Origin of the sequence: Streptomyces profundus, from assembly GCF_020740535.1 — a bacterium.
In the GTDB taxonomy this organism is placed as follows: Bacteria; Actinomycetota; Actinomycetes; order Streptomycetales; family Streptomycetaceae; genus Streptomyces; species Streptomyces profundus.
This window is the reverse complement of the sequence record NZ_CP082362.1, coordinates 6,673,259-7,134,631: the sequence shown is the minus strand read 5'-3', so window position 1 is coordinate 7,134,631 and position 461,373 is coordinate 6,673,259. Positions and strand designations below refer to the sequence as shown.

The following is a 461,373-nucleotide window of genomic DNA, read 5'->3' as shown; positions in this document are numbered from 1 at the left end:
AGGTCTCGTCGTCCTCCGACGAGTAGATCTCCACGGTGCGCGCCCCGCCGTCGTCCGGGCCGCCGACCACGACCCGCACCGTGACCGCGCCCGTCTCGGGGATGAGGAGCGGCGCCTGAAGTGTCAGCTCCTCGACCGTCGCACAGCCCGCCTCGTGGGCGGCGCGGAGGGCCAGCTCGACCAGCCCGGTGCCCGGCAGCAGCAGGGTGCCGAGCACATCGTGGTCGGCGAGCCACGGATGGGTGTCGACGGAGAGCCGGCCGGTGAGCACCAGCCCGCCGGTGTCCGGCAGGACGACACGGGCGGTGAGCAACGGATGGTCGACGGCGTCCACGCCGGCCGCCGCCCTGGGCGGTTCGCTCGCCCAGTAACGCTGGCGTTGGAAGGGGTAGGTGGGCAACGGGACCCGGCGGGCGCCGGTGCCTTCGAAGACGGCGGACCAGTCGACGTTCACGCCGGTGGTGAAGAGCCGGGCCAGGCCGGTGAAGAGGCTCTCGGCCTCGGACCGGTCGCGGCGCAGCGTCGCGGCGGCCGTGGCGTTCTCCCCCGCCATGCTGGTGAGCACCGCGTCCGGGCCGACCTCAAGAAACCTCGTCACACCCTCGGCCTGGAGAAACGCGAGGTCGTCGGCGAACCGCACCGGCTCGCGCACATGCCGCACCCAGTAGTCGGCCGAGGACATCTCCTTGGCCAGACGGATCGACGGCGGGTGGTAGGCGACGGACTCCGCGACCTCGCGGAAGTCGTCGAGCATCGGCTCCATCAACGGCGAGTGGAAGGCGTGCGACACCTTCAACCGCCGCGTCCTTCGCCCCTCGAATCGTGCGACCAGGGCATCGACCGCGTCCTCGGCACCCGAAATGACCACGGACACAGGCCCGTTGACCGCCGCCAACGACACCCGCTCACCGTCCAGATGCGGCGCGACCTCCACCTCCGCCGCCTCAATCGCCACCATCGCGCCACCCGACGGCAACGCCTGCATCAACCGCCCACGGGCTGCGACGAATCGAGCCGCGTCCGCCAGATCGAAGACACCCGCCACATGCGCGGCGGCGAACTCACCAATCGAATGCCCCACCAACACCCCTGGCCGCACCCCCCACGACTCCAACAACCGGAACAGCGCCACCTCAACGGCGAAGATCGCCGGCTGCGCCAACTCCGTGCGATTCAGGGCCTCTTCGTCGTCGCCCCACACGGCCTCCCGGAGACCATCGTCAAACTCCGCACACACCTCATCGAAAGCAGCCGCGAACACCGGAAACACCGCATGGAGTTCACGCCCCATCCCCAGCCGTTGGCTCCCCTGACCCGTGAAGAGAAACCCCAGCCCACCCTCACTCGCCACACCCCGCACCGTCTCCCCACCCACCACCACCGCACGATGCTCCAACACCGCCCGACCCGCCACCGCCGAGAACCCCACATCCAACGCATCCCCGCCCACCGCCCCCAACCGTTCCAGCTGCTCCGCCAAGGCTTCGCCGGTCCTGGCGGACAGGACCAGCGGCACCACCGGCAACTCCCGCCGATCCACCACCACTTCTGCAACCGCCGGCGCCTCCTCGACGATCACATGCGCATTGGTCCCACTGATCCCAAACGACGACACCCCCGCCCGACGCGGACGCCCCTCGCCGGGCCACTCCCGCGCCTCCGTCAGCAGCCGCACCTCACCCGCCGACCAATCCACCTCCCGCGACGCCTCATCCACATGCAACGTCCGAGGCAACACCCCCCGCCGCATCGCCTCCACCATCTTGATCACACCAGCCACCCCCGCAGCCGCCTGCGTGTGGCCGATATTCGACTTGATCGACCCCAACCACAACGGCCCGTCCTGGCCGTAGGTGGCGAGCAGGGCCTGCGCCTCGATCGGATCGCCGAGCGTCGTCCCCGTGCCATGCCCCTCCACCGCGTCCACCTCACCGGCCGACAACCCGGCACTCGCCAACGCCGCCCGAATCACTCGCTGTTGAGAGGGACCGTTGGGCGCCGTCAACCCGTTCGACGCACCGTCCTGATTCACCGCACTGCCGCGCACCACCCCCACCACCGGATGACCCAACCGCCGCGCGTCCGACAACCGCTCAACCAACAACACCCCCACCCCCTCACCCCAGCTCGTGCCATCGGTGGCGGCGGCATAGGACTTGCAGCGGCCGTCGGGCGCCAGACCGCGCTGCTCGCTGAAGTCGACAAAGCTCTGTGGTGTCCCCATCACGGTGACGCCGCCGACCAGCGCCAGCGAGCACTCCCCCGAGCGCAGCGCCTGGGCCGCCCAGTGCAGCGCCACCAGCGACGACGAGCACGCCGTGTCCACCGTGACCGCTGGCCCCTCAAGGCCGAGGGTGTAGGCGACCCGGCCCGAGACCAGGCTGCCGCCGCCCGTGCCACCCGGGTAGTCGTGGTACATCACCCCCGCGAACACCCCGCTGTCGCTGCCCCGCAACGACGTGGGGTCGATGCCCGCGCGCTCCAGGACCTCCCAGGACACCTCAAGCAACAACCGCTGCTGCGGGTCCATATCGCGTGCCTCGCGGGGGCTGATGCCGAAGAAGTCGGCGTCGAACTCGGCCGCCTCGTGCAGGAACCCGCCGTCGCGCACATAGGTCTTCCCCGGCTTGCCAGGCTCCGGGTCATAGAGACCGGCGATGTCCCAGCCCCGGTCGGTGGGGAAGCCCGTCACCGCGTCGACCCCCTCGTCGACCAGCCGCCACAGGTCCTCGGGCGAGGCCACGCCCCCCGGGTAGCGGCAGGCCATCGCCACGATCGCGATCGGCTCGTCGTCGGCCAGGCGCGCTCCCGGCGCCGCGTCCGGGGTGCCCGGTTGGGCGTCGGTCAGCTCGGCGCGGAGATGCCGCACCAGGTCGTGGGGGGTCGGGTAGTCGAAGACGAGGGTCGCGGGGAGGCGGAGCCCGGTGGCGGCGGCGAGCAGGTTGCGGAGTTCGATCGCGGTGAGGGAGTCGAACCCGAGGTCGCGGAAGGCGCGTTCGGGGTCGATGGCGTCGGCGCCGGTGTGCCGCAGCACGGTGGCGGCCTGGGCGCGGACGAGGGTGAGGAGTTCGGTGGCGCGCTCCGCGTCGGGGAGGGCGGCCAGGCGCCGGCGGAGCGCGTCGGTCGCCGACGCCGTTCCGACGAGGGGGCGGCGGGCCCGGGCGGGGAGCAGCCCGCGCAGCAGGGGCGGCGGGGTGGCGAAGGCCGTCGGGTCGAACCGGGCGGGCACCAGGGCGGGTTCGGGGCGGCCCGTCGCGGCGTCGAACAGCGCGAGGGCCTCGTCGGGCCTGAGGGCGCGCAGGCCGCCGTGGTCGAGACCGTCGGCCATGCCGGCGCCGGCCCAGGGGCCCCAGGCCAGGGAGAGCGCCGGCAGTCCTTGCGCGTGCCGGTGCCGGGCGAGCGCGTCGAGCGCGGCGTTGGCGGCGGCGTAGTTGCCCTGTCCTGGGGCGCCGAGGACGCCGGCGACGGAGGAGAAGAGGACAAAGGCGGTGAGGTCCGACTCGCTGGTGAGCTGGTGGAGATGCCAGGCCGCGTCCACCTTCGGCCGGAGGACCAGGTCGAGACGTTCGGGCGTCAGCGCGGCGATCACCCCGTCGTCGAGGGCGCCGGCGGCGTGCACCACGGCGCCGAGGTCGCGGCCGGTGAGCAGCGCCGCGAGGGCGTCCCGGTCAGCGATGTCGCAGGCGACCACCTCGACCTCGGCGTCCAACGCGGCGAGCTCCTCGGCCAGTTGGGCGGCGCCGGGGGCCTCGGGCCCACGCCGGCCGGTGAGCAGCAGCCGCCGGGCGCCGTGTCGGGTGACGAGGTGGTGGGCGAGCGCCGAGCCCAGCGCCCCGGTGCCGCCGGTGATCAGGACGGTGCGGTCCGGGTCGAAGACGGTGGCCGGGGTGGCGACGGCCCCCACCCGGGTCAGTCGTGGGGCGAGCGACTCGTCGGCGCGCAGGCGCAGTTCGGGTTCGCCGGTGGCGACGACGGCGGCGGGGTCGACGGGTTGGTCGGGGTCGATGGCTTGGTCGGTGTCGACGAGGAAGAACCGGCCGGGGTTCTCGCTCTCGGCGGCGCGGACCAGGCCCCATACGGCGGCGTGGCCGAGGTCGGTGCCGTCGGTGGCGCCCCGGGTGACGACGACCAGCTGGGTGTCCTCGGCCAGTGCGGCGTGGATGGCGGCCAGCGCCTCGCCGGTGGCCTCGCGCACCGCGTCCGGGGCCTCGCCGCCGGTGGGTTGGCAGTGGTGGACGGCCGGCTGGGCGGGGTCGGCGGCCGGCTGGGGGGCGGTGGTCGGGATCCAGTCGAGGTGGAGCAGCGCGTCGGCGATCGGGGTGACGTCCGGTGCGAGGTCGTCGGCGGAGGCGGTGCGCAGCGTCAGCGCGCCGACGGAGGCGACGGGGGCGCCCATGGGGTCGGCCAGCTCCAGGGCGACGGTGCTGTCTCCGTGCACGCGCAGCCGGACCCGGGCGGCCGTCGCGCCCTCGGCGTGCAGGGTGACGTCGGACCAGGAGAACGGGAGCGGCGTCGGGCCCTGGTGGGTCAGGTCGAGGGCGTGTAACGCGGCGTCGAGCAGGGCGGGATGGAGTCCGAAGCGCGTGGCGTCGACGCCTTCGGGGAGGGCGATCTCGGCATAGAGGTCGTCGCCGTCTCGCCAGGCGGCGCGCAGGCCGTGGAAGGTGGGGCCGTAGTCGAGCCGTTCGTAGAGCCCCTCGGTGTCGAGGGGTTCGGCGCCCGGCGGGGGCCAGACGGCGAGGTCGGTGGCCGGCCGGGCGGGGTCGGGCGTCAGGGTGCCCTCGGCGTGCCGGGTCCAGTCCGCCTCGGGGGGCGCGTCCTCGGCGCGGGCGTGCACGGTGACGGTGCGGCCTCCGGCCGGGTCGGGCGCTTGGACGGCGACCCGCAGGTGGACGCCGCCATGTTCGGGGAGGATCAGCGGGGCACCGAGCGTCAGCTCCTCGACGCGGTGGCAGCCGACCGTGTCGCCGGCGCGCACGGCGAGCTCGACGAAGGCGGTGCCGGGCAGCAGGACCTGGCCGTGCACGGTGTGGTCGGCCAGCCAGGGGTGGGCGCCGGTGGAGAGCCGGCCGGTGAGGACCACGCCGTCGGAGGCGGGCAGTCGGGCGAGCGCGCCGAGCAGCGGGTGGTCGGGCCGGTCGAGTCCGGCGGCGGTGATGTCGCCGTGGCCGCCGCTCTTGTCGAGCCAGTAGCGCCGGCGTTGGAAGGGGTAGGTGGGCAGATCGACCAGGCGGGCGGCGTGTCCTTCGAAGACTCCGGCCCAGTCGACGGGCAGCCCGGAGGCGTGCAGGGTGCCGAGCGCGGTGAGGGCGGCGGTGGCCTCGGGCTGGTCGCGGCGGGCGGTCGGGACGAGCGCGGCGGTCGTCGCGGTGCGGGTGAGGGCGGTTCGGGCCATGGCGGTGAGGACGGCGTCGGGACCGAGTTCCAGGTAGCGGGTGACGCCCTCCGCCTCAAGGCGGGTGACGGCGTCGGCGAACCGCACGGTGTCCAGGACATGGCGGGTCCAGTAGGCGGGTGAGGTGATGTCGCCGGCGGTGACGACGGGCACGGTCGGCTCGGCGTAGTCGACGGTGTCCGCGACCTGGCGGAACGCGTCGAGCATCGGTTCCATCAGCGGCGAGTGGAAGGCGTGTGAGACGGTCAGCCGGGACGTTCGGCGCGGGCCGAGCGCGTCGAGGACGCGGGCGACGGCGTCGTCGGCGCCGGAGAGCACCACGGATTCGGGGCCGTTGACCGCGGCGAGGCCGACCCGTTCGTCGAGCAGCGGAGCGATCTCGTCCTCGGTGGCCTGGACGGCGACCATGGCACCGCCGGGCGGCAACTCCCCCATCAGCCTGGCGCGGGCGGTGACCAGACGGCCGGCGTCGGCGAGGGAGAAGACGCCGGCGAGGTGGGCGGCGGCGAGTTCGCCGACGGAGTGGCCCGCGACGAGGTCGGGCCGCACGCCCCAGGACTCCCAGAGTCGGCCGAGCGCCAACTGGAGTGCGAAGAGCGCGGGTTGGGTGAACTCGGTGCGGGCGAGGGCCGCCGCGTCGCCCCACATGACATCGCGTACGGCCGGGTCGAGGACCGTGAACGCCTCGTCCAGGGCGGTGGCGAACACCGGGAAGGCTTCGGCCAACTCCCGTCCCATGCCGAGACGTTGGCTGCCCTGGCCGGAGAAGAGGAAAGCGGTGAGGCCGGTGGCCCTGGCGGGCGGGGGAAGGGGCGCCTCGTCGGCGACGGCGGTCAGCCCGTCGATGAGCTCGGCGCGGTCGCGGCCGACGACGACGGCGCGGCGGGCGAGCGCGGCCCGGCCGGTGGCCAGGCTGAACCCCAGGTCGGCCGGGGCGAGTTCGGGAGTGTCCCGCAGGTGGTCGGCGATCCTGGCGGCCTGGGCGCGCAGCGCGCTCTCGGTGGCGGCGGATATCGGTACGGGCACTGCCACGGGCCGGGCGCGGCCGGTCGTGGGCCGTTCGGCGGGCTGGGGCGCGGGGGCGGCCTGTTCGACGATCACATGGGCGTTGGTGCCGCTGACGCCGAACGAGGAGATGGCGGCGCGGCGCGGCCGGTCGGCCTCGGGCCAGGCCCTGGCCTCGGTGAGCAGCCGCACGTCCCCGGCTGTCCAGTCCACCTGGGGCGTCGCGGAGTCGACGTGCAGGGTCCTGGGCAGCCTGCCGTGCCGGATGGCCTGCACCATCTTGATGACCCCCGCGACGCCGGCCGCCGCCTGGGTGTGGCCGATGTTCGACTTGAGGGAGCCAAGCCAGAGCGGTGCCCCGGGGGCGCGGTCCTGGCCATAGGTGGCGAGCAGCGCCTGGGCCTCGATCGGGTCGCCGAGCGAGGTGCCGGTGCCGTGCCCCTCGACGACGTCGATCTCGTTGGACGACAACCCGGCGTCGTGCAGGGCCTGTTGGATGACGCGGCGCTGCGCCGGGCCGTTGGGCGCGGTCAGCCCGTTGGACGCGCCGTCCTGGTTGACGGCCGAGCCGCGCACCAAGGCCAGCACCGGGTGGCCGTTGCGGCGGGCGTCCGTCAGCTTCTCCAGGAGCAGCACTCCGGCGCCCTCGGCCCAGCCGGTGCCGTCGGCGGCGGCGGCGAACGAGCGGCAGCGGCCGTCGGGGGAGAGCCCGCGTTGCTCGCTGAACTCGATGAAGGTCTCGGGCGTGGCCATGACGCTGACGCCGCCGGCCAGCGCCAGCGAGCACTCGCCGGCGCGGAGCGCCTGGGTGGCCCAGCGCAGCGCGACCAGTGAGGCGGAGCACGCGGTGTCGACGGTGACGGCCGGGCCCTCAAGGCCCAGGGTGTAGGCGACGCGTCCCGAGACCAGGCTGCCGTCGCTGCTGGTCAGGCCGTAGTCGTGGTACATCGCGCCGGCGTAGACACCGGTGCGGCTGCCGCGCAGCGCCGCCGGGTCGATCCCGGCGCGTTCCAGCGCCTCCCAGGTGATCTCCAGGAGGATGCGCTGCTGCGGGTCCATGGTGCGGGCCTCGCGGGGGCTGATCCCGAAGAACTCGGGGTCGAAGAGCGGCGCCTCGTGCAGGAACCCGCCGTGCCTGACGTAGCTGCGGCCCGGTGTTCCCGGCTCAGGGTCGTAGAGGGCGCCCAGGTCCCAGCCCCGGTCGGCGGGGAAGGGGCCGATGGCGTCGCGGCCCTCGTCGACCAGCTCCCACAGCGCCTCGGGTGAGTCGACGCCGCCGGGGAAGCGGCACGCCATGCTGACGATGGCGATGGGCTCGTCCGCCGCGTCCGCCGCGGCGCGCAGGCCGGCGTTGTCGCGCCGCAGCCGCTCGTTCTCGACGAGCGAGCCGCGCAGCGCCTCGACGATCTCCTCGACCTTGGCATCCACCGTCGTCTCAGCCTCCGCTCACCGTGGTGGTCCGCGCGCCGTCGGCGCCGACCGTTTCGAGGAACGCGCCCAGCACCTGGTGGAAGCGCTCGGGCTCCTCCAGGTGCGGGGAGTGGCTGGAGTCCTCAAGGATCTCCCAGCGCGCGTTCGGTATGAGTTCCTGGAAGGGCCGCACCGTGACCGGGGTGGCCTCGTCGTGCCGGCCGGAGAGCACCAGGGTGGGTGCGGCGATATCGGGCAGGCAGTCGATCACCGACCAGTCCCGCAGGGACCCGATGACATGGAACTCGTTGGGCCCGTTCATCGTGCGGTAGACCGTCGGGTCGTTGTACGCCTCGATATAGGAGGCCATCAGCTCGCCCGGCCAGGGGTCGACGCGGCAGACGTGCCGGGCGTAGAAGACCAGCATGGCCTCCAGGTACTCCTCGCTGTCAAAGGTGCCGGCGGCCTCGTGGCGGCGCAGCGTCGCGTCGACGCCGGGCGGCAGTTGGGCGCGCAGCACGTCCATCTCGGCGCGCCACAGCGGGTAGGACGCGGGGGCGTTGGCGATGACCAGGCCGCGCAGTCCCGCCGGGCGGGCCGAGGCGTGCCAGGCGGCGAGCATTCCGCCCCAGGACTGCCCGAACAGCAGGTAGTTGTCGGCGATGCCGAGCCGGCGCAGCAGGTTCTCCAGCTCGTCGCGGAAGAGCCGGGGGGTCCAGAACTCGGGTGCGGCGTCCGGCAGATGGGTGGAGCCGCCGTTGCCGAGCTGGTCGTAGTGGACCACTGGCCAGCCGCGTTCGGCGAGGGCGGTGAGGCCGATCAGATAGTCGTGGGTGGAGCCCGGGCCGCCGTGCACGACGACGAGGGCCGGGCGGCCGGTGTCGGGCCGGCCGGTGACGCGGTACCAGGTCTGGTAGTCGCGGAACGGAACGGTTCCCTTGACCGTGTGCAGGGGCGCCATCTGTGATCCACCTCGGTTCGGGTTCTTTCGTCTGTGACGGTTTCGCGCTTGGGCGCGGCGGGTTCAGCCGAGGCTCGCCAGCCAGTCCTCGATGGCGCCGGCGGTGGTCGGGGCATCCTGCTGGCCGAGCGTGAAGTGGTGGCCAGGCACGGTGCGCAGGGTGTGCGCGGGATCCCAGGGCTGGGCGCGCAGCTGGGCCGGGTCGACCCCTTCGGGGGGTGCGACGAATGGTTCGGCCGCCTGGACGAAGAGCGTCGGCGCCGACAGGGGCGCGGGGGCGAAGCCGGCCAGGATCTGGAAGTAGTAGGGCATCGCGGAGAGCCGCGCCGCGTCATAGCTGCCGAAGGTGCTCTCCATGGTGAGCAGTTCGCCCATCAGCCGGCCGAACCCGATGTTCATCGCGGTGTCCTCGACGCGGAAGCTGTCGACCAGCACGAGACCGGCGGGCGGGGTGTCGGTCGTCCGCTCCAGATGGCGGGCGAGGACATGGGCGACGAGGCCGCCCGACGAGTAGCCGAGCAGCGCGTACGGTTCGCCTTCGGCCGCCGCCAGCACGGCCTCGGCCAGCGCCTGGGAGAGCGCCTCGACGGATTCCGGCAGCGGTTCGTCGCGCCGGAACCCGGGCAGCGGCAGCGCCGAGACGGGCCGCAGATCGCGGAACTCGGCGGCCAGCCGGGCGTGTTGGTGCACGCCGCCGCCCGCCATGGGGGTGGCGAGGCAGATCAGCCGGGGGCTGCCCGAGCCGTCGGCCAGCCGTACGGTGGCCGGCGCCGGATCGAGTTCGGCCGGGCTGGTGAACCGGGGCCGCAGGGCCGCGACGGCGGACAGCAGCGTCAGCGCGCCCGAGGTGTTCTCGGCCCGGACGGCCTGCCGGAACAGCTCGGTCACGGTCTCCTCGTCGCCCGCCGACTCCTCGGCTTCGGGCTCGGGCTGTGCGGCGCCGGCGGCGAGTTGGTCGACGAGGAGGCGGGCCAACCGCGCCGGTGTCCTGCTGTCGAAGACGGCCATGGTGGGCAGCTTCAGCCCGGCGGCTGCGTTGAGCGCGGTGCGCAGCTCCATCGCGGTGAGCGAGTCGAAGCCGGACTCAAGGAAGCCCCGGTCGGGGTCGATGGCGCCGCCCCCCTCGTGGCCGAGGACGCCGGCCGCGAGGCTCCGCACCAGCGCGAGCAGGGTCTCCTCGCGTCGCTCGGTGGGCTGCGCCGCCAACTCGCGGCGCAGCGCGGCCGGATCGGCGCCGGCCGCGCGGCGCGGTGCCGATGGCACCAACCGTCGCAGGAGCGGCGGGAGTTGGCCGCCGGCGGCCAGCGCGCTTCGGTCCAGGCCCATGGGCACCAGCAGCGGTTCGGGTCTGGCCGTCGCCGCGTCGAAGAGCGCGAGGCCCTGTTCCGAGGAGAGCGCGGGCAGGCCCTGGCGGCGCAGCCGCCTGATGTCGTCCGGGCCGAGGACGCCGGCCATGCCGCCTGTTTCGGCCCACAGCCCCCAGGCGAGGGACTGCGCGGGCAGACCATCGGCGCGGCGCCGGGAGGCGAGCGCGTCGAGGAAGGTGTTGGCCGCCGCGTAGTTGCCCTGCCCGGGCGAGCCGAGCAGACCGGCGGCGGACGAGAACAGCACGAAGGCGAAGAGGTCCTGGTCGCGGGTGAGTTGATGCAGATGGAGCGCACCGTCCACCTTGGGGCGCAGCACCCGTTCCAGGCTGTCGGCGGACTGGTTGGCGATCATTCCGTCGGCCAGCACCCCGGCGGTGTGCACCACCGCGCCGAGGCGGCGGCCGGCCAGCAGCGCCGCGAGGGCGTCCAGGTCGGCGATATCGCAGGCGGCGATCTCGACCGTGGCGCCGAGGGCGGTCAGCTCGGCGTGCAGTTCGGTGGCGCCGTGCGCGGCCTCGCCTCGGCGGCTGGTCAGCAGCAGGTCTCCGGCGCCGTGCGCGCGGACCAGATGGCGCGCGACCAGCGCGCCGAGTCCGCCGGTGCCGCCGGTGATCAGCACGGTGCCGGGGCGGCCCCAGGGCGACACCTGCTCGGCGCCCGGCTCGACGCGGGCCAGCCGGGGCACCAGCAACGCCCCGTCGCACAGGCGGAGTTCGGGCTCACCGGCGGCGATGGCCGGGGTGATGGCGGCCGGCGAGGCATCGTCCGTCTCCAGCAGCGCGAAGCGCTCCGGATCCTCCGCGCCGGCCGCCCGGACCAGCCCCCAGGCAGCGGTGTGCGCGAGTTCGCCGGCCCGGGTGAGGACGGTGAGCCGGCGGTCGGCGAACCGCTCGTCGGCAAGCCAGATCTGAAGGGCGCGCAGCGTCCGTCGGGTGATGTCACGCACCTCGGCGGCGGGGTCGCCACCGCCGGTGGGCAGCGTCAACACGACCTGGGCGGGCGGGCTCTCGGGCAGTTCGGCGAGGTCGGTGACGGATATCCAGTCGATGTCGGCGGGGAGCCCGGCCGCCAGGGGCGTCCAGGTCAGCTGGAGCAGGGGGTCGCCGATGCGACCGCCGGCCGGCGCGAGTTGCGCGGCGGAGACCTCGCGGGAGAGCAGCGACGCCACGGTGGCGACGGGCCGGCCCAGTGAGTCGGCGACGCCGATCTCCGTACCGCCGCCTTCGACGGGGGTGAGCCGGACGCGCGCGGCGGTGGCACCGACGGCGTGGGCCCTGACCCCCTTCCAGGCGAACGGCAGGGCGGCTGGGGCGTCGTCATCCGCGCCGAGGAGCAGCGCGTGCAGCGCGGAGTCGAGCAACGCCGGGTGGAGAACGAAGCGTTGGGCATCGGCGGTCTCGTCCAGCGCCACCTCGGCGAAGGTCTCATCGCCGAGGCGCCAGGCCGCCACCAACCCCTGGAAGGCGGGGCCATAGGCGTAGCCGAACGCGCGCATTCGCGCATAGCCGCCGTCGACGGGGATGGCGACCGCGCCGGCCGGTGGCCACTCGGCGGGCGCGAAGGGCGGCGCGGCGGCGAGGTCGTCCGGGGCCAGCAGGCCGTCGGCATGGAGGGTCCACTCCCCCTCGTCGTCGGCTGCCCCCCGCGGGTCATCGGCCGAGGAGTGCACGCTGACGGGGCGCCGCCCCGTGTCGTCGGCCGGTTCGCCGACCGTCAGCCGGAGCCGCACCCGTGTGCCGTCCTCGGGCAGCGCGAGCGGCGCTCGGAGGGTCAGCTCGTCCAGGACGCGGCAACCCACCCGGTCACCGGCGCGCAGCGCCAGCTCGACAAAGGCCGTGCCGGGCAGGAGCGTGGTGTCGAACACCGCGTGGTCGGCGAGCCAGGGCTGGGCGTCGAGGGAGAGCCGCCCGGTGAAGACGACCGTCCGCGCCCCCGGAACCGCCACCTCGGCGCCCAGCAGCGGGTGTTCCAGCGCGGTGAGCCCCAACGACGCAGCGCTGCCACCGCCGTCCACCGGCTCCGACAGCCAGTACCGCTTGCGTTGGAAGGGGTACGTCGGGAGGTCGACGTGGCGGGCGCCGGTGCCTTCGAAGACGGCGGACCAGTCGACGTCGATCCCGGCGGTGAACAGCCGGCCGACGCCGGCCAGCAGGCTCTCGGCCTCGGACCGGTCGCGGCGCAGGGTCGCGGCGGCCGTGGCGTTCTCCCCCGCCATGCTGGTGAGCACCGTGTCCGGGCCGACCTCAAGGAACCTCGACACGCCCTCGGCCTGGAGGAACGCGAGGTCGTCGGCGAACCGCACCGGCTCGCGCACATGCCGCACCCAGTAGTCGGCCGAGGACATCTCCTTGGCCAGACGGATCGACGGCGGGTGGTAGGTGATGGACTCCGCGACCTTGCGGAAGTCGTCGAGCATCGGATCCATCAGCGGTGAGTGGAAGGCATGCGACACCCGCAACCACCGCGTCCGACGATCCGGGAACTCCCGGGCCACCGCCTTCACCGCGTCCTCGGCGCCCGAAATGACCACGGACACAGGCCCGTTGACCGCCGCCAACGACACCCGCTCACCGTCCAGATACGGCGCGACCTCCACCTCCGCCGCCTCAACCGCCACCATCGCGCCACCCGACGGCAACGCCTGCATCAACCGCCCACGAGCACCCACCAGCCGCGCCGCGTCCGCCAAATCGAAGACCCCCGCCACATGCGCGGCGGCGAACTCACCAATCGAATGCCCCACCAACACCCCAGGCCGCACCCCCCACGACCCCAACAACCGGAACAACGCCACCTCAACGGCGAAGATCGCCGGCTGAGCCAACTCCGTGCGATTCAGCACCTCCTCGTCATCGCCCCACACGGCCTCCCGCAGACCATCGTCAAACGCCCCACACACCTCATCGAAAGCAGCCGCGAACACCGGGAACACCGCACGGAGTTCACGCCCCATCCCCAGCCGTTGACTCCCCTGCCCCGTGAAGAGAAACGCCAGCCGGCCCGTGCCGCGCTTGTCGACGGTCACCGACGGGGACGGGGTGCCCTCGGCCAGTGCGGTGAGGCCGGTCAGCAGGCCGGCGCGGTCGGGGGCGACGATCGCCGCCCGGTGGTCGAGGGCAGCGCGGCCCGTCGCCAGGGAGAGGCCCACATCGGCCGGGTCGGGGGCCGGCCGTTCCTGGACCCGGGCATGGAGTCGTTCGGCCGCCGCCGCCAGCGCCTCCCGGCTGCGGGCGGACAGCAGCCACAGGTGGGGGCGGCCGGTGTCGGTCCTGGGCGGGGCCTGGGCCCCTGGGGCCTCCTCGACGATCACATGCGCGTTGGTGCCGCTGATGCCGAAGGAGGAGACGGCGGCGCGGCGCGGGCTCTCGCCCCGTGGCCAGTCGCGCGCCTCGGTCAACAGCCGGACATCGCCCGCCGACCAGTCGACCTGGGCCGAGGGCTCGTCCACATGCAGCGTCGCGGGAAGCGTGCCGTTCCGCATCGCCTGGACGACCTTGATGATGCCCGCGACGCCCGCCGCGGCCTGGGTGTGCCCGATATTGGACTTGATCGACCCCAGCCACAGCGGCCGGTCCGTGGGCCGTTCCTGGCCGTAGGTGGCGAGCAGCGCCTGCGCCTCGATCGGGTCGCCGAGCGTCGTCCCCGTGCCATGGCCCTCGACCAGGTCGACCTGGTCGGCCGATATCCGCGCGTTGGCCAACGCCTGGCGTATCACCCGCTGTTGGGAGGGCCCGTTCGGCGCGGTGAGCCCGTTGGACGCGCCGTCCTGGTTGATCGCCGAGCCGCGCACCACCGCCAGCACCTGATGCCCGTTGCGGCGCGCGTCCGACAGCCGCTCGACCAGCAGCATGCCCACGCCCTCGCCCCACCCCGTGCCGTCCGCCGACGCCGCGAACGACTTGCAGCGGCCGTCGGGCGCCAGGCCGCGCTGGTGGCTGAACTCGACAAAGGTCTCCGGCGTCGCCATCACGGTGACGCCGCCGGCCAGCGCCAGCGAGCACTCCCCCGAGCGCAGCGCCTGGATCGCCCAGTGCAGCGCCACCAGCGACGACGAACAGGCCGTGTCCAGCGTCACCGCCGGGCCCTCAAGCCCAAGCGCGTAGGCGACGCGCCCCGAGGCGATCGCGCCCGTGCTGCTGTTGTAGGTGTAGTCGTGGTACATCATTCCGGCGAAGACCCCGGTGCGACTCCCCTTGAGCGTCGACGGATCGATACCCGCCCGCTCCATCGCCTCCCAGGACACCTCAAGCAGCAGCCGCTGCTGAGGGTCCATCACCAGCGCCTCGTTCGGCGCGATCCCGAAGAAGTCCGGGTCGAACTCCGGCGCTTCATAGAGGAATCCGCCCTCCCGCGCGTAGGTTCTGCCGGGGCGCCCGGGCTCCGGGTCGTAGATGGCCGCCTCGTCCCAGCCACGGTCGGTGGGGAACCTCGCGACGGCGTCCGTCTCCTCGGCGATCAGCCGCCACAGCTGCTCGGGCGAGGACACGCCCCCCGGGTAGCGGCAGGCCATGCCGACGATCGCGACGGGTTCGCGGGCGGCGGCCCGCAGCGCGCGGTTGCGCGTGCGGAGGGTCTCGGTCTCCTTGAGCGACGCGCGCAGCGCCGCCACGAGTTTCTGGTCGGTGTCGGCCATCGTGTCCCTCAGGCTTCTCGCGTCGCTTCGTCCAGGTCGGTGTCCTGCAACGCCATGCTGATCAGGGCTTCGGTGTCCATCGCGTCGATCGCGTCCCGTTCGGGCTCGGGCTCGGGGACCGCCGGGGCGGGGCCGCCGCCGGCGAGTTCGAGCAGGGCGTCCATCAGCCCCGCGTCGTGCAGCCGGACGAGGGGGATCGACCCCAGCAGGCGGCGGATCGTCTCCTCGTCGGCGTCCCGGTCGCCGCCGCCCTCTTCGGGCGCCAGCTCGGCGTCGAGATGGTCGGCCAGCACCCGCGAGGTGGGGTAGTCGAACATCAGGGTCGGCGGCAGCCGCAGCCCGGCGGCGACGTTGACCGCGTTGCGGAACTCGATCGCGCCGAGCGAGTCGAACCCCAGCTCGCTGAAGGCCCGTTCGGGATCGATGGACTCGGGCCCCGCATGCCCAAGCACCGCCGCCGCATGACCCCTGACCAGGTCGAGCAGCTCCGTATGCCGCTCGGCCGACGACCGGCCGGCCAGCCGCCGCCGCAGCGCGTCCGCGCCGCCACCGTGGTCGGCCGAGGCGACGCGTCGGGCGGAGCCGCGCACCAACCCGTGCAGGATCGGCGGCAGTTCGACCGGGTCCGCACCGGCGACGCGCAGGCTCGCGGGAACCAGGGTGGGCACGGCCAAGGCGCTGGCCGCGTCGAGGAGTTGGAGGCCCTGCTCGGGCGAGAGCGGCAACAGGCCGGCGCGGTCGATCCGTTCGCGGTCCCGGCCGCCCACGCCGCCGGCCATGCCGGTCTCGGTCCCCCAGAGGCCCCAGGCCAGCGACTGCGCCGGTAGGCCCTGAGCGCGGCGACGGACGGCGAGCGCGTCGAGAAACGCGTTGGCCGCCGCGTAGTTGCCCTGTCCGGGGGAGCCCAGCACCCCGGCGGCCGAGGAGAACAGCACAAAGGCGCCCAGCTCCATCTCCCGTGTCAGCGCGTCGAGATGGAGCGCGGCCAGTGCCTTGGCGGCGAGAACCCGATCCAGGCGCTCCGGTGTCAGCGAGGCGACGACCCCGTCGTCCAACACACCGGCGGCATGTACCACCCCGGTGAGCGAACGACCGGCCAGCAGCTCGGCCAGCGCCGTCCGATCCGCCACATCACAGGCGGCCACCTCCACCTCGGCGCCCAACCCCGTCAGCTCAGCCACCAACTCCGCGACACCAGGCGCCTGACCGCCCCGCCGACTCGTCAACAGCAGCCGCCGCACGCCGTGCTCCACCACCAGATGCCGCGCCACCAGACCGCCCAGGGCGCCGGACGCACCCGTGACCAGCACGGTGTCCCCGAAGACGGAGGAGGGCTCGGCCTCGCCTGCGGCCACCGCCCGCAGCCGAGGGGCATGGGCCCGCCCGTCACGGACGGCCACCTGGGGCTCCCCCGTGGCCAGCGCCGTGCGCAGGGCCGTCTCGTCGTCGGGCTCGGCGATGTCGACCAACACGAACCGGCCGGGATCCTCCGCCTGGGCGCTGCGCACCAGCCCCCAGGCCGCCGCGCCGGCCAGATCGGGCACATCCTCGCCGGCCACCGAGACGGCGCCCCGGGTGACCACGGCGAGGGTGCCGTCCGCCGCCTGGGCTTCCTGGATCGAGGCGAGCAGCGGGTGGAGCGTGGCGGAGAGATCGTCGCCCTCGACGCGCCACACCCTGGTCTCCGGGACGCCGGCCCCGCCGGGGGCGGATACCGGGCTCCACTCCACCTGGTAGAGCGAGTCGACGCGGCCGAGCGCCGTGCCGGACAGCGGGCGAAGCGTCAACGCGTCGACGGAGAGGACCGGTTGACCGGTGGCGTCGAAGGCGGCGAGGGTCACCCGGTCCTCGCCGGCCGGGGTGACGCGGACCCGGAGCGAGGTCGCCCCGGTGGCGTGCAGCTCGACGCCTGCCCAGGAGAACGGGAGCACGACGCGGTCGGCCTCGGACCGCAGGGGGATCGCGTGCAGCGCGGCGTCCAGCAGCGCCGGGTGCAGCCCGAACCGGTCGGCCGCACCGGGCAACGCCACCTCGGCGAACACCTCGTCGCCGAGCCGCCAGGCCGCCCGCAGTCCCTGGAACGTCGGCCCGTACTCCAGCCCGTCCGCCGCCAGGGCCGGGTAGAGGCCGGTCACATCAACGGGTTCGGCGCCGGGCGGCGGCCAGGCCGCCGGCACCGCCGCCGCGCCGCCGGTCCCCGCGGTGACCGTCCCGGCCGCGTGGCGGACCCAGGGCTGATGCGGTTCCTCGGCAGCGCGGGCATACACCTCGACCGATCGGCGGCCCGTCCCGTCGTCTGGGCCTGCCACGACCTGGACGGCGACGGCGGCGCGTGGGGCAAGGACCAGCGGCGCCTCAATCGTCAGCTCCTCGACGAGCGCGCACCCCACCTCGTCGCCGGCGCGCATCGCCAGCTCGACAAACCCCGCACCGGGAAAGAGCACGGCCCCGGCGACCAGGTGCTCGGCAAGCCACGGCTGTGACCCGACGGAGAGACGCCCGGTCAGCACCGCGCGATCGGCGCCGGCGACGGCCACGGCCGCCTCCAGCAACGGGTGGTCGAACGTGTCCGAGCCGCGCCCTGGATCCAGCCAGTAGCGCTGGCGTTGGAAGGGGTAGGTGGGCAACGGGACCCGGCGGGCGCCGGTGCCTTCGAAGACGGCGGACCAGTCGACGTTCACGCCGGTGGTGAAGAGTCGAGCCACGCCGGTGAAGAGGCTCTCGGCCTCGGACCGGTCGCGGCGCAGCGTCGCGGCGGCCGTGGCGTTCTCCCCCGCCATGCTGGTGAGCACCGCGTCCGGGCCGACCTCAAGAAACCTCGACACGCCCTCGGCCTGGAGGAACGCGAGGTCGTCGGCGAACCGGACCGGCTCGCGCACATGCCGCACCCAGTAGTCGGCCGACGCCATCTCCTTGGCCAGACGGATCGACGGCGGGTGGTAGGTGACGGACTCCGCGACCTTGCGGAAGTCGTCGAGCATCGGCTCCATCAGCGGCGAGTGGAAGGCGTGCGACACCTTCAACCGCCGCGTCCTTCGCCCCTCGAATCGTGCGACCACGGCATCGACCGCGTCCTCGGCGCCCGAAATGACCACGGACACAGGCCCGTTGACCGCCGCCAACGACACCCGCTCACCGTCCAGATACGGCGCGACCTCCACCTCCGCCGCCTCAACGGCCACCATCGCGCCACCCGACGGCAACGCCTGCATCAACCGCCCACGAGCACCCACCAGCCGCGCCGCGTCCGCCAAATCGAAGACCCCCGCCACATGCGCGGCGGCGAACTCACCAATCGAATGCCCCACCAACACCCCAGGCCGCACCCCCCACGACTCCAACAACCGGAACAACGCCACCTCAACGGCGAAGATCGCCGGCTGCGCCAACTCCGTGCGATTCAGGGCCTCTTCGTCGTCGCCCCACACGGCCTCCCGGAGACCATCGTCAAACGCCGCACACACCTCATCGAAAGCAGCCGCGAACACCGGAAATACCGCATGGAGTTCACGCCCCATCCCCAGCCGTTGGCTCCCCTGACCCGTGAAGAGAAACCCCAGCCCACCCTCACTCGCCACACCCCGCACCGTCTCCCCACCCACCACCACCGCACGATGCTCCAACACCGCCCGACCCGCCACCGCCGAGAACCCCACATCCAACGCATCCCCGCCCCACCCTGAGAAGCGCTCCAACTGCTCCCCCAACGCCACCTCACCCCGCGCCGACACCACCAACGGCACCACCGGCAACCCCCGCCCCTCCACCACCACTTCAGCAACCGCCGGCGCCTCCTCGACGATCACATGCGCATTGGTCCCACTGATCCCAAACGACGACACCCCCGCCCGACGCGGACGCCCCTCACCGGGCCACCCCCGCGCCTCCGTCAGCAGCCGCACCTCACCCGCCGACCAATCCACCTCCCGCGACGCCTCATCCACATGCAACGTCCGAGGCAACACCCCCCGCCGCATCGCCTCCACCATCTTGATCACACCAGCCACCCCCGCAGCCGCCTGCGTATGCCCAAAGTTCGACTTGATCGACCCCAACCACAACGGCGACTCGGCAGCACGCCCCTGCCCGTACGTGGCCAACAACGCCTGCGCCTCAATGGGGTCACCCAACGTCGTCCCCGTGCCATGGCCCTCCACCGCGTCCACCTCACCGGCCGACAACCCGGCACTCGCCAACGCCGCCCGAATCACCCGCTGTTGAGACGGACCGTTGGGCGCCGTCAACCCGTTCGACGCACCGTCCTGATTCACCGCACTGCCGCGCACCACCCCCACCACCGGATGACCCAACCGCCGCGCGTCCGACAACCGCTCAACCAACAACACCCCCACCCCCTCACCCCAACCGGCGCCGTCCGCCGAGGCCGCGAAGGAGCGGCAGCGGCCGTCGCGGGAGAGGCCCCGCTGCTCGCTGAACTCGACGAAGTTGTCCGGCCCGGCCATCACGGTGACGCCGCCGGCCAGCGCCAGCGAGCACTCCCCCGAGCGCAGCGCCTGGATCGCCAGATGCAGCGCCACCAGCGACGACGAGCACGCCGTGTCCACCGTGACCGCTGGCCCCTCAAGGCCGAGGGTGTAGGCGACCCGGCCGGAGGCGATGGCCCCCGTGCTGCTGTTGTGGGCGTAGTCGTGGTACATCATTCCGGCGAAGACCCCGGTCCTGCTGCCGCGCAGGGCCGTCGGATCGATCCCGGCGCGCTCCAACGCCTCCCAGGACACCTCAAGCAGCAGCCGCTGCTGAGGGTCCATCACCAGCGCCTCGTTCGGGGCGATCCCGAAGAAGTCCGGGTCGAACTCGGCCGCGTCGTAGAGGAATCCGCCTCGGTCCACATAGCTGGTGCGGGGGCGGGTGGCGGTGGGGTCGTAGATCCGCTCCAGCTCCCAGCCCCGGTCGGTGGGGAAGCCGGCGACGGCGTCGACGCCCTCGTCGACCAGCCGCCACAGGTCCTCGGGCGAGGTCACCCCGCCGGGGTAGCGGCAGGCCATCGCCACGATCGCGATCGGCTCGTCGTGGGCGGCTCGAAAGACGGCCGTCGGGGTGGCGTCGGCGCGGGTCGTCCCGGACGTCTCGTCGAGCAGATGGCGGGCGAGGGCGGCGGGGTTGGGGTGGTCGAAGACCAGCGTGGCGGGCAGGCGCAGCCCGGTGGCCTGGCTCAGCGCGTTCCGCAGCTCCATGGCGGCCAGCGAGTCGACGCCCAGTTCGCGGAACGCCCGGTGCGGGTCGACGGCGTGCGGCCCCGGGTAGCCGAGGGTGGCCGCGGCCTGGGTGCGCACGACATCGAGCAGGGTTTCCCCCCGCTGTTCCTCGGTCAGGCCGGCGAGGCGTTCGAGGAGTCCGTCGGCTGTGGCGCGGCTGCCCGCGGTGGAACGGGCGACGAACGGGATCAGGCCGCGCAGGAGTTCGGGCACCGTGCCGCTGGCGCGGACGCCGGCGAGGTCCAGTCGCGCGGGGACGACAACGGCCGGTTCGGGGAGGCGGGTGGCCGCGTCGAGGAGGGCCAGGCCGTCGGGGTGGGTGAGCGGGAGGATGCCGCCTCGGCTCATCCGGGACCGGTCGGCGTCGGTGAGGTGGCCGGTCATGCCGGTCTCGGTCTCCCACAGGCCCCAGGCCAGCGACTGCGCCGGCAGGCCCTCCGTGCGCCGGCGGACGGCGAGCGCGTCGAGGACGGCGTTGGCCGCCGCGTAGTTGCCCTGGCCCGGTGAGCCGAGCACTCCCGCCGCCGACGAGAACAGCACAAACGCGCCCAGCTCCATCTCCCTGGTCAGCGCGTCAAGATGGAGCGCGGCGTCCACCTTGGGGCGCAGCACCAGGTCCAGTCGTTCGGGTGTCAGCGAGGCTACGACCCCGTCGTCCAACACGCCGGCGGCATGGACCACGCCGGTGAGCGAACGGCCGGCCAACAGCTCGGCCAGCGCCTCCCGTTCGGCCGTGTCACAGGCGGCCACCTCGACCTCGGCGCCCAACTCCGTCAGCTCAGCGGCCAACTCCGCCGCGCCGGGCGCCTCGGCGCCCCGTCTGCTGGTCAACAGCAGGCGCCGCACGCCGTGTTCGGTGACCAGATGGCGCGCCACCAGGCCGCCGAGTACGCCCGTGCCGCCGGTGATCAGCACCGTGTCGCCGAAGGCGACCGAGGGTTCTTCGAGTGCCGCCGTCAGTCGGGCCAGCCGGGGCGCGTGGGCGACTCCGTCGCGGACCACCACCCGGGGTTCGCCGCTGGCCAGCGCGGCGTGCACGGCGGTCCGGTCGTCCGGGTCGGCCACGTCGATCAGCAGGAACCGGCCCGGGTCCTCGGACTGGGCGCTGCGCACCAGTCCCCAGACGGCGGCGCCGGCCAGGTCGGGCGTCTCGTGGGTCGCGACGGCACCGCTGGTGACCACGGCCAGTCGGGCGGGCGCGGCCTGGAGCGCGGCGAGCGTCCGGTGGAGGGCCTGGCGCACATCGGTGCCGGTGGGGATGGAGAGCACCTCCGTCTCGGCCGGCTCGACGGCGTCGGTCGGGACGGGGGTCAGGGTGATGTGGTAGAGCGAGTCGGTGCGGCGTTCCGTGCGGGTGAGGGGCCGCAGCAGCAGGGAGTCGATGGTGGCGACGGGGCGTCCGGTCGGGTCGGCGACCGCGACGGCGGCCACCCCGTCCCCGGCGGGGGTGACGCGCACCCTCAGGGCGCCGGCGCCCGAGGCATGGAGTCGCACGCCGGTCCAGGTGAAGGGGAGCAGTGGCGCTTCGCCTTCGGTTGCGGTGGTGAGGCCGATGGTGTGCAGGGCGGCGTCCAGGAGCGCCGGGTGCAGGCCGAAGGCGCCGGCGTCGGCGTCGTCCGGCAGGGCGATCTCGGCGTATACCTCGTCGCCGACCCGCCAGGCGGCCCTGAGCCCGCGGAAGGTGGGGCCGTAGGCCAGTCCGCGTTCGACCAGCGCGTCGTAGAGCGCCTCGGTGTCGAGGTTGAGGGGTTCGGCGCCGGCCGGTGGCCAGGCGGTGAGGTCTCCGGCGGCGTCGCCGTGGGTGTCGGGGGCGAGCTGGCCGGTGGCGTGTCGGGTCCAGGGCAGGTCGAGCGCGTCCTGGTCACGGGAGTGGACGGCGACGGGACGGCGTCCCGCCTGGTCGGCCGGGCCGACGGCGACCTGGACGGAGAGCCCGGTGGGCGCGCCCAGGACGAGGGGGTGTTCGATCGTCAGCTCCTCGATCCGGCCGCAGCCCACCTCGTCGCCGGCCCGCAGGACCAGTTCGACGAAGCCGGTGCCGGGGAAGAGGACGGCGCCGTCGACGACATGGTCGGCGAGCCAGGGGTGGGCGCCGGTGGAGAGCCGGCCGGTGAGCATCACCTCGTCCGATCCGGCGACCGGGACGACGGCGCCCAGCAGCGGGTGGCCGCCGGTGCCCAGGCCCATCGACCCGGCGTCGGCGTGGCCGGTCTCCTCGGTCAGCCAGTAGACGCGGTGCTGGAAGGGGTAGGTCGGCAGGTCGACGTGGCGGGCTTCGGTGCCGGCGAAGACGGTCTCCCAGTCGAGGGCGACGCCGTGCGTGTGGGCCTGGGCCAGGGCGGTCAGGAGGCGCGTCGGGCCGCCGTCGTCGCGGCGCAGCGTGCCGACGGAGGTCGCGTCGACGCTGGGCACCAGCACGGGGTGCGGGCTGGCCTCGATGAACACCGGCGAGCCCTGCTCGGTCAGCTGGCGGACGACCTGGTCGAACTCCACGGTGGCCCGCAGGTTGCGGTACCAGTAGCGGGCGTCGAGGGCGGTGGTGTCGAGCAGTCCGCCGGTCACGGTGGAGTGGAACGGGATCTCGGCGGCGCGGGGCCTGATCGGCGCCAGCACGTCGAGCAACTCCTGTTCGATGTCCTCCACCTGGGCGGAGTGCGAGGCGTAGTCCACCGGAACGCGCCGGGCCCGGACGCCGTCCGCGGCGCAGCGCGCGAGGAGTTCGTCGAGGGCCTCGACCTCGCCGGAGACCACGGTGGCGGCGCCGCCGTTGACCACGGCGACCGAGGTGCGTTCGCCCCACTGGGCGATCAGCCGCTCGGTCTCCGCTCTGGAGAGGGCGACGGACACCATGCCGCCGCGTCCGGAGAGGGCGAGCAGCGCCTTGCTGCGCAGGGCGACCACGCGGGCGCCGTCCTCCAGGGTGAGTGCGCCGGCCACGGTGGCGGCGGCGATCTCGCCCTGAGAGTGGCCGATCACGGCGACAGGCTCGACGCCGTGGTGGCGCCAGAGGCCGGCGAGCGACACCATCACCGCCCAGAGCACCGGCTGCACCACGTCGACGCGGCCGAGCAGCGCCTCGTCGTCGAGCGCCTGGCGGGGCGACCAGTCGACGAACGGGGCGAGCGCGGCCTCGCAGGCGGCCATCCGTTCGGCGAACTCCGGTACGGCGGCGATCAGTTCGCTGGCCATGCCGACCCACTGCGAGCCCTGCCCCGGGAACACCAGGACGGCGCTGGCCGGTTGGCCCACCGCCGTCACCTGCGTTCGGCCGTCGGCCAGAGCCGCAAGCCCCTCGGCCAGCGCGGCGTGGTTCCGGCCGACGACGGCGGCCCGGTGGGTGTGGTGCGTCCGGCGGGTCGCCAACGACCGGGCGACGTCCACCGGTCGGGCGTCCGCCGCTGAAGCGAGGAGCCGCGCGGCGTACTGGCGCACGGCCGTCTCGGTGCGGCCCGAGACCAGCCAGGGCACCGCCGTCGGCTCCTGGCGGTCCGCCGGCTCGTCCTGTCCTTCGACGGGTGGGGCCTCTTCCAGGACGACATGGGCGTTGGTGCCGCTGGCGCCGAACGACGACACGGCGGCCCGTCGCCGCTCGCCGCCGGTCGGCCAGGCGCGGTTCTCCGTGAGGAGCCGCACGTTCCCCGCCGTCCAGTCGACGGCGGTCGTCGGCTCGTCGACATGGAGCGTCCTGGGCAGGGTGCCGTGCCGCATGGCCTGCACCATCTTGATGACGCCTGCGACGCCGGCCGCCGCCTGGGTGTGGCCGATGTTGGACTTGACCGAGCCGAGCCACAGCGGCCGGTCCCCGGGGCGTTCCCGGCCGTAGGTGGCGAGCAGCGCCTGGGCCTCGATGGGATCGCCGAGGGTGGTGCCGGTGCCATGGGCCTCCACCGCGTCGACGTCCCGCTCGGTGAGCCCGGCGTTCGCCAACGCCTGCCGGATGACGCGGCGTTGGGACGGTCCGTTGGGCGCGGTCAGTCCGTTGGACGCGCCGTCCTGGTTGGTGGCGGCGCCGCGCACCACGGCGAGGACCCGGTGCCCGTTGCGGCGCGCGTCGGAGAGCCGTTCCAGCAGCAGCACGCCGACACCCTCGCCCCAGCCGGTGCCGTCGGCCGCCGAGGCGAACGCCTTGCAGCGCCCGTCCCTGGCCAGTCCCCGTTGCCGGCTGAACTCCACAAAGGTGACGGGTGACGACATGACGGTGACGCCGCCGGCCAGCGCCAGCGAGCACTCGCCGCCGCGCAGCGACTTGATCGCCAGATCGAGCGCGACCAGCGACGACGAGCAGGCGGTGTCGACGGTGACCGCCGGCCCCTCAAGGCCCAGGGTGTAGGCGACGCGCCCTGAGACCAGCGCGCCGGTGACGCTGCACCCCGGGTAGTCGTGGTAGACCAGCCCGGCGAACATGCCGGTGGCGCTGCCCTTCAGGGTGGCCGGGTCGATGCCGGCCCGTTCGACGGTCTCCCAGGACGTTTCGAGGAGCAGCCGCTGCTGGGGGTCCATGGCCAGCGCCTCGTTGGGGCTGATGCCGAAGAACTCCGGGTCGAAGGCGCCGGCCTCGTCGAGGAAGCTGCCGTCCCGCACGTAGCTGGTGTGCTCGCCCGCGCCGTCCGGGTCGTAGAGCTCGTCGAGGTTCCAGCCCCGGTCGGTGGGGAAGCCGCGCACCGTGTCACGGCCGTCGGCGACCAACTCCCAGAGCTCCTCCGGGGAGGTGACCCCGCCGGGGAAGCGGCACGCCATGCTGACGATGGCGATGGGCTCCCGCTCCCGGTCCTCCACCTCGCGCAGCCGACGCCGGGTCTGCTGCAACTCCTCGGTGGCGCGCCGCAGATATGCGCGCAGCCGGTCGTCGTTCGCGTCCTTCGACATCGACATCTACCCATCCGTGAGAGTCCACGATCGAGAGGCGGGGTCCGTCAGGACAGTCCCAGTTCCTTGTCCAGCACCGAGAACAACTCGTCGTCGGAGGTGAGCACCTGGCCGCTCTCCGGGGTGGCGTCGTCCGGCAGGTCCGACCTGGCGTCCCGGGCGCGCCGCAGGGCCGCCTCCAGCCGGGTGGTGATTCTGGCGTGGGCCTCGTCCGTCGCGTCGAGCTCCGCCAACCCGGCCTCCAGCCGGTCGAGTTCGGCGAGCAGCGGGACGGCGGGGTCGGCGTGCTCGGGGCGCAGCCCCTCGTCGAGCAGTTCGACGATGGCCAGGGGGGTCGGGTGGTCGAAGACCAGGGTCGGCGGCAGGGCGAGCCCGGTGTCGGCGTTGAGGGCGTTGCGCAGTTCGACGGCGCCGAGCGAGGTGAGCCCCAGCTCGTTGACGGCGCGGTCCGCCGGCACCGTGTCGACGCCGGCGTGCCCCAGCACGCGGGCGATATGGCCGCGCACCTGCTCCAGCAGGAAACGCCCGCGCTCCGCCTCGGTCAGGCCCGCGAGCCGCCGCGCCCAGGTCGCGCCGCCTGGCGCGGTCCGACGGACGGGGACCAGCCCGCCGAAGAGCGCGGGCAGCGATCCCGTCTCGGCGCGGGACCGCAGCGCCGCCAGGTCGAACCGGACGGGCAGCGTCACGGGCGGCCGGCCGGGCGCGGTCGCCGCGTCCAGCAGCGCGAGGCCCTCGTCCGGGGTGAGCGGGGGCAGGCCGGAGCCGTGCAGGCGACGCGCCTCGGCCTCGTCCAGCCGGTCGGCCATGCCGCCGACATCCGTCCAGGGCCCCCAGCCGAGGGAGAGGGCCGGCAGGCCAAGGGCGGCGCGGTGGTGGGCGAGCGCGTCCAACCAGGCGTTGCCGGCCGCGTAGTTGCCCTGGCCCGCGCCGCCGATGGTGCCGGCGACGGAGGAGAACAGCACAAAGACGGAGAGGTCCTGGTCGCGGGTGAGTTGGTGCAGGTGCCAGGCGGCGTCCACCTTGGGCCGCAGCACCGCGTCCAGCCGCTCTGGCGTCAACTCGGCGATCAGCGCGTCGTCGACCACGCCGGCGGCGTGCACCACCGCGCCGAGGGGGCGGCCGGCCAGCAGCGCCGCGAGGGCGTCCCGGTCGGCGACATCGCAGGCCGCCACCTCGACCGTGGCGCCGAGGGCGGTCAGCTCGGCGACCAGTTCGGCGGCGCCGGGCGCCTCCTGGCCCCGGCGGCTGGTCAGCAGCAGGTTCCGGACGCCGTGCTCGGCGGCCAGATGCCGGGCGACGAGCGCGCCAAGACCGTTCAGCCCGCCGGTGACCAGCACCGTCCGGTCGGTGTCCCAGGCGGGGGCGAACGTCTCGGCCGCCGGGACCCGGGCCAGCCTCGGCACCAGGGGGCGGCCGTCGCGCACGGCCACCTCGGGCTCGTCGACACGCAGCGCCGACTCGGGCGGTTCGGCGTCCGGGGCGGCGTCGGCGGGCAGGTCGACCAGCGCGAACCGGCCCGGATGCTCGCCCTCGGCGGAGCGCACCAGGCCCCGCACGGCGGCATGCCCGAGATCGGCGCCATCGGTCGCGCCACGGGTGACGACCACCAGCCGGGAGGAGGCGGACCGTTCGTCGGTTGACCAGTTCCGGAGAACGGCGAGCACCTGCCGGGTGAGCGCGCGGAAGCCCTCGGCCGTCGGGTCCGCCGGCGGTGGGCAGATATAGACCTCCTGAGGGCCGGACTCGGCGGCCTCGGGCGCTGGCACCCAATCGACACGGAAGAGCGACTCCCGGCCGCCGGTGTGGGCGCGGATCTCCTCGGCCGGGACGGGCCTGCGTTCGGCGGACTCCAGCGCCAGGGCGGGGTGGCCCTCGGCGTCGACGGCGACGGAGGCACCGCGCCAGCGGTGCGCGAGCGTCGGCTCGCCGTCGGCCGACGGGCCTGCCGCGCGGGCGGCGGCGTCGAGCAGGGCGGCGTAGGAGGCGGCGTCGCGGGCCCATCCCGGCGTGCCGGTGGGCGGCGGCCCCTGTGCGAGCACACCGGTCGCGAGCCTGGCCCAGGGGGCGTGTTCGGCGCCTCGCGCGTGGACGCTGAACGCGCCATCGGTGCCGGCCCGTACGCGAAGCGTGTGCGTCTCGCCGGCGTCGGTGAGGACCAGCGGCGCCTGGATGTCGAGCGTCTCGACCCGGCCGGTGCCGGTGAACTCGGCTGCCAGCAGGGCCAGTTCGAGGAAGACCTGGCCTGGCACCAGCATGGAGTCGTGGTCGGCGAGCCAGGGGTGGGAGTCGAGGGAGACCCGCCCGGTGAACACCGTCCCGCCGTCCTCAGGGAGTTCGATCCTGGCGGTGAGCAACGGATGGTCGACGGCGTCCACGCCGGCCGCCGCCCTGGGCGGTTCGCTCGCCCAGTAACGCTGGCGTTGGAAGGGGTAGGTGGGCAACGGGACCCGGCGGGCGCCGGTGCCTTCGAAGACGGCGGACCAGTCGACGTTCACGCCGGTGGTGAAGAGCCGGGCCAGGCCGGTGAAGAGGCTCTCGACCTCGGACCGGTCGCGGCGCAGCGTCGCGGCGGCCGTGGCGTTCTCCCCCGCCATGCTGGTGAGCACCGCGTCCGGGCCGACCTCCAGAAACCTCGACACACCCTCGGCCTGGAGGAACGCGAGGTCGTCGGCGAACCGCACCGGCTCGCGCACATGCCGCACCCAGTAGTCGGCCGACGCCATCTCCTTGGCCAGACGGATGGTGGGCGGGTGGTAGGCGACGGACTCCGCGACCTTGCGGAAGTCGTCGAGCATCGGCTCCATCAACGGCGAGTGGAAGGCGTGCGACACCTTCAACCGCCGCGTCCTTCGCCCCTCGAATCGTGCGACCAGGGCTTCGACCGCGTCCTCGGCGCCCGAAATGACCACGGACACAGGCCCGTTGACCGCCGCCAACGACACCCGCTCACCGTCCAGATGCGGCGCGACCTCCACCTCCGCCGCCTCAACGGCGACCATCGCGCCACCCGACGGCAACGCCTGCATCAACCGCCCACGAGCACCCACCAGCCGCGCCGCGTCCGCCAAATCGAAGACCCCCGCCACATGCGCGGCGGCGAACTCACCAATCGAATGCCCCACCAACACCCCAGGCCGCACCCCCCACGACTCCAACAACCGGAACAACGCCACCTCAACGGCGAAGATCGCCGGCTGAGCCAACTCCGTCCGGTTCAGCACCTCCTCGTCGTCACCCCACACGGCCTCCCGCAGACCATCGTCAAACGCCCCACACACCTCATCGAAAGCAGCCGCGAACACCGGAAACGCCCCATACAACTCCCGCCCCATCCCCAGCCGTTGACTCCCCTGACCCGTGAAGAGAAACCCCAGCCCACCCTCACTCGCCACACCCCGCACCGTCTCCCCACCCACCACCACCGCACGATGCTCCAACACCGCCCGACCCACCACCGCCGAGAACCCCACATCCAACGCATCCCCATCCACCGCCCCGAACCGATCCAGCTGCTCCGCCAAGGCTTCGCCGGTCCTGGCGGACAGGACCAGCGGCACCACCGGCAACTCCCGCCGCTCCACCACCACTTCAGCAACCGCCGGCGCCTCCTCGACGATCACATGCGCATTGGTGCCGCTCATGCCGAAGGAGGAGATGCCGGCGCGGCGCGGGCGGCCCTCGTTGGGCCACTTCCGCTCCTCCGTCAGCAGCCGGACCTCGCCTTCGGACCAGTCCACCTGGGGCGATGGCTCGTCCGCGTGCAGGGTCCTGGGCAGCACGCCGTGCCGCATCGCCTCCACCATCTTGATCACGCCGGCCACCCCCGCAGCCGCCTGGGTGTGGCCGATATTCGACTTGATCGACCCCAGCCACAGCGGCCGGTCCGCCTCCCGTTCCCGTCCATAGGTGGCGAGCAGGGCCTGCGCCTCGATCGGATCGCCGAGCGTCGTCCCCGTGCCGTGCCCCTCCACCGCGTCCACCTCACCGGCCGACAACCCGGCACTCGCCAACGCCGCCCGAATCACCCGCTGTTGGGAGGGACCGTTGGGCGCCGTCAGCCCGTTCGACGCACCGTCCTGATTCACCGCCGAACCGCGCACCACCGCCAGCACCTGATGCCCGTTGCGGCGCGCGTCGGAGAGGCGTTCGAGGAGCAGCACCCCGACGCCCTCGGAGCAGCCGACTCCGTCGGCGGCGGCGCCGAACGACTTGCAGCGGCCGTCCAGCGCCAGGCCGCGCTGCTCGCTGAAGTAGACGAACATCTCGGGCGTCGCCATCACGGTGACGCCGCCGGCCAGCGCCAGCGAGCACTCCCCCGAGCGCAGCGCCTGGATCGCCCAGTGCAGCGCCACCAGCGACGACGAACAGGCCGTGTCCAGCGTCACCGCCGGCCCCTCAAGCCCAAGCGCGTAGGCCACCCGCCCGGAGACGATGCTGCCGCCGTTGCTGCCCCCGACGTAGTCGTGGTACATCACGCCGGCGAACACCCCGGTCCCGCTGCCCTTCAGCGTGGTCGGATCGATCCCCGCCCGCTCCAGCACCTCCCAGGACACCTCAAGCAACAGCCGCTGCTGCGGGTCGGTCTCGGCGGCCTCGCGGGGGCTGATGCCGAAGAAGTCCGCGTCGAACTCGCCCGCGTCGTGCAGGAACCCGCCCTCGCGGGCGGCCGTCTTCCCCGGCTTGCCCGGCTCCGGGTCGTAGCGGTCGGCGGTGTCCCAACCCCGGTCGGTGGGGAAGGGCGTCACCGCGTCGACCCCCTCGTCGACCAGCCGCCACAGATCCTCGGGCGAGGCCACGCCACCCGGGTAGCGGCACGCGGTCGCGACGATGGCGATCGGCTCCAGGGCGCGCTGTTCGACCTCGGCGAGGCGCCGGCGGGCGGCGCGCAGGTCCGTGGTCGCACGCTTGAGGTAGTCGAGAAGCTTCTCCTGATTGCCCACCACAGCCACTCCGGGTAGCGAAGGGTTCCGCACTCTGCGACGTGCGCTTGCGTCGAATCTAGAAAGGGCCGGTGAGGCCCCCCAACCCCTTCTCGCCCCTAACGTGTCGGGGCCGGCCACTTCGTCGGGAGGGGGAAGAGGGATCAGACCGCCTCGTAGCTGACGTCCTGCGCCGCCTCAAGGAGTTGCTCGCGGTTTCTGATGCCCATCTTGCGGTAGACGCGGGTCAGGTGCTGTTCCACGGTGCTGACGGTGATGAACAGCCGGTCGGCGATATCGCGGTTGGCGTAGCCCTGGGTGGCGAGCAGGGCCACGCGTCGTTCGGAGTCGCTGAGTTGACCGAAGGAGTCGCCGGCCCCGCGATCGCCGCGCGGCGCGTCCCCGTCGCCTCGGGCGCCGAGGCCGCGGGGCGCGGGGGACGGCAACAGCGCCTGGCACATGGACTTCGCCTGGCAGCTCTTGGCGAGCCGCCACGCTCTGCGGGCGGTCAACCTGGCCTGCGCCTTCTCGCCCAACCGCTGGTAGGCGCGGCTGAGATCGGCCAGCACGGCCGCCGCCTCATAGCGCGCGCCGCAGTTCTCCAGCAGACGGAACGCGTCCTGGAGGAGCGGAGGTTGTTTGGCGTTCGGCTGGACGAGGGCCCAGCCGTGCAGGGCCATTCCGCGTGATCGGGCCAGCCCGATGTCGGGCGTGGCGAGCTGCTGCTCGACGAGGCGGGCCGCGCGGTCCTGGTCGCCGAGCTGCTGCCAGGCCTCGGCCTCCCCCAGCCGCCAGGGGGCCAGCGCGGGGGTGTCGAGCTTCCAGCGTCGCAGCAGCGCGCCGCACCCGCGGAAGTCGTAGAGCGCCATGTAGGTGTTGCGGGTGGCGAGGTGGTGGCGACCGCGTGCGTAGAGGTACTGCGCGCCGGCGCGGGTGTAGAAGAGCTCGGGGGGCGGTTCGGCCATCAGGCAGCGCGCGGCGGCCTGGTGGTTGCCCATCGCGGTGTGGGCCTCCACGAGCGTCGCCAACGCGAGGGCGGCCGTGACGTTCCAACGCGGTCCGGAGAGCCGGGTGTAGGCGGACTCGCCGCGTCGTACGGCGTCGCCGAGCATGCCTCGGCGCAGGGAGATGAGCGCGCCGACGCCGTCGAGCATGGCCCGCCAGATGGGGGCGTAGTCCGATCCGGCGTCCTGCACCAGCCGGTCGTACCACTCGGCCGCCGCCTCCAGCCGTTCGGCCAGGCAGAGCGTCAGCAGGGCCGCTGGTAAGCCCCGGATGTTCCAGGGCGAGCGGGACCTGCTGACCTGGAGCACCTGTTCGGCCAGGGCGATCGCGTACTCGTCGGCGCCTCGTTCCAGGACGAGGGCCAGGGCGTGGCGGGCGCGCAGCTCGGAGCTTGAGGTCGCGGAGGCGGTGGGCGGGGGAAGCGGGCGGCGCAGCCGGTCGTTGATCCCGGGGAACTCGGACGCGATGAGGAGGCGGGTGCTGTGCAGAGCGGTCACCGCGTCGCCCGGACTGTCGTTGAGGTGGTCGATCGCCTGGAGCGCCTCGTCGAACTCCAGGTGGAACAGCATGCCGTCGGCGATGCGCAGCGCCTCCGGGCCCTTCAGCGTGCCGTTGAGGATGGAGTCCTTGAGCGCGAGGAAGTGCTGGGCCGAGTCGGCGGGTCTCAACTGCCACTGTCCCGAGGCGTACTGGGCCTTCACCGAGACGCGTTGGGTCTCGTCCGTGCAGCATTCGCGGGCCAGCTCCAGGCAGCGGATGCCCTGGGTCACATCGCCGTAGGCGAGGGCGTGCCGGGCGGCCTCCCGCAGCACCGGGAGCACCCAGTCCTCGCGGAGCGTGCCGACGTTGAGCAGATGCGCGGCGACGGCCTGCGGCGGTGCGCCGCCGTCGTGCAGCAGCCTGGCGGCGCGGTGGCGGAGGGTCGTGGCCTCGTCGGGCGGCATCTCGCCGATGACGGACTGCCGCACGCCGGCGCGGCGGTAGGTGGTGCCGTCCAGCACCCCGATGCTGGTGAGCAGCCTGAGGTAACGTTCCACCAACTCGGCGTCGATGCCGCTCAGTCGGCTGATCAGCAGCGGGGTCGCGGCTTCGCCCAGCAGGGCGGCGCACCGGGCGAGGCGGACGGCGCGGGGGCCGAGCCGGTGCAGGCAGCCGAGGACCGCCTCATGGAAGACATGGCCGGTCGGCAGCCCCTCGTCCGGCATCGCGCCGACGATGAAGTCGGCGGTGGGTCTGACGCGTTGCTCCTCGACCAGGGCCGTGGCGAGCAGCGGGTTGCCAGCGGTCAGCGAGTGCACCTCGTCGACGAACCGGTCGGACGGCTCGAACGAGGTGCGGTCGGCGGTCAGTTCCCTGATGCCCTCGCGGGTGAATGGGCCGAGGTAGTAGCGCTTGGCACCCGTCCGGTACAGCAGGTCGTGCAGCACGCGGGGCGGTTGCTCGTCGACGGAGACACCGTGCGTGAACACCAGGGCGAGCGGCAGCCGCACCAGGTGCTGCGCCAGATAGCTCAGGCAGAGCAGGGTGGCCGCGTCGGTGTACTGGATGTCGTCCACCGTGATCAACAGCCGCCGCCTGGCGGACAGTTCGGCGATGATCCGGTGCGCTCTCCGGGCGACGGTTCTGGGGTCGTCCCCCGGCTCGGGTGGTTCGGTGCCCGGTATGTGCAGGTCGAACGCGTGGAAGAGCTGGGTCAGCGCCCCGTAGGGAACGTAGCGCTCGTGGGGTGAACTCACCACGCCGAGCACCGCGCCGCCGGTCGAGACGGTCCGCTCCGCCAGTGTGTTGAGCACCGTGGTCTTGCCCGTCGCGGTCGAACCGCTGATCGCGACGATGGCGCCGTTTCCTCGCGCGGACCACGTCACCAGCTCATCGAGTTCCTCAAGAATCCTTGCTCGCTCCACCAGCACTGAAGCTCTTCCCCCTGTCGGCGTCTCTCACGAAACCGGGCCGTTTTGAGGGATGGCCCGACGGTCACAGGCTCATCATTCCGGATGTCCGCACGAATTTCATCGGCAACTATCCAGTGGAAGAGTATTCCGCGCCATCGGGGAGGGCACCCCCTACGGCCCCCTAGCCATATCGGGGTAAGCGTCGCTCGGCCGGGCCGGGGAACGGGGACCGCGCGTGTTCCCGCAGCACGTGCGGCCCGTCCGGGGAATCCCGGGCGGGCGAAGGCGGGTTGTGCTACGGCCGGAGTCCGAGCCGGCCGGGAGAAAGGCCGGAAAGAGCGGGGTAATGCGGCGCCACCGGTCGTACCCGAACTCCGTGGCCCCGAGGGGCGACACCCCGTCACCCCAGCTCAGCGGCGCCTTCTGGGCGGGGGACGCCATGGCGGCGCGGCGGCGACCCGCGGCCGGGACGTGAAAGCCCTTGGCGCCGTCGCCGATTGTCCCGGGATGGTACCGGGCGACATCGACGGCTGTTCATCGAAAGCACTCCGCTGGCTATCGGGGCGATAGACACTATTCGCGGCGGCGAGGGGGTGAGAATTGGGCGGCACACTTCCGACTCTCCGGAGTCATATGCCGTTTGACTGTGCTCATCGCACCGTTTACTCCCACCCGACTTCGCGACCCCTGACCGTTGCATCGCTCATGTCGTCCGCTTCCGATTCCTCCTCCAGCCGCACTTCTCATGACCCTTCCCGCTACCGCCGTGCTCGGCGGCCGGGCCCGCCGACCGCCCGGTCGTCAACGCCGGCCAGGATGGCGACATCTCACCGGACCTGGCTCCTTTCGCGTGGACGCGGAGCGGCACCCGAGGGCTCGACCGAGGCCGGGGAGCGACGCCTGGAATGGCCCGTGGTGACGGGAAGCGCCAAGGCGGGATGGTGCTGCACCCCGAATCGGGTTCGACCGTAGCCGCACGGACACGGCCCGCACCACCCCGCCCCACTGGGGGGAGCGCGCACGGCGCGGGGCCGCGCTACCGGCACTCGGCCGACGACCGCCCCGGGCGCGTCCGACCCCGGCCCGTACGCGTTCGCGAAGCCCGCACTCCTTCTTTCACCTCGGTGAATCCGGCGTCGGTCGCGACTGCGACGGGCACCGGGGAGACGTCCAGCCGATCACACCACCACCTGTGCACGCAGGTTCGCCGGAGAAGAGGGCATGCCCGTTTCGGCCTGTCCGGTCCCGATCGGCCGCCCGAATCGGGCACGGGCCCCACCACGCCTCACCTCCACCACGCGGGGCGGCCACGGGGCGGCGACGCACCACTCCGCGATGCCGCAGGTCAGGGCGGTGGACGGGAACTCACACCCCGTCACATTGTGAGACAGATCACACCACGCGCTCTTCTCGGGCCCCCGCTCGTCGTGATCTGGAAACGCGGCCGTAACCCGCCGTCACCCCGCTCAACACCGGCGGGGCGACGGAGCGGCGCGGTGGGTCAGGGGCGCGTGGCGGCGCGTTCGCGTACCACCGTCGCGAAGTTCGCCACCAGACGCCGAGCCGCGCGGGCGGAGTCCGGCTCGCGCCGCTCGGCCTCGGCGTGCAGGGCGCTCAGGTCGAGACCGTCCTCGGCGAGCGCCGCCGCGTTCCAGTGCGCCAGCCGGGCGGCACCGACCTCCGGATGGAACTGCACACCCCAGGCGCTCGCGCCCAGGCGGAACGCCTGCACCGGGCAGAGCGGGCTCGCCGCCAGATGGACCGCCCCAGCCGGGAGCGCGGTGATCTGGTCCCGATGGTTCTGGATCACGGGGAAGACCGCCGGCAGCGCGCGCAGCAGCGGGTCGCCGCCGGCCTCGGGGCGCCTGGTGACCTGATGGGAGCCGCGCTCGGGCGTGCCATGGTCGCCCTCGACGGTGCCGCCGTGGGCGGCGGCCAACAGCTGGGCGCCCAGGCAGATGCCGAGCAGCGGGACGCCGCCGGCCACGGCCCGGCGGGCGAGCCGCCGCTCGCCGGCGAGCCAGGGGCGCCCGGCGTCGTCGTCGGGCAGGAAACCACCGCCGAGCAGCACCACGCCCTCGTAGCCGTCGGGAGTGTCCGGCGCCTCGGGACCCTCGACCTCGGCGAGGTCGAGCCCCTCCTCGGGAAGCCAGTTCAACAGCCGCCCACCCCCGCTGCGTTCCTCGTTGCGGACCATCAGCACGCGAGGCGCGGAAACAGTCTGCGGGGCCACCGGCCCACCGCCCTTCCGGGATGTTCGTCGGTTCGGATCGAGGCACCCTAGTGCACGTCGTCGGGCGCGGGGGCCCGAACTCCCCGCCGACGCCCGGCCGGACGCGTCCGGCCGTCGGGCGGCCAGGCGAATCCGCACTATACGATCGTGGGATGCCTTCCCCTGACGCGGCGGACCCGCGCCTGGCGGGACCGCGCCGGGAGGTATCCCGGTCGGTCGTGTGGACGCGCCGTCTCACCATCCCCGCCCTGCTGCTCGCCGCGGCGAACCTGCGGCCCACGGTCACCAGCCTCGGCCCGGTGCTGGAGGAGACGCGCGCCGGCCTCGGCATGAGCGCGGGCGTCGCGGGGCTGCTCACCGCCATGCCCGCCGCCTGTTTCGCGCTGGTCGGCTTCGCCGCCCCGCTGCTGGCCCGGCGCCGGGGCCCGGATCCGGTGGTGCTGGCGGGCATGCTCCTCCTGGTGGTGGGCCTCGCGCTGCGTCCGCTCGCCACCCACAGCGCGGTGTTCATCGCGCTCAGCGTGGTCGCGCTGGCGGGGATCGCCGTGACCAACGTGCTGCTGCCGGTCGTCGTCAAGGAACGGTTCCCGCACCGCGTCGGTACGATGACCGGCGCCTACTCGATGGCGCTCAACGTCGGCGCCTCGTCCGCCGCCGCCGTCACCGTCCCGCTGGCCGACGGCTTCGGCGACTGGCGCGTCGGGCTGGCCTCCTGGGCGGTGCTGGCCGTCGTCGCCCTGCCGCCCTGGCTGGTGCTGGCCCGCGACCGCGCCGCCACGGCCGGCGGTCCGCCGCCCGCGACGGACGCCGCGCCGGTTCGGCGCACGCGGCTGAGCCGCGACTCGACGGCCTGGGCGCTGGCCGTCTACTTCGGTCTCCAGGCCACCGCCGCCTATGTGATCATCGGCTGGCTCCCCCAGATCTTCCGGGACGCCGGCCTGTCCGCCGAGAGCGCGGGACTGCTCTTCGCGCTCACCTCGGTGCTCGGCATCCCGCTCTCGTACGCGCTGGGCACCGTCGCCGGCCGGCTGTCGGGGCAGGGCGGCATCGCCGTGGTGCTCGGGCTCTTCGGGCTGGCCGGCTACGCCGGGCTCTGGGCGGCCCCGGCGACCGCGCCCTGGCTGTGGGCCTGCCTGCTGGGCGTCGCCAACTGCTCGTTCCCGCTCGCCCTCACCATGATCGCGCTGCGCGGCCGGGACGGCGCGACGGTCGTCCGGCTGTCCGCCTTCACCCAGGGCATGGGCTATCTCCTGTCGATCCCCGGGCCGCTCCTGGTGGGCGTGCTCTACGGTCACAGTGGCGAGTGGCGGGTGCCGCTGATGTGCATGGCGCTGCTGATGCTGTGCCAGATAGCGGCCGGGCTGCTCGCCGGCCGCGACCGGCAGATCGACTAGAAGGGCCGGGCGGCCGGCCCCGTCCACCGTCCCACCCGCCACGGCGGAAACACTCAGGGGGTGCCCGAGCGTTGCGAGAGCACGCGGACGTGGGGGCAGCCCACGACGACGAAAAGGGAGACACCATGGCGAAGCTGCACGACATCCCGCTGCGGACGCTCGAAGGGGAGGACAGCTCGCTCGACGCGTTCAGGGGCCGGCTGCTCCTGGTGGTCAACGTGGCGTCGCGCTGCGGGTTGACGCCGCAGTACGCCGGGCTGGAGAAGCTGCAACAGCGGTACGCGGACCGGGGTTTCAGCGTGCTCGGCTTCCCCTGCAACCAGTTCGCCGGCCAGGAGCCGGGATCGGCCGAGGAGATCCGCACGTTCTGCTCCGCGACCTACGGGGTGACGTTCCCGATGTTCGAGCGGATCGAGGTGAACGGCGCGGGCCGGCATCCGCTCTACGCGGAGCTGACCGCCACCGCCGACGCCTCGGGCGAGGCCGGCGACGTCCAGTGGAACTTCGAGAAGTTCCTGGTCGCCCCGGACGGCGAGACGGTGGAGCGGTTCCGGCCGCGCACCGAGCCGGAGGGCGACGAGCTGGTGGCGGCCATCGAGGCGCGCCTCCCCGGCTGAGCCGCCGAGCCCCGCGTGCCGCCCGTTGGCCGGCGGCGCGCGGGGCCGGTCCCCTGGTCAGCAGTAGAGGTTGCCGCCGGGGTCGACGCCGAGGATGCCGGTGAACCGGTGGAAGGTGTCCACCCGGCTCTGCACCTGGCCCGGGTTGCCGCCGTTGCACTCGATCGAGCCGTTGATGGCGCGGATGGTCTCGCCGAAGCCGACCTGGTTGACGATCGCGTTGTGCGCGGTCATGGTGCCGGGACCGGTCTGGGTGTTCCAGTACCAGAGCGCGGTGCGCCAGGCGATGGCCGAGTCGTTCTGCACCAGCCACGGGTTGCCCAGCAGGTCGATGCCGAGGGCGTCGCCCGCGGCCTTGTAGTTGAAGTTCCAGCTCAGCTGGATCGGGCCCCGCCCGTAGTAGGCGTCCTGGCCGGCGGGGCAGCCATAGGGCTGGCTCCAGTCGCAGTAGTGCGGGTAGTTGTCGGTGTTCTGCTCCACCACGTGCACCAGGCCGCCGGTCTCATGGCTGACGTTGGCGAGGAAGGCGGCGGCCTCACGGCGGGCGATGGTCTCGCCGCCGGCGTTGGCGAAGTCCGGGTAGGAGCTGAGCGCCTGGGTGAGGCCCTGATACGTGTAGAAGGGGTTCCGGTTCGGGAACATCTGGTTGAACTGGGCCTCGGAGACGACAAACGCGTTGGCCGACGGGTTCTCGGCGGCGACCGGGGCGGTGGCCGTCGCCGAAGCGGCGGGGAGCACGTTCGCCAGTCCGGCCAGCATCATGGCGACGGCCAGGAGACCGACGGTGCGGAGCGTACGCCGCCACCTTTTAAGCATGACCATGTCAATCCTTTCCCTGGGGTGATGCGGAGTCACGCGGGGGGAACCAAGAGTGATTGAAGAAGTGCGGCGACGGGGTGTCAAGGGTTTGGTCTGTACCAATCACGGGCGGCGGCGGGCACCCGGCCGGCGCGTGGCGCGGCTGTCGGTCACCCCGGTCGGCGCCGACGGCGCCCCGCGGTTCTCCCACCGCTGGTGGGCCGGGCGCGTTGCCGATGACCGTACGGGCGACCCGGCGGGCCCACCCGGGTACGGGCGGGCCCGCCGGGCCAACGGCCGCCCCTCCGCCCGTCGTTGGCGCGGCGGGCTGATCGGCCGCGATCAGAGGTAGCTCAGAGGTAGTTCAGAGGTAGGGCTGGGTGATCATCTCGATGTAGTGCCCCGCCGGGTCCAGGAAGTAGACGCCGCGTCCGCCGTGTCCGGTGTTGGTCTCGCCGGGACGCGTCCGCTGGGGATCGGCCCAGTGGGCGATCTCCCGCTCCCGGATGCGGGCGTAGCTGCGTGCGAACTGCGCGTCGTCCACGAGGAAGGCGTAGTGCTGCGGCTGGATCTCCTCGACCGGCGGCTCGGCGAACTGGAGCAACACTCCGGCGTCGAGCAGGAGGTTGGTGAACGGGCCCCAGGAGGGCGCGTCCGCCAACTCGAACAACTCCCGGAAGAAACGGGCGGACTCCTCCCGGTCACGGCAGGCGACGATGGTGTGGTTGAAGGCGGCGGGCATGCGGAGACTCCCTCGGTGCTCGGAGTGGGGTGGGTGGTGTGTGGGCGGGCGCGGGCCCGGTCAGCCCGTGACGGCGTCGACGCGGAGGAACGCGCCGACCAGTTCGTCGAGGCGGCGCGGCGAGTCCTCGCCGGGGTGGTGGCGACGCGGTACGGAGCGGGGGGCGAGACAGTGGGCGCGCGGTTCGCGGACGGGCGCGCCGTCGAGGGCACCATCGGCACCGGCGGGCCCGTCGAGGCGCTCGCGCGACTCCGCGAGGCGCTCACCGGGCCGGATATGTACGTTGACCCACTGGTCGCCGAACGCCGTCAGGCGTCCGTGGGATGTCGTCACGATCATCCTGTGTGCTTCGGCGCCTCCATGCCCACGACGGTCTCTTGGCCGGGTGCACGCGACGCTGACCGCATTTCTAACCAACGCCGCGCCGCGTTGTCAATCGCGCACCGGCCACCGCCCGATCAGGCGACGGATGCCACCAGCGCGCGGGCCCGCTCCCTGGCCAGGACGATCGGCGCGGTCGAGCCGCTGAACTTGGAGCCGGCGAGGGCCCCGTCGTAGAGCAGCTCCACCACGGCGGCCCGCTCCTCCGGATCCGGCACCCCCGCGGCGCGCAGCTCGCCCGTGAGCATCTCGCGCAGCCAGGCCCGGTGCCGGGCGACCGAACGGGCCACCGGATGCCCGGGGTCGGGGAACTCGGTGGCCGCATTCAGATAGAGACAGCCCCGATACCCCCGCCCGGGGGCGCCGCGCTCGGCCAGGTCGAAGAGCGTCAGCAGGCGGTCCACCGGCCCGTCGACCCGGTCGGCCGCGCCGCTCCAGGCGGCCCGGTCCAGCGCGTCGCGCCGGTCCAGATAGGCCACCACGAGGCCGTCCTTGGAGCCGTACGCGTGGTACAGGCTGGCCCGCGCGACCTCCGCCTCGGCGATCAGGCGCTCGATGCCGACCGCTCGGATGCCCTCCAGCAGGAACAGCCGCTCGGCGGCGGCCATCAGGCGTTCCGCCGGCAGGCCCCGGCCGGGGCGTCGGGACACGGAGGAGGACGCGTGCGGCGTCGGTGGGGAGACCATGGGGCAAGAATAGATGCAGACCGATCGGTCTATCTGTTAGAGTCCCCGGCATGACGCACTCGACGCTGGTCCGACGCCTGCACGTCGACCTTCAGCGTGTGCAGAGCGCCACCTGTCGCCCGGGCGTCGCCCGGCGCTGATCCGCGCGCCCGTCCTCACCGGCCGCGCCCGCGCGCCCACTTCAGGCCACCGCGCCGATCTCTCACACCCTCGCCCGACCCGCCACGCCATGCCCCCGTTCGCTCCCGCACGGGGGACCGTCGCGACGCCGGGGCCCGAGGCACACCCGTGAATCCCGTAAACCGTGAATCCCGTAACGGGCAACGGATCTGACATGCCGTCATGCCCGCAACCCCACCCGCGACGAAGGGAACACCCCATGCCGCTCTACCTGTTCGAGGTCACCACCGGGCGCCCCGACCGGGCCGCCGAGCAGATCGACGCGCTCGGCGCCGCGATCGCCCGAGCCGGCGGCGAGGTCGTCGAGGCGCAGGTGACGCGGGGCGCCGAACGCGTCTTCCTGGTGGTCGAGGCGCCGACCGCCGACCCGGTCGCCGGCGCCGTGCGCGCCGCCGAACTCCCGGGCGCCGCAACGGTGTCGGGGCCGGACCCGGTCCGGCTGGTGGGCGCCGAACTCGCCGAGGTGAAGGCCGCCCGCCCCGAGGCGGGCTATCTGGTCGAGTGGGACCTGCCGGCCGATCTCGACATGGAGAGCTATCTGGCGCGCAAGAAGGCGAACGCGCCCCGCTACGCCGAGGTGCCCGAGGTGAGCTTCCTGCGCACCTATGTGCGCGAGGACATGGTCAAGTGCCTCTGTTTCTACGACGCGCCGGGCGAGTCGGACGTGCTGCGCGCCAGGGAGGCCGTGTCGACGCCCGTGGACCGGCTGCACGCGCTGGCGCCGACCGAGGGGGAACGATGAGCGCCCCGCCGCCGGCCGCCGAGGCGGCCGCCGAACCGCTGAGCTCCTGGTTCGCGGAACGGGCCGCCGCTCTCGACGGGGGCGGCGACGACACCAGGGCGGGCCTGCGCTGGCTCGGCGAGCGGGGCCTGTTGGCCCAGGCGGCACCGGACGGGAGCGACGCCCCGCTGACCCCGGGCGTGCGGCTGGTCGAGGAGGTGTCGGCGTGCTGCCTCAGCTCCGGATTCTCGCTCTGGGCGCAGCTGATGGCCCACACCTACCTCCGGGTCGGCGCTCCCGGCGCGTTCGCACAGGGGTGGTCGGCGAGGCTGCGGGCCGGGGACGCCGTCGGTTGCACCGCGCTGGCGCCCGCGCTGCGCGATGTCGCGGGTCTTGAGCCGGTGCCGGTGCTGGCGCGGCGCGCGGCCACCGGGCTGCGCCTGGACGGTCCGGTGCGCTGGGCCTCCAACCTCTTCCCCGGCGCGCTGCTGATCCTCCCGGTGCGGCTGGACGGCGACCGGCGGGCCGTCGTCGGGCTCACCACGGACACCCCCGGGGTGCGGACGCACGAGCCGCCGGCGCTGCTGGCGCTCGGCGCCACCGCGTCGTCGGCGCTCACCCTCGAAGGGGTGCGGGTGCCGGACGAAGCGGTGCTCGCCGATGATCTGCCGGCGTTCGTGGCCCGGGTGCGGCCCACCTTCCTGCTGTTGCAGAGCGCCTTCTGCACCGGGCTCGCCGGGGCCGCGCTGCGGGCCGCCGAGGGGCGGCTGACCGGCGTGAACGCCACCCTCGCCGAGGACGCGTCGACCGCTCACGCCTGTTACGAGCGGGTGCGCTCCCGGCTGCACGCGCTGGCCGCCGAGCCGGGTCTGGCCGACCGGCCGGCGCTGCTGCGGCTGCGGCTGGACGCCGCGCACGCCGCGGGACTGGCCACCCGCCTGGAGTCGACGGTGCTCGGCGGCGCCGGCTTCGCGGTCGGCAGCGCGACCAACCGGCGGCTGCGCGAGGCCGCCTTTCTGCCCATCCAGTCACCGACGGAAGGACAACTCCGGTGGGAGCTCTCGCAGTTCGACTGACCGGCGCGACCAAGCGCCATGGCCGCTCGCCGGCCGCCCCGGCGGTGCTCGACGGCCTTGACCTGACGGTGGACCGGGACGAGTTCCTGGTCGTGGTGGGCCCGAGCGGCAGCGGGAAGTCCACCCTGCTGCGGGTGCTGGCCGGCCTTGAGCCGCTGGACGCCGGCCGGTTGGAGCGGCCCGCGGGCGACGGGACGGCCGGCCCCCGGCCGCCCACCGGCGTGGTCTTCCAACAGCCGCTGCTCCTCCCGTGGTTGACGGTGCGTCAGAACATCAGGCTGGGGCAGCGCTACCGCGCCAACCGGGGACGGTTCGACCCGGGGGCGGCCGATGAGTTGCTCGCCCGATTCGGCCTGACGGCGCTCGGCGACGCCTACCCCGACCAGCTCTCGGGCGGTCAGGCGCAACGGGTCGCGGTGGCGCGGGCCGTGGTGGTCCGGCCCGATGTGCTGCTGTTGGACGAGCCGTTCAGCGCGCTCGACCCGTCCACCAGGGCCGCACTCCAGGACTGGCTCCGCGAGATCGTCGAGGCGCTGCGGCTGACCGTCGTCCTGGTGACGCACGATGTGGACGAGGCGCTCTATCTGGGCGACCGCATCGCGCTGCTCGACGGCTCCGGGCGGGTCGCCGACAGCTGGCGGCACCAGCCGCCGGCCGACCGGGCCGGAATACGGGACCATCCGCTGCGCGCACGGGTGTTGGCCGGTTACCGCACGGATGTCGTGGCGGCCGAGGCGGCGGCCCGATGATCCATCTCCCCGGCACCGAGCCGACCCGGCGCGGTCTGCTGCGCGGCGCGGCGACCCTGGGCGCCGCCGCCCTGGTGGGCGGCGCCGGTGTGGCCGCCGCCGCCGATCTGGCGCGGCACGGCGGCGCCGGCGGCCGGCGCCCCGACGGGCCGCTGCGCGTCGGCTATCTGCCCATCACCGACGCCTCGCCGCTGCTGCTGGCCCACGGCCAGGGGCTGTTCGACGAGGCCGGCGTCCCGGTGGCCCGGCCGGTACTCTTCCGGAGCTGGGCTTCGCTGGCCGAGGCGTTCACCACCCGACAGGTGGACGTGGTGCACCTGTTGATGCCGCTGGCGGTGCAGCTGCGCTACCGGCTGGGCGCGGACGTCAAGGTGCTGGCCTGGAACCACACCAACGGCAGCGCGCTCACCGTGGCGCCGTCCGTGCGGAGCGCGGAGGAGCTGGCCGGCACCAGTGTGGCCATCCCCTACTGGTGGTCCATCCACAACATCGTGCTCCAGGAGATGCTGCGCGGCGCGGGACTGCGCCCCGTCATCCGCCGTGATCCCTCGCGTGCCGAGGGCACGGTGCGGCTGGTGGTGATGAGTCCGGCCGACATGCTGCCCGCGCTGCATGTGGGCACGATCGGCGGCTATATCGTGGCGGACCCCTTCAACGCGGCGGCCGAGGCCAGGGGCGTGGGTCGGGTCCTGCGGTTCGTCGGGGACGTCTGGCGCGACCACGCCTGCTGCGCCGTGCTCACCCACCGCTCGCTCATCGACGGCCGACCGGACCGGATCCAGGGCGTGTTGCACGCGCTGAGCCAGGCGCAGCTGTTCGCCGGCGAGCACCGGGAGGAGACGGCCGGGGTGCTGTCGACCGGTGGCTATCTGCCGCAGCCGCTGCCCGCGATCACCAGGGCGTTGACCTATCCGACGGCGCCCTATGCCGAGTCGGGCGCGCTGCGGCGCCCCGAGTGGCAGGGGCAGCGCATCGACTTCCGACCGTTCCCCTTCCCCGGCTTCACCGAGCGGCTCATCGAGGCGATGCGGACCACCCGGGTGGACGGGGACACCGGCTTCCTCGACTCCCTCGACCCGTCGGCCGTCCATGGCGATCTGGTGGACGACCGGTTCGTCCGGCGCGCCCTGGAGGCGCTGGGCGGCCCCGAATCCTTCGGCCTGCCGGCCGAGTTGACCCGCATCGAAGAGGTGAACCCCGCGTGAGCGAGATCCGTGCCCAGGCCCCACCGGTGGACGTGGCGGGCCGCGCCGCGCCGGCGGGCGAAGCGCGCCCGACGCCGGGGGCGCGCTGGCTGCCTCCGGCGGCGGCGATCGCCGTCGCCGTGGCGGTGTGGTGGTTGATCACCGACGTGCTGGTCGGCGACGACCCGCTGTTGTCGTCCTTCGCACCGCAGCACGCGGTGCCGGCCATCGGGGATCTGGCGAGCCGGGGGGTGCTCTGGGAGGACATCGGCGCGAGCCTGTCCCGGCTGCTGATCGGCCTGTTGCTGGCCGTGGTGGTGGGCTGGCCGGTGGGGCTGCTGCTGGGTCTCTCGGCGACTGCTGAGCGTGCCACCCGCCCGGTCTTCCAGTTCCTCCGCATGATCTCGCCGCTCTCCTGGGCGCCGGTCGCGGTGGCCGTGTTCGGCGTGGGCGGCCCGCCGGTGATCTTCCTGGTGGCCGCGGCCACCGTCTGGCCGGTGTTGATCAACACGGCGGCCGGGGTCAGGGCGGTCGACCCCGGGCATCTGCTGGTGGCCCGTTCGCTGGGCGCCAGCCGGCTTGAGGTGGTGGTCAGTGTGGTGGTGCCCGCGATCAGGGCCCATGTGCTGACCGGGTTGCGGCTGGCCCTCGGGATCGCCTGGGTGGTCCTGGTGCCGGCGGAGATGCTCGGGGTGGCCTCCGGGCTCGGCTACCAGATCCTCAACGCGCGCGACCAGTTGGCCTACGACCAGCTGATGGCGGTGATCCTCGTCATCGGCCTGCTCGGCTATCTGCTGGACTCCCTCGCCCAGCGGCTGCTCACCCCACGCCGGGGGCGCGGGGGCGAATGAGATCGGTTTCCTCATTCCGGCACCGCTTTCCTGATATCACAGAACTCTTTCTCGGCACTTTCTCGGCGCTTTCTCAATTCTCCCGACGATGACCGCCAGGTAACCGTTCCGGAACAGGCCATGGTTCGATTGGCATTCCCCTGATCCATTCACTATGTTCGATTCCGCAAACCGATCTGACTCATAGGGATAACGGGGAATACCTGTGCGCACACGCACACGACTGATCGCACCGGTGGCCGCTGTCGCGGTCGCCCTGCTGCTCACCGGCTGCGACGACGACGAGGGCGGCTCAGGACTCGGCGGGGGCGGCCCGGAACTGCCCGACTTCGACGCCGGCGAGCTCGAACTGGAGACCACCGGGGGCTTCGGCGGGGCGGATGACGGGCCCGCCGACGGGCCTGCCGACGGACCCGCCGACGGGCCGCCCGACATCGAGGGGGACGACAACTGGTACGCCCACTGGGAGTCCGGCGGCGTTGTCCTCTACACCACGACGGACGGCGTCCTGTACGGCAACAGCCAGACGGGCGAGGTCTGCCGGCAGCAGGTCGGACTCGCCGGCGGTCTCGACTGGGAGCCGGTGCTCTTCAACTGCGAGCAGGCCGGGCCCAAGCACGTCAACTTCCGGCTGTCGGGCGAGACGTTGACCATCGAATGGGACGAGGGCCATGAGAGCCTGGCGAAGGTCGAGAGCCTCGCGGGTCAGTCCGTGGATCTCGACGCCCTTCAGGTCGGATGACCCTCGGTACGGCTGATATTCGACTGAGTGAGAGAAACGGCGGGGTGTAAACCCCGAACGGCGCTTTCCCCCCGGCCTTTGCCGGGGGGAAAGCGCCGTTCGGGTATCGCGCGCGGAATCAGTGCGAGGCGGGCACCGGCGCCTTGTCGGCGTCCAGCTCGGGCTGACCGCCGGCCCCGGCGGCGCCGGGGTCGGTGGGCGGCCGGCGCACCAGGAAGGAAAGCGCCACCGCGATGAGCGCCATGCCGGCCCCGTACAGGAAGGCGTCGCTGATCCCGGACGCCTGGGCGGTGACCGGGTCGACCCCGTCGGCCTCGGAGCTGGTGGCGCCCCTGGTCATCACCGTGATGAACAGGGCGGTGCCGGCGGCACCGGCGAGCTGTTGCAGGGTGTTGAGGATGGCGCTGCCGTGGGAGTACAGGTCGGCCGGCAGTGAACCGAGCGACGAGGTCATCAGCGGCGTCATCAGCATCCCCAGCCCCGCGCTGAGCACGACATGCACCACGATGGCCAACCAGGTGGGGCTGGTGGTGTCCAGCAATTGCATCAGACCGAGGGCGAGGGTCACCGTGACGACCCCGGGGATCACCAGCGGGCGAGGCCCGAGGCGGTCGTAGAGGCGGCCCGACACCGGGGCGATCAGGCCCATGACCAGACCGCCGGGCAGCAGGACCAGGCCGGTCTGGAGCGTCGTCAGGTCCCGGACGTTCTGCAGGTAGATGGGCAGCAGGATCAGCGTGCCGAAGAGCGCGCCCATGGACACCAGCAGCATCAACAGCCCGACGGCGAACGAGCGGATGCGGAACGGGCGCAGGTCGAGCAGGGGCTGGCGGTCGGCGCTGCGCTGGAGCTGCACCTGGCGGGCGGTGAACGCGGCGAGCGCCACGGCACCGGCGGCGATCGGCAGCGCCGGAGGTATCAGGGTGTCGCCTTCGGCGGCCTCCCCGATGCTGCTCAGCCCGTAGACCAGACCGCCGAAGGCGACGGCCGACAGCGCGATCGAGACCATGTCGAAGTGGACCCTGGCCGGGGTGGTGATGTTGGTGATCTTCATCGTGCCGATGACCAGCGCGACGACGGCGACGGGCAGCACGAAGAGGAAGATCCACCGCCAGCTGAAGACCTCCAGGATCAGCCCGGAGAAGCTCGGGCCGACGGCGGGCGCCACCGCGATGACGATGGAGATCAGCCCCATGGTGCGGCCACGGCGGGAGGCGGGCACAAACGTCAGCACGGTCGTGATCAGCAGCGGGAGCATCACGGCGGTGCCCGCGGCCTGCACGATGCGCCCGGCCAGCAGCACCGGGAAGCCCGGCGCGGCGGCCGAGAGGGCGGTGCCGAAGGTGAACATGGACATCGCCGTGATGAAGACCGCGCGGGTGGAGAACCGCTTCAGGATCAGGCCGGTGGTGGGGATCACCACCGCCATGGTCAGCATGAAGCCGGTGGTCAGCCACTGCCCGGTGGCGTAGGGGATGTCCAGGTCCTTCATCAGGCGGGGCAGGGCCACGCCCATGACGGTCTCGTTGAGGATCATCACGAACGAGGCGGCCAGCAGCACCCCGATCACGAGGACGACGGCGGGAGACATCGACTCCTCGGTCGTGCCCATGTCCGGGCCGGGCTGCTTCGAGGCGATTTCCATACGAGTCCTTGGGCGGAAGAGTTGGTGCGGAAGACGGCGGGCAGCCGTAGGGCTCGGCCGAGCGGATGCGGGCGCGGAGAGGCACAGGTGAGCCCCCCGACAGGAGAGCTTACGTCTTCGCTGTCAGCGACTGTCAAACATGGCGGCTGCTATCGTCCCCGGCATGGAAACGGGACCCGAGCCGGGGCTGCGGGCCATCACACGGGCCATCACACGCGACGAGGTGCGGGCGCGGATCACCCGCACCGCCGAGGAGTTGTTCCTCACCCGCGGATACGACAAGACGACCGTCGACCAGATCGCCGGCGCCGTCGGGATGTCCCAGCGCAGCTTCTTCCGCTATTTCGCTTCCAAGGACGACATCGTCCTCGACACCTACGACCGGCTCGGTCGCGATCTGCTGGGCCGGCTGGTCGCCCGCCCCGAGGCGGAGAGCGACTGGGTCTCGCTGCGCCGCACCTTCGACGTGGTCACCGAGCAGTTGGCCGACCCGGAGGTGCGCGTCCACGGCGCCGCCGTGCAACGTCTGGTCGACTCCACGCCCGGCCTGTTGGCGCCCTATCTTCAGCGGCTCGACGGCATCCAGCAGCGGATGACCGGGCAGCTCGCCGCGCGGGCCGCCGACCAGGGGCGCACCGCCGATCCGGTGGTGCTGCGCGCCACGGTGGGCGCCGCGTTCGCCTGTTTGCAGGCGGCCATCTCGCATGCCTCCGGGCATGAGCCGACCGCGCTTCCCGATCTGCTGGACGCCGCGATGGACTCCGTGCGCGGCGCCGATGTCGTGGCGTGAGGCGGGCCCGGGTCGTCGACCCGGGCCCGCCTCACGCGGAGGGGAAGGGGCTCACCCCAGGACGCGGCTGCCGCCGAAGGTCACCACCAGGCTGCCGTCGTCGGCGAAGGACCAGTCGAGGTCGCCGGCGTAGGAGGAGCAGGCGGGGCCGTTGTCCCCGGACCAGAACTGGTTGGAGTCGTCGACGTCGCCGATGGTCCGGTCGTTGGATCCGCTGTCGCAGGAGACGTTGTCCCGGAACACCGAGGAACCGCCGTCGAAGTTGAAGTTGCGCTCGGAGCTGCTGATGCTGACGTTCCCCGAGACGTCCATGGTCCCGGTGTTGCGGTTGAAGGTGAAGCCGTGCTTCCCGTTGTCGTAGGCGATGTTGTCGCGGATGGTGTGGTCGACGCCGATGTCCTCGCCGCCGAGCTTGTAGCCGTTGCGGTCGCCGTTGCCCGCCTGGGAGCCGTCGCTGAGGGTGCCGTTCTCGTAGGCGAGGGAGCTCTCGATGGTCACCGCCCCGATGGCGCCGGTGTCCGACTTGGTGTAGAGGTCGTAGCCGTCGTCGATGTTGTTGTGCGCGACGGTGTGCCGGAAGACGTTGCCGGGGCCGACCGTCAGCTTGGGGGCGAAGCCGTCGGCGTCCTCGCCGTCGGAGTCGACGTTGTCATGCGACTCGGCGCTCAGGATCAGGTTGTTGGCCGGCCAGTCGCTCTCGGGCGTGTCGGAGGTCGCGCGGGAGAGCTGGAGCCCGGAGTCGCGGTTGAAGCGGGTCACCGTGCGCTCGATGATGTTGTCGCTGCCGGAGACGAAGATGCCGTTGTCGCCGGCGTGTTCGACGACGATGCCGTAGATGTGCCAGTAGGAGGCGTTGACGGCGAGCCCGCGGTTGGCGGAGTCCTCCTCCTGGGCGGAGAAGTCGAGCACCGGGGTCTGCCCCTCGTAGGCGGTGAGCGTGGTGCGGGCGCTCGCCGTGCCGTCGTTGCCCGCCTCCAGCGTGACGGTCTCCGCGAACTCGTAGGTTCCGCCGTGCAGATAGATCGTCCCGCCGGCGGAGACGCGGTCGATGGCCGAGGTGAGCGTCGTCGGGTCCGACTCGGTCCCGGTCGCGTCGTCCGTGCCGTCGGGCGCGACATGGAGGGTGTCCTCCGCCGCGCCGACGGCCGAATCGTCGGCGCCGGCCGTGGTGGTGCCGAGCGTCCAGGCGGCCAGCACGCCGGTCAACGACACGGCGAGGGCCGCGTAACGCCGACGGGTTCCTCGGGAAGCACGGTTTCGTGACATGGGTTCAACTCTCCTGACCGGAAGCCGAAGTGGGGGGTGCACCGCCCGGCCACGCGGCTGAACCGGCGGCGGGTGGGGTGGGCGGTGGCCGGGCGGGGGTCCCGTCCCCGCCCGTTCGGGCCGTATGCAGGGGAAGCGTAGGGGCGAGAAACAGAACAATTCAGGGCGGTGCGCGGACAATACCGCGCAGCGCCCCGAACGGGCCGCGGCTCAGCCGCCGACGGCCCCACTCACCTCGTTGGGCGCCTGCTCCAGCGCGCCCGTGGCCAGGACCTCGCCCGACTCGATGTCGATGGCGTGGATCTCGCGGGCCTCGGGATCCGTCACATAGGCGGTGTGGTCACGGACGAACAGCGCGGGACGCGGCTGCTGCCACTCCAGCGGCTCCTCCCAGGCGTCCAGCACCGGGATGTCGGTCGTCACCTCGCCCGTGTCGGGGTCGATCACGTGTATCCGCCCGTCCGTGCCCAGCACCAGGGCCTCGCCGTGCGGGCCCCTGGCCAGCGAGCGAAAGGTGTAGCTGGTGCCCAGGTCGACGAGTTCCAGCTCGCCCGTCGCGGTGTCGATGAGGGACACCTGCTCGGGGCGCTCCAGTTCGGCGTCGGGGTCCTGCTTGTAGTCGCCGAGGACGACCGGCGACTCCTCGCTGCCGGCCACATTGCCGATCCGCCCGTACGCGGTGGGGCTCTCCACCTTGACGAAGGCGCCGTCCCGGTAGATCAGCGCGCCGTTCTCGCAGCCGACGAGGACGGTCTCGTGCTCGGCGACGGTCTCCCCGTGCACCCCGGGGCACTCCTCGTTGCGGGTGACCTCCTCCCGGTCCCGGTCGAGCACGGCGGCGCCGGACCTCTCCTCCTCGGTGCCGAGGGTGACCAGGAGTTCGCCGGACTCCAGCGCCACGGCGACGCCGTGGTGCGGCGCGGCGGTGGTGTGGGTGTCCGTCTCGGGCAGTCCCTCGCCGAGGGCCTCCGGGTCGAAGACGGTGACCTCGCCGCTCCCGTCGGCGAAGAGCACGGTGCTGCCCGCGTGTCGCACCACATGTCCCGGCTTCTCACCGGGGAACTCGTCCTCGGTCAACTCGGCGGCGGTGGCGTTCAGTACGCGGAAGCCGGTCGCGGTGGAGACCAGCACATGGTGGTCGTCCCCCGCCGGGTTGACCCGGTTGAACCCGTCGAGCGGGATGTCCCGCGCGACCTCCAGGGTCCGGCCGTCCAGGATCTGGAGACCGCCGTCGTAGGTGAGCACGATCGGTTCCTCGACGGTGGTGGAGGACGAGTCGGCGGGCGCGGACTGGTCGTCCGGCTCGTCGGAGTCGTCCGATCCGCAGGCGGTGAGGCCCAGCGCGAGTGCGGTCAGGGCGGCCAGGGTCGCCCCGCCTCGGAGGCGATGCGTCGCATGCATGGCGGTGTGTTTCCTCTCCGTCCCCGAAGTCCCTTGGGACAGCGGGGATGTGGTGGTTGATCGGGTTCTCGGGTGTGGTCGCGGTGGGTCCGGTCTCAGGAGTCGCCGAGCGCGGCGACGATCGCCTCGGTGTTGGCGCGCATCATCTCCAGGTAGCTGGCGGCGCCCCCGTCCTCGTCGGTGAGCGACTCCGAGTGCAGGGCGACCACTTCGACGTCGACGCCCGCCTCCTCGGCGAGGACCTGGGCGAGCCGGTCGGGTTGGGAGGAGTCGGCGAAGATCGCCGGTACCCCGTTCTCGCGGACGGCGGTGGCCAGCGACTCCAGATCCGAGGCGCTGGGCGAGGCCAGCGTGGTGCCGCTGGGCACCACGGCGCCCACCACGCGGAAGTCGTGCCGCTCGGCCAGGTAGCCGAAGACGTGGTGGTTGGTCACCAGGGCGCGGCGTTCGGCGGGAATGGTCGCGAACCGTTCCGCCATCCACGCGTCGAGCGCCCTGACCTCCGCCAGATAGCTCTCGGCGTTGGCCCTGACCGTCTCGGCGTCGACGCCGCCGACCTCGTCGACGACGGCGTCGGCGATCAACTCGACGGCGGTGCCCATCCGTTCGGCGTCGGTCCAGAAGTGCGGGTCGAGTTCCCCAGCCGAGGCGTCGGAGGCATAGGGCAGCGGGTCGACCTCCTCGCCGACGGCGAGCGTCGCCACCCCCGCGTCCTCGGCGGCCCGGACGTGGCGCGCCACTCCCTCCTCCAGGCCGAGCCCGTTGTGGACCACCAGGCCGGCCCGTTCGACGGTGGCCGCCTCCTGCGCGGAGACGCCGAACGAGTGCGGATCGGCGTTGGGCCTCATCAGCACCGTGACCTCCGCCTGGTCGCCGACGATCCGCCGGGTGACATCGCCCAGGATGTTGGTCGTGACCACCACCTCGTCGCCGCCCGGTTCGTTCGTGGCGCAGGCGGTGGGCCCGGCGAGCGCCAGCACGCCGAGGGCGAGGAGCCCGATCCGCCGGCCGGCCGCGCCGGTCCTCCTCCGCTCCGGGCGCCTCATCGTCCGGTCTCCACCATGTGGTCGGGTGAGAGGCCGGGTTCGAGGGTGCGGGCCAGGCGCAGATCGTCGCGGTAGTCGATCTCGTGGACCACTCCGGCGGCCGGGTCGTTGACGTAGGCGCGGCTGGTGTCGACCTCGATGACCGGGGCCGGCGCGGCGTCGTCCGGGGGCGTGGCGAGCAGCGGGGTGCTGGCGGTGCGCCGGCCGGTATCGGTGTCGTAGGCGTGCAGGACGCCGTCGTCGGCGAGGGCCAGCAGCGTCTTCCCGTCTCCGACGGCGTTCACCGCCGTGAGGGGGCCGGTGTCGATCCGCGTCCACGTCCGTTCGGCGAGGTCCAGCGCCCAGGCGGCGTCGTCACCGGCCCGGGCCGCCAGGGTGTCGCTGCCTGGGCGGTGGGTGAACTCCTGTGCCCGCTGGGCCGGTTCGACGCCGTCGGGGTAGGGGATCGGGGTGCCGGTGAACGCGCCGTCCTCCTCGGCCACCAGCAACGCGCCGTCGGCGCAGGCGAAGACCACCCCGCGTCGGGTCGCCGCCGCGCCGCCCGCCTCCGGGCAGGGTTCGTCCAGGGTGGCGAGCGGCTCACCCGCCGCGTCCCTGATCCGCACGGTGTCGGGGGTGTCGGCGCCGGCCGTCACCAGCAGGTGCCCGGCGTGTGGCACGGCCGTGCCCAGCCGGCCCTCCGCGCTCAGCGCGACCGGCTCCGGCGGCTCGCCCTCGGCGAGCCGGTCGCGGTCGAGCAGGCGCACGGTGCCGTCGGCCCCGGTGAGCGCGGTGCGCGCGGTGTCGGCGTGCGCCGAGGCCAACTCCCCGACGGGCAGCGCGCCGAGGGCGGCCGGGTCGGCGCGGTAGTGGTGCACGTGGTCGCCGTGGTCGACGGTCCACCCGCCGCTGTCCACCAGGTGGACGGAGCCGTCGTCGGCGCCGAGATAGGCGAACCGGCCGTCGCCCCGCAGCTGCCGCACCCCGGGCACGGCCGGGAGTTCGGTGATCTCCTCGGTGGCGAGGTCGAGGACGGCGACGGCGCCGGTCCCGGCGTCGGCGAGGACCAGGCGGGAGGTGGCCTCGGCGGTCTCCTCGGCTCCCTCGACATAGCCGTGCGGGGTCTCGGTCGGCGCGGGTTCGGCCCCGGGGGACGGGCCGCCGCCGCAGCCGGCGAGCAGGGCGGCGAGGGCGCCGACGGTCGCTGTCGCGCTGAGCGTTGGGGTTCGTTTCACGGTGCGGGCTCTATCTCAGGTCGGATGGGATGGGCGGGTTGGGCGGGTTGGACGGGTTGGACGGCGTCGGCGGGATGGGCGGCGGTGGGAGCCGGGCGGCGTCCTCGGCGGTGGGTGCGGAGGACGGCGGTGGCGGCCGAGAGGAAGAACGCGGCCACCGCGACGGCCGAGATGGTGGCGCCGGCGGCGGTGCCGGCGTGCCAGGAGACGAGCAGCCCCAGCACGGTGGCGCCGGCGCCGACGAGCGCCGCGCCGAGCATCACCAGCGGGATGCGCCGCGCCCACAGGACGGTGGCCGCGGGCGGCGCGATCAGCAGCCCGAACACCAGCAGCGTGCCGACGACATGGAAGGACGAGACGATCGCCAGGGTCATGAGTCCGAGCAGGACGGCGCGCGCGTACCCGGGCCGCAGGCCGAGCGTGTCGGCCTTCCTGGCGTCGAAGACGAGCGCCACGAAGGAGCGGTGGCCGAGCACGGTGACCACGGCGGTGACGCCGAGGGCGACGCCGAGTTGCCACAGGTCGCGCTCGCGGACGGCCAGCACGTCGCCGAAGAGGAAGCCGGTGAGGTCGACGGCGAACGAGTCCGAGTGGGAGACGACGATCACGCCGACGGAGAGCATGCCGGCGAAGAGCAGCCCGATGCCGACGTCTCCGGAGAGCCTCGGCAGTCGGCCGAGGGCGGTGACACCGGCCGCCATCACCCCCGCGCTCGCGGCGGCGCCCAGCAGCGGGCTCACCCCGAGCAGCGAGGCGAGGGCCACCCCCGGCAGCATCCCGTGCGCCATGGCGTCCCCCAGGAAGGCCAGTCCGCGCAGCACCACCCAGGTGCCCACCAGCGCGCAGATCGCGGACACCAGCAGGCCACCCCAGAGGGCACGTTGGACGAAGGAGACCGCGAACGGGTCGAGAAACCACTCCATACCCGGCACCCTATAATGAAAATGATTATCACTAGCAAGGAGGTTCCCTGTGACGAAGAACTCCATCCCGCCGGATATCGCCCTGCGGCGCGTCTCCGCCGGCTACGGGAACCGCCCGGCGCTGCACGCGATCAGCGCCCGGATACCCGGGGGCCTGGCCACCTCCCTGGTGGGCGCGAACGGGGCCGGGAAGTCGTCGCTGTTGGCGGTGCTGGCCGGGGTCCTCGACCTCGCGGACGGCACCGTGACGGGACGCGGCCCGAGGCGGCCGGCCCTGGTGGTGCAGCGCGACGCGGTCCCCGACGGGCTCCCCATCACCGTGCGCGAGACGGTCGCCATGGGCCGCTGGGCCGATCTCGGCCCCTGGCGCCGGGCACGCCCCGAGGACCGCGCGCTGGTCGAGGCGTGCCTGGACCGCCTGGGCATCGTCGATCTGGCCCGACGGCAGCTCGGTTCGCTCTCCGGCGGGCAGCGGCAGCGCGCGCTGGTCGCTCAAGGGCTCGCGCAGCGGCCCGAGTTGCTGCTTCTCGACGAACCAACGGCCGGCCTCGACGCCGAGGCCGGCCGGCGGGTGGCCACCGCCCTGGACACCGCCGTCGCCGAGGGGACGACCGTGGTGCACGCCACCCATGACCTCGGCCTCGCGCTCCGCGCCGACCACTGCCTGCTCCTGGCGCACGGCCGGCTGCTCGCCGAGGGGCCCCCGGCGGAGGTCCTGACCCCCGAGGCGCTCCGCCGAGCCTGGGGAACGCCCGAACTGCCGGACGCCCGCGGTGATCTCACCGGGACGGCCCGGTACCGATGCTGACCGTGCGCGCCCACGGGGGCGGCGGGTCCTGGCGGTACGGGGGTTCGTCGTCGTCCCACGCCCTGGCCGGCGGCTGCCGGGGGAAGAGGCCGATCACCGTGCGGCACGGCGGCCGGCGTTCGGGCCAGGACGTCTGCCCGTCGGTGAGCACCACGACGACATCGGGGCGCGGCGCCGTGCCGAGCGCCCGGGCGAAGCCGGTGCGCAGATCGGTTCCGCCGCCGCCCACCAGCGGGATGGACTCGGCCCGGCAGAGCTGGTGCACGGCGGGAGCCGCCGCGTCACAGGGCAGCACCCGCACCAGGTCCCGACGCCCGCCCAGGGCCCTGCCGATCGCGGCCACTTCGAGGAGCGCGCTGCCCAACTCGGTGTCGCTGACCGAGCCCGAGGTGTCGATGACCACGGAGACCCGGGGTGGTCTGCGCCGCAGTCCCGGCAGCAGCACGCCCGGCACCCCGGCGGCGCGCCGGGCGGGCCGGCCATAGGTGTGGTCGTCGCCGGCCCCGGCCCCCGAGACCGCCGAACGGACGGCCGCGCCGAGCAGTCGACGCCAGGGCTGGGGCGGGTGGAACACCTCGTCGGCCCACCGCCGCCAGCCCCTCGGGGCGTTACCCGGGCGCCCGGAGATGCCGCGCGCCACCCGGAACCGCACCGCGTCGCGCTCCTCCGCGCTGAGTCCGTGGGCGCCGTCAGGACCCAGGTCCCAGGGGCGCTCCAGGCCGTCGGCGCCGCTGCCGCACTCCAGCCAGGCCAGGCTCTGGGTGCGCGGCCCGAGCCGGAACTGCCGCAGGTAGTCCTCCATCAACTCCCCGTCGCGCAGCCCCAGCAGAGCCGGCTGGACCGCGCCCTCGGGGCGGACGAGACCGTCCCCAAACAGGTCGTCGTTGATCTCGCAGTCCGCGGCGATGTTGATCCGCAGCCGCTCCGCACGCCCGGTCAGCCCGCGTTCCCGCGCCACCCGGTCGCCGCGCCCGTGGTGGTCGCGCAGCAGGTGCGACACCTCGTGCACCCACACGCCGGCCAGCTCCTCCTCCGGCGTCGCGGCCACGAACGCCGGCGAAGCGTAGACCCGCCAGTGCTGGTCGACGGCCATCGTGGGCACCCGCCGCGACTCCACCACACGCAGCGCGAACAGCGCCGTGGCCAGGTAGGGCCGCACGCGGGCGGCGTGCAGGCGAGCGGCGTAGAGCTTGTCGAGGTCCAGCGTCTCCCCCGTCATCGGCCGACCCGGCCGGCGGTCGCGACCCGGGCCGCGGCGCGGTCCGCACGGCGGGACAGCGACACCACGCCGGCGAGCCGCTCGATCGACTCGGGCACGTCCCAGTCCTCGCGGCGCAGCGTGGCCAGCGTGGTCGCCGGCACCACCACCAGATCAGGCGCCCCCGTCTCCAGCGCCCTGACCAGCAGCGCCCAAGCGGCGTCCCAGCGTTCCCGCTCGGGACGGCGGCGGACGGCGGCGACCACGCCGTCGAGCACGGCCTGCCGCAGATCGCCCCGCTCGGGCAGTGCGGCGGCGGCCGGGTCGGCGAGGAGCGCCTCGGGGTCGGGCAGGTCCATCCGGTCGATGCCGGCCAGCAGTTCGAGCCCGGGGCCGTCCCCCACCGTCCCCCTGACCAGCTCGGAGAGCGCCTCCCTGCTGGCCTCGGCCGCGGTGGCGAAGGCGATCAGCCGCAGCGTCATCTCCCAGCTGCGCGGCGACGGCCAGGGCCCGCCGCGCTGGGCCTCGGTGGTGGGCAGCCGGTGCACCAGCCCCGGGCGGGCGGCGAGCAGCCCGCAGACGGCGCGGCGGGCGAAGTCGACCGCCGCGGGCAGCCGTTCGGGGTCGAGCCGGGGCAGGGTCGCCGTCGGCCAGGTGCCGCCCAGGCCACGGACGACCACCTCGTGGTCATGGGTCCATGTGAGGTGGACGAACCGGTTGGCGAGCGGCGCGCTCAGCTCCCAGCCGTCGGCGGCCGACGACCTGGGGTTGGCGGCGGCGACGATCCGGACCTCGGGGGGCAGCCGCAGCGAGCCGACCCGGCGCTCCAGGACCAGCCGCAGCAGCGCCGCCTGGACGGCCGGCGGCGCCGTGGACAGCTCGTCGAGGAAGAGCAGGCCCCGGCCCTCCCGCACCATGCGCACCGCCCAGTCGGGCGGCGCCATCGGCACGCCCTGTTCCGCCGGGTCGTCGCCGACGATGGGCAGCCCCGCGAAGTCGGAGGGCTCGTGCACGCTGGCTATCACGGTGGTCAGCGGCAGGTCGAGGGCGGCGGCGAGCTGGGTGAGGGCGGCGGTCTTGCCGATGCCGGGCTCGCCCCAGAGCAGCACCGGCAGATCGGCCGCCACGGCCAGCGTCAGGGCGTCGAGCTGGACGTCGGGGCGCGGCTCGGTGGCGGTATCGCGCAGCAGGGTCAACAGCTGGTCGGCGACGTGGAGTTGGGCGACGGAGGCATGCGTGGGCACAGATGATCACCTGGGGTGGGTGCGGGCCGCGCGAGCGGCGGAGGGAAGGGGGTCCTGGAAGAAGGCGCCGGCTCAGCGTGCGGACGCGTGCCGGGGGTGGGAACGGTGGTCGGGGGAACGGCGGCGCCGTGCCGGCGGCGCGCCGACCCGGGCCGGGCCCGGCTCGCCGAGGCCGGCCCGGAACAGGCCCCTGGCGATCCGGAGCCGCTGGTCCCTGGCCAGAGCGTCCCGCAACGGGCCGTCGGGCAGCGTCGCCGCCGGGCCCAGCAGGGCCTCGACGACGGCGCGGGCGCCGGCGGTGTCGCCGTGGTCGAGGCGTTCGCCGATGTCGGCGAGCGCCTCGGGACGGCGGTGCGCGGTGTCGATCGCCCGCAGGCAGGGCAGGGGCGTGCCGGTCAGCGCGGCCAGCAGCTCCTCCCGCGCCAGCTCGGCGGGGTCGTGGTCCAGGGCGGCCAGCTCGCCGTCCACCAGCCCGATCCGGTGCCGGGCGCCCCGGCAGTCCACCCACAGGGGGCCCGGGTCGGCGGGCGGTGGCGCGGCCGGCTGAGGTGCGCTGGCCCCGGCCAGGGCCGAGGCGACCAGCGGGTGCAGCCGGTCGGCGTCGATCAGGCCGGCCGCCAGCAGCTCCAGGTCCGGGAGCGGCCAGGTCGCCGCCTCGGGCAGGACCGGCAGCGCGGCGAGATCGCCCGTGCCGGGGGCGCGCTCGATCCGGGCGGCCGGTGTGCCGGTTCCGTCGTCGGCCCCGGGCAGGGTCAACAGCAGGCGGTGCCGGCCGGTCAACCGCACCGTGACGGCGCCGGTGGTCCGCCCCTCGGCGCGGAGCAGCAGCGCGGCCTCGGCGGCCCAGTGGTCGACCGCCCGGCGGTCGGCCCAGGAACGAACCCGCAGCTCATCGGCCCGGTGCGCGTCCCAGAGATGGCGGTGCAGATCGAGCCGGAACCTGCGCCGGGGGTGTGCCCCGGGGTGGGTGCCGTCCAGCAGGGCCAGGCTGATCCGCTGCCCGGCCGCGGCCCAGGCCGGTGGCGTCCCGGCCACCAGGCACAGCGGCCGACCGTCCCGTCCGGTGCCGGGGTAACGGGCGAGCGCGAAGGTCAGGCCCGGGCGCAGCAGCCCGTCGGGGGCGACCCTGGGCATATGCCAACGCAGCAGGTCGGGGGCCAGCCGCCGCAGATCGTCGCGGACCAGGGCGGCGAGCTCCCGGCCGTGGGCGCGCGCCAGGGAACGAAGGTCGAGGTCGACATCGAAACGCGCGGCGGCACAGGAGCCGGCCCAGTCCCCGGCCTGGCGGCGGGCGGTCGCGGTCTCGATCATGGTGGGCGGCACGGCGTAGGCCCGCACGCGCTGCCACCGGGAAAGGCGGGGACTCTCGGTCGCGGATCGGATGAGCATCAGCACTCACCTTGCGCGGACGAGTCCCCCAATCCGGAGAAGGAGTAAGTCGTCATCCCGGGGAGCGTACCCGTCGTGGCGCCCGCCGCGCCAGTCATCAACTCGGCCCGTCCGGGGGCGCGTTCCGCCGTGGGGTCAGACGAGGCCGCCGTTGGTGAACAACGTCTGCCCGTTGACCCAGCGGGCCGGGCCGGCGAGGAAGGCGACGGTCTCGGCGATGTCCTCGGGCTGGCCGAGGCGTTCCAACGGGACGGCGTTCGCCAGGTTGTCGATGGTCCCCTGGTCCTTGCCGTCGAGGAAGAGCGGCGTCGCCGTCGGCCCGGGGGCCACGGCGTTGACGGTGATGTCCTTGCCGCGCAGCTCGCGCGCCAGGATCAACGTCATGCCCTCGACCGCGGCCTTGCTCGCCACATAGCCGGCGTAGTTCGGGAACTGGGCGCGGCTGACGCTGGACGAGAGGTTGATGATCGCGCCGCCGCGCCTGAGCCGGCGGGCGGCCTGCTGGGAGACGATGAAGGCGCCCCTGATGTTGGTGCGGTGCATCCGGTCGAGGTCGTCGAGGTCCAGTTCGGTGACGGGCGCCAGCAGCATGACGCCGGCGGTGTTCACGAGGACGTCGAGGCCGCCGAAGGCGTTCTCGACCTCGTCGAAGGCGGCGCGCATGGCCACCTCGTCGGCGATGTCCCCGCCCACGGCGACGGCCCGCCCGCCGGCCGAGGTGATCTCCTCGACCACGCCGTCCGCCCGGGCCTTGTTGCCGGCGTAGTGCACGCCGACGGCGACGCCGTCCCCGGCGAGCCGCCGGGCACAGGCGCGGCCGATGCCGCCTGAGCCGCCGGTGACAAGCGCGACGCGCGTTCCCTGGGGCGTGGGGGTCGAGCTGCTCATGCCGTCGTTCCCTTCGTGCGGGGCGGGGGTCACTCCTGGAGCATGGCCGCCCCGGCGGTGCCGGGCACGTCGGACACGCGTCAACGCCGCGGCGGTCCCCCCGGGGACGGGCCCCGGCTACCGCCCGGCGCGCCGGTATGACAGAATCCCGGCAAGGTCACGAGTGACAGCGAACTGGGCCCCGGCCCGCTGTCCGGCAACCCTCCGTCGCGGCGGGGTGCCCCGGGTGATGACCGGGCCGTGGACAGCAGGGTTCACGGCAAGTGCGGCCCATTGGAGTTCTCGTGCGTCAGCGAATGTCCTAGGAGCGTCGGCTCCCCCTCTCGCCCTGTCTCTTTTCGGTCGCGGCGGTGCCGTGGCTGTTCACTCCGCCGAGTCCTGCCCGGAGATCTCGTCATGACCACCTGTACTTCGCCTTCCCCTGCCCTCGTCTCCGCCCCGCCGTCGGACGACGCCGATCCGCATGCCGTGCTCAGCGCCGACGTGAGGGCGCCGATCGCCGGCGGCGGCGAGATCGGCTACGCCGCCCTCGACTACGCGGCCAGCGCCCCGGTGCTGCGTCGGGTCTGGGACGAGGTCGCCGCCTACGCGCCGCTCTATGGCAGCGTGCATCGGGGCGCCGGCCATCTGTCGCGGCTCTCCACCGAGTTGTTCGAGCGCAGCCGGGCCACGGTGGCCGGGTTCCTCGACTGCCGCCCGGACGACCAGCTGTGGTTCACCCGGTCGACCACGGACTCGTTGAACCTGCTCGCCGCCTCGTTGCCCGCCGGTACCCGGGTCTTCGTCTTCGAGACCGAGCACCACGCGGCCCTGTTGCCGTGGGCTCGACACGGCCACGCCGTGACCTATCTGCCGACGCCCCGGGCGCCGGAGCTGGCCGTGCGCGCGGTGGAGACCGCGCTGGCCGCGGCGCCCGAGGGGCCGAAGCTGCTCTGTGTCACCGGCGCCTCCAATGTCACGGGCGAGCTGTGGCCGGTGGCGGAGTTGACGTCGGTCGCGCACCGGCTCGGCGCCCGAATCGTGCTGGACGCCGCCCAGTTGGTGCCCCACCGGCCGGTCAGTGTCGCGGAGCTCGACGTGGACTGGGTGGCGTTCTCCGGGCACAAGCTGTACGCGCCGTTCGGCGCCGGGGTGCTCGCGGGGCGCGCTGACTGGCTCGCGGCTGCGCCGCCCTATCTGGCGGGCGGCGGCGCCACCCGCGTGGTCGCGCGGGATCCGCGTGCGGGGGTGCGCGTCGAGTGGGCGGAAGGCGAGGCGCGGCACGAGGCCGGCTCGCCCAATGTGATCGGCGCCTTCGCGATCGCCGCCGCCTGCCGGGCGCTGACGGAGGGACCCGGCTACGACGGCCTCGTGGCCAGGGAACGGGAGCTGTTCGGGGCGCTGCGCGCGGGCCTGGCGCGGCTGCCGGCGGTGGCCGAACTGTCGCTGTTCGGCGGGGAGTCGGAGCGGGTCGCGGTGGTGTCGTTCACGGTGGATGGCTGGGACAGCGCCGCGTTGGCGCGGGCGCTCTCCGACCGCTACGGGATCGGCGTCCGCTCGGGGATGTTCTGCGCCCAGCCGTTGGTGCGGCGGCTGCTGCGCTCCGAGGGCCCCGCCGACGACTGCGGCGGCGCGCTCCAGGCGGTGCGGGTGAGCTTCGGCGCCGGCACCCCGGACGAGCACGTCCGACGGCTGCTCGACGCGCTCGCCGACCTGACCGGAGCGCCCACGGCCTGACGCTCCGTCAGCGAGTGGTTCAGCGAGTGGTCCCCCGCAGGCGGGGGATGACACGGTCGCAGAGGGTCTCGAAGTCGTTGCCGAGGATGAGTTGGAAGCCGTCGACGCCGCCCTCCTCGTACCAGCGGCGCAGCTCGTCGCCGAGCTGTTCCGCGGTGCCGACGAAGCGGGCGTGCTCGCCGATGGTGGCCGCCTCGACGGCGAACTCCCCCACGGTGCGGCCCGGTTCTCCGGCCAGGTCCCACAGGGGCAGATACGAGGAGCCACAGGTGGCGAACACCTCGTCGGGGTCCTCGGGGAGCACGTCGGCCGGGAGCCGGTCGGCGGAGCCGGCGTCGCCGAGGCGCAGCAGGGGGAACCGGGCCCGCAGCCGGTCCACGGCGGCCCCGCCGCCCGAGGCGCCGGCGCGCCGCCGCTCCGCCTCGATCAGCCGCTCGGCCTCGGCGCGGGTGGCGGTGATCCGGACGAAGCCGCCGGGGAGTACGGCCACGCTGTCCTCGGGGCGACCGGCCGCCCGCACCTCGCGGCGCAGGACGCGGCGCAGTGCGCGGGCCGCGCCCAGCGTCGGGGTGCCGACGAAGACGCCGTCGGCGGTGCGGGCGGCCAGCCGCAGGCCGGCCAGCGAGGACGTGGCCTGGAGGGTGAAGGGGAACTCGGCCGAGTGAGGGGCCATGTCGATGGGCCCGTTCTGCTCGTAGAACGCCCCGTGGTGGTCGACGTCGGCGATCAGGTCATCGCGGATGAAGCGGTCGGTCGTCGGGTCGGGGGTGTTGGCCGCCGGTGGCCAGCTGGCCCAGAGCCGCCTCGCGACGTCGAGGAACTCCTCGGTCTGCGCGTGGCGTCGCGTGCGGGGAACGTCGCGCCGCATACCGATGGCGGTGCCCGAGCGGAAGGAGGACACCAGGTTGAGCCAGGCCCGGCCGGCGGAGATCCGGTCCAGGCTGGCGAGGGCGCGGGCGGCGGAGAACGGGTGGGTGTAGAGCGTGGAGACGGTCGGCATCACCGCGATCCTGCTGGTCGCGGAGGCGATCAGCGCGCCGGCCTGGAACGGTTCGAAGACCGTCAGCGGCGGTCCCGAGCGCAGTCCGGCGCGGTTGACGCCGGAGAAGTCGGCCTGGAAGAGGACGTCGAAGCCGGCGGCCTCGGCGCGCTGGGCCTCCCGTACGAAGGTGTCGACCCGGAACGGGGAGTCGGCGCGGCCCGCCTCGGTCCGCCAGTCCCGACTGGCCGGCAGATACTGGGCGTTGAGCAGCAGCAGGGGGGCGCGGCGCGGGGTCGTCATCGGGTCCTCCCGGTCGTCTCGGTCGTCTCCCACAGCGGCGCGGGGGTGGGCGTCGGTCATTTGGCGACCCGGTAGAGGATCGGCTCCCACGCGTTGACGGGGAAGGTGAGGTCCGTGACGTCGCGGCGCGCGAGCAGGACCTGGGCGGAGTCGAAGAGCGGGATGCCGTAGCCCTGTTCGATGATGGTGGTCGCGGCCTCGTCGACCAGCCGGTGGCGTTCGTCGGGGTCGACGGTGGTGGCCTGCTCGGCGAGGAGCGCGTCGACGTCGGGGCGGGGTGCCTGGCCTCCCCAGGTGGTCAACTCGGTGGAGTAGAACGCGGCGATCCCGTCGGCGTCGCCCCGGCTCGCGCCCTGGTAGACGGCCAGCTGCCAGTCGTCCGAGGCGCGGATGTCGGCCTGTTCGGCCTCGGAGACCTGCCGGAGCTCCAGCGCGATGCCGATGTCGGCGAGCCGACTCTGGAGGTACTCCCAGCCGGAGGCGGCCGTGCCGATGTCGGTGCCGGCGAAGGTGAGGGTGATGTCGAGGCGCTGGCCCTCCTTGGCCCGGATGCCGTCCGCGCCCTCGGTCCAGCCGGCGTCCTCCAGCAGGGAGCGGCTCACCTCGGGGCGGTGGGCGAGCAGTTCGCCCCGGTCGGTGTAGAAGCGGTGCCCCCGCGAGACCACGTCGGTGGCCGGCTCGACGCCCTCGCCGTAGAAGGCGTCGACGAACTCCTCCCGGTCGATGCCGTGTTGCAGCGCCTGTCGGACGGCCGGATCGGCGAGGACGGGGTCGGCGGTGTTGACGACGAGGGTGTTGACCACGCTGCGGTCGGGCGCCAGGACCGTCTCGACATCGTCCTGGCCCTCGGCCTGGGCCAGTCCGGTCTCGGTGATCGAGTAGGCCAGGTCGTAGTCGCCCGAGACGACGCCGGCGGCGCGGAGGCTCTCCTCCGGCACGATCTGGATGGTCACCCGTTCCAGCGCGGCCTCCCCGGTGCGCCCGAACGCGGCGGGCGCCCAGTCGTAGCCGTCGCGCCGCACATAGCTCACCCGTTCGTCCTGCACCGCCTCGTCCAGGACGAAGGGTCCGGAGCCGATGGTGCCGTCGACGCACCGCTCTTCCGGGGTGCCGGCGAGCGACTCCGGGGCGAGGATGCCGAACTGGCCCTCGGTGTTGGCCTGGAGGAAGCCCGCGTTGGGCTCGGTGAAGGTGACCCGCACGGTGCGCTCGTCGACCGGCTCGGCGCGGTCGTAGCCGCGCAGATAGGCGCCGGCGGTCGGGGAGGCGCCCTGTTCGGCGAGGGCCCACAGCGAGGCGAAGTTGTCGGCGACGACCTGGGCGGTGAGCTCCTCCCCGTTGCTGAAGGTGACGCCCTGTCTGAGGGTGAACTCGTAGGTCCTTCCCTCGTCCAGGGTCTCCCAGGACTCGGCCAGATACGGCTCCAGCTCGCCCGTTTCGGGGTTCTCGCTGAGCAGGGTGTCCAGCACCTGCCGGCCGAAGAGCGCGAACGGGTTGGACTGGGCGTAGTCGAAGCAGGTCGGGTACCAGCCGTACGCGACGCGCAGGTGGGTGGGTTCACCGCTGGCGGAGGCGGCGCCGCCGCAGCCGGTGAGCAGGAGCGCGGCGGCGGTGGCGGAGGCGGCGAGCGGGCCCGTCAGGGAGGCGCGGGTCATGAGGGCGAAGTCCTGTTCTGGGATGGGTTGTCGGGGTGCGGGCGGGGCAGCGCGGCCAGCAGGGCGCGGGTGTGGGGGCTGGCGGGCGTGGTGAACAGGGCCTCGGTCGGGCCGCGTTCCTCGATCCGGCCCCGGTGCATGACCAGGACCTCGTCGGCGACGGCGCGCACCACGCCGAGGTCGTGGGAGACCAGCAGGTAGGCGACGCCGAGCCGTTGCTGAAGGTCGCGGAGCAGGGTGAGCAGCGCGAACTGGACCGCCTGGTCGAGCGCCGAGACCGGCTCGTCGAGCACCACGACCTCGGGTTCCAGGGCGAGCGCGCGGGCGATCGCCACGCGTTGCAGCTGCCCACCGGAGAGCTGGCCGGGGCGGCGAGCGGCGAACTCGGCTGGCAGGTCGACCTGTTGGAGGAGCTCGCGGACGCGTGCGGCCCTGGATCCGGCGGAGCCGATGTGCTGGGCCTCCAGTGGTTCGGCGACGATCCGGGAGACGGGGAGCGAGGGGTTCAGGCTGCGCGCCGGGTTCTGGTAGACCAGTTGCACCCGGCGGGCCCGCGCGCCCCGCCCCGTGGCCACCGGCCGGCCGTCCAGCAGGACGGTTCCCGTGTCGGGCCGTTCCAGCCCGGTGAGGAGGCGCAGCAGGGTGGACTTGCCGGCGCCCGACTCGCCGACGACGGCGAGCGTCTGGCCCCGGTGGAGGGAGAGTTCGACGTCCCGCACGGCGTCGATCCGCGTTCCGCCCCGGCCGGCGCGGAACGCCTTGGTCAGTCCTCGTGCGGCCAGCACCACCCGGGGAGGGTCCTGGGGACGGAACGTGGGCCGGGGCGGCAACCTGCTGGGCAGCGAGGTCAGCAGCCGTTGCGTGTAGGGGTCCCGGGGGTCGCCGAGGACAGCGGCGGTCGGGCCCGATTCGACGACCCGTCCGGCGTGCATCACCAGCAGGTGGTCGGCCCGCTCCCCCGCCACGGCGATGTCGTGGGTGACCAGCAGCAGCGCGAGGCCGCGCTCGACCCGCACCTGGTCGAAGAGGTCCAGCACCCGCCGCTGGACGGTGGCGTCCAGGTTGGAGGTGGGTTCGTCGGCCAGCAGCAGGCGCGGCTCGGCGATCAGGGCCAGCGCGATCAGCACCCGCTGGCGCTGCCCGCCGGACAGCTCGTGCGGGTACTGGCGCAGCCGCGCGGAGGCCCGGTCGACCCCGACGGCACGCAGCGCGGCGACGGTGCGCCGGCGGCTCTCGGCCCGGTCGGTGACGCCGAGGAAGTGCCGGTGCAGTTCGGCGAAGTGCTTCTCGACGCGGAGCAGCGGGTCGAGCGCGCGCACCGGGTCCTGGGGGACGAGCCCGACGGAACGGCCGCGCAGCGCCCCGGGGTCCTCGACGCGGCGCGGCACGCCGGCGTCGTCGAGCACCTCCAGGCGGCGGAAGCCGACCCGGGCGGTGCGCGGGACGAGGCCCAACAGCGCGTGCAGCAGGCTGGACTTGCCGGATCCGGAGGCGCCGACGACGGCGACGGTCCGCCCCGCCGGCACCGTGAGCGAGAGGTCGTCGACCGCGAGCAGCTCGCCACGCCCGGTGCGGTCCTGGTAGCCGACCCGCAGCCCTTCGAGCCGCAGCGCCGGTGCCCGCTCCGTCACCTCGACTACGGCGGTCACACCTGCCCCGCTTCCGTGGCGCCGAGGGCGCGCCCCACCCGGTGCAGCGCCAACACCGCGCAGGCGAGCACCGCGCCTGGCAGGGTGGTCAGCCACCAGGAGGTGGCGAAGTGGTCGCGCCCGCCGGCGATCAGGTTGCCCCACTCCGGGTCCGGCGGCTGTGCCCCGTACCCCAGGAAGCTGAGCGCGGAGACCGACAGCACCATCGTCGCCAGCTCCAGCGCGGCCAGCGCGGTGATCGGGCCGCGCGCGTGCGGCAGCACATGCCGCAGCAGGACGCGGTGGCGCGCCAGCCCGAAGCCGCCGGCCGCCTCGACGAAGGTCCGCGAGCTGACCCGCAGCACCTCGGCGCGGGTGACCCGGGCCAGCGCCGGCACCGAGGCGATGCCCACGGCGGCGGCCAGGTTGACCGGACCGGTGCCGAGGCCCGAGACGACCAGCAGCGAGATCAGCAGCGACGGCAGAGCCAACAGCACGTCCACGCCGGCCATCAGCACCCGGTCGACGAGGCCGCCGAGGAACCCGGCGGCCAGGCCGATGGCCAGGCTGAGGCCGAAGGCGAGGGCCAACGCGAGGAGCGCGGTGGCCAGGCTGGCCCGGGCGCCGTGCACGACGCGGCTGAGCAGGTCGCGGCCCAGTTCGTCGGTGCCGAAGAGGTGTTCGGCCGACGGCGGGGTCAGCCGTTCGGCGATGTTCTCGCCGAACGGGTCGGCGGGCGCGACGAGCCCCGGCAGCAGCGCGGCGGCGCCGACCAGGGCGAGCACCGCCAGCGCCAGCCACGGCACACCGGTGCGCCGCAGCGACCGGCGCGGCCGGTCGGTGTCGATGGTGGTCATGCCGGCACTCCCCCGTCGGTTCGGCGCAGCCTCGGGTCGAGGAGCGGGTACAGCAGGTCGACCACGAGGTTGACGGCGGCGAAGACGAGCGCCGCCAGCACCGCGATGGCCAGGGTCACGGGCGCGTCCCGCGCCTCCACCGAGGAGGCCAGCAGCCGGCCGAGACCGGCGCGGGCGAACACGGTCTCCGTGATCACGGTGCCCACCAGCAGCCCGCCGACGGTCAGGCCGGTCAGGGTGACGAAGGGGAGCAGCGCGTTGCGCACCACATGGCCCAGGTACACCCGCCGCCAGGACAGCCCACGGGCGCGCAACAACGCGACGAACGGCGCCCGTTGGACGTCGTCCAGGCTTCGTACCAGGACGGCGGTCAGCGAGGCGGTCACCGGCAGGGCGAGCGCCACGGCCGGCAGCGTCAGCCCGGCGAGGCCGCTCGATCCGGCGGGCGGCGCCCAGCCGAGGGTGAAGGAGAACAGCTGGAGGAGGAGCAGCCCCGGCCAGAACGCGGGGATCGCGGCGATCAGCGCCGGCACGTTCACCAGCACCCGGTGCGCCGCGCCGTCCGCGCGCCAGGAGGTCACCAGCGCCAGCGCGAGCGAGAACGGCACCGCGACGGCGAGCCCGGCGGCGGCCAGGCTCAGGGTGTTCGGGGCCACGGCGGCGAGCAGTTCGGGGACCGGACGTCCCGACTGGAAGGAGGTGCCGAGATCGCCGGTGAGCAGCTGGCCGAGGGTCCTGAAGTAGCGGAACACCAGCGGGTCGTCCAGCCCGTAGCGGGTGCGCAGCGCCTCGATCTGCTCGGGGGTGCCGCCGCCGGCCCCGGCCGAGCGGCGTTCGAGCATCAGCGCGACGGGGTCGCTCGGCAGCGCGTAGAGCAGGAAGAACGACAGCGTGTACACCGCGATCACGACGACGCCGAAGTAGCCGCAGCGCCGCAGCACATAGACGGCGAGCCGCTGGCCGGCCGCCGGCCGTCCCGGTGCGCGCGGGCGCCGCAGGTCAGGGGTGGACAACGGGGTGCTCCCGGAGAGGGTGTCGGGTTCCGGCGCGCGCACGGGCGGCGTTCCGGGAGGTGGAGTGGTGTGGGGTGGCGCCGGTCGAGGGCTTGTCGCGGGTCCTGCTCAGGCTCGACAACAGCGGCGCGCGAGCGTGCGACCGCGCGCCTCGGGGCGCGGCATCGCGGGGTGGTTCGGCTCGATCACGGGCCTCATCCTGGGCACGCGCCCCGGGCGTTCGCAAGGAATCCCGAGCCGTGTCCCACTGGGTGAGACGATCTCAACAGGGCGTTGACCTGGCGACATACCCGTTCACACAAGGGCGTTGGGCCGGCCGGCGATCGGGCCGGACGCGTTCAGCCCGCCAGCGGGACGAGCGTTCCGCCGTCGCCGGTCGCGGAGCGGCGGAACTCCTCGTCGAGGAGCCGGGCGAGCGTGGTCAGCGGGGCGTTGGCGCGGTCGGTGCGCCAGATCAGGCCCAGTTGGGACGGCTCGTCGAGCCCGTCGACCGGGAGGTAGCGCACATCGCCCCGGGTGGCGCGCTCGGCCAGCGGGCGGCAGACCAGCATGGCGTGCTCGCCGGCGGCGACCAGCGCGAGGCCCTCCTGGACGGTGCTGATCCCGGTGGAGGAGCGGATCGGGGCCCCGGCGGGGGTGGTGCGCGCCACCCGGGCGACCCGCCAGTAGTCGGGGGCGTCGCCGATCGGATGGAGCAGATCCAGGCCGGCGAGCTCCTCGACCGGGACCCGGCGGAGCGCGACCAGCGGGTGCCAGGCGGCGACGGCCAACAGCCGGTCCTGCGGCGGGAAGCGGAAGCCGATGGTCAACGCGGCCTCCCGCACCGGGAGTTCGACCACGGCGGCGTCGAGCCGGCCGTCGAGCACGGCGGAGAACGGCGAGCCGAGCGGGATCTCGCTGAGCGCCATGGCCACGTCGTGGTGGTTCCTGAGCTGCCGGAACGCCTCGGTGACCTCCTCGTAGACGCTGCCGTGGAACCCGATGCGCAGCTGGCCGAGGGCACCCCGCCTGGCCCGTTCCCTGGCGCGGGTGAAGACGGCGGTCATCGTCTCGTACGCCGGGCGCACCTCGGCGACGAACTGGGCGCCGAACGGGGTGAGCGCCACCCGGCGACTGGTGCGGTCGACCAGGCGCACCCCGACGCGGCGCTCCAGGGCGGCCACCAGCTGGCTGACCCGGCTCTGCGAACATCCGATCCTGGCGGCCGTCCGGCCGAAGTGCAGCTCCTCGGCGAGCGCGAGCAGGCACTCGACCTCCTGGACGTGCACCTGGTTCATCGCGTCCCCCTCCGAGCCGGCCCATCGATCAGCGTAGTTGATCGATGGGCCGGCAGATGAAGAATCTCTCATCGGGCTCTCATGACAAGGAGGGCGTTCGCCCCGCAGCCTGGTGGGCATGGCCTTCTCGCACCGTGTGGCGACGCTCGTCGCCCTGGTCCTCGTCCCCGTGAGCGTCGCGGGGATGAGCCATGTGCTCGGCGAGGACCCGCCGGCCCCCGTCGTCGCCCCCGACGTCGAACTGGCGCCCTCCTCCGGCCCCACGGCCCCACGGGACACGGGCCAGGCGCCCGCCCCCGACGAGGAGGTGGCCCCCCGGCCCCGACCCACTGAGACACCGCTCCATGACGACGACCGGCGACAGCCCGACCACGGGGACGACCGACACGACGACGACGGAAACGGGGACGACTGGAACGACGACGGGGACGACTGGGACGACGACTGATCGCTCGCCGCTGCGCCGACTGCGGGTCAGCGCCCGCCTCCATATCCTGCTCTGGGTGGCGCTGCTGATGGCGATCTCGCTGGTCACCGTGGTGGTGCTGGTCCGCTCGGTGCTGTGGCGGGACATGGACGAGCGGGTGAACCAGCTCCTCGGCCAGGAGACGTCCGAGTTCCACAACTTCGTCGAGGTGGGCCGCGATCCGCGGACCGGCGAACCGTTCGACGATCCCCGGCGGCTGCTCACCGACTATCTGGAACGGCAGTTCCCCGAGCCGGCCGAGGAGCTCCTCGGCTTCGTCCCCGACTCCCCCGGCGGCCGGCTGATCCGACAGCCGCGCGAGATCCGCGCGGACCTGCCGCTGCACGAGGACCAGGACGCGGTGGAACGCGTGCTCGGCGCGGCGGAGCGCTCCGGCACGCTGGAGCGGCCGGCGGGCGAGGTCCGCTGGGTCAAGGTCCACATCACCACCGGCGGGAGCGACGAACCGGCCGTCCTGGTCGTCGCCTTCCACCCCCAGGAGGCCATGGCCTCGGTGCGGGACGTGGTCCGGGTGCTGATGCTGGTCGCCGTACTGGCGCTGCTGATGACCTGTGTGGTCGGCTGGTGGGTGGCCGGCGGCATCCTCAAGCCGATCCGGCTGGTGCGGAACACCGCGCACCAGCTCACCGAGCAGGACCTGAGCCGGCGCATCCCGGTGCGCGGCTCGGACGACGTCTCCGCGCTGGCGCGGACCTTCAACGCGATGTTGGACCGGCTGGAACGCGCCTTCGCCACCCAACGGCGCTTCGTCGACGACGCCGGACACGAGCTGCGCACCCCCATCACCATCGTGCGCGGGCATCTGGAGCTGATGAGCGAGGGCGCCGACCCGGCGAGCGTCGCCGAACGCCGGGAGACGCTGCGGCTGGTCAGCGACGAGCTGGACCGGATGAGCCGGATCGTGGAGGATCTGCTGCTGCTGGCCAAGGCCGAGCAGCCGGACTTCGTGCGGCCCGAGCCGGTGCAGCTCGCCGAGTTGACGGCCGATGTCTTCGTGAAGGCCAGGACGTTGGGCGAGCGGCGCTGGGAGTTGGCCGAGGTGGCCGACGGGGAGTGGGATGTGGACCCGCAGCGGATCACCCAGGCCATGGTGCAGCTGGCGCAGAACGCGGTGGGGCACACCGGGGTCGGGGACACCATCAGGATCGGCTCCCGGCCGCTGCCCGGCCGCGTCGAGTTCTACGTCGCCGACTCGGGCCCGGGCGTGCCCGACGCGGACGCGCCGTTCGTCTTCGAACGGTTCTGGCGCGGGCCTGACCGACGCGGGGGCGGCGCCGGGCTCGGCCTCTCCATCGTGCGGGCCATCGCCGAGGGCCACCACGGCCGGGCCGAACTGCGCCCCACCCCCGGCGGGGGCGCCACCTTCCTACTGACTCTGGAGACGTCGTGAACCGCGTGCTGATCGCCGAGGACGAGGAGCGCATCGCCTCCTTCGTCCGCAAGGGGCTGACGGCCAACGGCTTCGTCACCACCGTCGCGACCGACGGCGACACCGCGCTCGACCACGTGCTGACCGGCTCGTTCGACCTGCTGCTGCTCGACATCGGGCTGCCGGGCAGGGACGGGTTCACCGTGCTGCGCGCCATGCGGGAGGCCAGGGTCACCGTGCCGGTGATCGTGCTGACCGCCCGCGACTCGGTGCGGGACACCGTCGCGGGGCTTGAGGGCGGCGCCGACGACTGGATGACCAAGCCGTTCCGCTTCGAGGAGCTGCTGGCCCGGGTCCGCCTGCGGCTGCGCACGGCGGCGCGCGCCCCCGAGGTGACGGTGCTGCGCAGCGGCGACCTCAGCCTCGACCTGCGCACCCGCAGGGCCCGCGCCGGCGAGACGCTGGTGGACCTGACGGCCCGGGAGTTCACCCTGCTGGAGCTCTTCCTCCGCCACCCGGGGCAGGTACTCTCCCGCGAGCAGATCCTCTCCCATGTGTGGGGCTACGACTTCGATCCGGGCTCCAACATCGTGGACGTCTATGTCCGCGCGCTGCGCCGGAAGTTGGGCAACGGCTGCGTGGAGACGCTGCGCGGGATGGGCTACCGCGTGCCGGGCTGAGCCGCCGGGGGCACGCGGACACCGGTCGATGAACTCTCTCTCATCCTGGGTTCATCGACCGCTCAGCGGCCGTTTACAGACTGGTCGGGTGCTGTTCATCAACGCCCGTCAGTCCGTGGCCCTCTGTGTGGCCCTGAGCCTCAGCGGCCTGCTGCTGATCCCGGTGAACTTCCCCGGGCTCGGCGGGCAGGGCCGGATCACGCTGGTCGTCTTCACGTTGGCGACCTGCGCCTGGATCGCCACCTCGCTCGACGACACGGGGATCGCCCTCGGCGCCGGCCTGGTGCTGGTGCTCACCGGGGTGACCAGCGCCGAGGCGTTCTTCGGCACCCTAGGTGACCCCACCATCTGGCTGTTGATCTGCGCCTTCGTGCTGGCGGCCACGGTGGCGGCGAGCGGCCTGGCCGGGCGGTGCGCCGCCTTCCTGGTGGGCGGCGCCCGCACCGTGCGGCAGTTGGCGCATCTGACCACGGCCGCGCTGGTGGTCTCGGCCTTCGCCGTGCCCGCCACCTCGGGGCGCGCGGCGCTGGCCTTGCCCGTCTTCCTCGCGCTGGCCCGGACGTTGGCCGACCGCCGCCGGGTGGTGGTCGCGCTGGCGCTGCTCTTCCCCACGGTGATCCTGCTCTCCGCCGTCGCCACGCTGATCGGCGCCGGCGCCCATCTGATCACGGTCTCGGTGCTCTGGGAGACCACGGGGGAACGCGTCGGCTTCCACCAGTGGCTGCTGCTGGGGCTGCCACTGGCCGTGGTCTCGTCCCATCTGGCCGCCGAGGTGGTGCTGTGGCTGACCACCCGGCGGGCCGACCGGCGCGCCCCCGTCCGGATCACGCCCGAGGAGATCGAGCGGCACGGCGACCGGCCGGTGACCGGGCCGCTGACGGCGGTCGAGAAGCGGTGCGCCGCGCTGCTCGGCGCGGTGGTGCTCCTGTGGTCGGCCGAACCGCTGCACGGCCTGTCGCCGGCGGTGGTCGCGCTGCTCGGCGCGCTGCTGGCGACCGCGCCCCGGGTGGGAACGGTGACGCTGCGGGCCGCGCTGGCCACGGTGCCGTGGTCGCTGCTGCTGTTCATGGCGGCGACCATGGCGATGGGCGTGGCGCTGCTGAACTCGGGCGCCGCCCACTGGCTGATCGGGGCCCTCCCCGGGGGCGGCGTCCCGCCGTGGGCGTTCCTCGCGGTGGTCGTCGCGGTGAGCACCGCCGCCCATCTGGTGCTCCAGTCCCGCTCGGCGCGCTCCAGCGTGCTGGTGCCGCTGGTGGTGGCCGCGGCGCTGGGCGCCGGCGTCGACCCGGTGTCGGCGGCGCTCGCCTCGACGGCCGCCGCCGGGTTCTGCCACACGCTGCCCGCCTCGGCCAAGCCGGTGGCCCTCTTCTCCGATGTGCCCGGCGTACCGACCTACACCCCGACCGATCTGCTGCGGCTGTCCGCCGTGCTGGCGCCGCTCACGGCCGCCCTCGTCCTGCTGTTCGCCCTGGCCGTCTGGCCGCTGTTCGGCGTCGCTCCCCAAGGAGAGAACCCATGATGTCCCCCTACCGCATCGTCGTCGCGCCCAGCGGCTTCAAGGAGTCGCTCTCCGCCTCCGCCGCCGCAGGGGCGATCGCCGCGGGGCTGCGGCGCGCCGCGCCGAACGCCACGATCGACCGGCTGCCGCTGGTGGACGGCGGCGAGGGCACCGCCGCCGCCCTGGCGGAGGCCACCGGCGGCCGGCTGGTGCCGCGCACCGCGACCGGCCCGGTGGGCCGACCCGTCCGCGCCCACCTCGCGTTGCTCGGTGACACCGCCGTGGTGGAGATGGCAGCGGTGGCCGGCCTCTCCCTGGTGCCCCCGGCGCTGCGGGATCCGGGCGCGACCACCACCCGGGGCGTGGGGGAGCTGATCCGCGCCGCGCTGGACCTCGGGGTCCGCCGTGTCCTCGTCGGCTGCGGCGACTCGGGCACCTCGGACGGCGGCGCCGGCGCGCTCCAGGCGCTCGGCGTCCGTCTCACCGACGCGGCCGGCCGCGAACTGCCGCCCGGCGGCGCCGCGTTGACCCGGCTGCACCGGATCGACCCGGGCCGGCTCGACCCCCGGCTCGCCGGCACCGAACTGGTGGTGGCCTGCAACCCCTACAACGTGCTCTGCGGACCGCGCGGCGTCGCGCGGGTGTTCGGACCGCAGAAGGGCGCCGACCCGGCGGGCGTCGAGGAGCTGTCGACCGCCCTGGAACGGTGGGCCACGGTGCTGGCCCGGGACGTCGCCCCGGCCGGGCTCGACCTGCGGTCGGGTCCCGGCACGGGTGCCTCCGGCGGTCTCGGCGCCGGCCTGGCCGCGCTCGGCGCGCGGCTGCTGCCCCGGTTCGACGTGCTGCTCGACCATGTCGACCTGGACGGTCGGCTGGCCGGCGCCGACCTGGTGGTCACCGCCGAGGGCGCGCTCGACCGGGAGTCCGCGCGCGGCAAGATCCCCGGCGAGGTGGCGCGCCGTGCCAAGGCCCTCGGGGTGCCCGTGCTGGTCCTGGCGGGCACCATCGGCGAGGGCGCGCACGAGGCGACCCTGATCGGGGTCGACGCCTGGAGCGGCATCCTCCCGGCCCCCGTCGCCCTCTCCGAAGCGCTCGCCCGAGGCGAGGAGTTCCTCGCCGACGCGGCCGAACGCGCCCTCCGCATGGTCCTCCTCGGCAGCCGCGTCGCCTCGGCGCGCCGGGGCACCACCACGGCGGGGGGTGAGCGCCTCGAAGGGGTGACGCGGTGACGCCGCGCGCAGTCCGCGGGGCGGACGGCGCGGCGGCGGCTGGGCCTGGGCCGGGCGCGGCGACTCGTCAGGGGTCAGGTCAGGGCCAGGGTGGACAGCGCGAGAAGCAGGACGGTGCCGCCGCCGACGGAGAGGAGGGGGAGGCGATCCTGGAGCCGGAGGTCCCACTCCTCGCCGGTGCCGGAGGCGAGCCGCAGCGCCGGGGTGACGGCGCGGCCCAGCGCGAAGCCGAGGCCGGCCAGCAGGGCGACCTTCGGGTCGTTGGCGCAGAGCACGGCGAACGCGACGACATACGGCAGGCTCGCGGAGACATAGGTCCGCACGCCGGTGCCCAGCTCGAAGCCGAACTGGAGGGCGCCGCGCACCAGATCGCGCTGGAGGACGTCCTGCGGCACCTGCCGCGCGTTCTGCGGCAGCCGGACCCGGATCCAACCCGCGTCCCTGGCCACGCCGAGCAGCGCGACGCCGACGGCCGCCCAGGTCCGCCCGTCCTCGGGGACGGGGGTGGCCAGGCCGGAGGCCAGCCAGAGCACGCCGGCGGAGAGCAGGCCGCCGAGCAGCAGCCCCGCCGTGAAGACCCCCAGCACGGTGGTCTGTCGATGTACCGCCCGCCAACCTGGCGAGGCAAGCGCATGCGCGCTGTTCCGCGTTCAAACGGATCCGGAGAGCGAGTAGCCGGCGAGTCCGCCGATCACCGCCCAGGTCAGCAGCGGGGCGTAGAAGGAGGCGGCGACGGTGGCGCAGACCAGCGCGAACACCGGCACCGCCGGGTCCGTCAGCCGGCCGCGCCAACCGGGGCGGGCCGCGCCCGCCTGGACATCGCCCACCTCGGGCCTCTCCTCTGGGTCTTCGTCGATCGGCGAGCGGCTCCCCCGGCCTGGCGGCTGGGAGGCGCCCTACGCGTTGCCGGTGAGCGCGCGCCAGGTCTGTTGGCCGACGATGGCGTCCACGGTGAGGCCGCTGGCGCGTTGGAACGCGCGTACCGCCTCGGCGGTCAGCGCCCCGAAGGCGCCGTCGACCTCGATCGGATGGCCGTGTTTGACGACCTGCCGCTGGGCCGCCTTGACCGCCTCCCCCGAGTCGCCCTGACGGACCGTCACGACGAGCCAGGGCCAGGTGGTGGAGTCGACGATCCCGGTGGGTTCGAGGGCCGCCGACCCCTGGTACTCGCGGACCGCGGCCTCCGTCGCCGGGCCGAAGATGCCGTCCGGGTCGGCGGCGAACCCGTGCTCGGTGACGAGGTGTTGGACGGTGTGCACATCCGGGCCACGGGAGCCGTTGCGCACGGTGGGCCAGGTGACGGCGCCCTCGCAGCCGCAGTCGGTCGTCCAGCGGCAGATGGACCGCACCCAGCCGGAGCCGGAGTTGAAGTACCCGTCGTGGCAGCGGCGTTCGATGCCGCAGCCGCAGGCGCCGCAGGCGCTGCTGAACCGCCACAGCCAGCCGTCGTAGGTGCCCGAGTAGCACTGGTTGGGGCGCAGGGTCCAGGTGACGCCGTCGTTCTTGTGGAAGCCCTCGTACTCGCCGCTGGTCTCGCAGGAGGCCACATGCACGATGCTGGGGCCGCAGCCGGGGGAACAGTCGTGTTCGGAGGCGTAGGACGGGCAGTCGCCGGTCCAGATGTCGTAGCCGTCGGCGTAGGCCTCGCGGGCGGCGGAGAAGACGCCGAGCGCGGCGAAGCCGACGACGGTGGCGCCCTGGACGACGGTGCGGCGGCTGGGCGCGAACCGGGGCAGTCCGCGCGTCCCCCGGCGCTGGGCCGGCCGGGTGTCGCCGTCGACGCGGCGGAGTTGGGGGACCTGGTCGAGGCTGGTCATCAGGCGCTCCTCGGCTGGCTGGGGCGGGGATGCGGTTCGGGGAGCAGTTCGCTCAACGCGGCGGCGGAGCCGAGCGGTTCGGAGCGCACCACCCGTCCGCCGGCGCCGACGAGGACGGCGAACGGGGTGGCGATCGCGTCATAGGCGGTGAAGAGGTCGGGCCGGTGGTCGGTGACGGGCACCGCGCCGCCGGTGTGGGCCGGCGCGGCCCCGGCGTAGACCGCGCGCAGCCGGAGGCTGTCGGCCGCCGGGCCGCCGGCGAACCGGTCGGCCTCGGCCAACACCTCGCCGCAGGTGCGGCATTCGGCGCTGAGGAAGAGCAGCAGCGTGTCATGGCCCTCGGCGAGCAGATCGTCGGCGTGCGGGGCCGGGCTGCCCGGGGTGACGCCGAGGTGGCCGGTCGAGCGCGCCACCCCGCCCTTGGAGAGCTGGTGGACCTGCCGCACCAGCCCCGACACCACGAGGGCGAGCAGGGCGATGGCGATCCAGGAGACGAGGAGGGCGCTGGTCACGAAGTCCACGCGGGGTGGCCCCCTTTCGATAGGTCCGAGCGGTCCGATGAGGCGGAGGGGGCCGCAGGGCCCGCCATGGCGGTCGGCAGCACCCAGAGCAGGGCGGCGAGCGTCAGTGCCGCGAGGGCCGCCGTGGCCGTCTCGGCCGCGCCGTCCGGCGGCCGGGCCGGGCCGGCGACCAGCGGGGCGGCGCCGAGCGCCAGCAGGGCGAACGTCCAGGCCCTGCCGACGATCCAGTCGCTCATCGGCACCTCGGCGCGGGAGCAGCCGCAGGGGCCGCCGCGCCCGGTGGCGAGGATGTGTCGCGCGTAGAGCGCGTAGCAGACGAAAAGGGCACCCGAGGCGGCCAGGGCCGTGGCGAGGCCGAGCCGGTGGCGGCCGAGCAGGGCGGCGGCGAGCCCGAGGCCGAGCAGGCCCTCGGCCAGGGTCACGGCGCGGGCGGCGAGCGGCACGGCGCGGGCCGGCAGCATCCGGTGGGCGCGCAACGCGTCGGGGAGGGCGGTCGGCCGGCTCAGATGGGCGGCGCAGCCGGCGACGAGGACCAGCAGGATCACCCCGGTGGCCACGGCCCCGATGAGGGTGCTCACCCGGGCCTCACTCCTCGACCCGGAGGTCGAGCCCGTCGACGAGCCCCGGCACCCGGTCGATCGCGGTGTCGGCCAGCGGCACGATGGTGGCCCACACGCGGTCGCCGTTGAGCACGAAGAACGGGCGGCCGTCGGAGAGGCTGTCCCGGAAGAGCTCGCCGGCGGCGACCGACGCGCCCTGCCAGGGCGGCAGTTGGGCGCCGTGCTCGCGGGTGCGGCGGCTCATCTCGACCAGGCCGAGCCCCGGGACCTCCTTGACCACCGTGGCGGGCCGCGCCCAGCGGGTGCCGGCCTCCTGGTCGGGTGTCAGGGTGACGCCGTCGGGGTGCTCGGCGAGGCCGAGGGTGCGCAGCAACAGCAGCACGTCGGTCAGCGCGGCCCGGTAGAGGCGGGTGACCAGGCTGTGCCTGCGCCCCTGCCAGACCACCAGGGTCGGGCTCTCCACCTGCTGGGCCTGCGGATCGAACTCGCTGGTGGTGACGGTCCGCAACGTGCCGCCCTGGAAGGCGAGTTCGGAGTCGAATGCGGTGATGCCGAGGGACCCGGCGACCGCGTCGGCGAGGCCGAGCGGCCCGGAGGTGAACTCGTGCAGGCGCCCTTCGGCGACCACCTCGACGACCGAGGTGGCCGGCCGGGTGAGGTCGAGGGCGCCTCCGAGGTGGTAGGCGACGCCGTCCAGCGCGCGGTGTTCGACGGTTGCGGATGGCGCCACGTCGTTCCTCCCGAGGGTGGTGAGCCCAGGCCAACTTAACGAACGTTCACCCTACCCGCTCGACGTGTCAGTGTACAGACAAGTTGCGCGGCGTCAGGCCCGCACCACCACCGGCGCCTCGCCCCGGGGCAGCACCTCGCCGATCACCGGATGTCCCGGCACCTCGCCGGCCAGCAGCAGCCCGCCCGAGGTCTGGGCGTCGGCGAGCAACAGCCGCTCGTTCTCGGGGGTGTCGCCGAAGTCGACGTGGGGCGCGACCCAGTCGAGGTTGCGGCGGGTGCCGCCGCTGACGAACCCGTCCGTCACGGCCGCGCGGGCGTCCGCCAGATAGGGCACCGCCGCCGCGTCGACGGCCAGGGTCACCCCGGAGGCGCGGGCCACCTTGTAGGCGTGCCCCAGCAGCCCGAAGCCCGTGACATCGGTGCCCGCCCGGACGCCCGCCTCGACGGCGGCCAGCGACGCGTCCCGGTTGAGCGCCGCCATCACCTCGACGGCCTCGGCGAAGACCGTGCCGGTCGCCTTGTGCCTGGCGTTCAACACCCCGCTGCCCAGCGGCTTGGTGAGGGTCAGCGCGCGCCCCGGCTCCGCCGCGTCCTGCCGCAGCATCCGGTCCGGGTGCACCATCCCGACCACCGACATCCCGTACTTGGGCTCGGGGTCGGTGACGCTGTGGCCGCCGGAGACCTGGCAGCCGGCGGCGTGGGCCACGTCCCGCCCGCCCCTGAGCACCTCGGCCGCCACCTCCATCGGCAGCGTCTCCCTGGGCCAGGCCAGCAGGTTGACGGCCGCCCACGGCGTGCCGCCCATCGCGTAGACGTCGGAGAGCGCGTTGGCCGCCGCGATCCGCCCCCAGTCGTAGGGGTCGTCGACCACGGGGGTGAAGAAGTCAGCCGTGGTGACGATGGCCCGCTCGGCGTCCAGGCGCACCACGGCCGCGTCGTCGCCGCCGCCGTCGAGACCCACAAGCAGCGGGGCGGCCGGGTTCACCGGCGGCTCGCCGGAACGGGCCAACGCGGCCACCAGATCGTCGAGTTCACCGGGAGGGATCTTGCAGGCGCAGCCGCCCCCACCGGCGAACTGGGTAAGTCGCAGCTCGGTCATCGACGGAACCTACCGCCAAAGCCATCTGTTGGTACAGGAGTTGCCTGAGTCTAGGATGGGTGACGGAGGCGGGCGGGCGCCTGGTGGCCCCCACGGTCTTCAACACCGATGCGGTCGGGTACCCCGGCCGGGTGGGTTCGATTCCCATGCGCCTCCGCCAGACCACCCCCTGAGAGCCACCGTTGACGGACCCCAGACGACGCGTGCCGCGCACCGACGCGCTGCTGGCCGATCCCCGACTCGCCGCCGCCACACGCCGGTTGGGCCGTGCGCTGGTCCGCGGGGCGGTCGCGGAGGCGCTGGCCGGGGTGCGGGCCGGCGCGCTGGCGCCCGAGGCAGCGGCCGAGGCGGCGCTGGCCGCGCTGCCGCCCACCGCCACCGCGCTGCTGCCGGTCATCAACGCCACCGGCGTGATCGTCCACACCAACCTCGGCCGGGCGCCGCTCTCCGCCGCCGCCCGCGAGGCCCTGCTGGCCGCGTCCGGCACCACCGACGTCGAGTTCGACCTGGCCACCGGGCGCCGGGCCCGCCGGGGCACCAGCGCCCTGGCCGCCGTCGCCGAGGCCGTGCCGGAGGCCGAGGCGGTCCATCTCACCAACAACAACGCGGCGGCCCTGGCGCTGACCGCGACCGCGCTGGCCCAGGGCCGCGAGATCGTGGTCAGCCGGGGCGAGTTGGTGGAGATCGGCGACGGGTTCCGGCTGCCCGACCTGCTGCGCAGCACCGGCGCGCGGCTCCACGAGGTCGGCACCACCAACCGCACCCACCTCGCCGACTACGCGAACGCCCTCGGGCCCGACACCGGCTTCGTCCTCAAGATCCACCCGTCCAACTTCACCACCACGGGCTTTGTCTCCTCGGTGCCCGTCGCGCGGCTGGCGACGCTGGACGTGCCGGTGGTGCACGACATCGGCTCCGGGCTGCTGCGTCCCCACCCCGCGCTGCCGGCGGAACCCGACGCGGCGACCTCGCTGGCCGAGGGCGCCGCCCTCGTCACGGCCAGCGCCGACAAGCTGCTCGGCGGCCCCCAGGCCGGGCTGCTGCTCGGCCGCGCGGACCTCGTCGGCCGCCTCCGCGGCCATCCGCTGGCCCGCGCGCTGCGCGTCGACAAGCTCACCCTGGCCGCGCTCGAAGCCACCGTCCGTGGCCCCGAACCCCCCGTCCGCCAGGCCCTGTCGGCCCGCGCGGGCGACCTCGGCGACCGGGCCGAGAGGCTCGCCGAGGCGCTGCGCGCCAAGGGCGTCGCCGCCGAGGCGCTGCCGAGCGAGGCGCGGGTCGGCGGCGGGGGCGCGCCGGAGGTGGTGCTGCCCAGCGCCGCCGTCGCCCTGCCCGCCGCCTTCGCCGCGCCGCTGCGCGCCGGGCGCCCGGCGGTGGTCGGCCGGCTGCGCGCCGACCGGCTCCTCCTCGACCTGCGGGCGGTGCCGGCGGACGAGGACGAGACCCTGCTGCTGGCCGTCCTCGCCGTCCAGGACGTCCAGGACGAGCCGGCGACCGGCTGAGCGATGACGCCGCACCGGGAAGCCGCCGCACCGCCCGCCCCCTCCTTCGTGTTCGCCACCGCCGGGCATGTGGACCACGGCAAGTCGACGCTGCTGCGCGCGCTCACCGGCAGCGACCCCGACCGCCTCGCCGAGGAGCGGCGGCGCGGCCTCACACTCGACCTGGGCTTCGTCTGGACCACCGCGCCCAGCGGCCGGACGCTCGCCTTCGTGGACGTGCCGGGCCACCACCGCTATCTGGCCACCGCGTTCGCCGGGGTCGCCACCGCGCCGGCCGTGCTGCTGGTGGTCTCGGCCGACGAGGGCTGGCGCCCGCAGACCGAGGAACACCTCTTGGCCCTCGACGCGTTCGGGGTGCGCGCCGGACTGCTCGTGGTGACCAGGGCGGATCTCGCCGACCCGGCCGACGCGCTCGCCGAGGCACGGGCGCGGACGGCCGGCACCGGGCTCGCCGAAGCCCCCGCGCTCGCGGTGAGCGCCCGCACCGGAGCGGGGCTCGACGCGCTGCGGGAACGGTTGGACGCGCTGGCGTCCGCGCACCGGGCGCCGGCCCCCGACGCTCCGGTGCGGCTCTGGCTGGACCGGGCGTTCACGGTCGCCGGCGCCGGCACGGTGGTGACCGGCACCCTCACCGCCGGCACGCTCGCGGTGGGCGACACCCTGGAGCTCGCGCCGGCCGGCACCCCGGCCGTCGTGCGGGGCCTGCACTCCCTCGGCCAACGCGTCGCCCGGGTGGCGGGGCCCGCCAGGGTCGCCGTCAACCTCCGTGGCATCGCCGCCACTTCGGTGCGCAGGGGCCATGCCCTGATCACCCCGGAGAGCTGGTGGCGCACCGACACCGTGGACGTCCGCCTCGCACACCGGACCGCGCCGCCCGAGGCGCCGCCCCGTCAGGGGCCACGGCTGCCCGCCGAACCGCTGGTGCACTGCGGCACCGCCCAGACCGGTGCCCGGCTCCGGCCGCTCGGCGAGCTGGCCGCGCGCCTCACCCTCCGGGTGCCGCTGGATCTGCGGGTCGGGGACCGGCTGCTGGTGCGCGACCCGGGATCGCGGCTGCTGCTGGGCGCCACCGTGCTCGATGTGGACCCGCCCGCGCTGCGCCGCCGGGGCTCGGCCGCCGAGCGTGGCCGCCGGCTGGCGCAGCTCGCCGAACCGGCCGACACCGCCGCCAGGCTGCGCGCCGACGGGCTCGCCCGCCGCGCCCGACTCACCGCGATGGGCTACCCGTTGGACACCGTGCCCGAGGCGCGGACGGCCGGGCCCTATCTGCTCGACGCCGGGCGTCTGGAGGGGTTGCGCACCGCGCTGGGCGACGAGGTCGACGCGTACGCCGCCGCCCACCCGGCCGACCCCGGGCTGCCGTCGACGGTGGCCCGACGTCGCCTGGCGCTCCCCGACGACCTGCCGCTGGCCGCCCTGGCCGAGGACGGGCTGACCGTCCGCGACGGCAGGGTCTACCGCGCGCGGGACGCGGAACGGCTGCCGGCGCCGGTGGCCGCCGCCCTGGACGGGCTGCTCGCCGATCTGACGGAGGCGCCGTTCCGCGCCCCGACCCGGGAGCGGCTCGAAGCGCTCGGCCTGACCGCCGACGCGCTGGCGCTGCTGGTGCGGCGCGGCCGGCTGGAGCGGATCGGCACGCTCCATCTCCCGAGCGGCGCCAGGGCCCGAGCCGCGGCGCGACTCCGCGCGCTGCCCCAGCCGTTCACCGTCGGCGACGCGGCCCGCGCGCTGGCCACCAGCCGCCGGGTCGCGGTGCCGCTGCTGGAGGCCCTGGACGCCGAAGGCAGCACCCACCGCCACCCCGACGGCCGCCGCACCACCCCGGAAGGGCCGGTCAGGGACGGCGGCCGTAGCGGGCCCCGGCCCGCTCCGTGAGGGTGCGGCGGCAGATCTTGCCGGTGGGGCCGTAGGGCATGGCCTGGACCGACAGCAGGTGCTCGGGCAACTTGCGCTTCTCCAGGCCCCGTTGGCGCAGCAGGAACACGTTCAACTCGGCCAGCGACGGCGGGGGCGTCCCCGGGGCCGGACGGACGCAGGCGCAGAGGCGTTCGCCGAGGTCCGGGTCGGGAACGGGCACGCAGGCGGCCTCGGCGACCGCCGGATGGGCGCCGAGCTCCCGTTCCACCTCGGCGGCGCTGATGGTGTACCCCCCGCGCAGCACCACGTTCTTGATCCGGCCCAGCAGGAAGAGCCGCCCTCGTTCGTCCAACAGGCCACGGTCCCCGGTGCGCACCCAGCCGTCGTCGGTGCGGTAGCGGGCGTCGAGTTCGGGGGCCGCGACATAGCAGAGCGGCGTCATGGGCCCCCGGGCGAGGATCTCGCCCGGCTCGCCCGGCGGCAGCGGCCGGCCGTCGGCGCCGGCGATCCGGATGGCGGCGACCGACGGGTCCGGCACCCCCACACAGCCGGCCGCCGCCTCCGAGTCGGCGGCCGGCGTATGGCAGTTGACCCCGTCCGACGAGCCATAGACGGTGATCACCGGGCGGTTGAAGCGGCTGCCGCAGAGCCTGGCCGTCTCGCGGGGCAGATCGGCGCCGCTGGAGACGACGGCGGTCACCGAGGTGAGGTCCTCGTCGGCGGCCGGAGGCGTGTCGGCGAGCCGGCGCAGCATCGTCGGCACGGCGAACACCCGCGTCGGCCGGTGCGCGGTGACCATCGCGAGGGCCCGGCGCGGTTCGAAGGCGGGCTGGACGAGCAGCGTCGCGCCGAGCGCCGCCAGCGTGACGATCCCGCAGGAGCCGAAGGACGAGGCCAGCGAGACCAGCACCAGATGGCGGCCCGGCTCCCCGTCGGGGGCGAGGGCCCGGAGGTAGTTGGCCCGGCCGCCGGCCATCGCGTGATGGGCGTAGGCGACCATCTTGGGCTCGGCCTCGGATCCCGAGGAGACCAGCAGCCGGGCGGGCGCGGCGGGATCGACGTCGACCGGCCGCCAGCCACGGCGCGCCCCGGCGCCCAGCCACCGGGCGCCTGGACGGTCGGGCGTCGGGCAGAACACCGTTTCCAGATCCGGGAGTTGATCGCGCAGCGCGATGTCCGACGCGTCGGCGAAGACGGCGGCACGGGCCCGGGAGCGGCCCAACAGCGCGAGCGTGTCACGGCGTCCGCCGCCCAGCGGGTAGGGCAGGGCGACGGCGCCGATGGCGTAGACGGCGAGTTCGGCGGCGACCGCGTGCCGCCCGTTGGGCAGGCGCAGCGCGATCACGTCGCCGGCGCCGAGCCCCGCCTCGGTGAACAGGGCGCAGATCCGGCGGACTTCGGCGTCCAGGGCGGCGAAGTCAAGGCCGCCGCCCGCTGGTTCGCCGCACTCCACCACCGCCTGCCGCCTGGGATGGGCGCGGGCGCTGGCGTGGAAGAGGCCGTAGAGGTCGCGGTCGGGGCACCAGCCGCGCGCCACCCAGGAGGCGCGCGACGCGGACGGGACACGGTCGGGGAAGGCGACGCCGTTGCGGGAGGTCCAGGGCGCGCGGGTCGGGTCGAGGGTCACGAGAAGGTCCAGGGGGTGCGGGGGCGGGCGTGGCCGTCCGGCGGCGCCGGGGCGAGCGCCGCGCGGAAGGCCGGGTCGTGGGGCAGTGACGCCAGATCGGTGCTGACCGGTGTGGCCGGGACGCCGGCCTCGGCGAGCCGGTCCTGCCACTCCTTGGTGGCCCTGGCGCGAAACCGCGCGGCGATCGATTCGGGGGAGCTGCCGGTGGCGGCGGTGACCCGGGCCAGTTCGGCGCTCCGGCGCGCGTCGGCGGCGGTGAGGCAGAGCAGTCCGTCGGCGGTGCGCAGCGGGAGGTCGAGCGGCGTCCAGCGCGCCCGGGTCGGCGGGCGCTCCACCAGCCAGGCGGCGGAGTGCAGCGAGGACTCGACGCGCGCCCCCCGTCCGGTGTCGGCGCGCCCGAGCAGCGCGGCCAACACCCCGTAGGCGCAGAGCAGTCCGCCGAGCACGTCGGTCAGCGTCATCAGCGAGGGCGCCGGTGTCTCAGGGGCGGGGCGCAGCGCGGCGGCGAGGCCGCTGTGGACCTGCGCCAGATAGTCGGTGCCGATGGGCGGCGGGCCGGCGCCGAACGCGTCCCCGAACCCGGAGGCCCCGGCGTGGACCAGGTGCGGGGCCACGGCCCAGAGGTCGGCCGCCGCGAGGCCGAGCCGCTCGGCCCGGCCGGGCGCCCAGTTGTGGAGGAACACATCGGCGTCGGCGACCCGTTCACGCACCGCGCGCCGGCCGGCCTCGGTGCCGAGGTCGGCCTCGGCGACGGACTTGCCGTCGTTGAGCGCCAGAAAGCGCGCCGAGCAGTCGCCGACCAGCGGCGGCAGCCCGCGCATCGGGTCGCCGCCGGGTGGCTCGACCCGGATCACGTCGGCGCCGAGCAGCCGCAGCACATGCCCGGCCAGCGGGCCCTGCACGCGGCGGGTGGCCTCCACGACACGCAGCCCGGCCAGCGGTGCAGGCCCCGCCGCCGGCGGGAAGGGGGCGGGCACCGACGGGACGGGGGCCGGGGTGATCCGCAGCGGCGCGGGCGGATCGCCCGGACGCGGCTCGGCGGCGAGCGCCGCCAGGCTGACGCCGGTGGCGTCGGCCGCCCCGGTCAGCGCCGCGAGGGGCCGCCGCCGCGCGGCGTCCCGCAGGGCGGCGGGCAGCGGGCAGACGGCGGTGGCGAACCGCTGCTGGAACGGCGCCCAGCCGCGCCCGGCGAGCGCCGGCGGGACGTCGAGGCGCCGCCAGAACTCCCGCCAGGCGACCGGGTCCAGGGTCTCGATCTCGACCGGGACGCCCTCGGCCGACACCAGGGTCGCCAGGCCCGCCGCCCCCGTCGCCGGCTCCAGGGCCGGCTCCTCGGGCGCGGTGGCCGCGGCCAGATACTGGGTGAGGGAGAGCAGCGCGCCCTCGGCGACCGAGGTGGCGACGCGGTCGATCCGCAGCCCGCGCCGGCGCGCGAGCAGCGCCGCGCACACGCCCTGCGCGGCGAGGACGCCGGCCACGGTGGCGGCGTAGTCGACGGCGAGGGGGCGAGGCCCCCCGTGGGCCCTGCCGTGCACCTGCATGATGCCGCAGGCCGCCTGCACGGACCGTTCGTCCGGCAGCGGAAGGGCGACCGGGCCCGCCCAGTCGGTGCCGCTCGTCACGGCGGCGAGCGCGCCGGCCGGCAGCCGTGGCGCCAACGCGCCGAGCAGGCGCGCCGCGACCCGTTCGGCCACCGGCACGGTGGCCCTCCGAGGGCGCTGTCGGGTGGGCGGTCGCGGCAAGGCGGCGTCCTCTCGTCGTGCGGGCGCGGTACGGCGCGCGACGACGGCTCGTCCGCCGGGTCGCCGCGCCCCTCATCGTGCGGACGGGCACCGGGAGTTGGCCGCACAACCGGCGAGATCCACCCCTACGGGTGACGGGCTCGTGCACCGGAGCGGACGGGCGAGGGCGGGGACGGCGGCACCTCAGTGGGCTGAGAGCCGCAGCTCCCCGGCGTGGACCTCGCAGCGGACGTCGCCCGACTCGAAGGTGAGGTCCACCCGGCGGCGCCCGCTCCCCGGCTCGGACACCTCGTGGACCGCCAGCACCGTCTCGCCGAGGTGCGCGGCGAAGGGCGTCTCGCCGTCGGCGGGGGCCACCTCGACGCGGCCCCACTCCCCCAGGTCACGGCCCGCGTGCGGGGCCGTGTCCGCGACGATCAGGCACCAGTCGGAGCCAACGGTGACCTGAGTGGCGTCGCCCTCGGCGTCGATCAGCCACACGTCCAGCGGCCCCGACACCTCGGCGTCCCCGTGGTGCCGGGACACGACCACGCCCGCCAACCGCCGCCCCGCGAGACGGTGCGGACCGACCCCCGCGCCATGCAGGGGACACGCGACTGACTCACCGGACTCCACCCGACGACCGTACCTCCGGGGACGCCACCGGCCACCCGTCAGGTGTCCTCGAAGTGGTCATCGAGGTTGTCGGCGACCCGCTCCAGCAGGCCGAGCAACGTGGCGTACTCGGCCGGCGACAGGCCGGCCACCACGCGGGCCCGGAAGACGTCGACCCGCTCGGCGACCGCGGCGTGCCGGGCCCGGCCCTCCTCGGTGAGCGTGAAGGCGCCGCCGGCCGACGGCATCGCCCAGCCCCGCCCGACGAGTTGGTCGACGTAGGGGCGGACGGTGGGCTCCCGGGCGGAGAGGAAGGGCGCGAGCGCGTGGTCCAGCCCCTCGGCGCCGATCGGACCTCGGGCGAGGGTGGTGCACACCTGCCAGTGCCGCCGGCCGAGGCCCTCCTCGGCGAGCAGTCGGCCGAAGCGCTCCTCGACGCGCCAGTCGATGTGCTTGAGCCAGTAGCCCAACGGACGCCGGGCGTCGGCGGGAGGATCGTCCGTCATGGTCCCCGTTCCCCGGTTCTCGATACCGTGCACGCATGTCTTTTTACATGCACTTGTACGCTAACACGCATGGAACCGGATCAGGACGCGGATCAGGACGCGGAACAGGAACGGGCGTTGGTCGCGATCGAGCGCGCCATGATCGCCGTCCGGCGGAGCCAGACGCGCCGCGCGCTCGGCCGGCTCGACCAGGGCCTCGGCCCGGACGCGGTCGATCCGACGACCTTCGGCGTGCTGGACGCGGTGGAGGGCGTCGGGCGGCCGAGCACGGTGGGCGAGGTGGCCGCCGCGCTCGGCGTCGACCAGCCGAGGGCGAGCCGCCTGGTGACGCGCGCGGTCGACGACGGGCTGCTGGTGCGGCTGGCCGACCAGAGCGACGGCCGGCGCGCCCCGGTGGCGCTCACCGCCCTGGCCAGGGCCAGGCTGGAGCGGGTGCACCGCTTCCGCCAGGAGACGTTCGGCCGCGCGACGGCGGGCTGGTCCGACGAGGACCGCGTCACGTTCGCCCGGCTGATCACCTCGTTCGTCGACGCGCTCGGCACGGTCACGGAGCCCCCCGACCGGGGGTGACCGGCGCGCGGTAGGGGGCCCGCGCCCGGCAGAGTGGTGCCCGCAGCCGCCCCGACCGAACGCAGGGATCCGATGCCTTAGGAGTTCCGGCCGGCGCCGGAAGGGGTGGAGTTGGTCATCGGCGCGAACATCGGTTGAGCGGCGGGGAATCGCCCCCGGTGGCCGCCGGGTGGGGAGAGAAGGCGAAGAAGAAGAGAAGAATGGGCGACCGACGGCCGAGGAAGAGGGCCCAAGTCTGGGTAGCTACCGCAGGATGGGGAAATGAGGCTGGCGGAGGGGGCCACGTGGCGGTCCCGTGGACGCGCCGGGGAGATCCCGAGCACAGGACGGCATGAGGGAGTACCGCAGGAGCATGGCTAGCCCCTTCCGACTACGCACGGTCGAACTAGTGGGACGAGACGGCGAGTTGGCCGCTCTGTCGAGGGTGCTGCGGGAGGCGCGCGAGGGACGCGGCGGCATCGTCTTCGTCGCGGGCGAGCCGGGCATCGGCAAGACCCGGCTGACGGCCCAGGCCCTCGACGAGGCCAAGAACGAGGGCATGACGGTGCTGCGGGGGCGGTGTACCACCATCGGCCCCGCGGTCCCGTTCCGGCCGCTCACCGAGGCGTTGCTCTCGCTCACCAGGGCGGGCGAGGAGCCGCCGGCCGAGGTGCTCGGCCCCTATCTGCCGGTGCTGGGGCGCCTTGTGCCCGAGTGGTCGACGGGCGCCGACTGCGACGAGTCGCCCGTGGTGCTGGCCGAGGCCGTGCTGCGGCTCGCGGCGGCGCGCGGGCGCCGCCACGGCTGTCTGCTGGTGATCGACGATCTGCACGACGCGGACCCGGAGACCCTCGCCGTGACCGAGTACCTCGCGGCCAACCTCTCGGCGCAGCCGGTCGCCGTGGTCGCCACGGTGCGTTCGGCGCCGTCCGCCGCCTACGAGTTGGCGACCGCCGTCGCCCAGCGCCGGGAGGGCAGCCTGCTGCCGCTCGGCCGGCTCAGCCCCGCCGAGGTGCACACGTTCACGGCGTCCTGCCTGGGCAGCGCCCCGGCGGCGCTGCCCCGCCAGGTGTCGGCCGAGGTCTACGGCGACTCGCACGGAGTGCCGTTCGTGGCCGAGGAGTTGGTCCGCGGCATGCTCGCCGCCGGCCGGCTCGCCAGGACGGCGGACGACACCGGCTGGGAGCTGGTCAGCACCGAGCGGCCTGGGGTGCCGGTCACGCTGGTGCGGGTCGTCGAGGAGCGGGCGGCGCGGCTCGGCCCCGGCGGGGTGCGGGCGCTCTCCGTGGCCGCCGTCCTCGGCCGCTCGTTCCCGCTGTCGGTGCTGCGGCACTGCGCGGGCCTCGACGAGGCCCTGCTGCGGGAGCGGGTGCGCGCGGCGCTGGCCGAGGGGCTGCTCCAGCCGGACGAGGAGCGCGGCCCCGACTGGTACGCGTTCGCCCATCCGCTCGCCGAGGAGGCGCTGCTGTCGCTGCTGAGCCCCGCTGACCGGGCCGACCTCTCGACCCGCGCGGCGGACGCGGTGGACCGGCTGTATCCGGGGCTGCCCGGCACCTGGTGCCTGCTGGCGGCGCGGCTTCGCCGGCACGCGGGCGACCGGCCGACGGCCGCCGCGCACTATCTGGAGGTGGCGCGCCGGCTGTTGGCCCGCAGCGGCCCGGGCAGCGCCATCACCGTGATCGACGAGGCGCAGCTGATGCTCGGGGACGCCCCGTTCGCGCCGGTGCGCGGCGGGGTGCACCGGGAGCTGCTGGAGACGCTGCTGCTGGCGCTGGCCGACGACGGGCAGTTCGACCGCGCCGTCGAGGTGGCCGACCGGCTGCGGCGCGCCGATCTGGACGCGGAGCCGGCCGAGGGCGCCGACGTGTTCCGCCGGGTGGGGCTGCATGTGCGGCTCGCCTGGGCCGCCGAGGTCGCCGGGCGCTGGCAGGAGGGCCTGGCGCAGGTGGCTGCGGCCAGGGCGCTGCTGCCGGCGGCGGCGACCGAGCGGGACACCGCTGGGCTGGACGCGGTGGAGGCGTATCTGACGGTGTCCGACACCGCTCCCGACCGGATCGAGCGCAGCGAGCGGCTGGCGCGGCGCGCCATCGAGGGCGCACGGCAGTTGGCGGATCCGGCGTTGGCCTGCCAGGCGTGGTACGCGGTGGGCGCCGCCAGCCGGGGGCGGTCGCTGGCCGAGTCGGACCGGAGCTTCCGTCAGACGCTGCGGATCGCCTCGGAGCACGATCTGATGGGGTGGCGCGCGCACGGGCTGTTCGGGCTCGGCAGCAACGCGTGGCTGGCCGAGGGCGCGACGGACTCGCTCACCTACGCCTGGCACGAGGCGCTGCGCACCGGCTGCGTCAGCCTGGCGCACTACGCGGGTCAGCTGCTGGCCCTGGACGCGGCGCTGCGTTCCGACTTCGCCCGGGCGGAGGCGCTGGTGGCCGGGTCGCTCGACGAGACACGGCGGCTGCGGCTGCCATCGGTGACGCGGTATCTGCTGATGGTGCGCGCCGTGGTCGCCGCGCACCAGGGCAACCGGCCGGGGCTGCGGGCGACGTTGGCGGAGTTCAGGGCGCACGGCGGCGCCGAGTCCATGGAGGCGCCGCTGGCCCGCGGGCTGGGCGAGCTGTTCTGCGCGCTGCTGGAGGAGGACAGGGACCAGGCGCGGGAGGTGGCGGCCTCGCTGGCGGCGATGGCCAGGGCCGACGAGGGGAGCTTCTTCCATCTGACCGGGCCGCACGGCCTGGTGCTGCTGCTTGAGGTGCTGGACGGCCGGGCCGGGCGCGCCGAGTGCGAGCGGCTGGGGGCCGGGCAGGCCGGACGGCTGCGCTGGAACCGGCAGTTCGGCGGTCTCGCCGAGGCGGTGCTCGCCGGCCGGGAGGGGTGCCCCGAGCGGGCCGAGGCCGCGCTGCGGGCCGCGCAGGCGAGCGCGGAGCCGTTCCCCACGGCCAGGTATCTGGGACTGCGGCTGGTCGCCGAGGCGGCGCTCACCGACGGCTGGGGCGAGCCGAGGCGTTGGCTGGCCGAGGCGGAGGAGTACTTCCACCGGGCCGGGGTGATCGCGGTGGCCGGCGCCTGCCGGTCCCAGCTGCGCGGCGTGGGGGTGGTGGTGCGCCAGCGCCGCGCCGGCACCGACGGCATCCCCGACGCGTTGCGCGCGATGGGGCTCACCACTCGCGAGTACGACGTGTTCCGGCTGCTGGTCGACCGGTTGGGCAACAAGGCGCTGGGCGCCCGGCTGCATCTGTCGGTCCGCACGGTGGAGAAGCACGTGGCGAGCCTGTTGAGCAAGACCGGCACCCGGGACCGGGACCGGCTCTGCGACTTCGCGGCCGACTTCATGTCGGCCCCGAGGTAGGAGGGGCACGGAGAGGCGCGGGCCGGGCCCCGGGGGTGGCCCGGCCCGCGCGTTCGTAGGTCAGCCGATGTTCATGTTGATGCTGACCGATGTGGTGCCGGGCTCGGCGTTGAGGGTGGCGACGACCACCGCTCCGACGGTGGCTCCGGTGAGGATCGCCAACCGCAGTCTCGCCTTTCTGGCCTGGCCTCGCTCCGGGGTACGTTCCTGGTCCTCCGCTTTTGATCGGTCGTCGACCGGCTCGTTCGTCTGCTCGCCTGCCACGCTCTTCACGCTCCTTTTTCGGGGGCCTTCTCGGGTGCTTGGCGATGGTCTGGTGCTCCGGTGGTCCACCGGTGGTCATCAGGGGTGCGCTCGCCGGGCCGCAGCAGCAGCACGGAGGGCACGCGGCGGCCGAGGGCCAGCCGCAGCAGTCCGTGGCCCACTCCGGCGAGACCGGTCAGCAGCCCGGGGGTGGGGACGTGTCCCGGGGTGCCGCAGCGGGGTCCTCCCCGCTCGACCTGGCGCAGCAGCCGGGCGACCGCCGGATGCGCCGGCGGCCCCTCTCCCTCGTGCCACTCCACGAGCGGTTCGAGGACGCCGAGTTCGCCGTGGCACAGCGAGTGGTCGGCGAGCGGCGCGCGGTCGGCGAGCCGATCGAGGTACCCGAGGTGGGCACGGTGGGCGGCCCGGTCGACGACGGCGAGGCCGGCGAGCCCGGAGCACCAGCTGGGATCGTCGGGGGCGGGCGGCATGTCGTGGCCCCGCCCCAGGGCCAGGGCGACGCCGGCGCGTCCCCACAGGAAGCCCGCCGCGGCGGGCGGGGCGAGCCGGGCGCAGCGCGCGGTCAGCGCGCCGCGCAGCTCGGCCGCCTCGGCGAGGCCGGTCGAAACGTGCACCGCTTCGGCGGCGAGCGCGGCGCCGGCGAGCCCTTCGGCGACATCGGCGCGGTCGCAGGCCGTGCCGGCGGCGGCGAGCGCGGTGAGCGCCTCGGGCAGCGCGGCCGTCAACTCGGCGCTGTCCAGCAGCTCGGCCAGCCGGGCGGTGGCGTGGACGAGGCCGCCCACGCCGAGGAAGCCCCCGGGGCCGACGTCTGCGGCGAGCTCGGGATGGGCGGCCAGCAGCCGCAGCGTCGCCGGCAGCGGCCCCGTCACGGCCTGGGCCGCCGCCTCCAGATAGCGGCCCCCGCCGGTGGCGCGGCCCAGCTCGGCGAGGAACAGGGCGGTGCCGGGGTAGCCGTCGGCGAGGGCGGCGCCCTGCGGGTGGAGGAGCCAGCTCTCGCCCAGCAGGTGGAGGCCGAGCCAGTTGACGCGTCCGTCGCCGGCGTCGGCCAGCTCCAGCAGTTGGTCCCCGACGCCGGTGGCCAGCGCCAGGGCCAGCTCGGGTCCCGCGTCCGCCGGCGGTTCGGGGCCGGCGAAGGCGACGGGGGCGGAGGCGTGGTGGTGCGCGGGGGCCGGCCGCTGGGCGACCGAGGTCGACGGGGTCGCCCGACTCGGCAGAGTCGCCAGGGAGCAGTTCAGCAGCCACTCCTGGTGGCGCAGGTCCTTCTCCCCCATCCGGCGCCACTTGGCGCGGACCGCGTCGAGCCCGGTGACCGGCAGCAGCCCCGTGGCGGCCCGCCCCCTGGAGTCATGGACGGTCGTCGACCCCGGCGTCAGGGTGAAGAGCGGGATGTCGCCGTCGAGCAGGTCGGCCAGCTCGTACGGGGCCAGCGCCTGGGCCAGCGGACGCCCCGTGTCCTCGGAGAGCGCGGCGAAGGCGCGGCGCCGGCCGGCGAGATCGCGCAGCGTCTCGGGCCCGCTGGCCTCGGCGAGCGCCAGCGCGTACTCCTGGCTCGGCCGCGCCACCAGCCGCACCCTCTCCTCGGCGAAGCGGCTCAACAGCCCGCCGGGCGCGGTCAGTTCGGCGGCGTGGGAGACCAGCACGCGGTAGGCGGAGCGGAAGCCGTGCCGCAGCGCGGGGCCGTGCTCGGCGGGATCGACCTGGTGCGGGGCGGCTCCGGGGGCGGCGGCCAGGAACGGGCGGTTGGGCCCGCCGGGCCAGGGGAGGCGGCGGTGGGCGAGCCGCATCAGGTCGGTGCCGGGGCGGTGCCAGGCGGGCAGTTCGTCCGCGGAGAGCTGGCCGGCGCGGCCCCCGATGGCGGAGCTGTCCACGGCACCGTGCTCGCCGATGAGGGGCTGCGGCAGCACCGCCGTGCGGAGCACGGAGGCGGCCAACGCCCGGGCGGCCGGGTCGTGACCCCCGTCGGTGCGGGACGGCGCGGCGGGGTGGAAGAGCGTCTCCACATCCACCACCACGGGGTGCGCCCCGGCCGCGATGACGTTCTCGGCGTGGATGTCGACCGCGTCCACGGCGTAGAGAAGCGCGAGTTGGGCGCCCATCCTGGTGTAGAAGGTGGCGACCTCGGCGGGCGGGTCGCAGGGCGCGGCGGCCACGTACTCGGCCCAGCCATAGCTCCCGCACGGCAGCAGCCGGACGGCGCGCGGCGCCAGCTCGGGCCGCTGGTGGGCGAACCAGTCGAGCACCTCGTTCCAGCGGGCGTGCGGGCCGAGCGGCCTCGGCTTGTACACCAGCCGGCGCCCATCGTGGAACTCCAGCAGCGCGACGGTCCTGGCCGCGCCGTGCGAGTCGCCGAGGCCGAAGCGGGCGCGGACCAGCGGGCCGGGCGCCGTACCGTCGAGCAGCGTCGCGGTGAGCGCGGGGCGGTCGGCGCGCAGCCGGCCGACGAGTTCGGCCGCCGCCGCCACCACATCCAGGCAGCGTTGGCCCAACAGCCTTGCCAGCACGGGGTGTTGACGGAGCAGTTCGCCGAGCGCCGGGCGGACGGCGAGGGCGCGCATCGCCGCGTCGAACCGTTCGGCCGGGTCGGCGCCCGCCAGGGTGCCGGCGCGGCGGGCCGCCTGGAGCCGGTCGACCAGCGTGCGGCCGGCGAGCCGGGTCAGCTCGGCGGCCAGCCACCGCCGGGCTCCCGCCCAGACCGCCCGCACGTCGGCCGCCGTCCCTGGCCGCCGGGCGACGACGGCGGCGAACCGGGCGTCGGCGGCGGTCAGCAGCGGCCACAGCGGATGCAGCAGCCGGCCCTCCGGGCCCTGACCCGGCACGGCCCGCAACCGCCGCTCCCGCGGGTGCGTCTCGGTCGGAGCCAGCGTGATCGCGCGTTCCACCAGCCGCACCCACGGCGGTGGCCGCACTCCGGCGCCGCGCTCCTCCGCCGGCAGGGCGGGCAGCCACCACGCGTCCGGCGCGGCGGCGGTGGGCCGGGCGGCTGGCGGGGCGGTGACCGGGTGCATGGGACGACTCTTTCAGAACGGCCCGGCGCGGTCATGGGTGGAAGTCCCCCAGTTTTGCCGCCGGTCGACACCGCCGGCACCCCGGCCGCGCCGCCCGCCCTGATCCTCGGCGGCGGCCGGGGAATGTGGGGGCCGCGTCCCCATGTGCGCCCCCGGCGCGGATGGCACGGTCGAACCATGGACGGGGAGGTCACCATCACCACCTTCGGGGAGCTTTCGGTGCGGGAGGACGGCGGGGTGCTCGTGCCGTTCGGCGGTGCCAAGCCCCGGCTGCTGCTCGCGCTGCTGCTGAGCCGGCCCGGCCGGGTGTTCCCGGTGGAAGGGCTGATCGACGCCCTCTGGTCGGGCCGGCCGCCGCGCACCGCGCGGCAGAACCTCCAGGTATACGTGTCGCGGCTGCGGCGGTTCCTCGGGGGCCGGCTGACGCACACCGAGGGCGGCTATCTGCTGCGGCTGACGGCAGCCGAGTGCGATCTGGTGCGGTTCGCCGAGGCGGCGCGCGAGGGCAGACGGCTGGCGCGGGAGGGCGATCCGGCGGCGGCGGGCCCGCTCGGCGAGGCGGTCGCGCTGTGGCGCGGCCGGCCGCTCGCCGAGTGCGGGCGGCTGCCGTGTCTGGCCGCGTCGATGGAGCGGTTCGACGAGATGTTCCTCGGCGCCCTGGAGGAGTGGGCGGAGATCGAGGGCGAACGCGGCCGGCACCGGCTGGTGCGGGAGCGGCTGCGGGACCACGCGCCGGCGCATCCGCTGCGCGAGCGGCTCGCCGCCGCCTGGATGCGGTCGCTGGCGGAGAGCGGCCGGACGGGCGAGGCGCTGACGCACTACGAGACAGTCAGGATCGCCCTGGCGCGGGAGTTGGGGGCGGCCCCGGGTCCTGTGCTGACGGGGCTGCGGCACCGGCTGGTCGAAACGCCGGCCGTGTCGCGCGGTGTCGGCAACCAACTGCCGCGCGCGTTACCGGACTTCGTGGGCCGTGAGGTCGAGACGCGCGACGCGCTCGCCGCGTTCGAGGACGCCGGGCGCGCCGGGCGCGGCAGGGTGGTGCTGGTGACGGGGCCTGTCGGCGTCGGCACGTCGGCGTTCGCGGTGCGGGTGGCGCACCGGCTCGCCCCCTCCTTCCCCGACGGGCTGCTGCGGGTCGAACTCGGCGACCGGGCGCTGGGCGCGGTGCTGGACGATCTGCTGGCCGCCGCCGGGCTGCCGGCGGAGCGCGGCGTGGCGGGGGCGCTGGCCCGCCTGCGGTCCTGGCTCGCCGGGCGCCGACTGCTGCTGGTGCTGGACGACGCGGTGTCGGCCTCGGTCGCCGAGGCGCTGCTGCCGGGCTCCGGGCCCAGCGCGGCGCTGGTGACCAGCCGGTATCGGCTCAGCGGTCTGGCGGGGGTGACGCGGGTGCCGCTGTCCCCGCTGGGCGAGGCGGAAGGCGTCGAGCTGCTGGGCCGCGTCGTCGGACGGGACAGGATCGCCGCGGATCCCCGCGCGGCCGAGCGGATCGTGCGGTGCTGCGAGGGCCTGCCGCTCGCGCTCCGGATCGCCGCCGGCAAGCTGGACTCGCTGCCGCGCCTGCGGCTGGCCGAGTACGCCGACCGGCTGGCCACCGCGTCCTCGCTGCTGGACGAGCTGGCGGTCGGCGAGCTCACGCTGCGCGCCCGGTACGAGGCGTTCTGGCGGAGCCTGTCGCCGGAGCGGCGCGCCGCCTGCCGCCGGCTCGCGGCCCGTACCCCGCCGTTGCGGCACGAGCAGGTCGCCGCCGACGCGGAGGAGTTGGTGGAGTGCGGGCTGCTGACGCCGCCGGCGGGGGAGGGCGGCGCACGGTTCGCCAGCTACGCGATGTCCGCGTTCGTCGCCGAGTTCGCGCGCGACGCCCAGCCGGTGCGGCGGGCCGTTCCGGAGTCGGCGTGAACGAGGCGTGCCCGCCGACCCGACCGCCGTCGCCCTGGAGGCACCCGTGATCCCGCTGTCCGTGCTCGACGTGGCCACCGTCCCCGCCGGGGGCGCCGCCGGGGAGGCGCTCCTGGACGTCGTCCACGCGGCCCAGGCCGCCGACCGTGCGGGCTATCGTCGCTTCTGGGTGGCCGACCCAACCAACGCGCCGCGCCGGGCGTCGAGTTCACCCGCCGTGCTGCTGGCGCACCTGGCGGCGTTGACCCGGCACATCAGGGTCGGCTCCGGCGGGGCGCCGCTGGCCCACCGCGCCCCGCTGACGATCGCCGAACGGTTCGCCGTGCTCCAGCTGCTGCACGGCGGACGCACCGACCTGGCCGTCGGCCACGACCACCTCGCGCCCTGCCACTCCCCCACCCTCCCGCCCCGGCTGGTCGGCGAACTCGCCGGTTTCCTGCACGACAACTGGCCACCGGGGCAGACGTCGACGCCACCCGAGCCGCCCCGGCTCTTCGTCGTCGGCGGCTCCGAGCACCGTGCCCTGGTCGCGGCGGCGCGCGGACTGCCCTTCGTCTTCGCCGGGCCGCCCGGCCCGGCGGCCCGGCCGGCGGCCGTGGCCAGCTACCGCGCGGAGTTCACCCCGGGGCCGCACGGGCCCGACCGCCCACGGCTGATCGCCTCGGTGCACATCCTGTGCGCCGAGACCGACGCCGAGGCCGAACGTCTCGCCCTGCGGATCGGCGCCGCCAGGGTCCACGCGGCGCACGGCTGGGCCGCGTCCGCCCGCCCGCCGACCGCCGCGCGCGCCCGGCATCTGACGGAGGAGCACCTCGCGCGGCTGCGGCTGGTGCGCGGCTCCCCCGACACGGTGGCGGCGGAGGTGGCCGACGTCGCCGCCGCCCTGGACGCCGACGAGGTGATGGTGGTGCCCTACGACCTCACCGGCACCGAGCGCGCCCGCACCCTGCGCCTGCTCGCCGAGGCCGCCATCGGCACGTCCGCCCACGCGGGTCATCGGGCCTGTGACCTCGGCGGGCGCGCCGGCGGGTTCCGCCGGTCGGGGCCGGCCGGGCCGCAGAGTGTGGGGCAGTAGCCGGCGCACGGAAGGGAGAGCACCACCACGTGACCCCCGCCGACCACCCCACCCCCGCCCTCGGCGACCCCCAGCTGATGGTCATCTTCGGCGCCACCGGAGACCTGGCCCGGCGCAACCTCTTCCCCGGGCTCTTCCGGCTCCACCGGGCCGGGCTGCTGCCCGACGACTTCCAGGTGATCGGCTCCGGCCGGCACTCCCCCGGCACCGACGAGGAGTTCCGCGACGCGCTCGGCGCGTCCGTCCGGGAACACGCCGGGGAGGTCTTCGACCGGCGCCACTGGGACGAGTTCGCCCGCCACATCCGCTTCGTCATCTCGTCGACCGACGACGCGGCGGAGCTGGCCACCGCCGTCCGGCACGCCCAGGAGGAGGCCGGCGAGAGGGGGCGGACGCTCCTCTACCTGTCCGTGCCCCCGTCCATCGCCGAGGCCATGGTGCGGATGCTCGGCGACTCGGGCATCGCCAGGGCCGCCTCGCTCATCATGGAGAAGCCGTTCGGCAGGGACCTCGCCAGCGCCCGCTCCCTGGACGCGACGATCGCCCGGAGCGTCCCGGAGGAACGGGTCTTCCGCATCGACCACTTCCTCGGCCTGGAGGCGGTGCGGAACCTGCTCGCCCTCCGCTTCGCCAGCGACGTGTTCGCGCCCCTGTGGAACCGGGACCACATCTCCTCCGTCCAGATCGACGTGCCGGAGGAGATCGGCCTTGAGGGGCGCGCCGGCTTCATGGAGTCGACCGGCACCTTCCGCGACATGGTCTCCACCCACCTGTGCCAGCTCCTGGGCGTGGTCGCCATCGAACCGCCGGCCCGGATCGCCGCCGACGAGCTGCGCGCCGAGAAGCTGAGGGTCTATCGCGCGCTGCGGCCCTTCGACCCGGCCGAGACCGTCTTCGGGCAGTTCGAGGGCTACCGCGACGAGGAGGGCGTCGCCGACGACTCCCGCGTGGAGACCTTCGTCGCGCTGCGCGCCTGGGTGGACAACTGGCGCTGGCAGGGCGTGCCGTTCCTGCTGCGCACCGGCAAGGCGCTCGGCGGCTCCCGCTGGCGTGTCACGCTCGGCTTCCGCGAGCCGCCGCTGTCGATCTTCGACCGCGCCGCGCCCTCAGGACCAGCCGAGGGCCCGGAGCGTCCCGACGAACTGTCGCTGGAGCTGAGCGACACCCCGACGGCGACGCTCCACGTCCGCGCCAAGGTGCCGGGCGCCGATCCGCTGGTCGGCAGGGGCGGGTTCGTCCTGCGCGTCCAGGACGCCTTCCCCGACGCCCAACCCCTCGGGGCCTACGAGAAGTTGCTGCTGGACGCGCTGCGCGGGGACCAGACCCTGTTCACCGGCGCCGCCGAGATCGAGCGGCTCTGGGAGGTGTGCGATCCGGTGCTGAGCGACCCCCCGGAGCCACTCCCCTACGCCCCCGGCTCCTGGGGGCCACCGGCCGCGCTCCGCCTGCCGGGCGGGCCCGGATGGGCGGTGCCCGGACGATGAAGCCGCTCGACCCGCCCTATCTGCCGATCGCCGAACACGGCCTGATCGGCGACATGCGCACCGCCGCCCTGGTCGGCACCGACGGCAGGATCGACTGGTTCTGCGCGCCCCGCTTCGACTCGCCCAGCGTCTTCGGCGCCCTGCTCGACCCCGAGAAGGGCGGCCACTGGCTGATCGAACCCCGGTGCGAGGTGGCCTCCCGGCAGCAGTTCTACTTCCCGGACACCAACATCCTGATCACCCGCATGCTCACCGAGGACGGCATGTTGGAGGTCCAGGACTTCATGCCGGTGCTCAGGGAGCGCGACCCGGACCACCGGCAGCGGCTGGTGCGCCGCGTGGTGAGCGTCCGGGGCGGGATGGACATGCGGATCGAGGTGGCACCCCGGATGGACTACGGGCGCGCCCGGCACCGCACCGAACCCCAGCCGAACGGCGTCAGGTTCATCGGCGACGGGCTGGCCCTCTCCCTGCTCAGCAGCACCCCGCTGCACATCGAGGAGCAGGACGCCTGGGGCGGGTTCAGCCTGGCCGAGGGCCAGTCGGCCCTCTTCGTGCTGGACACGGCGGGCGGCACCGCGCCCGGCGGGCTGGACGAAAGGGTCGCCGAGGAGCTCTTCGAGGCCACCGTCTTCTTCTGGCGCCGCTGGATCGGCCAGTCCTCCTACGCGGGGCGCTGGCGCGAGACCGTCAACCGTTCGGCGCTCACCCTCAAGCTGCTCACCCACGAACCCAGCGGCGCGCTGGTCGCCGCGCCGACGCTGGGGCTGCCCGAGCGGCTCGGCGGCGAGCGGAACTGGGACTACCGCCACGTCTGGATCAGGGACGCCGCGTTCTCCCTCTACGCGCTGCTGCGGCTCGGCTTCACCAACGAGGCCGACGCGTTCATGGGCTGGCTGACCCGCTGTCTGCGTGGCACAACGGAGAGCGGCACCGGGCCACTGCGCGTCATGTACAGCATCGACGGCGACCCCTGCCTCCCCGAGGAGGAGCTCGACCACCTCGCCGGCTACTGCGGCTCCCGCCCGGTGCGCACCGGGAACAACGCCTCCGACCAGCTCCAGCTGGACATCTACGGCGAACTCGTCGACAGCGTCTACCTCTTCAACAAGTACGGCACGGGCATCTCGCACGACAGCTGGGCCGACCTGTGCGGGGTGCTCGAATGGCTGCTGCGGAACTGGGACCAGCCGGACGAGAGCATCTGGGAGACCCGCGCCGGCAAGCAGAACCACACCTACTCGCGGGTGATGTCCTGGGTCGCCGTCGAACGCATGGTCAGGATGGCGCGCCAGCGCGGCCTCCCCGGCGATCTCGGACGGTGGATGGCCGAACGCGACCGGATCTACGCCCAGGTGATGGAGCGCGGCTGGGACGCGGAGGCCGGCACCTTCGTCCAACGGCTGCTCGACGAGGGGCAGCGGAGCGAACAGCCGCTGCTCGACGCCTCGCTGCTGCTGATGCCCATGGTCAAGCTGATCTCCCCGACGGACCCGCGCTTCCGCTCCACCCTGACCGCCATCACCGACAACCTCGTCGCCGACAGCCTGGTCTTCCGCTACGACCCCGACCTCGCCCCCGACGGGCTCGGCGGAGCCGAGGGCACGTTCTCCATCTGCTCCTTCTGGTGGGTGGAGGCGCTGACCAGGACGGGACAGATCGAACAGGCCAGGCTCGCCCTGGAGAAGACCTTCACCTACGCCAACCACGTGGGGCAGTACGCGGAGCAGATCAGCCTCACCGGGGAACACCTGGGCAACTTCCCCCAGGCGTTCACCCATCTCGCGCTCATCAGCGCGGCGGCCAACCTCGACCGCGCCATGGGCTGACCCGCGCGACGCGGCGTCGGAGCTCCCCCGGGCCGACGCCCCGTCGGCAACCGTCCCCCGAGCGCTGAAGTACCGTACGGGCCTGGGTGTTCCAGCGGAACGCCCGCCGCGCCGACGCGGAACTGACCGCGCGCCGCTCGGCGTCTCACCACCGCGACGGGCGCCGGGGAAGGCGTTCGCTCCCGCGAGCCACAGGGGGACCCACGGACATGTCACAGCAGCCACCACAGCATCCGGTGTCGCCGTACGCGCCGACCCAGCCGCCCGGGTTCGGCCCACCGACACCGCCGGTCGGGTCGCGAAGGGGCGGCCCAGGCGACCCTCGCCGCTCCCGCGTGTTCCTGATCCTGACGGTCGTCGTCCTGCTGATCGTCGGCGGCGGCTTCGCCCGCGTCCTGCTGACGGGCGACGACGACAACGGGGGCGGCGGCGACACCGACGAGGTGGTGGACGACCCGGCCGGCCCCGCCGAGGGAACGCTCGCCTGGGACCTGCCGTCCCCCGGCGTCAGCGCCGAGGACCTGCTGCTCTCCGCCAGCGGCACCTGGTTCACCGAGGACACGGTGGTCCGCCTGATGGACACCGCCGTCGTCGCCCACGACCTGGACTCCGGCGAGGAGTCCTGGACCTTCCCCGTGGAGCGCCTGGGCGGCGACAGCGAGTGCCTGGCCTCGCCGCGCGCCGACCAGAACCGGATCGCCGTGCTCCAGGGCCGCGACTGCGAGGCCATGACCGTCCTCGACATCACCACGGGCGAGGAGATCACCACCTTCCCCGTGGACCTGCCGGTCTCCCCCGGACGGGACGAGGCGCCCGCGCTGCTCGGCGACACGGTCGCGATCGGCTCCGGCATCCAGCTGGGCTCGGCCGCCTACCGGGTCAGCGACGGAAGCGAACTGTGGCGCCACAGCGTGCTGGACGACCCGTGCGCGGACATCTCCTACCAGGTGCTGGACGAGACCCTGGTGGCGCTCACCCGCTGCGGCGGCCAGGAGGCCACGGACGGCGGCGAGGTGCGCGGGGTCGCCGAGGACGGGCGGGAGCTCTGGTCCTGGGCGTACGGGCCCGAGCTGGACGGTGAGCCGATGGAGGTCAACGCGGTCCTCTCGGCCGAACCGCTGGTCGTGCACGCCGCCGTCGGCGAGGAGCGGGAGGCGCGGCTGTTCGTCGTCCACGACAACCACACGGGCATCGCGCACACCCTCGACTTCACCAGCGACCGCTATGTGAGCCCGTGCCTCTGGCGGACCTGTGACGCCGCCGTGGTCGCCGACGGGCGGCTGGCCCTGGTGTCCACGACCCGGGCGACGCCCACCGTGGTGACCTTCGACCTGGCGACCGGCGAGCCCCTGTACGAGACCGAACCGGTCGGGGGACACGACGACATCCGGCCGTTCGACAGCCTCGACGGGGCGGTGCTCGCCTACCAGCCGGGGGTGGGCCAACAGCCGGGCGCGGTGGTGACCATCGACCCGGCGTCGGGCGAGGCCACCGAGCTGATGACGCTCGACCCCGAGGCGGCGGCGCAGGAGGCCGCCGTGGCCGGCAACGAGGCCGTGACGCCGAACCTGCTGCTCCACCACATCAGGCCGCGCTGGGACGCGGCGTCCGACACCTTCGTGCTCAGCAACGAGACCTTCCACGCCGGCGGCGTCAACCCGCCGGCCATGCTCGTCTACCGGTGACCCCCGGCGTGGGTGCCCGCCCGTTCCCGGGCGGGCACCGACGCGTCAGGCGGGGCTGCCGGTGACCTGACCGCCCGAGCGGACCAGGGTGTACGCCACGGTCTCGCCGCTCCAGAAGTGGAACGTCAGCTCGACGGTGGACCCGTCGTCGACCTCGGCGAAGAAGTCCGAGGTCAGGGTGATGGACCCGGCGTCGTAGTCCGGTTCGAAGGCCGCGCCGAACTCCTTGTAGGAGGTCCAGTCGTGCGGCCCGGCGTTGCCACCGTCCGCGTACACCGCCTCCATGGTGGCCAGTTGGTCGCCCCGGAAGGTGGCGGGGACGGCCAGCCCCTCGGTGGTGCCGGCGACCGCGTCGAGGGACGGCGCCTCATGGACGATGACCCGCAGGTCCCAGTCCACGCCCGCTGAGAACTCCAACGTCAACACCGCATTGACGCCGTACTCCTGGGACTCCGTCAGCCGGTCCAGTGTCCCGGCGGCCAGCGTCAGCTGATCCCCGGCCAGCGTGTAGTCGACCCCGTCGACCAGCTGCTCCGAACCGTGCGAGAGAGAGGTCAGCGAGGTGCCGTTGAGGTTCAACTCCACCGTGGCCGGGGCGGGTTCGGCGCCACGCTCCACATAGACCTGGTCGGTGGACGCGGTGCCGGAGCGGCCGTCCCAGCTCGACGCGACCTGCGCGAACAGCGCCGGGTCACTCCACTCGAACGACGTACGCCCCAGATGCTGCCCGTTGTCCCACAGCATGGTGGTCACCTGGTGCTCGCGCGCCTCGGCGCCGAACGCCTCAAAGAACTTCAGCTTCTCGCCCTGCTGGACGGTGCCGGTGTGCCGGTCGAAGCCGAGCAGCCCGTACTCGCCGAGGATCACCGGGATGCCGCGCGCCACAAAGGTCTCGTGGACCCGGTCGAAGGCGCCGGTCAGATCCGCCTCGGTCTCCGCGTCGAACCTGGTGTAGCCGGCGACGTTCACACTGAACGGCCAGAAGCCGTAGTAGTGCACCGTGGCGGCGAGGTGGGGATCGTCCAACTCCTCGAAGGTCGCAGCCAGTTCGTCGAGCCGGGGCTGGTCGGACGAGGTGTGCAGGGTGGGCAGGACAAGCAGCCGGTCGGCGTTGCCGCCACCCGAGTCGCGCACCAACGTGTGGAAGACGCTGTTGAGTTCGTGCAGCAGCTCGGCGTCCTGCGCCTCACCCGACGAGCCCTCGAAGAAGGGCTCGTTGATGCTCTCGAAGAGCAACAGGTCCGGCGCGTCGCGGAACGCGTCGGCGATCTGCTCCCAGGTGGCGGTGTAGCGGGCGAGCACCTCGTCATGCCGGGTGGGGAGGTCCATCACCCACTGCCACGAGTCGTGGTGGACGTTGATGAGGACATAGAGCCCCTCGTCGACGGCCCAGCCGACGACCTCCTGGACGCGCTCCAGATAGGCGGGGTCGATGGTGTAGTCGGGTCCTGAGCCCTGGTGTTGCCCCCAGGTCACCGGAATCCGGACGCTGTTGAAGCCCTCCTCCTTGATGGCGCCCAGGAGTTCGGGCTCGACCCTGGGGTTCCCCCAGGAGGTCTCGTCGTCGCCGGTGGCGTCGAGGGTGTTGCCCAGGTTCCAGCCGGGCTGCATCGCCGCCACCACATCCTGCGCGGCGGTGGTCCCGGGGCCGGCGGGGCCGGCCTGGGCCGAGGCAAGGGAGGCGGAGGGCAGGCCCGCCAGCCCGAAAGCGGTCAGCAAGAGAGTCAGAACAGTCAGCAAAGCTCGTGAGCGGCTCTTCACGTGGGCCCTTCCGTTGGCGAACTGAGGGGGGTCCCGGCGGCGCGGGAGCGCTCCCATGCCGCCATGCCTGACGGATGCTAGCTGTCGAACGACGTTCGCATAACCGCCCCAGCGGGGGAGGAACGGGCACAACCCGCTGGCATCCGGAGCGGAAATCGGCGAGGCTCGCACGCATGGTCTCGATAGTGCAGAACGTGGCGATCGACTGTGCGGACGCCTATGAGCTGGCCCGTTTCTGGAGCGGGGTGACCGGCCACCCCATGCATCCGGAGGCCGAACCGGGCGATCAGGAGACGGTGGTCCTGCTGCCCGAGGGCCCGGTGCTGTACTTCAACCAGGTGCCGGAGCCCAAGACGGACAAGAACCGGATCCATCTCTGCCTGCGCCCGGAGACCTCCCGCGAACAGGAGGTGGAACGGCTGCTCGGCCTCGGCGCCGCCTTTGTCGCCGACCACCGGAACCCCGACGGCACGGGCTGGGCGATCCTCGCCGATCCCGAGGGGAACGAGTTCTGCGTGCTGCGCGGCGCCGCCGAGCGGGCCGCCACGACGCCCTGACGGCCGGCCCCACTCCGCCGTCGGCGCTGTGGCCGCCACGGTGGACGTCGGCCGGCTTCCCTGGCCGAGACTGGGTGGCCATGGCCGGCCCGATCGCCCCCAAGGAGCGGTTCTGGAGGTTACAGCGGCTCAGCACACATGCGGAAGCCCCGTCCATGCGCCACGGGGGCAACACATGGACGGGGCTGGGCCCTTGTCAGGGCTGGAGAGAGTGTTGATCCGGGTTGGGGATGAGAGGCCACCGCGTCATCCGGTGCGACGCATTCCGATAGGGGGCGTCCGTGGTGCCCGGCTCAACTGACCTGACAGAACTCGGGGGTTACTTCCTCCGGGGCCGTCTTCTCGCTGGCCGGCTCATCCTCCACGGGGGCCGCGTTCAGAGCCCTGATGAGCTTCCGGAGTCCGTCTCCCCGGCAACCGCCCAGCTCGATGATCACGTTGTCGGTAGAGGACAGGTACATGTACCGCGAATCGACACCGACGTCGGTCAACGTGACCCCATGGCGGCGCACGGCCTGTTCGGTGGCAGCCACCAGGCCCAACGGGTCCTCCTGGTCAAACTCCAGGTCGATTTCATCCGTCGGCAGATAGATCATCATGGGGTTGCCTTTCTGTGGTTGGGGGACTTGAGTGGCTTGGCCCCATCCATGTGTCACGGGGGCAACGCATGGAGGGGCTGGCCGTGCTACGGCGCAGCTTCATACCGAGGTTCCGCGCCCTCACGGGTCAGGGCCTTGTCAATCTCGGCCAAGGTGGCCGGCCGTAGGTCAGCGAGCATGGCGGTCCACATCATGTGGGGGTCCCCGAGGGCCCGCAGCTTGACCCGCTGGCTACTGACCCGATGCACCAGGACACCCACACCCCCGAGACGTGTCGAGAACATCGCGGTACCCGGCTCAGGGACATTCGTGGGTTCGACCAGCGCATAGGCGATCTCCTCGGCGACGGCCGGGGGCACCCGGAACTCAAACCGGTGGTTCCCACGTCCGTCCTCCACGATCTTGACTACGTTCAGGTCCCCGCGCAGGGCCAGTTCACCGCGCAGGGCGTCTCGGATCAGCTTCAGATGTTCGTCAGCCACAGGACCACCCACGCCCGTGGTCGGCCATGCGCGCTGATGCTTCCAGCACGCTGACCCAGTAGCGCCGTTCGAGGGTCGGAAGGTCTCGCAAGCCCGCTACGTGGGCGTACTGCTCGGGGATCACTCGCCGGTGCCTGCCCTGCGGGCGAAACAGGGTCTTCAGGCGGTGCATCATGACGCCTCGCCTTCGACCACGGCGTCCAGCTCAGCCCTGATCCGGCATGGTTCGCCCGCGCCGCCCGCGCCGCACGCACAGATGTGCAGCATCCACGCAGCGAGACGCACCGCTCCGTCGCGCTCTTCGCGCGTTAGCTCATGCGGCTGACTGTCTGTACTTTTACCCATGGCTGCCTGCTCTTTCAGGTGGTCCATGCCCACGGGCCGTCTCACCACGGTCGCGGGGGTCTTCCTTGACCAAGGCAACCGTCCGTTGTGTCATCGGGGTACCGTGAGGAGAGAGGCAGCTTTTAAAAGCTTTAAGCGCCCGGGGAGTTGGTGCCGATGGGCAAGCCAGAGTCGAACAGCGATCTCGAACGGCTGTACCACGAGACGGGGTGGACGCTACGTCAGTTCGTCCAGGCCGTGAACCGTGTGGGGACCGAGCAGGGCACACCGCTGAAGTACCGGGAGCCGTCCGCACATCAGTGGCTGCGAGGTCACATGCCGAAGGAGCCTGTGCGGCCGGTGATCGTTGAGGCACTTGCCCGAAGACTTGGCCGCCCGATCTCCCACACGGAGACAGGCTTTCCGCCCCCGTCGAATCAGTCGAATGACCGTCCGAGTACGGTGGAGGGAGTGATTGATCTCGGAAGGCAAGACATGGACCCGTCACGGCGCGGAATTTTGGGGGCGAGTCTCTTTTCTGTCGCTGTGACCGTACCCGAATGGCCTGACGTTGTGGGGCGTATGGAGGCTGCTCAGACCGGTCAGACGCAGCGTATAGGGATGTCTGAGGTCGATATGGTCATCGCGATGACTGAGCGAATCTCAGAGCTCGATGACCAGTTCGGCGGACGGCACGCGCGCCCTATGGCTGCGGCGTTTCTCGTGAATACGGTGGCGCCCTATCTCCGCAGTGACGCTTCTGAGTCGGTGCGTCAAGCGATGATGTCAGCGGTCTCTGACCTCTGTTACTTGACCGGCTACATGGCGGTCGATGAGGGAGTGCAGGGCCTGGCTCAGAAGTATTACTTGAAGGCACTAGAACTTGCCGGGGCGGCGCAAGACCACCTGACTTACTGTACGACGCTGCGAGGAATGAGCGTCCAGGCGGTCGATCTGCGCCACGGACGAGAAGCTATGCGGCTCGCAGACGCCGCTGCCGCCGCTTCCCCGCACGCCGGTCCGCGAATGCGCGCATTCCTTGCCGGACAACAGGCTCACGCTTCCGCTCAAATCGGCGACCGCAACAACGCTCTGACGTACCTGCGTGAAGCCGAAGTAGCGATGGAAAAGGCCGAATCACAAGAAAAAGCCTTCGGGTCATACGACCCGGCAGCATTGAATTATCACACGAGCCAAGTGCGTCACGAATTGGGTGACGTCAATGGTGCCGTTGAGGCGATGCAACAATCGGATAGGCTCCGGTACGACGTTTATCGGCGAACTCGCGTGAAGGAACGCGCTATTCTCGCGGAGCGCCAGTTCGGGATTGGCCATTTGGAGGCAGCCTGCGCTACATGGCATCTCGCTCTGGACGATTACCCATTGGTTCAGTCGGGCCGCGCAGACCAACACATTCAGACAATGTTTGGACTCATTCGCCCCTATACAAAAAATCACGCGGCTCGGGAATTGTACGAACGCGCACGGCTCGTTACCCCTGCCTCCCTCATGGCATGAAGCAATCGGAGAGCCGAAAGCCCCCGTGCCGGCCCGGATGGGCTGGCACGGGGGCGGGGTCGGTCAGCTTGCGGCGCGGTGCGCGAGTTGAACGACAGGCTCTTCGGCCTCATCGCAACGGCATGATGAAAAGAGGATTGGGTGAGCGGCGAACGAACCCACGAGGCGAAAGAAGTTGTCCGTGAACGGGTATGGAAACTCTTGGAACAAAGAAACGCCGCGCCCAACGGCGCATCGGGACGTATCCCATCCTTCGTAGGTGCGGATTCCGCCGCCGTGCGCCTCAGTGGACATCCTACTTGGCAAAGAGCAAGCGTCATCAAGGCAGTACCCGACAGGGCTCAACTGCCCGTTCGAGCCAGGGCGCTGGAAGAAGGAAAGCGCGTCTATATGGCGGCATCTAAGCTGGCCACGCCGAAACCCTTCTATCTTCTGGACCCGGAAACGCTCACGGTTCCGCCTCATGAGGCCGCCGAGCGTCGAACGGCAGCAAAGCACGCCAAACCGGTTGATCTGACCGAGATGCCACACGTCGATTTCATCGTTTGTGGCAGCGTAGCTGTAAATCCCCAAGGAGTGCGACTCGGAAAAGGCGCCGGATATTCCGATATCGAGATGGCCCTATTACAGGAGGCCAACCTGATTGATTCGAGAACTCTGATCGCAACCACCGTGCACGAACTACAGATTGTCGATGAACCGCTACCCGAGGCGGGGCATGATTTCCGAGTGGATCTCATCGTGACAGCGGAAAGGGTAATCGAATGCGCCCCATACCGCCGCCCCTCTGGAATCATCTGGCCTTCTCTCGAAGAAGCAAAAATCGCTGCGATCCCAGCCCTCGCAAGCCGCAGGCCATCTACGGGCGAATGAAGGGCTCACATTCCGAGCTGTCAGAAGTGGGCACAACAGCCAGGGAATCCTGTTGCGCACTTCTCCCCATGGCCGCGTCGCGGTAAACAGGCATCGCCCAGTCGCTTGCCTCGCAGAACACGCCCCGACCGGACTCGGCTAGCAAGGCATACCAGCGCGCGGCAGTGGGGCGCCAATCTTCGCCATCAGACAGGGGGCCTCCGGAGCCGCGCCGCCCGGGTCCTTCAGCCCCTCGGGGCCGTCGCCCTTCTTGCGTCTGGACGCTGATCGGGTCGTTTGGGCACTGGGCTGGGCATGTTCCCCCTAGACTTCGTAATCGAATGATCAGCTCGACATAACGAGGTAAGATTTAATGGATCAGGGGTTAGCCGCCGCACTGGGGGCAGTCGTGGGCGTCTTGGCTGTCGTGGCTGGTTCATATCTAACCGCCTTTCACGCCAAAAAAGCACAAAAGAGGGAAGCTCGAAGAGATGTTTACCGCGCCTTCCTTTCTGAACTGTCCGAAGCTCAAGCTCAGATACAGAAATTACGAGACAGTATCCTCTATGGCCCTCGCGATGAAATTGATGACGACATCGGCACGAGACTCAAGGAGATGGAGAACGAGATTTCTCGTCTCAGGAATCTTGAGGTCGGTGTTCGCCTGGAGGGCCCGGATAGCATTTCATCTTCTGCACGCGAGGTAACGCAGGTCATAGCTTGGACGTGGGCAAGGATGAAATTCACCCACACCAGTTCCCTTGATGAAGATACGTACTACAAGATGGTAGAGACGATTGAGGCTGATTGCTTTTCGCTCGAAGAGAAGGTCAACAGCCTTCTCCAGGAGGCCCCACGTCATCTGTGACCGACCTTGGAACCCGTACACGTTCTGGGCTGCTATATGCCTGCGGCCTTCCGGTCCGTGAGCACGGGGTCACCCCCCACCCGGTACGGGGATCGCTCACGCGATGGTGCGCAGCAACCCCCGTGTTCTGCTGACGACGTGAGGGTGACCCTTGTGACTGCCGCAGGGGGCGGGAAGCCGAATCCGACGCGCATGGTGCCGCGAACGGCTACCTGGTCGGAGCTGAAATAGCCGTCGGCGCTGATGTCCACGCGCACATCCCGCCGGAGCACGACGAACACTCGATCACGCGGGATTCCCCACACGGTGCCCGGAGTTACGGCCGGGGAGACGAAGAGCGGAACCCCAGCGATGGCGCGTCTCGTCGGCGTGGTCGGGTCCGAGCCGAGCAACGGCCTGTTGTCTTCGCTCGGTTCCTTGAGCTGAGCCGGGGCGAGCGGGGCGTTCGGGCGCGCGGTGAAGCTGGTCGGCGTCGCGTTGTTCGGCACGCGTGGCACAGTCGTCACCATGACGTTGGATGACCTGCCCGGCTGGCTCGTCGGCTGGTGTGTGGACCACTTGGCAGACGAGCCGGTCGGCGTGCTGTTCGAGAGGCGTTCGCTGTCGGCGGTGTTCGGGCTGCGGCTGGCCGGTGGGCGAGACGTCGTGCTGAAAGCGCGGGAGGACGACGGCAGAGCCGTTTCGTGTGTCGCCGCCCAGGGGCAGCTGGCGGAACGGGGGTTTCCATGCCCCCGGCCGCTCACCCCCGTGGTCGGCGTCGGTGCGCTGGCTGTGCACGCCGAGGAGTCCAGGGCCGGCGGTGCACCGCTGCGTGGCGACTCGCCGGACGTCGCCGTGCGGTACGCGGCGGTGTTCGCCTGGCTGATGGCCGAACTGGCCGAGGTGACCGTGGCGCCGCCGCTGCCGAATCCGCGCTGGGCACGTTGGGATCATACGGATCCGGGGTTGTGGCCGGCGATCGACTTCCTCGATGAGCGAGACCAGAGCACGGTGCCCGCGTACGTCGCCCAGACGTCCGCCCGGGTCCGCGAGCGGATGCTGGCGACCGACCTGCCGTGCGTGCTGGGCCACGCCGACTTCGAAGCGCAGAACCTGCGCTGGCACGACGGCGATATCTGGGCCGTGCACGACTGGGACAGCCTGGCGTGGCAGCCGGAGGCCGCGCTGGTGGGGGCGGCGAGCGGGGCGTTCGCCAGCGCCTCGCCGCCGAGCCTGGCCCCGATCGAGAGCTCGTCGGCGTTCCTGGCCGCCTATCAGGATCTGCGGGGGCGTCGCTTCACCGTGGAGGAACAGGAGATCGCCTGGGCGGCCAGCCTGTGGCCGGCGGCCCACAACGCCCGCTGGGAAGCCCTGCACGGCGACGCCCCGGTGTCCTGTGAAGCTGTCCGCGCACAGGCGACGGAGCGCCTACGCCGAGCGAACGCTTAGGGGGCCGTGGGAAGCGGTGGGACGGCTTGGCGAACCCGCGTGGTCTCCGCAGCGGATGATCGTTCCCGAGGCGGGCCGTCGGTGACGAGGTGGCCGGCCTCGGCACCTCGTACCGCTCGGCCTTCGGCGGCTTCCACAGGCCGCCCCGTCGCTTGTTCAACGTGTCGAGTGTCGGCCAGGGAGGGCCGTGGCGCAGCGCGCGCAGGAGGTCCTGCCCGAACTGTCGCACGGGCAAGGTCGGACATCCCCCTTCTCGAACCCTGGCACACCGGCCGCCGGTGGTCTCCTCGATTTCCGTGCCAGGCGCCAGCGCGACGCCCGCGTCAGCTTCGCCGTCGCTATCCGCCGGGCGGGCGCTGGCGGGGGCGGCGGCCGGCGAAGAGGGTGCGGTCGGCGCCGCCCTGCTCCCGCACCGTGACCACCTCGAACCCGGCCTCGCCCAACAGCCGTTGCCACTCCGCGATCGCGAACAACCCGGTGCGGTGCGCCTCCTGCGCCACGCCGACCGTACCGTCGGCCTCCCGCAGGGTGAACGTGTACTCCGTCGTCACCGTGCTCTCCCCCGGCGCCGGGGGCAGGCTCCACGCCAGATAGCGGGCGCCGCTGCCATCCGGCGCGTCGCTGCCACCGCAGTCCGTGCCCGGCTCGAAGGTGTCCGCGACATGGTCGGGGAAGAACACGGCGACACCGCCGGGACGGCAGTGCGCCCACGCCGTGCGAAACGCCGCCGACAGGTCCTCCACCGTGGTCATGTAGTCGATCGCGTCGTGCGCCAACACCGCGTCGAAGGCGCGGCCGAGCCGCACCTCCCGCATATCGCCCAGCAGATGCTCGACCTCCGGGTTCAACGCGCGGGAGACGGCCAACATCTCGGGGGCCAGATCCACCAGCGTCATCGTCCACCGCGAGCGGAGATGGCGGGCCAGATGCCCACCGCCACTGCCCAGTTCGAGCACCTCCCGCACCGGGCGCTGCGCCAGGGCGAACAACTCGGCGGCACTCCGCGCGTCGTCCTCGTACACCTCGGGCGGGGAGATCAACGGCCACCAACGCGCCAACGCCCCGTACATCAGGGGCACCTCAGCCTCCGGGGCCGAAGGCCCCTTCCCCGACGCCGCCACAACCGATCTCCTCGCCTTGCCCGCCGCTTCCCTTCGGGCCGCATCGTAGTCCGCCGGGCGGGCCGCTCCGCGCGGCCGGTGCGGAGTAGGCTCCCGGGCGAACGAAGGGCGAGATCGTGAACCACCACATGCTCACGAACCTTGAGTTCGCGGATGTGCCCTGGCAGGTCGGCGTCCTCGTCAGCGGGATGGTCCTGGTCTTCTTCGTCGTCGTGTTCTGGACGTTGGTCCGGGTGAGCCCGAAGCGGCGCCCCGATCCCGACGCGCCGCGCCGGGCGGAGAGCCGGCGTCGGCAGGCCGCGCTGCGCAAGCGCCGGTTGGCGCTCCAGGCGCGCGCGGCCCGTCGGGGCAGGCGCCGGAGCGGCTGAGAGCCGGGAAAACCTGTTGCCGCCCCCTTGGGCCAGGGGATCACAATGAGTCACCGCGAGTTCTCAGGGGGGAACACCATGGAGTACACCGAGCTGCCCGGTGCCCGGATCCCGATCCGGATGTGGGCCGATCCGGCCGAGGTCGACGAGGGGGCGATGCGGCAGCTGCGCAACGTCACCACCCTGCCGTGGGTGCGGGGTCTGGCCGTGATGCCGGATGTGCACTACGGCAAGGGCGCCACGGTCGGCTCCGTGATCGCCATGCACGGCGCCGTCTGCCCGGCGGCGGTGGGCGTCGACATCGGGTGCGGGATGAGCGGCGTGCGCACCTCGCTCAGTCAGGAGGATCTGCCGGGGGACCTGTCGCGGCTGCGGTCCCGGATCGAGGCGGCCATTCCGGTCGGTCGTGGGATGCACGACGAGCCGCTCGACCCGGGGCGGCTGCACGGCTTCCCGACGGCGGGGTGGGACGCGTTCTGGGAGCGGTTCGACGGGGTGGCGGACGCGGTGGCCTTCCGGCGGGAGCGGGCGGGGCGGCAGATGGGCTCGCTCGGCTCGGGCAACCACTTTGTCGAGGTCTGCCTGGACACCGAGGGCGCGGTGTGGCTGATGCTGCACTCGGGTTCGCGGAACATCGGCAAGGAGCTGGCCGAGTTCCATATCGGCGAGGCGCAACGGCTGCCGCACAACAAGGGGTTGGTGGATCAGGACCTCGCGGTCTTCATCGCCGACACGCCCCAGATGGCGGCCTACCGGAACGACCTGTTCTGGGCGCAGGAGTACGCGCGGCTCAACCGCGCGCTCATGATGGCGCTGCTCCAGGACGTGGTGCGCCGGGAGTTCAGGAAGGCGAAGCCGACGTTCGGGCAGACGATCAGCTGCCACCACAACTACGTGGCCGAGGAGCGCTACGACGGGATGGATCTGCTGGTCACCCGCAAGGGCGCCATCCGGGCCGGTGCCGGGGAGTTCGGCATCGTGCCGGGGTCGATGGGCACCAGGTCGTACATCGTCAAGGGCCTGGGCAACCTGGCGTCCTTCCAGTCGGCTTCGCACGGCGCGGGGCGGCGGATGAGCCGGGCGGCGGCCAAGCGGCGCTTCACCACCCGGGATCTGGAGGCCCAGACGGCGGGTGTGGAGTGCCGGAAGGACTCGGGCGTGGTGGACGAGATCCCGGGCGCCTACAAGCCGATCGAGCAGGTCATCGCGCGGCAGCGGGATCTGGTCGAGGTGGTGGCCGAGTTGAGGCAGGTGGTCTGCGTCAAGGGCTGACCCGCCCCCACCGCCCGTGGGGAGCCCGCCCCGTGTCGTCGCTGTCGACGGCACGGGGCGGGCCTTGTTCAGTCGAGCCAGCCGGCCAGGTCGCTGATGGCGATGCGCACCATCGATGACACGGTCGCCGGCAGCCCGCCGGCGGACGCGGTCGCGCCGTGGGCGGCGTGGTCGTGGTGCTGGTCGGCGTCCGGGGTGTAGGAGGCCTGCGTCGCCTCGAACTCCTCGTACGCCTCGGCGACCTCGTCGGCGCTCATCGTCTGTCCGTCGCCGAAGGACACCTGCCCGTTGCCGCCGTCGAAGACGATGTCGGAGCAGGAGAAGAAGTTCTCCTGGCTGTCGGAACGGATCCAGTGCACGAAGAGGACATGCTGGCCGGAGCGGTTCGGCAGCTGGACGTTCCAGTAGTAGTGACCGTCCTCGGAGCCGACGCCGCCGCGCTGCGGCGGGTTGGTGACGCTGTTGATCTGCTCCAGGTCGCCCCAGCCGAGCTGCTGGGTCGGGGACCAGCCGTTACGGGTGATGTAGACGTTGAACTGGCCCGGGTGGTGGGCCCAGTTGCTGTGCTTGAGCTCGATGTTGGCGCCGGAGGACAGATGCGTCTTCGGCCAGTCGGCGCGGGTGGCGTTGTAGGCGGAGAAGTCGAACGGCCCCCGGTTGCCGGCGCTGCAGAGCGTCCCGTCCGGGATGTATCCCGTGGTGCGGCCACCGGCGTTGGAGTCGAGCACGGCGAACCAGTTGTAGAGCGGCCCGGTGCCGCTCTGCTGGACCGCCGAGGCGCAGGCCGGGTTGGACGGCATCTGGGTGCTGCTGTTCTCGCGCAGGTCGAGGTAGCAGAGATAGGTACGCGCGCCCGGCATGGTGGTGGATCCGTGCGCCGCTGCCGGGGTGGGCAGGGAGGCCATCACCAGAGCGATCAACGCCGCTCCCAAGATGCTGAGGAAACGGAATTTTCCGGTCGGCCTCGGTCTCCGGCCGGGGGATGCATGAGACACGGGTGCTCCTTCGTTCAGAAGAGTCGTCTCCCGCGAGGGGCGTGGCGCACCGGAGGTTGTCGCCTTCGGATCGGTACGCGGCGGCCCGTCGCCGGTTCTACGGCATGCACATGGGAGCGCTCCCGTGGGCAAGGTAGCGCCGCTGACGGCAGTCGGTAAGCGCGCGCGTCGGCCCTGTCGCCCCCCGACCGTTCGCTTTCGGTCATCCGACCACCGTCCGCTGACCCTCCGCCGATGCCCGCTCGGGCATCGGCGGGCCGGCGGCGACCGCCGCGCCCCCCGTTGGCCCGGCGGCCCTCGCGGTGCCCGCAGGTGGCCAGCGCCTGGGGTCAGGGGCCCGACAGGATGCGTATGGGCCGATTTGACCGATCATCGGTGCACGAATGAGGGCCAGCAGTGTGCACGGAATGCCAAGAAGCTGTCGCTCGTAGTCAATGCCTTCCGCTGGGCCGCTCGGGCAGACTGCAGGGGCGGGTGAGCCTCCAACGCAACTGACGTCTCTCTGGCACCTCTCGGGCCCGGTTTTTCATCACAGGGGATCAGATCCTTCATGTCTGCTTCTGCGAGCATGTCCGTTTCCGGAGCGGAGTCCATGTGGTATCGGGCAACGCCGACCCAGCAGGGCATCTGGATCCTTGACCGGATCGAACGCCTCCGACCCACCTATCTCATCCCCTCGGTACTGGAGTTCACCGGCCCGGTGGACCACCGCGCCCTGGTCGCGGCGGTGCGCGCGACGCTGGCACGTCATCCGGCCCTGCGCGCCCGGTTCCGTCTCGACACCGTGCGGCACCGGGTCGAGTACCGCACGGACGGCGAGCCGGCCGAGGCCGGCCTGATCGACGCGGTCGCCGAGGAGTGGACGCCGGACGAACTGGCGCGGCTGGTCGAGGCGTTGTGCTACACGCCCTTCGAGCTGGCCGACGAGGCGCCGGCGCGGGCCGAGGTGATCCGGGTCGACGACGAGGTCACGCTGCTGGTGCTCACGGTGCACCACATCGTCTTCGACGCCACCTCGCGCGCGATCGTGGTCGACGAGATCGTGGCGCGCTACCAGGCCGCGCTGCGCGGCGAGGAGTTGGTGCCGCCGCCCGCGCCGCACCCGGCCGACGTGCTCGGCGAGCCGGCGCCCGAGGCGGTGGCCGAGCAGGTGGCAGCCGCCGCGCGGCGGCTGCGGGGCGCGCCGACGGATGTCGAGCTGCCCTACGCCCTGGCGCCGCACGAGGACTTCTCGATGGTCGGCGCGCTCGCCCACACGGCGTTCGACGCGTCGCTCTCCGAACGGGTGTTGAAGCTGGCGGCCGAGGAGGGCTGCACCGCCTTCATGGCGGGCGTCGCGCTGCTCGCCGGCGCCCTCGCCCGGCGCGGTGGGCAGCGCGACTTCCTCTTCGCCGTGGTCTGGCCAGGACGGGACGATCCCGCCTCGCTCGATGTCGTCGGGATGTTCATGACGACGCTGGTGCTGCGGATCACGGTGGAGGAGACCACCAGCTGGCGGGAGCTGTTGGGGCGCGCCCGGGTGGCCGGGATGGAGACGTTCGTCGACGCCGATGTCCCGTTGGACGCGCTGGCGGCCGAGCTGGACGCCGAACGGGACGTCGGGCGGCTGCCGTTGACGCCGGTGCTGGTCAATCTGGCCGACGCGGCGGGTCCGGTGGATCTGGCGCCCGGCGTGGTGGGCCGGTACCGGCCGCTGGATCCGCAGTACAGCAAGTGGGACCTGGCGTTGTTCGTCCATGTCGAGGAGGACGCGGGCGGGCCACGGCTGGAGTTGTCCCTCGACCATCCGGCGGCGTTGTTCGACGACGCGGCCATCTCCGAACTGCTCACGGCACTGCGCCGCGGTGTCGCCGATCTCGCTCACTCCCCGGAGGACCCGGTGCTGAAGCCCGTCACCGAAGAAGGCAACATCAACGATCCCGCCGCCCGGCTCGACCTGGTGCGCGCGGTCTGGCGCGAGGTGCTCAAGACCGACCAGGTCGAGGACGACGTCAGCTTCTTCGACGCGGGAGGCGACTCGCTGCGGCTGGTCGTCCTCGTGGAGCGGCTGCGCGAGGTGTCGGGCCTGAAGGTGAGGACGGTGGATCTGTTCCGGGCCGGCACGGTCAGGGGCCAGGCCGATCTGTTGGGCTCGCTGGGCGGGGCCGAGGCGGAGAGCTCGGGAGGCAGCAGCCGGGAGCGGCTGCTGGGCGCGGTGCGGAGCCGGCGTGCCACGGAGTCCCCCGGCTGAGCGGTTCGCTTCCGACGTTTCCCGACTCCTCGTTCCCCCGCTCGGGGGCCCGTCGCCCGGCTCGGCCGGCGTGGCGGCGAACCCGGCTCGCCCTGGAGAGAATCGATGTCGTTTGATGAGTGCGCGACCGCCGTGCTCGGTCCGGAGATCGATACGGAGACCTTCGCCAGCCACAGCTTTGTCGGCCTTGGCGGCGATTCGCTCCGCGCGATGCGGCTGGCCGCCGTGGTGCGGGAGCGTCTCGGTGTGCGGCTGCCGATGGCGGCGTTGTTGTCGTCGGCTCCGCTGGCCGAGGTCTTCGCCACCGCCTCGGTGACCGTGCCGGCCGTCGAGGCGGCGCCCTCCGGCGGGGCGCCGGCGGGTGCGGATGCCCTCTCCTCGGCGCAGCGTGGCATGTGGCTGATCGAGCGGGTCACCGGTGGGTCCCCCTACAACCTGGTCTTCACCGCTTTCGCGTCCGGGGGCCGATGGGATCCGGGGCCGCTGGCGGAGGCGGTGGCGGGGACGGTGGCCCGGCATCCTGGTCTGCGCACGGTGTATCGGGAGGCGGATGACGAGGTCGCCCCCGAGGTGCTCGACGGGTGGGCGCCCACCGTCGAGATCGTCGAACAGGGCGACGGGGAAGGGGAGTTCACGGGGTGGGCGCGTGAGGTCGCGGCCGGGTTCGGCCGGCGTCCCTTCGATCTGGCGGCGGAGCCGGCACTCCGGTTCCTGCGGCTGGAGGGCCCGGCGGGCGGGCAGGCGCTGGTGCTGGCGGCGCACCATATGGTGCTGGACGGCTGGGCCGTGGGGCTGCTGCTGCGGGAGGTGTTCGCGCGCTACGCGGCGCTGGCCGAGGGGCGGCCGGTGCCCGACGAGCGTCCAGGACCAGGTCCCGAGGTGCTTGCCGCGCGCCAGGAGGCGGCGCGGGCGAACGGGGTGTGGGAGCGGCAGGCGGAGTTCTGGGTCAAGCGGTTGGACGGGGTTCCGACGGTGCTGGAGTTGCCGGCCGACCGGCGGCGCCCGGCGTTGCAGGACCCGTCGGGCGCGCGGGTCCCGGTGGTGTTGGGGGCCGGCGTCAGTGCGGCGGTGGTGGGCCGCGCCCGGGAGTTGGGGGTCACCTCGTTCGCGTTTCTGCTGGGCGCCTGGGCGCTGACGCTGAGCCGGCGGACGGGGGCTCACGCGCTGCTTGTCGGGGTGCCGGTGACGGGGCGTGACACCGCGGAGTTGGAGCGGCTGGTGGGCGTCGCGGGGAATCTGGTGCCGGTGCGGGTCGATGTGGACGACGACGCGGGGGTGGACGGGTATCTGCGGTCGGTGCACCACTCGTTGGCGCTCGGCATGGACGCGGGTGAGCTGCCGTTCGAGGAGTTGGTTGGCCGGCTGGGGGTGGAGCGGGGTCTTGGGTGCCATCCGCTGGTGCAGGTCTCGTTCGGGATGCACGACCAGCTGGTGCCGAGGCGGATCGAGGCCGGTCGTCTCGCGGCGCTGGTGGAGGAGGGGCATGGCGGCGGCGCGCAGTTCGATCTGTCGTTGCTGATCAGTCGGGCGGAGCCGGCGCTGGCCGGGCATCTGGAGTACGCCACGGGTGTGTTCGGTGCCGAGGAGGCGACGGCGCTGGTGGCCGACTTCCTGGCCACCGTCGAGGCGCTGGTCGCCGCCGGGGACGGTCGGTTGGCCGAGGTGCGCGGGGTGTCGCCGGCGGGTCGCGCGCTGCTCGACGAACTCAACGACGTCCGGCGGGACTTCCCGGCCGTTTCGTTGGCGGAGCTGTTCCTTCGGGTGGTGCGGCGCGCCCCGGACGCGGTCGCGGTGCGGGACGAGTCGGCGGAGCTGACCTATGCCCAGCTGGCCAGGTCGGCGGCCCGGCAGGCGGCGCGGCTGCGGGCCGCCGGGGTCGGTCCCGGGGACCGGGTGGTGGTGGCGCTGCCGAGGTCGGTGGCCGAGGCGGTGGCCGTGCTGGGCGTGGTCTGGGCCTCGGCGGCCTATGTCGGGGTCGATCTGGCGGGCGCCGCCGAGCACACCGCGAGGATCGTCGAGAGGGCCGCGCCGAAGGCGGCACTGGTGGCGCCGGGGGACGCGGCCGGGGCGGAGGCGTTCGGTGTTCCGCTGGTGCCGGTCTGGGATCCCTCGTGGGCCGAGGCGGCCGGGTCCGCCGGCGACGGGCCGGATTCCGTCGGTCCCGACGGGTTGGCGTATGTGGCGTTCACCTCGGGCTCCACCGGGCGGCCCAAGGGGGTGGCCGTCCCGCACCGCGCGGTGGTCCGCCTGGTGCACCAGGCGGACTTCGTTCGGCTCGGCCCCGGGGAGCGGGTGCTGCGGCTTTCGCCGCTGGCCTTCGACGCGTCGACGTTGGAGGTCTGGGGGGCGCTGCTGACCGGCGCCACGTTGGAGGTGCTGCCGCCCGGGTTGCCGAGCCCGTCCGATCTGGGCGAGTTCCTGACGGAGCGCGGGGTGACGGTGGCCTGGCTCACCGCCGGTCTCTTCCGGCTGGTGGAGGAGTTCGCGCCGGACGCGCTCGGCGGTCTGCGGCAGCTGTTGACGGGCGGTGACGTGGTGCCGCACGAGCATGTGGCGCGGGTGTTGGCGCGACATCCGGGCCTGGTGGTCACCAACGGCTACGGGCCGACGGAGAACACCACCTTCACCACGACGCACTCGGTGCGTTCGCCGGCCGAGGTGGACGGGCCGCTGCCGATCGGCAGGCCGGTGCCGGGCACGCGGGTGTATGTGCTGGACGAGCGCCGCCGGCTGGTGCCGCCCGGCGGCGTCGGCGAGTTGTACACCGGGGGCGAGGGGTTGGCGCTCGGCTATCTCGGCGACGAGGCGGAGACGGCGCGCGGCTTCGGCGCCGTGTCGCCCGATGTGCCCGAGCGGGTGTACCGCACCGGCGATCTGGTGCGGGTGGACTCCCGGGGGCGGCTGTGCTTCATCGGCCGCCGGGACAGCCAGGTGAAGCTGCGCGGCTATCGGGTCGAACTCTCCGCGATCAGCGATGAGTTGACCGCTGAGGCACGGGTGCAGGACGCGGTGGTCACGGTCTCGGACGGGGACAGCGCGGAGAAGCGCCTGCTGGCGGCCGTGGTGCCGGCGCCCGGTGCGACGGTGGACCCGGCGGCGCTGCGCGACGCGCTGGCGGCGCGGCTGCCGGCGTACATGGTGCCGGTGCTGTGGGCGGTGGTGGACCGCGTTCCGCTGACGGCCAACGGGAAGGTCGACCGGCGTGCGCTGGCGTCGGTCGCGGCGCCGGCGGGGCAGGGGCGGGGCCCGGGCGCGGGCTCCGATCCGGGCGCGGGCCCCACGGCGAAGGAGGAGCTGGCGGCGGCGGTGACGGCGCTCTTCGCCGAGGTGCTGAGCGGCCCGCCGGCCGAGGTGGCCGCCGACACGGACTTCTTCCGGGCCGGCGGCAACTCGATGGGCGCGGTACGCCTGGTGCGCCTGGTCAGGGACCGCTTCGAGGTCTCCCTCGGGGTGCGGGACTTCCTGCGGACGCCGACGCCCGACGGGCTGCGTCAGCTGGTCGAGGCGGCGCTCGGCGCGGACTCCGGCGGTGCCGGGTGAGCGGGGCGGTGGCCGAGGCGAGCTCGGCCGGCGGCCAGGGCCTCGGCGCCGCGGCGCCCGTTCGGACGCCGGTGGCGATCGTGGGGATGGCCTGCCGCCTCCCGGGGGCCGGCGATGTCCGGGCGTTCTGGGCGGCGCTGCGCGGCGGCGTCGAGGGGATCAGCCGCTTCGGGGTCGACGAGCTGATCGCCTCGGGGGCCGATCCGGAGCTGGTGCGGCATCCGGACTTCGTGCCGGCGATGGGGGTGCTGGCGGGCGCGCGGCACTTCGACTGGGGCTACTTCGGCTACAGCCGCGCCGAGGCGGCCGGCATCGACCCGCAGCAGCGGGTGTTCCTGGAGTGCGCCTCGGCGGCCCTTGACGACGCCTCGCTCGATCCGACCAGGTTCCCCGGGCGGATCGGGGTGTACGGCGGCGCCGACCAGGTGAGCGCCCCACCGGTCGATGACGACGGCGAGATGGGCGAGTTGGCCCGCTACATCGGCCTGGAGCGGGACTTCCTCGCCACCAGGGTCGCCTACAAGCTGGGGCTGCGCGGCCCCGCCGTGACGGTGCAGACGGCGTGCTCCACCTCGCTGACCGCGGTGCATCTGGCCGCCGCGAGCCTGCTGGGCGACGAGTGCGACGTGGCGCTGGCCGGTGGGGTGGCGGTGATGGACCAGGCGGAGCGCGGCTACCGCTACGAGCCGGGCGGCATCCTGTCGCCCGACGGCCACTGCCGGCCGTTCGACGCGCTGGCGGCCGGCACGGTGCCGAGCGAGGGCGTCGGGGTGGTGGTGCTCAAGCGGCTGGCGGACGCGCTGCGCGACGGCGACCGGATCGCGGCGGTGCTGCTGGGCTCGGCGATCAACAACGACGGCGCGGAGAAGATGGGTTACACCGCGCCCTCGGTGGTCGGGCAGAGCGAGGTCATCCGGCACACCCAGCGGGTGGCCGGCGTCGACCCGGCCGATATCGACTATGTGGAGGCGCACGGCACGGCGACGCCGATCGGCGATCCGGTGGAGGTGGCCGCGCTCGCCGACGCCTTTGGCCAGGCTCGTTCAGGCGATCCGGCCACCGGTTGGTGCCGGCTGGGGGCGGTCAAGAGCAATCTGGGGCACACGGGTTCGGCGGCCGGGGTGGCCGGGCTGATCAAGACGGCGCTGATGCTGGAACACGGCTGGCTGGTGCCCACCCTGCACTATCAACGGCCCAATCCGCTCCAGGAGTTGGAGACCACCCCGTTCCAGGTCGCGGCGTGTGGCGAGCCGTGGCCGGAGCGGGGGGTGCGGCTGGCCGCCGTCAGCTCCTTCGGGGTGGGCGGCACCAACGCGCATGTGGTGCTCCAGGCGCCGCCGGCGCGGCGCACGGTGGGCGGCCGGCGCGGGGCGCGGGTGCTGACGGTGTCGGCGGCGTCCCCCGAGGCGCTGGACACGATGCGGGAGAACCTCGCGTCGCGGCTGCGGGCCGAGCCGGCGCCCGCGCTGCCCGAGGTGGCCAGGTCGCTGACCGAACGGCGCGCGTTCCGGCATCGGCTCACCGTGGTCGCCGACTCCCCGGCCGAGGCCGCGGACCTGTTGGCGAACGGGGCGGCCCCGGCCGCCTCGGGCGGCCTGGGACGGGTCGCGTTCCTCTTCCCCGGGCACGGTCCGCTGAGCTATCCGGCGGGCGCGGCGCCGTACCGGCTGCTGCCCGGTTTCCGCGCCGCGTTCGACGAGGTCGACGCGCGGGCCACGGAGCGGCACGGGATCGATCTCTCCCCCGTCGTCGACCCGGCCGCCGCGTCGTCCGGCTGGTTCTCCGATCTGACGCGCCACCACCTGGGTCTCTTCGCGCTGGGCTACGCGCTGGGCCGGCAGTTGGCCGACTGGGGGGTGCGGCCGGCGGCGATGCTCGGCAACAGCGTCGGGGAGTACGCGCCGGCCACCCTGGCCGGGCTGTGGACGCCGGCGGACGCGGTGGACCTGGTGTGGCGGCGGGCGCGCGCCATGGTGGCCACCGAGCCGGGCGGGATGGCGGTGGTCAACGCCCCGCTGGAGACGGTCCTGGAGCGGCTCGACGGCGACGGCGGTGTGTCCGTCGCGGTGCACGGCACGGGCGCCGTGGTGCTCGCCGGCCCGGCGGCGGCGATGGACCGGCTGCTGGCGGGCGACGCGCTGCGCGATCTCAACCCGCGCCGGCTGGACATCAGGCAGGCGTCGCACTGCGCGGCGATGGATCCGGCGGCGGAGGCGCTGGGCGAGGCCGTCGCCGGGACGCCGTCGCGGGCGACGGACGTCCCGCTGGTGTCCAACGCCACCGGGGGCTGGGCCGATCCGGAGGCGCTGCGCGGCCCCGGGTACTGGGCGGAGCAGCTGCGCCGCCCGGTGCGGCTCGACCTGGGCGCCGGCACCCTGCTGGACGCGGGCTGCGACACCTTCGTCGAGCTGGGCCCGGGCACCTCGATGGTGGGGACGCTGCGGCGCCATGCGGGCTGGGATCCCGAGCATCTGACGATCCCCCTGCTGGGGCGGCGCGACGCGGGCGAACGCGGTCTGCTCGGCGCGCTGGGCGCGCTGTGGGAACGAGGCGCCGACGCGGTCGGCGAGGCGCTGGCCGATCTCGATCTGGCGGACGGGGGCCGGTCGCTGCGCAGCTCGCTGCCGGCGTACCCGTTCACCCGGCACGCGCCCGAGCCGGAGCGGTCCGCGCCCCGCCGGGCCCCCGTCGCCGAAGCCGCGCCGGCCCCGCGCGGTGGCACGGCGGCCAGGGAGGTGCTGGAACCGCTGTGGCGGCGGGCGTTGGGCGTGGCGAGGGTGGCCGACCAGGACCACTTCTTCCAGCTGGGCGGCGAGTCCCTGATGGCGGTGAACCTGCTGACCCAGGTCCGGCGGTTGACCGGCGTCCAGGTGCCGGTGGCCACGTTCTCGGGGGACGCCACGTTCGGCGCCCTGGTGCGCCTGGTGGAGGCGGACGCGTCCGACGCGTGCGACGCGGCGGGCGGGGGGCCGGTGGCGGTGGCGACCTGGGAGGGCGAGGGCGGGGGTCGGCCGCTGTTCCTGATCGCGGACTCGATCGGCGGCTCGCTCGGCTACCGGGCGCTGGCCGAGGAGTTGGCCGACGACCGCCCGGTGCACGCCCTCGAACTGGCCGAACCTGCCGAAGGGACCGCCGGGTCCACCCGGGTCGAGCGGCTCGCGGCGCACCATGTGGCGGCCCTGCGCCGGGTGCGCCCCAACGGCCCCTACACGCTGGGCGGCTGGTCGTTCGGCGCGGTGCTGGCCCACGAGGCGGCCCGTCAGCTGACCAGGGCCGGCGAACGGGTGGACGCGGTGGTGTGTCTGGACGCGTTCGTCCAGGGGTGGCGTGGCCTGCCGATCGCGCTGGACCCGGGGTTCCTCGTCGGCCAGGGCTGGATCCGGCTGAGCGGGGCGCTGGGCATCGGCACCGTCGGTGCCCGGGTGCGGCGCGATCCGGCGCTGGCCGGGCTGCTGCGCGGCAAGGCGCGCGCGTTGGCGCCCTACCGGCCCCGGCCGGTCGCCAGCCGGGCCGTGGTGTTCCGGGCCGGCGTCGAGCGCGCGAGCGCCGGCCGGCTGCGCGCCCGGCTGTCGCCGCTGTACGGCGACGGCGTCGAGGTGCACCCGGTGACGGGGGACCACTGGTCCCTGCTGACACAGCCGCACGTGGGGCCGCTGGCCCGCGCGGTGCGGGAGGTTCTGACGAGGGTCGAAAGGGCGGGCCATGCCCACTGAGTCAACGAGCACCAGCCCGGAGCGGGAGCAGGCGCCGCCTGAGCCGGAGAAGTCCCTCTTCCGCAACCGGGACTTCCAGGCGATGTGGATCAGCCAGTTCTTCGCCGCGGTGGCCAAGGAGTCGGCGGAGATCGCCTATCCGCTGCTGATCCTGGCGACCACGGGGTCGGCGACCTACGCGGGTGCCGTCGGGGCGATCCAGCTGGTGGTGGCCGGGTTGATGTCGCTGCCTGGCGGCAGTGTCAGCGACCGGTTCGACCGTCGGACGACCATGATCGTCTGCGATGTGGCGCGGGTCGCGATGCTGGCCCTCTTCGGCTTCCTGGTGATGGCCGGCGACCCGCCCATGGTGGTGATCTTCGCGATCGTCATCGTCTCGGCCGGCTGCCTGGGGATCTCCAACCCGGCGGGCCTGGCGGCGATCAAACAGCTGGTGCCTCCCTCGCAGTTCACCCAGGCGACGGCGCAGAACCAGATCCGCTTCTTCGGCGCCACGGTGATCGGCCCGCCGATCGGCGGCACCCTCTTCGGCATCGCCCGCGCGCTGCCGTTCCTGAGCGCGGCGATCGCCTTCCTGATCTCGGCGGTGCTGCTGCTGTTCATCAGGAAGCCGATGCAGGCGCCCAGGCCCGCCCAGCCGCCGGCCGGCGCCGACCTGACCCCGGACACGGGCAAGGGCGGCATGCTCCAGGGGTTCAAGTTCATCGGCGGTCAGCCGATCATCCTCATCCTGATCATCTGGGCCATGGGCTCCAACATGGCGTTCAACCACTCGGGCGTCTTCCTGGCGCTCATCGCCACCGCCGAGTTCCGGGGCGCCTCGGAGGCCACCATCGGCACCACGCTCGCGGTCGCCGGCAGCGGCGGGCTGATCGGCTCGCTGCTGGCCGGGCTCGTCCTCAAGTGGGTCCGCCCGTCCGTCGTCATGCACTACGCGATCTGGGTGGGCCCGGTCTGCGCCGTGCTGCTGATGCTGGTCCCCGGCGTGCTGCCGCTCGGCGTGATCGTCGCCTGTATCTTCCTGCGCGCCGGGGTGGTCAACGCCCTGATCTACAGCTATATCGCGGCCCTGGTCCCCGACGACCTCCAGGGGCGGGTCCTCGGCGCGGTCGGGTTCCTCGGCATGATCGCCCAGCCCCTCGGGATCTTCGGCATCGGCGCGCTCTTCGATCTGGCCGGCCCCACCTGGGTGTTCTTCGCCATGGCGGTCGCCGGGACCCTGGCCGCGCTGCCCACCCTCACCAAGACGATACGCAAGCTGCCCGCTCCCCACGAACTGGCGTCCTGAAGCAAGGCGATCGAACGCGGAGGTCGAGGAATGACCACGGACATACCCGCAACTCCAGGCGACCCGCTCCCGACCGAGTTCTTCATGGCCCCGGGCGACAATCCGTACGCCGCCTACGCGGAAGTGCGGAGTTCCTGCCCGGTGCACCGAATCAACTATCCGGCCGACTCCGAAGCCTATGTGGTGGCCGACTACCGCACGGTTACCGAACTCTTCGGCAACCACCGGATCGCCAAGAGCGTGGACCACGCCCCGCGGTGGTTCCGTGAGGCGTTGCAGGAGAGCAGCCCCATTCTCATCAAGAACATGCTGACCTCCGACCCGCCGGTCCACACGCGGCTGCGGAAACTGGTCAGCAAGGCGTTCGTACCGCGCCGGATGGAACTGCTGCGTCCCAGCATCCAGGAAATCGCCGACGATCTGATCGACGAGATGCCGGAGACCGGCGTGGTGGATCTCTTCCACGACTTCGCGCTCCAGATCCCGATGAAGGTCATCTGCCGATTCCTCGGCATTCCGGTGGAGGACCGGGAGCAGTTGCACACCTGGGGCCTGGTGCTCAGCGGTGCTCCCTACACCGACGAGGAGTCCAACCGCCGGCTGAAGGAGGTCAGCGAGGCGGTCGAGCGCTATCTGGTGGAGCTGCTGGCGACCCGCAGGGACGCCATGGGCGAGGACCTCGTCAGCGTGATCATCCGGACCGCCGAGGAGGACGACGCCTTCACCGACGACGAACTGGTCTCCACGCTGATCCTGTTGATCATCGCGGGCCACAAGACCACGGCCAATCTCATCGGCAACGGCACCCAGGCCCTGCTGCGCCATCCCGACCAGCTCGAACTGCTCCGGACGCGACCGGAGTTGGTCGACACCGCGGTCGAGGAGTTCCTGCGCTACGAGGGCCCCGTCTACCGGGCGCCGCCCCGCTACGCGGCCGAGGACACCCGGGTGGGGGACGTCGACATCCCCCGGGAGAGCTTCGTCCACCTGCTGATCAACTCGGCCAACCGCGATCCGGAGGTCTTCGAGGACCCGGACCGTCTCGACATCACCCGCAAGCCGAACCGGCACCTGTCCTTCGGGCACAGCATCCACTTCTGCCCGGGCGCCCCGCTGTCCCGCGTCGAGGGACAGGTCGCCTTCACCACCCTGCTGCGCCGGCTCCCCGGCCTGGCGCTGGCCGTGCCGTCCGACGAACTGGCCTGGCGCTACGACAACTCGGCCAGCCGGGGCCTGCGGAACCTGCCGATCACCTATGAGCGCAGGCTGCCGCGCTGACGCGGCCCGCCGGAAGCGACCACCGTCCGACGCGGAGGAGCGAGAACTGTGAGTGACACGACGCCGATTCACCTGGTGTGCCTGCCGTTCGGCGGCTCTGGCGCCTCGTTCTTCCACCCCTGGGCCCAGTGGGCGGGCGAGGGCCGCACCGTCCTGCCGCTGCGCCTCCCCGGTCGGGAGCGGCTGATCGACGAGGAGCCGTTCCGCGACGTGCGGCCCGCCACCGACCGGCTGTTGGCGGACCTCCTCGACGAACTGGGCGGCCCGGCACGGGTGGTGCTCTTCGGGCACAGCGTCGGGGCGGTGCTGGCCTACGAGTTGGCGCACCGGCTGGCGTCCGTCCCCGAGGTGGAGGTGCTGCGGCTGTTCGCCAGCGGCTCCCCCGAGCCCGGCACCCAACGCACCCTGCGCGCCACCGGACTGCCCGACGACGCGTTCCTCGAACGGGTCGGCGAGATCTCCGGCTACCGCCACGAGGCGCTGGCCGTGCCGGACATCAGGGAGCTGCTGTTGCCCACGCTGCGCGCGGACGTGGAGATGCACGAGGAGTACCGGCCCAGCACGCTGGAGCCGCTGGACGTACCGATCACCGCGCTGCGCGGCACGGACGACCGACTGGTCTCGACGGAGCAACTCGCCGCCTGGGCCCAGGTGACCCGGCGGGAATTCACCCTCGTGGAACTACCCGGAGCACATATGTACCTGGTGGACTCGGGAGAGCGGGTGATGCGACTGATCGAGACGGCCACCCTTTCGGAGACCACGGCATAGGTGGGGATTTCCGAAGGAAAGACCCAAGAGGCACTATTCGTCGAAGACCGCCTTTCACGCCCTCGTCCCCCGGCGATAGTGTCCAAGCGAAGATCGCGAGCCGCTATTTCGCGACGAGGGTGCACGACTGGCGCATCCAGTCGGCACGTGGAATCCGTACGGAAGGAAACCATGAAATACCGCACGATTGGCCAGAACCCGAGCACTCGCCGCGAAGTGAGCGTGCTGGGTCTCGGCGCCATGTTGTTCGGCACGCACACGGACGAGGAGACGTCGTTCGCGGTTCTCGACCGATTCGTCGAGGCCGGCGGCACGTTCATCGACACGGCCAACAACTACGCCTTCTGGTTCAACGGCACCCAGGGCGGTGAAAGCGAGGCGCTGCTCGGCCGGTGGCGCCGCAGCCGGGGCATCGGGGACGAGGTGGTCATCGCCACCAAGGTCGGTGGCCGCCCGAACGCCGCCGGGCTCAGCTTCGCCGACACCGGGAAGCAGGAGAACATCGAGGGGCTTTCCGCCAAGTCGATCCGGGAGGCCGCGGCGCGCAGCCGTGAACTCCTCGGCGTGGACAGGCTCGATGTGATGTACGCCCATATCGAGGACCCGAACACGCCGCTCGAAGAGACCGTCAGGGCCTTCGCCGAGCTGGTCGAGGAGGGCGGCGTCGGCCTTGTCGGGGTGAGCAACCACTGGGCGTGGAAGGTGGAGCGCGCCAGGACGATCGCCGCGACGGCCGGGCTGCCGGGGTACGAGGTGTTGCAGTACCAGCACAGCTATCTCCGGCCGCGCACCGACCTGCCGGCCCGGCGCTCCCCGGACGGCAGCCAGGGGCTTCTCGACGGAGACCTGCTGAGCTACCTGCGGGAGAACCCCGAGCTGACGCTGGTCGCCTACTCCCCGCTGCTGTCCGGCAGTTACACGCGGGCGGACAAGGCCCTCGAGCACGACTACGAGCATCCGGGCACGCCCATCAGGCTGGCCGCGCTGCGCGAGGTGGCCAAGGAGGCCGACGCGACGCCCAACCAGGTGGTGCTGTCCTGGCTCATCGGCGGGGAGATCCCGGTGCTCCCGATCACCGGCGCCTCCTCGGTGGCCCAGCTGAACGAGAGCCTGGCCGCGGTGGACCTGGTGCTGACCCAGGAGCAGCGCGCCAGGTTGGACGGGGCCTTCTAGGTCCTGCGCCGCGCCCGGGGCCCGGGATCGCTCCGGAGGCCCTGGGCGCGGCGAGCCGCCGTCCTCCCCCGCCGTCCTCCCCCGTCGTGAACCGCTGACGTTTCGAACGAGAGGAACGATCATGACCAACCATCGCCCCGCCGCCTCGGGATGTCCGGTGGGCCTGGGGACGACGGATCTCGTGGACCCGACGCTCTACAGCGGCGGCGACCCGCACCCCGAGTGGGCGCGGCTACGCGCGTTGGACAGCCTGAGCTGGCACCAGGTGGACGCCGATCGGGGCTTCTGGTCCGTGGTCAAGTACGCCGACACGGAGTTCGTGCTGCGCAACACCGAGCTGTTCACCTCGGAGCGGGGCACGATGCTGGAGCTGCTGGGGATGGACGATCCGGCCGGCGGCCAGCAGTTGGTGGTGACGGACCCGCCGCGCCACACCATCATGCAGGCCAGGCTGAAGAAGGCCCTGGCGCTCAGGGCGGTGGACCGGCAGCGCGACATGATCCGCGACCTGGTGCTCGAACTCGTCGAACCGCTCGGCGACGGCGGGGTGTTCGACTTCGCCCAGGCGATGATCGAGATGCCGATGTCGGTGACCGGCACCATGATCGGCCTGCCCAGGGCCGACTGGCCCTGGCTCACCAGGCTCACCGCCGCCTGCATCGCTGCGGACGATCCGGAGTACCAGGAGCCGGGGGGCAAGGAGGCCACCCTGGCGACGGCTCACCGGGAGCTCTTCGTCTACTTCCAGGACCTGGTCTCCTTCCGGCGCGAGCAGTTGAGCGACGATCTGCTGAGCGTGCTGATCTCCACCCGCTTCGAGGGCCGCCACATGTCCCCGAGCGAGATCGTCGCCAACTGCTACAGCCTGCTCCTCGGCGCCAACGTCACCACCCCGCACGCGCCCAACTTCGTGCTCGCCGAGTTCGTGGAGACCGATGTGCTGCGGGACTGGGCGGCGCATCCCGAGGTGCACACCACGGCCGTCGAGGAGTCGCTGCGGTGGTCCTCCCCCGTCAACCACATGCTCCGCTACGCCACCCGGGACCTGGTGCTCCACGGCACCGAGATCGCGGCCGGTGACGCCGTGGTGGTGTGGCTGGGGTCGGCCAACCGCGATGACGACGAGTTTCCCGGAGGTGAGACATTCGACATACGGCGGAAACCGAACAAGCATCTGGCGTTCGGCATCGGACCCCACTACTGTGTCGGGCACAGCGTCGCCAGAGTCACGATCAAGACATTGTTCGAAGAACTCCTGGACAGATACGAGGACTTCCAGTCCGCCGGAAAGGCGGAGCGCATGGTCTCGAATTTTGTGTCCGGTTACAAACACGTCCCCATTACCGCACGGCGCCGCCGCCGCACAGCCGCCGGATAAACATCCGGAACATATTGGTTCGGCCTTGTCGACGGGTTTCCGGGACGTATCCGCTTGGAGGTGGCGAGGGCGTTGTACGCGTTGAGACGCCGTTTCCGGTTGGTGACGAGACCCGCGGGCGACCGCGTCTGTACCACGGCCCGCGCGGGATCATAGCGCCCCCCGCACCCCGGGGTCAGGCGCCCGCTATGGGCCCACACTCCCCTCTGCCTCCGCTTTGACCTGGGCAGACGTCATATCAGCCATGGCCGGGGGGAACCGCGGAGGGACACAAGCCCGCGCCGTTCGCCGCCCCTGCTCCCCTTGTCCGCCCCTGCCCAGGAAACCCGAATCCCACACCGACTCCACTGCCCGCCGGCGTCAAAAAAGCGCAAAGAGAGTTTCAAGGGGAAGGTATGGCTTGTATGTCCAGCTGTCAATGCCCGGGGCACAGATGGGCAGCGCTGATGGAACTCGTCCATGCGGATACCGCCGTCTCGCTGCCGCCGCCGAGCGGTGGTCCCACTCCCCCGGTGACCACGCATCGATTAACTCCGGAGGGCGCGCTGGGCGCGCCACTTGACGGTCTGACCGCCCTCTTGACGGGGCAGCCGGACAATGCTTTGTCCTTTTCCGGCGCACCACCGCAACAGAGTTTGTTCCTCTGTGTGCAGAGCTACATACGGGAACATCTGGGCGACTCGGAGCTGACCCCGCGCAGCGTGGCGCGCGCCCATCACATCTCGCTCCGCTATCTGCATCGGCTCTTCCACCAGCACGGCCTCACCGTCGCCGCCTGGATACGCCAGCAGCGCCTTGAGGGCTGTTGGCGGGACCTGACCGACGCGGCGATGTTCGCCCACCCCATCCAGGCCATCGCCGGCCGCTGGGGTTTCACCGACAGCGCCCACTTCAGCCGGGCCTTCCGCGCCGCCTACGGCCTACCGCCCAGCCATCTGCGGCGCCGGGCCAAGACCGTCTGGGAGGAGCGCGTCGTCGGCCGGGGCCCCGGCACCGTCCTCCCCGGCCACTGAACCGAGGCGCCGGGCCAGCGGGCGGGCCCGGCGGCGCTCAGCGTTCGGCGAGCCGGGCGAGCAGACCTGTCAGCCGGAACGGAATCAGCTCGCGCATCGCCAACGCGGTGCTCGTGCGCACCACTCCGGGGCAGGCCAGGACGCTGCCGGCGACCCGGTAGAGGTCCTCGGCGTCGGTGGCGATCACCCGGATCAGCAGGTCCATGTCGCCGCTGACGCCGATCACCTCGACCACCTCGTCGATCCCGGCGAGCGCCCCGGCGACCTCGGCGAGCCGGCGCTGCTCCACCTCGGCCGTGACAAAGGCGGTCAACGGCCGCCCCAGGGCGGCCGGATCGATCCGGCGCTCGAAGGACCGCAGCACCCCGGCGCGCTCCAGCTTGGCGAGCCGCGCCTGGACGGTGTTGCGGGACAGGCCGAGGCGCTGCGCCAGCGCCAGGACCGTGGCGCGCGGCTCCTCGGCCAGCGCCGCCAGCACGCGCGCGTCCGTCGCGTCGACGCGCGCCCCGGTTCTCACAGTGCTCAACAGACGTCTCTCCCTGGCCTGTTCCTCGGGCAGGTGCGGGGCCGGCCCATGGTGACGGGCGGGGCCGGCCGCCGCGCTCGGCGCCCGCGCCGGACGGCGGGGCGAGGGCCCCCGCGATCCCCGGCTCAGCCGCCGCGCGCGAGGCGGGTCGCCTGGAAGGCGACGGCGTCGGCGAGCGCCAGCACCGCGGCCTCGATCACGCTGGCGTTCGCGCCGACCGTGGTCCACTCCCGCTCCCCGTCGTGGGAGACGGCCAGGACCCGCGCCCGGGAGCCCTCGTCCAGGACCCTGATCTGATAGGAGGACAGCGTCCAGGTGTCCAGCCACGGCAGCTGGGGCGCGAGCGCCCGCCGCAGCGCGGCCTCCAGCGCGCGCACCGGCCCCTCCCCCGACGCCGTGGCCTCAGCGCGTTCGGTGCCGACCCGCAGACCGACGGTGGCCTCGGAGACGACCGTGCCGTCCGCGCGGTGCTCCGACACCACCCGGTGCCACACCGGACGGAAGTCCGCGGGCCGCTCCCTGGGCGTGCCGACGGCGAGTTCGGCGCGGAGCAGCAGCTCCAACGAGGCGTCGGCCGCCTCGAACGACCAGCCGGCCGCCTCCAGTTCCTTCACCCGCGCGATGGACCGGGTCAGGGCGTCGGGATCCGCCCGGAGATCCAGGCCCAGCTCGGCCCCCTTCAGCTCCAGGCTCGCCCGGCCCGCCATCTCGGTGACCAGGACGCGCATCCCGTTCCCGACCACCAGGGGGTCGATGTGGTTGTAGAGCTCCGGATCGGCCTTGACACCGCTGGCGTGCAGCCCCGCCTTGTGGGTGAACGCCGAGGCGCCCACATACGGCTGGTGCGGGTCGTCGGCGATGTCCGCCAGTGCGGCGATCGCCTCCGCCGCGCCGACCAGCGCGCCGAGCCGCCCCTCCGGCAGCACCGGCAGATCCAGCTTGGTCACCAGGTTCCCGATCACGGCGAAGAGGTCGGCGTTGCCCGCGCGTTCGCCGTAGCCGTTGGCGGTGCACTGCACATGGGTGACGCCGGCCGCCACGGCGGCGACGGTGTTGGCCACGGCGCATCCGGTGTCGTCCTGGCAGTGGATGCCGAGCCGCAGGCCGGTCCGCGCCCGCACCGTCTCGACCGTCTCGGCCAGCCGCAGCGGCAGGTTCCCGCCGTTGGTGTCGCAGAGCACCAGCACGTCCGCGCCCGCCTCGGCCGCCGCGTCCAGCACCCCGAGCGCGGTGTCCGGATCGTGCTGGTAGCCGTCGAAGAAGTGCTCGGCGTCCAGGAAGACGCGACGTCCCTCGGCGACCAGCAGGCGCACGGTGTCCGCGATCATCGCGCGGTTCTCCGCCGGGTCGGTGCGCAGCGCCCGTTCGATATGCCGCCGGTCCGCCTTGGCGACGAGCGTGACGACGGGCGCCTCGGAGTCGAGCAGCGCGCGCACCTGCGGATCCCGATCGGCCCTGGTGCCCGCCTTCCTGGTGCTGCCGAACGCCGCGAGCGCCGCGTGCCGCAGGGTGAGTTCACCGGCCGCCGCGCGCCGGAAGAACTCGGTGTCCCTGGGCAACGCGCCTGGCCAGCCGCCCTCGATGAAGCCGACCCCCAGGGAGTCCAGGAGCCTGGCCACCGCGAGTTTCTCGGTGACCGAATAGGATATTCCCTCCTGTTGGGCACCGTCGCGCAGCGTGGTGTCATAGATGTGAAAGGAATCGAGCAGGGGAGCCCCCGCCGGTTGTGTACGCATTGAATTTCCCAGTCTCGCCCACTCGACTTCGACGAAGAATCGAGCCACGGATTGAATTCCGGCATGCTGGAACGCCGGATGAGGTGAATCGGGAACACACCAGGGCCGGTTGTCACGGCCCGGGGGAGGAAGCACGGAGGTGCGGCGCTACAGCGCCCTCACCTCGGGATCCTGCCCGATGGGGACGAGCGGGAGCATAGGGGGAGACACCGCGCGCGGCGCGGGGCACGATGTCGTGAGGGCAGCAGGGAACCCATGACGTTTCAGCTCCATCCTCGTGGGCTTCGCGTGATACCTGCGAGCGGCAATCTGGCTTCCCGACTTTCGTCGGGTCACAGTGGCGGGACCGCGCCGGATTCTCACCGGCTTCCCCACTTCGCAGGCGCTTTCCCCACAGATTAGCAGGGAATCCCCGCCCGGCGGACCCCTGTTGGGTTTTCCTACCCCCCTGTCAGGTACCGCCGTTTGTCCGTAACCAACGCGCTTGGGAGCGATACGCGGCTTTCGACTCACCCCGTACGAGGGCGCGTCGGTGCCCCCGACGGGGGGTGGGTGGCTGGAAGGATGGGCGGACGCGTCTGGCCGTGCCGGGGCGGCCCCCTCGCTCCCGGCGGCCGACCCACCACAGGACAGGAGTGGTTCCCCTTGACAGCGCACTCCGCGACGCTGGCGATCGACGAGGCCGTGCGGGCGCGACGGGCGGCCGGGCTGGCGACGCTCCACCTGGGCTTCGGCGAGGCCGGGCTGCCCGTCGCCCCCGGGCTCACCGAGGTGCTCGCCGCCTCCGCGGGCCGCAGCGGCTATGGGCCGGTGGTCGGTTCGCCGGAGGCCAGAGAGGCGGCGGCCGGCTGGTTCGGCCGCCGTGGGCTGGCCACCGAGCCCGAGCAGGTGCTCTTCGCACCGGGCAGCAAGCCCCTGCTCTTCGCCCTGCTGGCCGCGTTGGAGGGGGATGTGGTGCTGCCCCGCCCCTCCTGGGTCTCCTACACGGCGCAGGCCGCCCTGCTGGGCCGCCGAGTGATCGAGGTGCCCATCCCCGCGGACGCCGGCGGCATCCCCGCGCCCGAGCTGCTGGAACTGTCGCTGCGCCGGGCCGAGGCGGCGGGCGCGCGCCCCGGGGTGCTGGTCCTGACCGTGCCGGACAACCCCACCGGCACCGTCGCCGACGAGCAGCGGATCGCCTCGGTGCTGGCCGTGGCGGCCCGCCGGGGCCTGACGGTGATCAGCGACGAGATCTACGCCGAGCTGGGCCATCGAGGGCCGGTGCCGAGCCCGGCCACGCTCGGCTGGGAACAGACCGTGGTCACCAGCGGGTTGAGCAAGTCCCTCGCGGTGGGCGGCTGGCGCGTCGGCTTCGCGCGGCTGCCGGCCGGCCCGTGGGGGCGGCGCCTCGGCGAGCGGCTGACCGGGATCGCCAGCGAGATCTGGTCCAGCCTGGCCGCGCCCATGCAGGCCGTGGCCGTCCACGCGCTGCGTGAACCACCCGAGATCACGGCGTATGTGACACGGGCGCGGCAGCTGCACGCGCGGGTCGCCGAAGCGGCGCACACCCGGCTGGTGGCCGCCGGCGCGCGCTGCCGTCCGCCGCGGGGCGGCTTCTATCTCTACCCCGACTTCGCCCCCGTCGGCCGGCCGCTCCGGGCGCGCGGCGTCACGACCAGCGCGGCGTTGGCCACCACCCTGTTGGAGCGGCACGGCGTCGCCGCGCTGCCCGGCAGCGCGTTCGGGGATCCCGCCTCCACGCTGACTCTGCGGATCGCGACCGGGCTGCTCTACGGGGAGACGGAGCGGGACCGGCTCGCGGCGTTGGCGTCGCCCGAGCCGGAGGGGCTGCCGTGGATCGACGCGGCGCTGCGCCATCTCGGCGACGCGCTCGCCGCCGTCACCGCCAGGCCCGGCGCGCAACCGCGGGACGCCGTCGCACGCGCGGCGGACGTGGTCCCCGACTGACGGGGCGCGCGCCCGGAGGGACGGCGGGGCCCGCCGCACCGTGGTGCGGCGGGCCCGGGCCGGTCGGTGGCCACCGACGCGCCGTCAGGCGTCGGCGAGGACGCAGGCTCCCTCGTTGAGGGTGAAGACGCTCGGCGTCGAGCTGTCCCCGCCGTGACTGGCGAGGAACCCGAGGGTGGCGCTGGCCCCGGGGGCGATCGTCTCGTTGTGCGGCTCACCGCTGGCCGTCACGGTGGTGCCCGAGGTGGTGAACGCGGCGCCCCAGCCGGAGACCAGCCGCTGGCCCTCGGCGAGCGCGAAGGAGAGCGACCAGCCGGTGAGCGGCTCGTCGCCGGTGTTGGTGACGGTGATGTCCGCGGTCAGCCCGGTGCCCCAGGTCTCGGCGGTGAGGCTGACCGCGCAGGTGCTCGCCGCCGCCGGGCCCTCGAACGTGATGCGGTGCAGCCCGCCGGGCAGGTCGTTGACGGCGTACAGCTCACCGTCGACGGTGGTGGCGATCGACGACACCAGGGTGGAGGTCTCGCCGATGTTGCCGATCTCGGCGCCCTCGTAGCCGCCGCTGCCGTCGGCACGGACGCCGAACACCTTGGACGAGCAGTAGTCGACGGCGACATAGGTGCCGCCCGCCAGGTCGGCGAACTCGGCGCCCCGGTAGACATGGCCGCCGATGACGGCGCAGTTGCCGCCGGTCAGCGGGTAGGTGTAGATCGGGTCGGTGAGTTCGGACGGGTCGGGGCACTGCTCGGGGTCGAACTCCTCAAGCCCCTCGCGGCAGGACCAACCGAGGTTGGCACCGCCCTGCCCGGGAGCCAGGTGGTTGATCTCCTCGTAGCCGCCCTGACCGACATCGGCGATCCAGAGCGAGCCGTCGGCGCTGTCGAAGGAGAACTTCCAGGGGTTGCGCACCCCGTAGGTCCAGATCTCCTCGCGGGCGCCCTCGACGCCGACGAACGGATTGTCCGACGGAACGCAGTAGGCGAGATCCCCACAGCTCGCGCTCACGTCGAGGCGCAGGATCTTGCCCAGCAACGTGTCCAGGCGCTGCCCGGCGGAGAACGGGTCGCCCGAGCCGCCGCCGTCACCGATGGCCCAGTACAGGTAGCCGTCGGGGCCGAAGACGATCTGGCCACCGTTGTGGTTGTCGAACTCGGCGTGCTCCTGGGTCAGCAGCACTTCGAGGGAGGAGTCGTCGAGCCCGTAGCGGGCCAGGGTCACCGCGCCCTCCGGCAGCGCGGTGTAGGCGAGATACAGCTCCTGGCTGTCGGTGAAGTCCGGCGCCGGCGCGATGCCGAGCAGCCCGCTCTCGTTGCCGGAGGGATCCACCACATCCGAGATGTCGAGGATCGGAGCGGTCTCCAGCCCGGTGTCGGGGTGGTACTCGCGGACGGTGCCGAGCTTCTCGGTGATCAGCAGCCGGTCGGTGCCGTCGTCCGGCGCGACCAGGCTGGTGGGACGGCGCAGCCCCGAGGCGACCTGGGTGCTGAGCGCGGTGAGGTCCTCCAACGGGACGGCGGCCGTCTCGACCGGCGCCTCCGCCGCCGACTCCGCCGGCGCCGCCAGGCGGGCGGCGGCGTCGGCCGGCATCGATGCCGAGGCGGTCAGGGGGGCGAGCAGAGCGAGTGGGAGCGCTACCATCAGCGGCCCCAACAAGCGATGTCTCTTCATTTGCGGCTCCAGAGGTGAGGGGGGTGGTTCCCCTGGTTTCGTGGGGGTCTCGAAGTGCCGTGAATCCTCGAACAGGGGAGAGCGAACTGGACACAACTCCGACCACAGCCGGTCAACTTCTCATAGTTTGGGGTGAGTTGCGCCCAGCTTCTGCCAGCGGCCACATACCGGATGCGGCTGGCGCGACGGTATCCGCTCCCTCCCCCGCCACGCCAGATCGCGTACCCGACCTTCGTTCCCTGGAGCGATCCCATAACCCGCCCGCGCTCCCATGGAGCGCCCATTCACACCGGCCGTCCACACCGGCCGTCCACACCGCCAGGAGACGCCGCAGGGGCGCTCGGCGGGAGACCCGCCGAGCGCCCCTGCGCGCGGTCTTTCGTTGCCGGGAGTTCCGGAGGTTCCGGGATCTCCGGGCCGGTCAGTCGGTGGCGGCGGCCGGCGTCGCCGACGGGCCGTCCTCCGAGCCCGCCGCGCCCCTCCTGGACTTCAGCTCCAGCCAGACCGCCAGCGCGAGCAGGATCACCGCGACGCCGCCGAGACCCAGCGGGATCACCGTGCGGACCAGCCAGAGCAGGTTCGCGGCCGAGTCCGCGTCGTCGGCCCGCTCCTTCGTGCCCTCCTCGGTGCCCTCGACGGACATGGCGTTGACCGGCGCGAGCGTCACCGGCCCCTCGGGGCCCTCCGTCTGCGCCACGATGGTCTGTTCCAGCGTGCCGTTGAGGACGGCGCCCGTCTCGGAGTCGACCCAGGCGACGCGCTCGGTGGTGGCCGCGTAGGTCAGCGGCACCAGCTCCGGCAGCATCTCCAGCATCGCCGGGTCGAACTGCTGCTGCTCCGGCGGCAGGGTCTGGGCGATGCCCGCCAGGACGTCCCTCGGCAGCGCCTCGGGGAACCGCGCCTGGATGGCCGGGTCCGCCACCGGGCCCTCGTGGTTCATCACGAAGACATAGGCGTCGCGCCCCTCGACATCCTCGGTGCGGTCATAGACCGCCGGTGCCTCGCTGCCGGTCGTGGGGTCCCAGAAGGTGTAGTCCTGCTCCTTCGGGTCCAGCGGCCAGGAGATCACCAGGCCCTGGTGCTCCTCGGCCTCGGAGCCCTCGGGCGCGGGAACCTCGTCCAGGTCCTTGCGGTCGACGGCCCAGCGGTGGCTGGTGGTGGACAGCTCCGAGTCGTCGGGCCCCTTGATGACGACGTCGTCGGTGACGACGGCGGTGCCCCCGTCGGTGTCGACCACCTGGACGTGCCGATCCAGGGTCACCGGTATGTCGTTGAGGAAGGCGTTGGCCAGATCGCCGGCCTCCAGCGCCTGCGCGTTGAGCATCGACGCCGTGCCGGTGTACTCGAAGACGCTGTCGGTATCGTCCGGAAGCTGGTGCACGCTCGGGTAGACCACGACTCGCGTCACCACCGAGGCGGCCACCAGGACGGCGGCCGATCCAGACAGAATCCAAGTGCTTCTTCGCATGGGCATCTCCCGACTACGCGCACACGGCTTTGTGCGACGGCTGAGACAACCTATGGATCCGCGAGGTACCCCGTCAATGGGCATATGACCCCTGTTCACGGGCGAGAAGGCCGCCATTCCAACTCGCGGGTAACCCGTGAGTGACTCGCCGGTAACCCTGGGGACGCCTCCGGCGCGGGTGACCACCTGGTCACAGGCCCGGGAGCGGCGCTCGCCCCTGCTAGGGTGTGCGACGAACGCGAGCCTCTCGACCGGGATCCCATCCCGCCGGGAGGCTCTTTGTCGTTATCAAGGAGTTGCCATGTCCGATGCCCTGCCCGACACCTCGCCCGAGAGCCGCACGCGGCGGACGATCCCGGACCAGGCGACGAAGACCGTGACGGCCGCCGCGGGCGGCAGCTGGCGGTTGGGCGACCTGACCGTCCACCGGATCGGCTTCGGCGCCATGCGCCTGACCGGCCGGGCCGCGTTCACCCCCGGCGCCGCCAGCGACCGCGGGCGGTCGATCGCGGTGCTGCGGCGGGCGATCGAGTTGGGCGTCAACCACATCGACACCGCCAGCTTCTACTTCTCCGAGCGCCGGTCCGCCAACGAGCTGATCAACAGCGCGCTGGCGCCCTACCCCGAGGACCTGGTGGTGGTCACCAAGGTCTGGCCCGGCCGGGACCCGTCGGGCGAGTGGTTCTGGGCGAGGCCCGAGCAGCTGCGCGGGCAGGTGGAGGAGAACCTGCGCCAGTTGGGACGTGACCATCTGGACGTGGTCAACCTGCGGGTGCCGTCGAGCGTCCGGGACGGCTCGATCGCCGAGCACTTCGGCGCCCTGGCCGAGCTCCGCGAGGCCGGCCTCGTGCGCCACCTCGGCGTCTCCCACGTCCGGCCCGCGCAGTTGGCCGAGGCGCGGACGATCGCGCCCGTGGTCTGCGTGCAGAACCCGTACGGCGTGGGGGCCTCGGCCGAACAGGAGGAGGTGCTGCGCGCCTGCGGCGCGGCGGGCATCGCCTTCGTCCCCTACTTCGCCATCGCCGGCACCGGACGGGAGCGGGGCGCGGTCGCCGCCGAACACGAGGCGGTACACGAGGTGGCCCGCGCCCACGGGGCGACGCCGGCACAGATACGCCTGGCCTGGACCCTGCGCCGGGGGCCACACGTGCTGGCGATACCGGGAACGGGCGACCCGGCCCATCTGGAGGAGAACGTCGCCGCCGGCGCGGTGCGCCTGTCCGACGCGGAGGCGTCCCGCCTCGACGCGATAGCGCGGTAGCGCTTACGGCGCCCTGACGCCGGGGCGCGGCACCGACCCCGTTCCAGCGCGCCGCCGTCGAGCACGTGACCGTCGGTGGGTCAGGTCCGCCAGTAGCCCAGGGCGTGGAGGCGGCGTTTGGGGAGGGCGGCCTCCTTCTTCAGGAAGGCGGCCAGGGTGCGGGTGGTGGCGGTGTCACAGGCGATCCACGCGTAGGCGGTGGTCGGGTCGTCGCCGAGGAGTTCGGGCAGCTCCGCCTCGACCCGGGCGACGAGGCCGGCGTCGCCGTCGGCTCTCGGGACCCGGCGGAGGTCGTGGCGGTCGGGGTCGACGCGGAGGGGGAGGTCCTCGTCGGCCGGGTGCGGCACCTCGAACCAGACGGTTGCCCGGGTGTCGGGGTAGGCGTCGAGGAGGGAGTTGATCGCGGGGAGCGATGCCGGGTCGCCGACCAGCAGCAGCCGGTCGGGCGCGGGGTCGGGGCGCGGGAAGCCGGTGCCCTGGAGGGTGGCGTCGATGGTGTCCCCGGGGACGGCGCCCCGGGCCCACGCGCTGGCGGCGCCCTGGTGCAGGGCGAACTCCAGCGCGAAGGTGCCCGCCTCGGGGTCCGGGTCGACGAGGGTGAAGGCGCGCTGGTGCGGCCTGCCACCGTGCTCGAACCACAGCCGGACCCACATCGTCGGGTGCGGCGGCACCTGGGCGAGCAGCCCCCCGTCGGTCACCCGCAGCCGGTGGTAGCGGTCGGTGACGCGTTCGACATGGGTCACGGTGAACGTGAAGTCCTTGCCGCGCATCAGCTTGAGTACGGCGCCTTCCCAACCGTGGGCCATCCGCGGTCCTCTCTGCTCGGGTAAATCCTCCTGGGACAACGGCGGTTGGCCGGTCCGACGACCCCAACCGCCGTTGAGGTTAGGCAAGCCTAGCCTAAGTGCGCCGCCGGGGCGTCAGGCCGAGGTGGTGGAGCCGGGGCGCACGATCATCAGGACGACGACAACCGCCCAGAGCAGGTTGAAGATCCCGGTCAGCATGGCCAGCCGACGCGCGGCGCGCGCCGCCCCCTCGGGGCGGGACGCCGACTCCAGGAGTCGTTCCTGCGCGGGCAGGATGACGCCGGCGAGGAGCACGGCCGCGACGGTCGTCAGGATCAGCGAGGCGATCAGCCAGGCGTCGGTGAGCACCCCGAGCTGCGCGCCCGTCGCGATGCCGAAGACCGGGACGGTGACGCCGACGACGGTGTAGGCGCGGCATATCCGATGCAACAGCACGGCGCCGCCGCGCCCCGCACCGCCGGAGGCGTCCGAGGCTTCCGGTGCGCCCGGTGCGGCGCCGACGGACGCCGGGACGCGCACGAAGCGGGGGAACATCGAGGCGGCGACGGCGATCGGGCCGATCGCGAGGATCGCCGCCAGGACGTGCAGGGACAGCAGAAGCTTGGTCACCGTGAGCCTTTCCACAGCCGGAGTTGAATATATTGGCTGCCAATAGATAGCACGCCTACGCTTTCTATAGGTAGGCTGCCTACTCATGAAGTCAGACGCGGTACGAGGACATCTGGACGGGCTGCTGCTCGCCGTGCTGGAGCCGGGGCCCCTGCACGGGTACGCGATCATCACCGCCGTCCAACAGCGCAGCGGGGGCGTGCTCGACCTGCGCACCGGCACGATCTATCCGGCGCTCCAACGGCTGGAGCGGCTCGGCCTGCTCAGCAGCGACTGGGAGACGGCGGGCGGACGCCGGCGCCGTCGGTACGCGCTGACGGACGCGGGGCGGCGCGCGCTGGCCGGGGAACGGGACAGCTGGCACGCCTTCACCTCGGCCATCGACGCGGTGCTCAACCCGACACGTCCGCTCGGGACAGGCGGATGAGCGGCACGCGGGGCGCCGAGGAGTTCGTCGAGCGACAGGTCGCGGAGCTGGCGGACGCCCTGGACGGGCCGGCGCGCGTCAAGTCCCGGCTGCTGCGCGAGGCGCGCGAGGGGCTCAGCGAGACGCTGGCGGCCCACAGGGCGGCGGGGCTCCCCCTTGAGCGGGCCGCCCGGCGGGCGGTGGCGGAGTTCGGGAGTCCGGCCGAGTTGGCGCCCGCCTACCAGCGGGAGTTGACCGTCGCCCAGGCGCGGCACACCGCGCGGGCGCTGCTGCTGGTCGCGCCCTTCCTGCTGGCCTGCTGGTACCTGGTCGGCGGCGCGGCCACCGGCGGGGGCGTGGCGCGGCTGGGGGCCATCTCGTTGGCGGGCGCCGCCGGGGTCGTGGCGCTGCTCGCCGGGGGGACGTTGGCCGCGACCGGTGCGCTCTCCCGCTGGCTGCCCACTCCCCGCCGGCTGCCGGGGACGGTCGCGTGGGCGGGCACCACGGTGAGCGTGGCCATGGCGGTCGCCACGCTGACGCTGGCGCTGGCCGCGCTGGTGGCGGCGAACTGGCCGCTGCTCGCGCTCGCCGGCGGCCTCACCGCGCTCTCCCACGCGACGGTGGCGGGCTCGGCCCGCGCCTGCCGCCGCTGCGCGCGCCTGACGGTCCCGGCCGGCTGACCCGGCGGCGTGGCGAACGCGATCCCGCTGGCTGGCGGGGCGGACTACGGCGGGCATGGGGTGCGGCCGGGAGACGGTGCGGCGCCCGGCCGGCCCGGCCTCGCCGTTTGTCGCCGCGCTGTTCGGCCTGCTGGCGGAGCGGGGGTTCAGTAAGGCACCGCGCCGTCTCGGCCGGGACATCCTCAGCCGTCTCCCGGGCCGGGTGCCCTCCGGAATCGGGTGGTGGCCGGGGTGCGTCCCTGGGGCCCGCCGACACCGTTCTCCGTCGGGGCAGGCCGGTCGCCTGCATCGACTTCGACATGGCGGCGCCGGGCAGTCCGCTGCTGGCTCCGGGCCCTATGGCCTGGCTCTGGTGCGACCGCGTCGGGGAGACGGCGCCGCCGGTCGCCGAACAGGTGGCCGGGGTGCGGGCGTTGGCCGACTGCTGCGGGCGCGGGGCGCCCTGGTGGACGTGATCGTGGAGCGGCAGGCCCGCGATGTCCGCTTCTGGCTGGTGAAGCGGGGTGGGCCCGGAGTCGTTCCGGTGCCGGCGGAGCGGCGGGCCGCACTGGTCGACTGGTCCCGGCGGGCGCTGGCGTTCAGCTGGCGCACCGGGAGGTGTGCGCCTCGGCGCCGCGCTGACGGGCGGGTGGGCGCGGAGCGCGGAGCGGCGCCGGTGGGGGCACCGCTCCGCGCGGCCGGTTCAGTGGCCGGGGGTGTCGGTCAGGAGGCCACGCAGGCGCCGATCCTGGGGGCCGACCAGTCTCCGCCCGCCATCACCGTGAAGCCGAAGCTGGTGGACTGGCCTGGCGAGAGGTTTCCGTTGCCGTTGGGTCTCATGGTCATGACGTTGCCACTGCTGTCCCAACTCGGCGTGCCGTTCCAGGTGGTGGAGATCCGCTGGGCGGAGCCGACGGTGACGGTCACCGTCCAGCCGCTGATCGACGCGTCGCCGGCGCGGACGGTGACCTGTCCGTTGAACCGGTCGCCCCAGCGGTCCGTCTCCTGGTACGTCACGGTGCAGGACCCGTCGCCGGGCCCGCCGGGGTCGCCCCCGCCCGGGGTGCCGCCGAGGGCGGCCAGCACCGCGTCATAGGCCGGCTTCTTGTTGTAGTTGCCGTCGAAGAGCAACGGGGTGCCGCTGGCCCGCCAGGAGTACTTGTCCGTGACCCCCCAGACGGTGATCCCGGTGCAACGGGAGATCGCCAGGCAGGCGTTGACCACGGTGCGGTAGCTGTTGGCCTGCGCGGTGCCCGAGCCCTCGATGTCGAGCTCGGTGATCTGCACGTCCACGCCCAGCGCGGCGAACCGTTGGAGGTTCTGCTGGTAGTCGCCGGGCACCGGGGACTGGCTGTTGAAGTGCGACTGGAAGCCGACGCAGTCGATGGGCACGCCGCGCTGCTTGAAGTCGGCGACCATGTTGTAGACGGCGTTGCTCTTCGCGTTGACGCCGTCGGTGTTGTAGTCGTTGTAGCAGAGCGTGGCGCTGGGGTCGGCGGCCCGCGCGGCGCGGAACGCCTCCTCGATATAGCCGTTGCCCAGGCGCTGTTGGAAGGGCGAGTTGCGGCGGGCGCCGCTGGAGCCGTCCTCGAACGCCTCGTTGACCACGTCCCAGGAGTCGATCTGGCCTCGGTAGCGGCCCATCACCTGGGAGATGTGGTCGTTCATCGCGGTGCGCAGTTCGTTGGTGCCCAGACCGCCGACCCAGCCGGGGAGTTGGGAGTGCCAGACGAGGGTGTGCCCGCGCAGCGACATGCCCTGGCCGCGCGCGTGGTTCACGATCCGGTCGGCGTTGCCGAAGTTGAACTGCCCCCGGTTGGGCTGGAGCGCGTCCCACTTCATCTCGTTCTCGGCGGTGGCGCTGTTGAACTCGCGGTTGAGGGTGGCGGTGTAGTCGGACTCGGAGAGGCGGTTGGCGGCGACGGCGGTGCCGAAGTACCGCCCCTGTTCGGCCGCGGCGGCGCCCAGCGTGCTGGCGGCGTGGGCGGTGCCGGACAGGGCGACCACTCCGGTGGCCGAGAGCAGGACGACGGCACTGCCGGCGATCGCCCTGCGGACGGCCAGCCGCCAGCGCGAGGGTCTCTGCTCATGTGCGAACTCGTTGATCATCGCGGTCCCTTCATCACAGGCCGGACGGGCGGACGCGTCGTCCGGAGGGGCGAGATCTGCTGCGGCTCTCAGGGCAGCACGCCGTCTCCCGAAGGCGGCGGAGAGCGACGGTGCCATGGCAATCGGCAACGATCGTGGAAGTAATATGCGCCCACCCTGAGGGGCCGTCAAGAGAAGTTCCCGAAACTTTCCGGATCAACTTGCCGGACTCCGTACCCAGTTGACCGGCGAAGATCCACTGGTCACCGTCACCCGAGGGCGGGAAAGCAGCCGAAATATTTCGGAACACCTCTGGAAGCTTTTCGGAAACGGCTCTCGGTCATGACAGACGCCGCGTCCCGCCGTCACAGGACGGCGGGACGCGGCGCAGGAAGGGGCCGTTCAGACCGCCGGCGCCAGCAGCGCCGCGACCGCTCGGGCCGGTTCCGGATGGCGGGCCAACAGCTCGCCGGCTGGGTCGGCTCCCGGCAGCGGCTGCCACTCCCCCGACGCCCCGACGAGGGCGGCCACCGACGAGCAGGACTCGGGGTGCGCCGCCAGCAGCTCGGCGACCGCGCGGTTCACCGGGGCCGCCGGCGCCTCAACGGCCGACTCCGCCGCCGGGGCGTCCCACGGCGGTATCCAGGCGTCCACCCCGGCGAGCGTGCCGGGGAAGGTGCGGCCCGCCTCCCGCACCAGCACCGGCACCAGCTCGCCCGCCTCCTTGCGCAGCGTGCTGATCAGCTGGGGCAGCCAGGGCAGCAGCGTCGCGTCCGGCAGCCGGGCGAACGCCTTGGAGAGCAGCTCCACCACGAACGGAGCCAGGGTGGGGACCGCCTCAAGGGCCTGGATGAACCCGCTCAGATAGCGCGGGAACGCCGGCACCACCAGCGGGTTGGCGAGGAGTTCGTCGCACCGGGCGCGCAGCTCGGCCGTCGAGATCAGATCGAGACGGGCCATCGCCGCCCAGAGCAGGGCCACCTTGTCCGGTGCGCTCGGATGTGACTGCCGTACCGCCAGCTCCAGTTGGGTGCGTTCGCAGCCGAGCGAGAGCGCGAAGCTCTCCATCCCGAAGAGGAAGCCCAACATGGCGCCCACCTGCCGTGGCCCGGCCTCGTCGTCGGCGAACGCGGTCGGCAGCAGGGTGCAGTAGTGCGCGTAGCCGCCGGTGACGAAGGCCTCCGCCCACGGGGGCGGCCCCTCGTCGGTGGCGCGGTAGTGCGTCAGCAGCCGCCTGATGCCGCGCAGCACCCGGGGCGCCCCGTCCACGGTGCGTTCGGCGGCCAGCAGCTCCACCGCCCGGGTGCCGAGGTCGTTCCCGAGCCGGGGGCTGTCCAGATAGAGGAGGGCCTCCTCGACCGCGTCCAGCGCGGTGGCCGCCGTGGCGTCGGGGGCCCGCACGGCGTCCCGCAGCCGACGTTCCAGGACCTGCTCGATGGTGACGCCCTCGTAGCCGAGCTGCACCAGGGCCCGCTGGTCGCGGCCGAGGGTGAGATCCCAGCTCTCCTGGATGGACCGCTCCCCCAGCGCCCGGGCGCCCATGATCGGGCGGACCACATCGCCGAGCAGGCGGCGCAGCATCCACAGCAGATCGGAACAGGGCGCCAACTCCGGGTTCTGCCGGAGGTCGAGCAGCGCCCGCTGCTGGGTGCGCGCGGTGAGATTGAGCCCCAGCGGCGCCAGCCGGTCCAGCACGTCCCTGGCCAGCGGCGGCAGCGCGTCATAGCCGACGGAACCCACCCGGTCGCCGCCGAGCAGGATCTCGCAGAGCCGACGCACATCGCGGCGGCCGGGCACGCGGTCCTTCTCGATGCAGGTGACCGCCGCGTCCTCGAAGTCGTACGGGGTAGGCCTGGCCCGCCCGCGCATCCCGGCCAGCAGGATGGACGTCTCGAAGATGGCGATCGCGTCAGCGGTGCTGGCGAGGTAGCGGTTGCGGCGGGCCAGCCGGACGATGTCCACACACCAGCCGAGCAGTTCGTCCTCGTCGAGGACATGGGGCTCGGGTGCGGACTGGAGGAAGCCCGACAGCCGGTCGGTGACGGACTCCCGTCCGGCGGCCGGCGCGGCCTTCGCGGCGCCCGCGCCCTTGGCGGCGCGTTTCTTCGCGGTCTTGCGGCCGTCGAGCCGGAACGGCTTGAGGCGGCTTCGACCGAGCGTCCGCCGCCAGCTCGCCGCCGCGATGGACACCGCCCCCGGGGCGAGACCGAACTGGGCCTCGATCGCGGAGTGGCTGGACGGGATCAGCCCGTACCGCCAGGAGGTGCCCGTGCGGGGGGAGATCGGGAACGGCTCGGCCTCGGACGCCAGGCCGAACTGTTCGACCCGGCTGGCCGCGTGGAAGGCGCCGCAGACGTAGAGGCAGCGCTCGGGGTCGGCGCCCGAGGCGGCGAGGTGCTCCCGCATCCGCGTCCACATGTAGCGCTCGCGGTCCTCGTCGACCGCCAACCGGGCGTGCCGCTCGGGGCGCAGCCGCCTGAAGAGGCTGCCGATCATCACCATCACCTGGCGGTAGGTGGTGTAGTCGGCGCCGGCCAGCGGCTGTTCGACGTACTGGTCCCACCACTCGGACCAGTGCCTGACCTTGCCGTGGTGGAGCAGGTACTCCTCCAGCTCGGCGAACCCGGGCCGCAGATCGCCGATCTCGATGCCGACGGCGTCGCCGTGCAGCGCCCCCTCCTCCGGATCCGAGGGTTCCTCGGCGCCCGGGGCCGGCTCCGGGGCCTTGACGTCCTGCGGCGGGCGGCTCCACTGGAAGACATGGTCCGTCGAGCGGTCGACCAACACCAGCTCCACGCCCGGGGTCTCCAGGGCGTAGGCGATCGCCTGGTACTCGGCCGACGCCTCGGTGAGGGGCGCCACCACGCTCAGCGGCGCCCACTGGGCGGGGAAACCGTCGATCTCGGTGGCGAACGCCTGGAGCGCGACGGGGAGTTGGCAGTTGTGCAGCTCGTCGACGAGCGGGCGCAGGTCCTCGCACAGCTCCAGGTAGACGACCTGGGGCCGCTTCTCCCGCAGCCGGCGGACCATGGCGAGCGCCGAGGCGGGCGAGTGGTGGCAGACCGGGAAGATCTCCAACTCCTCGCGCAGCGCCCGGTCCACGTCCTCGACCATGCCGGCGAGGATGTCGGGCACCGCGTCCCCGTGGCCGGCGAACTCCACGGCCGCCTCGCGCAGCCGTTCGCTCAACGCGGCGAACGGGCCGGTGGCCTCGGCGTCCACGCCGTCCTCGCTTCCGCCTGTGCGTTCCTGGACGATCTCGCTCACGACAGGGTCGCTATCGCCTCGCGGCCACCGTTGAGGAAGTCCTCCCAGGGGCCGCCCTGGTCCTTCTCGCCGCGCGGCTCCACTACGCCGTGCCAGAACTTGTTGAGAATGGCCAGGTCCTCGGGGCTGCGGCGGGCCAGCGAGCTGACCAGCGAGCCGGCCAGGGTGCCGGCGCCGAGGACCCGGTCGCCGAAGAACTGGCTGTGCAGGATGGCGTCCTCAAGGACGCCGATCTGCTCGGCGGTGGAGAGGGCCGACTCCAGCTTCTCGTCGTCGCTGGCGGCCGAGGCCGAGGCGGCGCGCAGATCGGCGAAGCTCTGCAACAGGATGTCGAGCAGCGAGGGCGGCACCTCAAGGTCGATCTGGTGTCGGCGCAGCAGCTCCCTGGTGCGGAAGCGCACGATCTCCGCCTCGCTGCGCTTGTTGGTGACCACCGGGATGCGGACGAAGTTGAACCGCCGCTTGAGCGCGGACGACAGGTCGTTGACCCCCCGGTCGCGGCTGTTCGCGGTGGCGATGATGGAGAATCCCGGCTCGGCGAAGACGATGTTCTCAGGGGTCTCCCCGTCTCCGTCTCCCAGCTCGGGGATGGAGACGTACTTCTCGGAGAGGATCGAGATCAGCGCGTCCTGGACGTCGCTGGTGGCCCTCGTCAGCTCCTCGAAGCGGCCGATCACGCCACGTTCCATCGCCGTCATGATCGGTGAGGGGATCATCGACTGCCGGGACTGGCCCTTGGCGATCACCATCGACACGTTCCAGGCGTACTTGATGTGGTCCTCGGTGGTGCCGGCGGTGCCCTGGACGACGAGGGTGGAGTTGCGGGAGATGGCCGCCGAGAGGAGCTCGGCCAGCCAGCTCTTGCCCGTCCCCGGATCGCCGATCAACAGCAGCCCGCGGTCCGATGCCAGGGTGACGATGGCGCGTTCGACGAACGCCCGGTCGCCGAACCACTTCTGCGGGATCTCCCGCTCCAGCCCGTCGGCGCGCTCGGAGCCGAGGATGAACAGGCGCACCATGCGCGGGCTGAGCCGCCAGGAGAACGGCTTGGGCCCGTCGTCGACGGACTCCAGCCAGTCGAGCTCGTCGGCGTACTTGGCCTCGGCCGGGGCGCGGAGCATGTTGTCGGTCATCTGTCGTCTCCTAGGCGAGAAAGTTCTTGAGTTCGAACACGAGCTTGCGGATATGCCCGGAGATCACCGGGGTGCCCTGCTCCTTGAGGCGCTGACGGAACGTCGGGTTGACACTGGCGCGACCGGAGCTGTTGACGGAGCCGACCGGGATCAGCCGCACGCCGGAGCGGTGGACCGACTGGAAGTCGGTGAGCAGGGCCGGGTTGTCGTAGAAGTCGGAGATCCACACCAGCACCGTGTTGCCTGGCTCGGCGATCTTCGGCCGGGCCAGCTCCATCGCGACGGTGCCGTTGGTGCCGCCGCCCAGCCGGGTGCGGAGCAGCACCTCGAACGGGTCGTGCACCCAGGGCGTCAGATCCAGCGCGCGGGTGTCGTAGGCGACGAGATGCACATCGACCTTGGGCAGCCCGGCGAAGATCGAGGCCAGGATGGTGCAGTTGACCATCGCGTCGACCATGGACCCGGACTGGTCCACCACCACGATCAGCCGGGAGGGGGTGGTCCGCCGCGCGCTGTGCCGGTAGAACAGCTGGTCCACATAGAGCCGTTCGTCCTCCGGGCTCCAGTTGGTGAGGTTCTTCCAGATGGTGCGCTGGATGTCCAGGTTGCGGAAGACGCGCTTGGGCGGGACGGAGCGGTCGATGCTGCCGACGGTGGTCCGCTCGACCTGGGTGCGCAGCACCTCGGCCACCTCGTCGACGAATCGGCGGATCAGCGCCTTGGCGTTGGCCAGCGCGACACCCGAGAGGTTGTCCTTGTCGTGCAGCAGCTGCTCGATCAGCGACATGCTCGGGGTGAGCATCGCCGCCCGCGCCGAGTCGGCCAGCACCTCGCGCAGGCGCATCCGCTTGACGAGGTCGGCCTCAAGACCGGAGAGGATGCCGGACAGCTCGGCCGGGTCGGCGCCGCCGAGGGCGCCCCGGCACCAGGCCGCGTCCTGCTGCCAGCTCGCCAGCTGACCCGCCGTCACCGAACCCGAGCCGGTGGCGAAGGCGTTGAGCAGCAGCTTGGAGACCAGGGCCGCGCGGCGCACCGAGAGCTCCGGGTCCTCCGGACCCTCCGGCGCGTCGGCGTGCTCGGGGAGCACCTGGCGGAAGGCGTCCCCCAGCTCGGGGAAGCGCTGCACCAGGTTGTCCACGGACGTACCCGGGTCGAGCAGTGCGGGCGGCAGCCCGAGGTCGTCGACGACGGCCACGCTTGACTGCTCCAGGCTCGGCTGTTCGCCGGCGTCGAAGAGACGGGCCAGCATCCGCCAGTAGAGGACCTGCCGGCGGTTCTCGGCGGCCGAGGCTGCCGAGGCGGCCGGGGCATCGGACGCGGCGGAGGCCGTGGGCGGGGCTTCGGGGCCCTCGGTCGGGTGGTTCTCTGCCTGGGTCATGAGCGCAGCAACCGTCCCGCCCGCTCGCGCAGCACGGCGACCGCGTCGCCCGTCCTGGCCTCGGCCTTGGCGATCTTGGGGTCGGTTGGGCCGAGCGCCCAGTCGCCGTTGTGCGCCTCGACCCGCTGGCGTTTCACGGTGGCGCGCACCGCGAGCGGGCGCAGCGTCCAGCCGCGGTCCCAGCCCAGCAGGCCGATCACCTCCGATGAGGCGCCCACGAGTTGGCGGGTCAACGGGCCGCTGCTCGGCAGCTGGTCGAGGGCGAGCGGGAGAGCGTGCCCGTCGAGGTGAAGGGTGTCGCCCTTGACGGTGTACCCCTCCAGCAGCACCGGCTCGGCCAGCCGCACCGGATGGCGGTCCAGCGGCGGCACGGGCGCGGCGAGCGCGTCCGGGAGTCCGGCCCTGGCGGTGACGAACGGGTCGGCGGGCTCGCCGGGACGCGCGCGGTCGTCGTGCCAGCGCAGGTCGCCGCCGGCGTGCAGCGGCATCTCGGCGATCTCCAGCGCGCGGCGCTCGGCGAGCGCCCCCAGCAGCACCGGATGCCGGTGCAGCACCCGCCAGACGGCGGGGCCGACGATGGTGTCGACCTTGGCCGCGCCGACCCCGACCCGCACCAGCCGCGTCGGCGCCTCGCCGCCCTGCTCCAGCAGGGCGTGCACCACGACCTGCACGCTGGTGCCGTGCTCGTGGATCTCCGTGCCCAGCGGCAGCAGGCGGCCCGTGACCGGCGCCGCCTCCGCGTCGTCGGGCGCCCACGGGCCCGGCTGGGAGAGCAGCAGGGCGCGGGACCACAGATCGGACCAGCGGCGGACGGGGAGGCGTTCGGCCGTGGCCAGCGGGCCGAGGGCGTGCAGCTCGGCGGCGAGGCCGTCCACCAGAACGGCCAGCCGGCGCGTCGCCGGCTCGTCCCACAGGGCCTCGACCAGCGGGTCGACCGACGAGACCAGATCGTCCCCGACGCCGCGCCAGCCGACCAGGGCCAGCTCCCGCAGCCAGGAGCGCGCTCCGGCCAGCCTCGGCTCGGCCAGCCGAGCGCCGTCCGCCGCCTCGGGCCAGGGCTCCCTGGCGCGGCCCAACGCCGCGTCCAGGGAGGCGAGTCGGGCGTCGTGCACGGCGCCGAGCAGGGCGGTCCTGGCCCCGGCTACGGCGGCGAGATGCTCGTCCGTGGCCGAGCCGGCAGCGGTCTTCTCCACCGCCTCGGCGACGGCCGGGCCGAGCGGCGAGGCGGCCACGGCGCCCGCCAGCGCGGTCAGCGCCGCGGCGCGGTCGGCGCCCAGCCGGGCGAAGCCCTCCACCAGGGCCTCGTCGCAGCCGGTCACCACGGCCATGGCCGCGTCGACGCCGTCGGGCTCCTGGCCCAGCAGCTCGGCGAGTTGGATACCGAACATCAGCCGGCCACCGCCCCCGCCGCCGGGAACCACGCCATCTCCGGCACCGGCGCCGTGCTGTCCGGCCGTTCCAGATAGGCGAGATGGCGCAGGAACCGGCTGAAGACGGCGCCGGCCGGGACGCCCGTCGGCCCGGCCCGCAGCCCCCCGAGCACGCCGTCGTTCTCGCCGACCTCGACGCCGAGATAGCGGGCCACGCGCTCCACGCCGTACTGGATCTCGGCCTCCTTGACCAGCGCCTGGAGGTGCTTGCAGGGGTAACGGGAAAGCCCGCCGCACGGCCGGTTGTTGTTGGTGCCGCAGCTGAGGCCGTGGCTGTGCGCGGCGATCGCCGAGACATAGACCCGGGCGATGTCCGAGCCGCTCGACACCACGCCCTGCAACCGCCCCTCGGCCAGCTCGACGAAGGGCACCTTCGCCAACTTGCGGGAGCGCACGGGCGGTACCACCCGCACCGTGCCGCGTTCCTCCCACGCGGTTGTGTCCGCGTTCACGATCATCGACCTCCAGCTCGCACCTGACGCCTCAACGGGAGGACCACCCGGGAAACGGCATGCCTGACACCCCGACTGACGTGGGGGAACACAGGGTTGACCGCCTCGAAGCGAGACCGTGGGCCTCGTTCGGTGATCCGAGAGACAGCATGGTGCACCCCACTGACAATCCCCGTTCGCCCCGCCCCTCCCCGGCCCCCGCCCAGGGCCCCGGCCGCGCCTGGGATGTGGGCGGTCCAACCCGGGCGACGGCGATCCGAACGAGAACGGGACCGGTACGCACCCGTGACATGGGCGCGCCGATGTGAAGGTTCCGCGACCATAGAATCACCAGCCGTAGGGGTGGGACACAACGAAAGACGGGGGATGCTCATGCGTCGGGTTCGGAGGGGGCCGAGACGCGCGACGGCACTGGCCGCCGGCCTGCTGGCGGTCGCGCTCGCCGGCTGTGGGACGTCGGACGCCGAGGAGGAGCCGCGCAAGGCCGGGGAGTCGCCCCGGGGTGACACCGCGGAGGACCCGGAGGAAGACGGCGACGAGCCCGAGGAAGACGACGACGAGACGGGCGGCGTCGGCGCGCTGCCGGACGCGTACGACTTCACGCCCGACCCCGACCTGCTGCCGACCACGGCGGCGGAGGCCAGGGCCCTCATGGAGGGCGCGCATGTGGAGCCGGACATCTGGTGGCCCGGGCTCGCCCCCGACGACCCTCACGAGGTCGCCGGCACCTGGACGGTGTTGGGCGACGACTGCGACTGGTCGCGTGCCGAGCTGCCGGACGGGGTGCTCGACTCGCTCACCCGCCGCTACCAGCTGCCGGCCACCGACGACCTGGGGCAGGCGCTGGCGACCGTCACCGTCTCGGCGCACCGCGACGACGCGGGTGCCGACGCCGAGATGGCCGCCACGTTGGACGAGAGCTACCGCTGCCCCGACCAGGAACTCGGCGACGGGCAGCGGCTGTCGGGGCTGATGTCGCTTGAGTACCCGGAGGAGGAGGTGCTCAACGCGGACGCCTCGCTCTTCGAGATGGGGCAGTGGACCGGGCCCGACAGCCCGGTGCCCTACTCCTATCTGTGGGTGAAGTCCCGGATCGGCCCGGTCACCGCGTCCGTCGCCGTCAAGGGCGGCCCGGGGCACGAGGACATGGAGCTGATGCGGATGGCGGCCGAGGGCCTGGCCCGGGTGCTGTACCAGATCGAGCTGGAGCTGACGTGACGGGGAACGGCACGGGCCCCTCGGGCGCGGCGTCGGGGGGCGGCGCCTGATGCGTCCCCTCCGTCCCGCCGATCCCGCGTGGGTCGGCCGCTACCGGTGCCTCGGCCGGCTGGGGGCCGGCGGGATGGGCACCGTGCTGCTGGCGCGCGGCACGGACGGCACGCTGGTCGCCATCAAGCTGATCCGTCCGGAGTTCGCCGACGAGCCGTCGTTCCGGCGGCGGTTCCGCCGCGAGGTGGCGGCGGCCCGTCAGGTCACCAACCGCTGGGCCGTGCCGGTGGTCGCGGCCGACACGGAGGCCGAAGCGCCCTGGCTCGCCACGGAGTTCGTACCGGGGCCCGCGCTCGACGAGACGGTCGCCGCCACCGGCGCGCTGCCCGAGCCGAGCGTGCGGACGCTGGGCCTGCGGCTGGCCGAGGCGCTGGACGCGGTGCACACCGCGGGTCTTGTGCACCGCGATGTCAAACCGGGCAATGTGCTGCTCGCGCCCGACGGGCCCCGGCTGATCGACTTCGGCATCGCCAGGGCCCTGGACGACACGGTGCTCACCGCGACGGACGCGGTGATCGGCTCACCCGGCTTCCTCTCCCCCGAACAGGCCGCCGGGCGGCCGGTCGGGCCGCCGAGCGACGTGTTCTCGCTGGGGTGTGTGCTGGCCTTCGCGGCCAGCGGGCGGCGCCCGTTCGGCGGCGGCCCGGTGGCCTCGGTGCTCTACCGCACCGTGCACAACGAGCCCGATCTCGGCGAGCTGGCCGGCCCGCTGCGGGAGTTGCTCTCGCGTTGCCTGGCCAAGGACGCCTCGGCCCGGCCGACGACCGGGGAGCTTCGGAACGCCTGGCACGACGCGGGCGCGGCGGCCGGCGGCTGGCTGCCGGGGCCGGTCACCCATCTGATAGCCGAGCGCTCCGCCGGCATGCTGTCCCTGCCGCCGATCGAGCCGACGCAGGTGCCGCACGGCGCGGTGGGGAGCGAGGAGACCACGACGGCCGCCAGGGGCGGCACGCCGTACCCGCCGTCGGGCACGTTCGGGCCGCCCCACCAGGGGCCAGGACGGACCAGGCGCCGCGCGCTGCTGGCGCTGCTCGGCGGGGGCCTGGGGCTGGCCGGGGTCGGCGGCGGGGTGCTGTGGTGGAACGGCAGGAGCGCGTCCGGCACCGCTGACGGCGCCGACCCGCCGGAGCTGGCCGCCTTGACGGTCGCCTTCCAGGCGGACCTGGGCGGCCCGCTCGCCGAGGTGGCCGACGGCCAACTGCGCGGCGCCGAGGTGGCGGTGGCCCGGCACAACGCGGACGAGCAGCGCTCCTTCGACCTGGTGCTGCGCGCCGTCGACGACGGCGGCTCAGCCGACGAGGCGGCGCGGGTCGCGGAACGCCTCGCCTCGGACGACGCGGTGGTCGCCGTCGTCGCGGCGACCTCCCCCGCGGCCACCAGGGCGCTGATGGACCCCTACACGCGGGCGCGCAAGTCGGTGGTCACCGTGACGGACGGCTCGGGCGGGAACCTCAACTCCGTCTACACGATGGCCCGTCCGATCGACGCGCTGCAACTGCGGCCGATCGTGGCGCTGTTGACCTCGGGCGCGGTGGACGGCCCCGTGGTGCTGGTGGACGACGGCAGCGACTACAGCTGGGAGATCACCCGCAGCGCCAGGACGGGGCTGCTGGGCGGCGGCCCCGAGGTGATCCCGGAGCGGGCGCGGGGCGGGGACGCCGAACTGCGGGACGCCGCGCGGCGGATCGCCGGCCACGCGCCGGGCGCCGTGCTCTTCGGGGGCGGCTGGGAGTCGGCCGCCGTGTTCGCCGGCCTGCTCGCCGAGGCCGGGTACGGGGGCCTGTGCCTCGGCACCCAGGCGATGCACGATCCCCGGTTCGCCGAGTCCGCGGGCCGGTCGGCCGATGGCTGGCTGGTGGTCTCCACCGTGACGGACGCGCTGGCCGCGCCGTCCGCCCGGGAGTTCAGCGAGGCGTTCCAGGAGCACCACGGCGAGCCGCCGCCGCCCTTCGCGGCCGAGGGCTATGACGTGATCGACGTTCTGGCGCGTTGCGTCGAGGAGTTGGGCACGGAGTCGGTGGACCACCGGGACGTGGTGGAGGTGCTGCGGCTGACGGTCCATCAGGGAGCGGCCAAGCAGTACGCGTTCGAGGAGGAGAACGGCCTGTTCGTCGGCGACGGCGTCTTCTTCTACCAGGTGGCGGACGGCGCGTTCCGCTTCCTCGGCACCGAGGTCCCCGACGACATCTGACCGCGAACTCCCCTTCGGGGAGCGCCAGTTGGGAGTGGCGTTACATCATGAGACGATCCCCGCTGTCCGTTGCGACGTCCCGTCGGGGCCTGTTCGGCCTGGCCGGTCTGGCGCTGGTCGCCACGGCTTGCGGCGGCGGCTCCGACACCCCGGACGAGCGGCCCACCGCCCCCGGCAGCCCGCTGTGGACCTTCGCGCCGCACGGGGCGGCGTCGGCCGCGCCCGCCGCCCCGGCCGGCGACACCGTCTATGTGGCGCGCGCCGGGGCCGCCGTGTACGCGCTCGACACGCGGGACGGCTCCGCCCGCTGGGAGTCGGCCACCGGAACGAGCGCCAGCCGCCCCGCGTTGGCCGACGACCTGCTGGTGACGGGGCTCGGCGGGGGCGATCTGGTGGCGCTTGACGCCGCCGACGGGGCGGAGCGCTGGCGGGTGCCGACGTCGGGGATGGGCGTCTTCTCGGCGCCGGCCGTGGCCGATGGCGTCGCCTACGTCGGCGGCCTGGACGGGGTGGTACGCGCCGTGGAGGTGGCGGGCGGCGCCGAGGTGTGGACGGTGGCCACGGACGGGCAGTTCTTCGCCGACCCCCGGCTCAGGGACGGCGCGGTCCATCTGGGCGGCGGCGACGGCCTGTTGTCGGCCTGGGACACCGCCGACGGGACGGAACGCTGGGCGTTGGACACCGGCGAGGGCGTGGTCTCGACGGTCGCGTTCGTCGGCGATCTGGTGTGCGCGGGCACGGCGGCCGGCCGGGTGCACGCGGTGGAGGCGCGCTCCGGCGAGCGGCGGTGGACGGCCGATGTCTCCGGGCAGGTGATCGGTCCGGTCGCCGCCGAAGGGCTGTTGCTGGTGCCCTGCGCCGCCGGCCGCCGCCTGTACGCCCTGGACGGCGCGAGCGGCGAGGAGCGCTGGCAGGCGACGGTGACCGGCGACCTGCTGCCCCTCGCAGTGCACGGGGACACCGTCTACTATCCGGCCGAGCCCCGCCTGCTGGTGGCGGCCGAGCTGGCCACCGGGGCGGTGCGCTGGGAGTACGAGATCGGCACGGCCGACGCCCCGGGCGAGCACGTGCTGCACCTCGCGGCCTCGGACGACACCCTCTACGCGGGCACCGACCAGGCCACCGTCATCGCCCTCACCCGCTGAACGCACCCCCTCTCACCCGGCCGTCGGCGCCAGCGCGATCGGGTTGCCGAGCGCGGCCATCGCCCCCGAGGGATGGCGCACCTCGACGCGGACGAACTCCGCGCCGTCCGGCGGGATCCGGGCCGTCACCGCGCCGGCGCCCGTCGCCGGCAGCGCCGCGCGGTGCGCCTCGCCGAGCGCGGTGTGGAAGCCGACCGTGCCGGCGGGCACGCCGCGCACCTCGGCGCGCGCGGTGACATGACCCGCCCCGACGACCAGCCGTTCGCCGATGTCGGCGCGGCGACCGGCGGCGCCGGCCGTGAACGTCAGCTCGACCGAGGTGGATCCGGCGATCCAGCTGTGGCCCGCCCGCAGGCCGGCGAGGATCGCCTCGACGGTCAGCTCCCCGGCCCGCACCACGGTGTGGGGGATGCCGAGCTGGTCCACCAGGTGCGTGTCGCTGCTGCCGATCGCCGGCCGCCACCGCCCCCTGGGCACCTCCTCGGCGAGGGCGCGCGTCCAGTCGGCGAGCGCCGCCTCGTTGTCGGCGTTCCACGGGCGGTCGGATGACCACAGCCCGTTCCACACCTCGACCGCGTCGAACGCCTGGAGCGGGAAGCGCAGGGTGCCGGTGGGGTAGGGCGCGTGCGGGTGGGCGGCCACGGCCAGCCCGCCGGCGTCGGTGACCTCCCGCAGCCGGCGGGCGAGCGTCCCGTCCGCGACGCCGTGCCGCCAGTCGATCAGCCGGCCCTGCGGGAGGCCGAGCGCCAGCCAGTGGCCGTCGTCCGTGGTGACCTCCTCGCCGAGGACCACCAGCAGGTCCTCGGCGGCGAGCCGGGCCCAGGGGGCGTGCGCCTCGGCGGTGTTGTGCTCGGTGGTCGCGAGGAAGTCGAGCCCCAGGGCGCGGGCGTCGGCGGCGAGCCGCTCGGGCGTCAACGCGCCGTCCGAGTACACCGAGTGGACGTGGCAGTCGCCGCGATACCAGCCGGGCCCCGCGCTCGTCTCCGTCATGTCGGGGAAACGGGCCCGGTCCGCCGCGCGTTCCCCGGGTGGGCTCAGTGGACGATGGAGACGATCAGGGCCGCTGCCTCGGCGAGCCCGCGCTCGCCCGTGACGCGGGCGTGGGCGAGGGCCGTGGCCGGGTCGATGGACCGGGCGCAGAGCCGCCAGGCGATCTCCGCCTCCCACTCCACCGTGGCCGTCGGCGGGCCGGCGGGTGGGAGCGCGAGGGACCAGCCCCGGTCGGTGGCGGTCACGGTCCACACCCCGCCGGCGGGGCCGGGGACCCGCACGCTCAGCTGGGTGCGGCCGGCGCCCGGCCGGTGGGTGCGGAGGGTGTGCGGCAGCGCGCGCAGCAGGGTGTCCAACACGACGGCGGCGACGGTCGGTTCCGGATCGGTCCGCTGTCCGACGGCGTGCCGGATCTGCTGCCGGTGGATCCAGTACTCGGTGAGCTCCCTGGCGCAGTCCAGCCAGGCGGGCGCCGGATCGGCGCCCGCCCAGGAGACGGCGACGGCCGGCGCGTGCGGGTCCGCCCGCCGGAACCGGGCGACGACCTGGGGCGCGGCCCGCTCCAGGGCGTCGACCAGCGCGGGTGGGGTGAGGTCGGCGTGCGCGTCGATCCACTCCTGGTTGCCCCGGTGGATCCAGGCTTCCAGCGTCTCGCCCGGTGCCCGGACACGGTCCAGCGGCTGCCCCCGAAGGCCGTGCCCCAGGCGGCCATGGAGATCGCCGAGCAGATGCGCGGCGAGGTCCCGCACCGTCCACCCCGGCACCGCGGGTGCCCGCCACGCGGTAGCCGGCAGCGCGCGCAACATGCGGCAGAGCTCGGCCAGTTCGGGCGCCAGCAGGGGGCGGGCGTCGATGGGCGGGCCCAGCCAGGTCGGGTCGTCCATGGCGGCAGCCTGCCAGCCGCCCGGCGGCGCGGGCAGCCGAATTACGGCCCTCGACAATTGGCTGGCCCTCGGCCGCCGGCCGGCCCTACCCTCGCGGGATGCCCAGCACATCGCACGATGAACTGATCGCCGCCGCCGAGGCGGTCCTGTCCCGCCATACGGTCGAGGGGAGGCTCTTCGGCGACGTCGGCGCCGCGCTGGTGACCGAGGCGGGGAGTGTGTACACCGGGGTCTGCGTCGACACCGGTTCGGGCACGGGCTTCTGTGCCGAACTGGCCGCCATCGCCGCGATGGTCACCGCGCGCGAGTACCGGATCGCCAAGGTGGTGGCGGTGTGGCGCGACGAAGGGGGGCCGCTCCATGTCCTACCGCCCTGCGGGCGCTGCCGGGAGTTCCTGCGCCAGATCGACCCGGGCAACCTGGACACCGAGGTCGTGCTCGGCCGCCGGGAGTCGGCCCCGCTGCGGGAGCTGCTGCCCGCCCACGCCTGGCCCGCGCCGCTCGACTGAGCCACAGCCGGCCGACGCCGTGCTGCCGCACGCCTCTTCGCCGCCGACGCCCGGACGGGCGTCGGCGGCGATGGGCGGCGTGGCCCCAGCGGCGCGGCTACGCGGCGCGGCCGTGGGCGACGCGGGAGCGGCGGGCCACCGAGTCGAGCATCACCGCCACCGCCAGGACCAGGCCGGTGATGATGAAGCGGAAGGACGAGTCCAGATCCAGCAGGGTCAGCCCGTTGGAGATCGACTGGATCACCAGGATGCCCAGCAGCGCGGCGAAGGCGCTGCCCCGGCCGCCGAAGAGGCTGGTGCCGCCGATCACCGCCGCGGCGATCGCGTTGAGGTTGATATCGCCGCCGCCACTTGACTGGTTGGCCGCCGCCAGGCGGGCGGCGGCCACCATGCCGCCGAGCGCGGCCAACGAGGAGCAGAGCACGAACACCGAGGTGTAGACGCGCCGCACGTTGATGCCGGCCCGGCGGGCGGCCTCCGCGTTGCCGCCGACCGCGAACACGGAACGGCCCCAGGAGGTGCGGGTGAGCGCGTAGTTGAGCACCAGCACGAGGACGACAAAGCTGACGAAGAGCCAGCCGACGCCGCGCGCCCGGTTGAGATACCAGACGGCGAAGCCGAGCCCGACCAGCACGCTCGCACTGCGCGCCACCAGCAGCGTGGTGGAGCGGGCGGAGAGGCCGGCGGCGCGGCGGGTCCTGGCCAGGCCGTGGCCGGTGGCGAAGAGCCAGCCGGCGGCCAGCACCACCAGCGCGTAGGACAACCACTCGGGTACGAAGGCGAGTTGCGCGAAGTGCACCAGATCGGAGTCGAACGGCAGGTTGATCGCCCCGGTGTCGCCGAGCAGCCAGAGCTGGAGCCCGAGGAAGCTGAGCAGCCCCGCCAGGGTGGCGACGAAGCTGGGCACACCGAGCCGGGTGACCATCTGCGCGTAGAGCCAGCCGATCACCGCGCCGGCGCCGATCGCCGCCGCCATCGAGAGCGGCAGCGGCCAGCCCTCCCGGACGAAGGTGACGGCGGTGAGCGCGGCGGCCAGCCCGCTGACCGAGCCGACCGAGAGGTCGATCTGCCCCACCAGCAGCACACACACCACGCCCAGCGCGATGATGCCGACCGAGGCGCTCTCCATCAGCAGGTTCACCAGGTTGGCGCTGGAGAGGAAGACGGAGTTCAGGGACTGGAAGACGACGGCGATCACCACCAGGCCCAGGACGATCGGCAGCGCGCCGAGATCGCCGGAGCGTATCCGGTCCCAGACGCCCCTCAGCACCGGCTTGATGCCCTCGCCCTTGCGCAGCCGTTCGTCCAACAGGTCGAGCGGCGCCGCCGCCTGGGCGGCCTTGACGTCACTCATCGCCCGGTCGCTCCTTTCGGTTTCTGCGGCGGGACACCACGTTGTCGCTCGCCCCGATCATGGCCGCGACGATCTCCTCGGACGAGGCGGTCGCGGCGTCGAAGACCCCGTTGTTGCGGCCGAGGCGCAGCACGGCGACCCGGTCGGCGACGGCGCGGACGTCCTCCATGTTGTGGCTGATCATGATCACGCCGAGGCCGCGCTCGCGGAGGCGTTCGATCAGGTTGAGCACCTCGGCGGTCTGGGCCACGCCCAGCGCGGCGGTCGGCTCGTCAAGGACGATCACCTTGGGGTCGCCGAGCAGCGAGCGGGCGATGGCCACGGTCTGCCGCTGCCCGCCGGAGAGCGAGGCGACCGGGACGCGGACCGTGGGGATCTTGGCGGACAGCTGCCGCAGCAGCTCCCAGGACCTGATCTCCATGGTGACCTCGTCCAGCCGGCCCCGGCGCAACTCCCGGCCGAGGAAGAGGTTCTGGACGACGTTGAGGTTCTCGCAGAGCGCGAGGTCCTGGAAGACGGTCGCGATGCCGAGGTCGTGTGCGTCGGCCGGGCTGGTGATGGTCACCTGGCGCTCGCCGAAGGCGATCGACCCGCTGTCCGCGCGGTGTACGCCGGCGAGCACCTTGACCAGGGTGGACTTGCCCGCGCCGTTGTCGCCGACCACGGCGACGACCTCGCCGGCGGAGACCTCGAGATCCACCTCGGTGAGCGCGGCGACCGCGCCGAAGTTCTTGGCGATGCCGCGTAGCGCCAGGATCGGCCGGGTGGCCGTCGCCGCCGCTTCGTCTGTGGCCTGGGCCGTCATCACTCCTCCCAGACGATGCCGGCCTCGGTGCAGGCATCCGCGTACTCGGGGGTGCACACCTCGGAGGCGTCCATCTGGTCGGACTCGGCGAGCACCTCGGGCAGGTTCTCCAGAGTGACCACGGTGGGTTCGAAGAGCTGGGAGGGGGTGTCGAACAGCTCGACCTCCCCCTCGGGGGTCTCGCCCTGGACGAACTGCCAGGCCACCTCGGCCGCCGCCTCGGCGACGATCTTGATGGGCTTGGAGATGGTGTTGTACTGGTAGCCGGCGACGATGCGTTGGGCGGCGGCGACCTCGAAGTCGTTGCCCGTGACCGGCGGGATCGTCGCGCCGGCGGCCTGGAAGGCGGCGATGGACGCGCCCCCCGTGCCGTCATTGGCCGCGACCACGCCGGCTATCGCGTCGTCGAACCTGTTGATCTGGCCGGCCACCCAGTCCTGCGCGTCCGCCGGCTGCCAGCCGGGGGTGTCGAACTCGGCGAGGAGTTCGTAGCCGCTGGCGTCGATCGCGTTGTGGATGCCCTGCTTGATCAGGCCGGCGGCGGCGTCCGTCGGGGAGCCGTTGACCTGGAGCAGGCCGCCATCGGCGCCCGTCTCGTCGAGGTGGTCGACCAGCGACTGGCCGATGGACTCGCCGATCGCCTCGTTGTCGAAGGATATGTAGTAGTCCGCCGGGGTGCTGGAGATCGGCCGGTCGTAGGCGATCACCGGCACGCCCTGGGAACGGGAGGCGTTGACGACGCTGGCCGCCGCGTCGGAGTCGACCGGGTCGATCACGATCACGTCGGCGCCCTGCGCCAGCGCCGAGTTGGCCTGTTCCTGCTGACGGGAGGCGTCGGCGTTGGCGTTCTGGTAGATGACGTCGCAGCCCGCGCAGAGTTCCTGGATCTTCGCCTCGAACAGCGGGGCGTCGTACATCTCGTAGCGGGGCGAGGCGATGTCGGGCATCAGGAACGCGATCTTGGCGTTGTCGCCGCCACCACCGCCACCGCCCTCCTCCGACTCGGACGAGCAGGCGGTCGCCGTGGTCACGGCGAAGACGGCGGTGAGGGAGAGGGCGAGGAATCGTCGGCTCACGGTGCTTTCCTTTCAGGCCAGCAGTATGCGGTTGAGCGACAGCAGGGAGGCGGGCCTGGACGCGTCGTCGGGCAGCCGGAGTTCGGTGACCGCGACGTTGTCGAGGCGGGGGAAGATCCGCCGGTACTCGGCGACCGGCAGGCCCAGCAGGGCGCAGAGCGCCAGGCGGAGCCCGGTGCTGTGCGCCACGACCAACACGGTGCTCTCCGGGTGCCGTTCGGCGATCGAGCGCAGCGCGGCACTGACCCGCGCCGCGGCCTCGGCCGGCGGTTCGGCCCCGGGGAACGGATGCGCGGCCGGATCGTCGAGGAACCGGCGCACGCGTTCGGGATCGGCCTCGGCCCTGGTACGTCCCTCCAGTTCGCCGAAGTCCACCTCCCGCAGTTCTGGTACCCGCTGGAGCTCGACGCCGACCGCCAGGGCGGCCGGCTCGGCGGTGCGGACCGCGCGGCGCAACGCCGAGCTCACCACGGCGTCCACACCGGCGGCCTTCGCCCCCGAGGCCAGCGTCTCGACCTGCCGCAGCCCGCGTTCGGTGAGGTCGGGGTCGCTGCGCGAGCCGGCGTAGCGGTTCTCGTGGTGCCAGACCGTCTCGGCGTGGCGGGCGAGCAGCAGCCGGCCCCTCATGACGCCGCCAGCACGGCCGGGTTGGCGCAGTTCAGCGGCGGCTCGCCGCGCAGCCAGCGCCCGGCCTCGGCCGCGACCAGGCGCGCGGCGCGCCGGGCGACCGCCCGGCTGGCGCCGGCCAGATGCGGGGTGAGCACCACGTTCGAGGCGCGGCGCAACGGGTGGTCGGCGGCGAGGGGTTCGTCGTCGTAGACGTCGAGCCCGGCGGCGAAGAGCTGCCCCTCGGCGAGTGCTTCGGCCAGCGCGGTGTAGTCGAGCAGCGCGCCCCTGGCGCAGTTGACCAGCACCGAGCCCCTCGGCATCGCGGCCAGTTCGGCGGCGCCGATCAACCCCCTGGTCTCCTCGGTGAGTCGGGCGTGCAGCGACACCACGTGCGAGGCGGCGAGGAGCTCGTCCAGGGGCACCGCCCTGGTGCCGTCGGGCAGGGTCGCCGGGTCGGCGTAGGGGTCGGCGATCAGCACCTCGGCGCCGAGCGCGACCAGCGCCCTGGCGACCCGGGCGCCGATGGCACCGCCCCCGACCAGGCCGACGGTGCTCCCGGAGATCTCCAACCCGGTGGCCTGGTAGGCGTAGAGCCCGCTGTCCCAACGGCCGGCGCGCATGCTGTCGTGCGCCTCGGGGACGCGGCGCATCGCGGCCAGCATCAGCGCCAGGGTGTGCTCGGCGGTCGACTCGGCGTTCCGCCCGGGGGCGTAGGTGACCCGCACGCCGTGCCGGGTGGCGGCGGCCAGATCGGCGTTCACGGGGCCGCCCCTGGAGACGGCGAACAGTTCGAGATCGGGGCTGGCGGCGAGGACCCGCTCGGTGAGCGGCCCCATCTGGGTCAGGCAGACCCGTGCCCCGGCGAGCGCCTCGATCATCTCCTCCTCGGAGCCCGACGCCTCGTTGACCTCGGCCACCGGGCCGAACGGCACGTGCGGCCACGGGAGTTCCAGCTCGCGCACCCGCCAGGCCGAGGCGCCGCCCTCCGCGTGCAGCGCCTCGACCAGCAGCCGGTTGAGCACGAAGTCGTCGCCGGCGACGAGTGCGGGGATCGGTTGGTTCACGGTCGGTCTGTTTCCTTTCCTGCGGACGGCTGTCTGCTTCTCCGGGGGCTCCGGTGCTCTGCCTCTGCCCCGAGGGTCAGCCCGGGTGCTCGGCGAGTCGCGGATCGAGCCAACCTCGGGCGGCGAGGGCGTCCACGAAGGCGTGGTAGCCCGGCAGCAGCGCGGCGGTGCGATCGGGGTCGGGTTGCAGGGTGCGGCGCACCCGCACCAGGCGTCGGGCGGCGAGCGGGATGTCGCCGGAGACGGCACCGGCGGCGAGCACCGCCATGCCGAGCGCCGGCTCGGGGTTGTCCGGGAGCCAGACGGGGACGCCGAGCATGTCGCACCGCAGCTGGTTCCACCAGTCGTTGCGGGCCCCCCCGCCGGTGAAGGCGACCGGTCCGCCCACGTCGGCCCCCGCCTGCGCGAGCAGCGCGAACGAGAGCCGCTCGACATGGGCGACCCCGGTGCAGACGGCGGCGAACACGGTGGCGGCGTCCCCGTCGGCCGCCAGCGGCCCGTCCCCCAGGAAGCCGCGCGCGGTCGGCAACACGAAGGGGAAGCGTTCGCCCTCGCCGACCAGCGGGTAGCAGACGGGCACCTTCGTCACGCGGGCGGCCTCGCTGGTCAGCGCGGCCAGGTCGGCGTCGGGGAAGAGCGCGCGCACCGCGCCGGCGCCGGTGCTGGAGGCGCCGCCTGGCAGCCACAGATCGCCGTGCGGCGCCCGGTGCGAGTAGACGGCGCCCGTCGGGTCGTGGGGCAGCGCCGCGCTGACGCCCTTGAACGCCAGGGTGGTGCCGAGGACCGCGTTCCACTGCCCGATGTCCAGTGCGCCGGCGGCGAGTTGGGCCGCGCAGCCGTCCGTCATGCCGGCGATCACGGGGGTGCCGACCGGGAGCCCGGTGATCTCGGCGGCCTCGGCGGCGACGGTGCCGAGCGTGCTCCCGGGACGGACCACCGCCGGCAGCGTCGCCGGATCGAGGCGCAGCGCGTCCAGGATCGCCGCCGGCCAGCCGCCGGCGATCAGGTCGTAGCCGGTCTTCAGCGCGTGGCTGGAGTCGCTGGCGACGGGATGGCCGACGAGCCGGGCGGCGATCACGTCCGGCTGGTGCGCCAGCCGCGCGCCCCCGGTCAGCTGGCCCGTCTCGCGCCACCAGAGCAGCTTGGGCAGCGCCCACGCCGGCTGCATCCGATAGCCGAGGCGCGACCACAGGACGGCGCCGGCCTCCTGGGCCTCGGCGGCCAGCGCCCCGGCGCGGGTGTCGTCGTACATCATCCCCGGGGTGCGGGGGGTGCCGTCGGCGTCGGTGAGCAGCACGGTGCCCGAGGTGGCGCAGACGGCGAGCGCGCCGACGGGCCGGCCCGCCAGGGCGGCGGTCAGCTCGGCCAGTGCCTCGGCGGTCAGCCGCCACCAGGCGGCGGGGTCCTGCTCGTGGCGCGGCCCGTCGCGCCGTCCGGTCAACGGCCGGGAGGCGGCGGCGACCTGGCGTCCCTCGCCGTCGACGGCCAGCGCCCGCACGCTCTGCGTGCCCAGGTCGACGCCGATCCACAGGGGCTCAGCCATGGGTGCGCCAATCGCTCCAGCGGGTGGCGGCCAGTTCCCTGGTGGCCAGGAACTCGGCGTGCTCGCGGTCGTGCAGGGCGCGGGTCGCCGGATCGGGTTCGAAGCGCCTTCGGGTGCGGACCAGCGCGTCGGCCGCCGTGGTGAGGTCGGGGTGGTCGCCGAGCAGCGTCAGCGCGAAGAGCAGCGCGCCCTTCGCCCCGACCTGGGTGTCCTCGGTGCGCACCGTGGGAACTCCCGTGACGTCGGCGATCAGTTGGCACCACAGCTCACTGGCGGCCCCGCCCCCGCACAGGCCCAGTTCGAGGGGCCGGTGCGGCGCGGCCTCAAGACAGTCCCTGATCACATGGGCAAGGCCCTCCAGCACGGCGCGGGCCAGATGTTCCCTGCCATGCGCGAAGGCCATGCCGGTGACCAGTCCACTGGCCGCCGGGTCCAGAAACGGTGCTCGCTCGCCCGCCGGGGAGAGATAGGGCAGCACCCGCAGCCCCTCCGCGCCGGGTGCGACCCGCGAGGCCAGCGCGGACAGTTCGGTGTGGTCGGCCAGGCCCAGCAACTCGACCAGCCAGTCCAGTACGCCGGTGCCGGCCAGGGTCGGGTAGGCGCGCATCAGCAGCCCGGGCATCCCGAAGTCCAGGGTGAGGCCCGAGGGTTCGCCGTCCGGGTCGGGAGCGTCGATCATCGTCTCGGTGCAGAGCGTGGTGCCCAGCACGCAGGTGGCCTGCCCGGGCGTGGTGGTGCCGGTGCCCAGCGCCGTGGAGACGATGTCGTAGGGGGCGAGCACCACGGGGGTGCCGGCGGGGACGCCGAGCAGCTCGGCGGCCTCGGCCGTGACCGCGGCGGTGCGCTCGTCGCCGGTGAGCAACGGCGGGAGCAGGCCCCGGCGGTGGGTCAGCCCGTACTGGTCGAGCAGCTCGTCCGAGTAGGCGCGGGTGCGGAGGTCCAGCCAGGGCGCCGACGCCTCGGACGCCTCGATGCCCAGCACCCCGGTGAGCCGCAGGAACAGCCAGCCGCCGCAGGTCAACACGGCGTGCGCGCGGTCGAGCGCCGCCGGCTCCTCGGCGTCGAGCGCCCGCAGGATCGCGTTGGGGAGGCCGGCGTTGGTGAGCGAGGCGTTGATCCGGAAGGCCGACTCCAGGGTGCCGTCCGCGCCCCAGTCGCGCACCACGTCGGCGGCGCGGCCGTCGTTCCAGAGGACGGCGGGGCGCACCGGGCGGTGGGCGTCGTCGACCAGCCAGGCTCCGTCGCCCTGGGCGGTGAGGGCCAGAAACCGCACCGGCCGTGCCACCTGACGGACCGCGTCGCGCACGGTCCCGACGACCGCCCGCCAGACCTCGTCCATGTCCTGCTCGGCCAGGGTCCGCCGGGGATGGTGCACCGCGGTGTCCCTTCTGGTCACCGCGAGTTCCCGTCCGTCGGCGTCGAACACCACCGCCTTGATCACGGTGGTGCCGGCGTCCACGCACACCGCGATCGGTCCGTCCACAGTCACCTGCCGCGCCCCTTCCTGGCCTCGCCCGAAGTGAGGCGTATTACAGGCAGGGGCTCCAGAATTTCGCAACTTTTAACATTGATCTTGATCGCGTGGCGCGACGAGATCCGCGAATCCGCAGGTGGGTACGGGTGTTGACCACGTTGGTCCGATCGGCCAACCGGATTAACTTCACATGACTTCGCAGTCTCAGGTGCCGCGCACCACATCGACCCGGGCGCCGCGCGCCCGCAGCCCACGGACCGTCAGGTCGGGTGTGCGCTCGTCCACCACCACCCGGTCGAGGTCGGCTATGCCCACCAGGCGGTGCTGCGCCCTGCGGTCGAACTTGGTGTGGTCGATCAGCGCGACGGTCCGCGCGGCCGAGGCGATCAGCGCGCGCCGGGTGATCATCGTGCCAAGCGACTGGAGGTAGCAGAACCCGTCGGCCACCGCCGTCGTGGAGAGGAACAGCACGTCGGGCCGCAGCTCGGCGGCGGCCTCGGCGGTGGCCCGGCCGAGGAACGAGTCGTAGGAGGCGTCATAGCGACCGCCCAGGCCGATCAGCTCGATGCCCGGCTGGGCGGCCAACGCCCGGATCACCGGCAGGAAGTGGGTGACCACCGTCAGCGGGGCGCGCTGCGGCAACAGCCGCGCCAGCATCAGCGAGGTGGTGCTGTCGTCCAGCGCGACCACCTGCCCGGGCTCCACCTCGGTGGCGAGCACCTCGCGCGCGATGGCCGACTTGGCCTCCACCTGCGCCTGCATCCGGTGTTCCAGATCGCCGTGGAAGGTGGTGGTCGGCGCGCTGGTCGCGCCGCCGCGCACCTTGTGCAGGAAGCCGCGCTTCTCCAGCTCGTCCAGATCCCGGTGGACCGTCATGATGCTGACGCCGTACTCCCTGGCCAGCACGTCCACCCGCACGAACCCCGCCTCGGCGACCTGCCGCCGCATGGCCACCCGGCGCAACTCGGGATTGCGCCGCGCGCCGTCGGCGGTGAGGGGATCACTGACCACGCCCCCAGCATCGCACGCCGCCGCGGGCGGCCGGCGGGCCGCGGCGCGCGCTGGCGCCGCCCCGTTCAGTCGCGGTCCCGGCCGGTGAGCCGGGCGAGCGCGGTCGCGACGGCGCCGCTGATGGCCCCGACGACCACCCCGGTGAACACACCGCTGATGACGGCGAACACCCGCAGGATCACGGTCTGGAGCCCGGGGTCGAGGTCGCTCAGATTGCCGCCCAGGCGTGGCGGTCCGTCGTCGAAGGCGCTGTTCCAGAGCAGTTGGTGCCCCAGCGCCAGCAACACCCCGTAGGTGGCGCCGACGGCGAGCAGGGTCATCAGCGGGGCGCGCACCCGGGCGATCAGCACCACCGCGATCCAGACGGCCGGCGGGAGGAAGACCAACAGCGCGTTGAGCGCGGTGCCCTCGTCCAGGATGTCGAGGTCGTGCAGGACCACGCGCGGGGTGGCCAGCAGCGCCAGGGCGAGCACGGCCAGCGGGGAGAGGCCGATCGTCCGGCGCGCCCCGGGGGAGGATTGGGTGAACTGGTTGAACATGGTCGCACGCTAGGCGGGGCCGCCGGAGGGGCGCGTCCGCCGCCGGGCGTCGGCCGCTACGTCGAGCGGCGACATCTCCGGTCGCCGGGTGTCGATCCCCGTTGTCAGTGCCGCGTTCTAGCATGCCGCCATGCCGTACCGCCGAAACCGCCCGTGGGCCGCGCCGCCGCCCTGGGGAGCCGACCTGCTCTGGGGCGTGGGGGTCGCCGCCGTGGTGTCGTTGGTGATCTCGGCGGAGCAGGGCGGGCGTCAACAGGCGGACGCCACCGCCTATGTGTGGGCGGTCGGCCTCGGCGCGCTGATGCTGGCCCGCCGCAGCCATCCCCGGGTCGTGCTGGCGGCCACCTCGCTCGGCATGTGCGCCTACTACGCGGCGGGCTATCCGGCGATCGGCCTCGCGGTTCCGCTGGCCGGGGCGCTGTTCTCGGCGACGGCCGTTGGGCGGTTGGGCGCCGCCCTGGTCACCGGGGTCGCGATGAGCGCGATCTCGTTGTTCTTCCGGCTGTTGGAGGGGCAGGATCCGTCGTTCGTCGTCGGCTACGACCTGGTGGGGCATGTGGCGCTGATGGTGGCGGCCATCGCCTGCGGCGACAGCGTGCACAGCCGGCGCGCCGCGCAGGAACAGCAGGCCAGGATCGCGGAGTTGACGGCGCAGCGGCAGGTCGAGGAGGCGGAGCACCGGGCGCACGCCGACCGGCTGGCCATCGCCAGGGATCTGCACGACTCGCTGGGCCACAGCGTCGCGGTGATATCGCTGCACAGCGATGTGGCCCTTGAGGCGCTGGACCGGGACCGGGGCGCGGCGGTGTCGGCGCTCGGCACGATACGGGAGACCACCGGGGGCACCCTGCGCGAACTGCGCCGCACCGTCGCGCTGTTGCGCGCGCACGGCGCGCCCGCGCCCGCGCCGCCCTCGTTCTCCCGGGTCGCGGTGCTCACCTCGGGGGCGGAGGCGGCGGGTCTTGACGTGGTGCTGGACATCGCGGTGGACGGGCCGCTGCCGGCGGCGGTCGACGAGGCCGCCTATCGAATAGCCCAGGAGGCCGTCACCAATGTGGTGCGCCACGCCGCCACGGCGAGCATGTTGACGTTGACGGCCAGAATCACGGAGGCGGGGCTGACGTTGCGCGTCGCCGACGACGGCGGGGCGGCGGCCGGGGCGGCGCCGGCCGGGCACGGGCACGGGATCGTCGGGATGTCCGAGCGGGCGCGCGCGCTGGGCGGCTGGCTGCGGGCGCGCGCCGAGCCGGAGGGGTTCGTGGTGTTCGCGCTGCTTCCGCTGGGGCTGCCCCGATGATCCGGGTGGTGGTCGTGGACGACCAGGATCTGGTGCGGGCCGGGCTGCGGGCCCTCCTGGAGCACGAGGCGGACATCCAGGTGGTGGGCGAGGCGGGCGAGGGCCGCGCCGCGCTGGCGCGGGTGGGCGCGCTCCGCCCGGACGTGGTGCTGATGGACCTGCGGATGCCGGTGCTCGACGGGGCGTCAGCGACGGCCGCGCTGCGCGACGCCGGCCTGCTGGAGCGCAGCCGTGTCCTGGTGTTGACCACGTTCGACGAGGACGAGGAGATCCTGGCGGCGGTGGCCGCCGGCGCGGCCGGCTATCTGCTGAAGGACATCGCGGCGGCCGACCTGCGCCGCGCCGTGCGGATCGTGGCGGCCGGCGACAACCTGCTCGCCCCCGCCGTGACCCGCCGGGTCATGGAACGGCTGGCCCGGCTCCCCCCGCCGCCCGAGCCGCCCCCGGCGCTCGCCTCGCTCACCGCGCGCGAACGCGCTGTCCTCGTCCGCCTCGGCCACGGCGAGACCAACGCGGAGATCGGCCGCGCGCTGCACATCAGCCCGGCCACCGCCCGCACCTACGTGAGCCGGATCATCGCGAAGCTACAGGCCAGGGACCGCACCCAGCTGGCGGTGATCGCCAACCGCTCGGGGCTGGTCGACGACCGCTCAGACTCGGCCGGTTGACGAGGGGGTGACGCCGGCGCTCGCTCCCGGCTCTATGTGCGATTCGCACGCTCGGAGGCGTGCGCTCCCCCGCCGCCCCGCACCCCCGAAACCCATTCTCCGTAATCATCCGACCACCCACCGTGACAACGGTGCCCTATCGTGCTGCCCCGAAAGGCCCCAGGAAACAGGCGAGAAGCAACGTTGGGAAGGTGAGCGCGATGCGCGCCGTCGTGATGGAGAAGTTCGGTGGCCCGGAGGTCTTGCGCCTGGCCGAGGTGCCGGATCTGGAGCCACGGGTCGCGCACGAGGTGCTCAGGGTGACCAGGGCCGGCGTCAACTGGGCCGATGTGCACACCAGAACGGACTCCTATCTCGCCCCGATGACGCTGCCGTGCGTTCCCGGCAACGAGGTGGTGGGCAGGGCACCCGACGGCCGCAGGTTGCTCGCGCTCACCCGGGGCGGCGGGTACGCGGAGCAGGCGCACGCGCACCGGCGGGTGTCCTGGGAGATCCCCGACGACATCAGCGACGACCAGGCGCTGCCGCTGGCGCTTCAGGGGCAGGCGGCCTGGCACCTCCTCTTCACCGTGGCCAGGTTGCAGCCCGGCGAGAGCGTGCTGATCCCGGCGGCGGCCGGCGGGGTCGGTTCAATGGCGGTGCAGTTGGCGCGGGCGGCCGGGGCCCGCGTGGTGGCCCTCGCCAGCACCGAGGAGAAGCGCCAACTCGCCCTGGATCTGGGCGCGGAGGCCGCGGTGGACTCCACAGCTGACGACCTCGCGGAGCGGGTCGTCGAGGTGGCGGGCGGGCCGGTCCGGGTCGCCCTGGAGATGACCGGCGGACGGGTGCTGCGTCAGACGCTGGGCGCGCTGGCGCCACGGGGTCGGGTCGCGGTCTACGGCTATGTCGGCGGGCAGCTGGCGGATCTGCCGACCCGGCTGCTGATGGAGAAGTCGATCACCGTCTCCGGCTTCTGGCTGCCCCATCTGTACGGGGACCGCGCCGCGTTGTCCGCCGGCGTCGAGGCGCTGTTCCACGCGGTCCGCACCGGCGCGCTCCGCCCGGTGACCGGCGGCCTCTACCCGCTGGCCGAGGCCGCGGCGGCGCACAGTGCCCTGGCCACCCGCACCCATCTGGGCAAACTCGCCCTCAGCACGGCGGCCTGAGGCCCCGTCCCCGGGGCGGGTTGGTCCGGGGACGGGGCCCTCAGGCTGGCGCGGGCGGTCAGGCGTCCTTGACGGTGAAGCCGGCGCGGAGGAGGACGTCGTCCCTGGAGGACGGGCCGACGAGCAGCTCGAAGGCTCCGGGCTCCACGGTGCGGCGGCCCCTCGCGTCCACCAGGCTGCAGTCGGCGACGGGGAGTTCGAGGGGGACCACGGTGGACTCGCCGGGCGCGAGCGACACCTGGCGGTACCCCTTCAGCTCCTTCTCGGCCCAGGTCACCGACGTGACGGTGTCGCTCACATAGAGCTGGACCGTCTCCCGAACCGGCCGGGCGCCGGCGTTGCGGACGGTGACCCGCGCGCGCACCGTTTCGTCGCTCTCCAGAACCGGCGTCAGCACCTCCAGATCGTCGTACTCGACGGTGGTGTAGCTGAGGCCCTCACCGAACGCGAACGCCGGGCTCTGCGTCAGATCGGCGTAGCGGGTGCCGTGCTGCCCGCGCACCTGGTTGTAGTAGGTGGGCTGCTGGCCCACGTGCCGGGCGAACGAGACGGGCAGCCGGCCGCTGGGCTCGATCAGGCCGAGCGCCAGCTCGGCGACCGCGCGACCGCCGCGCATCCCGGGGTTGGCGGCGTAGATCAGCGCCGATGCCTCCAACGCCGAGGCGGGCAGCACCAGCGGCTTGGAACTGATCACCACGACGACCAGCGGCTTGCCCGTCGCGGCCAGGGCGTCGAGCAACGCGACCTGGCCGCCGACGAGTTCCAGCGTGGCCGTGGAGCGGCCCTCGCCGATCAGCTCGATCCGGTCGCCGACGACGGCCACCACGTGGTCGGCGGCCTCGGCGGCGGCGACGGCCCCGGCGATCAGCCGCTCGTCCGGCTCGGCCGGGATCACCACGTCGGGGCGGGGCTGCCCGTCGGGGAAGAACGCGCCCTCCGGGTCGGCGCCGACGTCGAGGATCTCGGCGCCTGGCGCGTGGGTGATGGTCCAGTCGGCCGGGGCCTGGTCGCGGAAGCCGTCCAGCACGGTCTGGATCATCCCGCGCGGGTGGCCGTCGGGCAGCCAGTCGGTCTGCCCCGAGGCGCCGGCCCAGTCGCCGAGTTGGGCGTGCGGGTCGTCGGCGTTGGGGCCGATCACGGCCACGGTGCGCGGCCGGCCGTCCGGCGGGGTGGCCGCGCGGCCCGTCTCGTCCGCGGTGAGCCCACCGGCCAGCGGGAGGACCCCGTCGTTGCGGAGCAGCACCAGGGAACGGCGGGCCACGTCGAGGTTGACGGCGGCGTGCTCGTCGATGCCGATGACCTCGGCCTGGCGGCCCGGCTCGGGGTGGCGCGGGTTCTCGAAGAGGCCGAGCTCGAACTTGAGGGTGAGGATGCGGGCCACGGCGGCGTCGAGATCGGCCTCGTCCAGGAGCCCCTCGGCCACCGCACGCTGGGCGCCGTCGAAGAACTGCGGCGTGGTCATCACCATGTCGTTGCCGGCGCGCACCGCCGCCGCGGCGGCCTGGGTGTGGTCGGCGTAGACATGCTGCTCCCAGACCATCCGGCCGACGTTGTCCCAGTCGGTGACCAGCGTGCCCGTGTAGTCCCACTCGCCGCGCAGCACGTCGTTGAGGAGCCAGTCGTTCACGGTGATCGGCACCCCGTCGATGGACTGGTAGCCGAGCATGAAGGTGCGGCAGCCCTCGCGCGCGACGCGCTCGAAGGGCGGCAGGAACCAGGAGCGGAGCTTGCGCTGGCTGAGGTCGGCCTCGCTGGCGTCCCGCCCGCCCTGGGTCTCGGAGTAGCCGGCGAAGTGCTTGGCGCAGGCCAGGATCGCGGTGGGGTCGGTCAGCCCCTCGCCCTGGTAGCCGCGGACCATCGCGGAGGCGAACTCGCCGATCAGGAACGGGTCCTCGCCGAAGGTCTCGCTGACCCGGCCCCAACGCAGGTCGCGGGTGATGCACAGCACCGGCGAGAACGTCCAGTGGATGCCGGTCGCGGCGACCTCCACGGCGGTGACCCGGGCGGCCCGCTCGATCAGCGCCGGGTCCCAGGTGGCGGCCATCCCCAGCTGGGTGGGGAAGATCGTCGCGCCCTCCCAGAAGGAGTGCCCGTGAATGCAGTCCTCGGCGACCAGCAGCGGGATGCGCAGCCGGGTGCGCCCCACCAGATCGGCGGCTTCCAGCACCCGTTCGGGGGAGACATGCAGGATCGAACCGACGTGCATCTCCTCGACATGCTCCCGCACCCCCTCCTTGCCGTTGAGCTGCAGCATCTGCCCGACCTTCTCCGGCAGGGTCATCCGGCCGAGGAGGTCGGCGACGCGCTCGGCGACAGGCAGCGCGGGGTCGAGGTAGGGCAGAGGGGAGTTCACGAGATTCCTTTCCCAAGGCGAAGCAGACGGGGCACTCAGGCGCGCGGGTTCACCGCGCGGACGGGTGGATACAGCCACCGGGCGGAGCGCCCGCCCCGCATCCGCCCCGCCAGCCCCCGCGAGGACGGCACGTCCTCGCCACGAGCGGCTTCGGCCCTCGGCCACGCCCCGTCGGGCGAGCGCCTCGCGTTGTGTGTCGGGCAGGATGCACGGTGACTCCGGTTCGCTGGTGAGGCAATCTGGCTGGTGAAGCGCTCCCAAAGAACGCTAGCACTGAAAACTTCCGTATGGAGGTTTTGCCGGTTCCGGGACTACTCTGCCCCCATGGATGAGCCGCCAGGGACCTCGAACGGATCGCCTCGCCGTGGCCCTTACGCCAAGGGCATCGAACGTCGCCGGGAGATCCTGGCCCGGGCGATCGAGGTCTTCACCGAGCGCGGCGCGGAGCGGACGTCACTGCGCGCGATCGGTGACGCCATCGGGGTCTCCCATGCGGCGCTGCGGCACTACTTCGCCTCCCGGGAGCAACTGCTGCTTGAGGTCTACAAGTTCGCCGAACAGCGCTCGTCGGAGGAGGATCCGGAGCCGGCGGGCGGCTCGGTGGTCGGCGTCATGACCCACGCGGCCCGCCGCAACCGCGGGGTCCCGGGGCTGGTCCAGCTGTACTCCACACTGGTGGCCGGCGCGTTGGAGGACGACCACGAGGAGTCCAAGGAGTTCTTCGCCGCCCGCTTCGAGCGGCTCAGGCTGCGGCTGGCCGAACAGGTGGCGGCCGACCAGTCGCGCGGCGACATCCGCCGGGACATCACGCCGGAGGCCGCCGCCGCGCTGGTGATCGCGGCCTCCGACGGCCTACAGATCCAGTGGTTGCTCAACCCGGACATCGACATCGAGGAATCGCTCGACCTTCTGGAGCTGCTGCTCGCCCCGGCGCTGGAGCCGTAGGCCGGCCACGGTTCCGGTTCTCGGCCTCGGCGCCAACCCCCTTCCGGATGGCGGGGGTTGCCAGGATGCTGAGCCTGGCAACTCAGGAACCACCCGTCACTCGAAGGAGGAAACCGATGCCCCCACCACCGGTTACCCGACGTACCGCGCTGGCCCTTCTCGCCACCGCCGCCGGAAGCCTGCCGTTCGTGGCCTCCGGCGCGCTGGCGTCCACGCCCAGGGCCAACCCCACCCGGTTCTATCTCGGTTCCGTGCAATACGACATCGGCGTGGCCAGCGCCGACCCCACCTCGGGAACGCTGTCCGTGGACGCGCTGGTCCCCGGCACCCGCTCCTCGTTCCTCGCCGTCTCGCCGTCGGCCGAGGCGCTGTACTCCGTCAACGGGGACGACGGCGGTCGGCTGGAGGCGTTCGCGCTGGACGCGGACGGCGCCGTCCAGGGCGAGTTGGGCAGCACCTCGGGGCTCGGCGACGGCCCCTGCCACGTCAGCGTCCATCCGGCGGGCGGCCACGCCTTCTCGGCGAACTACAACGACGGCACGGTGACCGTGGTCGCGCTGGCGCCGGACGGCGCCCCGGGGGAGATCACCCAGGTGGTGCGGCACGAGGGGTCCGGCCCCGGCCCGGACCGCCAGGAGGGGCCGCACGCGCACCAGGTGCTGCCGGACCCGGGAGGCGAGCGGCTCTTCGCCGTGGATCTGGGCACCGACTCGGTCTTCGTCTACGCCTTCGACGCCGAGGCCGGCCAACTCGCCCAGGAGCACGAGGCGAAGCTGCCCCCCGGCTCGGGGCCACGGCATATGGCCTTCCATCCCGGCGGGGTGACGGCCTATGTGCTGGGCGAGTTGGACTCCACCCTGACCGCCTGCGGCTACGACTCCGGCACCGGTGCGCTCACCCCTGGCGCCGTGGTCCCGCTGCTCCCCGACGGCACACCGCCCGACGGCAACTCGGCCGCCGAGGTGCTGGTCACCTCCGACGGCCGGTTCGTCTACGCCTCCAACCGGGGCCACGACAGCATCGTCGTCTTCGCGGTCGACGGCGAGGACGAGGCGGAGCCGCGCCTGGTGGGGCACTTCGACAGCGGCGGGGCGACCCCGCGTCATATCTCCCTGGACGCGGACGAGTCCCACCTCTACGTCGCCAACCAGAGCACCGGCGCCGTCGTGGTCCTCGACCGGGACCCGGACGACGGCACGCTGGCCCCCACCGGCGCGGCGCTGGACTTCCCCGGCGTGGAGTGCGTCCTACCGGCCGTCACCGCGTAACGGCGCGCACCGGCACGGACGTCCGGGGCCCCCACCCACCGGCGGGGGCCCCGGACCTCACGGGTCAGCCGGCGGTGATCTCGTAGGAGTGCCCGGCGCGGGCCCGGAGCTCCACCACCCCGTCACTGGCCGCCAGCGTGGTCACCCCGCCGTCCGTCCGGTCCGTGACCGAGCAGCCCCCGGCCACCAGATCGCCGCGCACCCGCAGGACACCGTCCCGGCCGGCGGTGAGCAGGGCCGTCGTCGGCTGCCCGTCCGCCCAGCTGATGTCCACCGTGACGTCGCCGACGGCACGCAGCCCGGTCACCGATCCGTCGGGCCAGCTCCCCGGGAGCGCGGGCAGCAGCTCGACCTCGCCGTGATGGCTCTGCAGCAGCATCTCCGCCACACCCGATGTGGCGCCGAAGTTCCCGTCGATCTGGAACGGCGGGTGGGTGTCCCACAGGTTGGGCAGGGTGGACTGCCTCAGCTGCTCGGCCAACATGGTGTGCGCGTGGTCGCCGTCGCCAAGACGGGCCCAGAAATTGATCTTCCACGCCTTGCTCCAGCCGGTGCCGCCGTCGCCCCTGGCGTTCAACGAGACCTCGGCAGCCGCCGCCTCCGGGCTGCCCGGCGTGATCTGGTTGCCGGGGTGCAGCGCGTAGAGGTGGGAGACATGGCGGTGATCGTTGTTCGGATCGTCCAGATCCTCCTTCCACTCCTGCAACTGTCCCCAGGAGCCGATGCGCAGCCCCGGGTCCGACCCTTCGAGCGCCGTCGCCAGTTGCTGGCGCAGCTCCGGATCCGCGTCCAGGACCTCGGCCGCGGCCAGCGTCGAGGTGAACGCCTCCCGGACGATCTGCTGGGACATCGCGGCGCCCGCCGTGAAGTCACCGTGCTCGGGCGAGTAGCTGGGGCTGACCACCAACAGCCCGTCCCTCGGGTCGGTGTGCAGGTTGTCCAGCCAGAACTCCGACACCTCCTTGAGGATCGGATAGGCCGTGGCGCCCAGGAAACCGGTGTCCTGGGTGAAGCGGTAGTGGTCCCACAGATGCCGGCTGAGCCAGGCGCCGGCCTCCGGGAACCAGAACGAGGTGGCCCAGTCGTGCACTCCGGTGAAGCCATACGGATTGGTCTCGTTGCCCACCACCCAGCCGCGCGACTCGAAGATCTGCCGGGCGGACTCGCGTCCGGGGGCGCGGAGCGCGTCGATGAACTCGTGCAGCGGACCCGTCGTCTCGAAGAGGTTGGTGACATGGGCCGGCCAGTAGTTCATCTGGAGGTTGATGTTGACGTGGTAGTCGGCCGACCACGGCGGCGCGGTCGACTCGTTCCACACCCCTTGCAGGTTCGCCGGCAGCGAGCCGGGACGCGAGGACGCGATCAGCAGATAGCGGCCGTAGGCGAAGAACAGCGCCTCCAACGCCCTGTCCTGCGCGGAACCCCCGCCGCCGTACCCCGCCAGCACGGCGTCCGTGGGCACGTCCGTGGGCATCCGCTGCCCGATGTCGAGCGCCACCCGGTCGAACAGCGCGGTGTAGTCGGCGACATGGGCGTCGCGCAGCTGCTGGTAGCCCTGCCCCGCGGCGGCGTCGACGGCCGAGGTCACCGCGGAGTGCGGATCGTCGCCCCGGTACTCGGGGTAGCTGTCGGCGTAGTCGGTACCGGCGGACAGCACGAACCACGCCGCGTCGGCGCCCGAGACGGTGACGCTGTTCCCGTCCTCACCCCGGCTGCCGCCCTCGGTCAGCACCTGGACCTGCGCCTCGTAGACCAGCCCGTTGTCCTGGAGCGCGCCGCGCACGGTGATCCGGCCGTCGGCCGCGCTCACCTGGGCGCCCTGGTGCGGGCCCTCGTAGGAAAGGGTGAACGAGACCTGTCCGCCCTGGTCCGCCGCGATCCGGCCGACGATCACCCCGGCCGGGTAGGAGGCGAAGTACTCCCGGGTGTGCCGGGCGCCGCCCGCGGTGTAGCCGACCGAGGAGACGGCCTCGGCGATGCTCAGCTCCCGGCGGTAGCCTTCGGGGTTCTCCGGGGTGTCGGGAAAGTCCAGGGTGAGTTCGCCGAAGGTCTGGTAGGCACCGAAGCCGGTCTTCCCCTGTCCGAGCCTGGCCGCGACCTCCTCCGGCGTGGCACCGCCGTTGGCGTCCAACTGCCCCTGGACGTCCGCGATCGCGCCGGGCCTCGGCTCACGCCAGTTGCCGAAGTCGTAACCGGGCGAGCCCGGACCGCCCGTCCACAGCGTCTTCTCGTTGAACTGGAGGCGCTCGGCGGCCACGCCCCCGTAGATCGCCGCGCCCAGCGCGCCGTTCCCGATCGGCAGCGTCTCGCTCTCCCACTCGTTCGCCGGCTCGTCATACCAGAGCGTCAACTCGGGCGACAGCTCAGCGGCCACCGCCGCACCGCCCCCGGCGGAGCCCGTCGCCGTAGCCGACGCCACGGACACACCTCCCACGGCCATAGCCGCCGCACCTCCCATCGCCGTCCTGATGGCGTTCCTACGCGTGATCCCTTGCCTCATCGTGGGCCTCCTGGGGCCAACATGCATGACGGTTGCCAGGGCCTGAGTCAGGCTAGACATCCAATGAAAACTCGGCAAGAGAACCGGCAGAGACCGAGAAAACCACCAACCAGCCCGATCTGACGAGCAGTACATGGGATGTCCTGGAGGCACCTCGAGGCGGCGCGGGCCGGGGGGAGCGTCGCCGAACCGGCCCCGGCGTACCACGCCAGCGCCCCGAGTCGTCGCACTGCTCGGTCTCCGCACGGAAACTGCAACGTTTCTGTCCGGGCACCCCCTTCACAATCAAACTCGACGGGCTTTGTCCCGCCCGGAATTCGAGAAAGACGGGGGGAGAGAGGAACATGCCTGACATCACCATCGTAGGAATGACCAGACTGGCCATGACGATGCCGGTCGAAACGTTTCCACTGCCGTATCACGCGCATCACCGGACATCCTGGATGCGATGCGCCGTGGTCGGCGGCGCTTTCAATATCGGAAGTGCTCTGCGGAGCCTGGGAAGCGATCCCAGGATCTGCACACTGGTCGGAACCGACGAGGCAGGCGAGGTCATTCGCGCCGCGCTGCGCCGGCACGGGCTGGAGGGACGCGGCGTGGCCGACGCGCCGGAGTCGGCGAAGACAGTGATCCTCGTCGAGCCGGACGGGCGCGTGGCCAGAGCCGCCTGGACCTCAGGGGCGTCCCTGGACTACCCGATGGAGCGATTCATCGAGCAGTCCGTGGACGCCGACCTGGTGGTCGTCGCCAGCAACCCCTTCGGCGAGCCCTTCCTGCACACCGCGAAGAACCTGCTGAAGCTGCCCGTCGCCGTGGACCTCCATCTGGCCGCGGACCTGACCGATCCGGAGCAACGCCCCTGGTTCGAAGCGGCCGACGTGCTCTTCTGCAGTCACGAACAGCTCCGGCTCCCGCCCGCGGAGTGGATAGGCGAGGTACTCGACCGCTACCCGGGCTGCCAGTTGGCCGCCGTCGGGCGGGGCGAGCAGGGCTGTGTCATGGGGCTTCGTGACGGACGCCTGGTCGAGATCGACGCCGTCACCCCACGCCCCGTGCGCAGCACCGACGGAGCCGGCGACGCGCTGTTCGCCTCGTTCCTACACGGATGGCTCACCGCCGGCGAACCGGTAGAGGCGCTGGAGTCGGCCGTGCTCTTCGCCGGTTGGAAGATCGGCGCGGACACGGCGGCCGAAGGGTTTCTGACCGCCGGGGAGTTGACCGCACTGCGGAAGGTGTACCCGCTGCGCACGAGGATCAGCTCCTGGCTGCCCGGGACCGGCGACGACGGCTGAGCCGCCGGGCGAGGGCCGCCGGCCGTCGACCGGCCGGGCGGTCCGGCTCCGGCGGCTCGGGCCGGCGCGCGGTATCCCGCGCGCCGGCCGATCGTCACGCCTGCTCAGCGGCGGGGCGAGCCACCCGCTGGGCGTCGGATACGGCGCCGACCTTGGTGTACGCCTCCTCGGCCCGAACGAGGTGTAGACGAGCCGTTTCGTCCTCCTCCAACTCCTCCGCCACCTCGGCGAGCGCCTCATGCACACGTCCGGCCTCGAAGACCGGGCCGACCTCGCTCAGCAGGACCAGCGCCTTCTCCAGGTGGGCGCGCGCCTCCGCCGGCTGCCCGGCCCTGAGGCACGCCTCGCCCATCAGCCGCCGGAGCCGGGCGATCACGCCGTGGTCAGCGGCTGTCGCCTCCATCAGCGTCTCCAGCGCGGAACCGAGCAGGGCGAACGCCCGCTGATGGTCTCCTCGCAGGCTCGCCAGATCCCCCAACTCGGCTTGCCCCCGCGCCACCCCCCGCTTGTCGCCCACCTCACTTCGGAGCTCCACCGCCTCGGTGAGGCACGCGGCGGCCCGTCGCAGGTCACCCAGGTGGCGGTGCGTAAGCCCGACGTAGTGCAACACGTTCCCCTCTCCCCTGCGGTCGTCCAGGGCTCGGCGCAGTGCCAGTGCCTCATCGAGCGCGGTCAGCGCCTCCGCGTGGCGACCGCCTTCGCGAAGGGCGATGCCGAGCCCCATGCGCATCCGCGCCTCACCCAGCGGGTTTCCGATGCGCGCGGCGGCGACGGCACCCCATTCATGACTGGTGATCCAGTCATGGTGGGGGCGCAGATAAGTGAACAACGGCCACATCGCGTCGGCGAGTTGCCATACCACCTCGTCGTACCCCCTTTCCACGGCGAGGCGCTGTGTCGCGATGAGATTGGCGTGCTCCAGGGTGAACCATGCGATTCCCCTGGCGATATCGGGGAACGTCCGCGTGCTTTCCGGTGGGTACGCGTAATGCGGCTCCGGCCGCCGGCGAAGTGGGGAAGCCGCGGCGTCCGCCGCGTTGGCGGTGGCCAGATAGTGGTCCATCATGCGCCGCTCCGTCTCGACGCGCTGCGCCGGCTCGTCCTCCGTCTCGCCGCGCGTCTGAGCGTGCCGATGGATCAGATCGTGGAACCGGTAACGGCCGGCCGAGACCGCTGTCAGCAGGTTCGCCTCGACCAGCGTCGCCAACGAGCCGGACGGATCCCCGACCGCAGGTCCTGACTCGGCTACGGCCAGCGCCAGTTCGGTTTCGAACTCCGGGCCGGGATGCGATCCCAGCCGTCGATAGAGCCGCCTGGCCGCCTCGGGCAGTGCGGCATAGAACTGGTCGAGACTGGTGTCCATGGAGACCTCCTCGGGCGCGTCGGCGGCTGCCGTATGCGGGCTGATCACAAGACTGGCGGCGGTCGCGACGTTCCACCCCGGCCGGCTCGCCAGCAGCGCCGCCCCCACACAGACCGCCAACGGGAAGCGTCCATAGGCCGTCACCAACTCACGTGCGGCGGCGGCGTGCGCCGCGACCCGCTCCTGACCGACGATGCGGCCGAGCAGTTCGAGGGCCGATCCGGTGTCCAGTGGGCCGAGGGGAAGCATCTCGGCGCCGTCCAGCGCCAGTGAGGTGAGCCGCCAACGGCTGGTCACCAGGCATACGCTGCCCGGTGAGGCCGGTATCAGTGGACGGACCTGGGCTGCGGACATCGCGTTGTCGCACAGCACCGCCAGCCGCCGGTCGGCGGTGACCGTCCGGAACAGCACGGTCTGCCCGGCCAGGTCGCCGGGTATGGTCTCGGGTGCCACACCCAACGCGTGCAGAAGGCGGGGCAACACGGTGCTGACGTCGATCGGTTGATGGATGCGGTGGCCCCGGAGGTCGACATAGAGCTGCCCGTCCGGAAAGCGCGCGATGCGGCGATGCAGCCAGGCCAGGGCAAGCGAGGTCTTCCCGACGCCGGGCGGGCCGCTGATCATCACCAGGCCCGGCGCGCCCTCGGCAACGGCTCGCTCGAAGACCGCGTCCAACTTGGCCAGATGCTCTGCACGCCCGGTGAAATGTCGTGGCCGCGGCGACAGTTGGCGCGGCGTTCGGGAGGCGGGAGGCGGTCGATCACCGAAGTACACATCACCATGGATGGCGGTCGCCTGAACGCTGTTGCCGCTGTTCGTGCCAGAAAGGTCGTTGTGGGCGCCTGCCGCCGCCCCAGGTGTCCGACCATCGGAATCCCGCACTCGTGCCCCCCAGAGTGTCCCTGTGATCAACCCCGCGCGCACCGACGCCCACTCCGGCGCGGCACATCACATAGCCCGGACCCTCCTCGTCCAGCGGCCGGGGCCCCGTTCATGCTGCCATTCCAGACCTTCCACACAGCATCGAGGCTGAGTGGGTATTGAGTGGCAGCACATGTGGGCCTCCAGTATGCGCCCTTGGAGCACGGCCCGACCCGTGGCACGGCTCCACAGGGGGGAGGTGGGCGAACCTGTGTTCGCCCGGGCATCCGCGTCGTTGCGGAGTACTGACATAGCCCGGAAGAAGGATGTGCGTCGGCGGCGTGCACCCGGCCGGGCCGGGAGGCGCCATCGCCCGCCAGCCCTCGCATCCCGCGGATCTCGTACCCGAAACCACACCAGCGCCCCCAGGCGGCCGGTCCGCTCGCCCGTGCGGCGACTTACCACTTGGGTCAGGGATGGCCTTCAAGGACTTTCGCACAGCCGAGCGCGTGTCAACCAGAGGGCGTACCCGTGGCACATCCCTCGGAATGGGCGGTGCGGGGCTTCGGTTCTGCGCTCAGTCGGCCGGTGGCGCGGGGATGAGGCGGGTGGTGGCCCGCAGGTCGGGGCTGGCCGTGCGCAGGGCGTCGACCAGGGCGTCGCCGGCGCGCTCCAGCGCGGGGGTGTCCATGGGGCCCAGCGCGTCGAGGACGAAGAGCGCGCGGGCGGTGGTGTCGGTGAGCTGGGTGCGGCGGCACTGGCGCCAGTTCCACCGGCGGCAGGTGACGCCGAGGCCGTCCCGCCAGACCACCTCGCCGGGGTCGGGCGACTCCACCACGGACGCGCCGCCCGCCGTGGTGTCGAAGGTCTCCTCGCCGGTGGCGCGCTCCAGCCGGGGCGCGCCACGGTAGTGGTCGAGGTCCTCCCCGCCGAGGGGCACCACATGGGCGATGGAGATGGCGTTGTAGATGTCCGTGAGGCGGTTGACGCGGGGCAGCCCCGTGGCCAGCCGTCGCAGCAGCGCGTCCGCGCTGGGGCGGGTGCGCTTGGGCTTCGCGCCGGCGGCCCGGAACGCCTCGTGCCAGGCCACGAGATGGGGGTGCTCGCCATGGGGGGTGTCGGCGAAGCGCGCCCTGGCCTCGTTCTCCGCCTCGGCGAGCAGGCGCTCACTGGTCTCGTCGCTGGGGCCGGGGCGCAGCCCGTCGGCGGCGATCAGCAGCGCCCGGTAATCGGGGCGGAGCGCGCCGATCTCGGGAGCCACCGTCGCGGTGGCGAGCCAGGCCGCGAGGTCCTCGGGGGCCTTGAGGTCGTCGGAGTCGAGGGCGGTAGCGGACACGTCACTCCCTGGGCGGCTGGGCGAAGGCGGCGTCAGTCTAGCGACGCACCGCCGCCGGGAAGCTGCCCGTTCACGGGCCGGACCGGGGCCGACGCGGGGAGAGCGGATCGACGTGGCCCGGCGGTGCGGCTATGCTGCCTGCCGTGTCCAGCCCGGAGTCTTCCAGACGCTAGCCACCGGTCCCCCGGTGGCTTCTCGTCGTCTCGCGCCGCCGCGCCCCCGTCAGCCGGGTGCGGGCCAGCGCGGGCTGGGCGTTGCCACCGGCTCGCGGACCCCTGGGTATCTCTCGCCCCTTGGGCCTTTCTCGCACGGTGGCCGCGTGATGTTCCGTCTCCGGATCGACGACCTTCCGTCCTCGCCTGAGCACTCCCCCGCCCGGCCCGCCCGCGCTTCGTGACCGATGTCGCGGCGGGCCGGTCCGGGACGCCGCCGCCGTGTCGATTCTCCTTGTCGATCCACGATGTGGTTGTGGAGTGTTGTCGTGCCATTCGCTGTCTTCCTGCTGGGCCTCGCGGTCTTCGCCCAGGGGACCTCCGAGTTCATGTTGGCCGGGCTGGTACCGGAGATCGCCGCCGACCTGGGGGTGTCCGTCTCCGCCGCCGGCTCGCTGACGTCGGCGTTCGCCGTCGGGATGATCGTGGGGGCGCCCGCCATGGCGCTGCTGAGTCTGCGCTGGTCCCGTCGCGGGGCGCTGTGGACCTTTCTCGCGGTCTTTCTGCTCACCCATGTGCTGGGGGCGTTGACCACCAGCTATCCGCTGCTGTTGGCGACGCGGGTCGTCGGGGCCCTGGCCAACGCCGGTTTCCTGGCCGTGGCGCTGGTCGCAGCGACCGCCATGGTGGCTCCCGATGCCAAGGCGAGGGCCACCGCCATGCTGTTGGGCGGGGTGACGTCCGCCTGTGTGGTGGGGGTGCCCTGTGGTGCGCTGCTGGGTCAACTCTGGGGCTGGCGCGCCGCGTTCTGGGCCGTCGCGCTGGTGTCGGTGCCCGCGTTGCTCGCGATCCCGCGTGCTGTCCCAGCGGGTGCGCCGGAGCCCGCCGCGGTGGCCGGCGCCGGCGCGCGTGACGAGTTGCGCGCCCTGCGGCGTCCCAGGCTGCTGCTGGTGCTGGCCCTTGGCGCGCTGGTGAACGGCGCCACGTTCTGCGCCTTCACCTATCTGGCGCCGCTGGCGACCGAGATCGGGGGCCTGGTCGACGCCTGGGTGCCCGGGGTGCTGGCGCTGTTCGGCCTCGGCTCCTTCGTCGGGGTGACGATCGCCGGGCGACTGGCGGACACCGCCTCCGGCCCGCTGCTGTGGGTCGGCGGGCCGGCTCTGCTGCTGGGCTGGGGAACGCTGGCCCTGACCGCCGGTGAGCCGGCGGCGATGCTTGTCCTGGTGTTCGTCCAGGGCGCGTTGTCCTTCGCCGTGGGCTCGACCCTGATCTCGATGGTGCTCTACGCCGCGGCCGACGCGCCTCGGCTGGCCGGTGGGTTCGCCACCGCCGCGTTCAACGTCGGTGCGGCGTTTGGCCCTTGGGCCGGTGGGCTGGCGCTGGATGCCGGTCTTGGCTATCGCGCGCCGGCCTGGCTGAGCGCGCTGTTGGTGGCGGGGGCCCTGGCCACCGGCGTGGTGGCTGGCGGTGCGCGGCGACGCCGGGCGGGGAGGCCGACGCTCCTGGAGCGGTGAGCCGCCCCGCCCTGGCGAGGCCGCACGGCGCCGGGTGGACCATGATGGGGCTCGGGTGCCGGCGGGTGAGACGGGGGCGTGATGGTCGAGGTCACCTGGCGGGCCGGGCGCGCCGTGCGGGAACTCTGCGCCCGGGCCGACGCGTTGGTCGCGGCGGCTGAGGCCGTGGCGCGGGATCGAACGGGGGCGGACGCCGAGGCGCGGGCGGCGTTGGCGCCGCTCCTGGCGGAGTCGGTGCGGGCGGAGTTGGGCCGCATCCCGGTGTCCCGGCTGCGCGAGGTGACCTCCGGTCGGCTGCGGATCGGCGCCTTCGAGGACGCGGGGTTCGACACGGTCGGCCGGATCGCCGACGCCACCGAGTACCGGCTCCGACGGATTCCCGGCGTGGGCGAGCTGTCGGCGCGGCATGCGAAGGGCGCGGCACGGCAGATCGCCCTCGCCGCGGAGGAGACCGTGACCATCCGGCTGGATATCGAGCGGCGGGACGATCCCGGGCACACGGCCCTGGTGGTCGCGCTGGGGCGGCTGGTCGCCGCCGGGCCGGGGCTGGCTCGCGCGGTGGAGACGGCGGAGCGGGTGGCTCGCGAGGTGGGCGCGCTGCTGGCCGACGCGCGCCCGGCGTCCAGCCGGTTGCGCATGGTGGTCGCCGGCCGCCGGGGGCGTGCGGCGGCGCGTGCGGCGCTCCCCCGGCTGGCCACGGCTCTGCGGGACTTCCAGGAGCGGGACGTGCCGACCCTGCTCGCCCAAACCTCGGCCGATCTGCTGCGCCAGCCGCCGTCCGAGGCGGCGGCGTGGCTGGACTTCGCCTCTCGGGCGGCCGAGTACCACACCGCGCTCGGGGAGTTGTCGTCCGCGCCGGGCGCGTGGGAGGCGGCTGAGGGGTTCCTCCCCACGGATGTGGTCGCGCGGGTCCGCCGGCAGCCGCTGGACGACACCCATCGGCGGGTCGCGCTGCGCGGTTACCAGAGCTTCGGTGCCAGGTTCGCGTTGGCGCAGCGACGCGCGATCCTCGGCGACGAGATGGGCCTGGGCAAGACGGTGCAGGCGATCGCGGCGCTCGCCCATCTGCGCGCCGAGGGGGCGCGGCACTTCCTGGTGGTCGCGCCGGCGAGCGTGCTCGTCAACTGGATACGGGAGATCGAGGAGCGCAGCACGCTCCCCGCCTTCCGGCTGCACGGCGCCGAGCGTGAGGCGGGCCGCGCGGAGTGGGCCGAGCACGGCGGGGTCGCCGTCGCCACCTTCGACGGGCTGCGGGCGCTGCCAGGGCCCGAGGCGCCGGGACCCGAGGTGGCCATGCTGGTGGTGGACGAGGCCCATTTCGTCAAGAACCGTGCCGCCCAGCGGTCGTTGGCGGTCGCCGGCTGGACGCGACGGGTGGATCGGGTGCTGTTTCTGACCGGGACTCCGATGGAGAACCGTGTGGAGGAGTTCCGCGAGCTGGTGCGCTACCTGCGGCCCGAGGTGGTGGACGAGGTCCATCAACGCAAGGCCGTCGCGGGGGCGCGGGCGTTCCGCCGGTCCGTGGCGCCGGTCTATCTGCGCCGGAACCAGCGGGACGTGCTGACGGAGCTGCCGGAGCTGGTGCGGGTGGATGAGTGGGAGGAGTTCTCGCCCGGGGACCTGGCGGCCTACCGGGCGGCCGTGGCCCAGGGGAACTTCATGGCCATGCGCCGAGCCGGCTACGCGGACCCGACCACCTCGGCCAAGCTGGGGAGGCTGCGTGAGATCGTCGCCGAGGCGGCGGCCAACGGACGGAAGGTGCTGGTGTTCTCCTTCTTCCGGGAGGTGCTCCGCACCGTCGGGGGCGCCCTGGAGCCGGCTCCGATCGGCCTGGTCGACGGGCGTCTGGGCGCGGCCAGGCGGCAGGAGCTGCTGGACCGGTTCGCCGCGGTCGAGGGGCACGCGGTGCTGCTGTGCCAGATCCAGGCCGGCGGCGTGGGGCTCAACGCACAGGCGGCGTCCGTGGTGATCATCTGTGAGCCGCAGGTGAAGCCGACCCTGGAGAGCCAGGCCGTGGCGCGCGCCCACCGGATGGGCCAGGTGCGTCGCGTCCAGGTGCATCGGCTGCTGGCCACCGACAGCGTGGACCAGCGCATGCTGGCGCTGCTCGCCCGCAAGGAGCGCCTCTTCGACGCGTATGCCCGGCACAGCGCCACGGCGGCGTCCGCCGACGACGCCGTGGACCTCTCGGACGCCGCTCTGGCCCGTCGGATCGTCGAGGATGAGCAGCGCCGGCTGGCCACGACCGGCCCCGGCCCGACGGACGCCGGAGCCCGGGACACGTCGGAGGCGGCGGGTCAGGACGTCCGGGGTGGCAAGGACAGCGAGGGCCGCCAGAACGGCGAGGAGGAGCACGACGGGGCCACCGCCGGAACCGATGAGTGAGTGCCGCGTCATCAGCCCGCACCGGCAGGGGCGTTGGGCACCTCGAAGAAGAGCAGATCGACCGGGGTGGACTCGGGCCTCAGCGGCTGAGCGAGGGACGGGGGCGGCGGACAGGTGCCGGAGGCGACGAGGCCCTGGGCGACGCTCCAGATGAACTCGTGGGCGAGGACCACGGTGGCGACCTCGGGTGCGGCGTCGACGAGGGCGCCGATCCGCCGCGCATCCGGCGTGACCAGCGCGTCCACCACCTCTTCGGCGATGGCCTCGGCCTGCTCGTCCAGCGGGCCCGCCACGCCGACCACCGGCAGTGCGAGCCGGCCGTCGGGGCGCCGCAGCCGCCAGACGCGACCGTCCCCGTCGATCACCTCTCCCTCGCCTCGCGGCGCCAGCGGCTCGCGCAGGACCGCCCCACTCTCGGCGCGGGCCAGGGCCCGGAGGTGGGACTGCGTGGCGTCCGTCCACACCATCGTGAGGGTGCCCGATGCGGAGCGGACGAAGTTGGTGCCCGCGGCGCCGGGACGTGGCGGGTACACCGCCCAGAAGGCACCGTTCCACCAGGGGCGTTCCGGGGTGAGCGTGGTGTCGGGCAGCGGCACCCGGCGGGCCAGGGCTGGCCAGAGCAGGCCGTCCAGCGCGTAGCCGAAGACGATGGCGTAGACGCTGTCCGGCAGGCCCTGGCCAGCCAGCTCCGCCCCGATCCGACGCGCGGCGGGCGCCGCCCGGGCGGCCGTTCGCTCGGCCAACGGGGCCAACCCGGCACGCAACTCCGCCATGATCTCCGGGCCCAGCACGGGGAACGCGGTGGTGAAGAGATCCCCACGCCGCTCCAGCAGCCCGAACTCGACCAGGCCGGCGAGTCGTTCCTCCGATGGCGGCGCGACGCCGAACTCGTGTGGGCGCACCCCCCGGCGGGCGGCGTACAGAAGGGCGCCGTTGCCCTGCTCCCGCACCAGCGTGTGGGGAGTGCGGCGCGCCCTCGGGGCGAAGCAGTACAGGCCCCAACGGCTCAGGTCCTCTTGCGGGTTCGCCATCGTTACGACTTCCTCTCACCGCACGCGCCTCGGCTGGCGCCCACGTCTGCCCGGCATCGTACGAGGCACCTCTGACAGAACGCCTGCCCTGGACCGCGTGAGGGGAGCACACCGCGGTGAGGGGGCGGGCCGCGCTCGCGGCGCTGGTCAAAGTGCGCCGGGGGCGCGTTGATCGATGCCGTGCGCCGACTGTGAGTTGGCCGATTCCCATCGCTCTGCTCGGGTCCTCGCCGCAGCTGGGACGGGAGAACCGCCCGCAAACGGGGGTTGCCCGGCGGCGGTCGCGGGGACCCCGGTTGGCCGGTGCAACGGTCGGCGAAGCCTGGGCGAACACGTAGGCGAGCGGAAGGGCCGGTGTTCGCTTCCCTCTCGCACATCACGCGGGACCGAACCTGACGCCATACCGGTAGGCACGGTAACTGGCCACCGGGAGGCGACAGACGCGGCGAAATCCCCGGACGACTGTCAGAGCCGAACCATAAAGTAGCCAACACGTCACCCAGGGCGACCAAGTCGGCTGATGTCACCGCCTGTTCGCCCTGCCGTTTCCCATCCCGCCCGGAAGAGGCGATGCCATGCCCAGCCGTCACACCGACCCCGTCACACCGGCCCCGAGCCGCGCGCCGTCGCAGGAGAGGAGCGCACGATGAGACCACGCCGCACGAAGTCCGACGACCTCGGTCCCGAGGTCGAGGTGTCCGAATCCGAGCGGGAGCTGTTCGGCGGCCAGCTCGTCTATGACACCTCGTGGGCGCGACACGAGGACGAGCGCTTCCAGTTGGGCCTGCGCACCATGGTCAGCCAGATGCCGCGCCTGGTTGGCCGGGCGGTCGGTCTCGCCTGGCGAGCCGACCGGGGTGCCACCACCCGCGTCGCGTTGGCCGAGCTGACGGCCGGTGTCTGCCAGGCGCTTGGCCTGTTGGGGGTCAACTGGCTGTTGACCAGGCTGCTGGCGGGCGGCGAGATCACGGACCGGCTGCGGGACGCCCTGCCGGTCGCCGTGCTCCTGGGCTGCGTGGCCGCGGTGGGCGCGCTCTGCGGCGCGCTGTCGACCATGCTCACCGGGCCGTTGGAGCCCAAGGTCGAGCGGCTCGCGAGGGAACGCTATCTGGAGCGCGCCTACCAGGTGGAGATGTCGGCCATGGAGGACGACGACTTCCACCGGCTGCTGGAGTCGGCACAGTACGGGGCCACTTCGGCGCGCAACATGATCAGGCACAGCGTCTCCGTCGTCGGGGCGCTGTTGTCCCTGCTGGCCGCCGCCACCGTGCTGACCACCCTGCATCCGGCACTGCTGCCGATGCTGGCCCTGATCGTGCTGCCACGCGCCTGGGCCACCCTGAGTGTGGCGCGGCGTCGCTACCGCAGCTTCCACCGCTGGGTCCAACAAGGCAGGGCTGCCGGCATGTTGAGCAGGCTGGTCACAGACACCGACGCAGCGCCCGAGATCAGGGTGCACGGCGTGGGCCCCTATCTCCTGCGGCACTTCCGTGGCATGTCGGTCAGTCAGGAGAACGAGCAGGCCAGGCTCGCCCGGCTGGCGGCGCGCACCGAGGTGCTGGCCGCCCTCTGCACGGGTCTCGCCACCCTGGGCACCTATCTGCTGTTGGCCGGGCTGCTCTGGACGGGCACGATGGCGCTGGCCGCCGCCGGCACGGCGGTGTTGGCCATCCGCAGCGGAACGGGAAACCTGGACAGTCTCGTTCGGCAGATCAACTACCTGCACGAGGAGTCGCTCTATGTGGGCGATCTGGATCGGTTGATGCTGGAGTCCGAGCACCGCAGGATCCCCCAGGGTGGGCGCCCCCTGCCCCGGAAGGTACGGGAGATCAGCTTCGACCGGGTGACCTTCCACTACCCGGGAGGCCACGGGGAACCCGTGCTGCGGGATCTGTCACTCACCCTCCCGATGGACCGGGGCGCGGTGGTGGCGCTCGTCGGGGAGAACGGATCGGGCAAGAGCACCCTGGCCAAGCTGCTCTGCGGGCTCTACCTCCCGCAGAGCGGCACGATCCGCTGGAACGACATCGACATCGCCGAACTGGACCGCCAGGCGATCTTCCGGCACTGCTCCATCGTGCACCAGGACCACTACCGCTGGCCGATGACCGCCCGGGTGAACACCACGATCTCCAGGACCGAAGTCCCTTTGGACGAGGGGCGGTTGGCGGAGTCCGCCAGCCATGCCGGCATCGGAGAGTTGGTCGCAGGGCTGCCGAGGGGGTGGGACACGCTGCTCTCACGGACCTTCCAGGGCGGCCATCAGCTCTCTGGCGGGCAGTGGCAGCGGTTGGGCATCGCCAGGGCGCACTACCGGGACGCGCCGCTGCTCGTGGTGGACGAGCCCACGGCGGCCCTGGACGCGCGTGCGGAGCAGCGGGTCTTCGAGCAGATCAGGTCACTCGCCGACCAGGGCGAGACCATCGTGCTGATCACCCACCGGATGGCCTCGGTACGCCAGGCCGACGTGGTCCATGTGCTGCACGAGGGCCGGCTGGTGGAGTCCGGCACCCCGGAGGAGTTGCTCTCCCGCGCGGAGGGCGGGCACTTCCGCGAGCTGCACGATCTCCAGGCCGCCCAGTTCCGTCCGGTGCCCGAGCCTCGGGGCGGCGGCGCGCCGCCGTCGATGGCGCGAGGCGGGCTGACCGAAGCGGTGGAGCATGAGGGGACTGCCTAGACGAGGCGGCCACCCCGGGCGGGCTCGCCCGGGGTGGCCGGCGACGGAGTGGGCGAGCGGCGGTGCTCCGCGCGCCGGCTCAGATACCCAACAAGTCCACCAGGTCGTCCGCGTGCTCTTCCTCTTCCTCCAGGATGGACTCCAGCAGCCGCCGGGTGGTGGGGTCCTCGTTGCCGAGCCAGCGGATGATCTCCTGGTAGGTGGAGATCACGATGCGCTCGGCCAGCAGGTTGTCCTTGAGCATCGCCTCCAGATCGCCGTCACGCGGCGCGGTGTAATCGGTGGTGGCGCGCTTGGCCAGGGTGGCGGGGTCGAAGTCGGGGTTGCCGCCGAGCTGGGAGACACGCTCGGCCGCGCGCAGCGCGTGGTCCATCTCCTCCTTCGCGTGCTCGGTGAACTCCGCGGACACCTGGGCGCGGTCGATCCCGGTGGCGGCGATGGCGTGCCGGGTGTAGCGCAGCCAGCACACCACCTCGGTGGCGACCACGTCGTTGAGCACCCCGATAACCCGGTCGTGGTTGAGGCCGTAGGTGTCGGTCACCGGTCCGGCCTCCATCCGTGCCCTGGCCTCGTCGCGAATCCTGGTCACATCGAGGACGAAGTCGTCGGTCATGGGGAGGTCTCCTTCGTGCGGCGGGCTGAGCGACAGCGCTTCCGGTGGGCGCGCGCGTCTCGGTTCCGGACAGTAGGCAGCCGCCCGGTTGCCGACCGATCGGCACGCGCCGAAGGGATTGAGCCCGACTCCAATGGCGCAGCGGGAGGCTTCGCCGTACGGGGAGGTCAGCCGGCGGGCGCCGGCTGGTCGTGGGGGCACCAGACGGTCCCCCGACCGGCGTACCTGCCATGGGCCAGCTCCGTGCCGCAGCGCGGACAGCCGCCGTGCTCGCTGTCGCGGTGCCCGGTCAGCCACGAGCGTCGAGCCGGCACGTGTCCGGCCCGGACGGAGACGCGCAGCACCTGGTGCAACGACCGGCCGAGGCGGCCACGCTGCTCCCCGCTCAGTTGGTTGGTGCGCCGGGCCGGGTGCAGCCGCGCGTGCCAGAGGATCTCGTCGGAGAGCAGGTTGCCAAGGCCCGCGATGGCCGACTGGTCCAGCAGCGCGGCCTTGAGCTGTCGGGGGCGCCCGGAGAGCGCGTCGGTCAGCTGCGCCCGGCTGATGCCCAGGGCGTCGGGCCCCTGGTCGGCGAGCAGGTGGTCGACATCGCCAGGAGTGGGGGCGAGCCAGATACCGCGCAGTTTGCGCTGGTCCCGGAAACGGAGTTGCCGGTCGTCGTCCAGGGTGAACAGCACCCGGTCGTGCGCCGCCGGGGCCTCGGCCGCCCGGGCACAGACCAGTTGCCCGGTCATCCCGAAGTGGAGGAGCAACGCGGGCCCCTCGGTGTGCATGATCAGCCACTTGCCGTGGCGTCGCGGCTCGGTGACGCGGCTCCCGGCGAGGGCGTCCCGCAGCCGTCCGGCGGTGAGGCCGCCGCGCAGCACTCCGGCGTCCCTCACCTCGACACGCTCGACGCGATGTCCCGGCCCGCATTCGGCCAGGACGCGGCGATACGCCTCGACATCCGACAGTTCGGGCATAGGCCCAGGCTACGACGATCCCGCCGTCCCGGCACTGCCAACGCCCATCCGGCCAACACCCACCAGTCAGCGGCCCACCCGGTCAGCGCCTCGACATCCGCGCCTAGGATCCGTGCTCGACCGACGGATTCCCGGCCATGTCCCGGACGCACACGCCCACCCCAGCCGCCCCTCGACACCTTCGGAGCGTGCCATGCCCCTGCTGCTCGGAATCGATATCGGCACCTCAGGCTCCAAGGGCGTGCTGCTGCGCCCCGACGGCACCCTCGTCGCCCAGGCCGTCACGGAGCACCGGACCTCCACCCCCCGTCCCGGCTGGGTGGAGCACGACGCGGAGGCGGTGTGGTGGCGCGACTTCCGAACGCTCGTCGCCCAACTCCGCGCCCAGGCACCGCCGGACGAGTCCATCGCCGCCGTGGGCGTCAGCGGCATCGGCCCCTGCCTGCTGCCCACCGAAGCGGACGGTTCCCCGCTGCGCCCGGCCATCCTCTACGGCGTGGACACCAGGGCCGGCGAGCAGATCGAGCGGCAGCGCGACCGGTTCGGCACCGCCGAGGTGCTGGAGCGCTGCGGGTCGCCGCTGACCAGCCAGGCGGTCGGGCCCAAGCTCGCCTGGCTGCGAGACGCGGAGCCCGAGGTGTACGCCAGGGCCCGGCGTTGGTTCATGGCGAGCTCCCATCTGGTGTACCGGCTCACCGGCGCCTACGTCCTGGACCACCACTCGGCCAGCCAGTGCGTGCCCCTCTACGACCTGCGGCGCGGCCGGTGGATCGAGGAGTGGTGCGAGGAGGTGGCGCCCGGCCTCGAATGGCCCCGGCTGGTGTGGCCGGCGGAGGTCGTCGGCGAGGTCACCAGGGAGGCCTCGGCCGCGACGGGCCTCCCCGCCGGCACCCCCGTGGTGGCCGGCACGGTCGACGCCTGGGCCGAGGCCACCGCCGTGGGCGTCGCAGAGCCAGGGGACCTCATGCTGATGTACGGCACCACGATGTTCCTGGTCAACGTCGTGACCGCGCCTCGCCCCACCCCGGATCTCTGGTGCGCCAGGGGCGTCTTCCCCGACACCTACTGTCTCGCCGGCGGCATGGCCACCTCGGGTGCGGTCACCGGCTGGCTGCGGGATCTCACGGGCACCGACTACGAGACCCTGGCGGCGGAGGCGGGCACGCTGCCGCCGGGCGCCGAGGGGCTGCTGATGCTGCCCTACTTCGCCGGTGAGAGGACCCCGCTGTTCGATCCCGACGCGCGTGGTCTGGTGCTGGGGTTGACGCTGCGCCATGGGCGCGGCCATCTGTACCGCGCCGCCCTGGAGGCGACGGCCTTCGGGGTGCGTCACCATCTGGAGGCGATGGACGCCGCCGGCGGTCAGGTCACACGGCTGGTGGCGGTGGGCGGCGGGGCCAGGGAGCTGTGGCCCCGTATCGTCTCGAACGTCACCGGCCGGCCGCAGGAGATGCCCCGGCACACCATCGGCGCGGCCTATGGCGACGCCTTCCTGGCCGCGGTGGGCACCGGCCGGGCGGCGCCGACGGCCATCGCCTCCTGGAACCCGATCGAGCAGCGGGTGGAGCCCGACCCCACGACGGCGGCGGGCTACGCGCAGCTCTATGGTCTCTACCGCGACCTCTATCCGGCCACCCGAGAAGCCGCCCACGCCCTCGCGGCCCGACAGCGCGCCGACGCGGGCCCACCATGACCAGCCGCGCCCCACCGCGATCCACCGCCACCAGTCGCGATCCGCCGAGATCCGCCGCGGTCAGTCGGAAACCTTCTGGCGGGCCGGTCGTCGGCCTCACAGAATGGCCCGCATGGGGAATGACGCACTGCGGGTGCTGATCGATGAGGGGCTCACAACTCCGTTCGAGGGCTGGGACTTCACGCGCTTCGAGGGCCGACTGCCGGACCCGAGGGAGATCCTGCCGTGGAGCTATGAGCGCCTGGTACGGGAGCGGCTGCCAAGGGTCGGCTCACTGCTCGATCTGGGCACGGGGGGTGGCGAGTTGCTCTCCTCGCTCGGCCCGCTGCCGGCCCGGGTGGCGGCCACCGAGGGGTACCCGCCCAACGTGCCGATCGCCAGCCGACGCCTCGAACCGCTGGGCGTGACGGTGGTGGAGCCGGGCGAGGACGGCCGGCTCCCCTTTCCCGACGCCTCGTTCCAGCTGGTCGTCAGCCGTCACACGGCCTACGACCCGGCCGAGTTGCGCCGGGTGCTGACGGAGGACGGCGTGTTCGTCACCCAGCAGGTCGGCGGCCGTGATCTGGAGGAGGTGAACGCGGCCCTGGGCGCCCCGCCCCACACCTATCGGGGCTTCTCCCTGGCGTCCGCGGTGGCGGAGTTGACGAGTGGCGGCTTCGCGGTCGACTGGCAGGAGGAGGCGCTGGTCGGGGACCAGATCTCGGACATCGCCGCGCTGGTGCTGTTCCTGCGCATCACCCCCTGGCATGTACCGGACTTCGACGTCGATCGCTATGCTGAGCGACTGGACGCGCTGCACCAGCGGATGAGCAACGGTCAGCCGATGCGCGTCAGTTGCCACCGCTTCGCGCTGATCGCACACCCGCTCCCGGAGCCCGCTGCCCGACCGGACTCCGCCTGAGACCGCCGGCAGCGCGAGGGGCACGGCGACAGGGGATGCCCAGGTCCGCGCTCACTGTTGGCGCCACATCGGTCAATCATCGGCAAAGATGTCACACATGGGCGCCAACTCACCAGGCTGGCAAACAACCCTCCGTAGCTGTCCGGTAACTCACCGAGTTGCCCGGACAAGCAGTCCGCCCCGCTCCCCACCCAGCCCACCTCGAACCACCAGGACCGTCAGGACCGTCAGGACCACCCGGTAGCGTGGTGTGGGGGCGGCGCGCCACCCCCGCGCCGACGAACGCTCACCACGGGATGGACGATGGCACGCGACACCCGACGCCGCCTGGAGGAGGCGCTCGACGCCTGGCGACAGGCCCGGGAGCTTCAGGAGGCCGGCCGCACCACCCGCGCCGGCCTGGCCTACCAACGGGGCATCAACGCATTTCTGCTGTACCGCAATGTGGCGCGGCGCGACGAGGAGGAACGGGACGTCCGGCCGCGCACGGACCACACCCCGGTGCTCTACGCGCTGGGCGCCATCGGCCGCGAGGGCGTTCCGGTGATCGAGGCCGCCAGATCCCGCAGATTCGCGCTGGCGCACGCCCGCACCACGCTGGCGTCCGCGCATCTGGCCGACCCCACGGGCGGTGTTCCCGAGAACATCGGTCCGCTGCTCTCGGGAGCCACACCCCCGCTGCCCCGCCTCGACCCCGCCGACGAGTCCCCCGTGCCGGCCGACGAACGGATCGCCGGGGCGGCCTCGTCCCGGCTGCTGATGGCCCGTCTGATGACCACCTACCCACGGGTGTTGGCGCGGGAGGGTGGTCGGTGGCCGGTGGGCCTGGAGGAGCCGATGCCCTTCATCCGGGAGCGGCGACGGTTCCGCGCCGCCGTGCTGCCCGGCTGCCAGGGGCTCGGCCAGCGGGCCGAGATCCGCCGACTGGCCGGCGACGGGGTGCGCGGCTACGCGGAGTTGACGCGCGTGCTCCCCCGCTACCAGGTCGACCTCGACCGGGCCACCGACGGGCTCCAGGCGATCCGCGCGAGCCAGGGCTGAGCGGGAGAGCGGCGCCGCCCGGCTCAGATCTCGCGCGGCGGGTCGACCTCGTCCTCCCGCGCCAGATGGGTCAGCACCCGCTCGCCGACCCTGGTCAGCAGTTCCAACTCCGCGGGGCTCAGCAGGCTGAGAAAGTGTTCACGCACGCGCTCCACATGCGGCGGCACCGCGCGTTCGATGACCTCGCCGCCCCACTCGGTGAGGCGGAGCAGCGAACTGCGGGCATCCGCCGGGTTCACCTCGCGGATGATCAGCCCCCGCTGCTCCATCCGCCGCACCTGATGGGAGAGGCGGCTCTTCTCCCAGATCAGGGCGCACCGCACCTCGCGGGAGGTCATCCGCCCGTCGGGCGAACCGGCCAGCGTCACCAGCACCTCGTAGTCGGCCTCGGAGAGCCCCGAGTCGCGCATCAGATGTTGGAGCAGCCGCGCCCGCAGTTGGCCGTGCATCCGCAGGTAGGAACGCCAGGCGCGGCCCTCCGGCGCGGAGAGCCACTGCGATTCGGGGGTCATGGCCGGTCACCCTAACGGATTTTTGTTGATAGATCATCCAATCCGACGAGAACCGGAGCTTGGGCTGAGCTGTACTCGGAACCATGTGGCGCCGGGTTGACGTCCATCAGGCGTCGCCTCGTTCGATCCATCGGCGGACGGATCGAACGGGACGCCAACTCTCCGTTCCCCGGTCCTGGCCATGACCAGAACCGGGGGCGGGGAGCATGGCTAGTCCGCCGGCGCCCCCTCCGTCGGGATCCGGAGGAACGTCACGGAGTAGGGCGGGAAGGTGTGGGTGAAGGTGCTGTCCACCCCGTCCAGGGTCGAGGTCTCCGGTTGGATGGGCCGCTCGGTGCGGGTGTTCACCGCCTCCGGGGCGCCCCGCAGCACGGTGAGCTCCGCACTGGTCCCGACCTGGACATCCGTCCCCAGATCGATCGTCGTACGGGCGGCGTCCTGCTGCGCGTTGACCACCTTGACGATCAGCTCACCGGTCTCCAGATCGCGCGTCACCACCTGGCGGAACGGCTCGGCGATCGCGTCGTCCGTGAAGCTGCCCCACTCCTGGCCGTCCAGCAGGAGGGTGACCTGGCGGCCCCGCACCTGGATCTCGATGTCGTAGGCGCGGCCGGTCTCGATCGTGGTGCCGTTCTGGATCAGCGTGCTCTTCGCCCCGCCCTCGGCCCGTTCCACGGCGGACGAGGTGTTGCCCCAGCCGCCGAGGTTCCACCAGTAGTAGTTGCCGGTGTCCTGGACGCCGAAGGCGATCAGGAAGCCCTCCGCACCGGCCTGCTTGGTGGCGGTCACATTGAGGTCGTAGTCCCGCCAGCCGGGGTCGCCGGCGGTGACCAGCGCGTCCTCGGCCGCGGTGTCGCCCTGGACGTAGGCGCCGTCCTGGACGGCCCAACTCCCGTTCCCGTTCCCGCTCCAGCGGTCGGCGCCGGCGGAGAAGTCCTCAGCGAAGAGGGTCGCCCCATCGGCCGAGGTGACCGTCACATCGTCGTAGGCGGCGCTGGTGAGCCAGGTGCCGAGGCCCACCGCGCCGGTGATCGGGTCGAGTGCGACGGGTGTGCCGCTGGCCTCGCTGGGCACCACCTGGTGGCCCCGGTTGGTGCTGAACAGCTTCTGCACCTCGTAGCTGGCCGACGGCCAGGACTCGTCGTTGTCGAACCAGATCAGGTCCGGATGCCACTGGTGGTTGGTCTCGTGGGCGAAGAGCGGGGCGTAGGAGGTCATCTTGACGATGTCCGCGTTGCGTTCGACGCCGGTGAGGAAGGACGCCTCGGCGAGGGCGTTGTAGAAGGTGTTGTCCCGGGAGGCGTACTCGCCGAGGAAGACGTCGGGACCCTCGCGGTCGTAGGAGTCGTAGCGGTCGTTGTTCTCCAGGAACCAGGCGGGCGAGTTGTAGAAGTGCTCGTCCACCAGCTCGACGCCGCCCTCGGTGTTGAGGCGCCAGAGGTGGTCGAAGAGCGGACCGCTCGATCCCGGGCCCGAGTTGCTCACCACGGTGATGCCGGGGTGCTCGGCCTCGATGGCCTCGCGGAACCGCTCGAAGTTGGCGTAGAACTCCTCGGCGAGGTTCTCCTCGTTGCCGACCGCGACATGGGTGAGGCCGAACGGCTCGGGGTGTCCCATCTCGGCGCGGAGCGCGCCCCATTCGGAGTCGGCCGGGCCGTTGGCGAACTCGACCAGGTCCAGGGCGTCCTGGATGTGCCGCTGGAGCAGCTCGGGGTCGTCGGTGTGGTGGTCCTCGCCGCAGCCGGTGACCAGGGCGGGCAGCACGGGCAGCGGCAGGGCGCCGATGTCCTCGCTGAACTGGAAGTACTCGTAGTAGCCCAGCCCGTAGGACTGGTTGTACCCCCAGAAGTTGTGGTTGGTTGGCCGCTCCTCGACCGGGCCGACGGTCTCCTTCCACTGGAAGGAACGCTCCCTCGGGAAGTCGGGCGCCTCGTACGCCTCGTGGCTGCCGGTGTTGACGACGCAGCCGCCGGGGAAGCGGACGAAGCTGGGCTCCAGGTCGGCGACGCGTTGGGCGAGGTCGGGGCGGAGGCCGTTCTCCCGGCCCAGATAGGTGTCCTGGGGGAAGAGCGAGACCATGTCGAGCGCCACGCTGCCGGCGCCGCCGGCGGTGACGACGATCTCGCCCGCGTCGGTGGTGCCGGTGGCGCGCAGGGTGCCCGAGTAGCGGGCCCAGCCGTCGCCGGCGATGTCGAGGGTCAGCGGTTCGGCGAGGTCGGCCCCCTGCCCGTCGCGCAGTCGGACGGTCAGGGGGGTGCGGGACTGGTCGGTGCGGGCCTGGACGGAGAAGTCGTAGGCGGCGCCCGCGTCCAGGGCGATCCCGCCCCAGCCGGCGTTGGCCAGGCCGTAGCCGGCCTCGGGCGCGGTGCCGTCGCCGTCCAGGTCGAGCCGCAGATAGGTGCGGTTGTTCTCGTTCAGCCGGCCGCTGTCGTCCACCGCCTCGGCGGTGCCGGTGGCGCCGACCGACATCTCCCGCCAGGCGGTCAGCGGGGTGAACGAGGCGTTGTCCGCCTGGTTGTACTCGAATGAGCGGTTCTGGACGAGCTCGGCGTAGAGGCCGCCGTCCGCCGCCTGGTTGATGTCCTCGAAGAAGACGCCGTAGAGCGTGTCGTCGATGGCCGGGCCCGCCGCGCCGGCGTCGACGGAGAGGCTGTAGTCGGTCTCCGCCGCCACCGGGTCGGCGACGGTGGGCGGCGCGACGACGAGTACGCCGACGATCAGGGCGCCGGCGGTGAGACCCGTCCTGAGTCTCCTGGTTGACATGCGGTCTCCTGAAGGTGGGGGCCCTCTGGCTTCTGGTCTCGCACGGACGAGTGACCCTCCGACCTCAACGTTCGACATGCCGGACGCTGCTCAGTCACTCGAACGGACCATAGGGGCACCCCCACACCCCGTCAACACCTCGCGCGGGCCGGCGGATTGCGGGCATGCCACCCGAGGAGCGAGCACGGACCGCGAGCACCCCCGCCGGGTGCGTGACCGGGGTTCGCGGCGGCGGGCAGGCATTAAAGAAGCGTTAAGATTGCCGGATTCTGGCAATGAAATCCTGACCACCGAGATGGCACTATCTGATTACCAGCAGGAAGCAGCGACAAGGGAGCGGGCCTCCCGGAGATGGTTGCCTGGAGCCGGCATGACGGCACCGCGCGACCACCGACGGTCAGGGCCCCCGTCCGGAGGATCGACGGGAACGTCGAGGCCGGGGGCGCCCCGCTCCCCCGTCGCCGCAGGCGGTTCCCGGGCCGCGCTGGGGGGCCGGTCCGGGAACCGCCGCTGGTGCCGCCGTGGGGGCGGCGGCAGCGGGGGAAGTGGGTGGGTGAGGTGGCCCACGGGGGGCGGGCCTGGGTGCGTGGGATGTCGAAGCGTGACCGGAATGTGGTCGAGGGTGAGCGAGGGGAGCGCCCCCACTCACGACCCGGGGGCCGGTGACGCGGGCAGCCGACGGCGACGACAGCGAGGTGGGGGCCTCTTGTCGTCGGTCCAGGCCGGCCGGGCCACGTCAACGCGCCCCGTGGGACGGGAGTTCGAGCGGCCTTCCGTCCCACGGGCGCCGCGCGCCGGAGCCGGGGCGGGAGCGTTACAGCTCCCGCTCCGGCCAGCCCAGCAGACGAGCGCCGATCACGGCCGTCTGGAGCGTGTAGCGCTGGATGGGGTCGGCAGGATCGGCGCCGGTCAGGGTCGCTATCCGCTTGAGCCGGTAGGTGAACGCCCGCACGCTCAGGGCGAGTTGTCGAGCGGCCTCGGCCGAGACACAGCCGGCGTCGAAGTAGGCGTCGAGGGTGCGCACCAGCGGGCCGGCGCCGCCCCTGGCCTCGCGCAGCGGGCCCAGCACGGTACGCACCAGATCGGCCATGGCGTGCTGGTTCCTGGTGAGAACCGGGAAGACCAACAGCTCCGAGGCCCTGAGCACCGCTGGCTCAAGACCCATCCGGTCCGCCAGCTCCAGCGCGCTCAGCGCCTCCTCGAAGGACTGGACCACGCCGCCGGGGCCCGGATGGGCGCGCCCGATCGCGACCCGGCAGCTCCCCTCGAACGACAGGGCGATCCTGGCCTGTTCGGCGAAGTACTCCACCACGTCTGGGTGATGCCCAGGCACCACACAGACCAGCCGGCCGTCCTTGGTGGTGAGCAGCACCTGCCGCTGACCGAATCTGGCGGTCAGCGCCGTCTCCACCCGTCGGGTCAACGGGTGGGTGTCGTCGTGCGGTTGGCCGCTCTCCGCCACCGCCACCGTGTGGGTGTGCGCCAACTGCAACCCGAAGCGCTCGGCGCGAGCCGAGAGATCCCCCAGATCGCTCCGGCCGTGGAGCAGATCGTCGATGAACTCACGCCTGGCGGCCTCGTCGCGGCGCACCGCGACCAGCTGCGCCCGTTCGTACCCCTCGGCCAACGCGTCCACCGCCTGCTCGGCCGCCGCCAGCACGCACGCGGCGGCCGAGCGCACCTGGCGCGCGCCCGGCGCCTCCGCGACGCCGGGCAGATCGAGCCAGAACGCGCGGGTGGCCGCCAGATGGCCGCGGATCAACTCGCGCAGCCCGAGACCCTCCCGCGCCGCCTGCTCCCCCAACTCCCTGCGCTCGTCCACCTCCGGCCGGGTGAGCCGACGGCCGGTGACCGAGACCTCGGCCAGAATCTCTGCGTAAGCGTCCAGATAGTGAGCCGGTATCACGCGATGTGCCACGGAGTTGACGCCCTTCCTCGCCCCTGCGCTCGTCGGGGCGCGCTGGCGCACCCAGCCTACGCAGCGGTACCCGCACCGGTCTCCGCCGGGCCCCGGCAGCGCGCGCCGCCGGCCGCGCGCCCTACTGCGCTCCCGGTGAGCGGGCTGACACTCGACCGGGGCCGCCTCGACGGCGCCGACGAGACGCGACGGCAGCGACGAGACGACCGACACGGACGAGCCGACCGGAACGGACGAGTGGGAGATACTTGGCGATGCGTAACCGCACACACATGTCATGGACGGGTACCTCGTGGGCCTGGGTGCGCGCCGCGCACCCCGTTCCGGTGTTGGTGGTCACGGGGCTCACGGTCTGTCTGGCCGTCAGCTTCGGGCACTCGGCGCTGGGCGCGGCCCTGGTGACCGGCGCGGTCCTGGCCGGCCAGCTGTCCGTCGGCTGGCTGAACGACCTGGTGGACGCGTCCCGCGACGCCCGCGCCGGGCGGGTGGCCAAGCCGGTGGCCCAGGGGCGGCTGGCCCCGACCGCCGTGGTGGGCATGGTCGTGGGTTCGGCGCTGCTGGCGATAGCGCTCTCCCTGCCCGGCGGGTGGCGGGCGGTCGCCGCCCACCTGCTGGCGTTGGTGTCGGCGTGGCTCTACGACCTGGGCGTCAAGGCGACGGCCTGGTCGGTGCTGCCCTATCTGGTGTCCTTCGGGCTGTTGCCGACTTTTGTGGTGCTCTCGCTGCCCGGTGCGCCGCTGCCGCCGCTGTGGCTGGTGGCCCTGGGCGCGCTGCTGGGCTGTGCGGCCCACTTTGTGAACACGTTGCCCGATCTGGCGGACGACGCCAAGGTCGGCGTGCGCGGACTGCCCCATCGGCTGGGGGCGAACGGCAGCCGGGTGGTGACCGCCGTGGCGCTGCTGGGCTCCGCCCTGCTGCTGGTCGGCGCGCTCCGGCTGGGCGGTGACCTGCGGCTGTTGGTCCTCCTGTTCACCACGCTTGCGGCCGGCGTCGGCCTCTGCTTCGGGCGCCGTCGGGGTGACACCAGGGTCGCGTTCCAGACGGTGTTGCTGGTGGCGACGCTGGACATGGCGCTGCTGCTGACGGCGGGCCTCTCGATGGGCTCGACCGCCTGACCCCGGGGGGACGGCCGGCGCGGCGCGCGCCGGCCGTCCCGTTCACCCCTTGACGGCGCCCTGCATGATCCCGCCGACGATCTGCCGGCCGAAGACGACGAACATCACCAGCAGCGGCAACGTTCCCAGCAGGGCCCCCGCCATGATCACCGACTGGTCGCGGACATAGCCCGCGCTCAATCTGGTGAGGGCCACCGGCACCGTGAGGTTGGAGTCGTCCAGGGCGATATAGGGCCAGAAGAAGTCGTTCCACGCCTGCACAAAAGTGATCATGAAGAGGACGGCCATGGCCGGTCTGGCGACGGGCAGCACCACGCTCCAGAAGATGCGCAGCGAATGGGCCCCGTCGACCCGCGCGGCCTCCACCAACTCGTCGGGCAGGGCGTTGCTCAGATACTGCCGCATGAAGAACACGCCGACCGCGCTGACCAGGGTCGGGAAGATCACCGCCGGCAGCGAGCCGCCCCAGCCCAGCTCACTCATCATCATGAACAGGGGGACGACGCCCAGTTGGGGCGGGATCATCATCGTCCCGATCACCAGGATCAGCAGCGCGTTGCGCCCACGGAAGCGCAACTTGGCGAAGGCGAAGCCGGCCAGCGTGGCGAACAGCACGGTGGAGGTGGCGATCGCGCCGGCCACGATCAGGCTGTTCGCCATCGCCTGCCCGAGCCCCGCGTCCTGCCAGGCCGCCCGCAGATTGGAGAACAGGTTCGGCCCGGGCAGAAAGGGCGGCGGGCTCTGCGTCACCCGGGTGTTGTCGGTCGAGGCCGCCACCATGGTCCAGTAGAGCGGGAAGAGCGACAGCAGGGCGGCCAGTCCCAGCAGCACATAGGCCAACGGTCCCGCGTGGTGCTGCCGCCCGGCACCGGGACGCAGCAGCCGGCGGCGGGCCGCGCGTTCCTCGGGGGCGACGGTGTCAGTGGTCACGGTCTCCACGCTCCTGGTCAGGCTCGGCGGGACAGGACGCGCCGCAGCACCCGGTGCAGCACGAAGAGGAGGATCAACAGCAGGAACATCGCCCAGGCGACCGTGGCGGCCCGGCCCATCTGGTAGTTGCGCCACCCCTCCTCGTAGAGGAGCAGCCCCAGCGTCTGGTACTGGTTCTCGGCCCCGCCGGTGATCCCGTTGACGCCCTGGCCGAAGATCAGTGGCTCACCGAAGAGCTGGGTGGCGCCGATGGTGGAGAGCACGATGGTGAAGACGATGGTGGACCGGATGCCGGGGACGGTGACCTTGGTGAACTGCTGCCAACGGGAGGCTCCGTCGATCGCGGCGGCCTCGTAGCGGTCGCGCGGGATGGCCTGCATCGCGGCCAGATAGAGCAGCGCGTTGTAGCCGGTCCACCGCCAGATCACCATGAGGGAGATGGCGATCTGCGCCGGCCACTTCTCGCTCTCCCAGTCGATATGGTCGAACCCGAACAGGCTGAGGCCCCAGTTGATCATGCCGAAGTCACGCTCGAACAACATGGTGAAGACCAACGCGGCGGCCCCCACGGAGGTGGCATACGGCGCCAACGCGGCGACCCGGAAGAACGCCGAACCCCGCAACCGGTAGTTGAGCAGATGCGCCAGGCCCAGCGCCATCAACAGCTGCGGCACCGTGGAGAGCACCCCGATGGTGAAGGTGTTCATCAACGCGTTCCAGAAACGGTCGTCCTGCCAGAGCGCGGTGTAGTTGTCCAGCGCCAGCCAGTCCATCTGGTCCTGGGTGGCCAACTCGACCCGGTGCAGGGAGACCCAGAGGGTGTAGATCAGCGGATAGGCGCTGAACGCGGCGAAGATGACGAAGAACGGTGTGATGAACGCGTAGGGCGCCGCCCCCAGATCGAGACGGTGCAGCAGATTGCGCCAACGCTGACGGGAAACGCGCCCCCCTCCGGAGGCAACCGAGGTGGAGCTGGCCACGGTGGGATTCCTTCCCATAGACGAAACCCGGCGGAACACCCGGCTGGACAGAGCGGATCGGACCAGGGCGAGACGGAGACAGCGGCGGACCGCGGCCGGGGCTTCCGCGCCGGGCCCGCGCGAACAACGGCCCCGCCTCCCGGGCCGGTTGGAAGCCGGAGAACGAGCACCGGAGGGGCGGAGAGCCTGCCCCAGGCCGAACCCGGACGCTGGGACACGAGCCCTCCGGCCCACACCTCGACCAACCGCCCCCATCCCCCGAGCCGGGCACGCCAACGCCAGCCCGGCCGAACCTCGAACCGGCGGCGCGGGCCCCACCACGCCCCCGGAGGCCAACCGCCCGAACGGGCGGGGCCCGCGCGCGGCGCGGGCGGCGGCGGGCGGGGCCCCGCTCAGGCTCCGTCGGCTAGCCGACCGCTCGGGCGATGTTCTCCTCCGTCGCCTCCCAGGCCTCGTCCGCGCTTCTGCCCTGGGACTCGATCAGTTGGAGGCCCTGCCCGAAGGCGTCCTTGATGGTGCCGTCCTTCCGCCCGAGCACCTGCTCGTCCGGGATCTCCAGCGCCGCCGCGCCGAAGATCTCGCCGATCGGGGCGTCGTCGAAGTACGCCGCCGTCGCCGTCGTCACCTCCTCGGATCCGATGGCCTCAGCGGAGGACGGGAAGTTGCCCAACTCCTGGAAGATGTACTGCTGCTGCTCGGGCGCGGTGAGCCAGGCGACCAGTTCGGCGGCCTCGTCGCGGACCGGGCTGTCCTCCACGACGGAGAGGAAGGAGCCGCCCCAGTTGGCGCCCAGCGGGGCCTTCGCGATGTCCCAGTTGCCGGCGTTCTGCTCGCCGGCCTTCTCGCTGATGTGGGCGAGCATCCAGGCCGGACAGACGGCGGTGGCGAACGTGCTGTTGGCCAGGCCGGGGTCCCATTCGGGCTGGTACTGCCGCAGGGCCGCCGTCATCCCGGAGGACGCGGCCCGCGAGGCCAGTTCCCACGCGTCGGCGACCACCGGGTTCTCCTGGTAGATCAGGTCGCCCTCGGCGTTGTAGAACTGCTCGGAGCTGCCGTAGACCATCGCGTTGAAGAGGCCGGTGGAGCTGTCCATATAGGAGAGGTCGGGGTCGGCCGAGTTGGCCATGAACTCCTCACCCACCTCGACATAGCGCGACCAGTCGCCGTCCCAGAGCGCGGCCACCTCCTCCCGGTCGGTCGGGAGGCCCGCCTGTTCGAACATGTCCTTGCGGTAGCAGACGGCCATCGGACCGATATCGGTGCCCAGGCCGAGGACCTGCCCGTCGGGAGTGGTCATCTGGTTGAGCTTCCAGGGGAGGAAGTGATCGGTTCCCGCGGTACCTGACAGGTCGGCGAAGTTGTCGGCCTGGGTGTCCACGATCTCCTTGGCGCGGCCGATCTCGATGCCCTGGATGTCCTTGAGTCCGCTGCCGGCGGCCAGATGGGTCTGGAGCGCGGTGTAGTACGTCTGCTCGTCGCCGGCGACCTCGACCTCGACCCGGACGTCCGGGTTCTCGTCCATGTACCGCTCGAACAGTCCGGTCTCCTCGAAGCCCATCACCCCGAAGAGGCCGACGGTGATGGTGACCGAGCCGTCGTCGGAGCGACCGCCTCCGGTGCTGTCGCCACCGCTTGAGCAGCCGGCGACCACCACCAGGGAGAGGGCCGCGGCGACTGTGGCCGCGCGTCGTGTTCGGAAGGGTTTCCAGGTGGTGCCCATGACGTCCTCCTTGCGCCGTGCCGGTCTCCGCCGGCGCGACCACGCGGCGCCGGGCGGATGGTGCGGGGTGGTGCGCGGGCCGACACGGGACATGACACGCCGGTCCGAAAGGTCCGTTGGGATCGTTCCCACAAGACATGGGAGCGATCCCACGGGCTGTGAAAGACTGTCCGCGTTCCGCGTCGGTGATGTCAAGGAGGAGAGAGCAAACTCCTGATGAGTAAGTGCAGTTGACCTCCGTCGGCCGGCGGGGGCGGTTGGGGTGCCCGTCGCCGGGGCGGGGGCTCGGCCGACCAGTCCAGGACAGCCGAGAGGGAGACCGATGCCATGGGTGGCAGTCGACGGCCCACCATCAAGACCGTGGCAGCGCGCGCGGGCGTGGGAAGGACCACCGTCTCCCGGGTGCTGAACGGATCGCCCCTGGTCAGCGACCAGGCGAGGAGGGCGGTCGAGGAGGCCATCGCCGATCTCGGCTATGTGCCCAACTCCCTTGCCCGTGGCCTGGTGCGCAGCAGGGCCGACTCCATCGCGCTGGTCATCCCCGAGTCGGAGAGCCGACTGGGCGCCGAGCCCTACTTCTCCGCCGTGATCCGGGGCGTGAGCCGGGCGCTGGCCGGCACGCCGATGCAGCTGCTGCTCACCCTGGTCCGCGACCAGCTCGAACTCGACCGGCTCGTCGACGTGTTGACGGAGCGTCGGGTGGACGGGGTGCTGCTGGTCTCGGTGCACCGCCACGATCCGCTGCCCGATCTGCTGGAACGGCTAGAGCTGCCCACGGTGTTGGCCGGACGCAGATCCTCCGACGAGCCGCTGGTGCACGCGCACTCGGACAACGTGGGGGGCGCGTCGGCCGCCGTCGCCCACCTGTGGGAGCGCGGCCACAGGAGCATCTGCACCATCGCTGGCCCACCGGACATGGAGGTCGCCGAGGCGCGGCTGCGCGGCTGGCGCAGCGGACTCGCGGCGGCCGGCTCGACGGCCCGTCAGGAGCTGGTCGCGCGGGGCGACTTCACGGAGGGGGGCGGCCGGCTGGCGATGCGCGAACTGCTCGCCCGACAGCCGGCGTTGGACGCGGTGCTGGCCGCCTCGGACGTGATGGCGGCCGGCGCGCTGGCCGAACTGCGGGCGCAGGGAAGGCGAGTTCCGGACGACGTGGCGCTGGTCGGCTTCGACGACTCGATCGTCGCCCGGCACACCGACCCGCCGCTCACATCCGTCCGGCAGCGGATGGACGAACTCGGCCGCACCATCACGGAGTTGCTGCTGATGGAGATACGCGAGCCGGGACGGGCGCCCCGCCGCACCGTGCTGCCGACGGAGCTGGTGGTCCGCGAGTCCAGCTGAGGCGGGCTCAGCTGGGCGCGGGGCGCGGGGGCACGGTCACTCGTCGGCCAGCACCGGCTCGCCCGCCGGGCGGGTGGGCAGCACGGTGCGGACGTAGTCCTCGGCGGTGACGTCCATGCCCACGTCGCGCTGTGCCCGTTCGGAGAGGGTCAGCCGGTGTTCCAGCAGCTCGTGGTAGATCTGCGCGGTGTCGATGCCCTCGCGCAGTTCGAGGGGGACGCCGCGCACGGCCGGCCGGAAGACGTCCCGCACCCAGCGGTGGGCGAGGACCTCGGGCCGCGCGCCCAGCGGGTCGCCCGGGGCGTAGTCGTCCTGGCCGGCCATCCAGGTCTCCAGGTCGTTGAGCAGGCTGCGCGCCTGGTTCTCCTCGGCGTCGAGGCCGGTGAGCCGCAACAGCTGGCGCTGGTGGTGACCGGCGTCGACGACCTTGGGCAGGAAGGTGACGTGGTCGCCGTCCGGGGAGCGCTGGATCTGCATCTCGGCCACGTCGAAGCCGAGTTCGTTGAGCCGGCGGATGCGCCGGTCGATGTAGTGCTTCTTGTGCCGTGGGTAGACCGAGGTGCGGGTCAGCTCGTGCCACAGCTCGCCGTAGCGGGTGACGATCTCCTCGCCGAAGAGGACGGGGTCGACGGACGGGTGCAGCGAGCCGCCCGCCTCCAGGTCCATCAGCTCGCCGGCGATGTTCACCCGGGCGACCTCCAGGTCGTACTCCCGCTGCCCCCGGCTGAGCGTCGGCTGGATCTGTCCGGTCTCGGCATCCACCAGGTAGGCCGCGTAGGCGCCGGCGTCGCGGCGGAAGAGGGTGTTGGAGAGCGAGCAGTCGCCCCAGGCGAAGCCGTCCAGGTGGAGGCGGACCAGCAGCGCGGCCAGCGCGTCGAGCAGCCGCTTGATGGTGGTCGGACGCATGGTCGTCTCGAACATGGAGCGGTAGGGCAGCGAGCCCTTGAGCTGCCGGGTGATGAGGACCGGCTCCAGTGGGCCGCCGAGGGCGTCCGTGCGGCCCGTCACCACGGCGACCGGGTCGACCGCGGGCACCGCCAGCCGGTCGAGGTCCCGCAGCAGGCCGTACTCGCGCACGGCGGCCCACTCCCCCACCTCCTTGACCGCGAAGACCTCGCCGCCCGCCCGGGCGAACCGGACGACATGGCGGGAGATACCCCGGGGCAGCGAGACCAGGTACTCCTCCGGCCAGTCCACCAGGGACACGTCCCAGGGCAGGTCGAGGAGGGTGGTGGGGTGCTCCGGGTCGGTGGCGGTGATCTGGAGTTCCATGCCCCCAGTCTGCGCCATCGACCCGGGCGGGAGCGGGCGGCGGTGGGCTTACCAGATGTCGGCGACCCACTCGGGGTGGTCGACGAAGGGGTTGCGGTTGTGCTGGAAGTCCTCGTAGATCACGTCGTTGCGGGCCTGCTCCGCGGCGTCCGGCGGGTCCTGCTCGTGCCACTCCAGAAGGGTGGAGAGCCGGCCGAGGTAGGGAACGGAGCCGTTGCCCGCCGTGTCGTTGACCTCCAGGTCGGCGAAGCCGTCGCCGCCCTCCCAGCGGATGGCCATGTAGAAGGCCATCCGGGCTATGTCGCCCTTGATCTCGTCCCTGGGTTCCCAGGAGTCCGCGTCGGTGAAGTTGCCCGGCGCGCGGGGTACCTCGGTACCGCCGTTGTCGAAGTCCTTGTTGCCCCGGTCGCTGTTCACCTGCACATCGCTGGGCCGCAGGTGGTGCAGGTCGGTGCCGGGCCCGGGGGAGGTGCCGAAGCCGCCGTGGGACTGGGGCCAGACGTGCTCACGGTTCCACTGGCCGACGTTGCCGCCGTGGTTGTCGGCGGAGCGGGAGTTGCCGGTGTAGAGGAGGATCACGCTGCCCGGGTCGGTCGGGTCGCGGTCGGTGACCTTGAGCGCGTCCCAGACCTGGGAGTAGCTGAGCCGGGTGGCGTCGGCGCTGATGATCTCGTGCAGCGCCGCGCGGAGCGGTTCGCCGGTCTTGCCGAAGGCGTCGGCGTAGTAGGTGGCGTCGTCGAAGTCGGCGGCCGACACCTGGGCGGTCGCGGCGTGCTGGGCGACGGACTGCGGGACGAAGGACCGGTCGGCGGCCGTGGCCTGGGTCAGGGGGACGGCGACGGCCGTGGCCAGGGCGGCGACGGCCAGCGCTCGCGCGGCGTGGGTGGAACGCATGTGGGGGACCTCTCGCTGGTGATAGCCAGGGGCTGGCGCGATGCTCCCGCCGGGGCGGGAGGGGACGCGGAACGGACGCCCGCGTCTCCGTTGACGTTGGCATGGACATTAAGACACCGGGATTCTTCCCGCGTAGCGCGGTTTACGCGCGTCATTCGGGTTTTCGGCGTGTCCATGGGCTTGCCAGCGCCGCTGGACGTTCCTATACACGGGACAAGTTCCCCCATATGAACCGGAGTTGACGCCCATGTCTCCCAGGTCTCGCAGGTCTCGCAGGACCACCGCCCTCGCACTGGGCGCGGCCGGCGCCGTGCTCACCGTCGGCGCCGCGTCGCTCGGCATCCCCACGGCGACGGCCGGGGAGCCGGGCGCCGCCGCGGTGATCGAGGTCGGCAACGCCAACGAGCTGCGGAACGCGCTGACGGCCGCCGGTCCCGGCGACACCATCCAGCTGGCCTCCGGGGTCTACCAGGGCGTCTTCCGCACCAGCGTCTCGGGCGCCGCCGGCGCCCCCATCACGCTCACGGGACCGACCGACGCCGTGCTCAGATCGAACGGCGGCGGCTACGGGCTGCACCTGGACGGGGCCTCGCACTGGAACCTCACGGGCTTCACCGTCACCGCCGGACAGAAGGGCATCGTCACCGACGCCGCCGACGAGGTGCATATCGACCGGGTCACCGTGCACGGACTGGACATGGAGGCCGTGCACTTCCGGAACTCAAGCTCCAACGGCTCGCTGACCAACTCCACCATCCACGACACCGGCAACGACGGCCGGGGCATGGGCGAGGGAGTCTATGTCGGCAGCGCCGGCGGCACGAGCGACCGCAGCGACAACATCCTGATCCAGGGCAACACGATCGGCCCCGGCGTCGGTGGCGAGAACATCGACATCAAGGAGGGCACCACAGGCGCCCGGATCATCGGCAACACGTTCGACGGCAGCGGGCTGACGGGGGCCAACTACGACGACTCCTGGGTCGACATCAAGGGCAACGACGTCCTGGTCGAGGGCAACGTGGGCGTCAACACCACCAACGACGGCTTCCAGATCCACACCGTCCAGAACGGCTGGGGCTGCGGCACGGTGTTCCGCGACAACCACTCCGATCTGACGGGAGCCTCGGGCCCCGACCGGCTGGCGATCAACGTCACCAACCACCACCCGGAGGACTGCCCGGTCACCGTCGCCGGCAGCAACACCGTGACCGGCGGCAACGGCCTGGTCAACGACGGGGTGCCGATCCAGGATTGAGCCCGCGCCGCCGGTCGGGTGGCGGTCCCACGCTCGGCGCGGCCGACGGGATAGGCAGGCCCCATGTCCGAGATGTCATGGGCCGCCGTCTGGGGCCTGGTCGCCGGCTCGGCCCTGCTGCTGGGCGCGGGGCTGGGGTACGGGGCACGGGTGCCGCGCTGGCTGATCGCCTCGGCGATGGCGCTGGGCTCCGGGGTGCTGCTGTCGGCCGCCGCCTTCGAACTGCTGGACGAGGCGTTCCGGCAGTCGGGGCTGCTGCCCGTGGTGACGGGCACGCTGCTGGGCGCCCTGGCCTACACCGCGGGCAACGTCTGGCTGGCCGGGCGCGGCGCCAGGCACCGCAAGCGCTCCGGCCACTCCCCCCGCCAGCGCCAGCCGTCGGAGTCGCAGCAGGCCGGCTCCGGGCTGGCGTTGGCGTTGGGTGCGCTGCTGGACGGGGTGCCTGAGTCGGCGGTGATCGGGGTGAGCCTGCTGGACGGCGGCGCGGTGTCCCTGGTGACGGTGGTGGCGGTGTTCCTGGGCAATGTGCCGGAGGGGCTCTCCAGCGCCGCCGGGATGCGGCGCGCCGGGCGGGGGCCGCGCTACGTGTTCGGGGTCTGGGGCGGCATCGCCGCCGTCAGCTCGGCCTCGGCGCTGCTGGGGTACGCGGTGCTCGGCGGCTTCCCCGACTCCGTGGTGGCGGCGGTGACGGCGCTGGCCGCCGGCGCGATCCTGACCATGGTCGCCGACACCATGATCCCGGAGGCGTTCGACGAGGCCCATGCGGCGGTCGGGCTGATCCTGGTGTGCGGCTTCCTGCTGACCTTCGCGCTGGCCCACGGCTGACCCCGGGCACGGCCTCCGGCGACCGACGGGCCGTGCTGGCTACGCTGACCGAACATGATCGACGAGGATCGGATCCCGCACTGGTCCGATCGAGGAGGATCCGTGGCAGCCGCCCCCACCCATACCCTCGTGGACGACCACACCCTGCCCGCCGTGGGCTTCGGAACGTACCCGTTGGACGACGCCGAGGCGGAGCGGTCGGTGGCCGACGCGCTGCGGCTCGGCTATCGACTGATCGACACGGCGGTGAACTACCGCAACGAGACGGGCGTCGGGCGCGGCATCGCCGCCTCGGGGGTGCCACGCGAGGAGGTGGTGCTGACCTCCAAGCTGCCGGGGCGTCACCACGGCTACGAGGAGACGCTCGCCTCGTTCGAGGAGTCCCGATCCCGCCTCGGCGTCGACTATCTGGACCTGTATCTGATCCACTGGCCAAATCCCAGCGTTGGGAAATACCCGGACTCCTGGCGGGCCATGGTCAAGCTCAGGGACCAGGGTCTGGTGCGCTCGATCGGCGTCTCCAATTTCACGCCGACGCAGCTGGCGCGCCTCGAACAGGAGACCGGCGTGCGGCCCGCGGTCAACCAGATCGAGCTGCATCCGCTGTTTCCGCAGGTCGAAGCCCGTGCGTACCATGCCGAACACGGGATCGTCACGGAGAGTTGGAGCCCGCTCGGCCGAGGCAGCACCCTGCTGAAGGACGAGCGGATCGACGAGATCGCCCGGGCCCACGGGGTGGGACCGGCCCAGGTGATCCTGCGTTGGCACATCCAGCTGGCCGCGGTGCCGATTCCGAAGTCGGCCGACCAGGGGCGCCGGCGTGACAACCTGGATATCTTCGGATTCTCGCTCAGCGCCGAGGAGATGGCCACCGTCGCCGACCGCCCACACCGGCGGCTCGGCGGCGATCCGGACCACCACGAGGAGATGTGAGTCATCGACGGCGCCGCACCCCCGGGTGTCGCGGGGCGCGGCAATTCCGCGCCGCCGCCCGGGGGGCGGGAGCGTAGCCGATCCCGGCCGGGCCCATCCGGTCGGGAAGCAGTCCACTACGGGAGTTGATGAGATGGCTGAGCAGGCCCAGATCGGTGTCACGGGGCTGGCGGTGATGGGACGCAATCTGGCCCGCAACTTCGCGCGCCGTGGTCACACGGTGGCGGTGCACAACCGGACCGCCGCCAAGACGCGGGAGTTGGTCAAGGAGTTCGGCCACGAGGGCGCGTTCGTCCCGGCGGAGTCGGCGGCGGACTTCGTCGCCTCGCTGGAGCGGCCCCGCCGGATCGTGGTGATGGTGAAGGCCGGCGCGCCCACGGACGCGGTGATCGACGAGTTCGCCGAGCTGCTCGAACCCGGCGACATGATCATGGACGGCGGCAACGCGCACTATGAGGACACCCGCCGCCGGGAGGCCGCGCTGCGCGAGCGCGGGCTGCACTTCGTGGGCTGCGGGATCTCCGGCGGTGAGGAGGGCGCGCTGCTGGGCCCGAGCATCATGCCGGGCGGTTCGAAGGAGTCCTACGAGGCGCTGGGGCCGCTGTTGGAGAGCATCTCCGCCCAGGTGGACGGGGAGCCCTGCTGCGCGCACGTCGGTCCCGACGGGGCCGGGCACTTCGTCAAGATGGTGCACAACGGCATCGAGTACGCCGACATGCAGCTGATCGCCGAGGCGTACGACCTGCTGCGGCGGGTGGCCGGCTACGAGCCGGCCCGGATCGCCGAGGTGTTCCGCACCTGGAACGAGGGCCGGCTGGACTCGTACCTGATCGAGATCACCGCCCAGGTGCTGGCGCATGTGGACGCGGCGACCGGCAAGCCGTTCGTGGACATCGTCGCCGACCGCGCCGAGCAGAAGGGCACCGGGCGGTGGACGGTGCAGACCGCGCTGGACCTGGGGGTTCCGGTCTCCGGGATCGCCGAGGCGGTCTTCGCCCGTGGCCTGTCGGGACATGCCGAGCTGCGCGAGGCGGCCCGCGCGCTGCCCGGGCCGACGCTCCCCGAGCTGCACCCGGACGACGCGGCGCGCTTCGCCGACCAGGTCGAACAGGCCCTGTACGCCTCGAAGATCGTGGCCTACGCCCAGGGCTGGCAGCTGATCCAGAGCGGCAGCGAGGAGTACGGCTGGGACATCGACCGGGCCTCGGTGGCCGCGATCTGGCGCGGCGGCTGCATCATCAGGGCGGGGTTCCTCAACGGCATCCGCCGCGCCTACACGGAGGGCGGGGCGCCGGTCACCCTGCTGGCCGACGAGCTGTTCGCCGAGGCGCTGGCCTCGGCGCAGAACGCCTGGCGGCACGTGGTCGCGCGGGCGACCGAGCTGGGCGTTCCGGCGCCCGGGTTCTCGGCCGCGCTCGCCTACTACGACGCGCTGCGCGCCGAGCGGCTGCCGGCCGCGTTGATCCAGGGGCAGCGGGACTACTTCGGGGCGCACACCTATCTGCGCACCGACCGGGAGGGCGCGTTCCACACCCTCTGGGGCGGGGACCGCTCGGAGCGGCCCGCCTGACGGGGTAGCCGACCGGGAAACCGGAGAACAACGGTGGGGCGGCCCTGACCGAGGTCAGGACCGCCCCACCTTCCCTGGGAGTTGTGGTCTGAACGTCCCGCCGGCTAACCGCCCCTGGTCAGCCGCACCGTGTCGCGGTACCAGGCGCCGCTGTCCTTGACGGTGCGCCGCTGGCTGTCGTAGTCGACGCGGACGATGCCGAACCGCTTGGCATAGCCCTCGGCCCACTCGAAGTTGTCGAACAGCGACCAGGCGAAGTAGCCGCGGACGTCGGCGCCGCCGGCGCGGGCCTCGGCGACGGCCGCCAGGTGTCGGGCGAGATAGCTGGTGCGGTCGGCGTCGGGGACGCTGCCGTCCTCGGCGACCCGGTCGTCGAACGCGGCGCCGTTCTCGGTGACCACCGTGGGCACGCCGTAGTCGCGCTGGATGCGGAGCAGCAGCTTGGTGAGTCCCGAGGGGACGATCTCCCAGTCCATCGCGGTGCGCGGCAGGCCGAAGGGCACCGGGCGCACCACCGGGTGGCCGTCCGCGTCGCGCGTCCCGCCCCGCTCGTCGGTGCCGGAGAACTGGTGGCTGCTGTAGTAGTTGACGCCCAGCAGGTCAAGCGGCGCCGAGATGGTCTCCAGGTCGCCGTCGAGCACCGGCAGCGCGATGCCGTGGGAGGGCAGCTCGGCGAGGAGGTCCTCCGGGTAGCGGCCGTGCACCAGGGCGTCGAGATAGAGCCGGGTGCCCAGCGCGTCGGAGCGGCGCGCCGCCTCCTTGTCCAGCTCGCTTTCGGTGGCGGCGCTGCCATGGCCGAGGTTGAGCACGATGCCCAGATTCAGCTCGTTGGTGGCCTTGGCGCGGATGCGCTGGGCCGCCAGGCCGTGTCCGAGCAGCAGATGGTGCACCGCGTGCAGGGCGTCGCCGAAGTTCTTGCGGCCCGGCGCGTGGATGCCCTCGTGGTAGCCGAGCATGGCGGAGCACCAGGGCTCGTTGAGGGTGGTCCAGTTGGTCACCCGGTCGCCGAGCGCCTCGTACGTCATCTCGGCGTACTCGGCGAACCGGTAGGCCGTGTCCCGCTCCGGCCAGCCGCCCGCGTCCTCCAACTCCTGGGGGAGGTCCCAGTGGTAGAGGGTGGCCCAGGGCGTGAGGCCCCGCTCCAGCAGGGTGTCGACCAGCCGGTCGTAGAACGCGATGCCCTTCGGGTTGATCGGGCCCTTGCCGCCGGGCTGGATACGCGGCCAGGCCAGCGAGAAGCGGTAGCTGTCGACGCCGAGATCGGCGATCAGCCGCACGTCCTCGGGCATCAGCCGGTAGTGGTCGCAGGCCGTGTCCCCGTTGTCGGCGTTCACCACGGCGCCAGGGACCCGGCAGAAGGTGTCCCAGATGGACGGGGTCCGGCCGTCGACGTCGGTGGCGCCCTCGATCTGGTACGACGAGGTGGCGACACCCCAGGTGAAGTTCTCCGCCAGTTCGGGGATGGCCCGTGGCGGCCCCGCGGGGGCGGTCGTTGTCGCTTGGGAAGACATGAGACTCCTGAATCGCGTCGATCGCTCCTGGTCAGTGCTCGGCATGCAGCCAGCACGCCACCGTCCGGCCCGCGTCGCCCTGGACGGGGCCGAGCACGGGAACCCGTTGGTCGCAGACCTCGAAGACCTTGGGGCAGCGGGGATGGAAGGCACAGCCGCTGGGCATCGCCGTCAGGTCGGGGGGCGAGCCGGGGATGCCGGTCAGCTCCTTGCGCGGGCCGTGCAGGGCCGGGAAGGAGTGCAACAGCCCGTGGCTGTAGGGGTGGTGCGCGGTGTGGTAGATCTCCTTGGCGCGCGCCTCCTCCACGATTCGCCCGCCGTACATGATGGCGATCCGGTCGGAGAACTCGATCAGCAGCGAGATGTCATGGGTGATGAACACCACCGAGAAGTCCAACTCGTTCCGCAGCCGGGTGAGTTGCTTCAGGATCTGCCGCTGCATCACCACGTCGAGCGCGGTGGTCGGCTCGTCCAGGATGACGATCTCCGGATCGAGCGCCAGCGCCATGGCGATCATCACCCGCTGCCGCATCCCGCCCGAGAGCTGGTGCGGAAAGCTGCCGAGCCGGTCGGCCGAGATCCCGACCAGGGAGAGCAACGAGGCGGCCCGCTCCATCCGTTGGGACTTGCTCATGTCGGGCCGGTGCGCCCTGATCACGTCGGTGAGCTGGGAGCGCACGGTGTGCACCGGGTTGAGGGAGTTCATCGCGCCCTGGAACACCAGCGAGATCTCCGACCAGCGGAAGGCCCGCAGCTGCTCGGGTTCGAGCGCCAGGATGTCGATGGGGGCGCCCTCCCTCGGGTGGTAGCGGACCTCGCCACCCGTGATGACGCCGGGCGGGGGCAGCAGCCGGGTGACCGCGTAGGCCAGCGTCGACTTGCCTGAGCCCGACTCACCTGCCAGGCCGAGCACCTCGCCGCGGTGCAGGGTGAGGTTGATGTCGCGCACGGCGTGCACGGCCTTCTCGCCCAGCCCGTAGTTGACGTTCAGCCCGCTGATCTCCAGGACGGGTGGGGTGCTGCTCATGCCGGGTCGTCCTTCCGGGTGGTGCCGTCCGGCGCTGGTTCGGGTGGCGGCGCGGCGGGCGGTGGCACCTTCGCGAGGGGGGCGCCGGGCGCGGTGGCCTGACCCTGGACCTCGGTGCGGAGCACGGGGGTGAACCCGACGCGCATCTTGACCGCGCGGTTGGCCTTGTCGTTGCGCAGCCGGGGGTTGATGAACTCGTCGATGCCGAAGTTGATCAGGGCGAGCGCGGTGCCCAGCAGCGCGATGCAGAGACCCGCAGGCACGAACCACCACCACGCGTCCTGCGCCAGCGCCTGGTTGCTCTGCGCCCAGAAGAGGACGGTGCCCCAGTTCCACTCGGAGATGTCGGCGATGCCGATGAACGCCAGCGTGATGTTGGAGAGCACCGCGTAGATCACCGTGCCGATGAATCCCGAGGCGATCACCGGGGTGAGGTTGGGCAGCAGCTCGAAGACGATGATCCGGGGCGTGCTCTCGCCGGTCGCGCGGGCCGCCTGGACGTAGTCCCGGTTGCGCAGCGACAGCGTCTGCGCCCTGAGCACCCGCGCGCCCCAGGCCCAGGAGGTCAACCCGATCACCAGCGCGATGGTCAGGTCGTTGGTCTCCGGCAGGAAGCTGGTGACGATGATGATCAGCGGCAGCCCGGGGATCACCAGGAAGACGTTGCTGAACGAGGAGAGCACGTCGTCGCCGACGCCGCCCAGATAGCCGGCGGTCACGCCGATCAACACGCCCAGCACGCTGGCCAGGATCGCCGCGACGAAGCCCACCACCAGCACGCCCCTGGTGCCGACCAGGATCTGGGAGAAGATGTCCTGCCCGGTCTGGGTGGTACCGAAGAGGTGGTCCCACGACGGCGACTGCATGATGTTCTCGCTGCGGGCCGACGGATCGTAGGGCGCGAGCGCCTCGCCGAAGATCGCCAGCAGCACGAAGGCGCCCAGGATGGAGAGGCCGACGATCGTCTTGCCGTTGCGCAGGAAGCGCAGCCGGTCACGGCGCTTGGCCGCGGTCGGCTCGGGCGCCGTGGCAACGGCCGAGTCGGTGGCTTGCATGGCCATGGCGTTACGCCTCCCTTCGGGTACGCGGGTCGAGCAGCAGGTAGATGAGGTCGGCCAACAGGTTGGCCGCCAACACCGCGAGGGTGATGATCAGGAACACACCCTGCATCAGCGGATAGTCCTTGGCGCCGACGCCCTGGAAGAGGATGAAGCCGATGCCCGGATAGGAGAACACCTGCTCGACCAGCAGGGTGCCGCCCACGATGAAGCCCAGGGACAAAGCGAAGTTGGAGATGCTCGGCAGGATCGCGTTCCTGGCCGCGTAGGAGAACATCACCCGCCGCTCCGGCAGGCCCTTGGCCTGCGCGACCAGCACGTAGTCCTCGGCGGAGACGGAGACCATCATGTTCCGCATGCCGAGGATCCAGCCGGCGATGGCGCTGATGATGATGGTCAGGGCCGGCAGGATGCCGTGGTAGATGGCGCTGGAGATGAACGGCCAGTCGAAGGCGGGCACCAGCCCGTTGTCGTAGCCGCCGGACGCCGGGAAGACCGACCACTGCACGGCGAAGAGCGCGATGGCGATCAGGCCGAGCCAGAAGTACGGGATGGCGGACAGGAACGTGGTGACCGGCAGCATGTTGTCCAGCCAGGAGCCACGCCGCCAACCCGCGTAGATGCCGATGGCCGTGCCGAGCACGAAGCTGATGACGGTGGTCAGCCCCATCAGGCAGAGGGTCCACCAGATGCTCTGCCCGATGATGTCGCTGACGCCGGAGGGGAAGTAGGTGAACGACGTACCGAGGTCACCGTTGAAGAGGTTGCCCCAGTAATCGATGTACTGCTGCCAGACGGACGCCTCGTTGTCCAGCCCGAAGAGGGTGCGCAGCGAGTCGATCGCCTTGCTGTCCAACTGGCCCTGGTAGCGCGTGATCAGCGACTGCACCGGGTCGCCCGGCATCAGCCGGGGGATGAAGAAGTTGATGGTGATGGCCGCCCAGGCCGTGAAGAGATAGAAGCCGAGGCGCTGAATCAGGTATCTCACGCCGACGCCTCCTGGGGCGCGGGACGTTCGTCCGACGACGGGGCGTAGAGCCAGCAGGCGGCCCACTGGCCGTCCGACAGGTCGAAGCGCGGCGGCGTCTGGGTGGTGCACCTGGCCATCGCCTTGGGGCAGCGGGGGTGGAAACGGCAGCCGCTGGGCGGCGAGATCAGGCTCGGCGGCTCGCCGGCGGTCTCGCTCTCCTCTTCCTCCTCGACGACCTCGCCGCCCGACGGGTCGACCGTGGCGGGCCGCACCGCCGCGATCCGGTCGGGGTCGGGCGCGGAGGAGGTGAGGAGCTGGGTGTAGGGGTGGGCCGGCCGCTGGGTGACGGTCTCGCTGTCGCCGCCCTCCACGATCCGCCCGGCGTACATCACCAGCGTCTCGTCGGCGAAGTAGCGCGCCGAGGCGATGTCGTGGGTGATGTAGAGGATCGCCAGGTTCAGGCGCTCCTTGAGGTCACGCAGCAGGTTCAGGATGCCGAGCCGGATGGACACGTCGAGCATGGAGACGGGCTCGTCCGCGAGCAGCACGGAGGGGTCGGCGGCCATGGCGCGGGCGATCGCCACGCGCTGGCGCTGGCCGCCGGAGAGCTGGTGGGGGAAGGAGTCGACATAGCGCTCGGGCGGGCTGAGGTGCACCCGCTCCAGCAGCGCCTTTAGGGCCTGCTCCAGATCCTGGGACGTCTTCCCCGCCCGGCCGTGGATGCGCAGCGCCCGGGTCAGGTGGTAACGCACGGTGTGCGTCGGATTGAGGGAGCCGAAGGGGTCCTGGAAGATCATCTGGACCTGACGGCAGTAGGCACGGAAGGCCCGGCCCTTGCTGACGGAGGTGCGCTCGCCCTTGAGCAGCAGTTCGCCCGACGTGGTCGGGTACAGCTGGGCCAGCAGCCGGGCGATGGTGGACTTGCCCGAGCCGGACTCACCCACCACGGCGGTGACGGAGCCGCGGCGGAGCTTGATGGAGACGTCGTCCACCGCGTGCACGACCGGTCTGTTGCGGTCGGCGAAGCTACGCAGTGTGCGGCGGACCCGGAAGTGCTTGCTGATGGACCGGGCTTCGAGGACGACCTCCCCGACGGGTGGCGCACTGGTCGCTTGACGGGGTGGATCGGGGGTCTTGGGCATCACGGTGTTCCTGTCGTACGTCGGCGAAGGCGCCCGCCCCCACCGCCTGGGGCGTGGGGGTGGATTCGCGGTGAGGGCGGGCGGGCTTGAGGACCTGGCTGCCGGATTCAGCCGTTGGCCGGTTCGAGGTTGAGCACGACTTCGAGGGCGTTGCGCTGGGTGGGCTGCGGCGGAGCGTACGGGTTCTCCTCCGTGGGCCAGCCGACCCAGTTCTGGGTGCTGAACTCGGCGCCGACGGGGGAGGCGACGGTCGGGATCATCGGCACCTCCTCGACGAAGATGCGCTGCAACTCGTTCATCGCCTCGACGCGGGCCTCCTCGTCGGCGGCGTTGGCGTACTCCAGCAGCGCCTCGGTCGCGGCCTCGTTCTGGAAGCGGCCGAAGTTGCCGCCCGCGGAGGCCTCGCCGATCGGCTTGTAGAGGGCGCCGTCCATCACGTGCTGGTAGGTGTCGTAGGGGGTGGCGCCACCGTTGGTCCAGTGCAGGGTGGCGTCGAAGCCACCGGCGTCCACCGAGTTGCGCCAGCCGTCGACGGTCGCCGTCTCGACGGCCGCCTCGATGCCGATCTCGGCGAGGTTGTCGGAGATCACCGACAGCGAGGTCAGGTAGTCGGACCAACCGGCCGGGTCCACCAGGGTCATGGTGACGGCCTCGCCGTCCGGGGTCCTCAGGGTGTCGCCGTCGAAGGTGTAGCCGGCGTCCTCCAGCAGGGCCCGAGCGCCCTCGACGTCGCGCTCGTGGACGGCCCCCGCGTACTCCGGCGCCAGGTAGGACTCGCCGGCGGGCAGCGGCAGGCCGGTGGGGCTCTCGACCACGGGGAACGCGCCGGCGTGGCCCTGCTCGTGGATGGCCTGCCGGTCGATGACCATGTTCATGGCCTGACGCAGCGTGACGTCGTTGAAGGGCTCACGCTCGTTGTTGATCCACAGACCGTGGATGCCCAGGCCGGTGGGGAACCAGAGGTTGAAGTTCTCCGGGTCGTGGGAGAGGTAGACGTCCTCGTAGTTCGGGATAAAGACGTAGGACCACTCCAGATCGCCGTTGGCCAGGGCGGTGGTGGCCGCGTTGTTGTCGTTGTAGCCGGTGTAGCGCAGCTCCTCGACCTCGGGGAGGTCCTGCCAGTAGCTGTCGCGCCGGGTCAGGGTGACGGTCTGCGGGGTGAACGTCTTCAGCTCGTAGGGGCCGGTGCCCACGGGCTCCTGGTTCTCGAAGGTCTCCGGGTTGTCGACCTGTGACCAGATGTGCTCGGGAACGATGTAGGTCTGGTAGATCTTGACCTGGTTGACAAACTGCGAGGACGAGAAGGTCAGGGTGACCTGGTTGCCGTCCTGGATGATCTCCTCAAACGGGATGGCACCGGCGTTCAGACCGGCGTGGTCCTTCAGCAGCTGGAAGGTGAAGGCCACGTCCTCGGCGTCGAACGCCTCGCCGTCGGACCAGGTCGGCCCCTCGCGGACGGTGAGGACCAGCTCGGTGAACTCCTCGTTCCAGGACCACTCCTCGGCGAGCCAGGGCTTGCCCTCCTCCTCGGGGGCGATGCCGTTGGTCATCACCAGCGGTTCGTAGAGCATGGCGCGGTAGCCGAGCGAGGCGCCGGCCGAGGTCTCCAGCAGCGGGTTGCTGTTGTTGGCCTGCGGGCCGTTCGGCATCCCGACGGTGAGGACACCGGTGCCGCCACCGCCGTTGTTGTTCCCCGAGTTGTTGTTGCTGTTCGCGTCGGAACACGCGGAGATCAGGGAGAGCGACAGCACCAGCCCCGTGGCTATGGTGATGCTTCTGCGGGTCCTGCGGGATCGTGATTGGCTTCTCACGGCTTTGCTCCCAGGGTGATCAATTCATCTTTGTGAGTGGTGCGTTGTGAAAGAAGCGGGGGGACCGGGTCACCCCGGTGCGGAGGACCGGATGACCAGCTCGGTGGGCAGCACGACCGGTTCCGGCTCCAACGGGGTGGTGCCGCTCAGGTGGTCGAGCATCCGCCGGGCCGCCGCCTCCCCGATCGCCTGCATGGGCTGGCGGACGGTGGTCAGCGAGGGCTCCGTGTAGGCGGCGATCGGTATGTCGTCGAAGCCGATGACGGCGACGTCGTCGGGGACCCGACGACCGGCGGCGCGCAGCGCGTGGAGGACCCCGGTCGCGCTCAGGTCGTTGTGGCAGAAGACCGAGTCGAAGGCCAGCCGGTCGGCCAGCGCGTACTCGATCACGCTCTGTCCGCAGCGAACCGTGAAGTCCCCTTCGTAGGTGCGGGACTCGGGCTGGGCCACCCCGTGTTCGGCGAGCACGTCGGCGAAACCGGAGAGCCGGTCCTGGACGCAGCCGAACTGGGCGGGCCCGGTGATGACCAGGGGGGCGCGTCGCCCGGAGGCCAGCAGGTGGTGGGCCGCCGAGGCGCCTCCGGCCAGGTTGGTGGTGGCCACGGAGGGGAAGTCGGCGCCCTGTCCACGATCGTCCACCAGCACGAGGGGCAGGCCCTGGTGGTGCAGGGCGGCTATGGAACCCCGGGTGTTCTCCGGCTCTATCACCAGGACCCCGTCGAAGGCCCGGGCGGATACCTGGCTGGTGAACTGGGCCATCGACTCCTCACCTCGGTTACAGGTGAAGAGCAGCAGCCCGAAGCCAGCGGCCTCAAGGGTGTCGGCCGCGCCCTGGAGCACCTCCCCCACCCAGGGCCAGGTGAGCGAGGGCACCAGCATGGCCAGGGTGCGGCTGTTTCCCCTGGCCAGGCCCACGGCTCGGGAGGACGGCACATAGCCGAGCTGGGCGATCACGGTACGAACCCGTTCCGCCGTCTCGGAATCCACCTCGCCCTTGCCGTTGAGCACGCGCGAGACGGTGGTCTTGCTGACCGCCGCGTTTCGGGCGACATCGGCGATGGTGACACGCATGGAGGGGCTCCTCGGCAAAGCTGAGCGGGGGGCTGCCGCGCGAGGGCGCGGCGGCAGCGCCGACACCGGTTCCGGAACCGGTTCCGGCGATGTTGCGTGGGAGTTAATCGTGTCGTCTCACTGGCGTCAATAGGTCGCACCAAACTCATTTGACAGGCCCTCAACGCCGGTTCTGTGTGCAAGGGATGAACAGAGAAAACGTTGCACCAGCCCTGACCAGTGCGGTGTGGTTCATGGTCACGTAACCATGGTGTTCCCAGGCACGTCGGCCATCCGACGGACTCCGCCGCCGGTGGCGGCCCTGTCAGCGCCGCCCCGGCTCCCTCCGCTGGCAGCGTGCCAGCCCGGGGACGCGTTAGCCAGGGTTAGGGAGCGAGATGCAGATCGGTTACAAACTGGCCGCCGAGGCGTTCGGCCCGGAGGAACTCGTGCGGCAGTCGGTGCTCGCCGAGCGGGCCGGCTTCGACTTCGTGGAGATCAGCGACCACTACCATCCCTGGCTCGAAGTCCAGGGCCACTCTCCCTTCGCCTGGGCGGTCCTGGGCACCATCGCCGCGCGCACCGAGCGGATCGGCCTGGCCACCGGCGTGACCTGCCCGACCCTGCGCTATCACCCGGCGATCATCGCCCAGGCCGCCGCCACCCTGGCGCTGCTCTCGGACGGCCGCTTCACCCTGGGCATCGGATCCGGCGAACGGCTGAACGAGCATGTGGTGGGCCTGGAGTTCCCCGACTCCGTGCGGGTGCGGCATCAGATGCTCCGCGAGGCGCTGGAGATCATCGGCCTGCTCTGGCAGGGCGGTTACCGCTCCTACGAGGGCCAACACCTGCGCCTTGAGGACGCCCGGGTCTTCGACCTGCCGCCCACTCCCCCGCTGCTCGCCGTGGCGGCCGGCGGCGCCGAGGCGGCCCGGATCGCGGCCGAGCTGGGAGGCGGCCTCTTCGCCACCGAGCCCAGGGCCGACCTGGTCGACGCCTACCGCGAGGCGGGCGGCGACGGCCCCCGCTACGCCGAGATGGCGGTGTCCTACGCCACCGACGAGGGGACCGCGGCGCACACGGCGTTGACCACCAACCGCTGGGCGCTCACCGGCTGGAAGGTGATGAGCGAACTCCCCAACCCGGTGAACTTCGAGGCCGCCACGACCACCGTCAGGGAGAGCGACATCCTCGAACAGTTTGCCTGCGGCAACAAACTGAGCCGGTACGTGGAGGTCGCCCAACCGTTCGTCGACGCCGGCTTCGACCGGCTCGTGCTGATGAACGCCGGGCCAGAACCGGAGGCGTTCGTCGACTTCTACCAGCACGAACTCGAACCGGCACTCCGCGCGCTGACCCCCGGCGGCTGACCCGTCGGACACCGCCCGCGCACTCAGTGCGCGGTGTCCGTGCGCCACAGCACCTCGCCGTCGGCGGCCCTGATCAGCACATCGCCGTCGGCGGCGACCACCAGCACCGCGCCGTTCGCCCCCTCCGTCGGCGTGGACCACACCGCCTCCCCGGCCGCGTCGACCAGGACCAGCCGGCCGTCCTCCCAGAACTCGGCCCGGCCCGAGAGCCCACCGGTGTACCCGGCGGCCCAGACGATCTCCTCCCGCTCGTCGCGCACCCGCAGGTCCCCCACCGACTCGTAGCGCAGCCTCGCCTTGCCCGAGCTGATCACATCGCCCCGACGCAGCACCTCGGGGGCCGTCACCTCGCGGTCGACCAGCGGATCGCCGCCCGGCGCGATCTCGCCCCTGGCGAGGCGACGCAGCGCGGTGCGCGACGGGGCGAAGGCGTAGACCGCGCCCTCGGTGCGGACGAACTGGCGCAGCGTCAGCGTCGTCATCTCGTCGTCCGCCGAGCCGTGCACCGGGAAGGAGACCTCGTCGTCCCGGCCGATCACCGCGTCCCTGCCGACCCGGCCCGGGCGTTCGGGGAAGGCGTCGGCGTCGATCCAGTTGCGCTGGATGAACTCGAACTGGGCCACCAGATCCGACTGGTAGGAGATGAAGACCAGGCCGCGCGGGGCGTCCGGGCCGTGCTCGGAGCCGCCCGTCGGGTCGAACCGCTCGCCGTACGGCACCCCCCTGCGCATGATCCGTCGACCGTCCAGGGCACCGGCGAGCGGTACCGGTTCCGGATCCTCGGGGCGGGCCAGCAGCCCGTCGCGCGGGTTGCTCTTGCGAAGGTGGGCGCAGAGCGGGACGATCCGGCCGTGCTGGTCGTCGCCATAGACGATGTCGTTGTCCGACTCGGTCTCCGGATCCGTGTGCGGATCGGCGTCGGGATGCTTGTTGACCGGGGCGCCCGAGCGCCAGCGGCCCATCAGCCGCGCCGCCAGCCATTCGCTGGTGGCCTCGGGGGGCACGGCCTGCCGCGCCTTGAGCCGGGCCAGCTGGTCGGACATCTGGGCCCACCAGCCGGGCACGTCCTGGGCGAGGCGGCGCACCACATGGAACGAGCCGTCCCGCATCCACTCCGGCAGCTCGGGCGTGAGGCGGTGGTCCACCGGGTGGCCGACGACGAACTCGCCGGCCGCGATGACCCGGGTGCCGGGCTTGCCCAGCTGGTGGTCCGGGTCGTCCGGGTCGGCCTCGTCGAAGCCGGCGACGGCGGGCTGGCTGATGCCGTCCTTGAAACCGAAGTGCTCCCGGCCCCTGAGGGAGCCGGCCAGCGTGCCGCCTGGCTGCTCGAAGGCGATGGTCAGCTGGTGCTCCCCGGCCTCGGCGCGCTCCTGGGCCAGCGCCCGCTCCAACTCCTGCTCGCGGTCGGCGGCCAGGGTGAGCACGGCGTGCACGGGGCTGTGGTGCTCGGCGCCGAAGAGCCAGTGCTCGGGGGCGTTGGCGTCGACATCGCCCAGCAGCTCGCCGCGCCTGGCTGCGCCGCGCAGAAACGCCTCAAGGGTGGTGCCTCTGGGGGCGTACGGGTACGGATCGCCGCCGATCAGCTCGCTGATCCCGGCATAGGTGAGGCTCACGGAGCGCCAGGTCGCGTGGTGACGCGCCGGGTCGAGCCCGGACCGGGCCTGCCGGGCGCGGCTGAAGGCGAGGTTGAACTCCGCGACCTCCCTGGTGGTGGCGATCCGGGGCGCCAGCCGCTCCAACCAGCCGCGGGCGGCGGCCTGGTCGCCGAAGGTGAGCAGCAGCAGATGGACGTGGTCCTTCTTGAACCCGGCCAGGATGTCGCCCTGGATCTCGGTGCTCCGCCGCAGCGGCAGCTCGTCCGGCTGCCTCGCCCCCTGCTGCTCGGGGACCCCGGCGGCGGCCGGGGGCGCGGTGGCGGGCGGGGCGGTGGTGGCGGGCTCGGACGAGTGCGTCATCGGCTCTCCGGCGGTGCGGGCTCAAGACGGCGGAGGGGATTCCCCGCGCGTCCGGAAGCTACCGAGCGAGCGACCGGAATAGGCCATTCCGGAGCGGGGACCACCCGTTCGTGTGGAACGCGTTGACGTGGGGTAACGCCGTGGACGCCCCGGTGGTCGGAAACCACGCGCGCGTCCGTGGTTTTCCGGCCGGCCGTCCCGGTTACTCGGTGCGTGGTCGGCCCAACCTCGGAAGACCCGCCGCGCGGCACGAGGGGCACTCCCCTCACCGTCCGCCGGCACCGGGGCCGGCCGCCGGCACGCGACGAGGAAAGACGGTGAACCAGTAGATGCGTATCGCGTTTCTCACCGCGCACGAGGGCGTCGAGCAGGTGGAGCTGACCGAGCCGTGGCAGGCGGTCGCCAGCACCGGTGAGACGCCGCAGCTGATCTCCACCCGCCCCGGCGAGGTGCGGGCCTTCGACCATCTGGACAAGGCCGACACCTTCCCGGTGGACGGCACGGTCTCCGAGACCTCACCCGAGGAGTTCGGGGCCCTGGTGCTGCCGGGCGGCGTGGCCAATCCGGACGCGCTGCGCACCGACCCCGAGGCGGTGGCCTTCGTCCGCGCGTTCTTCGAGGCGGACAAGCCGGTCGCGGCGATCTGTCACGCGCCCTGGACCATGATCGAGGCCGATGTGGTGCGCGACCGCACCCTGACCTCCTGGCCCAGCCTGCGAACCGACCTGCGGAACGCCGGCGCCACCTGGGTCGACGTGCCGGTCCAGGTGTGCCACGCCGCGCCAGGACCGCTGGTGACCAGCCGCAGGCCGGATGACCTGCCGCAATTCAACGAGGCGATGCTGCGTGAGTTCGGCCGGGTCGCCGCCTGACCCACCGCCGACGAGCCGGAGGGCGTCATGAATCTCGGATTTCTCACCCCGCTCCTGCACCAGCCCGGCCCCTGGGCCTCCGTGTACCTCAACACCTCGGAGATCGCCGCGGACGCCGAGGAGCAGCTACAGCTCCAGGCGCGGGCCGCCGGGGACCAGCTGGCGGCCCAGGGCGCCGACCAGGCCACCTGCCGGGCGGTGTACGCGAGGCTGGCCGATCTCGACCGGGAGGACGCGGGCCACGCCGTCTTCGCCACCGAGGGACGGGTCGTGCTGGACGTGCCGCTGACCGCTCCCCCGCCGTCCCCGCCGATCAGCGAATGGTCGCGGCTCCCCAGGCTGGGTCCGATGCTGGACTTCGGCGAGCGCCGGCCGCCCACCCTGATCGCCCTGGTCGACCGGAAGGGCGCGGACATCAGGTTTCAGGGCTCGCACGGCCGGGCGCGTCCCGTGGCGGAGGTGCGGGGCCGGGACTGGCCGATCCACCGCACCGGCAAGGCCGACTGGTCGGAGCGGCACTTCCAGCTCTCCGTCGAGAACACCTGGGAGGAGAACGCCGGGCTGATCGCCGAGGCGCTGGCGGACGACGCGGCCAGGAAGGGCGCCGAGCTGCTGGTGCTGGCCGGCGACGCCAGGGAGCGGCGCGCCGTCCACGACAGGCTGCCGCAGTCACTGCGCGCGATCACCGTGGAGACCGAACACGGCGCGCGGGCCGCCGGCTCGGACCCCGGCATGCTCGTCGAGAGCGTCGCCGACGAGCGGGTGCGGACCGGCGAGCGGCACGCGGCCGACCGTCTGGACCGTTTCCTGGCCGGCCGGGTGGCGACCGACGAACGCGGGGTGGACGCGGTCGAGGGCGTGCCGGCCCTGGTGGACGCGGCGCGCGAGCATCGGATCGACACCCTGCTGGTGCGGCTCGGCGGCCCCGACCTGCACCGCGATGTGTGGGTCGGCGACGAACCCGACCAGCTGTCCGCGCGCCGCTCGGACTCCCAGTACCTGGGGGACCCGTCCCCGGTGGCGGCCCGTGCCGACGACGCCCTGCTGCGTTCGGCGGCGGCGACGGACGCCGAGGTGGTGGTGCTGCTTGAGGACTCGGCCGAGCTGCCGGCCGGCGGCATGGGCGCGCTGCTGCGCTGGCCCTACCGGGACGGGGTGCCGGACGGCGGCCATCGTCCCCCGGGCTGACCGGGATCGCGACGGGTACCCGGATCGCGCCGTTAGGACAGGGGCGCGGCGGGTACCCGTCGGCGCGAGGAGCAGCAGGAACAGGCGGGCTCACCCCGGGAGGCAGGCGCATGACCACCGCAGACCAGTATCTGGCCGAGCTGGGACAGCAGCTGAGGGTGGACGCGGTCCGCGCCACCTCGACAGCGGGTTCGGGGCATGCCACCTCGTCGATGTCGGCGGCCGATCTGATGGCCGTGCTGCTGGCCAGGCATCTGCGGTACGACTTCGACTGGCCCGAGCATCCGGGCAACGACCGGCTGATCCTCTCCAAGGGGCACGCCTCGCCGCTGCTGTACGCCGCCTACCGGGCGGCCGGCGCGATCAGTGACGAGGAGCTGCTGACGTACCGCAAGCTGGGGAGCCGCCTGGAGGGGCATCCGACGCCGAGGCTGCCCTGGGTGGACGTGGCCACCGGCTCGCTGGGGCAGGGGCTGCCGATCGGCGTTGGCGTGGCCCTGGCCGGGGAGCGGCTCGGCGAGATGAAGTCCCGGGTGTGGGTGATGTGCGGTGACAGCGAGTTGACCGAGGGCTCGATCTGGGAGGCGTTCGAACACGCCGGCTACGAGCGGTTGGCCAGCCTCACGGCGATCCTCGACATCAACCGGCTGGGGCAGCGAGGGCCCACCCGCCACGAGTGGGATCTGGACGCCTACGCCCACCGGGCGCGGGCCTTCGGCTGGCACACGGTGGAGGTGGACGGCCATGATCCGGCGGCGATCGACGCCGCCTACACGGAGGCCGAGGGGGTCGCGGACCGGCCCACGGCGATCCTGGCGCGCACCATGAAGGGGCGCGGGGTGCGGGCCGTGCAGGATCTGGAGGGCAAGCACGGCAAGCCGGTGCCCGACGAGGCGGAGGCCATCGAGGAGTTGGGCGGCCTGCGCGAGCTGCGGGTGGACGTGCGGCGCCCGCCGGCCACCACGGTGCCCCGTCCGGCCGGCGGGCTCGACATCGAGCTGCCGCGCTACGCGGTGGGCGACGAGGTGGCGACGCGCAACGCCTATGGCGAGGCGCTGGCGGCGCTGGGCGCCGCGCTGCCCAGGGTGGTCGCCCTGGACGGCGAGGTGAGCGACTCGACCAGGTCGGAGTTCTTCGCCAAGCGGCATCCGGACCGGTTCTTCGAGTGCTACATCGCCGAGCAGGAGCTGGTGGCGAGCGCCGTCGGGATGGCGGTGCGCGGCTGGCTGCCCTACGCCTCCACGTTCGCGGCGTTTCTGACCAGGGCGCACGACTTCCTGCGGATGGCGACGGTGAGCGGCGCCGACATCTGCCTCGCCGGATCGCACGCGGGTGTGGCGATCGGGGAGGACGGCCCGTCCCAGATGGGCCTTGAGGATCTGGCGATGTTCCGTTCGCTGTACGAGTCCACCGTGCTCTACCCGTGCGACGCCAACCAGGCGGCCCAACTCGTCGCCGAGATGGCCGAGGAGAGCGGGCTGCGCTATCTGCGCACCTCGCGCGGCGCCGATCCGGTGATCTATGACGCGGACGAACGTTTCCCCGTGGGCGGCAGCAAGCTGCTGCGTTCCTCGCCCGACGACCGGCTGACCGTGGTGGCGGCCGGGGTGACCGTGCACGAGGCGCTGCGCGCGGCCGACGAGTTGGCCGCCGAGGGCGTTCCGGTGGCGGTGATCGACCTGTACTCGGTCAAGCCGGTGGACGCGGCGGCGCTCCGGGAGGCCGCCGAGCGCACCGGGTGCCTGCTGACGGTGGAGGACCACCGGCCGGCCGGTGGCCTGGGCGACGCGGTGCTGGACGCGTTCAGGGACGGCCGCGAGGTGCCCCGGCTGGTGCGGCTGGCCGTCGAGACGCTGCCGGGCTCGGCCACGCCCGAGGAGCAGCTGCGGGCCGCCGGGATCGACAGCGGGGCCATCGCGACGGCCGCGCGCCGCTATCTGGCGGGCTACGGCGCCTGACGCACCGGGCGCTGGGCGGCGAGCAACCGCTCGGCGGTCTCGGTGAGTTCGGGCAGCCGCTCCAGCGTCGTCCCGGCCCGGTGGCGCAGGTCGGCGGAAGTGCGCAGGCCGAGGTCGGCGAGCAGCTCGGTGAAGGCGGGGGTGTGCCGGTCACGCTCGGCCCCGGTGGCGTCGGCGTCCAGGATGATGTGGCACCGGGCGGCGGTGGCCAGCAGCCAGAACAGCACCTCCCGGTGGTTTCCCGCGCGGATGAGCCGCAGCGTCGCGTCGATGGCGATGGGCCGCGCGTCCGGGCTGATGTCGGAGCTGAAGAAGTACGGGGTGCGGGCCAGGGCCGCCGCCGTGTCGAAGGTGTCGGCCAGCGCCAGGAGGTGGTGCTCGGCCCGCTCGGCCGTCAACTCGGCGCAGCCCAGGGGATCCAGCAGCGCCGGATAGGCGTGGTCGAGGCCGTGTTCGGTGAGCAGCTCCCTGGTCCGCAGGTAGCGCAGGCGCACCGTGGGGTTGCGCAGACCGGCGACCAGCAGCACATGGGTGGTGACGCCCGTGGGGAAGAGCCAGCCCATGACCTGCCACGGCCAGGGCGCGGAGTCGTCCAGGCCACGGAGCCCGTTCTCCACCCGGGCGCGGGCCTCGCCGTAGCGGCGGCGCACCCAGGTGGGCTCGGCGAAGCGCGTCTCGCAGGCTCGGCGGAGCCTGCCCAGGTGCCCGGTGGGGTCGGCGATCACGGTGTCGGTGCGGAACGGACCGGCCAGGTGGTAGGAGGAGAGCACCGACTCGGGCGAGGCGAGCGCGTCCCACGGCACCGGGCTGATCTCGATCAGGGCGCCCCGGTGGCGGAACTTGCCGGGTTTGGCGGGAGGTTCGGGGAGGGTGGTCACCACCATCACATCGGTGTCCGAGCCCAGCGGCACCTCGGCGTCGTCGGGCAGGCCGACCGTCGAACCGCTGAAGTACGCGCCGGCGAACCAGCTTTCCCCCGCCGCCCGCGTGGCCACCCAGTGCCGCGCGGCCTCCCGCGCCTCCCCGACTCTCATGCCTCCATGGTGCGGGAGTTCAGTGCTCCTCACCAAAACGGGCGGCGGCCAGGTAGTCCGGCTTGGGGTCGAGCGCGGCGGCCAGCCGGAAGTGGCGCAGCGCCTCGTCCCCGCGCGCCGCACGCTGGAGCGTGCGCGCCAGCGCGAAGTGGGCGTAGGCGTTGTCCGGCTCGCGCTCCAGGATCAGCTGGAACTCCAGCTCGGCGCTGCGCAGTTGGGCGCCGAGAAAGAAGGCGCGGGCGCGCAGCAGCCGGGCCGAGGTGTTCTCCGGATAGGCGCTGATCAGCGGGTCGAGCAGCTTGAGCGCGCCGCGCGGGTCGTTCGCGTCGAGCAGTTGCTCGGCGGCGCGGTAGGCGATGACATGGGTGGCGGGTGAGGTGTCGGACACGTGCCCTCCTTGCTGTGTGGCGGGTGGGCGGCGTCGGCCCCCGGGGAGGTCCCTGGGACGAACGCGGCCCACCATCCAGCTATTCCCCGCCGAGCCGGGCGAAGCGCGACGACGGGGGACTCGTCGACCGAAAGCGACGGACACGCTACCCTGAGCGATCGTGGCAGAGAACGAGCCCCTCCCCCGCCGTCGCCGTCTGCTGATCCTCGCCATCTGCTGCATGAGCCTGCTCATCGTCAGCCTGGATGTGACGGCGCTCAATGTGGCCCTGCCCGAGCTGGGGCGCGAGTTGGACGCCGATGTCTCGGGGCTGCAGTGGACGATCGACGTCTACACCGTGGTGCTGGCCTCCTTCCTGATGCTCTCCGGCTCGATGGCGGACCGGGTGGGGCGGCGCCGGGTGTTCCGGGTGGGGCTGGTGATCTTCACCAGTGGTTCGGTGCTGTGCGCGCTGGCCCCCGGGCTCGGCTGGCTGATCGCGTTCCGGGCGGCGCAGGCGATCGGCGGCTCGATGCTCAATCCGGTGGCGATGTCGATCATCACCAACACCTTCACCGACCGGCGGGAGCTGGCGAGGGCGATCGGTGCCTGGGGCGGGGTGGTGGGCATCTCGATGGCGATCGGGCCGATCGTGGGCGGGGCGCTGGTGCACTCCTTCGGGTGGCGGGCGATCTTCTGGCTCAACCTGCCGATCGGGCTGGCCGCGCTCATCCTGACGACCCGCTACGTCCCCGAGTCGCGCGCGCCGCGCCCCAGGCGGCTCGATCCGGTGGGACAGCTGCTCGTCATCACTCTCCTCGGCTCGCTGACGTTCGGCATCATCGAGGGTGGCAGGAACGGCTGGACATCGCCGCTGCTGATCGGTGGGCTGGCCGTCGCGGTCGCCGCGCTGGCCGGGCTGATGTGGTACGAGCCGCGCCGTCGGGAGCCGCTGGTGGAGCTGGACTTCTTCCGCGGCGTCCCGTTCAGCGGGGCGTTTGTGATCGCCATCGCCGCGTTCGCCGCGTTGGCCGGCTTCCTCTTTCTCAACACGCTCTATCTCCAGGACGAACGGGGGCTCTCGCCCCTGGAGGCCGGCCTCTGTCTGCTGCCGATGGCCGGCACCACGCTGGTCTTCTCGCCGCTGTCAGGGCAGCTGATCGGGCTGATCGGCCCTCGCGGGCCCCTGGTGGTGGCCGGGCTGGCGATCGCCACCAGCGGGGTGCTGCTCTCCGATATCGACGCCGACACCTCGCTGGCACTGCTGTTCACCGGCTATGTGATCTTCGGGGTGGGCTTCGGCCTGGTGAACGCCCCCATCACCCACACGGCGGTGACCGGGATGCCCAGGTCGCAGGCCGGGGTCGCCGCCGGCATCGCGTCGACCGGCCGGCAGGTGGGGTCGGCGCTGGGCGTGGCGGTGGTGGGCACCGTGCTGGCCGCGGGCTCGCGGACGGCGGGCTGGTGGGTGATCGCCTGCTGCGGCGGGCTGGTGCTGCTGCTGGGCGCGCTCACCACCGGGGCCCGCGCCCGCCGCACCACGGCGCGCGCCTGCGCCCGGCTCCCCGCCGAGGGGCAGCCCTGAGGCTCAGCGGCCCTCGGCCTCCCTGGCGGTGCGCTCCAACCGCTCCCGGTAGGCGGCCCACCAGGCCGCGTCGCCCGAGGGCAGGTTCTCGTTGCCGGCGATGAGGCCGGCCGCGCCGTCGGTCTCCTCGCGGAGGATGTCCGCGTGCCCGGCGTGCCGTTGGAGGTCGGCTATCACATGGACCAGGATCTGGTGGAGCGTGACCTCGGCCCGCTCCTCGGCCCACCAGGGCACCCGGCCCACCGCGTCCAGCGGCAGGGCGGCGATGGTGGCGTCCGCGTGTGCCCAGGCCGTGCGGGCGAGGGCCAGGATGTCCGCGCGCGACTCGTCGGCTCCGGCCCACATGTCGTGGTTGGGCTCGCCCTCCGTCCCCACCCAGGGCGGCGCGTCCGGGCAGGGGCGCCCGAAGACCTGTCCGAAGTAGTCGAGTTCGACGCCGGCGGCGTGCTTGAGAAGCCCCAGCAGGTTGGTGCCGGTGGCCGTGTGGGGCCGCCTGGCGTCGTACTCGCCGAGACCTTCGAGCTTCCACACCAGGGCATCACGGGCGCCCTGGAGATAGCGCTGAAGATCGGCCTTGGCCTTGCTCTCGTTCATGCCTGGCAGTCTCGCAGGCACCACTGACAACGCCGGGCTCAGCCCGTGACCGGCGCCGTGGTGCCGCGGGGGACGAAGCGGGCCGCGGGGGACCATCTGGGCGTCACCGGACGGCCGTCGATCAGCTCCAGCACCGACTCGGCCACCGCGACGCCGAACTGGTGCACGTCCACACTCATGGTGGAGAGCGCGGGCGAGGCCAGCCGGCACATCGTGGAGTCGTCCCAGGCCAACAGCGAAAGCCGCGTGGGGACTTCGATCCCGGCCGCCTTGGCGGCGCCGAGGCCGGCGACGGCCATCACGTCGTTGTCGTAGATGATGGCCGTCGGCCGCTCCTGGCGCCGCAGCAGCTGCTCGGTCAGTTCGGCGCCGGCCTCGGCCGAGTAGTCGCCCTCCAGGAGCACCGGCTCGATGCCCGCCGCCCGGCAGCCGTCGGTCAGCGCCGCCGTGCGCGCCCTGGTGTGGACCAGGGCGCTCGGCCCGGTGACCCGGGCGATCCGCCGGTGGCCGAGCTCCAGCAGCCGCGCGAGGGCCTCCCGCACCGCCCCGGTGCTGTCGGTGACCACGGCGGGGGTGTCGGGGCCGCCGTCCCAGGCGCCCGCCATGATGGCGGGCAGCCCGAGCCCGGCGAGCACGTCGGGGCGCCGGTCGCCGACGGTCAGGTTGACCACGACGACCGCCTCGACGAGATCGCGCGCCGCCCACCGCTGGTGGGTGGCGATCTCCTCGTCATGGGTGGCGACGACATGGAGCAGCACCGAGAGGCGACGCTCCGCCAGCGTCTCCTCGATGCCGGCGATGAACTCCATGAAGAACGGCTCGACCCCGAGCAGTCTCGCCGGCCTGGCCAGGACCAGGCCGACGGCCTCTGACCGGCCCACTCAGCCCTGCACCGCCGTGTGCAGGGAGTTGACGCTGCGCAGCACCAGCGGCCCCGTCAACTCGGCGGGATCGATATCGGCGTTGGTGCGCACCGTGAAGGTGTGCGACTCGCCGGCGAGCAGCGTGACCAGCGCGTCGTCCACCACGGCGTCGGGGGCGACCCGGTCGGCGAGCAGGGTGACGTCCCTGGCGAAGGACCCCGCCCGTACCTCGACCCGGTAGCCACCGGGCGCGGTGGTCACGGCGGCGCTGAGCGCCGTGGGGTCGTAGGCCAGGTCGCGGTCCTCCTCGAACAGGTGGAAGGACCGGATCTCCTCGGCGCTCGCCACCAGAACCTCCCGTCGTGCGTCAGCGGGCTTCAGCAAGGCGTCGGCCAGGTCGATCTCGGCGGTCGAGCGGGCGGCCACGCCGAGGGGAATGGTAGCGGCCTCCCGCACCTCCCCGTCGAACGAGACGCGCGTCAGGGCGAGTTCGCCGCCCCACTGCTCGTCGGTGTCGTTCACGGCGACCAACACGGTGCGCTCGCCGCGCGGTTGGACGGTGAGCAGCCTCGGCGCGTAGGCGTTCCTGAGGCCGTACCAGAGCGGCTTGACGCGCTCGTCGCCGTCCACGGCCGCCCAGGAGGTGACGGGCCAGCAGTCGTTGAGCTGCCAGACCAGCGAGCCGGCGGTGCGCGGCCAGTGGGAGCGGAAGTGCTCGATGCCGAAGGCCACCGCACGGGCCTGGTTGAGGGAGGTGGCCCAGTGCCAGTCCTCGAAGCTCTCGGTAGCCGGCAGGTGCGGGGCCACGCCCCGCTCCAGCTTGCCGTTGCCGTCCTCGGCCTTCTGGTGGAGCAGGAACCCGGGCGAGGTGGCGGTGAGCGGCTGGTCGGTGATCCAGTCGGTGAGGGTGGCCCAGGTGGGCGGCCCCTGGAAGCCGAACTCGGAGCAGAACCTGGGGGTGTGGTCGCGGTAGGTGGTGTAGTCCAGGCGGTTCCACACCTCCCACTCGTGGCGGGTGCCGTGGTCCTGGTCGTTGGGGTGCAGCTCGGTCGGCGCGTGGCCGGGGCTCGTCGGACTGCCGGCGGAGTAGGCGCGGGTGGGGTCGAGTTCGGCGAGCACCCGGGGGAAGAGGTCGTTGTAGTAGCCCAGGCCCCACGTGCGGCCCTTGAGCTCCTCCTGCCACCCCCAGTCCATGTAGCCCCAGAGGTTCTCGTTGCCGCCGTTCCACACGGCCAGCGAGGCGTGCGGGGTGAGCCGGGCGACGTTCTCCCTGGCCTCGGCCTCGAACTCGTCCCAGAGTTCCGGCTCCTCGGCGTAGGTGGAGCAGGCCAGCGGGAAGTCCTGCCAGACCAGGACGCCGCGCTCGTCGCAGACGTCGTAGAAGTCCTCGGTCTCGTAGATGCCGCCGCCCCAGATGCGCAGCATGTTCATGTGCGCGTCCACGGCCTGGTCCACCCGGCGCTCCAGGCGCTCGCGGGTGATCCGGGTGAGGAAGTGGTCGTCCGGGATCCAGTTGGCGCCCTTGGCGAAGATCCGCTTGCCGTTGACCACGAAGGTGAACGGGGTGCCCTGCTCGTCGGGGGTGGTGTCCAGCGTGATGGTGCGGAAGCCGACGCGGCGCTCGTAGGAGTCCAGCGCCTCGTCCCCGGCGGTCAGCGTGACGGCGAGGTCGTACAGCGGCTGCTCGCCGTAGCCGACCGGCCACCAGAGCGCGACGTCGGGCACCTCGACGGTCGCCGTCGCCGTGGTCGCGTCGGCGGGCACCGCGATGTCGACGGTGCGGCCGGCGACGGTGGCGGTCAGGGTCAGCTCCGCCGGGGCGCCGAGGCCGGAGCGCTCGATGTCGGCGTGCACCTCGACCCGGCCGAGGCCCTGCTCGTCGACGGTGACCAGCGGGCGGACCTGGGCCAGCCTGGCGGTGCGCCAGCGCTCCAGGCGCACCGGCTTCCAGATGCCGGCGGTCTGGAGGTCGGGGCCCCAGTCCCAGCCGAAGCTACAGGCCATCTTGCGGACGGCGTTGAACGGGTGCGGGTAGACGTGCGGGCGCGGGCCGAGGCGCTGCTCGGCCTCCTCGGCGTAGGCGAGGGCGGAGCGGAAGGTGACGACGAGTTCGGCGGGGCCGCCGTCGAGCAGTTCCCGCACGTCGAAGCGGTAGCCGCGGAACATGTTGGCCGTGGAGCCCAGTTCGTGTCCGGCCCAGGCGATGGTGGCCACCGTGTCAAGGCCGTCGAAGACCAGGTCGACCCGCTCGTCGGCGGCCGGCGCCTCGGCGCGCACGGTGGTGGCGTAGCGCCAGTCGGTCCGGTGCGCCCAGACCAGCTCCTCCTCGACGCGGTCGAGGTAGGGGTTCTCGATCAGTCCCGCGGTCAGCAGGTCGACGTGCGCGCTGCCCGGCACCTGGGCCGGCACCGTGCGACCGGCGATATGGTCCGGCACCGGACCGGCGATCGCCTTGAGATGCCAACCGTCGTGCAGGGCATGGCGGATCATCGTGATTACTCCCCAGAGATTACCGGCTTACGACCTGATGATTGTTATTCCGCCGAATTAAGTAAGTCAACAGACAACTTCCCTCTCGCGAGCCCCACCTGGGGTTTTGTCGCAGGTAACGGGCGCGCCGCCCACCAGGACGCCACCCGGAAGAGTGACCCAGGTCACATACATGGAATGAGCGGTACTCCGGGCTCCGCCACGGGAGGTGGCGGGCCCCGGCCGGGGCCGTCCCCGTCGCCGCGCCGGCGACGGGGACGGCCCGGGCGGGTCAGGGCTGCTCGGCCCTCGGCCCGGCGCCCTGCGACGGGACGGAGACCGGCCGGTCGAACTCGTACCAGGAGCCGCTGACATGGTCGTAGCCACGCCCGAGGTCCTGACTGGTGATGGCACCCGGCGAATCGGCCAGCGAACGCCCGCGCTCGTCGGGGTTGGGCGCCGCCTTGGCCAACAGCTTGGTGTAGGAGTGCCGAGGACTGAGGATGACCTCGTCCGACGGCCCACGCTCCACCACCCGCCCCCGGTACATCACCAGGATCTCGTCGGAGAAGTGCCGGGCGGTGGCCAGGTCGTGGGTGATGTAGAGCACCGCCAGGTTGTCCTCCCGCTGGAGCCTGGCCAGCAGGTTGAGCACGCCGAGCCGGATCGAGACGTCCAGCATGGACACCGGCTCGTCCGCGATCACCACCTGCGCCCCCGGGGCCAACGCCCGCGCGATGGCGACGCGTTGACGTTGACCACCGGACAGCTCGTGCGGCCGGCGGGGCGCCATGTCGGCCGCCGGCGTCAGGTTCACACGTTCCAGCAGCTGCTCGACCTGCCGCCTGGTCTCCTCCTGCCCCTTGGCCTTGCCGTGCAGCCGCAGCGGGCGGGCCAGATGGTGCTCGATGCTGTGGAAGGGGTTCAGCGAGGCGAACGGGTCCTGGAAGACCATCTGCACATGGTCGCGGTAGTCCCGGTCCCGGACGGGGGTGCCGTCGTTCTGGGTGGCGATGATCTGCCCGCCGGTGGGCCGCTCCAACCGGGCGATGGTCTTGGCCACCGTCGACTTGCCGGAGCCCGACTCCCCCACCAGGGCCACGGTGCGCCCCGGGGTGAGGGTGAAGGAGACATGGTTCACCGCGCGCAGCGTGGACCGCCGCAGCCCTGAGCGGATCGGGTAGTCCTTGACCAGGTCGCGGACCTCAAGTGCGGTCATGGCTGCGCCCTTTCGTTCGCGTCGTCGCCGCTCGCCGCCGCCGGGGCCTCCTGGTGGGCGGACGCGCCGCTGCGGATGAAGGAGCCCCGCTCGCCCGTCAGGCTCGGGAAGGATTCGAGCAGTTGACGGGTGTAGGCGTGCTGTGGCCGCTCGTAGATCTCCTCGGCCGGCCCGTACTCGACGATCTCGCCGGCACGCATCACCGCGATGCGGTCGGTGAGTTCGAGGAGCAACGGCAGGTCGTGGGTGATGAAGATGACCGCGAAGCCCAGCTCGTCACGGAGCCTGATGATCTCCCGCAGGATGCCGCGCTGTACCACCACGTCCAGCGCGGTGGTGGGTTCGTCCATGATCATCACCTGCGGGTCGAGCAGCATCGCCATCGCGATCATGACGCGCTGCCGCATCCCGCCGGAGAGTTCGTGCGGGAAGGAGTCGAGCCGCTGGGGATCGACGCCGACCAGGGTGAGCACCTCGGCGCACCTGGCCCGCCTGGCCTCCTTGGACATGTCAGGACGGTGCGTGGTGAGCACGTCGTCCAGCTGCTCGTGGATGGAGATCACGGGGTTGAGCGAGTTCATCGCGCCCTGGAACACCATGGAGAGCTTGGACCAACGGAAGACCCGCAGCTCCTCGTTCTGTAGGGCGAGGAGATCGATGTCCTGCCCCGACCTGTCGTGGAAGGTGACGGAGCCCTCCGTGACCTCGGCCGGCGGCCGGTGCAGCCGGTTGACGGCATAGGCCAGGGTGGTCTTCCCACAGCCCGACTCGCCGGCCAGGCCCAGGATCTCGCCCCTGGTCAGGGTCAGCGAGACGTCCTTGACCGCGTGCACCGGAGGGTCGGACTGGTAGACCACGTTGAGGCCGCGCACGGTCAACACCGGGTCGCCGTGCGGCTCCACGGGCGCCGGCTCGGGTTCGGCGTCCCGGCGGGCGACCGCTTCCGCGACGTCGCCGACCGCCTTGACCCTGCGGGCGATCCGCAGCTTCGGGTTGATGATCTCGTCGATGCTGAAGTTGATCAGCGCGAGACCACAGCCGAACAGCGCGATCAGCAGACCCGGCGGCACGAACCACCACCACGCCTCGTACTGCAACGCGAAGCCGTTCTGGGCGTAGTAGAGCATGGTGCCCAGCGTGTGGCTGTTGGAGGCGCCGAGGCCGAGGAAGGAGAGGCCGGCCTCGGCCAGGATCGCCGCGATCACCGCGAAGACGAACTGCGAGGCCAGCAGCGGCAGCAGGTTCGGCAGGATCTCGACGGAGACGATCCGCCAGCGCCGCTCGCCGGCGACCCGGGCCGCGGCCACGTAGTCACGGTTGCGCAGCGACAGCGTCTGGGCGCGCAACACCCGGGCGGCGGCGGCCCATCCGGTGACCGCGAGCACCAGCGCGACGGTCCACCAGCCTCGGTCCTCCGCCGGCACGAAGCCGGCGATCACGATCACCAGGGGCAGCCCGGGGATCACCAGCATCACGTTGCTGAAGAGGGAGAACCCCTCGTCCACCAGGCCGCCGACATAGCCGCCGACGATGCCGAAGAGGGCGGACAGCAGCGTGGCCAGCACGCCCACCAGGAGGCCGATCTGTAGCGATCCCCGGGTGGAGTGCGCCAGTTGGGCCAGCACATCCTGGCCGGTCTGAGTGGTTCCCAGCCAGTACTCGCCGCTGGGCGGCTGCTGGCCGATGGGGTTGATGGCGTTGGGGTTCGGGAAGAACGGCGGTCCGGCGATGCCGAACAGGGCGATGCCGAACACCAGGAAGAGTCCGACTCCGAGCCGGGTGGACCAGCTCGGCAGCAGGGCTCGGAGACCGCTCTTGGCACGGCGTGGCGCCGAGGCGATCGGGTCGGGGGTGCTCCCGGTGAGCGGCGCGCTCTCTTCGGCGCCGCCGGGGAGCGGGCTGAGTTGGGTCACGATGCCGGCTCCTGATCAGTTCTCGACTCGGGTACGGGGGTCGATGACGCCGTACAGCAGGTCCACGACCAGGTTGGCGGCCAGCACGGCCACCGTGATCACCAGGAAGATCCCCTGCATCAGGGCGTAGTCGCTGTTCTGCACCGCCTGGAGCAGCTGCGAGCCGATACCCGGATAGGAGAAGACCTGCTCGGTGATGATCGAGCCGGAGACCACGAAGCCCAGCGAGATCGCGAACCCGGCCACCGAGGGCAGGACCGCGTTACGCGCCGCGTACCTGGTCATGATCCGGCTGTTGCGCAGCCCCTTGGCCTGCGCGGTGAGGATGTAGTCCTCGGAGATGGTCGACACCATCATGTTCCGCATGCCCAGCAGCCAGCCGCCGATCGACGAGACCACGATGGTCAGCGCCGGCAGCGTGCCGTGTTCGATGACCGAGCTGATGAACTCGAAGTTCCAACCGGTGCTGAGCGCCACGTCGTAGCCGTGGTGCCGGGGGAACCAGCCCAGGTTGGTGGCGAAGATCAGCACGAAGATCAGGGCCAGCCAGAAGTAGGGCACCGCGGAGAGCACGGTGGTGGCCGGGACCAGCGAGTCGAGGCGTGAGCCCCGCTTCCAGCCCACCACCGTGCCGAGCACCACGCCCAGCACGAACGACAGCAGTGTCGCGATACCCACCAAACCGATCGTCCAGAGCAGGGACTGCCCGATGACATCGGTGACCTGCGCGGGGAAGGCACTGGTGGCGATCCCCAACTCGCCCCTGGCCAGGTTCCCCAGATAGGAGAAGTACTGGTTCCACAGGGGCTCGCCGGAGTTGCCGCCGAGCAACACCTCATAAGACTCGCGCACCTCGGGCCCGACCTGGCCGCCACGCTGCTGGAGCTTGCCCAGCAGCGCGTCGACCGGGTTGCCCGGCATCATTCGCGGAATAAAGAAGTTCAGGGTCAACGCCGCCCACAGGGCGACGAGATAGAACCCGAGCTTCCGGGCGTAGTACCTCATAGGGCAGCGTCACTCACCCGCGGGCTTCAGGTTCGCGAAGACCCGGGCCTGGTCGGGCCGGCTCCACACCGCGGGGAAGGCGTACAGGTTGACGTCCGTCGGCCAGCCGGAGAACTTCCCGGAGTTGAACTGGCTGGTGGTGCCACCGACCATCAGCGGGATGTAGGGCATGTCCTGCTCGATGTTGGCCTGGATGGTGTCGTAGTACGGCTGCCGCGCGTCCTGGCCGTCGTCGGGGTTGAGCTGCGCCAGCTCCTCGATCGCCGCGTCCACCTCGGGGTTGGCGTAGCGGGCCCAGTTGGGGTTCGCGCTCTCGCCGACCGGCTTGGTGCTCTGGCTGTGGAAGAACTGGTAGTAGACGTAGTACGGGTCGGGCGAGGCGCCCGGGTAGAGCGAGTCGATCGCCAACTCGAAGTTGCCGGAGTTGCGCGCGTCGGTGACCTCGTTCCAGGAGGACTGGCTGACGTTCAGCTTGATGCCGGCCTCGGTCAGCTGCTCCGACATGGTGTTGACGGCCGTGATGTAGTCGGTCCAGCCGGCCACCACCCGGACGCTCATCTCCACCTTGACGCCGTCCTTGGCGTAGATGCCGTCGCCGCCGCGCACATAGCCGGCGCCCTCCAGGATCTCCTCGGCCTGGGCGAAGTCCGGGGTCATGGCCGCGGTGCGGTTCTCCAGGTCGGCGGAGACATAGGCGGCGTCCCGGTCGGGCAGCGCGAATCCGGGCGATATCTCGCTGGCGGTGTCCTGGAAGGCCAGCGAGTTGAGGGTCTCCCGGTCGATGGCGTGGAAGATCGCCTGCCGGACGGCCGGGTCGGTCTGCGGCCCCTCACAGCCCAGGTCGGGGTTGGCGCAGGTCGCCAGCACCATCTGGTTCATCGGGATGGTGATCGACTTGTAACCGTCGTGGTTCGCCTCGAAGTTGGCGATGTCGGGGACGGGACCCGTCTGCCAGTCGATCTCGCCCGCGGCCAGCGCGTCGGCGCCGGCCTGGTTACCGGAGAGAGCGACATAACGGATGTTCTTCAGCTCCGGCTCGCCGTCCCAGTAGTTCGGGTTCGAGCTGATGGTGAACGCCTGCGGCTTGAAGTCGCTGAGCAGGAAGGGACCGGTGCCGACCGGGTCGGCGATGATGTCGGTCTCCGGCGACTCGATGCCGGACCAGATGTGCTCGGGGACGATCGGGGACTTGCCCAGGAGCTGCGGGGCGTCCATGTAGGCGGGCACGTCGAAGCTGACCACCACGTGCGAGGCGTCGACCACCTCGGTGGTGCCGTCGAAGCCGAAGCTGTTGAAGGCCGGGGTCTCTCGAATCATGTCGAAGGTGAAGGCGACGTCCTCGGCGTCGAACGCCTCACCGTCCGACCACTCGACACCCTCACGCAAGGTGATGCTGAGCTCGGTGCCGTCCTCGTTCCACTCGTACTCGGTGCCCAACAGGCCGGCCGGGTCGTCCTGTCGGGCGTTGTTGAAGAAGAAGAGCGGCTCGAAGATGCTGCCGTTCCCCTCGATCTCCTCCGGCGAGTACGGGTTGTAGTTGCGCTGCCAGTCATCGGCCAGACCCGTATAGACGATCAACGTGTCGGGGTCAGTTGACGACCCGCCACTCGATCCGCCGCAACCGGCCGCCAGCAGACCGATCGTGACCGTCCCGATCGCCGCGGTACGCCCGCGCCGCCACCTTGCGTGCAAGGACATTCTTGTTCCTCTCTTTGCCTGCCCCCTCATTGGGGCATGGGCGGAGTCACCCAGGGGTATGTGATTGTTAAGCCGCCGAATTAACAAAGTCAACCCTCCAGTGACACGAACAGACAACAACACGTGCGCGCCTCATCGGACACGGCGTGCGCACGTGCGGGCACCCCACGCCATCGCACCGAGGGGGCCTCCCCTTCATCTCGGTCATCAGACTGGTCAAATGCTTCATCAGCCAAATAAACTAAGAGTCGCGGAGCGTTACACTCGCAACGCAGATCGAAGTTGCGAACTCCCGTGCGCGATGCGGAGGATTCAGTGAGCGGACCAGCCGGAGCGACCCCCCATGCCAGCAGCAGGGCGGCCGTCCTCGACGTGATCCGGGCCGCCGGCACCATCAGCAGGGTCGGGCTCGTCAAGGCCACGGGGTTCACCGGTGCCACCATCTCGACCGTGGTGCGGCGGCTGATCGACGACGGCCTCGTCCTGGAGTCCGGGCGGGCGGAGTCGACCGGGGGCAAGCGCCGGGTACTGCTCCAGCTCAACCAGTCCTCCCGGTTCGCCGTCGGCGTGCATCTCGACCATGCCGGCATCACCTATGTGCTGACCAACCTCGGCGGCTCGGTGGTCGCCCGGATGTCCCGGGCGGGATTGGGCACCGAAGACCCACCCGTGATCATGGACCGCATGGCCACGGAGGTCGACGCGTTGATCGACGGCGCCGACATCGACCGCAGCAGGATACTGGGCCTCGGACTGGTCGCTCCCGGCCCCATGAACCAGAGCAGTGGGATGCGGCTCAGCCCGCCGACGATGCGTCACTGGGAAGACTACCCACTGACCAGCGTGCTGGAGGACGCCACCCGGCTTCCGGTCGTCCTGGACAACGACGCCACCGCGGCGGCACTCGGCGAACACTGGTCGGGCGACGTCGGCGGGACGTCCACCTTCGCCGCCGTCTACATGGGCACCGGAATCGGTTCCGGCCTGGTGGTCAACGGCATCACCTACCGCGGCGCCAGCGGCAACGCCGGCGAGATCGGCCATATCTGTCTTGATATCAACGGCCCGGTCTGCTGGTGCGGGGCGCGCGGCTGCACGGAGATCCTCGCAGGGCCCGGGTCCGTGGTGGCCGCCGCCAGGGCCGACGCCCGGCTCAGCCGCTCGGCCGGGCTCACGGAGGCCACCGAACGGCCGCGCTGGCTCGCCGACTTCGCCGCGATCACCCGCGCAGCACTGCGCGGGGACGGCCGCGCCAAGGATCTGCTGGAGGGCTCGGCCCGGCATCTGGCCGTGGCCGCGCGCACCCTGGCCAACGTGATGGACCTCGAACAGCTGGTGCTGACCGGGCCCAGCCTTGCCATCGCCGGGTCCATCTACCTGCCCGTGGTGCAGGAGGAGTTGGACCGCTCCTCCTTCTCCCGCGCCACCCACTCCATCACCGTGCGCCTCTCCCGATCCGCCGCCACCGCCCCGGCCATCGGCGCCGCGGCGCTGGTGCTCCAGTCCGAGCTGGTGCCCCTGCGCGAGGGCTCGCGGCTGCCGGATAACCTGGGCGACGCGGAGCCGCACGGCCAGCCGGTGAGCCGCTGACCTGCCAGGAGCGCGGGGAGCGCACGGCGTGCGCTCCCCGCGACCTTCGGGGGGCGCACTACCCAAAGTGAAGAAATATCGCGGTATCTCTCCACTAACGGGTTAATTTCCCTCCGTTGACACATGACGGCAGCGCGGTCCGGGGACACAACCGTTCGTCCAGGCGATCCCCGATGAACTGGAGCGCCCACGTGGCTCCCTCCGAAACCGTTTTCCACTGCCCCTTCGACTTCGCCGAGGGGCTCGCGTTCGATCCGTCGCTCAGGCGACTGATGACCGAGGCGCCCATCGCCCGCATCACCATGCCCTACGGCGAGGGCACGGCCTGGCTGGTCACCCGCTACGAGGACGTCCGGCTGGTCACCACCGACCGCCGGTTCAGCCGCGCCGCCGTGGCCGGCCGGAACTTCCCGCGCATGACCCCCGAGCCCATCGTCCAGTCCGAATCGATCAACCTGCTCGATCCCCCGGCCAGCAGCCGACTGCGCCGGCTGGTCGCCCAGGCGTTCACCGCGCCCAAGGTGGAGCGGATGAAGCCGGCCACCCAGCGCATCGTGGACGGGCTGCTCGACGAGATGGCGGACCACGGCCCGCCGGCCGATCTGGTCGAGCACCTCTCCACCCGGCTCCCGCTCACCAGCATCTGCGAGGTCCTCGACATCCCGGAGGAGGACCGGCCCGAGCTGCGCCGCAGGGCGATGGCGATGATGGCCATCGGCCCGACCACCCGGGAGACCGCCATCCAGGCCAAGGCCGAGCTGCGCGGCTACTTCCAGGACCTCACCCAACGGCGCCGGGCCGAGCCAGGCGAGGACCTCATCAGCTCGCTGGCCACCGCCAGGGACGGCGACGAGCGCCTGGGGCCCGACGAGTTGGCGGTGATGGCGATGGTCCTCATGATGACCGGCCACGACACCAGCACCTACCAGCTCAGCAACATCACCTACACCCTGCTCACCCAGGAGGAGCAGCTGGCCAAGCTGCGCGCTCACCCGGAGAAGCTGCCCAACGCGCTGGAGGAGCTGCTGCGCTTCATCCCGTTCCGCAAGGGGGTCGGCATTCCCCGGATCGCGCTGGAGGACGTCCAGATCGGCGATGTCACCATCCGGGCCGACGACACGGTGCACGTGTCGTATCTGGCGGCCAACCGGGACCCGGAACGCTTCGACCGGCCGGACGAGTTGGATCTCGACCGGCCGCCGACGCCGCATATGACCTTCGGCTGGGGGGCCCACCACTGCATCGGCTCGCCGCTGGCCGTGATGGAGATCCAACTCGCCATCGGCACCCTGCTGGCCCGGTTCCCGCGCCTGCGCCTGGCCGTGCCGGTCGAGGAGGTCCGATGGAACGACGAGTCCATCTGGCGCTATCCGTATGAGCTACCGGTCGCTTGGTGACCGGTACCACCGCTGAGACTGCCATCGAGGCCGCACCGGACGCCGCGTCGTCCGAGCGCGGCAAGGGGAGGGGATCATGGCCATTCTGTGCAGGCCCGCCATCGCGGTACCGGAGAACGTTCTCACCCTGGAGGAGACGCTTGAGCTGGCGCGCACCATGCACGCCGGCCATCCGCAACTCCCCCTGGCCCTGAGGCTGATCGAGAACACCGGCGTCCGCACGCGACATATCGTGCAACCGATCGAGGAAACGCTCCGTCATCCGGGTTTCGAGGCGAGGAACGTCGTCTACGAGGCGGAGGCCAAGCGCCGGGTGCCCCAGGTGGTGTACCGGGCGCTGGACCACTCGGGGCTCGGGGTACGCGACATCGACCTGATCGTCTATGTCTCGTGCACGGGCTTCATGATGCCGTCGCTGACCGCCTGGCTGATCAACACGCTGGGCTTCCGCCCGGAGACACGGCAGTTGCCCATCGCCCAGCTGGGCTGCGCCGCCGGCGGCGCCGCGATCAACCGGGCGCACGACTTCTGCCAGGCGTACCCGGGGTCCAACGTCCTGATCGTGGCCTGTGAGTTCTGCTCGCTCTGCTACCAGCCGACCGATCTGGGCGTGGGGCAGCTGCTCTCCAACGGGCTCTTCGGCGACGCGGTGGCCGCCGCCGTGGTGCGCGGAGAGGGCGGCAGCGGGGTGCGGCTCGAACGCAACGGATCCCATCTGGTGCCGGACACGGAGGACTGGATCTCCTACGCGGTCCGCGCCACCGGGTTCCACTTCCAGCTGGACAAACGCGTCCCGACCACCATGAAGATGCTGGCCCCCGCGCTGCGCACGCTGGCCACCGAGCACGACTGGGACGTCTCGGGGCTCGACTTCCACATCGTGCACGCCGGTGGGCCCCGCATCCTGGACGACCTCTGCCACTTCCTCGATGTGGACCCGGAGATGTTCCGGTTCAGCCGGGCCACGCTCACGGAGCGGGGCAACATCGCCAGCTGCGTGGTCTTCGACGCCCTGGAGCGGCTCTTCGCCGACGGCGGCGCCGCCGAGGACGCGCGGGGTCAGATCGCGGGCTTCGGCCCTGGTATCACCGCCGAGATGGCGCTGGGCAGTTGGGTGACGGGGGACCGCCCGCCCACCGTGGGACACCAGGGCAGGAGGGCGGAGTCACAGGCCGGCGTCGGGTGAGGCGGCGCCGCTACCGCGCGCCATGGGCGGCGAGATAGCGGGCGGCGACCTCGGTGTGGGTGGCGAAGGCCAGCGTGGCGGGCTCGGTGAGCACCAGCCATTCGGTGGCCTCGGGGGTCGGCCTCGACGGCGGCAGGGTGGCCGCCTCGCGCGGCGGCAGCAGCGCGAAGACGTTGAGGTTGCTGTCCGTGCTCAACACCTCGTGGAGCACGATGCCATCGGCGCGCTCGGTCAGGCCGGTCTCCTCCCACAGCTCCCGGGCCGCGGACTCCCGCCAGTCCTCGCCGATCTCCATATAGCCGCCGGGCAGGGCCAGTTCACCTCGACAGGGCTCGATGTCCCGGCGCACCACCACCAGCCCGTGGCCACCGCCGTCCAGCACGACCGGCAACAGCGCGACGGCCACGGGCAGCGGGTTGGCCCAGAGGGTCTCGCCACAGCCGGGGCAGTCTCTGGGCCAGCCCGCCACCGCCGCGTAGCCGACGCCGCAGTAGGGGCAGTGCGTCACGGTCCGCCCGTGTGTGTAGGTCATGAGGGAGTTTCTCCGCCTTCCGCTCTCCCGGGAGAGGCTACGCCTCCCCTTCCACCTCAGGGTTTACGGCCCACGCCGCCGACCAGGTCGAGGCCGTCCGCTGGCTCCTCGTCGAACGGCTCGGGGCGCCAGCGGGGGCAGGACACGATGCCGGGCGCGACGATGTCCAGGCCGTCGAAGAAGCCGGCGACCTCCTCGCGGCTGCGGAGGTGGTAGGGAACGGCGCCGCTGCGGTTGTAGTGGTCCTGAGCCTCGGCGAAGGCGGGGGAGCTGCCGTGCGCGCCGTCGTTGGCCGAGAGGTGGCTGCCGGGCGGAAGGCCGTCCATCAGCGTGCGCACGATGGCGCGCGCCTCGCGGTAGTCGTCGACATGGCCCAGCACTCCGCAGAGGATCAGGCCGACCGGGCGGCTGAGGTCGAGGCAGCCGGCCACCGCGGCCAACACCCGGTCGGGCTCGCGCAGATCGGCGTGCAGATAGTGGGTCGCCCCCTGGGGGCCGCTGGTCAGCAGCGCCCGGGCATGGGCGATGACCAGCGGATCGTTGTCCACATAGACGATCCGGGCCCGGGGCGCGATCCGCTGGGCGATCTGGTGCGTGTTCTCCTCGGTGGGCAGCCCGGTGCCGATGTCGACGAACTGGGTGATGCCCGCGTCGCCGACCAGACAGCGGATGCTGCGCCCGAGGAACTCCCTGGAGGCGCGGGCCACATGGACGACGTCGGGGAAGATCTCCCGGTAGTGCTCCCCCGCCGTGCGGTCCACCTGGTAGTTGTCGCGTCCGCCGAGCCAGTAGTTCCAGATGCGAGCCGAGTGCGGCACCGTCGTGTCGATCATGGGTGCGTCTTCGGTCACGGCGCGGTTCTCCTGGTGGTGCCATGGGCTGCGGTGCGAGGGGAGGGCAGAGCGGGGAAACGGTGTTCTCCGGGTCGTTCAGCGGGCCTGTCCGAGCCAGGAGTGCGCGACGAAGAACGGTGTGACGGGTGGTGTGGGCTGCGGGAAGCGGAGACACATAACAGGAACGCATCATAGAGGTGCTCTATCGATGCGTCGACAAAGTGCTCAGGACTGGTCTCCCGTCACACTGTGCACAGGAGCCACCCATGTCACAGGGTGCGGGCGGCAACTGACGCAGGGTCAGCCGCGCGGGGTGGTGAGCACCTCGGCCAGGTCGTAGTTCACCGGTTCCTCCAGCTGGGCGTAGGTGCACTCGCGGGGTTCGCGGTCCGGGCGCCAGCGGCGGAAGCGGGTGGTGTGCCGGAAGCGGTCGCCCTGCATGTGGTCGTAGGCCACCTCAAGGACGCGCTCGGGGCGCAGCGGCAGCCAGGAGAGGTCCTTGCCCGCGTTCCAGCGGCTGGGCCCGCCCGGCAGCCGGTCCGTCGCGTGCGCCTCGTCGCGGGCCCATCGCTCCCAGGGGTGGCCGGCCACCGAGTCCATCAGCAGCGGCTCCAGCTCGGCCATCAGCTCGGCCCGCCGGCTGGCGGTGAACGAGGCGCTCACGCCCACGTGTTGGAGCACGCCATGCGCGTCGTAGAGGCCCAACAGCAGGGAGCCGACGACGGGCCCGCTCTTGTGGTGCCGCAGCCCGGCCACCACGCAGTCGGCGGTGCGCTCGTGTTTGACCTTGACCATGGTGCGCTCGCCCGGCCGGTAGGGCTGGTCGAGGTGTTTGGCCACCACCCCGTCGAGCCCGGCGCCCTCGTACCGCTGGTACCAGTCCTGGGCGACGGCCAGCTCGGTGGTGGCGGGGGCGAGGAAGAGCGGCGATCCCGCGTCGGCCAGCGCGGCGCGCAGCGCCTCCCTGCGCTCCGAGAGCGGTTCGGCCAGCAGGGACCGCTCGCCCAGGGCCAACAGGTCGAAGGCGACAAAGCCGGCCGGGTGGCGCTCGGCGAGCATCCGCACCCGGGAGTCGGCGGGGTGGATCCGCTCCAGCAGCGCGTCGAAGTCCAGCCGGCCGTCCCGGGCGATGACGATCTCGCCGTCCAGGACACAGCGCTCGGGGAGCCGGGCCCGCAGGCCCTCGGCCAGCTCGGGGAAGTAGCGGGTGAGGGGCTTGGTGGAGCGGCTGTACAGCTCGATCTCGTCGCCGTCGCGGAAGACGACGGCGCGGAAGCCGTCCCATTTGGCCTCGTAGTGCAGCCCGGGCGGGATCTTGGCGGCGGGCTTGGCGAGCATGGGCTTGACGGGGGGCATCACGGGCAGCTCCATGCTGCGGATTGTCCCCCTGCCCGGCGCCGGACGGCCGGTGCTGTACGGCCATCCGGGAACCGCGCCCCGTGCGGGGAGACCTAGCCGGTGACGAACTCGGTGAGTATGGCCTGCACCTCGTAGATGTCGACGCCCTTGGTGAAGGTGGTCTTCATCGGGGTGGAGCTGCTGGAGATGTAGATCTTCAGCTCGGCGTCCAGATCGAAGTGGCCGGCCGTCTCCACCGAGAAGTGCGAGATGCTCTTGTACGGGATGGAGTGGTACTCGACCTTCTTGCCCGTGATGCCCTGCTTGTCCACCAGGATCAGCCGGCGGTCCGTGAACAGCAGCGTGTCGCGGATCAACAGGAAGGCCGCGCGCAGCTGTTCGCCTCTGCCGAACAGCCGGGCGTACTCCTGTTGAGCCTTCGCCGGGTCGATGCTGTGCGCGTTGCCGAACAGCGCCATGGACGGCCCCCCTGGGTGACGTGGCGTGATGTGGCACGACGACTGGCCACGTTTCGCACTGTACCCCGCCCCACCGACAGCGCCGTCGGGCATGGGCCCACACCGGTCATCCGTCGCGGCCTCGTCCGTGGCGGGCGCGTCGCCGGCGGCGGAAGGGTGCGAGGGTGCGGGTGGGAGGTTGTGGTGGCAGATCATCCGGTGCTCGGCTATCTCGTCTGGGCGGTCCTCTTCGGGGCGCTCTTCGGCTACGAGGCCCTGACCCTGGCCCGGCCCGAGGCGGGGTTGCCCACGCTGAGCGACGCCATGGGCGCCGTGATGCGCTATCAGGTGGGCCGCTGGGTGCTGTTCGCCGTGTGGCTGTGGTTCGGGTGGCACACCTTTGTGCGCGGCTGGCACTTCCTGCTGCGCGGCCCGGTGGAGTGAGGGGGCGGGGTGCGGCCCCCGACGGCGCTGGTCCTCAGCATGACCACGGTCGGCTATCTGCTGCTGATGGCGGCGCTGGCCGTCGGCCTGCGGCTGCGCCGCGCCGGGGCGCGCCCGGAGGCGGGGCGGCGGGGGTGGCCGGCGCTGCTGCGGCGGGTCGCCGGCACGGTGCTCGGCGGCTGGGCGCTGCTGGTGGTGGTGCTGGCCGGCTACTACGTGGGGCTCGCCCGCCTCGGCGGCCCCTTCCTGCTGGACGGGCTCACCGGCGCCGCCGCCCTGCTGGCCGTCGTGCTGCCGCTGTTCGCCCTGGCGTCCTGGCTCGTCGAGCGGCGGCATCGGCGCCACGCCCGCCGCGAACCCGCCGCGCAGCGTGACCGGGACCGCTGACGGTGCTGCCCGCCCGGACTGCGGCCCCGCCGGCACGGCCCTACCGTGGTCCCATGGGCGAGGCGCTGGAACTGACGATCGGCGAACGCACGGTGCGCCTGTCGAATCCGGACAAGGTGTACTTCCCCGAGCGCGGCTACACCAAGCTGGATGTGGCGCGCTACTTCCAGTCGGTGGCCGACGGCGCGCTGCGGGCCATGCGGGAGCGGCCCACCACCCTACAGCGCTTCCCCGACGGGGTGGGCGGCGAGTCGTTCTTCCAGAAGCGGGCGCCGAAGAACCGTCCGGACTGGATTCCGACCGGGCGGATCTCGTTCCCCAGCGGCCGGCACGCGGACGAGTTCTGCCCGACGGAGCCGGCGGCGGTGCTGTGGGCGGTGAACCTCGGCTGTCTGACGTTCCACCCCTGGCCGGTGCGGCGGGCCGACACCGAGCGTCCGGACGAGCTGCGGATCGACCTGGACCCGCAGCCCGGCACCGACTACGCGGACGCCGTCCGGGCGGCGCTGGAACTGCGCGAGCTGCTGGACGAGTTGGGGCTGCGCGGCTGGCCGAAGACGTCGGGCGGCCGGGGCATCCACGTCTTTGTCCCGATCGTGCCCGAGTGGACGTTCCCCCAGGTGCGGCGGGCGGCGATCGCGGTGGGCCGGGAGCTGGAGCGGCGGGCCCCCGAGCGGGTCACCACCGCGTGGTGGAAGGAGGAGCGCGGCGAGCGGATCTTCGTCGACTACAACCAGATGGCCAGGGACCGCACCATCGCCAGCGCCTACTCGGTGCGCGCGCGGGAGAACGCCCCCGTCTCAGCGCCGCTCACCTGGGACGAGGTGCCCGACGCCAGGCCCGAGGACTTCGACCTGGTGACGATGCCCGCCCGCTACGCCGAGGTGGGCGACCCACACGCGGAGATGGCCGAACACCCGTGCCGGCTGGAGGCGGTGCTGGAGTTGGCCGAGCGGGACGAACGGGAGCACGGCCTGGGCGATCTGCCCTATCCGCCCGACCATCCCAAGGCGGCCGGCGAGCCGAAGCGGGTGCAGCCGAGCCGGGCGCGCCGGGACGGCTGAACCGCCAGGGCCTCACGGTTTGCGGGCCACCCCGCCGGCCTGGCCGACCTCGCTCAGCCCCTGTCCCGCCGAGGCGAAGTCGGGGCGCCAGCGCGGCACCGACACCACCCCCGGGTCGACGAGTTCGAGGCCGTCGAAGTAGCCGGTGATCTCGTCCATGGTGCGCAACCGGTAGGGGACGGCGCCCGAGGCGTTGTAGGCGGCCTGGGCCTCGCAGTAGGTGGGGTCGATGTCGGTGCCCTCGTTGATCGAGGCGTGGCTGCCGGGGGCGAGCCCGTCCATCAGCCGGCGCACCAGCGACCTGGCCTCCTCATGGGTCTCGACATGGCCGAGGATGCCGCTGAGGATCAGGCCGACGGGCTGGTCGAGGTCGAGGTCCTGGCCGGCGGCGGCGATGATCCGCTCGGGATCGCGCAGATCGGCCTCGACGTACTCGGTGTGCCCCTCGGCCGACGAGGTGAGCAGCGCGTTGGCGTGCATCAGCACCAGGGGGTCGTTGTCGACGTAGACGATCCGGGCCTCGGGGTTGACGCGTTGGGCGACCTGGTGGGTGTTGTCCACGGTGGGCAGTCCGGTGCCCACGTCGAGGAACTGCCAGACGCCCACGTCGCGGGCCATGTAGCGGATGGAGCGGACCAGGAACTGCCGGGAGGCGCGAGCGACGTCCACGATGCCGGGGAACGCCTCCCGGTACTGGTCCCCCGCGATCCGGTCCACCTCGTAGTTGTCGCTGCCACCGAGCCAGTAGTTCCAGATCCGGGCCGAGTGCGGCACGGAGGTGTCGATCTTGGACACCGGCACGGGCCGGGGGGTTGACGCGTCGTCTGTCACGGGCGTTTCTCCTGCGGTGCGTCGGGCCTGCCAGGGGCCAACGTAACCACAGCGGCGGGCCAGCCGGGCTCACCACGCCATGTCCCGTTTCGGGCGCGCGGGTCGGCGAGCCGGGCCGGCGGAGTCCGTCGCCCCGGCGGGTCAGGCGATCCGGCCGAGCTCACCGGCGTGCACCGGATGGCCCAGTGGCTCGCCGGCGTCGAAGCGGGCCAGCTCGTCGAGGACCACATCGGCGAGCCGGTGCAGCTCGGTGCCCTGGGCGCCGGCGATATGGGGGGTGAGCCAGACGTTGTCGAGATCCCAGAGCGGCGAGTCGGCGGGCAGCGGCTCGGGCTCGGTCACATCGAGGATGGCGTCGATCCGGCCGCTGACCAGCTCGGGCGTCAGCGCCTCGTGGTCGACCAGCGCGCCGCGCGCGGTGTTGATCAGGATCGCGCCGTCCCGCAGCAGGGCGAGCCGGTCGGCGTCGAGCATGTGGCGGGTCTCGGCGATGGCGGGCGCGTGCAGGCTCACCAGGTCGCTCTCCCGCAGCAGCTCCTCCAGGGGCAGCAGGGTGGCGCCCAGCTCGGCTGCCTCCGCCTCGCCGAGGTAGGGGTCGGCGATGGCCACGTCGAGGGAGAACGGCCGCAGCGCCTCGGCGACCAGGCGGCCGATCCGGGAGGCGCCGACCAGCCCGACGCGCCGCTGATGGTTGCCGATGCGCGGGAAGGTGCGCAGCACGTCGACGCGGTCGCGCCGCTCCCGCAGGTGGGCCGTGCTGGCCGGCACGCCCTTGAGGGTGAGCAGGATCATGGCCAGCGTGTACTCGGCGACCGGCTGGGCGTTGGCCTGGGCCGCCGTGGAGATCTGGACGCCGCGTTCCCAACAGGCCGGCGACAGATGCCCCTTGACGGAGCCGGCGGCGTGCAGGACGGCGCGCAGCCGGGGGGCGGCGGCGAGCGCCGCCTCGTCGACGGCTGGCGATCCCCAGCCGGTGATCAGCACCTCGACCTCGGCGAGCCGGTCGAGCGAGGCCGGCGAGGTGAAGTCGGTGAGCACCCGCTCGTCGCCCAGGTCGGCCAGCTCCCGCAGGCGGGACCACTGGGGCGGGGAGAAAAGCCGGTCCGGCAGGTCGGCGATCATGGCGAGAGCGGCCTTGGGGCGTGGGCGCTGCACAGACTCCTCCGGAGGTGGGACGGGTCGGGGTGGGGCGGCGGTAAGCGGTTGCTCCAAACCCGTGCATGGTATGCGACGTGGCCGCAGGTCAGCTCGGCGCGGGCCCGTCCCACCCCGCCGGCCAGCCCCTCGGGGCATGGGCGAGCACGGTGTCCACGGCCCGTTCGACCTCGGCGGACGAGAGGTCGGCGCGGGCGGTGAGCCGCAGCCGGGAGATGCCGTCGGGCACCGAGGGGGGCCGGAAGCAGCCGACGGCCACGCCGGCGTCCCGGCAGTCCTGGGCCCACCGCACCGCCGCCTCCGGGGCGGGGGCGCGCACCGCGAGCACGGCCGCCGCGGGGCGGGCCACCGGCAGGCCGCCGGCGGCGAGTCCGTCGTGCAGGGCCCCCGCGATCTCGCGGGCACGCGCGGCCGACTCGGGCTCCCGGCGCAACAGCCGCAGGGCGGCGAGCGCCGCGCCGGCGGCCGGGGGCGCCAGGCCGGTGTCGAAGATCAACGTCCGCGCGTTGTTGACCAGATGACGGATCACCCGGGCCGGACCGAGCACCGCGCCGCCCTGGCTGCCCAGGGCCTTGGACAGCGTGAGCGTGACCACCACGTCGGGCGCGCCGGCGAGACCGGCGGCGGCCACCGTGCCGCGCCCGCCGGGCCCGACGACGCCCAGCCCGTGGGCGTCGTCCACCACCAGGGCCGCGCCGTGCGCGCGGCAGACGCGGGCCAGCGCCGGCAGGTCGGCGGCGTCCCCGTCCACCGAGAACACCGCGTCGGTGACGGCCAGGGCGGGGCCCTGGTGGGTCGCGAGGGCGGCGTCCACGGCGGCCGGGTCGGCGTGCGGCACCACCGTGGTGGTGGCGCGGGCGAGCCGGCAACCGTCGATCAGCGAGGCGTGGTTGCCGGCGTCCGAGACGATCAGCGCCTCGCGGGGCGCGAGCGCGGTGAGTGCGGCGAGGTTGGCGGCGTAGCCGGAGGCGAGCACCAGCGCCGCCTCCGCGCCGCAGAACGCCGCGAGTTCGGCCTCAAGGCGGGCGTGCAGTTCGGTGGAGCCGGTGACCAGCCGGGAGCCGGTGGCGCCGGCGCCCCAGCGCCTGGCGGCGTGGGCGGCGCCGGCGACCACCTCGGGATGCCGGGCCAGGCCGAGGTAGTCGTTGCCGGCCAGGTCCAGGACGGCTGCGTCGACCGCCCGGGGGCGCAGCGCGCGGGTCAGCCCGGCCGCCGCACGCCGTGCGGCGGCCTCGTCCAGCCGGTCGAAGACGTGGTCCGGTAGCTGACCTGACACGGCGCGCCGTCCCTCGACTTGGCTGGTGGTCGTCTGTTGTCGACTGCCAATAAAACTAGTGGCCTTCGCCGCCGGGGAACATGTGGTGATGGACACAGGACGGTCAACGGTCTTGTGGGATTCCTCCGTGGCCCCGCCGGCCCCGGGTGCGTCAGGATCGGCGGTATGGACCTGTTGGACGGGCTGGTGGAGAAGGGGCTGCGCCGCGAGCGGCCCAGCCGTGACGAGGCGTTGGCCGTGCTGGCGACGTCCGACGACGAGCTGTTGGACGTGGTGGCGGCGGCCGGTCGGGTGCGCCGCCACTGGTTCGGGCGGCGAGTGAAGCTCAACTATCTGGTGAACCTCAAGTCGGGCCGCTGCCCTGAGGACTGCTTCTACTGCTCGCAGCGCCTGGGGTCGAAGGCCGATGTCCTCAAGTACACCTGGCTGAAGCCCGCCGAGGCCGCCGAGGCGGCCGGCGCCGGGGTGGCGGGCGGCGCCAAGCGCGTCTGTCTGGTGGCCAGCGGGCGTGGTCCGACCGACCGGGATGTGGAACGGGTCTCCCGCACCATCGAGGCGGTCAGGGAACAGCATCCCGAGGTGGAGGTCTGCGCCTGCCTCGGGCTGCTCTCCGACGGGCAGGCCGAACGGCTGCGCCAGGCGGGCGCGGATGCCTACAACCACAACCTCAACACCTCGGAAGCCACCTACGGGGACATCTGCACCACCCATGAGTTCAGCGATCGGGTGGCAACCGTCAAGGAGGCACAGTCAGCGGGCCTTTCCGCCTGCTCCGGGCTGATCGCGGGCATGGGCGAGACGGACGAGGATCTGGTCGACGTGGTGTTCGCGCTGCGCGACCTCGATCCGGACTCGGTCCCGGTGAACTTCCTGATCCCGTTCGACGGCACCCCGTTGGCCGGTACCTGGCAGCTCACCCCGCGCCGGGTCCTGCGCATCCTGGCCATGGTGCGGTTCGTCTGCCCCGATGTGGAGGTGCGGCTCTCCGCCGGCCGGGAGGTGCAACTGCGCTCGTTGCAGCCCCTGGCCCTGCATGTGGTCAACTCCATCTTCCTGGGCGACTATCTGACCAGTGAGGGACAGGCGGGCCAGGCCGACCTGGAGATGATCGCGGACGCCGGCTTCGAGGTGGAGGGCGCCGAGGCGGACACGCTGCCCGAGCACCGGGAGGGTCTGGTCGCGGTGCGCCGCAGGGGCGCCGGCACGGAGCTGCCGCCCAATGCCTGACCGGTCGCCCGACCAGCTGGCCGACCACGCGGTGGGGCGTTCGCCGGCCGAGGTGCTCGCGCTGGATCGGGAGCACGTCTGGCACCCCTACGACCCGATGCCGGGAAGGACCGCGCCCCTGCTGGTGGACTCGGCGGCGGGAGTGCGGCTCCGCCTGGCCGAACCGGCCTTCGGGCAGCGCGAGTTGATCGACGGGATGGCCTCCTGGTGGTCGGCGGTGCACGGCTACCGCCACCCGGTGCTGGACGCGGCGGCGAAGGACCAGCTGGGCCGGATGAGCCATGTGATGTTCGGCGGTCTCACCCACCGTCCCGCGGTGGCGCTGGCGGCCCGGCTGGCCGAGCTGGCCCCTGGGGACCTGCGACATGTGTTCCTGGCCGACTCGGGCTCGGTCGCCGTCGAGGTCGCGCTCAAGATGTGCCTCCAGTACTGGCGTTCGGTCGGACGTCCCGCCAAGCGGCGGCTGCTCACCTGGCGCGGCGGCTACCACGGGGACACCTGGCACGCCATGTCGGTCTGCGATCCCGAGGGCGGGATGCATCAGCTCTGGGCGGGAACGCTGCCCGAGCAGGTGTTCGCCGAGGCCCCGCCGACCGGCTTCGACGCCCCGCTCGACCCGGGGTACGCGGCCCGGCTGCGGGCGTTGGTCGCCGCGCACGCCGACGAGTTGGCGGCCGTGGTGGTGGAGCCGGTGGTGCAGGGCGCCGGCGGGATGGCCTTCCACTCCCCCGCGTATCTGCGGGTGCTGCGCGAGGCGTGCGACGAGCACGGGGTGCTGCTGGTCGCGGACGAGATCGCGACCGGCTTCGGCCGCACCGGGCGGCTGTTCGCCACCGAACACGCGGGCATAGTGCCCGATGTGCTGTGCCTCGGCAAGGCGTTGACGGGGGGTTACCTGACGTTGGCGGCGACACTGTGCACGCCGCGCGTGGCCGAGGGGATATCCCGTGGCGAGGTGCCGGTGCTGGCGCACGGCCCCACGTTCATGGGCAACCCGCTCGCCACGGCCGTCGCGCTGGCCTCGGTCGAGCTGCTGCTGGCGGGCGACTGGGCCGCCGAGGTGGCCAGGATCGAGCGCGGCCTGCGCGCGGGCCTCGCGCCGGCGCGCGCCCTGCCGGGCGTCAGGGAGGTGCGGGTGCTGGGGGCGATCGGCGTGATCCAGCTGGACCACCCCGTCGACCTGCCGGCCGCCACCGAGGCCGCGGTGCGCCGTGGCGTCTGGCTGCGCCCGTTCCGCGATCTGATCTACACGATGCCGCCCTATGTCACCGACGACGTCGACCTGGCCCGGATATGCGCCGGGGCCCTGGCGGCGGCCGAGGCGGGCTGAGGGGTGCGCGCGCGAGACGAACGACCGGTGCGGGGACGGGTGCTGGTGATCACCGGCACCGGCACCGAGGTCGGCAAGACCGTGGTCACCGCGGCCGTCGCGGCGCGGGCGCTGGCGGACGGGCAGCGGGTCGCCGTCCTCAAACCGGCCCAGACCGGGCTCCCGGCCCGCGCCCCGGGCGACGCGGCCGAGACCGCGCGGCTCGCCGGCCGGCTCACCGTCGGCGAACTCGCCCGCTATCCGGACCCGTTGGCGCCGGCCACCGCCGCGGAACGCTCCGGGCTGCCGCCGGTCACCCCGGCCGAGACGGCCAAGGCGGCCGAGGAGTTGGCGGAGGACCACGATCTGGTGCTGGTCGAGGGCGCCGGCGGCCTGCTGGTGCGCTTCGACGCGCTGGGCGGCACCCTGGCCGACGCGGCCACCCTGCTGGCCGCCCCGGTGCTGGTGGTCGTCGAGGCGCGTCTTGGCACCCTCAACCTGACGGCGCTGACCGCCGAGGCGCTGCGCGCCCGCGCGCTGCCGCTCGCCGGCCTGGTGATCGGCCGGTGGCCGGCCGCACCTGATCTCGCGGCCCGCTGCAACCTGCGCGACCTGCCGGTCGTGGCCGACGCGCCGCTGCTCGGCGCGGTGCCGGACGGCGCGGGAGCACTGCCGCCCGACACGTTCCAGGCCGCGTCGGCACGCTGGCTCGCCCCGGCCCTCGGCGGCCGACTGGACCCGGCGACGCTGGCCGACTCCCCCTGACGCCGCGCGCGGCGACCGTCCGCCCGCCGCGTCGCTACGGCGGACCCGGATCGTCCGCCAGCACCGCGTCCAGGGTGCGGCGGCCGATGCCGGCCATCAGCGGGTTGTCGGCCGAGTGGGCCAGGAAGACCAGCGCCAGCGACAGCGCCCACCCGCGTGCCCGCGCCCAGGTGTCGTGGTCGGCGCGGCCGTACGCGTGCCGGAACTCCCCCCGCCGCGCCGCGGGCAGGATCATCCAGGCCACCGCGAGATCGGTGGCCGGGTCCCCCGCGGTGATGTCGCCGAAGTCGATCACGGAGCGGACGCTGCCGTGCTCCACCAGGATGTTCGCCGGATGCAGGTCGCCGTGCAGCCACAGCGCGGGTCCCGCCCACTCGGGCGCGGCGGTGGCGCTCTCCCACACCCGCAGCGCGGTGGCCCGTTCCACCGGGTCGTCCAGGTGGGGGAGTTGGGACCGCACCCTGGCGTCCCGCCCGGCGAGCGGGATCCCCCGCGAGGGGTTGGCGGGGGCGTCGGCCGGCGCCGGCAGGTGCAGGGCCGCCAGAAACCCGCCGAGAACGAGCGCGGTCGCTCCCGGATCGGCCGGCGGCGTGCGGGCGGCGATCTCCCCGGGCAGAAACGGCGACACGCTCCAGGACCAGGGATATCCACGGCCGGGACGCCCGGTGCGCACCGGTACCGGAACGGGCAGCGGAAGGCGGCCGGCGAGTCCGGGCAGCCAGCGCTGTTCGTTCGCCACCAGGCCGGCGGACGCGGCCCGCCTGGGCAGCCGCACCAGATGGTCGCCGCCGAGCCGGCAGACCAGGTTGTCCCAACCGTTGGCCAGCACCTGGACATCGCGTTCGGCCAGGTCGGGGTGCTGGTCGGTCAGCAGCTGGCGCACCAGCTCCGGGGAGACCGACACCTCGGCGGTCGGCATGTTGTCCGCGCTCACCGCACAACCCTAGTTCGGTGGGGAACGGCGGCGGGGGCGTTCAGCACAGCTCGGCGACCAACTCAGCGAGCTCGTCGAGGTGCTGGGGTAGTGCCGGATCGGGGCTGCCCGTCCAGGCGCCGTGCAGATCGGGGCGGTGGCGGGACACGTGGACGGCGAAGGCCGCCAGTTGGTCCCGGGCGTTGCGCGCCTCGTCGACCGGCTCCCCCACCGCCAGGCGGGCGGCCAGCGCGAGATCGATCCGCTCCCGCAGCCAGTGCGGCGCCAACTGGCTGCGCCGGGCCGCTTCGGCCGGGTCGGCGCCGGCCAACCGCGCTATCAGGTCGGCCCGTCGACGCTCCCCGTGGCGGTCGGCCATGGCCTCGAACCGGGTCCACTCCCGGCCCATCGAGCCCAGCCGCTCGCCCCAGCCCTCCACCAGGACCAGCCGCAGCGCCCGCGCCGTCTCGCGCAGCGACACGGTGGCGCCGGCCGGATCCAGAGCGGCGGCGGACCGCGCCTCGCCGGCCAGCCGGCGGGCCTCCCGCCGCCAGTGCCCCAGCCGGGCGGCGACGACCACGGGGGCGAACCTGACCTCGGTGGCGAACGCGGTGAACTCGCCGATCAGCCCGTCCTCAGGCAGCCCGGAACGTCCGCCGTACGCCTTGTTGAGGCCGTGCGACCACCGGGCGTCGGCGGCGACTCGCTCGGCGACCAGCGCCGGGCCGCCGGCCAGCGCGACGCGCAGCTCGTCCGCCGTGAAGGCGAGCCAGCCGAGGTCAAGCGTCTGCGCCCGCCCGGAGGCGGCCCACCAGTCCACCAGCTCGGCCTGGCGCTCCGCGACGGCGCCGGCGGGCTCGGTCGACCGCTCGTAGACCGGCAGCACGTCGATATCGGAGAGCGGCCACGGCTCGTCCCGCCCCAGACTGCCGCCGACGATCACCCCGCGCACCCCGGGGATCGCGCAGAGCCGGGACGTCGCCTCCGCCAGCCGCTCGTCCAACAGGGCCCGCCACCGCGGGGACACCGCCACCGATGACATCCAGCACTCCCGAATCCCGGCGTGCCGGCGACGCCGGCACGCATGACCAAGGGTGATCGACAAACCTGGCGATACCCCATGGCCGGTGGATATCGTCCCATGCGACCGTTCCTTAAGCGTTTGATCACACATTCTTTGACCTGACCCGCCGGAACGTCGACCGGAGATCGACACCGGTCGTCACCCCCGCGCCCACGGCAGCTGCCGCCACAGACCAGAGAGAGCGCCAACCCCCATGCCACAAGCGGCAGTCGACCCCCTCGTCCGGCGCTGGCGCGCCGCGCTGTTCGCCCTCTTCCTGACCCCCGGGTTCGCCCTGGCCTCCTGGGTGACCCGGACCCCCGCCATCAGAGACGCCGTGGACACCTCCACGGCCGGCATGGGACTGATCCTCTTCGGCCTCTCCATCGGCTCGATGCTGGGCGTCCTCTCCTCCGGCGCCCTGGTCGCCCGGCGCGGGGGCCGCTGGGTGGCGACGCTGGGCGGCTCCTCGATCGCCCTCGGCCTCACCGTCCTGGCCGTGGGCGCCGGCCTGGGCACGGGCCCGGTGGTCTTTCTCGGCCTCGCCTTCTTCGGCTGCGGCACCGGCCTCCAGGAGATAGCCGTCAACATCGAGGGCGCCGCCGTCGAACGGGTCATGGGACGGCCGGTGATGCCGGCGCTGCACGGCTGCTTCAGCGGCGGCACGGTCCTGGGCGCGGCCGTCGGCATCGGCCTGACCTCGATCGACTTCCCCGTGATGTGGCATCTGCTGCTGGTGATGCTGCTGGTCGCCGGCGGTGTGCTGTGGGCGCGCGGACGGATGCCGGTCGACACCGGCCAGGACGGTCCGAGCTCCGCCGAGGGCCGGACCGGCGGCTTCCGGGCGCGCATGGCGGTGTGGCGCGAGCACCGGGTGGTGCTGCTGGGCCTCATCGTGCTGGGCATGGCGCTGGCCGAGGGATCCGCCAACGACTGGCTGCCCCTGATCATGGTCGACGGCTACGACCTCGACGAGGTGGCCGGCTCCGTGGTGTTCACGGTCTTCGCGGCGTCGATGACGGTGGGCCGGTTCAGCGGCCAGTTCTTCCTCACCCGCTTCGGCCGGGTCCCGGTGATGCGGGTGAGCGCCGGGCTCGCCGTCGTCGGCATCCTCGGCGTGGTCTTCGCACCGGCCCCCGCGCTGGCGGCGGTCGGCGTGCTCTTCTGGGGACTTGGCGCCTCGCTGGGCTTCCCCGTGGCGATCTCGGCGGCCGGCGACGACCCGGCGGGCGCGGCGGCCCGGGTCAGCGCCGTGGCCACCACGGGCTACTTCGCGTTCCTGGTGGGCCCGCCGGCGTTGGGCTTCCTCGGCGAGGAGTTCGGGCTGCGCAACGCGATGGTCGCGGTGCTGCTCATGGTCCTGATCGCCGGCGGCGTCGCCCACGCGGTCCGCCCAACGCCCCGCTCCCGCTCCACCCCCGTCGCGGGGCCCTACGCGGGCCGCGCGGACAGCGACCCCGACGGTGCGGGGCCCTCCGCGGGCGACAACGACGGCGACCCGAACCGTGCGGGCGACGCGGCCGGATAGCCGACCGAACCACCGAGACCCCGCGTGAAGCCGTGCATGAGAGGCGCGGCACCGGCTGATGGACGGTCAGTCGCCACGGCCCCCGACGTTCGACACCCACGGCGGCGCCGACCCGTCGCCGCTCGCCGACTCCCCCGAGCAGGGCCACGACCACACGCCGGACCCCTCCGAACGCCGGCCCCGGAACCGTCGCCTCAGGCCACCTGTCCCACCACCACCGACGGAATTGTCCTCGGGACGTCTTGCCCCCTGGGCATCCCGCTGCCTAGGATCCCCGTCAGGTTTGCTAATCGAATCGATTCGATTCGTTCGATGGAAGGTCCCGAGGGAGGGCACGTGGTGGTCACCATCAAGGACGTGGCCCGGCACGCGGGTGTCGCGCCCAGCACGGTGTCCTACGTGCTCAGCGGCTCGCGCAAGATCTCGGACGAGACCGCGGAGGCCGTGCGCGCCGCCATCGCCGAGCTGGGGTACCACCCCCGCGCCTCGGCGCGGACGCTGCGGCGCTCCCGCAGCGAGGTGCTGGTGCTGGCCGTGCCCAGGGAGCCGGGCAAGTACCGGGCCGTGGACGGCCGGTTCGCCGTGGACATCAGCGACGTCGCCCGAGGCCACGGCTATGACGTGCTGATGATGACCGACCCCGACGGCGTGCGGGGGCTGGAGCGGATCGCCCGCAGCGGGCTCGCCGACGGCGCCGTGCTGATGGCGGTGCGCGAGGAGGATCCCAGGATCGAGACGCTGCGGGCCCTGGGGTTCCCGACGGCCATGGTCGGCCACGGCTCCGAGCGGGACGAGGACCAGCCGCCCTGGGTGGATCTGGACTGGCGGGCGGCGGTCGCGCTCGCGGTGCGCGAGGCGGTGTCCGCCGGGCATCGCCGCGTCCTCTTCTGGGCGTCGGCCGACCACGAGTTCCACGCCCGGCGTGGCTACGCGCTGCGCGGCCGGGCCGGGGCCGAGGCCGCCGCCAGGGAGACGGGGGCCGAGGTGCTGGTGCGCCGGTCGTCCAACGATCCCGACGTGCTGCGCGCCCGGCTGCGGGAGGCGTTGACCTCGGTGCCCCGGCCGACCGCGCTGCTGGTACAGCATCTGATCCCGCTGGCGCCGCTGCTGGCGGAGGTCGCCGCGCTCGGGCTGCGGATCCCGGACGATCTGGCCGTGGTGCTGGTGGGCAGCCTGCCCGACGAGCCCGGGCCGCTGTCCGCGCCGCTGCCGCGCATCGATCTGCCGGTCGGGCGGATGGCGGACGCGGTGGTGCGCCTGGTGGTCGGGGCGATCGATCCCCCCTCGGGAGAGCCCGCTCCCCGACACCAGCTGATCCCCCCTCGGATGGCCGAGGGCCCGACCCTCGCTCCGCCGGGCGCCGCCCCCGACTGAGCGGGCCGGGAAGAAGAAGTCGAGCCGCAGGAACCGTGAACGAAAGCGCGGGACATCATGCAACGTAGAACCGGGCGCACCCCGTCGTCCGCCGCCGTGCTGGCCGTGGCGACCGCCACGCTGGCCGCGGGGCTCGGCGGGTGCGCGGCCGAGCCCGATCCGGACACGGTGACGGTGCTCAACTCGGCCACCGACACCGCCGAACACGAGGCGAACCAGGAGTTCTTCGAACGCTGCGCCGAGCCGTTGGGCCTGAGGATCGAGCAGATCAGCGTGCCAGCCGACCAGGTCGCTTCCAAGGCGCTGCGGATGGCCTCGTCGGACTCGCTGACCGACATCCTGGAGCTGGACGGCTCGGAGCTGCCGCAGTTCGCCGAGACCGGCGGGCTGCGCCCGATCGACGAGGTCGGGGTGGGCGACGAGCGGTTCTCGGACAGTTCGATCTCGCTCGGCTCCTACGACGGGGTGCGGTACGGGGTGGCCCGTTCGGTCAACTCCCTCGCGTTGATCTACAACACCGAGCTGCTGGCCGATGCCGGGCTCGAACCGCCCACCACCTGGGACGAGTTGCGGGAGAGCGCGGCGGAGCTGACCCAGGGCGACACCTATGGCATGGCCTTCAGCGCCAGCCCCAACGCGGACGGCGTCTACCAGTTCCTGCCGTTCTTCTGGTCGGCCGGCGGCGACGAGGCGCGGTTGGACGAGGGGGCCGGGGCCTCGGCGCTCCAGCTGTGGAAGGACCTGGTGGACGCGGGGTCGAGTTCGCGTTCGGTGGTCAACTGGAACCAGCAGGACGTCAACGACCAGTTCGTCTCGGGCCGGGCCGCGATGATGATCAACGGGCCCTGGCAGGTGCCGGTGCTCAGCGCGCAGGACGAGGTGGACTGGGCGGTGGCGAGCATCCCGGTGCCGGAGGCGGGCCAGGATCCGGTGCCGCCGATCGGCGGCACGGTGATGACCGTGCCCAAGAACGACGATCCGGAGCGGGAGCGCAACGCGGGCCGCGTCCTGGAGTGCCTCAACTCCGAGGAGAACCAGCTGGCCTGGGGCGAGCGGGTGAACAACGTGCCCACCGACCGACACGCGGCGGCGACGTACCGGGAGCAGAACCCGGAGCTGGCGCCGTTCGCCGATCTGGTGGAGACGGCGCGGTCGCGCACCGAGCGGGTCGGCACCCGTTGGCCCGTGATCGGGGACGCGCTGTCCGGCGCGTTCCAGTCGGTGCTGACCGGACGTGCCTCCCCCGAGGACGCGCTGCGGCAGGCCCAGCGGCAGGCGGGGGACGACGAGTGAGCGCCGACACGAGCCAGCGGGCGCGCCGGGGCGCGGGACGGCGCCGGCTCTACCAGTGGCTGTTCGTCCTGCCGGCGCTGCTCTATCTGGTGGCCTTCTTCGGCTATCCGCTGGTGCGGAACGTGCTGATGAGCTTTCAGGAGTTCACGCCGACCACCTACTTCACCGGGGAGTCCCCGTTCAACGGCCTGGAGAACTGGCGGGCGGTCTTCGACAACCCGCTGTTGGGGGACGCGTTCTGGCAGACGATCCTCTTCACCGTGGGGTCGCTGGTGGGGCAGTTCACCATCGGGCTGGCGCTCGCGGTGTTCTTCTCCCGGCGCTTTCACCTCTCCGGGGTGATCCGCGCGGTGCTGCTGCTGCCGTGGCTGGTGCCCATGGTGGTGTCGGCTGTGGTCTGGCGCCGGATCATGGACGAGGACCACGGGGTGCTCAACAGCTTCCTTGAGCTGGTGGGCCTCTCGGCTGACGGCGTGCCGTGGCTCTCCAGCCCCAGCGTGGCGCTGCTGTCGGCGATCCTGGTCAACATCTGGATCGGCATCCCGTTCAACATGGTGATCCTCTACGGCGGTCTACAGGAGATACCGAAGGAGCTGTACGAGGCGGCGGCGCTGGACGGGGCGGGGCCCTGGCGGACGTTCCGGAGCGTGACGTTGCCGATGTTGCGTCCGGTGGTGACGGTGGTGTTGGTGCTGGGCTTCATGTCCACCATCAAGATCCTGGATCTGATCCTGGCGCTGACCGGCGGCGGCCCGGCCGACTCCACCCAGACCCTGGGCACCCTCACCTATCAACTCTCTTTCATGCAGCTCGACTTCGGCCAGGGCGCCGTGGTGGGCAATGTCCTGATCCTGATCAGCGCCGTCTTCGCCCTGCTCTATCTGCGGGTCAACCGCTCGGACGTCGGACGGGGAAGGTGAGGCGACCATGAAGCAGTTGAGGCAGCCGAGGCGGGAGACAGCCGCGGCGGGCGTGCGGCGGTGGGGGAACACCGCGCTGGCGCTGCTGATCCTGGCCGTGATGCTGTTCCCGGTGTACTGGATGGTCAGCACGGCGCTACAGCCGCATTCGAGCATCGCCTCGGTGGATCTGATCCCGACCTCGCCGAGTTTCGACAACTTCCGGGCGGCGCTGGACACTCAGGGGGGTTCGCTGGTCACCAGCCTGGTGGTGGCGCTGGGCGCGGTGGTGGTGTGTCTGGCCCTCGCCGCGCCGGCCGCCTACGGGCTGGCGCAGTTCGGGCTGCGCGGTGGCCGGGGCATCGTCTTCGGCACCCTGATCACCCAGATGGTGCCGGGGATCGTGGTGGCCAACGCGCTCTACAGCGCCTACGCGGAGCTGGGGCTCGTCAACTCGTATCTGGGGCTGATCCTGGCGGACGCCTCGCTGGGGCTGCCGTTCGCGATCGTGCTGCTGCGGGCGTTCATGGTGTCCATCCCCAGCGAGGTCGTGGAGGCGGCCATGGTGGACGGCGCCAACCGGTTCACCGCGTTCGTCCGGATCGTGCTGCCGATGAGCAGGAACGCGCTGATCACCTCGGGTCTCTTCGCGTTCCTCTTCGCCTGGGCCGACTTCATCTTCGCGCTGACGCTGAACACCACGGACGACGTGAAGCCGGTGACGCTGGGGATCTACCAGTTCATCGGGGCGCATGTGAGCGACTGGGGCGCGGTGATGGCCACCGCCGTGTTGTCGGCGATCCCGGCGGCGATACTGCTGGTCGTCGCGCAGAAGTACATCGCCGCCGGGATCGCCGGTGGCTCCATCAAGTGAGCGCCTCCGCGACGACCGACCGTAGGACACCGCACAACAGAGGGTCTGAAGCACCGATGACGAGTTCGACCAGTCCAGAGACGACAGACTTCCCCGAGTTCCCCACGTTCCCCCGTGGCTTCGCCTTCGGCGCCGCGACCGCGAGCTACCAGGTCGAGGGCGCCCACGACGTGGGCGGTCGTGGCCCCTCCATCTGGGACACCTACTCCCGCCAGCCGGGCAAGGTGGCCGGTGGCGCGACCGGCGACGTGGCGTGTGACCACTACCACCGCTACCGGGAGGACGTGGCGCTGCTGCGCGAACTCGGCGTGGACGACTACCGGTTCTCGATCGCCTGGCCCCGGATCCAGCCGACGGGCGAGGGCCCCGCCAACGCCGAGGGGCTCGACTTCTACGACCGGCTGGTCGACGAGCTGTTGGCGGCCGGGGTGCGGCCGGCGGCCACGCTCTACCACTGGGATCTGCCGCAGGCCCTGGAGGACCGGGGCGGCTGGCGGGTGCGGGAGACCGCCGAGCGGTTCGGTGAGTACACCGCGCTGGTCGCGGAGCGACTCGGCGACCGGATCGGCCGCTGGATCACGTTGAACGAGCCGTTCTGCGCCTCCTTCGTCGGCTACGCCATCGGCCGGCACGCGCCCGGCGCCCAGGAGGGGCGGGGCGCGCTGGCGGCGGCCCACCATCTGCTGGTGGGCCATGGTCTGGCGCTGCGGGCGTTGCGGGCGGCGGGTCGGAGCGAGGTGGGCATCACGCTCAACCCGGACCGGCTGCTGCCGGCCAGCGACTCGGCGGCCGATCTGGCGGCGGTGCGGCGCGCCGACACCCTGCACAACGCGGTGTGGTTCGACCCGCTGTTCGCCGGCCGCTACCCGGAGCACGAGGCGGAGACCTGGGGCGAGTTGGCGGACGGCTCCTACCGGGCGGACGGGGATCTGGAGCTGATCGGCGCCCCGTTGGACTTCGTCGGCGTCAACTACTACCGGCCGATCACCATCGCGGCGGCACCGCGCCGGGAGCCGGACGTGGCGCGGCGCACCGCCGTGGACATCGGCGCCGTGGAGAGCTGGCGGGACGATGTGCGGCACACCACGATGGGCTGGCCGGTGGTGCCGGAGGCGTTCACCGACCTGCTGGTCGAGTTGGTCGAGCGCTACCCGGGGCTGCCGCCGCTGTACATCACCGAGAACGGCTCGGCGGAGGCGGACACCGTGGCCGAGGACGGCCAGGTGCACGACGCGGACCGGGTGGCCTATCTGCGGGACCACCTCGCCGCCCTGGCCGATGCCGTGCGGGCGGGGGTGGACGTGCGGGGCTACTACGTCTGGTCGCTGCTCGACAACTTCGAGTGGGCCTTCGGCTACGACAAGCGCTTCGGCATCGTCCGGGTCGACTACGACACCTTGGAGCGGCTGCCCAAGGACAGCTACCGCTGGTACCAGGACATGATCCGCGACCATCGGCGCACCCACGCCGAGGGGCCCGGTCAACAGGAAGCCGGGGACGGCCAACAGGAAGAGGAGACCCGAACACCGTGAAGTTCACCGACGGTTACTGGCTGATCAGGGACGGGGTGCGGGCCACGTTCGCCACGCGGGTCGCCGAGGCCCGGATCGACGAGGACCGGCTCACCCTCTACGGCTCGGTGCGTCCGGCACAGGCCGGGCAGAGCCGGGGCGGCACCCTCAACAGCCCCCTGCTGACGGTGGAGTGCTTCTCGCCGGCCGAGGGCGTGATCGGGGTGCGCTCCACCCACCACGCCGGCGCGGTCGACCGGGGGCCGCACTTCGCGTTGGCCTCGGCCGACGGCCACAGCGCCAAGACCCGCACCGCCGGCAGCACCGTGGAACTCACCAGCGGGCCGCTGGCGTTGCGGGTGGACACCGAGGAGCCATGGCGGCTGGACTTCCAGGCCGAAGGCCGCACCCTCACCTCGGCGGGGAAACGCGGAACCGGCTATGTCACCGATCCCGACCATCACCACTCGGTGGCCCAACTCGACCTGGGCATCGGAGAGTTGGTCTACGGCCTCGGTGAGCGCTTCACACCGTTCACCAAGAACGGGCAGACCGTCGACATCTGGCAGGCGGACGGCGGCACGGCGAGCGAACAGGCGTACAAGAACGTCCCGTTCTATCTCACCAACCAGGGCTACGGCGTCTTCGTCAACCACCCGGGTCTGGTCTCCTACGAGATCGCCTCGGAGGCCGTCGGCCAGGTGCAGTTCAGCGTCGAGGACCAGACGCTGGAGTACTACGTGATCTACGGGCCCACGCCCAAGGAGATCCTGGACCGCTTCACCGCGCTGACCGGACGCCCGGCGCTGCCGCCGGCGTGGTCGTTCGGCCTGTGGCTGTCCACGTCCTTCACCACCGACTACGACGAGGGCACCGTGGGCCGCTTCGTCGGCGGCATGGCGGAGCGGGACATCCCGCTGAGCGTCTTCCACTTCGACTGCTTCTGGATGCGGCAGTACCAGTGGTGCGACTTCGTCTGGGACCCGGACGTCTTCCCGGACCCGGAGGGCATGCTGCGCCGGCTGCGGGAGCGTGGGCTGCGCGTCTCGGTGTGGCTCAACCCGTATATCGCGCAGAAGTCGCCCCTGTTCGAGGAGGGCAGGCGTCTCGGCCATCTGGTGCGCCGCCCGAACGGGGACGTCTGGCAGTGGGACATGTGGCAGGCCGGCATGGCACTGGTGGACTTCACCAACCCCGACGCCAGGGAGTGGTACGCCGGGAAGCTGCGCGGTCTGCTGGACCAGGGCGTGGACTGCTTCAAGACGGACTTCGGGGAGCGGGTGCCCACCGATGTGGTGTGGCACGACGGCTCCGATCCGGAGCGGATGCACAACTACTACACCCAGCTCTACAACGAGACCGTCTTCCGGGTGCTCCAGGAGAAGCGCGGCGAGGGCGAGGCGGTGCTGTTCGCCCGCTCCGCGACGGCCGGCGGCCAGCAGTTCCCCGTGCACTGGGGCGGCGACTGCGAGTCGACGTTCGAGGCGATGGCCGAATCGCTGCGCGGCGGTCTTTCGTTGGGGCTGAGCGGCTTCGGCTTCTGGAGCCATGACATCGGCGGCTTCGAGGGCACGCCGACGCCGGCGGTCTTCAAGCGGTGGGTCCAGTTCGGGCTGCTCTCCTCGCACAGCCGGCTGCACGGCAGCGGCTCCTACCGGGTGCCGTGGAACTACGACGACGAGGCCGTCGAGGTCACCAGGTACTTCACCCGGCTCAAGCACCGGCTGATGCCGTATCTCTACCGCGCCGGCGAGCAGGCGAAAGAGCAGGGCACCCCCGTGATGCGCGCGATGGTGCTGGAGTTCCCCGACGACCCGGCCTGCCACCCGCTGGACCGCCAGTACATGCTGGGCGACGACCTGCTGGTCGCGCCGGTGTTCAGCGAGGAAGGGCTGGTCGACTACTACGTCCCCGAGGGGCGTTGGACGCATCTGCTGACCGGCGCCGAGGTCACCGGACCCGGCTGGCGCCGGGAGCGGTTCGGCTTCGAGAGCCTGCCGCTGCTGGCCAGGCCGGGCTCGGTGATCCCGTTCGGCGCCGAGGACGACCGGGTGGACGGCGACTGGGTGAACGGGGTGACCCTGCGGGTGCACGCCCCGGTCGACGGCGCCGAGGTGGTCACCCGGGTGCCGGCGCCCGGCGGAGGCGCGGGTGCCACCTTCCGCACCAGGCGCCGGGGCGCCGAGCTGACGGTGACGGCCGAGGGCGCCGACGGGCCGTGGTCGGTGGTGCTGGCGGGGCCCGACGGGTACGCCGAGCCGGTGCGGGCCGCGGCGGGCACCGGGACGCTGACGCTGCCGGTGGCCGACTGACGCCGGCTTCCCGTGCGGTCCTGGCCCTCACCGGGCCGGGACCGCACGGGGCTGTCAGGACTGGTCCGCGTCGATGCGGGCCAGCAGCGGCGGGGTCCAGTGCCGGCCGTAGGCGGCGCGCAGCTCGGGGAGCCGCCAGTCCTCGCCGGTGGCCCGCCCCCGGCAGCTCGGGCTCCCGCAGCGGCAGTCCATGGTCCACTCCGGCACTCCGGTGAGGGTGGCGTAGTCGAGCGTCAGCTCCTCGTCGGCCGCGATGTCCCGGCGGGCCACCACGGTGCGGGCGTCCAGGTGCCACAGGGTGGGCGCGCAGGAGTGGTTGCCGAACCGCACCGGGTGGTCGTCGGGCAGCAGCAGATGCTGGTCGGGGCCGACGGAGAGGCTGTTGTGGCGGGCCAGGGTGGCCAGTTCGGCGGTGTCGACCAGCCGGCCGCCCAGCCGCAGCACCACCGCTCCGGCCGGGATCGGCGCGCGGGCGAAGAGCCCGCTGCCCTCGATCGGCGAGGGCCGCACCTCGGCCGCCGGGCTGAGCCAGCAGCGGGTGGGGACGTCCTCGGTTCGCATCGGTGCTCTCCTACTCTCGGGTTCTCTCGGGTTCTCTCGCTGGGGCCCCGGGGTCCGGATGGCCGTTCGGTCCGGCTACGGGGGGGGTTTCAGGTGCCCGGCACCGGGAACCCGCCAGTGCCGAGGTGATAAGAGATGGCGGAATCAGCCAAGACGACCTTGGAATCCGAACCCACCCAGCCGACCAGGGGCGGGCGTCCCGGTCATGAGCGGACGCTTCCGCTGGAGGAGCGCGCGCCGGAACGCGCCATCGGGTCCGTCCCGGAACGCGCCGTGTTCGGCGAGCAGCTCCCGGAGACGGACTGACGGGTCGAGGAGGCGAGGCGGGATGACCACCAGGACCGAACGCACGGCGCGGGCGCTGCTCGAACGCTGTGGGCAGACCTACGCGGCGCAGGCCGGCATCCGGCTGCGCGACACCCCGGCGCCGCTCTATCAGACGCTGGTGCTGGCCCATCTGCTGTCGGCCCGGATCAAGGCCGATGTGGCGGTGGCCGCGGCGCGTGCGCTCTTCGACGCGGGCATGCGGACCCCGCGCGCCATGGCGGACGCCAGCTGGCAGCGGCGCGTCGACGCGCTGGGCGTGGGCCACTACCGCCGCTACGACGAGCGGACCGCCACCCAACTCGGGGACGCCGCGGAGCTGTTGCTCGACCGCCACGGCGGTGACCTGCGACGGCTGCGGGCGGAGGCGCCCGGGCGGCTGCGGGAGTTCCCCGGCATCGGACCGACGGGCGTGGACATCTTCCTGCGCGAGGCGCAGGCCGTCTGGCCCGAGTACGCCCCCTATGTCGACGGCCGGACCAAGGAGGGCGCGAGCCGGGTGGGTCTGCCCCGCTCCGCCAAGGCGCTCTCCCGGCTGGTGCGGCGCGGCGACGTGCCCCGGCTGACGGCCGGCCTGGTCCGGGTCTCCCTCGACAAGGGCCTCGCCAGGGATGTGACCGAACTGGCCCACGCCTGACCTCGCACGACCGGTCCTGGAGGCGGAATCATGACGGATGCCGAGGCTTTCGAGATGGACGCGCTGTGGTCGGACTTCCACAACGCGGTGAACATGACCTCGCAGGAGCTGGCCGCCTGGCTGCGGGTGAGCGGCGCCGGCGAGGACGCCGAGCGGTTCCCCGACCGGGCGGGCCCCGAGCGGGGGCGCGGGGTGCTCTCCATCCTGCGCAAGCGGCAGATGGACCTCACCGACGCGGACATCGACCTGATGCGCGAGGTGGTGGAGACCGTCAGCAGCGAACGGGACGCCGGGCCCCGGGAGACCCGGCCCGAGCCGGACTGGCGCTACCAGCTGATGTCCCTGGGGCACGACCCGCTGCGGGCCGGCTGAGGCGGAACCCGGAGAACCCGGAGAACCAGGGGAGCGCCGGGAGGAGGGGCGGGGCCACCGCTCGGTGTGTCAACCGTCGACCGGCTTGGCCTCCCCCAGGGGCGGGGCGCTCGGACGGCGGCGGGGCTGGGGCACCGGACGGGCGAAGGGCCGCCACCAGGGCGCGGAGGGCAGCTCCCCCGACGGCTCGAACGACTCCCCCGGGCGGGGCGCGGCCAGCGGCACCCCGCTCTCCTCGGCCGCGACCACCGTCCGCTCGGCTGGCTCGTCCCAGGCGTGCGGGCCGAGGTTGAACGTGCCCCAGTGGATGGGGAGGAGCACCCCAGGCTCCTGGCCGGCGGCGAGATCGAGATGGGCGCGCACGCCCTCCTCCGGCGTCATGTGGATATCGGGCCAGAACCGCTCGCTGTAGGCGCCTATCTGCATCATGGTGGCGTCGAACGGGCCGTGTGCCCGGCCGGTCTCGGCGAAGCCGGGGAAGTAGCCGGTGTCGCCGCTGTGGTAGATCCGATGCTCGGGGCCCGCGACCACCCAGGACGCCCAGAGCGTCTGGAAGCGGCCGAACAGGCCCCGCCCGCAGAAGTGTTGGCCCGGCTCCGCGGTCAGCGTCAGGGCGCCGACCCGGGTCGACTCGTGCCAGTCCAGCTCGACGATCCTGGCGGCCGGCACGCCCCAGTGCTCCAGGTGGGCGCCGACGCCGAGGGGGACGGCGAAGAGCGCGTCCCCGGCGATCAGCGCCCGCACCGTGGGCAGATCCAGGTGGTCGTAGTGGTCGTGGGAGATGACCACCGCGTCCACCGGGCCGATCCGGTCGAGCGCGACCGGAGAGGGGTGCAGCCGGCGCGGGCCCGCGAAGGAGAACGGCGAGCAGCGCTCGCCGAAGACCGGATCGAAGAGCACCCGATGGCCGTCGATCTCGGCCAGCACGCTGGCGTGCCCCAGCCAGGTGAGCCGGAGGCCGGAGGCGGGCGGCGCCGTGGAGTCCAGCCAGCCGGGGCGGGCCAGCGGCGGCTGCTGGGCGGGGCGGCGGCGCGGCCGGTCGGCGGAGCGGGCCATGGCCCACACCATCTGTGGGATCTGCCGGGGGCTGGCCATCGCCACCGGGCGGCCGTTGCGGAAGGCGCCGTCCCGGTACTGCGGGGAGCGCGTGATGCGGGCCAGCCGCTCGCCCGCCGGCGGGGCGCCGAAGGCGGCGGGGCGCAGCCGGGCGAAGGGCGAAGAGGTGGGACGGGAAGCTGGCTCAGGCACGGGAACCTCCGGAACGCGTGTACGGAGCAACCCTAGTTGATGCCACTGACATTCCCCGGGGCCCGACCGACCGCCGGCCCTGGCTCCCGGAACCGACCGGCGGACCGTACTTGGCTTATCGCCGCCCTGGTCAGATAGTAGGGGGCATGGCTTTCTCCACCGTGGTCGTGATGGGTGTATCGGGTGTGGGCAAGACCACCGTGGCGCGGCCGTTGGCCGGGCGTCTCGCGGTGCCCTTCGCCGAGGCCGACGACTTCCACTCCGAGGCGAACGTCGCCAAGATGTCCGACGGCGTCCCGCTGACCGACGAGGACCGCCTCCCGTGGCTCAGGTCCATAGGCGTCTGGCTGGGCGAGCGGGTGCGCACCGGCGAGGGCGGGGTGGTGACCTGCTCCGCGCTCAAGCGGAAGTACCGCGATCTGCTGCGCGAGGCCGACCCGGACGTCTTCTTCCTGCATCTGTCCGGCTCGACGGAGCTGGTCGGCGAGCGCATCGAGCGGCGCACGGACCACTTCATGCCGCCCTCGCTCCTGCACACCCAACTGGCGGCCCTGGAGCCGCTGGGCGACGACGAGCGGGGTCTGGTCCTCGATGTCGCCCCTGGCCCCGAACGGTTGGTGACGCTGGCCGTCGACGCCCTGACCGGCGACGTGTCCCAGGGCTCCGGGGAGAGAGGTTGACGCCCGCGTGGCGCGGCCCCGGGTGCAGCGGGGGGCGCCACGCGGGCGGACGGGCGCCTCGTGTCAGTCGCCGGTGTTGAAGGCGGCGTCGAACGAGGCGGTGGGCGGGGGATAGTCGTAGGCGCGCAGCCGGGCGAGCGCCTCGGGCGCCCCGGCCAGCCGGTCCATGCCGGCGTCCTCCCACTCCACGGAGATCGGGCCCTGGTAGTCGATGGCCCGCAGCATCCGGAAGACGTCCTCCCACTGGACGTCGCCGTGCCCGGCGGAGACGAAGTCCCAGCCGCGCCTGGGGTCTCCCCACGGCAGGTGCGAGCCCAGCCGGCCGTTGCGGCCGTCGAGCCGGCGACGGGCCTCCTTGCAGTCCACGTGGTAGATCCGGTCCCGGAAGTCGTAGAGGAAACCGACCGGGTCGAGGTCCTGCCAGACGAAGTGGCTGGGATCGAAGTTCAGGCCGAACGCCGGTCGGTTGTCGACCGCTTCCAGGGCCTGCTTGGTCGTCCAGTAGTCGTAGGCGATCTCGCTCGGGTGCACCTCGTGCGCGAACCTGACCCCCTCGGCGTCGAAGACGTCCAGGATCGGGTTCCACCGGTTGGCGAAGTCCTCGTAGCCACGCTCGATCATGCCCGGCGGGACCGGCGGGAACATGGCGACCAGGTGCCAGATGGAGGAGCCGGTGAAGCCGATCACGGTGTCCACGCCGAAGGCGGCGGCGGCCCTGGCGGTGTCGGCCATCTCCTTGGCGGCCCTGGTGCGGACGCCCTCGGGCTCGCCGTCGCCCCAGATCCTGGCCGGCAGGATGCCCTGGTGGCGCTCGTCGATGGGGTGGTCGCAGACGCCCTGCCCCACCATGTGGTTGGAGATCGCCCAGCACTCCAGGCCGTACTTCTTCAGCAGGGCCCGCCGGCCGGCCACGTAGTCGGGCTCCTTGATCGCCCGTTCGACCTCGAAGTGATCGCCCCAACAGGCCAGTTCGAGACCGTCGTAGCCGAAGTCACGGGCCAGTCGGCAGACCTCCTCCAACGGTAGGTCAGCCCACTGGCCGGTGAACAGGGTGAACTTGCGGGACATGGTGTGAGTTTCCTTCCGTTGCGCTGGCTCACTCGACGGTCTGCACGGGAGTGTGGACGGCGTTCTTCGCCGCACTCTCCTCGATCGCCGAGAGAACCCGCTGCACCTGGAGCCCGTCGACGAACGACGGTTCCGGGTCGGTTCCCTCCGCGATGGCGAGCACCAGGTCCCTGGCCTGGTGGGCGAACGTGTGCTCGTAGCCGAGGCCGTGTCCGGCGGGCCACCAGCCCTCCAGGTAGGGGTGGTCGGGCTCGGTGACCAGGATGCGGCGGAAGCCGCCCTCGGTCGCCGGCTGGGTGTTGTCGTAGAACTCCAGCTCGTTGAGCCGCTCCAGGTCGAAGGCCAACGACCCGTCCGACCCGTTGAGTTCGATCCTGAGCGCGTTCTTGCGGCCGGTGGCGAACCGGCTGACCTCGAAGGAAGCCAGCGCCCCCGAGGCCAGCCGGCCGGTGAAGAGGGCCGCGTCGTCCACGGTGACCTGGCCCAGTCGGCCGCTGCCGTCCGGCAGCTCGCGCTCCTTGACGAAGGTCTCGGCGGTGCCCGAGATCCCGGTGATCAGCTCTCCGGAGAGGTGCTGTGCCAGGTCGACGACATGGGCGCCGAGGTCGCCCAGCGCGCCGGAGCCGGCCGTCTCCTTGCGGAGCCGCCAGACCAGCTTCAGCTCCGGGTCGGCCCCCCAGTCCTGGAGGTAGACCGCCCGCACATGGCGCAGGGTGCCGATCCGGCCCTCGGCGATCATCTTGCGGGCCTGCGCGAGCGCGGGCACCCGGCGGTAGTTGAAGCCGACCATCGCCAACTGGCCGCGTGCCCTGGCCGCCGTGGCGGCGGCGACCATGGCCTCGGCCTCCGCCACGGTGTTGGCCAGGGGCTTCTCGCAGAGCACGTGCTTGCCGGCTTCCAGCGCGGCGATGGCGATCTCCGCGTGGCTGTCGCCCGGCGAGCAGATGTCGACCAGCTGGATGTCGTCCCTGGCGATCAGCGCGCGCCAGTCGGTTTCGGCCGAGGCCCAGCCGAGGCGGTCGGCCGCGGCGTTGACGGCCGCCTGGTCACGGCCGCACACGGCGGCCATGACCGGCGAGAGAGGCAGGTCGAAGGCCCGCCCGACGGTGCGCCAACCCTGCGAGTGCGCGGCGCCCATGAAGGCATAGCCGACCATGCCCACGCCGAGGGTAGGTGCGGAGGTGGAGTACGGCATGTAGATCCCTGTCAGTTGAATCCGGTCGGCAGATACTGCTCGACGTTGTCCTTGGTGACCACTGCGGAGTAGAGGGTGATCGAGGAGGGGATCTCGAACTCGGCGAGTCCGCCGACACCCTTCGCCTGCCCGACCGCGCGCGCCAGGTCGATGGCGGAGGCGGCCATGGTCGGCGGGTAGAGCACGGTGGCCTTGAGCACCCCGTTGTCGGCCTGGATCTGCTCCATCGCGTGCAGGGAGCCGGCCCCGCCCACCATGAAGAACTCGTCCCTGCCCGCCTGGTCGATGGCGCGCTCGGCGCCCACGCCCTGGTCGTCGTCATGGTTCCATATGGCGTGGAACTCGGGCTGGGCCTGGAGCAGGCCCGACATCACGCTCTGCCCGGACTCGACGGTGAAGTCGGCGGCCTGGCGGGCCACCTTCTCGATGTTGGGGTAGTTGGCCAGCGCGTCGTCGAAGCCCTGGGTGCGCTGCACGGTGAGTTCGAGGTTGTCCGGCCCGGACAGCTCGACGACCTTGGCGCCGTCGACGTCCTTGAGCCGCTCGCCGATGTAGTGGCCGGCGTTGAGACCCATGCCGTAGTTGTCGCCGCCGATCCAACACCGGTACGCCTGCGGCGTGTCGAAGACGCGGTCGAGGTTGATCACCGGGATGCCGGCGTTCATCGCGGAGAGCGCGGCCTGGGTGAGCGAGCGCCCGTCGGCGGGAAGCACCACGAGCACGTCGACCCCGCTGTTGACCAGCGACTCGATCTGCCCGATCTGCTGCGCGGTGTCGTTGGAGCCCTCGGTGATCTCCAGGGTGACGTCCTCGTATTCGTCGGCGCGCCGACGGGCCTCCTCGTTGATGGCGTTGAGCCACCCGTGGTCGGCCTGCGGCCCGGCGAAGCCGATGGTGACGGCGGGGCCCGGCTCGTCGTTGTTGGCCGCCTGGTTGTTGGCCCCCGTGTCGCCGTCGCCGTCACCGTCGTTGCTCTCGTTGCTGGTGCACCCGGCGAGGAGAACCCCGGCGCCGGCGGCGGCGCCTCCGAAGAGGAGCCCTCTCCGACCCATTCCGTTCATCTTCATCAGTAAAAGTAACCTTCCATGCGAATGAGGGTAGTTGGAGTCGTCTCCAACTGGTCTATGGCTGCTGGCTTGCGGAGCGGCGCTGGAGCAGCACGGCGGCCACGATGATGGCGCCGGTCGCGATCTGCTGGAAGGCGCTCTCCAGGTTGTTCAGGACGAACAGGTTCGTGATGGTGGTGAAGACCATCACCCCGAGCACGGAGCCGATGATCGTGCCCCGGCCGCCGGTGAGCAGGGTGCCGCCGATGATCGCGGCGGCGATCGCGTTCAGCTCGTAGAGGTTGCCGTTGGTGTTCTGGCCCGAGCCGGAGAGCACCACCAGCATGAAGGCGGCGATGCCGCAGCAGAGCCCGGAGAGCGCGTAGAGCATCAGCCGCTGCCGCTTGACCGCGATGCCGGCCAGCCGCGCGGCCTCGGGGTTGCCGCCGATGGCGACCGTGCGGCGGCCGAAGGTGGTGCGGTTGAGCAGCACCCAGCCGAGCACGGTGATCACGGCGAACATGATCACCAGCGGCGGGATGCCGAAGATGTAGGAGTCGCGCCGGCCCAGGTCGAGCACCGAGTCCACGGTGACCATCTGGGTGGAGCCGCCGGTGATCTCCAGGGCCAGGCCGCGCGCCGAGACCATCATGGCCAGCGTGGCGACGAAGGGCACCATCGGCCCGTAGGAGATCAGCACCCCGTTGACGAGTCCGCAGCCGAGGCCAACGGCCAGGGCGCAGAAGATGATGCCGCCGATACCGAAGTCCTGGGTGGCGACCGTGGTGCACCAGACCGAGGCCAACGCCACGATGGCACCGACGGAGAGGTCGATCCCGCCGCCGATCATCACAAAGGTCATGCCGACCGTGACCACACCGATCACGGACGCCTGCACCAGGACCAGCTGAAGGTTGCTGGTCGTCAGGAACTTGTCCCCCTGGGTGATGCCGCCGATCAGACAGAGCACGGCCAGGACACCGAGCAACGAGACAGTGTGCAGGTCGAACAGTTTGCCCAGGACCAGCTTGGGTCGACCGTTGGAGGCGGCGTCGGCGTGCGACGTCTGAGGGGGCTCCCCCGGTGGTGACGCCTTGTCGAGCGAGGCGGTCGAGGTCGGTTCCTGGGTGGCGCCAGTGGTCACGCCTGGCTCCCTTCCATCACGAGATCGAGAACCCGGTGCTCGTCTAGCTCCCGGGCGGGTGCGGTGTGCACCACCTGGCCCTCCCGCATCACCAGCACCCGGTCGGCGAGCCCCAGCACCTCGGGTATCTCGCTGGAGACCAGCAGGACGGCGACGCCGTCGTCGGCCAGGCGGCGGATCAGGGCGTACAACTCGGCCCGGGCGCCGACGTCGACGCCGCGGGTGGGCTCGTCGAGCAGCAGGACCTTGCAGCGGCGCAGCAGCCAGCGGGCCAGCACGGCCTTCTGCTGGTTGCCGCCGGAGAGAGTGCGGATGCGCGCATCGGGGTTGTTGGGGCGCAGCGACAGGTCCTGGGTGCTGGCGTGGGCCTCGCGCCGCTCCCTGGCCCGGTCGAGCCAGCCCCCCTTGGAGAAGGTCGGCAGCGAGGAGATGGAGACGTTGCGCGCCACCGACTCCAGCAGGAAGAGGCCCTGCGCCTTGCGCTCCTCGGGGGCGAGGCCGAGTCCGGCCTTCACCGCGGAGGTCACGCTGCCGGGCCGCAGCCGCTTGCCGTCCACCAGCACCCGTCCCGTGCTCGGCGCCCTGGCGCCGTAGATGGTCTCCAGGATCTCGGAGCGTCCGGAGCCGACGAGACCGGCGAGTCCGACGATCTCGCCGGGCCGCAGGGTGAGGTCCAGCGTCGTGAACTCGCCTTCCCTGGACAGCTCTTCGGCGACGAGGACCGGCTCGCCCCGGGTCGGGTCGAAGGGCGCGGTGCGGCGCGGGAAGTCGTACTCCACGTCGCGTCCCGTCATCAGGGCGACGATGTCCTTGGTCGCGGTGGACTGCGCCGGCAGACCGCGGGCGACGGCCCTGCCGTCCTTGAGGACGGTGACCCGGTCCCCGATCCGCCGGATCTCCTCCAGCCGGTGCGAGATGTAGACGACGGCGACGTTCTGCGCGGTGAGGTTCTCGACGATCCGGAAGAGGTTGTTGACCTCGTCCGGGTCGAGCACCGCCGACGGCTCGTCCATGACGATCAGTTGGGTCTCGTGGGAGAGCGCCCTGGCCATGCTGACGATCTGCTGGCCGGCGGAGGAGAGGTCGCCGACGATGGTGTCCGGGTGGATCTCGCCGTGGCCGAGCCGCTCAAGCAGGTCCGCCGTGCGCTCCCTGGCGACGGAGCGGCGGACGAATCCCGCCGTCGAGGTCTCGTGCCCCAGGTGCACGTTCTCCGCCACCGACAGGTGGGTCACCAGGTCGAGTTCCTGGTAGATGGTGGCGATCCCCAACCGCATGGCGGAGACCGGCGTGCTCAGGGTGACGTCCTTCCCCTTCCACCCGATCTGCCCCGTGTCCGGCTGGTGCGCGCCGGCGATCACCTTGATCAGGGTGGACTTGCCGGCGCCGTTCTGGCCCAACAGGCAGTGCACCTCACCCGGCAGCACGTCCAGGTCCACTCCGTCCAGGGCGCGCACGCCGGGGAAGGACTTGGTGATGCCGGTGAGAGTGAGTATCGGTGGTGGCGCGCTTGCCATGGCTGGTCTCCTGGGCAACTGTGCCGATGCGCGGACATGCGGGGGTAGGGCGGGGGCGGTGCGGTGGTGCGCCGGCTGGTCCGGGGTGGCTGGAGCGAGCCCCGGAGGGGCCGGATCGGTTCGGTCGCTACTGCGTCACGTCAGGTGTCAGGTAGGGGTGTAGCTGAAGAGGTGGTCACTGATCAGGCGCGCGGCGCCGGTCACGCCGGCGACGGGGCCCAGTTCACCGAGAACGATGGGCAGGTTGCCCGTGGCCAGCGGCAGCGACTGCCGGTAGACCTGGGTGCGGATGCTGGCGAGCAGCGTGTGGCCGAGGCCGGTCACGCCGCCGCCGATCACCACGAGTGCGGGGTTGAAGAAGCTGACCAGGGCGGCGATCACCTGTCCGGTGCGGGCGCCGCCCTGACGGATGAGGTCCAACGAGGCCACGTCGCCGGCCGAGGCCGCGGCGGCCACGTCGGAGGCGGTGAGGGCGCCGGCCGCGGAGAGCCGGGTGGCCAGTTCGACGGATCGCCCGTCCCTGGCCGCCTGTTCGGCGTCCCTGGCCAGTGCGGCGCCGCCGAAGTAGGCCTCCAGACAGCCCCGGTTGCCACAGGGGCACTGCCGTCCGTCGGCCTCCACCTGGATGTGCCCGATGTCGCCCGCGCTGCCGGTGGCGCCACGGTGCACCTTGCCGTCGGCGACCACACCGCAACCGATGCCGGTGCCGATCTTGACGCAGATGAAGTCCTGTACCGAGTGGGCGACTCCGGCGTGCCGCTCCCCCAGGGCCATCAGGTTCACGTCGTTGTCCACCATGACGGGGCAGCCGAGTTCCTGGCTGAGCACCTCACGGATGGGGAAGCCGTCCCAGCCGGGCATGATCGGGGGTGCCACGGGCACCCCGTCGGGGAAGCGCACCGGTCCGGGGACGCCGATCCCGGCACCGTCGAAGTGCTCGGCCAGGCCGGCGTTCCGGAGTTTCTCCGCCATCGACAGGACCTGCTCGCAGACGGCGACCGGGCCCTCGCGGACGTCCATCCGCTCGGTGAGATGGCCGAGGATCTCCAACTCGGGTCCGGTGACGGCCACATCGAGGGAGGTGGCGCCGATGTCCACACCCAGGAAGCGCAGTTCGGGCGCGAGCCGGACATTGTGCGAACGTCGACCGCCACGGGAGGCGGCGAAGCCGTCGCCGACCACCATGCCGGTCCCCAGCAGGCGGTCGATCTCCACCGCCAACTTCGACCTGGACAGCTCGATCTGGTCGCCCAGTTGGGCTCGGGAACTCGGCCCCGCGTCGCGCAACAGCCTGAGCAACCGCGCCTGGTGCGCGTTCGCGGGCCGAGCCGTCATGCGCCTCACGCTGCCCCTCCCGCCACCGTCGGCATCGATCCCCGGCACGATGTCCATGCCGGGCTTGCCGTGGGAATGTAGCAGTGGCGGGGCGAGGTGGGAAGAAGTTCCGCATGAATCACTTGAACTTTCTCCTCGGTGAGGACAAAGCTTCCGGAGGCACCCCTCTGAGCTGCGGAAACACCAACCCCGCCGACACCCTGGCAACGTTGCCCCGGGTGATTACGGTGAGATAACGGGCAGCGGGAGCGGCCCTCGGGCCCGTTTCGCGGCGCCTCGGCGACCGTTCGTGGATGTCCGTGGCCGTGCCCCCGGCGCCTCGGTCGCGCGCCACACCCCCTCACCCGACCGGGGGAAGCCGCCCTCCCTGCCGTGTCCCCCCTGAGGGAGCACCGAGGCGCGGGCGGCGGGCTCCGGGGGAAGGGGTGTGCGTGGTGCGCCCCCTGGGCAGCCGAGAGAAAGACAGCCGTAAACTCGCCTCAGGGAACTGAAGATCGAAGCGGGAAGAGCAGGTTCCCTCGCGTATCCCAGACCGCGATCGCCACCCTTGCCATTCGGGAATGCTGCCTATGCCACTCACCAGAGCGTCAAAGATGCTCCGCCCCCTGCGAGACCGGCAACGCCCCGCGCCGTCGCCGAGACCCCCGCTCCTCCGTGAGCTGCTGCTCGTCGGGGCGCTCTATATGGCGTACAAACTCGGAAGGCGCGCGGCCAACGGCCAGTTCGACGACGCCTATGCCAACGCCGAACGCGTCTGGGACCTGGAGCGCTTCCTCCGGTTGCCCAGCGAGGCCGCCGTTCAGGATCTGGTCCTGCACAGCGAGACATTGATCAGGTTCATAAATGTCTACTACGCGACTGTGCATTTTCCGGCCACGGTGGTATTTCTCATCTGGATGTACTGGCGCCGGCCCGGCTTCTACGTCTGGATACGGTGGACGATCACATGGCTGACCGGGGCCGCGCTGGTGCTGCACCTGTTGGTCCCGCTCGCACCGCCCCGGCTCTTCCGGCCGCTGCGGATGATCGACACCGGTATCGAGTACGGCCCGGCCGTCTACGACAAGCCCGACCCCGACTCGATGGCCAACCAGTTCGCCGCGATGCCGTCGCTCCATGTGGGGTGGGCGGTGCTGATCGCCGTCGGACTGATCGTGGCCACCCGCAGCCGGCTGCGGTGGCTCTGGCTGCTGCACCCGCTGATCACCGGGCTCGCCGTGGTGGCCACCGCCCACCACTACTGGCTCGACGGCCTGGTCGCCTGCGCGATCCTCGGCGTGGTGCTGTACTTCCTCAGGCCGCCACGACGCACCGTCTCGGCGGGCACCAGAACGGTGCCGACCACCGAGGTGACGGAGCCGGGACGGGCCCCTGACGTGGGCACGGTCGGCGCGGTCGGCGCCGTCGCGAACGTGGGCGACGAGGACCGGGAGGTCGCCACCCTCAGGAAGAAGCAGGAACTCGCGGCCCCAGAGGCCGGGGTCGCCCCCAAAGACCGCTGAGGGATGCCGGCTCTCCGAGTTTCCCCCGGGTTTCCCCAGGTTCCCCCGAGTTCCCCCGGGTTTCCCTCGGACCGCCGCGTGTGACTTCCCGGGTCAACCCGGTTTCGCCTGGCCGCCGGCGGCGCCCCCCATTACGGCGCCGCCGGCGGCCGGCCGGCGGGACTTTCGCTCCCTTGCCGCACCGATTGACGCCCCATATCGTGGGACCAACTTCCCTGTCCGCACACGGAAATGAAGCGGCGCCAGGGATTTCGTCGGGGAGGGAACAACAGATGTCAGGACGTGGGCGCCACCGCCGCTACCGGCCCAGCGCGGTGTCCCGCGCCTCATTGACCGTCACGGCCGGGGGCGCCGGCCTGGCGTTGCCGCTGGTCAGCGCGAGCGGCGCGAACGCGGCCCCGCTGGAGACCTGGGAACAGGTCGCCGAGTGCGAGAGCAGCGGCGTCTGGGACATCAACACCGGCAACGGCTACTTCGGCGGCTTGCAGTTCCAGCAGAGCACCTGGGAGGAGTACGGCGGCACGGCGTACGCCGCGCGCGCCGACCTCGCCACCAGGGACCAGCAGATCGCCGTCGCCGAGGAGGTGCTGCGCGGCCAGGGCCCGGGGGCGTGGCCCACCTGCTCGGTGCGGGCGGGGCTGGCCAGGGGCGGCGCGGAGCCGGCGATCTCCCCGGACGCGGGCACGAGCACGGCCTCGGCCACGGAGACACGCCAGGAGGCGGAGGTCCAGGTCGAGCCGGTGCGACAGGCGGCGGCGACAACGACGGACGCCCCCGAGCGCCATGAGGTGGTCAGCGGCGACACGCTCTCCGCGATCGCCGAGACCCATCGCGTCTCCGGCGGTTGGCAGTCGCTCTACGACCTCAACCGCTCCACGGTGGGCGGCGATCCGAACCTGATCTTCCCGGGACAACGGCTGGAACTGCGCCCCACCCAGGAGCAGCCGGCCGAGGAGCCCGAGCCGGAGCCCGAGCCCGAGCCGGAACCCGAGCCGGAACCCGAACCCGAACCCGAGCCGGAACCCGAACCGGAGCCGGAGCCTGAGCCGGAGCCAGAGCCCGAGCCGGAGCCCGCTGAGGAGCCGCAGGGTGAGCGGGCCGAGGAGCCCGCTCCCGCCGCCGCGTACCACTCCCCCGTCGACGCCGGCACCGGCACCGCCTACCACGCCTCCGGCGGCTCCTGGTCCCTCGGCTACCACACCGGCGTCGACTTCCCCGTCTCCACCGGCACTTCGGTGAAGTCGGTGACGGAGGGACAGGTCGTCTCGGCCGGCTGGTCGGGATCGTTCGGCTACGAGGTCATCGTGCGCCATCCGGACGGCCACTACAGCCAGTACGCCCATCTCTCGGCGATCTCGGTGTCGGAGGGGCAGCCGGTGAGCGCCGGGCAGCGGGTGGGGCGCGCGGGGTCGACGGGCAACTCCTCGGGCCCGCATCTGCACTTCGAGATCCGCACCGGCGAGGCGTTCGGCACCGATGTGGACCCGGTCGCGTACCTCCGGAACAACGGCGTCACCCTCTGAACGGGGGCGAATCTCGGCCAGATAACGGCCCCGCGAGACGCCGGCGGCGCGCGGGGCCGCCCGCCGATGTCCCCCGACGCCGCCCACCGCCCGTGAGCGCCTTTCGGAAAAGTTCGAAGAAGTTCGCGATCGTCCGAACTCGGCCGCGTGGTGCGGGCCTTGAGCGTTACCGGTCATTTCTCCGACGGCTGCCGGCCGCCCGGGGGCGCGCGGCGTCCGGGCGTGCCGGACGGGTGTGACGCGTCCGTCAATCGGGACAGATGCTCCAGTACCCGCCCAACAGGGGGAGGTTGACCTTCCGTTTCCTTCCCTGAACTGGCGCCGGGTCAGTAGTCTCAACCGGCGGGGTCATTTAGCGCATATGCAGGGGACATTGGAGACGTCAATGGAACGACCCACCTGGGCACCACAGGGCATTGATCTGTCCGTGCCGAGCGTGTCGCGCATGTACGACTATTACCTCGGCGGTTCGCACAATTTCGAGGTCGACCGCGTCACAGCCCGCAGGGCGGTGGAGGCGTTTCCCGGCCTCCCCAAGATCATGCAGGCCAATCGCGCGTTCATGCGCCGGGCGGTGCGCTACGCGGTGGCCGAGGGCATCACCCAGTTCCTCGACATCGGCTCAGGAATACCCACCCACGGCAACGTGCACGAGATCGCCCAGCGGGCCGACGGCGAGGCCAGGGTCCTCTACGTGGACAACGATCCGGTCGCCGTGGCCCACAGCCGCGCGGTGCTGGAAAACGTCCCCCTCGCCGACATCGTCGCCGCTGACCTCCGGCGCCCCGAGGAGATCCTGCACAGCGAACAGGCCGCGCGGCTGCTGGACTTCGGCCAGCCGGTGGCCCTGCTCCTGGTGGCGCTGCTGCACTTCCTCGACGACGAGGAGAAGCCGCTGGAGAAGGTCGCCGCCCTCCGTGACGCGCTGGCCCCCGGCAGCCTGCTGATCCTCACCCACGCCTCGGTGGACAACGGTCCCGTCACCGCCGCCCAGGGCAGCGAGCTGTCCGAGGTGTACCGAGGGAGCGGCTCCGATCTGGTGATGCGCGGCGAGTCCGAGGTGGCCCGCTTCTTCGACGGCTTCGAGCTGGTCGAGCCGGGCCTCGTTCCCCTGGGGCGCTGGCGACCCGAGGACGAGATCGGGGACGAGGACCCGCTGGCGTTCAGCGGCATCGCCGGGGTGGGGCGCACGGCGTGACCGACTCCCGCACCCCCCCGACCCTCCCGCCCGACGGCCTGCGGCGCTTCGCCACCATCTGGTGCCGCGCGGTCTACCCGGCCACCACCACCTCGATGACCAAGCGGGAGTTCGAGGGCCTGCTGACGGCCCTCGCCGAGCGCCTGGCCAGGGCGCTGCGCGCGCAGCCCTTCGACCCCAGCCCCGGGGTCTTCGTCGGCGAGGCGCTGGTCGCCGCGCACTGCACCGCGCCCGAGGCGCTGCCCCGCGTGCTGGGCGTCGTCGACGCCTATCTGCTCCTCTACTGCGCCGATACCGCCGCGCTCGGCCAGGAGGAGGCGCGCAGCCGCTGCGCCCGACTCCAGCACGCGATCTCGGCCGGCTTCGCCCGCGCCCTCCAGGAGCGCACCCGCAGCGAGCAGGAGTCGCTGTCGGTGGCCGCCCTGACCGCGCAGACCGAGATCGCCAACGCGCTCCACGAGAGCGAGACGCGGTTCCGCGCCGTCTTCAGGGACGCCGCGCTGGGCATCGGCATCGCCGACATCCACGGCACGATCATCGACACCAACGACTCCTTCGCCCGGATGATGGGCCCGCCGGCCACCTCGCGGCAGAGCCGCAACGTGCTGGACTGGACGCATCCCGAGGACGCGCCCGAGGTCTCGCGGATGCAACGGGAGTTGATGCGCGGCGAGCGCGAGCACTACCAGGTGGAGAAGCCCTACAACCGCAGCGACGGCACGGTGCTGTGGGCCAATCTGACGGTCTCCCTGCTGCGCGACGCCGAGGGCGATCCGCGCTACATGCTCGCGATGATGGAGGACGTGTCCGAGCGCCGGCTGCTCAACCTGCGGCTGCGCTACCAGGCCACCCACGACGCGCTCACCGATCTGCCCAACCGGTCGATGTTCTTCGAGAAGCTGGAGCAGGCCCTGGCCGCCGGCTCGCCGCAGAGCCGGGTGGGGCTCTGCTATCTGGATCTGGACGGCTTCAAGGCGGTCAACGACAGCCTGGGGCACGCGGTGGGCGACCAGCTGCTGATCGCGGTGGCGGAGCGCCTCCAGGAGTGCGCCGCCGAGCCGGGGCAGATGCTGGCCAGGATCGGCGGCGACGAGTTCGTGGCGCTGGTCGTCGACCCGCCGACCCCCGACGCCGTCGCCGAGCTGGCGCGCCGCGCGCTGGCGGCGCTGGCCACGCCGGTCACGGTCGGCGACCGGGAGCTGATGGTGCGGGCCAGCATCGGCGTGGTGGAGGGTCCGACGCGCAACCTCACCTCAGCCGAGGTGCTGCGCAGCGCCGACATCACGATGTACCGGGCGAAGGCCGAGGGCGGCAACCGCTACGCGTTGGCCGATCCCGACTCGGACGCCAGGGCGATCAGCCGCCACCACCTCACCCACCACCTGCCGGCGGCGCTCAAGGGCTGCGAGTTCTTCATCGAGTACCAGCCGCTGGTGAAGATGGAGGACGGCAGTCTGGAGGGCGCCGAGGCCCTGGTGCGCTGGAGCCATCCCCGGCACGGGGTGCTCGGCCCGGACCGTTTCATCCCGCTCGCCGAACACACGGGGCTGATCGTGCCGTTGGGCCGCTGGGTGCTCCAGGAGGCGGTCCGGCAGGCGTGCAAGTGGCAGGTGCGAGGGATCGGCGGGCCCCGCCCGCTGCGGGTGAACGTCAACCTCTCGCCCCGGCAGCTGCACCACCCCGAGTTGGTCGAGGACACCGTCGCGGTGCTGGAGGAGGCGGGCCTGCCGCCGAGCGCGCTCTGCCTCGAAGTGACCGAGACGGCGATGATCCGGGCCGACGAGCACGAGCTCAAGCCGCTGCGGCAGCTGGCCGAGCTGGGCGTCGGGATCGCGTTGGACGACTTCGGCACCGGCTACTCCAACCTGGCCAATCTGCGCCGGCTGCCCGCCAACACCCTCAAGTTGGACCGCTCCTTCACCCAGGGGCTCCAGCGCACCCCGGCCGATCCGGTGGACCTCAAGATCGTGGAGGGCATCGTGTCCCTGGCGCACGCGCTGCGCCTCTCGGTCACGGTGGAGGGGGTGGAGACCTCCACCCAGGCGGAGCAACTCCGCGATCTGGGCTGCGACTCGGCACAGGGCTGGTACTACGCCAGGCCGGGCCCGCCGGAGCGGCTCCCCGAGGCGGTCTGAACGCGCGCCCCCACAGCCGCTGCTGTGGGGGCGCGCGTTCAGCGCTCGATCACCAGCCGGCGCGGGAAGCGCGCGCGGGGCGGCGGCAGCCGCAGCGGTCCGGCGCCCGGGGTGATCGAGCCCAGCACGGCCGCCGCGTCGGCGCCCGTCGCCGCCGGCACGTTCCCCGGCAGCCCGTGCAGCGTGAGGAAGCCCAACAGCGCGAAGAGCAGCGCCTCCTTGGCGTCGGACGGCAGCCCGACCTCGTCCGTCGGGCGCACCCCGGCGGGCGCGGCCAGCGCCCGCAGCCGGCCGAGCAGCGTCGGGTTGCGCACCCCGCCGCCGGAGACCAGCACCTCCGTCAGCCCGAGGCCGGCGCAGGCCCCGGCGACCAGCACGGCCGTCAACTCCGTGACGGTGGCGATCAGATCGTCGGGGGCGAGCGGCTCGGCCGGCAGCAGGTCCCGCAGATAGCCGGCGTGGAAGAGCTCCTTGCCGGTGGACTTGGGCGGCGGCAGCCGGTAGTAGGGCTCGGCCAACAGCCGGGCCAGCAGGGCGGGTTCGACTCGTCCGCGCGCCGCGGCGGCACCGTCGGTGTCCATCCGCAGCGTCCCGCCGCTGGTCTCCGTGACGGCGGCGTCGATCAGCGCGTTCGCCGGGCCCACGTCATAGGCGACCAGCCGGCCCGTGGCGTCCCGCGCGGTGATGTTGGCGATGCCGCCCAGGTTCACCGCCCCACGGCGGGCGCCGACTCCGTCGAGCAGGAGCAGGGCGTCCAGCAGCGGCACCAGGGGGGCGCCCTGCCCGCCCCTGGCGATGTCCCTGGTGCGGAAGTCGGAGACCACGGTCAGCCCGGTGGCCTCGGCGATCCAGCCGGCCGCCCCGAGTTGCAGGGTGCCGAGCGCCCTCGCGCCGCTGGTCCAGTGGTAGACGGTCTGTCCATGGGAGGCGACCAGATCCCCGGCGCCGCCGGCCAACTCGCGGTTGGCGCGGGCCGCCACCCGGCCGAAGAACTGCCCGAGTTCGGTGTCGAGCCGACAGATCCGCTCCAGTGTGGTGGCCGCCGGCGGAAGGCACTCGGCCAGCGCGGCGCGCAGCGCCGGCGGCAGCGGTTCGCTGAGCGTCCCGAGGGGACGCAAGCCCACCCGCTCGTCCGGCGCGCCGGGCTCGGGGGCGAACGAGAGGTCGGCGACGGCGGCGTCCACCGCGTCGTGGGAGGTGCCGCTGAGCAGACCGATCACCCGCCGGGCCCCGGGCTCGGGCCGGCCGGGCGCCCTCTCGGTGGAAGATCCGGGCGACCCGGACGTCGAGCCCGCCCTTGAGCCCGCCCCTGGAAACACGGTGAGATCGGTCGGTGTCGGCTCGGTAGGATAAGTGAAGTCCATGAAAGTGATCCGTCACCCTCCGTGACCCGTCACTGCCTGCTGATCCCTCTCACCATTGGAGCATCCGAGGATGGCCCGACACCTCATCACCAGTGCGTTGCCCTATATCAACGGGATCAAGCACCTGGGGAACATGGTCGGCTCGATGCTCCCCGCCGACGTCTACGCGCGCTATCTACGTCAACGCGGGCACGAGGTCCTCTACATCTGCGCCACCGACGAGCACGGCACGCCGGCCGAGCTGGCGGCCCAGACCGCGGGGCTGCCGGTGGACGAGTTCTGCACCCAGCAGCACCGGGCCCAGAAGGCGATCTACGACGGCTACGGCCTGGAGTTCGACTACTTCGGGCGCACCTCGTCCGCGCAGAACATCGAGATCACCCAGCACTTCGCCCGGCGCCTCGCGGAGAACGGCTTCATCGAGGAACGCACCACCCGCCAGGTCTACTCGAACAGCGACGGCCGCTTCCTGCCCGACCGCTATATCGTCGGCACCTGCCCGTACTGCGCCTACGAGGCGGCGCGCGGCGACCAGTGCGAGAACTGCACCCGGGTCCTGGACCCGACGGATCTGCTGGACGCCCGCTCGGCCGTCAGCGGCAGCACGGACCTGGAGGTGCGGGAGACCAAGCACCTCTTCCTGCTCCAGTCCAAGCTGGAGCCCGAGGTCGACGCCTTCGTCGAGCGCCACGGCGCCGAGTGGCCGACGCTGGCCTCCTCCATCGCCAGGAAGTGGCTGACGGAGGGCCTGCACGACCGCTCGATCACCAGGGACCTGGAGTGGGGCGTCCCGGTGCCCGCCGACGTCTGGCCCGAACTGGCCGCCGAGGGCAAGGTGTTCTACGTCTGGTTCGACGCCCCGATCGGCTATATCGGCGCCACCAAGGAGTGGGCCGACGCGGCCGGCGAGGGCGAGAACAGGGACTGGCGCTCCTGGTGGTACGAGGCCGACGACACCGTCCGCTACACGGAGTTCATGGCCAAGGACAACGTGCCGTTCCACACCGTGATGTTCCCCGCCACCCAGCTGGGCACCAGGGAGCCATGGAAGCAGGTGGACTACGTCAAGGCGCTCAACTGGCTCACCTACTACGGCGGCAAGTTCTCCACCTCGCAGAACCGGGGCATCTTCACCGACCAGGCGCTCGAACTGCTCCCGGCGGACTACTGGCGGTACTTCCTGATGGCGTCGGCGCCCGAGTCGGACGACTCGGCGTTCTCCTGGGAGCTGTTCTCCTCGGTCGTCAACAAGGATCTGGCCGACACCCTGGGCAACTTCGTCAACCGGGTGCTGTCGTTCTCCCGGAAGCGCTTCGGGGACGAGGTGCCCGCCGGCCATGAGCCGGGCGAGGCGGAGCGCGCGCTGGGCGAGGAGGTCGCCGGGCTGCTCGCCGAGTACGAACAGCAGCTGGAGGCCCTCCAGTTCCGCAAGGCGGCGTTCGCGCTGCGCGCCCTGTGGAGCGCGGGCAACGTCTATCTGGAGGCGAAGGCCCCCTGGAGGGAGATCAAGGCCGATCCCGAAGCCGCCGCGCTGACGCTGCGCACCGCGATCAACCTGATCCACCTCTACGCGGTGGTCTCCGAGCCGTTCATCCCGTTCACCTCGACCGTCATCCGCGATGTCTTCGCGCCGTCGGACGCGGACGCCAGGGCGCGGCTCGCCACCGACTGGGTGGGCGCCGAGGCGGCCCGCTCCCTGGACACGGTGGCGGCCGGGACCCCGTTCACCGTGCCGCCCGTGCTCTTCACCAAGCTCACCGAGGACGATCTGGCCGCCTACCGCGAGCGGTTCGGCGGCGAGGAGAGCTGAGGCAAGGCTCCGCCCCCGCCGCCGGTCAGAGCTGATCCGCCGGCGGGGGCGGAGCCTCGTCGCCCTCGCGGGTCGCGATCAGATGACGCACCAGCGCGACCAGCACGCGGGTGGCCGAGGCGGCCTTCCGCGCGTCACAGCTGACCACGGGCACCCGGGCGTCGAGATCCAGGGCCGTCCGCACCTCGTCGACGGTGTAACGGACGGCGTGGTCGAACTCGTTGACCGCCACCACGAACCCGACGCCCCGCCGCTCGAAGAAGTCCACCGCGGGGAAGCTGTGTTCGAGCCTGCGGGTGTCGGCCAACACCACGGCGCCCAACGCGCCCTGGCACAGCTCGTCCCAGACGAACCAGAACCGTTCCTGTCCCGGGGTGCCGAACAGGTAGAGCACATGCTGGTTGTCCAGGGTGATCCGGCCGAAGTCCATCGCCACCGTGGTGGTGGCCTTGCGCTCGACCCCGGTCAGGTTGTCGGTCTCGGCGCTGAGCTGGGTGAGCAGTTCCTCCGTGCTCAACGGCTCGATCTCGCTGACCGCCCCGACCAGGGTGGTCTTGCCGACGCCGAAGCCTCCGGCGACAAGGATCTTGGCCGTGGTGGGGAAGGGCTCAGAGCCGTTCGCGGAGTCCACGCAGCACCGCCTCCAACAGGTCTCGGTCGATCGGGGACGCGCCCGTCCGGTCCGGCGCGTCGACGGTCACCGCGCCACAGGCCAGCAGGTCGCCCAGCAGCACCTTGGTCACGGTGGCCGGGAGCCGCACCTGGGCGGCGATCTCGGCGACCGAGATCGGCCCCGAGCACAGCTTCAACACCTGCCGGTGCTCCGGCCCCGGCACCTCCCGGCGCACCGCCCGGCCGGTCGCCATCACCAGGGTCATCAGATCCAGGCGCACCGGCGGCCTGGTGCGACCGCCGCTCGCGGTGTACGGGCGCATCAGCCGCCCGGCCTCCTCGTCGAGCCACGCGCCGCGCGGGTGCCCGGGCACCGGCTCAGTACCCGGCCGGCAGGCGCAGCGGGGTCTCCAGGACGGAACGCACGCTCTTCACCAGCAACGTCAACTCATAACCCAGCACGGCCACATCGGCCCTGCGGTCGGCCAGCGCGGCCAGTACCGCCCCCTGGCCCGCGCTGGTGACCGAGAGCAACGCCGACTCCCACTCCACCACCACCTGCCGCACCTCCCCGCCCTCGGCGAACCGGGTGCCGGCGCCCCTGGCCAGGACGTGCAGCCCGGAGGCGAGCGCGGCCAGCTGCTCCGCGGCGTCCCGCTCCAGCCCGTGTGCCGCCCTCACCAGGCCGTCGGTCGACAGCAGCACCGCGCCGCGGGCGTGCGGGACCCGCTCGACGAGGCCGGTCAACAACCAGCCGAGATCGGGCCGCTGCCCCCTGGGGGGATCGCTCACCATGATCACCTTCATCTCCTTGGGCAGGCGGAGGCGGACGGGGGTGCCGAGGGGCGGGGACGTCGAGGGTCAACGGCCCTCGGACTCCTCGGCCAGGCTGGCGCCGCGCCGGAACGCCGCCATCAGGCCGGGGTCCGGGGGCTGGACGTCCTCGTCGACGGGCGCGGGGCGCAGCGGCGCGGCGTCCCGTAGCTGCGGGACCAGATGCTGCTGGCGACGGCGGCGCGGCAACGGCGGCCGGTGGTCCCGGCCCGAGACCCGCTCGGCGGGGTGCGGGGCGGTCGACGGCGCGTGGTGGGTGGTCGCCGGCCCGGACGAGGCGGTGGTCGGAGCCGTGGACGGGGCCGTGGTCGGCGGGGGCGCTTCGGCGCGGGCGGTGGCCGGGGCTGGGGGGACGGGGGCTGGGGCGATCGAGGGCACGGCGGGCAGCGACGCGGGCGGCTTGGCCTCGGCCCCGCTGGGCGTGGACGGGAAGCGGGAGACGCCGCTCCCCCAGCGCGGCCCCATGGTGTGCCCGGGGGTGAAGTGCCCCTCGGACTCGTCGCCCAGCAGCTCGTGCGGCAGGACCAGGACCGCCTGGACGCCGCCGTAGATGTTGCTCTGGAGCCGGACCCCGATCTGGTGCCGCCTGGCCAGCGTGGCCACGACGAAGAGGCCGACCCTGCCGTCCTCCAGCAGCGCGGTCACGGGATGGCGCTCGGTGCCGGCGAGCACGGCGTTCATCCGGCCCTGCTCGGCGGGCGTCATGCCCAGGCCCCGGTCCTCCACCTCGATGGCGAGGCCGGCCGTGACACGTTCCACGCGGAGCAGCACATGCGTCTGGGGGGCGGAGAACTCCGTGGCGTTCTCGACCAGTTCGGCGAGCAGATGCACCACGTCGGCGACCGCGTGGCCGCGCACCGTGCCCTCGACGGGTGGCACCAGCTTGACCCGGGAGTACTGCTCGACCTCCGCGATACAGGAGCGCAGCACCTCGGACATCCGCACCGGCCGGCTCCACTGCCGCCGCGAGATGGCGCCGCCGAGCACCGCGAGGTTCTCCGCGTGCCGTCGGATGCGGGTGGCCAGATGGTCGAGGTGGAAGAGCCCCTTGAGCAGCTCGGGGTCCTCCACGTCGTGCTCCAGCTCGTCCAGATACTCGATCTGCCGATGCACGAAGGACTGCATCCGGCGCGCCAGATTGACGAACACCTCGACGCGTTCGTCCGCCCCGGCGCGGTCGTCGGCCAGCGCCACCGCCTGGGCGACGGCCGCCTCCGCCGCGTGCCGGCTGGACGCGATCTCGTGGCGGAGCAGATCGAGCGGCTGATCGCCCGGCTCGCTGGGCGGCGGGCCCTCGGGCTGCCTGATCCGCTCGCCGCGCTCGACCTGGTCCAACAGCGCCTGCAACTCCACCCGGCCCCTGGCGGCCTGGCGGCGGAGCGCGTGCAGCCGGGCGGCCTGGGAGGCGGCCTCCGCCCCGGCCAGCGTGGCGGCGACCGCGAGCACGGCGCCGACCAGCAGGCTCCCCCCGCTGAGCACCCCCCAGAGCGCGGCGTCCCCGGCGCGGCCATCGGCGGGCGGGCGGCTCTGTAAGACATAGCCGACGGCCAGGGCCGCGGCCAGCGCGACCGCCGAGGCGGGAAACAGTGCCAGGCACAGCAGTCGGCGCCGGAACCCCGGCTCCCGAAGCGCCGAGCCGCGGCCGTGCTGCCGGCCGTGGCGGGCGGTGCGGGGCACCTGGCGTAGCTGTTCTGGCATGGCTGTCCTTATCCGGCCGGTCAAGTCTGCGGAAGCCACGCTATGGGTCAACAGGCAGGCGAACAGGCATAGTTCCGGCAATCGCCACCCCTCGCCAGCTCCCATCGAGTGAATATGACCAACCGACTTGACCGGGGCACGCCTGGTGTCTCCTTCGGAGAGCGGTTCTAGGGATCGGCGAGGCCGGAGGCGCGCACCGTGATATTCAGCCGCCCCACTACCCCGAGCGCCGGCGGGCCGCTGCCGGACAGCGTGCGCGGCACCCCGTGGTACGCCAGCCGCGCAGGGCCGCCGAAGACGAACGCGTCGCCGCAGCGCAGCGTCACATCCGTCCAGGGCCGCCCCCGGCTCTCGGCCGTCCCGAACCGGAAGACGCAGGTGTCGCCGAGACTGAACGAGACCACGGGCGCCGGCGAGCGCTCGTCGCTGTCCCGGTGCATGCCCATCCGGGCACCGGGACCGTAGTGGTTGACCAGGGCCACATCGAAGGCGCCGGCCGGCGGCGCCTCCTCGGGCAGCCCGGCCGCGACGGCCTCCTCGGCCCACTCCCCCAGCCACGCCGGGAACGGCTTCACCGGCGCCCCGTCCCCGTCGATCACCGTGCGCGCGTAGCCGTAGGCGTACCAGTGCCAGCCGAGGCTGAGCTGGCGCACCGACATCGGCCCGGACGGCGTGCGAACGGTGCGCAGCCCGGCGGGCGCCCTGGCCCAGCCCCGGCAGGCGGCCAACAGGGCACGCCGGCGGCCCTCGTCCAGCCAGCCGGGCAGATGCACGGCGCCCGGCGCGACCCGGTGGGCGGCCAGCGGGAACAGGGCGCCGTCGAGGTCGGCGTTCGGATCACTCATGCCCCCATCATGGGGGCCGGTACTGACATTCCAGCCGGCCAGCGGGGTGACGTAGGGTCGCGTGGGGCCGCGTGAACGTGCGGAGCGGGGCCCCAGGATCATGAGGAGGGGTCGATGACCGAACCGTCAACCGAACCTGCGCTCGATGCCATACGCAACTTCCGCGATGTCGGCGGCCTGCCCACCACGGACGGCCGGGTGGTGCGCCGGGGCCGCCTGTTCCGCAGCGGGCACCTGGCCCACGCGACCGAGGCCGACCAGGCGTTCCTCAACTCCCTCGGCCTGCACACCGTCTTCGACTTCCGCAACGCGGCCGACCAGGCGTTGGACGGGCTCGATGTGCCGCTGGACGGGGTGCGGAACGTCAACATACCTCTGACGGACCCGTCCGAAGGGGACGCCTTCTGGGCTCTGGTGCGGCAGGGCGACGTGACCCGGCTGCGCCGGGCGCTGGCCGACGGACAGGGCATCCGGCAGATGTGCGGCAGCTACCGGCAGATCATCAGGACCCGCGCCGAGGAGCAGGGCCGGGTGCTGCGCGCGCTCGCCGCCGGCGACATGCCCGCGCTGCTGCACTGCGCGGCCGGCAAGGACCGCGCCGGGCTGACCGTCGCCGTGGTGCTCCTGGCGGTGGGCGTGAGCCGCGAGACCATCGCCGAGGACTACCTCAAGTCCAACGCCGCGCACCGCCGTTACCAGCTGCGCCGGGCGGACTCGGGCGAGGAGAAGCCGCGGACGGCGCTCGACCAGGAGATCCAGGATCTGCTGGCGCCGATGTTCGACGCCAGACTGGAGTACCTGACGACGGCCTTCGACACCATCGACCAGGACTGGGGCGGCACCGACCCCTATCTGACCGGCGCCCTCGGCCTCACCCCCGCCCACCGCGCCCGCCTCCGCGCCGCCCTGCTCGCCCCCGCCGCCTGATCCACGCACGGCACGGGGGCCTGGCGGCCGGCGGAAGCCACACCGCTGCCCGGCGCCAGCCGGCCCGTCGCGGCAGGCGAGGCGGCGACACCCCAAGCCGCCCACGGCGGGCCCGGCCGCCGGCGGGCGATGCCGTTGCCGGCGCTGCCAGCCAGCGCCGGCGGCGCTGGGGTCACCCGCAACCGTCCACGACGACCGGCGACCGTCTGCGACAGCTGGCGACCGGCGGGAACGGTCCGGGGCCGGCCGGGGAACGGCAGCGGCCAGCCAGCGCGGCAGCGCCAAGCGCCGGCCGGTGGCCGGCAGCGGGGATCGGCCAACGACCCGCCGTCGTCGTTGTGGCGGACCGCCGGATGGCTACTTGCTGCGGACCACCACGAAGTCGGCCAGCGCGACCAGTTCGTTCCGGGTGGGTCCCGGCAGGGGCACGTCGGCCAGCGCGCCGACCGCGATGTCGTACTGGCGTCTCGCCTCGTCGGCGGTCCAGCGTCGGCCGCCGGCCTCCTCGATCAGCTCGGCCCTGGCCGCGAACTCGCCCTCGTCGAAGTCCTCGAACTCCTGCTGCGACTTCTTGGCGTCCGCCGTGAGCAGCGCGGTCAGCCGGCGGGCCGCCGGGCCCTCGGCGGCCATCGCCGCGACCACGGGCAGCGACTTCTTCCGCTGCCTGAGATCGCTCCAGGTCAGCTTGCCCGTGCTGTTGGGATCGCCCCAGACGCCGAGCAGATCGTCCACCGCCTGGAAGGCGAGGCCAAGATGCCGGCCATAGGACTCCAGCGCGTCGGCCGTCCGATCGTCCGCGCCGCCCAGCACCGCGCCGATGGACGCGGCACAGGCGAGCAGGGCGCCCGTCTTGTTGGCCTCCATGGCCAGACACTCGTCAACCGTGACCTGTTCGCGGTGCTCGAAGGCGATGTCCTGGGCCTGGCCGTCGATCAGCTTGCGGCTGGCGACGGCCAGTCGACGGGCGGCGCGCACCGCGTTGGCGTCCGTGCCCTCCAGGATGATCTCGCTGGCCAACCCGAAGAGCGCGTCGCCCACCAGGATCGCCTGCGAGGGGCCGTGCACCTTCCACACGGTGTCCCGGTGTCGACGCTGCTCGTCGCCGTCCATCAGATCGTCGTGCAGCAGCGAGAAGTTGTGCACCAGCTCGACGGCCACCGCGCCCGGCACACCCACGGCCGGGTCCGCACCGGCCGCCTCCGCGGAGAGCAGCGCCAGCGCGGGGCGGACGGCCTTGCCGCTGTCCCCCTCGGACGGCTGGCCCTCGGCGTCGATCCAGCCGAAGTGGTAGGCCGCCACGGTGTCCATGGGCGGGGCCAGCCGGTCGACGGCGAGGCGCAGCGCGGGGGTCACCAGCGCGCGGGAGCGTTCCAGCAGGTCGGGGACGATATCGGGGGACGAAAGGGGGGCGGCCGGGTTCACGCGGGCTCCTTAGCCGGTCGGTTGGCGGTGGTCTCTCCCTGGGCCGCCGCGCGTGCCGCGGCGAGGCCGCTGCGCACCGCGCCCTCCATGGTGGCCGGCCAGCCGGTGGCGGTCCACGCCCCGGCGAGAAACAGCCCCGGGGCGCCCGTGACGGGGCCGGGCCGCAGCCGGCCGACGCCCGGCGTGGGGGCGAAGGTCGCCGTGCGCTCCCGGGTGACGAAGAAGTCGAGCAGCCTGGCCTCGGCCGCCCTGGGCAACAGACGGGTGAGCGCCGGCAGATAGCGCTTGCGCAACACCTCGGCCGGCTGCTGGATCTCCTCGGTGACCGCGGACTGGGAGATCACCAGATACTGCCCGTTCCGCGCCCCTGGCAGCGCGTTGAGGCCGGCGGGGCCGGTGCGGTCGAAGACCCACTGGATCGGGCTGTTGACGGCGGCGATGAACGGCAGCCGCAGCACCGGACGGTCGTAGATGACATGCACGTTGAGAATCGGTGCGCTGTCGATGCCCAGCAGTCGGTCCGCGTCGGGCAGCGAGCCGGGAGGCAGCAGCCGGTGGGCGGCCTGCTGCGGGACGGCGAGCACCACGATGTCGGCGTCCAGCTCCTGGTCGGGGCGGTGGCCGTCGCCCTGTCCCGGCCGGGTGCTGACCGCCAGCCGCCAGCCGCCGCCGGGGGCGGCGCGCAGCGCCCTGGCCCTGGTGGCCAGCAGCGTGCGCACGCCGGCCCGGTCCAGCGCCGCGCCGGCCAGCTCGTCGTGGAGGGTGCCGAGCGGCACCATGGGCACGCCGATATCGGCGGCGTCCGACGTGCTGAGCAGCCCGGTGCGGAACACCTTGGCGGCCAGGCCGAGGGAGACGTCCTCGGCCCTGGCGTTGAGCGTGGCCACGCCCACCAGGTCCCAGAGCCCCGCGATGCTCGCCGGGCTCTGACGCCGGGCGCGCAGCCAGTCGGCGAAGCTCAGCTCGTCGAGCGCGGGGTCGGCCGGGTCGAGCCGGCGCAGCGCCAGCGCGGCGCGCGCCACCGCGGCACGCTCCCCGAGCGTCAGATGCGGGTAGCGGGCCAGCCCGCCGGCCAGGTGCAGGGGCACGGGCAGCGCGGACCGGGTGAGGCGGCCGAGGACGCCGCGCTCGGCGTCGACCACGGGGACGTCGAGCCGGCGTTGGACGGGCGCCAGCCGGGCGCCGCCGATCCGGTCGAGGAGGCCACGGTAGGCGGTGCAGCAGCGGAGGTAGACGTGCTGACCGTTGTCCACGGTCAGCTCCCCCACCTCGGACTCGCGGCGGAAGGAGAAGGCGAGCCCGCCGAGACGGGGCCGCGTCTCCAGCAGGGTGACCCGGCGGCCCTGGGCCGCCAGGGCCAGGGCCGCGGTGATGCCGGCCAGCCCGCCGCCCACCACCAGGGCGCGACGGCCGGCGGCGCTCACGCGCGCTCCCTGAGCGCGGCCCTGCGGGCGTCGAGCCCGGCCAGGCCGCGGACGGCGACCAGGGCCTTCTGCGCGGTGGGCAGCGCGACCCGGCCGCGCAGCACGGCCTCCGGGTCGGCGGCGATGCGGTCCAGCAGCCGGTGGTAGATGCCGGCCATGGCGGCGACGCAGGCGCCCGAGCGGCGGTCCAGCATCGGCAGCAGCCGGAACCCGTCGGCGAACAGCTCCCTGGCGCGGCGCACCTGGAAGCGCACCAGGCCGGCGAAGTCCGCGTCCTCCTGGGGCGGGTGGTGGTGGGCGCCGTCGGTGAGGCCGAACTTCCGCAGCTCCTCGTCGGGCAGATAGCTCCGGCCGTGGCCGGCGTCCTCCCTGATGTCCCGCAGGATGTTGGTGAGTTGCAGGGCCAGCCCCAGGGTGTCGGCGTACTCGGGGGCGCGGTCCACGTCGCGCGCGCCCGGCTGGGTGCCGAAGACGCCGAGGGAGAGCCGGCCGACCGCGCCGGCGACGCAGCGGCAGTAGGTGCGCAGCTCCTCCCAGGTCTCGTAGCGGCGGCCCCTGACGTCCATCAGCACGCCGTCGATCAGCTCGTCGAGGGCGCTCAGCGGGATGGGGTAGCGGCGGGCGGTGTCGGCGAGGGCGACCGCGACCGGGTCGGTGGCGTCCTCGGGGACCTCGTCGGCCTTGACCTTGGCCAGCAGCTCGCGGGTCTCGTGCAGCCGCTCCTCCTTGGCCGGGACCGGCAGCGCGCCGTCGCCGATGTCGTCGACCCGGCGGGAGAAGGCGTACAGCGCGGAGAGTGCCCGCCGCCTCGGCGTCGCCAGCAGTCGGATGCCGTAGGCGAAGTTCTTGGCCTGCTGGCCGGTGACGGCCTCGCAGTACTGGTAGGCGGCCACTACGGCAGGGGACGTCGGTGGGCTCTTGGTCACGGGCTGTCGAGCCTCACGTTCCTCGTCGCAGTGCGGTTGCCGCCGCGAAGACCAGGCGGCCCCTGCTGGCGCGTGGGGGGCCGGCCAGCACGTCGTACCCGGCGTCGGTGATGGCGCGGGCCGCCGCGTAGCCGCCGCCGAGAAACCCGGCGAGCAGCAGCCGCAGCCGCCCGTGGACGCTGCCCACCAGGGGGGCGCCCTCGTCCAGCAGCCTACGTGCCCTTTCCGTCTGGTACGCGACCAGGGTACGGACCGACGCGTTGGCGCTCGGCGCGAGAAGATCGTTCTCGCTCACCCGAAACCTTCGCATGGCGGTTGCCGGGAGGTAGACGCGTCCCTGGGCCAGGTCCTCGGCGACGTCCTGCAGATGCTCGACCAACTGGAGCCCGGTGCAGATGGCGTCGGAGTGGCGCACCCGCTCGGGTGTCGACGTGCCGGTGATGGACAGCACCAGGCGGCCGACGGGGTTGGCGGACAACTCGCAGTAGTCGAGCAGTTGACGCTGTGTCTCGTAGCGGCGGACGCGCTGGTCGAGCCGGTTGGCCTCGATCAGGGCGCGGAACGGCTCCGGGGTGAGCCCCGCGCGCCGAACGGTGGGAAGCAGCCGGACGAGCAGCGGGTGTCGGGGGGTCGCGCCCTGCTGGGCGAAGACGCGACCGAGGTCGGCCTCAAGCGCGTCCAGCAGGGCCAGCCGGTCGGAGGACTGCTCCCGGTCGACGCCGAGCAGGGTGGCGTCGGCGCCGCCGGGCGGCAGATCGCCGTCGCCGATGTCGTCCACCAGGCGGGCGTAGCCGTAGACGGCCATCAGATCGTCCCGCCACGCGCGGGGGAGGAAGCGCGGGGCGACCGGGAAGTTCTCGTGAGCCGCCTTGGCCAGCACCGCCGCCGAGGCCTGGTCAGCCGTCGCGGTCACCGGGCCCAGCCCGTCATCACCATTGCCGTCATGCTCGTATTTCTACCTTGATATGCGATGAACCCGCGTCCGGACACGCTACCCCGACCACTCCCCGAGGGCCGCCGTCCCGGCCGCTCCCGCCTACTTGTTGGTCTCCTCCTCGTAGGCCTTGAGCACCTGGTCGGTGGGGCCGTCCATCATCAACTCGCCGTGCTCCAGCCAGAGCACCCGGTCGCAGGTGTCCCTGATGGTCTTGTTGTTGTGGCTGACCAGGAAGACCGTGCCGGCGTGGGCGCGCATCTCGCGGATCCGCTCCTCGGAGCGGCGGCGGAACTTCTTGTCGCCGGTGGCCAACGCCTCGTCGACCATCAGCACGTCGTGGTCCTTGGCGGCGGCGATGGAGAACCGCAGCCTCGCCTGCATGCCGGAGGAGTAGGTCCGCATCGGCAGGGTTATGAAGTCGCCCTTGTCCTGGATGCCGGAGAAGTCGACGATGCTCTCGTACCGCTGGCGGACCTGGTCCCTGGTCATGCCCATCGCCAGGCCGCCGAGAATGACGTTGCGCTCGCCGGTGAGGTCGTTCATCAGGGCGGCGTTGACACCGAGCAACGAGGGCTGACCGTCCGTGTAGACCCTGCCGGCCTCGGGCGGCAGCAGTCCGGCGATGGCGCGCAACAGGGTGGACTTGCCCGAGCCGTTGGAGCCGATCAGGCCGATGGCCTCGCCCCGGTAGGCCACGAAGCTGACGCCGCGCACCGCGTGCACCTCGCGGAAGCGGCTGTTGGGCTCGCGCTTGATGATCCGGCGCAGCGCGGCGGTGGCGTTGCCGCGCTTGGCCGCGCCGTTGACCCGGTAGACGATGTGCAGATCGTCGGCGATCACGGTGGGGACGCGCCCGTCGTCGACCACCCTGATGGGGGCGGGAATGTTCCAGTCAGCCACGGCCGTACCGCTCCTCCGCCTTCCAGAAATACAGGAATCCCCCGATGCCGACCACCAGCGCCCAGCCGACGGCGAACAGCCAGGTGGCCAGCATGCTGTCATCGTAGAGGCCGTCGATCAGCGCGTCGCGCATCAGGTCCATGTAGACGGCGGCCGGGTTGGCCTCCAGCACGTCACCCAGCCAGGCGGGGCCGTCCGCCCGCTCCACCATGTATCCGAGCGGGAACATCACGCCCGAGGCGTACATCCAGGTGCGCAGGACGAAGGGCATCAGCTGGGCCAGGTCGGGGGTGGACGAGCCCATCCTCGCCATGATCATGGCGAGGCCCAGGTTGAAGACCAGTTGCAGCAGCAACACCGGGACCACAAGAAACCAGGTCCAGCTCGGGAAGTGCCCGAAGCTGACCACGATGATCACCAACACGATCATCGAGTAGAGCAGTTGCTGGAGTTGTTGCAGTGAGAAGGAGATCGGCAGCGAGGCCCGGGGGAAGTGCAGCGCGCGCACCAGGCCGAGGTTGCCCGAGATCGACTTCACCCCGGAGAGCACCGACTGCTGGGTGAAGGTGAAGACGAACACCCCGGTGACCAGGAACGGGATGTACTCGCGGTTCGTCATATCGGCGCGGGCGCCCAACAGCAAGCCGAAGATCAGGAAGTAGACCAAGGCGTTGAGCAGCGGGGTGAAGACCTGCCAGAGCTGGCCGAGCTTCGCCTGGCTGTACTGCGCCATCAGCTTCGCCTGGGAGAAGGCGAGAATGAAGTAGCGACGGCCCCACAACTGCCTGATGTACTGCGGCAGTGAGGGCCTGGCACCGCTGACGGACAGACCATGACGGGCCGCGAGTTCAGCCAGTGGCAGATCGCGGGGGGACGCACTGTCGTGCGTGGTCTCACTCACCTTGAAACTTTCGTCCTCGCAGGGCACAGGGCGGCTGAGGCCGCGCGAACGCTCGGCCCCAGGATGGTCTCAGACCCGAGCTTGTCAGATAACAGGAGGTCGTCCCAGCCGGGTCAGGCGCCATACCGTACGCCAACGCATCGCCCTCCGTTGACCACACGAGGTGCGCCAGCCCTCGGCGAAACCGGCGAACCACGCCCGCAGCGCCGGCCACGAGGGCCGCCTGACCAGGGTGAGCAGCAGCCAGACGCCCAGATACACCGGGATCAGCGGCAACGGCAGGTTACGACGCGCCAGCCAGACCCGGTTCCTGGCGACCATCCGGTGGTACATCGCGTGCCGAGAGGGCGCCGTGGTCGGATGGTGCAGCAGGAGATCCGCGCGGTAGTCGATGGCCCAGCCGGCGTCCAGGGCGCGCCAGGCGAGGTCGGTCTCCTCGTGCGCGTAGAAGAAGTTCTCCGGGAGTCCACCAACTTTTTGGAAAACCGCGGTGCGCACCGCGTTGGCGCCCCCGAGGAAAGTGGTGACCCTGGAGGAGCGCATCGGGTCCGAGGCGCGCAGCCGGGGAACGTGGCGACGCTGGGTGACTCCGGTGTCGGGATCGGCGATCCGGAAGCTGATGATGCCCAGCTGGGCATCGGCGGCGAACGCCTCCCGAACCAGCTCGGCCGTTTCTTTGTCCGGAAGCAGTCCGTCATCGTCCAGAAACAGCAGCACATCGACATCGGTGCCACCGGGGCCGAAGGCCTCGATGCCCACGTTGCGCCCGCCGGGAATGCCCAGGTTCTCGGGCAGTTCGATGCCGCGCACGCCCTCCGGGAGCTCGGGCAGCTCGGCGCCGTTGCCCACGACCACCACCTCGACCGGGTCGCCGCGCTGCCCTGCCACCGAGTCCAGCAGGGCGCGCAGCTCCACGGGCCGGTCCCCCATGGTCAGCACCACGGCGCCGACCGTGAGCCGCCCGGCGTCCTCGGCGCTCACCGCAGCCTGCTGGACGCGAGGATGGAGACCAGGTGCAGCAGGGTCTGTAGCACGGCGATACCGGCCAGCAGGGCGACCCCGAGGCGGGTGAAGAACAGCTCGCCGCCGATCACGTCCAGGACGGCCACGGCCAGGATCAGCAGCGACGCCTCAACGCCGCCCACCAGGCGGTGGAACTTCAGCGCCGCGGCGGCCTTGCGCGCCACCGCGAGACCGGAGGAACGCGGCGTGGCCGCCTCGTCCTTGACCGCCGCCAGCCCGCTGCGGGCCCGCGCCACGTCGACCAGGTCCGTCTCGGCCTTGATCAGGATCGCGCCCAGCGCGGCCAGCGCGCCGAGGAAGGCCCACAGCCAGTTGGCGGACGCCTCGTGCTGGCCGAAGACGTCGGCGGCCCGCAGCCCGAAGCCCACCAGCAGCGCGGCCTCGGAGAGGTAGTGGCCGATCCGGTCCAGATAGACGCCGGTGATCGAGGTCTGGCCGCGCCAGCGGGCCACCTCGCCGTCCACGCAGTCGAGCAGCAGGTAGAGCTGGATCAGCAGCGCGGCCAGCACCGCCCCGATGAGCCCCGGGATCAGCAGCGCGGCACCGGCGGCGACCCCGGCGAGCACCATCAGGTAGGTGAGCTGGTTGGGCGTGACGCGGGTGTTCACCAGATGCCTGGTCCACCGCAGGGAGATCTCCCGCATGTACAGGCGACCGGCCCAGTGCTCCCCGCTGCGCCGGTCCTTGACGCCGGCGGGGTGCACCACGGGACGGAGTTCAGCTACCGATGGCTTTGACATAGTCCGCGTACGCGTCCCTGATTTCGTCGGTGGTCAGATCGAGGTGTTCGAGAATGGTGTAGCGGCCGGGCCTGGTCTGCGGAGCGAAGGCCACGGCGGTGACGAACTCGTCGGTGCTGAAGCCGATCTCGTCCGGCCGCACCGGCAGCCCGTGGCGCCGCAGCACCGAGGCGATCAGCCCGCAGCTCTCGCCCTCGCCCCGCAGGTGCATCGCGAACGCCGCGCCCAGGCCGACCTGTTCGCCGTGCGGCGCCGAACGCCGGGGATAGAGGATGTCCAGCGCGTGCGAGATCTCATGGCAGGCCCCCGAGGACGGCCGGGTGTGCCCCGCGATGCTCATGGCGATGCCGGAGAGCACCAACGCCTCGGCGAGCACCGTCAGAAAGCGGTCGTCGGAGCAGTCCCCCGGGTGTCGGAGCACGGCCTCGCCCGCCTGCCGCGCCATGGCGGCGGCCAGCCCGTCGATCTGCTCGCCCGTCTCCCGGTGGGACAGCTCCCAGTCCGCGATGGCGGAGATGTTGGAGACGGCGTCCCCGATCCCGGAGCGCACATAGCGGACCGGCGCCTGGTGGATCACCTCCAGGTCGACCACCAGCGCGATGGGCGCCGGCACGCCGTAGGACCCGCGCCCCGCGTCGTTGTCGAGGATGGAGACCGGCGAACAGATGCCGTCGTGCGCCAGGTTGGTGGCGACCGCGACCATCGGCAGGCCGACCCGAGCCGAGGCGTACTTGGCGGCGTCGATGATCTTGCCGCCGCCGAGGCCGACCACGGCGTCGTAGTGGCCCGAGCGCATGGCGTCGGCCAGCTGGACGGCGGCGTCGATGGTACCGCCGCCGACCTCGTACCAGTCGGCGCCGGGCAGCGCGGGGGTGAGGCGCTCGCGGAGCGCGGCGCCCGACCCCTTGCTGATCGCCACGGCCAGCCGGCCCGAGGAGGAGATCCGCTGGTCGGCCAGGAGCCCCGCCAGTTTGTCCAGGGCCCCGGCGGCGATGTCGACCGAGACGGGGGACGGGATGAGGCGGGTCAGTACCGGCACGCGATCTCCCTGCCCCTGGCGAGGTCTTCGTGGTTGTCGATCTCCACCCAGCTGACCTCGCCGATCGGGGCGGTGTCGATGCGGAAGCCGCGGTGCACCAGCTCCTGGTACCCGTCCTCGTAGTAGAGCTGGGGGTCGCGCTCATAGGTGGTGCGCAGCGCGTCGGCCAGCTCGGCGGCGGCCTCGGGCTCGATCAGGGTGACCCCGATGTACTCGCCGCTGGCCTCGGCCGGCTCCATCAGCTTGGTGATCCGCCGGACGCCCTTCTCCGGGTCGGCGATGACCTTCATCTCCTCGTCGGCCAGCGTCTTGACCGTGTCCAGGGCGAGGATGATCCGCCGCCCCTCGCCACGCGCGGCCAGCAGGGTGCGCTCGACGGAGGGCGGGTGCACCGTGTCGCCGTTGGCGAGGATCACGCCCTCGGCGATCGCCTCCCTGGCGCACCACAGGGAGTAGGCGTTGTTCCACTCCTCGGCCTTGTCGTTGTCGATCAGGGTGAGCTTCACGCCGTACTGGCGCTCCAGCTCCGCCCTGCGCTCGTAGACGGCCTCCTTGCGGTAGCCCACCACGATGGCGGCCTCGGCCAGACCCACCTCGGCGAAGTTGGCGAGGGTGAGGTCGAGGACGGTCTTGCTGTCCTCGCCGTCCTCGTTGACCACCGGCACCAGTGCCTTGGGCAGGGTGTCGGTGTAGGGGCGAAGACGCCGTCCGGCGCCAGCGGCCAGCACGAGGCCGATCATGCGGGTTCTCCTGTTTCGTCGTGTACGGCCGGTGCCTGGGAGGAGATCCAGAAACGGATGCTCTCCCCCAGCACCAGAAGCGCGAGGACCCCGGCAAGGGCCGCGAGCGCGATGGTGAAGCCCTGTCCGCCGGCCCAGAGGGCACAGGCGACCGTGACCACCAGGGCGCGCCCCTCTTGTCCGCCGGTGGCCATGACCAGCCAGCGGGGAGGCGCCCCGGCACCGCCGCGCAGGCGGTACACCGTGTCGTAGTGATGGTAGGCGCTCGCCGCCACCAGGCAGAAAGCCGCCGGCAACGCACCGTTCACCTCGCTGTGGGCGGCGAGGAGGAAGATCGTCAGATACTCGCCCGCGCGGAAGACCGGCGGGAGCAGCCAGTCGAGCCGGCCGCGCAGCGGGCGGGCGGCGGCCAGGCCGGCGGCGCCGGCGTAGCCGACGGCGCCCAGCACGGCGAGCCAGCTGCCGTCGCCGACCACCGGCGGCAGCGTCACACTCAGCAGGACCAGGCCGAGCAGCGCCCACGCCGGCGCCGGCAGCGCCCCGGCCGGCGCGGCCAGGGGGCGGCCCAGCGCGCTGGCCAGCGGCCCGTTGTCCGCCAGCCCGGCGAGCGCGGCCGGCGCCGAGGGGGCCGTGCCGCCCCGGGCCCGCACGGAGCGCAGCAGCCGGCCGGCCGTGGTGTAGCTGGCGGCGAAGGCGCTGGCGACCAGCAGCACGGTGAAGGTGACCCTGGGGTTGGTGCAGGCGATCAACACCGCGATCAGCAGCCAGCGTTCGCCGATCGGCAGGACGATCATCCGGCGCGCCCACACCGTCCAGCCGATCCGGTCGAGGCGCCCGGAGATGGCCCCGGCGCCACCGGAGGGGTTCGGCGGATGCGCCTCGTTGAAGGCGAAGTCGACGATGTGGCGGCAGGTCATCAGCACCATCGCGCCCAGCGCCAACGCCCATACGTCGTCCCCCGACCTGGCCGCGCCGAGCGCGAGACCGGCGTAGAACGCGTACTCCTTGGCGCGGTCGAACGTGGCGTCCAGCCAGGCGCCGAGGGTGGAGTAACGCAGCGCGTACCGGGCCAACTGGCCGTCGGCGCAGTCCAGCACGAAGGAGGCGAGCAGCAACAGGCCGGCGGCGACGAAGCCGAGGCGGTCGCCTGTGGCCGCGCAGCCGGCGGCGATCAGCGCGGTGACCAGCGAGGCGGTGGTGACCTGGTTGGGGGTGAGGCCGCGCCGGGCGCACCAGCGGGCCAGATAGCGGGAGTAGGGGCTCACCAGGTGGGTGGTGACGAAGCCGTCGCGGGACTTGACGGCGCCGCGCAGCCGGACGGCCTCCTCGTCCACCGAGGCGACCCGTTCGGCGGCCTCGGCGCGGGCCCGTTCGCCGGTGGGCACCTCGGCGACGAGGATGCCGAGATCGGGGCGGTGCGGCTCGGCGCCCTCGGCGGCCAGCAGCGCGGCCAGCCGCCCGGCCTCGGGCGGAGCGGCCAGCGGGCCGCTCTGGCCCTCGCCTTCGCCTTCGCCGAGGGCGGCGACGGCGGCGGCCAGGGCCGGCCTGGCGGGGCCGCTCGCCGTGACGGCGCCCGGGATGGCGGCGGCGGGGAAACGGGGGTCCGTGAGCCCGAGCCTGAGGCTGTGCCGATGGCCGACGAAACGGGGGTCGACCACGGCGACCCGCTCGCCGGCCGGGGCCGCGGCGAGCGCACGGGCCAGCTCGGCGGGCCGCTCGGCCACGGTGACGGAGAAGCCCAACGCCCGAAGATCTTCCTCCAGCGGTGATCCGGCAACGGGCGGACCGGTGAGGATGGCGCTCGACAGCTGACTCACTCCTTGCAGCAACTCCGCGCTCTGCGGCGGCATGTCGGCAGAGATTATCTGATGACCACCGCGCGGCAAGAACGGCGTTGGGGTGTGGAAACCCATGGTTCACTTCCGGTGTCGCGTCGACACCGGAGGTGACCCTACGCGATGCCTCTGACACCGTACGAAGTCACGCTGTCGGTGGCAGCGATTAGGCTGCCGCCATGACCTGGCTGATCACCGGCGGTGCCGGATACATCGGGGCCCATGTCGTGCACGCGATGATCGCGAGCGGGGAGCGCGTCGTGGTGCTGGACGATCTCTCCTCGGGGGTGGCCGAGCGGCTGCCGGCCGAGGTGCCGGTGGTGCGCGGCTCCGTGTCGGACGGTGCGGTGGTGGCCGGGGCGCTGGCCGCGCACGAGGTCACCGGCGTGGTGCATCTGGCCGCCCGCAAGCGGGTCCCCGAGTCGGTCGCCGAGCCGCTGCTCTACTACCGGGAGAACGTCGGCGGCCTGGTCACCCTGCTGGAGGCGATGGCCGCCGCCGGGGTGCGGCGGCTGGTCTTCTCCTCGTCGGCCGCGGTCTACGGCTCGCCGGATGTCGCGCTGGTCACGGAGGAGACGCCGTGCCGGCCGGTCAATCCGTATGGCGAGACCAAGCTGGCCGGCGAGTGGCTGGTGCGGGCCGCCGGCCGGGCCGGGGGGCTGGAGACGGTCTGTCTGCGCTATTTCAACGTGGCGGGCGCGGCCAGGCCCGAGTGGGCGGATCGGGGCGCGGCCAACGTCATCCCGCTGTTCTTCGAGCGGATCAGCGCGGGGCTGCCGCCGGTGATCTTCGGCGACGACTATCCGACCCCCGACGGCACCTGTGTGCGGGACTACGTGCATGTGGCGGATCTGGCCGAGGCGCATCTGGCGGCGGCCAGAGCGCTGGAGCGGTCCGCGCCCGGCGGGCCCGGCGGCGATCTGACGGTCAACGTCGGCACCGGGCGGGGGGTTTCGGTGCGGGAGCTGGCCGATCTTGTGGGCGAGGTGACGGGGCGGCCCGAGTTGGCGCCGGTCGTCGCCGAGCGGCGGGCCGGGGATCCGGCCCGGGTGGTCGCCTCGGCCGAGCTGGCGGGGCTGCGGCTGGGCTTCGCCGCCAGGCACGACCTGCGGGAGATGGTGGCCTCGGCCTGGGACGGGTGGTGCCACCGCGCCGAGGCCGCTCCGCGGGCTGGGTAGCCACCGTGGCCACCGAAGCCACCCACCATCGCCGCAGGTCGCGCCACCCTTCGCCCCCGTTCGGTAAACGCGCAGGTCAGAGCACATGACAACGGTGTTCAGTGCCGCGTTGCCCGATACCCCCTCCCCGTAGTTCACTGGGGGGCGAGTCGACGGAAAAAGGGGGCTGGCGCACATGGGCGCGGGGCATCACCACGGCCACGGCGGGGGGCCGTCCGGTGGGACGCAGGGGGCCGCCTACCGCGGGCGGCTGTGGATCGCGCTTGGCATCGCCGGGCTGCTGCTGGTGGCCGAGCTGATCGGTGCCGCGATCACCGGCTCGTTGGCGCTGCTCGCGGACGCGGGGCATGTCGCGACGGACGCGGTGGGCATCGGGATGGCGCTGGTCGCGATCCACTTCGCCAACCGGCCCAGCACGGGCGAGCGGCGCACCTTCGGGCTGGCCCGGATGGAGATCCTGGCCGCGCTGCTCAACTGCCTGCTGCTCTTCGGCGTCGGCGGCTACATCCTGATGGAGTCCATCGAGCAGTTGCGGGAGCCGGGCGAGGTGCCGGGCGCCACCACGCTCGTCTTCGGTGTCGTCGGCCTGGCCCTCAACTGCGTCTCGCTGGCGCTGCTGATGCGCGGCCAGCGGGAGAGCCTGAACGTGCGCGGCGCCTTCCTTGAGGTGCTGGCGGACGCCCTGGGTTCGGTGGCGGTGATCGTGGCGGCCCTGGTGATCATGGTCACCGGGTGGCAGCGGGCGGATCCGGTCGCCTCGCTGCTGATCGCGCTGATGATCGTGCCGCGCACCGTCAAGCTCGCCAAGGAGGCCGTGGACGTGCTGCTGGAGACGGCGCCCAAGGACCTGCGGGTGGCCGAGGTGCGGGAGCACATCCTGGGGCTGCCCGGCGTCGAGGGCGTGCACGACCTCCATGTGTGGACGATCACCTCCGGGATGCCGGTTCTCTCCGCCCATGTCGTGGTCAGCCGCGAGGTGTTGGACGAGGTGGGGCACGAGCGGACGCTGCACGAGCTGCAACACTGCCTGGGCGACCACTTCGCGGTGGCGCACTGCACCTTCCAGCTCGAACCCTCGGGCCACGAGGCCCACGAAGCGGGCCTCTGCCACTGAGCGGGTGCGGCACACTGGTACGGGGCCAGGGGGCATCCCGAACCCCGTAGTCGGGAGTGAGGAACTGGTGGTCATGTCCCACCGCACAGCCGTGTCGACCGAGCCGATCCTGCTCGAACTCGTCGACGAGGAGGGCCGCACCATCGGGACGGCGGAGAAGCTCTCCGCCCACCAGGCGCCGGGGCGGCTGCACCGCGCGTTCTCCGTCTTCCTCTTCGACGGTGCGGGCCGGCTGTTGTTGCAGCGCCGCGCGCTCGGCAAGTACCACTCCCCCGGCGTCTGGTCGAACACCTGCTGTGGCCATCCGCTGCCAGGCGAGGCGCCGTTCCTGGCGGCGGCCCGGCGGACGATCGAGGAGTTGGGCGCGGCGCCCAGCCTGCTGCGGGAGGCCGGCACGGTGCGGTACAACCATCCCGATCCGGCCTCAGGGCTGGTGGAGCAGGAGTACAACCATCTCTTCGCCGGGCTGGTGCGCGCGTCGTTGCGGCCCGCCCCCGAGGAGATCGCCGAGACCGCCTTCGTCACTCCGGACGAGCTGGCCGGGCTGCGGGCCGGCAGCGACTTCTCCGCCTGGTTCGACACCGTGTGGGACGCCGCTCGGCCGGCGATCAGGGAGCTGACCGGGGCGGCGGGCTGGTAGCGGGCCGGCCGGTGGGGCGGTCCAGTGGGAGTACGGCCCAGATCACCTTGCCGCCGCCGGCGGTGGCCCGCACTCCGCAGGAGCCACCGGCCTCCTGGGCGGTGGCCTGGACCAGCAGCAGCCCGCGCCCTCCGGTGCGCTGTCGCTCGGGGGAGGCGGCCAGCGCGTGCGGTCGGTAGGGGTGGCCGTCCTCGACGCGCACCCAGGCCCAGTGCGGGTCCACGGTCACCTCGACGCCGATCTCGGGGGTGAGCAGGGCGGCGTGCCGGACGGCGTTGGTGACCAGCTCGGACAGGATCAGCATCAGGCCGTGCGTCCGCTCGGCGGAGAGCGGCGCGGCACGGCGTCGCAGCAGATCGCGGATGGCGTGCCTGGCCTGGGGCACCGAGCTGTCGATGGGGGGAAGGGTGAAGCGCCAGGTGCCCTGCCAGGCCGGGACGGGCAGGGCTTGGGCGGGATGCGGCGGCGCGTCCGATGACCTGTCCATGATGTTCGACACGGGCCCCTCTCTCGGGGTATCGGGGTGCTGTTGGGAACGGTCCGGGCCATCCACGCGTGCTTCCCGGCAGGGGCCGGATGCGGATGGCCGCTCTGTCGAGTGTTGGCATGTGCCAGCGCTACATGACCCGGTGCACGAAACTCATGAGGAACAAGGCGGATTTCGACCAACTCGCTTCGCTTAAGACAGAGTTGCTACGCCAACCGACCGTTCACCCCGGGCGCAACGTTTCACTCCGCCGCGCCCGGACCGACCGCCGGGTCCTGACGTCCACTCCGCGCCCCACGTTGGGCGACGGCGGGCGGCGGTGGCATGATCATCACATTCGCGACGAGTCAGCACACCGAACCAGGAGGCCGCCATGGCGCAGAGCCCGATGCGCGTGTTTGTGGGGAACCAGCAGGTGCACTGTCCCTTCTGCCGCTACCACCTCTTCAACGAGCGGGAGATCAAACTCAACAGCACCGGGATGAGCTTCTTCGGCCTCGACTGGGCGAACAAGTCGGCGACCGGTCTGATCTGCGGACAGTGCGGCCACATCCAGATGTTCCTCGACCCCCAGATCCGCTACGAGGCGGCCTGAGCCGGATCCGTGCGCGACGCCCCGGGGGGCTCACCCATCCGGGCGGGCGCGTGGTGGTGAACCCCCAGAGAATCGACGCACCGGCGCGAGCGCCGGTGCGAGGGCGCCTCTGTGTCGCGAATATACGGAAGTTGAGAAATCTGACTGCGGGTGGGCGACCACCTGGTACCTTTCGGTACAGGCAACCCCATACATGCCTACTATCACGATGTATATGAATTACCCCGAACCATAAGGAATGGGGCAGAGCCCACTTCGGGCTCCCATTTCGGTGAGTGTTCGAGACGTATCAGGGGCAAGGTCATCCCGACCCATTTCCTGGACGTTGGAGTGCTGCTGTCATGGCTCTTCCGCAAGGCCCCCTGGAGCATCGCTACCGGGGGGAACATCCGGTGCGGACCCTCGCCTACCTCTTCCGGGACGACCGATTCCGCATCCTGGTCGCCGTCTTGGCGTTCATCGTCAAGCACAGCCCGGTGTGGCTGCTGCCTCTGGTCACCGCCAACATCATCGACATCGTGGTGGAGCGCCGCCCCATCGAGGAGTTGGGCACCAACACCCTGGTGCTGCTGGTGGTCCTGATGCTCAACTACCCCACCCACCTGCTCTATGTGCGGTGCATGCACGGCAGCGTACGCCGCGTGGGCACGGCGCTGCGCTCCGCGCTCTGCCGCCGCATGCAGGAACTCTCCATCGGCTATCACTCCCGGATCAGCGCGAGCGCCCTTCAGACCAAGGTGATTCGGGATGTGGAGAACATCGAGGTGTCCTCCCAGCAGAGCGCCGACACCGGCCTCGCCGCCATCATCACGCTGGTCGGCGGCCTCGCGGTGATCGCGATACGGGTGCCCTCGGCGCTGCCCGCCTTTGTGATCATCGTGCCCGCCGCCGCCCTGCTGGTGCGCCGGCTGCGCACCCGACTGCGCACCAGGAACGCGCAGTTCCGCAAGGAGGTGGAGCAACTCTCCACCCGCGTCGGCGAGATGACCAGCCTGATCCCGGTCACCCGGGCCCACGGCCTGGAGCGGACGGCCCTGGGCCGGGTGGACAACTCGCTGAGCCAGGTACTGCGCTCCGGCATACGTCTCGACCTGTTGAACGGTCACTTCGGCGCGCTCGCCTGGATTCTGCTCAACGCCATCGGCATCGGCTTCCTGGCCGGCGCCGCCACCGTCTCCTACTACGCCTGGCTGCCGATCACCGCGGGCGACGTGGTGATGCTGAGCACCTTCTTCACCACCCTGACCGGCTCCATGACAATGCTGATGGGGCTGGCTCCCATCATCAGCAAGGGGCTGGAGTCCGTCCGCTCGGCCGGCGAGGTGCTCCAGGCCCCCGATCTGGAGGTCAACGCCGGCAAGACGCGGGTCGAGTCGGTCAAGGGCCAACTGCGCTTCGAGAACGTCACCTACCGCTACGAGGGCGACGGGCCGGCGGCGGTGGTGGACTTCGACCTCACCGTGCCGCCCGGCGAGACGATCGCCCTGGTGGGCGCCTCCGGGGCCGGCAAGTCCACGGTGCTCAACCTGCTGATCGGCTTCATCCGGCCGGTCTCGGGGCGCATCCTGCTGGACGGCGCCGACATGAGCACGCTCGACCTGCGCAGCTACCGCCGCTTCCTGTCGGTGGTCCCCCAGGAGTCGGTGCTCTTCGAGGGCACCATCACGGAGAACGTCGGCTACGGCATGCCGGACGTGAAGGCCGCGGAGGTCAGGGCGGCGCTGCGGGACGCCAACGCCCTGGAGTTCGTGGAACGGCTGCCCGACGGCCTGGACACGGTGGTCGGCGAGCGCGGCGCCCGGCTCTCCGGGGGGCAGCGCCAACGCATCGCCATCGCCCGGGCGTTGATCCGCGACCCGCGGGTGCTGGTGCTCGACGAGGCCACCTCGGCGCTTGACACCCGCTCGGAGGCGCTGGTGCAGGAGGCGATGGACCGGCTGATGCGCGGCCGGACGGTCTTCGTGGTGGCCCACCGCCTGTCCACCGTCCGCAACGCCGACCGGATCGTGGTGCTGGAGCACGGCCGGGTCTCGGAGATCGGCGGCCACGCCGAACTGCTCCGGCGCGGCGGCGCCTACGCCCGGCTACAGGCGGGCCAGATCACCTGACCCGCCCGCGCCGGGCGGAGCCGGGCCCCGCATCCCTCAGCGGGGCCCGGTCTCCGTCAACTCCCCCTCCTCGATGGCCAGCCAGCGGGTGATGCCGAGGCCACGGAGGAACGGCAGATCGTGGCTGGCGACCAGCAGGGCGCCCTGGTAGGAGTTGAGCGCCGAGGTCAGCTGCCGCACGCTCGCCAGGTCGAGGTTGTTGGTCGGCTCGTCCAGCAGCAGCAGCTGCGGGGCGGGCTCGGCCAGCATCAGCGCGGCCAGCGTGGCCCGGAACCGCTCGCCCCCGGAGAGGGTGTCCACCCGCTGGGCCGGGGTGTCCTTCCGGAACAGGAAGCGGGCCAGTTGGGCGCGCACCTGCTGCGGCCTGGCCGTGGGCGCCAGGGCGTGGACGTTCTCGGCGATGCTCAGCTCGCCGTCGAGCACATCGAGCCGCTGCGGCAGATAGCGCAGCGGGACATGGGCGTCCGCCTCGCCGGCCACCGGCTCCAGCAGGCCGGCGACGGTGTTCAGCAGGGTGCTCTTGCCCGCCCCGTTGGCGCCGACCAGGGCGATCCGCTCGGGACCCAGCACCTCGACGTCCGCCCTGGTGCCGTTGCGCAGCTCCAGCTCCCGCAGCGTCAGCACCCGACGGCGGCCGGGCACGGCGGTGCCCGGCAGGTCGACGCGGATCTCGTCGTCGTCCCTGACCGCGGACTCCGCCTCGGTGAGGCGCTCCCTCGCCTCGGCCAGCCGCTCCTCGTGCAGGATGCGGTGTTTGCCGGCCGAGACCTCGGCGGCGCGTTTTCTGGCCCCCGCGACGATCTTGGGCAGCCCGGCGGTCTCCGCCGCCTTCTTGCCGGCTCTGGCACGCCCGGCCAGCTTCTCGTGCGCCTCGATCAGCTCCCGCTTCTGCCGGCGGACATCGGCCTCGGCGGCCCGCACCGTCCGCTCGGCCGCCTCCTGCTCGACGGCGAGCGCGTCCTCGTAGGCGGAGAGGGTGCCGCCGAAGCGGATCACCCGCCCCTCCCGCAGATCGGCGATCTGGTCGACCCGTTCCAGCAGCTCACGGTCGTGGCTGACCACGACCAGCACGCCGCGCCAGGACCTGACCGCCTCGTAGAGGCGCTCCCTGGCCCGCAGATCGAGGTTGTTGGTGGGCTCGTCGAGCAGCAGCACGTCGGGGCCGCTCAGCAGCAGCCCCGCGAGTCGCAGCAGCACCGACTCGCCGCCGGAGATCCGCCCCACCTGACGGTCAAGGCCGACGTGTCCGAGGCCGAGTTGGTCGAGGATGGCGCGGGTGCGCTCCTCGATGTCCCAGTCGTCGCCGACCGCGGCGAAGTGCTCCTCGGCCGCGTCGCCCCTCTCGATGGCGTGCAGCGCCGCCCGCGTGCGGTCGATGCCGAGCACCTGGTCGACGCGGAGCGTGGTGTCGAGCGGGAGGTGCTGCGCCAGACAGCCGACCTCCCCGTCGACGCGGACCGATCCGGAGAGCGGGGTGAGTTCGCCGGCGATCAGCTTGAGCAGGGTGGACTTGCCGGTGCCGTTGACGCCGATGAGGCCGGTGCGGCCCGGGCCGATGGCCAGGTCGAGGCCGTCGAAGAGCCGGCTGCCGTCGGGCCAGTCGAACGTCAGCCGGTGGCAGGAGATATGGGTGGTGCCGGTAAAGGACACAGGGCCTCCGCGTGTGTGGGAGATATCGCTGGATATCGGGTGACACAGGGAGACACCGGGCCCGGATCGGGCACCGAGTTGACGGGGAAGAACGACGAGGGGAGAGCGATGCCGTGGCTTCCGAGGTCATCCGCGCGGCGTGGCACTCGTGCTGCCGCGTGAGACGCGGCGGATGGCACGGGCCGATGGGCTCGCGGTGTCATGACCTCAGATACGCAACGGAACCCCCGACGCCGACAACAGAGACGCGAACGAGTGTAACGAGGACCGTCGGGCCGGGGCAAGCGACCTCAACCCCGGCTCGACGGCCCTCGTCCTACTCGCCGGCCTGGGCCGGCCGCGCCGCCCGGGGCACGGCCGACCAGGTCAGCCCTGGCGCGCGGCGCGGGCCTCGATCCGGGCCCGGCGGGCGGCGAGCCGCTCGTCGAAGACCCTGGCCTCGGCGTCCAGGCCGCCCAGGAAGGACCCCAGCTCGTCCTGGGCCTTGAGCCCCTCGGGGCTCAGCCCGGTGATCTCCATCACCTTGAGGTAGCGGAGCACCGGCTGGATCACGTCATCGAGGTGGATGCGCAGGTTGTAGATGCCGCCGATGGCCATCCGGGCCGCGGCCCGCTCGAAGCCGGGGATGCCGTGGCCCGGCATCCGGAAGTCGACCACCACGTCCCGCACGGCCTGCATGGTCTGGTCCGGCGCGATCTCGAAGGCCGCGCGGAGCAGGTTGCGGTAGAAGACCATGTGCAGGTTCTCGTCGGTGGCGATCCGGGCCAGCAGCCGGTCGCAGAGGGGGTCTCCCGACTCGTGGCCGGTGTTCCGGTGCGATATACGGGTGGCGAGCTCCTGGAAGGCTACGTAGGCCACGGAGTGCAGCATGGAGTGCTGGTTGTCGGACTCGAAGCCCTCCGACATGTGGGCCATCCGGAAGTTCTCCAGCTGGACCGGGTCCACCGCACGCGTGGTGAGGAGATAGTCACGCAGCACGATGCCGTGCCGCCCCTCCTCGGCGGTCCAGCGGTGCACCCACGTGCCCCAGGCGCCCTCCCGGCCGAAGATCGAGGCGATCTCGTGGTGGTAGCTGGGCAGGTTGTCCTCGGTCAGCAGGTTGACCACCAGCGCGGTACGGCCGACGTCGGTCACCTTCGACTGGTCGAGGGACCAGGGCTCGCCCCCGAGCGGACCGTCGAAGTCGCGGCCCTGGCTCCATGGCACGTACTCGTGCGGCATCCAGTCCTTCGCCACCTTGAGGTGGCGGTTCAACTCGGTCTCGACGACCTCCTCCAACGCGTAAATCAATCGGGCGTCGGTCCAGCCGCCAGATCTGCCGGTGGGATGGGCTGAGTCGAGCGTCACATGATCTCCCGTGCGCATTCCAGAACTACTTACGACACCGTAGGTTACGGCACCGTAAGTTGTTACTCGTGCGTCTGGCAAGCGAGTGCGGGCCAATTCACAAGGAAGGCGGCCAGGGCCCTGAGGCCCCGGCCGCCTGGGAAACCGCCACCCGGCTTACCGCTCAAGGGAGTTGTCAGCGCCCGCCGCGATCGCGGTTGACCAGCCCGGCGCGTCGCAGCGCGTCCGCCATCGCGCTGTTGGCCGGCGGAGCCGCGCCCTTGCGCTGCCCACCGCCACCACCACCGCGCTGACCGCCGCCGCGCTGGCCACCGCCACCACCGCCGCGCGGGGCGCCGCCGCCCCGGCGGTCCCGCTGCCGGGGGGCCGCGCCGCGCTCGCCGTCGGGGCCGCCCGAGCGGCCGGCGGGGGCGGCCTCGTCGTCGAGACGCAACGTCAACGAGATCCGCTTGCGCGGGATGTCGACGTCCAGCACCTTCACCGTGACGATGTCCCCCGGCTTGACGACCTCGCGCGGGTCGGAGACGAACTTCCGCGACATGGCCGAGACATGGACCAGCCCGTCCTGGTGCACGCCGACGTCGACAAAGGCGCCGAAGGCCGCGACGTTGGACACCACGCCCTCCAGGACCATGCCGGGCGCCAGGTCCTTCAGCGCCTCGACGCCCTCCTTGAAGCGCGCGGTGCGGAAGGCGGGGCGCGGATCCCTGCCGGGCTTCTCCAACTCGCCGATGATGTCGGTGACGGTGGGCAGCCCGAAGGTGTCGTCGACGAAGTCGGCCGGCCGCAGGGCGCGCAGGGCCGAGGCGTTGCCCAGCAGCGCGGCGACCTCGCCCCCCGTGGCCTTGACCATCCGCCGCACCACCGGATACGCCTCCGGGTGCACCGCGGAGGCGTCCAACGGGTCGTCGCCGTCGCGGACGCGCAGGAAGCCGGCGCACTGCTCGAAGGCCTTGGGGCCGAGCCTGGGCACCTGCTTGAGCGCCCTGCGGCCGGTGAACGGGCCATGGGCGTCACGGTGGGTGACGATGTTCTCCGCGAGGGTGGCCCCGATGCCGGAGACCCGGGACAGCAGCGGCACGGACGCCGTGTTGACGTCCACGCCCACGCCGTTGACGCAGTCCTCCACGACCGCGTCCAGCGAGCGGGAGAGCTTCACCTCGGAGAGGTCGTGCTGGTACTGACCGACGCCGATCGACCGGGGATCGATCTTGACCAACTCGGCCAGCGGGTCCTGGAGACGACGGGCGATCGACACGGCGCCCCGGAGCGACACATCGAGATCGGGCAGCTCCTGGGCGGCGAAGGCGGAGGCGGAGTACACCGAGGCGCCCGCCTCGGAGACCACCATGCGGGTCAGCCGGGACTCGCCGACCCTGGCGATCAACTCGCCGGCCAGCTTGTCCGTCTCGCGGGAGGCGGTGCCGTTGCCGATGGCGATCAGCTCGACGCCGTGCTCGGCGACCAAGGCGGCCAGCCGGTCCAGGGAGTCCGCCCACCGGCGCTGCGGGGCGTGGGGGTAGATCGTGTCGGTGGCCGCGATCTTGCCCGTGGCGTCGACGACGGCGACCTTGACGCCGGTGCGCAGCCCCGGGTCGAGGCCCATGGTGGCGCGGGTGCCGGCGGGGGCGGCCAGCAGCAGGTCCCTGAGGTTGGCGGCGAAGACGGCCACCGCCTCGTCCTCGGCCCCGGTGCGCAGGCGGGTGCGCAGATCGATGCCGAGGTGCACCAGGATGCGGGTGCGCCAGGCCCAGCGAACCGTCTCGGCGAGCCAGGCGTCGGCGGGCCGGCCCCGGTCCGCCACGCCGAAGCGGTGGGCGATGGCGCGCTCGAACGCGGAGGGGCCCGTCTCGTCGGCGCCCGCCTCGGGCTCCAACGTCAGCTCAAGGACGTCCTCCTTCTCACCCCGGAACATGGCCAGCACCCGATGCGACGGCAGTTCGGCGAACGGCTCGGCGAACGCGAAGTAGTCGGCGAACTTGGCGCCGGCCTCCTCCTTGCCCTCCCTGACCCGGGACACCAACCGCCCGCCGCGCCACATGCGTTCCCGCAGCTCGCCGAGGAGGTCGGCGTCCTCGCCGAAGCGCTCGGTGAGGATGGCGCGGGCGCCGGCGAGGGCCGCGTCGGCGTCGGCGACGCCCCGCTCGGCGTCGACGAAGGCCGCGGCGGCGGCCGGCGGCGCCACCGCCGGATCGGCGAGCAGCCCGTCGGCCAGCGGTTCGAGCCCCGCCTCGCGGGCGATCTGGGCCTTGGTGCGCCGCTTGGGCTTGTAGGGGAGGTAGATGTCCTCCAGCCTGGCCTTGGTGTCGGCGGCGGCGATCCGCGCGGCGAGGGCCTCGTCCAGCTTGCCCTGGGAGCGGATGGACTCCAGGATGGCCTCCCGGCGCTCGGACAACTCCCGCAGATAGCGCAGCCGTTCCTCCAGCGCCCGGAGCTGGGTGTCGTCGAGGGTGCCGGTGACCTCCTTGCGGTAGCGGGCGATGAACGGCACCGTCGAGCCGCCGTCGAGCAGTTCGACGGCCGCCCTCACCTGTCCTTCCCGGACGCCCAGCTCCTCGGCGATCCTGCCCTCGATGGACCGGCCTGCGACAGGCTCGTTCACGATCACGCTCCGCTTCCCCGGCGCGCCCTGCGCCGCGCTGTGCATTGTGGCAGGAGGCACCGACAGTCGGGCGGTCAGGCACGCGCGCCCCGGCTCCTTTCCGTCCGCCGGGGCGCCCGGTACCGGAACGTCGACGAGCGGCGCGCGCCCCCTGGAGTGCGGCCGTTCCGCGCACTACGCTCGGCGGCAGCAGGCCACCGGTCGGCCGGGGCCGATCGCGCCGTGACCACGGACGACCGCCCCAGCTCAACGCCTCGGCCAGCAATCTGAGGGTCCGTCAACTCCACCACTCCTTCGAGTGATATGAACGGCACACGTGCAGCTGAATTCTTTGCGGACTGCCACGCGAGAGGGGCAGGGTGCGAGACATAACGCAGCGCAGTCACTCCCTGACTCCCGTGCGGCAACTGAAGGGTTCACGATGCTTACCAGCGAGGAAACAGGCACCCAACGTCGCGGCCACAGCTGGCTGTTGACCGCCCGGCGGGAGGATCTCGCCCGGTTCAGGCGGCTGGCCTCGCTGGCGATGCGCGAATGGGGGCAACCGCCCAGGGTCACGGAGGTGGTGCTGCACGGCGTCACCGAACTGCTGTCCAATGTCGCGCGCCATGTGCCGGACCCCCGCTGCCGGTTGGAGCTGGCGCTGGACGAGGACACCGTGCGGGTGAGCGTGCTGGACCGCTCCCGGACACTGCCCACGATCACGCTGCCCGACTGGACGGCCGAGGCGGGCCGTGGTCTCTGGCTGCTGCGAGAGATGGCGGACGACCTCGGGTTCGAGCCGGTCGACGAGGGCAAGCGCGTCTGGGTCACGGTGCGCGGCGACGACTCCGGCCACCTCTGAGGGACGGCGCCGGCATCGCGGGGGCGCGCGGCCCATGCCGCGCGCCGTCCACAGGCCGCACCGGACAGGGCCTAAGCGGAAGCCCCGACCGCCGCCCGGGTGCCGCCTCGGGCGAGGAAGTCGGCCAGGGGCAGGGTCGCCGCGCCCACCGTGACCGCGTCGGGGCCGAGCCGCCCCAGGCCGATGGTGCTGCGGCCCGCCGGATGTGGCAGAGCGTAGGCGTCGGCGGCGCGACGCACCTCGGGGAGCAGCCGGGGGCCGAGGAGGAGGCCGGCCCAGCCGCCCACCACGATGCGCTCCGGATTGAAGAGGTTGATCAGATCGGATATCCCCGCGCCCAGGAACTCGGCGCTCTCGGCGAGGAGTTCGACCGCCCGCCCGTCGCCGCCCTCGGCCGCCGCCAGCAGCGCGCCCAGGGCCGCCTCATGGTCCGAGGCGTCCACCTCGCCGCCGGCCTCGGCCCACCGTGCCAGCAGGGCGTGCGCTCCCACATAGGCCTCCAGGCAGCCAAGGGCCCCGCAGCGGCAGCGGCGGCCGGCCAGCCGCAGGGTGACATGGCCGAACTCACCGGCGGCGCTGCCCGTTCCGCCGTAGGGCTCGCCGCCGGTGACGATGCAGGCGCCGACGCCCGAGCCCCACAGCACGATCACCGCGTCCTGGCTGCCCCGGCCCGCGCCGTACCACATCTCGGCCTGCCCGAAGGTGCGGGCGCCGTTGGCCACCCGGAAGGGGACGGTGGCCGGCAGGTCGACCGCCGCGCGCAGCAGGGACTCCAACGGGACGGCGTCCCACCCCACCGTCGCGCTGTGCACCACGGCGCCGACGGCCGGGTCCTGTTCGACGATCCCCGGCACCCCGACGCCGACCCCCAGCAGCAGATCCGCCGGGACGCCGGCCGTCGTCAGCACGGCGGCGATCCCGTCGCCGATGTGCCGCACCACCGTGCGCACGTCGTAACCGGCGTCCGTGAGGGGGTACTCCGTCCTGGCCAGCTCGGTCAGGGTGACGTCGAACAGCTCGACGCGCACCCGGGTCTCGCCGACGTCGACGCCGATCAACCGCCCGCAGTCCGGCGCGACCCGCAGCAGGGTGCGGGGCCGCCCGCCGTCGGACTCCACCGAGCCGGCCTCGGCGAGCAGGCCGTCGGCGAGCAGCCCGCTGGTGACGTTGCTCACCGTGCCCGAGCTGAGGCCGATGGCCTGCCCCAACTCATGCCGGCTCAGGGGGCCGTGAAAGTAGAGTTGGCGCAGCAGCGACGCGCGGTTGGCACGCCGCAGGTCGCGCACGGTCTGTTTCTTCGCCTCAGCCATGTGTTCCTCCGCTGAGCCAACCTACCTGGGCGAACGGGGCCCGGGACGCCCCCGGCCCCCAGCTCAGCCGAGGTCCTGTGCCGCGGCGGGCACCCTCTCCCCCGCGCGTGCCGGCTCGCCGCCCAGCGCCGCGATGTCCAGGCTTCCGTCCAGCTCCGCGACCCGCCCGACCAGGCGGGCCGCCGCGTCCGCACCGGCCAGGGGCTCGTCGACGGCCGCCCTGGCGAGGGCCAGGTCCTTCGCCAGGGCGGCGACCGTGAAGTCCGCCGCCGCGTAGGCCCCGTGGGAGAGACGGTCGCGTTTGCCCGCCACCAGCGGGCCGATGGGCCCCTCCTGGAGGACGTCCAGCAGGTCATCGCGGGCCAGGCCGAGGCCGGTGCCGAGACGGACGGCGTCGTGCAGCCCGGCCGCCGCGATCCCGAGGGCCAGGTTCGCGACCAGCTTGAGCGCGGACGCGGCGCCCACCCGGCCCACCAGCCGGCGGCTGCCCGCGTGCGACCAGACCCGCAGCACGGGCTCAGCGGCCAGCGCGTCCTCCTCCGCGCCGCCGACCAGCACCCGCAGGGCGCCCGACCGCACGGCCGACACCGAACCGACCACCGGCGCCTCCAGATAGCGCAGCCCCTCCCCACGCACCTCGTGCGCCAGCCGACGGGATTCCTCGGGGGCGAGGGTGGTCACGTTGATCACCAGGGTGCCGGGAGCGGCGCCCACGGCGACCCCGTCCGGGCCGAGGAGCACGGACCGCGCCGCCGGGCCGTCGAAGACGGCGACGACGACCACCTCCGCGTGACGGACCGCGTCGGCCGCCGTGCGGGCGGCGCGGATCCCTGGCAGCTCCCGGGGCGTCCGGTTCCACCCGCTGACGTCCTGACCGTCGGCGACCAGCGCCGCCGCGAGGGCCGCCCCCAGCCGACCGAGGCCGCACACCGCCGACCTCATGGCGCGGTCTCCCGAAGGACGGCGAACGCCTCCACCTCAAGCAGCAACCGGGGATCGAACAGGGCGGACACCTGCACCGCCGTGCTGGCGGGCGGGCGTTCGACGTCGACCTGGGCGTCGCGCGCCGCGCGGACGGCCGGCAGGAAACGGATGTCGGTCACGTAGTAGGTGAGCTTGACGACATCGTCGAACGTGGCGCCGGCCGCCGCCAGGCAGCGGCGCAGGTTGTCGAACACCTGCCGGCTCTGCGCGGCCGGATCGTCCTCCCCGACCACCTCGCCCCGTTCGTCCAGCGCCACCTGTCCGGAGATCGCCACCAGCCGGCCCGTCCCGATGACGACCTGGGTGTAGCCCCGGCCGGGCGCGACGCCCTCCGGTGCGGCGATATGCGTGAGCTTCGTCTCTGTCATGACGGCATCCTCCGATCCCGCCCACCGATCCCACCAGCGCATATCTCGCAGGGCCGCCATGCGCCGGCGGCATGGCCGCGGTCCAGGGTGAGAAGCCATGGACCTCATCGCCCTCCGCTCCTTCCGGGAGGTGCACCGCACCGGCTCGATCACCGCCGCGGCGCGGGTGCTCGGCTACACCCAGTCCGCGCTCTCCCGGCAGCTCGCCTCCCTGGAGACCGGGCTCGGCACCCCGCTGCTGCGGCGCCACGCGCGCGGGGTGCGGCTGACCCCGGCCGGCGAGGCCCTGCTGGCGCACGGGACCGCGATCCTCCGACATGTCGACCACGCGGAACGCGATGTCCGCGCGTCCCTCGAACAGCCCGTCACCAGCCTGCGGGTCGGCTCCGTGCCGAGCGCGGTGGCGTCCCTCCTGCCCAGGGCCCTGACGGCGTTCACCGCCGAAGTGCCCCTGGTGCGCGTCACCTTCACCGAGGAGGTCACCCCCACGCTGCTGCCCCGGCTCCTCGACGGCGATCTCGACTGCGCGGTCGTCACCAGCTACCCGCCGGGGCTGCCGGCGCACGCCGACCTGGCCGTGACGCCGCTGCTGGACGATCCGCTGGTCTGTGTGCTGCCCCGGGACCATCCGGTGGCGGCGCTGGACGTCGTGCCGCTCGCCGCACTGGCCGAGGAGACCTGGGTGGAGGACTACGAGGGCGCCGCTTCCGCGCTCGCCATGGCGTGTGCGCGAGCCGGCTTCACCCCGCGCATCGACGTCGAGTGCGGCGGCTGGCTCGGCAAGCAGGCGTTTGTCGCCGAAGGGCACGGCGTGATGCTGGCGCCCCGGCTGCTCCTCCCGTCGCCCCGCCCCGATGCGCTGATCCGTCCGCTCGCCGATCCACCGCGCCGCAGCGTCTACGCCGCGACCCGTCGGCGGCCGGGATCGGCTGCGGCACCGCTGGACGCCTTTGTCCGCGCGCTGACCCGGACGGCGACGGCGGACGCCCGTCCGGAGGTCTGAACCCACCCCGACCGCCCCCTCTGCCGACCGCCGGAGCAGCCCGGCGCCGACGGCCGGGGAGAGCCCGGAGCAGCGCTGGGAGAACAATGGGAGAGCGCTCTCTGAGTGTGTTATAAAGGCCACCATGAGCGATCGTCCGGCCAAGGGGTCCCCGACGCTGGAAGACGTGGCTCGGGAGGCGGGCGTCTCCCGGGCCACCGTCTCCCGCGTGATCAACGGCATTCGCAACGTCGACCCCAGCATCCAGGACGTGGTCCGCCAGGCGATCGCCAGCACCGGCTATGTGCCCAACCGGGCCGCGCGCTCGCTGGTCACCAAGCGCGCGGGGTCGGTGGCCCTCGTGGTCTCGGGCGCCAACGAGGACGAGCCGGCGGACGAGGGCCAGGAAGCCGCGTTCCAGGGCCAGCTGTTGGCCGACCCCTTCTTCGGCCGGATCACCACCGGCGTTGTCGGCTTCCTGCGCCGCCGGAGCATGCACCCCGTGCTGATGCTCGCGGATTCGACGGACGCCAGGAAACAGGTGGTCAGCTACCTGCGGCAGGGGCACGCCGACGGGGCGTTGCTGGTCTCCATCCACGCGCAGGACCCGCTGCCCGAGCTGCTGGTCGGCGCCGGGCTGCCCTGTGTGCTCTTCGCCAGACCCCCCAAGCCCATCCCGATCAGCTATGTGGACGTCGCCCACCGGGACGGTGGGCGGCTGGCCGCCGACCATCTGGTCGCGAAGGGCTGCCAGCACATCGCCAGCATCACCGGGCCGTTGGACGTGCTGGCCAGCCAGGACCGGCTGGCCGGCTTCCGCGATGCGATGGCCCGGCACGGGCACCCCTATGTGCCCACCGTGGAGGGCAACTTCACGCTGGAGAGCGGCGAGCAGGCGATGACCAAGCTGCTGGCCGAACAGCCCGCTCTCGACGGCCTGTTCGCGGCCAACGACCTGATGGCCCAGGGGGCGTTGCACGTGCTGCGCGAGCACGGCCGCCGGGTGCCGCAGGACGTGGCGGTGGTCGGGTTCGACGACAGCAGCGCGGCCGTGTCCAGCCGTCCGGCGCTGACCACGGTGCGGCAGCCGATCGAGGAGATGGCCGCCGAGATGACCCGGCTGCTGCTGGACCGGGTGGACCAGCCCGACCGGCGGCTGACCTCGGTCATCTTCGAACCGACCCTGGTCGTGCGCCAGTCCGCCTGAGCGGCCGGCCGCTTCCCCGGTTCTCGATCCGGAACCTTGCACGGGCGTTGACACACCTCCGCACGGGGGCCAGTCTCTTTCGGGAGAGCGCTCTCCCTCCCTTTCGGTCGTACCGCGCACCCGGACGAGTGCCACGGCCGCCCCCGCGCTAAGGAGAAGTTGTGCTGCACAGGAAAGAGACGTCGAAACGGACGTCACGGTCACGTCGAGGACGCCCGGTCGCGGTCGTCGGTGCCGTGCTGGCCCTGCTCGGCGGCGTGTTCACGGTGGCGAACCAGACCGCGACCGCCTCCCCCAGCGACGCCGGGGGGGCCGACTCGGACGTCGGCCTCACCGCCGCCAGCGTGGTCGAGGTGACCGGCGGCGACGGCAGCTGGGAGCTGACCGTGGACGGCGCGCCCTACACCGTCGAGGGACTGACCTGGGGCCCGCCCGCCGACCAGGCCGCGAACTACATGCCGGACCTGGCCTCCATGGGCGTCAACACCACCCGCACCTGGGGCACCGACGCGAGCAGCGAGCCGCTGTTCGACGCCGCGGCCGCCAACGGCGTCCGGGTGATCGCCGGCTTCTGGCTCCAGCCCGGCGGCGGTCCCGGCAGCGGTGGCTGCGTGGACTACGTCAACGACTGGGACTACAAGGGCGAACAGCTCGAAGCCATGAACATCTGGGTGGACGCCTACAAGGACCACCCCGCCGTGCTGATGTGGAGCGTGGGCAACGAGTCGGTGCTCGGCCTCCAGAACTGCTACGAGGGCGCCGAGTTGGAGGCCCAGCGGATCGCCTACGCGGAGTTCGTCAACATCGCCGCGCTGGAGATCAAGGCGCTGGACTCCAACCACCCGGTGACCTCGACCGACGCCTGGACCGGCGCCTGGGAGTACTACGAGGCGTACTCGCCCGACCTCGACCTGCTCCAGGTCAACTCCTATGACGCCGTCTGCGACATCCAGCAGACCTGGATCGACGAGGGCTACACCCGCCCCTACATCCTCACCGAGGGCGGGCCCGCCGGTGAGTGGGAGGTCGACGACGACGCCAACGGCGTTCCGCTGGAACCGAGCGACGTCGCCAAGGCCGAGGGCTACCAGGCCGCCTGGGACTGCCTGATGGACCACGAGGGTGTCGCCCTGGGCGCCACGCTCTTCCACTACGGCCTGGAGTACGACTTCGGCGGCGTGTGGTTCAACCTGCTGCCCGGCGGCGACAAGCGGCTCTCCTACTACGCCGTCTCCGAGATCTTCGGGGGCGACGCGCCGTCCAACACCCCGCCGGTGATCACCGACTTCGCCGTCGATGGCGACGCCACCTCGGTCCCGGCCGGCGCCGACTTCACCGTGAGCGCCTCCGTCAACGATCCGGACGGCGACGCCATCGCGTACGAGGTGCTGCTCAACAGCAAGTACATCGACGAGGGCGGCGCGCTGGAGACCGCCGAGTTCACCGAGAACGGTGACGGCGGCTTCACCGTCACCGCGCCCACCCGTCCTGGGGTGTGGAAGGTGTACCTGGCGGCCAGGGACGGCCAGGGGCACCTCGGCATCGAGACCGCCTCGATCCGGGTCGTCGCCCCGCCGGTCGACGGCACCAACGTCGCGCTGGGCGCCGACACCACCGCCTCCACCTTCCAGGAGCAGGGGGACGGCGCGCCCTTCTTCCCCGAGTACGCCACGGACGGTGACCCGACCACCCGTTGGGCCAGCGCGTGGGAGGACCCGCAGTGGCTTGAGGTCGACCTGGGCGCCACCACCTCCATCGACACCGTCCAGCTCTACTGGGAGACGTCCTTCGCCCGGGCCTACGAGGTCCAGGTCTCGGAGAACGGCGACGACTGGACCGCGATCCACACGGAGACCGCCGGCGGCGGCGGGGTCGAGACCGTGGACGTGAACGGCTCCGGACGCTACGTCCGGGTGCTGGGCACCGAACGCGGCACCGGCTGGGGCTACTCGCTCTTCGAGTTCGGGGTGTACTCCTCCTGAACGACCGCCCGCACCATCGCTCCTCCCCCAGGAACGGCCCCGGCGCTCCGCGTCGGGGCCGTTCCGCTGCCCGGGCTAGGGTTTCCGGTGGACGGGGCGGGGACGACGGAGGGGAGACCGCGGTGAAGGTGCTGATCGCCGGCGGGGCCGGCTACATCGGGAGCACGATCGCGTCGGCCGCGCTGGACGCCGGGATCACCCCCGTGCTGCTGGACAACCTCGCCACCGGGCGGCGGGAGTTCACCGCGGGCCGCGCGTTCTACGAGGGCGATATCGCGGACGGTGCCCTGGTGGACCGGATCTTCGCCGAGCATCCCGACATCCACGCCGTGATCCACTGCGCGGCGCTGATCGTGGTCCCCGACTCGGTGGCCGACCCGATGGGGTACTACCGCACCAATGTGGTCGGAAGCCTGGACCTCGTCGGCCATCTGCTGCGCAACGGGTGCCACCGGCTGGTCTTCAGCTCCTCCGCCTCCATCTACCGGGCCGGCGACGACCTCACCGTCGACGAGGGCTCCCCGCTGGACCCGGTCAGCCCCTACGCGCGCACCAAGACGGTCTGCGAGGGCATGTTCGCCGACATCGCGGCCGGCACGCCGCTGCGGGTGCTGTCGCTGCGCTACTTCAACCCGATCGGCGCCGATCCCAAGCTCCGCACCGGGCTCCAACTCCCCCGTCCCAGCCATGCCTTGGGGCAGCTGCTCCTCGCCGACCAGGACGGAGTCCCGTTCCGGATCACCGGCACCGACTACCCCACCAGCGACGGTTCCGGCATCCGGGACTACGTCCATGTCTGGGATCTGGCCACCGCGCATCTGGCGGCGCTGCGCTCGTTCGACGGGCTCTTCGAGGGCGGCACCACCGCGACGGTGATCAACCTGGGCACCGGGCGGGGCACCACGGTCAGGGAACTGCTGGCTGCCTACCGCGAGGTGACGGGCCGTCCGCTCGAAGCCGTCGAGGCACCCCGCCGGCCAGGCGATGTGGCCGGCGCCTACACCCGCTCCGACCGTGCCCACCAACTGCTGGGCTGGCGCGCCGAGTTCTCGCTGGCGGAGGGCATCAGCCACGCCCTCGACTGGTCCGCCGTACGGGCCGGGGTGCTGGGCGAGGACGACCGTCGGCCCTAGCTGGACGCCGCCGCCGCCCTGATCAGGGCGGCGGCGGCGTCCAGCTCCGCACGGGGCCGCTCCCGCCAGTCCGCCGAGATCCGGAACCGATCGCCGGCGTAGCGGGGGAAGACATGCAGATGCAGATGGAAGACCTCCTGGAAGGCGGCCTCCCCGTCGGCCAGGAAGAAGTTGACGCCCGCACAGCGGAGCCCTGACCGGCGTAGCGCGCCCGCCAGTTGGTGGGCGCGCTGCCAGATCGCCGCGCCGGTGGCCGCGTCCAGGTCGGCCAGACCGACGATATGGTTCCGGGGGATCACCAACAGATGGCCGGGCGTGACGGGGCGCAGATCCATCAGCGCCAGCACGGTCTCGTCCTGGTGCACCACGCTGGCCTCGGCCTCGCCGTGCACGATGGCGCAGAAGACGCAGGGCTGCTCGTTCATCGAAGCCTCCAGGACAGGGAGTTTAACCAGCGCGCCCCGGCGCCGCGGCGGATTACGGGCGGGGAGCGCTCAGCCGGCCGGCCGGCGGCCGATCAGGACCGTCGCCTCCCATTCCTCGCAGGTCGCCGGCCTGGGGGTGAGACCGTGCGCGGCCATTCTCGCGGCCACCTCGGCGCGCTGGGCGCGGCTGGTCTCCACCAGCAGACTCCCGCCGGGCGCGAGCCAGTCGGGCGCGCCCTCGATCACCCGGCGCAGCACCGCGAGGCCGTCCGAGCCGCCGTCAAGGGCGGTGAGCGGCTCGTGCGACCGCGCCTCGGCGGGCAGCAGCGGGACCGCGGCCGAGGGAACGTAGGGCGCGTTGGCCACCAGGAGGTCGACCCGGCCGCGCAGCCGCGCCGGCAGCGGCTGGTAGAGATCGCCCTGGTACACCCGGCCGGCCGGGCCCAGGTTGGCGCGGGCGCAGCGCACCGCCCGCGCGTCCAGGTCGGCGGCGTGCAGTTCGACGTCGGGCAGCGCCGCGAGCAGCGCGGCGCCGACCGCGCCCGAGCCGCAGCAGAGGTCGACGGCGACGGTGGGGCGCGGCGCGAGGGCGAGGGCCTGGCGCACCAGGAACTCGGTGCGCCGGCGCGGCACGAAGACGCCTGGCCGCACCACCACGCGCAGGCCGTGGAACTCGGCCCAGCCCAGCACGTGTTCCAGGGGAAGGCCGGACTCGCGGCCGGCCACCAGGGCTTCGACGGCGGCCGGATCCTCGCCGGCCTCGGCGACCAGCAGGGCCGCCTCGTCCTCGGCGAACACACACCCGGCGGCCCGCAGCCGGGCCACGATCCAGGGCGGGGGCGCGGCCGGGGAGGAATCAGCGGTGGAGGGAGGGGTGGGATCGGTGGAGCTGACGGAAGGGAGCATGCGGGGCCTCTCACGCGCGGGGCGCTCCCCCTCGGCCCCGTCACCTATCGCGTGACGGCTCCGGGACCCAGGGAAGGGAGCAACCGAGCTGACCTGACGGTGATCGGGCTCACCCCCTTCTCTCTTCCTTCGACAGTCGTCCTTCGCTACGTCGTCCTTCGGCGTTCACCGGCACGCGCTGCGGCATGCGGGTGAATCGCGCGCCCATCCTAACCGAACCGCGCCGGCTGGCCGCCGCTCGGCGGACAGGCGGATGCCGCTGCCGCGAGCCCGCCCAGGCTCGCGGCAGCGGCGGATGGGACCGGCACCGGATCCGATCCCAGCTCGCTGTCCCGACTCAGTTGCCCGGCAGGTAGAAGATGCCGTCGTTGAGCCCGGGACCGGCCGGGCCGCCCAGGTCGTTGATGACGTGGTTGATGATGCCGAGCTGGCCGAGCGACACGATCACCATGCTGGTGAAGTCGATGCCGCCGCCCTCGGGCGTCGAGATCGCGCGCTCGGTGGTGATCGTCTCGTCCTCCAGCATCAGGCTGTAGACGCCCAGGCCGTAGGCGGTGTGGTTGGTGACGTCGTCGGCCACCACGTAGGCGGTCCAGCCGAGTTCGTCGCCGTTCATCCAGGCGGCCTGGTTCGGCGGGTCGTAGGGCAGCTCGCACTGGTAGAAGTAGGTGCGCCCGTTGTCGCCGTTCCAGATGACCTGGTGTTCCTGGTAGTGCTCGACGAAGAGGCCGTAGCCGGTGACGTCGTCGCCGTTGACGACCAGGCCGTTGCGGGCGGGGTTGACGTCCCAGCCGACGCCTTCGCCGTGGTCGCCGCGCCAGAGCCAGACGTGGTCGATCAGGGTGTCGTGGCTGTGCACCACCACGCTGCGGTCGGCGCTGCCGGCGCCGGCGCCGCCGATCCGGGCGAACACGTCGTGCAGGTGGATGGGGTTGTCCTGGTGGCGGGTCGACGAGCCCTCGTCGCCGACTTCGAGGAGCGTCTCCGAGCCGCCCGGCCCGGCGTCGATCAGGATGCCGGCGATCTGCACGCCGTCCACGTCGGCGACCTTGACGGCGTTGATGCCGCCCTCGGGGATCAGGGTGGCGAGGCCGATGCCCAGCACGATGGTGTCGGGCCGGGTGACCTCGATGGTCTCGGTGATGTGGTAGATCCCCGGGGTGATCAGCAGGTGCTTGCCGTCGGCCAGCGCGGCGTTGATGCCGGCCGCGTCGTCGCCCTCATGGGCCACATGGAACTCGCTCAGCGGGATGGAGGTGCCGGGCGTCGGGCCGTCGCTCCAGCTGGTGCCGGTGGCGTCGGTGCGGATGTCGGGCACGAAGACGGCGTAGTCGGAGCCGTCCAGGTAGAGGTAGGGCTTCTCCTTGACCTTCGGGGCGCTGGCGACGACGGTGTGCGAGGGGTTGGGGAAGTGGTGCGGCGGGGCGCCCTCCACACCGACGAAGACCATGTTCCACACCGAGCCGGCCCATTCGCCCAGCTCGCTGTTGCGGGTCAGCCACTGCTGCTGGGAGCCGGAGACGACCCGGTCCACCTTGGAGTCGGCCATGAAGCCGCCGCTGGCCCACCCGTCGTAGCCGTTCCACAGCGGCATCTCGCCCCGGATGTGCACCCGGCGGATGGGTGCGGCCTGGGAGACGGCGTAACGGTTGTAACCGTCCCAGGGGGTGACGGAGAGGTTCTCGGCCGAACGCCAGAAGTTGTGGGTGGCGTTGCCGTCGAACCAGTCGGCCTCGACGCGGACCCAACCGGTGATGTTGACGTCGTCGGGCGACTGCCCGAGGCCGGCCACATGGGTGTAGTAGCCGATGTTGACGTCGAGGTCCTGGTAGTTGCCCGGCCGGAACAGGAAGGCGAACCGGCCGGAGCCGAACTGGGCCGTCTCCTGCTGCTCGAACGCCGCGTTCAGGGTGGCCTGGATGTCCCCGATGGACATCGAGGGGTCGAACACGGTGACGTTGGGGCCGAGGACGGGGTCGGCCTGGGTGATGGGGGTGCCGGCGGCGAGGGCGGCGGGACGCCGGGCCGGGCCGTTGGGCGCGGAGGAGCTGTTGGCCAGCGCGTGGGTCGCGGCGGCTGAGGTGACCACCGTGGCGGCCAGTCCGGCCAGGGTGGCCCGCCGGGTCAGCCCGCTGGGGCGACGGTGCTCGGGGGCGTCGGATGACTGGGGGGATGGCACGGGATCTCCTTGTTCCTCCCGGCCGTCGCTGGCCGGGCTGCTGGTGGGGGGCGGGAAGCAGTGAGGAAAGCGTGAGGGGAAGGCGTGACGGAGAGCGCTCTCGTGGGGGTTCGGGCCGACCCGGCCCGGTGCCGGGTCGGCCGCTACGGGAAGGTCAGGGCCTGGGATCAGGCCCGTGGGGGGGGTCAGGGAAGCTCGTGGTCCTCGTTGAGGGCGGCTCCCTCTTCGGGGTTGTACTGGTCGTAGCCCCGGGTGTCGCACTGGAGGCCACGGTTGATGCAGTGGGACACCAGGGCGTCGAGCGTGGCCTCGTCCCAGTTGTTGAAGAAGTCGTAGTGGAACGAGTAGGCCGGACCGCTGGCCAACCGCACCTGCGACATGTCCCCGTCCACCGGGAACGCCATCTTGAACTCGATCATCGGCACGGCCACCGGGTGGCTGGCGGGGCAGACGTCCTGGTTGTTCTCCACCACCGGGTAGGCCATGTGGTCCTGGTGGTTGGGCGAGTCCAGATGCCGTCCGTCCCAGCAACCCGGTGCCTGGTAGCGCACGTTCAGCTGGGAGCCCGGCGGGCAGTCCGCCGGGAAGTTCACGTTCTCGTAGTCGTCGCCGCACTCCCAGCCCTGGACGTAGCCGGGGTGGTTCTCGAACTCATCGGCGGTCTGCATCGGGTCGCCGACGACATAGCGCAGGCCGGTGGGGAAGGGACGCACCGACTCGTGGTCCCGGATGGCCGACTTGTAGTAGATGACCTGGGGCCCTCGCGGACGGACCTCCTCGTCACCGTTGTACAGGGTCGGCATCCAGTAGGCCGAGAGGTCGGCCGGAACAGCGCAGCTGCTCGTCCCCTCGTTCAGTGACTCCTCGTCGCTGTACGCGTCGGTGGTGTCGTTGCCCATGAAGGTGTGGTTGTGCGAGGCCCCCGGCATGCCGGGGAAGACGATCGGATCGTTGTCGCCGGTGTGGGTCACCGAACAGTTCGCCTGGAACTCGCGGTGCTCACGGAACGGCGCGTCGGGGTTGGGCTCGATGCCCTCGACCGGCTCGTCCACCGGAATCCACTCACCCGGCGGGGCGGCCATCATCATCTGTTGGTGGGTCTGGTGAGTGGAGTGGTCGACCGCGACCGATTCGGGGGCGGCTTCCCCGGCCGGTGCGGCTGCGGCGCCCATGGTGCCCAACCCCGCCGCGACGAGCGCGAGCGCTGCCGCCGCGAGCGTGCCGGACATCAGGGTCGTTCTACGTACCATGCGGACCTCCGAGTCGCTTGGTAATGGGAGAGCGCTCTCCCATCGGCAGTGTTGCGTTGATGATGAGAACGTGTCAATGCTCGGTGAACGGACAGGAGGAACCGGAACTTTCCCGGAACCGGCGGGGCTTGAGGCGAAGGCGCCGCGCGGGCCGGGTCGGCCGTCGAAGCGGACGGGGCCTCTGTCCAACGGGGCTGGGCGCCACCGGACCGCGTTCGGGGCGCCGGGAAACGTTTCCGGGATACGAGTGCCTGATCAACGCCTCGACCGGGGGCTATAGTCGGGGGATGCACTTCCAGATCTACGGCTGATCCACGGCTGACCGGCCGGGCCAGGGTCCACGCCCCCGCCCGGTCCCGCGATCCCTGAGCGCGCCCCCCGCCTGAGGCGGCTGCGGGCGCCCGTTCGCGCACCCCCTTTCCCCCGCCGTGATCTCCTTGAGACGAGTGATGCCCGATGTCACAACGCCGTCCTGCCCATATCGCGATGGTCGGTATCCCGGCCGTCAGCCATGTCCTGCCCAGCCTCGCGGTCATCCGCGAGCTGGTGGCACGGGGCCACCGCGTCACCTACGCCAACGATCCCGCCGTCGTCGAGCTGGTGGAGTCCACCGGCGCCACGTTCGTACCCGTCCGCTCCACGCTGCCGGTGACCGACAACCGCTGGCCCGAGGACGCGATCGGCGCGATGGGCGTCTTCCTGGAGGACGCGATCCAGGCCCTCCCCCAGCTCCGCGCGGCCTACGACCCCGACCCCGCCGACCTCTACCTCTACGACATCGGCGCCTATGGGGCGCGGGTGCTCGCCGAGTCGCAGGGCCGGCGGCTGCTCCAGCTGTCGCCGACGTATGTGGCCTGGCAGGGCTATGAGGAGGAGGTGGCGGCCCAGCTCTGGCAGCTGCCGGGCGCGGACGCCTACCGCGCCAGGTTCACCGGCTGGCTCGCCGAGACCGGGGCGACCACCACCGACCTGGACGCGTTCTCCGGCCGACCGCCCCGCGCCCTCGCCCTGGTGCCCAGCGTCATGCAGCCCAACCTGGACCGGGTGGACGACCAGGTGGTCACCTTCGTCGGCCCCTGCTTCGGCGACCGTGCGGGCGACGGGGACTGGACGCGCCCGGCGGACGCCGAACGGGTGCTGCTGGTCTCCCTGGGCTCCGCCTTCACCCGGCTGCCGGAGTTCTACCGGCGGTGCCTCGCGGCCTTCGGCGATCTGCCCGGCTGGCATGTGGTGCTCCAGATCGGCAAGTACACCGACCCCGAGGAGCTGGGGACGATCCCGGCGAATGTCGAAACGCACTCCTGGGTCCCGCAGTTGCGGGTGCTGGAGCAGGCCGACGCGTTCGTCACCCACGCCGGGATGGGCGGCAGCGGCGAGGGCCTGTTCACGGGGGTCCCGATGATCGCGGTGCCGCAGGCCGCCGAGCAGTTCGCCAACGCCGACCGGCTGGTCGACCTTGGCGTGGCCCGCCGGCTCGACACCGAGGAGGCCACGGCGGACCGGCTGCGCGAGGCGCTGCTCGCGCTGACCGGCGACCCCACGGTCGCCCGACGCTCGGCGGAGCTGCGCGCGCGAGCCCTGGCCGAGGGCGGCACGGCACGGGCGGCCGACCTGGTCGAGGAGACCCTGGGCTGAGCTGGGCCGGCCCCTGGCCGCCACGGCCCCACCGGCCCGATACCCAGGCCGGTGGGGCCGTTCGCCCTCTCGCGTCTCGTTGGCCCGGTGCTCCCCCTCAGTCGGCGATGGCGGCCGGGCCGCCGCGGTACGCGCGCGTCCTCGGTTCGGTCGGCGTGTCTCTGTGCGCGGCGGTCGCGAGGGCGAGGCGCCGCATAATCCCGTTGCGCCCGTCCGGCGGCGGTCCCATCATGTCGCCGCGGGCCGCGGCACAGCCCGAGCGGCCATCGCCCCAGCGAAAAGGACCTCATGTCAGCCGTTGTCGTCGGCGCCGGAATCGTCGGTGCCTCAGTGGCCTACCACCTGGCGGATCGAGGGGTTCCGGTCACCTTGCTTGAGCGGGGGCCGGGGCCGGGCACCGGGGTCACCGCTAACTCCTTCGCCTGGATCGGCGGGTCGGGAGGCGATTGGCCCGGCGGAGCACAGGACCTACGCGAGTACGTTCTGGCGGACTACCGGCGTTTGGAGGCCGAACTGCCGCCCTTCGCCCTCCGCCGGACCGGCTCGCTGAACTGGGGAGGCGGTCCTGACCAGGAGTCACGGCTGGCGTCCGGGCAGTTCCGCGTCGGGCGAGGCGACATCGCCGCCCTGGAACCCGACCTCCGGAACCCGCCCGCTCAGGCCGTCCACGTTCCCAGCGACGCCGGTGTCGATGCGACGGCCCTGACCAGGGCACTCGTGGCCGCGGCCGAGGCCCGTGGAGCCACCGTGCGCTACGAGACCGCCGTCACCTCGTTGCAGATGTCCGGTGAGCGCGTCGAGGGAGTGCTGTCCGCGACGGGGCTCCACCGCGCGGCGACCGTCGTGCTCACTGCCGGAACCAGCGTCCCCGAGCTCTGCGAGCCGCTGCCGGTCCACCTGCCCGTCGCTGCCTCTCCGGCCACCCTCGCACGGATCGCAGCGCCACCCGGCCTGGTCAGAACCATCGTGGCCACACCTGATTTCGAGGTCCGAGAAGTTCGTGACGGCGACCTTCTGCTGACCCTGCCATACGTTGACGGCCCCGCGGCGCTCCGGGAACAGGCCGCGCACGACGCGCTTCGGCGCCTGCGGACGGCCTTTCGTGGCAGCGATGGGTGTCGCCTGCTGGGCTACCGCACCGGCAGACGTCCCGTGCCCGCGCACGGACCCCTCATCGGATACGCGACACACGATCGATCCGTCTACGTCGCCGTGATGCACCCCGGCGTCACCCTGGCACCCACCGTCGGACGGCTTGTCGCAGACGAACTCGTGACCGCCAAACCGGCTCGCGCGCTTCTGCGTTGCCGGCCACGCGTCCACCGCTGACAGTGGGCGGACCTCACCCCGGATGGCGACTCGCCGCGAGGCCTTCGGCGGGCGCGACGGTGTGGGTGATGCGCTCGCTCTCCGCGCGCGGCCGAACGCCCAGGTCCGGGCGCTTCGCGCTGAGCTGCCCCGGGCGTCGGACCGGGCGGGTCAGGCGCCCAGGCAGGCGCGGACCGCTGCCACCAGGCGGGTGGCACGGGCGTCGCCGTGGCCGATCATGCGGTTGGTGACATAGGCGAAGCCCACCCCGTGGCTGTCGTCGCCGAAGGCGAACTGGCCGCCGGCGCCGTCGTTGCCGAAGCTGCGTTCGCCCAGCATCGGGCGGAACGCGGAGTTCAGCAGACAGCCCGAGCCCCAGCGCGCCCCGGCGTCGAAGCCGAGCCAGCCCTTGCCGGACGAGATCTCGCGGACGGCGTCCGTCACGGTGTCCTCGGTGAGCAGCCGCTCCCGGTCGCCGATGCCGGTGACGGCCGCCGCGTAGACGCCGGCGAGGCCGGTCGCCGAGGCGACGGCGCCCGCGCCGGGCAACTCCATGGCCAGCAGCGCCGGATCGTTCCAGCCGCGCGGCTCGTCGAGGCCGGGGAAGACCAGGGCGCCGTTCATCGTGACGATGCGGGTGAGCAGATGCTCTGGTCCTGGCATCGGGGGACGCCGCTCGGCCTCGACGAGGCGGGCGCGGGCGTCCCACTCCTCGGGTGGCAGGCCGATCCAGGCGCGCAGACCCAGCGGGTCACCGATCGCGCGGCGGAAGAAGGCGCCCGGGGTGTCGCCGGTGATCCGGCGGATGACCTCGCCGAGCAGGAATCCGAAGACATGGCCGTGGTACTCGTGGGCGGTGTCGGGCGCCCAGAGGGGGCGCTGCTCCTCGATGGCCCGGACCACCGGGGTCCAGGCGGCGATCTGGTCGAAGTCGAGCACCGCGTCCAGGGCGGGGAGGCCGGCCCGGTGGGCCAGGACCATGCGGCTGGTGATCAACTCCTTGCCCGCCTGGGCGAATTCGGGCCAGTAGCGGCTCACCGGCGCGTCCAGGTCGAGCCTGCCCTGCTGGGCGAGGAGGTGCGCGCACAGGCTCACCAGGCCCTTGGCGCACGAGAAGACGGGGACCGCGGTGTCCTGGGTCCAGGCCCGCCCGGTGCGCGGGTCGGCGACCCCGTCCCACACCTCGACGACCTTGCGCCCGTCGACGAACACCGTGACGGCCGCGCCGAGTTCCGCGGAGTCGGCGAAGGTGCGCGCGAAGGTGTCGGCGACGGCTCCCCAGCGATCGTCGGCCCATCCGTTTCGTTCGTCCATCGCCGTTCGCCCTCCAGAGGCCGGTGGTTCCGTCCCCGCCACGGGGAGCGGCCCCCGCGCCACGGAATGATCAACCGGGCCACCCTACGGACGAGTCCGGTCGACCGCGAGGGAATTGCCGCCGCCCCGTTCGTGGGGAGCGAGCGGCGCGAGGATCCGAGAGAGCGGCCCTAGTGTGAAAGAGCGCCCTGGAAGCGGAGTTCGCCGAGGTGGGCCTGGTAGAGGTAGGCGAGTGGGCCGCCGCCGGCGTAGTCGCCGACGGAGTCGAAGGCCAGATCCCTGGCCACGCCCCGGTACTGGCTGGCCCTGAGCCGTGCGAACAGCTCGGTCCTGCCGAGTGTGTCGTTCCGCTCCACCGTGCCTCGCATCGCGCCGACGAGCATCCGGGCGGCGTCATAGCCCTCGGCCGCGTAGGGGTCCGGATCCCAGCCGAAGCGTTCGCGGTGGGCCCGGCCGAAGTCCCTGGCGCGTGGGTCGCGGCGCGGATCGGTGTAGGTGGCGAGGAAGAACCAGTCGTCGGGCGGCTGGCCGGTGTGACGGAAGTACTGTGGCCCGATGGCCCGTTCGGTCGCGAGCCCGAGGCCGTCGAAGCCCGCGTCGCGTAACGCCCGCGCCAGCTGCCCGGCGCCCTCGGCGAAGCCGCACCAGACCACGGCGTCCACGCCGTCGGCCAGCAGTTCGGTGGCGAGCGCGGTGAAGTCCGTCTGCTCGGCGTGCAGTTCCCTCGGATACACCTCGAACCGCTCGCGGTCCATGGTGCCGTTGACCACCCTGGTGGTCTGGCCGCTGTACTCGCCGGCCGAGAGATCGTCGAGCACGGCGACCCGGGCGGCGGCGCGCCCGGACAGGAAGTCGCCGACCGCGAGGCCGGCCAGCGCGGTGCTCGGCCTGGCGTGTAACAGCGTGGGGCAGGTCTCGCGATCCACCAGATCGCTCACCGAGAGGGCCAGCAGGGGGAGTTCGGCCTCGCCATAGATCTCGGCGACGGCCGGCAGCACCTCCTCGTGGGTGGGGCCGATCACCGCCATCACCTGCGGGTCGTCCGCCAACTGCCGGGCGACGCCGGCGGCCAACTCGCGGTCACCGGCGTCGTCGAGCGTCCGGACGGCCAGGGCGAAGGGGAGGTTGCCCATGCGGTTCAGCTCGTCGATGGCCATGTTGAGGCCGCGCTGTTGCCCGTTGCCGAAGGAGGCGTGCTCGCCGCTGAGGTCGGCGTGCAACCCGATGGTGTAGGTGACGGTATGCGCCGCCGGCCGTGTCTCGGGGGCCGTCTGGTTCCTGATCAGCAGCCCGGCGCCCCAGCCGAACGCGGCCAGCGCCCCCGCGCCGCCCAGCAGCCGCAGGGTGCGGCGGCGGCCCTGGCCGGCGTCCCCCGCCGGTGGCGGCGCCGGGTCGGACAAGCCGGAGACACCGACGGCCGATGCACCCAACTCTCCTGCGCCATCCGGAAGTTGCTCGGCGGGGACACGCTCGTCCGAGGGGGCGATCGGCAGCCGGGGGAAGCCGTTGTCCGGCGCCTCGCAGGCGGCGAACGGCTCGTGGGAGGCGGGGCGCGGCAGCGGCGCCGCGTAACGGGCGGCGACCTCGCGGGCCAGCCGCCCCGGCAGCCAGCCGGCGCCCACGGGGGCGGCCAGCTCCCGGCAGAGGTCGGCGGCGGAGGGACGGGGGTGCGGGTCCTTGTGCAGGCACGCCTGGACGACCTCCAGCAGGCCGCGCGGCACATCCGCGAGATCGGCCGGCTCGTAGGCGGCGCGACGCAGCAGCTCGCGCGGGGTGCCGTCGCCGAACGGCCCCCGGCCGGTGGCGGCCAGCGTCAACAGGCATCCGAGAGCGAAGACATCGCTCGGCGGGCCGAGCGAGTCGGGGCCGCCGACCGCCTGTTCGGGCGAGAGATAGCCGGGGGGCCCTATTCGGGTGCCGGAGCCGCCGAAGCCGGTCAGCCTGGGCCCGTCGAGCGTCAACTGCACGTGCCCAGGGCGCAGGTCACGGTGTGTCAGCCCGCCTTGGTGGACCGCGTTCAGCGACTCGGCGAGCAGCGCGCCCAGGGCGCCCACGGTGCGCGGCGGCAGTGGCCCGTGCGCGGCGACGGCCTCGGTCAGGGTGGGGCCCGCGACATACGGGTACGCCGCCCAGACCGTGCCGCCGGCGGTGTCGGCGGCGGCCACCGTGACCAGCCGGCGGGCGCGGACATGGCGGGCGGTGGCCACATCCGCCTCGAACCGGGCGCGGAACGCCGGATCGGAGGCGTAGGCGGGCCGGATCACCTTGAGCGCGACGGGCTCGCCGCCGAGCGAACGGGCCAGATAGACCACGCCGCTGCGGCCCTCGCCCAGCCGGCGTAACAGCAGATAACCCCCGATGCGGCGCGGATCGGCCGGCGTCAACTCCCGCATGACGAACAGCTCTTCCCCGCCGGCCCGGCGACGCCCCACGTCGCGCGAGCGCCGCCCGTAACCTGGTGTCGACGCACCGCCCCTCCCGGTTCCTCGTCCTCTGCACCTTAGCGTGCCCCGGCCAGCACCGGGAGTGTTCGCGCTTTCGGGGTGAAATCCGGAGTGAACGGGGGGAAGGGGTCCCCTCGCGCGTGCTGGCGGCTGAACCGGTCAAGACTGCTGTCATGGACTCTTTGACGGAAGCCGAGTACGCGCTCGACCCCGGCTACCTCGACACCGCCTCGCACGGCCTGCTGCCGGCCTGCTCCGCCACCGCGCTGCGGGCGGCGGTGGACGGCATGGCCGAGGGCCGGCTGGACCAGCCGGGGTACTTCGGCGCGGTGGAGTCGGCCCGGCGGACGTTCGCCGCCCTGGTGGGACTTTCACCCGAACGAGTGACGGTCGGCAGTTCGGTCTCCGCCCATGTCGGACTGATCGCCCAGGCGTTGGCGCCGGGCACCGAAGTGCTCTGCGCCAGCAACGAGTTCAGCTCACTGGTCACCCCCTTCGCGCTCCGTTCCGAACTGCGGCTGCGCCAGGTGCCGCTGGCCGGCCTCGCCGAGGCGGTGGGCCCCGGCACGGGGTTGGTCGCGGTCTCCTCGATCCAGTCGATGGACGGCGCGCCGGCCGATCTGGCGGCGATCGCCGAGGCGGCCCGCCGGCACGGGGCGGCGACGCTGGTGGACACCACCCAGTCCACGGGCTGGCTGCCGCTGGACGCGGGCGACTTCGACTACACGGTGTGCGGCGCGTTCAAGTGGCTGCTGTGCCCGCGGGGGGCGTCCTTTCTGACGGTTCCTCCCGGCGGGGGCGGGCTGACACCGCTCTCCCCCGGCTGGGCGTCGGCCCTCGACCCGGTGCGCGCGGTGCTCGGTGTGGCCGACGAACTGGCCCCCGACGCACGGCGGTTCGACACCAGCCCGGCGTTCCTCCCCTATCTGGGCGCGGCACTCTCGCTGGCGCTGGTGGCGCGGCTCGGACAGGAGGCCATCGGCGCCCACGATCTGGCGTTGGCCGAGCGGTTCCGGGCGGGCCTGGCCGAGTGGGGCCGGCCGGCCGGCCACGACGGCTCGCCGATCGTGGCGGTGGCGGAGTCGGCGGGCGCCGCCGAGGCGCTGGCCGCCGCCGGAGTGCGGGTGACGCGGCGGGCCGGCCGGCTGCGGTTCGCGTTCCACCTCTACAACACGGAGGCCGAGGTGGACGCGGCGCTGACGGCGCTGCGGAGCGCGGGGTGAACCACCCCGCCGGGGCAGCGGTCAGGCGGCGACCGGCGCCTCGCGGCAGAGCCGGCCGGCGGCGCGGGTGGTCTCCGGCAGCCGCACGCCCCTGGTCAGACGCGAGGTGTGGGCGCAGGCGTCGTCCAGCGTGGTGCGGTGCCCTGGCGAGACTTAGAGGGGCTTGACGCCGTCCCGGGTGCGCAGCGCCCGGCCCACCTCCTCCTCCCCGTCGAGCGGCGGCGACGGCGGCGGCGGCCAGGTTTCGCGCGTCGTCAGAGGCCACGTCGACCCGGACCACCGTGCCTGGCTCCCCTGGCCCGGGGCCCGAGGATTCGTAGACGGCCCACGGCCGAGGCCGTCGCTGGACGGCGACGGCCTCGGCCTCGGTGGTCGGTGTGGTGTGCGGATGGACCAGGCGCAGCGGCATGGCGAGCCGCGAGCGCCGGCTCAGCCCAGGTCGATCTGGGGGTAGAGCGGGTGCTTGGCCAGCAGATCGGCGGCGCGGTCGGCGACCTCCTTGGCGACGCCGTCGGCGAGCACATAGGTGGCCTTGGACGGCTTGCCGCTCTTCGCGGTGCCGGGCGCGGTACGGCGCAGGACGCTGTCGATCAGCTCGGCGACCTCGTCCATCCCGTCCGTGGTGAGGCCACGGGTGGTGAGCGCCGGGGTGCCGAGCCGGATGCCGGAGGTGTACCAGGCGCCGTTGGGGTCGCGCGGGACGGAGTTGCGGTTGGTGACGATGCCGGCGTCCAACAGGGCGCCCTCGGCCTGCCGGCCGGTGAGGCCGTAGCCGGAGACGTCCAGCAGCGCGAGGTGGTTGTCGGTGCCCCCGGTGACCAGCCGGGCGCCGCGCCGCACCAGGCCCTCGGCCAGCGCCTGGGCGTTCTCCACCACCCGCTGGGCGTAGTCCTGGAACTCGGGCTGCCGGGCCTCGGCGAGCGCGACGGCCTTGGCGGCCATCACATGCGGCAGCGGACCGCCCAGCACCATGGGGCAGCCACGGTCGACCTGGTCCGCGAGCGAGTCGTCGCAGAGCACCATCCCGCCGCGCGGGCCGCGCAGCGACTTGTGGGTGGTGGTGGTGACGATCTGCGCGTGCGGCACCGGGTCGAAGTCGCCGGTGAGGACCTTGCCGGCGACCAGCCCCGCGAAGTGCGCCATGTCGACCATCAGCGTGGCGCCGACCTCGTCGGCGATCTCCCGCATGATGCGGAAGTTGACCCGGCGCGGGTAGGCGGAGTAGCCGGCGATCAGGATCAGCGGACGGAACTCGCGCGCCGAGGCCCGCACCGCCTCGTAGTCCAGCAGCCCGGTCTCCGGGTCGGTGCCGTAGCTGCGCTGGTGGAACATCTTGCCGGAGATGTTGGGGCGGAACCCGTGGGTGAGATGGCCGCCGGCGTCCAGCGACATGCCGAGCATCCGCTGCTCGCCCAGCGACTTGCGCAGCTTCTCCCAGTCCTCCTCCGTCAGGTCGTTGACCTGACGGACCCCGGCCTGCTCCAGCGCGGGCAGCTCGACCCGCTGGGCGAGAACGGCCCAGAACGCGACGAGGTTGGCGTCGATCCCGGAGTGCGGCTGCACATAGGCGTGTTGGGCGCCGAACAGCTCGCGAGCGTGCTCGGCGGCGATGGCCTCGACGGTGTCGACGTTGCGACAGCCGGCGTAGAAGCGGCGGCCGATGGTGCCTTCGGCGTACTTGTCGCTGAACCAGTTGCCCATGGCCGCGAGCACGGCGGGGGACGCGTAGTTCTCGCTGGCGATCAGCTTGAGCGAGGCGCGCTGGTCCTCGATCTCGGCGCCGATCGCGTCGGCGATCCGAGGCTCGACGGCGCGAACGACGTCGAGACTGGAGCGGAACGCGATGGACTCGGTGGTGCGGGACGAACTCTCCGCTGACACTCAGGGCCTCCTTGACCAGACGTCGCGACGGCCCAGGCGCACGGCTTCTCATCGCATCGCTGTGGCCGCTCCCTGATGGTTTCGCCCATCCTGACGCGCCAGTCACGGCCCGCAGGGAGCCTAACATCGCGCGCGGTCAGCTCCATGGGCGAGATCCGGGCACCCACCTGACGACGGATGCGCTCCGGGTGCGGGGCACGGACGGCTGGGGCACCGTTGAGACCAGCCGCCACGCCCCTCTCGACCCCTCGGAGGTCGTCATGCCCGCCCATATCTATCGCGTGACCGAGATCGTCGGGTCCTCGTCGGAAGGCGTCGACGCCGCCATCCACAACGCGATCGAACGGGCCTCGGCCACCCTGCGCCAACTCGACTGGTTCGAGGTGACCCAGGTCCGCGGCCATATCGAGGACGGCCGGATCGAGCACTACCAGGTCGGCCTGAAGGTCGGCTTCCGCCTGGAGGACGCGTAGCGCCTTGCCGGCGATCAGCCACCGCCCGCCGCCCGCCGGCCGCCGGCCGGGTCGCCGTCAGGCGACGGCTCGGCACCGCGCGCGGCCGACCCACAGCCCGCGCCGGATCGCCACCCCCACCGCCGCCGACCACACGGGCCGCCGTGGCCTCCCGGGCTGGCACCCGCCAGCAGCGACACGGCGAGAGAGGCCAGAGAGACACCACGCATCGGAGCCCAGAAGAAACGACGCAGGCACAGCACGGACCAAACCCGGCGCCCGCCAGCAGCCGCACGACCAAGCCCCAGACGCGGCGCGGCACGGGCCGGCCCCACAGGCATCGCACCAGGCACGGCGCCCGCCGGGAGCGGCACGGTGGAGCCGTCTTGAACGGCCGGCCGCTGCCGGCGGACGGCCGACCAGAGTCCCTCGACACATCGCGGCAACGGTGCGGCCGGACGGACGGAAACCGAAGGACGTCGCGCACCGGACACGCCGCCCGCCGACAGCGGTGCCGCCGAGCCGGAAGCTCGACGCACCGCCCGGACCCGCCACGCAGGTCCGGCGCCCGGCCGAGGGCGAAGTGCCACCCGCCGGGAACGGCGCCGACGGCCCCCGGACGAAGTCCGGGGCGGCGGCTAGCGCTCCCGCTCGCTGGTCGTAAGCTCGTCGCGGGTTGGGGGGTTCGCGCCCTCTCTGGCGCAGGTGAGGGCCGCGGCGCGAACGCAGCGTTCGAGTAGGGCGGTGAGCGCGGTGGGGTCGGCGGGAATGCCGCCTCCATCGGCGAGGGTGTCCAGCAACGCGGCCTGGAAGGCGTCGCCCGCCCCCACCGTGTCGACCACCCGCACCTTGAGGGCCGGCACGGAGATCCGGTGCTCGGCGCTCAGCGCGAACGCACCCCGGGCGCCCAGCGTCACCACCACCAGCTCGGGGCCCAGGGCCAGCAACGCCCGGGCGGCCTCCTCCGCGGTGTGGTCGGGGTAGAGCCAGCCGAGGTCCTCGTCGCTGGCCTTGAGCACCTGGACGACGCCGGCCAGCCGTTCGGCCCGGCGCCGGTAGTCGGCCCGGTCGGGGCGGACGGCGGGGCGTACGTTGAGGTCGGCGGCCACCAGCCGGCCCTCCGCGCGTTCCCGCCGGCAGAGGTCCAGCACCCGGGAGGCGCCCGGTTCGACGGCCACCGCGAGGGATCCCGTGTGCAGCACGGCGGTGTCGGCCGGCAGCGGGAACTCCGACGGCGCCCAGGCGGCGAGGAAGTCGTAGTCGGCGGAGCCGTCCGCGCCGAGGTAGGCGAGCGCGACCATCGTTCTGGTGGGTTCGGCGGTGGTGAGTCGGCGCACCTCGACGCCGATGCCGCCCAGGTGGGCTTCCAGCAGGGCGCCCGGCGGATCGTCGCCCCAGCTGGTGAGCAGGGTGACGGGGCGGCCGAGCCGGTGCAGGCCGACCGCGACGTTGGCCGGGCTCCCGCCGGGGACCGCGCGCGCCTGGCGTTCCCCCGTGCGCCACAGCAGGTCCACCAGGGCCTCTCCCACGACGGCGACCCGAACTCCCACCGTTTCACGCTCCCTTCGGCCGCCCCTCGGACGAGCGCGGCTACGCCATCCTGCGGGGGCGGCGGCGCCGACGGCAACCGCGCCGGGGCAACGGGCGGCCGGGGAGGGAGAAACGGGCACGGACCGACCAGACTGTCAACCCAGGTTGACAGTCCACCGTTTGTCAACCATGGTTGACACCATGGCACAGGTCGACCTCTCCCCCGTCACCGAAGCACCCGACCCCCTGCGCGCGCTGCGGATGGCGGCCGAGGCCCGAGCGGAGCTGGAGCGCGCCGAGGCGGTGCTGGTGCGCCGGGCCCGCAACGACGGCGCCAGCTGGGCCGCGATCGCCGCCGCACTCGGCGTCTCCCGACAGGCCGTGCACAAGAAGCACGGCGGGCGCCGCCTGCTGCGCCGCACCGACTGAGCCCCTCCCCCGAGAACCCTCAAGAACCTCCCCAACGGCCGCCGCCCGGCCACCACATGTCCCGCCCCCGGCCGTTGGCCGGCAGCCCTTTCGGAGGTATCCGATGCCCATGACCGCGACCGCGTTCGAAGCCCTGGTCGAAGAGACCGCTCGGGAGACCGCGACCGAAGGCCCGGGGCAGGTGGCCGTGGGCGCCGTGCTGGGCGACGAGACCGCCCTGTCGGGAGCCGACCCCTCCGCGATCTTCGAGATCGGTTCCGTGTCCAAGATGTTCACCGCCCTGGCCCTCGCCCGGCTCACCGTGCGCGGCGCCCTCGACTGGGACCAGCCCCTGGCCACGCTGCTGCCACCGGAGACCGAGGTGCCGGAACGGGACGGCGTGGCGATCACGCTGGGACAGCTCGCCTGCCACACCTCGGGCCTGCCCCGACTGCCGCGCGGCCTGATGCCGCGCGTCCCCTGGGACGCGGCCGACCCCTATGCCCGCTGCCAGGAGCCGGCGCTGCTCGCGGAGTTGACGCGCACCCGGCTGAAGTCGACGCCGGGGAGGCGCTTCCGCTACTCCAGCTTCGGCACGGGCCTGCTCGGCCTCGCCCTCGCCCGGCACACGGGCGGCGGCTACGACGCGCTGATCCGGCGGGAGATCTGCGAACCGCTCGGACTGCGCGACACCGTCGTCGCGTTGGACGAGGAACGGGCTTCGCGGCTGGTCCCGGGACACTCCTACCGGGGCAGGCCGCGCCCCAACTGGGATCTGGCCGACCTGGCCGGGGCCGGCGGACTGCACTCGACACCGGCCGACATGCTCCGCTTCGCCCTCGCCCAACTGGGCGACAGCACCGGCGAGTTGGCCGAGGCGATGGCGTTCACCCACGCCACGAGCGAACGCGTCTACCGGGCACACACCGCCCATCCCGGCTTCTACGGCACCCATCTGCCGGCATCGGCCGGACGGCACGCCGTGCTCTTCCACAACGGCAGGACCGGCGGCTACCACACCTTGTTCGCGCTGGCCCCGGCGCGCCAGGCCGCGGTGGTCCTGCTCAGCGCCAGGGCGCGCTCCATCGACCGGGCGGGATTCGGCCTCCTCACCCGCCTGGCCAGCGCCTGAGCCGAAACGGGCCGAACGGGGCCGAACGGGAGCGGATACGGGAGTCGCGACGGGCCCGGCGTCAACCCGGTTGACGTGTGGTCAACGTCGCGGCGCGCTCGGCGGGAGCGGGGTACCTTCGTGGCGCGGCAGACGACGTGACGGCACGGCTGGCGGCGGTGCCGACCGGCCCTACCCGAAGGAGTGGCGTGGCGACGGGTTTCACCGTGGACATAGCCGGCGCGGACGGCATGCGGACGGCCGAGTGGACGGTCGGCGAGGAATTCCTGATCAGGCCCAACCGGTGGGGTGAGGACGCCGAGCCGGCCGCCCGGGTCAGGCTGCTCACCCCCGAGGGCCGGGAGGCGGCGCCCGAGGCCGCCCTGGCGATGGCGTCCCGCCCCGTGACCGTCGCCGAGGTGGAGGAGCGGCTGAGCCTCAAGGGCGGCGGCGATCCCCATCCGGTGCTGGCGCTGACCTGTCCGGACGGCAGCAGGATGGCCACCGTGATCCCGGAGGAGCGGGTGCCCTGGCCGCAGCACTTCCATGTCGTCGACGAGAACGACCGGGCGCTCGCCGAGATCACCCACACCCCGTCCCGTCTGGGCCGGCGCTGTTCCTGGCGGATCGACCTGGCCGAGGGGGGCGACCCGATCGTCGGCCATCGGGGTTCGCTGCGCGGGTGGTTGGTCTTCGTGCTGGCGTTCCCGCTCTGGCTGGTGATCTTTCTGGGCTGTCTGCTGCTGACGCTGCTGACGTTCGGCCATGTCGCCGAGATGGTGGTCTGGGGCTGTCCGCGCAGCGTGACCTGGCGCCGGCGGGGCGGGATCGCCGGGGGCCGTTCGTTGACCTTCGGTCATCTGCGGACGGACTACCACCACGATCCGGCGCTGCTCGATCCGCGCGTCGCCTACGCGCAGGCGGCACTGCACTACTTCGACACCATGCACCACGACTGAGCCGGTGCCCCGGGGACGCGCTCCATGTCCCCGGGGCACCGGCTCGTTCGAAAGGGCCTCAAGCGCCCCCGGTCAGTCGCCAGCCTGTAGCGCGGCCCAGGTCAGCGGGCCGACGACGCCGTCGACGCCGAGCCCCCTGTCGTCCTGGTAGTCCCGCACCGCCTGGGTGGTGAGCGGACCGAAGGAGCCGTCGATCGAGACGGACCGGCCCAGCGCGGCGGTCAGCGCCCGTTGGAGTCGGGACACCGCCTCACCGCTGCTGCCCTCGCGCAGCGTGCCGGTGCTGCCGGCGGAGAGCAGCGCGGTCCAGGTCTTCGGGCCGACGATCCCGTCGGCCGTCAGGCCCTTCGCGCTCTGGAAGCCCCGCACCGCGGACTCCGTGGTCGGGCCGAACTGCCCGTCCGTCGCCCCGGCGTCCTGCCCGTTGTTGTTGAGCAGATGCTGGAGCGCGACCACCAGGGGGCCGCTTGAGCCGTTGCTCACCGTCGAGTAGGCGGGGAAGTCCAGCCCCGGGTCGCCGGGATCGCCCGGGTCGCCGTCGATCAGCTCCATGTAGTAGTCCCAGTCCCAGTGCGGGCCAGGGTCGGTGTGGTCGTTGCCCGGCACCTCGTGGTGACCGACGATGTGCTGCCGGTTCTTGGGGATGCCGTAGCGGTTGGCCAGGTGGCTGGTGAGCGCGGCGGAGGAACGGTACATCGCGTCCGTGAACCACGACGGCTCGTCCACCCACCCCTCGTGCTCCAGGCCGATGCTGTAGGCGTTGCCGGAGCGGGCGTGCCAGGCGGTGTCCCGGTCGCGCACGGTCTGGGTGACCTCACCGTCCGACGAGCGGATCACATAGTGGGCGCTGACGTTGGACGACGGGTTCTGGAACCAGCTGATGGAGCCGGCGTAGGAACCCTGGGTGACATGGATGACGACCGTGTTGATCGACTGGGTGCGCCCGGTGTTGTAGTTGGAGGAGTGGGCCGCCACCCAACGGGCCGGCGGGTAGTCCTCGCTGAGGACGCCCAGGTCCACGTCGGCGTAGTCGCCGCGCTCGGGGTCGACCGACTGAGCGTCGACCTCGACCGTCTCGCCACCGTCGACGACCGCTTCGATGCCGTCTCGGAGCAGGTCATAGACCGCGTCGGCATAGAAACGGGCGCCGGTGTCCTCGGCCGCGCCGCCGTAGCGGGCGACCACCGGGTACCAGGCGTCCAGGTCGGCACGCTGGTCGGCGGAGAGGCCGACCTCGTCCGCATACGCGCGTAGAACTGCTGCGCCACCGCTGATGTTCGCGATGGTGTTCTGGCTCAACTCGTCGGCGCTCAGGCCCGTTTCATCGGCTGCTGTGCGCAGGGTCCGATGGGTGGGGTTGTCCACCAGGTGCATCACTCCGAAGCCTCGGGCGTGACTGGGCAGCCCGTCGTGGTCGTTGAGGCGGGTCTCGCCGTAGCCGACCGCGACCAGCAGGTCCCTGGGGACCTCGAACTCCGTCGCCGCCTCCTCGAAGGCGGCGTTGACCGGTTCGGCGACCGGGGCGGCGGCGCCGGCCAGCGCCGGCTGCGCGGCGACGAGCAGGCCGGCGAGGGTCACGCCCGCCAGAGCCGAGGTGCCGTACCGTCTGTGTGGGGCAGATCGTCTCAACACGCTTCTCCGTTCGCAGTTGCCTGGGATGGCGCCCAAAAGGGGGTCGGGCGCGCGCAACGCCCCCAGCCTTCAGCGTGGGCCATGACCATGTCAACGTTGCGGCGGATACGGCGCGCCGCGTCAACTCGGACGCATGCGCCCTTACTGACACAACGTCAACGCCCTCTTTCACGCCACGGACCCTGACCGCGCCACATACTGACCCTCGACACGGCGACAGACCGTCGCCCAAGGGTCCGGCGAGAAGGAGTCAACGGTGGACCAGGAAGCGAACGCGACCCCGCACGCGGATGTCAGCATCGGCCGGGACGGGGTGCCGGTGGCCACCTACGCGTGGCCGCCCGAGCACGGCGGACGCCCGCACGCCGTGGTCCAGCTGGTGCACGGGGCGGCCGAACACGCCCTGCGCTACGACCGGTTCGCCCGCGAGCTCGCCGCGCACGGCTACGCCGTGGTGGCCTCGGACAACCGGGGCCATGGCGCCACCGCGCTCCACACCGGCGGCTTCGGGGTGGTCGGGGCCTCGGGCTGGCGCGCGGTGGTGGGGGACCTCCGCCGGGTGGGCGACGCGGCCAGGGAGACCTATCCGGGGGTGCCCCTGGTGATGCTCGGACACAGCATGGGCTCCCAACTCGCCCGCGACTTCGCCCAGGAGCACGGCGAGACGCTGAGCGGGCTGATCCTCTCCGGCACCTTCCGCTCCCTCCCCGGCTGTGAACCGGCCACCGCCGCCACCCGGCTCCAGGGCGAGATCGAGGAGCAGGGCCGCGACGCGCCCTCCACGTTCGTGCCCGACCTCTTCGCCTCCTTCAACGACCCCTACCCCCGCCGCACCGGCTTCGAGTGGCTGAGCCGGGACACCGCCGAGGTGGACGCCTATGTGGCGGACGAACGCTGCGGCTTCCCCTTCAGCGCCGGTCTTTCGCTGGACTGGGTGCTGGGCGTGCGGAAGATCAACGCGCCGGAACAGCAGGCCCGGGTGCCGAGCGATCTCCCGGTCCATCTGGCGGTCGGCGAACAGGACCCGTGCCACAGCGGGATGACCCTGGTCTACGAGCTGCTGGAGGACTTCCGCTACCACGGCACCCGCGAACTGACCTGGCGCGCCTATCCCGACGCCCGGCACGAGATCCTCAACGAGACCAACCGCGCCGAGGTCCAGGCCGACTTGTTGACCTGGCTCGACGCCCACCGCTGAGCCCGTCCGGCCGGCGGTCACCCCTGGAAAGCGATCACATTCGGCCTGTTGTTGCCGCCTCACGGACCGCCGGCACGTCAACTACCGTCCGTCGTGCGAGGATGCGGTCCGGATCACCGCAGGCGAGGGCCTGATGACCCATGGCGAGGGAGAGCGAGACGGCATGGCCGAGACCGAGGACGTCACCAGTCACGAGGTGGACGTCAACGTGCCCAGCGTGGCACGCATATATGACTACGCGTTGGGCGGCAAGGACAACTACGCCGTCGACCGGGAGGCGTTCGACCAGCTGGAGCAGACCGCCCCCAGCACCCGACCGCTGGCGATCAACAACCGCCGTTTCCTGCAACGAGCCGTGCGCATCCTGGCGGAGGAGTACGGCATCCGGCAGTTCGTCGACCACGGCTCCGGCCTGCCGACCCAGGACAACGTGCACCAGATATCCCAGCGGATCGACCCGGAGTCCCGGGTGATCTACATCGACAACGACCCGATCGTGCTGGCCCACGGCCGCGCACTGCTGGAGGAGAACGCCAACACGGCCGTGATCCAGGCCGACTTCCGCAACACCGAGGGCATCTTCGACCACCCGGACGTGCGGCGTCTGATCAACTTCGACGAGCCGGTGGCCGCGCTCTTCGTCTCGGTGCTGCACTGCATCACGGACGAGGACGACCCGGGCGCGCTGGTGCGCGAGGTGATCCGCCGGCTCCCCTCGGGCAGCTTCCTGGTGATCAACCAACTGGTGAGCGACGACGAGGCGTTGCGCGACTCGATCAGCTCGTTCATGGACGGGGCCACCCAGGGCAACTGGGGTCGGGTGCGCCAACAGGCCGACGTGCGGCGCTACTTCGACGGCCTTGAGATCCTGGACCCGGGGCTGGTCGAGATCAGCACCTGGCGGCCGGACAGCGATCTCGGCCCCAAGCAACAGACCGAGGAGTGGATCGAGTTCGGCGGAGTGGCCCGCAAGCCCTGACCCGCTCCCGCTCGACACCTGTGCGCCGCCCGGCCCTTCGAGGGCCCGGGCGGCGCGGGTGTGTGTACGGGGACGGCTCAGCCGTCCGTCTCGCAGAGCCCCTGCGAAACGAGCACGCGGTCAAGGGTCTTGGGCGTCCTGCCGTGCGGCTCAGCCGTGGCGCAGAGGCTGTCCATCACGGCCAGGTAGTCCTCGACGTCCTCCCGCTTGTCCAGGTAGAGCGCGCTGTTGAGCTGCTCCAGATAGACGATGTCGGGCAGATCGGGTTCGAGGAAACGGAGAATGGTGACCGGGCCGCCCGCTGCGGCCAGCCCACCGAGCCGGAACGGCGCGATCTGCAACGTGACATTGGGCCGTTCGGCCATCTCCCGCAGATGCCTGATCTGGGTGCGCATCGCGGCGGGGCCGCCCATCGGCCGCGTCAGCGCGGCCTCGTCCACCACGGCCCAGAGCTTCGGCGCGTGCTCGCGCAACAGCAGGTCCTGACGCCGCATCCGCAGCTCGACCCGGCGGTCCACCTGCCGGTCCGTGGCCCTCGGGTTGCCCAGCCGGATGCAGGCCCGCGCGTAGTCGGGCGTCTGCAACAGACCGGGGACGAACTGGACCTCGTAGGTCCTGATGATCGAGGCGGCCTCTTCCAGGCCGATCATCGTCTCGAACCAACTCGGCAGCACATCCCCGTACTTCTGCCACCAGCCGGGACTGCTCGCCTGACGGGCCAGCGCCAGGAACTGCTCCCGCTGCGTCTCGTCGGTGACGCCGTAGAGCGTCAACAGGTCCGCGATATCGCGTTCCTTGGCCGAGACGCGGCCCAACTCAAGGCGGCTTATCTTCGCGTGCGAGCCACGGATCGACTCGCCCGCCGCCTCCCTGGTGATCCCACACCCCTCACGGAGCCGGCGCAGGTGAGTGCCGAGCACGATCCGCAGAACCGTCGGCCCGCCCCTTGGGTGAGAGAGCAGGTCCCTCACCGAAGGGTTACGGCCTGCCTGAGCTGACGCCATGTGAGTGTCCCCTGAGCGTTGAATTAGCGCTCAAGTGTCGCATTGTTCGGACGAGCCGTACAGTCGCGCCACCCGCACTCAGGGTGATCCGCGTCGCAGGTCAGACGATCAGGTCGTCGAAGTCCCCGTCCCTGGCGCCCTGGACGAAGGCGGTCATCTCCGCCTGGGTGTAGATGAGGGCCGGGCCCTCGGGGTCACGCGAGTTGCGCATCGCGACGCCGCCGTCCGGCAGGGCAGCCACCTCGACACAGTTTCCGTTCGGATTGGAGCGCCCGCTCTTCCGCCAGGTCACACCAGCGATCCGACCGGCCGACACACCGTTCACCAACTCCGGCATCCGCACTCCCTGCATAGTCGTCGTGCATGCCACCGCACACCCTGGGGTGGTGTACGGCCTGCAGTGATAGTGCCCCAACTCCCCACGTTCTTGCATCTGTTCTTGCATTTGTTCACCGCATCTGTTCTTGCGTTCGTTCTTTCAGATGCACTTGCAGCGATACTCTGAGTCCCGCAGGATAGACTCAGCGGAGTCACCGCCAGGGTCTTGTCGGAACACCCGCGGAGGTCGTCATGTCAGCTCTCCCCTATGCCACGATGGCGCCGTTCACGCGCGCCGGACGGCGAGCCGCCACAGCGGAGGTAGCGGGATTCGCGACGTTCCCGCTGGCGGGTGAGCCAGGAGCCCCCAGCTCGGCGCGGTCGCACACCCGCGCCACGCTCGCCGAGTGGGGTCTGGACGAGTTGACGGACGACACCAGCGTGGTGGTCTCCGAGCTGGTCACCAACGCGCTGCGCTACGGCCTCCCGAGGGACGCCGCACCGCGCCCGCTGCCGCCCGCCAGCGCCGAGCAGCCCCTGCTGCTGAGCCTGGTGCACTGTGAAAGCTCCGTGCTGTGCGCGGTGTTCGACCCGGGCCACGAGGTGCCCTCGGTCAAGGAGCCCTCCGTATGCCAGGAGTCGGGGCGCGGCCTCCATGTGCTGGAGGCGCTGTCGCGGAGTTGGGGCTGGACCACACCCGACCGGCACGGCAAGGCCGTCTGGGCGCTGCTGGCCGCCGGCGGCGCCTCGGAGTCCGCGTCGACCGATCCGCAGTGGGAGCCGCTCAGCCGCCTGCTGTTACTCCTGGAGCTGCTCAGCGGCCCCTCCTGGCTCAAGGCCCTTGGCGCCACCTCGCGTTCCCTCTCCCCCAGCGTCAACTAGCGTCCTGGAGCGGGGAACAGCCGGCACAGGGCGTCGAGAGCGGCGGGGAACGCGTGCTCGGGCGGTGCCCCGTAGCCGACCACGAGTCCTTCGACGGCCGGCCCTCGGTAGTCGGGGTGGCGGTAGGCGGCCAGCCCCACGAGGCCGATGCCCCGGCGGGCTGCCCGCCGCACCACGGCCTCCTCGTCACCGGGCGGCAGCCGCAGCAGGGCGTGCAGCCCGGCCGCGATACCGCTCACCGCGACCTCGGGGGCGCGTTCGGCCAGCGCGGCCACCAGCCGGTCCCGGCGCTGCCGGTAACGCTGTCGGCTCTGGCGCACATGCCGGTCGTAGACGCCGGAGCCGAGCAGCTCGGCCAGGGTCAGCTGGTCGACGCAACCAACGGTCAGCTCCCAGCCGCCCTTGACCCTCAGCACGTCGGCGACCAGCCACTCGGGCAACACCATCCAACCGAGCCGAAGCCCCGGGCTCAGGCTCTTGCTGACCGAGCCGACATAGGCGACGCGCTCGGGATCGAGGCCCTGCACGGCGCCGACGGGCTGCCGGTCGTAGCGGTACTCGCCGTCGTAGTCGTCCTCGATCAGCAGGCCGTCCGTGGCGCGCGCCCAGTCGATCACCGCCGCCCGGCGCTCGGGGTGCAGCGCGACCCCCATCGGGAACTGGTGCGCCGGCGTGAGCAGCGCCGTACGCGCGCCCGTCGCCGCCAGGTCGGCGACGCGGGCGCCGCCCTCGTCCACCTCCAGCGGGACGGTGGGCGCCCCGGCCTCGGCCCACCGTTGCCGCTGGGTGAACAGCGCGTAGCCCTCGACCGCGAGCGACGTCGGTCGCGCGGCGGCCAACAGGCGCAGCGCCTGGTCGACGCCCGAGCAGATGACGATCCGCCCGGCGTCGGCGTGCACCCCGCGCGCCCGGGCCAGGTAGTCGGCGAGCTCGCGACGCAGCGGGAGCTGGCCCCGCGGTTCGCCAGGACCGAACGCCTGGCTGGGCGCCGCCGCCAGCGCCCGCCGGGCGGCGGCCAGCCAGGCCGCGCGCGGAAACGACGCGGGGTCGGGGCGCCCGGGCATCAGGTCGTGCGCCCGGCGTGCGGCGCCGCCGGCGGGCGCGGGACGGGCGCGTTCGGCGGCGGGTGCGACGGCGCGCGGCGCGACCCGCGTCCCCGAACCCCGGCGCGCCACCAACCAGCCCTCCGCGATCAGCTCGGCATAGGCGCCCGCCACGGTGTTCCGCGCGATCCCGAGGTCCACGGCCAGCGACCGATACGACGGCAACCGGGCCCCAGGCGCCAACCGCCCGGCCCGGACGGCCTCGCGCAGCGCCCGCATCAACGCGGCCCGCGTCCCGCCCTCGCCCCCCAGCTCCACATGCAGATCCAGACCGGCCCGCGCCGGGGAAGTGACCCCTTCATCCACCCCACAAGTCCACCACACCCCTGGGCCACCATGGCGAACAGCACCCCCCGAACCTTGATATGGTTGACCCCGTCGCGCCGGCCCAAGGCCGCGCACACCACTCGTCCGGGTGGCGGAATGGCAGACGCGCTAGCTTGAGGTGCTAGTGCCCTCTTATGGGCGTGGGGGTTCAAGTCCCCCCTCGGACACGACCAGTACACCCACGCGTGGTGCTGGCCGGGACTCGGCCAGCACCTCTTGCTTTTCATGGTCGTAGGTCAACCGTAGCCCCAGCTGGCGGTACACCTCCGCCTTGTCCGCCGGATCGGCTCGGCGCAGGGCGTCGAGCAGTCCGCCGAGGGCGTCGACAAGGTCACGGATCTCCTGGCGGGTCATCCGCCGCGCGGTGCCGGTGGGAGCTCCGATCTGCTGGAGGCGGGTTTCGGCCGCGAGGCGCTCGGCTTGGACCTCTCGGCTCCAGGCGGCGACGAGGGCGGGGTCGGCCCCGGCCTCGAGTGCGGCGCGGTGCCGGGCCAGCTTGCGGTCGCAGTCGACCAGGGTGCGCCGGAGCGCCTCGGACTGCGGGTTCGCCCGGGGCTGTGACTCGTCGATCGTGGTCAGGGAGTGCTCGACCCGTTCGGGGGCGAAGGCACCGGTCAGCCAGCCGTCCACCGGATCAATGATATCGATGACCAGCAACGGCATGGCCGAGTCCGAGTCTCTCGAGCCGTCCGAGGCAGCGCCGGGAATGCCTGTGGAGGACCAGCTGATCGACGAGTTGGTGGGCCGGGCTCAGGCCGAGGGTCTTCAGCTGACCGGTGAGGGCGGGTCGCTCCAGCAGCTGACCAGGCGGCTCTTGGAGTCCGCCCTGGAGGGCGAGATCACCGACCATCTCGGCTACGACAAGCACGATCCGGCCGGGACGGCCTCGGCGGCACTGCTGGAGAAGCCGCTGCCCAGCTTCCGCCGTCGAGGCGACCGGAGAACCTTCGAGGCCGCCTACGAGGACGCCGACGCCGCCAAGACGAACGAGCTCAGGGCCCGCGTCGAACCGAGCCTCGCCGACCGGGAGACCGCGGAGAAGCTCGAACCCTGGTATCGCCACGCCTGCAAGCGGCCCGCGTTCTCCGACGCGAACTATCCGGCGTTCAACCGCGCGAACGTCACCCTGGTCGAACAGGCCGTCCATGCCGCCGCTCTCGTCGCGGCGGCCAAGGCCAAGGGCGCCCTCATCGAGCCGTCCCGGGCGGCCGAGGACACCTGGATCGCCGTCCTCGCCCAGGACGCCCCCGACCACGAGTGGTTCCACGCCGAGGGCACCCCCGGCTACTACAACCGCGAGGGGCGCGGGCGGCCGAACGGCCCGACCGCACGTTCCGGGGCCCAGGGCCTGCGGAGAACTCAGCCGGTGTGTGTCACATCGGCCTCGCGGAGCGAGACCGATCGCTCGTCAGGAGCCGCGGGGTTCGTCGTGGGACTATCGCCCGGGGCGTCGGTGGCCGGCGGTGCCCCGGCCCGGCGGGTCAGCCACCGGTCCACCACGAGGTGGAGGAGGAACCCGGCGAGCCCCCAGGCCAGGATCGTCAGAAGGTTCCCGGTGAGGCCGAACCCGTCGAAGTAGACCAGGGAGCGGACGGTGTCCACGGCGGCGGGCAACGGGAGCACGTCCTGGAGGGTGCGGAACAGGTTCGGCACCATGTAGACCGACAGCCCTCCGCCGGAAGCCGGCACCCCCGCCAGCATGAGGACCACCACGATGGGGACCACCGCGGCGATGCCCAACGTGCGGGTGAACACGCCTGCGGCCAACGAGACGCAGAAGACGGTGAGCGCGCCGAAGCCGATCAGCTCCCAGGCGGGCCCGTTGATCGCGCCGATCAGTACGTCGAAGAGGAACCACAGCCACAGCGCGATGCCGACCGCCCACCCACCGAGCAGGGGCAGGAACTGGCGCAGCCGGGTCAGCTCCGGGGCCCCGCCGCGCAGGACCGTCACCATCAGGAAGCCCGCCATGATCCAGGACATGCCGGCGTACAGGCTGTTGCTGCCCTGGGTGTCGTCGCCGGTGAGCGGTCGCACGTCGGTCGTCTCCAACGGCATCTCCTGTCCGGCGGCGACCTGCTGGAACATCGCCTGGACAGCGCTCTGTTGTGCGGCGCCGGCCGCCGACGAGGTGAGCAGCGTCGCCTCGTCCCCCGGTGCCTCGGGCAGCGCGTAGACGGCGACGACGTCCTGCTCCAGCAGCCTGTCGGTCTCCTCCGCGACCGAGGTACCACCGCGCAGGTCGAGAGTGCCGCCGAGCTGTGGTTCCAGGGCGGCGACCATCTGGTCGGCCTCCTGAGCGGTGGAGCCCACCACCACGACCGGCAGGTCGTGCACCTCCGGCTTGTGCAACGAGAGGCTCATCAGGCCGACCACGGCCACCAGGATGGACAGCGGGAACGCAACCGCCGTGACACAGCGGAAGCGCAAAGATCGCGCGGGGCTACCGGCGAGCGCGGGGAGGGGAGTCCTCGGGCTGGTGACGGGGGGTGCGCCGGGGATGGTGTGCCCCGACCGGCGCTCCCTCAACAGGGACAGCAGGAACGCGGCGACGATCCAGCAGGCGAGCGTCACCAGATGGCCGGCGAGACCGCGCCCGTCGAAGTAGAGCACCGAGCGCAGCGCCTCGCCGGCGGCCGGCAGGGGAAGCACGCCGTGCAGAAACGAGAAGAACGAGGGCATGGAATGGATGGACAGCGCGAGGTTGGAGGCCGGCATACCGAGGCTGACCCACAGGAACATGCCCAGCAGAACGGCCAGCGGCCCCAGCAGCTTGGTGAACAGCACCTGGGTGAGGCCGACGGCCCCGGTCGCCAGGACGCCGATCCCCAGGAACGTGAGGTAGTGGCCGTCCACGGCGCCGACCACGGGCCCGAGGACGGCCCAGATGACGGTGCTCGTGGCGACGGACCAGCCGAGCAGCAACGGCAGGAACCGCCGCAGCGACAGCAGGAACGGGAGCGACGTCACCATGGTGCTCAGCGGGACGTAGCCGGCGAGCATCATGCCCATCGCGGCGAAGAGCACCGCCGTGCCGGACAGATCGCCGTCGGGCAGCACGGCGGCGTCCTCGACGGCGACGTCCCAACCGTTCCCGGCCGCGACCGGGGCGAGAACCTGTTGCACCGCGGTCGCCTGTGAGGCGCCGGCGGCGGTGGCTATGGAGAGCGTGGTGGCGTCTCCCCCGCTGTCGGGAACGCGCAGGGCACCGGCGATATCGCGGTCTCGCAGCAGGTCGATGGCTTCCTCCTCGGAGGCGACCTGACGGGCGTCCACGGCGCCTTGGGGATCCGCGTTCAGCTCGGTGACCACCGCTTCCGCCTCGGGGCCCGCGCCCACGACGGCGACTGGCATGTCCTTGGGGGTCGCCGAGTGCATGGTGCCGACATAGGTCGCGTACATCATCGTGACCATGAGGAACGGCATGACGAAGAGGGCCACATAGCGGGCGATCCGCGCCCTGCGGTCCTCCCCCTCGGCTTCTGCCCCGGGGCCCTGGGCGGGCGGGTCGACGGTTGGTGACTCCACAGGCTGCTCCTGGATCAGGAATCGGGTCGGTGAAGGCGCTGTGGGGCGACTCTGTCGCCGTCGACGGCGGGCAGGGTCCTGCGGACCACCCCGTAAGTCGCACGCCTTAGAGATAATGTAAGGCACTCGACTTACATAGTCGTCTCTGGGTTAGGTTGATCACATCGCGACGCACATCATGCGGGGAGAACGACAGAACAGATGGCCAGATCGGAAGCGGCGAGAACAGCACTGCTCGACGCGGCGGAGCGGCTGTTCGCCCGGGCCGGGATCGCCAAGGTGTCCGACCGCAAGGTGGCGGAGGTCGCGGGGAACACCAACCACTCGGCCGTCAGCTACTACTTCGGGGGGCGAAGAGGACTCCTGCGCGCGCTGCTCACCCGCCATCTGTCGGGCCTGGAGGAAGACCGTCAGACGATGTTCGAGCGGGCGGACTCCCTCCTGGGAGACGTGCGCAGTCTGGTCGTCCCGGTGACCAACGCCTTGGCCGAGCTGCCTCAGCCATCCGTCCGGGCCCGCTTCGTCAACCAGGCGCTGCACGACCCGGTCGGCGTGGCGCTGCTCCACCAGAGCGCGGACATCGCGCCCGCCTCGACACGCATCATGCGGTCGGTGGCGTCCCGCCTCGCCCACCTCGACCCGACCATCGTCCGGGGCAGGGCCGCACTGATGACCCACATCATCGTCTCGGCCTGCGCGGACGCGGAGGAGCAAGCCGAACGAGACGAGACGACCCCGCGATGGCACGAGACGGGAGACTTCCTCTCCGACGCCATCACCGGCATGTTGCTGGCTCCCGTGAGCCGACGAGCGACCACCACCGGCTCCCCGGGCCGGGACAGCGCTGTCACCCCCTGACGCATCGTCCGCCGCCGTGCCAGTGCCGCGAGGCACGGGTGGTTCGGGAAAGAAGCTTCACGCCGAACGCCGGCGGGACGAGGGGGCCGCTCGTGTGGCGACGTGAGGACGTAGGTCGAGCCGGCGGAGAAGCTGGGCGTTGAGGGCGACGACGACGGTCGACGCGGACATGAGGATCGCGCCGACGCCCATGGGCAGCACAAACCCGACCGGCGCGAGGACGCCCGCGGCCAGGGGGACGGAGATCAGGTTGTATCCGGCGGCCCACCACAGGTTCTGCCTCATCTTGCGGTAAGACGCACGCGAGAGTTCGATGACGGAGAGCACCGAGCGGGGATCGGAGGAGGCGAGAATGACTCCGGCGGAGCCGATGGCCACGTCGGTGCCCGCGCCGATGGCGATGCCGACGTCGGCCCGGGTCAGCGCGGGAGCGTCATTGACACCATCGCCGACCATCGCGACCTTTCTGCCCTCCGACTGGAGTTCGGCGACCTTGGCGGCCTTGTCCTCAGGGCGCACTCCGGCGAGAACCCGGTCGATGCCAAGCTCGGACGCGACGGCGTCGGCGACGGCCTGGGCATCGCCGGTGATCATCACGACCTCCGCACCGGCCACGTGCAGCGCTTCCACCGCCTCGCGGGATTCCGGGCGGATCTCGTCCGCCAGCCGCAGCGCCCCGACCACGTGGCCATCGGCGAGCACGTGCAGGATGATCGCGCCCTCGGCCCGCCACTGATCGGCGATCGCCAACTCGGGCTGTCTCCGCTGTTCGAGCAGGTAGGGTCCGCCGACCTCGATCACGCCGCCCCCCACAGTGGCCTTGACACCGACCGCCGGGGAGGAGGAGAAGTCCCGCGCGGGCGCCACCGTCAGACCGCGGATGCGGGCGGCGCCGGCAACGGCTTTGGCGAGGGGGTGTTCGCTGCCGGACTCAGCCGCGGCGGCCAGAGCCAGCACCTCGTTCCTGTCTCGATCGCCAACCGGGTGGATCGCGGTGACGGTGGGCTCGCCCAGGGTCAGGGTGCCGGTCTTGTCGAGGAGCACCGCGTCGACGGTGCGCATGGACTCCAGGGCGAGGCGGTCCTTGACCAGGACACCGCTTCGGGCGGCTCGTTCGGTGGCGATGGAGACCACGAGGGGGATGGCCAGCCCGAGGGCGTGCGGGCAGGCGATCACCAGGACGGTGATGGTGCGCACCACGGCGTCACCAGGAAGGCCGACCAGCGACCAGACAACGGCCGTGACCGCGGCTGCGACGAGGGCGAACCAGAACAGCCAGGCCGCAGCGGTGTCGGCGATCCGCTGGGCGCGGGAAGAGGAGGCCTGGGCGTCGGCGACAAGCTTCCGGATGCCGGCCAGCGCGGTGTCGTCGCCGGTGGCGGTGATCCGAACGCGGAGGCCGGAGTCGGTGGCGACGGTCCCGGCAACCACGGTGGCGCCCTTCTCGCGGCGTACGGTCCTGGATTCGCCGGTCACCATCGACTCGTCCATCGAGGCCGCCCCGTCGACGATCGTCCCGTCGGCGGGCACGGCCGATCCCGGACGGACGACGGCGACATCGCCGACGAGCAGATCGCCCGGCGCCACCCTCACGACCTCGTCGCCACTGACCTTCTCGGCCTGATCGGGCAGGAGGGCCGAGAGCGAGTCGAGGGCGGAAGTGCTCTGAGCCAGGGATCGCATCTCGATCCAGTGGCCCAGGAGCATGATGACGACCAGCAGTGCGAGTTCCCACCAGAAGTTCAGCTCGTGCTCGAACAGGCGCAGGCTGGCCCCCCACGAGGAGGCGAAGGCCACCGTGATCGCCAGGCCGATCAGCAGCATCATGCCCGGCCTGCGGGAGCGGACCTCCGAGACAGCTCCGGTCAGGAACGGCCAGCCGCCCCAGAGATAGACGACCGTTCCCAGCACCGGCGAGACCCACCACACCCACTCGGCGTCGGGCAGGTGATAGCCGATGAGATGCGCGAACATCTCGTTGAACCCGACCACGGGCACGGCCAGGATCAGCATGATCCAGAACAGACGCCGGAACCGCCCCACATGATCCCCCTGACCACTGTGGCCGCCATGACCGCTGTGCTGGTCGTGGCCATGACGTGAGGCGGGGGCCCGGTGGCCGCCGTGGCCCATGTGATCGATGGGGTGGTGGTCCCCGTGCTTGTTCATCGTGTCCTCGTCTCTCCTGGTGCGGGACAGTCGCCGGGACGGAGCAGCCCGGACCGCCGCCGGTCGGCCAGCCCTCAGGTCATGCTCGGCCGGCGCACCGGCGCGACTCTCGTAGCCAATCGACGCGTGGCGCCGGTGACGCCGGCAGAGTCCGCGATCCAATGATCAGGGAACCGGCCGACGCCACCCAGAGCCGACACTATGGAGTGGCGTCATAAATGAGCACGCTCGCTAAGGTCATGATCACGAGTGTCGCGATGTCGCATCGTCCGATCGACGGCCTCTCCCGGTCCGTGCGCACCGTGGCCGCTGGAGCTTCCGCTCCCGCTCGCCGACACGACGCGAGGCGATCTGCCGGGCGCCCCCGACGACCTACGAGGAGAACCGCACGATGAAGGCATTCGTCATCGACCGCTACCAGGCCGCGCCGCGTGAGGCGGACGTGGCCGAGCCCGTTGTCGGGGACCACGACGTTCTGATTGAGGTGAAGAGCGCGAGTGTCAATCAGATCGATCTGCGGATCGCCGAGGGTGAGTTCAAGCAGATCCTGCCGTACCAGTTGCCGCTGGTGCTCGGCAGCGACCTGGCGGGGGTCGTCCTCGCCGTGGGGCCGGCTGTCCGGAGCTTCGCACCGGGCGACGAGGTGTTCGCCAAACCGGACGTACGCCAGCTGAGCACCTTCGCGGAGCGCGTCGCGGTGGCCGAGGCGGACCTCGCGATCAAGCCCGCGTCCGCCAGCATGACGGAGGCGGCCTCGCTGCCCCTGGTCGCGCTGTGCGCCTGGCAGGCGCTCGTGGAACGCGGCCGGGTGCGGCCCGGGCAGAGGGTACTCATCCACGCGGGCGCGGGCGGCGTGGGTTCCCTCGCGATCCAGCTCGCGAACCACCTCGGCGCGACCGTCGCCACAACCGTGAGCGCGCCCCATGCCGACCGGGCGCGTGAACGTGGTGCGGACATCGTCGTGGACTACCGAACCGAGGACTTCACGGACATCCTGCGCGACTACGACCTGGTGTTGGACAGCCTGGGCGGAAAGAACCTTGAGGGATCGCTTCGGGTGCTCCGGCCCGGTGGCAAGGCGATCGGAATCACCGGCCCCCCGACCCCGGAGTTCGCGCGCGAAATGGACGTCAGCCTCGTGCCCCGACTCGCTATCAGGGGGATCAGCCACCGCGCCCGCCGGATGGCCCGTCGCTTGGACGTGGGGTACGAGTTTCTCTTCACGCGCTCCAGTGGAGAGCAGTTGGCGAAGATCGCGGAGCTGGTCGACGGGGGAGCACTACGGCCTGTGGTGGGCCAGGTCTTCCCGTTCCATCGGACCCCGGACGCGCTGGTGGCTCTGGAGAAGGGCGGAACTCACGGCAAGATCGTCGTCAACCGTGAGTGAGGGGGCGCGCGCCGGTTGTCCGTTACGGCCCTGGCGGTGGTCGAGCACACCTGTTCCACTCGACATCACAGGCGGCCGGGACCCACTGCGGGACCCGACCGCCTGTCACGGCGGCCGACACGGCACGAAGCGCGCGGTGTGCTCCACCGTTTCCGGGGGGCCGGTATGGGAGAAGCTCGCGTGCCCGCCTCGCGCTGAGGAGGGATCAGCCCAGTTGCGGGTAGAGCGCTTCGACGGGAGCGCTCAGCCCTGCCTTGACCCGCACGGAGCCCTCGTCGGCCAGCACCTCGTGCTCCCCCGCCTCGATGGCGTCGAACACCACCCGCACGAGGTCGCCCGGCGCCGTTTTCGGCCCTTCGACGTGTGCCGCCATGGCGGTGTCGACCCACCCGACATGCACGCCGACGACGTGCACTCCCTGCGGAGTCAGTTCGAGCCGCAGAGAGTTGGTCGCCGACCACAGCGCCGCCTTCGACGCGCTGTAGACCCCGGCGACGGCGAGCCAGCTCAGCAGCGAGTGGATGTCGACGATCACCGACCCGGTCCTGGCCGTCAGGACCGGCGCGAACTTCCGGGCGAGAAAGACCGGGCCGAAGAAGTTGGTCTCCATGTTCGCCCTGATCTCCGCCTCGCTCAGCGAGAGGAGACTTTCGCTGGCAGGAGACACGCCGGCGTTGTTGATGAGCACGGTGACATCGGGCGCGGCGGCAACGGCCGCGTCGATGGACGCGGAGTCGGTGACGTCGAGCGGGAGCGGGACGATCCGCTCGTCATCCCATGTGCGGGGGTTTCTGGCGGTCGCGTAGACCTTGGCGGCGCCACGGTCAAGGGCGCTGTGGACGAAGTGGGTGCCGATGCCGCCGTTGGCTCCTGTGACGAGGACGACGGCTCCGCTGAGCGAGGGCATCTTTGGGTTCCTTCTCTGATGAACGGCGTGTTACCGGTCGGTCGGGGTGGTGGGAGACGGGGTCGATCCGCACGGCGGCAAGGCCGAAACGCTCGGCCCCCGGGATGGGTTCAGGGAAGGGTGAGAGCCGGGTAGTCGGTGTAGCCGGCCTCACCGCCGCTGTAGAGCGTGGTGGGATCCAGTTCGTTCAGCGGAGCGTCGAGGCGCAGCCGCTCGACGATGTCGGGGTTGGCCAGTGCGAACCTGCCCAAGGGGGCGATGTCCGCCAAGCCGGCGTCGATGTCGTCGGCGATCCCGTCCCGGGTACGGCCGTAACGAACCACGAGCACGGCGGTCGGCCACATGTCCCGGAGAGAGCGGAGCAACTCGTCGTCGCCGACGTGGTGAAGGTGAAGGTAGGCGAGATTCAGCGTGGCGAGCCCACCGACGAGATGCCGGTACTGGGCGCGTACGCTCCCTGTGTCGCCCTCGTCGATCCCTCCCAGTGGCATCGCGGGAGACAACCGGATTCCCACCCTGTCGGGACCGATCTCCTCGGCCACCGCACGCGCGACCTCGATCACGAACCGCGAGCGGTTCTCCACCGAACCGCCGTAGGAGTCGGTGCGGTGGTTGGCGTTCGGGGACAGGAACTGGTGCGGGAGATATCCATTGGCCCCATGGATCTCCACCCCGTCGGCGCCGGCGGCTGTCGCGGACGCCGCGGCGCCACGGAACGCGTCGATGGTGGCCTGGATGTCCTGGCCGCTGAGCTCTCGCGGGACCGGTGTCCGCTGCGGCCCGGTCGGGGTCATCACGTCCTGGTCGGCGGAGATCGGCGACGGAGCCACCGGCTGCCGGTGGTGTGGGGTGTTGTCGGGGTGCGATATCCGACCGACGTGCATCAGCTGGATGAACAACGCGCCACCGCCGGCGTGTACGGCCTGGGCGACCTCTCGCCAGCCTTCGACGTGTGCCGGTGTGTGGATGCCCGGCGTGTTCAGGTATCCCTGTCCGTCTTCCGAGGGCTGTGTCCCTTCGGAGATGAGGAGCCCGAGCGATGCGCGCTGCCCGTAGTAGGTCGCGGCCAGCGGGCCGGGCGAGCCGTCCGGGTTTGCCCGGCCGCGGGTCATCGGGGCCAGAGCGAGCCGATGTGGGAGCTTCACGCGGCCGAGGGTGAACGGCTGCCAGAGCGACGACCTGGTCATGACCTTCGTGTCCTTTGTCTGGATGCATGGGAGAGCGATGACCGCTGCGATGGTGCGGAGCGGAAACGTCCCAGCTTCCGCGTGGGAAAATGGCACGAGAAAGCTGAGTCCCACCGGAAGTGGCCACACTCAAAACTGAGCATGGTCAGATTCTATTCCCTCGAAGGACACACCATGTCTCTCGCACCCCAGCCCCCCGGACGGCGCGAGCGGAACAAGCGGCAGAAGCTCGAACGCATCACCGCCGCCGCCCGAGAACTCTTCGCCGAGCGGGGGATCGACGAGGTGACCACCCAGGAGATCGCGGACAAGGCCGATGTCGGCACGGGCACACTCTTTCTCTACGCCAAGACCAAGGCCGAGCTGCTCCTGCTCGTACAGAACTCTCGGTACGTCGAGTCCCTGGAACGCGGCCAGGCGCGCGCTGAGGAAGTCACTGACGCGTTGGACGCCGTGCTGACGATCGTCCGCCCGATCGTGGAGTGCAATCGCACGCAGGTCAACAACGGCCGCGCCTACCTACGAGAGATCGTCTTCGGCGACCCCACGGATCTCCATCACCGCGAGGCGCTGGACATCATCGAGCGAACGCGGACCGCCGTCACGGCCGTCCTGCGGCGGAAGGCGGGGATCCACGAGGACGAGGCTTTGACGCTGGCGCACGTCGTATCCGCCATCATGTTCGTCAGCCTGGCGTCGACGGCCCATGTCGAGTTGACCGTCGACGACATCGAGCGGGACATTCGGAAGCAGATCGGCGCTATCCTGCCTCGCTGACGCCGCCATCGGGGTGGCCCTGAACCAGCCGCTCGCGTTCGCCCCCCTTCGGCGAAGCCGGCGCCACCCGAGTGAACTCCACATCGCCGTGGTCCACGCGCTCTTCGTTCTCGTCGACGAGCACCGCCCGGACGCGGCGCCGTGATTCACGCGCGAGAGGAACGACTCCCAACGGCTCACCGATCGGCACGTGCTCCTCCCCCCACTGCTGCAACGCGATGAGCACGAGCTTCAGCTCCTCCCCCGCCGGGGTGAGCGCATAGGCGAAACGAGTACGCTGGCCGGGCTCGCGGTAGGCGACCTTCCGCAGGACCCCGTGCTCGACAAGACCGGCGAGGCGCGCGCTCAGCACGTCGGTGGCGATCCCGAGTCGATCACGGAACTCGGCGAACGTACGCCGGCCGAGGAACGCCTCCCGCAACAGGAGAAAGCTCCAGGGGTCACTGAGCACACCGAGACAACGCGTGATCGCACACGAACTGTCCAGGGCTTCAGCGAGCGCTCTTGACCGAGGAGGCATGATGAGAGCCTACTCTGGCTTGCCACGACCAAGCCAGGGGCGGCGTCACCATCCTCCCGAGCACCGTAGCCGTTTGACCTCCGCCGCCATCCTCCTACTCCGGTACGCGTCCCCCCTCCTCGACGTTCCCGGCTCTCCCGCCGCCTCCCCGAGCACTCCGTCGTGGGACGCCGTCCCCCGTGGGATCGTCCCGCGGCGGCGCCACCGGCACCGCGTCCCGGTGGGGGCTCTGCCCGTCGGGTCCGGACCGCACGCCGAGGGAGAGAGCGGCGGCCACGGCACAGAGCGCCGCGCCGCCCCACCAGGCGTACGTGTAGGTGCCGAACACGTCGCGGATGAGTCCGGCTCCAAGCGCCGCCGCAGCGGCTCCCAGTTGGTGGGAGGCGAAGACCCAGCCGAAGACGATCGTCCCGTGGTCTCCGAAGAGCCGCCGGCACAGAACCGCGGTGGGAGGGACAGTGGCCACCCAGTCCAGGCCGTACAACACGATGAACACCACCATGCCGGGATGCACGGAATCCGAGAGAAGCCACGGCAACGAGACCAGACCGGCCCCGCGGAAGACGTAGTAGCCGACGAGCAGCTTCCGGGGGTCGTACTTGTCGGTGAGCCAGCCGGAGGCAACTGTGCCGGCGATATCGAAGACTCCGACGGCTGCGAGGAGTCCGGCAGCGGTGGTCGTCGACATGCCGTGGTCATGGGCGGACGGAATGAAGTGAATACCAATCAGTCCGTTGGTGGTGGCACCACAGATCGCGAAGGCTACGGCGAGCCCCCAGAAGGAGCGGTGCCGTACGGCGAAGGCCAGTCCTCCGAGTGCGCGCCTGGTCGCGCCTCCGCTGGCCGGAAGCGGCGGCGCATAGGTCTCGTCCGCACCATACGGACGCACGCCTCTCTCCTCGGGGTGATCACGCATCACCAGCCACACAACGGGCACCACCAGCAGTGCGGCACCCGCGACCACCAGCGAGGCCGACCGCCACCCCGCGTTCTCGGCCAGATGAGCCACCACGGGCAGGAAGACGAGCTGTCCGGTGGCCGATCCGGCGGTGAGAACACCCATCACCAGCCCCCGACGGGTGTGGAACCACCGGTTGGTGACGGTCGCCGCGAGCACCAGGGCCATGGCGCCAGTGCCCAGCCCGATCAGCAGCCCCCAGAAGAGGAGCAGCTGCCAGGACGCGGTCATGAACACACTGCCACCGGCGCCCAGAGCCACCAGCGACAGAGCAGCCGCGACGACCTGCCGCACGCCGAAGCGGTCCATGAGCGCGGCGGCAAACGGTGCCGTCAGGCCGTAGAGAACGAGGTTGATGCTCACCGCCAGCGACATCACGCTGGTCGACCAGCCGAACTCGTCGTTCAACGGCACCATCAGCGCACCCGGGGCGGCACGGAAACCAGCGGCCCCGATCAGCGCCAGGAACGTGACGGCGGCCACCGCCCACGCCGGATGAAGACCGCGTCGCCCACCCCTTCGCACTCGCCCCGACCGCTCGCCAGGAACTGACACGCCTCACGCCTTCCTGATCCACGGCTGTCCATGCCGAAGGCGGCAGGACATGACCGAGTAGGTGATCGGCTCCAGCGCCGCCGCGCGTCTCGTCACAGCGGGATCCACTGCTCGGAGTAGATCGGGTGGAGCACGCTGGGCGCTCCGCTGGACCAGAGGGCGAGGGCGAGAACGGCCGCCGCGGCCCAGAGGGAACCACGCCTACCGAGCCGGCGCGGCGACGTCGACCACGGCCCGAAGGGCGTCACCGTATGGGCCTGGGTTGGGTCACGAGAAGCGTGCTGGACGCGGTGGCGAGGACGCGTCCGTCGCGATCACGGATGTCGGCGTCCGTGAAACCGGCGCCGCGCCCCCTGCGGATGACCCAGCCGTGGGCGGTGACCATGCCCGTGTCGGCGGTGATCGGCCGCAGGAAGGACACCTTGATCTCCAGAGTCGTGTAACCGACCTCCGGGGGAAGGGTGGTGTGGAAGGCACAGCCGCAGGCCGTGTCGAGGACGGTGGCGAAGAAGCCGCCGTGGACGGACCCGATGGGGTTGTAGTGGGATTCGTCGGGCTCGGCGGTGAACACGACATCGCCCTCGTCGACGTTCACGATCCTCAGCCCGAAGAGGCTGCTGATCGGCGGATCGGGCAGGAGCCCCGCCTGGATCTGCCGAAGCTGCTCAAGTCCGGAGAGTGCGAAGAGTTTCTCGCGGTCGGGCTCCGGCGCGTGATAGCTGATGGTCTTCGTTCGGGCCGCTCGGCCACCGGTGGAGGTCATCGCTGGCGGGCGGTCAGGCGACGGGGACGGCGGGAGCGTCGACGAGCGCCGCGGCGCCGCCCTGAAGCCCGTCCAGCGATGCCGCGTTCGCCTCGTGGGGGACGCCGAGGGGGGTCGCGCTGACTTCGCTCAGCCGCTCGTACCCGTCGGTGCCGAGTTCGACATCGAGTGCGCCGAGGTAGTCATCGAGCTGAGCGAGGTTCCGCGGGCCGATGATCGGGACGGAGGATGTCGCCAGGCGCCGGGAGCGCTCGTTGACCCAGGCCACCGCGACCTGCGCGGGGGTGGCGCCGGCCTGTTCCGCGATGTCGATCACGGTGTCGACGACGGCGGTCTTCTGCTCGGTGGACTCGGTGTGTACCAGGCGATTCCAGTCCGTCAGCCGTCCCTTCTCGCCGTGCCGGTACTTGCCGGTGAGCAGTCCGCCGCCCAGCGGTGACCACAGGTTCACGCCGAGCCCGAGGGCCTCGGCCGCGGGCAGCAGCTCCCGGTCCGCGGTGCGCTCGACCAGGCTGTACTCGATCTGGATGCCGGTCACGGGGGCCCAGCCGGAGAGATCGGCGATCGCCGCGGCGCGGGATACCCGCCAGGCCGGGAAGTTCGAGAACGCCGCGTGGAGGATCTTGCCCTGGGACACCAGGTCGTCCAGCCCGCGCAGGAGTTCCTCGATGGGGGTGAGCGCGTCGGGGTAGTGCACCCACAGGATGTCGATGTAGTCGGTGTTCAGCCGTGTGAGGCTGGCTTCGACGGAAGTACGCAGGTTCTTGCGGCTGTTGCCGGTGCGCGAGAGGCCGCCTCCAGGGTGGGCGCCGACGGTGAACTTCGTCGCCAGCACCAGGTCGTCGCGGTCGGCGTGGATGAACTCGCCCACGAGCTGCTCCGACTGGCCAGCCTGATAGACATCGGCCGTGTCGATGAAGTTCCCGCCCGCCTCCACGAACCGCTCGAAGATGGCCTTCGCCTCCTCGCGCTCCGCACCGACCCCCCACCCAGTACCGAAATTGCCGGTCCCGAGGGCGTACTGCGAGACACGCAGCCCCGTCCGACGACCAAAAGTGGAATAGCGCATGGGAACGAGCCCTCTCAGACGAAACGGCAGCCAGGTTGGCATCCCCAAGCTAACTAGCTAAGTTTGGCATGGCAAGTCAGCCGCTGTCGCAGGAGGCCGAACTCGATGAGTCCCGAGACGAACACGTCGCCGTCCACCGCGCCCGCGAGCCTGGGACGGAGCTGACCTGTAGACCATCCCTCAGCGGGGACAAGCAGCCGGGTGTCGCGCATCTGCGGCGAGGACGCCCTGGACGGCTGGCGACGCGTCGTCAACGGCGTGCACGAAGAGGGCGCGCGGATCTTCCCGCAGCTGTGGCATGTCGGAGCACGCCGACAAGCGGGTACGGGGCGCTATCCCGACGCACCGGTGACCAGTCCTTCCCGCCGGCAGCACCGGTCACCAGGACCTCTCCGTGCGAGGGCTTCACGCCGGCGTCACCGAGTGCGAGCACCGCGAGCGCCGCGGTGAACCCGGCCGTACCGATAGCCGCCGCCCGGAGCGGCCTCAGCGACACTCGGTCGCCGGGCGCGAACCGTAGTGAGGCGGAGTCCGTAACGGTGCCCACGACATCGACGCCGAGTGCCAGCGGCCAGGACTGAGCGACACCCGCACCGCTGAGAGCGGAGCGGTCCTTCTCGTGCACCGATGAGCACTTGCGCCTGTTGGCGGGCGCCGAGACATACGTCCACGCCCTCACCCGAAGTACCCTGACCGTCCACTGCTGCGCCTGAGCGCCCTCACCGAGGCGGTACCACCCGCCGTTGCTTCTAGGCTGACGGGCTCTCATGGACTGTCCTGTGATCCTTCTGACCGCGACGGCGCCACAACACGGTTCGGGCGCTTCTGCCGCCGTGTCCGCGGTAGCCGTAGACCTCGTCGTGCCACGGCAGTTGGGGTGGCCTGGCTGGTCGGCGCCGTCCGGCCGTGGCCGCTTCCCGCCGGCCCTCCACTCGCTCGGCGTCGCCGACACTCAGGCCACGCTGTCCGGAAACCGTCTCAGCGACAGCCGTTCCGCCCGCCACCCCCGTGAGCTGCCGACCCCGTACCGGATGCCTCCCCTCACGCTGTGGCCAACTCCCCTGCCCCGGTACCCACTGGCCGAGCGGCGTACTCGACCACCCGTGAAGGGGATATCGACATCACCGCTTTTAAGTCATGCGCTTGACTGACTGTCAGGAAACCCCTTTCACTGGGTTACGCACGATGACGGCAGCCCCAGATGAGGAGCGGTGGCGTTTCCCATGGCCAGTGGAACCTCCCGGTCGGACCGAGTCAGTGAGACGCGAAGAGCCATACTGACGGCGGCCGAGCGGCTGTTCGCCGAGCAGGGCGTGGTCGCTGTCTCCAGCCGGCAGATAAGCGAGGCGGCCGGCCAGGGCAACAACACGGCGGTCGGCTATCACTTCGGAGACAAGGCCGGCCTGGTGCGGGCGATCGTCAGCCGGCACGCGGACCAGATCGATGTGCTGCGCACCCGGATGCTGGCCGAGATCGGCGACTCCACCGACGTGCGGGACTGGTGCTCCTGCCTGGTGCGCCCCGGTACCGAACATCTCGCCGCCCTCGATGGTGCCAGCTGGTATGCGCGGTTCGCCGCTCAGATCATGACCGACCCCACCCTGCGCGCGAGCATGCTCGACGAAGTTCTCGGCCGACCCTCGCTCCAGCGCGCCCTTGATGGCTTGAAGCAATGTCTTCCCACGTTGCCACCCCAGGTCCTGGTGCTCCGCGCCGGTATGGCGCGTCTGCTTCTGGTGCACTCCCTCGCCGAGCGTGAACGGACTCTGGCTGAGGACACCCGTACCGCGACGGTGAGTTGGTCCGAGCACACCACCGCGCTTGTCGACGCGCTCGTCGGGCTGTGGCTCGCTCCCGCCACACCTGCCGTTGAGGGCACCGCCGACGCGTTCCTGGCGATGACGCGGACTCCGGAGGGTACCGCCACCGCACGGGGATGTCCGGACGCCGTTCCTTCCCGGATGCCCTCTTGAGCGCCCCGTCGAGCGTCCTCATCGTCGGCGCCTCCGCCGCAGGGCTCACCACCGCGGAGGCGCTGCGCCGGCGTGGCTACTCGGGTGCCCTGACGGTGCTCGGCGCCGAACCCCACATCCCATACGACCGACCGCCGTTGTCCAAGCAGCTTCTCTCCGGTCACTGGGACGTCACACGCACACGGTTACGGGTGCCTTCCGCTCTGGACGAGTTGGACGCGGACCTCCTGCTCGGTGAGCGGGCAGTTGAAATGGATACCGAGAACCTGACCGTCCACACCACGTCCTCGCGTGCCCTCCAGGCAGACCGCGTGGTCGTGGCGACCGGGCTGCGTGCTCGGAAGCTGCCGGGCCAGGACGGTCTCGCCAACGTCCACTGCCTGCGTACCGTGGACGACGCGTTGGCGCTTCGCGCGGCGATGCGGACCGCGACGCGGTTGGTTGTCGTGGGCGACGGTGTGCTGGGGAGCGAGATCGCAGCCACAGCCTGCGGCAGCGGGCTGGACGTCACCCTGGTGGGCCCGCAGCCGGCGCCCATGACCGGGCGGCTCGGCCCCGTGGTAGCGGCGCAGCTGGCCGCTCTGCACACCGAGCGCGGAGTACGGCTCCGCCCGGGGATCGCGGTGGACGGCCTGGCCGAGGACCGAGGCAGGGCCACCGGTGTGCGGCTGGGCACCGGCGAGGTCCTGCCGGCGGACGTGGTGGTCGTCGCCATCGGCGGCGAGCCGAACACCGCCTGGCTGGACGGCGGTCGGATGTGCACGGACGGTGGGCTGGTCTGCGACGCGTACTGCCGGGCGGCCGAGGGCGTCTACGCCGCCAGCGACGTGGCCCGCTGGCACCACCAGGGGTTCAACACCTATGTCCAGCTGGAGAACCGCACCAACGCCACCGAGCAGGCGATCGCCGTGGCCGGCGCGCTGCTGGGTGACGAGCGACCCTACTGCCCCGTCCCCTACTTCTGGACCGACCAGTTCGACGCCCGCATCCAGGTGTACGGCGTGCCCTCCGCCGAAGACGAGGTCGAGATCGCCGAGGGCAGTGTCGTCGAGCGCCGCTTCGTCGCCGTCTACCGGCGCAGGGAAGTGGTCACCGGTGTCCTGGGCTGGAACATGCCGAAACAGGCACGCCGCCTGAGACGGGACGTCATCCACGACTGGTCGGTCATCTCCCCGGCATAGACGCCCGCGGACCCGCCCACCTTCCTCCCGCAGGTGCGACTCCCCCCGCATGCCGCTGACATCCGCCGCGTCTCAGCGACGCGGGTCCGGTGCGCCTTCCCGGTGCCGGCCCCGCGACAGCCCCAACCCCACACGACGAAGGGACGCCATGATCGAGACCACGTCCTCGGCCTCGGCCGAGCTGCCACTCTTTCCGATGCCCCGCGCGAGCGGTTGCCCGTTCGACCCCCCACCACCGCTGCTGGAGCGCCAACAGGAGGGCCCCTTCACCCGCGTCAGCCTGTGGGACGGCAGTACCCCCTGGTTGGTCACCCGGTATGCGGAGCAGCGCGCGCTGATGGCGGACCCGAGGGTCAGCGCTGACATCACGCGGCCCGGGTACCCGAGTTCGGCGCCTGTCCCACCTCAGGGCAACACCATCGGGTTCATCCTGATGGACGACCCGGAACACGCCCGGCTTCGGCGGATGGTCACGGCGCCGTTCGCCATCAAGCGGGTGGAGGCGATGCGACCACGAGTGCGGCAGATCGTGAACGAACTCGTCGACGAGCTTCTGTCCGGTCCCAAACCGGTCGATCTGGTGGAGGCGTTCGCGCTCCCGGTGCCCTCCCTGGTGATCTGCGAACTGCTGGGCGTCCCCTACGCCGACCACGACTTCTTCCAGGAGAACAGCAAGACGATCATCAACCGGGATGTGACGCAGGAACAGCGGTTGGTCGCCCACGGCCGGCTGGCCGAGTACCTGGACTCCCTGGTGGCCGAGAAGTCGCGTCGGCCCAAGGACGACCTGCTCTCCCAGTTGGCCGAACGTGTCCTGGCCGGCGAGCTGACCCGGCTGGAGGCGGCCCAGATGGGTGTGCTGCTGCTGATCGCCGGTCACGAGACCACGGCCAACATGATCGCGCTTGGCACCCTCGCCCTGCTGCGGCACCCCGACCAACTGGCGGCGCTGCGCGAGACGGACGACCCCCGGCTCATCGCCGGGGCGGTTGAGGAGCTGCTGCGCTATCTGCATATCACCCACAGCGGACGGCGTCGCGTGGCGCTGGAGGACATCGAGATCGCCGGCGAGACCATCCGGGCCGGCGAGGGGCTGATCTTCGCCAACGATATCGGCAACCGGGATCCCCTGGCCTTCCCTGAGCACCCCGACCAACTGGACATCCACCGCGACGCGAGGCATCACGTCGCCTTCGGCTTCGGCGTCCACCAGTGCCTGGGCCAACCGCTCGCCCGGCTGGAACTGCACATCGTCTACGGAACGCTGTACCGGCGTATCCCCACCCTGCGGCTCGCCGCCGAGCTGGACGACATCCCCTTCAAACACGACGGATCGGTCTACGGCGTCTACGAGCTACCCGTCACCTGGTAGGCGCCGCGGAGGGAACGCGGTTCCGTCCCGCTCGCTCCCTCAACTGCCCGCTGTTCGCCAAGCGTTCACAAGAGACTGAGGAGTATGTATGAAGGTTTCCCTCGATCAGGACAGGTGCGTGGCCTCCGGCCAGTGTGTGGTGGCCGCCCCCGAGGTCTTCGACCAGCGTGATGAGGACGGCATCGCCGTCCTCATCACCGCAACCCCGGGTACAAGCGACGAGGAGGACGTCCGGCACGCCACAGCGGTTTGCCCGGCCCTGGCCATTCACATCGTGGAATGACGACATCCCGCTGAAACGGAGGCCCAGGGCGGTGAGCGGGCTTCGGCAGCCGTACCGGAGTCCACTTCTCCACACGGACTTTATCCCCAATTCGTGCGGGTCGAGGCTAGCCTCGACCCGCACGAGTTGTTTCTGGGGCCGGTAGGTCGGGGTCAGGCCCGGACTGCGGTAGACGTCGGCCTTCGCCTCCGGGTCCGCGGTGGCGAGGGTCGTGCTGATCGAGCCGAGCGGTTCGATCACGCGGTGGATCTCCTCCTTGGTCATTCTGCGCCGCGCGGAGACCTCAGAGACCCGGGCGAGCGCGGGGTGAGGGGCTACCCGCCGTCGTGGTCGCTGGAGGACCACCGCGGAATCGGCTCGTACGCCCGGACATCGTGGGCGGGAACCACGTGCAACCGGTCCGCCAGGGCGATGACGCGTAGGAGGCCCTCGCGCACCCGCGCCGGCTGGACATCCGCCAGCATCCGCAGCAACCTCGGCCGTTCCGCGCGGAGGGTCACACCCTCCCGCTGCCAGGTCAGGTCACCGATGAACGCGAACCGGCGGCCGTCCGGGAGGTTCACGAAGACCACGACTGACCCGTCCGTGTGCCCTCCTGCCTCGACGACGACCACCGAGCCGTCCCGGTGGACGTCATGGCTGTGCGGAAAGCCGAGATACGGCGGTCCGTCGAACGTGTAGTGGTGGATCTCGCGTTGGTTCGCGATGTCACGGAACACCGCGGCGTCCTTCGCGCGTTCGACGTAGCGGCTCTCCGCCGGGTTCATCCAGATCGGCACGTCGAGGTCCGCCAGGCCGCTGACGTGGTCCCAGTGCGCGTGGGTGATGACGACGCCCCGCAGCCGTGCCATGTCGTAGTTCTTCGCCCGCAACTGGTCCAGAACCGTGGTGCCGAGTTCGTGCGGGGTACGTCTGTAGGACGGCATGGCCGCGATGTGGGTGTCGACGTTCGCACCGAACCCCGCGTCGATCAGCAGATCGCCTCCCGGATGCCGGACGAGCACGGCGGTTGCCGCGAACCTTCGGACGTCGCTGAGGGATCCACCGCGATAGGCCAGGAGCGCTCGATTCTCGTATGTTCCCGTCGGCAGCTGGTAGATCGCCATGCCGGCGGGTGGCTGTGCGGCCGGCAGCGGGTCCGTCCACGGCGCCGGCGCGGGCAACGGCGCGGGCCGGAAGGACCTGATCGCGAGGAGCGAGGCGGCGACGCCGGCGAACACGGCGCCGGCCAGCACGTAGATCACGACGCGTCACGCCCTTCCGAAACCGCGTCCGGCGTGGCTTCCGGCCGGCGCCGCAGGAAGAAGCGGTGGATCTCCTCGGCCGCCACGGATGTGCGCGCCTGGCCGACGTACAGCGACAGCAGCACGGTGAGCACCTCCAGCGCCGGCTGGTCGAGCCCGACGCGCACCGCGCGCTCCAGCTGTGTGGTGAGCCTGGTGCCGCCCACCCCCTCACAGGTCAGCGCGGTGAGGATCGCGGCACTACGGCTGCGGTCGTCAAGGGCGGGATCGTGCCACGCCGGGCCCCCCGCCGCGAGTATGGCCTCCTCGGAGAACCGGCTGCCGACCCGTTCCGAGAGCGCGCCGGGAGACTCGCTCGCGCTGACTCCGAGGGTCTCGGCGAAGACCGCGCCGCCACGTTCGGTCCGGGTGCGCAGCATGGCTGCTTCCTTTTCATGGTTCACCCCTCGATTGCACCTTCGGTCGCGGGCCGCGGTCCAACACCTGATCGGTATGGCGATACCCGGAGAGTATGGTTGTGGGGTGGTGGACCTGCGTTCTCTCGGCTACTTCGTCGCGGTGGCTGAAGAGCTCAACGTGGGCCGGGCCGCGAATCGGCTGCGCATGTCGCAGCCACCGCTGAGCAGGGCGATCCAGCGCCTGGAGCGCGAGCTGGGCGTCGAGTTGTTCACACGTTCCGCCCGTGGCATGGCCCTCACCCGGGCCGGTGCCACGCTGCTGCCGGAGGCACGCGAGGTACTGGCGCGCGTCGCGTCCCTGCCGTCCCTGATGTCACGGGCAGCCGGTGCGCGCAGCCTGACGATCGGGACGCTGGCCGACAGCGTGGACCGTGCCGGGCGCAGACTGATCGACACGTTCCGCTCCCGCCACCCCGGAGTGGACATCCGGATCGTCGAGAGCGACCTCAGCGACCCGACCGTGGGCGTCGGCCGGGGCCTCGTCGATGTCGCCGTCACGCGCGGTCCGTTCAACGCCGCCGGGGTCGTGGTCGCCGAGATCCGCCGGGACCCGGTCGGTGTCGTCATGAGGGACACGGACCCGCTCGCCACTCGGGAGCTGCTGCGCCTGGAGGACCTGCGGGACCGTCGCTGGTTCCGTCTCCCCGACACCGCCGACGCGCTGTGGCGGCGCTACTGGGCCGGCGGCCACACAACCGCGGAGGGAGCCGGCGCCGACATCACGGTGCGGACCGTACGGGAGTGTATTCAGGCCGTTCGGTGGTCGGATGCGATCGGGCTCGCTCCGATGACGATCAACCGGGCCCCCGGGATCGTCGTCGTTCCGGTGGCGGGCGTCGCACCCAGTCCGCTCGTCGTCGCATGGCGGCGTCGTGACCGAGGCCCGCTCGTGCACGGCTTCGTCGAGGTCATGACGTCCGCCGCCCGCGCCACGCGGCACGACCGTGGTGTGTCCGAGCCGTCCTTGGCCAGCGATGGAGTTCGGTCGGACCGGCCAGGAAGGGCACGGTGACAACGCGTGGCGCCCGGACTCTGGCAGCACACGGCAGCCAGCAGTGCCTGTCGCGTCGGTGCCGCCGGCTCGGCCCGCGGAGTTGGACCTGCTGGGAGACCGGTCCGTCACGTACGGGGACGGCTGACGCCGCGTGCCGCCGGCTCGTGAGCGATCCCGGGCGCCCCACGCCGCTGGACCTGGTGGATGGCGCCCTCGGCCGGCGCCCGTGACGGTGCCAAGTGGGGCCGGAGCGCCGTCACCGCCCGATGGCACGGGATCCCCCTCGGGCGGCGTCGTGTCGTGAGGCGCTGTCGGTGCGCGGCGGATGATCCGCCCCGGTCAACCGACCCGAGCCAGTTGCCACTGCTGGTTGGCGCCACCGTGGTCGGTGTACTGGACGATGTTGGCACCGTCCCCGGTGGCGGCATCCTGAACCTCAAGTGCCTTGCCACTGTTGCGGTTGATCAACCGCACATGCCCGCCACCGGAGTCCACGGCCCGGAACTGCTGGTTGGCGCCATTGTGATCGGTCCACTGCACGATGCCCGCGCCGTCGGCGGTCGACCAGTCCATCACATCGAGGACCTTCCCCGAGTGACGGGACCTCAGCCGGTGGTAACCGTCTCCCGAGACCACGAACTGCCATTGCTGCTGCGCCTGATCGTTCCGCGACCACTGAGTGACCCGCGCCCCGTCCTGGGTCGCCAGGTTGTACAGGTCCAACGCCTTGCCACTGTTCCTGTTCACCAGCACGTACCACGCCCCCGTGTCGATGCCGCCGGGGGAACCGCCGCTCACGCTGGTCACGAAAGTCGTGATGCTTCGCGCGGGCAGTGCCGCGGTGAAGCTGCCGTTGGAGACGTTCACGGTGCCCTGCGGCGCGACGTTCCGGCTGGCGTCGGTCAGCCAGTACGTGGCGCTGGACGCGGAGGTATTGGCCAGGGAGAACTGCTGGTTCACCGCGGAGGTGCCCTTGTTGATGGCGACGACGACGACGTTGGATTCGCCGCCCCGGTACGCCGAGACATAGAGGTTGGACGCCGGGTTCGCCGTCGCCTCGATCCGCACGTACCCGGGGCGGACGAAACGCGCGAACTGCGCCATGTTCGCGCCCCGCTTGCTGATCTGGCCATCCTCCCGCATGGGGCTGTAGCCCCGTCGGATGTACCACCACACATAGGCCTGGAACTCGGCATCGACCATGGCGCGGTGTATATGCTCCCCGACATCGAGCGCCTGGGGCCACAGATCCGCCGAGTCGCTGCTGTTGGGATAGTAGACCTCGGTCATCCACAGCTCCTTTCCCGCACCCCTCTGCTTGAAGAGGGGATAGGGGAAGTTCGAGAACTGCGTACCGTAGAGGTGCGCCCCGAGGATGTCCATATTGGCGAGCGCCTGGGCATCATTGAGGATCGGATCCGAGATGTTCTTCAGGTACTGGAAGGACTCCGGAGCGATGACACGGGTGTTGATCGAGCCCGCGTTCTCCCGCATGAAGCGGAGCATCTCGTTCGGGGTCCACCACGTCCAGTCGTGCGCGTAGTCGGGCTCATTCTGTACCGATATGGCATACAGATCCACCCCGTTGTTCCTGAGATGCGTGTTGAAGTCGTTCAGGTGCTGCGCATAGGCGCCATACATGTCGTACCTGAGGCGCTTCGCGTCGGTCTGACTCCCCCGGACGAATGTCTCGATCATGTGCGCCGGAGGGTTCCAGGGGGACGCGATGACGGTCGCACCCAGTTCGATGGCCCGCCGTGCCGTAGCCACGTCACGGCTCCAGTCCGCCTGGTTCTCGGGAACGGGGATTCGCAACACGGAGAAACCGAGTCGCCCCTCCCCGTTGCCGAACGCGGTATCACGCTGAGCAGCGGTCAGATCGCCGATCCAGGCCGCGTGAGCCATGCCTCCGAAGCCCCGGATCGTCTGCCGCTGAGCCGACGGGTCGATCACCGCGGTGGCGGCGACCGTCGCGGCCCTGGCCCCGGAGACGCCCACGGCGGAGGCCGCGGTGGTGAGGACCGGGAGGGTCCCCAGCGTCGTCAGAACGGATCTCCGACTCGGAGACCTACGCGGCGCACCATCGCGCCCGTTCTCGTCCTGCGTCATGTTCTTCTCCTAGTGGAAGTCAGCGCTGACGCGCACCTTTTTCGCCCACCCGACAGGCAGCGTTCCACACGCATTGGGAGCGCTCCCAAACATATCCATGATCTTCGACAGAACTGGTCGCCGAAGGACCAGAGAGCAGAAGTCTCCCCGAGCTCCAAAACACCACAGGGAGGCCACAAGAATCATGTGACCACCATCGGATGGCCAAGATCTTGACTGTTCCGCAAATTAACGTCCCGAAGAACTGCCGTCAAGCCCTCCCGGCATGAAGCCGGATGGAATTCCTTTTCTATACCGCCGAGCCGAAGGAAAGAGCTGGAGCCGTCGTCGACAGCGCCTAAACCCGACGCGGCACCGATGGAAACCTCGTGCCCGCGCGGCGCTCCGGGACGTGCCTCGGGATCGCCGCCACAGCGCGCCATTCGCGCCGGACCGTGACGGTCGGTGCCCGCCGGCCAGGGAACAGTCCACTGGTCCGTGACGGTGGAGACGTATGCGCCGACATCGCAGCCGTCGTTGCGGTCCCGGTGGTTCTCCTCGGGCCCACGTCCGTAGCAGTGGAGACCTTCGAGCGCGTCGGGTGCGTGTCGCGTGGTGTGGCTCCGAGTTGACCTCGAAGACCCCGATGTCGTGCACCCGCTCGGGATGCCCGTTCGGCGGCTCCTTCGGCGTGCCGCCCGTTCAAACGGGGTCAGCCAGAGCAAAGGCGCGTCCGCTCCGTCAGCCCGAGTGCAGGCTCCCGCTGCGGAAGGCGGCGACCCGGATCTCGCCCGTGACGAACCCCGCCGCCCGCACGGCCGCCCGCACGCCGGGAAGCGGATCGACCGCCCCGACGAGATCGCGATCCACCTCGACGCGGGCGTCCTCGCCGAGGTCGCGCACCCGCAGGTCCCGCACGCGCAAACCGGCGTCGGCGAGCGCGGCCCGAACGGCGATCTCCGCACGCGCCACCCGCGCCAGCCGGGGGGCGGTGACGGTCACTCCGTGCCTGATACGACTGGCCAGGCAGGGCGTGGCGGGCTTGTCCCAAGTGGGCAGCCGCCAGCGGCGGCTGAGCTCACGCACCCGGTGCTTGTTCAGCCCGGTGTCACGCAACGGTGTGTGGACGCCGTTCTCCTCGCCGGCGCGGATGCCCGGGCGGTGGGGGTCCACCGCGTCGTCGGCGTTGGTGCCGGTGGCCACCTCGGGGAAACCGTGCCCGCGGCCCAGAGCGGCGATGGTGCCCAGCACCTCGGACTTGCAGAAGTAGCCACCGGAGACGGGCACGGCGACGACGGGGCACCCGACCAGGCCGGCCGCCACGCTCGCCAGCGCCCCCTCCATCCCGGCGGCGACGACGACGGCGTCAGCCGCCTGGAGCCGCTCGCGGATCGCCAGCACCCGATCGAGGCCGGCGACCCCCACATCCGCGACCCCGTCGGCGCTCAGCCCCAGCGCCCGACAGACCGCCAGGGCCTCGGCGGCCACGGGCAGATCAGCGGTGCCGGCCGTCACGACGAGGACGTCGAAGGCCCGGGCGGGGCGGGCCTCCACACCAGGAGGCGGGCGGCGGCCTCGTAATGGCCACCGGGGAGAGCGTCCGTCACGGCGACGGCGGTGTCCTTCTCCACCCGGGTCACCAGGACTGGGCCCCGGTTGTTCGTCAGCAGGCTGGCGACGATGCCCCGGATCTGGCCCACGGACTTGCCCGGGCCGTAGACGACTTCGGGGACCCCCTGACGTCGCTCACGGTCGATGTCGACGTGGGCGTAGCCGAGCGGGAGCTGGCCGTGCGCGTCCGGCTGAGCCCGGTGGTCCTCCCAGGTGTGGGCACCCGGCTGCCCCGTCGGGGGTCGGGCCCCTTCCCCGGCCGTCTCTCGCGCGGCGGGCGGCCTCACGCCTGGCCCACCACATGGCGCTGCCGGCCGAGTCCTTCGATCTCCACCTCGACGAGGTCGCCGGCCCGGAGGTGGGGGAAGTGGTTCGCGCCGAACGCGGCACCGGCCGGGGAGACATCGTCGGCGACGGCGAAGCCAGCGATCACGGCGTCCGCGTCCTCCAGCCCCTCCGGCCCCTCCGGCATGAGGACGACGGGCCCGTCCGGTGCCGGTGCGCCGGTCTCCGCCGCGTGCGCCCGGTGGTTGAGCCCGACGCGGACGACCTTGCCAGGGCGGGCGACGGGTGCGCCGACGCGGAGTCCGTTGAGGTCGCGGCGTGGCAGGCGCCCCTCGGCGAGCGCTGAGCGAGTTCGGGCATGGCCGTCACCCGCCAGGAACGCCCCGTCGATGTCCTCCGTCAACTCCCTGAGGTCGAAGGCATTCCCGTCGTCGTCCAGCACGGCCGGACGCTCGGCGCCGGCGGGGCCCACTCGCGGATACCGCATCGTTCTCCCCCGCCGCGTACGTGGGGCCCCCGTGGCTCGGCGACGACCCCGGGCGCAGTCGCCGGAAAGATAGCAAGTCATCTGATGTATAGGAAGAGGCCAACCACGCCTCGGCCGAGGGAAGCCCTGATTGATGCGGCAATGTGGACGTGGATGACCCTCTTCGGATAGACATTCATCGCATGTATTTCTTTGACGTGAGCCCGCTCAGCCACCAGGCCGGGCAGGCGGCAACACAGGGCGCCCCGGAGGAGATCTGATGCGGGTCAGGTTGGACTACGGCAACCAGGGCCTGGACATCGAGGTGAACCGGGCGACGACCACGGTCGTCGAGCCGGTCCACCATCCGGCGGCGGAGGATCAGGAGGCGGTACTGCGGGAGGCGCTGCGCCACCCGGTGGCCGGGCCACCCCTGCGCGAACGGGTCCGGCCGGGCCAGACCGTGGCCATCGCCGTTTGCGACGGAACACGCCCCCAACCGCGCCACCTGATGGTGCCCGCCGTACTGGCCGAGTTGGCAGGCGTCGTTCGTCCCGAGGACGTCCTGATCCTGGTCGCGACCGGCACCCACCGGGGTGATTCGCCGGCCGAGCTGAGGCAGATGCTGGGGGACTAGATCGTCGACTCCTGTCATGTCGTCAACCACGACGCCCGCGACCGGGACCAGCTCGACTGGGTCGGAACCCTGGGCGCCGGCGTGCCGGTCCGGCTCAACAGCGCGTGGCTCGCCGCCGATGTCCGTGTCACCACCGGGTTCGTCGAGCCCCACTTCTTCGCGGGTTTCTCCGGCGGGCCAAAACTGGCCGCCCCCGGCCTCGCCGGGCTGGAGACGGTCCTGACGCTGCATGACGCGCGCCGCATCGGGCACCCCCGCGCCACCTGGGGCATCACCGAGGGCAATCCGGTGCACGACGATGTGCGCGCCATCGCGCGGGCACGGGCGTCACCTTCGCCCTTGACGTCATTCTCAACCGGGACAAGGACATCGTCGCGGCCTTTGGTGGTGATGTCCTCGCGATGCACGCGAGGGCCAGCGCCACCGCCAGGCGCACCGCGATGCGCCCGGTCCCCGAGCCGTTCGACATCGTGGTCACCACCAATTCCGGCTTCCCCCTCGACCAGAACCTCTACCAGGCGGTGAAGGGCCTCTCGGCCGCCCACCAGGTCGTCCGTCCGGGCGGGACGATCATCTGCGCGGCCGAGTGCCGTGACGGCTTTCCCGACCATGGCTCCTACCGGGACGTCCTGACGTCCGCGCCCTCCCCGCAAGCCCTCCTGTCGTCCATCCGGGCCCGGCCCGAGACGGTCCCCGACCAGTGGCAGGTCCAGATCCAGGCGCGTATCCAGGCGGACTGCGAGGTGATCATGCACACCAGCGGTCTCACGGACGATGAGCTGGCCGCCGTTCACCTGAGGCAGACCCACGACATCTCCGAGCTGCTCGCCGCCGCGGGATCATCCCGGGTCTGCGTCCTGCCGCAGGGGCCTCTGACGATCCCCTACCTGGCCGGCACCACCTGACCCGAGCGGCGATCGACGGCCGCCGCGCCCCACCCGCTCACGACGAACCCACGCGCGCCGGAGGCAAACCGGCGCGCACCGCCGGCAAGGTCTCACCATTGATTGGATGTATCTCATGCTCAAGCCCGGGCAGCGACCAAGAAATGCCAGGCAGGCGCCTTGGCAGTGGTGATGCGACATGGCAGGGTACGCATGTCCGAGCGAAACATCATATCTATTGCCCGTCTCCGGCGGGCGGAGCAGCTGACGTTCCGCCGGCACGCGGCGGCTCGCTGCCGGCGCACCCGATGAGGTTGGGGAAGGACCAGGTTCGGCCATGACAACCGCAGCGCAGACACCCGCTGATCAGCCCCCCGACGAGCGGGGAAGCCCGACGGGATGGCTTCGGGAGAGAATCTCCCACGCCGTCTCGGAGTTCACCGCTGCCAGCGCTCTCGTGCTCCTCTTCATTGTGCTGAGCTTCGCCAGTCCGCACTTCCTCACGGCGGACAACCTCTTCAACATCGGCGCACAGACCGCTGTGATCGCGGTGATAGCGACCGCTCAGACGATGGTGATCATCACCAAGGGAATCGACCTCTCGGTGGGATCGGTGGCCGCACTCGCCGGTGTGATCGGTGCCATGGTCGTCCGGGACCTGGGATTCTCGCTCTGGGCCGCCACGGCGGTCGCCATCGCGGTGGGTGCCCTCGCCGGCCTGCTCAACGGTCTGCTGGTCACCGTGGCGCACGTGCCGCCGTTCATCGCGACCCTGGGCACCATGTCGGTTGCCCGCGGCCTGGTCTTCATCGTCACCGGTGCGGTCGGCGTCTACGGCCTGCAGGAGTCCTTCCAACTCCTGGGCAACGGCGAGTTCCTCGGGCTCCCGTTCGCCGTGGTCATCACGGCGGTCGTGGCCGTGGGTGCCGCGTTCCTCCTGTCCCAGACCCGCTTCGGCCAGTACACCTACGCCGTCGGGTCGAACCTGGAGGCGGCCCGCCGATCCGGCATCAGGGTCGGCCGTCATCTCACGTCGATCTACGTGCTGGCCGGCATGCTGGTCGGGCTGGGCGGGATGATCGCGGCGTCCCGGGTGAACTCGGGACAGCCGAACTACGGCATCGCGCTCGAACTCGACGTCATCGCGGCGGCCGTCATCGGCGGGGCGAGCCTCTTCGGCGGTCAGGGCCGCGTCATCGGCACGCTGATCGGGGCGTTCCTCATCGCTCTGGTGCGCAACGGAGCCGTGCTCCTGGACATCAGCATCCACTACCAGCAGGTGATCGTCGGCGTGATCATCTGGGCCGCCGTCTACTTCGACCAGTACCGCAGACGCCGCGCCCAGTCACGAAGTTGAGGCGCCCGACCCGCACCCCCCGGAAAGGACAGAGAACATGACATTCAGAGCTTCCCGACGCGCGAACGTCGGCGCGCCGGCCCGATCTCTTCTCGCTCTCGCTCTCACCGGCACCCTGCTGACCGCCTGTGGCGGCGTCGAGGTACGGGACAGCGACGGCGGGGGTGACTCGGACGGCGGCGACAGCCCGCAGGACGGTCCACTCGAACTGGCCGTGGTCCCCAAGGCCGTCGGACACGAGTTCTGGAACACCGTGCGCGCCGGCGCCGAGTGCGCCGCCGAGGAGGCGGGCGACGTCTCCGTCAGCTGGGACGGGGTCACCGCCGAGACGGACGTCGAGGGTCAGGTCAACCTGATCCAGAACTTCGTCACCCGCGATATGGACGGTATCGTCTACGCGGCGACCGACTCCGCCGCACTGACCCCCGCCACGCGGCAGGCGCTCAACGCCGGCATCCCGGTGGCGATGATCGACTCCGGCACGGACCCACAGCCCGACGAGGTCCCGCTGTTCGCCACCGACAACCAGAACGCCGCGACGGAGGCGGCGAACCTGCTCGCCGAGGAGCTGGGCGAGGGAGATCACGAGGTGGCGCTGATCGAGTTCCAGCCCGGCTCACAGACCAACACCGAGCGGGTGGACGGCTTCACCGCGGGCCTGGAGCAGCACGAGAACCTGACCCTCGTGGGCCAGCAGCCCAGCCACAGCGACGTCAACGAGGCCCGGCGGGTGACCGAGGACATCCTGTCCGCCAACCCGGACCTGGCGGGCATCTTCGCGGCCAACGAGCCCAGCGTGCTGGGCGCGGCACAGGCCGTCGAAGCCGCCGGCAAGTCGGGTGAGATCGTGATCATCGGCTGGGACGCCGCTCCCGACGAGATCGCGGGGCTTCGCAGCGGCCAGATATCCGCACTCGTCGTGCAGAACCCGTTCCGCATGGGCTATGCGGGCGTGAGTGCCATGGTGGATCATCTGCGAGAAGGGGCGGAGCTGGCATCGGCGGACACCGGAGTCACGTTCCTCACCCAGGAGAACCTCGACTCCGAGGAGGCCACCGCCGTGCTTGAGCCCAGCTGTGACAACCCCCCGGTGGACTGAATGAACATCGGAGGCGAACCAGCGACGCGCCCGGTGCCCGAATCGGCGGCCACCGGAGACGGGCCGGTGCTGGAGGCCCGCGGCATCGTCAAGCGCTTCGGTCATGTCGAGGCCCTGAGGGGCGCCAACCTGACCGTGGACAAGGCCGAGGTGGTCGCGCTCATCGGGGACAACGGCGCGGGAAAGAGCACACTCGTCAAGACGCTCTCGGGAGTCCACCCGCCGGACGGCGGCGAACTGCGCGTCGGGGGCCGATCGGTACGGTTCAGCTCGCCGCTGGACGCGCGCCGGCACGGCGTCGAGACGGTGTACCAGGATCTCGCCGTGGCCGACGACCTCAGTGTCGCGTCCAATCTGTATCTGGGCCGCGAGATCATCCGGGACGGCGTGCTCGGTCGCCTCGGTCTGCTCGACAAGGGCGCCATGCGGCGCGGAGCCGCCGAGGCCCTGAAACAACTCGGGGTGCGCATCCCGCGCGTCACCACCCCCATCTCCATGCTGTCCGGCGGACAGCGGCAGAGCGTGGCGGTGGCCCGTGCCATCATCTGGGCCACGAACGTGGTCATCCTGGACGAGCCCACAGCCGCCCTCGGAGTGGTCCAGACGGAGCGCGTCCTGGACGTCGTGCGGCGGGCGCGCGACGCGGGAATGTCGGTGGTCCTCGTCAGCCACAACATGCCCCAGGTGCTGGAGGTGGCCGACCGCGTCGAGGTGCTCCGCCTGGGCAGACGCGCCGCCCGCTTCCGCGCCTCGGAGGTCACCACCGACGATCTGGTGGCGGCGATGACGGGGGCCATGACCTACGAGGACGAGAACGACGACTGAGCGAACCCCTGCCACGGAGTTGGCAGGGGGACTCTCACAGGAGGGGGACTCTCACAAGAAGGAGGCCGGCCCCTCATCCCCGGGTGGAGAACGCGGCGGTGGAGGGCTGGCTGTCGAGGGCGGATGTGCTCTCCGGCCCCGCCGAGGGGCCGGCGTTCTCGGGTGGGTCCCGGTAGAGGGACTCCTCCACCCCCAACAGGTGAGCGGCCATGCGGATCTGAGCCCGTTCGCCGTCGCGGGCGATCAGGGCCCGCAGGATCTCCACATGCTCGTGGTGGGTCCGCTGGTCGGCCCCCTCCTCGTGCAGGCTGCGCCAGAGCCGCCCCCGCACGGTGCGCCCGGCGAACGCCTCGATGAGGCCCGCGAGCACGGGGTTGCCGGTGTGCACGGCGATGATGCGGTGGAAGGCGATGTCGGCCTCGATCAGCCGCTGATGATCCGGTGGCCCCGGCTGGTCGAGAATATCGGCACACTCGTCGAGCAGCCCTCTCGCCTGGGCGAGCGCCAACTCGGTGATCCTGGGGGCGGCGAGCCGTGCGGCCTCGCACTCCAGCAGCCGGCGAATCTGGTGGATGTTCCCGATGTCGCCCTTTCCCTGGAGATCGGCCAGGAACCCCATCGGTGACATCAGGCGGGCCGCGTCGAGGTTGGTGACATAGGTGCCGTCGCCCTGACGGGTGCTGACGATCCCGAGGATCGACAGCGCCGAGATGCCCTCCCTCAGCGACCCCCGGGAGACCCCGAGCGTCTCGGCCAGCTCCTTCTCGACCGGGAGGCGGTCCCCCGGACGGAAGACCCCGTCGAGGATCATCCGCTTGATGCCGTCTACCACTTCGTCCGCGCGGGACATGACCGATCTGCGTCCTCACTCCAGGCCAGTGTCACTCCTCAGAGCGGCGTCGCCGGTATCGCCCTGCTCCGTCCACCGTCGCCGCTGGCCGAGGTCCAGTAGTGACCGTGGGGGAAACGGTACTGGTCGACCGAGGCGCTCCGCATCCTGGTCGAGTAGCCGGGGGCGGTGGGGAGCACGTATCCGCTGCCACCACCGGCGTCCGTCACCACCGGCGGGTCGGTGAAGTGCTCGTGGAGATGGTCGACGAACTCCGTCACCCGCCCGGTGAGATCTCCGGAGATCGCCACGTAGTCGAGGACGGAGATGTGCTGCACCATCTCGCACAGCCCCACACCGCCGGCGTGGGGGCAGACCGGTACACCGAACTTGGCGGCCATCAGCAGCACGGCGACGATCTCGTTGACGCTGGCCAGGCGTCCGGTGTCCAGCTGGCAGAAGTCGATGGCCCCCGCCTGGAAAAGCTGCTTGAACATCACCCGGTTGTGGCAGTGCTCCCCCGTCGCGACCCCGACCGGGGCCACGGCCCGGCGCACCGCCGCGTGACCGAGCACGTCGTCCGGGCTGGTGGGCTCCTCGATCCACAGCGGGTCGAACCTGGCCAACTCCCGAACCCACCGGATGGCCTCGTCGACATCCCACACCTGGTTGGCGTCGATCATCAGATGGCGGTCGGGACCGAGGATCTCGCGAGCGATCGAGCAGCGGCGGATATCGTCCTCAAGGTCACCGCCCACCTTGAGCTTGACATGGCCGTACCCCGACGCCACCGCCTCCCGGCACAGCCGGGACAGCTTGTCGTCCGTGTAACCGAGCCACCCGGCGGACGTCGTGTAGGCCGGGTACCCCGTGCGCCGCAGCTCGGCGACGCGTTTCCCCCTGGTGCTCTCCTTGGCACGGAGGATCTCCAACGCCTCATCAGGCGTCAGCACATCCGACAGATAACGGAGGTCCGCGATCCGCACCAGCTCCTCGGGGGACGACTCCACGAGCAGCTGCCACAGCGGCAGGCCGGCCCTGCGTGCCACCAGATCCCAGGCCGCGTTCATGACCGCTGCCAGCGACAGGTGCACGACGCCCTTCTCAGGGCCGAGCCACCTCAGCTGGGAGTCGGAGGTCAGAAAGCGGTACACCTCCCCCATATCCGCCGCCATCGCGGACACATCCCTGCCGACCAACCGCTCGGCCTGCTGGCGGGCGGCGGCCACGACGATGTCGTTCCCCCGTCCGATGGTGAACGTGAGCCCGTGGCCGGCCAGCGGGCTCCCGTCCGGAGCCGTCGCGTCGGTGTGCAGGACGACATAGGAGGCCGAGTAGTCGCCGTCCTTGTTCATGGCGTCGGAGCCGTCCGCGGTGAGAGAGGTGGGGAAGCGGACATCCTCGACAGTCACAGCAGTGATCTGCGGCATGGAACTCGTCTCCAGCGGAACAAAGATCGGATGACTCGGAGTCTAGGCGACGCGTTTCCGGAGCGTCAACGAATCGTCCCGCCATCGGACGCCGGGGAGATCGCCGGCGTCCGACGGGCCCACCCCGCCGGCTCCCCGTTCGTGACGGGGACACGAACCACCTGCGGACAGCGAGTTTCCGCGCCGCGCCCCGCGCGAGAGCGACGGACCCACCACAGGCCCTGTGGCTGAGCCTCCACCCGTCATGGCGCACACCCGTCATGGCGCACACCCGTTGACTGAATACATCGAATGTTTGTAGGTTCACAGCGATCCCCCGGCACCCCCTCCGCCTCCGCCTCGCGCGTGCCGGCGGCGGGCAGGGCACGAGCCGCCCGCGACGTCAACAGTCCCTGGAGGACCGAGATGCCCCACCTTCCCCGCAGAAATGTCCTGATGGCCGGCGCCGCCGGTACCGGCGGCGCTCTCCTGCCGTTCCACTGGACCGCGACCGCCCGCGCGGCGAGCCAGCCCCCGGCGGCGGTCCGCGCCGCCGACGACCTCGCCCTCTGGTACGACGCGGGGGCCGGCGCCGACTGGCTGCGTGCCCTCCCCCTCGGCAACGGCCGGATGGGCGCCATGGTGTTCGGCAACGTCTCCGACGAGGTGATCCAGCTCAACGAGGACACCGTCTGGGCGGGCGGCCCCTATGACTCCGCCAACCCGCGTGGCGCCGAGCAACTCGCGGAGATCCAGCGCCTGGTCTTCGCCGACGACTGGGGTGCGGCTCAGAGCCTGGTCGACGAGGCGATGATGGGCGATCCCCCGGGCCAACTCGCCTACCAGCCCGTCGGCGATCTCCTCATCGACTTCGAGGCCGCGGGCGAGGTGACGGAGTATCACCGGAGGCTGGACCTGACCACGGCCACCGCCTCCACCACGTTCGTCGTCGACGGGGTGCGACACCAGCGGGAGACCCTGGCGAGCGCGCCCGACCAGGTGATTGTCATGCGCCTGACGTCGGATGCCGCCGAAGCGATCTCGTTCACCGCCCGGTTCGACTCACCGCAGCGCTCCGACGTCTCCAGCCCCAACACCACCACCGTGGCGCTGGAGGGGATCTCCGCCGACCAGGAGGGCGTCGCCGGATCGGTGCGCTTCCTCGCCCTGGCCCACGCGGTCGCCGAGGGGGGCCAGGTCTCCAGCACCGGCGGGACACTGACCGTCCAGGGTGCGAACAGCGTGACCCTGTTGATCTCCATCGGTTCCAGTTATGTCGACTTCCAGAACGTGGACGGCGACTATTCCGGCATCGCCTGGGCGCACCTCAACGCCGCCGCGGAGTCCTCGCACGCGCAACTGCGCGAGCGTCATGTGGCCGACTACCAGGAGCTGTTCGGTCGCACCAGCATCGACCTGGGCCGCACCGACGCGGCCGACCAACCCACGGACGTGCGGATCGCCCGGCACGCCGACACGGACGATCCCCAACTTTCCGCGCTGCTCTTCCAGTACGGCCGGTACCTGCTGATCTCGTCCTCCAGGCCCGGCACCCAGCCGGCGAACCTCCAGGGCGTGTGGAACGACCTGATGCAGCCCCCGTGGGACTCCAAGTACACCATCAACGCCAACCTTCCGATGAACTACTGGCCCGCGGACACCACCAACCTGTCGGAGTGCTTCGAGCCCGTCTTCGGGCTGATCGACGACCTCACCGTCAGCGGCGCCCGCACCGCTCAGGCGCAGTACGGGGCGGGCGGCTGGGTCACCCACCACAACACCGACGCGTGGCGGGGTACCTCGGTCGTGGACGGCGCGCTGTGGGGCATGTGGCAGACAGGCGGCGCCTGGTTGTCCACGCTGATCTGGGACCACTACCTCTTCACCGGGGACCGGGACTTCCTGGCCGCCAACTACCTCGCACTCAGGGGGTGCGCCGAGTTCTTCCTGGACACCCTGGTGGCGGAGCCGAACGAGGGATTCCTCGTCACCAACCCGTCCAACTCGCCGGAGTTGGCACACCACAACGGGGTCAGCGTGTGCGCCGGACCCACGATGGACAACCAGATCCTGGTCGACGTCTTCAACGGCGTCGCCCTGGCCAGCGAGGAACTGGGCGTGGACAGCGACTTCCGTGCCCAGGTCCTGGCGGCTCGGGACCGCCTGCCACCGATGCGTATCGGCTCCCGGGGCAACATCCAGGAGTGGATGGAGGACTGGATCGAGCCGGAGCGGACGCACCGGCATGTCTCCCATCTCTACGGGCTCCACCCCAGCAACCAGATCACCCGGGAGGGCACCCCGGAACTCTTCGAGGCGGCCCGCCGCACCCTGGAGATCCGCGGCGACGACGGCACCGGCTGGTCCCTCGCCTGGAAGATCAACTTCTGGGCCCGACTGGAGGACGGCAACCGCGCCCACGACCTGGTGGACTACCTGATCACGCCGGAGAGACTGGCGCCCAACATGTTCGACCTGCATCCACCGTTCCAGATCGACGGGAACTTCGGGGCCACGGGCGGTATCGCCGAGATGCTGCTCCAGAGCCATGCCGGCGAGCTGCACATCCTGCCGGCTCTCCCCGACGCCTGGCCCACGGGCAGCGTCCAGGGACTGAGAGGGCGAGGCGGACACACCGTGTCGCTCTCCTGGGAGGACGGCGAACCCACCGAGGCCAGGTTCGTCTCTGACCGGAACACCTCCATACGGCTGCGGGGCGGGCTGTTCACGCCCGGCCGGTCCGTCTTCGACTCCGCGGACGGCTCCCACCCCCGGCCGCGCGTCCGACGCGTCGGCAGTGACGCCGTCGAGGTGTCCATGACGGCCGGCCGCGAGTTCCTGGCGCGCCGCCGGTAGGACCGTCCCGAAGCGCACGAAGGTCGTCGGCGCCCCTGCTCAGGCTTCCCAGCTCTGGCCCGCGAGGCCCGGCGTCCGGCGGCAACTCGCCGCCATCCGGACACAGCCGACCCCGAACGTGACGCGGGTTCGATGAACTCCCCGGCGCCCCCGGGGAGTCCACCGCCCGCGCCCGGGGGCCCGGCTGAGCGCCGGGCCTCTCGCGGCCGTCGAGTATTCCTCGCACCGAATGACAGCGAGAATTCCCCGATGGAAAACGATTCCAGGGCTCGCGGGCCATGTCGACCGGCCCCGCCGGGAAATTCAGAATTCCGAGCCCCTTGCCATACAACACAATGCGGCGCTAACGTGCTCACGAGATAAGAGCCACACCATAACCTTTGTCCGACGGGCCGAACAAGCGGCCCTGAAGGCCATTCTTCGCGAGTCGCCATGAGACCCCACGCAGGCGGCTGCTTATATTCGCCGAGCGCACGCGAGCCCCTTTCACTCGATCACATCGAGAGAAATAGGGAGCTTGCTTTTGAGGCCATCCGGTAAACCGGATACTCCCCGTTTCCGGAGCCACAGGAGACGCGCTCACCACCGTGGTCCGACCTCACCTCGGGACGCACAGGCGGCGGGACCGCCTCTGCTCCCCACCCCGATGAAGGAGGAGCCGATGTCGACTGGACAGCGCCAGAGGGGGCACCGCCGTGAAGCGTAGACTCGCCGCCCTGCCCACGGTCATCGCCGCCCTGCTGGTCATGCTGACCGGAGGTCCAGCGCTGGGCAGCACGCTCGACGACGCCCGGACGTCCGACGCCCGAACCGCCGACGCCACCGCGGGATGCGGCTCGGCCCCGGGCCTGACGGACGGCACGCACACGATCCAGAGCGGCGGAATCGACCGCACGTTCATCCTCGACATTCCCGACAACTACGACAACAACCACCCCCACCGCATCGTTCTGGGCTTCCACTGGTGGGGTGGGACGGCAGAAGACGTCGCGACGGGCCAGACCGTGGAGACCGGCACCTGGTCCTACTACGGCCTCAAGAGGCTGGCCGGGGACAGCACCATCTTTGTCGCCCCGCAGGGCATCGACAACGCCTGGCCCAACAGCGGCGGTCGCGACGTGGCCTTTGTCGACGATCTGCTGCGGGTCGTGGAGGACAACCTCTGCGTCGAGACGAACCAGCGCTTCGCCGTCGGCTTCAGCTACGGCGGGGCCATGAGCTACTCCCTTGCCTGCTCCCGGCCCGACGTCTTCCGCGCGGTGGCCGCCTATGGCGCTCCCGGGCAGGTCAGCGGATGCGACGGAGGCACCCAGCCGGTCGCCTACTTCGGCGCCCACGGCATCAGCGACGGCAACGGAGGCGCGACGCTGCGTGACACCTTCGTCCGTAACAACGGCTGTGCCGGCCAGAACCCGCCAGCGCCGGCGCCGGGCAGTCTGACCCACATCACCACCGCTTACTCCGGCTGCTCGGCCGAGCACCCCGTGGTCTGGGCCTCCTTCGACGGTGGCCACATCGCGGCGCCCCAGGACGGGGCGCCGGGGGACAGCGGCTCCAACACCTGGCTGCCGGGCGAGACCTGGGACTTCCTCACCCGCTTCTAGGCCCTCCCGCTTCTGATTTCCGCCCCAACCCCCGGCGCCGCCCCTGCGGCGCCGGGGGCTTTCGCCCCGCGCGGCCCGGGAGACGAGTGGTACCCCTACCTCCTTCACAGCCTCCTTCACGACCTTCCGCGTGGCTTCCGCGGAGCCGTGGCCGAATGACGGGAGGACACCTTTCCCCGGAATAGCGGAGCGGAGGGCAAAATGCGCCAGTGCCTGTTGGTAGGACCCGGTATACCGATTCGGTGTCCGGATCCGTCAGGCGCTAAACCGCGCGAGGAAAGCGGGAGATCGGATGGAAGTCCGAGTCCGCAGGGGGACTTGAATGCCCTATCGAGCAACTCGGGGCGACAAGTACCCCTGGCGGGCCGACGAGACCCGCTCCTCCTCGACGTCCTCAACAACGCCTCGACCACCGGCAGGGGCCGGAACTGGGACGGTGTCACCTCCGACCACCCCGCTACCTGGCGCGACAGCGGTCCTGAGCGTCACTGAGGTTTTCTCAGCAGTGATCACTTCCAGGTTCCGTCGCGGACGAGGGTGTCCACGTGAAGTGCCTGTTCCAACTTGCCTCTTGGCCGCCGAACCTCTTGGCCGTCGGACAGGGACGCGGATGCCGATGCCCGCCGCCCGCCTCGACGCGGCGAAGATCATTTCGTTGAGCGAAAATCACTGGAGCCAGGATGATCAAGAGATCTCGGAGTGGCTCCCTTGTGATCCGCTGTCCGTGGTCCTCGATTCACCCGTCGCCGAGGCTTGCCCCGTTACCCCTCGCCTAAAGAAAGTCCCAGTGCACCCAGCCGGAGCCCGCGCGGGCGGCGGTCACGGGATACGGGTGCTGATGCGGCGGGTTCCCCACCACGTCTTCGAGGTAGTAGTAGTTGGACGGGTCCAGCCCGGAGATCGACGAGACCCGCCGCACGTAGGGGCGCCCCGGCAGGTAGCTGTCACGTGGCGTCCCGCCGCCCATCGTGTCGAACAGCGCGTGGTCGAGATTGCTCTCCTGCCGCAGCGGCAGCGCGGCGGAGTCGGCCTCCGACCCCACCAGGAACTCCGTCCCCCAAGCGGTGAGATGGGTCCGGGCCAGCCGGTAGATCAGCTCCGGCACCCGCGCGGCGCTCTCGCTGACGTTGATCGGGTCGTACTTGCCATCGCTGGTCATGTTGCCGGCGACCGTCCCGTGCTTCCCCCGGGATGCGAACAGCCGGTAGCCGGTGGGCTGCGCCGGGCTCGGCTCGATCGCCTCCAACGGGTCCGCGAGTTGGTAGTCGTCCGCCAGCGTGCTCCAGGTCTTCCCCAGGTTCATGGTCGCGGAGCTGCCGACCATCTTGGCGTTGGGCCGCGGCACCAGCCCGTTGAAGCCGCTGTCGAGGTGGTCCCAGGCCGTGACGCCGACATACTCGGCGACGTTCGGCGGCAGTTGGGTGATGATCCCGTACCAGTCCCCCGGGCCGGGGACAGGGTCGATCGCGAAAATGCGCACCGGCACGTCCTTGCGGCCGTACGCGTAGAGGAACCAAGCAGCCATGACGCATTCCATGGCGCCCCTGCTGTGCCCGATGAGGTTGTACGCCTCCGCGTCGCCGCGCGCCGCAAGGTTCGCGCCGTGCAGGGCGAGAGCGGCGGCCTCCTGGCCCGCCGCCTGCGAGATCGTCGACCACCGATCGCCGCCGGAGTACCCCTGCGTGTCGGCCAGCAGGTCCTGGGGAACGGTCAGCGGGCCGGTCAGAACCAGCGGCTCGCTGGTGTTCCGAGGCACCGCCCAGTCGTTCTCGCCCACGCCGCGCACCGTCACGCTGGGACTGGTGGCGGCCAGGTCGCCGGTGATCTCCTTGTGGATACGGACCGGGATATAGCCCGTCCCGGGACTGTAGATCCTCTTGTCACTGCCCTCACGCGACACCTCGCCCTCGTCTCGCGTGCAAGCCGTCCCGCTGAAGCACACAGTGAACGCCTTGCTCATGAATGACCCTCCCGTTCTCCCGGCAGGCGGTCGCCTGCCCCGAACGGGACTACCCGACGTCATGCGCTGTATCGGATATCCAGTCACGGATCACTCAGATGGGTGATGGAGGGTCCAGGCGCGCTGCCGGTGCGGACCATGGAGGCGTCCTCGGCGTATGTCGTGTCTCTCGCGTGGGGTAGGGCTTCCACGGAGCAGTGAGTTTCGCTCAACGAAATGATCTTCACCGTGTCGAGGCGGGCGGCGGGGCTCGACCGGCTGCCGCGCCATTTTTACGGGCAGACGTGAAGCCCTTGGCAGGACAGTCCCGCTCACAAGATCGTCCGCTGCACCAGAGGCTTCACGTGGGTCGCCTACAGTGCCACGCTCGATGTCCGCGCCACGTGGTGGAGTGCCTCGCCCGGCTGCTGGCCGCTCACGGCACGAGGGCGTCGACGTCCTCGCCGAGCGGGCCCCCGACCGGCACGATGTCCTCTCCCTGCCGGCGCGAGGGCGTGACGCACGTGATCCTCGACGGCACGCCGATCGAGTCGGACCGCCTCGCCGGTGTCCGCGAGAACGGCGACGAACTGTGGTTCAGCCAGAAGCACAAGGCATTCGGCGGCGACATCCAGTTCCTCGCCGCGCCGGACGGCACCCCGCTGTGGGTCTCCGAGGTCGGACCCGGCAGCCTCCCCGACATCACCGCCGCCCGGATCCACGCCCTTCCGCTCTGTACAAGGCGACGGCCGACGGCTTGCCCACCCTGGCCGACAAGGGCTGCCTCGGCGCGGGCATCGGCATCCGCGTCCCTGTCCGACGGCCAAGAGGTCCGACGGCCAAGAGGTTCGGCGGCCAAGAGGCAAGTCGGAACAGGCACTTCACGTGGACACCCGCGTGCGCGACGCCCTGCCGAGACCCGTGCGGGCTCCGGGTGAGCGGACGCCGCCCGAGCGCGAGCAGCGGTGGCGAGCCCCGCGGCGCGTCACGCTCAGCCCCAGCCGCGTCGGCGACATCGCGCGTGCCGCCCCTCGTCCGCGACGGAACCTGGAAGTGATCACTGCTGAGAAAACCTCACTGAGCTGGACCGCGCCGCCGGATGGCCCTGCCCGCCCTCCGGGGCGGGCGGGGTCACTCCTGCCAGAACGCCTGCCGGGCCACGGACCCGCTGACCGCTCGACGGAACTGGCCGGGCGACTTGCCGGTGTACTTCTTGAACACGACGCTCATGTACTCGGGATGACTGAAGCTCAGCCGCTTCGCGATCTGTTGGAGTGTCCAGTCCGTCGAGGAGAGCAGCTCGGCGATATGGCCCACCCGGACACGCACGATCTCACCGTGCACCGTTCTGCCCAACAGCCGCACGAATCGGTGGTCGAGAGCCCGGCGGGAGAGCCCGACGTGCCGGATCACCACTTCCACGGAGAGGTTCTGATCCGAATGGTCCCGGATGAACCGTAGGGCCCCGGCGACGAGTGGATCGTCCACGGCAAGGATGTCCGAGGACTGCCGGGCCACGAGGCGGGTCGGTTCGATCAGACGAAGCCCGGGTTCGAGGGACCGCCCCCGCATCATGAGGTCCAGGAGCTCGGCCGCGAGGTAGCCCGTCCTCGTCGTGTCCGGCTCAATGCTCGACAGCGGCGGTGAGGTGAGGCTGCCGATGAGGTCGTCGTTGTCCACGCCGATGACGGCGACCGAGTCCGGCACCCTCAGATCGGCGATCTTGCACGCCTCCAGCACCTCCTGACCCGCGATGTCGTAACAGGCCAACACGCCCACCGGTTTGGGAAGGCTCGTGAGCCACCCAGCGAGACGCTCGCGGTCGGCGGCGCGCATCGCCGACGCCTTCATGCGGAACTCCCGCGCGGTCAGCCCGCGTCGGCGTACATGCTCGGTGAACCAGGCGCCACGCTTCAGCGACCAGCCGAACCGCTCGTCCCCGCAGTAGGCGAAGTGCCGCAGCCCTCGCTCCTCGAAGTGCTGGACCGCCCACTCCGCGATCGTGTCGTCGTCGGTCTCGACGCCGGGCAGCTCGGGCACCAGCTGCCCGGCGCTCAGATCAACCGTGGGAAGGGCGAGTCGACGGATGAACCGCGCCGTCTCGACGCTCTCGATGCGGGCCAGCAGTCCGTGGCCCTGCCAGCCTTCGAGCCACGAGAAGTCGGTTTCGTGCCGGCTGTGTTCGGCGAGGTACATCGACCAACCAGGGTGAGCCTCCACGTACTTCTTCACGCCGACCAGCAGCCCGCGAGCGTATGTGTTCGACGTTTCGACCAGTAACGCCACGTGACGGATCCCCGGGTCAGCCATGTAAATATTCTAAGCCGGACTGCTGAATTACGCATGGCTTGATCTCAGCACCGTCCGTAGCCTGGCACTGCCTTGGGAGGTCAACGATGACAGAGCAAGTACGGGTGGCGATCGCCGGACTCGGTTTCGGTGCCGAGTTCATCCCCATCTACCAAGCCCATCCTGATGCCGATCTGGTGGCCGTCTGCCAACGCGCCGAAGCTCCTTTGAAGGAGATAGCCGACAGGTTCGGCGTGCCGGCCAGGTACAGCAGTTACGACGCGATGCTCCGGGACCCGGAAATCGATGCCGTCCACATCAACACCCCGATTCCCCACCACGCGGAGCACACCGTATCGGCCCTCCGCGCCGGCAAGCATGTCGCCTGCACCGTACCGATGGCCACGACACTTGACGAGTGCCGAGCCATCGTGGCCGCGGCCAAAGAGTCGGGCAAGAAGTACATGATGATGGAGACGGTGGTCTACTCCAGGGAGTTCCTGCATGTTCAGGATCTTCTCGACAATGGCACCCTGGGGCGTATCCAGTTTCTTCGCGGAGCCCACTACCAGGAAATGGCCGGCTGGCCCGGGTACTGGGAAGGACTGCCGCCGATGCATTACGCGACACACGCGGTCAGCCCGGTGCTCAGCCTGGCCGGGGCATTAGCGGAAAGTGTCGTCTGCATCGGATCTGGCCGCATCTCGGAAGAACTCACCAGCAAATACGGATCCCCCTTCGCCGTGGAGAGCGCTCTGCTCACCCTCCGTGATTCTCCGGTGGGTGCGGAGATCGCGCGCTTCCTCTTCGAGACAGCTCGTGAGTACGTCGAGAGCTTCACGGCGTTCGGCGACCGCGCGAGCTTCGAGTGGGAGCAGACACAGGGGTCAGGACACGTGCTGCACGTCGGTGAGGTTCCGGAGGCGGTGGAGGTCCCCGACTTCGGGCACCGACTGCCGCCCGAGGTGGCCCCGTTCACGACGAGAGGCGTCTACGACGACGACCATGAGCACCTCTCGTTCATCCAGGGAAGCGGCCATGGCGGATCGCATCCGCATATGGCGCACGAGTTCCTCCGCAGCATTGTCGAGGACCGCGCGCCCGCGATCGACGAGGTGACCGCCGCGAACTGGACGTCGGTGGGCATCTGCGCCCATGAGTCGGCCATGAACGGCGGGGCACGGGTCTCGATCCCCGATTTCGGGCGGGCGGCGGGATGACCGGGACGCGTGCGTCATGTGCCGACCACGCGCCGACCGGGTTCGCGATGCCGGAGACCTGCCGCATCGGGTCGCGGCGCTCAACCGCGGAGACACGCATGGATCCTGCCCAGACCGGCTCCCGGACGCGGTACCCGACCGTGCCGCACCGGGAGGTAGCGAAACGTCCCTCCGGGGGGTCCCCATGACCGCGCCCTCGCCCATTCCGCCGACCGGGACGGCGAAGAAGTGGCCCGCGAAGCTGCCCCGACTCCCGGTCCTGGCCATCGTCCTGACCGCCCTCGCCGCCGCCCTCTGGGTGGCGGTGCTGGCCGACGGCACGCCGGCCGGGCCGGCGATCGACAACCCGGGCAAGTTCCTTGTCACCGCGCTCGACGCGGTCACGTTCGCCGGGCTGCTGTTCGTCGCGGCGTCCGGCTTCACCCTGATCTTCGGATTGATGCGCACGGTGAACATGGCCCACGGTTCGCTGTTCCTGCTCGCCGCCTACATAGCCATCCGGGTGCAGGAGGCGATGGTCGGCCGGTCACGCAACATCGAGCCGGCGCACGTCGGTTGGCTGGACTGGCTCGTGCCGATGCTGGTCGGGGCGAGCGTCGCCGCCGTGGTCGGGCTGTTGATGCAACAGCTCTTCCTCCAGTGGAACGAGGGTCAGGAACTACGCCAGGCGCTGATCACTCTCGCCCTCACGGTCGTCCTGGCCGACCAGATGCTGCGGGAGTTCGGCGGGCTGGCCCAGACCATGGTCTGGCCGGGTGCCGTCACGCACTTCTTCTCCGTCGCGGGTGAACGCTACGCCCTCACCAGGGTGTTCATTCTTGGCGTGGCGGTACTGGTCGGGGTTCTGCTGTGGCTCTGGCTCACGAGGACGAGCATGGGTATGGTGATCCGCGCCGGCGTGGACGACCGTCAAATGGTCCGCGCCCTCGGCATCAACATCCGTCTGGTCTTCGCGATCACTTTCCTTGTCGGCTCCTTCCTCGCGGGCGTGGGCGGCGTGCTCGGGGCCTCGTTCGCGGGGGCCGCCCCCGGGACCGACGGAAGCTGGCTGCTGAACGCCCTCATCGTCGTCATCGTCGGGGGCCTTGGATCGCTCAAGGGAGCGGCCGTCGGCTCGCTGCTCTACGGCACGGTCGTGGCCTTCTCTCCCGTCTATCTGCCGAGCGACTACTCCTACTACGCGATCATCGTGACCTTTGCCCTGCTGGCGCTGGTCATGGCTGTCCGCCCCAATGGACTCTTCGGGAGGCCGGCATGACCGCCCGTCGCCTGCTGACCTCGTCAAACCTACTCGGCGCCGCCCTGGTCGCCGTCCTGCTCCTCCTGCCGAACCTGACAACGGCGTTCTTCGTCAACTTCGTCATGACGCAGACGTTCATCCTCGGGCTGGCCGCCGCGACCATCGTCTTCCTCGCCAAGTACGGGGGCATGACCTCGCTCGCCCAGTTCCTGCTGTTCGGTGTCGCGGGTTTCATGTTCGGCAACGCGGCCCAGGAGACCGGGTCCCGGGGCCTGAATCTGGGCTGGTCCCCGTGGGTTGCCATCGGCTTCGCGCTCCTGGTGACCGTCGCGGTGGCGTTCGTCCTGGGCGCGATCGCCAGCCGCAGCACGGGGATCTACTTCCTGATGCTCACGTTCGTCTACGCCGTCATCGGCTACTTCGTGTTCGCGCAGATCGTCGAGATCTCCGGCCCCGGTGGTATCACCAGCATCCAGCGTCCCGACTTCCTGGGACCGCCGGTCCGCCTCTACTACGCGGGCCTGCTGCTCTCGGTGCTGGCCTACCTCGGCTTTCGGGCAGCCGGACGGACCCCGTTCGGGCTGGCGCTACAGGGTGTCCGCGACGACCCCGTGCGCATGGCCTCGTTGGGATTCAACGTGCGGCTGTACCGGACGCTGGCGTTCTCGCTGGCCGGCTTCGTGGCCGGTTTGAGCGGGCTGCTCAACGTGTGGTGGAACGGCCAGATCGACCCGGCGTCGATCGCGACGGGTCCCACTCTGATCCTGCTGATCATCGCGGTGATCGGTGGCATCACGTCCTTTGAGGGCGCCTGGCTGGGTGCCTTCGTCTACGTGTGGGTCTTCACCTACTTGAGGGACCTCCCGCTGATCGACGAGATCGGGATCACCGAGGCCCGCTTCAACACCGTGATCGGTGTGATCGTCCTGCTGATCATGGTGCTCTCACCGGAAGGGCTCACCGGAATCGTCCAGCGGCTGCGCCGCCATGTCGGGGCCCGCATCACCGCGTTGCAAGGACCGGCACTGGGCGGATCCCCGTCCACCGGTAAGCGAGCGAAGGAAAGTGGAGGAATGGCGACATGAGCAAGCTGAGACGGAGAACGGCTCCGGCGGCCTCGCTGGCGGCGGCCCTGGTGCTGGTGACCGCCGGATGCGGTGGCGGGGACGACTCGGCGGGACTGCCCGCCGACCAGCAGGGTTCGGGAGGAACGGCCGCCGCGGACGGGGACGGGGTCAAGCTGGGCATCCTCGGCCAGTGCGAGGGCCCGTTCGGCGGCTTCCACGAGGACGCGGCCGCCGGCACAACACTCGCACTGGCCCGGTTCGCCGGCGCCACCTCGAACTCGTCGACCAGCGCGCTGGACGGCTTCAGCGGCGCGGAGGCGGCCGGCACCCCGATCGAACTCGTCGGGATCGGCTGTGGAGACGACACCGCCGACCGCATCTTGCAGGAAGTACGCCTCCTGGTGGAGCAGAACGGGGCCAATGTCATCGTCGGCCCGCTCTCCGGCGACGAGGGCATGGCCGTGGCCGAGTACGCGAAGGCCAATCCCGAGCTCACGGTCCTCGCCGGCATCTCGGGGTCGCAGGAGCAGACCCTCCAGATCCAGGCCCCCAACTACTTCCGGTTCTACGGTGACGGCGCGATCTGGAACGCGGGGCTGGGCGACCTGCTCTACCACCAGCAGGGCTGGCGCGATGTCGCGGTCATCGCGGACGACTACAGCTTCGGCCACACGTCGGCGGCCGGCTTCGTCGCCGACTTCTGCGCCGTCGGCGGCGACGTCACGCACCGGGTCTTCCCCCCGCTGGGAACCACGGACTACTCCTCCTACATCGCCCAACTCCCGAACCCCGACGAGGTCGACGGCTACTTCTGGGCCGTCGGCGGCACCGGGACCCAGGCCGCGCTGGAGGCGTTCATCAACTCCAAGGGCGACCTGACGGGCGACCAGCACGCGGGCAATCTGTTCTTCAACCCGGACCTGGCCCAGGCCCTCGGCAGCGACATCGCCGGTGCGCACATCGGTGGCTTCGCCACCCTGCCAGGCGACGTCATGACCCCGGAGATCGAGGAGTACCTGGCGAGCGCCGACGCGACGTGGGAGAGCATCGCCGGATCGTTGAGCGGCAACGAGCCCGCCCCGCCCTCGACCGCCGCGGCCTTCGGGTTCTTCTACGGGTACTACACGGCCGGCGTGGCGCTGGTCGAAGCCCTGGAGGCGGTCGACGGCGACATCTCCGACGTCGACGCGTTCCACGCGGCGCTCGCCGGCCTCACCCTCGACCTGCCCTACGGCCCCATCAGCCTGGACGAGAACAACAGCGGCGTCGTGGACGTCGGGCTCTCCCGGCTCGTGGTGGACGACGCCGGTGAGGTCGTCCAGGAGACCGTGGCCATCGTCCCCGGCGTGGACCAGTCCTTCGGCGGCACGTTCAGTCCGGACACGCCCTCGCCCGGTCGGGACTTCCCGGCGTGCGACGAGCGCGACCTGCCGTGGGAAGGCCAAGCCACCCCCGTCGTCGACGGCGTTCCCCAGAGTTGAGACGGGAGAGAGCGGACATGGCCCACCCCAACACCGCGCCGCCCGAGCGGAGCGACTCGACTCCGGTCGTGCGGGTCCGCGCGGTATCGGTGGCGTTCGGCGGTCTGCTGGCCCTGCGCGGTGTCGATCTGGACATCGCGCGGGGCGAGCGACTGGCCGTCATCGGACCGAACGGAGCCGGTAAGAGCACGCTGTTCAACGTGATCGCCGGTGACGTGACGCCGGGCCAGGGCTCCGTCGTCATCAAGGGCGTCGAATGCGTCCACCGGCCCTCGCGCCACCGGCCCCGGCTGGGCGTCGCACGGACCTACCAGAAGGCACGGGCTCTGAGCGGCCTCACCGTGCGGGAGAACATCTATCTCGCTCTCACCGGCCACCGGGGTCGGCACTGGGCACTCTGGCGGACCGCCGCCGATCGGCGAACCGACGAGGAGGCGGCCGGCGTGGCCGACCGGGTCTGGCTCTCCGGGCAGCTCGACACGGTGGCCGGGGAACTCGCCCACGGGCAGCAGCGCCAACTCGAACTCGGCATGGCGATCTCCACGCGACCGGACGTCATGCTGCTCGACGAGCCGGCGTCCGGGCTGTCGCGAGGAGAGCGCGAGCGGTTGGTCGAGTTGCTTGAGTCCTTCGACGAGGACCTCACTCTGCTGCTCATCGAGCACGACATGGACGTGGCCTTCCGGGTCGCCCAGCGAGTGGTGGTGATGGCCGACGGCGAGCAGGTCACCGCCGGCACCCCCGGGCAGGTGCGGAGCGATCCGCGCGTCCACCGGATCTATCTGGGCACGGAGGCGACGACATGACCACCGCTCCCCTTCTCGATGTCCGCGGACTGCGGGCCGGCCACGGGGCCTCCGTCGTCCTGGAGGATCTTGGTTTCAGCATGGGAGTCGAGGCGGTCGGTATCGTCGGCCGGAACGGCATGGGAAAGACCACGCTCTGCGACACCCTGGTGGGATTCCTCCCCACGACGGGCGGTGAAATCCTGTTGGGGGGCGTGGACTTGACGGGCCGACCGCCCGAGAGGATCGCCAACGCCGGCATCGCCTACGTGCCGCAGGGCCGCCGGCTCTTCCCGTCCCTCACCGTGGACGAGCACCTCGCCATGCTGGCCGGGAGAACCCGCGGCAAACGTTGGACCCCCGAGGCGGTCTACGGTCTCTTCCCGCGGCTCGCCGAGCGGAGGAGACACGGCGGCGCGGCTCTCTCCGGCGGGGAGCAACAGATGCTCGCTGTCGGACGGGCCCTCCTGCTGAACGCGCGTCTGATCGTGATGGACGAGCCGTCCGAGGGGTTGGCCCCGACCATCGTCGATGTCCTGGTCGACGCCGTCCACCACCTGGTGGACGAGGGAGTGGCCGTGCTGGTCGTCGAGCAGAACCTGCGTGCGGCCGTCCGGCTGGCGAAACGGCAACTCGTCATGGTTTCCGGCCGCTTGGAGGCCGAGTTCACGGGCGACGAGCTGCTGACCCGGCCGGACCAGCAGCGCAGGTATCTCGGCGTCGGCGCGGACGAAGGGGCACATCCGTGACATCCGGCCGCACGGAGCACGCCCACGCGGGTGCGGGGACGCCGGCGTCCCCGCTCAGGGGTGGGGTCGACAGAGAAAGCGGAACGGGAGGATCGGAGTACCGATGAACACGACCAGGACGTTCGGGGTCAGCACGTGGGTGTGGGCCTCGCCCCTGACCGACCAGCGGCTGGCCGAACTGGCGCCGCGTATCCGCGCCTGGGGCTTCGACGTGATCGAGCTTCCGGTGGAGAACGTGGGCGACTGGGACCCCCACCGCGCCGCGCGGCTGCTCGACTCCCTGGGCCTGTCGGCCACGGTCGTCCTGGCCATGGCCCCCGGACGCGAGTTGGTGGCCGCCGACCGCGCGACGATCACCGCCACACAGGACTATGTGCGGCGTGTGGTGGACGTGGCGTCCGCCGTCTCCGCACCGGTGGTCGCCGGGCCGGCCTACGCATCGGTGGGACGGACCTGGCGCGTCACCGCGGCGGAGCGGCGCGCCTGCTACGAGCAGCTCAGGGAGAGCCTGGCACCCGTGCTGTCGCACGCGGCCGACGCCGGCGTCACGGTGGCGGTCGAGCCCCTGAACCGGTTCGAGACAAGCCTGATCAACACCGTCGACCAGGCGCTCGACGCGATGACGGGTCTGCCGCCCGAGGGGTGGGGCGTGGGCCTGGACCTCTTCCACATGAACATCGAGGAGCGCTGCGTCCCGGAAGCGATCCGGACGGCGGCGGGCCGGATCGCGCACGTCCAGGTCGCCGCCAACGACCGGGGTGCCCCGGGCGCCGGCCACCTCGACTGGTCGGGCATCGTCGCGGCCCTGGACACGGCCGGGTACCAGGGCCCGCTGGTGATCGAGACCTTCACCGAGGAGAACGAGACGATGGCGACGGCCGCCTCCATCTGGCGCCCGTTGGCACCGAGCCAGGACGCGATCGCCATCGACGGCCTGTCCTTTCTCACCGAGGTGACTGGGGAAGGGGGCAGGCGGTAGCGGCCGGCGATCCGGCGGCTTGAGCCGCCCGCCGGGTCGCCGAAGGGCCGACGAGATGCCGGCCCCGGCTGGAGTTCCCAGGTTCACTCGGCGTCTCCCCCGCACGCCGCCGATCCCACGCGAGCCGACGTCAGCCTCCTGGAGAATCCCCTCTCCACCGTGGAAGCGCCTCGGGTGAGCCGTGCGGACCGTCGAGTTCGACCATCAGCACATCAACGAACCGCATTCGCATCCACGTCATGGAGTAAGCCATGCGAAGATTCAGACGATGCGCGCTGTTCACGGTGGTGACAGCATTCCTGATCTCGTTCCTCCCAGGAGTGTCCACCAGTGTCGCGCATGAGACCGAGCACGAGTACGAAGTACTGTTCTTCCACAAGACTACCGGCTTCCGGCACGGGTCAATCCCGGCGGCCATCACGGCTGTTGAGGAGTTGGGCGAGGAGCACGGCTTCGCCGTAACGGAGACTCAGGACGCCTCGGTCTTCACGGACGAGCAACTGGCCCACTACGCGGCCGTGGTCCTCTACACCGACGGCGAGGACACCCTGAACGCCGACCAACGGCAGGCGTTCGAGCGCTTCGTCCAGGGCGGCGGTGGGGTCGCCGGCCTGCACTCCTCCTCGAACATGGACAAGACGGACTGGCCCTGGTGGTCGGACCTGATGGGTGACGCCTTCTTCCGGAACCATCCCTCGGGCGCCGACCAGTTCCAGGAAGCGACGGTGCTCATCGAGGACCCGACACACCCGTCCACCGCCGAACTCCCGGCCGAGTGGGTCCGCACGGACGAGTGGTACAACTTCACCGCCAACCCGCGCGAGAAGGTCCACGTACTCGCCACGCTGGACGAGTCGACGTACAACCCGGGATCGGGCGCGATGGGTGACGATCACCCGATCGCCTGGTGCTCCAACTTCGACGGCGGGCGCGCCTGGTACACGGCTCTCGGCCACGAGCCGGAGCACTACGACGAGCCCCTGTTGCGTCAGCACATTCTCGGCGGCGTCCAGTGGGCTGCCGGTGCCGCCGAGGGCGACTGCGGCGAGCCACGCGAGGGAACCCCGACGGAGGCCTCGTTCGAGAAGGTCGCCCTCGACGACAACACCGCCAACCCGATGGAGTTGGCCGTCGCCCCCGACGGACGGGTCATCTACGTCGAGTTGGGCGGCGCGGTCAAGATCTGGGACCCCGAGACCGGTGGTGTGAACGTCGCCGCACAGATCCCCGTTCACCGCGGCAACGAGAACGGGCTGCTGGGCATCGCCCTCGATCCGGACTTCGAGAGCAACCAGTGGCTCTACCTCTTCTACAGCGCCCCCTCACCCGAGGTACAGCACGTCGCGCGCTTCACCCTCGACGGGACCACCCTCGACATGGACTCCGAGGAGGTCCTGTTGGAGATCCCGCACCAGCGGGAGGTGTGCTGTCACTCCGCGGGCTCGATGACGTTCGGTCCCGACGGAAACCTCCTCATCTCCACCGGTGACGACACCGCGCACTTCGCGTCGAACGGCTTCACGCCGATCGATGGCCGTGTCCACGACCAGCACAACAGCCAGGACGCCAAGCACTCCTACGACGCGCGACGCACCTCGGGCAACACCAACGACCTGCGGGGCAAGATCCTGCGGATCACGCCCGAGGACGACGGCACCTACTCGGTTCCCGAGGGGAACCTCTTCCCACCGGGCACCGAGAGAACCAGGCCCGAGATCTACACCATGGGGCATCGCAACCCCTTCCGGATCGCCGTGGACGACGACACCGGTTGGATCTACGCGGGCGAGGTCGGCCCCGACGCCGGCAGTGACAACCCCAACCGGGGCCCGCGTGGCTACGACGAGTGGAACCAGATCCGGGAAGCTGGCAACTACGGCTGGCCCTACTGCATCGCCGACAACCAGCCGTACCGGGAATGGGACTTCGCCACCAACACGCCGGGCGAGTTCTTCGACTGCGAGAACGGTCCGGCCAACGACTCGCCCTTCAACACCGGCCTCGACGTGGTGCCGCCGGCGGAGGACGCGTTCATCTGGTACCCGTACGGGGAGTCCCCGGAGTTCCCGGAGATCCCGGTGGGCGGCGGTCGCACCGCTTACGCGGGCGACGTCTACCACTACGAGGAAGGGCTCCTGGGAGACGGCCAGTTCCCGGAGTACTACGACGACGCCGTGTTCGTCATGGAGTGGTCCCGAAAGTGGATCGGCGCGCTCAGGCTCGATGAGAACGGCGACTACGAGAGCTACGAGCCGTTCATGCCGAGCACGCTGTTCCGCAGCCCGCACGACATGGAGTTCGGCCCTGACGGAGCCATGTACCTGATCGAGTGGGGCATGGACTTCAACTACGGCGGCGGGAACGTGAACCCGGACTCCGGCCTGTACAAGATCAACTACACCAAGGGGTCACGCACCCCCGTCGCGGAGGCCAACTCCGACCGGGACTCGGGGCCCACGCCGCTTGAGGTGAACTTCTCCGGCGAGGGCAGCCACGACCCGGACGGCGACGAGCTGACCTACACCTGGGACCTCGGCGACGGCACGACATCGGACGAGCCGAACCCGACCCACGTCTACACCGAACCCGGCGAGTACAGCGCCCGGTTGACCGTCACCGACCCGTCCGGGCGCTCCAGCAGCTCCAATCTCACCATCACGGCGGGAAACACCCGTCCCGAGGTGACCATCGAGCTTCCGGAGAACGGGCTGGTCTTCGACTGGGGTGACGAGATCCCGTTCGAGGTCTCGGTGGTGGACGCCGAGGACGGCTCCGGCGACGCGATCGACTGCGCGCGCGTCACCGTCCAGCAGGGTCTCTACCACGATGAGGGCGGCAACGCCCACGTGCACCCGGGCGGAACCGAAACCGGTTGTGAAGGCGTGCTCGTCACCCAGGCCGACGCGGAGCACGGCGACGCCGCCGACATCGCGCTCGTCGTGACGGCCAGCTACACCGACCACGGCGGCGAGGCCGGCGCGCCGGAGTTGACCGGCGGCGTGACGCACTTCCTTCAGCAGCAGCGGAAAGAGGTGGAGCACTTCGGCGACTCGTCGGACATCGGCACCAGCGCCGCGGACGACGAGGAGACCGGCGGAGGCGAGGCCATAGCCGGCCAGAACGGGGCCTGGGCCTCGTACGAGCCCTACAACCTCAGAGGCATCGGCGAGATCACGCTGCGCGCTGCGGCGGCCGAGGATGCCACGGTCGAGGTACGGAGGGACGCCCCCGACGGCGAACTGCTCGGCACCGGACAGATCGAGGGGAGCGTCGAAGTACCCCGGACGGAGGGACCAGAAGGTTTCGGCAACGCCATCCGGATCAATGGCCCCGGCCAGGTGGAGAACGTCGAGCTGCCGGAGGGCATCGTCAGCGACGTCGAGGACTTCACCATCTCGACATGGGTGAACTGGGACGGCGACCAGTCGTGGGCAAGGATCTTCGACTTCGGCTCCGGAACAGGCAACTACATGTTCCTCACCCCGGCCCCCGACGGGAGCGGCAACCTCAGGTTCGCGATCACCGACGGTTCGGGCGAGCAGCAGATCAACGCCTCGCAGCCACTTCCCACCGACGGCTGGCAGCACGTCGCGGTCAGCCTCTCCGGGACGACCGGGACGCTGTATCTGAACGGCGAGCCGGTCGGAACCAACAACAACATCACACTGACCCCCTCGGACCTGGGCCAGACGGACCAGAACTGGATCGGTGACTCGCAGTGGGAGCCCGACCCGCTGCTCAACGGCGCGGTGGACGACTTCAACATCTTCGGCCGTGCCCTCGACCAGGACGAGATCGCATCTCTCGCCACCACCCCCGGCGGCGGCGATCTCGGCGGTGGGGACATCGCGTGGTACCGGTTCGACGAGGACGCGGGAGCCACCGCGGTGGACTCCTCGGGCCAGGGCAACGACGCGCTCGTCGCCATCGCCGAAACCGCGGCCACCTGGCAGGACGTGACGTTCGCACTCACGCCGACCGAGGGGACGTTCGCGTTGTATCTCGTCTTCCCTGACGGCCAGGCGCGGGTGAACTGGATGGAGTTCGCCCCGGATGAGACCGTCGACCCGACCACGTGCACCGATCCGGACCAACGGGCGACCGTGATGGCCGGCGGCATCGACAGCGGGGTGCCGAACCGGGAGGTCGGCAACGGATGCACGATCAACGATCTCATCACGTCCGACCAGACATGGGAGAACCACGGACAGTTCGTCAGGCATGTGAGGGGGGTGACCGAGCGGCTCGTGGATGACGAGGTGATCACGTCCCGCGAAGCGCGCGACATCAACCGCGCGGCAGCCCGCAGCAACGTGGGAAGGGGCCACACGGCGTCCTGACACGGTGCGCACACCTTCACACTCGGAGGCCCGGGGGGATTCTTCCCCCCGGGCCTCCGGCTCGACGTCCAACCAGTGCGTGCGCCTCGTCGGCCTCGGGCGCCACCCGCTTGCGCCGCGACGGGTCGGCGCCTCCACCGGTGCGGGCTACCGGGGCTATTCGCAGTGCACCGGGCTTCAGCCCGGTGGTGAAGCGAATCTGAGAGTTGCTCTGGCCTCGGCTGTGTGTATGGATCCGCACTGTTCACCTCAGCCCTGGTCAGAGCGGCCGGTTCTGCTGCTCGATGTACTGCTTCACGATGCTGAGTGGTGCGCCGCCGGCGGAACCGGCGAAGTACGAGCCGGACCAGAGTCGTTGTGCTCGCCAGTAGTGGCGCACGAGGTCGGGGAACTCCTGGCGGAGGCGGCGCGAGGACACGCCTTTGAGGGAGTTCACCAGCCTGGACACGGCGACCTTGGGCGGGAAGTTCACGAGGAGGTGGACGTGGTTGGCCTCGCCGTTGAACTCGACCAGCTCGGCCTCGAAGTCCTCGCACACGGCGCGCATGATCTCCTCACACCGCGTCAGGTGTCGGTCGGCGAAGACGGAGTGCCGGTACTTCGTCACGAAAACCAAGTGGACATGCATGCGGAAGACACAGTGACGACCTGTTCGAATGTTCTCATCGATACCCATAAACCAACTGTGTATCATGATCCCCATGCAGCTTCGGTACAGCTTCCGCCTGTACCCGAGCACCGGTCAGCGCAGCGCGTTAGCGAGGGCGTTCGGGTGCGCGCGGGTGGTCTACAACGACGCGCTCCGCGCTCGCAAGACCGCCCGCAGCGAAGGCATGCCGTTCCCGAAGACCGGTGACCTGTCGAAGTCGCTGATCACCGAGGCCAAGAACACCCCGGAACGGGCCTGGCTCAGCGACGTGTCGGCGGTCGTCCTCCAGCAGTCCCTCCGCGACCTGGACACCGCGTACCGGAACTTCCTCGACGGGCTGGCGGGCAAGCGCCCGCGCATGGGCGCACCCCGGTACAAGTCCCGCAAGGACACGCGACATTCGGTCCGGTTCACCGCGAACGCCCGCTGGTCGATCACGACCGGCGGGAAGCTGCGCCTGCCGAAGATCGGCGACGTCAAGGTGAAGTGGTCGCGGACGCTGCCCTCCGTGCCCTCGACGGTGACGGTGGTCAAGGACAGCGCGTGCGGGTACTTCGCGAGCTTCGTCGTGGAGACCGGTCCGCAGGAAGTCCTTCCCGAGGTCGTGCCCGAGCTGGGCATCGATCTCGGGCTCGGGCACTTCGCGGTCCTCTCCGACGGGACGAAGGTCGACAGCCCGCGCTTCCTGCGCCGGGCCGAAAAGCGCCTGAAGAAGGCACAGCGGAACCTCTCCCGCAAGGAGAAGGGCTCCAGCAACCGGAACAAGGCCCGGCTGAAGGTCGCCCGCGCTCACGCGAAGGTGGCCGACGCGCGCCGCGAGTTCCACCACCAGCTCTCCACGAAGCTGATCCGCGAGAACCAAGCGGTCGCCGTGGAGGACCTGGCGGTGAAGGGACTCGCCCGCACGCGCCTGGCCAAGTCCGTCCACGACGCCGGATGGTCGGCGTTCGTGAACATGCTGGAGTACAAGGCCGCACGGTACGGGCGCACCTTCGTGGAGATCGGCCGCTTCGAGCCCACATCTCAGGTGTGCTCGCGGTGCGGCGTGAAGGACGGTCCGAAGCCGCTGCACGTCCGTGTGTGGACGTGTGGGGCGTGCGGGGCTGTCCTGGACCGGGACATCAACGCGGCGGTCAACGTCGCCAAGGCGGCCGGACTGGCCGTGACAGCCTGTGGAGCGCAGGTAAGACCGGGACCCGTCCCGGCACCGCGCAGCGAAGCAGGAACCCACCCGACACCACAGCCTCTGACGGCGCGGTAGGCGGGAATCGCCGCCCCTCAGGGCAGCGAGGATGTCAACTCGTGATGGTCGACCCGGAGGGAAGCGAGTTCTGCTTGGACTGAACGACGGGGAACCGCACCCCGGTGAGGTCTTCGGAGACGGCCCACAGCCGCTGCTGGACGGCTGCGTCGTACGACTGCGGACTGGAGGTGACCAGCCGGGGGTGGCCCTTGACCTCGTTGCGTCCGCCGGGGCCGTAGTACTGGCCGCCGAGCGCGGCGGGGTCGGTGGCGGCACGCAGGGTCGGCAGCGCGCCCATCGCGGGCGGCTGGGTGATCACCGGCGCGAGCCAGGTGAGCGGAAGCCGGACGGCGGCTGGGGTGTTGCGGGCCAGCTCGGTGCCGGACAGTCCAGGGTGCGCGGCCACCGCGACGGTCGTGCCGTGCGTGGCGAGCCGACGCTGCAACTCGTAGGTGAACATGAGGTTGGCCAGCTTGGACTGGCCATAGGCGGCGGCCCGGCTGTAGGACCGCTCCCACTGCAAGTCGTCGAAGTGGATCGCGGCCCGGATGCGGTGGCCGGTGCTGCTGACCGTCACCACGCGGGAGCCGGGCACCGGCAGCATCAGGTCCAGCAGCAGTCCGGTGAGCGCGAAGTGGCCGAGGTGGTTGGTGCCGAACTGCGTCTCGAAGCCGTCCCGGGTGGTCTGCTTCGGGGTGTACATCACGCCGGCGTTGTTGATCAGCAGGTCGAGCCGGGCGTGCCGGGACCGCAGCGCCGCCGCCGCGGTGCGGACGGAGTCGAGCGAGGTCAGATCCAGGGCCTGCACGGTCACGTCGCCCGTCATGCGGGCCGCGGCCCGCTCGCCCTTCTCGACGTCGCGCACGGCGAGCACCACGGACGCCCCGCGCTCGGCGAGCGCCTTGGCCGTCTCGTACCCGAGTCCGGTGTTGGCCCCGGTCACGACGGCCACCCGCCCGCTCTGGTCCGGGATGTTCGCCGTCGTCCACTTCTCACTCATGTCGGACTCCCAAAGCCAACTAAGTACCGAAGGTATCTTGCATCCACGACGTTAAAGTACTCCCGGTACATTGTCAACGTACCGCAGGTACGCAAGCTAGGCTGGCGCTCGTGACTTTCCAGCGGGCGCGAACCGAAGAGCAGCGCGAGATCCGCAGAAGGGCGATCCTCGACGCGGCGTCGGCGATGCTCGACGAGATGCCCGTGGCCGCGGTCACCCTGAACGAGCTCAGCCGCCGGGTGGGCCTGGCGAAGCCGAACGTGCTGCGCTATTTCGAGTCCCGCGAGGCGGTGCTGCTGGAACTGCTGGACCACTTCCTGCGGGAGTGGTTGACGGAACTGGCAGGCGAGTTGGCCGGCATCGACGAAGACCTGCCCATGACCGAGCGCGCGGCAGCGGTGGCCGAGACCCTCAGCCGCTCACTCTCCGACCGAATGGTGATGTGCGACCTCTTCGGCGCACAGAGCGGCGTCCTGGAACACAACGTCTCCGTCGAGGTCGTCGCACGCTACAAGCGCGCCTCCCTGGAGCGTCTGACGACCATGACCGCCCTGCTCCGGAAGCACCTGCCGGAGCTGGGCGAGAACGCGACACTGTTCAGCCTTCAGACCATGCTCACGGCCGGCGCACTGCCGGCGTACGGCACTCCCCCGCCCAGCCTGCGGGCGGCCTACCAGGCCGAGCCCGACCTGGCCCGCTTCCACCTGGAGCTGGAGGACTACTTGCGGCAGGCCCTGACCGCGACCCTCCTGGGCGTGCTGCCCCGTAGCTGACCTGCCCCGGCATCTCTCACGCCCGGACGGCGGGACCCCGGGCTCGCCGCAAGGGGAAGCGCCCGAACACGATGCGATCGAGGACACGCGGTCGGTGGCAGCGCAGCGGGTGCGTGACCTGACGGGCTGGGGGCGGGGCAGCGCACTGGGTCCACGGCGGGGCGGAACGGGCAGAACGGACACGAGTCTTCGGTTCGATGGGGCAGACCCGGATGCGCCGCGCTGTGCCGAACGCAGGTCTCGTCCCCGTTTTGGTGGCTGTCGTGTAGCCGCTTCCGGCTCCCGCGGTGGTCAGACGGCGAAGACTCGCTCCGCCTGATCGCGGTGGGTGTGCAGGCCCCTTCCATGGCAGCCCGTCGCGATACGACGGGACCCCGCCAGGAATGCGGCGGCACTTGGTACCCCAACAGTTTGATGGAGCTGGGCGTAGCCAAATTTGGCTAGCGCGCCCGAGGCGGAGTACGCTTCACCCAGTAGTCAAATTTGACTATTCAGGCGGACGGGGCGCGATGAAGCCGGTACGACTTCTGGTCCTGGGAGCCCTACGCAGGGGCGGTCGCGCACACGGCTATCAGATTCGCGCGGATCTGGAGTCCTGGGGCGCGCACGAGTGGTCCACCGCCACATCGGGTTCGGTGTATCACGCGCTCAGGAGCATGGCCGGACAGGGCCTGCTGGCGGCGACGTCCGATGCGGATCCCTCGGTCGCCGGCGGCCCGCCGAGGATCGAGTACGAGCTCACGGAAAAGGGCGAGCAGGAGTACCTCAGCCTCCTGCGTCGGGCCTTGGCCGACCGCGAGCCGAGGCTGGACGTCCTGTGTGCCGCGGTGGGCCTCATCGAGGACCTGCCCCGGGGGCAGGCCCTACAGGTCCTGCGCACCCGAGCCGACGCGATGCGCGACTGGCGCACCAGCATCACCGCACACCTGCCCGCGGACACGGAGCTGGCCGCCTGGGGCCCGGTGGGCGAGGTCATCTCGCTGTGGCTGGCGACCGCCGATGCCGGCGCCCGGTGGACCGGGCGGCTGATCCACCGTCTGGAAGAGGGCGCGTTCAGCATGGCCGGCGAGCCTGGCTCCCCCACCCGCCGCCCCGCACAGCCGGCCGCGTAGCAGCCGCGAGCATCGGCGGAACCTTCCCTTCGAGACGGAGCGATGTCATGGCCCACGAGATAACCGTCCCGCTGCTTCCGTGCGGATCCATCGACGAGATCGTCGAGTTCTACACCATGCTCGGCTTCACCCAGACCTACTACCAGGTCCGCCCGTACCCGTGCGTGGGCCTGCGGCGAGAAGACCTCCAGTTGCAGTTCTTCGGCCTGCCGGACTTCAGGCCCGAGGACTCCTACGGCAGTTGTGTGGTCATCGTGCCGGACACCCAACAGCTCTTCGAGGCGTTCGCCGCGGGCATGCGCGCGGTCCATGGCAAGCTCCTGGTCTCCGGGATCCCGCGGATGACCCGCCCGCGGAAACGCAAGAACGCCGACAACTACTCCGGGTTCACGGTCATCGACCCCGGCGGGAACTGGATCCGGATCTTCCGGTCCCCGGGTACCGGCGGCATCGGTGCGCCCGCGGTCGGCAAGCTGGCCAGGGCGCTGGAGAACGCCGTCGTGCTCGGCGACTCCAAGGGCGACAATCAGCAGGCGGCGAAGATCCTGGACGCCACGCTGGCCCGGGAGCAGGATTGCGCACCGGCCGCCGAACTGGTCGAGGCGTTGGCCTACCGCGCCGAACTCGCCATCCGCGCCGACGACACCACCGCCGCGGTCGACGCCCTCACCCGCGCCCGCGCCGTCCCCCTCACCGAAGCCGAACGCGGCGAACTCGCCACACACTTGGCCGGCCTCGAAGACCTGGAGGCCGTCGTCGGACTCGCGCCCTAGGTGTGCTGTTCGGACAGGTGGGTGGGGGAGGGCGAGCAGGACACCCGTCCCGGGCGTCTCCTGGTCGCAGGACGCGCCCATGTTCGTACCACCCCGCCCCAGCTCCGATGTCCCCAGCGCCCCCACATGGGAGAGACAGAACGAGAGCACCTGGGTTCGCCGGGAACGAGAGCACCATCTCTTTCGACTACTACTGCGAAACCGGTCGAACATCGGCCAGTCCTGTCCGAAGCAGAGGTGGTGCGCGATGGCGACCGAACCCGAGACGCGCGAGGATGACGAGAGCCGTACGGCCGACGCCGGCCCGGAGCCACCCCGCTCCAAGCGAACGTCCCCGCGCCCCCTCCTGCTGCGACTGCACTTCTACGCGGGGCTCCTGGTGGCCCCCTTCCTGTTTGTCGCGGCGTTCTCCGGGATGCTCTACGCCGCCTCCATCCAGGTCGAGAAGTTCGTCTACGACCACGAACTGAACGTTCCGGTCGGCGAGGAGCACCTCCCGATCGACGAACAGATAGCGGCGGCACGAGCCGAGTTCCCGGAGCGGACCGTCAACGCGGTGCGCCCGGCGTCCGAAGAGGGGACAACGACCCGCGTGCTGCTGGACGCCCCGGAGTTGGGTCCCAGCCAGCAACTCGCCATCTTCGTCGACCCCTACACAGCCGAGGTCAGGGGCGATCTGGCGGCCTACGGGTCCTCCAGCGCTCTTCCGTTCCGCTGGTGGATCGACGAACTCCACCGCAACCTGCACCTGGGCGAGTTCGGCCGCCACTACAGCGAACTCGCCGCCAGTTGGCTGGGCGTGATAGCTCTGGTCGGAATCGTGCTGTGGATCGGTCAACGCCGCACCCGGCGCAGGGTACGCCGAACGCTGCTACCCGAACGCGGACTCAAGGGGCGCAGGGCAACGCTCACCTGGCACGGCACGATCGGCCTGTGGGTCGCACTCGTCCTGTGCTTCCTCTCCGTCACGGGGCTGACCTGGTCCCAGCACGCCGGCGAACACATCACCCAACTCCGCGGTGAGATGTCCTGGCAGACCCCGGCCGTCGACACCTCCCCGCCCGGTGCCGGCGACAGCTCCGGCCACTCCACCCACGGCGGCCGGGACGACGGCGAGGACCACGGGGACCACGGCGAGCACTCCGAGCACGGGGACCACTCCGAGCACGGCGCGCACGGGCAGGACGAGGCGCACAGCCAGGAGATCACCGCGGGCCAGGCGCTGGAGAGTGGCCGGTCCGTCGGGCTGCGCGACCCCGTCGAGATCGTCTACCCGACCGAACCGGGCGCCGCCTTCGCCGTCAAGGAGGTCCAGGCCCAGTGGCCCACACAGGTGGACGCTGTCGCCGTCGACCCCACCACCGGCGAGATCACCGACACCGTCCGCTTCGACGACTACAGCGTCGTCGCCAAGCTCGCCCGCTGGGGCGTCGATGGGCACATGGGCCTGCTCTTCGGCCTTCCCAACCAGTTGGTGCTGATCGGCGTCGCGCTCTCCCTGATGACCCTGATCGTGCTGGGCTACCGCATGTGGTGGCTGCGCCGCCCCACCCGTGGCGGCGCCCTGACCTGGGGACGTCCACCCCGACGCGGGGCCTGGCGCGGTGCGCCATGGGCCGTGTTGCTTCCGCTGCTCGCGGTCGCCGCCGTGCTCGGCTGGTACGTTCCGCTGCTCGGCCTCTCGCTGCTGGCGTTCCTGACCGTCGACGCCGCCCTCGGGCTACTCCACCACCGCCGGGGAGCCGCCAGGAAGCCGGCGCCGGCCGAGGCCGGGGAATCGGCCACTGCGGAAGGGGAACGCCCCGGCGGACCATAGATCCGGACACGTTCGGCGCCGGCCAATCGGCCGCCCAGGTGGTGCGGGGCGATCGCCCCCCACCACCGCGAACACACCGCACTCAACGGCCACCCGCCCGCCACCTGCGTCCCCACGTTCTTGCGCAGCTCGCTCCTTGGCCTCGGTCCCAGTCCCGCACGAACGGTTGAATCACCCTGGGGCTCCCCTCATCGCCCGGCTATGCCCGCAGGGCTCGTTGCGCGGTTCACCACGGCCCGAGCAGATCCCATGACGTACGGACACCGCCATCGACTGCGCCCTCGACGCCTCCACGAGCCGAGAGTGAGGCGACGCGAAGCCCAGGCGCTCGTCGTCCGCGGACGGGGTGCGTGACGTCTCCGCAGGTCCCGAGCCTCGGCTGATCCGACCTCGTGGTCACCGTTCAGCGAGGCTCCCAGCCCGTGTCCGGCAGGCCGTGGAACGCGAGCACGGCGGCCCGTTGCTCCGCCACCGTGACGACGTCCTCGTACGCGGCCGGGGCGAAGATGTCCACGTACTCCTGGTTCACCTGCCGCTCCCCCGGGGTGAAGGTGTACACGTACCTTCCTCCCGTCATCTGGCTCTCCAGACCGGAGGGGGTGACATCGCCCCGTGCACCCTGGCAGCACAGCAGGAGTCCGTCCCGCTCCAACTCCTTGCGGAGTTCGGTCAGGCAGACGAAGAGGTTGCTTCCCTCGTACGTTTCGTCGCCGCCGGCCGCACGGTGCAGGGTGATGGCGTAGGGCGGCTGATCTGAGTGAGTCAGGCGCACGGTCTCCCGCCGGCCATCGGGCCCTGCCGCCTTGATGGAGACCTGTTCGGTCATCTCCGCCCTCCAAAGTTGGGGTTCTCCCTGTAGTTGCCGGAGGGGTCCCACGCACCGGCGATCTCCGACGGATCGAGGTTCCGCGGATACGCGTGCTCCCGCTCGTGACCGCTTGGGTTGTCCGGCAACCTGGCGTTGACGTCGACTCCGGCGTCGTTCGCGCGAATATCGTAGATGTATCTGTCAGAACCGCGAGCCCGGTCCTGCGCGTGCCCGAGGGAATCCGTGGTACCCACGTACCCGGACTCGGGATAGTACTGACCGCCCAGGCCGGCGACGTGCTCCTCCAAGTTCATGTTGTCGCCCCGCGGTTCGAAACCGCGGTCGAAGATCTCTTCCGTGGGTCGGGTGTCGGTGCGGTACCGCTGATAGGGGGCGAGGCCGAGGGGGTCGGACCGGGTGTGCGGGTTGGTCACGTACGCCCGAGGGTTGGGCGCGGGGGCCAGGCCGAGCGGGTCGTCGGACAGGTAACCGCCGGTCTCCGGGTCGTAGTACCGGTTGACGTTGTAGTGGAGTCCCGTCTCGTGGTCGAAGTACTGGCCGGGGAAACGCAGCGGGGTGTAGGCGCGGCTGTGGGAGGGCCAGGTGGTAACTCCCCAGACCGTGCTTCGGGACCGCCACGCCACTTGTCCCGTTTCGTCAACGAGCTCGGTTGGCGCGCCCACCAGGTCCGTGACGATCGCGAAGAAGCGAGCGTCGATCTCCTCGCCCGTCGCCTGATCGACGCGACGCTCCGTCTGGGCGAGCGGCTGAGTGCCGTCGTGGTCCCAGGTGAGGATCACCGGATGGGCCAGAGCACTCCCGGTCGTCGTCTGCTCGGCAACTGTCCCGCCGTCCCACGCGTACCGCGTCTCCTCGACAACGGCGGTCCCGTCGGCCGCCATTCGCTGCTTGGCGATCCGTCGGCCGAACGGGTCGTAACGGTAGCGCCACACCGTGCCGTCCGGGGTGGTCACGGTGGTGAGTCGGTCCTCCGCGTCCCATGTGTAGCGCCACACGTCCGGCTTGCGGGAGAGGCGAGTCCTGCGGCGTGTGGTGATGCGGCCGGCGGCATCGTATTCGTAGGCCACCGACCCGGCTCGGACCGGGCGCGTCCCGGCGTGGACGCGCTCACCTCGTGCGTCGGCCCCGGCATGGTTCGCCGGCCAGCTCGCACGCATCTGGTTGCCGACGGCGTCGTAGGCGTACGTCTCACTCCAGTTCCGCGCGTCCACCTCGACCACGCGGGCCGCGTCGTCGAGGGCGAATTGACTGGTCCCACGGAGGTGGTCGTCGACGCCGAGCAGTTGGCCGTCGTTTCGGTAGGCGTACGCGCGATGCTGCACGAGGCCACCCGCCGCGGTGACGGACTGCTCGGAGAGCCGTCCCGCCGGGTCCCAGACCTGGCTCATGGTGAGGGCTTCACCGACGAGGCGGGAGACCTCGCGGCCGGCCGCGTCGTGGGTGAAGGACAGGGTGCGGCCGGCGGTCGTCAGGGAAGTCCTGCGCCCGGCCGCGTCGTAGGCGTACCACGCGCTCGCGCCGCTCGGCATGTCCCTGGACAGGCGGTGCCCGGCCGCGTCGTAGGTGAACGACACCGTTTCGCCGTCGACGGTCTCGGCGACCACCCTGCCCAGGCCGTCATGTTCGCGAAGCACTTCGCAGCCCGCGCCGCTGGCCCGCACCATGCGGCCCACCGCGTCGTGTTCGTACTCCGTGCTCGCGCCGTCGACGGACTTGGTGACGATCCGGCCGGAGACGTCGTACTGGAAGAGGATGGTCTGGCCCAGCGGGTTGACGCGCGACGTCATCCTGCCCAGAGCGTCACGGCCGTAGTTCATCCGTCGACCGTCGAAGTCCGTCTCGGCGATTAGCCGGCCGGCCGGATCGTAGGCATAGTCCCAGGTCAGATCGTGGGGATTGGTGACCTGCGTGAGCCGAAGGGCGGGGTCGTAGGCGAACGTGTACCGCACGCCATCCGGTCCGGTGCGCGCCGCCAACAGATCGAAGTGCGTGAACTCGTAGGTGGTGACTCCGCCGTGGGCGTCCGTGTGGCGGACGCAGTTGCCCTCGCCGTCATAGTCCCACGTCTGTTCGGCGCCGTCCGGACCCACGCTTCGCGCGATGCGGCCCTCCGCCGTCCACGACTGCCGGGACACGCCGCCGAGTGGGTCGGTGACCTCAACGATGCGACCGAACGCATCGTGGCGGCGGGTGACGCGGTTGGCCAGGGGATCGACGATCTCCTCCGGCAGGCCAGCGGCGTTGCAGCGGACCAGGGTTGTCGCGCCGAGCGGGTCGGTCACGGAGGTCAGCCGACCGTTCGCGTCGAAGGTGTGTCTGGTGGTGGCCCCCGTCGGATCAATCAGCGCCGTGCAGTTGCCTCGCGTGTCGTACTCACGCTGCCAAGTGGAGCCGTCGGCCTGAATGATGCTGGTCGGCTTCGCCGACGCGTCGTACGCGCAGTGGATCGACGCTCCGTCGGGGCGCGTCACGAGGAGCGGCTGCCCTGTCGGGGCGTTCTCGTAGCGGGTGGTGCGCCCCAACGCGTCCGTCCAGGACGTGAGGTGATGATGGCTGTCGTACTCGGCGCGGGTGACGGCGCCGTTCGGGTCGATGATCGCGATGACCTGGAACCGGTCGTTGATCACATACCGGGTGACGGCCCCCTCGGCAGTGGTGAGTGCGGTGATCCGCGTACCGGGCCAGGCTGAATCGGTGCCCTCGTAGTCGACGGTGACGGTGACGTGGCCCGCCTCGCCGCCCTCGGCGACACAGCGGTCCTGGTCGTCGTAGGTGTACCCGTAGCCACACCCGTTGGTGTCGGTCCACGACGTCACCCGGAGGCGCTCGTCGTAGACGAAGCGGAAGGGCACCTCGCTGGACGTGAATACCTCGACGAGGTTCCCGTCCTTGTAGCCGTAACGCTTGATCTGTGCTTCCGTGCCATCCGGGTCCACGTCAGCGAGGCGCAGGGCGGTGACCCGTCCCTCCTCGGTGGTGAGCTCCAGGTGGTAGCCGCCGGAGTGCCGGATGGCCAGCGGCGCTCCGTGGGCGTCGTAGTCAAAGTCGACGTGGTTCCCGTTGCGGTCGGATACCCGCTGGAGCAGGGCGAACCCGGCCTCGTCGGGTGGTGCGAAAGAACGGGTGTGCCCCGTGATGGGGTTGTTGAGCTGGTAGCCCTCATCCGCCGACCGGGACAGCGGCCAACGCGGCCCCGTGGCCGGCAGGACGGGCTCGTCGAAGCGGCTCGGGTGTGGGTAGGCCAGCAGCATGCCGTCCTCGGTGACGAGGACGATGCCTTCCTCGTCGAGTTCCAGCCGTTGGTCCACGGTGGAGGACCAGGACGGGCCGAACCAACGACCGGAGCGGTAGCCGGACTCCAGCCTGCGAGTGAAGGCGAACGGCAGCGTGCCTGGCAAGTCCACATCCGTCAGCGGCAGGTACATCTTGCCGGTGGCCAGGTCGATCGGGTCCGTACCACCGCTGTGGAACGCGTTCCGCATACGGGAGTACGCCTGGTCCATCCCGTCGGTGAGCATGCTCCGGCCGCGGCCGGCCAGGCCACGCACTCCTTGCGCCATACCGCGCAGCCCCGACCGGGCCAGGCCGCGCACACCGGCGGCCAAGCCGCCGAGGGTGGTAAGGCCCTTCATCCCCGGGATGCAGTCGAGGGCGGCGAACGCGACATCGAGCAGTCCGGCTTCGCCTCTCGCGAACTTGATCAGTGTGTCGGCGAGGACGACGAGGGCCGCAGCGAAGACCACCCACGCGAGAGGGCCACCGATGATCATGACAACGACACCGAGTACGGCGACGATGACCTTGCAGATCTCGACGAGGGTGTCCCAGTTGTCGGTCACCCACTTGATGGCCTTCTCCCACCACCGCCGGTTCTGGATACCGGCATCGGATGCCTCGTCGATGTCGCCGGTGCACTCCCGTGCCGCCTCCTCGCGCATCTCCTGCGCGTCCTGGGCGAGTTGGCGGGCGGCGGACAGCCGCTCCTCCGCGTCGTTCACCCGGCCCCGGGCCGCCCCGGCCGCCGCCTCGGCGGCCTGGTGGTCACGGGTCGCCGTACGGACATCGTCCTCGTCCGGCGGCTCGATGTCCTCCCGCTCCCCCTCGCGCTGCAACCGTTCGGCCTCGTCCCCGGCGCGACCCACCCAGTCCTCGGCGTCGTCTAACGCCGACTGCGCGGCGGCGAGGTCGGCCTGCGCCGAGATCGCCCGGTCCAACGCGCGGTCCGCCATGCCCTGCGCGGTCTGGAGCTTCGGCCAGTAGGTCTGGAGCGCCTGCGAGCAGAGGGAGTAACTCTCCTCCAACTTGGTCAGGTTTCCCGGCACACCATCGAACTCGGCACGGAAGGCGTCCGCCGACAATCCCGCCCAGTCCAATACCGCACGCTCCGAGGCCAAACCTCGGATCTTCCCCAGCGCCTCGCCGACATCGTCGGCGAACTCCCGCAACTCATCCGCCAACTCGCGGACCTCGTCAGGGTCACCCGGCGTCGGATCCCGGTCCATGTCCACCGGACTCCAGTCGGACGCACGCGCCATGCCCACCCCCAGGCCGAAGACTACGGAGCATCGTAGGAAGCGCGGACACACAGCGTCAAAGGCGATAACTTTCCGTCCAGACGGTTCGTTTGATCGGGCCGGCACTCGGTAGGGCCGTCAGCCGCCGAGACGCGGGTGAGCAACCTTCTCGCCTACTCCGTCCAGGCATCTTCACGTCACTCGGCCGTACTTTCTTCGCTCCCTAAGGACCCTTCACCACCTCGCCCGCCTTTCGCCGGCGCCCTATCGGGGGCGCTGTCCTGCGCAGCCTCGGCGAAGCTTGCTCCCCAGACGCTGGCAGCGGCTCAACGTTCACCGGAACAGAGACGCGGCCCTCTGGCGCCAGGCAGTCGCTGAGCCCTCAACCAACCTGTCTGCCTCCCCAACGGCTTTGCCCTATCACTCCACGGCGAACCGTGTCTGCCCGGTCAGGGCGTGGGCGTGGTGGTCGTGTCGGGCCTCGGGCACTTCCGGAAGCCCCAGCTGAGCTTGGGTTCTTCTGTGGTCAGGGCGTTCTCGTAGGCGCTGTGTGAGCAGCCGCGTGGACAGCGGGTGTGATCTCGCCCCCGCTGCCGCCGGGGATGGACAGCCCGATCCGGTCGGCCGCGGCTCTGCCGGGTGCGATGCCGTCCTCGTGGTCGCCTCGCGCTGGTGGTGGGCGAGCCGGTCGGGATACCGCTCCGCCGGCATACGTCCCACGCGGGGCCTTCGCCCGCGCGCCGCGCGTTCCCCTCAGGGGCGCGCCGTCTGACCAGGGCTGGGGGTCGGGACGGCGTCGGGGAGGAAGGATCCCTTGTCCAGGATGCCGTCGATGGCCTGCCCGTCGGCCGTGGTGAACCGGCCGTGGGCGGGGGTGACGCCCAGGGCCTCCGCGAGGGCCAGGAGCTTGGTGTCCGTCAACGCTTCGATGAGGACGCCGAGTTCCGCCGCCGCGCGGCGGGCGGCTGCCCAGGCCGAGAGGTACAGCGCTCCTCCCGCCACCGCGGCCGGCCACCACAGGACGCCCAGTGCCAGATAGCCAAGGGCCCACGCGGAGCGCACCGCGGCGGCCGTGTAGCGGTCCCACGTGGCCTGAAGGGGCGCGCGCTCGTTGTCGTCGCACAGTTGCCACAGCCGGGGCCACGCGCGGACCAGTAGGACGCCGTACTGGGCCGCCACGCGCCGCTCCGCGAGCAGCAGGTGGTCTCCGATCCGGGTCGCCCGTTCGGGCAGATAGCGCGTGGGGACGTGGTGGCCCGGCGGCGCCTCGCGTTCGGCCCGGCGGACGCGCCGGCGGCGGAGCGGCGCCAGGAGCGCCTGGCTCAGCCGGCCGCGTCCCAGCCACCACCGGGCGATGAGGCGGCCGAGTTCCGTGGCTGCCGCGGCCGAGGCCACGGCGAGGAGGGTCATCAGCGCGGCCAGGACCAACCGGTGTGCGGTGTGCGTCAACCAGCGGGGCGGGGTCTGGTCCAGCCGGTCGCCGAGCACGGTCGGGTCCAGGGCGTGGGCCGCGCCGACCGGGTGCAGCCACCAGGACAGCGCCAGGGTCAGTGCGAACACCACTCCGGGCAGCGCCAGCAGGGTCACCCATCGCTCGGCGAACTTGGTGCCAAGGCTGTTGAGAACGCCGTCCATGTGTCGTCGCCCGCCTAGGGGTCAAGCCGGTAGGTGGTCGCCCGCAGCGGCTGGTCGTCCAGGTGGCACCATGGCTCGCTCGCGTCCTCGGCCCGCGCGCGCGGCGGACAGGCCGAGCGCGGGCAGTGGAAGCGTTGCCCGATCGGTGCCCTGTCCCACGCCTCCCGCAGCGGCACCTCGCCGGCGTGCCGCAGCGTGCCCTGGTCGGAGAGCAGCAGCGCGTCCAGCGCCTCGGCGACGGGGCGGCCCTCCCTGACGGCCGTCACCCGGGCCTCCAACTCCCGTCGCCAGCCGTGCAGATCCGCTTGGGCGCGCAACTGCGGCAGCCGCTCGCAGAACCAGGCATGGGCCAGCGCGGGGTCCTTGGGCGGGGTACCGGGGCCGGTACCGGGCGGCGACGGCGGTGGTGCGGTGGGTTCGGCACGGCGTGGACGTCGCCGGAAGATCGGGGACATGCGTCAAGTGTGCCCGTGCGCAGGCGAGTTCAGGGTCCGATATGCACAAACGGCGCCCAGCGCGCGGGGTCTCCTGGGGCCGCCGCGCGCAGGCGGCGTTGTGCCTGGTGAAGCGCCTCGGCCGGGGTGTGGCCCTCGGTCTGGAGGTAGCCGTAGAAGTCGTCGGCCACCGCCGGCCCGTCCGAGCTGACGATGTCCCACAGGGTGCCGATCACATGGGGGAAACCGCTGATGTGGACGGCGGCGGGGCGCTCCCGCCAGGCCGCGAGTCCACGGCGGATGTCCGCGCGCCGCTGCTTGAGGACGGCAACGATCAGCAGCAGCAGACCGACCACGGCGAGCGAGTGGATCGGCAGGACGTGCCCCGGAGTCGTCACGGTGCTGAGCGCGCCGCCGTCCGGGTCCCGGTACAGCTCGAAACGGGTGGCGGGGCGCTGGTCGAGCCACCAGCCCCAGGCCACGAGACCTGTTCCCCCGGCGACCGCCAGGCCACGCAACCATGCCATGAGGGCAGTATGGCCAGGGCGGCGGTCGCGCGTCACGGCCGTCGGGTGGCGCGGGGGGCCGTGACAGGAGGGGCAACTGCCGGCGCCGCGAGGCCGGTTGGCCCTATCGCGACCGCCAACCCCGAGCGGCGGCATCCGACCGGGCCCTGGCCCCGCGGAGGATGACCATCGCCCCCACGGCCGACAGCAGCGCGGCAGCCGGGAAACCGATCCACAGCCACGGCGTCCCGAAGAAGCTGAGGGCGAGCAGCAGCGGGATGTGGACGGCCAGGATCGATCCCACGGAGATCACCAGGGAGGGGCGGGCCCACCCGCGGGCCTGGAAGTAGGTGGCGACCAGTGCCGTGATCCCGGTGAACGGATAGCCGAGGGCGATGAGACGCATCACCTCGGCGGTCCTCTCCGCCGTGCCGGGGTCGTCGGTGAAGGCGGCGGCCAGTGGATCGGCCGCGATCAGCAGCAGGAGCGCGGCGGCCGTTCCGTAGAGCACGGTGGCCCGGAGCGCGAGGACCCGGGTGCGTTCGGCCCTGGCGGCCAGGCCGCGGCCGGTGTTGTAGCCGATGAGGGGCTGCATGCCCTGGGCGATGCCGGTCTGGGGCATGAGGACGAAGGTGGTGACGCGCACGGAGGTGGCGTACGCGGCGAGGGCCACCGGATCGCCGAGCGCGGCCAGCCGGTTGTTGGCGATGAACATGACGAGGGTGGCGCCGAGGCCGGCGAGGAAGGACGGGGTGCCCACGGCCACCAGCTCCCGCAGGGTCGGGCCGTGCGGGCGCAGGTCGGCGAGGGTGATGCGGTAGGGGCGGTCGCGCTGGAGGAAGAAGAACCACAGGCTGAGTCCCATGGAGACCGCCTGGCCGCCGATGGTGCCGAAGGCGGCGCCGCGCACGCCCCAGCCAAGGCCGAAGATCAGCAGCGGGTCGAGCACGATCTGGCACAGGACCGGAAGGACCCACAGCAGGGTCGAGAACCGCAGCCGCCCCTCGGCCCGTACCAGGCTGGAGAATCCGGTCGCGGTGATCGAACCGGCCAGCACGATCAGCGCGTAGTCGTGGGCGTGTTCGCGGATCTCCCCCCTGGCGCCCAGCAGGGTGAGGAGCGGGTCGAGCAGCAGCAGGCCGAGGACGGTGATGGCGATGGCCGCCGTCCAGTAGACGAGGAAGGTGTTGCCGGCCGCCCGGGCGGCCCTGCGGGGATCCCCGCCGCCCAGGCTCCGCGAGACGATCGACGCGCCGCCGACCCCGACCGTGGTGGAGACCGCGCCGAGGAGCAACAGGACGGGCGCCACGATGTTCACCGCCACCAACGCCTCGGGCCCCACCCCCCGGGCGACGAACCAGGCATTGGTCAGGGCGTAGATGCCGTAGGTGGCGACCGACATGGTGGTGTGGACGCTGGTGCTCCACAGCAGTCGTCCGATCGGCCGGGTGCCGAGCGCCGCCGTGTGGTCGCGCCCTCCGGCGCGCTCCGCTCCGCCGGTCCCTCGCGCGGGCGGGCTCGGGCGGGCGGCGGCTTCTTCGCCCACGCCCATCAGCGTGCTTCGGGGTCGCGGCCGAACTGGGCCATCAGCAGGTCGAGTTGTTCGCGGCCGAAGTCGTAGGTCGCCGTGTCCTGGTGACCGCGGTACCTGGTCTCGACGACCATGATGACGGCGAGGTAGAGGGAGTACAGCCGCCGGCGTACGCGCTGGGGCGTGGACAGCTCCCCGATCCCGTATCCCGCCATGAAGTCAGTGGGGTCTCCGAACACGGGCAGGTCGATGCCGGTGAAGCCGGCCTCCATCAGCGGATCTCCGTAGACGGCCCGCTCGTGATCGAGGATCGCGACGATCTGACCGTCCTTGATCATCGAGTTCTTGGTCCAGAGGTCCAGCTCGACAAACCGCGGCTCGGTCACCTCGTCGAGCGCGCTCGCGTTCTCCGCGAGCACGGCGCGGATCTCGTCGTAGCTCCAGCCGATGTCGACGTTGACGCGCGCGCCGTCCAGGAGGGTGTCCTCGATCATCTGGCCGAAGGCGGCCCGCCAGGTCGGCGAACCCGGGCCCCGCAGCGGCCCGAAGTGCGGGCCCACGATCGAGTTGAGCTCCCGGTTGAGCGCGCCCAGCTGTCGGCCGGCCGCGATGACGACCTCGTCCGAGAGCCGTCCCGCCGCCGTGGCGAGACCGAAGTTGTCCGCGTCGACGTACGCCATGAAGAAGTAGTCCGCGTCGACCAGTTCCCGGGAGAGATCGGCGTGGTCCACCCGGGGTATCGGCACCTCCGTGTGGTCGCGGACCAGCGACATGGCGGCAAGCTCGGTACGCATCATGTCGTGCTCGCGGGTCAGTACGGCCACGTCGGCGGGTGGCGCGATCTTCAGTACCGCCTGTCGCCCGTCGCGGAGCCGGATCCGATACGCCACGTTGAACCAGCCATGCGTGATCTCCTCGGCGAAGTCGTCGCCTTCGGGTGTCCGCGCGATCCCGTAGGCGCGCTCGATCATGGCCCGCAGGGTCCGGGGCGACTGCCGGTTCTTGGTGATGCTCTCGGTTACGGCCTTCACGGGTGTTCCTCCGGGGGCGGGACGGATCAGCCCGGCGGTGACCTCGTGCCGCGTCAGCCGGGGTTGGCCCCGACTGACACGGCACTGGCTCGTCTCCCAACGGGCGGCCGGACGCGTCACACCGTATGGCGGGATGGCGTTCCAGAGGTATGAGAGCGTTCCCATCTCTGGCGGGCCGGCTCAGTGTGCCGGCGGGCCGGTCAGTGCTCGCCGCAGCTCTCCCTCAGCAGCACCCGCACCGGCACCCGAAGGTCCTGCCGTGGCAGCGTCGGATCGGCCAGACAGGCGCGCAGGACGTCCACCGCGAGCCGCCCCAGATCCGCCATCGGCTGCTCGACCGTGGTCAGGCGCGGCGAGGAGGTGCGCGCGCCGTCGATTCCGTCGAAGCCCGTGACCACCACCTCCCCCGGCACGTCGACCCCCTCGGCGTTGAACACGTCCAGGAAGCCGAGGGCGGTCTCGTCGTTGGCACACACCAGCGCCCCGGGCAGCGGCACGCCGCCCTTCCGGCGATCCGCCACGAGCCGCCGGGCCAGCGATCGCCCCTTCGCCCGCGTGAAGTCACCGCGCAGCGCCGGTTCCTGGGGCGCCGGCAGGCCCACCGCCCGCAGGGCCGCGCGGAAGCCACGGAAGCGGTCGACGTCGTCGGAGGTGTTCACCCGGCCGGCCACATACCGAACGTCGTGGATCCCGTGCGTCCGGACGAGATGCTCGACCAGGACCTGCACTCCTCGTGCGTTCTCGACACCGACATGGTCGTACCCGCCGGCCGGTCGCGGCCCGGCGAGGAGGACGACGGGCAGCCGGTGCGCCACATGCTCGATGAGCCGGTCCGACAGCGTCTCGGCGACCACGATCAGCCCGTCGACCCGCCCCGCGAGGTCACGCGTCCGCGCCGCCGCCTGCGGTGGTCGGGCGACCACCACGGTCAACGCGTACCCGGCCTGCCAGGCCGCGAACTCGGCGCCTCGGACCACCTCGCCGAAGTACAGGCTGCCCCACGAGGGGCCACCGGGTACGTGCGCGTCGTCGGTGACCACCTCCACGCCGGATCCGGTCCGTACCGCCACCCGCAGGTCGGCCGCCGGCCCCACGTCGGGCAGGCACAGGCCCAGCATCCCCGTCCGGCGCGCCACCAACTCCCGGGCGGGGCCGGAGGGCACATAGCCCAGGTCCTCGATCGCCCTCTCCACCAGCAGCCGGGTATCGCGCGCCACATATCCCGTGCCGCTGACCACTCGTGACACCGTGGACACGGAGACACCGGCGCGTCTGGACACATCCCGCATGGTGGCGGCCCTGACCGGAGAGGTGACACCAGGAGGAGCACCCCCAGCCGATGGTCCGCCCGGCCGGCTCGCCGTGAACCTTCCCGAACGCGCCACGTGTACGAGCGTACAGGTGACAGGTGAGGACCATCCCCGCGAGTGCCGAGGGGCATGGCCAGGACAGGCGGCGAGCGCGTCGTCCGCACCCTGGCTTGATCGAAGGCGCGCGGCAACTGTCGGGAACCGCACCGTTCGTGCTCGTTAACGTCACTGGTGAACGAAGGGGGAAGCGATGCTGGACCGGTTGAACAGGGCCCTGGAGCATGTCGAGGGGGATCCCGGCCGCCCGGTGGACGTGGCGGCGATGGCGCGCACCGCGCTGACCTCCGAACACCACCTGCGGCGGATGTTCGCCGCGCTGGCGGGGATGCCGCTGTCGGAGTACGTGCGCCGGCGCCGGCTCACCCTGGCCGGCGCCGAGGTGTTGGAGGGCCGCAGGACGCTGCTCGATATCGCCGTCGGCTACGGATACTCCTCGGCCGAGGCGTTCAACCGGGCCTTCCGCGCCGTCCACGGCATCACCCCCGGCCAGGCCAGGCGCACCGGCGCCACGCTGGTCTCCCAGTCCCGCCTGGCCTTTCACCTCACTATCGAAGGGAGCACCACGATGCGCTACCGCATCCTCGACAAGGACGCCTTCGCCCTGGTCGGGCTGAGAGAGCGGATTCCCAACGTCGCCGAGGGCCCCAACCCCGACATGATCGCCTTCACCGAGACGGTCGACGACGCCGTCTGGGAGCGGCTCGACGCGCTCAGCGACCTGGAGCCCCACGGTGCGCTGTCGGTGACGGTGGCCCTGGGGGACAGCGGGGAGCCCGGTGAGGAGATCGACTACTACGTGGCCGCTGCCACCACCGCCCCCACCCCCGAGGGGATGGAGCGCCTGGAGGTACCCCCGGGCATTTGGGCGGTGTTCCCCTTCGAGCGGGTGGAGTTCCCCCGTGGACTGCAAACCCTGTGGCGCGCGGTCTACACCGAGTGGTTCCCAGCCCACCCCACCTACCGCACCACCCCCGGCCCGGCTCTGGTGGCCGTCGAACACGAGGAGGAACCCGACCTCGGCTCGGGCCACTTGTGGCTGCCCGTGGAGAAGCAGGCCCCGCTACCGGGTTGAGCGGGCCCCGTGGCGTGCCGGCGTCCGCGTCCGACGCCGGCACGCCACGGCCGGGCCGTCCGGCGCGGCGACGCCAGCTCCGTTGAACATGCCCACCACCGAGGGTCGTTGGCCGCCTCCCGAACCGCACTGACGGACGCGGCCGGTCGAAGGGACGAAGCCGCGGGGGCGCGACGGGCTGTGGTCCACGGGCGAGACGTGCCCTCTGCCAGCCGGGGTGGTCAGGCGGCGCACGGGGTCGCGGCGGGGTGGCGGCCCGCGGTGAACGCGGCGGGTGGCACTCCCATGAAGTGGCGGAACTCGGCCGTCATGTGGGACTGGTCGTAGTAGCCGGCCGTCGCGGCGATGTCCGCCCATCGGCCGGCATCGGCCGCGAGCACGGTGCGAACGCGGCCGATGCGCGCGAAGTGCTTGGGGGGCAAGCCGGTGCCGTCGGTGAACAGGGCGTGCAGGCGGCGTGCGGTGATGTGCAACCGGGCCGCGGTCGCGGTGACGGAGGCGCCGCCGACCAGCAGACGCGCGGCCCTTTCCAGCCGCTCCGACGGCTCCGGCCGGTCGGCCCACGCACTCTTGAGCGCGGCGACCGGGTCGGCGGCGAACTGGCCGACGTCCAGGCCCGGCAGTTCACGCAGCGGCAGGACCTGGTCGGCGAGATCCCGTAACGGACGGCCCAGCAGGGCGTGGGCACGACCCGGCCGCAGGCGGACGCGCACGCACGAGTGGCCCGGCACGGGAACGTGATAGGCGGCCCGGGTGCGGGGGCCCATGACGATCAGCTCGCGCGTGTCCGTCCGCAGGAGCAGGGTGGTGGCGTGGTCCGGCACGTCAACCGCCGCCGAACCGGCCGCCGTCGCCACATCGATCCCGGTCACCCAACGCAGCAGACCGGGCGGCACGACAAGAGAACTCACGCGGCCCACGATAGTGCCGAAACTTCCTATCACGCGGCCCGAGAGCGCTGTCATCGTCGGGACATGATCCTTGTTACGGGTGCCACCGGCACCATCGGTAGTCACGTCGTCCGGCTGCTCACCGAGCGGGGCGTGCCGTTGCGGGCGATGTCCCGCCGTGAGCGGCCCGGCGGGGTGCGGGCCGACTTCGACGACCCCGCCTCGCTGGCGCGCGCGGTGGCCGACGTCGACACCGTCTTCCTCGTGTCCGTGCCCCCCGTGCCGACCGCGGACCACGACATCGCCCTGCTGACGGCCGCGCGGGCGGCGGGCGTCCGTAAGATCGTCAAACTGTCCGCCATCGGCAGCGGGGACCGGTTCGGCGGAGCGACCGTCGGCGCCTGGCACCTCGCCGCCGAGGAGGCGATCGAGGCCAGCGGGCTCGCCTGGACGATGCTCCGCCCGCCGAGCTTCGCCTCGAACTTCCTGTGGCACCGGGCGCTGATCCAAGCCGGAGAGCCGATCCCGAACCTGACCGGCGACTCCCAGCAGGCCATCGTCGACCCCAGGGACGTCGCCGCGGTCGCCGTCGCCGCCCTGACCGGCGACGCGCACGACGGACAGCGTTACGACCTGACCGGTCCCGAGCTGCTGACGTTCGCAGACCAGGCCGCGATCCTGGCGGACGTGCTGGAACGGCCGGTCAGGGTCACCGACATCGACGCGCTCGACCAGCTGCCGGCCGGCATGGCCACGGGTGTCGGCTGGGCACGTGCCGGCGGTGCGGCCTACACCACCGACCACGTGCCGCGGATACTCGGCCGGTCAGCGGGCACGTTCGCGCAGTGGGCACACGACCACCGGGACGCGTTCACGGCAACGCCGTAACCCGAGCGCCGCCGGCCAGTCGCGCGTTGGGAAGGTGGCGGGAGGACCGTCCCCCCTATTCCTGGGCACCCGGCAGATCGTGGACAAGCCAGAGCCGGTCCATGCTCCACCACGGGTCGAGCAGCGTCACCCAGCTGTCCGTGTGGTCCGGGTGCGTCAGGCCCAACACGTAGGGGGTGCCGGCCAGTTGGATCTGGCAGAAGTCGCCCCGGCGCCGGATCTCCCACCTGTTGCGGGACTCCCGGAGCTGCTCGTCCTCCAGCAGCACCGGGCCCTGGAAACGGATGTTGTCGTACACGGCACTGCCCTCGGCCTTGCGCAGCGGTTCCACGAAGCGCCCGAACCGCACATGCCGGATGGTGACGGTTCCTGCTCCTGCCGGGGAGAGCAGGAACCGGTGGCGGTCCTGGAGTTGCTCGTGGTCCTCCCGCAGGGCCTTGAGGTGCTGGCGCTTGGCGACGAGCAGATCCGGGACGAGCACCCCGCCGGTGTGGGCGCTCACGATCATCTTCTCGCCGCACTCCTCGTCGACCTGACCGGGGAGTTGGCGGGTGGACTGGGCGGGCATCATGACCTCTTTCACCGGATCGGCGGCGACCTCCGTGCGCCAACGCCGATTGTCGCGGAACCATCCGCCGGCGGTGGGCCCTGGACCGCAGGACTACCTGGACGGGTGAACCGCGCCCGCACCTCGCCCGGCCGCTCCGGTTGGGGGGCCGACCGTCAGCACGACCAGCCCAGCCCGGGTCACCGGGTCCCGCACTCTGCGTCTGCCAGGCCGTCGGCGCGACAGACGCAGAACGCGTCTCCCGGGGTACCCCGCTGGTGGAAGGTTCGTGGCGGCCGGCCCGGCGGCCCTCAGCCCTCTTCCTCCTCCCCGCCGTCGCCCTCGGCGGCCTCCGCTTCCGCACCGTCTCCTTCGTCGTCGCCGTCGAGCATCTCGGAGACGACATAGCCGCCTACGGCACCGACCGCGAGCCCGGCCGCGCCCGCGGCGACCACCGTGCCGATGCCGGGCCCCGAGGAGTGACCGTGCTGCTCGCCGTAGTGGCCGTGCTGCTGGCCGTACCCGTCGTCCTTGTACGCGTGGCCACCGCCGTAGGGCGCGCCGTAGCCCTGCTGGGGATAGCCCGGGTGGCCGCCCTGCTGGGGCAGGTGCGCCATCCGACTGGCATGGAAGTCGACCAACTGCCGCACCCAGGCGTCCACCTGCGCGTTCCAGTCGGTGTGCCCGACGCTGTCGTGCCCGACGACATGGCGGTTGACCACGTCGTATCCCTCGGTGAAGAAGCCACCGCGCCGATCCGCCTCCCAGATGATCTCGACCCCGCCGGGTGAGGTCAGGAAGGTCAACTCGATCTCACTGACGGCGCCCGCGTAGGCCGGCGGGGGCGTCAGCTCGATCTCCTGGTAGAACGGCAGCTGTTGGCCACTGCCGTGGATATGGCCCAGCTCCAGGTCCGCTGAGGTGAAGCCATAGCCCAACTGCCCCAGGGACTCCAGGACGGCCTCCTGCACCGGCAACGGCCGCACCGCCAGGGCGTCCAAGTCCCCCTTGTCCTTCGCCCCGGAGACGCCCAACTCCGTGCGCACCCCCAGGACGATGCCCAAAGGCTGCCCGTACAGCTCCGTGACGGGCGTCTCCCACGGCAGTCCCACCGCGAAGGGGACGCTCTGCCGCTCTCCCTGTCCGAGCCGGAAGCCGCCACCGACGGTGAAGCGCTCGAAGATCACGAACCCCTCGGCCTCACCCTCCTCGTGCTCGGCCTCGACCCTGGCCACGAGCTCCAGCGTGATGTGGTCGATCTCCACATCGCGCTCGCCGCCCTCCAAGTGCACCTGTCCCCGCAGCGGACCACCGGGAACGGCGGCGCCCTGCTCCAGAACGGTGTCGACCGAGGGACCCCCCATGCCCAGGGCTCCCAGCAGACGTTTGAACACCATCGCGGGTGCTCACTTCCTCTCTTGACGATTCCTGACGGTTCTTCGGACCGAACACGGCCACTCACAGGACGTTACTGGAACTCGCTGAGCGGCCCAGGAGTTCCGGCACCTGCCACCACCCCGACACACGCCGTCCGGCGGCCGTCCGGCGTCCGCACCCGGACGTGCCGAGGACGGTGCCTGACCGTCCCCGGCATCGAGGTCCCGGAAGGTACGGCTACCGGCCATGAGGTGGCGCGGATGCTCGAAATCTGTGCGCATAATCGCTACTTGACGCGTGCGGCGCTCATCCGAGGGCGGGCACCGGGAACATCGCCTCAGAGAGAGCAGCACATGGACAAGAACACCGGCGACGCCATCGACACCACGGTGCCGCACTCCGCTCGGATCTGGAACTACTGGCTCGGCGGGCGGGACAACTACGCGGTGGACCGCGTGGCCGGCGACGCGTTCCGCGCCCGCTTCCCGGGGATCACGGTCGGCGCGCGGGCCGCGCGGTACTTCCTCGCCCGCGCGGTCCGGCACCTGGCGGGCGAGGCCGGCATACGCCAGTTCCTCGACATCGGCACCGGGCTGCCCAGCGTGGACAACACCCACGAGATCGCGCAGCGCGTCGCGCCCGACTCCAGGACCCTCTATGTGGACAAGGACCCGCTGGTGATCGCCCACGCCCGGGCGCTGCTGACCAGCGCCCCCGAGGGCGCGACCCAGTACCTCCAGGCCGACATCCGGGAGCCGGAGACCATCCTGGAGCGGGCGGCCGAGCACCTGGACCTCGACCGTCCCGTCGCCCTGATGCTGATGGGCATCCTCGGGCATATCGAGGATCTCGACGAGGCCCGGGACCTGGCCAGGCGACTGGTCGCCGGGCTGCCCGCCGGCAGCTATCTGGTGCACTACGACAGCACCAGCACCAGCGAGGACTACGTGGCCGCCATCGAGGGCTACAACGCCCAGGCCCCGGTGCCCTACATCCTGCGCAGCCCGGAGGAACTCCTGCCGTTCTACGACGGGTTGGAGCTGGTGGAGCCCGGGCTCTCGTCCTGCTCCCGCTGGCGGCCCGACACCCTCGCCCTCGGGCTGCCCGAGGAGGTCCACCAGTACGGCGCGGTCGCCCGGAAGCCGTAACGCCCGCCCGTCGCGTAGGCCCCCTCAGCCGGTCGCTCCCACCTCCAGACGCGGCCAGTCCGCGAGGTCGCGGAGCAGCTGGCGGTCGTGGGTCGCGACCACCACGGCGGCGCCGGTCCCCCGGATCGCCTCGGTCAACTCGTCGACCAGCGCCGCCGACAGATGGTTGGTCGGCTCGTCGAGCAGGAGCAGCCCTGGCCGGCCCGCCAGGGCCAGGGCCAGGTCCAGACGCCGCCGCTGCCCCTGCGACAGCCGGCCCACCGGGGTGCGCGTCGCCGCGCCGTCCAGCAGGCCGAGCGCCCCGAGCGGGACGGCCTCGGCCTCGCGCAGCGCCCCACCCGCCACCAGCCGTCCGACGCGGCCGGCATGCGTTTCGCCGGCGGTGCGGTCCAGATCCCGTTCGACGGTCTCCTGGGTCAGCCGGGCGATCCGCGCGCCCTTCGCCCGGTGGAGCCGCCCCTCGGTGGGCGGCAGCGCACCGGCCAGCACCGCGAGGAGCGTGGACTTCCCTGCGCCGTTCGGGCCGGTGACCAGCAGCCGGTCACCGCCGTCCAGGACGAGGTCCACCGGTGCGGCGAGCCGTCCCTCGACCGCGACGCCGTGGGCCCGCAGCAGGGGCGTGCCGGGGCGCCGGCCGAGCTCCGGCCACCGCAACTCGGGCGGAGGCGGCGGCACATCGAGCCGGTGCGCCGCCAACGCCTCCTGCTGCCGCTTGAGCGCCCGCACCACCCCCGGGGCGTGGGACTGGCGCTGGTGCTTGCCGGTCCCCTTGTCCGGGCGCCAACCGGTGGAGAGCCGGTCCCTGGCCCTCGCGACGGAGTCCCGCAGCCGCCGGTGCTCGGCCTGCTGCGCCTCGTGGTCCTGCTCCCAGCGCTCCCGTTCCCGGCGCCTGGCGTCCTGCCAGGCGTCGTAGCCGCCCGCGTAGTGGCGCGGTCGCCCGTCGCGCGTCGGGTCGAGGTCGAGGAACCGGTTGGCGACATCGCGCAGCAGCGCCCGGTCGTGGCTGACGACGGCGAGCCCGCCGGCGTGCTCGCGCAGGCCCCGGGTCAGGAAGGCGAGGCCGCCGGCGTCCAGGTGGTTGGTCGGCTCGTCGAGCAGCAGGATGTCGTGCCGCGCGCCGAGCAGGCAGGCCAGCCGGACCCGGTAGCGCTGCCCGACCGACAGGGTGGACAGCGGACGGTCGCGGTCCGTGCAGGCGCCGAGGGCTTCGAGGGCGACGTCGACGCGCCGTTCGGCGTCCCACGCGTCGAGCCGGGTGGCGGCGTCGAGCGCGGCGGCGTAGCGGTCGTCGGCGCCCGCCGAGCCCTCGGCCAGGGCGGGGGTCGCCTCGTCCAGCGCGGCCAGGGCGGCCAGCGAGGCGGCGAGCGCCTCGGCGGTCAGCGTGCCGACGGTCGCGCCGTCAGGGGCGGCGAGTTCCTGCCGGGCCAGGCCGACGGTGCCGGCCCGGCGCACGGTGCCCTCGTCGGGCGCGACCAGCCCGGCGAGGACGTGCAGCAGCGTCGTCTTGCCCCGGCCGTTCTCGCCGACGACGGCGATCCGCGACCGGGCGGAGACGGTGACCGAGAGATCGTTCAGGACCGGCCGCGACCCGCGGGTGACGGTCACCCCCTCGGCGCGGACATGGGCGCTGTCGCCCGCCTCGCCGGACAGGGCAGGGCTCTCGGGGGTGGGGGTGGGGTTCATGGGTACGCTCCGCAGCTTCCAGGGGAAGCCGGGCAGCGGAAAGCCGCCGCCCGGCGGGAACCGGGACGGCGAGCGCGGATTCAGCAGGGTGAAGGCGCCGCCGTCAGCGGGCGGAGCGAACCTTCTGCGACCAGATGCCTCGTGCCATGCGAGCCAGGCTAACAGCCCCGGCTCTCCCCCGTCCGGCCGAGCGGGGGGCCGGCGGCCGGCTCCGGGCGGTCGGCGCGGTAGAGGTGGTGGGCGCGGTCGTCGACGGGGTTGTCCGGCTCCAACTCGCCCTCGGCGACCCGCCGCAGCCCGGCCTTCTCCAGCGCCCGCCAGGAGGCGCGGTTGGCCGCCACCACCGGCACCAGCACGCAGGACGCGTCGGGGTGGTCCCGCCAGGTGGCCTCGACGACCGCCCGGATCATCCGGGGGCCGAGCCCTCGCCCGGTCAGCCCGGGCTCCCCGATCAGGTAGTCGATGGTCATCGCCCCGTCAGGCACCGGGACCAGGGTGGCCAACTCGGCCTCGTACGCGGGGTGGTCGGCCAGTCGGGAGCGCTGGACCAGGCCGACGGGACGCCCGTCGAGGTGGATCAGCAGATCCTCCGACGGCTCCTCGCCCCTGGCTGCCGGGCCGAAGTCCCTGGCCACCGCCTCGGCCGAGGTCTCGTGATGCCACCAGCGCGCCACATGCGACCGCGCCAACCAGGAGCGCAGCAACGGGAAGTCGTGCTCGCCGAGCCGGCGCCAGCTGATCATCGAGAAGCCTCCCAGGTCCCGGGGACACGGTAGCGGGCCGGGGGCGTGGCCTCGGCAGCGGCGGCCGGAGTCACCGAGTCACCCGGCCCCGACACGGAGTTGGCCCCTGGCGCGGTCATCAAGCGCGGCACGCCGCCGGCAGGGTCGCCTCCCAGCCGCGGGGCCCGTTCGCCGTGGCCGACCGCCGGTTCGGGGTTCGGGGCGATGCCCTCCTTCCGCCGCTACTCTCTTGGGGTGACAGAGCAGCACGGACCGTCCGGGCGACGGCCCCCCAACGACGGGCCGAAGGCCGCCGCTCGCAACCGGGCAGCGCTGATCGCCGCCGCACGAGCTGTCTACGCCGAGCACGGCCTCGACGCCCCGCTCTCCGCGATCGCGCGCCGCGCCGGAGTCGGGCAGGGCGTTCTCTACCGCCATTTCCCCGACCGGGCAGCCGTCGCCGCCGCGGTCCTGGAAGAGAACGTGCGGCAGATCGAGCAGGCGGCCGAGGCGCGGGGGGCGACGCTGCCCGGGGTGCTCGGCGTCGTCTCCTGGCACCTGACGGAATCGGCCGCCTTCATCAGCCTTTTACACATCGACGACGCGGGCCAGCGCGACGGCACCCACGCGTACGCCAAGGTCCTCTCCGAGCGCGTCGAGCGGGCGCTGCGCGAGAGGCTGCCGGAAGGCCACCGGCTGGGCGAGGCGAACGACCTGATGCTCGCCATCGCCATGGTCTCAGGTGCGGTCGCCGGCCCGACCCGTGAGGAGCGGGAGCGTCGCGTGCTGGCCGCCTGGCGGCTGCTCCGCGTCGAGGTGGGGGCGGTGCGGCCACACGAGGGGTGAGCGCGGGTGGGTCAGCCGCCGTTGGACTGCCGGGTGCCTTCCGCCAGGGCCTCGAAGGAGTACAGATATCCTCCGGCCGGCCCGCTGACGGTCAGGTAGGCCGTGGTTCCGCCGGGGGTGATCGCGACGTTCGTCGCCGACCCGAGACCGTCGTGGTCGGCCGGCACCTCCACCGTCGCCAGGTGTTCGCCGTGCCGGCTGTACACCAACATGGCGGGTCGGCCGTGCAGGCCCTGGTAGAGGTTGCCGTCCGCGTCCACGGCGATCGAGTCGGTCTGGGCGATCCCGCCGTCGACGCGGACGGCGGTGTGCCGGGAGGCCGCCGTGCCCCCAGCGTCGAGGCGGAGGTAGGAGATCCTGTTCTCCAGCAGTTCGCTGATCCACAGCCCTTCGTAGCCGGCGTCGAAGGAGATGCCGTTCGTCGCCGCCAGGCCCGTGGCCAGGACGGTTGCCTCCCCGCCGTCCCGGTCCACCCGCACCACGCGGCCGAGCGGCTCGCCCTCGGACAGGCCGAGTGAATCGCTGACGTAGAGGTTGCCCTCCTGGTCGAAGGCCAGGTCGTCGGGGTTCATCCGCGCTCCGTCGACCTCACCGTCGAAGAAGACCCGCGGGTCGCCGCCGTCCGGTCCGACGCTCACGATCTCGCCGTGGGCGTAGTCCGTCAGATAGAGCCTTCCGTCGTGCGGGCTGAACTGCGCCGAGGTGTAGGCCGCCCGGTCATCGGTGAGGAGCGTGCGCGCTGTCCGCTCCTCGACGTTGACGCGGATCACCTTCGGCTCACCGGCTGGCGCGGTGACATCGACGACGATCAGGTGCCCGTCCTCGTCGAAGGTCGGGCCCTCCAGCAGGGTCATCCCGGTCCGCTGGTGCGGCTCCGTCAGCCGCATGACCTGCTGGGCGTGAATCGTGCGCCCCGAACCGCCGGTACCCCCGCGATCTCCCGTGCCGCCGGCTTCCACGCCGCATCCGGTGAGGGAGAGCGCGCCGGCGGCGGCGAGCGCCGCGAGGGGTCGGGCCATGTGTCGTCGCATGCGGGAGCACTCCTTCGGTCGGCGTGACGCGGGGGCCGTCATCAGCCGGGCACCCGCCCCGGGACGGCCTCCGACCCCTAACCGGACACCACTGTCCGGTCCTTGCTAGAGTAGCGGTTGTCGTTCAAGTGGCAAGCCGCCCAAGCCCAGTTGACGGGCGATGGGACCGCGCGCGACAACAGCAGAGCAACAGGATCGAGGCCCCCACATGACGCTTCCCCATGCCCCGACCCCCGACGAGATCGCCGCGTTGAGAAACCGCTACCGCGCCGAACGCGAACGCCGCGTGCGGCCCGACGGCCCCCGTCAGTACCGGCCGGCCGAAGCCGATTTCGGCCGGTACGCGGCCGACCCCCACGCCACGGCGGGCGAGGACCGCGAACCCACCCGGGACAGCGTCGACGTCGCCGTCGTCGGCGGCGGGTTCGGCGGGATCCTCGCCGGGGCACGGATGCGGGAGCGGGGCGTGGCGCGGGTACGGATCGTCGAACGGGGGAGCGACTTCGGCGGGACCTGGTACTGGAACCGGTACCCGGGCGTCCACTGCGATGTCGAGTCGCACGTGTATCTGCCGATGCTCGACGAGACCGGCTACGTCCCCGAGTGGAAGTACGCGCCGGGCGAGGAGATCAGGCGCCACGCGACGCGGATCGCGGACGCCTACGGCCTCTACCCCGACGCGCTGTTCTCCACCTCGGTGACCTCACTGAGCTGGGACGAGGCAACCGAGACCTGGATCGTGGCGACCGACCTGGGCGACGCGTTCCGGGCCACGTATGTCGTCATCGCCACCGGCACCCTCACCGAGCCCAAACTGCCCGGCATCCCCGGCATCGAGAGCTTCAAGGGCCACACGTTCCACACCTCGCGGTGGGACTACGCCTACACCGGCGGCACCCCCGAGGGCGGGATGACCGGTCTCGCCGACAAGCGGGTCGGCATCGTCGGCACCGGCGCCACGGGGATCCAGGCCATTCCGATGCTGGCCCGGGACGTGGCGCACCTCTGTGTCTTCCAGCGCACCCCGTCGAGTGTGGACATCCGGGCCAACCGCCGTACCAGCGCCGAGGATGTGGGCGCCGGCCGTGCCGGCTGGGCACGCGAGCGTCGCGACAACTTCCTGCGCGTCGTCTCCGGTGAGGCGGTCGACGAGGACCTCGTGGCCGACCGGTGGACCGCGTCGGCCGGCCTCCTGGAGAAGCTCCTGCCGAGCTTCCGCCGCTCGGGAGACCGGGAGACCTTCGAGGCCGCCTACGAGGTCGCCGACGCCGCCAAGATGAACGAACTACGAGCCCGCGTCGACGAGTTGGTCAGCGACCCGGACACCGCGGCGAAGCTCAAGCCCTGGTACCGCTACGCCTGCAAGCGCCCCGGCTTCTCCGACCTCTACTACCAGGCGTTCAACCGCGACAACGTCACCCTGATCGACACCGCGGACACCCATGGGATCGAGCGCGTCACCGAGACGGGAGTGGTGGTCGGCGGCTCCCTCCACCCACTCGACTGCCTCATCTTCGCGACCGGCTTCTCCGTCGGCGTCTCGGGCGTCCTCTCCGGAAGGCTCCCCGTCCACGGCCGCGACGGCCGCCGGCTGCGGGACGTCTGGGCGCGGCAGGGCCCTCGCACTCTGCACGGCTTCACCTCCCACGGCTTCCCGAACCTGATCCAGCTGGGATCCCTACAGAACGCCAGCAGCGTCAACTTCACCCATGTGCTGGACGAGCAGGCTCTGCACGCGGCGGCCCTGGTGGCGGCAGCCGAAGCCGAGGGAGCCCTGATCGAACCGTCGCGTGCCGCCGAGGAGGCGTGGTTCGCCACGATCGCCGAGGGCGCCCCCGACCACGAGTGGTTCCACGCCGCGTGCACGCCCGGCTACTACAACGCCGAAGGGCGCGGTCGGCCCCGTCGCCCGTCCGCCTTCCCGCACGGCGCGGTCGCCTTCCACGCGCTCCTGAAGCACTGGCGGGACCGGTCGACGGGCGAGGTCCTCCGCCCGAGGACCCGTGGCGGCACGGGCGAGGTCCGTGATGGCGCCTGACCCACCGCTCCGCGCACCTGGTCGGCGCCCGGCCTCCGCCTCTCACGGCGGCGTCCTCCGACCGCGTCCGCGCAGGGCGAGGGAGACATGGACGAGGGCGACCAGGACGGGGACCTCGATGAGGGGGCCGACGACACCCGCCATGGCCTGGCCCGAGGTGACGCCGAAGGTGCCGATCGCGACGGCGATGGCGAGTTCGAAGTTGTTGCCGGCCGCGGTGAAGGCGAGGGTGGCGGTGCGGTCGTACGGCAGTCCCGTGGCCCGGCCGATGGCGTAGGAGCCGAACCACATGATCGCGAAGTAGGCCAGCAGCGGCAGGGCGAGACAGGCGACGTCCCCCGGCCGGCTGGTGATGGTGTCGCCCTGGAGCGCGAAGAGCAGCACGATGGTGAACAGCAGCCCGCGCAGGGCCCAGGGCCCGATCCGGGGCAGCACCCTCGCCTCGTAGCCCTCCCGGCCCATCCGCCGCTCCCCCAGGCGGCGGGTGGCGAAGCCGGCGAGCAGCGGCACGCCGAGGAACACCAGGACGTTGAGGGCGATCTCACCGGCGGAGACGTCCAGGCGCTCCCCCTCGCCCAGGCCCAGCCAGCCGGGCAGGAGGTCGAGGTAGAACCAGCCCAGGAGACCGAACGCGAGGACCTGGAAGACGGAGTTGACGGCGACCAGCACGGCGGCGGCCTCGCGGTCGCCGCCGGCCAGGTCGTTCCAGATGATGACCATGGCGATGCAGCGGGCCAGCCCCACGATGATCAGCCCGGTGCGGTACTCCGGCAGGTCGGGCAGGAAGATCCAGGCCAGGGCGAACATCACCGCGGGGCCGATCAGCCAGTTGATCACCAGGCTGGCGGCCATCAGCCGGCGGTCGCCGGTGACGGCACGCCAACTGACCGCGTCATAGCGGACCTTGGCCAGCACCGGGTACATCATGACCAGCAGGCCGAGCCCGATGGGCAGCGAGATGCCGCCCACCTCCAGGCCGGCCAACGCCTCGTCGAGGCCGTCCACCGCCCTGCCCAGGAGCAGACCGGCGGCCATGGCGGCGAGGATCCACACCGGCAGGAACCGGTCCGGCGTGGAGAGCCGCGCGACGACGGCGGACCCGCCGTCGTCGTCGCGCGTGCCGCCGGGCTTGACGGTGGTCACGGGCAGGGTCGCTTCCGGCTGTTCTCCACGGTGGCGCGGGCGGTGCCGGCCAGGTCGGCGACCTGGCCGGCCAGGGTCTCCAGGACCTCGGGCCTGAGCTTGTAGTAGGTGAACCGGCCGCACGGCTCCGTCTCCACCACCCCGGCCTCGCGCAGCACCCGCAGATGGTTGGAGAGGTTGGTCTGCTTCGCGCCCGTCTCCTCCACCAGGTGTGTGGTGCACAGCGTCTCGTGCGCCAGGAGCGTCACGATCCGCAGCCGGAGCGGGTCGGCCAGCGCTCTGATCAGATCAGCCTCTACTGAAGTCAGCATGCGCTGATACTCTCACATCAGCCGAGACTGACACCAGTCCAGGCTGACATCCCGTCCGGACCCGTGAAGGAATGAGAGACATGTCCCCTGCCCCCACCGCCTCGGTGCTGTTCGTCTGTGTGCACAACGCCGGCCGTTCCCAGATGGCCGCCGGATTCCTCACCCACCTCGCGGGCGACCGGATCGAGGTCCGCTCGGCCGGCTCGCTGCCGGCCGAGCGGGTCACTCCGTCCACCGTCGAGGCCATGCGGGAGGTGGGCATCGACATCTCGGCCGAGCGACCGAAGGTGCTGAGCACCGACGCCGTCCGGGCGTCGGACTACGTCATCACCATGGGCTGCGGCGACGCCTGCCCGGTCCTCCCCGGCAGGAGGTACCTGGACTGGCAGCTCGACGACCCGGCCGGCCGGGGGCTCGAAGCCGTCCGCCCCATCCGCGACGAGATCCGGCGCCGGATCGAGGCCCTGATCGCCGAGATCGACGCCGACCGGCCGGCGTGACCCCCGAAGGCAACGACTCCCGGCCGCACCGCTCACGGCCCGTCGGCCGTCGCGCTCGCCGAACCGGCCGGCTGAGCCTCAAGCCGGGGTTCCTCCAGTTGGATGGTGGTGTCGCACAGCCGCGCGACCTGCGCGGGGTCGTGGGAGACCAGCAGGACCGTTCTGCGTCCGCGCAGTGAGGCCACGGACCGCTCCACGGTGTCGCGGCTCCGTTCGTCGAGCGCGCTGGTCGGCTCGTCGAGCAGCAGCGCCGCGGGTTCGAGGGCGAGGGAACGGGCCAGGCAGAGTCGCTGCCGCTGCCCGGCGGAGAGGTTGCCCGCCGGGGAGTCGAGGCGCTCACGCACCTCCTCCCAGAGACCCGCTTCGGCGAGGGCCCGCTCCGCACGCTCACGCAGTCGGTCCTTGCTCTCCCTGAGCACATGCCGGATGCCGAACAGGGCGTTGTCCAGGACGCTGCCCCCGAAGACGACGGGGGTCTGGGGGACCAGGACGACCTTGGACCTGAGATCGGCGTCACCCCGGCGGTGGACAACGGGCTGGCCGAGTACGCGGATCTCCCCCTCCGTCCGCAACTCCGGTGGGAGCAGGTCGACGAGGGCCCGCAGCACGGTGGACTTCCCGGCGCCCGACGGCCCGCAGAGGCCGGTGGTGGTTCCGTGCCGGAGCTCGAAGGAGAGGGGTCCGACGAGGGTGGTCCCCCGGGTGACGACCCGGAGTCCCTGGGCCGCTATGACGATGTCCATCGCTTTCCTTCCAGGCGGTTCCGCAGCACGACGGCGGCTGTGAGGAGGAGGGCGGTGATGACGACGAGGACGAGGGCGCTGGACCAGGCCTGGGTCACGGCCTGGGGATCGCCCGAGTCCTGGGAGAGGTTGAAGACATGGGTGGGCAGGGCCTGCACGGGGCTTTCGACGATGCCGCCCGGCAGGCCGGGCGCGCCGGAGAAGACGGTGGCGGTGAAGAGGAGAGGGGCGGTCTCGCCGGCGGCGCGCGCGAGTCCCAGGAGGAGCCCCGTGATGGTGGCCGGCCAGGCGTAGGGGACGACGACGGAGCGCAGGTACTGGGCCTGGGTGAGCCCGAGGGCCTTGGCGCTCTCGGTCAGCTCCGGGGGCATGCCCCTGATCCGGGCCGCGGTGGCGAGGGCCACGACGGGGACGACGACGGGCACCAGGACGATGACGCCGGCGAGCCACGACTTGCCCCAGCCCATGGCCGTGGAGAGGACCACGAAGCCGGCGAGGCCCAGCAGGATGGTGGGCACACCGCCGATGACGACGGTCAGGACGTTCAGCGTCCGGATCAGCCGCGAACTTCCGTAGACGCCCAGCAGGATGCCGGCGGCGAAGCCGAGCGGAAGGGCCGCGGTGGCGGTGCCGACGACGAAGAGCAGGGTGCCGGAGATCTGGTTGCGCACACCGCCACCGGAGGAGCCGACGGACTCGGAGAGCCAGAAGCCGGGGTCGAAGGCGGCGGTGCCACGGGCGGCCAGCAGCGCGAGCATCGCGATGAGCAGTGCGGTGGGCAGCAGGAGCGCGGCGAGCCGCAACGCGGTGGCGACGCGGTCACGTTGGATTCGGAGGGCGGTGAAGGTGGTGCGGGGCACCGGGAGGCGCTCGTCACGAGCCGAGGCGTGGTCCGCGCGGGTGCCCAGGACGGTGGCCGCCGCGACGGCGGCGAGCAGGACGACGCCCAGCGCGCACAGGGCGGCGAAGTGCGGGCCCGAGGTGCCGGCGAGCATGGACTCGGGCCCGGCGAGCTTGGTGGTCAGGGTCTGGCCGGGCTGGAAGAGGGAGTCGACGAACTCACCGGGTGTGGTGGGGAGCCTGCCGTCCGCGCGGCCGATGACGAGATAGACGGCGATGGCCTCGCCGAGGGCGCGGGCCAGGCCGAGGAGCACGCCGGTGCGCATGGCGGGGCGGGCACGCGGGAGGACGGCGGCGCGGACCACCTCCTGGCGGGTGAGCCCGAGGGCGTAGGCGGACTCGCGATAGCGGTCCGGGACCGCCTTGAGTGCGTCGACGCTGACCGCGACGACGGTGGGGGTGATCATGACCGCCAGCACGATGGCGGCGGCGAGCAGGCTGTCGCCGCCGGGCACCGCGCCGAGCGTGGAGACCAGCGGGCGGATGGCCATGATGCCGATGAGGCCGTAGACGATGGAGGGGACGGCGGCCAGGAGTTCGACGCTGGTACGCAGCGGACGAGCGAGGTGGGGCGGTAGGTACTCGTTCAGCGCGATCGCGGCGGCCCAGCTGACGGGGACGGCCATGGCGAGGGCCAGCAGGCAGACGAGGCCCGAGCCGTAGATCATGGCGAGGCCGCCGAAAGCGGCGTGGGTGGGGCTCCATGTCCCCGAGGTGAGGATCTCCTTCCAGTCGACCGATCCGCCGGCGAGACCTGAGACGAGATAGCCGATCAGCACGAGGAGGATGCCGAGGATCGTGCAGGCCCCGAGGGCCGTCCAGGCCCAGATCCAGCGTGCGGGGCGCGGGCGTTGCCCGGTGGCCGGTGCGGCGGGGAGGGGCCGCACCGGCGTCTGGCTGGTCACCTGTCAGCCCCCGAGTTCGTGGATTCCGAGGTAGCCGTGGGTGGGGAGGATGGCCTGCCCCTCGTCGGAGAGGACGTAGTCGATGAAGTCCTTGAGCGGCCCTTCCGGCGGCCCGTCGGTGATCAGGTAGAGGGGGCGCGTCATCGGGTAGTCGCCGGAGGCGACGTTCTCGATGTCCGGTGAGACGCCGTCGAGATGGACGGCCACGAGGTCGTCGTGGCCGTCGATGAACCCGGTGGACAGGGGCGCGACGGCGCCGGCGGTGGACTTCACCTTGCTGCGGGTCTCCAGGTTGCCGCCCACGATGGCGAAGTTGTCGGTGTCGGGAGGCGGCGGCGCCTCGCCCTCGCCGTAGAGGTACTTGTCGAGCACCTCGCGGGTGCCTCGGCCCGGCTCCTTGTCGTAGACGAAGACGCCGAGGTCGGGGCCGCCGACCTCGGACCAGTTGGTGATGGTCCCTTCGAAGATGCCCTGGACCTGTTCGCGGGTGAGGTTGGTGACCCCGGCGTCCGCGACCTCGCTGCGGATGATCACCCCGACGGCGTCGGCGCCGATCTGGGTGGGGTGGAAGTCGGTGTCGGGGTGAGCCGCCTGGTCCTCGTCGGAGAACGGCTTCGAACTCATGGCGATATCGATCTGGTTCGCGCCGAGTTGGGAGATGGCGCCGGCGGAACCGCCGTCCGTCGCGACCGTGATGTCGTACCCCTGCTCCCGCAGCACCTCGCTGGCGTCGGTCGCCACCGGGGCGACCGTGGTGGAACCGCTGACCCGCATCGTCCCCGCGCCCGCCTCGCCGTCGGCGCACGCCGCGAGGCCGGCGGCGAGCAGCATCGCCACACAGCCGATGCCCACGCGGTGCGCCAACGGGGTGCCGGGGGCCCGGTCGAGCGACCTCCTGCCGCCTTTCCGCCTATTCGATTCCTTAGCAGGAAATATCCCCGTGCGCGGCATGCAGCTCCTCCTGTGACTGGCGTCGCTGATTCCATGGGAGTCTAAACAGCAGGTGGCGCACAGGGGAACAGTTTCTGAACAGACAGCGACTGTAAGGGAGTTCACACCCAAAACAGTTGCACCGAAGGCATGCCCCGCCCCGACTCCCGCCCCGGCGAACGCCGAAGAGGAGCACACCGCTCCGGCGATACGGGCCGGCCGCCGTCAGCGCGCCGGAACCTCACCGAAGAACAGCAGGTGGGGAGGCTTCCACCGGGGCCGAGGGCCACGCCTCGCCTATGTTGACGTTTATCGAATCAAGTGCAAGTGTGTAATCGACAACCATCGATATCGCATGGAGGAGCAGACCGTGCCCCGTACCCAACTCGCCCTGCGCGTGGCCGACCTGGAAGGGTCGATCGCCTTCTACTCCCGCCTTTTCGACACCGAGCCGACAAAGCGGCGCGAGGGCTACGCGAACTTCGTCATCGCGGAGCCGCCCCTGAAGCTGGTCCTCCTGGAGGGCGAGCCGGACCAGGACACGCGCCTCGACCACCTGGGTATCGAGGTGGAGTCCACCGAGCAGGTGAGTTCGGCGACCGAGCGCCTGAAGGAGGCCGGGTTGGCCACGTTCGAGGAGAACGACACGTCCTGCTGCTACGCGCTACAGGACAAGGTGTGGGTGACGGCCCCCGGCAAGGAGCCCTGGGAGGTCTATGTGGTGAAGGCGGACGCGGACACGCTCGGCAACAGCGCCGCGACCCCCTCCGACCGCCAGGGGTGCTGCTGACCCGCCGACATCCGGCGGGGAGCCGCCGGACGAACGGCCGGCCCCGAGCCCGGCCCGACGCACATCCACGCGGGGCGGCGGGCCGCGTCAGGCGGCGGGAACGTGCACGGGGCTGAGCAGTCGCCCCATGACCGCCAGAACCGACGGCTCGACGCGGTAGTAGACCCAGGTGCCCCGCCGCTCGGCGAGCAGCAGCCCGGCCTCCCTCAGCTTCTTGAGGTGATGGGAGACCGTGGGCTGCGAGACGCCGACATCGGCGATGTCACAGACACAGGCCTCCTCCTCGGGATGGGAGGCCACCTTGGAGAACAGGCGCAGTCGAACGGGATCGCCCAGCGCCTTGAACATCACAGCCGCGATCTCGGCTTCGTCGGCGGTCAACTCCCGCTCGGTGAGGGCCGGACAGCACGGCTCAGCGGCGAGCGTCGCCGCCTTCACCCGGGGATTCGACATGCGTCTATGTTGACACCAATCACGGGCGAATGCAAAGATCAACCAATTTGATAAACGTCAAATCAACAGGGGGATCTCCATGTCCGAAACCGGGACCCGCCCGACGGCGGTGATCACCGGGGCCAGCAGCGGGATCGGAGCGGCCACCGCTCGCCGCCTGGCGGCTGAGGGCTTCGCCGTCGTCCTGCTCGCACGCAGGAAAGAGCTGCTCGCACGGGTCGCCGAGGAGATCGGCGACGCGGGTGGGGAGGCGAGGGCACACGCCGTGGACGTGACCGACGCCGACTCCGTGGCGGCCCTGGCCGCCGCGGTGGAGCGGTGCGACGTGCTCGTCAACGTCGCCGGCGGCGCCTTCGGCGTGGACGAGGTCTCCGAGGCGGACCCCGCCGACTGGCTGCGCATGTACGAGGTGAACGTCCTGGGCACGCTGCGCCTGGCCCAGGCCCTGCTCCCCCGGCTCCTGGGCGGACGGGCCGGCACCGTCGTCGTCCTCACCTCCACGGCGTCGTTCACCTGTTACGAGGGGGGCGGCGGCTACAGCGCGGCGAAGCACGCCGCGCACGCCCTGGCCCGGACGCTGCGGCTGGAGGTGTGCGGCACGCCGCTGCGCGTGGTCGAGATCGCGCCGGGGATGGTCAGGACCGAGGAGTTCGCCCTCAACCGCTACCGGGGGGACGCCACCCGGGCGGCCGAGGTCTACGCCGGGGTACCGGATCCGCTGCTGGCCGAGGACGTCGCCGACACCGTGGCGTGGGCGGTGACCCGTCCTCCGCACGTCAACGTGGACCTCCTGGTGGTCCGGCCCCGGGCGCAGGCCGCACAGCACAAGGTGCACCGGACGGACTGAGCCGGCCCTCGCGGCGAGGGCCGGCTCCGGCGGCTCCGGCCCTCGCGCGGCGGTCAGCAGGCGGGGGCCGCCCCCGGGGTGTCGAACCGCTCGGCCGTGTAGGCGGCGAGCTGGAGCGCGGCGGTGTGGTCGACGCCGAGCTCCGTCGCGGCGGCCAGCACGGCCTCCGACGCGCTGGACGACGTGCCCAGGTGCTTGGCGGTGGCGTGGAGGAGCTGTCCGTAGCGCTCCTTCGTCAGCCCCAGCCGCAGGGCGATGGCCTCCGCGCCTCCGGTGGCGGAGCAGACTCCCGTCTCCGGCAGTTGGAGTTCGACGGACTCGGCAGACGCCAGGTCCCCGGCGAGGGCCGCCGCGATGGAGCGGACCTGCTCGTAGCCGGTGAGCATCAGGAAGGTGGGCGCGCGCCCGTAGCTCTTCATCCCCACCACGTAGTAGCCGGGTTCGGGGTGTGCGAGCTCGCGGTACCCGTGCGGGGTGACGGTTCCGCAGGAGTGCTGGTTGGGGTCGATGAGGGGGGCGAGCGCGCGGGGGGCCGCCGTGATCGGGTCGAGGTCGAGGCGCAGTTCGTCGGCGACGCGGTGGTCGGGGCGGAAGCCGGTGGCGGCGACGACGCGGTCGGCCGTGACGGTGTACTCGCCGCCGTCGTCGGTGTGGGAGAACAGCCGGATCCGCCCGTCGTCGAGCGTGCGGACGCGGTGCGTGCGGAAGTTGGGCGCGAGCGTGACGCGCCCCGTGTCGACGAGCATGCGCAGTCCGGAGCCGAGCGCGCCGCGCGCGGGCAGCTCGTCGTCACCCTCCCCGCCGAAGGACCCGGCGGGCTCGGCGGCCCGGATGGCCCAGGTGACGGTGGTGCCGTCGGCGGCGTCGGCGAGCTCGGCGAGCGCGAGGAGGGTGTTGGCCGCCGAGTGCCCGGCACCGACGACCACCGTGTGGTGGCCGGCGTAGGCGGGACGGTCGACGCCCAGGACGTCGGGCAGGCCGTGGCTGATCCGGGACGCGGCTTCCCGCTCCCCCGGGGCGGGCAGGCCGTTGGATCCCAGGGGGTTGGGCTGGAGCCAGCTCCCGGAGGCGTCGATGACGGCACCGGCCAGGAGATCCTCCCCCTCGGCCAGCCGGAGCACGAAGGGGACGGCGTCGCGGCCGGCGGTGCGCAGCCGATCCACCCCGTGCCGGCTGATCGCCTCGACCCTGGCGCCGTAGCGGATGTGCGGGGCCAGGGCCGGGTGTTCGGCCAGGGGCTGGAGGTAGCGCTTGACGAGGTCGCCCCCGGTGGGGAGGTCGTCGGCGGGCGGCTCCTGCCAGCCGGCGGAGGCCAGGAGCCGGCGCGCGGCGGGGTCGGTGTTGAACTCCCAGGGGCTGAAGAGCTGGACATGGGACCAGGAGCGCACGGCCGCCGCCGGCGTGTCACCGGCTTCCAACACCAGGAAGGGGACGTCGCGTTCGGCGAGGTGTGCGGCGGCGGCCAGCCCGATGGGGCCGGCTCCGATGACGGCGACGGGGTGCGAGAGGGGTCGGCGGTCAGCCACGGGGGTCCTTTCGACATGCGGAGGCGGGCGGCCCGTCGGGGCGGGGTGGGTAGTCGCTCGACGACAACCCGCTATATAGATGTTTGACGAAATAGAGACTCCCAGGGTTCCCGGGGTGACGGCGAATGTCAACCTGGCCCGCCCGACCCCGCCCCGCACGGGACGGGGCCCGAGGGTCGACGTCGCGTCAGGACAGCGGGTAGGGTCTGCTTCGACAACCGTCTCATCAGGGCGGTGCGGCGGGTGGCACACGCCTCCCGCCGGCGTCGCGCGTGCGGGCTTCGCGGGTTGTGCCGACGACCTGCCGGACCGCCGCCCGCCGCCCTTCGTCCTTCCGTCCGTGGGCACGTCCGCCACCGGGTACGGCTCGAACCGTCCCCGTCACACGTGCCGACTCACGGCTCTCCGTGCTGCTGCCCAGAACGGCTTCGCCCTGCCCGGAAGGACAGCCATGCCGCACGACCACCCCGTCCCCACCCCGCGTGAACCGATCGCCATCGTCGGCCTCGCGGGCCGATTCGCCGACGCGTCGACCCCCACGGAGCTGTGGCGGATGCTCGTCGACGGCCGCGACGCGGTGACCGAGATCCCGCCCGAGCGCTACGACATCGACAGCGTCTACGACCCCAGGCCACGCGTCCCCGGCCGGACGATCAGCCGTTGGGGCGGCCTGCTGCGGGATGTCGACGCCTTCGACGCCGAGTTCTTCGGCATCTCACCGCGCGAGGCCGACCGGATGGACCCGCAGCAGCGGCTGCTGTTGGAGACCGCCTACGAGGCCGTCGAAGACGCCGGCCTGACCAGGGCCGCCCTCGCCGGCGGCGACGGCGGGGTCTTCGTCGGCCAACTCGGCGGCGACTACTGGCATCTGCAGTACGCCGAGCGGGAGCGGCTGGATCTGCACGCCATGACGGGCGCCGCCTCCCGGGCCATCACCTCGGGGCGGCTCTCCTACGCCTTCGACCTGCGCGGCCCCAGCGTCACCGTGGACACCGCCTGCTCCTCCGCGCTGGTGGCGGTCCATCACGCCGTGCAGGCGCTGCGTCTGGGCGAGTGCCCGGTGGCGATCGCCGGCGGTGTGAACCTCGTCCTGCTCCCCGAGGAGGGAGTGGTGTACTCGGGCGCCGGCATGCTCGCCGCCGACGGACGCTGCAAGTTCGCCGACGCCTCGGGGGACGGGTTCGTCCGCAGCGACGGGGTCGGGGTCGTCGTGCTCAAGCGCCTGGCCGACGCGCGCGCCGACGGCGACCGGGTGCGGGCCGTGCTGCTGGGGTCGGCGATCGGCAACGACGGCGACTCCAGCGGCTATCTGGTCACGCCGTCCGTCGAGGGGCAGCGGCGGGTGCTGCGGCGCGCCTACGCGGACGCCGGTGTGGACCCGCGCGACGTCGACTACGTGGAGGCGCACGGGACCGGGACCAGCGTCGGCGACCCCGTCGAACTCGCCGCGCTCGCCGAGGTGCTCGGCCCGCGAGCGGCGGGAGACGAGTGCCTGGTCGGCTCGGTGAAGACCAATATCGGGCACGCCGAGGCGGCGGCCGGCATCGCCGGGCTCATCAAGGCCGTGCTCTGCCTGGAGCACGGCACCGTGCCGCCGAACCTGCACCTGACGGACCCCAACCCGGCCGTCGCCTGGGACGAGCTGCCGCTCACCGTGCCGACCCGGGCCACCCGGCTGCCGGCGCGCGACCGGCCGGCGCTGGCGGGGGTCAGCAGCTTCGGGTTCTCCGGGACCAACGCGCATCTGGTGCTCCAGGCCGCTCCCCCGGCCGACGACACCGGCCGGGAGAGCGACGAGGGACGGGCCCGGCTGCTGGTGCTGTCCGCCGCCACCACGCCCGCCCTGCGCGCGAGCGCGGCGGCCCTGGCCGAGCATCTCGCCGGCGACGGCGCGCACCAGTCGCTCCGCGACATCTGCCACACGGCGGCGACCCGGCGCACCCCCCAGGAGGCCCGGCTCGCCCTCGCGGTCGAGGACCGGACGGAGGCCGCCAAGTCGTTGCGGGCCTTCGCCGAGGGCCAGACCGAGGCGGGCCTGGCCACCAGCGACTACACCGCCCCCGGCCGGCGGCCCCGGATCGCCTTCGTCTTCCCCGGCCAGGGCTCGCAGTGGCCGGGAATGGCACAGGAACTCCTCGACCAGGAACCGGTGTTCGCCCGGACCATGGCGGCCTGCGACCAGGCGATCCACGCGGAGACCGGCTGGTCGGTGCGCGAGGTGCTCCGCGCGGCCGACGAGGAGCGGCTGGCCGAGCTGGACGTCATCCAGCCCACCCTGTGGGCGATCGAGATCTCCCTCGCCGCACTCTGGCGCTCCTGGGGGGTGGAGCCCGACGTCGTCATCGGCCACAGCATGGGCGAGTCGGCCGCCGCCCAGGTCAGCGGGGCGCTCTCGCTGGCCGACGCCGCCTCGGTGATCTGCCGGCGCAGCCGGCTGGCCAAGGCCCTCACCGGCCGGGGCACCATGGCGTGGGTGGCGCTCCCCGCGGCCCAGGCGCGTCAGGCCCTGGCCGGCCACGAGGAGCGGGTGGCCGTCGCCGCCGTCAACAGCCCGACGTCCACCCTGCTCTCGGGTGACCCCGAGGCGCTGGACGAGATCCTGGCCGCCCTCGACGCACGCGAGGTGGACAACCGGCGCGTCAACGTCGACTTCGCCTCGCACTGCCCGCAGATGGACGAGCTGCGCGAACCGCTGCTGGCCGCGCTGGAACACCTCAAGCCCCGCGCCGGACGCGTCCCGCTGCACTCGACCGTGCTCGGCGAGGCCATCGACGGAGCCGGCATGGACGCCGCCTACTGGGCCCGCAACCTCCGCGAACCCGTCGACTTCGTCGCCGCCGTCCAGGCCCAACTGGACGAGGGCGACACCGTGTTCGTCGAGATGAGCCCGCACCCGCTGCTGGTATCCGGCATCCGTGAGGTGGCCGGCGAGCACCCGGGCGTCGAGGTGTGGGCCACCGGCAGCATCCGACGGTACGCCGGCGCGCGGGCGGACCTGTTGGGCGCCGCCGCGGTCCTGCACACCGCCGGCGTCGAGTGGGACGCGGCGGCGCTGAACGACACGGGCCGGTTCGTTCCGCTGCCGGGCTACCCCTGGCAGCGGACCCGGCACTGGCTCACGCCGGCGACCGCGCCCGCCGAACAGGCGGCTGCGCACCCGCTGTTGGGCGAGCCGGTGCCCGGCGTGGCGGGGGCGCTGGCCTGGGAGGGTCCGCTGTCGCTCGACCGGCACGCCTATCTGCGCGACCACCGGGTGCAGGACGCCGTGATCGTCCCCGGCACCGCGCATCTGGAGCTGATCACGGCAGCGGCCGGCTCCGCGATCGGCGCCGGCCCACTGTCGCTGTCCCAGGTCCGGTACCACCGGGCGCTCTTCCTCGACGAGGACGGCCCCACGCCCAGCGTGCGGGTGACCCTCGCCGAGGGCCCCCCGGGCGTCTGGCGGGCCAGGATCCTGACCAGGGACGAGGGGAGCGACGACGGCTGGCTCCTCCACACCGAGGCCGAGGCGCGACGGCTGGCGGGGGCGCCCCCGTCCGGTCTCGACGATCTCGCGACGGTGCGGGAGCGCTGCCCGGAGCAGCAGCGCGGCGCGGAGTTCTACCCCTGGCACGCCGCGCGCGGGAACCAGTGGAACGGCGCGTTCCGCGCGATCGAGCGGGTGTGGCGACGCGACGGAGAGGCGCTGGCGGAGCTGAGCTGCCCCGCGTCGATCCGCGCGGACGTCGAGAGCCACCACTTCCATCCGGCGCTGCTGGACGCGAGCGGGCACGCGATGGCCGCGGCCAGGGCGGCGACCGCGCCCGGCGAGGAGGGCGTCTTCGTCCTGGGCGGCATCGAGGAGTTCCAGCTGTACCGCCGGCCGCCCGCCGAGCTGGTCAGCCACGCGCGGCTGCGCGAGAGCGACCGCCGGGACTCGTTCACCGCGGACATCGACGTCCGGGAGCGGGGCGGGGCGCTGGTGGCGCGGCTGGTCGGGCTGCGCCTCCAGTACCTGAGCGGGCAGGCGCCCGAACCGCTGACCGTGCCGGAACCGCCCGCGTCGGCCTTGGACGACCAAGCCCTCCACACCGTGGTGTGGGAGCCGGTCGCCGCCGAGGCGGCGGAGAGCGGCGGCACGGATCCGGACAACTTCTGGCTGGTGCTGAGCGACAGCGGCCCCACCGGCCGGGCCCTCGTCCGTGGACTCGGGGACCGAGGCGAGCGGGTCGTCGTGGTGACCACGGGCGCGGGCCCCTTGACGGGCACCGGGGAGCGCTACCGGCTGGACCCGGCGCGGGAGGACCACTACCGGCAGCTGTTGGCCGAGGTCGCCCGGGAGCCCGGCCGGTGCCGGGGCATCGTCCACCTGTGGGCACTCGACGCGGTCGCCGGGCTCGACGCCAGCGACGCCGAGATCAGGCGCGCACAGCTGCTGGCCGGGGAGAGCGTGGTGTCGCTCTGTCAGGCGCTGGAGGGCGAGGGCCTGGAAGGGGCGCCGCTGTGGTTGGTGACTCGGCACGCGCAGGCCACCCGTCCAGGGGAACGGGTGCGCGCACCGTTCCAGGCGCTCCTCTGGGGGCTGGGCCGCACCGTGGCGGCCGAGGCTTCCGGCCTTGGCAGCCGCCTGGTCGACCTGGACCGGTCGCCGGCGAGCGTGGCCCGGCTGGTGGCCTCGCTGCGCGCCCCGGACCGCGAGGACCAGATCGCGGTGCGCGGCGGCAAGCGGCTGGTGGCGCGCCTCGTCCCGGCCCCGGCCCCGGCGTCGGGCGCCCGCGCGCTGACGCTCGCCAGCCCGGGGGTGCTGGACGATCTGGGGCTCACCGACCTCCCGCCCGCCGGGCGCCTGGCGGACGACGAGGTCCGCATCCGGGTCAGCCACGCGGGCGTCAACTATCGCGACGTCCTGCTGAGCGTGGGGATGTACCCCGGTCAGGACGAGGGCCCGCCGGTCCTGGGCTGGGAGTGCGCGGGAACGGTCGTCGAGGTCGGCCGGCACGTCCATGACGTGGCCGTCGGGGACGAGGTCATCGCCCTCGCCGAGGGGGCCCTGGCCTCGCGGGTGACGACCCTGGCGTGCCTGACGGCGCCACGGCCACGGTCCGTCGGCGCGGCCGAGGCGGCGGCGCTGCCCGCCGCCTACCTGACGGCCTTCCACTCGTTGCACGAGCTGGCCGGGGTGGGCCGGGGAGACACCGTTCTGGTGCACTCGGCGACGGGCGGCACCGGCCGGGCCGCGCTGGCGGTGGCCCGCTGGCGGGGCGCCCGGGTCTTCGCCACCGCGGGGAGCGCCGAGAAGCGTCGGCTGCTGACGGAGCTTGGCGTCGAGGGGGTCGCCGACTCCCGCACCCTGGAGTTCGCCAGGACCTTCGGCGACGCCGTGGGGGACGACGGCTTCGACGTCATCTGCAACACCCTGGCCGGCCCGGCGATCGAGGCCAACCTCTCGCTCATGGCGCCCTACGGCCGCTACCTGGAGCTGGGGAAGCGCGACATCCTGGAGAACAACGCCCTGCCGCTCGGCGCTTTCGCGCGCAACCTCTCCTTCCACGCGGTCGACGTCGTCCACATGATCCAGCACGCGCCCCGACGTGCCGGACGGATCCTGCGGGCGGTGGCGGAGCTCGTCGACCGGGGCGAGCTGCCGGCGCTGCCGCACCGCGTGCATCCGGCCGAGGACGCCGCCGGCGCCTTCCGGCTGATGGCCACCTCCCGGCACACGGGGAAGATCGTGATCGCCTTCGACGCGGACGCCGCCTCCCCAGGACCGGCCGCGCCCACCGTCCCGGTCTCCCCGCACGGGGACGGCACCTACCTGGTCACCGGGGGTGCCGGCGGGATCGGCGGGGCGCTGGTCCGCTGGCTGGCCGACCAGGGCGCGCGGCGGCTGCTGCTGACCGGCCGCCGCCCGCTCGCTGAGGTCGCCGACTCCGAGGAATGGCCGGCGCTGCTGGCCGAGTTGACGGGGCGTGGGGTCCAGGTCGACTACGCGGCGGTCGATGTCGCGGACGAGGGCGCCATGCGGGCGCTGCTGGGGGCCCGGCGGGCCGCCGGGTCGCCGCCGGTGCGCGGCGTCTTCCACGCGGCGGGCGTCATCGACTACCGCCCGCTGTCGGAGCTGCGCCCGGCGGAGCTGACACGCGTGCTGGCGGCGAAGGTGAGCGGAGCGTGGAACCTGCACCGGATCCTGGCCCAGGAGCCGGTGGACGCGTTTGTGCTGTTCTCCTCCGGATCCGCGCTGCTCGGATCGCCGCTGCTGGCCGGCTACGCGGCCGGCAACGCGTTCCTGGACGCGCTGGCCCAGCACCGGCACGGCGAGGGGCAGCCGGCCACGGTCGTCAACTGGGGCTTCTGGAACGGCGTCGGGATGGTCGCCCGGCAGGAGCGGGCGGAGGTGCGGCGGCTGGTGCCGCAGGGGATGACCTCCTTCTCGCCGGACGAGGGGTTGGAGTTGCTGGGGCGGATCCTCGCCGACGGGCGCCCGGCTGTCGCGGTGCTGCCGGCCGACTGGGCGCGGTGGGCGCGCGCCTACCCCCGCGCCGCCCAGGCGCCGCTGCTGACCCGCCTGGTCACCGACCGGGCGCCGGCCTCCGAGACGGCGGAAGGGGACGCCCCAGAACCGGCCGTCACCGCACCGGCCGTCACCGCACCCGACGTGCCCGTGCCCGACGTGCCCGTGCCCGACGTGCCCGTGCCGGCGACACCAGCGGCGGAGCCCGCCGGCGGGGCCGACCTGGCGGAACTCCTCGACTTCCTCCGTCAGGAGGTCGCCGCCGTGATGGGGACCCGCCCCGAGCGGGTCAACCTGAACCGGCCGCTGAGCCGTATCGGGATGGACTCCCTGATGGCCGTGGAGCTGCGCAACCGGATCCAGCGCGCGTACCGGGTGAAGCTCCCGATGGTGCGGCTGCTCAAGGACGGGACCGTCACCACCGTCGCCGAGGCGCTGGCCACCGAACTCACCACCGTCCATGTCTCGGCCTGACCGAGCGCGCGAGAAGGACAGCTGACGATGAAGACACCCGACATCCGCATCGCGGGTCTGGGGACATACGTTCCCGAGACCGTCGACGCGCGCAAGGCCGTGGCGCTGGGGCTCTACGACGCGGAGGACCACGAGTTCTACGGCTGGACCGGCGCCGCCGTGGCCGACGACATGCCCGCCCCCGACATGGCGATCGCCGCCGCCCAGCAGGCGATGGAACGCTCACAGACGCACCCGCACGATCTCGATCTCCACCTCCACGCCTGCGGGCACGAGCAGGGTCCGGAGGGCTGGTCGGCGCAGCACTACATCCTGCGGCACCTGACCGACCGTGACATCCCCTCCTTCCGGGTGTGGCAGGCGTGCAGCGGCCTGATCGGCTCGCTGGAGCTGGCGGCCTGCTATCTGATGGCGGTGCCCGAGCGCACCACCGCGCTGTTGACCGGTTCGGACAACGTGGGGACGCCGAACTTCAACCGGTGGGCGTTCGGCATCCAGAACGGGGTGCTGGGCGACGCGGGCAGCGCGGTGCTGCTCTCCACCCGCGAGGGCTTCGCCACCCTGGTGGCGATCAACACCGGCTCCACCGCCGAGGTGGAGGAGCAGTACCGGGGCGCGGAGCCGCTGTTCCCGCCGTCGCTGACGGTGGGCCGTTCCATGGACTTCAGGGAACGGCTCGCCGCGGCCGGCGGCCTGGAGGAGACCGTCGCCGAGGTCGTCCGACGCCAGGGCGAGTTGCGCACGGAGATCGCGCTGCGCACGCTCGCCGAGGCCGGCCTTGAGCCGGCGGACGTGACCAGGGTCGCGCATGTCTTCACGGGCCAGGAGAGCTATCTGAAGGTCATCCTCGATCCCATGGGGCTCTCCCCCGACCAGGGGCTGCTGGAGTTCGGCCGGGGCCTCGGGCATCTGACCGTCAGCGACCAGGTCGTCGGCCTCGACCACCTCGTCGCCGAGGGCGAGGTCGGCCCCGGGGACCACGTCCTGATCGTCGCCCACGGCGGGGGCGTCTCCATCACCTGCGCCGTCGTGCGCATCGACCGACGGCCGCCCTGGGCCCGCCGCTGACCGTCACCCCGCCGGGGCCGGGCACCCGCCCGGCCCCGGCGGGACCGCATCCGAACTCATCCGCTCCTGGGGGCTGCCTCTCATGTCCACGCTCGCCTCGTCGTCACCGCTGCTCGACGCGGAGGCCCTGATCTCCGCGTTCGGCCTGCTCGGCATCATGATCACCGTCTTCGCCCAGTGCGGCGTCGTCTTCTGTTTCTTCCTCCCCGGCGACTCCCTGCTGTTCACCTCGGGACTCCTGGTGGCCAACCACCAGTTCCTCCGTCAGCCCCTCTGGGTGGTGATGCTGGTGGTGGTCGTCGCGGCCGTGCTGGGCAACCAGTTCGGCTACGCGTTCGGCAAGCGGGTCGGGCCGCCGCTGTTCCGGAGACCGAACTCCCGGCTCTTCAAGGCGCGGAACGCGGAGCGCGCGCACGACCTCATGCTCAAACACGGTCCCAAGGCCCTGCTGATGGCGCGGTTCATCCCCGTCTTCCGGACCTTCATCCCGATCATCGCCGGGGTGGGCCGCATGCGGTACCGCACCTTCCTGCTCTACTCCGTCGTGGGGGCGGTGGTGTGGTCCGTCAGCCTCAACCTGATCGGGTTCTATCTGGGACAGATCGAGTTCGTCCGGGACAACATCGAATCCATCGTCATCGGGATCGTGTTGGTCTCCGGCATCCCCGTCATCATGGAAGCCGTCAAGATCCGCCGCCGAGCGAAGGCGGCACGCTCGACCACTACCACCACGGCCGCGCCCGCCGCCGACGCCCGGGAAGCGGAGCCGCAGCCATGATCAGCGCCGAGGACTTCTGTGCCCTGCTGGAGGCCCGTGGCTACACCACGGCCAGCGGCGTGCCCTGCTCCCACTTCGGGGGCCCCATCGCCCTGTTGGGCGCCCGGGAGGGCCGGTATGTGCCGGCGCCCAACGAGGGCAGCGCGCTGGCGGTGGCGGCCGGCGCCGCCCTCGCCGGACGGCGCGCCTATGTGATGTTGCAGAACTCGGGTCTCGGCAACCTCATCAACCCGCTCACCTCGCTGGTGATGATGTACCGGCTGCCCGTCCTGACGTTCACCAGCCTCAGGGGCTGGCCGGACGCGGCGACCGACGAGCCACAGCACGCCGTCATGGGTCCGGCCACCCCCCGGCTCCTGGACGCGCTCGGAACCCCGCACCACATCCTGCGCGAGGACGGCGGCCCGGCCGCGTTCGAGGCGATACTCGACGCCACGGACGGTGAACTCGCCGCGGGGCGGGCGCCGTTCGTCCTGGTCGAGCGGGGCGCCATCGGCGGGGTGGCCGTCGAACCGCCCGCCGGGAAGCCGGGGTTGACGGCGGCGCACGCCATCCGGGTGGTGACCAAGGCACTGCCCGAGGCCCTGGTCATCGCCACCACGGGCTACACCGGGCGCGACGCCTTCGCGGTCGCCGACCGTCCCGGCGCCTTCTACATGCAGGGGTCGATGGGACACGCGCCCTCCCTGGCGCTCGGCGTGGCACTCGCCCACCCCGAGCGGACCGTGGTCGTACTCGACGGCGACGGTGCGCTGTTGATGCACCTGGGGGCCCTGTCGATGATCGGCCATCTGGCGCCGCCGAACCTGGTCCATGTCGTGCTGGACAACGGGGTCCACGAGTCGACGGGGGGCCAGCCGACGACGTCCTCGACCACCTCGTTCACCGAGGCGGCGCTGGCGGCCGGCTATGTCAGCGCCACCTCGTGCGCGCGGGAGCAGGATCTGGCGCGGGCGGTCGGCGTGGCCGACGCGGCCGAAGGCCCCGCGCTGGTGCGGGTCCCGACGCTGCCACGCACCGGCGAGATGCCGCCACGGGCAACGGCCGCGTTGGGCCCCGAGGCGATGCGGGACCGGTTCCTCGGGGCGCTGGGCGCCGCCGAACCGCCCCGGAGCTGACGGCTCGGCGGCCCGCCCCGGGGCGGGCCGCCGGGCCACGGGCTCACCCCTCGGCGCCCTCGGAAGCGGTGCTGGAACAGGCCGCGACCGCCTGCGGATCCAGCGCGGCGAGGCTGGCGAAGACCCGCAGGGGCTCGGCCAGCGCCTGACAGCACATCACGTACTGGTTGCTGCGCCCCTTGGGGATGGCCTCCACCAACTGCTGTTCGCGCAGCGGGGCGAGATGGTGGCTGACCAGCGTCTGGCTGAGCCCGGTCGCCTCCTGGAGCTCCTTGACGGTGCGGGGGCGTTGGGCGATCAACAGGACCAGGGTCAGCCGGGTCTCGTCGGCCAGCGCCCGCAGCTTGGGGGCGAGCACCTGGGCGTGCTGGCGTTCGCCGAGCCAGCGCGCCGGATCGCTGACGGCGACGTTGAGTTCGGTCGGACGTCCCATCCCCACCACCTCCTGCCTCCCGGCCCCGGTGCCGGGTGCGGCACGGCCAAGGCCCGTTCGATCCTACGTGTCACGACGTGGCCGCGCCGGTCAGGAGCCGGTCGCGGTGTCGGCGGTCTCGCGGTGGGGGTCACCCGGCTCGGAGCCGTCCGCCTCGGGGTCGAGCCGGGTGCGCGGCAGGACGAACGCGGAGACGACGGCACCGATCGCGGCGACGGCCGCCGCGACGGTGAGGGTCGCGGCGAAGCCGGAGACAAACGCCTGCTGGGCGGTCTCCAGCAGCCGTTGGCCGGTGGCGCCGCCCGTCTGTTCGGCGACGGCGGTGGCGCCGGCGAGGGACTCCCTGACGGTGTCCCCCACGCCCCCGGGCAGTTGGTCGGCCGCGGGCAGCTCGGACCGGTAGAGGGTGACGATGAGACTGCCCGAGACGGCGATGCCCAGGGCGCCGCCGACCTGCATGCCGACATCGGCGACGGCCGAACCGGCGCCGGCCTGCCGGGCGGCGGAGACCACCAGGATCGCGTCGACGGCCGCGGGAAGCGCGATGCCCATGCCAAGGCCGAAGACGGCGAGACCGACCAGCGCCTGGGTCTGGTCGTCGACCCCGAGGCCGGCCAGGACGCCCAACCCCGCGGCGCACAGCACCAGGCCGACCACCACCGTGACCTTCAGCCCCAGGCGTTCGACCAGGCGGGGCGAGAGCGGCGCGCCGATCATCATCGTGCCGATGGCGAGCATCCGTAGACCGGCGCCGAGCGGGTCGAGTTCGAGGACCGACTGAAGGTACTGGGTGAGGAGGTAGAGGCCGCTGTAGAGGCCGAAGGAGGTGCAGGCGATGGCGAGCGCCCCGCCGCCGTAGCGGCTGTTGAGGAAGAGCCCGATGGTGATCATGGGCTTGGGGGTGTGGCGCTCCCAGGCGACGAAGGCCGCCATCAGGGCGAGGCCGAGGGTCAGGGAGGCCAGGGTGACGGGGTCGGTCCAGCCGTTGTGCGGGGCCTCGACGAGGCCGTAGACGATCGCGACCAGCCCGGCGACGGAGAGCAGGGCGCCCACCAGGTCGAGTCCCGGGTGGTTCTCCGCGCGGGACTCGGGGATGAGCTTGGCCGCGCCGAAGAGGGCGACGGCGGCGAGCGGCACGTTGATGAGGAACAGCGAGCCCCACCAGAAGTGTTCCAGGAGCAGGCCGCTGACCAGCGGGCCGAGCGGCACGCCGACGGCCGCGGCGCCCGACCAGATGCCGATGGCCTTGCCCTGCTCCTCCAGGGGGAAGACGTCCTTGATGATCGCCAGGGTGGCCGGCATCATCAGCGCCGCGGAGATGCCCATCAACGCCCGGAAGGTGATGAGCAGTTCGGGGCTGCTGGCGAACGCGGCGCCCAGGCTGGTGAGGGCGAAGGCGGTGAGGCCGAGCGCGAGCAGCCGCCTGCGGCCGAAGCGGTCGGAGAGGCCACCGGCCATCAGCAACAGCCCGCCGAAGGCCAGCGCGTAGGAGTCGACCGTCCACTGGAGTTGGCTGCTGCTGGCGCCCAGGTCGGTCTGGATGCTGGGCAGCGCGAGGTTGAGGATCAGGGTGTCCAGGCCGATGAGGACCAGGCTCAGGCACAGGATCGCCAGGATCTTCCAACGGTCCGGATGACCGGCGGGGTGCTTCACGAACTTCTCCTCAGCGCGTGGCGGGGAGGGCCCAGCCGCCTCGTCGGAGAGGTGAGGGCCCCGCTTTCAGCGCGCCACACTAACCACGGGGGCTGTTATCAACAGCATGCGCTGTTGAGTAAGGGCTCCCCCGGGCGCCCATTCAAGCCAGTTGGCGTCCACCCCCCGGAAGTTCCCCCGCCTCCCCGCCCTGACGTGCCCGAACGGCCGCGGCCAGGGAGATCGCCCCCCGAGGGAAGCACCTCCTCCTCCCGCGACCCACGGCGCCTGACACACCCACAGAACCGCCGACCAGAAGCGGTCCACCCCCTGACGCACCGACAGGAACCCATCCACCCGCCCCGAAGGAACACCGGGTCAAGGACTGGCGCAAAACACTCGGCGGCTGGAACTCACCCCTCGATTACTTCGATCGTCATCGATACATTGAGCGAGACGCAGCACGGGGGCCTCTGCGGACGGCTCCCCAAGGGGGCCTAGGGGGCTGGAATCATGCGCATACCCGGTAACGAACAGCATCAGGGCGTGACCGGGCCGCAGTCGCGGCGGTAGCCCATCCGCCTTCTCCTCACCCCGACGGCGAGACCGCGCGTGGCGGCGCGGGCGCCGAGGACACCTCTCCCATCCCACGGCGGTGAACCGTGTCGGCACGCGGTCCACCCCGCCCAGGCAGCGGGCACTCCGGCATGCCCGGCTCCGGCCCGTCCGACGCAGCGAAAGGCCAGCGATGCCTCCTACCGTCCGGCCCCGACTCGCCCTGGTGGGCGACCGGGGCAACCACAACGAGCCGTCCCACCCACGGATAGACGCGATGCGCGAGCGGTGGGACTTGTCCACCCGGTGGGTGCCCACCGAGGAGATAGGCGACGACGGTGCACTGGCCGGGTT

At 72.1% G+C, this 461,373-nt stretch carries 355 protein-coding genes, 2 tRNA genes, 6 pseudogenes and 3 riboswitches (2 of these 366 only partly in view); of the genes and pseudogenes, 164 read left to right on the top strand and 199 right to left on the bottom strand.

Going from position 1 to position 461,373, the window contains the following annotated elements; all coding sequences use genetic code 11:
- The 7 genes and pseudogenes from K4G22_RS29825 to K4G22_RS29795 form a co-directional block, all read right to left on the bottom strand.
- A protein-coding gene (locus tag K4G22_RS29825; RefSeq protein WP_228083579.1) for a type I polyketide synthase crosses the window boundary here: on the bottom strand, positions 1-7,828 show its 5' portion. 2,264 nt of this gene lie to the left of the window's left edge; only the first 7,828 of its 10,092 coding nucleotides appear in the window; its start codon is at positions 7,826-7,828; the stop codon falls past the left edge of the window.
- 7 nt (positions 7,829-7,835) lie between these two features.
- Positions 7,836-8,771: a proline iminopeptidase-family hydrolase gene (locus K4G22_RS29820; RefSeq protein WP_228083578.1), complete on the bottom strand. Its 936-nt coding sequence runs from the start codon at positions 8,769-8,771 to the stop codon at positions 7,836-7,838.
- Between the two features lie 63 nt (positions 8,772-8,834).
- Positions 8,835-14,747, bottom strand: a complete 5,913-nt coding sequence (locus K4G22_RS29815; RefSeq protein ID WP_425336822.1) for an SDR family NAD(P)-dependent oxidoreductase — start codon at positions 14,745-14,747, stop codon at positions 8,835-8,837.
- A 32-nt stretch (positions 14,748-14,779) separates the two neighbouring features.
- On the bottom strand, positions 14,780-24,859 hold the full coding sequence (locus K4G22_RS29810; RefSeq protein WP_228083576.1) for a type I polyketide synthase: 10,080 nt from the start codon (positions 24,857-24,859) through the stop codon (positions 14,780-14,782).
- Positions 24,860-24,900: 41 nt separating this feature from the next.
- A pseudogene (locus K4G22_RS29805) lies at positions 24,901-29,751 on the bottom strand (type I polyketide synthase); the annotation flags it as partial.
- A gap of 185 nt (positions 29,752-29,936) precedes the next feature.
- Positions 29,937-32,687 (bottom strand): LuxR C-terminal-related transcriptional regulator, encoded by a 2,751-nt coding sequence (locus K4G22_RS29800; RefSeq protein ID WP_228083575.1) that lies wholly within the window; start codon positions 32,685-32,687, stop codon positions 29,937-29,939.
- Positions 32,688-34,170: 1,483 nt separating this feature from the next.
- On the bottom strand, positions 34,171-34,902 hold the full coding sequence (locus tag K4G22_RS29795; protein ID WP_228083574.1) for a type 1 glutamine amidotransferase: 732 nt from the start codon (positions 34,900-34,902) through the stop codon (positions 34,171-34,173).
- 152 nt (positions 34,903-35,054) lie between these two features.
- Between K4G22_RS29795 and K4G22_RS29790 the strand changes: the two genes are divergently transcribed.
- Positions 35,055-36,296 (top strand): CynX/NimT family MFS transporter, encoded by a 1,242-nt coding sequence (locus K4G22_RS29790; protein ID WP_228083573.1) that lies wholly within the window; start codon positions 35,055-35,057, stop codon positions 36,294-36,296.
- A gap of 125 nt (positions 36,297-36,421) precedes the next feature.
- Positions 36,422-36,913: a glutathione peroxidase gene (locus tag K4G22_RS29785; protein WP_228083572.1), complete on the top strand. Its 492-nt coding sequence runs from the start codon at positions 36,422-36,424 to the stop codon at positions 36,911-36,913.
- Between the two features lie 57 nt (positions 36,914-36,970).
- Here K4G22_RS29785 and K4G22_RS29780 read toward each other — a convergent pair whose 3' ends face one another.
- The 4 genes from K4G22_RS29780 to K4G22_RS29765 all read right to left on the bottom strand — a co-directional run bounded on the left by K4G22_RS29780 (position 36,971) and on the right by K4G22_RS29765 (position 39,520).
- Positions 36,971-37,729, bottom strand: a complete 759-nt coding sequence (locus K4G22_RS29780) for a chitinase (protein ID WP_228083571.1) — start codon at positions 37,727-37,729, stop codon at positions 36,971-36,973.
- 346 nt (positions 37,730-38,075) lie between these two features.
- Entirely contained in the window at positions 38,076-38,453 is a 378-nt protein-coding gene (locus K4G22_RS29775) for a VOC family protein (protein ID WP_228083570.1), read from the bottom strand.
- 60 nt (positions 38,454-38,513) lie between these two features.
- On the bottom strand, positions 38,514-38,792 hold the full coding sequence (locus K4G22_RS29770; protein WP_228083569.1) for a hypothetical protein: 279 nt from the start codon (positions 38,790-38,792) through the stop codon (positions 38,514-38,516).
- 119 nt (positions 38,793-38,911) lie between these two features.
- On the bottom strand, positions 38,912-39,520 hold the full coding sequence (locus tag K4G22_RS29765) for a TetR/AcrR family transcriptional regulator (RefSeq protein ID WP_228083568.1): 609 nt from the start codon (positions 39,518-39,520) through the stop codon (positions 38,912-38,914).
- A gap of 50 nt (positions 39,521-39,570) precedes the next feature.
- Between K4G22_RS29765 and K4G22_RS31880 the strand changes: the two genes are divergently transcribed.
- The 7 genes from K4G22_RS31880 to K4G22_RS29735 all read left to right on the top strand — a co-directional run bounded on the left by K4G22_RS31880 (position 39,571) and on the right by K4G22_RS29735 (position 45,023).
- Positions 39,571-39,660, top strand: a complete 90-nt coding sequence (locus tag K4G22_RS31880; protein ID WP_322785148.1) for a putative leader peptide — start codon at positions 39,571-39,573, stop codon at positions 39,658-39,660.
- 239 nt (positions 39,661-39,899) lie between these two features.
- A complete protein-coding gene (locus K4G22_RS29760) occupies positions 39,900-40,442 on the top strand; it encodes a DUF4242 domain-containing protein (protein WP_228083567.1) in 543 nt (180 codons plus the stop codon).
- Positions 40,439-41,497: an acyl-CoA dehydrogenase family protein gene (locus K4G22_RS29755; RefSeq protein ID WP_228083566.1), complete on the top strand. Its 1,059-nt coding sequence runs from the start codon at positions 40,439-40,441 to the stop codon at positions 41,495-41,497. Before K4G22_RS29760 ends, K4G22_RS29755 begins: the two co-directional genes overlap by 4 nt.
- Positions 41,473-42,246 carry an ABC transporter ATP-binding protein gene (locus K4G22_RS29750; RefSeq protein ID WP_228083565.1) on the top strand — a complete coding sequence of 258 codons (774 nt, stop codon included), beginning with the start codon at positions 41,473-41,475 and terminating at the stop codon, positions 42,244-42,246. Before K4G22_RS29755 ends, K4G22_RS29750 begins: the two co-directional genes overlap by 25 nt.
- Positions 42,243-43,451 carry an ABC transporter substrate-binding protein gene (locus K4G22_RS29745; protein WP_228083564.1) on the top strand — a complete coding sequence of 403 codons (1,209 nt, stop codon included), beginning with the start codon at positions 42,243-42,245 and terminating at the stop codon, positions 43,449-43,451. Before K4G22_RS29750 ends, K4G22_RS29745 begins: the two co-directional genes overlap by 4 nt.
- Positions 43,448-44,281: an ABC transporter permease gene (locus K4G22_RS29740; RefSeq protein WP_228083563.1), complete on the top strand. Its 834-nt coding sequence runs from the start codon at positions 43,448-43,450 to the stop codon at positions 44,279-44,281. The genes K4G22_RS29745 and K4G22_RS29740 overlap by 4 nt, the downstream gene beginning before the upstream one ends.
- Positions 44,282-44,486: 205 nt before the next feature.
- Positions 44,487-45,023: a hypothetical protein gene (locus K4G22_RS29735; RefSeq protein WP_228083562.1), complete on the top strand. Its 537-nt coding sequence runs from the start codon at positions 44,487-44,489 to the stop codon at positions 45,021-45,023.
- 118 nt (positions 45,024-45,141) lie between these two features.
- On the opposite strand, the gene K4G22_RS29730 is transcribed toward K4G22_RS29735, so the two are convergent.
- Positions 45,142-46,668 carry an MDR family MFS transporter gene (locus K4G22_RS29730; RefSeq protein ID WP_228083561.1) on the bottom strand — a complete coding sequence of 509 codons (1,527 nt, stop codon included), beginning with the start codon at positions 46,666-46,668 and terminating at the stop codon, positions 45,142-45,144.
- Between the two features lie 163 nt (positions 46,669-46,831).
- Between K4G22_RS29730 and K4G22_RS29725 the strand changes: the two genes are divergently transcribed.
- Positions 46,832-47,458, top strand: coding sequence for a TetR/AcrR family transcriptional regulator (locus K4G22_RS29725; protein WP_228083560.1), 627 nt, complete (start codon positions 46,832-46,834; stop codon positions 47,456-47,458).
- 51 nt (positions 47,459-47,509) lie between these two features.
- Here K4G22_RS29725 and K4G22_RS29720 read toward each other — a convergent pair whose 3' ends face one another.
- From K4G22_RS29720 to aztB, 5 genes are all read right to left on the bottom strand, one after another.
- Entirely contained in the window at positions 47,510-48,724 is a 1,215-nt protein-coding gene (locus K4G22_RS29720; protein ID WP_228083559.1) for a right-handed parallel beta-helix repeat-containing protein, read from the bottom strand.
- Positions 48,725-48,934: 210 nt separating this feature from the next.
- Positions 48,935-50,125: a zinc metallochaperone AztD gene (gene aztD, locus K4G22_RS29715; RefSeq protein WP_228083558.1), complete on the bottom strand. Its 1,191-nt coding sequence runs from the start codon at positions 50,123-50,125 to the stop codon at positions 48,935-48,937.
- 95 nt (positions 50,126-50,220) lie between these two features.
- The gene (gene aztC, locus K4G22_RS29710; RefSeq protein ID WP_228083557.1) at positions 50,221-51,171 is read right to left on the bottom strand and encodes a zinc ABC transporter substrate-binding protein AztC; all 951 of its coding nucleotides are present in this window, start codon (positions 51,169-51,171) and stop codon (positions 50,221-50,223) included.
- A complete protein-coding gene (locus K4G22_RS29705; RefSeq protein WP_228083556.1) occupies positions 51,168-52,385 on the bottom strand; it encodes a WD40 repeat domain-containing protein in 1,218 nt (405 codons plus the stop codon). Before K4G22_RS29705 ends, aztC begins: the two co-directional genes overlap by 4 nt.
- A complete protein-coding gene (gene aztB, locus K4G22_RS29700) occupies positions 52,382-53,308 on the bottom strand; it encodes a zinc ABC transporter permease AztB (RefSeq protein ID WP_228083555.1) in 927 nt (308 codons plus the stop codon). Before aztB ends, K4G22_RS29705 begins: the two co-directional genes overlap by 4 nt.
- Before the next feature lie 49 nt (positions 53,309-53,357).
- On the opposite strand from aztB, the gene aztA reads away from it, so the two are divergent.
- Positions 53,358-54,116 carry a zinc ABC transporter ATP-binding protein AztA gene (aztA, locus tag K4G22_RS29695; RefSeq protein ID WP_228083554.1) on the top strand — a complete coding sequence of 253 codons (759 nt, stop codon included), beginning with the start codon at positions 53,358-53,360 and terminating at the stop codon, positions 54,114-54,116.
- Here the strand turns inward: aztA and K4G22_RS29690 are convergent.
- The 4 genes from K4G22_RS29690 to K4G22_RS29675 all read right to left on the bottom strand — a co-directional run bounded on the left by K4G22_RS29690 (position 54,088) and on the right by K4G22_RS29675 (position 58,835).
- Positions 54,088-55,335, bottom strand: coding sequence for a vWA domain-containing protein (locus K4G22_RS29690; RefSeq protein WP_228083553.1), 1,248 nt, complete (start codon positions 55,333-55,335; stop codon positions 54,088-54,090). The genes aztA and K4G22_RS29690 overlap by 29 nt on opposite strands.
- On the bottom strand, positions 55,332-56,558 hold the full coding sequence (locus K4G22_RS29685; protein ID WP_228083552.1) for an AAA family ATPase: 1,227 nt from the start codon (positions 56,556-56,558) through the stop codon (positions 55,332-55,334). Before K4G22_RS29685 ends, K4G22_RS29690 begins: the two co-directional genes overlap by 4 nt.
- Before the next feature lie 72 nt (positions 56,559-56,630).
- A complete protein-coding gene (locus K4G22_RS29680; protein ID WP_228083551.1) occupies positions 56,631-57,947 on the bottom strand; it encodes a hypothetical protein in 1,317 nt (438 codons plus the stop codon).
- A gap of 135 nt (positions 57,948-58,082) precedes the next feature.
- The gene (locus K4G22_RS29675; protein WP_228083550.1) at positions 58,083-58,835 is read right to left on the bottom strand and encodes an SDR family oxidoreductase; all 753 of its coding nucleotides are present in this window, start codon (positions 58,833-58,835) and stop codon (positions 58,083-58,085) included.
- A gap of 155 nt (positions 58,836-58,990) precedes the next feature.
- Positions 58,991-59,107, top strand: a riboswitch (SAM riboswitch).
- A gap of 124 nt (positions 59,108-59,231) precedes the next feature.
- Here K4G22_RS29675 and K4G22_RS29670 point away from each other — a divergent pair.
- Positions 59,232-60,551, top strand: a complete 1,320-nt coding sequence (locus K4G22_RS29670; protein WP_228083549.1) for an aminotransferase class V-fold PLP-dependent enzyme — start codon at positions 59,232-59,234, stop codon at positions 60,549-60,551.
- A 19-nt stretch (positions 60,552-60,570) separates the two neighbouring features.
- Here K4G22_RS29670 and K4G22_RS29665 read toward each other — a convergent pair whose 3' ends face one another.
- The 6 genes from K4G22_RS29665 to K4G22_RS29640 all read right to left on the bottom strand — a co-directional run bounded on the left by K4G22_RS29665 (position 60,571) and on the right by K4G22_RS29640 (position 68,263).
- Positions 60,571-61,833: an LLM class flavin-dependent oxidoreductase gene (locus K4G22_RS29665; protein WP_228083548.1), complete on the bottom strand. Its 1,263-nt coding sequence runs from the start codon at positions 61,831-61,833 to the stop codon at positions 60,571-60,573.
- A 56-nt stretch (positions 61,834-61,889) separates the two neighbouring features.
- Positions 61,890-63,488 carry an ABC transporter substrate-binding protein gene (locus K4G22_RS29660; RefSeq protein WP_228083547.1) on the bottom strand — a complete coding sequence of 533 codons (1,599 nt, stop codon included), beginning with the start codon at positions 63,486-63,488 and terminating at the stop codon, positions 61,890-61,892.
- The gene (locus tag K4G22_RS29655; protein WP_228083546.1) at positions 63,485-65,137 is read right to left on the bottom strand and encodes an ABC transporter ATP-binding protein; all 1,653 of its coding nucleotides are present in this window, start codon (positions 65,135-65,137) and stop codon (positions 63,485-63,487) included. Before K4G22_RS29655 ends, K4G22_RS29660 begins: the two co-directional genes overlap by 4 nt.
- Positions 65,134-65,973, bottom strand: coding sequence for an ABC transporter permease (locus K4G22_RS29650; RefSeq protein WP_228083545.1), 840 nt, complete (start codon positions 65,971-65,973; stop codon positions 65,134-65,136). The genes K4G22_RS29655 and K4G22_RS29650 overlap by 4 nt, the downstream gene beginning before the upstream one ends.
- Positions 65,970-66,986 carry an ABC transporter permease gene (locus K4G22_RS29645; protein ID WP_228083544.1) on the bottom strand — a complete coding sequence of 339 codons (1,017 nt, stop codon included), beginning with the start codon at positions 66,984-66,986 and terminating at the stop codon, positions 65,970-65,972. The genes K4G22_RS29650 and K4G22_RS29645 overlap by 4 nt, the downstream gene beginning before the upstream one ends.
- Before the next feature lie 338 nt (positions 66,987-67,324).
- On the bottom strand, positions 67,325-68,263 hold the full coding sequence (locus tag K4G22_RS29640) for a LysR family transcriptional regulator (protein ID WP_228083543.1): 939 nt from the start codon (positions 68,261-68,263) through the stop codon (positions 67,325-67,327).
- A gap of 118 nt (positions 68,264-68,381) precedes the next feature.
- On the opposite strand from K4G22_RS29640, the gene K4G22_RS29635 reads away from it, so the two are divergent.
- The 5 genes from K4G22_RS29635 (at position 68,382) to K4G22_RS29615 (ending at position 73,526) form a co-directional block, all read left to right on the top strand.
- On the top strand, positions 68,382-68,711 hold the full coding sequence (locus K4G22_RS29635) for a hypothetical protein (RefSeq protein WP_228083542.1): 330 nt from the start codon (positions 68,382-68,384) through the stop codon (positions 68,709-68,711).
- A 67-nt stretch (positions 68,712-68,778) separates the two neighbouring features.
- Entirely contained in the window at positions 68,779-70,140 is a 1,362-nt protein-coding gene (locus K4G22_RS29630; protein WP_228084269.1) for a sensor histidine kinase, read from the top strand.
- On the top strand, positions 70,137-70,799 hold the full coding sequence (locus K4G22_RS29625) for a response regulator transcription factor (RefSeq protein WP_228083541.1): 663 nt from the start codon (positions 70,137-70,139) through the stop codon (positions 70,797-70,799). The genes K4G22_RS29630 and K4G22_RS29625 overlap by 4 nt, the downstream gene beginning before the upstream one ends.
- A gap of 91 nt (positions 70,800-70,890) precedes the next feature.
- Positions 70,891-72,318 carry an SLC13 family permease gene (locus K4G22_RS29620; protein WP_228084268.1) on the top strand — a complete coding sequence of 476 codons (1,428 nt, stop codon included), beginning with the start codon at positions 70,891-70,893 and terminating at the stop codon, positions 72,316-72,318.
- On the top strand, positions 72,315-73,526 hold the full coding sequence (locus K4G22_RS29615; RefSeq protein ID WP_228083540.1) for a glycerate kinase family protein: 1,212 nt from the start codon (positions 72,315-72,317) through the stop codon (positions 73,524-73,526). The genes K4G22_RS29620 and K4G22_RS29615 overlap by 4 nt, the downstream gene beginning before the upstream one ends.
- Positions 73,527-73,600: 74 nt before the next feature.
- On the opposite strand, the gene K4G22_RS29610 is transcribed toward K4G22_RS29615, so the two are convergent.
- The 7 genes from K4G22_RS29610 to selD form a co-directional block, all read right to left on the bottom strand.
- Complete coding sequence (locus tag K4G22_RS29610; protein ID WP_228083539.1) at positions 73,601-74,113, bottom strand: hypothetical protein; 513 nt, start codon at positions 74,111-74,113, stop codon at positions 73,601-73,603.
- 63 nt (positions 74,114-74,176) lie between these two features.
- Positions 74,177-74,353, bottom strand: coding sequence for a hypothetical protein (locus tag K4G22_RS29605; RefSeq protein WP_228083538.1), 177 nt, complete (start codon positions 74,351-74,353; stop codon positions 74,177-74,179).
- 69 nt (positions 74,354-74,422) lie between these two features.
- Positions 74,423-75,343, bottom strand: coding sequence for a peptidoglycan-binding domain-containing protein (locus K4G22_RS29600; RefSeq protein WP_228083537.1), 921 nt, complete (start codon positions 75,341-75,343; stop codon positions 74,423-74,425).
- Positions 75,343-75,864 (bottom strand): hypothetical protein, encoded by a 522-nt coding sequence (locus K4G22_RS29595; protein WP_228083536.1) that lies wholly within the window; start codon positions 75,862-75,864, stop codon positions 75,343-75,345. Before K4G22_RS29595 ends, K4G22_RS29600 begins: the two co-directional genes overlap by 1 nt.
- Complete coding sequence (locus K4G22_RS29590; protein ID WP_228083535.1) at positions 75,852-76,442, bottom strand: MauE/DoxX family redox-associated membrane protein; 591 nt, start codon at positions 76,440-76,442, stop codon at positions 75,852-75,854. Before K4G22_RS29590 ends, K4G22_RS29595 begins: the two co-directional genes overlap by 13 nt.
- Before the next feature lie 7 nt (positions 76,443-76,449).
- Positions 76,450-77,154, bottom strand: a complete 705-nt coding sequence (locus K4G22_RS29585) for a hypothetical protein (RefSeq protein ID WP_228083534.1) — start codon at positions 77,152-77,154, stop codon at positions 76,450-76,452.
- 93 nt (positions 77,155-77,247) lie between these two features.
- Entirely contained in the window at positions 77,248-78,255 is a 1,008-nt protein-coding gene (selD, locus tag K4G22_RS29580; protein WP_228083533.1) for a selenide, water dikinase SelD, read from the bottom strand.
- Positions 78,256-78,319: 64 nt separating this feature from the next.
- On the opposite strand from selD, the gene K4G22_RS29575 reads away from it, so the two are divergent.
- The 3 genes from K4G22_RS29575 (at position 78,320) to selB (ending at position 81,629) form a co-directional block, all read left to right on the top strand.
- A tRNA-Sec gene (locus K4G22_RS29575) sits at positions 78,320-78,415 on the top strand.
- A 22-nt stretch (positions 78,416-78,437) separates the two neighbouring features.
- Entirely contained in the window at positions 78,438-79,754 is a 1,317-nt protein-coding gene (gene selA, locus K4G22_RS29570; protein ID WP_228083532.1) for an L-seryl-tRNA(Sec) selenium transferase, read from the top strand.
- 3 nt (positions 79,755-79,757) lie between these two features.
- Positions 79,758-81,629 (top strand): selenocysteine-specific translation elongation factor, encoded by a 1,872-nt coding sequence (gene selB, locus K4G22_RS29565; RefSeq protein WP_228083531.1) that lies wholly within the window; start codon positions 79,758-79,760, stop codon positions 81,627-81,629.
- On the opposite strand, the gene K4G22_RS29560 is transcribed toward selB, so the two are convergent.
- The 4 genes from K4G22_RS29560 to K4G22_RS29545 all read right to left on the bottom strand — a co-directional run bounded on the left by K4G22_RS29560 (position 81,589) and on the right by K4G22_RS29545 (position 86,080).
- A complete protein-coding gene (locus K4G22_RS29560) occupies positions 81,589-83,238 on the bottom strand; it encodes a class I adenylate-forming enzyme family protein (RefSeq protein WP_228083530.1) in 1,650 nt (549 codons plus the stop codon). The genes selB and K4G22_RS29560 overlap by 41 nt on opposite strands.
- Positions 83,235-84,938, bottom strand: a complete 1,704-nt coding sequence (locus K4G22_RS29555; RefSeq protein ID WP_228083529.1) for a CoA transferase — start codon at positions 84,936-84,938, stop codon at positions 83,235-83,237. Before K4G22_RS29555 ends, K4G22_RS29560 begins: the two co-directional genes overlap by 4 nt.
- A gap of 225 nt (positions 84,939-85,163) precedes the next feature.
- Positions 85,164-85,505 (bottom strand): hypothetical protein, encoded by a 342-nt coding sequence (locus K4G22_RS29550; RefSeq protein WP_228083528.1) that lies wholly within the window; start codon positions 85,503-85,505, stop codon positions 85,164-85,166.
- Positions 85,506-85,633: 128 nt separating this feature from the next.
- A complete protein-coding gene (locus K4G22_RS29545; RefSeq protein WP_228083527.1) occupies positions 85,634-86,080 on the bottom strand; it encodes a MarR family winged helix-turn-helix transcriptional regulator in 447 nt (148 codons plus the stop codon).
- Positions 86,081-86,149: 69 nt separating this feature from the next.
- Between K4G22_RS29545 and K4G22_RS29540 the strand changes: the two genes are divergently transcribed.
- Together K4G22_RS29540 and K4G22_RS29535 are read left to right on the top strand one after the other, a co-directional pair.
- Complete coding sequence (locus K4G22_RS29540) at positions 86,150-86,650, top strand: MarR family winged helix-turn-helix transcriptional regulator (protein WP_228083526.1); 501 nt, start codon at positions 86,150-86,152, stop codon at positions 86,648-86,650.
- Between the two features lie 352 nt (positions 86,651-87,002).
- On the top strand, positions 87,003-89,972 hold the full coding sequence (locus K4G22_RS29535; RefSeq protein WP_228083525.1) for an AAA family ATPase: 2,970 nt from the start codon (positions 87,003-87,005) through the stop codon (positions 89,970-89,972).
- Between the two features lie 60 nt (positions 89,973-90,032).
- Here K4G22_RS29535 and K4G22_RS29530 read toward each other — a convergent pair whose 3' ends face one another.
- Together K4G22_RS29530 and K4G22_RS29525 are read right to left on the bottom strand one after the other, a co-directional pair.
- The gene (locus K4G22_RS29530) at positions 90,033-90,236 is read right to left on the bottom strand and encodes a hypothetical protein (protein WP_228083524.1); all 204 of its coding nucleotides are present in this window, start codon (positions 90,234-90,236) and stop codon (positions 90,033-90,035) included.
- A gap of 5 nt (positions 90,237-90,241) precedes the next feature.
- Positions 90,242-93,241 (bottom strand): type 2 lanthipeptide synthetase LanM family protein, encoded by a 3,000-nt coding sequence (locus K4G22_RS29525; protein ID WP_228083523.1) that lies wholly within the window; start codon positions 93,239-93,241, stop codon positions 90,242-90,244.
- A 177-nt stretch (positions 93,242-93,418) separates the two neighbouring features.
- On the opposite strand from K4G22_RS29525, the gene K4G22_RS29520 reads away from it, so the two are divergent.
- From K4G22_RS29520 to K4G22_RS29500, 5 genes are all read left to right on the top strand, one after another.
- A complete protein-coding gene (locus K4G22_RS29520) occupies positions 93,419-95,137 on the top strand; it encodes an AfsR/SARP family transcriptional regulator (RefSeq protein ID WP_228083522.1) in 1,719 nt (572 codons plus the stop codon).
- A gap of 7 nt (positions 95,138-95,144) precedes the next feature.
- A complete protein-coding gene (locus K4G22_RS29515) occupies positions 95,145-96,212 on the top strand; it encodes an MsnO8 family LLM class oxidoreductase (protein WP_228083521.1) in 1,068 nt (355 codons plus the stop codon).
- A gap of 29 nt (positions 96,213-96,241) precedes the next feature.
- Entirely contained in the window at positions 96,242-97,696 is a 1,455-nt protein-coding gene (zwf, locus tag K4G22_RS29510) for a glucose-6-phosphate dehydrogenase (RefSeq protein WP_228083520.1), read from the top strand.
- The gene (locus tag K4G22_RS29505) at positions 97,693-99,525 is read left to right on the top strand and encodes a glycoside hydrolase family 15 protein (RefSeq protein WP_228083519.1); all 1,833 of its coding nucleotides are present in this window, start codon (positions 97,693-97,695) and stop codon (positions 99,523-99,525) included. Before zwf ends, K4G22_RS29505 begins: the two co-directional genes overlap by 4 nt.
- A gap of 335 nt (positions 99,526-99,860) precedes the next feature.
- Entirely contained in the window at positions 99,861-101,210 is a 1,350-nt protein-coding gene (locus K4G22_RS29500) for an outer membrane protein assembly factor BamB family protein (protein ID WP_228083518.1), read from the top strand.
- A gap of 45 nt (positions 101,211-101,255) precedes the next feature.
- Here K4G22_RS29500 and K4G22_RS29495 read toward each other — a convergent pair whose 3' ends face one another.
- Complete coding sequence (locus K4G22_RS29495) at positions 101,256-102,929, bottom strand: cellulase family glycosylhydrolase (protein WP_322785147.1); 1,674 nt, start codon at positions 102,927-102,929, stop codon at positions 101,256-101,258.
- A gap of 215 nt (positions 102,930-103,144) precedes the next feature.
- On the opposite strand from K4G22_RS29495, the gene K4G22_RS29490 reads away from it, so the two are divergent.
- Entirely contained in the window at positions 103,145-103,528 is a 384-nt protein-coding gene (locus K4G22_RS29490; protein WP_228083516.1) for a VOC family protein, read from the top strand.
- A gap of 293 nt (positions 103,529-103,821) precedes the next feature.
- On the opposite strand, the gene K4G22_RS29485 is transcribed toward K4G22_RS29490, so the two are convergent.
- Positions 103,822-104,127 (bottom strand): hypothetical protein, encoded by a 306-nt coding sequence (locus K4G22_RS29485; protein ID WP_228083515.1) that lies wholly within the window; start codon positions 104,125-104,127, stop codon positions 103,822-103,824.
- A gap of 86 nt (positions 104,128-104,213) precedes the next feature.
- Positions 104,214-104,609: a hypothetical protein gene (locus K4G22_RS29480; RefSeq protein ID WP_228083514.1), complete on the bottom strand. Its 396-nt coding sequence runs from the start codon at positions 104,607-104,609 to the stop codon at positions 104,214-104,216.
- Positions 104,610-105,110: 501 nt separating this feature from the next.
- On the opposite strand from K4G22_RS29480, the gene K4G22_RS29475 reads away from it, so the two are divergent.
- The 4 genes from K4G22_RS29475 to K4G22_RS29460 all read left to right on the top strand — a co-directional run bounded on the left by K4G22_RS29475 (position 105,111) and on the right by K4G22_RS29460 (position 109,599).
- Entirely contained in the window at positions 105,111-106,451 is a 1,341-nt protein-coding gene (locus tag K4G22_RS29475; protein WP_228083513.1) for an NsdA family TPR-like regulatory protein, read from the top strand.
- Between the two features lie 141 nt (positions 106,452-106,592).
- Complete coding sequence (locus tag K4G22_RS29470) at positions 106,593-107,324, top strand: 5-formyltetrahydrofolate cyclo-ligase (protein ID WP_228083512.1); 732 nt, start codon at positions 106,593-106,595, stop codon at positions 107,322-107,324.
- Positions 107,325-107,676: 352 nt separating this feature from the next.
- Complete coding sequence (locus K4G22_RS29465) at positions 107,677-108,171, top strand: hypothetical protein (protein ID WP_228083511.1); 495 nt, start codon at positions 107,677-107,679, stop codon at positions 108,169-108,171.
- Between the two features lie 507 nt (positions 108,172-108,678).
- Positions 108,679-109,599: an aminoglycoside phosphotransferase/kinase family protein gene (locus K4G22_RS29460; protein WP_228083510.1), complete on the top strand. Its 921-nt coding sequence runs from the start codon at positions 108,679-108,681 to the stop codon at positions 109,597-109,599.
- 338 nt (positions 109,600-109,937) lie between these two features.
- Here the strand turns inward: K4G22_RS29460 and K4G22_RS29455 are convergent, their stop codons facing one another.
- Positions 109,938-110,669 carry a class I SAM-dependent methyltransferase gene (locus tag K4G22_RS29455; protein WP_228084267.1) on the bottom strand — a complete coding sequence of 244 codons (732 nt, stop codon included), beginning with the start codon at positions 110,667-110,669 and terminating at the stop codon, positions 109,938-109,940.
- A 179-nt stretch (positions 110,670-110,848) separates the two neighbouring features.
- Between K4G22_RS29455 and K4G22_RS29450 the strand changes: the two genes are divergently transcribed.
- Together K4G22_RS29450 and K4G22_RS29445 are read left to right on the top strand one after the other, a co-directional pair.
- The gene (locus tag K4G22_RS29450) at positions 110,849-111,088 is read left to right on the top strand and encodes a hypothetical protein (RefSeq protein ID WP_228083509.1); all 240 of its coding nucleotides are present in this window, start codon (positions 110,849-110,851) and stop codon (positions 111,086-111,088) included.
- Between the two features lie 78 nt (positions 111,089-111,166).
- A complete protein-coding gene (locus tag K4G22_RS29445) occupies positions 111,167-112,360 on the top strand; it encodes an RtcB family protein (protein ID WP_228083508.1) in 1,194 nt (397 codons plus the stop codon).
- Between the two features lie 68 nt (positions 112,361-112,428).
- On the opposite strand, the gene K4G22_RS29440 is transcribed toward K4G22_RS29445, so the two are convergent.
- Positions 112,429-113,280, bottom strand: coding sequence for a lytic polysaccharide monooxygenase auxiliary activity family 9 protein (locus K4G22_RS29440; RefSeq protein ID WP_425336765.1), 852 nt, complete (start codon positions 113,278-113,280; stop codon positions 112,429-112,431).
- Between the two features lie 667 nt (positions 113,281-113,947).
- On the opposite strand from K4G22_RS29440, the gene K4G22_RS29435 reads away from it, so the two are divergent.
- From K4G22_RS29435 to K4G22_RS29395, 9 genes are all read left to right on the top strand, one after another.
- Positions 113,948-115,585, top strand: coding sequence for a condensation domain-containing protein (locus tag K4G22_RS29435; RefSeq protein ID WP_228083507.1), 1,638 nt, complete (start codon positions 113,948-113,950; stop codon positions 115,583-115,585).
- A gap of 105 nt (positions 115,586-115,690) precedes the next feature.
- On the top strand, positions 115,691-119,125 hold the full coding sequence (locus K4G22_RS29430; RefSeq protein WP_228083506.1) for a non-ribosomal peptide synthetase: 3,435 nt from the start codon (positions 115,691-115,693) through the stop codon (positions 119,123-119,125).
- On the top strand, positions 119,122-122,838 hold the full coding sequence (locus K4G22_RS29425) for a type I polyketide synthase (protein WP_228083505.1): 3,717 nt from the start codon (positions 119,122-119,124) through the stop codon (positions 122,836-122,838). The genes K4G22_RS29430 and K4G22_RS29425 overlap by 4 nt, the downstream gene beginning before the upstream one ends.
- The gene (locus K4G22_RS29420; protein ID WP_228083504.1) at positions 122,828-124,126 is read left to right on the top strand and encodes an MFS transporter; all 1,299 of its coding nucleotides are present in this window, start codon (positions 122,828-122,830) and stop codon (positions 124,124-124,126) included. Before K4G22_RS29425 ends, K4G22_RS29420 begins: the two co-directional genes overlap by 11 nt.
- Positions 124,127-124,156: 30 nt before the next feature.
- Positions 124,157-125,404 carry a cytochrome P450 family protein gene (locus K4G22_RS29415; protein ID WP_228083503.1) on the top strand — a complete coding sequence of 416 codons (1,248 nt, stop codon included), beginning with the start codon at positions 124,157-124,159 and terminating at the stop codon, positions 125,402-125,404.
- A 48-nt stretch (positions 125,405-125,452) separates the two neighbouring features.
- On the top strand, positions 125,453-126,175 hold the full coding sequence (locus K4G22_RS29410) for a thioesterase II family protein (RefSeq protein WP_228083502.1): 723 nt from the start codon (positions 125,453-125,455) through the stop codon (positions 126,173-126,175).
- Between the two features lie 171 nt (positions 126,176-126,346).
- On the top strand, positions 126,347-127,348 hold the full coding sequence (locus K4G22_RS29405) for an aldo/keto reductase (protein WP_228083501.1): 1,002 nt from the start codon (positions 126,347-126,349) through the stop codon (positions 127,346-127,348).
- A gap of 121 nt (positions 127,349-127,469) precedes the next feature.
- Positions 127,470-128,726, top strand: coding sequence for a cytochrome P450 (locus tag K4G22_RS29400; protein WP_228083500.1), 1,257 nt, complete (start codon positions 127,470-127,472; stop codon positions 128,724-128,726).
- A 647-nt stretch (positions 128,727-129,373) separates the two neighbouring features.
- Positions 129,374-129,739, top strand: a complete 366-nt coding sequence (locus tag K4G22_RS29395) for a helix-turn-helix domain-containing protein (protein ID WP_228083499.1) — start codon at positions 129,374-129,376, stop codon at positions 129,737-129,739.
- A gap of 37 nt (positions 129,740-129,776) precedes the next feature.
- Here K4G22_RS29395 and K4G22_RS29390 read toward each other — a convergent pair whose 3' ends face one another.
- Positions 129,777-130,265: an Lrp/AsnC family transcriptional regulator gene (locus tag K4G22_RS29390; protein WP_425336764.1), complete on the bottom strand. Its 489-nt coding sequence runs from the start codon at positions 130,263-130,265 to the stop codon at positions 129,777-129,779.
- A 125-nt stretch (positions 130,266-130,390) separates the two neighbouring features.
- Positions 130,391-132,001 carry a citramalate synthase gene (gene cimA / locus K4G22_RS29385; RefSeq protein ID WP_228083498.1) on the bottom strand — a complete coding sequence of 537 codons (1,611 nt, stop codon included), beginning with the start codon at positions 131,999-132,001 and terminating at the stop codon, positions 130,391-130,393.
- A 290-nt stretch (positions 132,002-132,291) separates the two neighbouring features.
- A riboswitch (cobalamin riboswitch) is annotated at positions 132,292-132,429 on the bottom strand.
- Positions 132,430-132,646: 217 nt separating this feature from the next.
- Between cimA and K4G22_RS29380 the strand changes: the two genes are divergently transcribed.
- A complete protein-coding gene (locus K4G22_RS29380; protein WP_228083497.1) occupies positions 132,647-133,948 on the top strand; it encodes a pyridoxal phosphate-dependent aminotransferase in 1,302 nt (433 codons plus the stop codon).
- 84 nt (positions 133,949-134,032) lie between these two features.
- Here the strand turns inward: K4G22_RS29380 and K4G22_RS29375 are convergent, their stop codons facing one another.
- Positions 134,033-135,583, bottom strand: a complete 1,551-nt coding sequence (locus K4G22_RS29375; RefSeq protein ID WP_228083496.1) for a PQQ-dependent sugar dehydrogenase — start codon at positions 135,581-135,583, stop codon at positions 134,033-134,035.
- A 451-nt stretch (positions 135,584-136,034) separates the two neighbouring features.
- Positions 136,035-137,081 carry a porin PorA family protein gene (locus K4G22_RS29370; protein WP_228083495.1) on the bottom strand — a complete coding sequence of 349 codons (1,047 nt, stop codon included), beginning with the start codon at positions 137,079-137,081 and terminating at the stop codon, positions 136,035-136,037.
- Positions 137,082-137,382: 301 nt separating this feature from the next.
- Between K4G22_RS29370 and K4G22_RS29365 the strand changes: the two genes are divergently transcribed.
- Entirely contained in the window at positions 137,383-138,342 is a 960-nt protein-coding gene (locus K4G22_RS29365) for an oxidoreductase (protein ID WP_228083494.1), read from the top strand.
- A gap of 80 nt (positions 138,343-138,422) precedes the next feature.
- Here the strand turns inward: K4G22_RS29365 and K4G22_RS29360 are convergent, their stop codons facing one another.
- Both K4G22_RS29360 and K4G22_RS29355 read right to left on the bottom strand, forming a co-directional pair.
- A complete protein-coding gene (locus K4G22_RS29360) occupies positions 138,423-139,148 on the bottom strand; it encodes a siderophore-interacting protein (RefSeq protein ID WP_228083493.1) in 726 nt (241 codons plus the stop codon).
- A gap of 114 nt (positions 139,149-139,262) precedes the next feature.
- Positions 139,263-139,757, bottom strand: coding sequence for a hypothetical protein (locus K4G22_RS29355; RefSeq protein WP_228083492.1), 495 nt, complete (start codon positions 139,755-139,757; stop codon positions 139,263-139,265).
- Between the two features lie 85 nt (positions 139,758-139,842).
- Between K4G22_RS29355 and K4G22_RS29350 the strand changes: the two genes are divergently transcribed.
- The gene (locus K4G22_RS29350; protein ID WP_228083491.1) at positions 139,843-140,184 is read left to right on the top strand and encodes a PadR family transcriptional regulator; all 342 of its coding nucleotides are present in this window, start codon (positions 139,843-139,845) and stop codon (positions 140,182-140,184) included.
- Positions 140,181-140,843, top strand: a complete 663-nt coding sequence (locus K4G22_RS29345) for a permease prefix domain 1-containing protein (RefSeq protein WP_228083490.1) — start codon at positions 140,181-140,183, stop codon at positions 140,841-140,843. The genes K4G22_RS29350 and K4G22_RS29345 overlap by 4 nt, the downstream gene beginning before the upstream one ends.
- Before the next feature lie 702 nt (positions 140,844-141,545).
- On the opposite strand, the gene K4G22_RS29340 is transcribed toward K4G22_RS29345, so the two are convergent.
- The 6 genes from K4G22_RS29340 to K4G22_RS29315 form a co-directional block, all read right to left on the bottom strand.
- Complete coding sequence (locus tag K4G22_RS29340) at positions 141,546-142,931, bottom strand: glycoside hydrolase family 10 protein (RefSeq protein ID WP_228083489.1); 1,386 nt, start codon at positions 142,929-142,931, stop codon at positions 141,546-141,548.
- A 381-nt stretch (positions 142,932-143,312) separates the two neighbouring features.
- Complete coding sequence (locus K4G22_RS29335) at positions 143,313-146,168, bottom strand: DUF5682 family protein (protein ID WP_228084264.1); 2,856 nt, start codon at positions 146,166-146,168, stop codon at positions 143,313-143,315.
- Positions 146,169-146,173: 5 nt separating this feature from the next.
- Positions 146,174-147,310 carry an ATP-binding protein gene (locus tag K4G22_RS29330; protein ID WP_228083488.1) on the bottom strand — a complete coding sequence of 379 codons (1,137 nt, stop codon included), beginning with the start codon at positions 147,308-147,310 and terminating at the stop codon, positions 146,174-146,176.
- A 10-nt stretch (positions 147,311-147,320) separates the two neighbouring features.
- Complete coding sequence (locus K4G22_RS29325) at positions 147,321-148,688, bottom strand: VWA domain-containing protein (protein ID WP_425336763.1); 1,368 nt, start codon at positions 148,686-148,688, stop codon at positions 147,321-147,323.
- Positions 148,685-150,076: a hypothetical protein gene (locus tag K4G22_RS29320; protein ID WP_228083487.1), complete on the bottom strand. Its 1,392-nt coding sequence runs from the start codon at positions 150,074-150,076 to the stop codon at positions 148,685-148,687. The genes K4G22_RS29325 and K4G22_RS29320 overlap by 4 nt, the downstream gene beginning before the upstream one ends.
- Positions 150,076-150,570, bottom strand: a complete 495-nt coding sequence (locus tag K4G22_RS29315) for a hypothetical protein (protein WP_228083486.1) — start codon at positions 150,568-150,570, stop codon at positions 150,076-150,078. The genes K4G22_RS29320 and K4G22_RS29315 overlap by 1 nt, the downstream gene beginning before the upstream one ends.
- Positions 150,571-150,942: 372 nt before the next feature.
- On the opposite strand from K4G22_RS29315, the gene K4G22_RS29310 reads away from it, so the two are divergent.
- Genes K4G22_RS29310 through K4G22_RS29300 form a run of 3 tightly spaced genes read left to right on the top strand, consistent with a single transcriptional unit; the run spans position 150,943 to position 155,175 of the window.
- Positions 150,943-151,788, top strand: a complete 846-nt coding sequence (locus K4G22_RS29310; RefSeq protein ID WP_228083485.1) for a hypothetical protein — start codon at positions 150,943-150,945, stop codon at positions 151,786-151,788.
- Between the two features lie 49 nt (positions 151,789-151,837).
- Positions 151,838-154,030, top strand: a complete 2,193-nt coding sequence (locus K4G22_RS29305; protein ID WP_228083484.1) for a bifunctional serine/threonine-protein kinase/ABC transporter substrate-binding protein — start codon at positions 151,838-151,840, stop codon at positions 154,028-154,030.
- Between the two features lie 47 nt (positions 154,031-154,077).
- Positions 154,078-155,175, top strand: coding sequence for an outer membrane protein assembly factor BamB family protein (locus K4G22_RS29300; protein WP_228083483.1), 1,098 nt, complete (start codon positions 154,078-154,080; stop codon positions 155,173-155,175).
- A 12-nt stretch (positions 155,176-155,187) separates the two neighbouring features.
- On the opposite strand, the gene K4G22_RS29295 is transcribed toward K4G22_RS29300, so the two are convergent.
- Positions 155,188-156,165 (bottom strand): CehA/McbA family metallohydrolase, encoded by a 978-nt coding sequence (locus K4G22_RS29295; protein WP_228083482.1) that lies wholly within the window; start codon positions 156,163-156,165, stop codon positions 155,188-155,190.
- Positions 156,166-156,209: 44 nt separating this feature from the next.
- Complete coding sequence (locus K4G22_RS29290; protein WP_228083481.1) at positions 156,210-157,049, bottom strand: maleylpyruvate isomerase family mycothiol-dependent enzyme; 840 nt, start codon at positions 157,047-157,049, stop codon at positions 156,210-156,212.
- Between the two features lie 98 nt (positions 157,050-157,147).
- Between K4G22_RS29290 and K4G22_RS29285 the strand changes: the two genes are divergently transcribed.
- A complete protein-coding gene (locus K4G22_RS29285) occupies positions 157,148-157,558 on the top strand; it encodes a cytidine deaminase family protein (RefSeq protein WP_228083480.1) in 411 nt (136 codons plus the stop codon).
- Between the two features lie 97 nt (positions 157,559-157,655).
- Here K4G22_RS29285 and K4G22_RS29280 read toward each other — a convergent pair whose 3' ends face one another.
- The 9 genes from K4G22_RS29280 to K4G22_RS29240 all read right to left on the bottom strand — a co-directional run bounded on the left by K4G22_RS29280 (position 157,656) and on the right by K4G22_RS29240 (position 167,033).
- On the bottom strand, positions 157,656-158,912 hold the full coding sequence (locus K4G22_RS29280) for a sugar ABC transporter permease (RefSeq protein ID WP_228083479.1): 1,257 nt from the start codon (positions 158,910-158,912) through the stop codon (positions 157,656-157,658).
- Positions 158,905-159,717: an ATP-binding cassette domain-containing protein gene (locus tag K4G22_RS29275; RefSeq protein WP_228083478.1), complete on the bottom strand. Its 813-nt coding sequence runs from the start codon at positions 159,715-159,717 to the stop codon at positions 158,905-158,907. Before K4G22_RS29275 ends, K4G22_RS29280 begins: the two co-directional genes overlap by 8 nt.
- Positions 159,717-160,793 (bottom strand): substrate-binding domain-containing protein, encoded by a 1,077-nt coding sequence (locus K4G22_RS29270; RefSeq protein ID WP_228083477.1) that lies wholly within the window; start codon positions 160,791-160,793, stop codon positions 159,717-159,719. The genes K4G22_RS29275 and K4G22_RS29270 overlap by 1 nt, the downstream gene beginning before the upstream one ends.
- Before the next feature lie 12 nt (positions 160,794-160,805).
- Complete coding sequence (locus K4G22_RS29265) at positions 160,806-161,420, bottom strand: histidine phosphatase family protein (protein WP_228083476.1); 615 nt, start codon at positions 161,418-161,420, stop codon at positions 160,806-160,808.
- Positions 161,417-162,466, bottom strand: coding sequence for a 2-hydroxyacid dehydrogenase (locus K4G22_RS29260; RefSeq protein WP_228083475.1), 1,050 nt, complete (start codon positions 162,464-162,466; stop codon positions 161,417-161,419). The genes K4G22_RS29265 and K4G22_RS29260 overlap by 4 nt, the downstream gene beginning before the upstream one ends.
- 76 nt (positions 162,467-162,542) lie before the next feature.
- On the bottom strand, positions 162,543-164,009 hold the full coding sequence (locus K4G22_RS29255; protein ID WP_228083474.1) for an FGGY-family carbohydrate kinase: 1,467 nt from the start codon (positions 164,007-164,009) through the stop codon (positions 162,543-162,545).
- Positions 164,002-165,498, bottom strand: a complete 1,497-nt coding sequence (locus K4G22_RS29250) for an FGGY-family carbohydrate kinase (protein ID WP_228083473.1) — start codon at positions 165,496-165,498, stop codon at positions 164,002-164,004. The genes K4G22_RS29255 and K4G22_RS29250 overlap by 8 nt, the downstream gene beginning before the upstream one ends.
- A gap of 189 nt (positions 165,499-165,687) precedes the next feature.
- Positions 165,688-166,494, bottom strand: coding sequence for a DeoR/GlpR family DNA-binding transcription regulator (locus K4G22_RS29245; RefSeq protein ID WP_228083472.1), 807 nt, complete (start codon positions 166,492-166,494; stop codon positions 165,688-165,690).
- Positions 166,495-166,559: 65 nt separating this feature from the next.
- Positions 166,560-167,033: a DUF4235 domain-containing protein gene (locus tag K4G22_RS29240; protein WP_228083471.1), complete on the bottom strand. Its 474-nt coding sequence runs from the start codon at positions 167,031-167,033 to the stop codon at positions 166,560-166,562.
- Positions 167,034-167,163: 130 nt separating this feature from the next.
- On the opposite strand from K4G22_RS29240, the gene K4G22_RS29235 reads away from it, so the two are divergent.
- From K4G22_RS29235 to K4G22_RS29225, 3 genes are all read left to right on the top strand, one after another.
- On the top strand, positions 167,164-168,330 hold the full coding sequence (locus K4G22_RS29235; protein WP_228083470.1) for a sensor histidine kinase: 1,167 nt from the start codon (positions 167,164-167,166) through the stop codon (positions 168,328-168,330).
- The gene (locus tag K4G22_RS29230) at positions 168,327-168,998 is read left to right on the top strand and encodes a response regulator (RefSeq protein WP_228083469.1); all 672 of its coding nucleotides are present in this window, start codon (positions 168,327-168,329) and stop codon (positions 168,996-168,998) included. Before K4G22_RS29235 ends, K4G22_RS29230 begins: the two co-directional genes overlap by 4 nt.
- A 200-nt stretch (positions 168,999-169,198) precedes the next feature.
- Positions 169,199-170,143: a quinone oxidoreductase family protein gene (locus K4G22_RS29225; protein WP_228083468.1), complete on the top strand. Its 945-nt coding sequence runs from the start codon at positions 169,199-169,201 to the stop codon at positions 170,141-170,143.
- A 58-nt stretch (positions 170,144-170,201) separates the two neighbouring features.
- Here the strand turns inward: K4G22_RS29225 and K4G22_RS29220 are convergent, their stop codons facing one another.
- Positions 170,202-172,496, bottom strand: a complete 2,295-nt coding sequence (locus K4G22_RS29220) for an exo-beta-d-1,3/1,6-glucosidase (protein WP_228083467.1) — start codon at positions 172,494-172,496, stop codon at positions 170,202-170,204.
- Positions 172,497-172,820: 324 nt separating this feature from the next.
- On the opposite strand from K4G22_RS29220, the gene K4G22_RS29215 reads away from it, so the two are divergent.
- Both K4G22_RS29215 and K4G22_RS29210 read left to right on the top strand, forming a co-directional pair.
- The gene (locus K4G22_RS29215; RefSeq protein WP_228083466.1) at positions 172,821-173,441 is read left to right on the top strand and encodes a TetR/AcrR family transcriptional regulator; all 621 of its coding nucleotides are present in this window, start codon (positions 172,821-172,823) and stop codon (positions 173,439-173,441) included.
- Between the two features lie 116 nt (positions 173,442-173,557).
- On the top strand, positions 173,558-174,709 hold the full coding sequence (locus K4G22_RS29210) for a lactonase family protein (protein WP_228083465.1): 1,152 nt from the start codon (positions 173,558-173,560) through the stop codon (positions 174,707-174,709).
- A 64-nt stretch (positions 174,710-174,773) separates the two neighbouring features.
- Here the strand turns inward: K4G22_RS29210 and K4G22_RS29205 are convergent, their stop codons facing one another.
- Positions 174,774-177,209, bottom strand: a complete 2,436-nt coding sequence (locus tag K4G22_RS29205) for a glycoside hydrolase family 95 protein (RefSeq protein WP_228083464.1) — start codon at positions 177,207-177,209, stop codon at positions 174,774-174,776.
- A gap of 344 nt (positions 177,210-177,553) precedes the next feature.
- Between K4G22_RS29205 and K4G22_RS29200 the strand changes: the two genes are divergently transcribed.
- Entirely contained in the window at positions 177,554-178,501 is a 948-nt protein-coding gene (locus tag K4G22_RS29200; RefSeq protein WP_322785146.1) for a carbohydrate kinase family protein, read from the top strand.
- Between the two features lie 94 nt (positions 178,502-178,595).
- Here K4G22_RS29200 and K4G22_RS29195 read toward each other — a convergent pair whose 3' ends face one another.
- Both K4G22_RS29195 and K4G22_RS29190 read right to left on the bottom strand, forming a co-directional pair.
- Positions 178,596-180,638 (bottom strand): tetratricopeptide repeat protein, encoded by a 2,043-nt coding sequence (locus tag K4G22_RS29195; RefSeq protein ID WP_228083463.1) that lies wholly within the window; start codon positions 180,636-180,638, stop codon positions 178,596-178,598.
- Between the two features lie 664 nt (positions 180,639-181,302).
- Positions 181,303-182,061 carry a B3/B4 domain-containing protein gene (locus tag K4G22_RS29190; protein ID WP_228083462.1) on the bottom strand — a complete coding sequence of 253 codons (759 nt, stop codon included), beginning with the start codon at positions 182,059-182,061 and terminating at the stop codon, positions 181,303-181,305.
- 481 nt (positions 182,062-182,542) lie between these two features.
- Between K4G22_RS29190 and K4G22_RS29185 the strand changes: the two genes are divergently transcribed.
- Together K4G22_RS29185 and K4G22_RS29180 are read left to right on the top strand one after the other, a co-directional pair.
- The gene (locus tag K4G22_RS29185) at positions 182,543-183,727 is read left to right on the top strand and encodes a Cmx/CmrA family chloramphenicol efflux MFS transporter (protein ID WP_228083461.1); all 1,185 of its coding nucleotides are present in this window, start codon (positions 182,543-182,545) and stop codon (positions 183,725-183,727) included.
- 81 nt (positions 183,728-183,808) lie between these two features.
- Positions 183,809-186,112, top strand: a complete 2,304-nt coding sequence (locus K4G22_RS29180) for a DEAD/DEAH box helicase (RefSeq protein ID WP_228083460.1) — start codon at positions 183,809-183,811, stop codon at positions 186,110-186,112.
- A gap of 11 nt (positions 186,113-186,123) precedes the next feature.
- On the opposite strand, the gene K4G22_RS29175 is transcribed toward K4G22_RS29180, so the two are convergent.
- Positions 186,124-187,143 (bottom strand): hypothetical protein, encoded by a 1,020-nt coding sequence (locus tag K4G22_RS29175; protein ID WP_228083459.1) that lies wholly within the window; start codon positions 187,141-187,143, stop codon positions 186,124-186,126.
- Positions 187,144-187,789: 646 nt separating this feature from the next.
- Here K4G22_RS29175 and K4G22_RS29170 point away from each other — a divergent pair.
- Positions 187,790-189,820 (top strand): ABC transporter ATP-binding protein, encoded by a 2,031-nt coding sequence (locus tag K4G22_RS29170; RefSeq protein WP_228083458.1) that lies wholly within the window; start codon positions 187,790-187,792, stop codon positions 189,818-189,820.
- Positions 189,821-189,899: 79 nt separating this feature from the next.
- Here K4G22_RS29170 and K4G22_RS29165 read toward each other — a convergent pair whose 3' ends face one another.
- Both K4G22_RS29165 and K4G22_RS29160 read right to left on the bottom strand, forming a co-directional pair.
- Entirely contained in the window at positions 189,900-190,433 is a 534-nt protein-coding gene (locus K4G22_RS29165; RefSeq protein ID WP_228083457.1) for a ferritin-like domain-containing protein, read from the bottom strand.
- Positions 190,434-190,600: 167 nt separating this feature from the next.
- Positions 190,601-191,395 (bottom strand): Fpg/Nei family DNA glycosylase, encoded by a 795-nt coding sequence (locus tag K4G22_RS29160; RefSeq protein ID WP_228083456.1) that lies wholly within the window; start codon positions 191,393-191,395, stop codon positions 190,601-190,603.
- A gap of 193 nt (positions 191,396-191,588) precedes the next feature.
- Here K4G22_RS29160 and K4G22_RS29155 point away from each other — a divergent pair, with 193 nt between their 5' ends.
- The 3 genes from K4G22_RS29155 to K4G22_RS29145 all read left to right on the top strand — a co-directional run bounded on the left by K4G22_RS29155 (position 191,589) and on the right by K4G22_RS29145 (position 195,030).
- A complete protein-coding gene (locus K4G22_RS29155; RefSeq protein WP_228083455.1) occupies positions 191,589-193,088 on the top strand; it encodes an FGGY-family carbohydrate kinase in 1,500 nt (499 codons plus the stop codon).
- Between the two features lie 112 nt (positions 193,089-193,200).
- Entirely contained in the window at positions 193,201-193,989 is a 789-nt protein-coding gene (locus tag K4G22_RS29150) for a class I SAM-dependent methyltransferase (RefSeq protein WP_228083454.1), read from the top strand.
- Between the two features lie 303 nt (positions 193,990-194,292).
- Entirely contained in the window at positions 194,293-195,030 is a 738-nt protein-coding gene (locus K4G22_RS29145; RefSeq protein WP_228083453.1) for a hypothetical protein, read from the top strand.
- Between the two features lie 23 nt (positions 195,031-195,053).
- Here the strand turns inward: K4G22_RS29145 and K4G22_RS29140 are convergent, their stop codons facing one another.
- The 3 genes from K4G22_RS29140 to K4G22_RS29130 form a co-directional block, all read right to left on the bottom strand.
- The gene (locus K4G22_RS29140; RefSeq protein ID WP_228083452.1) at positions 195,054-195,542 is read right to left on the bottom strand and encodes a MarR family winged helix-turn-helix transcriptional regulator; all 489 of its coding nucleotides are present in this window, start codon (positions 195,540-195,542) and stop codon (positions 195,054-195,056) included.
- A gap of 210 nt (positions 195,543-195,752) precedes the next feature.
- Positions 195,753-198,305 carry an alpha-L-arabinofuranosidase C-terminal domain-containing protein gene (locus K4G22_RS29135; RefSeq protein ID WP_228083451.1) on the bottom strand — a complete coding sequence of 851 codons (2,553 nt, stop codon included), beginning with the start codon at positions 198,303-198,305 and terminating at the stop codon, positions 195,753-195,755.
- Between the two features lie 814 nt (positions 198,306-199,119).
- Positions 199,120-200,223 (bottom strand): PucR family transcriptional regulator, encoded by a 1,104-nt coding sequence (locus K4G22_RS29130; protein ID WP_228083450.1) that lies wholly within the window; start codon positions 200,221-200,223, stop codon positions 199,120-199,122.
- A gap of 272 nt (positions 200,224-200,495) precedes the next feature.
- Between K4G22_RS29130 and K4G22_RS29125 the strand changes: the two genes are divergently transcribed.
- Positions 200,496-201,338 carry a UbiA family prenyltransferase gene (locus K4G22_RS29125; protein ID WP_228083449.1) on the top strand — a complete coding sequence of 281 codons (843 nt, stop codon included), beginning with the start codon at positions 200,496-200,498 and terminating at the stop codon, positions 201,336-201,338.
- Positions 201,339-201,380: 42 nt separating this feature from the next.
- On the opposite strand, the gene K4G22_RS29120 is transcribed toward K4G22_RS29125, so the two are convergent.
- From K4G22_RS29120 to K4G22_RS29110, 3 genes are all read right to left on the bottom strand, one after another.
- Positions 201,381-202,268, bottom strand: coding sequence for a carbohydrate ABC transporter permease (locus K4G22_RS29120; protein WP_228083448.1), 888 nt, complete (start codon positions 202,266-202,268; stop codon positions 201,381-201,383).
- A gap of 17 nt (positions 202,269-202,285) precedes the next feature.
- Entirely contained in the window at positions 202,286-203,248 is a 963-nt protein-coding gene (locus K4G22_RS29115) for a carbohydrate ABC transporter permease (protein ID WP_228083447.1), read from the bottom strand.
- A gap of 406 nt (positions 203,249-203,654) precedes the next feature.
- Positions 203,655-204,968: an ABC transporter substrate-binding protein gene (locus K4G22_RS29110; RefSeq protein ID WP_228083446.1), complete on the bottom strand. Its 1,314-nt coding sequence runs from the start codon at positions 204,966-204,968 to the stop codon at positions 203,655-203,657.
- Between the two features lie 327 nt (positions 204,969-205,295).
- Between K4G22_RS29110 and K4G22_RS29105 the strand changes: the two genes are divergently transcribed.
- Positions 205,296-206,312, top strand: a complete 1,017-nt coding sequence (locus K4G22_RS29105; protein WP_228083445.1) for a LacI family DNA-binding transcriptional regulator — start codon at positions 205,296-205,298, stop codon at positions 206,310-206,312.
- Positions 206,313-206,348: 36 nt separating this feature from the next.
- On the opposite strand, the gene K4G22_RS29100 is transcribed toward K4G22_RS29105, so the two are convergent.
- Both K4G22_RS29100 and K4G22_RS29095 read right to left on the bottom strand, forming a co-directional pair.
- Positions 206,349-207,584 carry a DUF4032 domain-containing protein gene (locus tag K4G22_RS29100; RefSeq protein ID WP_228083444.1) on the bottom strand — a complete coding sequence of 412 codons (1,236 nt, stop codon included), beginning with the start codon at positions 207,582-207,584 and terminating at the stop codon, positions 206,349-206,351.
- Between the two features lie 48 nt (positions 207,585-207,632).
- A complete protein-coding gene (locus K4G22_RS29095; protein WP_228083443.1) occupies positions 207,633-208,478 on the bottom strand; it encodes an endonuclease I family protein in 846 nt (281 codons plus the stop codon).
- A 247-nt stretch (positions 208,479-208,725) separates the two neighbouring features.
- On the opposite strand from K4G22_RS29095, the gene K4G22_RS29090 reads away from it, so the two are divergent.
- From K4G22_RS29090 to gndA, 4 genes are all read left to right on the top strand, one after another.
- Positions 208,726-209,736 carry a right-handed parallel beta-helix repeat-containing protein gene (locus tag K4G22_RS29090; protein WP_228083442.1) on the top strand — a complete coding sequence of 337 codons (1,011 nt, stop codon included), beginning with the start codon at positions 208,726-208,728 and terminating at the stop codon, positions 209,734-209,736.
- Between the two features lie 63 nt (positions 209,737-209,799).
- Positions 209,800-210,561, top strand: coding sequence for a ZIP family metal transporter (locus tag K4G22_RS29085; protein WP_228083441.1), 762 nt, complete (start codon positions 209,800-209,802; stop codon positions 210,559-210,561).
- Positions 210,562-210,663: 102 nt separating this feature from the next.
- Entirely contained in the window at positions 210,664-211,494 is an 831-nt protein-coding gene (locus tag K4G22_RS29080; protein WP_228083440.1) for an aldo/keto reductase, read from the top strand.
- Positions 211,495-211,627: 133 nt separating this feature from the next.
- Complete coding sequence (gndA, locus tag K4G22_RS29075; RefSeq protein ID WP_228083439.1) at positions 211,628-213,064, top strand: NADP-dependent phosphogluconate dehydrogenase; 1,437 nt, start codon at positions 211,628-211,630, stop codon at positions 213,062-213,064.
- A gap of 104 nt (positions 213,065-213,168) precedes the next feature.
- Here gndA and K4G22_RS29070 read toward each other — a convergent pair whose 3' ends face one another.
- The 7 genes from K4G22_RS29070 to K4G22_RS29040 form a co-directional block, all read right to left on the bottom strand.
- Positions 213,169-214,575, bottom strand: coding sequence for a GH1 family beta-glucosidase (locus K4G22_RS29070; RefSeq protein ID WP_228083438.1), 1,407 nt, complete (start codon positions 214,573-214,575; stop codon positions 213,169-213,171).
- 31 nt (positions 214,576-214,606) lie between these two features.
- The gene (locus K4G22_RS29065; RefSeq protein WP_228083437.1) at positions 214,607-215,602 is read right to left on the bottom strand and encodes an ABC transporter ATP-binding protein; all 996 of its coding nucleotides are present in this window, start codon (positions 215,600-215,602) and stop codon (positions 214,607-214,609) included.
- On the bottom strand, positions 215,599-216,663 hold the full coding sequence (locus tag K4G22_RS29060) for an ABC transporter permease (protein WP_228083436.1): 1,065 nt from the start codon (positions 216,661-216,663) through the stop codon (positions 215,599-215,601). Before K4G22_RS29060 ends, K4G22_RS29065 begins: the two co-directional genes overlap by 4 nt.
- 4 nt (positions 216,664-216,667) lie before the next feature.
- Positions 216,668-217,648 (bottom strand): ABC transporter permease, encoded by a 981-nt coding sequence (locus K4G22_RS29055; RefSeq protein WP_228083435.1) that lies wholly within the window; start codon positions 217,646-217,648, stop codon positions 216,668-216,670.
- Positions 217,645-218,772: an ABC transporter ATP-binding protein gene (locus tag K4G22_RS29050; RefSeq protein ID WP_228083434.1), complete on the bottom strand. Its 1,128-nt coding sequence runs from the start codon at positions 218,770-218,772 to the stop codon at positions 217,645-217,647. The genes K4G22_RS29055 and K4G22_RS29050 overlap by 4 nt, the downstream gene beginning before the upstream one ends.
- 107 nt (positions 218,773-218,879) lie before the next feature.
- Positions 218,880-220,583, bottom strand: a complete 1,704-nt coding sequence (locus K4G22_RS29045; protein WP_228083433.1) for an ABC transporter substrate-binding protein — start codon at positions 220,581-220,583, stop codon at positions 218,880-218,882.
- 69 nt (positions 220,584-220,652) lie between these two features.
- Positions 220,653-221,654, bottom strand: coding sequence for a LacI family DNA-binding transcriptional regulator (locus tag K4G22_RS29040; protein ID WP_228083432.1), 1,002 nt, complete (start codon positions 221,652-221,654; stop codon positions 220,653-220,655).
- Between the two features lie 377 nt (positions 221,655-222,031).
- Between K4G22_RS29040 and K4G22_RS29035 the strand changes: the two genes are divergently transcribed.
- Positions 222,032-223,003 carry a TIGR03557 family F420-dependent LLM class oxidoreductase gene (locus K4G22_RS29035; RefSeq protein ID WP_228083431.1) on the top strand — a complete coding sequence of 324 codons (972 nt, stop codon included), beginning with the start codon at positions 222,032-222,034 and terminating at the stop codon, positions 223,001-223,003.
- A gap of 23 nt (positions 223,004-223,026) precedes the next feature.
- Here K4G22_RS29035 and K4G22_RS29030 read toward each other — a convergent pair whose 3' ends face one another.
- Positions 223,027-224,958 carry a Dyp-type peroxidase gene (locus tag K4G22_RS29030; protein WP_228083430.1) on the bottom strand — a complete coding sequence of 644 codons (1,932 nt, stop codon included), beginning with the start codon at positions 224,956-224,958 and terminating at the stop codon, positions 223,027-223,029.
- Between the two features lie 329 nt (positions 224,959-225,287).
- Between K4G22_RS29030 and K4G22_RS29025 the strand changes: the two genes are divergently transcribed.
- The 3 genes from K4G22_RS29025 (at position 225,288) to K4G22_RS29015 (ending at position 228,976) form a co-directional block, all read left to right on the top strand.
- The gene (locus tag K4G22_RS29025) at positions 225,288-225,830 is read left to right on the top strand and encodes a type 1 glutamine amidotransferase domain-containing protein (protein WP_228083429.1); all 543 of its coding nucleotides are present in this window, start codon (positions 225,288-225,290) and stop codon (positions 225,828-225,830) included.
- A gap of 27 nt (positions 225,831-225,857) precedes the next feature.
- Positions 225,858-227,018 (top strand): baeRF2 domain-containing protein, encoded by a 1,161-nt coding sequence (locus K4G22_RS29020; protein ID WP_228083428.1) that lies wholly within the window; start codon positions 225,858-225,860, stop codon positions 227,016-227,018.
- Between the two features lie 110 nt (positions 227,019-227,128).
- Positions 227,129-228,976, top strand: coding sequence for a transketolase (locus tag K4G22_RS29015; protein WP_228083427.1), 1,848 nt, complete (start codon positions 227,129-227,131; stop codon positions 228,974-228,976).
- Here K4G22_RS29015 and K4G22_RS29010 read toward each other — a convergent pair.
- Together K4G22_RS29010 and K4G22_RS29005 are read right to left on the bottom strand one after the other, a co-directional pair.
- Entirely contained in the window at positions 228,964-230,010 is a 1,047-nt protein-coding gene (locus K4G22_RS29010) for a hypothetical protein (RefSeq protein WP_228083426.1), read from the bottom strand. The two genes, K4G22_RS29015 and K4G22_RS29010, sit on opposite strands and share 13 nt — an antisense overlap.
- Before the next feature lie 19 nt (positions 230,011-230,029).
- Positions 230,030-230,398 (bottom strand): tetratricopeptide repeat protein, encoded by a 369-nt coding sequence (locus K4G22_RS29005; protein WP_228083425.1) that lies wholly within the window; start codon positions 230,396-230,398, stop codon positions 230,030-230,032.
- Between the two features lie 160 nt (positions 230,399-230,558).
- Between K4G22_RS29005 and K4G22_RS29000 the strand changes: the two genes are divergently transcribed.
- Entirely contained in the window at positions 230,559-231,962 is a 1,404-nt protein-coding gene (locus K4G22_RS29000) for an MFS transporter (protein WP_265590255.1), read from the top strand.
- 3 nt (positions 231,963-231,965) lie between these two features.
- Here K4G22_RS29000 and K4G22_RS28995 read toward each other — a convergent pair whose 3' ends face one another.
- The 7 genes from K4G22_RS28995 to K4G22_RS28960 form a co-directional block, all read right to left on the bottom strand.
- The gene (locus K4G22_RS28995) at positions 231,966-232,556 is read right to left on the bottom strand and encodes a DinB family protein (protein ID WP_228083424.1); all 591 of its coding nucleotides are present in this window, start codon (positions 232,554-232,556) and stop codon (positions 231,966-231,968) included.
- Between the two features lie 38 nt (positions 232,557-232,594).
- The gene (locus tag K4G22_RS28990) at positions 232,595-233,437 is read right to left on the bottom strand and encodes a LacI family DNA-binding transcriptional regulator (RefSeq protein WP_228083423.1); all 843 of its coding nucleotides are present in this window, start codon (positions 233,435-233,437) and stop codon (positions 232,595-232,597) included.
- Entirely contained in the window at positions 233,438-235,909 is a 2,472-nt protein-coding gene (locus tag K4G22_RS28985; RefSeq protein ID WP_228083422.1) for a glycoside hydrolase family 2 protein, read from the bottom strand.
- A gap of 271 nt (positions 235,910-236,180) precedes the next feature.
- Positions 236,181-237,107 (bottom strand): ABC transporter ATP-binding protein, encoded by a 927-nt coding sequence (locus K4G22_RS28980; protein ID WP_228083421.1) that lies wholly within the window; start codon positions 237,105-237,107, stop codon positions 236,181-236,183.
- Complete coding sequence (locus K4G22_RS31875) at positions 237,104-239,020, bottom strand: dipeptide/oligopeptide/nickel ABC transporter permease/ATP-binding protein (protein WP_322785145.1); 1,917 nt, start codon at positions 239,018-239,020, stop codon at positions 237,104-237,106. The genes K4G22_RS28980 and K4G22_RS31875 overlap by 4 nt, the downstream gene beginning before the upstream one ends.
- A 15-nt stretch (positions 239,021-239,035) precedes the next feature.
- On the bottom strand, positions 239,036-240,025 hold the full coding sequence (locus K4G22_RS28965) for an ABC transporter permease (RefSeq protein WP_228083420.1): 990 nt from the start codon (positions 240,023-240,025) through the stop codon (positions 239,036-239,038).
- 9 nt (positions 240,026-240,034) lie between these two features.
- A complete protein-coding gene (locus tag K4G22_RS28960; protein WP_228083419.1) occupies positions 240,035-241,723 on the bottom strand; it encodes an ABC transporter substrate-binding protein in 1,689 nt (562 codons plus the stop codon).
- Positions 241,724-242,038: 315 nt separating this feature from the next.
- On the opposite strand from K4G22_RS28960, the gene K4G22_RS28955 reads away from it, so the two are divergent.
- From K4G22_RS28955 to K4G22_RS28945, 3 genes are all read left to right on the top strand, one after another.
- Positions 242,039-243,313, top strand: coding sequence for an ROK family transcriptional regulator (locus tag K4G22_RS28955; protein WP_228083418.1), 1,275 nt, complete (start codon positions 242,039-242,041; stop codon positions 243,311-243,313).
- A 191-nt stretch (positions 243,314-243,504) separates the two neighbouring features.
- The gene (locus K4G22_RS28950; RefSeq protein ID WP_228083417.1) at positions 243,505-244,710 is read left to right on the top strand and encodes a cytochrome P450; all 1,206 of its coding nucleotides are present in this window, start codon (positions 243,505-243,507) and stop codon (positions 244,708-244,710) included.
- Positions 244,711-244,783: 73 nt separating this feature from the next.
- A complete protein-coding gene (locus tag K4G22_RS28945) occupies positions 244,784-245,896 on the top strand; it encodes a type III polyketide synthase (protein ID WP_425336821.1) in 1,113 nt (370 codons plus the stop codon).
- A gap of 10 nt (positions 245,897-245,906) precedes the next feature.
- Here K4G22_RS28945 and K4G22_RS28940 read toward each other — a convergent pair whose 3' ends face one another.
- The 4 genes from K4G22_RS28940 to K4G22_RS28925 form a co-directional block, all read right to left on the bottom strand.
- Positions 245,907-246,428: an NUDIX domain-containing protein gene (locus K4G22_RS28940; protein WP_228083415.1), complete on the bottom strand. Its 522-nt coding sequence runs from the start codon at positions 246,426-246,428 to the stop codon at positions 245,907-245,909.
- A gap of 56 nt (positions 246,429-246,484) precedes the next feature.
- On the bottom strand, positions 246,485-247,261 hold the full coding sequence (locus K4G22_RS28935) for an SAM-dependent methyltransferase (RefSeq protein WP_228084260.1): 777 nt from the start codon (positions 247,259-247,261) through the stop codon (positions 246,485-246,487).
- A 300-nt stretch (positions 247,262-247,561) separates the two neighbouring features.
- Positions 247,562-248,632 (bottom strand): ATP-dependent DNA ligase, encoded by a 1,071-nt coding sequence (locus tag K4G22_RS28930; protein ID WP_228083414.1) that lies wholly within the window; start codon positions 248,630-248,632, stop codon positions 247,562-247,564.
- Between the two features lie 80 nt (positions 248,633-248,712).
- Positions 248,713-249,078: a PH domain-containing protein gene (locus K4G22_RS28925; RefSeq protein WP_228083413.1), complete on the bottom strand. Its 366-nt coding sequence runs from the start codon at positions 249,076-249,078 to the stop codon at positions 248,713-248,715.
- A 183-nt stretch (positions 249,079-249,261) separates the two neighbouring features.
- On the opposite strand from K4G22_RS28925, the gene K4G22_RS28920 reads away from it, so the two are divergent.
- Genes K4G22_RS28920 through ligD form a run of 3 tightly spaced genes read left to right on the top strand, consistent with a single transcriptional unit; the run spans position 249,262 to position 250,952 of the window.
- Entirely contained in the window at positions 249,262-249,501 is a 240-nt protein-coding gene (locus K4G22_RS28920; protein WP_228083412.1) for a DUF6186 family protein, read from the top strand.
- Between the two features lie 9 nt (positions 249,502-249,510).
- Entirely contained in the window at positions 249,511-249,888 is a 378-nt protein-coding gene (locus K4G22_RS28915; protein WP_228083411.1) for a DUF6256 family protein, read from the top strand.
- 53 nt (positions 249,889-249,941) lie between these two features.
- Complete coding sequence (gene ligD, locus K4G22_RS28910; RefSeq protein ID WP_228083410.1) at positions 249,942-250,952, top strand: non-homologous end-joining DNA ligase; 1,011 nt, start codon at positions 249,942-249,944, stop codon at positions 250,950-250,952.
- A gap of 12 nt (positions 250,953-250,964) precedes the next feature.
- Here the strand turns inward: ligD and K4G22_RS28905 are convergent, their stop codons facing one another.
- The 3 genes from K4G22_RS28905 to K4G22_RS28895 all read right to left on the bottom strand — a co-directional run bounded on the left by K4G22_RS28905 (position 250,965) and on the right by K4G22_RS28895 (position 254,214).
- Positions 250,965-251,783: an SAM-dependent methyltransferase gene (locus K4G22_RS28905; RefSeq protein ID WP_228083409.1), complete on the bottom strand. Its 819-nt coding sequence runs from the start codon at positions 251,781-251,783 to the stop codon at positions 250,965-250,967.
- Positions 251,784-251,924: 141 nt separating this feature from the next.
- Entirely contained in the window at positions 251,925-252,905 is a 981-nt protein-coding gene (locus K4G22_RS28900) for a hydroxyacid dehydrogenase (protein WP_228084259.1), read from the bottom strand.
- A 121-nt stretch (positions 252,906-253,026) separates the two neighbouring features.
- Entirely contained in the window at positions 253,027-254,214 is a 1,188-nt protein-coding gene (locus tag K4G22_RS28895; protein WP_228083408.1) for an 8-amino-7-oxononanoate synthase, read from the bottom strand.
- A 165-nt stretch (positions 254,215-254,379) separates the two neighbouring features.
- On the opposite strand from K4G22_RS28895, the gene bioB reads away from it, so the two are divergent.
- Genes bioB through bioD form a run of 3 tightly spaced genes read left to right on the top strand, consistent with a single transcriptional unit; the run spans position 254,380 to position 257,515 of the window.
- A complete protein-coding gene (gene bioB / locus K4G22_RS28890; protein ID WP_228083407.1) occupies positions 254,380-255,441 on the top strand; it encodes a biotin synthase BioB in 1,062 nt (353 codons plus the stop codon).
- Positions 255,434-256,771: an adenosylmethionine--8-amino-7-oxononanoate transaminase gene (locus K4G22_RS28885; RefSeq protein ID WP_228083406.1), complete on the top strand. Its 1,338-nt coding sequence runs from the start codon at positions 255,434-255,436 to the stop codon at positions 256,769-256,771. The genes bioB and K4G22_RS28885 overlap by 8 nt, the downstream gene beginning before the upstream one ends.
- A 27-nt stretch (positions 256,772-256,798) precedes the next feature.
- The gene (gene bioD, locus K4G22_RS28880; RefSeq protein ID WP_228083405.1) at positions 256,799-257,515 is read left to right on the top strand and encodes a dethiobiotin synthase; all 717 of its coding nucleotides are present in this window, start codon (positions 256,799-256,801) and stop codon (positions 257,513-257,515) included.
- Between the two features lie 34 nt (positions 257,516-257,549).
- Here the strand turns inward: bioD and K4G22_RS28875 are convergent, their stop codons facing one another.
- Both K4G22_RS28875 and K4G22_RS28870 read right to left on the bottom strand, forming a co-directional pair.
- Positions 257,550-258,449 carry an aminoglycoside phosphotransferase family protein gene (locus tag K4G22_RS28875; protein ID WP_228083404.1) on the bottom strand — a complete coding sequence of 300 codons (900 nt, stop codon included), beginning with the start codon at positions 258,447-258,449 and terminating at the stop codon, positions 257,550-257,552.
- A gap of 40 nt (positions 258,450-258,489) precedes the next feature.
- Positions 258,490-259,470, bottom strand: coding sequence for a nucleotidyltransferase domain-containing protein (locus K4G22_RS28870; protein ID WP_228083403.1), 981 nt, complete (start codon positions 259,468-259,470; stop codon positions 258,490-258,492).
- 235 nt (positions 259,471-259,705) lie between these two features.
- On the opposite strand from K4G22_RS28870, the gene K4G22_RS28865 reads away from it, so the two are divergent.
- The 7 genes from K4G22_RS28865 to yicI all read left to right on the top strand — a co-directional run bounded on the left by K4G22_RS28865 (position 259,706) and on the right by yicI (position 269,282).
- Complete coding sequence (locus tag K4G22_RS28865) at positions 259,706-261,019, top strand: MFS transporter (RefSeq protein ID WP_228083402.1); 1,314 nt, start codon at positions 259,706-259,708, stop codon at positions 261,017-261,019.
- Positions 261,020-261,355: 336 nt separating this feature from the next.
- A complete protein-coding gene (locus tag K4G22_RS28860; RefSeq protein WP_228083401.1) occupies positions 261,356-262,393 on the top strand; it encodes a LacI family DNA-binding transcriptional regulator in 1,038 nt (345 codons plus the stop codon).
- A 57-nt stretch (positions 262,394-262,450) separates the two neighbouring features.
- Positions 262,451-263,686, top strand: a complete 1,236-nt coding sequence (locus K4G22_RS28855; RefSeq protein ID WP_228083400.1) for an ABC transporter substrate-binding protein — start codon at positions 262,451-262,453, stop codon at positions 263,684-263,686.
- Positions 263,683-264,606: a carbohydrate ABC transporter permease gene (locus tag K4G22_RS28850; RefSeq protein WP_228083399.1), complete on the top strand. Its 924-nt coding sequence runs from the start codon at positions 263,683-263,685 to the stop codon at positions 264,604-264,606. Before K4G22_RS28855 ends, K4G22_RS28850 begins: the two co-directional genes overlap by 4 nt.
- Before the next feature lie 7 nt (positions 264,607-264,613).
- A complete protein-coding gene (locus tag K4G22_RS28845) occupies positions 264,614-265,459 on the top strand; it encodes a carbohydrate ABC transporter permease (protein ID WP_228083398.1) in 846 nt (281 codons plus the stop codon).
- 56 nt (positions 265,460-265,515) lie between these two features.
- Positions 265,516-266,991 carry a GH1 family beta-glucosidase gene (locus K4G22_RS28840; RefSeq protein ID WP_228083397.1) on the top strand — a complete coding sequence of 492 codons (1,476 nt, stop codon included), beginning with the start codon at positions 265,516-265,518 and terminating at the stop codon, positions 266,989-266,991.
- Positions 266,988-269,282, top strand: a complete 2,295-nt coding sequence (gene yicI / locus K4G22_RS28835; protein ID WP_228083396.1) for an alpha-xylosidase — start codon at positions 266,988-266,990, stop codon at positions 269,280-269,282. The genes K4G22_RS28840 and yicI overlap by 4 nt, the downstream gene beginning before the upstream one ends.
- A 54-nt stretch (positions 269,283-269,336) precedes the next feature.
- Here the strand turns inward: yicI and K4G22_RS28830 are convergent, their stop codons facing one another.
- Positions 269,337-269,843 (bottom strand): SET domain-containing protein, encoded by a 507-nt coding sequence (locus K4G22_RS28830; RefSeq protein ID WP_228083395.1) that lies wholly within the window; start codon positions 269,841-269,843, stop codon positions 269,337-269,339.
- Positions 269,844-269,978: 135 nt separating this feature from the next.
- Here K4G22_RS28830 and K4G22_RS28825 point away from each other — a divergent pair, with 135 nt between their 5' ends.
- The 3 genes from K4G22_RS28825 to K4G22_RS28815 are packed head-to-tail and all read left to right on the top strand — an operon-like array spanning position 269,979 to position 271,176.
- Positions 269,979-270,149, top strand: a complete 171-nt coding sequence (locus K4G22_RS28825; protein ID WP_228083394.1) for a hypothetical protein — start codon at positions 269,979-269,981, stop codon at positions 270,147-270,149.
- Positions 270,150-270,171: 22 nt separating this feature from the next.
- Positions 270,172-270,804, top strand: coding sequence for an HhH-GDP family DNA glycosylase (locus K4G22_RS28820; protein WP_228083393.1), 633 nt, complete (start codon positions 270,172-270,174; stop codon positions 270,802-270,804).
- Between the two features lie 30 nt (positions 270,805-270,834).
- Positions 270,835-271,176 carry a DUF3140 domain-containing protein gene (locus K4G22_RS28815; protein WP_228083392.1) on the top strand — a complete coding sequence of 114 codons (342 nt, stop codon included), beginning with the start codon at positions 270,835-270,837 and terminating at the stop codon, positions 271,174-271,176.
- Positions 271,177-271,245: 69 nt separating this feature from the next.
- Here the strand turns inward: K4G22_RS28815 and K4G22_RS28810 are convergent, their stop codons facing one another.
- The gene (locus K4G22_RS28810; RefSeq protein WP_228083391.1) at positions 271,246-272,424 is read right to left on the bottom strand and encodes an MBL fold metallo-hydrolase; all 1,179 of its coding nucleotides are present in this window, start codon (positions 272,422-272,424) and stop codon (positions 271,246-271,248) included.
- A 146-nt stretch (positions 272,425-272,570) separates the two neighbouring features.
- Here K4G22_RS28810 and K4G22_RS28805 point away from each other — a divergent pair, with 146 nt between their 5' ends.
- The gene (locus K4G22_RS28805) at positions 272,571-273,104 is read left to right on the top strand and encodes a gluconokinase (protein WP_228083390.1); all 534 of its coding nucleotides are present in this window, start codon (positions 272,571-272,573) and stop codon (positions 273,102-273,104) included.
- Positions 273,105-273,167: 63 nt separating this feature from the next.
- On the opposite strand, the gene K4G22_RS28800 is transcribed toward K4G22_RS28805, so the two are convergent.
- The 6 genes from K4G22_RS28800 to K4G22_RS28775 form a co-directional block, all read right to left on the bottom strand.
- Complete coding sequence (locus tag K4G22_RS28800) at positions 273,168-274,172, bottom strand: sugar phosphate isomerase/epimerase family protein (protein WP_228083389.1); 1,005 nt, start codon at positions 274,170-274,172, stop codon at positions 273,168-273,170.
- Between the two features lie 28 nt (positions 274,173-274,200).
- Positions 274,201-275,367, bottom strand: a complete 1,167-nt coding sequence (locus tag K4G22_RS28795; RefSeq protein WP_228083388.1) for a Gfo/Idh/MocA family protein — start codon at positions 275,365-275,367, stop codon at positions 274,201-274,203.
- An 11-nt stretch (positions 275,368-275,378) separates the two neighbouring features.
- Positions 275,379-276,428 (bottom strand): substrate-binding domain-containing protein, encoded by a 1,050-nt coding sequence (locus K4G22_RS28790; protein WP_228083387.1) that lies wholly within the window; start codon positions 276,426-276,428, stop codon positions 275,379-275,381.
- A gap of 61 nt (positions 276,429-276,489) precedes the next feature.
- Positions 276,490-277,557 carry an ABC transporter permease gene (locus K4G22_RS28785; RefSeq protein WP_228083386.1) on the bottom strand — a complete coding sequence of 356 codons (1,068 nt, stop codon included), beginning with the start codon at positions 277,555-277,557 and terminating at the stop codon, positions 276,490-276,492.
- A complete protein-coding gene (locus K4G22_RS28780; protein ID WP_228083385.1) occupies positions 277,554-279,074 on the bottom strand; it encodes a sugar ABC transporter ATP-binding protein in 1,521 nt (506 codons plus the stop codon). The genes K4G22_RS28785 and K4G22_RS28780 overlap by 4 nt, the downstream gene beginning before the upstream one ends.
- Positions 279,075-279,221: 147 nt before the next feature.
- Positions 279,222-280,409, bottom strand: coding sequence for an ROK family transcriptional regulator (locus K4G22_RS28775; protein ID WP_228083384.1), 1,188 nt, complete (start codon positions 280,407-280,409; stop codon positions 279,222-279,224).
- Positions 280,410-281,002: 593 nt separating this feature from the next.
- Here K4G22_RS28775 and K4G22_RS28770 point away from each other — a divergent pair.
- The 4 genes from K4G22_RS28770 to K4G22_RS28755 all read left to right on the top strand — a co-directional run bounded on the left by K4G22_RS28770 (position 281,003) and on the right by K4G22_RS28755 (position 286,767).
- Positions 281,003-281,911 carry a phosphatase PAP2 family protein gene (locus tag K4G22_RS28770; protein WP_425336820.1) on the top strand — a complete coding sequence of 303 codons (909 nt, stop codon included), beginning with the start codon at positions 281,003-281,005 and terminating at the stop codon, positions 281,909-281,911.
- A 272-nt stretch (positions 281,912-282,183) separates the two neighbouring features.
- Positions 282,184-283,434, top strand: a complete 1,251-nt coding sequence (locus tag K4G22_RS28765; RefSeq protein ID WP_228083382.1) for a transglycosylase family protein — start codon at positions 282,184-282,186, stop codon at positions 283,432-283,434.
- Between the two features lie 385 nt (positions 283,435-283,819).
- Entirely contained in the window at positions 283,820-284,632 is an 813-nt protein-coding gene (locus tag K4G22_RS28760; RefSeq protein WP_228083381.1) for an SAM-dependent methyltransferase, read from the top strand.
- Positions 284,629-286,767 carry a putative bifunctional diguanylate cyclase/phosphodiesterase gene (locus tag K4G22_RS28755; protein WP_228083380.1) on the top strand — a complete coding sequence of 713 codons (2,139 nt, stop codon included), beginning with the start codon at positions 284,629-284,631 and terminating at the stop codon, positions 286,765-286,767. Before K4G22_RS28760 ends, K4G22_RS28755 begins: the two co-directional genes overlap by 4 nt.
- Positions 286,768-286,805: 38 nt before the next feature.
- On the opposite strand, the gene K4G22_RS28750 is transcribed toward K4G22_RS28755, so the two are convergent.
- A complete protein-coding gene (locus tag K4G22_RS28750; protein ID WP_228083379.1) occupies positions 286,806-287,987 on the bottom strand; it encodes an anhydro-N-acetylmuramic acid kinase in 1,182 nt (393 codons plus the stop codon).
- Between the two features lie 214 nt (positions 287,988-288,201).
- Here K4G22_RS28750 and metG point away from each other — a divergent pair, with 214 nt between their 5' ends.
- Positions 288,202-289,941: a methionine--tRNA ligase gene (metG, locus tag K4G22_RS28745; RefSeq protein ID WP_228083378.1), complete on the top strand. Its 1,740-nt coding sequence runs from the start codon at positions 288,202-288,204 to the stop codon at positions 289,939-289,941.
- A gap of 25 nt (positions 289,942-289,966) precedes the next feature.
- Here the strand turns inward: metG and K4G22_RS28740 are convergent, their stop codons facing one another.
- The 5 genes from K4G22_RS28740 to K4G22_RS28720 form a co-directional block, all read right to left on the bottom strand.
- Positions 289,967-290,572, bottom strand: a complete 606-nt coding sequence (locus K4G22_RS28740; RefSeq protein WP_228083377.1) for a GTP-binding protein — start codon at positions 290,570-290,572, stop codon at positions 289,967-289,969.
- Complete coding sequence (locus K4G22_RS28735; protein ID WP_228084258.1) at positions 290,550-290,876, bottom strand: DUF742 domain-containing protein; 327 nt, start codon at positions 290,874-290,876, stop codon at positions 290,550-290,552. The genes K4G22_RS28740 and K4G22_RS28735 overlap by 23 nt, the downstream gene beginning before the upstream one ends.
- Positions 290,877-290,931: 55 nt before the next feature.
- The gene (locus K4G22_RS28730; RefSeq protein WP_228083376.1) at positions 290,932-291,348 is read right to left on the bottom strand and encodes a roadblock/LC7 domain-containing protein; all 417 of its coding nucleotides are present in this window, start codon (positions 291,346-291,348) and stop codon (positions 290,932-290,934) included.
- A 66-nt stretch (positions 291,349-291,414) separates the two neighbouring features.
- Positions 291,415-293,085 (bottom strand): sensor histidine kinase, encoded by a 1,671-nt coding sequence (locus tag K4G22_RS28725; protein ID WP_228083375.1) that lies wholly within the window; start codon positions 293,083-293,085, stop codon positions 291,415-291,417.
- Between the two features lie 167 nt (positions 293,086-293,252).
- A complete protein-coding gene (locus K4G22_RS28720) occupies positions 293,253-293,930 on the bottom strand; it encodes an alpha-ketoglutarate-dependent dioxygenase AlkB (protein WP_228083374.1) in 678 nt (225 codons plus the stop codon).
- A 114-nt stretch (positions 293,931-294,044) separates the two neighbouring features.
- Between K4G22_RS28720 and K4G22_RS28715 the strand changes: the two genes are divergently transcribed.
- Complete coding sequence (locus K4G22_RS28715; protein ID WP_228083373.1) at positions 294,045-294,857, top strand: tyrosine-protein phosphatase; 813 nt, start codon at positions 294,045-294,047, stop codon at positions 294,855-294,857.
- A 357-nt stretch (positions 294,858-295,214) separates the two neighbouring features.
- On the opposite strand, the gene K4G22_RS28710 is transcribed toward K4G22_RS28715, so the two are convergent.
- The 11 genes from K4G22_RS28710 to K4G22_RS28660 all read right to left on the bottom strand — a co-directional run bounded on the left by K4G22_RS28710 (position 295,215) and on the right by K4G22_RS28660 (position 306,717).
- A complete protein-coding gene (locus tag K4G22_RS28710; protein ID WP_228083372.1) occupies positions 295,215-296,279 on the bottom strand; it encodes a polyprenyl synthetase family protein in 1,065 nt (354 codons plus the stop codon).
- Positions 296,276-297,703, bottom strand: coding sequence for a hydroxysqualene dehydroxylase HpnE (gene hpnE, locus K4G22_RS28705; RefSeq protein WP_228083371.1), 1,428 nt, complete (start codon positions 297,701-297,703; stop codon positions 296,276-296,278). The genes K4G22_RS28710 and hpnE overlap by 4 nt, the downstream gene beginning before the upstream one ends.
- A complete protein-coding gene (gene hpnD, locus K4G22_RS28700; protein ID WP_228083370.1) occupies positions 297,700-298,629 on the bottom strand; it encodes a presqualene diphosphate synthase HpnD in 930 nt (309 codons plus the stop codon). The genes hpnE and hpnD overlap by 4 nt, the downstream gene beginning before the upstream one ends.
- Positions 298,630-298,642: 13 nt before the next feature.
- On the bottom strand, positions 298,643-299,542 hold the full coding sequence (hpnC, locus tag K4G22_RS28695) for a squalene synthase HpnC (protein WP_228083369.1): 900 nt from the start codon (positions 299,540-299,542) through the stop codon (positions 298,643-298,645).
- A 123-nt stretch (positions 299,543-299,665) separates the two neighbouring features.
- Positions 299,666-300,466 carry an ABC transporter ATP-binding protein gene (locus tag K4G22_RS28690; protein ID WP_425336762.1) on the bottom strand — a complete coding sequence of 267 codons (801 nt, stop codon included), beginning with the start codon at positions 300,464-300,466 and terminating at the stop codon, positions 299,666-299,668.
- Positions 300,459-301,367 carry an ABC transporter permease gene (locus tag K4G22_RS28685; protein WP_228083368.1) on the bottom strand — a complete coding sequence of 303 codons (909 nt, stop codon included), beginning with the start codon at positions 301,365-301,367 and terminating at the stop codon, positions 300,459-300,461. Before K4G22_RS28685 ends, K4G22_RS28690 begins: the two co-directional genes overlap by 8 nt.
- A gap of 84 nt (positions 301,368-301,451) precedes the next feature.
- Positions 301,452-302,297, bottom strand: coding sequence for a glycosyltransferase family 2 protein (locus K4G22_RS28680; RefSeq protein ID WP_228084256.1), 846 nt, complete (start codon positions 302,295-302,297; stop codon positions 301,452-301,454).
- Positions 302,298-302,344: 47 nt separating this feature from the next.
- Positions 302,345-303,130, bottom strand: a complete 786-nt coding sequence (locus K4G22_RS28675; protein WP_228083367.1) for a CDP-alcohol phosphatidyltransferase family protein — start codon at positions 303,128-303,130, stop codon at positions 302,345-302,347.
- A complete protein-coding gene (locus K4G22_RS28670; RefSeq protein WP_228083366.1) occupies positions 303,108-304,169 on the bottom strand; it encodes an iron-containing alcohol dehydrogenase family protein in 1,062 nt (353 codons plus the stop codon). Before K4G22_RS28670 ends, K4G22_RS28675 begins: the two co-directional genes overlap by 23 nt.
- Positions 304,157-304,909, bottom strand: a complete 753-nt coding sequence (locus K4G22_RS28665) for a phosphocholine cytidylyltransferase family protein (protein WP_228083365.1) — start codon at positions 304,907-304,909, stop codon at positions 304,157-304,159. Before K4G22_RS28665 ends, K4G22_RS28670 begins: the two co-directional genes overlap by 13 nt.
- Positions 304,906-306,717 (bottom strand): DUF5941 domain-containing protein, encoded by a 1,812-nt coding sequence (locus tag K4G22_RS28660; RefSeq protein WP_228084255.1) that lies wholly within the window; start codon positions 306,715-306,717, stop codon positions 304,906-304,908. The genes K4G22_RS28665 and K4G22_RS28660 overlap by 4 nt, the downstream gene beginning before the upstream one ends.
- Positions 306,718-306,923: 206 nt before the next feature.
- Between K4G22_RS28660 and galE (K4G22_RS28655) the strand changes: the two genes are divergently transcribed.
- The 3 genes from galE (K4G22_RS28655) (at position 306,924) to idi (ending at position 309,676) form a co-directional block, all read left to right on the top strand.
- Positions 306,924-307,922 (top strand): UDP-glucose 4-epimerase GalE, encoded by a 999-nt coding sequence (galE, locus tag K4G22_RS28655; RefSeq protein WP_228083364.1) that lies wholly within the window; start codon positions 306,924-306,926, stop codon positions 307,920-307,922.
- Positions 307,923-308,097: 175 nt separating this feature from the next.
- Positions 308,098-309,036, top strand: coding sequence for a cation diffusion facilitator family transporter (locus tag K4G22_RS28650; protein ID WP_228083363.1), 939 nt, complete (start codon positions 308,098-308,100; stop codon positions 309,034-309,036).
- A 73-nt stretch (positions 309,037-309,109) separates the two neighbouring features.
- Positions 309,110-309,676, top strand: a complete 567-nt coding sequence (gene idi, locus K4G22_RS28645; RefSeq protein ID WP_228083362.1) for an isopentenyl-diphosphate Delta-isomerase — start codon at positions 309,110-309,112, stop codon at positions 309,674-309,676.
- Here idi and K4G22_RS28640 read toward each other — a convergent pair.
- Entirely contained in the window at positions 309,645-310,163 is a 519-nt protein-coding gene (locus K4G22_RS28640; protein ID WP_228084254.1) for an ATP-binding protein, read from the bottom strand. The genes idi and K4G22_RS28640 overlap by 32 nt on opposite strands.
- Before the next feature lie 373 nt (positions 310,164-310,536).
- Here K4G22_RS28640 and K4G22_RS28635 point away from each other — a divergent pair, with 373 nt between their 5' ends.
- On the top strand, positions 310,537-310,758 hold the full coding sequence (locus tag K4G22_RS28635; protein ID WP_228083361.1) for a hypothetical protein: 222 nt from the start codon (positions 310,537-310,539) through the stop codon (positions 310,756-310,758).
- A 341-nt stretch (positions 310,759-311,099) separates the two neighbouring features.
- Positions 311,100-312,866, top strand: coding sequence for an ABC transporter ATP-binding protein (locus K4G22_RS28630; RefSeq protein WP_228083360.1), 1,767 nt, complete (start codon positions 311,100-311,102; stop codon positions 312,864-312,866).
- A 36-nt stretch (positions 312,867-312,902) separates the two neighbouring features.
- On the opposite strand, the gene K4G22_RS28625 is transcribed toward K4G22_RS28630, so the two are convergent.
- The 3 genes from K4G22_RS28625 to K4G22_RS28615 form a co-directional block, all read right to left on the bottom strand.
- Positions 312,903-314,516, bottom strand: coding sequence for an ABC-F family ATP-binding cassette domain-containing protein (locus K4G22_RS28625; RefSeq protein ID WP_228083359.1), 1,614 nt, complete (start codon positions 314,514-314,516; stop codon positions 312,903-312,905).
- 366 nt (positions 314,517-314,882) lie between these two features.
- Positions 314,883-315,881, bottom strand: coding sequence for an acyl-ACP desaturase (locus K4G22_RS28620; protein WP_228083358.1), 999 nt, complete (start codon positions 315,879-315,881; stop codon positions 314,883-314,885).
- A gap of 157 nt (positions 315,882-316,038) precedes the next feature.
- Complete coding sequence (locus K4G22_RS28615) at positions 316,039-318,465, bottom strand: Tex family protein (RefSeq protein WP_228083357.1); 2,427 nt, start codon at positions 318,463-318,465, stop codon at positions 316,039-316,041.
- 421 nt (positions 318,466-318,886) lie between these two features.
- On the opposite strand from K4G22_RS28615, the gene K4G22_RS28610 reads away from it, so the two are divergent.
- Positions 318,887-319,309 (top strand): ATP-binding protein, encoded by a 423-nt coding sequence (locus K4G22_RS28610; RefSeq protein ID WP_228083356.1) that lies wholly within the window; start codon positions 318,887-318,889, stop codon positions 319,307-319,309.
- A gap of 71 nt (positions 319,310-319,380) precedes the next feature.
- Here the strand turns inward: K4G22_RS28610 and K4G22_RS28605 are convergent, their stop codons facing one another.
- The 3 genes from K4G22_RS28605 to K4G22_RS28595 form a co-directional block, all read right to left on the bottom strand.
- The gene (locus tag K4G22_RS28605; protein ID WP_228083355.1) at positions 319,381-320,619 is read right to left on the bottom strand and encodes an ROK family transcriptional regulator; all 1,239 of its coding nucleotides are present in this window, start codon (positions 320,617-320,619) and stop codon (positions 319,381-319,383) included.
- A gap of 63 nt (positions 320,620-320,682) precedes the next feature.
- Entirely contained in the window at positions 320,683-321,561 is an 879-nt protein-coding gene (locus K4G22_RS28600) for an NAD(P)-dependent oxidoreductase (protein ID WP_228083354.1), read from the bottom strand.
- Positions 321,558-321,971, bottom strand: a complete 414-nt coding sequence (locus tag K4G22_RS28595) for a RidA family protein (RefSeq protein ID WP_228083353.1) — start codon at positions 321,969-321,971, stop codon at positions 321,558-321,560. Before K4G22_RS28595 ends, K4G22_RS28600 begins: the two co-directional genes overlap by 4 nt.
- Positions 321,972-322,068: 97 nt before the next feature.
- Here K4G22_RS28595 and K4G22_RS28590 point away from each other — a divergent pair, with 97 nt between their 5' ends.
- The 4 genes from K4G22_RS28590 to galE (K4G22_RS28575) all read left to right on the top strand — a co-directional run bounded on the left by K4G22_RS28590 (position 322,069) and on the right by galE (K4G22_RS28575) (position 327,275).
- Positions 322,069-322,974 (top strand): LysR family transcriptional regulator, encoded by a 906-nt coding sequence (locus K4G22_RS28590; protein WP_228083352.1) that lies wholly within the window; start codon positions 322,069-322,071, stop codon positions 322,972-322,974.
- A 124-nt stretch (positions 322,975-323,098) separates the two neighbouring features.
- Positions 323,099-324,160 carry a LacI family DNA-binding transcriptional regulator gene (locus K4G22_RS28585; protein WP_228083351.1) on the top strand — a complete coding sequence of 354 codons (1,062 nt, stop codon included), beginning with the start codon at positions 323,099-323,101 and terminating at the stop codon, positions 324,158-324,160.
- A gap of 161 nt (positions 324,161-324,321) precedes the next feature.
- The gene (locus K4G22_RS28580; protein ID WP_425336761.1) at positions 324,322-326,142 is read left to right on the top strand and encodes a galactose-binding domain-containing protein; all 1,821 of its coding nucleotides are present in this window, start codon (positions 324,322-324,324) and stop codon (positions 326,140-326,142) included.
- 122 nt (positions 326,143-326,264) lie between these two features.
- Positions 326,265-327,275 (top strand): UDP-glucose 4-epimerase GalE, encoded by a 1,011-nt coding sequence (gene galE, locus K4G22_RS28575; protein ID WP_228083350.1) that lies wholly within the window; start codon positions 326,265-326,267, stop codon positions 327,273-327,275.
- Here galE (K4G22_RS28575) and K4G22_RS28570 read toward each other — a convergent pair.
- The 4 genes from K4G22_RS28570 to K4G22_RS28555 form a co-directional block, all read right to left on the bottom strand.
- Positions 327,272-327,700: an HIT family protein gene (locus tag K4G22_RS28570; protein WP_228083349.1), complete on the bottom strand. Its 429-nt coding sequence runs from the start codon at positions 327,698-327,700 to the stop codon at positions 327,272-327,274. The genes galE (K4G22_RS28575) and K4G22_RS28570 overlap by 4 nt on opposite strands.
- A gap of 69 nt (positions 327,701-327,769) precedes the next feature.
- The gene (locus K4G22_RS28565; RefSeq protein WP_228083348.1) at positions 327,770-328,606 is read right to left on the bottom strand and encodes a putative protein N(5)-glutamine methyltransferase; all 837 of its coding nucleotides are present in this window, start codon (positions 328,604-328,606) and stop codon (positions 327,770-327,772) included.
- 337 nt (positions 328,607-328,943) lie between these two features.
- On the bottom strand, positions 328,944-330,785 hold the full coding sequence (locus K4G22_RS28560) for an adenylyl cyclase (protein ID WP_228083347.1): 1,842 nt from the start codon (positions 330,783-330,785) through the stop codon (positions 328,944-328,946).
- A gap of 185 nt (positions 330,786-330,970) precedes the next feature.
- Positions 330,971-332,035 carry a DUF1996 domain-containing protein gene (locus tag K4G22_RS28555; protein WP_228083346.1) on the bottom strand — a complete coding sequence of 355 codons (1,065 nt, stop codon included), beginning with the start codon at positions 332,033-332,035 and terminating at the stop codon, positions 330,971-330,973.
- 456 nt (positions 332,036-332,491) lie between these two features.
- On the opposite strand from K4G22_RS28555, the gene K4G22_RS28550 reads away from it, so the two are divergent.
- Complete coding sequence (locus K4G22_RS28550) at positions 332,492-333,670, top strand: macrolide family glycosyltransferase (protein WP_228083345.1); 1,179 nt, start codon at positions 332,492-332,494, stop codon at positions 333,668-333,670.
- A gap of 288 nt (positions 333,671-333,958) precedes the next feature.
- A complete protein-coding gene (locus tag K4G22_RS28545; RefSeq protein ID WP_228083344.1) occupies positions 333,959-334,999 on the top strand; it encodes an NAD(P)/FAD-dependent oxidoreductase in 1,041 nt (346 codons plus the stop codon).
- A 150-nt stretch (positions 335,000-335,149) separates the two neighbouring features.
- Here K4G22_RS28545 and K4G22_RS28540 read toward each other — a convergent pair whose 3' ends face one another.
- Both K4G22_RS28540 and K4G22_RS28535 read right to left on the bottom strand, forming a co-directional pair.
- The gene (locus K4G22_RS28540) at positions 335,150-336,292 is read right to left on the bottom strand and encodes a serine hydrolase domain-containing protein (RefSeq protein WP_228083343.1); all 1,143 of its coding nucleotides are present in this window, start codon (positions 336,290-336,292) and stop codon (positions 335,150-335,152) included.
- A 170-nt stretch (positions 336,293-336,462) separates the two neighbouring features.
- Complete coding sequence (locus K4G22_RS28535) at positions 336,463-338,685, bottom strand: bifunctional serine/threonine-protein kinase/ABC transporter substrate-binding protein (RefSeq protein WP_228083342.1); 2,223 nt, start codon at positions 338,683-338,685, stop codon at positions 336,463-336,465.
- A gap of 224 nt (positions 338,686-338,909) precedes the next feature.
- On the opposite strand from K4G22_RS28535, the gene K4G22_RS28530 reads away from it, so the two are divergent.
- Complete coding sequence (locus K4G22_RS28530) at positions 338,910-339,959, top strand: aminotransferase class V-fold PLP-dependent enzyme (RefSeq protein ID WP_228083341.1); 1,050 nt, start codon at positions 338,910-338,912, stop codon at positions 339,957-339,959.
- 21 nt (positions 339,960-339,980) lie between these two features.
- Here the strand turns inward: K4G22_RS28530 and K4G22_RS28525 are convergent.
- Together K4G22_RS28525 and K4G22_RS28520 are read right to left on the bottom strand one after the other, a co-directional pair.
- Positions 339,981-340,184: pseudogene (locus K4G22_RS28525) on the bottom strand (endonuclease V); the annotation flags it as partial.
- Positions 340,185-340,388: 204 nt separating this feature from the next.
- Positions 340,389-341,840: a glycine hydroxymethyltransferase gene (locus tag K4G22_RS28520; RefSeq protein WP_228083340.1), complete on the bottom strand. Its 1,452-nt coding sequence runs from the start codon at positions 341,838-341,840 to the stop codon at positions 340,389-340,391.
- 23 nt (positions 341,841-341,863) lie between these two features.
- A riboswitch (ZMP/ZTP riboswitch) is annotated at positions 341,864-341,956 on the bottom strand.
- 144 nt (positions 341,957-342,100) lie between these two features.
- Here K4G22_RS28520 and K4G22_RS28515 point away from each other — a divergent pair.
- Positions 342,101-342,313 carry a dodecin gene (locus K4G22_RS28515; protein WP_228083339.1) on the top strand — a complete coding sequence of 71 codons (213 nt, stop codon included), beginning with the start codon at positions 342,101-342,103 and terminating at the stop codon, positions 342,311-342,313.
- A gap of 617 nt (positions 342,314-342,930) precedes the next feature.
- Here K4G22_RS28515 and K4G22_RS28510 read toward each other — a convergent pair.
- Positions 342,931-343,842, bottom strand: a complete 912-nt coding sequence (locus tag K4G22_RS28510) for a carbohydrate kinase family protein (protein WP_228083338.1) — start codon at positions 343,840-343,842, stop codon at positions 342,931-342,933.
- 181 nt (positions 343,843-344,023) lie between these two features.
- Between K4G22_RS28510 and K4G22_RS28505 the strand changes: the two genes are divergently transcribed.
- The 3 genes from K4G22_RS28505 to K4G22_RS28495 all read left to right on the top strand — a co-directional run bounded on the left by K4G22_RS28505 (position 344,024) and on the right by K4G22_RS28495 (position 346,300).
- Positions 344,024-344,251 (top strand): helix-turn-helix domain-containing protein, encoded by a 228-nt coding sequence (locus K4G22_RS28505; RefSeq protein WP_425336760.1) that lies wholly within the window; start codon positions 344,024-344,026, stop codon positions 344,249-344,251.
- Between the two features lie 109 nt (positions 344,252-344,360).
- Positions 344,361-345,362 (top strand): serine hydrolase domain-containing protein, encoded by a 1,002-nt coding sequence (locus K4G22_RS28500; protein WP_228083337.1) that lies wholly within the window; start codon positions 344,361-344,363, stop codon positions 345,360-345,362.
- A 188-nt stretch (positions 345,363-345,550) separates the two neighbouring features.
- Positions 345,551-346,300 carry a hypothetical protein gene (locus K4G22_RS28495; protein WP_228083336.1) on the top strand — a complete coding sequence of 250 codons (750 nt, stop codon included), beginning with the start codon at positions 345,551-345,553 and terminating at the stop codon, positions 346,298-346,300.
- Between the two features lie 72 nt (positions 346,301-346,372).
- On the opposite strand, the gene K4G22_RS28490 is transcribed toward K4G22_RS28495, so the two are convergent.
- Positions 346,373-347,878: a peptidoglycan recognition protein family protein gene (locus K4G22_RS28490; protein ID WP_228083335.1), complete on the bottom strand. Its 1,506-nt coding sequence runs from the start codon at positions 347,876-347,878 to the stop codon at positions 346,373-346,375.
- A gap of 310 nt (positions 347,879-348,188) precedes the next feature.
- On the opposite strand from K4G22_RS28490, the gene K4G22_RS28485 reads away from it, so the two are divergent.
- Both K4G22_RS28485 and K4G22_RS28480 read left to right on the top strand, forming a co-directional pair.
- Positions 348,189-349,130 carry an alpha/beta fold hydrolase gene (locus K4G22_RS28485; RefSeq protein ID WP_228083334.1) on the top strand — a complete coding sequence of 314 codons (942 nt, stop codon included), beginning with the start codon at positions 348,189-348,191 and terminating at the stop codon, positions 349,128-349,130.
- Between the two features lie 163 nt (positions 349,131-349,293).
- Positions 349,294-350,109 carry an SAM-dependent methyltransferase gene (locus tag K4G22_RS28480; RefSeq protein WP_228083333.1) on the top strand — a complete coding sequence of 272 codons (816 nt, stop codon included), beginning with the start codon at positions 349,294-349,296 and terminating at the stop codon, positions 350,107-350,109.
- A gap of 77 nt (positions 350,110-350,186) precedes the next feature.
- On the opposite strand, the gene K4G22_RS28475 is transcribed toward K4G22_RS28480, so the two are convergent.
- A complete protein-coding gene (locus K4G22_RS28475; RefSeq protein WP_228083332.1) occupies positions 350,187-351,113 on the bottom strand; it encodes a helix-turn-helix domain-containing protein in 927 nt (308 codons plus the stop codon).
- 100 nt (positions 351,114-351,213) lie between these two features.
- Complete coding sequence (locus tag K4G22_RS28470) at positions 351,214-351,450, bottom strand: DUF397 domain-containing protein (RefSeq protein WP_228083331.1); 237 nt, start codon at positions 351,448-351,450, stop codon at positions 351,214-351,216.
- A gap of 233 nt (positions 351,451-351,683) precedes the next feature.
- Between K4G22_RS28470 and K4G22_RS28465 the strand changes: the two genes are divergently transcribed.
- Positions 351,684-352,313, top strand: a complete 630-nt coding sequence (locus tag K4G22_RS28465; RefSeq protein WP_228083330.1) for an ATP-binding protein — start codon at positions 351,684-351,686, stop codon at positions 352,311-352,313.
- Here the strand turns inward: K4G22_RS28465 and pdxR are convergent.
- Positions 352,310-353,722, bottom strand: a complete 1,413-nt coding sequence (pdxR, locus tag K4G22_RS28460) for a MocR-like pyridoxine biosynthesis transcription factor PdxR (protein ID WP_228083329.1) — start codon at positions 353,720-353,722, stop codon at positions 352,310-352,312. The two genes, K4G22_RS28465 and pdxR, sit on opposite strands and share 4 nt — an antisense overlap.
- Positions 353,723-353,825: 103 nt before the next feature.
- Between pdxR and K4G22_RS28455 the strand changes: the two genes are divergently transcribed.
- Positions 353,826-353,910 (top strand) — tRNA-Leu (locus K4G22_RS28455).
- On the opposite strand, the gene K4G22_RS28450 is transcribed toward K4G22_RS28455, so the two are convergent.
- On the bottom strand, positions 353,876-354,406 hold the full coding sequence (locus tag K4G22_RS28450; protein WP_228083328.1) for a hypothetical protein: 531 nt from the start codon (positions 354,404-354,406) through the stop codon (positions 353,876-353,878). The genes K4G22_RS28455 and K4G22_RS28450 overlap by 35 nt on opposite strands.
- Positions 354,407-354,449: 43 nt before the next feature.
- On the opposite strand from K4G22_RS28450, the pseudogene K4G22_RS28445 reads away from it, so the two are divergent.
- Positions 354,450-354,623 (top strand): annotated as a pseudogene (locus K4G22_RS28445) (IS256 family transposase); the annotation flags it as partial.
- A pseudogene (locus tag K4G22_RS28440) lies at positions 354,624-355,073 on the top strand (hypothetical protein); the annotation flags it as partial.
- A 29-nt stretch (positions 355,074-355,102) separates the two neighbouring features.
- Here K4G22_RS28440 and K4G22_RS28435 read toward each other — a convergent pair.
- Positions 355,103-357,271: an ABC transporter permease gene (locus K4G22_RS28435; protein WP_228083327.1), complete on the bottom strand. Its 2,169-nt coding sequence runs from the start codon at positions 357,269-357,271 to the stop codon at positions 355,103-355,105.
- 201 nt (positions 357,272-357,472) lie between these two features.
- Here K4G22_RS28435 and K4G22_RS28430 point away from each other — a divergent pair, with 201 nt between their 5' ends.
- Entirely contained in the window at positions 357,473-358,129 is a 657-nt protein-coding gene (locus K4G22_RS28430) for a TetR/AcrR family transcriptional regulator (RefSeq protein ID WP_228083326.1), read from the top strand.
- A 57-nt stretch (positions 358,130-358,186) separates the two neighbouring features.
- Here the strand turns inward: K4G22_RS28430 and K4G22_RS28425 are convergent, their stop codons facing one another.
- Positions 358,187-360,298 (bottom strand): heavy metal translocating P-type ATPase, encoded by a 2,112-nt coding sequence (locus K4G22_RS28425; RefSeq protein ID WP_228083325.1) that lies wholly within the window; start codon positions 360,296-360,298, stop codon positions 358,187-358,189.
- A 391-nt stretch (positions 360,299-360,689) separates the two neighbouring features.
- Here K4G22_RS28425 and K4G22_RS28420 point away from each other — a divergent pair, with 391 nt between their 5' ends.
- Positions 360,690-361,685 carry an NADP-dependent oxidoreductase gene (locus K4G22_RS28420; protein WP_228083324.1) on the top strand — a complete coding sequence of 332 codons (996 nt, stop codon included), beginning with the start codon at positions 360,690-360,692 and terminating at the stop codon, positions 361,683-361,685.
- Between the two features lie 205 nt (positions 361,686-361,890).
- On the opposite strand, the gene K4G22_RS28415 is transcribed toward K4G22_RS28420, so the two are convergent.
- Positions 361,891-362,592 carry an SDR family oxidoreductase gene (locus K4G22_RS28415; RefSeq protein ID WP_228083323.1) on the bottom strand — a complete coding sequence of 234 codons (702 nt, stop codon included), beginning with the start codon at positions 362,590-362,592 and terminating at the stop codon, positions 361,891-361,893.
- A gap of 110 nt (positions 362,593-362,702) precedes the next feature.
- Complete coding sequence (locus K4G22_RS28410; RefSeq protein WP_228084251.1) at positions 362,703-363,779, bottom strand: alkene reductase; 1,077 nt, start codon at positions 363,777-363,779, stop codon at positions 362,703-362,705.
- Positions 363,780-363,953: 174 nt separating this feature from the next.
- On the opposite strand from K4G22_RS28410, the gene K4G22_RS28405 reads away from it, so the two are divergent.
- Positions 363,954-364,556 (top strand): TetR/AcrR family transcriptional regulator, encoded by a 603-nt coding sequence (locus tag K4G22_RS28405; protein WP_228083322.1) that lies wholly within the window; start codon positions 363,954-363,956, stop codon positions 364,554-364,556.
- Here the strand turns inward: K4G22_RS28405 and K4G22_RS28400 are convergent.
- The 4 genes from K4G22_RS28400 to K4G22_RS28385 form a co-directional block, all read right to left on the bottom strand.
- Positions 364,540-365,007 carry a winged helix-turn-helix transcriptional regulator gene (locus K4G22_RS28400; protein WP_228083321.1) on the bottom strand — a complete coding sequence of 156 codons (468 nt, stop codon included), beginning with the start codon at positions 365,005-365,007 and terminating at the stop codon, positions 364,540-364,542. The two genes, K4G22_RS28405 and K4G22_RS28400, sit on opposite strands and share 17 nt — an antisense overlap.
- A gap of 163 nt (positions 365,008-365,170) precedes the next feature.
- Positions 365,171-366,517 (bottom strand): MFS transporter, encoded by a 1,347-nt coding sequence (locus tag K4G22_RS28395; protein ID WP_322785144.1) that lies wholly within the window; start codon positions 366,515-366,517, stop codon positions 365,171-365,173.
- 316 nt (positions 366,518-366,833) lie between these two features.
- Positions 366,834-367,352, bottom strand: a complete 519-nt coding sequence (locus K4G22_RS28390) for a PaaI family thioesterase (protein WP_228083320.1) — start codon at positions 367,350-367,352, stop codon at positions 366,834-366,836.
- Positions 367,353-367,365: 13 nt separating this feature from the next.
- Positions 367,366-368,463, bottom strand: coding sequence for an aldo/keto reductase (locus K4G22_RS28385; protein ID WP_228083319.1), 1,098 nt, complete (start codon positions 368,461-368,463; stop codon positions 367,366-367,368).
- A gap of 1,169 nt (positions 368,464-369,632) precedes the next feature.
- Here K4G22_RS28385 and K4G22_RS28370 point away from each other — a divergent pair.
- The 4 genes from K4G22_RS28370 (at position 369,633) to K4G22_RS28355 (ending at position 373,230) form a co-directional block, all read left to right on the top strand.
- Complete coding sequence (locus K4G22_RS28370) at positions 369,633-370,394, top strand: TetR/AcrR family transcriptional regulator (protein ID WP_322785143.1); 762 nt, start codon at positions 369,633-369,635, stop codon at positions 370,392-370,394.
- Positions 370,391-371,575, top strand: a complete 1,185-nt coding sequence (locus tag K4G22_RS28365) for an NAD(P)/FAD-dependent oxidoreductase (RefSeq protein ID WP_228083318.1) — start codon at positions 370,391-370,393, stop codon at positions 371,573-371,575. Before K4G22_RS28370 ends, K4G22_RS28365 begins: the two co-directional genes overlap by 4 nt.
- A gap of 148 nt (positions 371,576-371,723) precedes the next feature.
- On the top strand, positions 371,724-372,947 hold the full coding sequence (locus K4G22_RS28360) for a cytochrome P450 (RefSeq protein WP_228083317.1): 1,224 nt from the start codon (positions 371,724-371,726) through the stop codon (positions 372,945-372,947).
- 88 nt (positions 372,948-373,035) lie between these two features.
- Complete coding sequence (locus K4G22_RS28355) at positions 373,036-373,230, top strand: ferredoxin (protein ID WP_228083316.1); 195 nt, start codon at positions 373,036-373,038, stop codon at positions 373,228-373,230.
- 314 nt (positions 373,231-373,544) lie between these two features.
- Here K4G22_RS28355 and K4G22_RS28350 read toward each other — a convergent pair whose 3' ends face one another.
- Together K4G22_RS28350 and K4G22_RS28345 are read right to left on the bottom strand one after the other, a co-directional pair.
- Entirely contained in the window at positions 373,545-374,474 is a 930-nt protein-coding gene (locus K4G22_RS28350) for an MBL fold metallo-hydrolase (protein ID WP_228083315.1), read from the bottom strand.
- On the bottom strand, positions 374,471-374,893 hold the full coding sequence (locus tag K4G22_RS28345) for a hypothetical protein (protein ID WP_228083314.1): 423 nt from the start codon (positions 374,891-374,893) through the stop codon (positions 374,471-374,473). Before K4G22_RS28345 ends, K4G22_RS28350 begins: the two co-directional genes overlap by 4 nt.
- On the opposite strand from K4G22_RS28345, the gene K4G22_RS28340 reads away from it, so the two are divergent.
- Complete coding sequence (locus tag K4G22_RS28340; protein WP_322785162.1) at positions 374,892-375,944, top strand: LysR family transcriptional regulator; 1,053 nt, start codon at positions 374,892-374,894, stop codon at positions 375,942-375,944. The genes K4G22_RS28345 and K4G22_RS28340 overlap by 2 nt on opposite strands.
- A gap of 324 nt (positions 375,945-376,268) precedes the next feature.
- On the opposite strand, the pseudogene xynC reads toward K4G22_RS28340, so the two are convergent.
- The 5 genes and pseudogenes from xynC to K4G22_RS28310 form a co-directional block, all read right to left on the bottom strand.
- Positions 376,269-378,035, bottom strand: a pseudogene (xynC, locus tag K4G22_RS32095) (glucuronoarabinoxylan endo-1,4-beta-xylanase XynC); the annotation flags it as partial.
- Between the two features lie 182 nt (positions 378,036-378,217).
- Complete coding sequence (locus tag K4G22_RS28325) at positions 378,218-378,739, bottom strand: beta-galactosidase small subunit (RefSeq protein ID WP_228083312.1); 522 nt, start codon at positions 378,737-378,739, stop codon at positions 378,218-378,220.
- A 16-nt stretch (positions 378,740-378,755) separates the two neighbouring features.
- The gene (gene larE / locus K4G22_RS28320) at positions 378,756-379,568 is read right to left on the bottom strand and encodes an ATP-dependent sacrificial sulfur transferase LarE (protein WP_228083311.1); all 813 of its coding nucleotides are present in this window, start codon (positions 379,566-379,568) and stop codon (positions 378,756-378,758) included.
- Positions 379,526-379,912, bottom strand: a complete 387-nt coding sequence (locus K4G22_RS28315) for a hypothetical protein (RefSeq protein WP_228083310.1) — start codon at positions 379,910-379,912, stop codon at positions 379,526-379,528. The genes larE and K4G22_RS28315 overlap by 43 nt, the downstream gene beginning before the upstream one ends.
- On the bottom strand, positions 379,909-380,397 hold the full coding sequence (locus K4G22_RS28310) for a fumarylacetoacetate hydrolase family protein (protein ID WP_228083309.1): 489 nt from the start codon (positions 380,395-380,397) through the stop codon (positions 379,909-379,911). The genes K4G22_RS28315 and K4G22_RS28310 overlap by 4 nt, the downstream gene beginning before the upstream one ends.
- 259 nt (positions 380,398-380,656) lie before the next feature.
- Here K4G22_RS28310 and K4G22_RS28305 point away from each other — a divergent pair.
- The 5 genes and pseudogenes from K4G22_RS28305 to K4G22_RS28285 all read left to right on the top strand — a co-directional run.
- Positions 380,657-381,223, top strand: a pseudogene (locus tag K4G22_RS28305) (lactate racemase domain-containing protein); the annotation flags it as partial.
- A gap of 191 nt (positions 381,224-381,414) precedes the next feature.
- Complete coding sequence (locus K4G22_RS28300) at positions 381,415-381,918, top strand: nickel-dependent lactate racemase family protein (protein WP_228084304.1); 504 nt, start codon at positions 381,415-381,417, stop codon at positions 381,916-381,918.
- Positions 381,919-382,354: 436 nt separating this feature from the next.
- A complete protein-coding gene (locus K4G22_RS28295) occupies positions 382,355-383,254 on the top strand; it encodes an ABC transporter permease (protein ID WP_228083308.1) in 900 nt (299 codons plus the stop codon).
- A gap of 37 nt (positions 383,255-383,291) precedes the next feature.
- On the top strand, positions 383,292-384,353 hold the full coding sequence (locus tag K4G22_RS28290; RefSeq protein ID WP_228083307.1) for an ABC transporter substrate-binding protein: 1,062 nt from the start codon (positions 383,292-383,294) through the stop codon (positions 384,351-384,353).
- Positions 384,354-385,178, top strand: a complete 825-nt coding sequence (locus K4G22_RS28285) for an ATP-binding cassette domain-containing protein (RefSeq protein WP_228083306.1) — start codon at positions 384,354-384,356, stop codon at positions 385,176-385,178. It begins immediately after the preceding gene.
- A 73-nt stretch (positions 385,179-385,251) separates the two neighbouring features.
- On the opposite strand, the gene K4G22_RS28280 is transcribed toward K4G22_RS28285, so the two are convergent.
- Together K4G22_RS28280 and K4G22_RS28275 are read right to left on the bottom strand one after the other, a co-directional pair.
- The gene (locus K4G22_RS28280; protein WP_228083305.1) at positions 385,252-386,028 is read right to left on the bottom strand and encodes a FadR/GntR family transcriptional regulator; all 777 of its coding nucleotides are present in this window, start codon (positions 386,026-386,028) and stop codon (positions 385,252-385,254) included.
- 38 nt (positions 386,029-386,066) lie between these two features.
- Positions 386,067-387,437 carry an L-fuconate dehydratase gene (locus K4G22_RS28275; RefSeq protein ID WP_228083304.1) on the bottom strand — a complete coding sequence of 457 codons (1,371 nt, stop codon included), beginning with the start codon at positions 387,435-387,437 and terminating at the stop codon, positions 386,067-386,069.
- Between the two features lie 405 nt (positions 387,438-387,842).
- Between K4G22_RS28275 and K4G22_RS28270 the strand changes: the two genes are divergently transcribed.
- Entirely contained in the window at positions 387,843-390,272 is a 2,430-nt protein-coding gene (locus K4G22_RS28270; RefSeq protein ID WP_228083303.1) for a glycoside hydrolase family 95 protein, read from the top strand.
- A gap of 695 nt (positions 390,273-390,967) precedes the next feature.
- A complete protein-coding gene (locus K4G22_RS28265) occupies positions 390,968-391,876 on the top strand; it encodes a CE1 family esterase (RefSeq protein ID WP_228083302.1) in 909 nt (302 codons plus the stop codon).
- 772 nt (positions 391,877-392,648) lie between these two features.
- Here the strand turns inward: K4G22_RS28265 and K4G22_RS28260 are convergent.
- Both K4G22_RS28260 and K4G22_RS28250 read right to left on the bottom strand, forming a co-directional pair.
- Positions 392,649-393,836: a hypothetical protein gene (locus tag K4G22_RS28260; protein WP_228083301.1), complete on the bottom strand. Its 1,188-nt coding sequence runs from the start codon at positions 393,834-393,836 to the stop codon at positions 392,649-392,651.
- Between the two features lie 1,110 nt (positions 393,837-394,946).
- A complete protein-coding gene (locus K4G22_RS28250; protein ID WP_228083300.1) occupies positions 394,947-396,125 on the bottom strand; it encodes a XylR family transcriptional regulator in 1,179 nt (392 codons plus the stop codon).
- Between the two features lie 86 nt (positions 396,126-396,211).
- On the opposite strand from K4G22_RS28250, the gene K4G22_RS28245 reads away from it, so the two are divergent.
- The 8 genes from K4G22_RS28245 (at position 396,212) to K4G22_RS28210 (ending at position 407,965) form a co-directional block, all read left to right on the top strand.
- Positions 396,212-397,324 (top strand): Gfo/Idh/MocA family protein, encoded by a 1,113-nt coding sequence (locus tag K4G22_RS28245; protein ID WP_228083299.1) that lies wholly within the window; start codon positions 396,212-396,214, stop codon positions 397,322-397,324.
- A 184-nt stretch (positions 397,325-397,508) separates the two neighbouring features.
- Complete coding sequence (locus tag K4G22_RS28240; protein WP_228083298.1) at positions 397,509-398,582, top strand: branched-chain amino acid ABC transporter permease; 1,074 nt, start codon at positions 397,509-397,511, stop codon at positions 398,580-398,582.
- Positions 398,579-399,649, top strand: a complete 1,071-nt coding sequence (locus tag K4G22_RS28235) for a branched-chain amino acid ABC transporter permease (protein WP_228083297.1) — start codon at positions 398,579-398,581, stop codon at positions 399,647-399,649. Before K4G22_RS28240 ends, K4G22_RS28235 begins: the two co-directional genes overlap by 4 nt.
- Positions 399,646-401,112, top strand: a complete 1,467-nt coding sequence (locus tag K4G22_RS28230) for an ABC transporter substrate-binding protein (RefSeq protein WP_228083296.1) — start codon at positions 399,646-399,648, stop codon at positions 401,110-401,112. Before K4G22_RS28235 ends, K4G22_RS28230 begins: the two co-directional genes overlap by 4 nt.
- Positions 401,113-401,129: 17 nt before the next feature.
- Positions 401,130-401,918 (top strand): ABC transporter ATP-binding protein, encoded by a 789-nt coding sequence (locus tag K4G22_RS28225; protein ID WP_228083295.1) that lies wholly within the window; start codon positions 401,130-401,132, stop codon positions 401,916-401,918.
- Positions 401,915-402,646 (top strand): ABC transporter ATP-binding protein, encoded by a 732-nt coding sequence (locus K4G22_RS28220; protein WP_228083294.1) that lies wholly within the window; start codon positions 401,915-401,917, stop codon positions 402,644-402,646. Before K4G22_RS28225 ends, K4G22_RS28220 begins: the two co-directional genes overlap by 4 nt.
- Before the next feature lie 103 nt (positions 402,647-402,749).
- A complete protein-coding gene (locus K4G22_RS28215; protein WP_228083293.1) occupies positions 402,750-403,625 on the top strand; it encodes a sugar phosphate isomerase/epimerase family protein in 876 nt (291 codons plus the stop codon).
- 251 nt (positions 403,626-403,876) lie between these two features.
- Positions 403,877-407,965, top strand: coding sequence for a ThuA domain-containing protein (locus K4G22_RS28210; protein ID WP_228083292.1), 4,089 nt, complete (start codon positions 403,877-403,879; stop codon positions 407,963-407,965).
- Between the two features lie 259 nt (positions 407,966-408,224).
- Here the strand turns inward: K4G22_RS28210 and tnpA are convergent, their stop codons facing one another.
- A complete protein-coding gene (gene tnpA, locus K4G22_RS28205) occupies positions 408,225-408,641 on the bottom strand; it encodes an IS200/IS605 family transposase (RefSeq protein ID WP_228080575.1) in 417 nt (138 codons plus the stop codon).
- 25 nt (positions 408,642-408,666) lie between these two features.
- Here tnpA and K4G22_RS28200 point away from each other — a divergent pair, with 25 nt between their 5' ends.
- Positions 408,667-409,875, top strand: coding sequence for an RNA-guided endonuclease InsQ/TnpB family protein (locus K4G22_RS28200; RefSeq protein WP_228084248.1), 1,209 nt, complete (start codon positions 408,667-408,669; stop codon positions 409,873-409,875).
- Between the two features lie 34 nt (positions 409,876-409,909).
- Here K4G22_RS28200 and K4G22_RS28195 read toward each other — a convergent pair whose 3' ends face one another.
- Positions 409,910-410,857 carry an SDR family NAD(P)-dependent oxidoreductase gene (locus K4G22_RS28195; protein ID WP_228083291.1) on the bottom strand — a complete coding sequence of 316 codons (948 nt, stop codon included), beginning with the start codon at positions 410,855-410,857 and terminating at the stop codon, positions 409,910-409,912.
- Between the two features lie 110 nt (positions 410,858-410,967).
- Here K4G22_RS28195 and K4G22_RS28190 point away from each other — a divergent pair, with 110 nt between their 5' ends.
- From K4G22_RS28190 to K4G22_RS28175, 4 genes are all read left to right on the top strand, one after another.
- The gene (locus K4G22_RS28190; protein ID WP_228083290.1) at positions 410,968-411,630 is read left to right on the top strand and encodes a TetR/AcrR family transcriptional regulator; all 663 of its coding nucleotides are present in this window, start codon (positions 410,968-410,970) and stop codon (positions 411,628-411,630) included.
- A gap of 383 nt (positions 411,631-412,013) precedes the next feature.
- Positions 412,014-412,742, top strand: a complete 729-nt coding sequence (locus K4G22_RS28185; protein WP_322785142.1) for a PadR family transcriptional regulator — start codon at positions 412,014-412,016, stop codon at positions 412,740-412,742.
- A 47-nt stretch (positions 412,743-412,789) separates the two neighbouring features.
- On the top strand, positions 412,790-413,515 hold the full coding sequence (locus K4G22_RS28180; RefSeq protein WP_228083288.1) for a VOC family protein: 726 nt from the start codon (positions 412,790-412,792) through the stop codon (positions 413,513-413,515).
- A gap of 247 nt (positions 413,516-413,762) precedes the next feature.
- Positions 413,763-415,331, top strand: a complete 1,569-nt coding sequence (locus K4G22_RS28175) for a PepSY-associated TM helix domain-containing protein (protein ID WP_228083287.1) — start codon at positions 413,763-413,765, stop codon at positions 415,329-415,331.
- A gap of 403 nt (positions 415,332-415,734) precedes the next feature.
- On the opposite strand, the gene K4G22_RS28170 is transcribed toward K4G22_RS28175, so the two are convergent.
- The 8 genes from K4G22_RS28170 to K4G22_RS28135 form a co-directional block, all read right to left on the bottom strand.
- Positions 415,735-416,157 (bottom strand): hypothetical protein, encoded by a 423-nt coding sequence (locus K4G22_RS28170; protein ID WP_228083286.1) that lies wholly within the window; start codon positions 416,155-416,157, stop codon positions 415,735-415,737.
- Positions 416,154-420,695 carry a DUF6531 domain-containing protein gene (locus tag K4G22_RS28165; RefSeq protein ID WP_228083285.1) on the bottom strand — a complete coding sequence of 1,514 codons (4,542 nt, stop codon included), beginning with the start codon at positions 420,693-420,695 and terminating at the stop codon, positions 416,154-416,156. The genes K4G22_RS28170 and K4G22_RS28165 overlap by 4 nt, the downstream gene beginning before the upstream one ends.
- 732 nt (positions 420,696-421,427) lie before the next feature.
- On the bottom strand, positions 421,428-422,309 hold the full coding sequence (locus K4G22_RS28160; RefSeq protein ID WP_228083284.1) for a hypothetical protein: 882 nt from the start codon (positions 422,307-422,309) through the stop codon (positions 421,428-421,430).
- Positions 422,310-422,323: 14 nt separating this feature from the next.
- Positions 422,324-422,764 (bottom strand): hypothetical protein, encoded by a 441-nt coding sequence (locus K4G22_RS28155; RefSeq protein ID WP_228083283.1) that lies wholly within the window; start codon positions 422,762-422,764, stop codon positions 422,324-422,326.
- Positions 422,765-422,793: 29 nt separating this feature from the next.
- Positions 422,794-423,270, bottom strand: a complete 477-nt coding sequence (locus K4G22_RS28150) for a CHAT domain-containing protein (RefSeq protein WP_228083282.1) — start codon at positions 423,268-423,270, stop codon at positions 422,794-422,796.
- 103 nt (positions 423,271-423,373) lie between these two features.
- Positions 423,374-424,795, bottom strand: coding sequence for an MATE family efflux transporter (locus K4G22_RS28145; protein ID WP_228083281.1), 1,422 nt, complete (start codon positions 424,793-424,795; stop codon positions 423,374-423,376).
- Positions 424,796-424,800: 5 nt separating this feature from the next.
- Positions 424,801-425,811, bottom strand: coding sequence for a phosphotransferase family protein (locus K4G22_RS28140; protein ID WP_228083280.1), 1,011 nt, complete (start codon positions 425,809-425,811; stop codon positions 424,801-424,803).
- Between the two features lie 200 nt (positions 425,812-426,011).
- Positions 426,012-427,100 carry a LacI family DNA-binding transcriptional regulator gene (locus tag K4G22_RS28135; protein ID WP_228083279.1) on the bottom strand — a complete coding sequence of 363 codons (1,089 nt, stop codon included), beginning with the start codon at positions 427,098-427,100 and terminating at the stop codon, positions 426,012-426,014.
- Positions 427,101-427,371: 271 nt separating this feature from the next.
- Between K4G22_RS28135 and K4G22_RS28130 the strand changes: the two genes are divergently transcribed.
- Positions 427,372-428,253 carry an AraC family transcriptional regulator gene (locus tag K4G22_RS28130; RefSeq protein WP_228083278.1) on the top strand — a complete coding sequence of 294 codons (882 nt, stop codon included), beginning with the start codon at positions 427,372-427,374 and terminating at the stop codon, positions 428,251-428,253.
- A 221-nt stretch (positions 428,254-428,474) separates the two neighbouring features.
- Here the strand turns inward: K4G22_RS28130 and K4G22_RS28125 are convergent, their stop codons facing one another.
- On the bottom strand, positions 428,475-429,164 hold the full coding sequence (locus K4G22_RS28125) for a helix-turn-helix domain-containing protein (RefSeq protein ID WP_228083277.1): 690 nt from the start codon (positions 429,162-429,164) through the stop codon (positions 428,475-428,477).
- A 63-nt stretch (positions 429,165-429,227) separates the two neighbouring features.
- Between K4G22_RS28125 and K4G22_RS28120 the strand changes: the two genes are divergently transcribed.
- Entirely contained in the window at positions 429,228-430,031 is an 804-nt protein-coding gene (locus tag K4G22_RS28120; RefSeq protein WP_228083276.1) for an NAD(P)H-binding protein, read from the top strand.
- 55 nt (positions 430,032-430,086) lie between these two features.
- On the opposite strand, the gene K4G22_RS28115 is transcribed toward K4G22_RS28120, so the two are convergent.
- Complete coding sequence (locus tag K4G22_RS28115; RefSeq protein WP_228083275.1) at positions 430,087-430,599, bottom strand: hypothetical protein; 513 nt, start codon at positions 430,597-430,599, stop codon at positions 430,087-430,089.
- Between the two features lie 290 nt (positions 430,600-430,889).
- Entirely contained in the window at positions 430,890-431,975 is a 1,086-nt protein-coding gene (locus tag K4G22_RS28110; protein ID WP_228083274.1) for a sporulation protein, read from the bottom strand.
- Between the two features lie 333 nt (positions 431,976-432,308).
- Between K4G22_RS28110 and K4G22_RS28105 the strand changes: the two genes are divergently transcribed.
- Positions 432,309-433,103, top strand: coding sequence for an SAM-dependent methyltransferase (locus tag K4G22_RS28105; RefSeq protein WP_228083273.1), 795 nt, complete (start codon positions 432,309-432,311; stop codon positions 433,101-433,103).
- Between the two features lie 24 nt (positions 433,104-433,127).
- Here the strand turns inward: K4G22_RS28105 and K4G22_RS28100 are convergent, their stop codons facing one another.
- Positions 433,128-434,786: an ABC-F family ATP-binding cassette domain-containing protein gene (locus K4G22_RS28100; RefSeq protein ID WP_228083272.1), complete on the bottom strand. Its 1,659-nt coding sequence runs from the start codon at positions 434,784-434,786 to the stop codon at positions 433,128-433,130.
- Between the two features lie 158 nt (positions 434,787-434,944).
- A complete protein-coding gene (locus K4G22_RS28095; protein ID WP_228083271.1) occupies positions 434,945-435,529 on the bottom strand; it encodes a GNAT family N-acetyltransferase in 585 nt (194 codons plus the stop codon).
- A gap of 204 nt (positions 435,530-435,733) precedes the next feature.
- Here K4G22_RS28095 and K4G22_RS28090 point away from each other — a divergent pair, with 204 nt between their 5' ends.
- Entirely contained in the window at positions 435,734-436,354 is a 621-nt protein-coding gene (locus tag K4G22_RS28090) for a TetR/AcrR family transcriptional regulator (RefSeq protein WP_425336759.1), read from the top strand.
- A gap of 11 nt (positions 436,355-436,365) precedes the next feature.
- Here the strand turns inward: K4G22_RS28090 and K4G22_RS28085 are convergent, their stop codons facing one another.
- Positions 436,366-437,385 (bottom strand): SMP-30/gluconolactonase/LRE family protein, encoded by a 1,020-nt coding sequence (locus K4G22_RS28085; protein ID WP_228083269.1) that lies wholly within the window; start codon positions 437,383-437,385, stop codon positions 436,366-436,368.
- A gap of 208 nt (positions 437,386-437,593) precedes the next feature.
- On the opposite strand from K4G22_RS28085, the gene K4G22_RS28080 reads away from it, so the two are divergent.
- Positions 437,594-439,423: a flavin-containing monooxygenase gene (locus tag K4G22_RS28080; RefSeq protein ID WP_228083268.1), complete on the top strand. Its 1,830-nt coding sequence runs from the start codon at positions 437,594-437,596 to the stop codon at positions 439,421-439,423.
- A gap of 42 nt (positions 439,424-439,465) precedes the next feature.
- On the opposite strand, the gene arsB is transcribed toward K4G22_RS28080, so the two are convergent.
- Both arsB and K4G22_RS28070 read right to left on the bottom strand, forming a co-directional pair.
- On the bottom strand, positions 439,466-440,566 hold the full coding sequence (arsB, locus tag K4G22_RS28075) for an ACR3 family arsenite efflux transporter (RefSeq protein ID WP_228083267.1): 1,101 nt from the start codon (positions 440,564-440,566) through the stop codon (positions 439,466-439,468).
- Positions 440,563-440,877 (bottom strand): ArsR/SmtB family transcription factor, encoded by a 315-nt coding sequence (locus tag K4G22_RS28070; RefSeq protein ID WP_228083266.1) that lies wholly within the window; start codon positions 440,875-440,877, stop codon positions 440,563-440,565. The genes arsB and K4G22_RS28070 overlap by 4 nt, the downstream gene beginning before the upstream one ends.
- Before the next feature lie 80 nt (positions 440,878-440,957).
- Between K4G22_RS28070 and K4G22_RS28065 the strand changes: the two genes are divergently transcribed.
- Positions 440,958-441,377 (top strand): arsenate reductase ArsC, encoded by a 420-nt coding sequence (locus tag K4G22_RS28065; protein WP_228083265.1) that lies wholly within the window; start codon positions 440,958-440,960, stop codon positions 441,375-441,377.
- 32 nt (positions 441,378-441,409) lie between these two features.
- Here K4G22_RS28065 and K4G22_RS28060 read toward each other — a convergent pair whose 3' ends face one another.
- Genes K4G22_RS28060 through K4G22_RS28050 form a run of 3 tightly spaced genes read right to left on the bottom strand, consistent with a single transcriptional unit; the run spans position 441,410 to position 444,876 of the window.
- Entirely contained in the window at positions 441,410-442,120 is a 711-nt protein-coding gene (locus tag K4G22_RS28060) for an ABC transporter ATP-binding protein (protein WP_228083264.1), read from the bottom strand.
- Positions 442,105-443,925: a phosphate ABC transporter permease subunit PstC gene (pstC, locus tag K4G22_RS28055; protein WP_228083263.1), complete on the bottom strand. Its 1,821-nt coding sequence runs from the start codon at positions 443,923-443,925 to the stop codon at positions 442,105-442,107. The genes K4G22_RS28060 and pstC overlap by 16 nt, the downstream gene beginning before the upstream one ends.
- Before the next feature lie 3 nt (positions 443,926-443,928).
- Positions 443,929-444,876, bottom strand: coding sequence for a phosphate ABC transporter substrate-binding protein (locus K4G22_RS28050; protein WP_228083262.1), 948 nt, complete (start codon positions 444,874-444,876; stop codon positions 443,929-443,931).
- 349 nt (positions 444,877-445,225) lie between these two features.
- Between K4G22_RS28050 and K4G22_RS28045 the strand changes: the two genes are divergently transcribed.
- The gene (locus K4G22_RS28045; RefSeq protein WP_228084247.1) at positions 445,226-445,645 is read left to right on the top strand and encodes an ArsI/CadI family heavy metal resistance metalloenzyme; all 420 of its coding nucleotides are present in this window, start codon (positions 445,226-445,228) and stop codon (positions 445,643-445,645) included.
- Between the two features lie 87 nt (positions 445,646-445,732).
- Here K4G22_RS28045 and K4G22_RS28040 read toward each other — a convergent pair whose 3' ends face one another.
- A complete protein-coding gene (locus K4G22_RS28040; RefSeq protein WP_228083261.1) occupies positions 445,733-446,098 on the bottom strand; it encodes an ArsR/SmtB family transcription factor in 366 nt (121 codons plus the stop codon).
- Positions 446,099-446,177: 79 nt separating this feature from the next.
- Between K4G22_RS28040 and K4G22_RS28035 the strand changes: the two genes are divergently transcribed.
- On the top strand, positions 446,178-446,945 hold the full coding sequence (locus K4G22_RS28035) for an SDR family NAD(P)-dependent oxidoreductase (RefSeq protein WP_228083260.1): 768 nt from the start codon (positions 446,178-446,180) through the stop codon (positions 446,943-446,945).
- Between the two features lie 53 nt (positions 446,946-446,998).
- Here the strand turns inward: K4G22_RS28035 and K4G22_RS28030 are convergent, their stop codons facing one another.
- Positions 446,999-448,471 carry an NAD(P)-binding domain-containing protein gene (locus K4G22_RS28030; protein WP_228083259.1) on the bottom strand — a complete coding sequence of 491 codons (1,473 nt, stop codon included), beginning with the start codon at positions 448,469-448,471 and terminating at the stop codon, positions 446,999-447,001.
- Positions 448,472-448,922: 451 nt separating this feature from the next.
- Here K4G22_RS28030 and K4G22_RS28025 point away from each other — a divergent pair, with 451 nt between their 5' ends.
- From K4G22_RS28025 to aepY, 4 genes are all read left to right on the top strand, one after another.
- Entirely contained in the window at positions 448,923-455,435 is a 6,513-nt protein-coding gene (locus K4G22_RS28025) for a type I polyketide synthase (protein WP_228083258.1), read from the top strand.
- A 27-nt stretch (positions 455,436-455,462) separates the two neighbouring features.
- On the top strand, positions 455,463-456,503 hold the full coding sequence (locus tag K4G22_RS28020; RefSeq protein ID WP_228083257.1) for a ketoacyl-ACP synthase III family protein: 1,041 nt from the start codon (positions 455,463-455,465) through the stop codon (positions 456,501-456,503).
- Positions 456,504-456,585: 82 nt separating this feature from the next.
- On the top strand, positions 456,586-457,281 hold the full coding sequence (locus K4G22_RS28015; protein ID WP_228083256.1) for a DedA family protein: 696 nt from the start codon (positions 456,586-456,588) through the stop codon (positions 457,279-457,281).
- A complete protein-coding gene (gene aepY, locus K4G22_RS28010; RefSeq protein WP_228083255.1) occupies positions 457,278-458,399 on the top strand; it encodes a phosphonopyruvate decarboxylase in 1,122 nt (373 codons plus the stop codon). Before K4G22_RS28015 ends, aepY begins: the two co-directional genes overlap by 4 nt.
- Positions 458,400-458,442: 43 nt before the next feature.
- Here the strand turns inward: aepY and K4G22_RS28005 are convergent, their stop codons facing one another.
- On the bottom strand, positions 458,443-458,832 hold the full coding sequence (locus K4G22_RS28005) for an ArsR/SmtB family transcription factor (RefSeq protein WP_228083254.1): 390 nt from the start codon (positions 458,830-458,832) through the stop codon (positions 458,443-458,445).
- A 90-nt stretch (positions 458,833-458,922) separates the two neighbouring features.
- On the bottom strand, positions 458,923-460,485 hold the full coding sequence (locus tag K4G22_RS28000) for an MFS transporter (protein WP_228083253.1): 1,563 nt from the start codon (positions 460,483-460,485) through the stop codon (positions 458,923-458,925).
- 727 nt (positions 460,486-461,212) lie between these two features.
- On the opposite strand from K4G22_RS28000, the gene K4G22_RS27995 reads away from it, so the two are divergent.
- On the top strand, positions 461,213-461,373 hold the 5' portion of the coding sequence (locus tag K4G22_RS27995; protein WP_228083252.1) for a glutamine amidotransferase-related protein. The gene runs 559 nt beyond the window's last position; the window shows 161 of its 720 coding nt (coding positions 1-161); its start codon is at positions 461,213-461,215; its stop codon lies beyond the right edge, outside the window.

What these genes read in the sequence shown, in the direction of transcription:
- K4G22_RS28390 (WP_228083320.1), bottom strand. Translation starts at nt 367,352, where the DNA reads ATGACCTCCACCGGTGGCCGAGCGGCCCGAACGAAGACCATCAGCTAT.
- K4G22_RS28080 (WP_228083268.1), top strand. Translation starts at nt 437,594, where the DNA reads ATGACGCTTCCCCATGCCCCGACCCCCGACGAGATCGCCGCGTTGAGA.
- K4G22_RS29615 (WP_228083540.1), top strand. Translation starts at nt 72,315, where the DNA reads ATGATGTCCCCCTACCGCATCGTCGTCGCGCCCAGCGGCTTCAAGGAG.
- K4G22_RS28605 (WP_228083355.1), bottom strand. Translation starts at nt 320,619, where the DNA reads ATGGCTGAGGCGAAGAAACAGACCGTGCGCGACCTGCGGCGTGCCAAC.
- K4G22_RS29125 (WP_228083449.1), top strand. Translation starts at nt 200,496, where the DNA reads ATGTCATGGACGGGTACCTCGTGGGCCTGGGTGCGCGCCGCGCACCCC.
- K4G22_RS28220 (WP_228083294.1), top strand. Translation starts at nt 401,915, where the DNA reads ATGACCACCGCTCCCCTTCTCGATGTCCGCGGACTGCGGGCCGGCCAC.
- K4G22_RS29325 (WP_425336763.1), bottom strand. Translation starts at nt 148,688, where the DNA reads ATGACCCAGGCAGAGAACCACCCGACCGAGGGCCCCGAAGCCCCGCCC.
- K4G22_RS29065 (WP_228083437.1), bottom strand. Translation starts at nt 215,602, where the DNA reads ATGAGCAGCACCCCACCCGTCCTGGAGATCAGCGGGCTGAACGTCAAC.
- K4G22_RS29820 (WP_228083578.1), bottom strand. Translation starts at nt 8,771, where the DNA reads ATGGCGCCCCTGCACACGGTCAAGGGAACCGTTCCGTTCCGCGACTAC.
- K4G22_RS29675 (WP_228083550.1), bottom strand. Translation starts at nt 58,835, where the DNA reads ATGAGCAGCTCGACCCCCACGCCCCAGGGAACGCGCGTCGCGCTTGTC.
- K4G22_RS28360 (WP_228083317.1), top strand. Translation starts at nt 371,724, where the DNA reads ATGATCGAGACCACGTCCTCGGCCTCGGCCGAGCTGCCACTCTTTCCG.
- K4G22_RS29135 (WP_228083451.1), bottom strand. Translation starts at nt 198,305, where the DNA reads ATGTCAACCAGGAGACTCAGGACGGGTCTCACCGCCGGCGCCCTGATC.
- K4G22_RS29375 (WP_228083496.1), bottom strand. Translation starts at nt 135,583, where the DNA reads ATGGTAGCGCTCCCACTCGCTCTGCTCGCCCCCCTGACCGCCTCGGCA.
- K4G22_RS29650 (WP_228083545.1), bottom strand. Translation starts at nt 65,973, where the DNA reads ATGACCACCATCGACACCGACCGGCCGCGCCGGTCGCTGCGGCGCACC.
- K4G22_RS29025 (WP_228083429.1), top strand. Translation starts at nt 225,288, where the DNA reads ATGCGTATCGCGTTTCTCACCGCGCACGAGGGCGTCGAGCAGGTGGAG.
- K4G22_RS28775 (WP_228083384.1), bottom strand. Translation starts at nt 280,409, where the DNA reads ATGACGGCTCGGCCCGCGAACGCGCACCAGGCGCGGTTGCTCAGGCTG.
- K4G22_RS28935 (WP_228084260.1), bottom strand. Translation starts at nt 247,261, where the DNA reads ATGATCGACACGACGGTGCCGCACTCGGCTCGCATCTGGAACTACTGG.
- K4G22_RS29215 (WP_228083466.1), top strand. Translation starts at nt 172,821, where the DNA reads ATGGATGAGCCGCCAGGGACCTCGAACGGATCGCCTCGCCGTGGCCCT.
- K4G22_RS28035 (WP_228083260.1), top strand. Translation starts at nt 446,178, where the DNA reads ATGTCCGAAACCGGGACCCGCCCGACGGCGGTGATCACCGGGGCCAGC.
- K4G22_RS29785 (WP_228083572.1), top strand. Translation starts at nt 36,422, where the DNA reads ATGGCGAAGCTGCACGACATCCCGCTGCGGACGCTCGAAGGGGAGGAC.
- bioB (WP_228083407.1), top strand. Translation starts at nt 254,380, where the DNA reads ATGGACCTGTTGGACGGGCTGGTGGAGAAGGGGCTGCGCCGCGAGCGG.
- K4G22_RS28715 (WP_228083373.1), top strand. Translation starts at nt 294,045, where the DNA reads ATGACCGAACCGTCAACCGAACCTGCGCTCGATGCCATACGCAACTTC.
- aztC (WP_228083557.1), bottom strand. Translation starts at nt 51,171, where the DNA reads ATGAGGCGCCCGGAGCGGAGGAGGACCGGCGCGGCCGGCCGGCGGATC.
- K4G22_RS29040 (WP_228083432.1), bottom strand. Translation starts at nt 221,654, where the DNA reads ATGCGTGTCACCATCGCCGATGTCGCCCGAAACGCGGCGGTCAGCAAG.
- K4G22_RS28070 (WP_228083266.1), bottom strand. Translation starts at nt 440,877, where the DNA reads ATGCTGACTTCAGTAGAGGCTGATCTGATCAGAGCGCTGGCCGACCCG.
- K4G22_RS29320 (WP_228083487.1), bottom strand. Translation starts at nt 150,076, where the DNA reads ATGTTCGGTATCCAACTCGCCGAGCTGCTGGGCCAGGAGCCCGACGGC.
- K4G22_RS28960 (WP_228083419.1), bottom strand. Translation starts at nt 241,723, where the DNA reads ATGTCCTTGCACGCAAGGTGGCGGCGCGGGCGTACCGCGGCGATCGGG.
- K4G22_RS29415 (WP_228083503.1), top strand. Translation starts at nt 124,157, where the DNA reads ATGACCACGGACATACCCGCAACTCCAGGCGACCCGCTCCCGACCGAG.
- K4G22_RS28765 (WP_228083382.1), top strand. Translation starts at nt 282,184, where the DNA reads ATGTCAGGACGTGGGCGCCACCGCCGCTACCGGCCCAGCGCGGTGTCC.
- K4G22_RS28410 (WP_228084251.1), bottom strand. Translation starts at nt 363,779, where the DNA reads ATGACCAGGTCGTCGCTCTGGCAGCCGTTCACCCTCGGCCGCGTGAAG.
- K4G22_RS28115 (WP_228083275.1), bottom strand. Translation starts at nt 430,599, where the DNA reads ATGCCCGCCCAGTCCACCCGCCAACTCCCCGGTCAGGTCGACGAGGAG.
- cimA (WP_228083498.1), bottom strand. Translation starts at nt 132,001, where the DNA reads ATGCGTACACAACCGGCGGGGGCTCCCCTGCTCGATTCCTTTCACATC.
- aztD (WP_228083558.1), bottom strand. Translation starts at nt 50,125, where the DNA reads ATGCATGCGACGCATCGCCTCCGAGGCGGGGCGACCCTGGCCGCCCTG.
- K4G22_RS28430 (WP_228083326.1), top strand. Translation starts at nt 357,473, where the DNA reads ATGGCCAGATCGGAAGCGGCGAGAACAGCACTGCTCGACGCGGCGGAG.
- K4G22_RS29545 (WP_228083527.1), bottom strand. Translation starts at nt 86,080, where the DNA reads ATGACGGACGATCCTCCCGCCGACGCCCGGCGTCCGTTGGGCTACTGG.
- K4G22_RS28720 (WP_228083374.1), bottom strand. Translation starts at nt 293,930, where the DNA reads ATGAGTGATCCGAACGCCGACCTCGACGGCGCCCTGTTCCCGCTGGCC.
- K4G22_RS29350 (WP_228083491.1), top strand. Translation starts at nt 139,843, where the DNA reads ATGAAGTCAGACGCGGTACGAGGACATCTGGACGGGCTGCTGCTCGCC.
- K4G22_RS28805 (WP_228083390.1), top strand. Translation starts at nt 272,571, where the DNA reads ATGGCTTTCTCCACCGTGGTCGTGATGGGTGTATCGGGTGTGGGCAAG.
- K4G22_RS28135 (WP_228083279.1), bottom strand. Translation starts at nt 427,100, where the DNA reads ATGCGGGATGTGTCCAGACGCGCCGGTGTCTCCGTGTCCACGGTGTCA.
- aztB (WP_228083555.1), bottom strand. Translation starts at nt 53,308, where the DNA reads ATGGAGTGGTTTCTCGACCCGTTCGCGGTCTCCTTCGTCCAACGTGCC.
- K4G22_RS28310 (WP_228083309.1), bottom strand. Translation starts at nt 380,397, where the DNA reads ATGCGGTATCCGCGAGTGGGCCCCGCCGGCGCCGAGCGTCCGGCCGTG.
- K4G22_RS28845 (WP_228083398.1), top strand. Translation starts at nt 264,614, where the DNA reads ATGAAGCAGTTGAGGCAGCCGAGGCGGGAGACAGCCGCGGCGGGCGTG.
- K4G22_RS29070 (WP_228083438.1), bottom strand. Translation starts at nt 214,575, where the DNA reads ATGTCTTCCCAAGCGACAACGACCGCCCCCGCGGGGCCGCCACGGGCC.
- K4G22_RS28090 (WP_425336759.1), top strand. Translation starts at nt 435,734, where the DNA reads ATGCCCTCCTTCCGCCGCTACTCTCTTGGGGTGACAGAGCAGCACGGA.
- K4G22_RS29230 (WP_228083469.1), top strand. Translation starts at nt 168,327, where the DNA reads ATGATCCGGGTGGTGGTCGTGGACGACCAGGATCTGGTGCGGGCCGGG.
- aepY (WP_228083255.1), top strand. Translation starts at nt 457,278, where the DNA reads ATGATCAGCGCCGAGGACTTCTGTGCCCTGCTGGAGGCCCGTGGCTAC.
- K4G22_RS28340 (WP_322785162.1), top strand. Translation starts at nt 374,892, where the DNA reads ATGGCTGCTTCCTTTTCATGGTTCACCCCTCGATTGCACCTTCGGTCG.
- K4G22_RS28155 (WP_228083283.1), bottom strand. Translation starts at nt 422,764, where the DNA reads ATGTCCCCGATCTTCCGGCGACGTCCACGCCGTGCCGAACCCACCGCA.
- K4G22_RS28150 (WP_228083282.1), bottom strand. Translation starts at nt 423,270, where the DNA reads ATGGCATGGTTGCGTGGCCTGGCGGTCGCCGGGGGAACAGGTCTCGTG.
- K4G22_RS29640 (WP_228083543.1), bottom strand. Translation starts at nt 68,263, where the DNA reads ATGAACCAGGTGCACGTCCAGGAGGTCGAGTGCCTGCTCGCGCTCGCC.
- K4G22_RS28025 (WP_228083258.1), top strand. Translation starts at nt 448,923, where the DNA reads ATGCCGCACGACCACCCCGTCCCCACCCCGCGTGAACCGATCGCCATC.
- K4G22_RS29370 (WP_228083495.1), bottom strand. Translation starts at nt 137,081, where the DNA reads ATGCGAAGAAGCACTTGGATTCTGTCTGGATCGGCCGCCGTCCTGGTG.
- K4G22_RS29205 (WP_228083464.1), bottom strand. Translation starts at nt 177,209, where the DNA reads ATGAGGCAAGGGATCACGCGTAGGAACGCCATCAGGACGGCGATGGGA.
- K4G22_RS28650 (WP_228083363.1), top strand. Translation starts at nt 308,098, where the DNA reads ATGGGCGCGGGGCATCACCACGGCCACGGCGGGGGGCCGTCCGGTGGG.
- K4G22_RS28535 (WP_228083342.1), bottom strand. Translation starts at nt 338,685, where the DNA reads ATGCGGGAGTTGACGCCGGCCGATCCGCGCCGCATCGGGGGTTATCTG.
- K4G22_RS28415 (WP_228083323.1), bottom strand. Translation starts at nt 362,592, where the DNA reads ATGCCCTCGCTCAGCGGAGCCGTCGTCCTCGTCACAGGAGCCAACGGC.
- K4G22_RS28995 (WP_228083424.1), bottom strand. Translation starts at nt 232,556, where the DNA reads ATGAACGAGAGCAAGGCCAAGGCCGATCTTCAGCGCTATCTCCAGGGC.
- K4G22_RS28830 (WP_228083395.1), bottom strand. Translation starts at nt 269,843, where the DNA reads ATGCGAACCGAGGACGTCCCCACCCGCTGCTGGCTCAGCCCGGCGGCC.
- K4G22_RS29660 (WP_228083547.1), bottom strand. Translation starts at nt 63,488, where the DNA reads ATGACCCGCGCCTCCCTGACGGGCCCGCTCGCCGCCTCCGCCACCGCC.
- K4G22_RS28385 (WP_228083319.1), bottom strand. Translation starts at nt 368,463, where the DNA reads ATGCCAACCTGGCTGCCGTTTCGTCTGAGAGGGCTCGTTCCCATGCGC.
- K4G22_RS28105 (WP_228083273.1), top strand. Translation starts at nt 432,309, where the DNA reads ATGGACAAGAACACCGGCGACGCCATCGACACCACGGTGCCGCACTCC.
- K4G22_RS29140 (WP_228083452.1), bottom strand. Translation starts at nt 195,542, where the DNA reads ATGACCCCCGAATCGCAGTGGCTCTCCGCGCCGGAGGGCCGCGCCTGG.
- K4G22_RS28405 (WP_228083322.1), top strand. Translation starts at nt 363,954, where the DNA reads ATGTCTCTCGCACCCCAGCCCCCCGGACGGCGCGAGCGGAACAAGCGG.
- K4G22_RS28635 (WP_228083361.1), top strand. Translation starts at nt 310,537, where the DNA reads ATGGCGCAGAGCCCGATGCGCGTGTTTGTGGGGAACCAGCAGGTGCAC.
- K4G22_RS28760 (WP_228083381.1), top strand. Translation starts at nt 283,820, where the DNA reads ATGGAACGACCCACCTGGGCACCACAGGGCATTGATCTGTCCGTGCCG.
- K4G22_RS29465 (WP_228083511.1), top strand. Translation starts at nt 107,677, where the DNA reads ATGGATCAGGGGTTAGCCGCCGCACTGGGGGCAGTCGTGGGCGTCTTG.
- K4G22_RS29635 (WP_228083542.1), top strand. Translation starts at nt 68,382, where the DNA reads ATGGCCTTCTCGCACCGTGTGGCGACGCTCGTCGCCCTGGTCCTCGTC.
- K4G22_RS29405 (WP_228083501.1), top strand. Translation starts at nt 126,347, where the DNA reads ATGAAATACCGCACGATTGGCCAGAACCCGAGCACTCGCCGCGAAGTG.
- K4G22_RS28865 (WP_228083402.1), top strand. Translation starts at nt 259,706, where the DNA reads ATGCCACAAGCGGCAGTCGACCCCCTCGTCCGGCGCTGGCGCGCCGCG.
- K4G22_RS28500 (WP_228083337.1), top strand. Translation starts at nt 344,361, where the DNA reads ATGACCGCGACCGCGTTCGAAGCCCTGGTCGAAGAGACCGCTCGGGAG.
- K4G22_RS28925 (WP_228083413.1), bottom strand. Translation starts at nt 249,078, where the DNA reads ATGGCGCTGTTCGGCAACGCGCACAGCATCGACCCGGCGAAGGCTCAA.
- K4G22_RS29630 (WP_228084269.1), top strand. Translation starts at nt 68,779, where the DNA reads ATGGCGATCTCGCTGGTCACCGTGGTGGTGCTGGTCCGCTCGGTGCTG.
- K4G22_RS28110 (WP_228083274.1), bottom strand. Translation starts at nt 431,975, where the DNA reads ATGGTGTTCAAACGTCTGCTGGGAGCCCTGGGCATGGGGGGTCCCTCG.
- K4G22_RS28450 (WP_228083328.1), bottom strand. Translation starts at nt 354,406, where the DNA reads ATGCCGTTGCTGGTCATCGATATCATTGATCCGGTGGACGGCTGGCTG.
- K4G22_RS28725 (WP_228083375.1), bottom strand. Translation starts at nt 293,085, where the DNA reads ATGCCAGAACAGCTACGCCAGGTGCCCCGCACCGCCCGCCACGGCCGG.
- K4G22_RS29730 (WP_228083561.1), bottom strand. Translation starts at nt 46,668, where the DNA reads ATGGAAATCGCCTCGAAGCAGCCCGGCCCGGACATGGGCACGACCGAG.
- K4G22_RS29520 (WP_228083522.1), top strand. Translation starts at nt 93,419, where the DNA reads ATGGACGGGGAGGTCACCATCACCACCTTCGGGGAGCTTTCGGTGCGG.
- K4G22_RS28665 (WP_228083365.1), bottom strand. Translation starts at nt 304,909, where the DNA reads ATGATCGGCCTCGTGCTGGCCGCTGGCGCCGGACGGCGTCTTCGCCCC.
- K4G22_RS29460 (WP_228083510.1), top strand. Translation starts at nt 108,679, where the DNA reads ATGACGTTGGATGACCTGCCCGGCTGGCTCGTCGGCTGGTGTGTGGAC.
- K4G22_RS29790 (WP_228083573.1), top strand. Translation starts at nt 35,055, where the DNA reads ATGCCTTCCCCTGACGCGGCGGACCCGCGCCTGGCGGGACCGCGCCGG.
- K4G22_RS28590 (WP_228083352.1), top strand. Translation starts at nt 322,069, where the DNA reads ATGGACCTCATCGCCCTCCGCTCCTTCCGGGAGGTGCACCGCACCGGC.
- K4G22_RS28270 (WP_228083303.1), top strand. Translation starts at nt 387,843, where the DNA reads ATGCCCCACCTTCCCCGCAGAAATGTCCTGATGGCCGGCGCCGCCGGT.
- K4G22_RS28630 (WP_228083360.1), top strand. Translation starts at nt 311,100, where the DNA reads ATGGCTCTTCCGCAAGGCCCCCTGGAGCATCGCTACCGGGGGGAACAT.
- K4G22_RS29275 (WP_228083478.1), bottom strand. Translation starts at nt 159,717, where the DNA reads ATGACGGCCCAGGCCACAGACGAAGCGGCGGCGACGGCCACCCGGCCG.
- K4G22_RS29020 (WP_228083428.1), top strand. Translation starts at nt 225,858, where the DNA reads ATGAATCTCGGATTTCTCACCCCGCTCCTGCACCAGCCCGGCCCCTGG.
- K4G22_RS28675 (WP_228083367.1), bottom strand. Translation starts at nt 303,130, where the DNA reads ATGTCAAAGCCATCGGTAGCTGAACTCCGTCCCGTGGTGCACCCCGCC.
- K4G22_RS31880 (WP_322785148.1), top strand. Translation starts at nt 39,571, where the DNA reads ATGACGCACTCGACGCTGGTCCGACGCCTGCACGTCGACCTTCAGCGT.
- K4G22_RS28565 (WP_228083348.1), bottom strand. Translation starts at nt 328,606, where the DNA reads ATGCTCCCTTCCGTCAGCTCCACCGATCCCACCCCTCCCTCCACCGCT.
- K4G22_RS29180 (WP_228083460.1), top strand. Translation starts at nt 183,809, where the DNA reads ATGGTCGAGGTCACCTGGCGGGCCGGGCGCGCCGTGCGGGAACTCTGC.
- K4G22_RS29155 (WP_228083455.1), top strand. Translation starts at nt 191,589, where the DNA reads ATGCCCCTGCTGCTCGGAATCGATATCGGCACCTCAGGCTCCAAGGGC.
- K4G22_RS29060 (WP_228083436.1), bottom strand. Translation starts at nt 216,663, where the DNA reads ATGGCCATGCAAGCCACCGACTCGGCCGTTGCCACGGCGCCCGAGCCG.
- K4G22_RS28015 (WP_228083256.1), top strand. Translation starts at nt 456,586, where the DNA reads ATGTCCACGCTCGCCTCGTCGTCACCGCTGCTCGACGCGGAGGCCCTG.
- K4G22_RS29160 (WP_228083456.1), bottom strand. Translation starts at nt 191,395, where the DNA reads ATGCCCGAACTGTCGGATGTCGAGGCGTATCGCCGCGTCCTGGCCGAA.
- K4G22_RS28185 (WP_322785142.1), top strand. Translation starts at nt 412,014, where the DNA reads ATGCGGCGGCACTTGGTACCCCAACAGTTTGATGGAGCTGGGCGTAGC.
- K4G22_RS29015 (WP_228083427.1), top strand. Translation starts at nt 227,129, where the DNA reads ATGACCACCGCAGACCAGTATCTGGCCGAGCTGGGACAGCAGCTGAGG.
- K4G22_RS28505 (WP_425336760.1), top strand. Translation starts at nt 344,024, where the DNA reads ATGGCACAGGTCGACCTCTCCCCCGTCACCGAAGCACCCGACCCCCTG.
- K4G22_RS28060 (WP_228083264.1), bottom strand. Translation starts at nt 442,120, where the DNA reads ATGGACATCGTCATAGCGGCCCAGGGACTCCGGGTCGTCACCCGGGGG.
- K4G22_RS28300 (WP_228084304.1), top strand. Translation starts at nt 381,415, where the DNA reads ATGCACGCGAGGGCCAGCGCCACCGCCAGGCGCACCGCGATGCGCCCG.
- gndA (WP_228083439.1), top strand. Translation starts at nt 211,628, where the DNA reads ATGGCTGAGCAGGCCCAGATCGGTGTCACGGGGCTGGCGGTGATGGGA.
- K4G22_RS29100 (WP_228083444.1), bottom strand. Translation starts at nt 207,584, where the DNA reads ATGGAACTCCAGATCACCGCCACCGACCCGGAGCACCCCACCACCCTC.
- K4G22_RS29110 (WP_228083446.1), bottom strand. Translation starts at nt 204,968, where the DNA reads ATGGGCACCACCTGGAAACCCTTCCGAACACGACGCGCGGCCACAGTC.
- K4G22_RS29345 (WP_228083490.1), top strand. Translation starts at nt 140,181, where the DNA reads ATGAGCGGCACGCGGGGCGCCGAGGAGTTCGTCGAGCGACAGGTCGCG.
- K4G22_RS29145 (WP_228083453.1), top strand. Translation starts at nt 194,293, where the DNA reads ATGGCACGCGACACCCGACGCCGCCTGGAGGAGGCGCTCGACGCCTGG.
- K4G22_RS28355 (WP_228083316.1), top strand. Translation starts at nt 373,036, where the DNA reads ATGAAGGTTTCCCTCGATCAGGACAGGTGCGTGGCCTCCGGCCAGTGT.
- K4G22_RS29010 (WP_228083426.1), bottom strand. Translation starts at nt 230,010, where the DNA reads ATGAGAGTCGGGGAGGCGCGGGAGGCCGCGCGGCACTGGGTGGCCACG.
- K4G22_RS29505 (WP_228083519.1), top strand. Translation starts at nt 97,693, where the DNA reads ATGAAGCCGCTCGACCCGCCCTATCTGCCGATCGCCGAACACGGCCTG.
- K4G22_RS29330 (WP_228083488.1), bottom strand. Translation starts at nt 147,310, where the DNA reads ATGACCGACAACATGCTCCGCGCCCCGGCCGAGGCCAAGTACGCCGAC.
- K4G22_RS29170 (WP_228083458.1), top strand. Translation starts at nt 187,790, where the DNA reads ATGAGACCACGCCGCACGAAGTCCGACGACCTCGGTCCCGAGGTCGAG.
- K4G22_RS29360 (WP_228083493.1), bottom strand. Translation starts at nt 139,148, where the DNA reads ATGGCCCACGGTTGGGAAGGCGCCGTACTCAAGCTGATGCGCGGCAAG.
- K4G22_RS28550 (WP_228083345.1), top strand. Translation starts at nt 332,492, where the DNA reads ATGTCACAACGCCGTCCTGCCCATATCGCGATGGTCGGTATCCCGGCC.
- K4G22_RS28200 (WP_228084248.1), top strand. Translation starts at nt 408,667, where the DNA reads ATGCAGCTTCGGTACAGCTTCCGCCTGTACCCGAGCACCGGTCAGCGC.
- K4G22_RS29240 (WP_228083471.1), bottom strand. Translation starts at nt 167,033, where the DNA reads ATGTTCAACCAGTTCACCCAATCCTCCCCCGGGGCGCGCCGGACGATC.
- K4G22_RS28165 (WP_228083285.1), bottom strand. Translation starts at nt 420,695, where the DNA reads ATGGCGCGTGCGTCCGACTGGAGTCCGGTGGACATGGACCGGGATCCG.
- K4G22_RS29780 (WP_228083571.1), bottom strand. Translation starts at nt 37,729, where the DNA reads ATGCTTAAAAGGTGGCGGCGTACGCTCCGCACCGTCGGTCTCCTGGCC.
- K4G22_RS28795 (WP_228083388.1), bottom strand. Translation starts at nt 275,367, where the DNA reads ATGCCGTACTCCACCTCCGCACCTACCCTCGGCGTGGGCATGGTCGGC.
- K4G22_RS28100 (WP_228083272.1), bottom strand. Translation starts at nt 434,786, where the DNA reads ATGAACCCCACCCCCACCCCCGAGAGCCCTGCCCTGTCCGGCGAGGCG.
- K4G22_RS29810 (WP_228083576.1), bottom strand. Translation starts at nt 24,859, where the DNA reads ATGTCGATGTCGAAGGACGCGAACGACGACCGGCTGCGCGCATATCTG.
- K4G22_RS28640 (WP_228084254.1), bottom strand. Translation starts at nt 310,163, where the DNA reads ATGGACAGGTCATCGGACGCGCCGCCGCATCCCGCCCAAGCCCTGCCC.
- K4G22_RS28620 (WP_228083358.1), bottom strand. Translation starts at nt 315,881, where the DNA reads ATGCGCACGGGAGATCATGTGACGCTCGACTCAGCCCATCCCACCGGC.
- K4G22_RS28480 (WP_228083333.1), top strand. Translation starts at nt 349,294, where the DNA reads ATGGCCGAGACCGAGGACGTCACCAGTCACGAGGTGGACGTCAACGTG.
- K4G22_RS28175 (WP_228083287.1), top strand. Translation starts at nt 413,763, where the DNA reads ATGGCGACCGAACCCGAGACGCGCGAGGATGACGAGAGCCGTACGGCC.
- K4G22_RS29235 (WP_228083470.1), top strand. Translation starts at nt 167,164, where the DNA reads ATGCCGTACCGCCGAAACCGCCCGTGGGCCGCGCCGCCGCCCTGGGGA.
- idi (WP_228083362.1), top strand. Translation starts at nt 309,110, where the DNA reads ATGTCCCACCGCACAGCCGTGTCGACCGAGCCGATCCTGCTCGAACTC.
- K4G22_RS28545 (WP_228083344.1), top strand. Translation starts at nt 333,959, where the DNA reads ATGTCAGCCGTTGTCGTCGGCGCCGGAATCGTCGGTGCCTCAGTGGCC.
- K4G22_RS28790 (WP_228083387.1), bottom strand. Translation starts at nt 276,428, where the DNA reads ATGAACGGAATGGGTCGGAGAGGGCTCCTCTTCGGAGGCGCCGCCGCC.
- K4G22_RS28425 (WP_228083325.1), bottom strand. Translation starts at nt 360,298, where the DNA reads ATGAACAAGCACGGGGACCACCACCCCATCGATCACATGGGCCACGGC.
- K4G22_RS29090 (WP_228083442.1), top strand. Translation starts at nt 208,726, where the DNA reads ATGTCTCCCAGGTCTCGCAGGTCTCGCAGGACCACCGCCCTCGCACTG.
- K4G22_RS29095 (WP_228083443.1), bottom strand. Translation starts at nt 208,478, where the DNA reads ATGCGTTCCACCCACGCCGCGCGAGCGCTGGCCGTCGCCGCCCTGGCC.
- K4G22_RS28225 (WP_228083295.1), top strand. Translation starts at nt 401,130, where the DNA reads ATGGCCCACCCCAACACCGCGCCGCCCGAGCGGAGCGACTCGACTCCG.
- K4G22_RS29175 (WP_228083459.1), bottom strand. Translation starts at nt 187,143, where the DNA reads ATGGCGAACCCGCAAGAGGACCTGAGCCGTTGGGGCCTGTACTGCTTC.
- K4G22_RS28680 (WP_228084256.1), bottom strand. Translation starts at nt 302,297, where the DNA reads ATGGGGGACCGGCCCGTGGAGCTGCGCGCCCTGCTGGACTCGGTGGCA.
- K4G22_RS28930 (WP_228083414.1), bottom strand. Translation starts at nt 248,632, where the DNA reads ATGGAGCTGCCCGTGATGCCCCCCGTCAAGCCCATGCTCGCCAAGCCC.
- K4G22_RS29775 (WP_228083570.1), bottom strand. Translation starts at nt 38,453, where the DNA reads ATGCCCGCCGCCTTCAACCACACCATCGTCGCCTGCCGTGACCGGGAG.
- K4G22_RS28215 (WP_228083293.1), top strand. Translation starts at nt 402,750, where the DNA reads ATGAACACGACCAGGACGTTCGGGGTCAGCACGTGGGTGTGGGCCTCG.
- K4G22_RS29665 (WP_228083548.1), bottom strand. Translation starts at nt 61,833, where the DNA reads ATGACGACCCCGCGCCGCGCCCCCCTGCTGCTGCTCAACGCCCAGTAT.
- K4G22_RS28530 (WP_228083341.1), top strand. Translation starts at nt 338,910, where the DNA reads ATGGACTCTTTGACGGAAGCCGAGTACGCGCTCGACCCCGGCTACCTC.
- K4G22_RS28235 (WP_228083297.1), top strand. Translation starts at nt 398,579, where the DNA reads ATGACCGCCCGTCGCCTGCTGACCTCGTCAAACCTACTCGGCGCCGCC.
- K4G22_RS29285 (WP_228083480.1), top strand. Translation starts at nt 157,148, where the DNA reads ATGCCCAGCACATCGCACGATGAACTGATCGCCGCCGCCGAGGCGGTC.
- K4G22_RS29280 (WP_228083479.1), bottom strand. Translation starts at nt 158,912, where the DNA reads ATGAGTGACGTCAAGGCCGCCCAGGCGGCGGCGCCGCTCGACCTGTTG.
- K4G22_RS28840 (WP_228083397.1), top strand. Translation starts at nt 265,516, where the DNA reads ATGACGAGTTCGACCAGTCCAGAGACGACAGACTTCCCCGAGTTCCCC.
- K4G22_RS29765 (WP_228083568.1), bottom strand. Translation starts at nt 39,520, where the DNA reads ATGGTCTCCCCACCGACGCCGCACGCGTCCTCCTCCGTGTCCCGACGC.
- K4G22_RS29305 (WP_228083484.1), top strand. Translation starts at nt 151,838, where the DNA reads ATGCGTCCCCTCCGTCCCGCCGATCCCGCGTGGGTCGGCCGCTACCGG.
- K4G22_RS28965 (WP_228083420.1), bottom strand. Translation starts at nt 240,025, where the DNA reads ATGAGGTACTACGCCCGGAAGCTCGGGTTCTATCTCGTCGCCCTGTGG.
- K4G22_RS29760 (WP_228083567.1), top strand. Translation starts at nt 39,900, where the DNA reads ATGCCGCTCTACCTGTTCGAGGTCACCACCGGGCGCCCCGACCGGGCC.
- K4G22_RS28250 (WP_228083300.1), bottom strand. Translation starts at nt 396,125, where the DNA reads ATGGCTGACCCGGGGATCCGTCACGTGGCGTTACTGGTCGAAACGTCG.
- K4G22_RS28180 (WP_228083288.1), top strand. Translation starts at nt 412,790, where the DNA reads ATGGCCCACGAGATAACCGTCCCGCTGCTTCCGTGCGGATCCATCGAC.
- K4G22_RS28230 (WP_228083296.1), top strand. Translation starts at nt 399,646, where the DNA reads ATGAGCAAGCTGAGACGGAGAACGGCTCCGGCGGCCTCGCTGGCGGCG.
- K4G22_RS28095 (WP_228083271.1), bottom strand. Translation starts at nt 435,529, where the DNA reads ATGATCAGCTGGCGCCGGCTCGGCGAGCACGACTTCCCGTTGCTGCGC.
- K4G22_RS28980 (WP_228083421.1), bottom strand. Translation starts at nt 237,107, where the DNA reads ATGACCGCACTTGAGGTCCGCGACCTGGTCAAGGACTACCCGATCCGC.
- K4G22_RS28900 (WP_228084259.1), bottom strand. Translation starts at nt 252,905, where the DNA reads ATGATCGCCGACCTGCCGGACCGGCTTTTCTCCCCGCCCCAGTGGTCC.
- K4G22_RS28195 (WP_228083291.1), bottom strand. Translation starts at nt 410,857, where the DNA reads ATGAGTGAGAAGTGGACGACGGCGAACATCCCGGACCAGAGCGGGCGG.
- K4G22_RS29450 (WP_228083509.1), top strand. Translation starts at nt 110,849, where the DNA reads ATGCTCACGAACCTTGAGTTCGCGGATGTGCCCTGGCAGGTCGGCGTC.
- K4G22_RS29770 (WP_228083569.1), bottom strand. Translation starts at nt 38,792, where the DNA reads ATGATCGTGACGACATCCCACGGACGCCTGACGGCGTTCGGCGACCAG.
- K4G22_RS29035 (WP_228083431.1), top strand. Translation starts at nt 222,032, where the DNA reads ATGCAGATCGGTTACAAACTGGCCGCCGAGGCGTTCGGCCCGGAGGAA.
- K4G22_RS28595 (WP_228083353.1), bottom strand. Translation starts at nt 321,971, where the DNA reads ATGACAGAGACGAAGCTCACGCATATCGCCGCACCGGAGGGCGTCGCG.
- K4G22_RS29690 (WP_228083553.1), bottom strand. Translation starts at nt 55,335, where the DNA reads ATGACGGGGGAGACGCTGGACCTCGACAAGCTCTACGCCGCTCGCCTG.
- K4G22_RS28825 (WP_228083394.1), top strand. Translation starts at nt 269,979, where the DNA reads ATGGCGGAATCAGCCAAGACGACCTTGGAATCCGAACCCACCCAGCCG.
- K4G22_RS29255 (WP_228083474.1), bottom strand. Translation starts at nt 164,009, where the DNA reads ATGGCTGAGCCCCTGTGGATCGGCGTCGACCTGGGCACGCAGAGCGTG.
- K4G22_RS29295 (WP_228083482.1), bottom strand. Translation starts at nt 156,165, where the DNA reads ATGACGGAGACGAGCGCGGGGCCCGGCTGGTATCGCGGCGACTGCCAC.
- K4G22_RS29310 (WP_228083485.1), top strand. Translation starts at nt 150,943, where the DNA reads ATGCGTCGGGTTCGGAGGGGGCCGAGACGCGCGACGGCACTGGCCGCC.
- K4G22_RS28470 (WP_228083331.1), bottom strand. Translation starts at nt 351,450, where the DNA reads ATGCCGGAGTTGGTGAACGGTGTGTCGGCCGGTCGGATCGCTGGTGTG.
- K4G22_RS29725 (WP_228083560.1), top strand. Translation starts at nt 46,832, where the DNA reads ATGGAAACGGGACCCGAGCCGGGGCTGCGGGCCATCACACGGGCCATC.
- metG (WP_228083378.1), top strand. Translation starts at nt 288,202, where the DNA reads ATGGCCCGACACCTCATCACCAGTGCGTTGCCCTATATCAACGGGATC.
- K4G22_RS29365 (WP_228083494.1), top strand. Translation starts at nt 137,383, where the DNA reads ATGTCCGATGCCCTGCCCGACACCTCGCCCGAGAGCCGCACGCGGCGG.
- K4G22_RS29085 (WP_228083441.1), top strand. Translation starts at nt 209,800, where the DNA reads ATGTCCGAGATGTCATGGGCCGCCGTCTGGGGCCTGGTCGCCGGCTCG.
- K4G22_RS29200 (WP_322785146.1), top strand. Translation starts at nt 177,554, where the DNA reads ATGCCTGACATCACCATCGTAGGAATGACCAGACTGGCCATGACGATG.
- K4G22_RS28770 (WP_425336820.1), top strand. Translation starts at nt 281,003, where the DNA reads ATGCTCCGCCCCCTGCGAGACCGGCAACGCCCCGCGCCGTCGCCGAGA.
- K4G22_RS29540 (WP_228083526.1), top strand. Translation starts at nt 86,150, where the DNA reads ATGGAACCGGATCAGGACGCGGATCAGGACGCGGAACAGGAACGGGCG.
- K4G22_RS28280 (WP_228083305.1), bottom strand. Translation starts at nt 386,028, where the DNA reads ATGTCCCGCGCGGACGAAGTGGTAGACGGCATCAAGCGGATGATCCTC.
- K4G22_RS28885 (WP_228083406.1), top strand. Translation starts at nt 255,434, where the DNA reads ATGCCTGACCGGTCGCCCGACCAGCTGGCCGACCACGCGGTGGGGCGT.
- K4G22_RS28040 (WP_228083261.1), bottom strand. Translation starts at nt 446,098, where the DNA reads ATGTCGAATCCCCGGGTGAAGGCGGCGACGCTCGCCGCTGAGCCGTGC.
- K4G22_RS29225 (WP_228083468.1), top strand. Translation starts at nt 169,199, where the DNA reads ATGCGCGCCGTCGTGATGGAGAAGTTCGGTGGCCCGGAGGTCTTGCGC.
- K4G22_RS29600 (WP_228083537.1), bottom strand. Translation starts at nt 75,343, where the DNA reads ATGACCAGCCTCGACCAGGTCCCCCAACTCCGCCGCGTCGACGGCGAC.
- K4G22_RS28585 (WP_228083351.1), top strand. Translation starts at nt 323,099, where the DNA reads ATGAGCGATCGTCCGGCCAAGGGGTCCCCGACGCTGGAAGACGTGGCT.
- K4G22_RS28170 (WP_228083286.1), bottom strand. Translation starts at nt 416,157, where the DNA reads ATGACCGAACAGGTCTCCATCAAGGCGGCAGGGCCCGATGGCCGGCGG.
- K4G22_RS29490 (WP_228083516.1), top strand. Translation starts at nt 103,145, where the DNA reads ATGGTCTCGATAGTGCAGAACGTGGCGATCGACTGTGCGGACGCCTAT.
- K4G22_RS28420 (WP_228083324.1), top strand. Translation starts at nt 360,690, where the DNA reads ATGAAGGCATTCGTCATCGACCGCTACCAGGCCGCGCCGCGTGAGGCG.
- galE (WP_228083364.1), top strand. Translation starts at nt 306,924, where the DNA reads ATGACCTGGCTGATCACCGGCGGTGCCGGATACATCGGGGCCCATGTC.
- K4G22_RS29265 (WP_228083476.1), bottom strand. Translation starts at nt 161,420, where the DNA reads ATGAGGGGCCGGCTGCTGCTCGCCCGCCACGCCGAGACGGTCTGGCAC.
- K4G22_RS28020 (WP_228083257.1), top strand. Translation starts at nt 455,463, where the DNA reads ATGAAGACACCCGACATCCGCATCGCGGGTCTGGGGACATACGTTCCC.
- K4G22_RS28130 (WP_228083278.1), top strand. Translation starts at nt 427,372, where the DNA reads ATGCTGGACCGGTTGAACAGGGCCCTGGAGCATGTCGAGGGGGATCCC.
- K4G22_RS28260 (WP_228083301.1), bottom strand. Translation starts at nt 393,836, where the DNA reads ATGAGCAAGGCGTTCACTGTGTGCTTCAGCGGGACGGCTTGCACGCGA.
- K4G22_RS28210 (WP_228083292.1), top strand. Translation starts at nt 403,877, where the DNA reads ATGCGAAGATTCAGACGATGCGCGCTGTTCACGGTGGTGACAGCATTC.
- K4G22_RS28275 (WP_228083304.1), bottom strand. Translation starts at nt 387,437, where the DNA reads ATGCCGCAGATCACTGCTGTGACTGTCGAGGATGTCCGCTTCCCCACC.
- K4G22_RS28290 (WP_228083307.1), top strand. Translation starts at nt 383,292, where the DNA reads ATGACATTCAGAGCTTCCCGACGCGCGAACGTCGGCGCGCCGGCCCGA.
- K4G22_RS28085 (WP_228083269.1), bottom strand. Translation starts at nt 437,385, where the DNA reads ATGCGACGACACATGGCCCGACCCCTCGCGGCGCTCGCCGCCGCCGGC.
- K4G22_RS29290 (WP_228083481.1), bottom strand. Translation starts at nt 157,049, where the DNA reads ATGGACGACCCGACCTGGCTGGGCCCGCCCATCGACGCCCGCCCCCTG.
- K4G22_RS28065 (WP_228083265.1), top strand. Translation starts at nt 440,958, where the DNA reads ATGTCCCCTGCCCCCACCGCCTCGGTGCTGTTCGTCTGTGTGCACAAC.
- K4G22_RS28050 (WP_228083262.1), bottom strand. Translation starts at nt 444,876, where the DNA reads ATGCCGCGCACGGGGATATTTCCTGCTAAGGAATCGAATAGGCGGAAA.
- K4G22_RS28120 (WP_228083276.1), top strand. Translation starts at nt 429,228, where the DNA reads ATGATCCTTGTTACGGGTGCCACCGGCACCATCGGTAGTCACGTCGTC.
- K4G22_RS29475 (WP_228083513.1), top strand. Translation starts at nt 105,111, where the DNA reads ATGGGCAAGCCAGAGTCGAACAGCGATCTCGAACGGCTGTACCACGAG.
- K4G22_RS29300 (WP_228083483.1), top strand. Translation starts at nt 154,078, where the DNA reads ATGAGACGATCCCCGCTGTCCGTTGCGACGTCCCGTCGGGGCCTGTTC.
- K4G22_RS29400 (WP_228083500.1), top strand. Translation starts at nt 127,470, where the DNA reads ATGACCAACCATCGCCCCGCCGCCTCGGGATGTCCGGTGGGCCTGGGG.
- K4G22_RS28245 (WP_228083299.1), top strand. Translation starts at nt 396,212, where the DNA reads ATGACAGAGCAAGTACGGGTGGCGATCGCCGGACTCGGTTTCGGTGCC.
- K4G22_RS29165 (WP_228083457.1), bottom strand. Translation starts at nt 190,433, where the DNA reads ATGACCGACGACTTCGTCCTCGATGTGACCAGGATTCGCGACGAGGCC.
- K4G22_RS28160 (WP_228083284.1), bottom strand. Translation starts at nt 422,309, where the DNA reads ATGGACGGCGTTCTCAACAGCCTTGGCACCAAGTTCGCCGAGCGATGG.
- K4G22_RS28465 (WP_228083330.1), top strand. Translation starts at nt 351,684, where the DNA reads ATGTCAGCTCTCCCCTATGCCACGATGGCGCCGTTCACGCGCGCCGGA.
- K4G22_RS29150 (WP_228083454.1), top strand. Translation starts at nt 193,201, where the DNA reads ATGGGGAATGACGCACTGCGGGTGCTGATCGATGAGGGGCTCACAACT.
- K4G22_RS29720 (WP_228083559.1), bottom strand. Translation starts at nt 48,724, where the DNA reads ATGTCACGAAACCGTGCTTCCCGAGGAACCCGTCGGCGTTACGCGGCC.
- selB (WP_228083531.1), top strand. Translation starts at nt 79,758, where the DNA reads ATGACGCCGCACCGGGAAGCCGCCGCACCGCCCGCCCCCTCCTTCGTG.
- K4G22_RS29430 (WP_228083506.1), top strand. Translation starts at nt 115,691, where the DNA reads ATGTCGTTTGATGAGTGCGCGACCGCCGTGCTCGGTCCGGAGATCGAT.
- K4G22_RS29420 (WP_228083504.1), top strand. Translation starts at nt 122,828, where the DNA reads ATGCCCACTGAGTCAACGAGCACCAGCCCGGAGCGGGAGCAGGCGCCG.
- K4G22_RS28475 (WP_228083332.1), bottom strand. Translation starts at nt 351,113, where the DNA reads ATGGCGTCAGCTCAGGCAGGCCGTAACCCTTCGGTGAGGGACCTGCTC.
- K4G22_RS29670 (WP_228083549.1), top strand. Translation starts at nt 59,232, where the DNA reads ATGACCACCTGTACTTCGCCTTCCCCTGCCCTCGTCTCCGCCCCGCCG.
- K4G22_RS28600 (WP_228083354.1), bottom strand. Translation starts at nt 321,561, where the DNA reads ATGAGGTCGGCGGTGTGCGGCCTCGGTCGGCTGGGGGCGGCCCTCGCG.
- K4G22_RS28285 (WP_228083306.1), top strand. Translation starts at nt 384,354, where the DNA reads ATGAACATCGGAGGCGAACCAGCGACGCGCCCGGTGCCCGAATCGGCG.
- K4G22_RS29755 (WP_228083566.1), top strand. Translation starts at nt 40,439, where the DNA reads ATGAGCGCCCCGCCGCCGGCCGCCGAGGCGGCCGCCGAACCGCTGAGC.
- K4G22_RS28815 (WP_228083392.1), top strand. Translation starts at nt 270,835, where the DNA reads ATGACGGATGCCGAGGCTTTCGAGATGGACGCGCTGTGGTCGGACTTC.
- K4G22_RS29455 (WP_228084267.1), bottom strand. Translation starts at nt 110,669, where the DNA reads ATGTACGGGGCGTTGGCGCGTTGGTGGCCGTTGATCTCCCCGCCCGAG.
- K4G22_RS28570 (WP_228083349.1), bottom strand. Translation starts at nt 327,700, where the DNA reads ATGAACGAGCAGCCCTGCGTCTTCTGCGCCATCGTGCACGGCGAGGCC.
- K4G22_RS29210 (WP_228083465.1), top strand. Translation starts at nt 173,558, where the DNA reads ATGCCCCCACCACCGGTTACCCGACGTACCGCGCTGGCCCTTCTCGCC.
- K4G22_RS28540 (WP_228083343.1), bottom strand. Translation starts at nt 336,292, where the DNA reads ATGGACGAACGAAACGGATGGGCCGACGATCGCTGGGGAGCCGTCGCC.
- K4G22_RS29535 (WP_228083525.1), top strand. Translation starts at nt 87,003, where the DNA reads ATGGCTAGCCCCTTCCGACTACGCACGGTCGAACTAGTGGGACGAGAC.
- K4G22_RS28780 (WP_228083385.1), bottom strand. Translation starts at nt 279,074, where the DNA reads ATGGCAAGCGCGCCACCACCGATACTCACTCTCACCGGCATCACCAAG.
- K4G22_RS28555 (WP_228083346.1), bottom strand. Translation starts at nt 332,035, where the DNA reads ATGGTACGTAGAACGACCCTGATGTCCGGCACGCTCGCGGCGGCAGCG.
- ligD (WP_228083410.1), top strand. Translation starts at nt 249,942, where the DNA reads ATGGGCGAGGCGCTGGAACTGACGATCGGCGAACGCACGGTGCGCCTG.
- K4G22_RS28610 (WP_228083356.1), top strand. Translation starts at nt 318,887, where the DNA reads ATGCTTACCAGCGAGGAAACAGGCACCCAACGTCGCGGCCACAGCTGG.
- K4G22_RS29485 (WP_228083515.1), bottom strand. Translation starts at nt 104,127, where the DNA reads ATGATGATCTATCTGCCGACGGATGAAATCGACCTGGAGTTTGACCAG.
- K4G22_RS29745 (WP_228083564.1), top strand. Translation starts at nt 42,243, where the DNA reads ATGATCCATCTCCCCGGCACCGAGCCGACCCGGCGCGGTCTGCTGCGC.
- K4G22_RS28730 (WP_228083376.1), bottom strand. Translation starts at nt 291,348, where the DNA reads ATGGTGAGCGATCCCCCCAGGGGGCAGCGGCCCGATCTCGGCTGGTTG.
- K4G22_RS29050 (WP_228083434.1), bottom strand. Translation starts at nt 218,772, where the DNA reads ATGCCCAAGACCCCCGATCCACCCCGTCAAGCGACCAGTGCGCCACCC.
- K4G22_RS29340 (WP_228083489.1), bottom strand. Translation starts at nt 142,931, where the DNA reads ATGATCAACGAGTTCGCACATGAGCAGAGACCCTCGCGCTGGCGGCTG.
- K4G22_RS28985 (WP_228083422.1), bottom strand. Translation starts at nt 235,909, where the DNA reads ATGATCCGCCATGCCCTGCACGACGGTTGGCATCTCAAGGCGATCGCC.
- K4G22_RS28005 (WP_228083254.1), bottom strand. Translation starts at nt 458,832, where the DNA reads ATGGGACGTCCGACCGAACTCAACGTCGCCGTCAGCGATCCGGCGCGC.
- K4G22_RS29445 (WP_228083508.1), top strand. Translation starts at nt 111,167, where the DNA reads ATGGAGTACACCGAGCTGCCCGGTGCCCGGATCCCGATCCGGATGTGG.
- K4G22_RS28855 (WP_228083400.1), top strand. Translation starts at nt 262,451, where the DNA reads ATGCAACGTAGAACCGGGCGCACCCCGTCGTCCGCCGCCGTGCTGGCC.
- K4G22_RS29435 (WP_228083507.1), top strand. Translation starts at nt 113,948, where the DNA reads ATGTGGTATCGGGCAACGCCGACCCAGCAGGGCATCTGGATCCTTGAC.
- K4G22_RS28515 (WP_228083339.1), top strand. Translation starts at nt 342,101, where the DNA reads ATGCCCGCCCATATCTATCGCGTGACCGAGATCGTCGGGTCCTCGTCG.
- K4G22_RS29105 (WP_228083445.1), top strand. Translation starts at nt 205,296, where the DNA reads ATGGGTGGCAGTCGACGGCCCACCATCAAGACCGTGGCAGCGCGCGCG.
- tnpA (WP_228080575.1), bottom strand. Translation starts at nt 408,641, where the DNA reads ATGGGTATCGATGAGAACATTCGAACAGGTCGTCACTGTGTCTTCCGC.
- K4G22_RS28800 (WP_228083389.1), bottom strand. Translation starts at nt 274,172, where the DNA reads ATGTCCCGCAAGTTCACCCTGTTCACCGGCCAGTGGGCTGACCTACCG.
- K4G22_RS28870 (WP_228083403.1), bottom strand. Translation starts at nt 259,470, where the DNA reads ATGTCATCGGTGGCGGTGTCCCCGCGGTGGCGGGCCCTGTTGGACGAG.
- K4G22_RS28940 (WP_228083415.1), bottom strand. Translation starts at nt 246,428, where the DNA reads ATGACCTACACACACGGGCGGACCGTGACGCACTGCCCCTACTGCGGC.
- K4G22_RS29680 (WP_228083551.1), bottom strand. Translation starts at nt 57,947, where the DNA reads ATGCTCATCCGATCCGCGACCGAGAGTCCCCGCCTTTCCCGGTGGCAG.
- K4G22_RS29030 (WP_228083430.1), bottom strand. Translation starts at nt 224,958, where the DNA reads ATGACGCACTCGTCCGAGCCCGCCACCACCGCCCCGCCCGCCACCGCG.
- K4G22_RS28345 (WP_228083314.1), bottom strand. Translation starts at nt 374,893, where the DNA reads ATGCTGCGCACCCGGACCGAACGTGGCGGCGCGGTCTTCGCCGAGACC.
- K4G22_RS28820 (WP_228083393.1), top strand. Translation starts at nt 270,172, where the DNA reads ATGACCACCAGGACCGAACGCACGGCGCGGGCGCTGCTCGAACGCTGT.
- K4G22_RS28735 (WP_228084258.1), bottom strand. Translation starts at nt 290,876, where the DNA reads ATGCGCCCGTACACCGCGAGCGGCGGTCGCACCAGGCCGCCGGTGCGC.
- K4G22_RS29525 (WP_228083523.1), bottom strand. Translation starts at nt 93,241, where the DNA reads ATGCACCCGGTCACCGCCCCGCCAGCCGCCCGGCCCACCGCCGCCGCG.
- selD (WP_228083533.1), bottom strand. Translation starts at nt 78,255, where the DNA reads ATGACCGAGCTGCGACTTACCCAGTTCGCCGGTGGGGGCGGCTGCGCC.
- K4G22_RS28240 (WP_228083298.1), top strand. Translation starts at nt 397,509, where the DNA reads ATGACCGCGCCCTCGCCCATTCCGCCGACCGGGACGGCGAAGAAGTGG.